The following is a 461,373-nucleotide window of genomic DNA, read 5'->3' as shown; positions in this document are numbered from 1 at the left end:
GGAGAAGAAGAAACTATTCCTATTTGACAACTTGATTAACGCATCCGCAGTAGAGGAAGAATCGGATGGACTACCGGAGCTATTTGAAAATTTGGTTGAAAAAAAAATTATGAATGATGAGCTTTCCAGGATACTGTCCAAAGAAATTGACAAGCTTTCCCCCGTATATAAAACACTCATCACCCTCTACCACCATGAGGACCTGAGTTATGCTGAAATCGCCACTATTGTTCAACTTCCTGAAGGAACAGTCAAGAGCTATTTATTCAGAGCCAGGAAAACGTTGAGAGATCAATTGATATTAGTTTATAAAAAGGATGCCTTATGAATGACGATCATGTTTCAGATAATGATATACAACAATTTGTATTACAAAAAGACACTCTTGAGGATCGGGTGGCCAAACACATGCAACTTTGTGAAGACTGCAAAAGAAAAGCGCAATTATATGCAGTATTGTTTGAAGGAGTGCATAGCCAGCCTAAACCTGCATTTGACTTCTGTTTGCAGGACGTTGTCATGACTCAGCTTCTTCAATCCAAATCCGAAGATAGATTGGATAAATTGCTCGTTTCCTCAATCATGGCCATAAGTATCATTCTGATTGGTTCAAACCTATATTTTTTTCGAAACGAACTGATAGGAGCAATCTATTCTATCACACCTATACTCGCCTACCTAGTTGGCATCACGGGTGTTTGCATGCTCTTGTTTTTGGTTCTCGATTTGTATGGTGATTTTAGGATGAAAGTGCGAATGTTAGATTACAACTAGTTTTTGCAACATAAATGCGACCGCCCGGTCTAATTACTTATAAATCATGAAAAGAAAAATGAAAAAGATACCGTATATTATTTGTCTTACAATATTACCCTATTTGGCGAGGGCCCAGAGTGAGCATATGGCATTTTTTGATCAGGAGATGATAAAGATTTGCCTGGCTCTCCTCTCCACAGGTGTCCTGTTGCTATTTATCTTAGAAGTGGTCAAACAATTTTTTGACTATCGTCTAAAAAATAAGATACTAGAATTGAGGGTACCTGAAGAGGTCGCAAATGCAATTCTAAAACCAAAGACAGGTCGGTCGAGTATGAAATGGGTTTCGGTATTTACAGCCCTAGGGATCGGACTGACCCTTGTTCACTTTGCACGTCCTTTGGGGATTCATTCTGCTGCAATTCTGGCTTTTAGCACGGCCGCGGGTTTCCTTGTTTTCTTTTACTATCTCAGAAAATCTGCTCATTAACATCTACAATTAAATAAACCTCAACATGAAATTCACTCAACTCAACCCACAATGGGTAAGGGCTATCTATGTCCTGGTAGTATTAACTCTGTTAATTAATACCACCTGTTTATCCCAAGGAAATCTCCCAATGATTAGGGCAACATCGCAAAACGTGACTATCAAAGATGGGTATGTAATACAGGAGGGAATTTGGAATTTATCGCCGGAAATAAAACCCGATGTTTATTTTTCCTTACCCTCGGATGTTAAAAAAACTATTACTTTTTATACAGATATAGATTCCATCTCTTTTGATGTCGAGCCCCGTCGACAGTATGATTTCAATATTCTATTAAATGATAAGGACACGTGCCTCACGCGGATTTCTACTGGTGAAAAGACCTCAGTTCTAACAAGGATTTCTGATTCCACAAAATTCATTGCGCCCGAATTGCTGGCCATGGATTTTGTGGTTTTCAGGGAATCGCTTCGAAGCGAGCATGCTGGCCTGTACCGCTATCAAGACAGAGAAAAATTGGATAGGCTCCTGGACAGTTGCTTGCTTTCAATCAACAAGCCGCTTACCCAGCTTGATTTTGGAAAAAAAATACTTTTCATCACCAGTGCGATTCAGGATGGTCATACCGGTACCAATATTTCCTCCCTGTTGGTGAATAGTTATTTGGAGCATGTTAAGCTGTTTCCGCTATACCTGTATTTTGTGGATCAGAAAGCTTTGATAAGTTGCCAGAATGACAAGCATTTTCCGGTTGGAACTGAGATTCTATCCATCAATGGTCAGCCCGTAGGCCAGATCAAGCGTGCATTATTCAGGTACTTGCCTTCGGACGGAAGTATTGAAACCAAGAAGGCACAAACATTGAATAACAATGGAGCTTTTCCTTTTCTCTACAACTGGATTTTTGGAAATCATGAATCATTTTTAGTTCAATATAAAACGCTTACGGGTGTTATAAAAAACATTTCCGTTAGCGCAGCATTTGCAACGGATTTTGAATGTAAAATAAAAAATTCCACTAACAGTACAAAGGATCTGGATGTTCAGTACCCTAAAAATGGCACAGCCATATTAACTATCAAGACCTTCGACCAAAACCGAATCAAGAGGTCTGGACAGGACTTCAAGCATTTTTTAGATGAGGCCTTTGAGACTATTTCGGAGAAGGGTATCCAAAATCTGACCATTGATGTACGCGGTAATGCTGGAGGTGAGGATACGAATGGAGCACTTTTGTATTCGTATATCGCTAAAAGCCCGTTCAAGTATTATTCCTCAATCCAGACGAATAGTAAGAAGTTTACCTTAGCAGACAACCCGCTTTTAGGATGGGTCGAACCCCAAGATTCCAGTTTCAAAGGAAATGTTTATTTCCTGATAAATGGCTTATCATTTTCGACCACATCTGACTTTTGCGCCATTGCCAAAAGTAATGGGCGCGGAGTGTTCATTGGCGAAGAAACGGGGGGAGGGTACTATGGGAATACTTCTGGTCAAACCGTCAAGGTCGAATTGCCCAATAGTAAGATTCAGGTTATAATTCCCAAGCTTAAATATACCAATGATGTCAAAAAGGTTTATTTTACCGATCGGGGAGTGATGCCTGATTATCAAGTAATTCCAACGGTTGAAGATTTAGCAATAGGAAAGGATGTACAGCTTCAAATGGCAATAGATTTAGCAAATCAAAAATATTAATCCATTAATAATTCTGATAAAATATTTCAAATGCAGTACTGCCACAAGATATCTAAATGTTATCGATATGTATGGTCAAATAAATCTAGAGATTGACTTTGTATAGTATAGTCCTCGCTCCAGTTTTAAGGCTGATTCTTATTGTTTTTATATCTTGACTGGATGATACAAAAAGCAATGAGACTATAGACACAAGTCTGATATGGAATGTACCCGTTTGTTGGAAAATTCGGGCACATGTGAGAAAGAAAAAGCCCCTCAGTTTGAACTGAGGGGCTTTTGCGGTCCGGACGGGACTGTAACCCAGTAAATTTGCACTTTTTGCCATTTCACCAAAAAGGGGGAAAAATCGGCTTTTTTAATCAAGTGAGGTATATTTTTATTTTACTGATTATTAAAACAGATTCAAAGCTATTACAATAAATTAAGATATTCCGTCCCCGAATCCGTCCCTAACCCCTTTTTCGGGGACGGATTTTTAATATATTTGTGAGCGTCTAAAACATCATACTGAAATCATGTCCAAGGAAACCAAAAACTCGGTTACGTTCGTGCTCCGTGAACCTAACTCCAAAACCGAGCAACCAATCAGCCTTATTCAGCGGTTCAATAACGACCGTATCAAGATCAGTACAGGCGTGAAGGTCTTACCCGCCCATTGGGACATAAAGAAAAACCGGGTTCGTAATGTGGTGGCCGCTACCGGTAAGGATTCAATCAATGCCTTTCTTTCCCGGATCGAAACGGAAGCCAAAAGGCTATTCATCGACTTGCAGACAAGCCAGACCCTCAGCAAGGAAACCTTAAAAGCTGGGCTCTTGGAGATCGTAAGGCCCGAACCCCCGAAACCCGCTCCTACGGAACCCGGCCTTTTTACCTTCATCCGGGAATTTATCAGGAATGCCCCTGAACGTGAAAATCCAGTTACTGACCAAAAAATCAGTGCTGAAACAATCCAGAAGTACAAAACCGTCTTTGCTGTTCTACAAGACTTTGCAACGATTTACCGTAGGCCGCTTGACTTCGATACCATTGATTTAAAATTCTACAACGATTTCAAAGGGTATCTGACCAATGAAAAGAGGTTTGCACACAATACCATAGGTAAATACATCCGCACCTTAAAAACGTTTCTCAATGATGCTACGGCTGAGGGTGTAAATACGAAGCTAGATTACAAAAGCTTGCACTTTAAAACCCTCAAAGAAGAGTCTGAAAACATCTACCTCAACGCTGAGGAACTGCAATCCCTGGCAGATTACGACCTTTCAGAAAATACGCGATTGGAAAAAGTCAGGGATTTGTTTTTGGTGGGCTGCTGGACTGGTTTACGGTTTTCGGACCTAGTTACCCTTAGACCTAGCATGATAGATGCTAAGGGACTGATAAGAATGCCAATGCAAAAAACTAAGGGTAAAGTAGTTATTCCTTGTCACCCAACCGTAAAGGCCATTTTTGAACGGTATGACGGTGAGTTGCCTCGTGCAATATCAAACCAGAAGATGAACAATTACATCAAAGAGGTTTGCAGATTGACTGGGCTTAACGATTCCGTATCTAAGTCCATGACCATAGCCGGGCAACAGATTACCAAGACTTTCGAAAAATGGGAACTCGTTAGCACTCATACCGCCCGTAGGTCATTTGCTACCAATGCCTATTGGATGAGAATTCCCACGGTAACAATTATGAAGCTCACCGGGCATAAGACGGAAAGCAATTTCCTGAAATATATCAAGCTATCGGGAGAAGAACACGCCCAAATTATAGCGGATGCCTGGGAGAATCAAAGCCGGCCTTTCTTTGCCATCGCTAACTAGTCCAAACCAAACTTTCTTTGGTACCCTAGGCAAAATCTAGCCCCCTTGGACCGATACCCGGCCCGGCTCCTAGCCAGGTAAGGCCACGGCCACACCTTTTTATCCTCCCTCAGCAAAATAATCTTTGGATTTATGAATACTCAGCAACCGAATGTAGGTAAGTATTACAACCTTCTTTTGTCTCTTAAAAATGATGGGAGGTTTGATGGTAATTTCATAGGCAAAATAAAGCCATTCTTTCCATCCGATGATGAGAAAGAAATGATTCAATACCTTCGGAAAGAATGGCTTAAGAGTCATAAAGGCATGCTTGACAGTAACTTAGCAACTAGTCTTTCCCCTATTAAGATGTTGGAAGAATGGTTAGAAAATGGTTTTGATTACCACTTTGCCAAAACTTACAGTGCTAATACATTTACGCCTATAAGTGTGACCACAGACAATGAAAGCGATAGGCTGCGCATAATTGACAATTTGGGAGAGGACTTGGGTGGTTGGGACTTTATCCAATATTTGAATCAGGTACATGAGCAATATCAAGACAGTGGCCCGGAAATAGAAAAAATAGAATGGATTGCAAGTCAACGCGCGTTAGGTTATATCATGTATGAACTGGCAAGTAAGGGTTATATCAAGGTTCCTCAAAAATCAGATGGAGAGATAGATTACACTGCCTTTTCTGAATTACTCAAACAGGCTTTTTCGGGAATAAAAAGCACCGACAATCTACGCCAAGCCCTCAACCCCGATAGTGATAAACGATTAAGTGAGGAAAAGCAGAAGCGTTTCAGGATTCCCGATGTAAAAGAAATATCCTAACGTTTCTTTAAATAGTTAGGTGTACACCGTACCGAACCTTAAAGCAAGTTTAAAACTGTATTGTTTTGGGCCATCGTTTAACAAAACACTTGCCCAATGCAACAGCCCATTGTCAGCACTCAAATTCAACACCTGGAAGCCGATTATATCGTTTCCAAGTTCGCAAGCCTTGAACAGGCTTTACAACAGATCAGCCGTACCGTTAAACCCTCGGTACCTGCTGATGAATTCCTAACCCAAAAGGAAGTGGCCGCTTTTCTGAAAGTGTCCAAAGTGACGGTTTGGGCCTGGTCCAAGCCTGAAACCGGGATTTTGACCCCTCACCATATTGGCAACCAAGTACGCTACCTAAAAAGTGAGGTAATTTCAGCGGCTAAGAGTGCCGGGAAAGGAGGAATGAAGCCGTGAAAAATTGCACCTTCATTTCATCCATGCTCGACCGTAAGACCTCCTACGTGGAATTGGCCGTTGTCGAACTGCCGGAACTCGAAAGCCGAACCGCTACCCCTGGTACCGATTACCTACCCCTATTTATCAGCGTCGTGAGCCTGCTTGATGCCTACCCGATGGGCATTTGCCCGGTTCCGGTTGAAGCTGGTAAGATTCTGGTTTACTGTGCGGATGGGTTTGTATCCACGGCATTGGCGGTGCTTTGGAAAGAGGACTTTGGACCCGCTGATGTGGTGCTAGTCGGTGAGCTGCTGGAAGATGCATTGGAATGCCTGGTAGAGGTGAAAACCTTGTTTAAAGCTGAGGGAGGGGCTGATACACTATGAAAAAATTCATCAAATGCCCTGCTCCTGGAATCTACCGTTCCAAAGTTCACCACATACAAAAGGCGTTGGATGAACTGCCAACCGTCGCACTACAAATGCGCATGAAACGCTCGGTACGTAGACCCTGCGCTCAGATGGAAAGGATACTAGAAGATTATCCACACCAACCTTACAGCAACTCCCTCCGCTGCCACAAATCCGGCCTTTCCTACGCGGATAGCTGTATAAAAAGAGTAGCCTCTTTGCTATACAATGAGTCCATTATAGAGCAATTTGACCTGCTCACCTATAATGAAATTGAAGGCTTATTGTCTGAAGCGTTGGAGACTTTGACGGTTATCCTAAATGAAGCCGAAGCCAACGCGCCCGGCTATTGGCGCAAAGGCCCGGCCCAACCTCAGCGGCTCAAACCGCTACCCGTAGCAAAAGAAAGCCCGTAAGTAAGTACCTACGGGCTTTCTGAATATTGTCTAAAACTTCACTGAATGATCAGTCAAGGATAGGACAAAGCTACGCCCTTACTCCCTCAACTCCAAATTACCCCTGACTTGCTCCCGATAGTGCCGTGATCGATTCTGTAGATTTAAGAATTTTTGGCGTAGATCCGTCTACCTGGCTGGATAGTAGCGAATTGACCGGACGGTTTGCCGTCAAGGTCAATCCCCGAACGGGCAAACCCATTGATGGAGTGATGAAGGCCACGTACAAAAGCCTGGTCTTTGAGATTACGCCACGTGCCGATGGTACCTCATCCATGACGCTGAGGGGATCAACTCACAAGTACAGCAATGAGGGTACCCACAACTCAGACCAATTCCATTACCATCAACTACTCACCGTCATTGAGGAGCTGACCGCCAAATTTGGCTTGGTACCTGGGCAATCGGTCATTGAAGGTATAGAGGTAGGCGTTAACCTGGAATTGCCCTTTCCGGTCAAGAAAGTTCTAACGTCGGTGATTGCCTATAAAGACAAAACCTTTGAGATCATCAACGCCCGTCGTCCGTCGCTGGGTAGGCTGTGCCCTTTCTATGAGTATGATATAAAGCTCTATGACAAGGTGATACAGAGCTTTACTGAGTATCCCGCGCAACCAAAACCCGATGCAAAGAACCTGCTGAGGTATGAGGTCAAGGTTAATAAAATGCGCTGGCTGAAATCCTACGGTATCCAGACTCTGGCCGACCTTACGGAAATTGATACCGTGCGCTCGCTGCTGGGTGCCTTGGTGGGAGTGCTGGAAAAGATTGTATTCGTGGATATTGACGCGACGCTCGATTTACTGACCGATCGGGAGCAAGCTCGGTACGGCCTATTCCGCGACCGGGACAAATGGAGGGCATTCGACAAAAGCCAACGGTACGAGATGAGGGAGCAACTACCCCGGCTATTGAAAAAGTCCAACGCGTTCGACTATGGCCATGCCCTGCTCAATGCCATCAATACCACGTGGTTAGGGCTGTTTCAGGAAGCACCAAAAGCCCGACTTTTTCACCGGGTTTGCATAGAAGGTGAAGCAGACAAAAACCCGACTATTTCACCCTTTAAATGTTTGGGTGAAACAGTCGGAAAAGAAGAAAAAGAACCTTCATATAAAAATTTGTCGAAAACCTTAAAAATCCGGGTGTGTGCATCCTGTGGAAAAGACATATCCGGCCAACGTTCCCAAAGCCGGTTTTGCTCGGAAAAGTACAACGGCCATCGACACGCCCGGCATTGCCGCAACCAAGACAGTAACCAACGAAAAACCAAACGATACCAAGTGATGAGAGCGCAAGCCAAAAACCAGTATGTACGGATTACGTACCATGCCATCAATGACGAAGGCAATCAATTCTGTGACACCCTGCATAGTTCGGAAATAGCCGTTTCGCGGGAATGGCTTGATACAGTGGTTCGGGTGGAGGTACTGAGCGAACCGCCCGAAAACCTGACCGATACCGAAGGCCGCGACTACCTAGAACGGCTCACCAAGTGTAATATGCCCCAGTTTCGGGAGCGTATGCGTTCAATATCGTCTAAGTAGGATAAAATGCTGAAAATCAGCCCTAAATATTATGGTTGTTGACGCTTTTTTAATACAATTTTAAACGCTGTTTAAGTATCGTTTAAGAAAGTACGCAATGAGCACAATTGACTACCTCAACACCCGGCAAAACCTGCCTTTTGCAGCCCAATTTGCCCCAAATCGGCCAATAAATAGGGAAGAACCGACGCCTTTCCGGGTATAGGGGTAGCGGAGTTTCGTATCAATTTTAATCTAAAAAAATACGCAGTTGTGTACGTTGCTCCTTCCGACACCCCCAAAGTGAGAATTTCTATAATTTCAGTATAACCTCAAAAGAGAGTACGCAATGAAACAGACAAATAAGCTGCACAAAGCCTTTCAAAGCGATTTGGAAGCGCAAGCCTTCAAATACTACGCAATGGGCCTGAGTTGCCGGGAAGTGGGAAAGCTGCTAGACCTGTCAGCCCGAACGGTAGAGCGGTATAGCCAAAAAAACCGATGGCAAGATAAACTCAGCGTGAAGACCGTAGAGCAACGGGCCTACGAACTTCACGAAGCCGGAAAAACGTATGAGGAGATAGCCAAAGCCCTCAAAGTAAGTAGGGCTACCGTTTACAACTACATGAAGCGGCACAAGGCGAATTTGGCGGCAAACGAACAATTTCAAAACCCTTAAAACTGACCAATGGAAAAGATAGGTTTCTCCTACAATTGGAACGGGAAGTTGTATACGGACAACTTCACGACGTTCCGGCTCCACAACCCCAAAAAGTACGTAATAGGCCGGGATTACGAAATTGACCTCAAAGGCGTACCGATGGGCAAACGCCGGTGCCTGGATATTCGGGTTTTGACGCTGGATCAGGTGAATGAATGGATTGCCCGGCTTGATACCGGCTATGGGCTGGAAGAATTCAAAAAGCTGGTGTGTACGATGTACAAAAAGGTACCCAACATAGCCAAACAGAAGTTTGATTTACTGCTCCTCAGCCGGGTAGGTACCCCGTAGAACCGGGAAGTCAGGCGTAAGCCGTAAGGACGCGCAAGCCTTTTAAAAAGAGCTAAAAACTTTATATTCTAATTTTTGTCGAAAACCGATTTTTATCAATGGAAAATTTCATAGAATTCCCCAACAATCTGCAATCCTTCGACCGGATAGCGGTGAAAGAAACGGGCGTAACAATGCAAATGCCCGTATATCTGGGCTTAAAGCTCAACGGCTCGGATAAGTGGCTCCTACCCATAGAGCCAACCATTTCGATACGTGGCCGTAATGTCATTACCAGGCGTACTATTGCCAAAGTTGACAGTACTAAGCCGATCAAGCCCGGAAGTGTGAAAGAACTCTGGGCAAAGGACGATTACGAAATCATAATTACCGGAATGCTCCACAATGATGAGGAAGAGGAACTACCAAGAGAGCTCATCAGCCGCTTGACAAATTTGTGTACTCATACAGGCCCCGTTTACATGAGTTCCGGCATTACTGACGCTGTAGGTATCCGGTATATTGCTATAACTGACTATGATTTTCCACCTACTGAGGGGATCAGTTACCAGCGGTACAGTATAAAAGGGTTTTCCGATACGCCGTTAGAAGTGCTTTTAAAATAGCCGGGATCAGCCCGAAAATATTTTGCATCAAAAAGGCCATTGCTCGATTTCAACGGCCTTTTTGCAAATCGGTCCGTTAAACGCGTTTAAACGGCATTTGAACGGTCTTTAAATTTTTGGCTGGGTGGGTGCTAAAACAGGTGTTCGTGGCGTGTACGTGGAATTTGGCGGCAAAGATTGGGGATTCGGGGTAATCGGTGTATTTTTAACCAGTATAACAATCTAAGACCGTACAAAAATGGACGAAAGGCGAATTCTACGGAACCGTAAGATGAGGGAGGAGTACCGCGAACAATACCAAAAAGGGTTCCGGCATGAAATCATTGTAGAAAAGCTGATACCCAAATATGCCCTTGCCCGGCTGACGGTTGAAGCCATCGTATTTCAAAAAGGCGTGTACAAAAATGCCTGAATTAAACGATACTGACGCTTATTTGTGATTGTATCCGTGCTTGCCGCTTTTCTCGTAGCCTTACCTCCTTTTCCCTTTCCTCATTAGAAAGCGTAGTAAGATAGCGTTCATATTGTTGGTCGCTCCATTCCAAAAAATCAGCGATTTTACCGGGTAGCGGCTTTCCGTCCTGGTCTGCATAGGGGTTCATTTCGTTCTCCATTGGCGAGGTTTTGAGTAGTTGTAAAAGGATCACTAAGATACGAAAAAAGCGGCTTTAATGGCCGCTTTTGCTGTGTTGGTGGCTTCCTCAGCCAGTAATCGATATATTTAGGGCTCAGAATCGTAAACCCTGCCATACTATGCTACTCTTTGATATTGTCTTTAAATCCGGTGAGTTCTACGGGGATGAGGGATCATTTTGGAAAGATTATATTATTCCAGTATTTACGGCGGCACTGGGGGCGGGTATTGGTGCCTATGTAACATATAGGGTATTCCGTGAAACACTTAAAGCTGATAGGGAAAAAGAAGCCAGGCAGAGAAACGAGGAGCAAGAAAAGGAGTTACGGGCAAAAAATGACTTGGAAAGTGAAAGGCTATTGTATCTAAGTAATTTAATAGAACGCTCCATAAATTTTATGAAAAACTTATTAGTGGCTATTAATAATTTTCGTAAGGAGCTTGAAGCCCAACCAATAGAGATACCTCCCATAAATTTACCCTTTACAAATGATTTGAAAAGAATAGTATATGACATTGATAGGGAAAACCATTTTCACGCCTATCGGAATCAAGTAAAAGATCAAAATATATTCATCATTTTTTCAACTTTCGATTATTTTGAACGTATAAGAATAGGGATAGAAAATGGAAGAGAATTAACTCTAAAGAATTACAATATACCAAAGGATGAGCTAATTAAGGAGTTGTTGAATCTAACCTCTTTATTAAAAATTTATCAAAATACTTTAAAGGAAAAGCAGTCGCTATACCCCAAAGAATGCCAAGTAGTACGCAAAGCCATTCAAAACCAAGATCGCCTTTCAACTGAAACCACTTCAATTACACAGCTATTTATTGATTCAGTAGTAAACCCATTAAGCCAATTTTATTATGAAAATTCCACATTAATATCTAATGAATACCGCGATTTAGGTATATCTGCTAATAAGATTATTGATCTTTCTATTCCCATGATTGCGTTGAATGAAAGTTATAGGGACAAAATGACATCATATTACGAGAGCATTGAAAAGGAGCTTGCTAAGATCATTAAAGCATATAAGCCATTGAGTGAATTTTGTAAAGAAAAATTTCCTGTCTGATGGTGTTGATGTGATAATACCTTTACCTTGGTAGCCGCTTTTGGTGCTTTGGTGGCTTCCTCAGCCAGTAATTGATATATTTAGGGCTCAGACCTCTAAACCCTGCCATACTATGCTACTCTTTGATCTTGTTTTTAAGTCCGGTGAGTTCTACGGGGATGAGGGATCATTCATCCAAGATTTTATCATTGCCGTCGTGGGTGCGGGTATCGGTGCCTATGTGACCTTTCGAGTTTTTCGCGAGACACTTAAAGCCGATAGAGAGAAAGAGAACAGAGCTAGGGCTGAGGAAAAAGAGAAAGAAGCCAGGCAGAGGGGCGAGGAGAAAGAAAAAGAATTAAAGGCAAAAAATGACTTGGAGAATGAAAGATTGATCTATTTACACTATTTAGTCAGAAGCTCTATTTGGTTTACGGAAGATTATATAAATAACCTAAATCAATTCAACAGAGACTTTGAAAAAAATAGGAGTAAGATTCCTTCCTTACTAAAAACACCTCCAAATAACTTAGAGAGAGTAACAAATAGTATTGATAGAGAGCTACATTTCCATGCCTATAAAAATCATATACCTGGACATGGAATATTAAGATTTTACAGTAGTCTGGATTATATTGAGGGTGTTAGATTAGTAATTGACCGATCAATTAGAAAAGCAAATAAACTTGAAATTAAGAATAAAGATGAATTTAGGGATAATATTGAAAAACTTAAATTATTGAATATAAAATACCTAGAAGAATCTGAATTACAAGAATTTAGTTTTGATGATGTATTTGACATGGTTGAACAAATAATGTCTGACCTTACAAACATTCTAAAAGCTAATAACTCAGACCATCAAGCAATTATCAATAAAGTAGCTACCCCGATAATTGATTTATACCTTAATGTTGAGAAAAAGGGCTTATCTAACAATATCAGAGAAATGTTTAATGTGGCCTGTAAGCTAAAAAAAACAAATATTTTATTGGAATCAGTCTCTAATAAAATCGCTATTAACCTTAAACAGTATTCAGAAGACCTAACCATTCAGTTAATCAATTTGAAAAACGAGTTTCAAGCATTAGACAATTACTGCAATCGAAAATTTCCTGACCAATCCTAGTATTGCCCCTTCCTCAACAGAATAATCTTTGGATTTAGGTAATGGCTCCGATAACGACCTTAATTAAATTTCCTCCTTGAAAGAAACTTTTTTATGGGCGTTACGCTTAGCATACCCGTACCAAAAAAGTATTCAGATGGAAACGTTTAATAATGAACAAGTTAAAAGAAGTAAAGTTGTTGCTTATTATCGAATAATTGAGCCACGACAATTTAAAGATCAACATCTTGAATTGCTGAAAGTAGAAAAAGAGTTCATGTATAACTCAGAACTAGTCTTTGAGAATAGTGTAGAAGAGGAAATAACAAAGTACATAAGGAAGAATTATGTAGAAAGCTATCAATCTTTTGAAGTTGTAGAAATTATAGATACAAAAGATGGGAGAGTTTTATTTAAAGAGCCTACATTTTAAGAAGTAGTATTTAGAAAGAGCGGCTGTCATTGGCCGCTCTTTGCCATTTCTGACCCTTGCGAACTGGGATTAGCCCGGACGCTGTACAAACTTATTTAGCCAACGGTAGCGGCCCCGCTGGGCGTTTTCAGATATATTTGCGCAGGTTTTCAGGGCCACGGCTTGCAAGTGTCGGAAATAGTCTCCTACTTTGAAGTGCCTAATTACCTGTCACGCGGTGCAAACCGCCCCGGCTTTCAGTCGTGGTTTTTTTATTGTCTTTTCATTTCTGTGATGATACCGATTGATACGGTGTCGTCTCCGTAGAAGGTTTGAAGACCTTCACCCGTGACAGGGTTAGGCATACGGAGTTCGGCACCGTATTTTTTGTTGCCGTGAACCAACACTTTAACGCCTAATAGTGTCATGTCAAACACCCAATCCGCCCGGCCTGCTGGCCTGGGTACTCTCCCCATTGCCTACGGGCAATTAGTAGACAACCTACTCCAACAACAAAACCCCCATGCCTGGCAAAACGACCTTTGGGCCATTTTTACGGGCTTTATGGTCAATCAGGCCAATGAGGGCAACAATCCCAAACTGAGTGACCTATTCGCCACGTTCCGGGATTTACATTCCTTCTTTGAGGAATTAAAGGCCATCCAAGCCAGAAAGGAGGGAACCAACCAATGAGAACGGCCCCTGACTCTAAAATCGCCCTGGAGGCTGTAGACTTGCTTTGGGATATGCAAGACCCCAAAGAGTACAAAGTCCAGCTCACCGAACTGTTTGAAGGCTGGTTAAGCTCCCATTTGACGGACGGAACCGACGTAAACCAACGCCTTACCATCTGGCATTGCTACGAAACCTTAAACGAATTCTTTGATAAGCTGGAAGCGGCTACCACCGCCAAAGCCTAGCCATCTGAATTCTTTTCCTCCACGTGTCAAGCCCCCGGCCATCGGCTGAGGGCTTGACCCTCTTTCTATTCATACCCTATGAAATCGCCTATAAAACAGCCCTCCACGGCTGCAAAAACTATCAACGGCTCCACACAAGCCAAAACCGCTAAAAAGCCCCTCAACGGCAAAAAAGAACCCGCCACGGCTGCTGAGGATACCGCGCCCAATTTGGCCCCGGTCAAGCTCCTAAAAAGGTACCTCAAAGAGCACTACCAATTCCGGTACAACGAAGTGACCAAAGAAGTAGAATTCAGGAGCCAGAAAGCAAAAACCGTGTTCGTGCCGCTCGATGAGGAGCAAGCTTTGCCCGAATTGCGGATAGAACTAGCTGAGATGGGCTTTAAATCGTACAAAACCTACCTCAGCGACTTGGTACGTACCAAAGACCTTTGCAGCCGCTACAACCCGTTTGAGGACTACTTTACGACCTTGCCCCCCTGGGATGGTACCCGCGACTACATCAGCCAACTAAGCGGCTATGTAGTGGCCAAAGATCAGGCATGGTTTGACCGGATGCTGAGGAAACATCTGATAAGGACGGTAGCTTGTGCCTTGCGTCGGTTGCCCTTCAATAAGCATTGCTTTGTACTGCTGGGTGAACAGCACGACGGTAAAACCTCCTTCATCCGGTACCTATGCCCTCCGGCCCTGGTCGACTACTACAAAGAGAATCCACCGCTCGACCATAAGGATAGTACCCTAGCCCTCAGCCAAAACATATTGATCAACCTCGATGAGCTGCACGACCTCAACAAAGCCGATGCCAGTCGGGTAAAAACACTATTCAGCCAGGCAGACACCAAAGTACGTGGCCACTATGCCGTAAAGGATGCCCGGCAAAGTCGTTACGCTAGTTTTTTCGGTACGCTCAATGAACGCGAATTTCTCAACGATGTGACCGGAAACGTGCGCTGGCTGGTGTTTGAAATCAGCGGTATACGCCACGATTCGGGCGGCAAACAAGGCTACGCCTGGAACGTGGATATAAACCGCGTATGGGCGCAAGCCTACGCCCTTTTGCTGGCTGGGGAATCAATGGAGCTGACCCGCTCGGAAGTGGAGGAGGTAGAACAGCGGAACAAAGCCTATCAGAAAGCTACGCCCGAAATAGAAACCATAGCTAAGTACCTGGTCCCGGCTGGCCGCGATGAGATAGGCGTTTATTTCCTGACCTCCACGGACATACTTAGGAGCCTGACAGCGGCCACGGCTGGAACCGTAAAGCTCAACTCGGTAATGATTGGCCGGGCCTTGACCTTTCTAGGTTTCAAGCGCGAAAAACGCCACGTATACGGCTATTACGTGAGGGCTCAAAAGAAGATTATTTCTGAAATTATTGAGAATCATCTTACCATCTTACCCAGCAGTCAGTAAAAAACTGTAAAACAGTGGGTTATGCCGGGTAACTTGAAAGATATTCATCTTACCCAATCTTACCCGAAGTTACCCAAAGAATAGAGAGAGTACCGGGTAACATGGTATAGATGGGTAAGATAGGTTTTCTGAACTTACCCGCTGTACTGTGCTGAAAAACAGATACTTAAACCCATTTGGGTAAGATGGTAAGATAAAAACGCATTTTAAAAAGATATTTTTTTCATCATCTGCATTTTCACAACCTTTTATCATTCAGGTAGATAGGTTTAAAAAAGGCCAAAAAAGGGGTAAAAATGCACCAAAAAGCGGCTAAAATATGGCAAATCAAGCCCAAAATCGGGTAAAAACGGGCCAAAATCCGGCCAACCTACCCACGGAACGAGTAAAGTTCTATGCTGATGCCCCGGACGGTACAAAAAACAAGCTGCTGGTGTACAAAGTCCATGATTTGGGGCATAGTATCGATCTGCTAAACCGCTTCGATTCCAAAGGCTGGAACATCCGGGCGGCCTGGCATTTGTTCGACAATGGGAACAATGTACGGCTGAGAGTCTGGAAGCTGTAAGGAATTTAACCGGGAACTATTTAACGCGACCTATTGGGGCATTTAGGGAGGAGAGATCAGGCCTGGCGGCTGGCCGCTCTCCCTACCTTTCAAAGCTGAATGGTTCGGGTTAAAATAGTTCGGGTTAATAGATGGTGGGTCAGTTTTCAACGTCGGTTCCTGAACCTTTACGCTTTCTCCCTACAATGCCTTTAAAAATTCCGGATAAGGCTGAGGTAACAATAGCAGTTATCAATACCCCGTACCCCTCAGATGCCTTACCATACCAAAGTAGTGCTGTATAAGCAGCCATAGCCATTACCACCAACCCCCATCCATAAAGCTTATTTTGTAGTTCGGTCTTTTGCTCGGCTTCTAACCTTGCTTTTTCTAGCTCGATCCTCAGCTTATCAAACTCTAGTTCGCTTTCTGCCTTAGCCAAGTTCATTTCCATAAACAGCCTAAAAAGTTCGCTGGCAGTATTGGTATCTGACTGCTGAGGAGTAAGGTTTTGATTCTGTGGAGGCTGTTCCATGATAGAAGCGTTGGAATAGTGAAAATAGGACGAATCGCTAAATTCCGTCCCCTGACCCGTCCCCGCTGAAAATGAAAAAAGCCTAACCATCTAAATATTAGACTGTTAGGCTATGTGTTGGCGGTCCGGACGGGATTTATTTAACTCTACCTAACCCGCTATGTTTCAATTATTTACCTCGCCTATTTTCTGGCCTATACCCTAATTTATACCCTAGGGCCACACTTAGAAAGGTGTCTTACAGTCATAACTAATTCATTTTTAACACATTAGCTATATACCCTTTTTTGGTGGGGTATACCCTGATTTGTGCCCTTGCTTTTGCGATTAGCCAGGCAGTATTAGGTACACTAGCTAGTTTCATTTTCCTTCTCCCCATATAGCCTAGATTCCTTACCGAATATTTCGGAAGTCATCATATTGTAAGCCCTCTTTAATTTATTATCTGTAAACAAATCGGCGTTTCCAATAAAGCTCAGGCCCTCCATAAGATGCGCCGAGAGCTGATGCATCAATTGAATTAGTTGTTGCTCCGTAAGTAAGTTGGAAATGAAAAAATCTAGGTAGAGGTCGTACTTCTCATCTAAGGACTCGTCAAAATAGAAGTCCTTATAAGTACCATCCTCATTCTTTTCCATCACGAAGTACCCATCTATATTGCTTTCATTGAGAAACCCTTTCTTAAAGGCCATTTCAGTCATTTCCTCTCGAACCTCTGTAATTATAGAAGCTATATGCCAACTAACTGCCCCCATCAGTTTGTCGTAGCGCTCCCGATGTAAAGAAGCCAATTCCTCCAGCTCCATTATACGATGTTCCAACGCCTTGACCTTGGCTTTCTCTACTTTATCCGTATTACTCTCTATTCCTAACACCTCCCCCAGGGACACCCCCAAAGCATCCGCTATGCTTTGAAGTTGATCCAAAGTCATTTTACTCCCTCGTTTTTCAAGCCGGGCGTAATAGGAGGGGTCTAAATTCAGAGAGGTTGCAACATCAATTTGCTTGATTCGCTTCCCCTCTCTGATAGCTTTGATTCTCTCTGGTATTCCCATAAATCAAAGGTAATGTACTTAAAAGTCTATCAAAAGGACTTTAATATACATTTTTATGGACTATTACAATTGAATAATGGCTTATTTAGTCTATATTTGGACCTATAAATCAACTATTCAATTTATGGCCAATCAAACAACCATCCAAACGCCCCTGAAAACGGTCATTCAAGACTACGAGGCAGGGACAAAATCAAAGTTTCGCCCTACAAAGGATTTCTACGAGAGTATGGAAATCAACCGAATTCGGTTCTGGCAGCTAGTGAAAGGTAAGCAGGAGCCAAAGGCTTCAGAGATCCTTGCGCTTTCTAAGTTCTTCAATGTCCCATTTAATCAACTCATTACCAATGAAAAAGCCCGGAACTAGTCACAGTGCCGGGCTTTTCTGCGCGGCCACTACTTGCAATAGTGCCGGGCATGTGTGTAAACACCTGTTAACCAAACCAGATTATTTACAATGACAAAACTAACAAAAAAACCGGGCTTCTACTCTGTACGAGCCCTTTACCGGCTAAAAATTACCGGAGCCGGTGCGGATGTAGGCTCTCTTTACCTACGCATTGTAGTAAACGGCATCCGTTCTACCGAGCGCTCTACGGGCATCCGGGTAGCTAGTAAACAGTGGGATTCCAAAAGCCAGAGTATCCTAGGCAACGACCGCGAAACCCAGCTCAAGAACGCCCAGCTGCACCAGATCCGGACGCGCATTTATGAAGCCCAACGCGAGCTTGAGCAATTGGGTGAAACCGTCACCTGGCGTAAGATCATCGAGCGGGTATTTGACCAGCCCCGCCAGGCTACCACCCTGGCCGATGTATTCGGGCTTTACGTGACCGAACAGAAGGCCACCACCAGCAACAGCCCTGTAACTTTTCAGGGCTATGAAAAGTACTTCCGGAACCTGAGTACCTACTTTGCCGAAAACGGCCTAAAATCGCCCCTGCTGGACGACATCACCAAAGCCCGCTTTCAGAATCTACTGGTATGGCTTAAAGACCGCTACGCTCAGGATTACGCCATCAAGAACGCCCAGTTCTTAAAGTCGCTCTTTAGCTACGCCTACGCCTGCAATCTCATCGACCGCAATCCGCTCACCACTATACGCCTCGAGAAGTCGGGCCATTATGATACGTCACATCTGACACAAGAGCAGGTGCAACAGTTGGCCAGTTTCGATTTCGTGGAGCTACCCCTACCTGTAGAATCAATCCGGGTACTGGACGAAGAGCGTGACGTATTCGTGTTCTGCTGCTACACCGGCCTGCATCATGCCGACTACCACAAAGGTACCTTTGCCGTATCCGAGCAAAAGGGCCGTACCTGGCTCAGCGGCCACCGGATCAAGTCCCAGGGAGGCCGTAAAGACAAGCCCTATTCCATGCCGCTGCACCCGTTGGCCGTGGCCATCCTAGCCAAATATGGCGATGTGGCCAGGCTCCCTCGGCGCAACAACGCCAAGCGCAACCTGGTGCTGAAGCAGATTGCCGCCTACGTGGGTTTGAATGTTCATCTGACGACCAAAATTGCCCGTAAAACCCTGGCTAACTATTGCCTCAATGTCTTGGGCATGAGGCTCGAAACCGTAGCCAAGGTACTAGGCCACAGCTCCACGAAGTTTGTGAAGCACTACACCACCATTACGGACGATTCCATTGATCGCGAAATGCAGTTTGAACCTTCTAAACCCACTACAAAATGAGCCAGAAAGAAGAGCGGGAATTTTTAGCCCAAAAACAGAAAATCCGACAATTGGAAGCTACAATAAAAGAGTTAAAGTATACGGTAGACTTTCAACGATACGCGTTAAATAATTCACAAAAAATAGCTTACGAAACCAATTTATCGAACGGTCTGGCGCTTAAAATACTGAGAGAAGCGGTAGGGTTACTAAACAATAAAACCAATATTGATCCGATGGGAATTTATGTAAAAACCTATCATTTGCTTAATCGCAACTAGGTAACAAAGAAAGCCCGGCCATTACAGCCGGGCTTTAATGCACTACCCTCCGAGTGAAAAAATAATTAAACATTAGCGATTGACCGTCAAATCAATAACCAATACGTAAATATACAAAACTATGAGCAAAAATATCAAAGAGAATGCAAAGCAATTTATCCGAGTAGGTGACGATTATTATAAAATCACCTTACGCCCTGACAAGAAAGGAAACCTCCACCGGGTACTAGCCAAAAGGCAGAAAAGAACTATTACGGACGACTACGGGGCCAATATCATCCATGAGATAGCCAAGTACGAGGACTTTGTCATAGTGCCCTCACATGTCAATTACCAGCAGATCATTCACGGGCACTACAATAAGTACTATGAAATATCCCACAAGCCAAAGAAGGGCAGCTTCAAAACTATAACCGCCTTCCTTGCGCACATATTCGGGGAAGAATATTTGGATTTTATTATGGATTATTTCCAACTGCTCTATCTGAAACCTACCCAAAGCCTTCCTATTATATTGCTTGAATCCGTTGAAAAAAATACGGGTAAAAGTACCTTCGGTCATTTCGTGGAAAAGATATTTCAATTCAATAGCATAGCCCTGGGAAATAGCGACTTTAACAGCCAGTTTAACAGCGTCTGGATTGACAAGCTTACCATCATTGTCGATGAAACATCCTTAGAGGAAAAAGCCGTTATGGAGTCGATCAAAAGGCTATCCACCGAAAAGGGCAAAGTACTTTCCAACTCCAAAGGAAAGGATAAGGTAGACATCGAGTTTATTGGTAAGTTCATCTTCATATCCAACGACGAAGGTAAAGCCCTGCCTATCCAGCGGGGTGAAAAGCGCTTTGCTGTCTTCAAGGTACCTACTTTCGCCAGCCGTGGCATAGAGGATAACCCCGACATACTGGACGATCTACAGGCCGAAATTCCGGCCTTTCTGCATTACCTCAAAGGCCGTCAGCTGGTGCACCCAACCAAGAGCCGGATGCACTTCGATACCGCCGTCTACTTTACCAGGCAATTGGAGCTCTACTTTGAAGGCAGCCAGGGGCATACGACCAAGGCCATTCAGGAGCTTGTAAAAGATAGCTTTGAGGCATTCCCAGAGGAAACAAGCCTTTCCTTTTCCGAATCTGACCTGATAGAGGAAATGGAAAAAGGCAACTATAATAGGTACATCGACAGGCGCAAGGTAAAAGAGGCTTTACAGAAGGATCTGGGCCTTATCCCCCACAAAAAGGGCCGCTACACCTACTTTTCATTGCACCGGGCCGAGCAAGAAGAAACCTACTACCCAGTCCCTAACAAAGCCAATAACGTGTATTATACCTTTCTCAGGAATAACTATAAAGATAGTTATGAGAATAATACAATTGAGCCAAAACCGGAATTGGAACAAATGGCCGTTTTCTGACAATCTGGAACAGACTTAGAACACGGTTTGAACAAAAATCGGGTTTTGTCAATTTTCGTATTTTTCTGGCTACCAATCATTTAATTTTCATTTGAGAAACATTATAAAAAGCTGGAACATTGGAACATATACTATATATACTATTATTAATCAATAAGTTAAGTATATTATTCTTTGTTCCAAAGTTGTTCCAAATCTGTTCCATGTTCCAAACCTGTTCCAATGTTCCAAATGTTCCAACTTTTTCAACTCCCCACCACACACACCGCATAAGTACAATTTGACCAACAATCCCCCCCAAGGGGTGAAAAGCTTTATAATTATGACAAACCGAACATGGCAGGCCGTTGAGAATACCCTGATGGCCATCGACGCTTCAGAATATATCATCAGGCTCATCCACGATGAAAAGCCCCCGATCAATAAAAGGCTCGAGGCCGCTCAGCTCATTAGGGAGATACCCTACTATCAGGCCAAAAACCGGGAAGGCTACAACGTGTATTTCCGGCCGGCCGGCTATGAGTTCGTACTACTGGATGATCTGTATAGGCAAGTTCTTTCAGAACTGGCTGAGCTGAAACCCTGCCTGCTACTTGAAACCAGCCCCGGCAATTACCAGGCCTGGCTCAGGCTTAGGGAAGTCCCCCAGACGCGGGAGGAAGCTGTAAACATCTGTCAGGAACTGGCCGTATTGCTGGCCGCTGACCTGGGCAGCGCCGAACCCGACCACATAGGCCGCTTGCCAGGTTTCACCAACCGAAAGCCCAGGCACCGCAGGGATGACGGCTTTTACCCGTTCGTCAGGCTGCACAAATGGGAGAACCGGGATAGCGATTTTTCACCCCTTGGGGGATTGTTGGTCAAGCACAACCTGCAATTGCACCCCCTGTCAGGCACAAAGACCACGACCGCAGCCGGGAAGATTTCAACCTTTGCTGTATGCTTCTCAGCCAGGGTAAATCAGATGACTTCATTCGGCAACAGCTGGAAGCCTCCAGCGAGAAAGCCAGGCAGATACGCCGGTCGTATGACTACATCGGTAAGACGATCCGGAATGCGCGTATTAGGGTCAATAATTAGCTAGATAATAGTTGTTATAGCAATAGTAACAATAACTCGATTTCAACAATTAACTTTATAGACCTATGTTAGTATACCACGGAAATGCCTGTCAAAACTGGGTCATCGACCCGCTTAAAAAATCACGGTATGGCTTCTTCTGCCTTTCCTTCTCCCCTAATCCTAAAGTAGCCTATATGTATGCTCTATTCAAATGCATGGAAACCAACCTTATGCAGAATGGATGTTTATACGAACTTGAAATAGATGACAACATTCCCCTTGATCTTTGGGGAGATGACATCTACAATTACGATAAAAAAATAGAAAATGGTTTGAGCTTTCCTGACCTTATAAGAAAGCATGAAAAGACGGGAGTAAAAGCATTAAGAATTGGGAAAGGCCTTGATGTTCAAACTTCTACCCCCGATAAGCGAAACATAATAAACGATGTTATATGTGTTTTTGATCCGGTTGTACTCTCCAAACCGAGATTAGTGACTGATAAGATCGGGCGGTAAACATTCTGTAGTTAATTTACCTATTGCCTCACACACAAAAAAGCCGTCAAGATCTTGACGGCTTTTTTGTGTGTGAGGCTGTGACCCCGACGGGAATCGAACCCCTGTGCTTCAGCTGCAATGAGCTTAAAATCTTGCCGGTTTTTAGCCGTGATCCCGACAGGATTCAAACCTATACCAAACCACCGAAGTGGGGAGTGATCCGGTAGCCTTTCCTGGGTTGTGTAGTGCAATATACGAACTTAATCCGTAAGGCAAACGGGCAACGGCCGAACCCTCGAGGCCCCTTCCATGACCGCCGCCCCATCATATATCGCAGGGGGAGGGGGGGTGCAATTGCATCTCTCCAGGGCGTGTGGTTTGGCTCGAGAGCGCAACTTTGCATTTCTTTTAAAAAAACTTTTTTGCTATTTTGTTGATTTACAGACATTTGACGAAAAATTTACTACAAAAACACCCTCGTTTTTTCACTTTTTTGGCGTTTTTTTCTGCTTTTTCGCCCAAAACCGCCCCTTTTTGCCGTCAAAACGTCCTTTTTGTGCAAAAAAAATGGCGGCAATAAAATAGACTCCATTACCCTACTTCCCTTGGCAGGCGCCCATTGAAAAGCCTCCTTATTGCCTACCATGGATCTACTAGATATTACAGTCTAGTAGTTCCGGAATCCGCTACTAAACCACGGCCCTTCACTGTCCTACCGAACGCCAGGGCAACCCAGTACTTTTATCGAAATATCAACCGAAAAGTACCTATGAAAGCTCTTATTCTGGGCAACACCAACCCACACCTCGAGGCCGCTCTACGACTAGCGGGCTGCACCTTTGAGGCTCATGATCCGCTGGATTTAATCCTTTATGTAAGCGAGCATGAAAGCGGCTACGACCGCATTTACAACGGCTCCCAATCGCTGGAGAATCCTGTACGCCTCAAGGTGAAGGATTTTGATTTTATCGTTACCCGGCTCTCCGGAGGGCTTGAACATAAGACGGTTTTCCTAGAGCACCTGCACCGTAACTTGGGTATGTATTCCCCTCAGACCTCAGAGTCTATCAAAATAGCCTCAAATAAGATCCTCACGACCCTCCGGCTGTCCCAGGCCGGTATCAAAACCCCAAAGACCGTTTGGGCCAAGGCTCCCGTCCATGTGGACTACATCATCAAGAAAATGATGGAGGGACTGCCCGTCATCTGCAAAACCGTCTACGGCTCCCAGGGTGCCGGGGTGAGCATCCTTGAGACCGCCCGCACAGCCAACACAGTACTTGAGTCTTTCTTTAAGTCTGAAATCAATGTAAAGCTACAGCGCTACATCGAAGGTGGATCAAAGGATATTCGGGCCATTGTGGTAGGCGAAAAGGTCGTAGTGGCCATGGAGCGTACGGCCAACAAGGGTGACTTCCGGGCCAACATATCCAAGGGCGGCAGCGGCCAGAAGATTGAGCTCTCGGAGCAGGATAAAAGTATCTGTGTCAAGTCTGCCAAAGCCCTAGGCATGGAGTTCGCCGGGGTGGATCTGATGAAGGATAAAGACGGCAATTCCTACGTCATCGAGGTGAACGGCAACCCGGGAATCAAGATCATCGACATCACCGGCCACAACTTCTTTGTTGACCTGGTGAAGCATTGCAAATCGAAAGCCGGCACCAGCACCCAGGCCGCTACCCAGCAGCAGGCCAGCCAGTCAGCTACCCAGGGCGTTCCCTTCATCGCGGAGCCCTCCCAGCCAATGACCCTGGAAGAGATCATCGAGGGATTTCCATCGACCCAGGAGGCCAGAAGGTTTGGCCTCTGGGACTGATCCTTATCAATTAATCAATTTAACCTCAACCTTTTAGTCATGACTGAAAGACAGCTCCGGAAAAACGATCCCGTTTACCTGGCCAAACTCAATGACCCCAAGTACGCCGTAATGATGGACCGGGACGACAGCGACCTGCCTCCGCGGGAAAGGCGCTACATCCCGGGCGTCGATGTTATATCCTCCGCCCAGTTGGGAATACCTGCCTTCAACCTTTTGATCCCGGTTGACCAGGACAAAATGAAATGCGTCATCAAGTAAGCCCTCCTTACCCGAAACTATGGTAATCTGCATAGACTTTGACGGTACCTGTGTCACCCATGCCTTCCCCAAAGTGGGGGAGGGCATTGGGGCTGAAGCCGTCCTGAAGGATCTCATCGACCAGGGCCATCGGCTCATCCTTTTCACCATGCGCAGCGACACCAAACATGGCAAGTACCTCACGGACGCGCTCGATTGGTTCAAAAGCAAAGGGATCGAGCTGTACGGGGTCAATAAAAACCCCACGCAGCACACTTGGACCACCTCACCCAAGGCAGCGGCCGACCTATACATTGATGACCTGGCCCTGGGGATTCCGTTGACCACTCCCAAGGGCAGTAAGCCGCATGTTGATTGGAGCGCCGCCAGGCAGCTGCTCACCGATGCCGGTATCCTGAAAGAAACCGATGAGGAGCAGGAGGCATTGGCCAGGCTCATCTATGAATTCCCCTCCACCCAGGAAGCCCAGAGGCTGGGCCTATGGGACTAACTGAACCACTATGGCCAAGAACACCCATACCGAACGGGCTACCATTCAGCTCATCATCGACGGCAAACAGGCCGAAACCTCCATCAAGGAAGTACGTCAGTCGATGATCATGCTCGAGCGCCAGCTCACCAATATGAAGAAGGCCGACGACCCGGCAGGCTATGCAGCCGCTACGCGCGAATTGCAAAAGCTGAAAGCTGCTCATGGCCAGATGGTAGCCGAACTTCGTGGCGGTGAAAGCTCCTGGAGTAAGTTTAAGGCAAACTCTAAGGAAATAGCCCTGGGTACTCTAGGCGGCAATCTGGCTGAAGCGGGCCTCAGTGCGCTGAAACAGGGTATTACCAAGCTCATCGACATCAGTGGCGAGCTGAGCGACGAACTGGCCGACGTGCAGAAACAGACGGGATTGGCCGGGAAGGATCTGCAAGAACTCAACGCCGAGCTGCAAGCCATAAACACCCGTACGCCGGTCGAGGAATTGCGGTCGTTGGCCGCTGTGGCCGGGAAGCTGGGGTATGACACCAAGGATGATGTTTTGGCCTTCGTTCGTGCCGCCGATCAGATCAATGTGGCCCTGGGCGAAGACCTGGGCGGCAACATCGAGGACGTCACGAACGACATTGGGAAGCTGGTCGAAATATTTGGTCTGGAGGAGGAGTTCGGGATTGAAAAAGCCATGCTGAAGACTGCTTCGGCCATCAACGTGGCCGGAGCGAGTTCGGCGGCTAACGAGGGCTACCTGGTAGCCTGGACCAAGCGCTTTGCCGGTATCGCGCCCAATGCCGGGATCAGTATAGCCGATACCCTGGGCCTGGCCGCTACGATGGATATTCTGGGCCAGAGCTCCGAGCTTTCCGCTACCAACGTGGGCAAGATGATCATCGCCATTGGCAAGGATCTTCCGCACTTCGCGCAGGTGGCCGGTATGTCCGTCATGGATTTCAGCGCCCTACTCAAGAAGGACGCCAACGAGGCATTTGTAAAAGTGCTGGAAGGGGCCAAAAGTGCAGAAGGCGGGGTTGAAGGTATGATCAAGACCCTAGAAGCCTTGGGAATTGAAGGCAGCGAAGGCGCTCAGGTGTTGGGAGCACTCACCAATAACACTAAGCTCCTACGAGAGCAGCAGGGGTTATTGAATGATGCCTATGATGTGGGTACCTCCGTTTCAGGCGAATTCAACATCAAAAACGAAAACACAGCGGCCATCCTCGAAAAGCTGGGCAAGCGGATCACGATCCTGTGGGAACAGGCCAGCGCGGCCGTGAATCCACTCATCAGGCTTTTCGGCAAGTGGGCCGGGGTAGTCGATGAGCTGGAGGAGGGCTTAGCGGCCATCCAGACCCAACAGGATGTAGTGGCCGGTGCTGAGAAAAACCTGGTACCCATCATTGAGCGTTACGATCGGCTGGCCACCAATACGAAGCGTTCCAAAGAGGAGCAAGCCGAGTTTATGAAGCTGACCCGCCAGATAGCGGATGCCGTACCGGGGGCCGTCACGGCCTGGGACAATTACGGCAATGCCTTGCAGCTGAACACCTGGAAGGCCCGGGATTTCGTCGAGCAGCAGCAGAAAATGCTGAAGGCCATGCGCGATACCCAGAAGGAAGCCGCCAAAGGTGAATTGGCTGAGCTTAACCGGGAAGCCATCCGTATAAAGACCGAGCTGGAGCGCGGCAAAGTGTCAATGAATACGGGCATGGGACAGTACCGGGACGTAGCCCTCACCGACCGGGATTTTGCGCAACGTACCAAGCGCCTCACCAGCATCCGGGAGCGGGAGGCTAGGATAAAGGACGGCCTTGCCGCGCTCGATAAGCCCTCACCGGCTGTGAAGCCCGACACCGGCGCCAGCAATGCGGCCGGTACTGGCATTACCAAGAATTCCCCCGGAGGCAGCTATACCGGTACGGGCCAGTCAGGCAATGCCGTATCGGATGTCCGGAAGCTGGACGATGAGCTTTTGAAAAACCAGCAGCAGCTCACCCTGAACCTGATGAGTGAGCACGAAAAGCAGATTGTGGCCGCTCATAATAAGTACGAGCAGATGCGCAAACTGGCCGGGAACAATAAGGAAGATCTGGCAAAGATTGCCGCCCAGGAAGCCCAGGAAATGGAGCAAATCAACGAACAGACCAACCGGAAAAACCTGGAGTCGTTCGATAAGATGATGCGCACCAAGCTCAGCGCCATGAATGACCAGGCTGACCAGAAAAGAGCTTTTGAGCAGAAGCTGGCGGAGGAGGACGCCCAGCGCCAGGATAAGGAGCTCAGCGATATAAGGGAGCATTACCGAGACTTGATAGCTGAAGCCGAGCTTTTGGGTAGGGATACTACGGATATTTACATAAGGATGTACAATGCCATCCGGGATCTTCAGCTTGCCCGCAACAATGAGGAGCTCGAGAAGGATGTCGAGAAAAACAAAAAGCTCCTCGAGGAGAAAAAGAAACTCGCCAATGACCAAAATAAGAAAGATGAGGACGATCAGGAGGATTGGATGGCCGATATTGAAATGCGGAAGCGGGCCTACTCGGATATGGCTCAGGCCGTATCGGATGTATTTTCAATCATGGCTAGTAATGAAACCGATTTTGCCGAGTTTCAAAAGGCAATCGGCCTGGTACAGTTAGCCATTGATAGTGGTGCGGCCATTGCCGGGGCCGTTAGGGCCGCTTCGGTAAGCTCTCCCAACCCGTTTGTGCTTGTGGCTAGCATTGCCACGGCCATTGCAACAGTAACCGCCAACATCCTGAAGGCAAAGCAGCTTATTCAAAAAGCGAATGTACCCGAGCCTCCTGCCTTCCGGGCCGCTGGGGGGTACACCGATATGGGCAGCCTGGCAGCAGACCCAGGCGGACCCGAGGGGTGGGTTAGTCGCCCTACGCTCTTCAGCATGGGGAGCCGTCGCTACGTAGCCGGTGAGCGCGGCCGCGAATACGTGATCAGCAACCCCATGCTCCGCAACCCGGCTGTAGCCAACTTCGTAGGAATAATGGAAGTCTTGCGGCAGCAAAACCAATTCGCAAATCCTGCCTCTATCCCTGCGCCGCAGAGTGTCAATAAGGGTCCCGTAATGGATCCTCAGCTGGCCGAAATCGCCCGTCTGCTTCGTGAACTCAACAATAAACCTTCTGCCTGGAACCATGCCCCCCTGGAAGAGTACCAGAACCTGGTAAGTAGCATCCGCAGGCGGGCCAGCGCCTAAGCTTATACGGATACTCCAGCATCTTAACCTATAGCAACGCATGGCCATGAAACGAGGGCTCAGGCATATTTCCGAAATCATTCCGGAAGCACTCCGCAGGATGGAGGAGCGCAGCCGAATAAAATTTTGTTCGTGCCGGTCGCCCTGGGCGATTTGTTGCCGGATCAGTACGGGATTAGGCCAGGCTCCGGGCCAGCTCAACCAAAATTCGCGCGGCCGCGCCAAAGAATGTTCTGTAAAGGGGTGTACCCTTTTTCTTGAAAAGTAGGGTATAGCTTAGGGCACACTTGGCAAAGAAAAAGCCCCTCAGTGTGAACTGAGGGGCTTTTTGCGGTCCGGACGGGACTCGAACCCGCGACCCCCTGCGTGACAGGCAGGTATTCTAACCAACTGAACTACCGAACCACTTTCGTTTTGCTGATGAATCAGGTAAAACGTGGCACAAAAGTAGGCGACCCTACCATACCACGCAAGCCAAGGCCAGAATTATTTTTTAACATGACGGTAACAACTCTGATTATCAGCCTCAGTTCTGTGAAAATATTTTTTCAAAACCTCAGGGTACCCTTACGGGACGGGATTGCGGAGTACTGGATACACAAGGTGCTCCCCACTCGGTTTAGCATCCCTGCCCGTAATACGCGTCCTTGCCATGCTTGCGCTCGAAGTGCTTCATGCGCAGGGTATCTTTCAAAACGGCGGTATCGGCATTGATTTGCAAAGTCAGGTACGCCATCCGGGCTATTTCTTCCAGCACGGCCGCATTATACACCGACTTGGCGGCATCCTGGCCCCAGGTGAAGGGGCCGTGGTTTTGCAGCAGCACCATTTCCACTTCGTGGTGGGACAGGGTTTTGTCCTTGAAGCAATCCAGAATCTGATTTCCTGTTTCGTGCTCATAGTCGCCCCGGATCATGTCGTCGGTGAGTACGGGGGCGCAGGGAATATCCTGGTGGGTGTGGTCGGCGTGGGTGGTGCCGAAAATCGGGATGTCGCGTCCGGCCTGCGCCCAGGCCACGGCGTACGTACTATGGGTGTGGGTAATGCCGCCGATGTCGTCCCAGGTTTTGTAGAGGAGCGCGTGGGTTTTGGTGTCGGACGAAGGGCGCAGGGTACCCTCCACCACCTGGGCGTCATAATCCATGATCACTATATCCTGTGCCCGCAAACTTTCGTAAGGTACCCCGCTGGGTTTGATGGCAAACACGGCCTTGTCCCGGTCCACGGCGCTCACATTGCCGAAGGTGAAGAGCACCAGCCCGAGTTTAGGCAGCTGCATATTGGCTTCGTAAGCTTCCTCCCGGAGGGTTTTATAGATATCCATGACTTATCGATAGACTACTTCTCCTAGTTGTAAATCTTTTTTCAGGCCCCGCAGGGTAGTATCCTTGTCGATTACGACCAATTCTACGCCCAGCATATCGGCCAGGTCTTCGATATAGTCGATGGTCAGACTTTGGGTGTAAGCCGTGTGGTGGGCGCCTCCCGCCAGAATCCACGCCTGCAGACCTACTTCCATGCTGGGCTGGGGCTTCCAAAGTACCCGGGCGGTGGGTAGCTTAGGGAACTCCTGGGTTATTTCCACGGACTCTACCTCGTTGACCAGCAGCCGGAAACGGTTGCCCATATCGATGAGTGAAACATTCAGGGCGGGGCCTGCCGCGCCGTTGAACACCAGTCGCACGGGATCTTCCTTGCCGCCAATGCCCAGCGGGTGTACCTCGCACCGCACCGCTCCGGCGGCAATGGTCGGACAAATTTCCAGCATGTGCGAGCCCAGTACCATCGCATTCTGGGGATCGAAATGGTAGGTATAATCTTCCATGAAGGAGGTACCCCCCGGCAAATCCGTGGCCATGGTTTTCAGTACGTGAACCAACGCGGCGGTTTTCCAGTCGCCCTCGCCGCCGTAGCCGTAGCCCGCTGCCATCATGCGCTGCGAACCGATGCCGGGCAACTGCCGCATGCCATGCAAATCCTCGAAGGTGTTGGTGTAGGCCGAGTAGCCGCCATCTTCCAGAAATGTTTTCAATCCCAGCTCGATGCGGGCGGCTTCCACGAGCGATTCGCGCAAGGTACCCCCCTTTACCAACGAATCCATCAATTGGTAGTGGTCGGCGTATTCCTGCATCAAGCCGTTGATTTCGGCGTCGGAAACCTGGTTGATGACCTGCACCAAATCACCTACCCCGTGCGTATTGACCGCAAAACCGAATTTGATTTGCGCCTCTACTTTATCGCCCTCCGTGACCGCCACTTGCCGCATGTTGTCGCCGAAGCGAACTACCTTCATGGTCTGCATCCGGTAGCGGGCCACCGCTACCCGCGTCCACACATTGAGGGGTTGTAGCACCGCATCGCTTTCCCAGTGCCCCACGACTACCTTGCGACTGAGACGCATGCGCGAGGCCAGGAAGCCGAACTCCCGGTCGCCGTGGGCGGACTGGTTCAGGTTCATGAAATCCATGTCGATGTCGGCGAATGGAATGTCGCGGTTGAACTGCGTGTGCAGATGGAGCAGGGGTACCTGTAGAGCATTCAGACCGCCGATCCACATTTTGGCGGGTGAAAAGGTATGCATCCACACGATGATTCCCACGCAGTTGGGGGTAGCGTTGGCCGCCTTACAGACAGCCAGAATTTCTTCGGGCGTTTTGACGACGGGTTTGAAAACAACCCGCACCGGAATCTTCGGCGCGGCATCGAACGACTGCGCGATGGTTTGCGAATGGGCGTCCACCAGCCGGAGGGTTTCTTCTCCGTACAGATGCTGGCTACCCGTCACGAACCAAACTTCATAAGATTTTAAATCAATAACCATGTTCAATGAATTTTCCCAGGGACTGGTACTTGGAATATAATAGTTTATAAATTTCAACCTGCTCTTTCCGTGGTTCGTAATAAGCATCGAAACCCGACCCCATCGCCCGCTGGGCGGCAAACAGATCGGGATGAACACCCGCCGCTACCGCAGCATTCATGGCGGCGCCCAGGGCACAAGCCTGATCCGAACGGGTTACCTTGATCGGCATATCCAGCACATCGGCCAGGGTTTGCATCACGAAGGGCGATTTCTTGGCTACCCCGCCGATGGCAATGACCTGCCGGATGGGTACCCCTTCCGAAACGAACCGATCCACAATGGCCCGCGAGCCAAAAGCCGTGGCCTCGACCAGCGACTTGAACACCATCACGGCATCGCTGCTCAGATTCAAGCCCGTCAGTGCCGCTTTCAGGGTATGGTTGGCGTCGGGCGTGCGCCGGCCGTTGATCCAGTCGGTAGCAACGGGGTCGTTTTGGGTCACCGGCAATCGGGCGGCCTGTTCCGAAAGGTAGGGAATGAGTTTTTCGCCCAGTGCATCGGCTGCCTCGTCCCCCAAAAGGGCCCGTACCGGCTCGGTGATTAATCGCTGGAACCACGCGTAGTAGTCGCCATAGGCCGATTGCCCCGCTTCGGTACCCAACATGCCCGGAATGATGGAGCCATCGACCTGACCGCAGATGCCACGGATCAGCAAATGGCCGATTTCTTCGTTGGGAGCCACCAACATATCGCAGGTGGAGGTACCCATCACCCGCACAAAGGTGTAGGGTTCGATTTCGGCCCCAACCGCGCCCATGTGCGCATCGAACGCACCTACCCCCACCACCACCTCGGGGGAGAGTCCCAGTTTTTCGGCCCATTCGGCGGATAGGGTACCCATGGCCTGGTCGGAGGTGCAGGTGTCCGTGTACAGGCGATCCCGCAGTCCGGCCAGTAGCGGGTCGAGTTGGGTAAGAAAGTCATCCGAAGGAAGCCCCTCGAATTCTTCATGCCACATCGCCTTGTGCCCGGCCGCGCAGCGCGAGCGCTTCATCGTCAAGGGGTCGGTCTGGCCGGTGAGCACGGCCGAAATCCAGTCACAGTGCTCGACCCACGAAAAGGCTTGTTCGCGGATGCTTTCGTCCACGCGCAACGTGTGCAGGATTTTGGCCCAGAACCATTCGGAGGAATAGATACCCCCGACGTATTTGGTAAAATCGGTACCTTCCCGGTGCGCCAGTTCGTTGATTTCTTCGGCTTCGGCGTTGGCGGTATGGTCTTTCCAGAGGATGAACATTCCGTTGGGGTTTTCGGCAAATTCGGGCGTCAGGGCCAGGGGGGTACCTTCACGGTTTACCGCCACGGGCGTGGAGCCCGTGGTGTCCACCGAAATACCGACGACCCGTTGGCGTACCTCGTCCGGAAAATTTTTCAACGCTTCGGTGATGGCCTTTTCCAAACCTTCTAGGTAATCCAGCGGATGTTGCCGGAAGCGCGATGCCGCCGCATCGCAGTATAATCCTTTTTTCCAGCGTGGATAGTAATAAACCGCCGTGCCGACGCTCTCGCCAGTGCCGGTATTGACCACCAGGGCCCGCACCGAATCGGTGCCGTAGTCCAGACCAATTGTGTATTTTTCCTGCTCCATGTAATTCTTGTAAAAGGCTGTTCGTGTCTTTTTGACACTTTTCTGATTGACCAAACTCAGTCCTGCCCTTTAAAGAGCCGGAAAGGGCAAAATACTACTTTTGAACGAAGATTATTCCGAGCTATTTGTAAAAAATTAGCAGGTAGAAAAACCCTGCTTCCTTATTTTAGTCCCAAAGCAATCCTTCATCTTTTCATGGGAAAATTATCAATGCTGGGTTTGTTGCTGCTGATTTTGGCCCTGCTGGGCAACATCACCAGGAAGATCAAACCCGAGGCTGTAAAACCCAATATTCTGGTTATCATGGCCGATGACATGGGCTATTCGGATTTGGGCTGTTACGGTGGGGAAATTAAAACGCCCAATCTGGACCGACTGGCCGCCAACGGGTTGCGCTTTCGGAATGCCTACAACACGGCCCGCTGCTGTCCTACTCGCGCCAGCCTGCTCACGGGTCAGTACCAGCACAAGGTAGGTCTGGACCGCAATGGCAAAAGCCTGACCCGCGACGGAGTCACCATCGCCGAGGCCCTGAAGCCCCACGGCTACCAAACGGGCATGGTAGGCAAGTGGCATCTGTCTGAGGCTATTCCGCTAAAAGACAAGGCTAAGCACCTGGACTGGCTGAATCATCAGTACGACCCCGGGATTCCCTTCGCGGAGGTCAGTACCTACCCGATCAACCGGGGCTTCGACAAACATTACGGCATCATCTGGGGCGTGGTCAGCTACTACGATCCATTCTCGCTGGTGGAAGGCGATAAGCCCGTCAAAACCGTGGGGAAAGACTACTATATCACCGACGATTTCAGCCAGAAGGCCACGGAGTACATTCGGGATTTTACCAAAAAGGACGATCCGTTTTTCCTCTACCTGGCCTATACCTCGCCCCACTGGCCCATTCAAGCCCCGCAGGAGGATATCGAAAGGTACCTGCCGGTGTACCAGGAAGGTTGGGATGTGTTGCAACAGAAACGTCGCGACCGACAGATTAAAATGGGCTTGCTGACTCCCCAAAGTAACAAACTCTCACCCATTCAGGGTCGGAAATGGGCGGAGCTATCGGCGGCAGAAAAAGAGTTCAACACAAAAAAAATGGCTACCCACGCGGCGATGGTAGCGCGCATGGACCGCGGGATCGGTCAGGTACTGAAAACGCTGGAAGAAACGGGAGCGCTGGACAACACGCTGATCGTGTTCATGTCGGACAACGGAGCCTCACCCGAAATCATGCACGTTTCGGGTTACGACCGCCCCTCCGAAACCCGTTCTGGAGAAAAACTGCTGTACGCCGATGCGATTCCGGTGGCGGATATCGGGAAGGAGATTTCTTATACGGGTATCGGGCCGGAATGGGCCAACGCCATCAACTCGCCCTACCGCTTGTGGAAAGCCGAATCCATCGGCGGCGGTATCCGGACCCCCATGATTGTCCATTGGAAGGGGCTGAAAACGCCCAAAGGCAGCGTTTCGGACGAGCTGACGCACGTTATGGATATTATGCCTACCTTACTGGACCTGACCGATATACCCTATCCGAAAGTTTATCAGGGGAACACGATCAAGGCGATGGATGGGCAAAGCCTTTTGCCAGTACTTTTAGGGAAAAAGCGTCCAGGTTATGCCCAATTGTTCTTCGAGCACGAAGGAGGCAAGGCGCTTATCGAAGGCGATTGGAAACTGGTAGCCCCCAAAAGGAAAGCCTGGGAACTCTACGACCTCAAAGCCGACCGCACGGAATCAGACAACCTGATGATGAAGAATCCGGCAAAGGCTGCCGACTTAAAGCAGAAATACGAGGCATGGAGCAAACGGATGGGGGTTTCGGAATGATGAAATATAAATTATGAGATATGAGTTATGAATTATGAGATGCGTATGAAATGGATTTTTTGCGGTTGTGAAAGGCTTGTTATTGCCTCGGTAGTCGTTTTGTTGGGTTTTGTGCAGCCTGTGGTAGGCCAAAAAGCTTCGCAGCGGCCCCCCAACATCATCCTGATCCTGACCGATGACATGGGCATCGGTGATGTGGGCTGTTACGGGGGCAAAGTGACCCCCACACCGAATATTGACCGACTGGCCTCCGAGGGTACCCGGTTTACGCAGTATTACAGCGGGTCGCCCATCTGTTCGCCCTCGCGGGTGTCGCTCACGACCGGCATGCACCCCGCCCGCTGGAACATTACCTCCTACCTGAGCAACAAAAAGCATAACCGTACCTGCGAACAGGCCGATTTCCTCGATCCCCGGGCACCCTCGGTGGCCCGTACCCTGCGGCAGAACGGCTACCATACCGCGCACTTCGGCAAATGGCACATGGGCGGTGGACGCGACGTGACCGAAGCCCCCGGCATTCCCGAGTATGGGTTCGACGAGTACTCCAGTACCTACGAAAGTCCTGATCCCGACCCGCTACTGACCGCCACCAACTGGATCTGGTCGAAGGAAGACAGTATCAAGCGCTGGAACCGCACAGCTTATTTCGTAGACAAAACGTTAGCTTTTCTGGCAAAAAACCAGGGTAACTCTTCATTCGTTAACCTTTGGCTTGACGACGTACACACGCCCTGGATTCCCGATCCCGAAGCGATGGAAGCCCATCCCCGTGACTCGGAAAAAATGCCCAACCTACAAAAAGTTCTGGTGGAAGTGGATACGCAGATCGGGCGGCTGATGGCGGGAATCAAAGCTTTGGGACTGGACGAAAACACTCTGGTCATTTTCACCAGCGACAATGGCCCCCTGCCCGCCTTCGGCGACCGCCGCACGGTGGGGCTGAGGGGTACCAAGCTGTCGCTCTTCGAAGGCGGCATCCGCATGCCGTTCATCGTTCGCTACCCCGGAAAGGTACCCGCCGGTCGGGTGGATGAAACCGCCGTCATGACGGCTACCGACCTTTTTCCTACCTTTTGTAAAATAACGCAATCGGACCTGCCTACCCCCGAACGAATGGATGGAGAGGATGTATCAGAGGCCTGGTTTGGCAAAAAGTTTGCCCGCAACAAACCTATCTACTGGGAGTACGGACGAAATCACGTCAGCTTCAATTACCCCCTGATGCTGAAGATGTCAGTCCCAATCTGGCGTTGCGGCGGGGCAAATGGAAAATATTGCTCAATACCGACGGTACCGATGCGCAATTGTACAACCTGGAAAAGGATGCGTTGGAAACCCAAAACGTAGCCACGGAGAATCCGAAACTGGTGCAACAGATGACTCAGCAACTGTTGGCCTGGCGGAAAACGCTGCCGGATTTTGCGGGAGGAAGGCAGTAAGTACCTACCATAGAGTTGGCTGGCTAAAACAGTGAAGCAATGTATACGAAACTCATCCTCACGATTTTGCTTACAGGCCTGATTGCCGGAACGATCGACATACTTTCAGCTATTTTTATATTGGCGGGCGGAAACGGGGTCGCAGTCCTGAAATACGTAGCTAGTGGCGTGTTTGGAAGTACGGCTCTTGAAGGTGGCAAAGAATTTGCGATGTATGGATTGGTTTTTCATTACATAATCGCCATTGGCTGGACAGGAGGTTTTATCCTGCTATATCCAAGGCTGAAATTTTTGCACCGGAACACATGGCTCAATGCCGTATTGTATGGGCTACTGGTACAGGTGCTGATGAGGTGGGGCGTACTGCCATTGACCCAGGTTGCGCCATTGACCAATACATGGGCGGGTTTCTTAAAAAACGCCGTGATCTTAATGTACGCGATCGGCTTACCGGCATCCCTAGCAGCAGATTGGTTTTACAAGAAAGCAGCAATCGTGGCTAAATGATGAGTCGGCGTAGTCCAAAAAGAATAATTCATGTATAAACCGGGCCGTCTTCTTTTCAGTATCCACAGTTGGTTGGGCCTGATCACAGGTTTTTTTCTGATCCTGCTCGGGCTAAGTGGATCGATGCTCGTTTTCATGGAGGAACTGGACCCGGTCATTTATCGCAGTGCCCTGGCGGTCAAACCGGAAGGTACTCCCTTGTCGCTCGATAGCCTCTATCACATCATCACTACCCACTATCCCAATCTTGACGGGATAGCCTGGATGAATCCCGAAGCATCTCCGGAGCATTCGTATCAATTTCGTCTCTACATGAATGATATGCGATTGATTTCCTACGACCTGGGGGCCATCAATATTAACCAGTACACGGGTCAGGTGCTCCGGCAGGGGCGCAGTGACGACCTCGAGGTAGGCTGGATCGAATGGCTCTTCCAGTTTCATTTTTCGCTTCATCTCGGCATGCCCGGCGCGGCGTTAACGGCCATTTTCGGGCTATGCATGCTGGCTTCCCTGTTTACAGGAGTCGTTGTTTATCGCCGATTCGTCTGGAAGGTACTGACGTTTCGGATGCGCATCAACCGCAAGAGCTGGCGTACCGTTACATCCGACCTGCACCGTATAGTAGGGGTATGGTCTTTGGGACTCAATGCCCTTATTTTCTTTACTGGATTCTGGTTGAATCTTTTTGCGTTCGAAAAGAAAACCTGGGACAATGAAACGATCCCCACGCCCGCCAACACCCTTGCTCAAGTCTCCCTGCAGGACCTGTACGGGCAGGCCCTGCAAAAAGCGCCTGATTTTACGCCTGATTATGTGTACCTGCCTACTCAGCCCCAGCGGAAATTCAGCGTAAGAGGATATTATCACGATGAAAACCGGCTATTTTCGGGGAGCAATGCCATTGTGTTTGATGCCTATACCGGAAAGTTCGAGGGACTGACGCGTTACTCGGATTTATCGGGCGGGGAGAAAATTGAAGCTACCGTCCATCCCCTGCACGTCGGGAATTACGGGGGTACCTTTGTTAAAGTTCTGTACGTTATCTTGGGGCTTACCCCCGGTTTTTTGTCAGTGACGGGTTTTCTGCTTTGGTGGCGCCACAAGCGAAAAAAAACATCCAAACGTTTGATTACCGCTACCCGATGAAAATCTTTTAATTTACATAATGCCTCCGGCGCACTGATCCTGAATGAGAAACAGATTTTCCAAAGCCCTTGGATTCTAAGGACACTGCTAAGTCGAACTTCGCTGGATTTGAAATAGCGAAGGTACCTATGCTTCGCTGATGGACCTGCTAGAACCGGCACGTTGTTTTAGGAAAGTAGGGTACCCCATTCACCGTGAAGCACTATGGCCCGCAATGCCTTCAACTATTCCCTGGATTTTGACACTACCGATTTTCGGAAGCACCCCGAGCTTTACCGCATTGGGGTAGGGGAGCAGGGTGTACTGCTGGTGCAGCCCTACAAATCGGAGATTCTACCCTACTGGAAGTTCAAAACCGAAGCCGTAGCTCGCGAATCAGCGGAGAAAATTTACGCTATTTTTGAACAGTACCTCAAAGACCACGATTTTGTGGGAGCCGATATGGCCCGCAAGTATCTGCAGATGGGTTTCACCCGCGCCCGACGCTACGCCAACCACAAAAGCGGCCGCAAGTATTCGGTCAGCGAAGAGGATAATACCGAAGGTCGAGGGTACCCCTATTCCTCGGGGAGCAAAAACAAAGGTAATCCACTGCTGGAACAGGAAGAAGATGCCCTTACCAACGAAAAAGCACGGGCGGCAACGGTATTTAAAGAATACTGGTTCCGGGCCAAGGATCACCCGGAGTATCTGCGGCAGAAGCAGGCATTCCGTGAGCGGTATTACGAATGAAGAGGTGCCTTAGGTAGCTTCTTTATGGACAAACCGGGGTGCGGAAAAAATACGAACGCCGGGGGGTACCTTCGCCGGGCCTGAATCCTTTGCAATTGAAAGCCCTACATTTGCGGAAAACAATAGTCCCCGCCACGATGTACACGTTAGCTACCCCCAATAAATCCGATTACCCCACCCTTTTGGCCATCTGGGAAGCTTCGGTACGGGCCACGCACCATTTTCTGCATGAGGGTGCCGTTGAGTTTTTTAAAAAGATTATTCAGGAAAATGAGGTGTTCGATCAGGTTAAATTGACCGTGGTACGGGATGCCGACCCAATGATCCTGGGTTTTATGGGAGTGAGTGAACACAGGCTGGAAATGCTTTTCCTGGCTCCCGAGGCCAGAGGGAAAGGAATTGGCAAAATACTCCTCAGGCATGCCATCGACAATCTGGGTATTACCCATGTGGATGTCAATGAACAGAATGGGGAGGCGTTGAAGTTTTATGAAAAAGCCGGGTTTAGGGTGATCTCACGATCCGAACTAGACGGAACCGGAAAGCCTTATCCCATTCTGCACATGCAGCTTCCTGCATAGACCTTCAAAATGGAAAATTATATGAATAGTACTGTTATATGTAAAAATAATATTCAAACTAACTGCGATATACGTTTTTGATTTACATATAGAGATTAGACGGGGCAGCTATAAATTCAGAAGATTATTAGGTAGAATTGAAAAAATGACGATGATCTGTCAGGATGAATATAAAGATTGGATATTAATATAGTTATATTCAAAATATGCACTATATTACCCTCTGTACTCAAATAGCGGCTAGTGAATCAGTATGGAGAATATTCGCCTTTCTCAGTCATCCGATCATAAAAAATGGAAAAAATGGGGCCCCTACCTATCCGAACGACAGTGGGGTACGGTCCGGGAGGATTATAGTCCCGGGGGTAATGCCTGGACCTACATCAACCACGATCTGGCCCGCAGCTACACCTACCGATGGGGCGAGGAGGGAATCGGGGGATTTTGTGACAGCGACCAGGTACTGTGCCTGGCGCCCGTGTTCTGGAATGGCCAGGACACCATTCTGAAAGAAAGGCTCTTCGGCCTTACCAACGGCGAGGGCAACCATGGCGAGGATGTGAAGGAACTTTACTTTCACCTCGATTCGTCCCCTACCCATTCCTACTGCAAGTACCTGTATAAATATCCGCAATCAGCGTTTCCATACATGGAACTACTCCAGCAAAACCGTCGGGACCGTCTGAGTCCCGAATACGAACTGCTGGATACGGATATGTTCAGGGACAATCGTTATTTTGATTGTTACATCGAGTACGCCAAAGCTGACATCAACGACATCCTGATGCAGGTTACGGTACATAACCGAGGGCCTGAGGCAGCCACAATACATGTGCTGCCCCACCTGTGGTACCGTAATTTCTGGAAGCACAACACCCGTTTCAGCCGTCCCGAAATCGGTTCTTACTCAGACAATTGCCTGAAAGCCGTTTCTTCGCGCAATGGCAGTTTTTATCTGTATCACCAGGAGGGTGAGCAGTTGTTTTGTGAAAACGAAACCAATAACCAACGCATTTTTCACCGGCCCAATGATGCAGCCTATGTCAAGGATGGCATCAACAATTATATCGTCAATGGGCAGGATACCGTCAATCCCGAAAAACTAGGTACCAAGTCGGCCATCTGGTTGCAGGGAACGATCGAGCCCGGAGCATCGAAAACCTTTAGAGTGCGGCTAAGCAAGGGTGTTGTGGCCGATCCCTGGACCGGCTTTGACGATATTGTGTCCAGGCGGCGGTCTGAAACGGATGACTTTTACTTAAAAATCACCCCCAAAAGCCTTTCTGACTCCCAGAAGAGTTTGTTGCGCAGTTCATTGAGCGGATTGCTGTGGACCAAGCAATTCTACTACCTGGATGTGTTCAAATGGCTCTTCGGGGAACCCCACGAAAAACCGCCTGTCCGTCATTTCAAGCGTAACTTCGCCTGGCAGCACCTTACCTGCCGCAATATTATCTCTATGCCCGATAAATGGGAGTACCCCTGGTTCGCGGCCTGGGATCTGGCTTTTCATGCCGCGAGTTTTGTACACGTGGATTCTCATTTTGCCAAGCAGCAGGTCCAGGTAGTTTTGCGCGAGTATTACATGCATCCCAACGGGCAGATTCCGGCCTACGAGTGGAGTTTCAGTGATGTGAACCCTCCTGTACACGCCTGGGGCGTATGGTACGTATATGAAGCCGACAAGAAAAAAACGGGTGTCCCTGACTGGGATTTTTTAGAACGTGCTTTCCAGAAACTACTCATGAACTTTACGTGGTGGGTCAATCAGAAAGACGAAAACGGCACGGACATATTCGAGGGGGGCTTTCTGGGGCTGGATAACATCGGGGTTTTCGATCGTAACCACATGCCGCCTGGTATCAAAAAACTACAGCAGGCCGACGCGACCAGCTGGATGGCCATGTATGCCATCAACATGCTGCGAATCTCGCTGGAACTGGCTCAGAACAACAAGTCCTTTGAAGAATCGGCCGCCAAGTTTTTCCGGCATTTTCTGAACATAGGCTGGGCCATGCACCATATCGGTAAAAAGGACATATCACTTTGGGACGATCAGGATGCTTTCTATTACGACGCCATTCAGTTTGAGAATGGTACCAGCGAGCGGCTGCGAATCCGCTCGCTGGTAGGTATCATTCCACTGTTGGCAGTGGAGATCATACCGAAGGATATGTTCGTCAAGCTACGGGAATTCAATACGCGGCTGCAGGTGATCAAGCTCACCCGCCCCGACCTGACGCGGGTGATTTCGGATATTGAGGAAATGAATAAGGACGGTAACTACCTGTTTGCAATCATGGTAGGCGACCGACTCGAATCGCTTTTGAAGCGTCTGTTGGACGAGGCCGAATTCTTGTCCGACTACGGCATCCGCTCCTTGTCCAAGTACTATCAGGAAAATCCGTTTGTATTTGGCTACCAGGGACATGAGTACCGGATTCAGTATGAGCCCGGCGAGAGTTCGAGCGATATGTTCGGCGGCAATTCCAACTGGCGCGGACCGATCTGGTTTCCCCTGAACTACCTGATCATTAACGCGCTACGTAAGTACCATACCTACTATGGCGATGGGTATACCTATGAATTTCCGGCCAAATCGGGCAACAAGCTGACACTGAAACAGATTGCCCTGGAACTTACCAAACGCCTCCTGCGGATTTTTGAACGCAATGGCAGCGGAGCCTACGAGTACCATGCCAAAGAACACACCCAATGGTCACAAGCCCATTTTGCCGAGCACCACCTGTTTTATGAGTTTTTTCATGGCGATACTGGCCAGGGCCTCGGGGCTGCCCATCAAACCGGCTGGACCGCTCTGATTGCCAATTTGTTATTAGAAATGGAGGAAGAATAGGGTACTTTCGTAAAAAATAACGATTGACCTGACCTACTTTGGCCGAGACCCTACTGACTGCACTGGCTGTTTTTTTAAGGATTATTGCCAACCCTGCCGAGAATGTCTTCCAAAAGCAACTCACCGTACGGGGTACCCATCCCCTGCTCGTCAATTTCCTGACGTACGCACTATTGTCTTGTGTGTGCTTTGCCATGGCCTTCAACACGAAATGGGACGGATTGCCGACGCAGTTCTGGATGTACTCGGTGCTGGGCGGAATGGCGGGAGCGCTGGGCAACGGTTTTCTGGTCAGGGCGCTGCAACGGGGCGACCTTTCGGTCCTGGGGCCGATCAATTCCTATAAATCGGTGATTGGGGTACTTTTCGGGATTTTCCTACTCGGGGAAATTCCTAATCGGTGGGGCATACTGGGGATCACGCTGATTATCTGCGGCAGCTATTTTGTGCTCGATACCACGCCGGAAAAATTCCCGGGGAAACTTTTGCAAAAGCCGGAAATCCAGTACCGTTTGTGGGCTATGGTACTTACGGCCATTGAGGCGGTTTTTGTCAAGAAAATCATTCTGGCGTCATCCACCCTCCTCGCTTTCATGAGCTGGTGTTTTTTTGGAGCGGCTTTTTCATTGCTGCTTCTGTTTGTTTACCGGCTGGATATCAGAAAGGAAGTAGCCAGAGTCGAACGCCGCGATTTTGGTACGTACCTTTATCTGCTTGTTTGCATGGGTACCATGCAGCTGACCACCAACTACGCCTTCGCGCATATGGCGGTAGGTTATGCCTTGTCGTTGTTTCAGCTTTCGACGCTGGTAAGTGTGCTGCTCGGGTACCGAATCTTTCAGGAGGGAGACATGCGGAAAAAGCTGGCCGGTTCGATCCTCATGATTGCCGGGTCTGTGGTGATTATACTGCTGTAAAGCAATTGATTGGAAGTGTTCCCCTCCAAATTTCCGGCTATTTTATGTGAATGAAGGGTAGGTGCGGGGCTTTAATGAGTTCCCTTCTCAAATGCAGGTCAGCATGCTTCTAGTTGTCGTGGCACTTGTACGTAGACTCAAGGTACCTTGAACCCGGCACGAAATTTTCTGCTGTGAGGTATACCACTTCGTAGTGCCTGACGAACATGGTTCCTCAGGCACTGAAAGATGACCTTTCCCGGGTACCCGGTTTGGTACCTGAGCAAGTTATTACTATCCCATTCCTTACTAACTAATTTCCAAACCATTATGAATGAAAAGCTGAAAGAGTTGGACAAAAATCGTGAAGACAGTATCGACCAGTTTTTGACCACTAACCAAGGGCTGCGAGTCAGTGACGATCAGAATTCCTTGAAGGCAGGCGACCGGGGCCCTTCGCTGTTGGAAGATTTTATTCTCCGCGAAAAGATTACCCACTTTGACCACGAACGTATCCCCGAGCGGGTAGTTCACGCCCGGGGTGCGGCGGCCCACGGTATTTTTGAAGCCTACGACTCCAATTCTGAGTTTACAAAGGCTCATTTCTTACAACCGGGCGTTAAGACCCCGGTATTTACCCGTTTTTCTACGGTGGCTGGTTCGCGGGGATCTACCGACCTGGCCCGCGATGTGCGTGGCTTCGCCGTCAAGTTCTACACCCAGGAAGGGGTATTCGATCTGGTGGGCAACAATATGCCGGTCTTTTTTATTCAGGACGCAATAAAGTTTCCGGACTTGATTCATGCCGTCAAGCCCGAACCCAATAACGAAATTCCGCAGGCTGCTTCGGCGCATGATACCTTTTGGGACTTTATTTCCATCACGCCCGAATCCATGCACATGATCATGTGGGTCATGTCTGACCGTGCTATTCCCCGGAGTTTACGAATGATGGAAGGTTTTGGTGTGCATACTTTCCGGTTCATCAATAAGGAAGGCAAAGCGCGGTTTGTAAAATTCCATTGGAAACCCATGCTGGGGGTACATTCGGTCGTTTGGGATGAAGCGCAGTTGATATCGGGACGCGATCCCGACTTTCACCGTCGCGACCTCTGGGATTCGATCGAAAACGGCGACTTTCCCGAATGGGAGCTCGGCGTACAGATTGTAGAGGAAGAAGACGAACACAAGTTTGACTTCGACCTTCTGGATGCGACCAAAATTATCCCCGAGGAATTGGTGCCTGTGACCAAACTGGGCAAAATGACGCTCAACCGAAACCCCGACAACTACTTTGCCGAAACCGAGCAGGTAGCTTTTCACCTGGGGCATCTGGTACCGGGGCTGGATTTTACCAACGATCCGCTGCTACAGGGTAGGTTGTTCTCTTATACCGATACCCAGCTGAAACGCCTGGGTGGCCCGAATTTTCACGAAATTCCAATCAACCGTTCCGTAGCTCCCGTGCATAACAATCAGCGCGATGGGCACATGCGGCAGGAGATTAACAAAGGCCAGACTAGCTACAGTCCCAATACCATCGCGAAGGGCTGTCCCTTCCAGGCCGGACAGGATATGAGCGGATTTACGAGCTACGCCGAGCGGGTCGATGGGCAGAAAGTACGGGCTCGTAGCAAGAGCTTCATCGACCATTACAGCCAGGCTCTGCTATTCTGGAATAGCATGACGGACACCGAAAAAACGCACATCGTCAAAGCGCTGCGTTTTGAGTTGGGCAAAGTAAAAATGGAAGAAATCCGGAAACGGATGCTGATTCAGCTGGCTCAGGTCGATCAAAAGCTGGCCGTCCTGGTGGGAAATGGCCTGGGCTTGCAGGTACCTTCGGCCAAAGATGTGCAGCTCAACCTGGGCGTACCGGCAGACGCCGATCCGGCCGACTACCAGTCGGAACCCGCGAAGTCGGATGTCGGTAGCTCGGAAGCACTCAGTATGGACAAGCCGCAGAACAAGGGCATCAAAACCCGGCAAATTGCGATTCTGGCTGCCGATGGGGCCAGTGGCGCGCAATTGACCGCAATGAAAGAAGCGCTCATGGCCGAAGGGGCCATGGTCAAATTGGTGGCTCCCCATTTGGGTATGCTGAAACCTGACTCCGGCGAGGCGATGAAAATAGATGGTAGTTTACAGACCGAAGCTTCGGTACTCTACGACGCCGTGTACGTACCCGGCGGCCAGTCGAGCGTCGATACGCTGAAACAAGAGCCTGATGCAGTTCGGTTTGTGCGCGAGGCCTTCATGCACTGCAAGCCGATTGCCGCGAGTGGCGAGGGAGTTGATTTCCTGAAAGCTACGGAAAAGATGGGGGCCGACGGACTGCTGGACAGCGAAGGGGTTATTTCAGGACAAAACTCTGACGATGTACCTCAGCAATTCATCGAGGCCATCGGCAAGCACCGGTTCTGGAGCCGGGAGAAGTCGTTGGTTTAGAAAATACTAGCTAGCTTTATGCAAAGGTACCCCGCACGCGGGGTACCTTTGTTAGTTTTAGGGAGTTCAGAATTTATGACCTCGTATGAGTTCCATTCAATAATGTGTATGGTTCACCACATTGTTTTTCAGGTACAGCTTGTTCCTCTTACGATCTTTGTTGGTATGCTTCGCCGTGGCGCTGCCGTATACCCGCAGGAAGCCATTGCTCAAGGTGATCACCTCTTCGGCCCCTTTACCCATAAAATCAAACTGGTGAAAGACCGGATCAGGAAAATAGAGTTCCCCCTTGCCCCGATCATTGAGGCGGAATTTGTACCAGAAAAGTTCTTCCTGGCCATCGCCCCGCCAGTCGCCTTTCACAAAATCAGGATTGCCATTGATGGGCTGTCCCGGCCATTTGCTGAGTAAAATACCCGTATTGTCGAACCAATAAAGCTGGCTGGATAAGTACGGTTCGCCGATCTGACGGTTGCCGTACACTCTGCCACCGGCTACCACTTGCGGGATGGGCGTATTTTTCAGGAAATTACCTACCTGTATTTGCTGAGTGTGTTCGGCTACCTGCTGCCAGATGATTTTGCCCGTCATAGCTTCGTAGATAAAAATACCGGTTTCGCTATTGGCGGTCACGATATCCATTTTACCATCCCCGTTCAGATCGCCAAACTTGTAGCTGTCGGCGTGGTCGTGGTTATCGGGGAGCAGGTCAAAGCGGTTCCAGATTTCTTTTCCATTGGCATCGAGCAACAACGAACCTACCAGCACTTCGTCTATCCCATCGTTGTTCAGGTCCGCCGGGTAGATGTAGTGCCCGAGGTTGTCTTTCTTCCGATGTTCGGTGTGTATCCACAGTTGTTGCAAATCGGCATTGTAGGCGCTTACATGCATGGTACCCCCGTAATCGGTAAAGACGGCCAGTTCGTTGGGAATACCTTGGGTCAGCTTGGCGATGGCCAGGCGAAAATTGTTGTACACATGCGGCAGGGGTTGGGTGGGCCAGTCAGTTTGCTTTTTTACGCGGCCGGTTGCGCCGTTGGCCATGACCAGTAGTTCTTTTCCTTCCACCATGCGCCAATGCATTACTTCGGCCTTGCCATCACCGTCAAAATCCCACAGTACCCCCGGTGCTTCAAACTCCGAACGCTCTTTGGTGTACTCTTCCGGCGCTTTCCATTGCCAGAGTTCCTGGCCGCTGTGGTCATAGACATGCGCCGAAAAATCGGGTTCCAGCACCAGAAAATCGGTTTGCCCGTCGCCGTTGACATCACCAAATTTCACTGCGTTGGATCGGGGGATTTTATATTCCTTTAGCAGTTTTACATCGGGGTTCAGTTGCAGGGTACGTACCTTTTCTTCGTTCAGGGTAGGTACCTCACTCAGCACCAGTACATCAAATACAGCCCCCGGCAGGATGCGGGTGATTTTTAGGTAGTTCAGTCCCTGATGCAGGCGGAAGGTACCCCCTTCTTTCCAGCCCCAGGGTGCGCTCCCAAAAATACCAGCCGTTACCTGATCGTTTACGGCCACTTTGAACGAACCTTTTTCGCCGCCGCTTCTCACATAAAGATGATAGGTACCTTCATTTTCTACGTTCACCTGCGTCATCAGGTTCGTGGCTGAATTGAGCTTGATTCCAGTGTTATTAAACAGCCAGGGTACCCGCTGCTCGGCAGCCGTGGTAATCGTATTTCCTTTGGGTATCTCGTCTAGAAAAGATGATGCCGGAACTGGCAAAAGGCTCTGCGCGTGGGCATGGGGTAAGAGGAGAATGAAAAACAGGGGTAGGATAATGATGTGCTTCATAATACAAATTAGATGCGGTCCTACAAGGGTTAGCAAGAAACATTCCTTTTCTATATATAGACTATTTTTGAGTTTATTGCTACCAACCGTAGGGCAGTAAATTAATGCGCATTGCAAATACACTAAGTTAGAATGTCCAATTTTTTGGCTTAGTAGAACGATGTACTTTTCTCTTCTTCATTATCCAAAGGATATATTCTTAAAGTATTGAACAATTTATCCCAAACTAAGGTGTAAAATCCAAAATTATAATTTATATTTTGATGATGAATGTTATGAAATTTTGCCGTACCTAAGGTATTGATTAAAAATAGATGTGATATTTTTTTTGGTAGAACTTCCACATTAAGATGCGCAATTGTACCCCACAATAGATTTATAGAAAGATATATGGCTATACTCTCCGGAGGAAAATGAAAGACGTAAAGAAGTGCTATAATCAACATTCCGAACCCAATTGCTTCAATAGGATGAAGTACGAAAAGACTGATTGAATTGGTTGAATCGTGTTCATGATGCCTTTTATGCACCAATGGAAACAAGATTTTTGAATGCATTAATCGGTGAAAAAAATACATTAGAAAATCCATACAAAAAATCAGCAATATGGTTTTCAAAGCAATGTCTAAAAAAGTTGCATTTTCATGAAGTATAATATACTCATTTTTCCATAATATGACGCCTATTATGAATATAATAGCATTACAAAGTAAAACCACTACTAATAAGATAATGTCTTTTTTATAAATCGGGTATGATGCTTCTCTGAATTTTTGCTTTACCAGAGTTTTCGATAATAAATGATATACAAAAACAGAAATTAATAAAATTATTGCATTTAGGAGAACACTAATTATAGTAATCTCAAAATAGTTTTTATACTTTAATATTTCTATCATTTTTGAATTCAGATTTTTTATATATTCTCATACATGTAAATATGAGATATTTTTATCTTAGTTTTTACGCTAATTATAATGTATGGAATTTAGGATATAATTCTTGTGTGCGAAGCTACAATCACAAAAATTTTTCTGATTACAAGCTACCCCATGTACCCGATGCACGCATCAGGCAGGCTCTGAAATTAACCGAACCATTGATTGCTCATAGAAGTCCAAGGTACCCTACATATACCGACTACATCAAGCGCCGAGCAGAGTAAAGCCGGATATTTTTCACTGTCCAATAGGAAATTTCTGCTTTCCGGGCCTTTGTTACCCTGATGAATCAATTTCAATCCAAGCATCTATCCCGAATCCATGCGTTATCTGCTTACCATTTTTACCCTTGGCGTACTCTGCTGCGTGTCGGTTTCCTGTTCTAAAACCCAGTCACGAAGTACCCAATCAGGCGAGACCAAATCCGGTGGGGCGGCCCCCAATATCCTCGTCATTTACTTCGATGACCTGGGATACGGGGATGTGAGCGCCTATGGACAGACGACCCTGAAAACCCCCAACATCGACAAACTCGCCAGCGGCGGTGTGCGCTTCACCAATGGCTACGCTACCTCGGCTACCTGTACGCCCAGCCGCTACGGCCTGCTGACGGGTATCTATCCCTGGCGCAACGACGATGCCCGCATCCTGCCCGGCGATGCACCTCTGCTGATCGATACCAGCCTGGTGACGCTACCCAAAATGCTCCGGAAAGCAGGCTACCGCACCGCCATCGTGGGCAAGTGGCACTTGGGCTTGGGCAACGGCAGCGTGGACTGGAATCAGGATATTCAGCAGAATACCAACGACGTAGGGTTCGACTATTCCTACATCATGGCCGCCACCACGGACCGTACCCCCACAGTGTACATCGAAAACCGGCGTGTGGTGGGGCTTTCCAAGGATGACCCGCTGTTTGTGAGCTACAAGCAAAACTTTGAAGGATTGCCGACTGCGATCTCAAACCCTGAGCTGATGACCAAGCAGAAGTGGCATCACGGACATAACCAGTCGGTGCACAACGGCATCCCGCGCATTGGATTCCAGAAGGGCGGCAAGTCGGCCATGTGGCACGACGAGGACATGGCCGATGTGTTTCTGGGCAAAGCCAAGGCTTTTATAGACGACAACAACCCCAAAAAAACCGGTAAGCCTTTCTTTATGTACTACGCGCTGCAACAGCCGCACGTACCCAGGGTACCCCATCCACGTTTTGTGGGTAGGTCGGGCATGGGGCCACGGGGCGATGCTATCATCGAAGCCGACTGGTGCGTGGGCGAGATCATGAAAAAACTGGAAGAGGAAGGCCTGGCCAATAACACCCTGGTGATTTTCAGCAGCGATAACGGACCGGTACTGAACGATGGCTATTATGACGACGCCGTTGAAAAACTTGGCAATCACAAGCCCGCCGGGCCGCTGCGGGGCGGTAAGTACAGCCTGTTCGAAGCCGGGACCAAGGTACCCTTCATTACCTACTGGCCCGGTCACATCAAGCCGCAGGTATCCGATGCGCTGGTGTGTCAGCTGGATTTGACGGCTTCACTGGCCCAACTGGTTGGAGAAAATAATCCCGCCCCCGATAGCCAGAATATGCTCGCCACGTTATTGGGAGAATCGAAAAAAGGCCGGGACCAACTGGTGCTGGAAGCTTCGGGGCGGCTGGCCTTCCGCCAGGGCAATTATGTTCTGATTCCGCCCTACAAAGGAATACCGCTGATGAAAGAAGTGAACATCGAAACGGGGAATTCAGCCGACTACCAACTCTACGACATCGCTACGGATAAGGGCCAAAAGCAGAATATCGCCAAAGAACAACCCAAAAAACTCGAAGAAATGAAAGCGGCCATGCAACAAGCGGTAGGAGATAAATTCAAACCCGCCACGACGGATCTGGAATTGAAATAAAAAGTAGGACACGGTAGGAAACCGAAATGTGTACCGTGCCCTACTTTACCGATGCTTATCGACCACCGGGAACTCGGCAATCCGTAGGGTCGTGCAGCCGTAGGGAATCAGCGTCAAATCTTCCAGGGGGGTACCCAGGTTCAGATAGGGGTAGGAAGGGTAGGGTATTCTGGCGGTTTGATTTTGGTACTTCTCCCATAAAGGAATCCTTCGGCCCTTAACGGTAATCGAAATCGGGGCATTTTTCAAATTCCAGGGGTAATCAGCTATCGTCGGACTTACCACTACCTTCATAGAATCTGCATTCGCGTATTTAGTGGAAATGCCGTAGTTCCAGGGAGTCGTGGCGGTTACTTCGTAAAAAGTATCCGGGTAATCGGCGGTTTTCACTTCCTTCCATTCCTCCCCGATTTTGAGGGCATATACCAGCGGCCCGCGCTCCATACCCAGCGAGCGTTCGTACCACTGCGAAAACCGGATTTCCATGGGTAGTTGCAATTCAACTACGTCATTTTGGGCCCAGCTGCGGTTCAGGATTACGATTTTTTCTCCCTGATAGGGCTGTGATTTTCCATTGACCGTAATCACCGGATTCTTACACCATTCCGGAATACGCAGATGCAGCGGGAATTTTACTTTTTGGGCGGTCTGGTAGCGAAACCGGATTTTGTCTTCAAAGGGGTAGTTGGTTTCTTCGGCAAAGACTACCTCCTGACCATCGGCCACTTGGGCCTTCACAACCGAGGCACCGTACACCAGCGCCGCCAGACCGTTGTCGGCGGAAGCGTACCACATGTTTTGCACGTACTTGGGGTACCCCTGGTGCATGTTGGACACGCAGCAGGGGTACCCTGTGGTGGTGCCGAACACCAGCCGGGCGGTGCGGTCGTCGGCAAAGTTGCGGGGCTGGTCGGTCACCTCCACCTGATTGACCTGCTGAAAATACTGCTTCCGTAGGTAGGCATCGTCGTGCTGCGTGGGCAGTACATTAAAGGCGATTTTTTCCAGATAATCGGCATAGAATACGTCGCCCGTAATGGGCAGGATACTTTCGAAGGAGTACATAAACTCCACCGCCGAACAGAGCTCCGAACCCTGCGTAGGGTCGTTGCCATGCATGGCTTCGTCGCCGCCGTACATGCCATTCACAAATCCGTGGACATCCCGCAGCGCCGACAAGCCCTCCTTTACCGCCTGCATGTACTTGGTTTCGGGATGCTGCTGGTAGTAAATCAGAGGCTCCTTGATGCCCTGCGCCACATTGACACAATGCAGGTCGGGGTATGGATTGACCTTGCGCAGGGTGTTGTCCGTCAGCACGGTGGTCCAATCGAAGGTTTGCTTATGAATCAGTTCGGCCAGATCGAGCAGGTACCTTTCTTTGGTAATGTTATAAAGCCAGTAGACGATCTGCAGATTATCACCGCCGCGCTGCTCGGCCCAGAAAGTCCACTTGCCCAGCGGATTGACGGGTAGATTTTTAAGCTGGTACCGAAAATATTTATCCATCAAAGTGAGCACCCGCTTGTCCTGCGTGGCGGTGTAGTATTGTTGCAGGGCTTTCAGCATCACCATCTTGGGCCACCAGTCTTCGCTGACGTCTTGCTGGGTACCCGGTATTCGCTGCATCGTTTTGGCATCGAATGGGTAGGGGCCAAAGTACCCATCGGGACGCTGATGTTTGATGCTCCACTCCATCCAGGCCTGCGCCTTGGCTTTCAGCTTTTCATCGTTCAGGATGTAGGCCAGGGGTACCAGACCGTCGATCCAGTAGGGACCGCGCTCCCAGCTGTCGCCGGTGCCGCCAAGCCAGCCGTTGCTAGGGCCGCACACGACGGCGTAGATGCTGTCGAGGTGGCCGGTGAGGCCATCGCGCTGGATTTCAAGCATTTTGCGAAGCCATCCCTGCGGCTGGATCGCGCCTAGTGGCAGCGCTGTGTAGGGTTGAGCGACCAACGGCGCCTGATTGGTAATGTAGTGGGCGTTGCGTGGCTGCGCCGTAAGCGAAAAAGGGAGGTAGACAAGAAGAAAAAGGAACAGGAGGCAGGGCTTCATCGATTTTGAAAGTAGGTCTTTGCTTCTAAAGAGCGAAGCTACCCGGAAATAACCCCAACCTACCTTTCCTGCTCACGTCCTCTATTTTAACTTCTTCGGAAAAACCTGATGGGTATCCGCCCACTCCTGCCATTTTTGCCCCATTTCCTGCACAAGTTCAGGATTTTGGGCGGCAATATTATGGCGCTCGGTGCGGTCGTTGTTGAGATCGAACAATTGCCAGGCGGGTTCCTCTATTTTCTTCACCATTTTATAATCCCCCTTCCGCACGGCGCAGTAGGTCTGGTGTTCCCAGAAAAGGTACTCGCGATCGAGGGGCTTGTCCTGCTCAATGACCCCCATCAGACTCTTACCCTGCATAGGCGTGATGGTTTGTCCACCGTGAAAAGTAGCCGGGTAGGTAGCGCCGCTCGCCTCCACAAGAGTAGGCATGAAGTCAATGAGATGCCCGATTTGATTGGTGAACTTCCCCTGTCGGTTTTTGGGCAGTCGGGGTGAATGCACGATCATGGGCGTGGCGATACCCCCTTCGTAGGGTTTGACTTTATATTCAAAAAACGGCGTGTTGGAAGCATTAGCCCAGCCGATGCCGTAGGACACCGCCCCGCTGAAATTGGGGTCGTTGATCCGGCTGAAAGGGGCCGATCCGAGTTCGTGGTAGTTCTCGGCGCAGGCACCATTGTCGGCCAGGAAAATGATCATGGTATTATCCATCAGCTTTTTGCTTTCCAGATAATCCAGCACCTTGCCCACATTGTAGTCTACGGCATAGACCTGCGCGGCGTAGACCGCCATGCGGTAGGCTACGGTATCTTTTTCGGCCTGGCTCAGCTTTTCCCAGGGACGTACCCGGCTATCGCGCTCCGAAAAGCCCCATTTGGGGTCGATCAAACCCATCTTGATTTGCCGGTCCAATCTTTGTTGCCGGATTTTGTCCCAACCTACCTGGTAGGTATCCTTGAATTTTTCGATGTCCTGATGTTTGGCGTGCAGCGGCCAATGGGGTGCATTGTAGGCCAGGTACCAGAAAAACGGATCGTCGGTTTCCTGGGCTTTTAAAAACTCAATACCCCGGTCGGTAAAGGCGTCGGTGGTGTAATAGTTTGGGTCGGTAGGTGGATCGAGTTTTTGATTATCCAGCCACACGCTACGACCGCCCTGGGGCCTGAGATAGCTGGTGGCCCCGGCCGGAATCCCGTAGTAGCGGTCGAAGCCGCGTTGCCGGGGCAATTTCTCTTCGCCGTGCATGCCCACGTGCCACTTGCCGGTCATATAGGTACGGTAGCCATTGGTTTTGAGGACTTCGGCCAGCGTGACGCAGTTGCGGTTGAGGTACCCCTGGTAGCCGGGGGTACCCCAGTGGAAGTCCTCCGGTCGCTCGGGGTCTTCGGCCATTTGTCCGATGCCCGCCTGATGGGGATACAGCCCCGTGAGCAGACTAGCCCGGGTAGGGCAGCAGCGACCCGTATTATAAATCTGCTTGAATCGTAGACCGCCTTTGGCCAGTCGGTCTATGTTGGGCGTGGTAATCTCGCCGCCGTAGCAGCCGATGTCGCTCCATCCCATATCGTCCACCATGATGAGCACGATGTTGGGCTTTTTGGAAGCTACTACCGGTTGCTCTTTGGGGATGAGGGAGAGCAGAAACAGCAGGCCAAGCCCAGCCAGGGATAGTCGGATGTACATATTGAGAAGGTTTTGCAGTCAGGAGCAATAAGCAGTGTTTCAAAGATTGTTGATTTGCAGAGGTACCTCATCACGGGCATCGATTCCTACAGTATTCAACAGCGGCCGCCCCATGCCTTCCCATTGAACGCGCATGGTATCCCCTTCGGCGAGCTGAATCCCCGCCCCAAAACTGAACGCATCGGCCCCCAGAAAATGAACATGCAGATCGAACGGAAGGCGGTGGTTGTCGTACTTGAAGTGGTGGTACTCCAGATTCCTAATGCTGTGGGCCATGTGGGTTTCACCGGTTTTGATCGCCTGCTTCCAGAGTGTTTTCCCCTGCCTTTCCACGGATACTTCTCCCGGTACATCCTCGATGGTGCCGGCCAGAACCAGTTCGGGGCCGATGGCGCAATTTCTGATTTTGGAGGGAGCCAGGTAGAGGTAGTTCTTCTTCTCCATCACGTGATCCGAAAATTCGTTGGCTGTGGCAAAACCAATCCGGTGCGGGGTACCCGTCTCATCATTGATATACACCGCCGCCAGCTCGGGCTCTTCGCCGCCGTCGTCGCCAAAGTTGGGGATGGTCAGCACGGCATTGTGGGGTTTTAACACGCTGCCGTTGCCCTTGTAAAACCATTCGGGCTGTACCCCGATACCACCCGGAGCGGGCTTTCCGCCTTCCAGGCCCCACTGGTATATTTTCATGCTGTCGGTCAGTTGACTGGCGGCCTGGGCATCGTGCATTTTCTGCCGGTTCTCGGCGCTGGCCTTGTGGGTCAGTCCGGTACCCGACACCATACAGAAGCGCGGGTCGAGCGGGTGATCGACCGCGGGCAGAAGCCGCCAATCGGAGGTACCCTCGTACACCGCATCGTAGGGGAGGTGATCCTGGGTTCGTTTTGCGTTGATCAGAGCTTCCAGGGTAGTACTGTCTTTTAGCGCCGAAATAGCCAGGGCGTACACGCTATCGTATTCGTCGATCAGAATGAGGCGGGGTTCTTCGACCAGGGCAATCCGGCGGTTATGTTGGATATCGATGAGTTGTACGATTCGCATGGTTGGGGATTGTTTAGGGTATATTTTTTAATCATCAATGGGTTCTTTCTCGTAATCGCTGTCATTGACCCAGCCAGTCGGGATTTTCTCGCCCTTCATGTAGCGTTCATAGAAGCCGTTGACGTCCTGACTGAACGGGTGCTGCTCATAAAGGTACCCGTAGCCCATCATCCGCAGGTCGCCCTGAGCCAGCAGCTTGGCTTCCATTTCTTTCTCCATCGCTTTTTTGACAGATTGGTACTTAGGTACCTCAGCTAGGTTATTCACGCAATCCGGGTCTTTTTTCAGATCGAACAGTTCCTCCGTGGGACGTTTGCCAAAGGCCATTTGCCAAAAGGTTTTGTCCACACCATTGCGCCGGTTGTTGAGAATCAGCGTTTTGGTCGCGCCGCCGTCGCAGTTGAGGTACCCCGTTTCGGGATTGCAGGCCGGCCAGCGGTCGTTCTCGTAATTCTTGAGGTACAGCATGCCGTTTTTATGAAGTCCCCGGATAGGGTACCCTACATCCTTGGGGCGGCCGTAGTCGTGTCGTTCCTGCCCAACGAGCTGAAAATTGCGCTCCGGTTCGATCTGCCCGCTTTTGGTACTGTTGAAAATGGGCACGAGACTTTTCCCGATCATGGGGTGCATACCCGACTGGGCCAGATCAATGCCCGCCACATCCAGGTAGGTAGGGGCTAGGTCAGTCATGTTTACGTAGTCGTTTACCTTGCGTCCGGGATTTTTAATGCCGTTTTTCCACATAATCGCGAAGGGTACCTGGTTGGCGTTGGCGTAGGCATTGCCCTTCACGCGGGGAAACGGCATCCCGTGGTCGGAGGTATAAACAATGAGGGTATTGGCCAATTGACCATTTTCTTCGAGCGTTTTCAGCACGCGGGCTACGTGGCTATCCATGTACTCGATCTCGTAGGCATAGTCGAGCAGGTCGGTGCGGGTGGTGAGGGAGTCGGGGAAATAGGCCGGGACGTGGTCGATCATGTCGGGGCGTTTACCGCCTTTCTTGATGCCCGCGCCGTACTCATAAGCCCGATGGGGTTCGGTAAAGCCCAGCCAGAAACACCAGGGTTGTCCCTTAGCCTGTTGCACAAAATCGGCAAAATTTCCGGCGTAGTCGTTATCGGAAATATACTGGGCCGGTGGGGTAGTTTTGAGGCGGGAAAAGTTTTTGATCAGCAATTCCCGCTTCGATCCGTCTTCGTTCAGGGCAACGCCCGGCGCGTAGCCTTTCCCGGTATAACCCACAAAGTACCCCTGGTTGGCCAGGGCCTCGGGGTAGGTTTTGAAAGCGTTGGGAAAATAGATCACGTGATTCATGCCCGCTTCCAGTTGCCAGGGATTGCGGCCCGTGAGCATACAGGCCCGCGAAGGCGCGCACTTGGCGTTGGGCGTGAAGGCGTTGTTGAAAAGGATACCTTCCCGGGCGATACGATCGAAAGCGGGCGTATTGACCCACTTCACGCCGTAAGCGCTCATATCACGCCCGGCGTCGTCGGCCACGAGGTAGAGGATATTGGGGCGGGAGGGCTCGGGAGGAGCTTCTAAAGAAATGTAGCCCGATAGTACTACCGCGATTGATACTATTGAAATGAGTCTTTTCATGGTGATTCTATCTATGGGATTTTGGGCTTGCTGAGTACCCGGAAAAGCGTTCGTTCTGTAATTTTTACCTAAGGGAGTCGTGTCTTGGTTTTAATAAATCAACCGTGTGGTACCTTGACCGCTTACTCAATTCTTTTGGCCGGAAGAATCTTAAATCGTATATTGAAGATAATACCCGAGCTCAGATGCTCCAAGTTCGGCCATTTATTCCTACACCAAAACATAATAACCATGGTTTTAAGAAGCCTGATTCTGATCTGCTTATCCTTTCCACTCCTCTCGCTTTCATGTTCGCGCGATGATTCGCCCGAATCTCCAGCCGGAGACGATACCTTTCGGGCAGTAGCTACGGGAGGCTTGAACTTCGACGTCAGTGGAACTACCAAAGCGGCGCTGGTTTACTATCCTTCCCCCAAAAAAACGGTGCTGACGCTTGAACTTGTTGCGCCGGAAGGTCAGTGGAGGCGTTTAGTTTTCAATGTCTGGAATTACAACCGCGAAGGCGTCCGTGACAAACTGTACCTGGTGTACTCTCCCCCTCCTGGCAGCCCGACGGTAACTACCGACGAAGCGGTCTCGGGTTCCCTGATGCCAGATGCCAGTTCGATAGGATGGGTCGACTTCAATTCCGGGCAGATAGAATTCGAGTACTACGGCACTGACCGCGTCCGGGGGACTTTCATCGCCAACCTGAAAACCAACGACCCCCGACTGCCCTTGAAAGAGACCGTTGTGCTTGAAGGTCGCTTCGACACTTCCTACAACAAAATCACCAAATAGCCCCTGACCATTCCTCTCATTCTTCCTTCTCACGCAAAGCTCGTCCATCGTAGATGTACAGCATCATTTCGGCCGAGCGGCTGGCGTTGAAGAGTTTTTCTTTTTTCAGGCTGTTTTGTTTTTCATAAAACGCCCGAACCTCCGGCAGAAAACGCGCGGCATTGGCCTGGTACATGATCTGCTGGATCGCCAGATTGCTGAGGTGGTCCTCGGTGGATTGCAGGGCGTCAGCCAGTACTTTGTGGGATTTTTCCGAATCCGAGACTTCCGACAGGAGCGAAGCTGCCACAATGCGGTTGGGGGGTAGGGGTCGTCAAGCGCGGGGGCCAGCGCTGCCTTTTCCTTTTCTCCCAACGCTTTTGCATTGGATTTCAACCCCTGCAACGCCCAGTACCTCACCAACTGGTTCTTGCTTTCCAGCCCTTTCATTTGGGCGACCTTTGCCTTTTCTGTCCGGAAACCCGACCAGCGGGCCATGTCGTAGATCGGTTTCAGGTCCAGTTGGGCACGATACTCGTAGGGCGTGGTGGTTTTGGAGATTTGCTCGATTTCATATTCGGGCAGGAAAAGAATGTCTTTTTGGGTCAGAATCTCTTTTTCCTGCACCTGCCGGAAGGTAGCAATGAGCTTCGAGTAGGCCGGGTCTTCGGCCAGATTGTTCATTTCCCAGGGGTCTTTTTCCAGATCGTACAGGAACTCGGCCGGGCGTGGTTCCAGCATTTGCCGTTGGGAGGCTGTCAGTTTTCCCGCTTTATAATCCTGACGAATCTGGTGGGTGATTTCGCCCATATCCATGTACAGCAGGTGGCGCAATTCCTGGATATAAGGGACAAAAACGCGGGAGTAGGCGTACTTGCCCTGAATGACCGTGCGGGTCAGGTCGTAGCTCTCATCGGAGCGGTCGGACGAGAGATAGAGGTACTTCGGCGCGGGCTGGCGTGGTTCGCCTGCCAGCACCCGGCCCTGCATGTAGTCGGGGATTTTTACCCCCGCCAGCGCCAGGACGGTGGGGGGTAGGTCGGTAAAATCGATCATCTCGTCGGTAACAGCCCCGGAGGTACCCCAGGGCGAGAGGTGTTTGTATTTTTCGGGAAACCAGATCACGAAAGGTACCCTATGACCCAGCCCGATGCCATTGGTTTTGGAACGCGGCATGCCTTCGCCATGGTCGGCGAAGAGGAAGATGATGGTGTTCTGGCGTAAGCCTTCCTTGTCTAGACGGTCCAGCAATTCCCTGAATTCCAAGTCCGTTTTGCTGATCGAGTTGTCGACGCGTGCCATTTGCTTCCGCATCTCGGGGCTGTCGCGGTAATAGGGCGGCATGAATACCGAAGCATCGGTATGCTTCATCGAGTCGGGTAGCTGACTCAGTACCAGCTTTTCATAGTCGGGGTAGGGAAGGGTCATCGTGCGCGACTGGTGGCTCGACATACTGTTAAAAACGGCGAAGAACGGCTGTCCGGCGGCTCGGTTCCACCAGCCCGCTTTGCCCGAACTTTCGTCCCAGCTTTCGGCAATGATCCGTTGGGCATCGGAAGTGTTGTAGTCCGTTTTGCTGTTATTGGTGGTATAGTAGCCCGCGTCTTTGAGGTACTTCGGGAAGCCATGGATAAAGTCGGGAATGGGGTACCCGCTACGGTGATTGCCGGTACCCAGTTCGTAGGTTTTTACGCCCGTAATCAACGCCGAGCGACTGGGCGAACACACGCTGCCCGTCGAAAAAGCGTAATTGAAGCGTACCCCTTCCCACGCGAGCTGGTCCATGGTGGGCGTCTTGGCGGTAAGGCTGCCATAAATCCCGATGAACTCGGGGGAGGTATCTTCGAAGGTAAGCCAGAGAATGTTGGGACGTGGTTCCTGACTCCGGGCCGAGGTACCTGTCAGGAAGAGCAAACAGAGTAAGCAGAAGATTTTATGGAGCACGGGGATGGTTGCCAGTTTTTGAAAAGTTCCTCAATCAGATATCCAAAGGCGAGGTACCGGACAAATACCCATTTATCCCGCAATTTTTTCCACCAGCAACCCCCAAAACCGGTAAAGGGTACCTACCCTCTGCTATCTATAAGAAGGCGAGTGCCCGAACTGGGTAGGATACCCTGCGGCTATTCAAAAAAAGCCCCCTCTTTTTTTAAAAACGATTTCATTTCCCAGCTTTCTTGGCGTCTGGAACAAAAGTCGGATCGTAAGCCGGGTTCGGCTTTTTGGGTATAGGGGCGTTCGTGGCGGTTCGCCATTCGGTAAGCAGGTTTGCCAGTTCGTCACGCTTTTCGGGTTTGGAAGTACCTAGGTCAATGCGCTCACCGGGATCGTTTTCCAGATCATACAGCTCGTAAGCATCATCCTCGAAATAATGATGCAGTTTCCAGCCGTTTTGAATCACAACGCTGCCGGGGCGCGTGCGAAACAGGGAATCCCGGCTATCGTCGCCCCCAATTTCATACGCTTCAAGATAAAAAGGGAAGTGAAAATAAATTGCCCGCTCGTAAAGGTCAGGACGGGCTTTGCCCTGCCACACATCCAGAAATGAAACGCCGTCGATGGGTTGGGTGGTGGGAGGGGGTACCCTGGCCCATTCACAAAGGGTCGGAAACAAATCGAACAGCAGGGTAGGATAGTCAGAGACGCCGGGCTTGATGCCTGCCTGACTGACTAGCAGGGGTACCCGGATGCCCCCTTCGTAGTAGGAACCCTTGCCGCCCCGCAGTGGCCACTGCCGCGAGAGATTCGCAATACCGCCGTTGTCGGAGGAGAAAATAATCAGCGGATTCTGTAAGCCCAGCTTTTTTACGGCGGCCAAAAGTTTTCCCACGTTCTGATCGAGGTTTTCCACCAGCGCCGCGTAATCGGGATTGGTACCCTGGCCGTCGCGGGCAGGAAGTTTCCGGTATTTCTCCACCAAGGCCTTTTTACCCTGCAAAGGGGTATGAATGGCAAAGTGCGGGATATAGAGGAAAAAATCGTTCGTCCGGTTTTCTCCCATGAATCGGATGGACTCCTTCGTGATGCGGTCGGTGAGTTCTTCCCCCACGGGACCATCGGGCAGGTACCTCATGCCATACGGACTGAAATAATTCTTCGGATGCCCCATGCGCCCGCCGCCTTTATGGACATCGAATCCCTGTTTGGTAGGATCTTCACCGATGTGCCACTTCCCCATGGCGGCGGTTTTGAAACCCGCTTCCTGAAAAACATTTCCCAGGGTCTTGAACCGGGAGGATAGGAATTCCTCGTTCGGTTCCGGGATTAGCTTCCGGGTGCGGGCATCACCCCGGTCGGGGGGCGAGACCGTGAACACTCCGTGGCGGGGTGAATAGCTACCCGACATCAGACTAGCCCGGCTGGGGGCGCAATTGGAAGCATTGGCGTAGGCATGGGTAAAAACCAGCGACCGGGCCGCCAGCGAGTCCAGGGCCGGGGTCTGATAATAGCGCGAGCCATTGAAGCCGACATCCTTCCAGCCCAGGTCGTCGGCCAGGATGAGGATGATCTGCCGGGGTTTGTTCTGGGCCATGGCGGGGGCAATGGCCCAGAAAACAGCGAGTACGCACAGCGTGAGGGAGCGGACAACTCTAATCATTCAATCGGAAATGCAGATTAGGCAAGTGAATTTGAGACTTTGAGATGAGGAATGAACCGAAAGTCTTTCAGATTATACGTGCGGAGTTCAAGGTCGTAAACCAGAGCGGTGGCGGCAATCAGGGTATCGGCCACACTCATATGATGGGATAGGGCGAACTTTTCGCTGAGGGCAAGGGCCAAATCACCGATGTTTTTGTCAAGTGGAATACTGAGGTAGCCCGACAAATCTCGTTTTATTTTCCCCAATTCAGCCGTGTTAAGAACCCCATTGTAGAGTTCCATTTCAACAATAACCGAAATAGCAAGATTAACTTTACCCATTGTTTGGATAAAATTAGTTACCTGCGTTCTTCCTCGCAAATGATCGATAATGATATTAGAGTCAATCAGAAGCATTGCTAGTAACGCGGTTTGCGTCGAAGATCATGAATGTATTTTGCCGGATCATCAATATGTGAAAAAGGTTTCACATCAGGATTTTGCGCCAGAGCCTCCTCCTCCTCGGCCGTCAGGGTGTTATTGATGACGCGAGCGTGATCCAATACATTGAGACGTGGGATCTCAATTTCCCATCGATCGGCTTCTCCAAAAAGTTCAACCAAAGATTCCTCGACTAGCTGATCAACAGACTTGCCATTCGCCTCGGCTTTTTCCTTCAATCGTTGCGCCAGGTGTTCGTCTTCTATATTAATGCTTATAGTCAACATATTTGAACGTTTTATATGTATGAGCGAAACAAATTTACTGAAAACCAATCGCTAACAAAAGCGCCGATCAGAATGCGTGTCCATCCAATAATTAGGAGGATATACGCCGTTGACTTCAAATCAGGATTTGATCTCATGATTAGCCGACGGGTCGCGTTTTGCTTTTGCCACTTGACCGCGGTACTCCGTGGGACTGCACTGCATTGCTTTTTTGAAGACCGTGTTAAAATAGGGTACCGTCTGGAACCCGCTGTCGTAGGCGATTTCGGAAATATTCAAATCGCTGGTTTTCAATAAATGGAGCGCATGATCGACGCGATAGCCGTTGATAACATCGGTCAGAGTCTTGCCGGTCAGTTGTTTGAAAAATCGACAAAAAGCATTGGGGGATAAATTGACCAGCGCTGCTACCTCGGCCAGGGTGATTTTATGGGGATAGTGAGCAATGACATGCCGGTAGATCTTTTGAAGCTTTTCGCGGTTCTCATTGGAAAGCGCATCATAGGTCTGGCGGTTTTCCAGCACGTGCAAATCTTCGGGACTTTCTGCCAAAATTGTAAAAATCCGCAGAAGGGCCGTCAGGCGTTCCAGGAAGTTAAGGGCGGGCAGGCTACGCAGGATTTGTGCTATGGCAGTCCTGCTTTTGTGAAGGATAAGTACCCCACGGGCGGCTTTTTGAAAAACCGGGGTGAGGTGTTCGAATTCGGGAATCGGCGAGAAACCGTCGGGTGTGAGAAAATTCCGGGAAAACTGAACGACGTACGAAATACTGGTCTGCGGATCCTCCGGGTCCTGGGAGTCGCACAGCCAGCAATGAGGTACCTGCGGACCTAACAACACCAGATCGCCGCTTTCAAAATTCGTCACGTGTTCGCCGATATATCGCTTCCCTTTTCCCCGCTCAATGTAGGTGAGTTCCAGCTCGGGATGGTAGTGGAAGGGGGCATCAAAGTAGGGTACCTCAAACTTCCTAAAGAAAAAAGACTGGTTGGTAGAGGGAATTATTTTCTCTAACTGAGCGATCATTGGCTAAAATTAGCACGGATGAGGTGTTTTATGATTTTTATTTGGTAAAATAATGAAAGATTCAGCTAATTTAAAGAAATTCTACGTCCCGGCTTTCTCCTAGTTTTGTGAATATTTCCAATTAAAAAAATTCCAACCTAACCCTTAACTATGGAAACCATCCGGCCATTACCTTCCCTGGACAGCCGCTATCCGGTCAGCGAATCCCAGAAAGCCTCTTACCAATCCAACGGCCACGTACTGCTACGGAACATCGTTTCCGAAGCCGAAATGGAAGCCTACCGTCCCGTAATACTCGATGCCGCCGACCGCTACAATACCGAAAAGCGGAAAATGGAAGAACGCGATACCTACGGAAAAGCTTTTCTGCAAATCATGAACCTGTGGGAAGTTGACGAGGCAGTCCGCAAATTCACATTGGCCAGGCGGTTTGCGGGCATCGCCGCCGACCTCATGGGTGTGAAAAATGTGCGGCTCTACCACGATCAGGCTCTGTTCAAGGAAGCGGGTGGCGGCTACACCCCCTGGCATCAGGATCAGTACTACTGGCCTCTGAATACCAACAACACCATCACCATGTGGATGCCCCTGGTGGATATCAATATCGAGATGGGTATGCTGACCTTTGCCAGCGGTTCGCAGAATCTGGGGTACCTGGGCGATCTGGATATCTCCGATACTTCTGAATCCGTTCTGTCGGATCTGGTCAAGGAAAGGGGGTACCCCATCAGCCGGGCTGAAACCATGAAAGCGGGCGACGCCACCTGGCACTCGGGTTGGACGCTGCACGCTGCTCCCGGAAACCTGTCGGACACACTCCGTGAGGTGATGACGGTTATCTACATGGACGCCGATGCAAAGATCATCGAACCCCGGAATCCCCATCAGAAAAACGACCTCGCTCGTTGGCTGCAGAACGCTCCCGTTGGCAGTGGGGCGGCTTCGGAATTGAATCCCCTGCTCCTGTGAAGGGAATATTGTTTCCAATTCCGTTCACATGAAATCGATTCCGTTTTTTTGTAAAAATCAAAAGGTACCTTTTATACAATGAGAGAAGCAAAGGCGGCGGTTGCCGACGGTAAGGGAAGTTTTACGATCGAAACAATCACGGTGGACGAGCCGGATCGTGACGAAGTGCTGGTCGAAATAAAAGCCTCTGGCGTGTGCCATACCGACTGGGATTCTCTAGGGTGGGGCAAGCGGATCATCCTGGGACATGAAGGGGCCGGTGTGGTGGCGGCGGTGGGGCCAGCCGTAACCCGGGTAGTCGTGGGTGATCCGGTCATTCTCAATTGGGCCACTCCCTGCTACACCTGCTTTCAGTGCCAGGAGGGCAATCAACATCTATGTGAAAATAATTCGCCGGTCACTTCCGGTAATAAATTAAACGGCGGGCACGCCCGCCTCGAATCCACCCGGCATCAGGGTACCCCCATCGAACGCTCCTTCGGCCTGGGTACCCTAGGTACTTATAGTATGGTACGGGAGGCTGCGGTAGTAAAAATCAATGTCGAAATTCCTTTTCCTTCGGCCAGTATCCTGGGTTGCGGCGTGATGACGGGCTTTGGCTCCGTGGTCAATGCGGCCAAGGTCAAAGCGGGCTCGTCGGTCGTAGTTCTTGGGGCCGGTGGGGTAGGGCTGAATGTGATCCAAGGGGCCAGGATTTCAGGCGCAGCGCGGGTAATCGCGGTAGATATTGTCCCCGAACGGCTCAAAATGGCGGAGTTTTTTGGCGCTACCGATATCATTCTGGCCGACCGCGAGGATGAAGGCTTGCTGCGGGCAGCCACCATGGTTAAGTCCATGACCAGCGGCCGGGGAGCCGACTACGCCTTTGAATGCACAGCGGTACCTGCCTTAGGTGCTGCCCCGCTGGCCATGATCCGCAATGCCGGGATGGCCTGTCAGGTCAGCGGCATCGAACAAACCATCACCATCGACATGAATCTGTTCGAATGGGATAAGATTTATATCAATCCGCTCTACGGCAAATGCCGTCCCGAAATTGATTTTCCCAAGTTACTGGCCCTTTATGCCAGTGGCGACCTGCTCCTCGACGAAATGATCACCCGCACCTATGCTTTGGATCAGTTGGGAGAAGCCTTCGACGATATGCATCGGGGTCGCAATGCCAAGGGTGTTATCGTTTTTTAATCGCTGCCGATGTCCGATACCTTTTTTACTTCTGAAATATCTGATGCCCGCTTTGAAACCGACGGCCTGCGCCATATTACCGTAAAGTCCAGGGCGCTGGGTGGGCGGGCTGATATTACTGTGTTTGTCCCGACGGACATGAAGGTACCTACAGACCTACCCGTAGTGATTTTATTGCACGGCGTATATGGCAGTCATTGGGCGTGGACCATGAAGGCCGGGGTACATCGTACCGCCCAACGCATGATGGAAACGGGCGAGCTCAAACCTATGGTTTTGGCCATGCCTTCGGACGGCCTGTATGGCGACGGAAGTGGCTACATAAAGCATCGGCAAGCCAACTATGAAGCCTGGATTGTACAGGAGGTACCTCAGGCCCTGAGGGAACTGATACAGGGTGTGACGACGGCATCTGATTATTTTATTGCTGGCCTATCAATGGGTGGCTATGGCGCCTTAAGGTTAGGAGCGAAGTACCCTCAGGTTTTCAAATCCTTTGCCGGCTTGTCTTCCATTACGGAATTTTCGCAACTTGCTGACTTCTGTGAACCGGGAACCTTTGAAACGCTGGGAGTCCGCGCCTTACACCCCGAATCGGTGTTGGAAGTACTCCTGAATAATAAAGAAAAGCTGGGCCTTTTTCGGTTTGACTGTGGCACAGATGACTCACTTTTTGAAGCCAATCAGCAATTGCACGATGCCCTAAATTATCATGGGATCAGGCATACCTTTGAAGCTTTGCCGGGTGGCCATACGTGGGATTACTGGGAACGGAACATTAATAGAACCCTGCAGTTTTTCAGCGATACAGTCGCAGGGTAGTTTGTGAGAGTCTATCAAATGGGGGTAATGTGTTGGATATCCTTTAATAACCAAGTACTAGAGTTCACTATAAATAACCTCTTGTTTCATTAATTAAGTAAATTAACAGACCGATATAAAAAAATTGAACAGTCCCCGGCATAATTGCCCGTGGACTGTTCTTTTGTTGTTCGGCTGAGGCCCCAATCACGCAACCGAAGAAATTCGTTGCAGGGTAGGGCGGATGCGTGAATTCTTGTACCAGGTACACATTTCGACTAGAAAACGCTCGGGCGGAGCCCCGAAGTTATCGATGTCTTTTCGGACGGTTATGTAAAATTTCGAATTCCGGAAGCTATATAATATACTGTCGGATTCCACCTGTCCGGCGCTTAATTCGAAGATGTATTGGGGGAAATGCCCTTTTAAAATTAGTACCGAATCCTTTTTTGTTACTGGATCTACCAACTTCATCCAGCGGGGAAGCCCGGAATTGGGCTTGTTGAGTATAGTTACTTTCATCACAAGGCAAAGTATAGAGGGGAAAGGGACGTCATAAAAAATCCGTAGTTGAATTGATTCTCAATTAAACTGCGAAAGTGCTAGGGCGGACGTATTACAGTAGCCCAGCCAATAAAAATACTACCCCCGATAATGAATTGGGAGGGAAACAAAAACAGGCCTGACAACTGCCCGCTGGCAACGATTCCATTCGTTAGTTCGACGAATGGGAGTTAATGGTTTTGAGCGAAGGCTTATACTTGTGTTTGGTATACCAGGTCAGCATTTCGATCAAGTAGCTTTGGGGAGGAGTGCCCGCCTTATCAAAATCCTGACGCACTTTTACGTAATATTTCACTTCATTAAACATTACGGTAATACAATCAGGGTCATTTGAGGGGGGGACAACTTCAAAGAGGTATGCCGGAAATCGGCCTTTGAGGATAAGAGCTGAACGCTTGTTAGATTCGGGGTTGACTGCAACCATCCAGCGGGAAATCCTATTGCTAGGATTTTTCACAATTTGTGAAGAATACATATGAAAACTTTTTTAGTGTGTACGTGTAGCCCAAATCTATAAAGAAAAAATCACATTAGCTATTTTCCTCTGAACCACGAGTAAATTGCAAGAAAAAACTATGCCAGCAAATAATTGACGCCTAATGAACTAAACGTAAAAAGTTACTAAAAATTCTTTTTTCTTTTCAACGAAACCGGTAGTATGCTTAGCCCTTGAAACGGAGAATTTTTACCAACACCCAGTTCATATATTAGAAAATATTTCCATGAATTTAACTTCAATTCAGCAATTAGTCGATTTTTTGTCCACCCTTGCCCCTCAGGCCTACCAGGAAGGGTACGACAATGCAGGGCTCATCGTAGGGTACCCTGCTACTGAAATTACCGGGGTGCTTCTGGCGCTGGACTGTACCGAAAACGTGGTGGCCGAAGCCGTACGGCGGGGCTGTAACGTGGTGGTGGCCCATCATCCGATTGTATTCCGTGGGCTGAAAAAGCTGAACGGCAAAAACTATGTGGAACGGACCGTAATGGAGGCCATCCGGGCTAACGTGGCACTATACGCAATCCACACCAATCTGGACCATGTGGCGCACGGTGTGAACGCCATGATCGCCGAACGGCTGGGCCTTGGCCGGGTTCGGGTACTGGCTCCCAAGCGGCAGCTTTTGATGAAGCTCACCTATTTTGTGCCATCGGCCGAAGCTCAGCCGGTACTCGATGCCCTTTTTGCCGCTGGAGCTGGCCAAATCGGGAAGTATTCTGAGTGCAGTTTTCAATCGACCGGGGAAGGTACCTTCAAGCCAGGCGACGGAACAAATCCCTATTTGGGAGAGTCCGGGAAACTGGAACGCGTGGCTGAGCAGCGGGTGGAAGTGCTGTTTCCGGCTTTTCTGGAAACCAAAATCATGCGGGCGCTCCGCCAGGCACACCCCTACGAAGAGGTCGCCTACTACCTGCACCTGCTCGAGAACGAACATCAGGAAGTAGGAGCAGGAGCCATCGGTGAACTGCCGGAACCCATGACCAAGTTAGAGTTTCTGGGGTACCTTAAAGAAAAGATGAACGTGAATGTAATTAAGTACACCTCCACCGGGAAGCCGACGGTCCAGCGGGTGGCTGTGTGCGGAGGTGCGGGCAGTTTTCTGTTGCCCAATGCTCTCGGTGCCCAGGCCGATGCGTTCATCACGGCTGATTTCAAATACCACGAATTTTTCGACGCAGAAAACAAGATCATGATCTGCGATATTGGGCATTACGAGAGTGAAGTATTTACGAAACAACTCCTGTTCAATCATATATCGAAAAAATTTGATAATTTTGCACTTTATTTGTCGGAAGTGAACACAAATCCGGTTTCGTACTTCTATTGACGAAACTGTTTCGTGCCCGAGCTTGTAGTATTATAAAAGAATATCACTGTATTAAAACCATACATGGAAAACACGATCGCTCAGAAACTGGAAGCTCTCCTGAAATTGCAGGAAATTGACTCGCAACTTGATAACATACTTAAAATCAGAGGTGATTTGCCCGAAGAAGTAAGTGATTTGGAGGACGAAATCATCGGGTTTGAAACGCGGATCGCCAAGTTTGATAGCGAAATTGGAAACCTGAATGCCACGATCGATGCGCATAAAAACGCGCAGAAAGATTCGGAAAAGCTGATTGTACGCTATAAGGATCAGCAGATGAACGTACGTAACAACCGCGAGTTCGATGCCATTACCAAGGAAATCGAGCTACAGGAATTAGAAATGCAGCTGGCCGATAAGCGGGTAAGCGAAGCTAAAGCCCGTATCCGCCTGATTGAGGATGATCTGGCTAATACTCAGGCGGTCTATAATGAGCGCAAGGAAGATCTGAAGACCAAGAAGCAGGAACTGGACGTTATCACAAGCGAAAATCAGGAAGAAGAAAAAGCCCTTCGGGTAGAGCGGGATAAGCAAGCTGCCAAAATCGAGGAGCGGCTTTTGAAGTCGTATCAGAAAATCAGGAACAACTCCCTGAACGGGTTGGCGGTAGTGACCGTATCACGTGGTGCCTGTGGAGGATGTTTTAATGTGGTGCCCCCTCAGCGTCAGGCTGATATCCGGGAGCACAAAAAACTCATCGTATGCGAGCATTGTGGCCGTATTTTTGGCGGTGTGGACATGCCCGAGCCTGTCGTTAGCACAGGTCGCCGCTAGGCCTGCCCGCACTCACGTTTTTTATACCATGAATGGCTGCCTTTCGGGCAGCCATTTTTAGTAGGTACCTTTACCCGCAATCCAACGGGGAATGGTACACGTAAGTACTTGAAAAAACGACCTATAGACCGACGTATGAATTTTTCAGGCAAGCTATTTTGGGCCGTATTTCTGGGTCTATTGTTTTTGAATCACGGGTACCTTGAAGCCGGGGAGTCGGATACCCGGCTGGAATTCACGCCCCGCCTGCAGCGTGCCTATTTCGAGATACAGAAACTGCGGCTGGATAAAGCCCACACCTTACTGGATCAGGAGCGAAGCCAGAATCCTGACAACGGAGCTCTGATATACCTGGACAATTACGCCGACATGTACTATCTGCTGATTTCCGAGGATAAAGCGGCGTTCGATAGATTGAGCGAAAAGGAAGATTCCAGGCTGGATGCGCTGACCAGACTACCCGAAAACTCACCTTTTCAACGGCTGCTGCGGGCCGAAGTACGACTACACTGGGCTTTTGCCAAACTCAAATTCGGCAGCGAAGTGAGCGCTTGTTGGGATATTATCAAAGCGTACAAACTGCTGGAAGAGAACCGCCGTAAATTCCCGACGTTTGTCCCTACCTTCAAGTCCCTGGGCTTGCTTCACGTACTAATCGGTTCGGTACCGGAGCAGTACACCTGGGTTACCAAAGTACTGGGCCTGACTGGCGATATCGAGGGCGGATTGCGGGAACTGAACCTCGTTCAGGCAAAAGATCCTTTCTTTCGGCAAGAAGCGCAACTGATCGACCTATTGTTACATGCCTATACTCTTCAGCTGAGCACCGCTCAGATTATGGAATTGAAAGCCATGCCAGCCAGTCAGCCGGATAATCTACTGCTTCATTTTTTTGCCACCTCGGTATTGATGAAAGAGGGGCGAAGCGAAGAAGCTTTGATGATTTTGAACAAAGCCCCCCGTACATCCGACTATATCCCATTTCCGTTCCTGGATTACCTGCGAGCAGAAATTTTGCTCCAAAAAGGCCAATACGACCAGGCATATACCTACTACGATCGCTTTCAACGAGATTTCAGAGGATTCAATTTTTTAAAGGATAGCTACTTCAAGCAGTTTTTGTGTCGTTGGCTTACAAATCGAAACGAAGAAGCTAAAGCATTGATTGGTAGGGTCGTAAAAGTCGGTAAAACCATTACAGAGTCGGATCAGTACGCGGAGAAATTCGCTGAAACCTACCGCGCCGGCCAGGTGAAAGATGAGCAGAAAGTACTTTTCGAAGCCCGGTATGCCAGTGATGGAGGCTATCTTCAAGAGGCTGAGCAGGCTTTGGGTAATTACTCGGAAACGTCCTTTTCCGAAACCAGCAACAAGGCCGAGTTCAATTATCGGCGGGGCCGGATTTTGCAGAAAATGGGTCAGAGTACCCAGTCATTGCCTTACTTTGAACGATCCATCGTGCTGACCCAAAATACCAATTTGTACTTCGGACCCTCCTCCGCACTGCAGATGGGGTACATCTACAAACGCCAAAGTAACAAACCGCAGGCTATCGCCTCCTTCAAAAAAGCCATGTCCTATAAAAAGCACGAATATAAAAACAGCATCGACAACAAGGCACGGGCGGCACTTTCAGAATTGGGCGCCTGAAAGGAGGCACAAAGTTTCGTGAGGTGGTCGACGCGTGGTGGACTTCTACGTCAATTTTGCTCAGTGCTTGAAGTAGGGTAGGGTAATATTTCTCTTTATGCCTAATTGCCTTTTTATCTTTGCTTCTTTAATCGAACGTATCCTGCCTACATGGATAACAATCTCTACAATCCCCGAAAAATACAAAGCTGGGCAGAAGAGGACCGCCCCCGTGAAAAACTCATGCTGAAAGGTAAAGCAGCCTTGTCCGACGCCGAGTTGATTGCTATTCTAATTGGCATGGGTACGGTGGATTTTTCGGCGGTAGATGTCGCCAAGATCGTGCTGAGCGCTGCCGGAAATAACCTCAACGAACTGGCCCGCATGACCGTAAAGGATTTGATGAAGGTCAAAGGGATTGGAGAAGCCAAGGCCATCACCATTGTTTCGGCGCTCGAACTAGGGCGTCGTCGCAAGGAATTCGAAAGTCCGCGGCGTCGGCGAATCACCGGAGCGCAGGATGCGTATGAGGAAATTAAGCCCTACCTGCTGGACAAACCCCACGAAGAATTCTGGATTTTGCTCTTGAACCGAGCCAATGAGGTACTTCGCCCCGTACAGATTAGCTCGGGAGGCGTAGCGGGTACCGTGGCCGATCCGAAGCTAATCTTCAAACATGCCCTGGAACAGCTCGCCAGTTCGGTTATTCTTTTTCATAATCATCCCTCGGGAAACCTTACTCCCAGCCAGGCTGACAAAGACCTCACCCGTAAATTGAAAGAGGCAGGCCGAATGCTCGACCTGCCCATCCTAGATCACCTCATCTTTACCGACAAAAGCTATTTCAGCTTTGCCGATGAAGGAATTCTTTAAGAAGATATGAGATAGGAGATATGAATTATGAGATGCAATTTGTATTACAATTAGTTCTCCCTCTCATAGCTCATAATTCATATCTCCTAACTATTTACAGGCTCATCAACTCTTTGAAGCGAATGGCCTGGCGGCGAGAGATTTCGATGCGATCGCCACCTTGTAAGGTCACGAGTAGCCCCCCGCTGAACCACGGCTCTATTTTCTCCACCCATTGCAGATTGATGATGTGTTTGCGGTTGGCCCGGAAGTAGGTAGCCGGGTCAAGGCGATCTTCAAGGCTATTGAGCGATTTGAGAACCAACGGTTTCTGATCATCGAAATGCAGACGGACGTAATTGCCCATGGACTCGAACAGACGGATTTTCCCTAATTTGACGAACCAGCATTTTTCGCCATCCTTCACAAACACCTGGTCGTTCTCTCCCAATTTCTTATCGCTGCGTTCATTATGCTCGATCGATTCGTCGTGGTGAGCGGAGTTTTCCTCTACCCGATTGATGGCATCTTTCAGGCGCTCCTGATCAATGGGTTTTAGAAGGTAGTCCAACGCGTTGAATTCAAATGCCTTGATGGCGTATTCATCGTAGGCAGTCGTAAAGATCACATCGGGTGCTTTGCCTTCGATGGAGGTGAGCAGCTCAAAGCCATTCTTGCCAGGCATCTGAATATCCAGAAACAGCAGTTCTGGCTGTAACTCATCAATCATGCCCAGTGCTTCTTCGGCGTTGGAGGCCTCTCCCACAATCTCTATTTTATGGTAGGGTTCCAGAAGTCGTTTCAATTCGTTGCGGGCAAGGCGTTCGTCGTCGACGATAAGGGTTTTCATGGCAGTTGTTGCAAAGGTTTGGTTGGTAGATTGGATATAAAACGTACTAATTCAAAATAGTAAATTCGGAGAAAAGAATCAGGGTACCCTCAGACGCACACCACGCCTTAGACAACCTCGCTGCGTAGGGGTGTTTCTCCATTGTAGCGCTGCAGACCATCCGACAGGGTAGGTATTCTGATTTCGGCGCAAACCGTGTTTTCCTGTTCCTGAAAAATCTTGAAATAGGCTTCCTTGCCGTACAAAATGGACAAGCGCTCGGCGGTATTCAGCAAACCTACTCCTCCCGAATCGGTGGTACCCAGGCAACCCGTATTGCTAATTCGAATCAGCAAAGCGTTGTCCTCCAGGCTGGCAAGTACAACCAGTTTACCGCCTTTGGGTAGTTTGGAGACGCCGTGTTTGATACCGTTTTCCACCAGAGTTTGCAGCATCATGGGAGGTACCTGCCAGTATAACACCTTCGGGTCGGCCTGGATCTGATAGTCGAGCCGTTCCTCATAACGTACCTTTTCCAGTTCCAGATAATCCTCCACAGTTTTCAGTTCCTCGCGAAGTTCCACCGTTTTGCGGCGGTCGGCCAGCAGCGAATTCCGTAGAATATTAGATAACTGAGTAATGCTTTGCTGGGCTTTCATGGGATTTTCCGACACCAGCGCCCGGATGCTGTTGAGGGCATTGAAGGTGAAATGCGGATTGAGCTGCGAACGTAGTACCTTGGCTTCGGCTTCCCGCATGGAGGTTTTGAGCATAATCTTCTCCAACTCAGTCAGCCGGGTCTGCTCAACGTAGTGGTACACCGTGTAGGCCAGCACCCAAGTTAGCATGTTTTTACACCAACCCGAAATATAGCCCCAAAACACAAAGGGCTGATTGGCCAGGTCATGAGCAATGATTTCCCGGTCGACGGGGATATTGATAAAGGACATAACCGACCCCAGGATGAGCACTGACACGCTGACCCGAAAAGCCAGTCGGGGTAGGGGAAGCATGGACCAGTTCCAGCGGCGGACAATAAGCCGATAGACGTGCGTGAGACCTATGGCCAGAAAAATATTGATTACACTCCACAGAAAAGTATCGGCCTCCAGGCCAAACTGGGCCGAATAAACAACGAACTCGTACATCATCAGGCCCGTCCAGCCCACGATCTGTAGTGTCCAGTATATGCGGGATTTGGACATCAGTATTGTCTCTATTTACTTGATTTATAGAGGTTAGGGAAAGGAAAAAAATATAGAGCCCTTCCTGCACTCTTGAAAATAATACGGCAAGATAGAGAAAGACAGCTGTAGAGCGGGGGGATTTACACCAAAGGGAGCGCTCCTACACGAGCGGTTCTAATTAGTTATGCGGAATATCCAGGGAAAGCAAATGGGTGATATCGTTGGCCGTCTCGAGGATAAAACGGTTTTCTGAATACAGGTACTTCATCCGGTATAGGCACAGGTTGCTGTGCTCGTACTTGTCCATGGCCGTGAGAGGCTCATTAAACAGTAGTGTCATCAGAATACGGATTGCCCGCCCATGCATAGAGATCAGAATTGTGCGTTCGTGGGTGCGGGACAGGATAAGGTCCACGACGGGTTTTTGGCGGGCGCGTACATCGGCGGGGCTTTCACCCTCCTCGCAGGGATTGTCAACCTGACCGCTCTGCCAGGACAGAATCAGGTCGCGGTAGTAGGCGTTGTCCATGCTATTGGGGATACTACCTTCGCGGCAGCCCCAGCTGATTTCGTTCAGCCCCGCGTGGCTCTCGTGCGGGATGCCCAGGTCGATGAATCCCTGCACGGACTGGACCGTGCGCTGTAGGGCTGAGGTGTACACTTTATCGAAAGGTACATGCTGGTAGGTATCAAAAAAAGCTTCGGCCTGAGCCTTGCCCCATTCGTTCAATTCGGAGTTTACACCGCTGCCTTGTACAATACCCTGGCGGTTGTAGTCCGTTTCACCGTGCCGGATCAGGTAGATCGTTTTACTTTTCAATAGAATTTTGTATTATTTCAATAAAAAACTTGTTGAAAATGCGCTAATTGCCGTAATTAGCCCATACAAATTTAGACAAAAATTAGAATGTTTAACAAGTCCTTCACGCTGGAATTTCTCAGGAGTTTCAATCCGAAGACCATTAATACTCAACTCGGTATCGAATTTACCGAGATTGGCGATGACTTTATCACGGCTCGCATGCCGGTCGACCACCGTACCCATCAACCTTTCGGAATCCTGCATGGCGGGGCTTCGGTGGTGCTAGCGGAGTCGCTGGGCAGCGTAGCTTCCCTGTTATGTCTGAAAGATCCTGAAAGACAGCGGGCGGTGGGGCTGGAAATCAGCGCCAACCATATAAGGTCGGTAAAAGAGGGGTGGGTGTACGGCCGGGTGACGCCCCTGCATGTCGGGCGAACCACGCACGTGTGGGACATTCGAATAACGAACGAGTCGGGCAAATTGGTCTGCGTGAGCCGTCTGACGGTTGCAGTTATTGAAGCAGATTAGTGATTTTGGAAACAAATTGCCTACCATTTGGCGTTATATCCATATATCTGACTTCACATTCCGGTAGCGGAATAATCCTATATGCTTGAAATTCATTCAGTACCCGAAATCGGGATTCCTACCTACCAGGCCGAGTCGCTCTGGAGCGCCGCCCTGGCCCTTGGATTCCCTGCGGCGGTATGGCGGCTCCCCAATCGCAACGAAATCAATCTCTTAATATCATTAGGTGGCGACACCCAGCGGAAAAAGACGGATCTGGAAACGCTGCTCGCCAGTTTTGTCGTTCATCCCTTTCGGGAGAGCGAAGATAGCTATGTACTAGAGGGCGATCTGATTTTTACCTACTCCGAAAATTCAGTCCTGAAAAATGTGGTAAACAAGCTGGGGGACGAGCATCCGACGGTCAAAGTTCTTTTTGACCAGGTAACCCGATCGAATCCCGTATCTGAAAGAGACACGCTGGTTCGACCGGCTTCGGACCCACGGCAGGTACAGGAATCCGACGAATCGGAACACTTTAAGGCCCTAGTTGCCGAAGCAGTAGCGGCTATTAAAGCCGGGGAATTTGCCAAAATTGTGCTTTCCCGAACCAAGAAAAAATCATATTCTGCGGATTTTCAACCCTATCAGGCATTTAACCGACTGCAGGGTACCTACCCTTCGGCGTTTGTTTCGCTGGTCAGCCTGCCCGAGCGTAATGAACTGTGGCTTGGTGCTTCGCCTGAAACGCTGGTATCGGTAGATGCCAACGCAATTTTCCGTACCACGTCCCTGGCCGGTACCCAAGCCGCCCTGGACGCGGAGGGGGTACTTATTCCGGCGGGTGAAGTGCGCTGGGGGCAAAAGGAAATTCAGGAACAAGCGCTGGTGAGCCGCTACATTGTGGAGTGTTTTAAGAAAATACGGCTGCGTGAATACTACGAAAGCGGCCCTAAAACAGTAAGGGCAGGCAATCTCTACCATTTGCGTACCGATTTTGAGGTACACACGGCTGCTTTGAATTTTCCCGAACTGGGTACTGTGATGCTGGAACTCCTGCATCCAACTTCTGCTGTGTGTGGTACCCCCAAGGAAGCCGCCCTGCGTTTTATCGAGGCGGCTGAGGGGTACGACCGCTCGCTGTATAGCGGGTACCTTGGGCCGGTAAATGTAGATCAGGAATCGGCGTTATTCGTGAATTTGCGTACGGTGCGGCTGTCCGAAGGGGAGGCTACCCTGTATGCCGGAGCGGGCATCACCGAAGATTCTGATCCGCAGCGCGAATGGGAAGAAACCGAAATGAAATGCCAGACCTTACTGGCTGTCCTGACCTGATTGGGGCAAATAGTGTATCTTTGTCGCGCTGAACAATACTACCGACATGCTTTTTATTGGAAAATACAATACCCTGACCATTGCCCGTAGTACCGACTTCGGGCTTTTTTTGGAAGATGTGCAGGGCGACGAAGTACTGCTTCCCAATCGCTACGTCACCGACGATATGCAGATTGACGATTCCATTACGGTATTTGTCTACAACGACTCCGAAGATCGTCCGGTGGCTACTACCGAAAAGCCCTACATTGTCCGTAATGAATTCGCCTATCTCAAATGTGTGGATGTCAACAGCAAGGGCGCGTTCCTGGATTGGGGGCTGAGCAAAGATCTGTTTGTACCCTTCCGGGAGCAGCCGTTTCCCCTGCGCGAGGGGGAAAGCTACATTGTTTATCTGTACCTCGATCGCACGACCGACCGACTGCTAGCTTCCTGCAAAATCAATAAGTACCTCGACAATGAGCGACTGACCGTTGCGGAAGGTGACGAAGTGGATCTGCTGGTCTGGGAACGTACGGAGCTAGGATACAATGTGATCGTCAATCAATATCACAAAGGATTGGTGTATCACAACGAGATATTCAAGAATATCAACGTAGGCGATCAGCTTAAGGGGTACGTCAAGAAAATTCGGCCGGAGAACAGGCTGGATATTTCGCTGGAAAAGGTAGGTGTGGAGCGCTTCGATCCGCTGAACGAACGGATTCTGGCCGCGCTGCGTGACAATAACGGATTCTTGCCCCTGCATGACGACAGTACCCCTGAGGCAATTTACGAAGGACTGGAAATGAGTAAACGAAACTTCAAAAAGTCGATTGGGAATTTATTGAAGAAAGGCAAAATCCGGTTTGAAGAAAACGGGATTCGGCTGGTGTAAAAAGAACGCTGACAGCGTTTTGAACGCTGTCAGCGTTGCAGGTACCTTACTAATTCTGCCCGTACTTTTCCTTATACTTCTCGTACAGGCGCTTCTGTTTATTATCCAGGTTGACTTTGGCCCCTTTGATAAAGGCATGCTCGACCACATCGCCCCGCATGTCCAGCAGGTCGCCCGTCGTAACCAGGAGCGTGGCTTGTTTTCCTTTTTCCAGGGTACCTACCTGCTTGTCTATCCCCATAATCTCGGCAGGATTCCGGGTTACAAACTGCAAGGCTTCTTCCTTCGAGATATCGCCAAAACCCGCGGCGGTACCCGCCAGAAAGGGTAGGTTGCGTACCCGCCACCATTCGTCGTCATAGCTAATGGCCACTTTAACACCCGCCCGGTGCAATTTGGCGGGCTGCTCGTAGGGCGCATATACCGCGTCATCGGGGCGACTCGGAAGGCGGTGTGTAGCACCCAGTACTACCGGTACGTTGTTGTCTTTGAGAAACGAAGCCACTTTAATGGCCTCGTCTCCACCCGCAATCACCACTTTCTTTATCCCATACCGCTGGGCGAATTTCACTGCGTCCACGATGTCTTTCGCATAGGAAGCCCGGATGTACAGGTTTTGCGTATTGTCAAATAGACCTTTCATGGCCTTCATGCGCAGGTTGGTCAGGTCCGGATTGGTCAGCTCTGCGTAGGCCTGAGCGTCGGCGAAGGTACTTTCCAGCGTACGGATCACATCCAGTCTTTTTTCGTTTTTCTTCGTGCTTACCGAAAAAGTCTCAAAATCAAAGCTTCGGGCGAGATAGGGGGGCCAGGTCAGCCAGATTCCGTCGTCCTTTTTTACTACGGCATCTTCCCAGTTCCAGCCGTCGGTGTTGAATACCGAAGAAGATCCCGACACCGTGCCGCCCTGCGGCACGGACTGGGCCAGTAGGATTCCGCTCGTGCGGAGGGTAGGAATCACCTCCGAGTCGGTACTGTAGGCTACCAGTGAGCGCACATGTGGATTGATGTCGCCGATTTCTTCAAAATCCAGCGTGGCACGAACGGAGGCGATTTCCTGAATACCGACGGTGGTACCCATGGCAATGACGCCGGGAAAAACATGCTTTCCGGTGAGGTCGATCACTTCGGAAGCAGCCCGGTCTACCGTAGTTGAGGCGGGACCAATGCTGGTAATGAGTCCTTTATCGAAAGCAATAACACCATTTTGAATAACCTGCCCGTTACCCACGTGAATGGTAGCTCCTGTGAGGACAATGGGTCTGGATTGCGGCGTCGCCGGAGCCGGGTTCTGAGCCTGCAAACCGAAAGGTAGCAGGGCCAGGAAGGCGAGAACTAAGTGTTTCATGGAATTTTATAAGTTAAATATCTATGAGTAAACTACAGGGGTAGAGTCCGAATGCGTGCGCGGCATAGCTTATGCTCTAAACCTAACTGTCGCAATGCATCAGTCCTGGGGTACGTCCCTCCGGTTTGGCCGTAGGTGCACCCTTGGATTTAGCAGCCAGCGCCTTCTGAATGATGCGGGCCTTCTCTTTGGCGAGAGCGGCCTGTTTTTCCTGATCGGCCTTGTTGTCAAAATAAATGGCACCTTCGATCATGGTAAAGTCGGGGCGGGCATAAATCGACAGAGGATGGTTGTTCCACAGCACCAGATCCGCATCCTTGCCCGCCTTGATGCTACCGATGCGGTTATCCAGGTGCAGCAGTTTGGCGGGGTTCAGCGTTACCATTTTCCAGGCGTCCTGCTCATTCATACCGCCGAATTCCATGGTCTTGGCGGCTTCCTGATTCAGACGGCGGGCCATTTCGGCATCGTCCGAGTTAATAGCTACCACGACGCCTTCACGGGACATGAGGGCGGCGTTGTAAGGAATAGCTTCTTTTACTTCCATCTTGTAGGCCCACCAGTCTGAAAATGTAGAACCACCTACGCCATGCTTGGCCATTTTGTCAGCTACCTTGTAGCCTTCCAGAATATGCGTGAAGGTGTTCACTTTAAAGCCCAGCGAATCGGCCACATTCATCAGCATATTGATCTCCGATTGCACATAGGAGTGGCAAGTGATAAAGCGCTCCTTGTTCAGGATTTCGGCTAGGGCGTCCAGTTCCAAATCCCGGCGCGGGGCGGTGGCGTTGGCTTTGTTGCGCAGGCTGTTGTAGTCCTTCCAGGCTTTGTCGTATTCTTTGGCCCGAATGAAATGATCGAAAAACACCTGCTCCACCCCCATGCGGGTTTGGGGAAAGCGCGATCGCGCCGCATCGCCCCAGTTGGATTGCTTCACATTTTCACCCAAGGCAAATTTGATGTACTTCGCTTCGGGCAACCATAGATTGGCGGGCATCTCGCCCCATTTCAGTTTGATCACCGCGCTTTGACCGCCGATGGAGTTCGCCGAGCCGTGAAGTAGCTGTGAAGTGGTAACGCCGCCCGCCAGCTGCCGGTAGATGTTCACGTCTTCCGAGTTGATCACATCGCTTTGCCGTACCTCCGCCGAACTGGTTTGGCCGCCTTCGTTGATGGCCAGCAGGGCAATGTGCGAATGCTCGTCAATAATCCCGGAAGTCAAATGCTTGCCCGTACCGTCGATCGTCCGGCCTCCTGAAGGTGCTGCGATGTTTTTTCCAATCCGGGCGATTTTTCCATTCTGTACCAGCACGTCCGTATTTTCCATGATTCCCTCACCCTCGTTGGTCCATACGGTGGCGTTTTTGACCAGTATCGTTTCGGCTTTGGGTAGGGTTTCGTTTCCATAAGCCACAAATGGGTAGATCAGCTTGCCCATATCTCCCGGCGTGGGTTGTTTGGGGGTAGGTTTACCCGTTTTGACCGTATCGGAAGTGGCCGTAGCCGTGGCGGGGGTGTCCCGTAGCACCGCCGACCATTCGATGGGCGCTCCATCGGGTAGGGTACCCTGCCCCTGAATGTCCCGACCGTTGATGTAGCCGCTCAGCCGCACCGTGCCGGGGTTTTTCTTATCAGGCTGGTAGGTGATCGTCACCTGTTCGCCATTGACTGTCACTTTGGGACTGATTTTGATCGTATCGCTTGCTGTGAGCTGATAATCGGGTTTAGCTGATTTTCCGGTAACCCGCATTTGCATGGCCGACTTGCCATTCATGGTCAGGTCGTAGTTGCCCCGCAAGTCCGCGGCATTCAGGTCATTCACGATAAATTTCTTGCCCTGAATCCAGTTTTCGTAGATGATGTTATCCTCGGAAAAAAGCTCGTCGGAAGTAATAAGGAAGTTAGCCACTTTACCCTTTTTCAGACTACCCAGCTTATCGTCGACTTTGGCCAGCCGGGCGGGAGTAAGGGTAATGGCTTCCAGCGCCTGTTCTTTGGTAAGTCCAAATTCGATGGCCTTGCGGAGGTTTGTCCAGAAATCGCCTTTGTTTTTCAAACCATCGGCAGTAAAAGCAAAAGTGATCCCGGCTTTGGCCAGCGCGGCTGGGTTGGAAGGAGCCATTTCCCAGCTCTTCAATTCGGCTAAGGTTACGATTTCGGCATCCCAGGGGTCTTCCACATCGGGGGCTGCCGGAAAATTAAGTGGAACAATCAGGGGCGCACCCGTAGCTTTCACTTCATCAATGCGCTGGTACTCGTCGCCTCCGCCTTTTATAATGTATTGGATACCAAACTCATCACCGATTTTGTCAGCCCGTAGCACACCAAGTTTATCCGTAGTTTCGAAGAAAGAGGGAAGGGATTTGATCTGATTAAATGCGGTCAGCGATAGGTTGGTTTCGGTAGCACTCCCTCCCTTGGCAAACCAGTCGGCATCATAATAGGTCTGACGGAGTAAGGCCACACTGCCCATCAGTGAGGCAGGGTAGCTTTGCGACGAACTGCCTTTGTCAAGTGAGTAGTGAGCCGAAACTTTCGACTGCAGCAAAGCCGCATTGGCCGACTCATCCGTGGGCGTCACCAACGCGCCCGTACCACGCACGATGCCATCGTGCGGGTGGACCAGCAAGGTACCCCAGCCATATTTGCGTAAATCGGCCGATTTTTTGGCGTCGGGGGTAAAAAGCTCCGAAGCCAACACTTCAGGCTGGATGGACTGGTTCCAACCGTAGGCTCCTTTTTTGTTGGATTCCAGCTGCTGGCCGGTACGCCGCCCGCCCGAGGCGCGCTTCACTTCGGGCATGCCATAGTCGGAGTCCAGTTCGATGAGGGAAGGGTAGATGTACTTGCCCTTCAGGTCCGTAATGACGGTACCCTTTGGGATTTTAACGTTGGTACCGGCATCCACAATTTTGCCGTTCTCGACCAGAAGAGTGCCTTTGGCAATCGTGTTTTGGGGATCAACCACGATAGTCGCATTGGTAAATGCGTAGCGCCCGGGGCGTTCGTCGTACGCCCCGTTGCGGGGGAACGTTTGCTGAGCCATGCCCGCCGTAGATAAGGCAAACATTCCCAGCAACGTCCAGACCAATTTTCTCATGTATTGTACAGGTTTGGTTATAGAAAATGATTAGTAGGTTAATAATTGCTTTAAAAATACGAACAAAATATCCGGTTTTGCAAAATAGGATTTGGAGCAGCGGATTGACGTAGTTTTTAGAAATAGTACAAAATGGCACTTTGAGAGTAGTAAGTAGGAGTTAGTAAGGAAACCCCGGATCACTCAAGCGCTCAGCTCTGAGCGATAGGTACCCCTTCCTCGCAAGCTGGTAAAATTTACGAAGTACCGATAACCCCTTACCCTCGGCATGAAGCCCATTGTACAAATTTCCCTCGACCTAACGAATATCGATGAAGCGCTGGAAACGGCTGCCCTAGCGCTACGTGCCGGGGTGGACTGGCTGGAAGCAGGTACCCCCTGATCCTGGCCGAAGGTCTGCACGGCGTGCGCAAACTGCGCGAAGCTTTTCCAAAGGTACCCATCGTAGCCGACCTGAAAACCATGGACGGCGGCTACCTCGAAGCCGAAATGATGGCCAAAGCCGGAGCGACCCACGTGGTGGTCATGGCGCGTGCCCACGCTGAAACAATCAAGGTAGTCGTGCAGGCAGGTCGTGATTATGGGGTAAAAGTCATGGGCGACAATCTGGGCTGTCCCGATATGGTGGAGGGCGCCCGCTGGCTCGAAGACCTGGGCTGCGATTTTGTGATTCACCACATTGGCTACGACGAACGCCGGGGCATTGCCGCTCAAGGGCACCGGATGCCCAGTCCGCTGGATCAGTTGCGGGAAGTAGTCAATGCCGTAAAGGTACCCGTACAGGCCGTAGGAGGGCTTTCGCTCGAACAGGCTATTCGCTGTCCTGAGTACGGCGCCCCGCTGGTAGTATTGGGTGCGCCGCTGACCATTGATGCCGATTCGTTCCAGACCGCCAGTGGAGATCTGGAAAGTTCTCTCCGGCTGATCTGCGGCCGCATTCATGCCTATGGAAATGTGGGGAATTGAAAATGGAAAGTTGAAAATGCTGTTCGAGCGATTTCGATGGTAAATAGGTAGCCTTGTTCCAATTGCCTCAGGCTTCAGCCCGAGGGAGAATAAAGTGAAGAGATTGATTTTAAGTATTTAAAAAGAAAAGTGAAGTATCCCCTTATGAAATCAGCCGCTGTTGTCAATTATGCGCCCGAAAAAGGGAGCGTCGAAATCCGGGAAATTTCCAGACCTACCATCGGAGAAGACGAAGTACTGCTGGAAGTGGCCAATGTCGGCGTCTGCGGCAGCGACCTCCACCAATGGACCGCCGACCACAGCTGGGCGGTCAACTACCCCGTGGTTCTGGGGCACGAATTCGGTGGGCACATTGCGGAGTTGGGTAGTCGGGTGCAAACCTGGCGCGAAGGCGACCGGGTAGTAAGCGAAACCGCCGCCGTTATTGATCCGGCCAGTCCGCTATCCCGGCAGGGGCTTTATAATCTGGACCCCACCCGCAAGGGCTTTGGCTACGGCGTCAACGGAGCCATGACGCGCTACGTGAAGGTACCCGCGCGCTGCCTGCACCGCGTGCCCGACGCTCTGCCCTTTGAGCAGGCTTGCCTTACCGAGCCCTGCTCGGTAGCCTACAACGCTGTGGTGGGCAATTCGAAGGTGCGGCCCGGCGACCGAGTGATGGTACTCGGGCCGGGTACCATCGGAATTCTGTGCGCCGCCATGGCGCGCCTGTGCGGAGCCGAGGTAGCCATTGTGGGCCTGGAAGCCGACCGGGGTCGGCTGGAAATAGCCCGGCAGTACGGCTGCGAACCCCTGATCGGCGATGCCAGCGAGTGGGCTTTCCGGGCCGATGGCCTGGGGGCCGATTGCGTCATCGACGCCGCTGGGGTGAGTGCTACCCTGCAGGTAGCCCTGAAACTCGTGCGGCCTAACGGCCACATCACCAAGGTAGGTTGGGGGCCGCAACCGATGAACTTTTCACTGGACACGCTGGTGCAGAAAAACGTGACCCTACAGGGAAGTTTCAGCCACAACTGGCCCATTTGGGAGAAAGTACTCTCCCTGCTGACCAGCGGACAACTGGATGTACGTCCGATTATCGGCGGCGTGTGGCCGGTGATGGAATGGCATGCGGCTTTCGAGGCCATGCATTCGGGCCAGGTAGTCAAGAGTATTCTCAAGCCTGTATAAAATCATGCGACTGGCCGGAAAAGTGATTTTGGTGACGGGTGGTTGTACGGGCATTGGCCGGGCCATCGCAAAACGTTGTGCCGAGGAAGGGGCGAAACTGGTGGTCAATGGCCTGGAAGAAGAGGTAGGAAAGGAATTGGTGCGGGAACTAGGTAGTGAAAAAGCTACCCTGCTCAGCGCCGACATTACCCGCCCCGAGGTACCTGACCAACTGGTTCAGCGCGCCTTAGGTACCTTCGGGCGGCTTGATGCGGTGGTTAACAACGCGGCCTACATTGATTTTTCCAATATAAAAACTACTAACGCCGCGCTTATGCACCAGATGTTCGCTGTGAATGCCATTGCGCCAGTAGCCATTATTCAGGCCGCTTTGCCCTACCTCAGCGAGGCTCGGGGATGCGTGCTTAATATTGGTTCGGTCAACGCCTGGTGCGGTGACCCGAATCTGCTGGCGTATAGTATGTCTAAAGGCGCTTTGATGACCATGACGCGCAACTTGGGCGATGTACTCTTTCGGGAGTACGGCGTTCGGGTCAATCAGGTCAATCCGGGTTGGGTCCTGACGGGCAAGGAAAAAGAAATCAAACGTAAGCAAGGCGCGCCGGAGGACTGGTTCACGAAGGTACCCCCGGTATTTGCCCCGGCGGGACGGCTGCTGGCTCCTGAAGAAATCGCGGCGGCGGCGGTGTACTGGCTGTCGGACGAAAGCGGTCCCGTGAGCGGGCAGGTCGTGGATCTGGCCCAGTATCCTTTTATCGGCCGGAATTTACCCGAAAAACTCCCATCCCCAATTTAGAACAACGCTATGCCTCAACTCGCGGCTTTTCCCAAGGCTTTCATGCAGGAACTCTGCAAAACGGGTACCATGCAGGTATCCGAATGGATCGAACTCGCCAGTAAGCTAGACATCGATGGCCTGGAATGGTACGCGGGATTTCTGGAAATGGCCGACGAAGCCAACTGGTCCCTTTTCCGGCACGATGTGGAGGCGCGCCGCCTGGTGATTCCCATGCTCTGCTGTTCGCCCGATTTTACGCATCCCGATGCCGATTTTCGCCAGCGTGAAATTGAAAAACAGCTGCGTTGGATTGATATGACTCATGCTCTGGGGGGTACCTACTGCCGGGTACTGTCCGGGCAACGCCGTCCCGAACTTTCGCTGGATGAGGGTGTGGAACTGGCGGCGCAATGCATCGAAGCCTGCCTGCCCTACGCCCAGGAGCGCGGGATTACGCTGATTCTGGAAAATCATTATAAAGATGACTTTTGGGAATACCCCGAATTTGCCCAGAAAATGGACGTGTTCTGTCAGCTTGTTGAGCGCATCGATCATCCCAATTTTGGGGTGAATTACGACCCCAGCAATACGTTTCTGGCGGGCGAAGATCCGTTGGAGCTGCTCTACCGGGTTTCGCACCGTGTGGTGACCATGCACGCCAGCGATCGGTACCTTATCGAGGGTACCATTGAAGATTTGCGCAACGAAGAAGGTGGGGCGGTCGGCTATGCCAAACGCCTCCGCCACGGCGAAATTGGGAAAGGCCTTAACGACTATGATGCCATTTTTACTGAATTGAAGCGGGTAGGTTTCAACGGCTGGATCAGCATCGAAGATGGCGTCGAGGGTATGGAACAACTTGAAAGAAGCGTGTCTTTCCTGCGAAAAAAAATGGCCGAGTACTGGCCGGAAGGGTAGGGTACCTTTCCAAATAATCAAAAAGGTACCCCAGCAACGAAGCCAGGGTACCTTTTTATTTGTTATGAACTCTGACTCCGCTTACCACAGGCTAAAGCCTGAAGCAATTGATTGATAAGTCTATTCACTCGTTCACCATTAATTTGGATACTCATGCGGCAACTCCACATTCACTCGCTCCTGCCAGGGCAGGCCATGCTCATTGAGTTTTTCCATGAATGGGTCAGGGTTCAACTGCTCGCAATTCCAGACGCCGGGTTTCATCCAATCTTCATTCGTGAGCATCAGCATGGCCCCGATCATGGCGGGTACCCCTGTGGTGTAGCTGACGGCCTGCCCGCGTACCTCCCGATAGGTTTCGGCATGGTCGCAGTTGTTCCACACGTAGTAGGTTTTTTCCTCGCCGTTCTGGATGCCCTTGATTTGGCAGCCGATGGACGTTTGGCCCGAATAATTCTCGCCCAGCGTGTCCGGCGCGGGTAGTAAGGCTTTCAGAAATTCCAGCGGCACGATTTCCACGCCCTTAAAATTGATGGGTTTGATACTCGTCATGCCCACATTTTCCAGCACGTTGAGGTGCGTGATGTAGGCTTGTCCGAAAGTCATCCAGAAGCGGGCGCGCTTCAAGGTCGGGAAGTGCTTCACCAGTGATTCCAGTTCCTCGTGGTACAGCACGTAGCTTTCTTTGGGGCCAATGCCGGGGTAGTCGATGGGTTTGTGGATACTCATGGCCGGAATCTCAACCCATTCGCCATTTTCCCAGTAGCGGCCCGGCTGGGTGATTTCGCGGATGTTGATTTCGGGATTGAAGTTGGTGGCAAAGGCCTTACCGTGGTCGCCGGCGTTGCAGTCGATAATATCGAGGTAGTGCATCTCATCGAAATGATGCTTATTAGCGTAGGCCGTGAATACCTGCGTCACGCCGGGATCGAAACCGCAGCCCAGCAGCGCCATCAGTCCGGCTTGCTTGAAGCGCTCCTGGTAGGCCCATTGCCAGCTATACTCAAACTTGGCCACATCTTTAGGCTCATAATTGGCGGTGTCGAGGTAGTGGATTCCCGTGGCCAGGCACGCTTCCATCAGCGTAAGGTCCTGGTAGGGTAAGGCTACGTTGATGAGCATTTTGGGCTGGAATTGCTTGATCAGGATGACCGTTTCGGCCACGATGTCAGCATCGACCTGAGCGGTTTTTATTTCTACGCCGTGCATTTCCTTGATTTCAGCGGCAATTTTATCGCATTTGGACTTGGTGCGGCTGGCCAGCATGATTTCGCTGAATACCTGGCTGTTCATGGCGCACTTGTGAGCTACCACGCTGCCGACGCCTCCCGCGCCGATGATGAGTACTTTGGACATTTTTTTTAGTTGACAGTTGACAATGGACACAAGGCCGCTTGGCGGTTGACAGTGGAGATTTCCGCGATGAGCCTGGAATTTATAGTCATCTTTGGTGCATAAAACCTTCAACTGCGATTTGGCAAAGATAGTTGGCCTGATGTTTTTTTAAATAGTAAAACCAAAAGAACCGCTCACAGATGGACGTCATTTTATTAGTATTGGGAATAATTTGTCTGCTGGTCGGCCTAGCGGGTTCGGTACTTCCGTTGCCCGGACCGGGGCTGAGTTTTGGCGGGCTGCTGCTGATTTATTTCAGCCGCTTTGCCGATTTCAGCACCACGGCACTCATCACATTCGGGATACTGGCGGTCGTCATTGGGGTGCTGGACTACTATATTCCGATTTGGGGTGTGAAGCGCTTTGGCGGCACTCGGTACGGTAGTATCGGGGCCATCGTGGGCGGGCTGGGTGGTTTGTTTTTCATCCCAGCCATCGGCATTTTCCTGGGTACCTTTCTGGGCGCGCTGGTAGGCGAACTAATCGGAAAGGCTTCTTTAAAAAACGCGCTCCGTGCTGCTTTTGGCTCGTTTCTGGGTTTTCTTTCCGGGGTATTTGTGCAAATTCTGCTCTGTATCGCGATGATTATCTACGCGGGTTATGGCCTTTACGACCAGATGTGATCCCAAATGACATCATACACATCCACGGCTTCCAAGGAAGATTTTTCTACTTTCTGATCGGTAACACAAATCGGATAATATTCTTCAGGTACCTGGCTACTCCCGTGTGAGCCTTTGACCAGCGTGGCATCCAGCGGAATGACATCCATCAGGTACCTCAGTCCCACTAATTTACGGCCCAGTTTATAACCCGCCCGCAGTTTGATGAGCGGATTTTTAGGGTCCATGAACATCTCCACCGGATCGTAGCCCGGCTTGCGGTGAATGTCCACCAGTTTGGCATAATCGGGCGCTTTGGCGTCATCGAGCCAGTAGTAATAGGTAAACCAGCTGTCGGGTTCGGCTACGGCCACCAGATCGCCCGACCGTTCGTGGTCAAGGTGGTATTCTTTCTTTCCGGCTTCGTCCAGCACCAGGGCGATGCCGGGGGTACCTTCCAGCCGTTTTTTTATTTCGGCAAACTTCGTTTTATCGTTCACATACACGTGCGCAATCTGGTGATCGGCGGTAGCGAAAGCTTTTGACGCGCCAGCGTCCAGCAACTCGTACCAGCGCTCGGTACGTACCGTAATCAGCCCTTCTTCCCGCAGAATACGGTTGATGTGGACGGGTCGTGATACGGGATTGATGCCGTATTCTGAAAGCAGCATTATTTTGGCTCCCCTGTCTTCGTAAAATCGCACGAGGGTTTCCACCAGTTTGTCGATTTCTCCCAACTCTACTGAAATCTTGGAAAAATCAGGCCCGAATTTTTGCAGGCAATAGTCCAGATGCGGTAGGTAAATGAGCGTCAGCGTGGGATCATGCCAGTCGTCTACCCGCATGGAAGCATCGGCAATCCATTGGGAAGATTTCAGATTTGCGTTGGGCCCCCAGAAATTAAACAGCGGAAACTGTCCCAGTTCGTTTTGCAGTCGGTCGCGCAGTTCGGGCGGGTGGGTGTAACAATCGGGGGCTTTTACGCCATCGGCGTGGTACTGCGGGCGTGGCGTGGCCGAGTAGTCGGCGGAGGAGTACATGTTGTACCACCAGAACATCTTGGAGCAGGTAAAGGCGGGATTGCGCTTTTTGGCAGCATCCCAGATTTTTTCGCCCTGCACCAGATGATTCGACTGCTTCCAGAATTTCACTTCGGCATCTTCGCGGTCGTACCAGCCATTGCCCACGATACCGTTTTCGGCGGGCCACTTACCCGTGACATAGCACGACTGCGACGTAGTGGTCACGGCGGGTAACACGGGCTTGACGGGGGTTAGGGTACGGCCTTCGAGGTACCTTTTCAGAAAAGGCGTGTGCTCGCCGATGAGGTTGGCGCTCAGGCCCACGATGTCGATGACGACGGTTTTATGCATTGTATTGATTGTTTGCGTAGAGGCAAGGCATGCCTTTTCTCTACCATTATCTGTCCATTTGTTTTTTCAAATCGGCAATTACCGTTCGGGTGTCGTCAATTCTGGATTTGAGTCCTTGTTTGAAATACCAGGCTCTAAATTCGGGATTGTCGCGGTGAATTTCCAATTCCTGCTCTAATTCATGCAGGTAGTCTTCGCATTGGGCGAGGTACCTTCCGGTAGTTTCAGGATTATGAAAACCACCCCCATCGACGCTGATATACACCGGACTGGTATGCGCGGCTTGGGTGGAATCACCAAAACAACGGGCGGCAATCCATAAGCCCAGCTGCACGTTGTCGAGCGTGAAATTAAAAGATAAGTGATCGGCCGATTGTCCCGGCTCGTTGGGCGTGACGCGGTGCAGCACCTGGCCGTGGGCAACGAGTTCAAGTGCCGAGAGGGGTACCTGCCCGGCGTGTCCGTAAGCATGAGCAGTCACGATGAGGGCATCACCCTTTTTTAGGTCAAGCCGATCGCCGGGCATGGCCTGATTAACCCGTAAGTCCACTATCGGGCCGCTCGACACAAAGGTATGCCCCGCCGCCACGCTTTTTTGCCAGGCTGCTTCACTAAACGGCTCGTCGAGGTAGGTATAAAACCGGGCGTTGCCGATCCGGGCCGAGCGTTCGGGTGGGCCACGGTCGTGGTCATGGCCGCACCAGGGAAAATCCGAACCGGCCGTGGCGGTCAGCGGAAAGCCCAGGTCAAGCATCCGGTAGTAATGCTCCGTGCGCAGCGGTTGGGCCGACACGCAGTACTGTAGAATTTCCAGCACATCTACTTTGCCCCGCAGTCCGTCGAGGGTTAGCCCCCGGTACCCATGAAACGACTCGGCCTGATGCGCGTAGCCCGTTAGCCCGCCCCGTCGATGGATTTCGTCAAATACCTTATCGTAAAAGTAGTATTCCTGGCTATACCGCACGGCGGCTGTTGCGCCGAAACCCAGCGCGTGGCCCAGTTCAGGTGTGCGCGGATCTTCCTGTCCAGAGGTCAACAAGTACTTGTCCTGCTGGTAGGTACCTTTGTCCCCGAATGCATACTGCGGGTAGTAGGTTGCCCAAAAATCTCCCATTTTCAAAACCACCCCCACGTTGAGATCCTCGGCCTGAATCCAGTTGAGCAGGAACTCATTTTCCCGCAAAGAGCGCCGGATGTGAATATGATCGTCGGCCGAATACCAATATCGCGCTGCCATGTTGATCCAGCGTTTCAGGCGGTAGGTCGGCTGCTGCGATTTCCCTGCCTGAATGGTGAGGTTATGCGTCTGGCGTAGATATTCGGGGCCTTTCGATAAGGTCAATTGATAAGTACCTGCGGGCAAATCCAGGCTGAATGTTCCGGCGATGTAAAATGAACTATCCGGCTGAAAACCGTAGCCATCGGCGTGATCCCAGAGACCGTAGGAAACGGCAATAGCTTCGTTCGGGAGGAAGGGGACGGGCTTGCTGTCCTGCGTGAGCCGGACGCGGAGGGGCGTTGGCTTACCAGTTGTGTCATCCACTACCCTGATCCGAAGGTGCCCCGCTGACTGGCCAAGGCAGGTACCCCGCAGCCCCAAAGCCAGAAAAAAGGTCAGACAGGCTAGTCGCATTTCCCTAGAGATTAATCCAATTTCCCCAACACCCACTGTAATTCACGGACGATGGATTGGCCGATCGGCTTTTGAATTTCTGGTGGCAGCACGCCCCAGGTGTAGGTTTCCACTTCCAGATGATTTGTGAAGGGATTCTCTTTTTGAATATCCAGCGTTTTTATGATCTCATCTTGCGTAGAATCCAGCTTGCCGTACGAATTAATGAAAAGAGGTACATGAAAGTGAATGCGCCACTCGTCCGCCTTGGCGGCATTTTCATCCGCCAGCGCTTCGGGTAGGTCAGGGTACTTTTCCAGGGTACCTTCCGACTGCCGCGCTACTACCTGATGCAAGTAGACGGGTTCATTGAACGAGCGGAGAGTTTCCAATTTTTCATCAGCATTCTGCTGCAAATCAACCTTTACCGCCGAGCTGATCTGGATTTTACCTACCTTGATACCCAGGGTACCCAGGCGTTCCAGTACGTCCTGTGGCTCCTCATAGGCTACCGCCACGTGACAGACATCGAAGCAAAGCTGGATGTGTTCGAGGATGGCGGCGCGGGCCAACACTTCCGAAAAACCGTATTTTTCCTGTAAATAGGCGGTTCCGATGGGCAGCAGGTAGTCACGGTACCATTCCACAAATTCAACGGAATTTTCCAGCAATCCATCGGGCTCCGGCTCGATGTCGAGGTGCATCAGAATGTCCGTTTCCCGTTTTATTTCGATCAGCAAATCGACAATCTGTACCATGTTGTGCGTTGCCGTTTCGAAAGCGCGTTCGGTGGCGGCTTCGTCTTTCCACCAGAATCGGTAAGAAAGGGGCGAAGTAGACACGCCGCCCTCCATGCCCTCGGGCAGTAGCTGGGCCAGAATGGAAAAGAGCCGCTTGGTGTACTCAGTGCGCTCGGTGGTAGTCCAGTCAGGCGCATGTACCTGATCCTTGACAACGGTATTATGAAAGCCTCCGTACGGAAAACCGTTCATGGTGAACACGTACAAATCGTTTTCGGCCAGCCAATCCTTGAATTCCTGGAGGCGGACGGGATCGCTGAGTTCCAGGGAGGCATCGTTGGCCAGGCGCAGGCCGAGGGCAAAAGGTTGCCCGTCGGCCAGTTCCTTACGGATATAGGGTAGGTTTTTCTTTAATTCCTGAAAGTGCTCATTCCATTTTTCACCGGGGTGAATATTGCTGCAATAAGTCAGGTGACCGTGGGGCGTATTCATAGCAGGCTATCGGCGGTTGGCCATCGGAGTTTTCTAGTGTTGTAAATAAATATTTTCAAGATAATCCACCGATCCGGCAATGAGGGCATTGTCCATTTCGTGCACTTCCACGCCTTGGCCAATTTCTTCCAGCAGCATGATAGTCAGCCGACCGCCGAGGTGTTCGCGGAACTCATTCAGGCCATTGCGGAGGTTGATGTTATCATTATCAGCGAGTTTGGGATGATAGAGCTCAAAACCCAGTTTCTGAAAAACGGTCAGAATCCGGTTCAATTCTTCTTCCGTCAACAACTCCTTTTTGAAAGAATAAATGCTGTCGAGGGCGATGCCGATGGCTACCGCTTCGCCGTGGCGAATCTGAAAATCAGTGAGGTACTCTAGTTTGTGAGCCGCCCAGTGGCCAAAGTCCAGCGGACGGGATGAGCCAAATTCGAAAGGATCGCCACTGCGGATGTGCTCGGTGTGCATTTCGGCGCAGCGGTGAATCAACTTCTCCATCGTAGGCAGGTGGCGCTGAGCCAAAGCTTCGGTATTTTTTTCGATCCAATTAAAGAAAGCAGCATCTTTGATCAGAGCGACTTTGATCGCTTCCGAAATGCCGCCGCGCCAGTCGCGATCATCGAGGGTTTTAAGGAAAGTACTATCATTGAATACGGCGATGGGCGGCGCGAAGGTACCCAGGAAGTTCTTTTTGCCCCGATAATTGATCCCATTCTTGACCCCGACGCCCGAATCGTTTTGTGAAAGTACCGTAGTGGGAATGCGCACGTGCCGGATGCCCCGGTGCGATACCGCCGCGGCGTAGCCTACCAAATCGAGCACTGCCCCGCCGCCGATGCCTACCACCAGCGAATGTCGGTCAATGCCCTGATCGTCGATGGCCTGCACGATATTATCGAACAGGACATAATCGTTTTTAGCGTCCTCGCCTCCGGGTACCACCAGGATATTATTGGCCAGCTGGACAGTCGGGATTTCTCCTTCGAAGTAGCTTCTAATGTCCTCGGTAAGGGTGGGGTAGTGCAGTAGCAATCCACCATCGATCACCACCAGGGCTTTTCGCTGGAAACCCGTTTCTCCGAACCCTTCTATGAAATCGGCTAATACGCGGTTTTTACTGGAAAAAAGATGCTGGGTGAAAAAAATGGAATACGAATACTCTATCTGAAACTGTTGTTCAATGGTTTGCATAGAAAAATGACCCTACGTCACGGCGAAAATTCGGGCTAGTTGAATAGAAAAAGGCAACAATAATAATACCAGCAGGGCCAGAGGCCACATGCCAAAAGCCACACACCAGGCGGCGTTCATCACGATCAGCGAAAGTACCCCGGCTTTGACGGCCTTGCCAATCAACGGTCCCACGGGATTGCTGATGGCAGCCAGCAGCGGACGGGCCACCAGCCAAACGTGCAAAGCTACCCACGGGATTGTTAAAAGCAAGTTGCCTTGCGCATAGGCTACCAGAAGCTGCACCAGATGTACCGAGGCGTAAAGGAATCCCGCCAGGTACAATGTCCGACGCTTGCCGCCATGTACTTCGTCCTGGCTGATCATGGTAATGGCACCGATATAAACGATGGGAACAAAGCCCAGCCAAGAATATTGGGACAGCGCGGCGGGCAACACACTGATACCCAATAGCAGATTTCCGCCCCGGCACATGCCCATGACCAGCGGACCGAATATCTTGCTATGCTTGGCGTAGCGATCGTAGAGAATCACCAGCAACGCAATGCTTAGGGCGATTAGCCCACTGGTGAGCGAAAAGAAGCGGGCACTGAGTACCCCAGCCATGAGCAGGCTTCCGCCAAGAATAGCGGCATTTCGTAGGGGTACCTTGCCACTCGGAATGGGCCGTTCAGGCCGCTCAACGGCGTCGAGTTCGGCGTCGAAAACATCATTGAGAACCACGCCACCCCCATAAAGCCCTAAGGTCGAGAGTAAGAGGAGTACGAAACTACTCCCACTCTGAAAAGAAAAGCCAGCGATGGCCAACCCGGCCAGTATATCGGCCAGAGCGGTCAGCAAATTGGCCGGACGGGTAAGTTGTAGATACGGTTTTAGGATGGCCATTTAGTTGATAAACAGCGATTCTTTAGCAATACGCGGCTGCTGTCCACCCCGTAAAATGGTATTGCCGTTCATTTTCTGGCTCTGGTCGATTTCCAGACCGTTGGCAAAGTCCGTTTCGTGGATCTGTCCACTTTGACCGAACGCGTCGATGGCATTCTGGTAGGTCACTTTTCGGATTGTCTCATCAGAGATACCCCGCATTTTCATCAATGCGGCGGTTTTGGGCAAAGCCAGGGGGTCCGAAATACCCCAGTCGGCGGCAGAATTGATCATGATGCGCTCGGGGCCGTACTGTTCCACCACTTTCACCATGCGCTCGTTGCCCATTTTGGTGAAGGGGTAAATAGTAAACCCAGCATAAAAGCCCTGATCAAGTACGCTTTTAACAGTTTCCTCATTATTATGGTCGATGATCACCCAGGCCGGGTCGAAACCATGTTCCAGCGCAATGGCCATGCTGCGTTCTGTACCATGCTTCTTGTCGCGGTGCGGCGTGTGGACTTGAACGGGTAATTTGGCCTGTTTGGCCAGTTCAAGCTGGGCGCGGTAGTACTTTTCCTCGGCGGCAGTCTGGTCGTCGAAGCCAATTTCACCTACCCCCACTACGCCTTCTTTGTACAAAAAAAGCGGCAGAATTTCCATTACCTGCTCGGCCAGCGGCTCGTTGTTGGCTTCGCGCGAATTGAGCCCGATGGTGCAGTAGTGCCTGATCCCAAACTGCGACGAGCGGAAACGTTCCCAATTGACCAGACTGCTGTAATAATCCTTGAAGGACGAAAGCCCGGTGCGCGGCTGACCCAGCCAGAAAGCTGGTTCGATAAGCGCTACAATGCCCGCGTCGAACATAGTCTGGTAGTCGTCGGTGGTGCGGGAGGTCATGTGGATATGCGGATCAAAAAAACGCATTCCTTGGATCGTGTCGCGGTACTCATCCCAGGTCAGATCGCGGTGGGTAGGTACCTCTTGATCAGAGGTACCTTGGCTTTCCTCAAAGTGCGAGGGATTCGGTTCTTGGTTCTTATGGTTTTGTTGCATAGGTATTCAGGTCGTTAAATTCCAGATCGGCCCAGGAAATAGTTCTGTGTTGAACTGCTTTTTCCAAAACCGGATGCTGGGCCAGTAGTGTGTGTGCGGCAGAGGACGTGGCATGAAAGCAGGCCAGGGCCGCCGCTTTGTGATCATTAGGGTCTTCCGAAGCCAATAAATGCTTCATGTCTTCCAACAGAGCGTTGTCCATAAAGCCGGAAGATAGGCGCCAGACCTCGGGGGCCACGCTACGGCCTGCCGCCCAGCGTTCATGGGCAAAGTCGGAAAGCATGTGCGCCAGAGTCGGATTGGCGCGCTCTTCCAGGCCCACGATTTTGTGAATGGGCTTGTCGTTGAATATCGTTTTCAACACCAGCTGATTCCAGGCTGCCTCGGTAAAATAGTGGGCGGGGTAGGGGTTGTGCATGACCAGGGCGTCGAACACGTCGCCCACATTGGAGCGAACGGCCTCTGTGGCCCGAAAAAGCCATTTCTGCGGATAGTCCAGCAGGGGTAGTGCCGAATACAGCGCTACCAGCTCGTTCATTTCGGCGGTGTCGAAGAGCGTTTCAATATGCCTGACGTAGGTTTCCTGGTCACTGGAATCCAAGCAGGTAAGTAGCCAGACCCGACTTAGACGCACTGTGGACCAGTCCGTTACGGTAAAGCCAGGTACTTCGTCATTGAGCGCTATGGTATTTTCTTGTGAAATCGTTACAGATCGACGACCCACGAAACGGGGAGTAGCTACAAAGGCCGTCATTAGCTGAAGAGGTTCCGCACCGCCTTTTTCTTCCAGCCACATCCATTCTGTCTGGGTGAGTAGCTCCTGCAAGATCGAGGATAAGATACTATTTATATGATTTGAAGCCATGAACGAGGCGATAACTCTGAAAATAGGAAAAAGAGCATAGTGGGCTCAATATAATCATAACGGTTGCCCGGGCTTCTGCGTTTCGTAAGGCTTGCGTTTTTTGACTTTGATGATAGAAATCATAAGGATACTTTTCAGTGTTGACGGGAAAGTATTCAAAAGTCAAGCTCTATAATCTCCGGGTCGTTGAGCAGGCGTTTGGTGAGCTTCTCATGTTCTTTTTCCGAACCTTCCAGCAGCCAGCTCCCCGATATCCTATCGCCCGACCGGTTTTGTTTGCCTCGTTTTACTTTCAGGCCGTAATCCTCAAACAACTCCTCATAATGTTTCAACATCTTGTGGTGATACAGGGATACGATGCGGTAGTTGCGCGCCTGGTTTTTGAAATTGATGAATTTCTTTTCTACGAAATTCATGACCACCAGTGAAAACAGGAGAAGGAAAAAGCATACGACCGTAAGATCGTAGTGACCCGAACCCACGCAAACGCCCAGGGCCGCCGTAACCCAAATCGTGGCGGCCGTGGTGGTACCTACGATGCGATCGGCCTCCCGAAATATAATGCCTCCCCCCAGGAACCCGATGCCCGTCACGACATTGGCGGCAATGCGCGAAGGATCACCGCCGATGCGGATGGAAATAATCGTGAATAGCGTCGAGCCCAGTGAAATCAGAATCAGGGTGCGGAGTCCGGCGGGTTTGCTCCTGTATTCGCGTTCGAAGCCGATCACGGCACCCGCCGCGAACGATATGAGGAGCTTGATTATTTCTTCCGAATAGAATTCCATCAGGCCATGGTATTCATCAATTGCTCGATTTCCTCGGCTTCAATAGGAATGGAAGCCATCAGATCGCGGTTGCCCTCGGCGGTGATGAGGATGTTGTTCTCAAGACGAATGCCCAGTCCCTCTTCCCTGATGTAGATTCCCGGCTCGCAGGTAAATACCATCCCCGGCTCGAAGCGGCGGTACTTGTTGCCCACATCGTGGACGTCCAGGCCGAGAAAATGCGAGGTACCGTGTGGAAAATATTTTTTGTAGGCGGGCCAGTCAGGGTTTTGACTTTCAATGTCTTTTTTAGAAATCAGCCGCAGATCGATCAGCTCCTTTTCCATGACGGCACCTACTTCAACGTGGTACTCGTCCCATACATTGCCGGGAATAAGACGGCTTTTGGCAAACTTGAACACCCGAAGTACGGCATCGTATACCTCCCGTTGCCGCTTGGTAAACCGTCCGTTTACGGGAATAGAACGCGTCAGGTCAGCGCCATAGTTGGCATACTCCGCCGCTGCGTCCAGCAGAATGACCTCCCCATCCTTACAGGCCTGGTTGTTCTGGATATAATGCAGCACGCAAGCATTGGCACCAGAACCCACGATGGGCGTATAGGCAAAACCCCGCGAGCGGTTGCGGATAAATTCGTGCAATAGCTCGGCCTCTATTTCGTACTCCATCACACCTGGCTTCACAAAGTTCAACAGGCGTTCAAAACCCAGTTTTGTAATATCACAGGCCGTTTGCAACAATTCTATTTCCTGCGGCTGCTTGATGGCCCGAAGGTGATGCATGAGGGGAGCCAGGCGTTCGAGCGCGTGCAGGGGGTACCTTGTCCTGAATTCCTGAATGAAGCGGGCATCGCGGGTTTGCACGGGCGACTCGTTACGGGTATGCTCGTTGGTGTTGAGGTACACACGCTCGGCTTCAAAAACAATCAGTCGCATCATGGCTTCGTAGTGGTGCGTCCAGTGGACGGTCTGGATGCCTGACACGTTGCGGGCCTGTTCCTTGGTCAATTTTTCTCCTTCCCAGACGGCAATGTGCTCGTTGGTTTCGCGTACGAAGAGTACCTCACGGAATTTCGGATCGGGGTGTTCAGGGAAAATCAAAAGAACCGTCTCCTCCTGGTCCACTCCCGAAAGATAGAACAGATCGGAACTTTGCCGGAAGCCCATGGTACCATCGGCGTTAGTGGGCATAATGTCGTTGGCTTGCAGGATGGCTATGGACTTGGGCTTCATCAGCTCGGCCAGCCTGCGGCGGTTTTCTATGAAAAGTTGTGGGTCGATCGGTTCGTAGCGCATAGTTCGTTGGAGTACGGGCAGCCCGGCATTCCGGTTTCCAGCACGTTTTTTAGGGATAAGAATGACAGTGTAGTATGGACAAGTTGCCCGTATAACACCACATAATATAAAATTTTACGTTTATCTTGCAAAGATTGGAATCTTAACCTAGTCTATCAAGCATATGCGCTCCGGAAAACTGTTTTTATTGCTGGCTTTCTTTACAACCGCCCTGTCGGCACAGCCTAAATACTGGATCTACCTCAAAGACAAGGATGCCACCGCCCGGCCTGCCATTTCGCAAACCACCCTGGAAAACCGGAAGAATTTTGGCCTGCCCTTGTACGAAGAAACCGACCTTCCCGTGCGGGAAAGCTATCTTGCCACACTGAAAGAAAAGCAGATTCAACCTATATACTCTTCGCGTTGGCTCAATGCTGTTTCGGCATCGCTTGATCTCTTGCAGGTAGGTGAAGTACGCAAACTGGATTTCGTGCAGGAGGTAGTACCTATGAATTCTGATTTTGTCATCGCCAGTACCCGGCCCGTCGACCGCGCCGCGCTGGCCCCAGTGATGTCGCAGGTGCAGTCGGAGTCTTTTCTGAAATCAAATATTACCGGCAAGGGCGTGACGGTGGGTATCATCGACGCCGGATTTTATGGAGCCGATTCGTCGCATTCGTTGCGGCACGTATTTTCCAATAAGCGTATTCTCGGCATCCGCGACTACGTGAAGCCTAACCAACCCGGCGAGTGGCTGTTTACGACCGCCGAGTCGTACTCCGACATGCACGGTACCGAAGTGATGGCGGCCATTGCAGGCCTGGATATCGACGACCAGGTACAGTACGGGACAGCTCTGAACGCTAAATTTTACCTCGCCCGCACGGATTATTCCCTGCGCGAATGGCGCGGCGAGGAGGACAACTGGATCGCGGCGATGGAATGGATGGACAGTCTGGGGGTACGTTTGATCAATACTTCGCTCGGCTACGCGCGTGGGTTTACCGATCCGCAGGAAAACTACGAACCCAAGCAGATGGACGGCAAAACGAGCGCCATCGCCCGTGCCGCCCAGATCGCCGTAGACCAGAAAGGTATTATGCTGGTGGTATCGGCCGGTAACGAAGGCGAAGATAAAAATTGGCGCATTATCTCTACCCCCGCCGACGCGAAAGGGGTACTTGCCGTAGGGGCGACCAACATGCGGCTCTGGAACCGGATTGGGTACAGTAGCATCGGGCCGGAGTTCCTTCCCTACCTAAAGCCCAATGTGTCGTGCTTTTCACTGTATGGTACCTCACTCTCGGCTCCGGTCATTACGGGTTTTGCGGCTTGCCTGATGGAAGCCAACCCGAAATTATCCAATAAAGAACTGATGGATCTGATTGAAAAATCCGCACATCTGTACCCCTACGGCAACAACTATGTAGGGTATGGGGTACCTTTAGCGACCCGCGCGCTGGCCCTGGCTAAGGCCCCCTACCTGCCCAATAATAGTACTTCCATCAAGGTAAGTGGTAAAACCTGCACCATCGATGTGGCTACGGACGAAAACCTGCTGGTGATTTATCGCAAGAAAAACAAGAAGGACGTGATCTCGCAGCAGATTGCCAAGGTACAGGATGGTAAAATCTCGCTCAAAAAACAGAACGGCGAGGAGTTTACGACCATCGACCTGAAAGACCGGTCCATCGAGGTAATTTGGGAATAAATCGGCCCCGGCTCCCTACCTTTGCGGCATGAAAACACAATTTGCCGTTATTTTCGACATGGATGGTGTCATCTGCCATACCAATCCCTACCATTCACAAGCGTTCAGGGAGTTTTTTGCCAAGCGCAACCTGAGTCCGACCGACGAGGAATTTGCCCAACACATGTTTGGCAAAAGCAACAGCTACATCCTCAAACACTTCCTGCAACGGGACGTGGTAGGCGAGGAGTTTGCCCAACTCGAAGACGAGAAGGAAAGCCTGTTTCGCGAAATTTATGAACCCCATGTCGATCCCGTCCATGGCTTCATGGCTTTTTTGAAAGATTTGAAAGCCAATGGAATCAAAACCGCCGTGGCTACCTCGGCCCCCCGCGCCAACCTGGATTTGATCGCCGGAAAATTGAACTTATCCGATCACATGGAATCGTTCATGGCCAGTGAGGACGTGACCAAACACAAGCCCGACCCGCAGGTGTACCTTACTTCCGCCGAGCGGCTGGGCGTAAAGCCCGAAAACTGCGTAGTGTTTGAAGACTCCTTCTCAGGCGTTTCGGCGGCCATCAAAGCGGGCATGAAAGTCGTGGGGGTACTTACTTCGCATGGAGTTGATGAACTTCCACCCTGTGACGAATACATCAAGGATTATCAGGAAATGACCTACGAGCGGGTGGCGGAGTTGTTCGGATAGTGGGTTTCAAATGTCCTACTTTGTTTGTAGATCATGGACAAAAACGGATAAGTTTTTTTATTAAATTACAGCCCTGCTAGCACTTTTCAATAAACGAAACTATGGATCAGATTCAGGAAGCGAAGCGATATCTCGAAAATGCCCGTGAAATTCTAAGTGAGAAAGCGGGGAAGGAAGATGGACTTTACCAGGATGTCAAGTACGTCAAAATGGCGGGGCACACGGCTTATGCGGGTGTCTTGGTGGCTCTTGATGAACTATTGGGAAAGAAAACCAAAGGCCGCAAGGATGTGGAATGGTATAAACAACAATTAGGGAAATTAGATAAAAAACTCCTTCACTCGTTTGTAGGGGCTTATGATACCCTTCATTTATCCATGAGTTATGACGGAAATCCTGTGGCTGGCGTGGCTGCTGGAGGCTTGGAACAGGCGGAGAAAATCATCAACTGGGTCGAGCAGCGCAAGGCCGCAGCCTGAGTCGCAAACAATATAACAAATCCCCCAGAAAAGAATATGTATTCTTTTCTGGGGGATTTATATTGACAGAGGTACCTATTACTTCTTCTGCTGCGAAAGGAACGTAATCAGCGAAGCGAATTCCTCGTAGGACAGGGCGTTGGCCAATCCGGCGGGCATCATGGAAGTTTCCATTTCCTGACGTTTCACAATGTCGGAGGTCTTGATGCGGGTCACTTGTCCGGCGATGTCGCGAAGTACCAATTGATCGGCCGATTCTTCCGTGACGAAACCCATGTAAGTTTTGTTGCCTTTGGCGGTGATCGTTACCGTCGCGAAGCCCTGCGAAATGGATGCGTTGGGTTTCAGAATCGACTCGGCAATCTGTTCGCGGTTCATGATCGAGCCGATCTGCCCCATAAAGGGCCCTTTCATGGTTTCGCTTTTGCTCAGGCTGTGGCAGGCCACGCACCCTTGCCGGGTAAAGAGCGTTTTGCCCACTGCCGGGTCACCCTTGATTTTGTCCATCGCCAGCATCACATCTTCAATGGAAGCCTCACCTACCTGGCCTTTTTTGTTTTTGATTTTATTCAAATCCACTTTCACTTCTTCCTTCACGGCTACCTTTTCGTTGGTACCAAATTCCGGAATTTCCATCCGTAGCTTGTCGTTCAGATCGGTATAGAATTGCTTGTCAGAGGATTTGTTCCATTCTTTCAACAGGAATGTCTTGATTTCCGGCGATGATTCCCAGGTAATGGCCTTGTAATAGGGGCCGTGGGTGTCGGGCCGGGTACTCCACCACCACGAGCCGTCGTAGGGAGCTTCTTCTTTGTAGAGCCTGGCCAGGGTAGTCAAAATTTGCGATTTTAAGTCGTCGTCTGATGCTTTCTGATAGGCTGCCATCAAGCCGTTCACGGCATTCGGATCGTGCATGTAGCGCAATGCCCACAGCGCCAGCGTAGAATTGGGGGTACCTATGGCTTTGACCGCCGCATCCACGGCATCCAGACTCACCAGCGCCCGCACTGCCAGGTGGGGTAGCACAATAGCCGAGTTGGGCGTCGCGTGCGGACCTTCGGTACCCATGGCGGGCGCTACGAAGGAAGAGGGTACCTTTACCGATAATAATTCGGTAGCCGCTTCCTTGCGTCCCAGCCGCCCCATGCCGACAATTGCCGCGGCCTGTACGCGAGGGGTACCTTCTTTTAGGGCTTTGGTAAAGGGTTCGAGGGGTACCTTATCGAGGTAAGGCTTGCGGTCGGCCAGGGCACGAAGCGCGTACTCGCGCATGCTGGGCTCGGTGGTTAGCTTGGTCAGATTGGCGATGCCGTCGGCACCCGCTGTCTGCGCATAGGTGTACATGGCCGCTACGCGTACGTAGTCGGGCTGACTCCTGTCCGCCGCGATTTTCCAACTGGCGTCGATGGTTTGTTTGGCCGGACGGGTCAGAAGTTCCTGCTGCGCAGCCAGTCGGGCCACGCCACTTTCGGATTTGAGGATCGCAGCTACCTGATCGACGGAGAGTTTGGTTACGTCAGGAAAGGCTTTAAACTGCCAGTTATTGGGTACAGCCCGCACCACGAAGCCCTTATTTGGATTGCCCGAGTAGCCCGCCCCGTCCCAGGCCGACATGTATGCCCGGCCAGACGCGTCGATGTCCACGTCGGTGATCTGGGCTAGCTTCACAAATTCCTCCTCCTTCTGGGTGTAGCTTGGCCCATCGGGCGTCACGCGGTGAATGTACAATTGACTGCGTCCCCAATCGGCCATCATGGGTACATGGTTATACTTAGTGGGCCAGGTAGGGTCATCCATAAACAGAGCACCCGTCCCCGAACCGCCGCCTACGTCCACGAGCGCGGGGAGAATTTCTTCGGTAAAGTGCTGGAAAAGAACAGGGTATCCATACTCGCCCGACTGGATCTGATGAATGAAACGAATATTCCAGCCGCCGCCGTCGTTGGTATTGCCGCGCGTGAAGATATTCATGTAAGGGTCGATGGCTACATCGTAGATATTGCGCAGACCGTGGGTATAAACCTCCATTTCGGTGCCGTCGGGGCGGACACGCAGGATGCCACCACCGAGTTGCGTGAGTTTTTTGCCTGAACGATCTTCGGCATTAACAAAGCCAAAATCACCTACAGCGATATAAATCCAGCCGTCGATGCCCATGCGGATACCGTTGGTAGCGTGGTCGGTACCCCGGCTTTGTAAGAATTTGGGTGAACTGATATGCTGAATCAGGGGCTTGGGTGCGCCATCGGCTTTGCCATCCTTATTTTTATCTTCAAAAACCACCAGATCCATTCCTTCGGCGATGCCACTTTCCTCAGAAAAAACCGTGTGCAGCACAAATACCTGATTACCCTGGGCAATGATACCGCGCGGGTTATCGACCACGGCAAAGGTGGAATGCTGATCCATTTTGCCATCGTGGTTGGTATCCACCAGCTTGACGATGCTACCCTTGCCGGGCTTTTTGCCGAGCGAACCGATCATGTCCACCCCTACGTACACCTCGCCCGTGGGAGCTACCGCCAGACAAGCCGGACTGGGCGTAACGTCATGATTGGCAAAGTGGGTAATGGTGAGTTCAGCGGGCCATTTGGCGGCATTGGGCAGAGAGTCCGCAACAGTTATCCGTTGGTAGTCCGTCGAAGTGAGAGAGGTTGTCTGCTTGACATTGGTCCAGTACAGGATCAGGAAAGCGTAAAAAAGGCTTAGAAGTATCTTGGGCATGATAGATTATAGTTGATAGGGATATTAGGCTTAACGAAACAGAATTAAAAGATATATCACTTTTTCAAAGACAAATATAATGGATAACTACCGCAGGATCGCATCGCCGTAGTGCCGGAATTAGTAAGTCTTAAATAATATCTTTCAGCTGATAAGTGATATTTTATAAGGTGTCATGAGTCTCTGTCCAATTAAAACAGTAATTTCCATTTTCAAATACGAATAAGAGATGAAGTCATCGGAAGTCATCCCGGAGCTGTCAATAGTCACCATTGGCCGCGACCCGGACAATACCGTCGTTTTGGCAGATCCGTCGATTAGCCGCAACCACGCCCGGCTCATGGTGTGTTCGCCGAATAGCTTTATTTTTGAAGATTGTGGCAGCAAAAAAGGCATTTTTTTCGAGGATGCTCAGCGCAATAAAGTACAGGTTACCCGGAAACTCGTCGATATTGGCGACACCGTGTGGCTGGCAGATAGCAAGTTTCTTGTGAAGGATTTGCGGCCTGAAAATCCTGAAAAATCTTCTAGAAAGGAAGCCGCCCGAAACTACCCACTGGATTTTACGACGGAATTTTCTGCTCTTCAACAAGTCTATGATGATTATCCCGAATTGCGCAAAGCCTGCCGGAACCGCGAAAAAATGATCAGGCTTTGGAGCGTTGTGGGCGGCTCGATCATCGGGGTAGGTACGGTCGCGACGGCAGGTACGATGGGCTTCTTGGCCATGCTGTCAAGTGCGGGGCTTAGTATTCTGATTCCCACACTGGCCTCGCACTTGCTATCTACCGAAGAAAAACTCGAACTATTGGAAAAAGAATACCGACAACGCTATCGCTGTCCGAACCCCGACTGCCGCGATCCCTTCGGAAACAGGGAATATGAGATGCTGGTGCGGCAAAAAACCTGTGGCCGATGCAAAGCCGTGTGGGTGAAATAATTTTTTTCTTTTTGACTTACTTTTCTTCCCTTCACTTGATACACTAAAAAACCTTACTACCCATGACCAACAAAGTACCTGCTGAACCACAGATGACCGACGTTTTTGGTCGTTTCCAAAATACAATACCTCCGCTGAGCGAACCCTCCGGGCCTGTAGTCAACAATCGGAAAAAAGCTATGCTGAGCATGGCGGCGGTTCTTTTGGGAGCAGGAGCTGCATTTGCCGCCATTAACTTCGACCGCATTCGCGACTATGTCGAAGGAGACGAGGAGTTGGCTGGTGACAAGGTACCCGAAGCCGCTGAAAATGGGTCGGTTGTTGAAACTGCAACGCCTGTACGGCATCATAAGGCTTCGGCTGTTCAAAATGGTACCATTACGCCTAATGAAAGCATTGCGATCGCGGGGCAGGTTAGGGAACCAATGCCTTTTGGTGAAGCTTATGCTGCTGCTCGCGAAGAAGTAGGGCCGGGTGGGATTTTTTCGTGGCATGGGCAGGTATACAACACCTATACTGTTAAAGAATGGCAGGGATTATCCCTGGAACAACGGCGGGAGTTTTTGAGCGATGTAGGATACCGGCCCACTGGGAGTGCCGAAGTGTTAGAAAATGAATCGCTTACTACCGTACCCAGTGAAGATGGAGCTGTTGAGCCACCCCTAATTATCGATATTGAAGCGAACGAAGTGGACGGAATTTTTGAAAGCGAGCTTGTTGAAAATTTTCCTGTTGAAAACGAGCCAATTGTCGAAGCCGAAATAGCTGAGCCCGCCTTTTTCGACCTTGTCATCAATGGTCGGCAAGCATTGGGAATCGACGACGACCACGATGGGGTAGCCAATGCCATCGTGTTTCTGGATGAAAATTCCAGTTCTATACTTGCCTTTGTGAATGCGCAAGGGGACGCCATGATCGACACAGTCATTCAATTCGATGCCACGAGCCAGCAGGTCATCGGGCAGCAGACTATTGAGGTACCCTTCATGGCTGAGATTGACAAATTGGAGAATTGGGGCGATGTGATGGATGAACCCATCGGCGATATAGCCCTGGTGGCAGATACGGAAGAACCCTTAGCTTACGACGACGACAATGACTATACCCACGAGGATGGGTATGTCAACGACGCCGAATTACCGGAGATGGACTAGTGACAGTGTTTAAAAATTCCCTGATTTCCTGTCAAAAATGCGGCAGACGTATTGCGGTCAAAGCGCGGGACTTTGAAAATGGGGCGATTCAGTGTACCCACGTAGGGTGTGGGTACATAAACCAACTCGTTCAATCCTACTACGACGAGCATATTCTAATAGGTCTGCCGTCCTTCGGCCAGTTGGTGTATGAGGCCAATCCCACCATGAAGTACCCCCTTCGTCTGGGTACCAACGTGGTGGGTACCTCACCTACCTGTGAAGTAGCCGTGGAGCGGTTTATCCATGGGGACAAATGTTACATCAGTCGCAGGCATTGCACGATTGAAGTGCTTTTTAATAAATGGACGGGACGTTTTCGGTATCAACTTCAAGATGGCGCTTCCGACATAGATTCACACCATTATAAAAATAGTTTGAACGGGACCATGCTCAACGGATATCTTCTCCAGAACGGCGAGAAAATGGACCTCAACGACCAAGGGCTTTTGGGGCTGGGAGGAAAAGACGTGTTTCGGCTTGAAGCCTACCTGATCCCTGGAAAGATGTTAGAAAGTTATAGGATATCGAAGGTAATAGAACCGGATGAAACCCAGTGAATTTTCTCGTTCTTGTGGGACTCTTAGCAAAATTCTATGACAATATCTATTGACAAACCCGTTACTTTCTCACTCATCGGTCAGAGGGTTACTAATCAGGACTATGTGTACCCCGTCGATGAACGGAGCGGACTGTTTATCGTGTGTGACGGAATCGGGGGCTGGGATCAGGGAGAGGTAGCCAGCCGATTGGTGGCGGAGGCAGTGGCTCGCTTTATGGAGCAACACCCTACAGACTGTATTGAAGAGTCCTACCTTGCCGAAGCACTGGCAAGTGCTTACCGGACTCTGTTGGAATACCTGAGTCAAAACCGGTTATTGAGCCGATTGGGCACCACACTGGCGCTATTACAACTCACCAGCAGGGGAGCCACGGTAGCGCATGTGGGGGATAGCCGGGTCTATCATATGCGTGGGGGTGTTATTTTACACCAAACCCTGGATCATAAATATGTACAGGATTTGGTGGCCGGAGGCATCATCACCGAAGAGCAGGCCCTGAACCATCCGCGGCGCCATACGCTGAGCCGGTCCATAGGCGTGCAGTCTAATGAGTCACCCCTTCGGATGGACAAAGGAGAAATTGCGCATATTGCAGACATTCAAATGGGTGATTTCTTCTTTTTATGTACCGACGGGGTATTGGAGCAGGTCGATGATCAGTCTCTAAGGAACATATTCGCCCAATACGAAACTTCGCAGGATATTGCAGATCAATTGCTCGGCCGCTGTCGCAACCTTACTCGGGACAATTACTCGGGATGCCTGGTCAGGATAAAGCATGTGAGTAGAGAGAAGGCGAATCTTCCTTTTGGAATTTTCGGACAAAGCCAGGAGTGAAAGCCTTCCTATCTACGACTGAATGATGTATTCTCAGAAAGCACTTCTCTACGGGGTGCTATGTTTGTTTTTTGGAGTACCCTTTGGCTGTCGAAAAGCAGGAGCTAAAACGAGCTATGCTGTGGTGGTCGGTATCTCTGATTACAAGATTTCCGATTACCGTACCGGCGACCTCCGCTATGCCGACCAGGATGCCCGGCGCTTTGGGGACTTTCTAAAAAGCGCGGCCGGGGGGAGTGTTCCGGCCCAAAACATCAAGCTTCTGACAAACCGGGAAGCTACCAAATCGGCAATCCTGCAAGCGATGAGCCTTTTTGGGAAGGCTACCCCGCAGGACCGGGTGGTATTTTATTTTTCCGGCCACGGGATGAAAGGTGGTTTTTTGCCCTACGACGTGAGCGCCACTGATCCCACAACTATCCTGAATTACCAGGAGGTGAAAGCGCGATTCAAGCCATCAGTCTCTCTCACGAAGCTCTGTATTGCCGATGCCTGTCTGTCGGGCGGCATGACTGCCCGTACCGCCTGGAAGGGACCTGCCTCCAAGACTTCCACCTCCTCCAATGTCGTATTGATGCTTTCCTCACGCTCAACCCAATCGTCGGTTGAAAGTGGTGCCAGACGGGGCGGAATTTTTACATTTTATGTGCTCAAAGGGCTTCGGGGGGAAGCGGATAGTAATCGAAACCGGACTGTGACGATTAGGGAGCTGTATGACTACGTATCGCCTCTCATGCGACGCAGTACGCCCAACCGCCAGGCACCCCTGTTTTATGGAAAGTTTTCCGATGAGCTGCCCCTCAGTAAGCTACAATGAGAAAGTCTGCCAAATTTCTTATTTTTGGGTATTGAAGTTATAATATAGGCAAGCACTATTTTTATGAAACAACCTTTACCACAAAGACTTTACAATCCGCTATTTTATTTTCTGCTTTTCGGTTTTGTGGGCTTGATGCTAGGTTGTGGATGGGTTGATCCTGCTCTCAAAACCTTGAAAACATGCACGTTTCCTACTTCGGTGACCACCGCGAGTGTCAGTAAGTCGACCTACACCTATGTCCTCGTGACCGCTTCACCTGCCGACATAAAGCGGGTCGTTTGGAAAGTACAGCAGGGGAGTACGATCATCACGCAGGCCGAAAAAAGTGATACGGCTGCCTTCAGCCATACTTTTGCTACTTCGGGTACCTATACGATCAATGCGGAGATCGAAACCGTGTGCGGCGAAAAGACCACGCTTAACCACACGACTACCACGAGCATAAAAACCTGCATCCTACCCTCGGCCATCACTCCGGTAGGGGTCAACAGTAGCACCTACCGCTACACATTGATGACGGCTACCCCTGCCGATGTCAAAACCGTCGTTTGGAAAGTAACCAACGGAGCGACTACGCTTACCCAAATCCAGCGCGCCGATACCAGTGCTTTCACCTATTCGTATGCCGCTGCAGGTACCTACACGGTTACGGCGGACATAGAATCGGTGTGTGGCGAAAAAATAACCCGAACGGCCAACACCACGGTTGACCTTGGAATTTCTGTCACTGCAAATTTCGCCGCCTGGAAAATAGGGGGAGCGAATAACGACATCGGACGAAGTGTGGTGGTGGATGCTGCGGGTAATGTCTACGTGGTAGGTACCTACGCTTCATCATTTACCTTCGGTGCCACTACGATGAGCGTGGCCGGAAGCAATGATATTTTCATTGCCAAATACAACAGCCGGGGCGATGACGTATGGATTCAGCGCATTGCCAGTGTCAATATGGATGAAGTGAAGGATGTTGTGATTGACAGTAGCGGCGATATCTTCGTTACGGGAGAGGTGAGTTCCAACGTGGGGTATTATAACAGTCCCGATGATGTCCAATCAGGCAACATCATTCATAAAGCAGTGAACGGTAATAGCGATGCTTTTCTGGCAAAATACACCCGCGATGGCAAGTTGGTATGGTTCAGAACCTACGGTGGCAATACATCGGAGGTAGGTACCTCCATCGCTTTGCATTCCTCCGGCATTTATCTGACGGGTGTCTTTGGAGCCAGCAAAACAACCTTCGGCTCAATCACTTTGCAAGCACTCGGTACCGACGGGAAATACGACATGTTCCTGACGAAGCTGTCGACCAACGGAGACGTACTATGGGCGGTTTCGAGCGGTGGGTTTGAAAGTGATTATGCCAGCAGTATCGCCGTCGATTCCGATGGGAATGTGTATATGAGCGGTATTTTCATGTCGCCCGGAACCTTCCGCTCGGCTTCGGGTGCCTCGGCTGAGCATCCCTCCAGTGCGACGCCCGATATATTCATTGCCAAATATAATTCATTGGGGAATCTGATCGCCTTTCACAAGGGGAATTCGGGTACTTCCATTTACGGAAACAGCTTGGCTATTTATGATGGCGCTCTGTATGCCACCGGGTACGTCGAAGGAAGTAAATACGGCAATCTTACGGTGGATTACAGAGGCGGCGGCGCGGATATTTTCCTGGCCAAATATGATTTGAATACGCTGAATGTCGAATGGGTCAAAACAGCAGGTAGTTCCGGATTTGACGCTGGTAATAAAATCGTGTTCGATAATGCGGGCAACATTTACCTGGCGGGCTTGTTTAGGGACAATTGCCACTTTGGCTCAACTGTACTTAGGTCGGCAGGAGATTCCGATGCGTTTTTGGCCCAATACGACGTAAACGGCAACCTTCGCTTTGTCAAATCGGTAGGTGGCCCGTCAGCCGACGGGTACAATGCCCTGGCGGTCAATAGTGCGGGTAGCCTTATTTATATGGTGGGATTCTTCGGTGGTACAATTAATATAGGAGGTTCATCGCTTTCCTCCTCTGGAGGTCTCGATGTACTGACCACGAAGTACCCCGATTAAAAACCGAGTCGGTATGAACGTTACTTTTACTTCCTATTCCGATTTTAGTAAGCGCTATCCGATCCAATTCGGTGACGATAGCAGCTGGCTTGGAACGGGTACTTACGGGAAAGTAATCAAAGTGGAGGATCAGGTTGAAACGGAGTGGGTGGCGATCAAAATCAGCGAATACCGGTATGACGACGCCAAGTCGCTCAAAGCGGAAGTAGAGCTGGCTCAAAAGGTACCCCGCCACGCCAACATTGCGCGCTACGATGCATGTTATCGGCTCGAGACCGAAGTGGGCGTGAGCGATTTTGCAATCATGAAGTATTATCCCGAAGGTAACCTGGCCGACCTGCTCAAATCCCGACGGCTCAGCGATGCGGAACTCCGGGAGCTGGTGGGCGGAATATTGGAAGGCTTGAAGGTACTCCACCAAAAGCGCATCGTTCACCGCGATTTTAAGCCGGCCAATATTCTTATTTCGAGGGATAATCGCGGACGCCTGATTCCTAAAATTGCCGATTTTGGCCTGAGTAAGTTTGTTTCTGACGACGAAATAGATCGTTCCGATTTTGACCTTAGTGACGGTCGGGGTACCCCGTCTTACAAAGCCCCGGAGCAAATCATGGGCGGGCGGGTAAGTTTCAATCTCGATTTGTGGGCATTTGGAGTGATTTTGTATGAGATGATTACGGGCGAAAAGCCTTTCACCGCCGGAAGCCAATCGACTGAGCCCACGCAACGGCGGGAGCTCGAGCGCAGAATCACGACCGTTCAACTCCCCGAACGGCTCGATGCCGTACCCGAGCCTTACCAAAGCATGATCCGTTTGTGCCTGGTCCGGGACATTCGGCAGCGCGTTCGCAAACCGGATGAACTATTGGTGTATTTGGAAAAACCGACCAGAAAACCCGATACAACCAGCCAACCCGCCCAACCCCTGCTTGCCGAAGAATATACGGATGTGTATGTACCTTCAGCAACTGCCCTCACGAAGCAAATCGGACCGGATCAGGGTACAATGCCCGCCACAGATGCTTCGGGAAAGTCATCAAGGGGAAATTCTGTTTGGTTATGGAGTTCCTTGGGAGGAGGTACCCTGCTAATCGCTTTTCTGATCTGGAGCATGAAGCCACCGGTGTCCTCCGAAATAAATGAATTATCCGCGAGCGGTACCGTTGCCCCAAAAGACATTTTTCAGGAAATAGCTACCAACGATTCTCCCAAAAGTGAGGAAGAACGAACTACCAAGGTACCCCTGGAAGTGCCCGCCACTAAGGTGGCTATCGTGCAAAACCAGCCGAAAAATGAGTCGAATCAAATCAAAGATTTGCCCTCAACTGAGCAAAGTGGAAACTTGATAAAAAGGCAACTTCAAGCCGAATACGAGGATTTGATTCAGAAGGGCAATGAGTTGATCAATAGCACCAATAATAAACCAGCCGCGATGGAATTGTTCAATAAGGCACGTCAACTGGCGGCAGAAAATGACCTTAATGCTGCCAAAGGCAATGCCTCTTATACCTATTATTATGATAAAGGAAACCGCATTTACGAGAATGGCGCGTATGAGGGAGCCAAAGCGTGGTTCAAACTGGCGCAGTCGTTGCATCAAACCGAGGAGGTAGGCAGGCGCATCAGAGACTGTGAAATAAACCAATAAAATGTATGCAAAAAATACTTCTACTATTACTCATTCTTGGGTGCAGTATCTGTTCAAACTTTGCAAATAGTTCGGTTCCTGATTTGACCGGAAAGCTACCCATCGCTTGGGAACAAGCTGATGACGAATATGACCGATATAAAAAACGAGCGGATGATTTTTTTGACCGGGGCGACTACCTGAACGCGCTCCGACAATACCGAAACTGCCTTGAGGTACCTACCTATGAAAACGACCCCTACGCCAAAGGAAGAATCGCTTTGGTGCAGAAATTATTGAAGCTCCGTGAGGAAGCCAACAAGGCACTGAATGAAGGAAAAGGAGCGGAGGCGATCGAGTATTTTGAACAAATAGTGGCCCAAAATCCCAAAGATTCCATTACGAAAGTAAATCTGACTGACTACTGGGTAGCGGAAGCTACCAAGTTTTATGAACAGCAAAACTACGAAGAAGCAAAGGTACGCTATCAGAAAGCCCTGCAATATGCCACCAAGCCCGCATTGATTCAGGTGCAAATCCAAAATAGCGAGGCGTTTATAAAATTTAAAGCTGAGCAGGCGGCAAAAAACGAAGAAAATATCAAAGGCAATCCTTCGGTAGTGGCAAATAAACCAGATGCTAAGACCGATTTGCCTGAGAAAATAAATCCGCAAAAAGAGATTGCAATAAACCGGCGCATCGGCACAAAAGTTTTGGTAGGTGCGGTTGGCTTAGGAGCGGGCTTGTACGCCTATACACTCAATAACCAGTACCAGACAAAGCTCGACGAGGCCAATCGGATTGGCAGGTCCACAGACCCGGATGGCGATGGTGTGATCCTTACGGCCGGTGAATATAACCAATGGCAAACGGCCTATAAAAAAGCTGCGGATGCGAAGCAAAACCGTTCGAAGTTTGTGGCCTCGCTGGGCATAGTGGGGGCGGCGGCTATTTCGGAAGTTCTCCTATGGGTACTTCCAAAATCAAAGAAATCGACCGGCATCAGTATAGAGTCAAGCACGCAAAATCTGGGTTTGGCGGTACGCTACACATTCAGATAAATGGGAGCGTGCATCTTCTTTTGGGAGGTTTAAATTGCTATTTAAACCCCTCCTTTAATAGCTTTTTGGCTTTTTGTGAATAGGTATGCCGGGGAGTTTTAGAAATTCTGGTGAGCAAATCCTTGGCCTGTTTTTTCTTGCCATTTTTGAGATATGTTAGTGCAATGTACCATTCGGCCTTTTCGCGAGCGTTGCGTAGGTCAGCTGTTTTGATAAGTTTTTGTAGTGAATCCAGTGGAATTGATTTGTACTGGGCATCCGTCATTTCTTGCTCCGCCAAAGTCGCCAGGTGGCTCGATTCTGAGGTCGTATTGGTTTGCCAAATCCACCAGCCCAAGCCAAGTACGAGCACGATGGAGGCAGCGATGGACCATATCTGAAAAGGATTTATTTTTCGAGCAAAGGAAATCTCTGAACGTTTATTGGCTCGTTCCCGAGCATTAAGTAGCTGTTTTTCAATAGCCAATGCCCGCAGACCCAGGCGTAATTTTTGCTGTATTTCCATTTCTGCTCTTAAATTATCATCCGATTGTAAATCTGCCTCAATAGATCGTTTCTCTGCCTCCGAAAGTGTATTTTGGAGGTAGGATTCTATCCGGTCAAATTGCTCTTGGTTCATCGAAGTATTTATATTTGTTTTAGCAGCAATTTTTTGAGTTTCTCCGTGCAGTCATAGCGTTTTTGTTTGGTCGATGATTCTTTCATTCCTAGCTTCTCGGCAATATCCCGGAGCGATAAATCATCTATATAAAACCATTCGACGAGCTGGCGACAGTCATTTTTTAACTGGACCAGGGCGTTACGCACCTGAGTTATGAGTTCACCCCGTTCCAAATCTTTTTGTAGGTCTGTATCGTGAATTGGGTCATAAGAATCAGGTATACTAGCTCGGGTTTTCAGTCGACTGGAAGCGAGTTCATTGAGCCAGACTTTTTTGCAATAATCAAATACTACAGTTGTAATTTTTGCATTTTCCCGAAATTGATACTTCCCGGTCTCGAGATTCAAAAGAAAATTTAATAAGCCTTTCTGGAAGGCATCTTCGGCGTCCATTTCTGAGCCGCTGTTGCGTAGTACCCAATACTGGAAAGGATTCGCTAATTCCTGATATAGATAATCGTACGCCCAGGCTTGCCTAATTTTGAGAGATTCGTATAATTCAGACTGAGTAAAAGGAGGTGAATTTGGGGGAGACATGCAGTGCGAAGGTTACCTCTACAAACATAGATTAAAACCAGTTGTCCTCAAAGGCAGAAGGATTGGCGCACGGTTCGGGGCCACCGCTTGGATTCGGGATACCAGTACGGTACTCGCAGGCGATGAGATTTGTCGAGGTGTGGAAAGTTACCTCAGCAAACACGGGTAACCCAGCTGTAAGGTATTGTAGATCAAAAGCCATATTGAATATTTATAGTAGCGTGAATCACCAGATGTGCTACTGTATCAAATTCAATGGCAAAAGGTAAGTGAAGTGTGTGGGGCCCCTAAAGTCCCATACACTTCACTGGATGGGGAAATCACATGTCCGATCAATTCTCCGCCCAGGCTAAAGCTTCCTCGCGCTGGGTACGGTCGAAGTATTTGACCTCAGCTCCGGTGAAAGGCTTCATCAGCTGGGTCATAAAATCCTGCCAGCCGGTTTCGCCTACCATAGCAACTTTATTGAAGTCGTTGGCATGCTTCACATCGAATTTCAAATCTTTCCAGGCAGCCGAGGCGTCCCAGCCGTCAAAATCGGACATTTCCCAATACAGGTTAATCTTTCCATTTTGGCGGATTTTTTCCTCCATAATGGGCAGGAATTGGTCGTAATCACTTTTTTCTAGTTCCCCCGTGAATTCCAGGGCCAGTAGTTTGTCGGTGTTTTTGATGATGTTGTACATAGTTTAGTGAGGTTAATTTGTCCAACGCAGATAACCTTCAAAAAGGCTTGTCTGCATGATGTTTCTTAATCAAACCTCAAATTCTGTACCCGCACCGCATTCAGGATGGCCAGCAGTGCTACGCCCACGTCGGCAAAGACGGCCTCCCACATGGTAGCCACCCCACCTGCACCCAGAATAAGTACAATGCCTTTTACGACCAGTGCCAGGGTTATATTTTGCCAGACAATCCGGCGTGTAGCGCGGCCAATGGCAATGGCTAGGGCGATTTTGGCGGGTTCATCGTTTTGGATCACCACGTCGGCCGTTTCTACCGTGGCGTCGGATCCCAGTCCTCCCATGGCTATTCCTACATCGGCCAAAGCTACCACCGGAGCATCGTTCACGCCATCGCCCACGAAGGCCAGCTTGGCTTTGGGGTCCGATTTCAAGGTTTTCATTAGCCGTTCGACCTGGGCTACTTTATCTTCGGGTAATAGGTCGCCATGCCATTCGTCCACCCCAACCTGCCGCGCCACTTCTTCCACCACGGCTGATTTATCGCCCGAAAGCATGACGGTGCGGATGCCTTCATTTTTCAGTCTAGTGATTACCCCCGCGGCGTCGAACTTTATCTCATCGGCAATGGTAAAGTAGCCTGCGAACTTCCCGTCCAGGGCCGTCATGACAATGGTATAGGGAATCTTGGTCAACGCTTCATCGAACGAAATCTGGAATCGGCGCAGCAGTTTGGCATTTCCGGCCAGCATGGTTTTTCCTTCTACCGTACCTTTAAGTCCGTGGCCGGGAATCTCCTCCACGTCATGGATCGAATAGGATTCGTAGGGATGGGCCTGATCCGTAATGGGTACGAAACCACTTTGAGCATCTCCGCGCTCGGCGTACTCGAGAATAGCCGTGGCAATCGGGTGGGTCGATTTGCTTTCGAGCGCCGCAGTCAATTGAGCCAGTTCGTGGCGCTCTATACCCACTGGTTTAACCTCCTGAACCATAAAGGTACCCTTGGTCAGGGTACCCGTTTTGTCCATTACAACGGTTTTGAGCTGGGTCACCAGGTCGAGAAAGACAGAACCTTTGAACAGTATTCCGTGTCGGGATGCGGCCCCGATACCCCCGAAGTACCCCAGCGGAATCGAGATGACCAGGGCACATGGACAACCGATCACCAGAAATACCAGCCCCCGGTAAAGCCAGTCGTGAAATATGTATTTGTCCACAAAAAAAGAGGGGAGCAGCGTAATGGCGAGCGCCAGCCCGCAAATAATGGGCGTATAGATTTTGGCAAAACGGGCAATGAACTCCTGCGTCTGGGCCTTACGTCCCGTGGCTTCCTGAACCAGTTTGAGAATGCGTGAAAGCTTGGAGTCCTGAAAAGGCGTGGTTACTTCCATCTCCACCAGCGACTGCCGGTTGATCATACCGGCCAGAACGGGCTCACCCCGACGAATGGTACGCGGCACACTTTCGCCCGTGAGGGCAGCGGTATCAAACGATCCGCTGTCGTAGCGCATAGTCCCATCAAGACCTACTTTTTCACCCGGCTTGAGCTGAATGGTTTCTCCTACCTTGACCGTATGGGCTTTTACTACCTGATACTTTCCCTCGCGCACGACGGTCACTTCGTCGGGGCGTACGTCGAGCAGGGCTTTGATGGATCGTCGTGCCCGAAGCACGGCTGCGTCCTGAAAAAGCTCGCCGATGGTGTAAAACAGCATTACCGCCACGCCTTCGGGGTACTCGCCAATGGCAAAGGCACCGAGGGTAGCCACGCCCATCAGAAAAAACTCAGTGAATACATCGCGGTGCAAAATCCGACTCCATGCCCGCTTGAGCACGGGCCAGCCGACAGGCAGATAAGCTGCTACGTACCAGATCAGTCGCCACGGATCTTGAAACCATACGGTTGTAAAATGGTCCAGGGCGAGGCCGGAGAGCAATACAGCCAGGCTACTTAAGACGGGGAGGTACTCCCGCCAGGGTTGTCCGAAAATTTTCTTCTCCAGAAAGGCCTGCGCCACCGGCGTTGTACCTTCTTCTAGCAGCTCTACATCGGTATCTGTATGATCGTGGTCGTGGGTATGATCGTGTGCCATTGGATTTTCTGAGTGCAGTAGAAACGCAAAGTAGCGCAAGAAACAGGAAAGTAGCTAAAATTCAGCTTCTAAACCAGGAATCGAGGTAATACTCAGTCTTACTGAAGCAGCAAAAGGTACCTACAGGAGTATTGGATTACGATCACTCCGGTATTCTCCTAAGCTTATTCTGATAAAAAATTAGCCTGGGACTTTATAAAACAGGATCAGTAACCCGGGCGTCGAAAACGCCTGTCAGGACTCTGCCATTACGTTTGATTTGCAAGAAGATACGGTACTGACCTGCTTTGGGAAAGGCGTAAGGAAACGAAACCACACTCCCGTGCTCCATCCCCGCATGGGCCGTAGAATCAGCACCTAAATCCATACCCATTTCCTGCATCAAATAGGATTCCCGCTCGGCTTCGGGCATTTGTTTGAGCATGGCTACATGGCGATCGATGCTGTCGCGAAAAATTTTCGAATCGGCCCGTTTGAATACCCTGGCCGTATCAGCAATGCGGTTTTTTAGCGATAGTTCGGCGGCCATGGGTACGGTACCTATGGGATGGAGGTGTACGTAAACCGAACCATCCGATCGCACCACGGCCGCGTGACCTGCCATGCCCAGGTAGGGTTGCAAGATAGCCGGCTTGCTCTCGGGTGTGAAAACGGCAAAATTTAACGAAAGAGGCTTTCCGGCCTCAAAAACCTGATTGGCTTTTCCCTCCCATACTACGTAGGAATCATCCTGTAGAGTGGTGCGGGTACCCGGCTGGCCACAAACCACCACGTTCTCGTCCAGAGGTACCTGCTTGGGTTTGTTCAGCGGATCTGTCACCACGTACGTATCTTCCGGATCTGTTTTTTTAATTTCTGTATGGTTTGACGCCAATTCGGGGATATCTATCGTGTCGGTGAGAGTTTCGGTAAAACCGGAATAAGAAAATATGTCCCCATATACCAGGTACTTCCCGGGGGGTAGGTTAGGTAGGTAGGACTGGTAGGTCGTGGAATCGGTGCGTTCAGGATGCAGGTGGGCGAAGGCATCCAGACCCGGGGTGCGCACCAGAAAGAGGTGCATGAGTTTGCCGTGGTCAGGCACCAGATAGCTGAGGTAGCCCGATCCACGCTTGGAATTGAAATCGGTCGTGTCGATCTTGAATTGAAAGAGCCGTTGCCCGTCCCGATCGACAACCGATCCATGGGCATCAAGGGATTTGTATAAATACCGCTTATAAGTGGCGGCCCAACTATCCCACCAACTGCCACCCCCGTACAGAATCAGCAGGCAAGCCACCAGGGCAATACCCATATTACGGTACCTTTTTCTCTTTTGGGGAGTGGTCAGAGATTGCCCGGCCCGTAATACGCCATCACTGACGCTGGCCCCGATGACGGTTACGAGTAAAACCAGTAACAACAGGCCCAGGGCGGTAAGCATCCAGCCTAGTCCGGCGGGCATATCGCGCTCAGCGGTAGAGACGGCCACGACGGGCACGACAAATTCTCCCTTGCCTTTGGCTCCTTCAAGTACAAGCTGAACACTGGACGAGCCTCCCTCCATCAACCAGACTATTCCCTGGAATTGCCCCAGCTGTCCGGGTACAGCCTCCAGCATATCGTAGGTAGGTGCGCCTTCATCACCCGAACGGAAATAAATAGGCCGCGCCTGGACGCGGGTAGCGCCTCCATTCTCTACATAAACCGTCACATTGGCCGTCCCCGGAATAACATCGGGGGGCTGAATATTGACCAGGATGCGATATTCGCCTGCTTTTCCCTGTAATACCACACCCGAACTACCTACATGGGCCTGCACAGACCACGCGAAAAGCACGAGTCCCCAAAGTAAAAGTACTTTTTTCATCGTTGAATTTTTTGCATCCAGCGGCCCCAGGCCAGCCCGATACGGGTAGAGATAATACTTAGCAGTAGGGCAATGGACAGGCCATGCGCCAGTTGGGCGGTGGTTTGGGTACCCCAGGGGGCAAACTTATAACGATACTCCCAGTCAGGGCTACTGCCAAAATACCAGTAGTGGCTGCCAAAGAACCAGTTGCGGGCATGGGGTGATTCCAATAAGAAAGCTCCGAAAAACCATTGCACGACAAAAAATACCAGTAGAAATACGAAACCCAGTATTACCGCGAGCTTCCAGTCATTCCAGTGGGCGAAGCGGTTACGGATGTAGTCCAGCGCCAGAGCGGGGATAATCAGCAATAACGGAAACTCAAAACCATTATAGTGATCGATATGGTGCAGGATGGGTCCCAGCTTAGGTTCGGCGGGAAAAAGCGGGATGATCCAAAGTGTAAGCAGTAGGATCAGCGAATAAACTGCCGTGACCCAGGTGATGGTCCAGCGCCCCGGAAATGCCCGCCCGAAGGCAAGGAGAAGAAATGGAAATGCTACCGCCGAGATTTGGTAATAGGAGGCGGTATGCGATGCCATCCGGTCAATTTCTTCGGAAAGCAGGGTAAACCACATCGTAAGCAGAAAGCCCGCCGACAGCACGAAAAGCCCGAATAAAACCCATTGTCTTGATTTTTTTGTTTCGAGGGTACCTGTGAATAAGTAATCGGTTTGGTTTTTGATCGCCAGCACACTCACGATAGCTCCGAACTGAACCCCGATGATTCCCAGTGCCAGTACGGTATGGGGCGGAGAAAGAATAGTAACATCCAGTCCGTAGGTGTTATGCCACCAGTCGTCGAAGGGCGCCGAAGTCAGCATAGCCAGAGCGCCCCAGATACAAAACAGCGCACCCAGCGAACTATAAAAGTACCCCCAGATTTTGACCCGCCGACTTTTTTCAGCCGAACTTCCCGCAAAGGTGTTACGCAGTACCTCATAGCCCGAGAAAATACCCGACACCACGGCACCCAGATAGATAACCAGATGGGGCGGGGAGAAAAGCCCGTCGCGACCAATGCTGAGGTGCCAGCAAATGTCCCAGATCAGCCCCGTAATGACACAGAGCGAGGAAAAGACAACGGCATATACGTAGGTAGGTATTCCCAGCGAGGCAGTCCGCGTCTGCATCATATGGAAGGACAGGATAAATGGTTCATAACTAACAATATAGAGGGCAAAGGGTTGATTGCCTTAGAAAAGCAGGGACAATTTACAATCTAATGATCCCTATTCATAGTGCCAAAACGCGGAGATGCAGAAATCAGAGCGAAGCCACAATAATTGTATGTCAAGTGCAGGATTTGAGCTGTGTACTAAAAAGGCCGCAGCGCTTTAACAAATCGATTTTTGAAATAGTTGGAAAAAAGATTGTCTTCCCGTACCCCGCGGGAAGATGATGCATGGATAAACTGAATGTCGTTCTTGCCGCGCACTTCGGTCACAATGCCTGCGTGTGACACATAGCCTTCCTGGCCGGATTCGGGCACGAAGAAAATCCAGTCGCCCGGCTGAATATCCTCGACGCGGGGAATATCGCGTCCGAACTCCGCTTGTTGCCATGAAATGCGGGGTACCTTATAGCCCAGATTATTATAGACCGTACAGATGAGCCCCGAGCAATCGATGCCTAGGTTGTCGTTACCACCCAGCAGGTAAGGTGTTCCGGTATAGTTGCGAGCTCCTTTGATCACCTCCCGCACGTGCTGAGCGTAAGGGCCGGTGGGGCGGCTGACGGGCCGGGCGGTTACCGTATTTTTGGCTGGGCCACGATTGGCTGGACCCCGATGCGAAGTCGGACGTTTCGCGGAAGCTCTTTGATTGGGGGGTACATAAGGTGAACTTTTGAAAACCGCACAGGACTGTAATAAAAGACTGAAAAGCAGGAGAGAGAAAAACGGAATGGGAGTGGAGATGGATCTCTTCATGCGGTTAATGGTTTGGTTTTATTTCCAAAAATAACGAATCCAAGCTGGAAAATGGTCTTTTTAAATGCTAAAAAAAGGCCAACCCGTTCTGGATTGGCCTTTTTTTAGCATCAATGTGGTTATGCTGAATGTGTGAAATGGCACCACTACATGGATTGTTTATATACCTTTTCGGCTTTGGCCATTTGCGATTTCAAATCCCGGATTCGGGTAGCGTCCGCAGGGTGGGTAGATAGGAATTGGGGTGGTTTGGAACCTCCTGATTGCGCCGCCATCCGAGTCCAGAATTCTACGGCGTTCTGCGGATCGTAGCCCGCTTTGGCCATGAAAATAAGCCCCAGTTGGTCCGCCTCTGATTCCTGCAGGCGGCTGTTGGGCAGCAGATACCCTACCTGCGTGGCAGCAGGGGCCACTACTCCGTAAATGCTGTTATATAATTGCTGGGTTTGCTGTGGTTTGTTGGACATCGCTACGCCCAGCCCTACCTGCCCGGCGGTCAGGATACCTTGCGAGAGCAGACCCTGGCTCATGCGTTCGGCGCCGTGGCTGGCGATGGCGTGCGCTACCTCGTGGCCCATGACCACCGCTACCCCTGCTTCGTCCTTGCAGATGGGCAGAATTCCGGTATAGAAGACCACCTTGCCGCCCGGCATACAAAAAGCATTGACTTCCTTGCTTTCCACTACGTTGAATTCCCACTGGAAGCCGTTCAGAATTTCACTTTTGTTATTTTCGCGGAGATAGTCTTCTACGGCCTTCTGAATCCGTACCCCCACACGTTTTACCATCGTCACCTCGGCCCCCGAACGGTCCACTTTATTGGTGTCCAAAAACTCGCGGTAGCTTTTGAAGCTCATGGGTAGCAAATCCTTGCTGTTGACCAGCATCAGTTGATTTCTGCCCGAAAGGGGTACCCTCTGGCAGGCTATTGTAAATAGAAAGGCCGCAATGAGGGCCACGCTGAATCTTTTCATTTTTCGGAAATATTAAATGTTTTGTATGGACCGCAGATGCCTCAGGTCCAATTTTCTGAATTCGTCGAAAAAAGATTATGCCACCCAACGGAATGTCAGTAGTTTTGCCCAAATGCGAATGCAGGTAGGGAATTTTATCCGAAAACATTTTAACTTCTTTCCCCATGAAGATTATTTGCGTAGGCCGGAATTATGCGGATCATATCGAAGAACTTAACAATGAGCGTCCCGAGGCGCCCGTCATTTTTATGAAACCCGAAACGGCCGTGCCGCGGCCCGTCGAGGATTTCTACCATCCTGACTTCTCGGAGGACATTCACCACGAAGTGGAGATTGTCGTGAAGATTAATAAAGTGGGAAAGAATATTGAGGAAAAGTTTGCCCATAAGTATTACGACGAAATCGGCATCGGCATCGATTTCACTGCCCGCGACTTACAATCCAAGCTCAAAGCCAAAGGCTTGCCCTGGGAATTGGCCAAAGCCTTCAACGGCTCAGCGCCTGTATCAGAGTTTGTACCCAAAGATCAGTTTGCCGATGTGCAGAATATTGCCTTCAAACTCGACGTGAACGGCGAAACCCGTCAGGAAGGCAACACGAATATGATGCTTTACAAGATAGACTACCTTATCTCGTTTGTCTCCCAGTATTTTTTGCTCAAAAAAGGCGATCTGCTCTTTACAGGTACCCCCAAAGGGGTGGCGGCTGTGAAAATAGGCGACACGCTGAAGTTATCCATCGAAGGCAAGGAGATGCTGGTCGTGAACGTTAAGTAGGGGTACCTTGAGGAACCGGAAGAAGTTTAGAAAATAATCAACAAGTATCTCGATGTGCGGGCACCTTTGTCCATTCTTCAAAAATAGTTCGTATTGAATAGAATCGTTTCGACAGTAGTTTTTGTACTGATTGCATTGACTTCACAGGCTCAGAAAGAGTCCTATCCCAAAAACTATTTTGTGTTTCCCATCACTCCGGGACAGCCCAACACCCTGGCTGGGGTACTGGGCGACCTGCGTACCAACCATTTTCATGGCGGGCTGGATATCCGTACCCAGCAGCGCGAAGGATTGGCCGTACACGCTGCGGCCGATGGCTATGTATACCGCGTAGCCGTACAGGGTACAGGTTATGGGAACGTCATCTACCTGCGCCATCCCAACGGTCTGACTACGGTTTATGGGCATTTGCAGAAATTCTCGGATTCGCTGGCCGCTTATGTGCGCCGCGAACAATACGCCAAAGAGGATTTTTATGTAGACCTGTATCCGCAACCGAATCAATTTCCAATGAAACGGGGACAAATCATGGCTTTGTCGGGCAACACGGGCGGCTCGGGGGGGCCGCACCTGCACTTTGAAATTCGGGATTCGCGCGACAATCACCTCAATCCGCTTGAATTTGAGTTTCGGGAATTGAAGGATAATACCTCTCCGGCTTTCATGGCCGTAGCGCTTCGCCCTGCTACGATTGATTCGCGTGTCAATGCGCAATTTGAGCGGCAAGTTTTCAAACCGGTCAAACAAAAAGACGGAATTTACCGCATCAGCCAACCCATTCGGGCTACCGGACAGGTAGGTATCGAATTGCAGGCTTACGACTACATGACGGGTACGGGATTTCGGTACGGGTTGCACTGCATCGAAATCTCGATGGACGGCAAGGAGATTTTTACCTACAACATGGAAAAATTCCCAAGTGACGTATTCCGTGACTACAACAATCTGATCGATTACCGCACCGAACAGCAAACTGGCGCCAGGTTTTACCGTTGCTACAATCCCGACGGCAATGTGTTCGATCTGTACAAAACGGGGGCGTACCAGGGGCGGCTTTTTATTAAAGATACCCTCGAACACGAAATCACCATCAAGATTTTTGATTCGTACGAAAATTCGGCGCTGCTCAAATTTACCGTACAGGGCGAAGTCAATGCGCCAGCGATCCCACCGACCGAAGAGGTACCCTTTACTGGTACCCTCAGCGCCGAGATGCAGGATAATGTACTGAAAGTAACCGCTCCGAATTACAAAAGCAGCACACCCTTTGTGACATTTTTCTCGAACCGCCTGCGCATCCAGAAAGATCCGGCTTACTATGTTAATAATAATGCTGTATTTCTGACCGATCTGCGTGAGTTTATGCCCGACTCGGCGCAGGTAGGTAGTAAGGTGCTGGCCCTGGATTACAAAAAAAGCATTGCGCCCGGTCGAATTACCGAGTACGCCCTGGATGGCGTAGTGATCCGCTTCGACTCCACAACTCTGTTCGATACGCTCCACTTAACGGTACGACAGCGCTACAACGCACTCACAATCAACGAACCCGAAATTCCGCTCCGCCACTATATGGACGTGCGCTACCGTTCCGAAGGGCCGATTACGCGGCGCGAGCGGGCAGGCGTGTACCGTGTCAACGGCGGGGGATACAGCTACCTGGGGGGCAACTGGCTCGGCGATGTCATCGCGTTCCGTACCCGCGAACTAGGTACCTTCGTGGTTATGCACGATACGATTCCGCCTCGGATCAATCTGGTGGAACACAGTAAAGGCAACATACGGGCCTATATTCATGACGATCGGTCGGGTATCAGTACTTTTCGGGCCCTGGTAGGGGGAAAGTGGGTTTTGCTGAATTATGAGTACAAAAGCAGCTATTTGTGGTCGGAAAAACTGGATGAAGGACAGGAATTTGCGGGCGAATTGAGCCTGGAAGTAACGGATCGGGCCGGAAATAGTACTATCTTGCAGGTCGAAATCGAAGAACCCAAACCTAAACCAGCCCCTCGTAAACGCACAAGACGATGACACTTCAAGTTGGCGATTCCGCCCCCGATTTTACGGCCAAAGACCAGGATGGCCAGTCGATCAGCCTGCACGATTTCAAAGGCAAAAAACTGGTTTTGTACTTTTATCCCAAAGATGATACTCCCGGCTGCACAGCTCAGGCCTGTGACCTGCGCGACAACTACGAACGCATGCTGGCGCAGGGCTACGCGGTAGTCGGTGTTAGCGTGGACGATGAAAAGTCGCACCAGAAATTCATCAAGAAATTTGACCTACCCTTCCCGCTCATCGCCGACACCGACCACGCAGTTGTGGAATCCTACGGCGTATGGGGTGAGAAAAAGAACTACGGACGTACCTACCTGGGAACAATCCGTACAACCTTCGTCATCGATGAGCAGGGAAAAATCGAGGACATTATCAGCAAAGTGAACACCAAAGAACACACAAGTCAAATACTTTCTTAAAGATAGGCTGATTGAGTATAGGATAGAATTGAAATCAAACGCGATTCTTTCATTCACTCATTTGGTCATTCAAAATTAATCTCAAACATGGAAATCAAAGAATTAGAAAAAATAGCTTCTCAGGTGCGGCGCGACATCGTCCGTATGGTACACGCCTGCCAATCGGGCCACCCGGGTGGATCACTGGGCTGCACCGAATTGTTTGTAGCGCTCTATTTCGACCAAATGCATTTGAAAGAAAAAGAGGGTGAAGTAGTGTTCGACATGGACGGCAAGGATGAAGATCTGTTCTTCCTATCCAACGGCCATATTTCGCCCGTATGGTACAGCGTGCTGGCTCGCAAGGGGTACTTTCCGGTGTCAGAGTTGGCCACTTTCCGCAAAATAGACTCCCGCTTGCAAGGACACCCGACCACGCACGAAGGCCTGCCGGGAATCCGGGTAGCCTCCGGTTCGCTGGGGCAAGGCATGTCGGTCGCCATGGGAGCCGCTTTGTCGAAACGCCTCGATAAGGACGATCACCTGGTATATGTCCTGATGGGCGACGGCGAGCAGCAGGAAGGACAGGTCTGGGAAGCGGCTAACTTCGCGCCACACCACGAAATCGGCCACCTCATCGCATTCATTGACCTCAACGGCCAACAGATTGACGGACCTACCATCAAAGTGATGAACAACCGCGATTTGGGTGAAAAATACAAGGCATTTGGCTGGGAAGTGATGCACATCGAGCAGGGCAACGATATGGCCGCTGTCGTAAAAGGAATCACCGAAGCCCGTAGCAAAGCGGGTCACGGCAAACCCGTGATGGTACTGCTCGAAACGGGCATGGGCTACGGCGTAGATTTCATGATGGGTAGCCACAAATGGCACGGCGTAGCACCCAACGACGAGCAACTTGCCACCGCACTAGATCAACTGGATGAAACAATGGGTGATTATTAATTTAGTTGACAGTTGAGAGCTAACAGTGGTCAGCTAGATTATATACTGGATGAAGCTGGAAAAACTCCATATATAGAATTACAAATTTCTTGTTGATTTGGAAATCATCAAGCCTATTAGTGCTTAATATTTAAAAAAACTACAACAATTGGCTGAAAATTAATTCATCCCTGAAACTGATATAAACATGAAGAAATACACCTATACTGAAAAGAAAGATACACGCTCCGGCTTTGGCGCCGGCATGCATGAACTAGGCAAGCATAATCCTGACGTGGTAGCCCTGTGTGCCGACCTGGTGGGCTCGTTGAAACTCGATCCATTCATTAAGGAAAATCCCGAGCGGTTTTTCCAGTGTGGCATTTCGGAAGCTAACATGATCGGCGTCTCCGCCGGACTGACCATCGGTGGCAAAATTCCCTATGCTACCACATTTGCTAATTTCGCCACGGGAAGGGTGTACGACCAAATTCGGCAGAGCGTGGCCTATTCCAATAAGAATGTGAAGATATGTGCCTCGCACGCCGGCCTAACACTGGGAGAGGATGGTGCAACGCACCAGATTCTGGAAGATTTGGGCATGATGAAAATGCTGCCCGGCATGACGGTCATTAACCCCTGCGATTATAACCAAACGAAAGCCGCTACCATGGCCATTGCCGAGCACGAAGGGCCGGTGTACCTGCGGTTTGGCCGTCCGGTGGTACCTATTTTCACCGACCCTGATCAGAAATTCGAGATTGGTAAAGCCTGGATGGTGAATGAAGGAAAAGATGTGAGCATTTTCGCTACGGGTCACTTGGTATGGGAAGCCATTCAGGCGGGTGAAATGCTGGAAAAAGAAGGAATCGACGCCGAGATTATCAATATCCATACGATAAAGCCGCTCGATGAAGAAGCAATCATGAAATCGGTCAAGAAAACGGGCTGTGCGGTATCGGCCGAGGAACACAACCGCCTGGGTGGGCTGGGTGACAGTATTGCGCAGGTACTGGTCAAAAATCAGCTTGTGCCTCAGGAGTACGTGGCCGTCAACGATAGTTTCGGTGAAAGCGGTACCCCCGCCCAACTGATGGAGAAGTATGGGCTTACTGCCAAGGACATCGTAGCCGCTGCCAAGCGGGCGATTGAAAGGAAGGGTTAATTGACAATTGACAGCGGACAGTGGACAGTTTTTTGAAGCTTTCCCACTGTCAATTGTCAATTGTCCACTGTCAACTGAATGAACGACGAAGAACTCTTAGCGCTTTACCGAAACCCGGATACTCGCCGGAATGCCTTCAACCAGATTGTGCGTACCTACCAGCAGAAAGTGTATTGGCTGGTGCGTAAAATCGTCATTGACCACGATGACGCCAACGACATCACCCAGGAGGTGTTCATTAAGGCATGGAGTGCATTGGAGAATTTCCGGGGCGATTCTAAACTCTACACCTGGCTTTTCCGGATTGCCCATAACGAATCCATCAATTTCCTGAAAAAGAAGCGCCGTCGTTACTTCGTGCCTATCAATGACGTGGAGGGTGAATTGGCCGATAAACTGGAAAGTGATCCGCTGATCGGAGGGGACGAAATTCAATTGAAACTGCAAAAGGCGATTCTGACGTTACCCGAAAAACAGCGGCTTGTTTTCAATATGCGCTATTTTGAAGAAATGCCCTATGAAGATATGTCGGAAGTGACAGGTACCTCGGTAGGGGCCCTAAAGGCTTCATACCACTGGGCCACTAAGAAAATCGAGGATTATTTAAACGGTACCGATTAAACTACTGCTACCCGAATATTGTCCTAGCAGGAGATTGCGAATAGAACATGACCATGAAAGACAAGCGAATACGACTCGATGATTTGGAACGCCACGTTCCATTTGAGGTACCCGACGGGTACTTCGACAAGCTTCCGGCTATTATTCAGGCCCGCATACCTGCCACGCCCGAACGGCGTCCGTGGGTGAGCTGGTCGTGGCAGCGGTCGGCGGCCTTGGCGGCAGCCATGAGCCTGATCATTGCCCTCGTTTGGTTCACTTACCCCCAACAGCAGGGACCGCTGGGTAGCGAGCGCCTTAGCCAGGTGAGCAACGAAGCCATTCTGGAATACCTGGCCGATGAAAACATCAGCTATTATGATCTGAGCGAGAATAACGCCGTACAGACAGCTTTTGATACCGATTCAACTGTAATGAACTATCTGGACGGGCTTGACAGGGATTTTCTACGTAACCAGCTCAGTGATGATATCCTGCTGGATGAGACCATTTAACGTATTCTTTTCAAGTACATAGCCCATTTACCCATGAATACCACGCACCGCAAATTTTGCATTTTATCGGCCCTCTTGCTTACCATGCTGACTTTTTCTTTTTCTGATTCTTACGGACAACGCCGCAACGAGGAAGAAATCAGGAAGATTCAGGACGCCAAGATTGCGATCATTACCAATCGCATCAACCTGACCCCGGAGCAATCCAAAGACTTCTGGCCCATTTACAATGAGTTCTCCGAAAAAAAACGGAGCATTCATCGTTCCATGCGTCAGCTGGTCGGCGAAAAAGGGGCTTCCGACGATCAGGCTATGAATAACCTGAAGGAAGTACAGGACCTAAAACAGAAACAACTGGAACTGGACAAGGAATATCAGGCCCGGTTCCTGACCGTGATTTCGGCCAAGCAACTCGTTGAGCTGTATAAAGCCGAACGTACCTTCAATGACATGCTCCTGCAGCGTTTGAAATAATCCCAAAGGTACCCCTCTACCAGTCGACGCGGGCCGGAGCCGAGGTATGGCGGCGTTGCAAACCCGGGTACAGCTCAGGGTACCTATGGGTCAGTTTCATGAATTCCAGGCTGTCGACTTCGATGAGTTGCGGCAGCGTAATCACATCCAACTGCAACGCAGGTACCAGAATTTCATAATTGACAACGGGGTTGAGGTCAGGGTCTGACGAAAGGCTCAGGACGTGGATGCAGCGGATATCCTTGATGTCGTGGCGTCCTACATAACCCAGTAAGGTCAGTCCGATGCGCAGTTCATCGTTCTGAAGGTAGATGTCGAGCTGTAGTTGGGAATTGAGGAAGTAGTAAGCCTCGCCATGGTAGATGTTTCTAGGAGAGCGAATCACTACGTTCCCATTGGGCTGGATGATGAGTATGTCTTTGTGAAGAATATTTTTCGTCCGGTCGAGCCAATAACGTTCGTACTTCCCTTTCAGATGGTACACGCTCTTGTCTTCAGTCAGCAGGGTGTCCTCTGAGATACCCGCCATAATCTCCTCCAAATCCTGGTACGTATTATCAGACTCCAGGTTTTCAAGCAAGCTCCTTTGGCGGGCGTTCTTTTTAAGTAGCTTGATCTTGGGATTGTTTCTGATTTTTGGCGACTCGCGGTTTTTTTTGGAAATGTCTGGCATATTCAAGGGAGGGTTTTTAGTGGATAAGTGAGCAATAACCATGCCCTTAATCAACTGGATGGGATTTAATGATCGAACTCCTGCCTTATTTTCAACTGCATCACATCCTGGCATTAATCTACAAAAACATTGCGTAATTGTAAAGCATTCCTTCATCCCAGGAGTTGGATTGTGATGATATCGTGGTAAATTCATCGGATTTCAAGAAAAGATATACGCTCGCTTGGCATAGCAACAGAAGGTACGGCCCAGGCAGTCATAAAACCTTATAAGAAAATGAAGGCGGATGAATTGAACGTGAAAAAATACAGGTACCCGATACGCATCCTCACGGCAGGTAGCCTCTTCGACGGACACGACGCAGCCATCAACATCATGCGTCGGATCATGCAGGCTTCCGGGGCAGAGGTGATCCATCTGGGACATAATCGCTCGGCCCTCGAAATTGTGGAAGCTGCGGTACAGGAAGATGTACAGGGTATCGCGATCACTAGCTATCAGGGGGACACGTTGAGTTTTTCAAATACATAATCGACCTGCTGCGCGAGAGAAATGCGGGTTATATCCAGGTATTCGGCGGTGGAGGGGGTACCATTCTGCCCCACGAAATCAATGAGTTGCACGATTATGGTGTCACACGCCTTTATTCGCCCGACGACGGCCGCAGGATGGGTTTGCAGGGCATGATCGACGATCTGCTGCAAGCTTGTGATTTTCCATTGAAATGGAAAGGTGACACGTTACCCTTTACTTCACCTGAAATCTCAGGAGAAAGTGCGGTAGCCCGTCTGATAACCGTTGCAGAAAACGATCCTATTGCTTATAAACAACTCTTCAGTACCTTACCTATATCATTTGGAAAAAGCCCGGTGCTGGGAATAACGGGTACCGGCGGAGCAGGTAAGTCGTCGGTAGTGGATGAGCTCGTGCGGAGGTACCTGCTGGAAGATACCCAGAAAACGGTCGCTATCCTTTCGGTCGATCCCAGTAAGCGCAAGTCAGGAGGCGCCCTGCTTGGCGATCGGATTCGCATGAATTCCCTCAACCCGGAATTTCATAACGGTCGGGTATATATGCGCTCGCTCGCTACCCGTGGGGGAAACCGCAGTCTGAGTCCGTACGTGCGGGATGCCATCGCTATTTGCCAGCGTGCCGGGTACAGCCTGATTATACTGGAATCGTCAGGCATCGGGCAGTCGGATACGGAAATTACGGAATTTGCTGATCTATGTCTGTATATCATGACCGCCGACTATGGTGCCGCTACCCAACTGGAAAAAATAGACATGCTGGATTTTGCGGACGCTATCGCCGTCAACAAATTTGACAAACGGGGCTCGCTGGATGCGTTGCGCGAGGTACGTAAGCAGTATCGCCGCAATCATACGCTATGGGAAAGTACCGACGAGTCGCTACCCATTTTTGGAACCATAGCGTCCCAATTTAATGATCCGGGTATGGATGCTCTCTTTGCCTGGTTGTTGAGAGAATTAGAAAACGGGGAGGAGGAAGTGGAAAAAGCAGAGGGAAATCAGGAGATACCGCAAAAAGATTCGACGCAAACTTCTGCCATAATTCCCGCAGAACGGATAAGGTACCTGGCTGAAATCGTGGAATCGGCGCGCTCGTACGCGGAGTTCGTAAAGTCACAAAGCCAACTGGCCACGCGTCTCTACCAGTTGACCGGGACGCGGGAAATGCTAGGAAACGAGGATGGGTTCTCAGGGAAAGGGCTTATCGATGGGATTGAAGAATTAATTTCTGAAACCGAAACGAAGCTTGACCCCAAATGTCGGAAAATGCTCAACGGTTGGACCGAGATGAAGCATCGCTACGCCCAGCCCGTTTACCAGTTCCAGGTCAGGGGTAAGGTACTCGAGCAACAGCTATTCACAGAAACGCTTTCGGGACTAAAGGTACCCCGGGTAGCTCTGCCTGCGTATAAGGATTGGGGTGATATTCTTCGCTGGCAGCTGACCGAAAACGTGCCAGGGGAATTTCCTTTTACGGCAGGGGTGTTTCCCCTCAAACGCGAGGGTGAAGACCCTACCCGGATGTTCGCCGGTGAAGGCGGCCCCGACCGGACCAACCGCCGCTTCCATTACGTCTCGCGGGGTATGTCAGCCAAGCGGCTTTCGACGGCCTTCGACTCGGTGACGCTCTACGGCGAAGATCCCGATTTTCGCCCGGACATTTACGGGAAAGTGGGCAACTCAGGCGTGAACGTCTGCAAGCTGGACGATGCCAAAATTCTGTATTCCGGATTTAACCTCTGCGATCCCGCTACGTCCGTTTCGATGACGATCAATGGTCCGGCTCCCATGCTCTTGGGTTTTTTTCTGAATGCCGCCATCGACCAGCAATGCGAGCTGTACATTAAAGAAAAAGGCGGGGTGGAGAAAGGCATAGCTGAAGGATGGCTGCAACCGTTCGACACTGCCCCCGCCATGAGGTACCTTGACAACCTGCCCGAAGGAAACGATGGACTGGGTTTGCTACTGCTGGGTACCTCAGGCGATCAGGTACTACCCGCCGACACCTACGCCCGGATAAAAGCCAGTACTTTGAAAAAAGTGCGGGGTACCGTGCAGGCCGACATCCTGAAAGAAGATCAGGCTCAAAATACCTGCATTTTCTCCACCGAATTTGCCTTGCGCATGATGGGCGATATCCAGGCTCATTTCGTACAGAATCAGGTGCAGAATTTCTATTCGGTTTCCATATCAGGGTACCATATCGCCGAGGCGGGTGCCAATCCGGTTTCGCAATTGGCGTTCACCTTGTCCAATGGCTTTACTTTCGTGGAATACTACCTGGCGCGGGGCATGCATGTTGATGACTTCGCTCCCAATCTTTCGTTCTTCTTTTCCAATGGCATGGATCCCGAATATACAGTGTTGGGAAGAGTGGCGCGGCGGATTTGGGCCAAAGCCATGAAATTCAAGTACAAAGCCAACGAGCGTAGCCAGAAACTCAAGTATCATATCCAGACTTCCGGTCGCAGCCTCCACGCGCAGGAAATAGCTTTCAACGACATTCGTACAACCTTACAGGCTTTACTGGCCGTGTACGACAACTGTAATTCGCTCCATACCAATGCATACGATGAGGCTATTACCACGCCCACCGAGGAAAGTGTGCGCCGGGCGGTGGCGATCCAGCTTATTATCAATAAAGAATTTGGCCTGACCAAAAACGAGAATCCATTACAGGGCTCTTTTGTTGTGGAAGAACTTACAGATCTGGTCGAAGAGGCCGTGTACCAGGAGTTCCTGTGTCTGAACGAACGGGGTGGGGTACTGGGGGCGATGGAGCGCATGTATCAGCGCGGTAGGATTCAAGACGAATCCATGCACTATGAAATGAAAAAACATACGGGTGAGCTACCTCTGGTCGGGGTCAATACCTACCTTGATCCCAAAGGCTCACCCACCGTGCAGCCCGGCGAGGTGATTCGGGCTCATGAGGACGAAAAGCAATACGCCGTGCAGTCAAAACTGGATTTCCAGCGAAAAAATGAAGAGGTAGCGCAGGCAGCCCTTCACATGCTATTCGAAGCGGCGCAAGGGGGAGAAAATATCTTCGAGCACCTCATGGAAGCTACGAAGGTGTGTACGCTGGGGCAGCTCTCATCGGTACTCTACCGGGCCGGAGGGCAGTACCGTCGGAATATGTAAGGTACCCTCCTTAATCTTTCTTGCTCGCAGAGTCGTATATAACATACTGTACCTTATCAGCTAGACATTCGGAGGGTAACTCGCGCTTGGTGCGGGTATGTTTCTTTTATCAGGATGCTCAAATCGTCTGCCTGCCTGGTGCTTTCTTCGTTAACCAGCCTGAACCGCCAAAAACCGATATATGAAAATAATTTACGAAACTCGCCGTAGAATTAAAAAGAGCTTCTTCCTTTCCTGGTTGGTGGTTCTTGCCAGTCTACAAGTTTTTGCCCATACTGGCACATTGAATGGTTTTGTGTATGACCAGGATACCAGGGTACCTTTAAAAGGGGCCACGGTTACGATTGAAAAACTGGGAATCTCGACTATTACGAACACGCTCGGTGAATTCAAAATCCGAAACCTGGATCCCGGTAATTACTCGCTGAGCGTCACCTATGTGGGTTTTGAATTAATGCAGAAATCCTTCACGATCCGCGACGGCGAAAGTACCCTGCTGGACGTGCTCATGAAATCGGGCACGGTGGAGTTGTCGGAGGTAAGTGTGCAGGCTCCCATGGCTCATGCTCAGCAAACCATCAGTCAGATTGACATCAACGTACGGCCCATTCAGAATTCTCAGGAGGTACTTCGTATTGTGCCGGGGCTGTTCATCGGCCAACACGCCGGAGGTGGGAAAGCCGAGCAAATCTTCCTGCGGGGCTTCGATATCGACCATGGCACCGACATCAATATTTCTGCCGACGGGATGCCCGTTAACATGGTTTCGCATGCCCACGGGCAGGGCTATGCTGACCTGCATTTCATCATTCCTGAACTCATCGATCGGGTGGATTTCAAAAAAGGCCCCTATACCGTGGATAAAGGTGACTTTGCCACGGCCGGGTGGGTAGACTTCCGAACCCGGGATGTACTGGACCGAAGTTTTGTCAAGGCCGAAGTAGGGCAATTTGACACCTACCGGGCGGTGGGGGCTTTGGATCTACTTAGTGCCGCAAAAAAAGAAAAAGGCGAATCGGCTTACGTAGCCGGTGAATATAATTTCAGCAACAGCTATTTCGATTCACCCCAGCATTTTAAGCGAATAAACGGTCTGGCCAAGTACAACATCCGGATCAAGGAACGATCCTACCTCACGGCTTCGCTGTCCCATTTCTGGTCCAAGTGGAACCATTCGGGCCAGATCCCCGACCGGGCTGTCGCCGCGGGACTAATTTCACACTATGGAGCTATCGACGATACTGAAGGCGGGCTAACGTCCCGCACCAATGCCAACTTGCAATTGACCACCCAAACGCCCGGTGGAGGTCTGCTGAAAAATCAGGTGTATTATTCCCATTATCAGTTTGAACTGTATTCCAATTTTACTTTTTTCCTGAATGATCCCATCAATGGCGACCAGATTCGGCAGAAGGAAAATCGAAATCTGTTCGGGTACAACGGTAGCTATACCAAAACGGCCTACTGGGGCAATACCCCCGCCGAATTCAGCGCGGGCGTCAACTACCGCCAGGACCTGACCGACAACACGGAGCTTTCACGAACGGTAAACCGTACCATCGTGACCGACCCATTGCAGCTGGGCGATATCAATGAAGCCAGCATCGGGGCTTTTGTGAGTGAGACGTTTACGTTCAGTAATAGCCTGAGTCTGAATGCCGGGCTACGCTACGATTACTTCCAAAACAAGTATGATAATTTGCTGTCAGGTACCCTGGGGTCGGTTGGGGCCGGAATAGTTTCTCCCAAAGTAAACCTGTACTACACACCTTTCCGTAATATCCAACTATACCTCAATACCGGGAAAGGTTTTCATTCCAACGATGTCCGGGTGGTGGTACCGCAGGGTGGCAAAGACATTCTGCCCCCTGGCTATGGTACCGATTTAGGAATCAACTGGAAGCCTTTTCCCAAGCTATACATCAATGCCGCCGCGTGGTACCTATGGCTGAAGCAGGAATTTGTGTATGTAGGTGATGAGGGGGTAGTGGAACCCAGTGGCCGGACCGTGCGGCAGGGGATCGATCTTTCAGTACGTTATCAGATCGGAAGGTACCTGTATTTCGATACCGATGTCAACGTCACCAATCCTCGCTCGGTGGACGAGGAAGTGGGCATGAATTACATTCCCCTGGCTCCGCGGAGTACCTCCACCGGTGGGCTCACCTTCCGCAAACCCACGGGCTGGAACGGATCGTTGCGGTACCGGTATATGGGCGACCGTCCCGCCAATGAGGACAACAGCATCGTGGCGAAGGGGTACTTTATAGCCGACGCGCAGCTGAATTACACCCAGAAAAGGTACAACCTAGGACTTTCCATCCTGAATATTTTCAATACCGAATGGAAAGAGACGCAATTTGCTACCGAGAGCCGCCTGAAAAACGAAACCCAACCCGTGGAAGAAATCCACTTCACTGCCGGTAGTCCTTTCTTCGCCCGCCTGGCCTTGACGTACTATCTGAAATAGAGCAGATTGGTTTTAATACAGCGAGCGTTCGGCTCCATTAGAGACGAACGCTCGCTGTCATCGGGTAGGGGCGCACCGCTTGTTAGTACTACATCTTATTCCTCAATGCCCACCCGTAACTTCCACGCCTTTGATATTCTTCGTTTTAACGGTGATGTTGCGTGAAGGAGCGGTATGATTCTTAAAGTCCTGGATGATTTCCAGTACATCGTAATCAATATCCAATGATTTGGAACCGTCGATGACTACTGTCGAGTTATGGGGCAGATTCTGCAGGGTATGATCAATGCTGCCCTTGTTTAGAAAAGTTACCTCTTCGGACAGCTGGAGCGTAATGACATCGCCTTGCTGGTGCTTTTCTTTCTTGTAATAGTAAGAGTGTCTATAATTCTTGCGCAGAATGTAGTAAATCGCTACCACCATACCAATGGCAATACCTCTCAGCAGATCGGTCATCAGAATGGCCAAAATGGTAACGATGAAGGGGATGAACTGCTCCCAACCGAGTTTATACATATTCCTGTAGAGCGACACCTTCGACAGTTTATAGCCTACCAGCAGCAGGATGGCCGCCAAAGAAGCGAGCGGGATCATGTTCATGTAGTAGGGAATGAAGATGACGGTGACGAGCAGGATAAGACCGTGAAAAATAGTGGAGAGTTTGGTTTTCCCCCCCGAACTGATATTGGCAGAACTTCGCACGATTACCTGAGTAATGGGCAGCCCTCCAATAAGCCCCGAGACTACGTTTCCGATTCCCTGAGCCTTGAGTTCCCGGTTAGTGGGTGTATTACGTTTGTAGGGATCGAGCTTGTCCGTTGCCTCCACACAAAGGAGGGTTTCCAAGCTGGCTACGATGGCCAATGTAAAAGCCACGGTATACACATGGGGGTTGGTGAAAGCCGAAAAGTCGGGAAGCGTAAAGAAACTGAGAAATTCCTGCGCATTGGAAGCCACCGGCAGTTGTACGAGGTGCTCGCCCCGCAATGCCCATTCGGGTTGTAATGCCGGGAATAACTTATTGAGTACGACGCCCAGCACCACCACGAAAAGCGCACCTGGCAGAAACCTGAACAACTGGATTTTCTTCATGAAGGGCCGCTCGAACAGAATCAGGAGTCCCAGCGAAACCAGAGAAATGATGATGGCGCCTGTATGGCTGTAACGAATCGAATAGTAAATTTCAGTGAAGGTGTTATGACCGTCGAACTGCGTGAAAGCGTCATCTCCAAAAAAATCCTTGTCGTAACCGAATGCGTGTGGGATTTCCTTAAGGATAAGTGTGATGCCGATTGCTGCCAGCATACCCTTGATCACCGACGAAGGAAAATAGTAGCCGATGATCCCCGCGTTCAGAAAACCCGCAACGATCTGGATCACACCGGCCAGCACCACCGCCAGCAGAAAAGCCTCAAAACTGCCTAGTGATTCCAGGGCTCCAAGCACGATGACTACCAAGCCCGCCGCTGGCCCCGATACTCCCAGGGGCGAACCACTTACAAAGCCTACGACGATGCCCCCGACGATACCCGCAATTATTCCAGAGAACAGAAGGTCAGGACGCCCCGTGGAGGCTAAGGCAATCCCCAGGCACAAAGGTAGGGCCACAAGGGAGACGACCAGCCCGGCGGGAAGATCGGACTTTAAATTGGCAAATAGATTTTTCTTGACTTCAGACATACTTGGCTTGCTTGTGTGAATTTTTCTTGACTGGTCGAATCGGAAAATAGGGATGTCAGGCGGCTCCCTTAGGGTCCAGAATATACACTTGCTCCATATCTTTGGTGCTGCTCGTCGGCACATTGAGGTCTTTGAGCAGACCATTGGCCACATCGTACACGATGCCATGTATTTCCAGAAATTGCCCCTGCTTCCAGGCGTTTTGAACGATGGAAGTCTTGCACAGGTCGAGGGACTGTTCGATCACATTCAATTCCACAAAGCGATTACTCCGTGCGGTCATGTCCTCGATAGCATCTAGCTCTTCCCGATGCAGACGATACACATCCTTGATGTGGCGCAGCCAGTTATCGATCAGGCCGACCGATTTGTTTCCCATCGCGGCGTTGACTCCCCCACATCCATAATGCCCACACACGATAATATGCTTCACTCCCAATACATTGACAGAATAATCCAGCACACTCAGCATACTCATGTCCGTGTGGATGACCATATTGGCGATGTTTCGGTGAACGAAAACATCGCCGGGGGCGGTGCCGGTGATTTGATTGGCAGGCACCCGGCTGTCGGCACATCCTATCCATAGAAAATTCGGACTCTGTCCATTGGCTAACCGATGGAAAAAGTCAGGATCTTCCTGGTTCATCTGATCTACCCATTTTACGTTATTATCGAACAATTGATGATACGACTGAGGCATTTTATGTAGCTGATTTAGTTTATAAAATAAATAGTAATAAGAATTGGAAATCAAAGATCTACCTCATTTCACCTGCGAAACGAATCCTGGAAAGTTAAAAAAAAAATACGAAGTAATTAGCCTAAAAATCCGCTGTAAGATGCATGCCCTAAGGCAATGGAAATGATAGGATCAGGCGATCCGGTCACAGCAGATAACCAGGGTAAGAAGAACGCTTTCCCTTAGGATAAAACGGGGCAAAAAGAATTGGGTGGGGGGGAGAAATAATCCAAATCGATTGGAGAAAATGACTTGGATAGGTACCTGAACGGATTGATCAGGCAAATGTCAGAAAGTAAAAAAGTGGCCGTATGGCCAGCTTCCGAAGTAAAAAGGGAGAAATCCAGCGTGGTGTCGCTTTCGTCGGAATCGGGTGCTTCGCAGTTCTCGGCCACCACAGAATCACCCTCAAAAACGTACTTTTTGCCATTCGCAATGCTGCTCATGACGCATATGCTTATCAGGAAGGCATATAGTACGTGTTTCATGGTAATTCAGGTATTTTTTCCAGACAACACAACGAACAGAAACCCCAAATTGTTCCCGTTAATCCCGGTAGTTTGGGCGTTTGTAGCCTTTTTCGTGTCTTTCCAGCCATCGACCTACTATAAAAGCAGAACCTAAAAGTAGGGTATAGAACACGAGGGCAACGATATTCATGAACATAAGGCGAGTACTTTTGTGGGATGATTTTGTTTTGTGCAAAAATACAAACGGAAACACGAGCAGAGCAATCTTTCTCAAAAATTTATAATACTCCCTTGGTAGAGGGCAAGACATCCAGGGACTTGATATCGCGCTGCACCGCCATTTTGATGGCTTTTGCGAAGGCCTTGAAAATAGCTTCGATCTTGTGGTGCTCGTTCTGACCTTCTACTTTGATATTCAGGTTACAGAGCGAGGCGTCGGAAAAGGACTTGAAAAAATGGTAGAACATTTCGGTGGGCATCTCGCCGATTTTCTCCCGCCGGAACTCGGCTTCCCACACCAACCAGGGCCTTCCCGAAAAATCAATAGCAACCTGAGCCAGGGCTTCATCCATCGGCAGCAGGAAGCCATAACGGCTGATGCCGCGCTTGTCACCCAGCGCCTGTCGGTAGGCTTCGCCCAAGGCCAGAGCGGTATCCTCGATGGTATGGTGTTCGTCGATGTGCAGGTCGCCTTTTACCGTAATGGCCAGGTCGGCGCCCGAGTGCCGGGCGAGTTGGTCGAGCATGTGGTCGAAAAAACCCAGGCCCGTCTGCATGGCCGACTGACCGGTACCATCCAGGTTCAGCCGAACACTGATTTCGGTTTCTTTGGTGTTGCGCTGTACGATCGCCGTACGGGCGGGTAGTTTTAGTTTTTCGAAAATCGTATCCCAGTCGTCGGTAACCAGGGCAATCGCTGAATTCATTTCTTCTGAAATTCCCTCAGCGGGACGTTTCGGCGCGATGAGCAACGCTTTGGCTCCGAGATTGACCGCCAGTTGCACATCGGTGAGGCGGTCACCGATCACGTAGCTATTGGCCAGGTCATAGGTACCTTTCATATATTCCGTCAGCAGGCCGGTTCCGGGCTTGCGGGTAGGAGCCTGCTCGTGAGGGAAAGTACGGTCAATGAGTACTGCTTCAAAATGAATATTTTCACCCGCCAGCGTTTGCATCATTTTATTGTGAGCGGGCCAGAAGGTACCTTCGGGAAACGAATCGGTACCCAGCCCATCCTGATTGGTCACCATCACCAGTTCGTAGTCAGTTTCTTCGGCAATGCGCCGCAGGTTGGAAATGGCTTTGGGCAGGAATTCCAATTTTTCCAGCGAATCGACCTGTTGGTCGCTTATGGGCTCCACGATGATCGTGCCGTCGCGGTCGATGAACAGTACTTTTCTCATGTAGTCAGGGTATTCCAGTGCTTATAATACAATCACAAAGGTGGTAAAGATTCTGGCTGGGGCGGTACCTGTGCGCGACAAAATTTTGTTTTCCGAGCTTTCAATCCTTCAACGCGGCGATATCCAACCGAAAATTCTCCACAATTTTCTTACTGTACCCTTTCCAGCCCCCTCGAAAATCCCGCCCCGCAACGGCCATATACTCGGCCATGTCCTGAGAGTTCAGCAGGGGTAGGAGCTTGTGATAATCACCCTCGTACTTGATAAAATAACCCGAGTACAGGGTAGCCTCGGGATTTTCGTGGAGTATGAAATTAGGTAACCGGTTCATGGGAGAAAAAATAATTTTCTTCCCGAAGGAAGAATCCAAACTTTGCGCCCGCCCGAACGCGTACCAGGCCACTGCATTGGGCTTGCCGTTGTCGCGACGGTCAAGCGCTGGTTTTTGCGCTTGCAGATAAGCGTAGGCAAAAGGATATTCCATTCGGAGTACCGCTTCGGGAATGATGGAATGTTTTCCGGCTTCATTTTTTCGGTAGGGAAAAAGGACGTATTCCGTAATGGGTTCGTGACCCGCTTTCAGCCGGGATGCTTTTACGATGGGTTTCAAAATCGTCCGTTCCAGTTTTACTTTTTGCCCCAATCCCGAAGTACCCCAAACATGATTTCCGCTGTTGTCATCCTGAATCGTAAACAGATAAATCTTGTCGCTCAGTGTGGTGATGCCCACCGAAATCCGGCAAATATCGGCCAGCCTGGTACCTTTGTCCGGAGTGGGCTTTTTCACAGAAAGCTGCCACAAATCGTACCCATTGAGTTCCTGGAAAGAAATAAGGCGACTGGTGTACCCGAAATTTGCGTCACTTAATTCGTAGCGGAAATTTTCCTGATGGTTTTTGCCAAATACCGTAATGGCGGCGTAGGTACCTGTTTTCTCGAAAACGCGCACTGAACCAAAATTAGTGATGAGTCGCAGGTTTTGCTCTTGCTGAAAATAGCAGCGTAGCGGGCGGGCGGTTTCCGAAAAAAAATAGGAATTGGGCGTAATGAATCCGCAGACGCCCGTTTTTTTCAACAGCCGATTGGCCAATTCGAAAAAAGCTACGTAGGTATCGGTGGAGCCGGAGCTACAAAATCGATAGTTGTCCTGAAGGTACTGCCGTTGGGTTTCGGGCAAATGCTGGATGCGGATGTAGGGCGGATTCCCCACAATGAAATCGAAACGCTGCGTAGCGTTGAGTTGGTGGAGGGCGTCACGCTCCTGCAACTCCCATGCAATTTTCAGCCCCAACGGCTCGATTTCTTGATTCAATGTCGCCCGGCACAAAGCGAGCGCCTCAGCGTCAATATCCCACCCCTGGACTTTTTGTAAGTTTTCTGCCAGGGTACCTTTGGGCGAATAACGAATGATCCGCCGGATCACTTCCCGCAGAAAACGCCCGTCGCCGCAAGCGGGATCTAGCACGGATTTGCCCAAGAAATCGGTTGACGTAAAGCCGACTTCATCCAGGATTTTGTCCACGATGTGCGGCGGGGTATAGACCTGCCCGAGTAGTTTGCGGGTATCGTAGGTGCGGGAAAGGGAAGCCATTCAGGGTATTTTGCTAACATTGGGGCCCACGCGCCGGGGTAACTTTGCGATGAAAAGCCGATTTTCGGGCAATATAGCCGCTTCTGGGCTTTTGTTTGTCCCAGCAAGACTTTTTCTACGCTTTGAGCAGGGTATAAGTTGATAAATAGCCCATTTCGATGGTTTTGTCGACCAGGCCGGGTAGGCTAGGTATGGTAAGTAAGAAAGGATGCTTGGTAGAGAAGGTATTGATTGGGGAAAAAGCCACAAAAGCCAAGGCAATGACTTGCCTTGGCTGTAATTCGATACAAAGAGAGGAAATCAGGTATCTATCTGGAAGCGCTGATAATTAACACAGCAATTATGTTGGCTCCTAAGCCAATGCCCCAATTTGTCCATACTTTCCTTTGCTTGATCTTCTTGGCCTTTTGGGTGTAGCCAAGATAATAATCTTGTTGTTTGATCAAATTTGGATCTGGATATCCTAGATTTTCAATTTTTGGCGAAGTGGCCGATGTGGGAATAGCCGGGAGTAAACCAATAATAGGCGATACGAGACTGGTAAGCAAGGTAGCCGTCCCGGCTGCCTTGTATTTAGAATAGTACCGTTCTGCATCAAACTGGCCTTTCACGTACAAATTTTCTGTTTTTGTAAAAATCTCGGTCGAATCGGTGGAATAATGGGTCTGACCCTTCGAAAGGAAAGCCATACAGCAAAGCCCAGTCAGCAGAAACAACGTTTTCATAGTATTACTGATTAGATTAGTTGAGGTGAGAATATTAAGCGCTAAGGTATCCAGTGGTTACGGAATATCAAAATAAAAACTTACGATTATACAATCGCCAGATGCTTTTTCCGGTGAAAAATCCAGAAGATAATCGGAAATACGAGTAGGGTCAGAATGGTTGCTGTAATTAGTCCGCCAATGATAATCACCGCCAGCGGTTTCTGTGACTCGGAACCGATACCCGTGGAAATGGCAGCAGGCATAAGGCCAATAGAAGCCATGAGGGCCGTCATCACGACAGGTCGGGTCCGCACTTTCACGCCTTCGAGAATGGACTCGTTGAGGCTAAGCCTCTGACGGAGGTTGTTGTGGAATTCGGAGATCAGAATCACGCCGTTTTGAATACAAATTCCGAGCAGGGCAATGAACCCTACCCCCGCCGAGATGCCGAAGTTGATGCCCGTCAGGTGGAGCGCGATGATGCCGCCGACGATGGCGAAGGGTACATTGGCCAGCACGATCAGGGAATCCTTGATATTGCCAAACATCACGAACAGGATAACAAAAATGCCGATCAGACTGATGGGTACCACCTGCGCCAACCGTGCCGTGGCCCGCACCTGATTTTCGAATTCGCCCGTCCAGCCTATGCTGTAGCCCGGAGGTAGCTTGATGTGGTTTTTTACGTTGGTCTGGGCTTCGGCGATGGTACTGCCCAGGTCGCGGTCGCGGACCGAAAATTTTACCCCGATGAAGCGTTTGGTGTTGTCACGGTAAATAAAGGCGGGCCCGGTGATTTTGCGAATCGTGGCAATTTCCTTGAGCGGAATCTTGGTGCCATGGATGGTAGGTACCTTTAGGGCGGCCATGTCGGTTTCATCCTTGCGGTACTCCTGGGCGTACCGTACCCGGATATCGAATTTCTTTTCGCCTTCGTATTTCTGGGTGGCGGTTTTTCCCCCGAATGCCATCTCCAGTACGGCCTGGGCATCGGCGACTTTGATGCCATAGGCGGCCATACGCTCGCGGTCGAGGATGACACTTACTTCGGGTTGACCCACGTTGCGCAGAATTCCCACATCCTTGATACCCTGTACGTTTTCGATTTGTTTGATGACCTGATTGGATAGCTCGTCAAGTTTTTCCAGGTCGTCGCCGTAAATCTTCACGGCATTGGAGGCGTTGATGCCCGCTACACTTTCGGCCACATTGTCGATGATAGGCTGGGAATAATTGTAGCCAATCCCCTGGTACTTCGTCAGCGAATCATCCATTTCCCGTACCAGGTCGTCCATGGAAATTTTCCGGGTCCAGTCGTCCTTAGGTTTAAGATTTACCTGCATTTGCACGTAGTAAAAGCCGCTCGGATCGGTACCGTCGTTGCTGCGTCCGGCCTGCGAAAGTACCCCGTTCACTTCGGGGAACTCACCGAGTTCTTTCCGCAGCACGGTGGTCATGCGGATGGTTTCGGGCAGGCTATAGCTCATGGGCATTTTGGCTTCCACCCACAGGGCGCCTTCGTTGAGTTGCGGGAGGAATTCGCTACCCAGAAGAGTGGCCGAGAAAAAAGTGACCACAATAAGTGCCATAGACGCCAGTAGCGTCAGCTTTTTGTGCGCAAACGTCCAGAGGAACCCTTTCTCGACGATGCGGTTCCAGAAATTGACGAAGGGATTGTGCTTTTCGCGGACGTTCTTATTTAGAAAAATATGGCAGAGTACGGGCACCAGCGTGAGAGTGAAAAGTAAAGCTCCCAGCAACGCAAAGCCCAGCGTGTAGGCCAGGGGCGAGAACATTTTGCCTTCTACTTTCTGAAAGGCAAAAATCGGGAGCAAGGCGGTAATGATGATGAGTTTGGAGAAAAAAATGGCCTTTCCCAACTCCGTACCCGTTTTTTTTATGACGCTACCAATGGCCAGTTTGTTAAATTTCTCCATACCCATTCGATGCGCCATATGGTCGAGTGCCACGAAAATCCCCTCCACCATCACCACGGCCCCGTCGATGATGATTCCGAAATCTACGGCCCCCAGTGAGAGCAGGTTGGCGCTCATGCCTTTGGCCTTTAGACATAGAAAAGCAAATAGCAGTGCCAACGGAATGATGATGGACACGGTGACCGTGGTACGCCAGTCGGCCATGAAGAGGAACACAATGACCGTCACCAGCACGATGCCCTCGATGACATTGTGCATCACCGTATGGGTCGTGAAATTCATCAGATTGTCGCGGTCGTAGAAGGTTTCCATCTTGACGTCCGATGGCAGTACCCGCTCGTTGAGTTCGGTGATTTTGTCTTTTACCCGGGCCAGTACCTCATTGGGATTTTCGCCCTTGCGCATCACGACGATACCCTCCACGACGTCGTCGTTGTCGTTCAGACCTACCTGACCTACCCGGGGCATGGAGCTCTCGCGCACATCGGCCACGTTTTTGACCAGAATGGGATTGCCGCCCGCATCATCGATGATGATGTTTTCGATATCCTGCGTGGAATTCAGCAGCCCGACCCCGCGCACGACATACGCCTGGCTGTTTTTCTCGATGATATCACCCCCTACGTTGATATTGCTCTGATTGACGGCCTCGTACACCTGTAAAGGAGTAATATCGTACTTGGACAGACGATTGGGGTCCACGCTCACTTCGTAGGTTTTTTCCTGGCCGCCGAAAGCCACGATGTCGGCCACACCGGGTATGGCCCGCAGCTGCCGGTCGATGGTCCAGGTTTGGATCGTGAGCAGATCGCGCGTGTTCCGGCCGGGACTTTTTAGCACGTAACGGAAAATTTCCCCCGTGGGGCCGTAGGGCGGCTGTACGTCGGGTTCTACATCATCGGGCAGGGACACGTTGCGGAGCTGGTTGTTGACCTGTTGCCGGGCGAAGAAGTCCTCCACGTCATCGTCGAAGATAATCTTGATGACCGACAGACCGAACATGGTAATACTACGCACGCTCGTCTTTTTCTGTACCGAGTTCATGGCAATTTCGATAGGGGTAGTAACGAATCGCTCGATTTCCTCGGCCGAGCGACCATTCCACTCGGTTACGATGATGATCTGGGTGTTGGTAACGTCGGGAAAAGCCTCGATGGGCATGTTACGAAAGGCCACAAAACCCGAAATGACGAGTACGCCCACCCAGAAGAAAGTGAATGCTTTATTTTTAAGCGAAAAGGCAATGATGCCTTTGATGAATTTGTTCATAGTTTGGTTACGAGAGGCTGGATTCTAGATAATGGATGTTGACTACTGGATTTTGATTGCCGGATAACAGATGCTGACCGCCTAATGCTTGATCAGGAGACGATAGGCGATTATTGTTTTAGCCATCTGGAATATCCGGGGTCTAAAATCCCGAATCCAACTTCAAAACTTAATCATTCAGTGCGTCGTACACCAGTAACTGATTGGCCGTCATTACCTTTTCGCCAGCTTTGAGGCCGGCCGTAAGGTAGGTGACATCACCGATCTGCCGGAATACCCCCACGGGCCGGGTTTCGATGTTGTTGCGGTCTTTGAAGACCATTACGAAATTTTTGCTCTTGTCAAAAATCACCGCTGAGGAAGGTACCGTCAGCATAGTCTGATCTTCCAGGAAAGAGAGTTTGATGGTAGCCCGCATTTCGGGTTTGAGCAAATAATCGGCGTTGTCGAGCCGGATGCGGATTTTCATGGCTTTGGTTTCCGGATCGATGATGTTGAAAATTTTGTCCACCTTGCCTTTGAAAATTTTGTCAGGGTAGCTTAGGGTAGTCACATCGGCATCCACTCCCAACTTTACCTGCTCAATATCGCTCTCGTTGACATTGGCGATGGCCCACACTTCGTCAATCTGCGCGATGTCGAAAATATTATCACTGCGGTCACTGCGCAAAAGCATGTCCTGGTTGATGTTCTTTTGAATGATGAAGCCGTTCAGGGGCGAGCGTACCTCATAAATCGCTCCTTTCTTGATGCTGTATATTTTGTAGGTTTCCTGGATGCGGTTCAGTTGCGACAACGCCTTGTCCAGCTGGCCCCGCGCCTCCACTACATCCCGCTCGGCGTTGAGCTTGCCTTCGTACAGTTCTTCGGCTACCTTGAGGCCGTTCTTGGCCACGGCTACATCGTTCTGGGCGTCGTCAAGGTCTTTCTCAAAGCCTGCCACGTCGGTACTGCGGATGGTAGCCAATAGCTGCCCTTTTTTTACGTAGTCGCCCAATTCCACATACACCTTGGTTACGTTACCTCCCACGACCGGGTACACCTCGATGAGTTTGTTGTTGTCGGCGGTTATTTTGCCATAAAAGCCCAGTTCATTGCGTAACGGCTCCATTTTGGCTTCCTCTACCCGTGAGGTCGACAGCATTTTATCACTCAGCACGAAGGTTTCGTTCATTTCCGCTTTGGGCGGTTGTTCGTGGCTACAGGCCGCGAGCAGGAGAAGGGATAAGAAGGGGTACTTTTTCATAAAATGCTGAATGAGGAATGATGAGTGATGAATGGGGTAGACTAGCAATCTCTGACAGGATCCCAGACCTTTACTTTGGTACTTTGTCGCTTTGTGCCTCTGTCTCTTTTCTTTGTGCCTTTGCTCCTAAAAAATCAAAACACTGTGGTATTCACCAGCTGGTTGACCGCTTCTTCCGACAGGATGAGTTGCTTGCGCAGTTCGTTCATTTGCAGGATACTCTGGTTGTAGCTTTCCATGAAATCGGTGAATTCGAGGATGGGAATATTGCCCCGCCGGAAATTCTGGATGATGGAATTGTAAACGATATCGAAATTCTGGGTGCTGGTGGCCAGTTGCCGGTATTGCACCTGCTGCTGCTCCCAGGCGCGCAACGCGCTCTCGATTTGCATACGGAGTTCCATTATTTTGTAGTCTTTCTGAAGCCGCGACTGCCCTACCTGCCATTCGGCGACCTTGATGTTGCCCCGGTTGCGGTTCCAAAAGGGGAGGGGTACCCCAGCGTCAGGTTCACCTGGTTGTTGAACGCCCCACCCCGCTGGTCGTATGAGGCTCCGGCGGTGAGATCGGGAGTAGCCAATGAGCGCTGCCATTTCAGGTACAGCTCATTGCTTTCCATGATTTTCAGGAAACTGCGGTAGTCAGGATTGTTTTCTTTGGCCATTTCCAGCAATTCATCCACGCCGGGTACCGTATTGGCATCGTAGCGGGTTTGCAATTCAGCCTCAGTGACCAACGGGATGATGGGCGTGCCGAGGCCCGTCAGCAGGCTTAGGTCGCGCTGCTCCTGAATGGCATTCTGCTGTAGGGAGGTGAGTTCGTTGCCCAGGTTCAGGGCCAGCGACTGCAGCCTGACCAGATCTTTCAGGGGAATGTTCCCTTTCTGTACCTGCACCGTATAGGCCTGCGCCAGGGTATCTACCCGGGCCGCTTGGGAAGTAATACTTTCTATTTTCCGGAGGTCGAAATACAGGCTGTAATATTGCTGCCGGAGCTGAAACCGCAGCGTCCGGACAAGCTGTTCAAACTGCAGCTCGGCCAACCCTACGTTCGCTTTGGCAAACTCGATTTCGTTTTTCTTTTTGCCCCCCATGTAAATCAACTGCTGGATGGCCAGGGTTTTCTGCCCCCTGCCGCCCACATCGAACGCGCGTTGTTGCTGGGGATTCAGGGCATTCAGTTCGACCGACAGGTAGGGTAGCTCCCAGATCCGGGCCTGGATTACCGCCGCCTGGGCGGCATTGATATTGTATTGCTCGGCCAGCAGAAGCAGGTTGTTCTGTCGGAAAGCATCCTCGCTCTGTTGGAGGGTGATCTGGGCGTGTGTGTGTATGGGGAGTAAAGCGAAAAGGCAAAATAGGACGGGCAGGCACTTCATGGGCGCGACGAAACTTTATGTTCGACGCAAATGTGCGGCAGGGTTCTTAAAATGGCCTTTAAGGTACCCTTAAAAAAAACTTAAATCGTAAAAACAAGCTCGAACCGGTGGGTCGTCGCCGAATCGGCAAAGTACCTGATGCTGGCTCCGTGGTGGTCGAGGATACGCTTCACAATCCGAAGGCCCAGGCCGGAGCCATGGGTCTGTCGGGCGTTGGCGCCCCGCGCGAAGGGTTGGAAAAGATTGTTTTGCTCGCTTTCGGTCAGGGGGGTACCCTCGCTGGAAATAGACAGGGTAAGCGAATCGGGGTTTGACTGGGCCAGAAGTACCGTGGCGGTGTGGTCGAACGAATATTGGTAGGCGTTCCGCAACAGGTTGGCCAGGGCAATTTCCAGGACTGATTTGGCTGCTTTGATTTCCAGGCCGTTGGCGATGTCTTCGCTTTCGACGATTTCAAAATTCATCTTGAAATCAGGATAAGTCCGACGTACCTGCTCATAGGCCAGAAAAAGAATTTCGTCCACCCGTTCGGTTTTAAACTGGGCTTCCGTGTCTGACCCACTGTTCTTAGCCAGTAACAATAGGGAATTGATGAGTTCGGTCAACTGGCTGACATTATCCGAGATACGGGTGAGGTACTGTCGGGTAGCGGGGGAGTGATCGGGTGATTGTAATAAATTGTCCAGTTGAAACGTGATCCGGCTGATGGGCGTACGCAGCTCGTGGGAGGCATTGGCCGTAAACTCACGCTGGGCGGCGAAGGATTTTTCGATGCGCGCCAGCATCTGGTTGAAGGTACGGGTGAGCAGGGTGATTTCGTCGTTCTGGTTTGGGTTGACGGGCAACTGGGTATTGAGCGCATTGGCCGAAATATCCATGATTTTTTCCTGAAACACATCCAGCGGCCGGGTCAGGTGCCGGATAATGAAATAGGTCGAAGTCCACACCAGCGAGGTACCTACCACAAACATGACCAGCAACGAATAGAACAGGTACTGTAGTTTGCTGTTTCCGTACAAGTCTTCGGCCGCGATCAGTACGTAGTAGTCGGCATCCCTGAAATCATAAAATATACTCAGCAACTCTTTGTCTCCCGCAATTTTGAATTCCCTTTTCGTTTGTTTGAGATTGACCAGTTCCTGCTGGTTCCATTCGATCGAAGCATCGTCGATACTACTGTAAATGAGTTTGTAATTTTCGTCGAAGACCAGGGTCTTTTCGTTGTAGAGCTTATTGATGCTATTCTGGTCGATGACTTTCAGCATCTGTTTGTCTATCTCCTTCACATTGAGCAGCAGTTCCACCGTCGTAAGGGCCTTCTCTTCCAGCCGATCGCTGAACTCTTCCTTCCGAAACGACGCAAACGACAGGTACACGATCGTAATCCCGATCCCGAACAGGATCGAGAAGGCGGCACTGATGTAGATCGAAAGGCGTCGTTTAAGGGTCATAGTATCAATCGATCATTCAACATTGAGGTAATAGCCGTACCCCGGACGGGTGTGGATGAGTTTTTGGGGGAAGTCCTTATCGATTTTCTTGCGCAGGAAATTGATGTACACTTCGATGGTATTCAGGCTGGTTTCAAAATGAATATCCCAAACTTCCTCAGCGATGGTCTGCTTGGATACCGTCCTCCCCTTAGCCTGCGCCAGGAATACCAGCAAATGGTACTCTTTGGGGGTCAGGTCGATGGGTTGCCCGGCTCGTTTGACTTTCATTTCGGTTAGGTCGATTTCCAGGTCGGCTATGCTCAGAATGTCCCGCTTTTCCTGCGGCTGGGTACTGCGGCGGAGCAAGGCCAGAATACGGATGTACAGTTCGTCGAGATGAAACGGCTTGACGAGGTAGTCGTCGGCTCCGCGCTCGAAAGCATCGAACTTGTCCTGAATTTCGCCATAAGCGGTCAGCATCAGGATGGGGGTACCCTGGTCGGTCGTGCGCAGCTGTTTACATACTTCCAGTCCATTCATCCGGGGTACGTTGATGTCGAGGAGGTACAGGTCATACGGCCCGGCATTCAATTGACGGAAAAACACATCCCCATCGAACACGCAGTCGCAGGCGAATCCCTTCGCTTTTAGAAAAGTACTGATTTCGTTGGACAGGATACTGTCGTCTTCTAAAAGTAAGATGCGGGCCATGAGCGATAAGGATAGGATTGTGGGGTATCCTTTTTAGGGGTAAAGATACCGATTACCAATCTATCGACGCCGTGGAAGAGGAATAGAGGGCGTAAAAAATAAGTAGTCAACGGTGTAAAGTACATTCAAATACGTTTGGTGTTAACAGGAAAGACGAGGAAGAAACCATCGGAAACACTATTTTTGTGCTTTATCCATTTCGATTTTTCCATAAAACCCTGCTGATTCATGCTACCTTCCATCCCGTTCGATCAAACCGCCGCTTACAGAAAACTCAAAACCCACCATAAATCCATTTCCAAAAAACATCTTCGTGAACTCTTCGCGGAAGATCCCCGGCGGTTCAATAAGTTTTCGATCCGGCTAGGCGATATCCTGCTTGATTACTCCAAAAACCGCATCAATGGCCGTACCAGAGCCTACCTGGTGCAATTGGCCGAGGAGTGTCAGTTGGGGGATGCCATCGAGCAGATGTTTACGGGGGAGAAAATCAACGCGACCGAAAACCGGGCGGTACTGCACACGGCCTTGCGTAATCGGTCTAATACGCCCGTTCTGGTGGATGGTAAGGACATAATGCCCGACGTGAACGAGGTTTTGGAGAAAATGAAAGAATTTTCCACGCAGGTAAGGTCGGGTGCGTGGAAAGGCTATACCGGAAAAAAAATTACGGATATTGTGAATGTCGGCATCGGGGGCAGCGACTTGGGGCCCGTGATGGTGACTGAGGCGTTGAAGTCGTATGGAAAAAAGGGCCTGAACGTGCATTTCGTCTCCAATGTGGACGGTACCCACATCGCCGAGGCGCTTAAAAACCTCGATCCCGAAACGACGCTCTTTATGATTGCGTCGAAGACTTTCACCACCCAGGAAACGATGGCCAATGCTCATTCGGCCCGTAGCTGGTTTCTGGAATCGGCGCGGGAGGCGGAACACGTGAAGAAGCATTTTGTGGCCATTTCTACGAATCAGGAAAAGGTGGAAGAGTTTGGGATCGATCCGGCCAATATGTTCGGATTCTGGGATTGGGTAGGGGGTAGGTACTCCCTATGGTCGGCCATCGGGCTGTCCATTGCCTGTTTTATCGGTTTCCAGAATTTCGAGCAGCTTCTGGCCGGAGCGTATGACATGGACAACCATTTCCGCCACACCAAGTTCGAGCGGAATATGCCGGTGATGCTGGCGTTGCTGGGGATTTGGTACAACAATTTTTTCGGAGCCCAGACCGAGGCCATTCTACCTTACGACCAGTACCTGCACCGTTTTGCGGCGTATTTTCAGCAGGGCGATATGGAGAGTAACGGCAAGTACGTGGGCCGCGACGGCCAGCCCGTCGACTATCAGACCGGCCCGGTAATCTGGGGAGAGCCGGGTACCAACGGGCAACATGCCTTTTATCAGTTGATTCATCAGGGTACCAAGCTGATTCCCTGCGACTTTATTGCCCCGGCCATCAGCCATAATCCCCTGGCCGATCATCATAAAATGCTGCTTTCCAATTTCTTTGCCCAGACCGAAGCCCTGATGAATGGTAAAACGGCCGCGGAAGCCCGCGCCGAGTTGGAAGCCTCCGAGAAGAGTGCCGAAGAAGTTGATTTTCTAACGCCGTTCAAAGTATTCGAAGGAAATCGACCGACTAATTCCATTTTGGTCAAGAAGATCACCCCCCGGGTATTAGGTAGCTTGATTGCCCTATATGAACACAAAATATTCGTGCAGGGGATTATCTGGAATGTATTCAGTTTCGATCAATGGGGCGTGGAACTGGGCAAACAGCTGGCCAATAAAATTTACCCCGAATTGCAAAACGACTGGCCCATCTCGGATCACGATAGTTCTACGAATGGTCTGATCAATTTGTATAAAAATTGGCGATGAGGTCTGGCTCATACGCTTGCATAAGGTACCTGACGTAGAAACTATACTAACACGAAAAGACCACAACTGTAACAGAACTATGCACACACGCATTATCGGGTTTCTCTTCCTGTGTCTGGGGATAAATCCTGTGACTTTGGCCCAATTGACCGTTACCTTTCCCACTACCCGCGCCGTTTTTCAGCGCGACAATGCCAACCAGACTACGCTCTACATGGGGGGTACCTTTGCCAACTGCCTCGATCAGGTGGAGGCGCGGGTCGTACCGCGGGCGGGCGGGCAGGGGACCGCTACGGACTGGACTTTGATTCAGATTGCTCCCAGCGGGGGACAGTTTTACGGCAGTATTTCTGTTACCGGAGGCTGGTACAATCTGGAGGTGCGGGGTAAGCTAGGCGGCAACGTGACGGGAACGAGCACCGTCGAGCGGGTGGGGGTAGGTGAGGTGTTTCTGGTGGCCGGTCAATCCAATTCCACCGGCGGCGACGGGTTGCCCAACGGCCCCAGTGCCACCGACGACCGGGTCAACAGCGTCAATTTCCAGAATTACAATCCCAACAACGGTACCATCCAGCCCTATTCCAATGTCCAGCTGCCTTGTCCGGAATTTGTGCATCTGGATGCCGAGGTAAAAACCGCCCCCTTCGGCAACTATGCCTGGTGTTGGGGGATTTTTGGTGATTCGCTGGCCCGACGCCTCAACGTACCCGTGATGATCTTCAATGCGGGCTGGGCGGGATCGGCGATGTACAATTGGCAGGAAAGCATCGATCCCAATGCTACAACCGTGAGTACTTTCGGCAACCCGTACCCTACGGGCCTGCCCTTTGGCCACCTGCGCCTGGCTTTAAATTACTATATTGCTCAGCAGGGCTATCGTGCGGTTCTCTGGCATCAGGGAGAAGCTGACAATTTTATTGAGAATAGCCGGGAGGGGTATCGGAATGGCCTGAGGGCTATTATCCAGGCGAGCCGTTCGCTCAGTGGTAAGCCCAATCTGGCCTGGGTCGTGGCGCGGGCGTCGCGCTTCACCAAAGACGGAGTTTCCCGGATATGGCAACCCGTTATCGATGGCCAGAACGATGTGATCGGCGTGAACGGCAATGATCCGAATCTGGTACTGCCCAATGTTTTCCCCGGCCCTCAAACCGATCCGCTGGAAGGTCCCGCCTTTCGCACCTCCGACAATATTCACTTTACGGGAAACGGGTTAGTAGCGCTGGCCCAGTCGTGGGTCTCGAGCTTGAATAACCTCTTTATTGCCAATTCTCAACCGTACCTGCCTATCCCGCCTCCGCAGGTACTGGCCCAGTGTGGGGGCAACAACGCACTTACCTTTCAGGCTCCCGGGGGCTGGGTGTCGTACCAGTGGCATCCGGTGACTGACTGCAACCAAACTCTGAGTTTCGACCAGAACTGGACGGCCACGACAGGAAATTATGTCCTGAAAGTGAGGGACGCCTTGCAGAATACCGTGCTTTCTCCCGCTGTGGCCGTGCCCGTGAGCACGGCAGCCGATGTTTCGGCAAGCGGTACTACCACCGTAAGTCAGGGCGATAATCTTACACTCCAGTCATCCTCTTCCAATGCCTGCTCGTTTGCCTGGACTGGCCCCAACCAGTTCACCAGTACGCAACCGAATGTCTTGATTTCCAATGCGACAGCCAGCCAGTCAGGTACCTATACGGTGTCGGCCAAGAATGCGTACGGCTGTCAGGCGCAAAGTTCGGTGTCTGTGCAGGTAGTCAGTATCGTCGAGAGCGTTGCTTCGGGCGATTGGGGCAGTACCGCCACCTGGTCGTGCGGATGTTTACCCACCCCCGCTACCGATGTCAGAATCAACGAAGGCCATACGATTAGTATAGGTACCCCCGCCAAGGCTAAAAACGTATTTATTCAGAACGGAAACATTCAATACCAAAGCGGGGGCAGTCTCATGCTTTCGCAATAGTTTTTTGTATCCGCTTGGTGTAGTATTGATTGAAAATATAAAAACCTGTAACTTGTGTAAGTCTTGTGAAATCCCTCATGCCAACGGGGTATTTCAGACGTTGAAAAAGTGTATTTCAGCTAATCAATCGGACTTATGCGTATAGTATACTGTTTGCTGATCGGGGGATGTTGAGTTTTCACGCTACGTTCTCCCAGACTTTACCCAGTGGATTCACTACCCAAACCCTGGCCACGGGAATCAGTGCCCCTACCTGCATGGCTTTTGCTCCCGATGGACGGCTTTTCATCGGGCAACAAAACGGAACCATCAAAGTTTTCAAGGATGGAGCTTTACTGGGTACCTCCTTCACACAACTTTCGGTGGACAGTAACGGCGAACGAGGCTTATTGGGATTGACGTTTGACCCCAATTATGCCACCAATGGCTATGTGTACGTCTACTACACCCGAACCGGATCACCGCTGCGAAACCGGGTTTCCCGCCTGACGAGCAACCCTGCCAACCTGGATGTCATGCTGGCTGGCAGCGAGTCGCTGGTACTCCAATTCGATCCCCTGAGCGCTACCAATCACAACGGTGGTTCGCTGAAATTCGGCCCGGATGGAAAATTGTACGTGGCGATCGGGGAAAACGCCGTAACGGCCAATGCCCAGAACTACGATAATTACCTGGGCAAGCTGCTCCGAATCAATTCCGATGGCTCGGCCCCCACGGACAATCCATTTTATGCGTCCACCCCCGACGGTACCCCACCAACCGCCGCCAGCCAGCGCCTGTGGGCGCTGGGACTGCGCAATCCGTACAGTTTTGCCATTGCCCCGGCTACTGGGACTATTTTTGTGAACGATGTAGGAGGAAACCAATACGAGGAAATCAACGATGCCACCCAAGGGGGACAGAATTTTGGCTGGCCTACGCAGGAGGGACCGCCCCAACCTGGTTTTTCCGGACCGGTATACTACTACGCCAATAATTCACAAGTTGTCGATTCCGATTCCAGTGGGTGTTCGGTATTAGGGGGTACCTTTCTCAATGCTCCGACCTCAAATTATCCGGCTCAGTACCTGGGTAAGTATTTTTTTATGGATTATTGCAACGGCTGGTTCAGGTACATCGATCCAGCCCACATCCCGGCCAATGGTTCGACGCTTTTCGCGAAGGGATTTGGGACCGGGCTGGTAAGCATGACGGCAGGACCCGACGGCAACCTGTACTACCTGCACCGGGGTGCCAGTTCATTGAATCGGTTCGTATACACGCCTCCCACCATCGAAAGCATCGCCTCGGGCAACTGGAACGACCCAGGTACCTGGTCGTGCGCCTGTGTGCCCGCCTACACCGATGAAGTTGTGGTGCACACCGGCCATAATGTAGTGGTGGATGGCATCACGGCTTATGCCAAAAATGTCGCGCTGGATGGTGGCCAAGTCCAGGTGGCCAACAATGGCACCCTCCAGCTCAATCACTGAGGGTACCTGCTTCCCACTAGCTTCGTAAGCAGAAGGTAAAATCCCAGGCCCAGCACTACTCCCAACCCATCGGCGGCGGCATCCCACCAGTCGAAGGTACGGTCGAAGGGAAGCCACTGCTGGTAGAATTCCAGAAAAATTCCGAAACCTACGCCTAGCAGCATAATAAACACCCTGTATTTAGGGAAAAGAAGCAGCCAAAGGCAGGTCCAGCCGATGAACATCCCGGCATGGACGATTTTATCGAAACCCATAACGGGTGCTTCCGGCAAATCTTTTCCGGGCCAGGTGCAGGCCAGTACAATAAGGAAAGTCCACAATAGTGCGGGCCAACGATGGGTCGAAAGGTAGGTTAGTAAAGCTTTCAATTTGTCGCGTTTAGATTTACACCGGCGTAAAATCCCAAATCCTGATTACGTAACTGCTTGGTCCAGAACGCGATTTGGCCGGTATGGTAGGAATAATGTTCTACTACATGAATAATAATTCCCAAACCGGTCAGCGTGTAGGCCTGTACTCTTCGCTCCCGTAGCAGGTTTTCGTCATCCGCAGCACGAATTACGGTATCGGCTACGTGCAGGGTTTCGTTCAGCTTTTGCAGCAATTCCGCTTTGGAAAATCCTTCAGTGACTGAAAACTCCACCGACCGGGTGCGGGTGTCGGGTTGATTGCCCAGCCCCGAAATGATGTACTGCCGGATATTGCCGCACAGGTGCAGGATCAGGTTGCCCACGCTGTTGGAAGCACCATTGGGCCGCTGCCATACTTCTTCTTCGCTCAATTCGTCCAGGCATTTGATAATGCGCGGCGTATTCAGGTGGAAGTAATGCAGGGATTGCTCGATGAATTCGGAAGCAAGAGTAGACGCCATGGGTACATGAACTGTTGATTAAAGCCGAAAATTAAGAGGAAAAATGCGACCTATGAAAATATTCTTTTCTCAGGGACTGCCCAGTGGGTGCCGGCATTCGTCATAGTACCTGCGTGGATTCGTCAAATTCATAATCCCGCTCCACACGGCAAATCCTCGTTTTATAAGCCGAGTACCATTGGTCGCGTCCCGCCTGCTGCGCCAGCAAATGCTCGGTATTTTTTTTCCAGTTTCGGATGGCTTCCAGGCTTTCCCAGTACGAAACGGTAATGCCCAGGCCTTCGCGCACGCTCTCGTGGCCGAGGTAGCCGGGTTGCTGTGTGGCCAGTTCTTCCATGCGTTCGGCGGTAGCACCGTAGTTGGCATCGACTTCGGTACGCAGGTTCGTGAAAATGACGGCGTAGTAGGGTGGGGCGGGGGTGTTGGCGATGGTCATAGAGTAGGTTGTATACAGAAAACAAAAATAAGGATTTGTCTCATAGCTGGGCGAAGGTACCTTCGCTTACTGCGCCACCAGTCGCCGTTTCAGCAGTATCCGTTGCCCAGTAATCAATAGGGTACTCGCCAGTGCGCAAACGGCCATCACACCCGACATGGGCAGGATGGTCTGATTGTGCAGGGCACTCACCAGCCCCGAGGCCAGCGCGCCAAATAACATCTGGCTGAACCCGATCAATGCCGAGGCGCTACCGGCGTTGGCCGAGAAAGGGGCAAGCGCCAGTGCCGTGGAATTAGGCCCCAGCATACCCCCTACCATCAGAAACAAGAATAGGATTACAAGCACCAGGCTAATCGCGACGCCCGAGGAGGCGGAACCAGCCCATGTGGCGCAGAGTACCATTAGAGCCCCCAGAACAGCAATGGCCAGTGAACCTGCCTCCGCTAGCCGCAGGCTGTCGTAACGCCGCAACAACAAGCGGTTGAGCTGACTGCCGCCGATGAAGCCAAACGAATTGAAACTGAACAGCAGTCCGTACTGGGTTTGGGTAAAGTGCAGTTTTTCCATGTAGAGGAAAGGAGAACCGCTGATGTAAGCAAACAGGCTCCCCTGCGTAAAGGCACCTGCCAGCCCAAAAACGATGAAAGCCGGTTCTTTGAAAACGGACCAGTACCTACCCAGTACAGCTGCGGGTGCCAGCGAGACGGTAGCATCGGGCCCCCGGCTTTCGGGTAGAATGAGTAGTACTGAGGTGAGCATGACGGCACTGATCGAGGCCAGAGTAACGAATATGGCACGCCAGCCGAGGGTGGTCACCATCCAGCCTCCGATGGAAGGCGCAATGAGCGGCGCTACCCCCATGATGAGCATCAGAGTGGAAATTACTTTGGCGATTTCGGTGGGAGGAAACAGGTCGCGCACGACCGCGCGCCCGGCTACCATCCCCGCACAACCGCCGATGGCCAGCAAGCCGCGGAGTCCAATGAGCCATTGCACCGTGGGGGACAAAGCGCAGCATAAAGCCGCCACTACATACAGGGAAAGTCCAAAGACCAGGGGTTTCTTCCGGCCAAACCGATCCACAATGGGTCCGTAGAGCAGTTGGCCCACACTGATTCCGATGAAATAGCTCGTCAGGGAATAGCCTACCTGGGCAATGGACGTGTGCAGGTCGGTGGCGATGTCGGGAAAGCCCGGCAGGTACATGTCGATACTGAAAGGCCCCAGTGCCGAAAGGACGCCCAGCAGTAGGATGATTTTCTTTAATTCCTTCTTGTTCATGGCTTTTTTTCTCAAAGAAATTTCGAAGACAAAGGTACGGCATTGCGCACGTACTGACCAGGTTGATCCAACGAAGAATTGGTATTTTTCCAATACTACCCCTAATCGCACCTTACTGAATTCGCTAAGATGAATTAAAAAAATAATACCTTTCTCAAAACCAAACGCCCAAGTGGCAAGTACTACCAGGGGGTACCTTGGGCCCTAACGCTACGTATTAACTCAACAATCACACGAATCAACCAGTATACAACAACAATGAAAGCTACCTGGAACAACCAAACCATTGCCGAAAGTGACGACACGATTGTGGTGGAAAACAATCATTATTTTCCCATTGAATCGGTAAAGAGTGAGTTCTTGAAAGAATCCGACACGCATAGCGTGTGCCCCTGGAAAGGAACGGCCTCCTATTACAGTCTGGAAGTAGAGGGAAAGGCCAATAAGGATGCTGCCTGGTACTATCCTCATCCCAAAGAGGCTGCCAAAAATATTGCAGGTTATGTGGCTTTCTGGAAAGGCGTGGAGGTAAAGTAGGTATCTTAGCCGGATGAACCAACTTCGTCCTTTCGTTTTCTGGCCGCCCTTTCTGGTACTTATCTTAGTCTGCTTTGTGAGCCTGATTGACCCGCAGGCCATGATTGGCGTTATCGCGGCGCTCAACTCGGGTATGATGGGTACCCTGGGTTGGCTATTTTCGGTGGGAGCGCTGGCGTTTTTTCTGCTGTGCCTGGTGGTGTTTGTTTCACCCCTCGGCAAGATCCGAATCGGAGGAAAACGGGCCGTACCTCTGCTGACCCGCTGGCGTTGGTTTGCCATCACGCTTTGTACCACCATTGCCACGGGCATTCTGTTTTGGGGTACCGCCGAGCCGCTTTTCCACCTGCACGCGCCGCCGCCGAGCCTGGGCATCGCACCCAATAGCCGCCAGGCAGCTACCTTTGCCGTTTCGACCATGTACATGCACTGGTCACTGATTCCCTACGGCATTTATACCCTGGCGGGGCTTATGTTCGCGCTCTGCTACCACAATCTCAAGCAACCTTTCAGTTTGGGTTCTATGGTGTATCCCATTTTTGGGGGCAGAGTACCCCGTTCGGTGGATACCTGGATCGACGCGCTCTGCCTGTTTTGCCTCGTGGCGGGCATGGCGGCTTCCTTGGGTGCGGGCATTCTGATTGTTTCCGGTGGACTGACGCAAATGCTGGGTATTCCGCATAGTATCCTGACCACGGGGTTGGTAGCGCTGGCCATTGTGGCGTCGTTCGTGGCGTCGGCGGCGAGCGGACTGCTGCGGGGTATCCGAATTCTGTCTGAAATCAATGTCACGGTTTTTATCATCCTGGGCATCTTCATGTTCCTGGCGGGGCCAACCCTATACCTCCTTACTTTTGGACTGGAATCGATGGGTGAGTTTCTGACGCATTTCTTCCAACGCAGCCTCATCGGTACCATTACCCCGGATAAGGAATGGGCCAAGAGTTGGACGATCTTCAACTGGACCAACTGGCTGGCCTGGACGCCCATCACGGCTCTGTTTCTGGGTCGGATCGCGATAGGGTACACAGTACGACAGTTCATTGTGTTCAATCTGTTCCTACCTGCCCTGTTTGCCTGCGCCTGGATCATGGTGTTCAGTGTCAGCGCCATTCATTTCGATTTCCAGTCGCCCGATTCGCCGCTGTATGCCGTGCTAAACCAGGAAGGCGGGGCGAGCCAGGTTATTTTTTCCATCCTCGCCCAATTGCCTTTTGCCAAAATCACCAGCTTCGTTTTTCTAGCAACGGCCTTTCTTTCCTACGTCACCGCGGCCGATTCCAATACCACCGCCATGAGCGGCATCAGCGTCCACCGCCAAGGTACCCCTGCCGACACCCCATCCGATGATGCCCGCATCAGCGACGAACCACCCCTCTACGTAAAAATTGCCTGGGGTAGTTTGATTGGCCTGATTTCCTGGATTATGGTATCCTTTGCCGGAGAAGGCAAAGACAAAGGACTCGAAGGTGTCAAAATTCTCTCCAATCTGGGTGGATTTCCGGCCCTGATTTTGATGCTGTTCGTCGCGTGGGGAATGGTAAAATTAATGCTGAATCCGGGGAAGTTGGAGTGAAAGGAAGGCAGATGTTTTTTGGGTTAATGGTAAAATGGTTAACGGTAAAGGGAGAAAAAAACGGGAATTAATTCCTGAAACGGGAAAGAAATATCATCAAAAATGAGTAGCAATCGCCCAATAGCCATTTTCCTTTAACCCTCAAATCAACGCTCTGAACGTTTGCTTTACGGCGGCCAGGTCACGTTGGTGGGCTTCCACGGTAGTCAGCACGTGGGGCGATTTTTCTTCCAGGCACTGCTCCACCACCAAATGCGGCGTGACGCCCTTATTTTTCAATTCCTGTACCAATCGGGGATAATCGATGTCGCCCTCGGGCTGGAAGGTTTCCAGCCAAACACCATTTTTGGATTGTCGAAGGTGCAGTTCCGTAATGCGCTCACCATAGAGTTTCAGTACGTCGAAAACCGCCAGCTCCGAATTGCCCGATCCGCGGTATACCCAATGTACATCCATACAAAAAGTGACGTTCTCGGGATCGGTAGCCAGCAGCATATGGTGGAACTCGCGCGCCCCGGCCCGAAGTTCGATGTCATGGGTATGGTAGGAAAGCGTCATGCCTATTTTTCGTAGGGCAGCTCCCAGGCGGTCAAGATTACGGGCCTGTTCGGTAAGCTCGGCGTCGTTTTTGTTTTCCGGTCCACCCCAGCGGATGGGGCTAGGGTTGGTCACCACGATTTTGGCTCCCAGCGGTTGGGCGGCTTTCGCGATGGCTAGCACCGTGTCGATCGACTTCTGGGCTTCATCGGCGCGGTGCAGGGTACTGTTGACGTAGAAAGAGGGGAGGGCCAGATTGTATTTTTTCAGTAAGGGACCCAGTTTGATCACCTCCTCCAAGTTCGTAAAACTTGGCTCAAAAGCCTGAAAACCCGACTTGACGTACTCCGCCAGGGAAGCATCCAGATTCGCTCCCCACTCGCGGCCTTCCCGGTTAAAAAACGTAAACCAGGTATATTGATTACAGGAGATAGGAAAGTGTAGCTTTTTGGCCGAGACATGCTGCAAAGAACTCAATGAAGCCGTGGTGGTGAGGGCCAGAGCAGAATTCAGAAATTGGCGGCGATTTGAACGCATGAATGTTAGAGGTTGGGTTTTGCTTTAAAGCACTGCCCAGTCCTTTTTCTACTTCATTAAGTTAGGTACCTTGAAGTAGGGTACCTTGCCCCAAATAGCGCCCAGTGGCGGAAAGAAGTAGTCAGAATATTAAACAATTCGTGTATCAGGCTGACCTACGGCTTCAAATTTGAAGACATCGGGCCGGGCGTAGTGCCCCGTTACATCGAAGTCGAGTTTGCTTTTGGCCAGAATCGAGAAATCCAGTTCGGCGGTCAGTAAGCCTTCCTGATTCCAAAGCGGCCCGGCCAGTACCTCACCCGTTGGGGCCACAATCACGCTGCCTCCGGCCGACATGATTTCGGGTTCGTCTTCAATTTCCTGCCGGTAGCGTTCAGGATAATCGACCTTGCGGCTATATTGGTTGCAACCTAGGACAAAACAGCGTCCTTCCAACGCAATATGCTGTAGGGTACCCTGCCACGACGGACGGCCGTCGGCCGTGGGAGCCAGGTAGATTTCCACGCCTTTCTGATACATCGCCGTGCGCGCCAGCGGCATGTAGTTTTCCCAGCAGATCAACCCGCCGATGCGGCCCAACGACGTATGGTAGGTATGCAGGGTACCTCCATCACCTTCGGCCCACACGTAGCGTTCCAGTCCGGTAGGTTTGAGTTTGCGATGCACGCCTAGCAGGGTACCATCAGGTCCAAAGTAGAGCAGCGAGCAGTAGAGCGAACCGCCCACGGATTCGCGCTCTGTAACGCCCAATGCCACAAAAATCCCTGCTTCGCGGATGGCAACTTCGATGGGTTCTAACACCGAACTCCTGACATCCACGCTATTAGACCAATAGTCCATCCAGGTGGCACGCCCCGCGTCGGTCCGGCGACCTACCACGGCGTCGAAGCGGAGTCCGCGGGGGTACCCCGGCAGAAACGACTCCGGAAACAGCAGCAACTGGCAGCCGGCCTGTTTGCCCTTTTCGATCCAGGCAACTACTTTCTCGATGCTAGCGGCCAGGTCGAAAAAAACGGGCGTGGCCTGCACTACGCCTACGCGTACTTTGGGGAATTGCATGGTCTTTCTTTCAGGGTACTATTCCTTAAAGGAATGGTTTTCTATATCGGACAGGGCGTCCACGCCGCTTTCGGACCGCTCGGACAGAACGCTTAGGGTACCTGTGGTTTCCAGGACAATGGCGTGGATTTGGGTCAAATCGGTCAGGCCATTGTTCCGGGCTGCAACATAAATCTCTTCCACGGTTATTCTTTCCTTTTTGAGGGCCTGAGGGAGTACCTCGCCCTTGTATAACAGCAGGGTCGGGTCGCTGGTGATCATTTGCTTCACGCCTTTGTGCCGGACCGACAGCCAGGTAATGCAATATTGCAGAAAAATTAACATGAAAAAGGCCAGCGCGCCGTCCAGAAGCGCAACATCTTTACTCAGTATGACCGTGGCCAGGGTAGATCCCAGAGCCACCGTGACCACGAAATCGAAGGCATTCATCTTGGACAACGTCCGTTTGCCAGAAACGCGGAGCATCACAATCAGGGTAGCATAGGCCAGGATGGTGATGATGATGATGCGGATAACACTTTCCCAGGAATCAAAGAAGATATTTTTCATAATGGATTTTTGAATGTATTGAAAGAGAGGCGACTATTTGTCTGCAATGAAAGCTAAAACAATCACACCAATTGGGATTTTATTCTGTCACTAGTTGTAATACCCGGGGAAATTCTCCCGGCATTACCTATAAAACGCAATAATTCATTTGTCAAAGCAACCTTTACGAAGGGGAAATACTATATTTGATCAAACAAAAACCTGTAACGCAACCATGATGAAGTTCTTTTTACCCCTTGGAATTCTTAGCTTGTTTCTTAGCCTGGTTTCGATTGACCGGGTACAAGCCCAGGACGACGACGACAAGCAGCCCGCCAAAAAAGAATCGGTAACCGCCGGAAAACCATACACCGACGAAATCTCGGCCCTGGCCGGGAAACCCAGTGTGAAAAAAGCCCTGGCCATGCTGGAAGCGCAGGAGCCCTGGACGGTGAAAAATCTGCGCATGTTGACCGAAATCCCCGCGCCACCGTTTATGGAGCAGGAACGGGGCCGTGTCTACGCCGACCTGCTACGTACCGCCGGGGCGGATTCGGTCTGGACCGACGAGGTAGGTAATGTATTGGCGTTGCGCCGGGGCAAAACCCGTAAGAAGAAGGTAGTTCTGGAAGCCCACCTCGACACGGTGTTTCCCGAAGGTACCGATGTGAAAATAAAGCAAAAAGGCGATACCCTTTACGCGCCGGGCATCGGCGACGACACCCGGGGCCTGGCGATGGTACTGACGGTGCTGGACGTCATGGAAAAAACCAGCCTCGAGACCGACGCGGATGTACTCTTCATTGGTACCGTGGGCGAAGAGGGACTCGGCGACCTGCGCGGGGTGAAGAAACTGTTCAGCACGCCCGGCCTGAAAATAGACTCCTATATTGCTATCGACGGACTGGGCTCGACGAGCATCACTCACCGGGGCCTGGGCTCGCACCGCTACAAAGTGACTTTCAAAGGGCCGGGCGGGCATTCGTCGGGGGCCTTTGGACTGGTCAATCCGCATGGTGCCTTGGCGCGGGCTATTTACTACTTCACGCAGTCGGCCGATACATTCACAAAGCAGGGCGTGCGGACGACGTATAATGTGGGCGTTATTGGCGGGGGTACCTCCGTGAACGCGATTCCGTTCGAATCCTACATGCAGGTGGATATGCGCTCGGAAAGCCCCGAGCAACTCAGCGGCATCGATAAATTATTTCAGGAGGCCGTCCAAAAAGCATTGAAGGAAGAGAACGCCATGAAGCGCCTTGGTCCCGATCTTACTGTCGATATCGAACTGGTAGGGGATCGTCCTTCGGGTAGTATTCCTGAGAGCAGTCCGCTGGTGCAGCGGGCCATTGCCGCGACGAAGTACGTGGGCCAGGAACCCGCCTTGCGGGTAGGTTCTACCAATTCCAATATACCGTTTTCCAAAGGGATACCTGCCATCACGATGGGCGCGGGCGGTACCGGCAGCGGTGCCCATTCACTGCACGAATGGTGGATGGCCGACAAGTCGCATCTGGCCTTGCAACGTACGCTGCTGATTCTGCTGAGTGAAGCGGGGTTAGTGGCGGGGAAGTAGAACGCTGATTGATGGATAGAGTGGCGTCAGGTGTTCGGCCCGACGCCACTCTATCTCCAATTCCACGGCCTACCGCTTGATAGTTTTAGCGGATTTTTCTTGCTTCGATATATATCTTTGCCCATACTTATACTCTTTATTGTTGGGTCTGTATTCTATATGGATAACCATGGAATAATGCATTGAGTAATTCTGCATCAGCACACTAGATTACTGAGATGGTTGCCTCGATTTATGTTAATAAATTTTTGAGCGAGCATAAGATATAAGAATTTTTATCCACCAGTAAATATTACGCCCTCTCGAACCTTCCACTTTATCTTACGGATTTCCCATGAATCCATTAAAAGCTGAACTTCCCAACATCGCCGGAATTGTACTTTCGGGTATCGCTATGACTGCCTGTGGTACGGTTTTGCCAGACCCGAGTATTGCATTCAAAGTGGTTGACGCGCTTGCGCCTAACTTTGCCCATCAGTTTCTGTCAGGAATGGATTATCGTCGTTTTAAAGATTTCCTGGTAAGGCCCCACCCCGGAGATTTAAACCACGATCTGGACCAGTTGATGAAGGATGCGCTGCTACAGGCCTTGCATCATATAGAAACTGCCTACCTGGAAAAGCTGGAAGCTGAAACGGACTTCACGTTATGGCAAAAAGCAAAGGACAGGCCCTTTGAAGAAGTCAAACGGGCTTTTAAGCTGCTTAGAAAAAATCTATTGCGGGAAGAGGAATACCAAAAGGAATTTGGGGAGTCGCTCAGCGATGATGAAAAGATTGATTTTGATCTTTCTATTTGGTTAAGGGATGGCTCATGGACTGGCCTGCCTAAGCTTACAAATGAGCTTTTTAAATTCCCTGAAATTGAAAACGAAGAAAGATGGCAGGAGTTGAAGAACTATTTTGAAGAAAATCTTCCCTGGATTTACGATTTATCCTTCAAGGAAGCCCTGAAAGACGAGCGGAACCTGAAAGCCTATAAAGCTTTTCAGATGTTTGTGCTTGAAACGGTGGTCCAGCAAAATAGTGACACACACCTGAAACTGGACGAAATAAAAATAACCCTGCTTGCCCTGGAAAATAATTTGCAAACGCAAAGCCAGGCAGTACTGAATAACCTCCTTGAAAACGACATACGACAATTAAGAAAGGAAATTAACCGCACTTTTGGTAAAGTAATCGCCGAAATTATACGATCTGAAAAACGAATCATTGATTCCGTAAATAGTAAAGGGAATGAAATCATAGAAAAACTAAATTCAATTAATCCGGTTGGTGAAAGGAATCCGGTTATTGAAAAACATCTTATCAAGGAACCCTTTCGTCCCACTGTCTTTTTGGGTCGGCAGGATGATATAGAAGATATTCGACGGATTTTGTTTGATGAAAACCATTTGTTGCTCTTGGTAAATGGCAAGGGAGGAGTAGGAAAAACATCCCTTGCTTCCCGTTACTATCACGAGTATCAGGAGCAATACAGCCACATGGCCTGGGTACTCAGAGAGACGTCCATTGGCGATGCGATTCTGGCATTGGCTCCGAATCTGCATATTCAGTTTGACCCGCTTCAATCGCGAAATGAGCGCCTTGATATTCTCCTGACCAGACTGTCGAACCTGAAAAAGCCCTGCCTGCTTGTCATAGATAATGCGAATGACTACGAAGACCTGAATACCTACTACAAGCTGCTAAACCGATGTTCAAATTTTCATATTCTTTTGACTACGCGAATTACCGAATTCGGGCAAGCCCGTACCAAGGAAATCAGGAGTTTGCCCAAAGAAACAGCCCTGGAACTGTTTCAAAGATACTACCCTGCCGTAGCCCATGAAGAACAAGCCCGTTTTGATGCACTTTATACGGCCGTAAACGGGAATACCCTGGTGCTGGAGCTGATGGCCAAGCAACTCAAAGAGGCAAATGACCTACGCGAAAAATACCGGTTGGCTGATTTGATCGCTGACCTGCAAACGAAGGGTATTTTCCGGTTGCAGCACAGCAGTGAAGTGCAACTGAATTATCAGAAATATCAAAAGGCCAGGCCTGAGGATGTCATTGCGGCCCTGTATGATTTGGAAGAACTGAGCGATGACGAAAGAAAACTAGGCTCTGTGATGGCGGTTTTGCCACCGGAAGGTATCCAAATAAAAACGTTAGATATCCTTTTACCGGAAACAGCCTGGTGGGACAACGCCCTTAAAAAACTGGCACTTAAAGGCTGGCTGGATTTTAACCGGAAGGAGAAAGAAATAAAAATAAGCCCCGTAGTTCAGGAAATAATCAGAAATAAGAATGCTGACCGATTACCTGCTGATTCCTTATTACTGATAAACAGCCTAAGTAATGAATTGGCCTATGAAGGCTGGTCTGAGAAAGTACATGGCGAAAATCCAGACTATAAAGAAACCAGCCTGTATGCCCTGTATGCCGAAAGTGTTTTGAACGCCTGCCTTTCTGAAGAATATGCGACAATCCTGTTAGCCAAAAGAGTAATGCGGCATTACAGTAATTATTTAAATAACGAAAAAGCGAAAACATGGTTTGCCAGAATTGAGACTATTTTGGCTGACAAGAACTCAAATGATTGGCTTTTTCTCAATGCTGCAACACAAAGCATTATGGGCGATGTGTATAAATCGGAAGGTCGGACGAGTGAGACCCTGGGCTGTTATCAAAAAGACCTTGAAATCTCAAAATCCCTGCATGAGCGCTACCCCGAGCAGGTTTCTTACAAAAATGGATTGGGGATTGCCTATCAGCGATTAGGGGATGTGTACAAATCGGAAGGTCGGATGAGTGAGACCCTGGGCTGTTATCAAAAAGACCTTGAAATCTCAAAATCCCTGCATGAGCGCTACCCCGAGCAGGTTTTTTACAAAAATGGATTGGGGATTGCCTACGAACGATTAGGGGATGTGCATCGATCGGAAGGTCGGATGAGTGAGGCCCTGGGCTGTTATCAAAAATACCTTGAACTGATGAGTTCTCTTCATGAGAGCTACCCCGAGCAGGTTGATTACCAATACAGTTATGGTACAAGCTTAATTTTTCTGGGTGATGTGATGGAAGAAATGGGAAATAGCGGTAAGGAACATTTTCTAATAGCCTATGACGTGTATAAAAATCTTCTTCAAAAAGTGCCCAACCACGCTGATGCCCGCCAAAATTTTAATTGGGTAAAAAGAAAATTGGGTAAGTAAACGAATAGTAAGTACTGCTATCCTCAAATCCCCGGCGCTTCCCCTTCCAGATAATCCAAATCCTTGGTAAAAGTCTCTTCCAGAAATGCCAGCGAAAGCAGGGCGATGGCGGCCGTAGCTACCCCCAGAATCAGTCCTGCGTTGATCACGCCGAAGGTAGGTTTGAGATAAACAAACAGTGAAGCCAAAGGAATGGTGGCCCCGCGCACGAAGTTGGGGATCGTGGTGGCGACGGTAGCGCGGATGTTGGTACCAAAAAGCTCTGCCGCAATGGTGATGAACAAAGTCCAATAACCATTGCAGAAGCCCAGGAATGCACAGAGCATGTAGAAAGAAAACGCCTCCGAAACGGGCAGGAGCAGATAAAAGGCCATCATCACGACGGACATGATGATAAACAACCCAATGACCTGCTTGCGGCTTTTGAGGTACTGACTGAATAAGCCACTGAAAATATCCCCAAATACTTGACCCGTGAAGGCCAGCATCACGGCCTTGCCGGCATTGATACCTTCGATGCCTTTGGCAGCGGCAAATTCGGGAGAGAAGGTAATGAGGATACCGACTACAAACCAGATCGGCAGACCGACCAAAATGGCCATGAGGTACTTACGAAGCCGGGCACCGTTGGTGAAAATGCTGAGAATATCGCCCCGGCTGACGGCTTTTTCTTTCAGATGCTGGAACATACCTGATTCGAAGACGTTGAACCGGAGGATGAGCAATGCCAGGCCCAGTCCGCCGCCCACGAAGTAAGAAACCCGCCACTGGAACAAGTCCGCTACGAAGTAGGCTAGAATAGCTCCCAGTACGCCCAGGGTAGCCACCAGCGTGGTGCCGTAGCCGCGTATTTCTTTGGGTAGTACCTCCGTCACGAGTGTAATGCCAGCGCCCAGTTCGCCCGCCAGACCTACCCCCGCAATAAACCGAAGCACGGCGTACATTTCCAGACTGTTGACGAAGCCGTTGGCAATATTGGCCAGCGAGTACATGATGATGGAACCGAACAATACGGATAAACGCCCGCGCTTATCGCCCAAAACGCCCCAAAGTACCCCCCGATGAGCATCCCGGCCATCTGCATATTCAAAAGCGTGATGCCTTCGGGCAGGAGTTGGTCGCCTGTCACGCCCAGTTCTTTCAGGCTAGGTACCCGTACGACGCTGAACAGGAACAGGTCGTACATATCGACCAGGTACCCCAGCGCCGCCACGAGAACGGGAATTTTAAGGAGTTGGGAAAGGACGGAAGGGTTTTTCGCTTGAGCGTTCATTCAGTTGAAAGTTGAAAATGGAAACGGGACCGTCCGGCGGTTAAAAATGGAAACAGGGTTATATGCCAATTAAAAATGAATCTGAAAGAACTTTCCGTTTTCCATCTTCAACTTTCAATTAATTAAAGTCTGTCAATCAACATACCGCCGTCCACGTGAATTACCTGTCCGGTGGAGTAGGGGAAATCGCCGCGCACGAGCGAAGCTACGGCTTTGCCCACGTCGTCGGGGGTACCCCAGCGGGGTTGCAGCGCCATACCGCCATCGAACAGCTGATCGTATTTCGACTGGACTTTAGACGTCATATCGGTGGCGATCACACCAGGACGTACTTCATACACCGGAATGCCGTACTCAGCCATTTTAACGGCAAACAGCGCAGCAGTCATGGCCAGCCCAGCTTTGGAAATACAATACTCACCCCGATTGATACTGGCGACCGTCGCGGATATGGACGTGACAAAGACGATGGTACCCTGAAAGCCAGCGTCGGCTTCTTTGGCGCTTGCCATGCGGTTAGCAATAGCCTGGGTCAGGAAAAAGGGGCCTTCCAGGTTGGTGTCCAGCAAGTCGCGGAAACTTTCAGGCGTGGTATCCAGTAGGTCGAGGCGCTGTTTAGGCGCGATGCCCGCGTTGTTGACCAGCACATGGAGGGTACCCCATTTTTTATAGACTTCATGCACAATGCGGGCCCGGTCGTCGGCGGAGGCAATGCTACCCTGGCAATAGATCACTTCGGTACCGAGTTCCCGCAGGTCGTTCAGCGTTTCCTGCACGGCCTCTTCGGGACGTACCCCATTGATGGCCAGATTATATCCCTCGCGGGCCAGGCATTGTGCAATACCCAGACCGATGCCCCGGCTTCCTCCAGTAATGAGTGCTGTTTTCATGTTTTTAGTTTTTTAGTACGAAAGCGGAAAAGTACAGGAGTACAGAAGAGGCTTAGTACAGAAGTAAAAAGTACCTCAGTGCCAAAGTTCGGAATCATCTGGAAATACTTCTGTACCGGGTACTCCCGTACTTTTTCACTAGTCAGCTAAAAATACTTTTGTACTTCTGAACTTTTGTACTCCTGTACTTCAATACTACAATGCCTCCACATCCACCCAGCACCGCTTTTCCCAGCTTTCGATGCCCAGTTCGGCGAGTTGAACGCCTTTGGCACCTTCCTTCAATCCCCAGGGGAATGGCGTGTCCTTCACGATATGTTTCAGGAAAAGCTCCCATTGCGCTTTGAAAGCATTGTCGAATACTTCCTGCTCAGGTACCTTGGACCATCCATCGAAGAAATCAATCGGTTGTTTGATGTCGGGGTTCCAGACGGGCTTAGGCGTGTTGCCATAGTGCTGCGTCACGCACTCGCGCAGACCGGCTACGGCCGAGCCTTTGGTACCATCCACGTGCAAGGTAAGCAAATCGTCGCGTCGGACGCGGGTAGTCCAGGAAGAATTGAATTGTGCGATCACGCCGCCTTCCAGTTCAAAAGTGGCGTAGCAGGCGTCGTCGGCGGTACATTTATAGGGATTGCCCTGCTCGTCGATGCGCTCGGCAATGTGGGTAGCACCCAGGCACGAAACGGATTTTACGTTGCCAAACAGATTGTCCAGCACGTAGCGCCAGTGACAGAGCATGTCCACGATGATGCCTCCGTCGTCTTCCTTGCGGTAGTTCCAGGATGGACGCTGGGCCGGTACGCTATGACCTTCAAAAACCCAGTAGCCAAATTCACCGCGCACCGACAGAATTTCGCCGAAGAAATCATTTTCCATCAGGCGTTTCAGCTTCAGCATGCCGGGCAGCCATAGTTTGTCCTGCACCACGCCATGCTTGATACCGGCTTTTTCGGCCAATTCATAGAGTTCCATCGCTTCGGCGACGGAGGTGCCCGTCGGCTTCTCGCAGTAAATGTGCTTGCCGGCTTCGATGGCCTTCTTGACGGCCGTCGCCCGGCGACCCGTCACCTGAGCGTCGAAATAAACCTGATACTGCGGATCACTCATGACCGAATCCAGATCGGTGGTGTACTTGTCCACGCCTGAGCGCTCGCACAAATCTTTCAGTTTGGCCTCGTTGCGACCGACCAGAATGGGGTCGGGCATGATGACCTCGTCGGCCGACAGTTTCACCCCGCCCTGCTGGCGAATGGCGGCAATGGACCGCAACAAGTGCTGGTTGGTACCCATACGGCCCGTAACGCCGTTCATGATAATTCCGATGGTATGTGTTGTCATGGATTGTTTTGGAGGTTTGTAGTAAACTGCTAGCTATTGGCTGATAGCTTGTTTATGGTTTTCAAATTATGATATGTCAAAATATTTGGAGCAAAAACTTAAAAGACAGTAGCCATCGGCCATTAGCAATAAGCTCCCTAGACTCTTTCTTCAAACGCCTGAACGATCTTGCCCAGAAACTCGTGCTGGTCGGTAGCCCAGTGGATATTGGAGAAAATCTCGACTTCCACATAGCCATCAAAGCCGGTTTGATCCACCCAGCTACTGATTTTCTTTACATCGATGCAGCCTTCGCCCATGAGGCCCCGATCGTTGAGCATATCCACGGTATTGACTTTCCAGTCGCAGACGTGGTAGGCCAGCAGATTGCCATGGGTTCCGCAGCGCTTGATTTCGGCTTCCAGATTGGGTTCCCACCAGACGTGGTACACATCTACGGCAATACCTACCTGCGCAGAACCGATGGCCTCGGCCATTTCATTGGCCTGAGCAAGGGAGTTGATAGCCGAGCGGTCGGCAGCGTACATTGGGTGCAGGGGTTCGATGGCCAGTTTGACGCCCATTTGCTCGGCCAGGGGTAGGGTAGCTTCGATGCCTTCCCGGATTTGTTGACGCGACACTTCCAGCGGTTGGTCGGGCGAGGCGCCACACACCAACACGATGAGCGGTGCACCCAGCGCGGCGGCTTCCTCGATTAGTTTTTTGTTATGGTCGATGGCTTTGGCGCGTTCAGCAGCACTTGTGTGGGGATAAAATCCGCCCCGTACGTAAGATACCACATCCAGCCCGTTCCGGCGAATGAGGTCACCCGCCTGGGCGTGAGTCATGCCTTCCACGGCATTTTGCCACACACTAATGCCTTTTACTCCCGCCGCGGCGTAGTGTTCTACTGACTCGGCCAGAGTCCAGGGTTTGGTGGTAATGGTATGGATGCAGCAGCGGTCGAGGTTCATTTCTAGGTTGTTAAAGTATGAGGCAGAAAGGTTTTAGGTTGAGAGCTAACCTACCTACTTTACTGCCCCCAAATACGAATAATACGGTTGGTCTTTGATAATCCGCTGGATATATAGGGCTACCTCCCGGGCGTGGTAATCGCCCCACATGCTCGACTCGCCGCAGGGTACCTGCTGTCCTTCAGGAATGTAGTCCCAGCCATTGGGCTGATGGTATACCGAGTGCAGGATCAGGCCCTGATGTTGCGGATCAGTGGATAGGTAGGGTTCGTCGAACAGCGTGTCCAGCGACGTAAGTCCGGCCTGCCAATAGCGGTTACCTTCGTCGGTTCGACCTTTATCGCTGAGGTATTTGCCCAATCGCAATAAACCCTGCGCGCCGATAGCGGCCGCTGAACTATCAATGGGTTCGTAGGGATTATATGGGTTCGATTTCTCTTCGGTATAAGCACCCAGTTTATAGAGCTGTGGTGCGCCCGTATCCCAGTAAGGAATACCATCGGCAGCGGTGTTGTCAATGAAGAAATCGCAGGTAGCGCGGGCAGCTTTGAGGTAGATCGCTTCTACGGCCTCGCGTCCACCAAACGGAGCTAATTCTTCATCGGTAAAGTAGGCCAGGGTTTCGAGTTGTTCAGGAAAACCTACCATCGCCCAGGCCAGGCCGCGCGTCCAGGTGGTGAAGCCCGAAAAGCCCTGCTGAGTATTCGGACAGCGGTAGTTGCCGTCGTTGACGTTGAAAACAGACTCATGTGCGGCGCGACCCCATACGTCGTACGTGTCACGACCTTCGCCGTAATACAGCGCGTATTTGGCCGTAGCTAAGGCATGCATCACGCCGCGTTCCAGAAGGCTGGTTTTCAGGTCGTTCTCGCCCATCAAACTATGGCCCAACAAATGCGAAACCATCAAAGCGCGTACCGAGCGGATGGTATCTACAAATAACGAATGCGGGCCATTGAATGAATAGATGTACCCCCCGTCTTTAATGGGCGTCCAACGTTTGGCCTGTACCGCCCCGGAAATTTTCAGCGCTATCTCGTAGAAATTACGTTCCCATTCCTGTTCCGCGATCCGGCCTTCGTTCATCAGGCGTACCAAATTGCCATAGGTACTTACGTTGTTGAAACCGTGGTCGTGTACTCCGAAGTGTCCCACGTGCGAGGCCATTTGCTGTACCGTATGGGCTTTGGCGGCCGTTAGAAACTGCTCGTCGCCCGTGGCGTCATACTGAAGTACCTCGGCTCCATAGCGAAAACCTTCGGTCCATTCAGTCCAGCCACGTGTCGTGTACTCACCCCTGACGGTAAATACGGGTGAGCCCTTGGCAGGGTCGTACTGCGCGTTGAGCAGGTTGATTTTCTCTCCTGATAACTGCCACAGACGGTCAAGTTTGGGTTGCAAGTCCGCAGCGGTCAGGTTATTTTTAATTTTCATAAGTGCGATTGATTCCTGGGTAGAAGTTTTGAAGAGAATGGCCATTAGCTGATAGCTGTTGGCAAAATAGTTTTTATGGATAAGTTTTGACTGAACCTGGCATAACCTTTAAAACGAACCTTTCTTTGAAGCTGAAAAAGGCTAATAGCGAACAGCCAATAGCCGTCAGCTTGGTAACTGGTAGTTTTCAGGCTAACAGTTTAGGACGGAACAAAGATAGAACTGCAAAAAAACGCCATCAAGGTACAAACGTGTCAAAGTATGGCACTTTTCCGTACCGAGGCCCGGTATTCGTTAGGGGTAAGTCCGGTTTTGCGCTTGAAAAGCCGACCGAAGTAGGAGGGGTCTTCGATATGCAGCGCGTAGGTAATTTCCTTACTGCTCATAGAGGTAAAGACCAGCAGGCGCTTCGCTTCCAGCAGGAGCTTGGTCTGGATATGGTCGCTTGCCGCCACGCCCAAGTGCTTCTTGATGGATTTGCTCAGGTAGTCTGGCGAAACCTGAAGTACCTCCGCGTAGTGCTGTACGGCGTGCTGTTCGCGAAAATACTTATCCACCAGTTCCTGAAAACGCCGGACCAGATCGGGCGTAGCAAAAGTGGTGGGCTGTTCCGCCTCGTATTTACGGGCGAGGAGGCTGCACTTTTGCAACAATAGCCCGAGGTACTTTCCGGTCATAGCATTGCCGGCATCGGAAGTAAGATGATCGGTCACCATATTTTCTAACAGGTTATGAAAATAGGTACGTTCATGGGGTTCCAGGGCCAGCACCGGATGCCGTTGGGTAGATCGGAAAAAGGCATAATTCGCCAGGCTCTGACTTTCAGGGTTATAAAACGCGTAAAAGTCTTCGGAAAAAGCTACGATGTAGCCCGCGCAGGAACTCGTAAAGTGGAGGAGGTGTACCTGTCCGGGCATCAGAAAATGCATCCCAGCACCCTGGATGGGGTAGGTGCGGAAATCGATTTCATGAAATCCCTGCCCTTCTTCAATGAACAGAATTTCGTAGTAGGTATGCCGGTGCGGCGCATTGGTGGGCAGAGGCGTGATGGGTAGGGAAGAAGCGCTCTCTGCTTCTTCCGGGGGACTATTTTTGAAGCGAAAAATCTTCAGCGCCGGGACGGAAGCTTCATCGGAAGGAAGTTGGTGAATGGGGATACGCTCGGTCATCGTTTTTTGAAAATGATCTTTTCAAATAGCAAGGTTAGTATTACCTTGTTTTATGAAAACTAACTTAAATCCACAGGCAATGAAACTTAAGAGCATCTTCCTGGTGATCGCATTTTCGGTATTCAGTTTTAGCTTCATTGCCGATGAAATTAAAGTCACGCCCGATTTTACGGACAAACAAATTAAGGAAGCTGAACAAGAAGCCGCAAAATGGTTTAAAGACAAAATAGAAATCAAGGTTATAAAGCGAGATCCCAATGGAAAAATCGTGCACTTGATATTTACAATTTTTAATGCAACAGGTCGACCCCATACTGTTTGCGAATCCGATAATTTTGGTTTTTTAATTATATACCGGAGCGGAGGCAGGTGTGGCATTGCGGATAAGAGCTAGTTAAACCGCCTTTCTCCTGCGAAATCGCCTGATCCGTCCAAACAGCCACCACAATAACCCCAAAACGGCCACCAAAGCCACAATCGGTAAGAAAATAGCCAGCGCCGAAAATCCAAAGGAAGCCACATTCTCGGCCGTTGACACGACCGGATTGCCTAGCCCCGCGGTGAATTTCGAAGAACCCAGCCGCAGCAGACTGGTACCTGCCTGCACCAGTCCGGCGGTACCTCCGCCCACGATAAGGCCCAGTCCCCATCTGAGCACGGGATCGTCAATTTCCACAAACGAGGTGGTGAGCAAGGTACCTGCCACCACCGAAAGGGGGGCGGCAATGGTATCGAGCAAATTGTCCACAAACGGGATGTAGTACGCGCCAATTTCAACCACCGTAGCGCTTAGCAGCGCAAAAAAAGCTGGCCAGGTAGCCAACCAGGCGAAGTTTTCGGAGGGCGTGATCCAACCATACAGGCAGGCGATGTTGGCCAGTAACGCCGGGATAAATATACGAAATCCGGTGCTGGCACTGAGGCCGATGCCCAGAGCAATGCTGAGGAATAATTCCATTTTTTATAAATTTGAACACCTAAGGCGTAAGGGCGCTAAGAATTTGTCATGTGGCGTCCTGGGGTCTTTGCGGCGAATATATACCTGCAAAAGCCAACTTTCTACCGCTTTCTAATGTTAGCTACCCAAACCGATACTCTCAGAACCCCGTGAATCAGGAAACCAAAAGCGGCCAGATATTTGATCTTCCTACGCTCCGACGCCTTTATACCTTCGTAGGACCCTACAAAAAACAATTCTTCGGCCTGATAGCCATTATTCTGGTGAGCTCGGTGCTGGCACCCGTGCTGCCGTTGATGATCAAATATACCATCGATGGACCTATTGCGATTGGCGACTACAACGAACTGGCCCTGATGATGGCGATCATGATCGGGGTACTTATTGTGCAGGGTTTGGTTTCGTTTGTCAATACCTACCTGTCGGGGTGGCTCGGGCAGTACATCATTCGCGATATCCGTATAACGCTTTACGAAAAGATCATTAATCTGCGGCTGCGGTTTTTCGACCAGACCCCCATTGGCCGCCTTGTGACCCGTACCATTTCCGATGTAGAGACGCTTTCCAATGTATTCAGCGACGGTATGGCCGCCATCGCGGGTGATATCCTGCAATTAGTACTTATCATTGCGGTCATGTTCTACACCGACTGGAAACTCTCGCTCATCAGCCTGTCCATGATTCCGCTGATGTTGTTCAGTACCTACGTGTTCAAGGAAAAAATCAAGGATGCCTTCAACGAAGTACGGGCTGCCGTATCGAATCTTAACTCCTTTGTGCAGGAGCACATTACGGGTATGAATATCGTGCAGATTTTTGGGAGCGAGGAAACTGAGTATGAGAAATTTGAAAAAATCAATAAGGAGCACCGCGACTCCAATATCCGTTCGATCCTCTACTATTCCATCTACTTCCCCGTAGCCGATGTCATTGCGGCGGCGGGTACGGGACTGGTGGTATGGTATGGTTCCAAGCAAATTCTGGCGCAGGACGTGACCTTTGGTACCGTGACTGCCTTCGTGATGTTCATTGGGTTGTTTTTCCGTCCCATCCGCCAGTTGGCTGATCGCTTCAATACGCTTCAGATGGGTATCGTGAGTACCGACCGAATTCTGAAATTGCTTGATAGCAACGACTATACCGAAAACAACGGTACCTATGAACCCCAAACCGTACGGGGCAAGGTGGAGTTCAAGAACGTGTGGTTTGCCTACAATGAGGATGAATATGTACTGAAAGACATTAATTTCCACATGAACGAGGGCGAGACCATTGCTTTCGTGGGTGCCACTGGAGCGGGAAAATCGTCGGTGATCAATCTGTTGAGCCGTTTTTATGACATCAACAAAGGAGAAATCCTCATCGATAATGTGGATATCCATGAGTACGAACTGACCGCCCTGCGCCGCCACATCGGGGTCGTGTTGCAGGATGTGTTTCTGTTTTCGGATACCATTGAAAATAACATCACTTTGGGAAATCCTGCCATTACACACGATCAGATCGTGGAGGCTGCCAAGCTGGTGGGGGTACATGAATTCATCGAGCGCTTGCCTGGTGGCTATCAGTACAATGTGATGGAGCGGGGAAGCACCCTGTCGGTAGGACAGCGGCAGTTGATTTCGTTTGTGCGGGCCATGGTGCACGACCCGAAAATCACGGTCTTGGATGAAGCTACCTCATCGGTGGACAGCGAAACCGAAGAACTTATTCAACACGCCATCGAAACCCTCATGCAGGGCCGCACGGCCATCGTCATTGCGCACCGCCTGTCGACCATTCAGAAAGCCGACAAGATCATCGTGCTCGACAAGGGTGAAATCAAGGAGCAGGGTACCCACGAGGAACTGCTGGAACGGAACGGTTTCTACGCCAACCTCTACCGGATGCAGTATAAGGAGATGGTTTGAGATAGTGCCGAACTCAATATTTTGAGTACTTAGGGGTACCTGTGGTATGTACTCAAAATATTGAATCCTGAAACCCGAACCATCGTTTCTAGCGGTTCATACTAAGTTGCTCGGCTTCCTCTCGCACCGAATTCCGAAGCATCAGTCCTGATGAAACACTTGCCAGTACCAGCTTTAATTCGGGATGTAGGGTATTTTTCAGCCAGACTTTCCCGTTATTAACGGTCGATACTGCCCCGATGGTTTTTCCATCCATTCGGAATTCATAACCGTAGACGTCCATCATCGTTAGCAAGGGCGAAGCACCTTCCAATTCGCGGATTCCGACAATATCAATTTGTAGCTGATCCACTTTACTGCGTACGTACCCTACCGTATTATTCTTAAAGGAATTTCCGCCGCCATCGACATTGTGCACGATAAATTCCCAGCTTTCCTTCGAGCCACTGAGTTCGATTCCCCCGGCGAAGTAGTTTTTGTTTTTTACCGATAGGGAGAAATATTCTTTGAGCGGAGCAAATTCCGTTTCGCGAAACCGGCTGACAAGGGCTACGTCGGCTACCCGACCACCTGGCCCATACTGTTGAAAAGCAAGCTTCTCGCGGGCACCGCTGAATTTTACTACAAAAGGAATTGCGTAGCTTTTGGTCCAGCCGCGCTGTACCTTACTGGTGCGATACTCCCCAAATGAAAGTACCTGGCCGATCTGAAAACCCTGCCTTCCTTTGACTGGGTAGGAAGTCGCTTCGTTTGTAAGTGTATCCGTGACCGGAATTTCGGCGGTACGGCAGGCCGCAAAGGCGGTAGTCAAAAAAGCAAGCAGGAGCAATGTACCCCCTGCGGGAAGAGAATTGGAAGATGTATTTTTCATGGCTGATAAATGATTTGAGTACTGGACGCCGTAGTGTGGCAAAAGGTTGGAAGAAGAGGAAGTTTTTTTCTACCCGTTGGTCCGCAGGACATAATGGTGAACCTTTGGTATTCCCTGAATCCATCAAATCAACCGACAAAACATACTACCGGCCTCTATCGCTCAGCTATTCGCCTCGCTGGCAATTCTGAACAAGGTACCCTCCAGACATTCATCCACCCGCAACTGGCAGGCCAGCCGACTGTCGTCGTGGGCGGTGGGTAGGGTGTCCAGTATGTCGAGTTCGGCATCGCTCACGGGAGGCAGCTGGTCATGGCCTTCCAGCACCCGTACATGGCACGTGGCGCACAAGGCCATGCCGCCACAGGTGGCGAGGATATCGTATTCAGATGCTTTCAATACCTCCATCAGATTGAGTCCGATGCCCTCGGGTACCTCCACGGTTTTTTGGGAGCCGTCGCGGTCTTCTACTACGAAATTGATCATGCTAAAAGGTAGGTACCCCGTTGACGGTTGTGTATTTGAAACTCAGTTTCTGGCTGGGAAACACGTACTTGAAAGCACTCTGACACATGAGGGCCGCTTCGTGGAAGCCGCACAGAATGAGTTTGAGCTTGCCGGGGTAGGTGTTAATGTCGCCGATGGCGTAGATGCGCTCCACGTTGGTGCTATAATCCACGGTATCGACCCGAATGGCCGATTTTTCTATCGCCAGTTTCCAGTCGGCGATGGGGCCTAGCTTGGGAGTAAGTCCGAAGAGAGCAATGAGGTTGTCGGCCGCGAAGGTATGCTGACTCTTATCTTTATTGACTACCGTTACTTCTTTGAGTACCCCGTTGCCACTGATGGTACTAATGTTGGAATTCAGAATCAGGTTTATTTTTCCCTGACTGGCCAGATCGAACACTTTCTCGGCCGAGTCGGGTGCACCCCGGAACGAATCGCTGCGGTGTACCAGGGTCACCTCTTTGGCTATATTGGCCAGATAGAGGGTCCAATCCAGGGCGGAGTCACCGCCGCCCGCCAGTACCACCCGCCGGTCGCGCAGCAGTTCGGGATTTTTTACCATGTACCCCACGCCTTTTCCTTCAAATTGTTCCAGGTTGGCGATCTCGGGTTTGCGGGGTTCGAAGCAGCCGAGTCCTCCCGCAATCACCACCACCTGGCAGTGTACCAGGGTACCCTCGTTGGTACCAACGATGAACGAGCCATCCGGCTGTTTGTCCAGCAGCTCCACCCGCTCGCCCAGGCTGAAGGTAGGCTTGAAGGCTTCAATCTGTTTCATCAGATTATCCACGAGTTCCTGGGCTTTTACTTCGGGGTACCCTGGAATGTCGTAAATGGGTTTTTGGGGATATATTTCCGAAAGCTGTCCGCCTACCTGCGGCAGAGCATCGATGAGGTGGCAGCGCATCTTGAGTAGTCCGGCTTCAAATACGGCGAACAGACCGACCGGCCCGGCGCCGATGATGCAAAGATCAGTGGTGATCATAACTTTTATTTATGTTGAATTGAGTCATTTTTATGCTAATAGCTGTTATTTGGTGACTATTAGCTATTTGAGTCTCAAAGGTAGATAGAGAAAAAGTCTCAGACCAATAACCATTGGTTATGGATCATTAGCTTTGGTTATAGTATCGACGGGCGAAGCGCAGAAACGAGTCGGCCAGGGGTTCGGTGTCGCCCTGTCGTTGAATGGTATAGAGAAAGCGGGAAATGGTCAGGTCTTTGACGTCGATGATCCGGATCGTACCGCTGCGAAGTTCATTCTCCACGGCATACACCGAAATGAAAGCCAGACCATTGGAATGAAAAAGGTAAGATTTGATGCTTTCGGTGCTGCCTAGGTACATCGCTACGTTCAGGTCGGCCAGCTTGATTCCCTGTTCTTTCAGCGCGTACTCGATCACTTCCAGGGTACCCGAGCCTCGTTCGCGCAGGACCATGGGGTAGGTCTTTAACTCCTCGAGCGTAACCTCGTCGCGCTGGGCCAGCGGATGATCGACCTTGGCAATCAGGACAATCTCGTCTTCCAGGAAAGGCTCGTAATGTAGTTCGTGCAGATGCGTCCGTCCTTCCACGATACCTACCTCGATGTCTTTGTTGAGCAGGGCCTGTTCGATATGTTCGGTATTGCCACTGATGAGCGAAATCGCCACGTCGGCGTATTTTTCGTGAAAGTGGGCCAGCACCGGAGGAAGTACATACTGGGCTACGGTAGAACTGGCCCCGATATGGAGGCCGCCTGCGCGTTTTCCTTTGAGCGCGTTCAGGTCGTATTCGAGCTGGCGGTAGTTGGCCTGGATGATTTCGGCGTGGCGCAGGGCTACCTCTCCGGCGGGTGTGAGGCTGATCTGCTTGCCCGAGCGCTCAAACAGCGCCATACCTACCTGCTGCTCCAATTCCTGGATGTGACGCGAAACGGCGGGCTGTGTAATGAAAAGTTCGGCGGCAGCTTTGGTAAAACTCAGTTTTTTGGCAACGGTGTAAAAGACAAGCAGGCGGAAGTCGAGCATCGGGAAGCAGTTCGGATTGGAATCCCGAAAATACTCATTTTAGGCCTGATTATGGGTAGTAAAGGAACTTCTAGGCACGGGTGAGAAATAAACTTGTTTCAAAGGAGTAGGGCAAGTGCCCCCGCCCTACTCCTAGCCGTCCTAAATCGTATCCGCAATGAGCATTACATCCACGAAGCCCGAATAGGGGTCGTCAATGTTGCCGCTGGAATCCCGCAGTAACATATTTACACTAAAGGTAGCGGTTCGGCCATTCACAGCGATGGGACTGATATCGACCTTTTCCCGTAGTAGGTGATGGTCACCATTGGTGAATCTGACATCGAAGCCATTGATGGCCGCACCGACCGTCCGGATGTTACGGGAGAAGTTGGTGGTTTGATTGATGGACTGTTCAGCATCCCTTCTCGAAGGGAAATTGATTCGGACTGTTTGAAATTCAAGAGCCATAGTTGTAAGGGTTTAAATTGTAAAGAAAAATTTGACTATGGCTTTGTCGTAATATTCCCAAAATAAGGAAACATTTAGGTCGATGTTTTGAAAAAGATATATGTGTAAAAAACTGAAAATAGCAGGCATTGCTTTGGAAAACAGTTGTTTAAGAATCAATAAAATATAAAACCCCGGGGTAGATTACACTGGTGCAACCAATCCCGGGGTTTGAACCATTTAAGTAGGAATATTACTCTTCCAGCAACTTCCCAATCAGCATCTGCTGCTCGTGGTGTTCGTGGGTGTCTGCCTTGCCCAAGCGCTCGTTCAGTTCTTTTAGGGCTTTTTTCGCGTCCTCCGTCCCAATGGCGGCTACGCGTTGAATGGTGTAATCCAGGATTTTGGGAAGCTTGGATTTCTCGGCCAGTTGAATGGCGCGCTTGGTATCGACGGCGGCCAGCGGCTCGGCGGCGTACCACACCATGAGGGGTAGGTTATGATCGTCTTTGTCCTGTACTTTTTGGGCGAGAGCCTCCACCACCTCCCAGCGTTGGGTGGGTTCCAGTCGCAGCATGGCCGAACTTAGGTACAGCCGCACCAGTGCCGAGTTGTCGGATTGCGCCAGCGCGGCAAAACGCTTCAGGATTTCGGGCGAAACTTTTTGATCTTCCGTCAGAAGTTGAACGGCCCAACTGCGGACATACTCGCTTTCATGACCCAGCAAATCCGTCAACTCTTTGTCGGTCAATCCCTGCGTGACGTGCAGTGCCCACAGGGCACGCAACTTCCGGGTTACGTCAGGATTCTTGGCCAGAATGTCTTTTAATGCTTTGTGTACCTTCTTATTGGGACCACGCTCCTGCAAAAGTTGCCGGGCCTGCCGCACGTACCAGTCGTTGACGTGAAGCTGGTAGTTGACTAGCTCCATGTCCGAAGCTTTGCTCAGGTCAACCTGTACCCATTGGTCATTTTCATGGGTGATTTTGAAAATCCGCCCCATCGTTTTGTCGTGTACGTCGGGATTGGGACTGTGGCACTGGTTCTTGTCGTACCAGTCGATGGCGTACACAGAGCCGCTGGGGTCGTACTTGAAATTGAGCCATTGGGACCACGAATCATTCATCACGATGAAGTCGGGCCGGTGGGTAGCCTGGTAGCCCGAGCCCGCCCGCTCGAAATGGTCGACGTCCATGCGCGCGCCGTTGATGTTGTTCATGAAAATCTCGTTGCGGTACTCTTTCGGCCAGCCAGTGCCACCGAGGTAAATCATCGCCCCGGCGTGGGCGTGTCCGCCACCCGCCGACGCCGACCGGAAATTCCCGGCGTGGGGGCCGCGCTCGCCCACCCAGTGCACATGGTCGGCAATCGTCTTGATGTCGTCGTAGATGTAGGGATTAAAATGTTTACCCGCCTGCCGCTGGAAGTGGGCGCCCTGAATGACGTGGTACATGTGGGGAATCACACAGACCGTGACGAACGCATGGCCATAATCGTTGAAATCAAGCCCCAGGGATTGCTGGTACCTTCGGAGAAAAGCTCAAAAATGTGTTTGGTCGGGTGGTACCGCCAGATACCGCCGTTCAGTTTGATACGCTGGTCGTCGGGTGCCCCTGGCTTGCCTACGTTGGAGTGTGTGAACACGCCGTGGGTACCATACAGCCAGCCATCGGGTCCCCAGCGGAAGCTGTTGAGAACCTCGTGGGTATCGTGGGTACCCCAGCCGTCGAGCAGTACCTGCGGCGGTCCGGTGGGTTTGTCATTGTTAAAATCAGCCGGAATGAAAAGCAAATTGGGGGCTGCACCCAGCCACACACCACCCATGCCTACCTCGATCCCACTGACCAGATTGAGACCTTCGGTGAATATTTTGCGTTTGTCCAGGGTACCATCGCCGTCGGTATCTTCAAAAATCAGAATACGGTCTTTCCCCTGTCCTTCGGGCGCGGGTACGGGGTAGGTGTGGGCTTCTACCACCCACAACCGGCCCCGGGCATCGAGTGTAAAGGCAATCGGGCGCACGATATCGGGTTCCGAAGCGGCCAGGGTGATCTTAAACCCTGGCGGCAGGGTCATGGCCTTAGCGGCCTCCGGACCCGACAGGCCCGCATTCAGCACGGGGTCAAGCGGGGGCAGTACGATGATGTCGCCGGGTTTGAGTTCATTGGGGAAATTTGGGCGGGTAGGGTAGAAGCGGAAATCGTCGAAATTGATATGCGCCCAAATGTCGTCTTTGATATAGGGAATCTGGGAAATCCCGGTTTCGTTGTCGACGATGCGAATGAAAATCTCCTTGTTGAGGTAGGGTTTCAAATCCACCACCACGGGAAGTAAGGTAGGCTTGCCATTGCCCGTGATATGAAAAATAACATTTTTCGTAGCGGCCTCTACCAGTTCCACCCGCGTATCGACCAGCGCCCCACCGGAAACTTTGAAAGCGGCAAACGGCTGGGTTACGGTAAACGGCACGGAAGTCATGGTACCGGTTTGTTTATAGTTCAAGGTACCCCCGCTGCTGAGGAAGTGCTTTCCCTCAAAACCGATTTTCATTTCCTTATCGTGCACCGGCGATGGGTCATTCGAAAAAACGGGCTGAGAAAAAGCATCGCCCGTGGCGATCCAATCCTTTAGGGTACCTGTTTCAAAATCAAGGTTGAGCGGTTGGCCGTTCCGCATTGGGGTCTGTCCCTGGGCGACGGCACTGCCAAGCGCCCCTTCCACCACCTCGAAACCACCCACCATGCCCGCGGCGCGGTGCCCGGGAATAGAGCAGAAATACGTATCACTCTGCTGGGCCGTAAAAATGACACTCGCTTTGGAGCCTTTTTCCAGGATCACTTTGCTTTTGATGCCCAGCTTTTCCAGCGAAATGTCGTGCGTCATCAGTTCGCCGTTCGTAATCGTGATCCGCACGCGATCGCCTTTATTGGCCCGCAGGGTAGGGTTACGGGAGCCGTCGGGCGCAAAAAAGCCGACCATAAAAGCTTCAAGGGCATAGTCTCGGTCGACTTTCAGAGTATCGGTAATGGGCAAAGCAGCAAAGGGCGCGTTGTCGGGTTTTGACAAGACGAGTGCAGTAAGCAGGAAAGGAAATAGCAGTCGGATGGCATACATAAGCAAGGGCGTTGTCATGAATAACGCTCTAAAAAGTAGGGAAGCGTGTAGCCCTACTGCTTTTCAAGCGGGTGGCGTTTGAAAAGACGCGCCATCCGCTTGAAAAAATCCATTCTGCCTCGTATCCAATGACGAGAAAGGGAAGGATACTATTGATTTTTTTTGGTGGTATCCGTAGCGGGCAAAGGTGGCGGCGGCGGCGGTGGTCCAATGGGCGCACCTACCTCATCGGGTAGAAAAACATCTTCTTCGGGTTCAAATTCCAGCGTGTCCGCTTCCTCAACGACATAGGTACATTGGTATTCCTTATCGATTTTGACCAAGGGCGGGGTAAAGGGCCCCGGTTCCACGCCCACGGATTTGTCCTTATAAACCTTTTCCAGGAAGCTACCCACCAGCGGGAGCGCCATGCGCGAGCCCTGCCCCAGATCGGTACTGCGGAAGTGGATCGAGCGGTCGTCGCCGCCCACCCAGGCACCCAGCACCAGGTCGCGGGTGATGCACATGTACCAGCCGTCGGAGTTGTTGGAGGTGGTGCCGGTTTTGCCGCCGATTTCGTTGCGCTGGTTTAGCCCTACCTGAAAGTTATACAAAGCCCGCGAGGTACCCCCCGGTTCTTCGATGCCGCCCTTGAGCATGTGCCGCATCAGGAAAGCGGACTCGGGCCGGATGGCCTGGTGCCGCTCGGGCACAAATTCCTCGATAACATTGCCGCGCTGGTCTTCGATGCGGGTCACCAGTACGGGTGTAGTATAGGTACCCGAGTTGACAAATACGCAGTAGGCCGCCACCATATCGTAGAGCGACACGTCGAATATGCCCAGCCCGATGCCCATTTCGGCCCGCAGGGGGGTACTTATCCCCATTTTCTTGGCATAACGTACCACATCCTTGGGACCTACCTTTTCGGTGAGTTGTACCGTAATGGAATTGACCGACTGCGCCAGAGCCCGGCGTAGGGTCATATTGGCATAGGTAAAATAGCCCGTGGAGTTTTTGGGCGACCAGTTCTGCATTTTGCCGTCGATCAGGACTTCCTTCGTGTAGGGTTTGTCCACAATCCGGTCGCAGGGAGTCATGTCATAGGTCGTGTCGTCAATGGCCGCTGTGTACACAAAAGGCTTGAACGTGGAGCCGGGTTGGCGCTTGGCCTGCTTCACGTGGTCGTACTTGAAGAAATTATAATCCAGGCCCCCCACCCAGGCCTTGATCTGGCCGGTTTGGGGGTGCATGGCCATCATGCCCGCCCGCATGATCCGCTTGTAGTAATTCAGCGAATCCATGGAACTCCAGTATTTGACCATCGCGCCACCCGTTTTCCAGTCGTAGACTGTCATGGTGTCTCTTTTATTCAGATAGAAGTCCACGGAGTCCGGCTGATTAGGGAACCGGGTAGCCAACGACTTGTAGCGGCTTGTACGCTTGATGACATCTTCCAGGAAGTTGGGAATCTCCTTGCCGTTTTCATCGCGCCAGGGATTCTGTTTTCCCCAATGGCTTTCGAAGGTTTCCTGTAGTTTTTTCATTTTTTCCTCCAGCGAACGTTCGGCGTATTCCTGCATTCTGGAATCGATCGTCGTGTAGATTTTCAGGCCGTCGGTGTAGAGATCATAGCCGTTTTCGTCGCCCCATTTTTTGACGTAGTCCACCACCGCATTCTTGAAGTAATTGGCGTTGCCGTCGTAGGGCGTTTCAAATTTCAGTTTCAGCTCAATCGGCAGTTTGCTAATGGAGTCGGCCTCAGCCTCAGTGAGGAAGTTGTATTTGGCCATCTGCGCTAGCACCACATTGCGGCGCTCGAGCGAACGCTCTTTGTTGCGAATGGGATTGTAGGTGGTGGTAGCTTTTTGCAGACCCACCAGCACGGCCGCTTCCTGCACATTGAGGCTATCGGGCGATTTGCTGTAATACGACTGCGTAGCGGTATTGATTCCGTACGTATTGTTGCCGTAGTCTACCGTATTGAAATACATCGTCAGAATTTCTTCCTTCGTGAAATTGCGCTCCAGTTTGATAGCTGTTAGCCATTCCTTGGTTTTATACACTAACGTACTGACGCCTGGAATGGCACTTAGTAGTCCCCGGGCCGAGCGGCGGCGGGTCTTGAAGAGTTTCTTCGCCAGCTGCTGCGTAACGGTGCTACCACCGCCCCGGTCGGTTTCGCCGGTGAGGATACCCGCTGCTACCCCCGCCATGGCGCGCAGGTCGATGCCTGAGTGGTCATAAAACCGTGCGTCCTCGGTCGCAATCAGGGCGTTGACCAGGTTGGGGGAGATTTTGTCATAGGGTACGGGCGTCCGGTTTTCGGTATAAAACTTGCCGATCATCACGCCATCGGCAGTATAAATTTCCGACGACTGGGATATCTTGGGGTTCTGCAGGTCCTCCACACTGGGCATGCTGCCCATCAGCCACAAGAAGTTGGTTTCGACGCAAAAAATGTAAAAAACAACGGCCAGAAAGCCCCAGACTGCGGTTTTCCAAAGTATCGCAATGGGCTTATAATAAGCCGAGTGCCGGTCGATATAGCTGGAAAAGTAGTTGTGAACGGACCGATAACGGGTGCGGATAGCTGTCAGGAAGGAATCGGTACGTGGCTGGCCAAACAGCTTGACGGAGAGCGAGTAAAAAGCGGCCCGGAGATACTCGGTCAGTCGGTTCCCCGCGAGCTGGTATGCGTGGTTGATTTTATTGAAAAAAGCCTTGATAGCTTCCATATAGGGGTTGTTTCGTCGTAGCCCGGCGGATGGGGCCTGGTGGGCGCCACAGTCCATGCAGGGCCAAATATAACGAAAGCCGGACGAATGTAGGTACGTCCGGCTTTCGAAGCCTGGGATTATTCTTATGGCCGGGCTTTATTCTTTCGGCTTAAAGTTTAGGGCCACTCCATTCATGCAGTAGCGCAGTCCAGTCGGTTTAGGACCATCGTCGAATACGTGGCCCAGGTGTCCGCCGCAGACATGACACAGTACTTCAGTACGCGCCATCCCGAGCGAACGGTCGGTTTTCTCGTCTACATTCTTGGCATAGAGTGGTTTATAAAAGCTAGGCCAGCCGGTACCGGACTCAAATTTGGCTTCCGAGCTAAACAGCGGTGTTTGGCAGGCGGCGCACACATAGATTCCCTTTTTTTTATTGGCATTGAGCGGGCTGGAAAAAGGCCGCTCGGTACCTTCCTTGCGGAGAACATTATATTGCTCGGGAGTCAGTTCTTTTTTCCATTCAGCGTCCGTTTTCTGAACCTGGCGGGGCTGGGCGTCGGCTTCATCCGTTTTTTTCTGCGCCTGAGTACAGGAGAAAATTCCGAAAAAGGTACTGAATAGGGTAAGCATTCGCAGTGTTTTCATGGGTACTTTTTGAATTTAGTTGATCAATTGGTGGTTCTTAGTACAATCAAGGGCTCGGAGAACCAGTCCGAAGAAGCTATTACCTGCCTAAATAAACGTTGAATCGAGGGGTTTGGTTTACCAGGGTAGTTTGTGGCACACTCGCCTCAAAACCAACCCATCCGAAATTTTTCCGCAATTAAGCCGTATCTTGCGCCCTACTTTGTTCGGGCCTGGGGCAATTCCGCCCTTCAGGCCTTTTTTATTAAACTTGTATTGCATGTCGTTTGAATCATTAAATCTCGAAGCTCCGCTTCTCAAAGCCGTCCAGGAAGAAGGCTATACTACCCCTACCCCCATTCAAGCCCAGGCTATTCCGTTGGTATTACGGGGAAACGACCTCCTGGGTTGCGCCCAGACGGGTACTGGAAAAACCGCCGCCTTTGCCATCCCCATTCTACAATTACTGAACCACGATAAGCCTTTTGACCGCCGGAAAAAGATCAGGAGCCTGATCGTGACGCCTACCCGCGAGCTCGCGATCCAGATCGAAGAAAGCTTCAAAGCCTACGGTCGGCATACCGGGCTTACGTGCGCGGTCATTTTTGGAGGAGTCGGACAGACTCCCCAGACCAAAGCGTTGCAACGCGGGGTGGATATCCTCGTAGCGACGCCAGGTCGGCTGCTGGATTTGATGAACCAGGGTTTTGTTTCGTTAAAGGACGTTGAAATCTTTGTGCTGGACGAAGCCGACCGCATGCTGGACATGGGTTTTATTCATGATGTCAAAAAACTTCTGGCCGTATTGCCCCGCAAGCGGCAGTCGCTCTTTTTCTCCGCCACGATGCCCCCCGAGATCGTCAAACTAGCCGACTCGATCCTGCAAAATCCGAGTAAGGTAGAGGTGACGCCGGTATCTTCCACAGCCGATACGGTGAGTCAGTTTCTGTATTTTGTGGATAAAGGAAATAAAAACGCCCTGCTGCTGCATGTGCTGAATGATCCTAAAATCAAGACCGCCCTGGTTTTTACCCGCACGAAGCACGGAGCGGATAAAGTAGTGAAGATGCTGGTGAAGCATGACATAAAAGCCGAGGCAATCCACGGCAACAAAGCCCAAAATGCCCGGCAGCGTGCGCTGGCCAATTTCAAGGCGCAAACTACACGGGTGCTGGTAGCTACGGATATCGCTGCGCGGGGAATCGACGTGGATGATCTTGAGTACGTAATCAATTTCGAAATTCCCAACATCGCCGAAACGTACGTCCACCGCATCGGGCGTACCGGTCGGGCTGGTGCGAACGGCACAGCCCTGTCGTTTTGTGATGCCGAGGAAAAAACGGATTTAAAAGGAATTGAAAAATTGATCGGTAAAAAAATTCCGGTTATCGACGGGCATCCTTACCCTTTGATGGATCATAATCCCGAGCCTGCCCCCAAGCAGCAGCGTGGCCCCCGACCCGACCGCCGGAAGCCTTCACCCGAAAAGTCCAAGCGCAATTGGCAAAGTAAGTCGCGGTACGAAAGAGGATAGGGGTACCTTCAAGTTCCTGGTTTGATCTGTAAGGATGCCAGATCAGGAACTTTACCTTTAATATCGCTTCCGAAACAGTCGCTGCCAGAACGTTTCGCCGTCGGGCAGGAAACAGGCATTGGGCGAGCGGGGCGGCCTGCGGAATAGCCCCGCCGACACGCCTGCGTACAGGTTGAAGGTTTTGGGCTTGCCAATGTTGAGTAGCCCCGTGAGGTGATCGGTGCCGAACCATACGGGTCCTACGCGGCCAGCCAGGCCAATTCCCAGCGAGCCGTACCGGTTCATCACCGATAGGGGTACCGATACTTCGTACCAGCGGTGTTCGTAGCGCGGCGTGATGGCCAGCACCGACTCGCCTTTCATGCCGAAAGCTTTGGCCGAAACCAGATTCTGCACCCAAAGCGCGTTCACGTACACATTGGGTTGGATCTGGTAGTCCAGACTGGTCTGCAAGGCCATTGGCAAGACCGAACGAAAGGACGTGGTGCGAGCGTTGGGATCGACCCCCAGGGACTGGTTCACGGCATTGAAGAAGCCTTCGGTACCTTTCAGTTTCTGAAAGCGGGCGTACCGTAGGGTACGGTTGGACGTATCAGCCTGAAAGGCACTGACATAATTTGGATTCTTAAAGCGGACACTTCCCACATCGGTTAGCGCGACCGACAGGCGGTAGAGGTACTTGTTCTTGCTTCCGTCGCGCCGGCGCACGCCTCTCTCCGTATACGTGTACCGTTGTATGCTCGGCCGATACTCATACACCATACCCAGATCGAACCCCCATCCGCTGCCCGCCGGGGCATTGCCCAGCAACCAGGCGGGGGTAGGACGGATGTCCTTAAAGGCCCGGTCGGTGGTATATCCATAGCGGGTACTGATCGACGGTAGGCGGATCAACTCTTTTTCGTTGGCATAGTTGGCATCGGGTAGAATGGAGAAGGAGCCGTCGTCGACTAGGATATGGGCATTATATAGGCCGATCAGCCGCTTAGCGGTGATACCTACCTTGAAAAAATCGGTTTCATTATCCATCAACACGCCACCCAGCGTTAAAGCTACTTCACCCAAACCATTGATATGCAGGGTACTTGACTGGTTTTCGAAGAGTTGACGCTGGATATCCTCTCCTTTGCCCCTGCCGCGCAGGGCTCGGGCTATCGGCTCAGTGGTTTGCGTGAGATTCAGGACGGTACGTAGCCGGGAACTCAGGCCGAAACCTACCTTGCCGTCGAGCAAAGAAACCATCAGGGAGGGGCCCCGGGCTTCTAAGCCCAGATTAAGGTGCTTGGGACGTCCATTCAGTTTTTGTTCGAGATCCGTGCGGGGCAAAATAATTGCCCCTTTTTCGTTGCGGTAGCGGTTCGGGACCGTATTGGTAAGCAGGCTCAGGAAAGAGTAGGGTACATCGTACTTGATGTGGTTATTGGCCAGGTACATTTGTGCTCCCACCAGATTGGCGTGAACACTGTACCGGGAGTCGGCGACGAAAGCCGGATTGTGGTATAGCGCCTGCGTGCCGGCGTAATTCCCCATGGCCACGCCGGGCAGATGCTGGGAGCAGACGGGCGCTCCCAGAAGGAACACCATGAAAGAAACCGGGAGTAAAAGTCGGGTCATGTTATCAGCTAAACGTACCGCTGCGGAAAATTAGCGCAGAGAGAAAGTCAAAAGTCGTAATAAATGAACAGTTATGAAAAATAAGTGCAACTTTGACTGAATCCCGCCCGGCTCATTGCCAGTATATTACCTACCGGTAGACAACCCGGAGAGAAAAGTCTCATTTGACATTTTTTTAAGAATTTGGTAATTCCGAAGGCTTGCTCTAAATTGTTTGGCGAAACCGGTTAAATAACCAACCTTATTTTGAATAATATGAAATTTTCCTTTTCTGATTATAGTACTGAAAATTTTTATGATGAGATGTTCAATTCCGACGGACAAATCCGCCGGGGTTACGAAATCTTGAAGAACAAATTTGAGGGTCTGACCAGCCAGGATTTACTCGGTCGCCAACAGGCTGCTGAGCACTCCATGCTGTCGATGGGAATTACTTTTAATGTTTACTTTGAAGGAGAAGGAACCGAGCGTACGATGCCCATCGACATCATTCCGCGGATCATCACCGGGGCCGAGTGGGCGCATTTGGAAAAAGGACTCAAGCAACGCATCAAAGCGCTCAACATGTTCATTCATGATGTGTACAATGATCAAAAAATTCTGAACGACGACGTTGTGCCCCGTGACCTGATCGAATCCAGTCAGTCGTTTTTAAGAGCCTGCATGGGTATCAAGCCACCGAAGGGCATCTGGTGTCATATCACGGGCACCGACCTGATCCGGGGCGAGGATGGTACCTTCATGGTGCTGGAAGACAATCTGCGCTGTCCGTCGGGCGTGTCGTACATGCTCGAAAATCGGGAACTGTCCAAGCAGATATTCCCCGAAGTACTGGCCAGTACGGGCGTACGGCCGGTGTCGGACTACGGAACCCGACTGCTCGAAATGCTCCAGTACCTTAGCGATCGACCTAATCCGACCGTGGCCGTGCTGACGCCGGGCATCTATAATTCGGCCTATTTTGAGCATTCCTACCTGGCCCAGCAGATGGGGGTCGAACTGGTGGATGCTCGTGATCTGGTCGTTTCGGATGGCTATGTTAAGATGCGTACCACCAAGGGTTTTGAGATTGTGGATGTCATTTATCGCCGCCTGGACGATACTTTTCTCGATCCCCTAGCTTTTAATCCCAAGTCCATGCTGGGTGTTCCGGGTATTTTCGAAGTGTTCAAAAACGGAAAAGTAGCGCTGGCCAACGCACCCGGTACGGGCGTGGCCGACGATAAGGTAATTTATGCCTACGTACCCCGCATCATTGAGTACTACCTGGGCGAGGAAGCTATTATCCCCAATGTGAAAACCTACATCTGCCGGGAAAAGGAGGATTTTGACTATGTGTTGGAAAATATCGAGCAATTGGTGGTGAAGGAGGCCAACGAAGCAGGCGGCTACGGGATGCTGATCGGCCCCAAAGCCCCGCCTGAAGAGCACGAACTGTTCCGCCAGAAAATCCGCGATAACCCCCGTAACTACATCGCGCAGCCTACCATTTCACTCTCGCGGGTACCTTGCATGATCGAGGACCACGCTGAGGGGCGGCACGTGGATTTACGGCCCTACATTCTCTATGGTGAGGATATTCACGTAATTCCTGGTGGACTTACCCGCGTGGCGCTGCGCAAAGGTTCGCTCGTGGTCAATTCGTCGCAGGGCGGCGGCGGAAAGGATACCTGGGTACTTTATTAGTGGATAGGTGTTAGTGAAAAGTTGACCGTTTTTTTGAGCCGGGGTGATGATTCGCTTCGGCTCTGATTTTTTGATTGGAGTGTACAAGTTTGCGTGAATGCAAGGGGTAATTTAATTCTTATAAATCATAGCCCCAGCGCTACCTGCATTCGCTCAAATTCTGCTGATAGGGGAGCTTGGATCTGTACCTCATGGCCCGAAATAGGGTGAGTGAACCGGAGTTCCAGGGCATGGAGGAGCATTTCGCTTAAACCAAAATGGGCTTTGAAAAAGCGGTTCTGTTTGTTGCAGCCATGGGGACGGTCGCCAATGATAGGGTGAAAAACATGCGCCATATGTTTGCGTAACTGGTGCATCCGGCCAGTGGTAGGAGTGAGCTCTAACAGTGAATACCGTGAAGTGGGATGGGTACCTTGCGGAATTGGAATCTCGGTGCGTTTTAAAGTTCGACCCTGGGTAAAAGCATCCTGTAATATCCCCGTATCATCATGGCGAAGGGCGTAGTCGATCTCGAAAGATTCCTCCGTAAAGCCCCGCACCACCGCGAGGTACCTTTTGTGAACCGCCCCCGTGGCAAATTGCTTCTGCATGGAAACGTTGGTGATTTCATCCCGGGCGAAAAGCAGGACACCACTCGTCTTCCGATCGAGGCGATGTGCCGGGTATACCCGTTCGCCCAATTGGTCACGCAGGAGTTGTATAGCAAATTCGGTGGCATCGCGGGCAATGCGCGAGCGATGTACCAGCAGACCCGGCGGCTTATTGATCGCAACCAGGTATTCGTCCTCATACAAAACGGATAGGGTACCCATCAGGCGAGGTCCAGCTGGGAGCGAAGCAGATCGTCCAGCGTGTCACGCCGCCGCACCAGGGTAGCTTTTCCCTCGTCGATCAGCACCTCGGCAGGCCGGTAGCGGGCGTTGTAGTGCGAGCTCATGGTGAAGCCGTAGGCACCCGCGTTCAGGAAAGCCAACAGGTCGCCGGGGCGTACTTCGGGTAAGGTACGGTCGGTAGCGAAAGTGTCGGTTTCGCAAATGTACCCCACCACGTTATAAGTGTGAGGTACCCCTTCCGGATTGGACACATTCAGGATGTGGTGGTAAGCACCGTACATCATCGGGCGGATGAGGTGATTCAGGCCCGAATCGACATGAACGAAGGTACGGGCGGGATCTTCCTTGATCACCGTGGCGCGTACCAGCAGGTACCCGCATTCACTCACCAGGTACTTGCCAGGTTCGAACCAGAGTTGCAATTCACGGCCGTAGTTTTTACAAAACTCCTGAAAACCTTTCGTGATTTCCTGACCCAGGTGTTGCATGTCGGTTACCGCATCTTCGGGTTTGTAAGCTACCTTGAAGCCGCCCCCCAGGTCGATAATCTGTAAATCGGGAAACCGCAGGGCGGCTTTGAAAATAACTTCCGCAGCCTGTAGAAATGCCTCAGCCTCTTTAATGTCGGAGCCGGTATGCTGGTGCAAGCCGATGATTTTCAGATCATAGCGTTTTACAATTTCCAGTATTTCATCCAGTAAATCCACCGAGATACCAAACTTGGAGTCGCTGTGGCCGGTCATGATCTTGAAATTACCACCCGCCGCTACGTTCGGTTTCAGGCGAATCAGGCAGGGCTTGCTGGAGCCGTACGTTTGTCCGAACCATTCGAGCAGCGGCAGACTGTCCACGTTCACGGTGGCACCCGCTTCCACGGCCTCCCGAACCTCCCCGAAAGGTACCCCGCTGGGCGTAAAGGTGATCTGACGTGGTGAATAACCCGCGAGCAAAGCCATGTGCATCTCGCCCATCGACACCACATCCACCTCAACACCCAGGCTGCGCATAAGGCGCATAAGGGCCAGATTGGTATTTGCTTTGCAGGCATATTTGATGTGCATGTCTACACCCTGAAAAGCAGCCTGCAGGTTGTGAACCTGACGCCGGACGATCCCGCCGTCATATACATAGAGGGGCGTGCCATACTGCTGGCTAAGCTCTTCGAATAGTGGGTTATTAATAGTCGACAAGGGATGAATGAAAAGGAAAAGTGGAAAATTGAAAATGAAGGAAATGTGCTAAACCCTTCGTTAGTGGGGAAGAAACTGATCGAGGTACTTCTCCATTTCCTGCTGGATGGCCCGGGCCTCGAGGCGTGCTTTCTGGGCAAAATCAGGGCCACTGCTGGCGTAGATGATTCCACGAGCCGAATTGACCAAAAGCCCGCAATGGCTGTTCATGCCGTGGCGCGAAACGGCTTCCAGGCTGCCACCCTGCGCACCCACGCCGGGTACTAAAAGGAAATGATCCGGGGCCAACCGACGGATGTCCGCAAAGGCATCGGCCTGGGTGGCTCCCACGACGTACATCATCCGATCAGCCCCCGCCCACTGCTGCGAGGTGGTAAGTACCTGTTCGTAGAGGGGTTTTCCGTTCACTGACAGGCGCTGGAAATCAGCCCCGCCGGGATTAGAGGTCAGGGCCAACAGAATTACCCATTTACCCTCGAATTCCAAAAAGGGTTGTACGGAATCGCTACCCATGTAGGGTGCAACGGTGACTGAGTCAAATTCAAGGCCTGCCGACGAAGGATCGAAAAAGGTACGGGCATACAGGCCCGAGGTGTTGCCGATGTCGCCGCGCTTGGCATCAGCAATGGTAAAATGAGTTTTGGGAATATAGTCCAGCGTTTTGCGCAGACTCTCCCAGCCTTTGGGCCCCTGGGCTTCGTAAAAAGCGATATTGGGTTTGTAGGCTACGCAATACTCGGCCGTGGCATCGATGATGGCCCGGTTGAACGCAAATACGGGATCAGCTTCGCTTTGCAAATGCGCGGGAATCTTGCGCAGGTCGGTATCGAGGCCCACACAGAGGTAGGATTTCTGGTGGAGTATGGAGGCAAATAATTCCTGGTAGGTCATCTTCTTGGAGAATATTGGGCCGAAATTACAACCTCTGCGAATAGATTCATAAATTTGCAGCAACAATAGAACAATCGTCACCCCCGATATCAACCTAAGAGAAAAAACAATCATGCAGATTCGAGAAACGTCAATCGCTGGCCTTGTGGAGCTGACACCCCGTGTTTTTGAAGATGAACGCGGTGCGTTTTTTGTGTCGTTCAATGTGGAAGCTTTCCAGAAAGCCGGCCTACCTACGGGCTTCGTCCAGGATAATCAATCGTTTTCGGTCAAAGGCGTAGTCCGGGGTCTGCATTTTCAAAATTCACCCTTTGCCCAGGGCAAACTAGTGCGGGTCATCGTGGGCCGGGTCATTGATGTGGCCGTGGACATACGCCCCGAGTCACCCACCTTTGGCCAATACGAACTGTTCGAACTGGACGCGAAGCGGTGTAATATGGCCTATATTCCGGAAGGCTTTGCCCATGGTTTTGCGGCGCTGGAAGACTCTGTTTTCAGCTACAAGTGTACCAATCTGTACAATAAGGCTTGCGAAGCAGGTATCATCTGGAACGATCCCGTCCTGAATATCGATTGGGGAATTGCCCATCCGATCGTGTCAGACAAGGATAAGGAGCTGCCCACTTTCAAATCCTTATTTGAGAAGCAGTTGTCCTAGCCGCCACCTGCCTTTTGAGATAGAATACAGCTACGAGGTAGGGTACCCCGCTATTTCTCGTTCAATTCCTCCATCAACTTAGTGGCGATCTTTCCGGCTGAGCTTGGGTTCTGGCCCGTGATGAGGCGATCGTCCAGTTCGATGTACTGCGAGAAGGGAAGCAGGGCTTTGGTGTAGTGGGCTCCGCTTTGACGCAGCCGGTCTTCGAGCGAGAAAGGTACCTCGCTTACCATGCTGGACAGCTTTTCCTCCATGTTGGAAAAGCCAGTCAGGTATTTTTCATGAATCAGCAGGGTACCATCCGAAAGCCGAACATTGAGCAGGGCACTCACGCCATGGGCCACGGCGGCAATCGTACCTCCATTTTCGTAGATGTTTCTCGTTAGTGCCTGTAATTCCGTATTTTCAGGAAAATCCCAAAGAGCACCGTGCCCACCGGTGAAATAAATAAGCCTGTAGTCGTTCGGGTTCAGCACGGAGGGCTTCAACGAATTTTCCAGCCGTTGCCGAAAGGCTTCGTGGTCGTAGTACAATTTGTTTTGCTCATCGTCCAGATCCAGACTCCGCTCGTCGATGGGGATAACTCCACCCTGTGGACTGGCCAGATCCATAACTATATTGCGCCGGGCTAGCACGTGATAAAAATGGGTCAATTCACTCAGCCAAAGCCCGGTTTTGTTGTTTCTGGTGGGAAAGGTGGCGTGATTGGTACAAACGATCAGTACTTTCATGGCGATGGGGCGGGGTTTTACGACGCATCCGAAAAGTAGGGAAAATATCTTCCCGGACAAAAAGGTACCCTAGCTTAGGGGTACAGCAGGTACCTGGCCCGCATCCGCTTGTACTCCGACAGGCCGGGTTCCCAGCTTTGACGAATTTCGGTTTCGGTGGCTCCGGCGATAATCTGCTTTTTCAAATTTTCGGTTCCGGCCAGCAAATTAATGTCTCCCATCTGTTTGCTCTGGCTGCGGTCAAAGAATTTTTCTTTGGCCGGATAAGCCCTGTACATTTCCATGAGCCATTGCAGATTTATTTTATTGGCCTGCCGGAGCTTTTCAACGTCATAGGTACGCAGATCCAGGCCGTAGCAGGCTTCGTTCTGGTGGAGCGGGGTTTCACTCATGCCCTTGATACTCTTTGGGGTAAAGGAAAAATCGTACTTCCCTTGCAAAAGCGGCGCTCCCAGCACCGTGAAAGGCATGTAGGTACCCCGGCCCTGGCTGATGATGGTACCTTCGAACATACAAATATGCGGATATAGCATCACCGACTGCTGGGTGTTAAGGTTGGGCGAAGGCGCCACCGGAAGGATGTAGGGCGTATCGTGGGTGTAGTTGGCTACTTTGATGATTTTCAGCTTGCAGTGGAGCCGGTTGGGCAGCCAGCCTTCGCCGTTGATCATCTGAGCAAACTCGGCGATGGTCAGCCCATGACTGATGGGAATGCGGTACATGCCAATGCCCGAGTGCAAATGATCTTCCAGCAGCGGTCCGTCCACCAGAAAACCGTTGGGATTGGGGCGATCCAGAATCAGCATTTCCTTGCCGCTTGCGGCGCAGGCCTCCATCACGTGGCCGAGGGTGTTGATGTAAGTATAAAACCGAGCGCCGACATCCTGGATATCAAAAATCAGCAAATCCAGGTCGGCAAGCTGCGCGGGATTGGGCTTATTTTGCTTACCATACAGCGAAACGACCGGGATGCCGGTCTTGGGGTCCACGCTGTCGCTCACTTTATCGCCATTGCTGGCCGTACCCCGGAAGCCGTGCTCAGGTCCGAAAATACGTACCACATTGACTCCCAGTGCTACCAGGCTATCCACGATGGGCGTGCTGCCAATGATCGAAGTCTGATTGACCAGAATGCCAATGCGTTTTCCCTGTAAGTAGCTAAGGTAGGCCGAGGTTTGGTCTGCGCCCGTCACTAGCGCCTTTTTGGCATTCACCAGTTCCGTCGATCGAATGGGTACTCCGGAATTGGAAACGCTTTTGGGTGAGGCAGGACTTTCCTCGGAAATGGAGTTCAGCCAAGGCATTATACCGAAAACCAGGAGCAAGAGGCAGTATTTCATAAGAAATAGTAATAGGATTGGTTCTGATAAACGCTGACAAATTACCACTTATTTCCCCGCCTACAGACGGGAAAATCGATTTACTGGATCAGAACGGCAGGAGAAACCGGTCAAACCCTGCTTTGTTGCCCATATCCTTCAAGTTTTACAGGGTACCCTACCTTCATTTTCCAACTTTTCATCGATTCCATGATTCCTCGCTTTCCCCAATTCCGGTTGATTTTTGTCGGTGTCCTGATCGCTCAGATTCTGCTTCATCCCTTTTCCTTCGCCCAGGGGTTCGTGTACGGCGACGCGCTGCCCGATGCACCCGAACTGTCCGCGCGGGGTGAGTACAAGATTGGGGTACGTACCCTCGACTTTGTCAATAAAGATCAGATCGATATACTGAAATCAAAAAATGGCGTAGAGGCCCGCTACGACCGTCCGGTGAAAGTGGAAGTATGGTACCCTGCGGCTTTGTCCGCGGAACAGTCCGAACTCATCACGTACGAAGAAGTAATGGGCACAGCCAACGATCCCAAACGGCCATTGATTCCGTTCACATTTCGGGGCAGAGCCTCCCGCGAAGCTGCGCCGCTTGCTACGGCGGGCGCTTTTCCGTTGGTCATCGTGTCGCATGGCTATGTGGGTTCAAGGTACCTCTTGAGCTACCTGACCGAGAATCTGGCTTCCAAAGGCTACATCGTCGTCGCCATCGACCATACCGAATCTACCTTCCGCGATGCGGCACCCTTTCCCAGTACGCTGCTCAATCGTTCCAAGGATATACTGTTCGTGCTCAATCAGGTGGCTGATTTAGGAAAACCAGGAAGTACCAGTTTTCTTTCGGGGCTGGTGGATGCGGGTACCACCGGGCTGGTCGGCTACTCCATGGGCGGATACGGCGTATTGAACGCCGCCGGCGCGGGGTACAGTGAAACTTTTGCCAAAGCGTTCGGTGGCATGACGGGCGGCAGTCAGGCTCTTGCGGTACGTACCAGCGGAAATGTAGACTACGAAAAATCAATCGATCCTCGGGTGAAGGCGGTGGTGGCTTTCGCACCCTGGGGCATGGAGCGCGGGGTGTGGGATGTCGAAAGTCTGAAAGGATTGAAGGTACCTACCTTCTTTGTGGCCGGGGATCAGGACGACGTATCAGGCTACGAAAAAGGCATCAAAGCCATTTACATCGGAGCGGTCAACGCCGAGCGCTACCTGCTGACCTACCAAAACGCCCGACACAACGTAGCGCCCAATCCGCCCCCTGCCGAGGCATTACAACCCGGCCTGCCTTTTGACGAGTACTACCGCTACGCCGAGCCTGCCTGGGACGAGCGCCGCCTCAATAATATCAACCAGCATTTTGTGACGGCTTTTCTGGGGAAGTACCTGAAAGGCGCGGATTATGCAAAATACCTGGATGTACCCGAAAAATCAAACGAAAAGACCTGGACAGGGTTCAAACCACGCACCTCCACGGGGATGGAGTTGCTACATGCCGAGGCGGAAAAGTAAGGTACCCTGGCCCGGTGTTTTCAGTTAGTGTCTGAACGTCTTTACCGTTTCCTGATCTTCGGCATGTCATTTCCCACCATTACTTCCGGCGCAATCATCACCCGACTGTCAGGATCGGCGTTTTCCAGATTCAGCACCCCACGGGGGCAAACCGCCGAGCAGATGCCGCAGCCTACGCACGAAGCACGGACAATGTCCTGGCCTTTTTGGGCGTAAGCGCGCACGTCGATACCCATTTCGCAATAGGTAGAGCAATTGCCGCACGATATACACTGTCCGCCGTTGGTCGTGATGCGGAAGCGGGACCTGAAGCGTTGTACCAGCCCCAGGTAGGCGGCTAGTGGACAGCCAAAGCGGCACCACACGCGGTTGCCCATCAGCGGATAGAAACCTACCCCCACGATGCCCGAAAAAATAGAGCCAATGTAAAATCCGTAGGCCGAGCGCACCGAATAGCTATCGATGGGCCCGATGTTGGATTGTCCGGTGAAGTAAGTGTACAATACGAAAGCGGTCATCACGATGGCAAAAACCAGCACCCCGTGCACCGTATAGCGCTCGATTTTCCAGGCGCGCATCGACTTGTCGGAAAGCTGGCGGTGCGGATCGCCGAGGGTTTCGGCCAGTCCGCCGCAGCCGCATACCCATGAGCAGTACCAGCGCTTGCCGTAGATGTAGGTGAAGATGGGTACCGCCAGCACGAACAGCGCAATCCCCCACACCAGCATGAAAAGCCCCAGGGTACCGTTGCTCAGCATTTGGTTGAGGTTGTAGTCAAAGAAAAAGTCATAATCTAGCGGCCACATGTTCTTGAAATCATAGTAGGGCCGGTTGAGCCGCACCAGAATTTCGGGAATCAGAAAGGCAAACGAAGTCTGAAAAAACATTACCGACACTGACCGGATTTGCTGATAAGGTGAATGGCGGTACTTGATGATCATCCGAACTCCCATGACCAGGATGCAGAGTGAATACAGAAAGCCGTACAGGAACCATTGCGAAGCGGGTCCCCCGTTGAGCGCCCGGCTAATCGGATCGACCAGGATGACCCAGTTGACGATGTACTCGGGGTAAAAGTAGAGCACGACGTAGAACAAAATCAGAAAGGTACCTAGCAAGATTCCGAGCCAACCGCGTGACGTGGCCGGATGGTGAAAAATATGGTCGTTCTTGATGCCGGGCAGGAGGCGCTTTTTAGGAAAAATGTACATCAGCGCCCCCACAATCGCCAGCCCGATGCTCAACCAGAACCATAGGGCGGTATACTCGGTGATGGCCCCCACCGAGGCGGCTTTGGTCACGGGAAAAGCGTAATTGTCATAAATTACTTTGTCGTATTGCTGCTGGTCTCTGAATTTCTGGTTGACCTCATCGACCGCTCCCCTAAACGCGTTGCCGAAGGAAAACGCCGTGGTGTAGGTTTTACCCAGCATGGGGGCGGCGGAGGCTCTTATCAATTCATAATGTTCTTTTTTAATGAGCGTAGTGTCGCTCAGGATATCCGGTGTGAGGGTGCATTGGCCCAGACTGAGCGTGACGATCCAGATGGCAAAGCCCATGGAAAATAACGTTAGGCCGATTTTTTGAACAGCAGTCATAGCGTTGTTGTAGTATTTATTTGTGGAATTATGGGAGGGGGGACCGGCTGTACTATTTCTTTATCCAAACACTTTTTCCCAAAAAGCTGGCCTGCCGCCCAGTCGGATGGTATGGTCGTGGTGCGTTTTATTGAAGGCTCGGACAATGGCTTTTTCATGACGCTTAAAAAACTCCGGGTCGAAATGGGCGTCGCGCAGGTGCGACAGCATGTACCCCACGCTTTTCTTGCCTTTGATCCACTTTTCGCATACTTCGTGGCGGAGGCGCATTCCAAAGGCGTTGATGCCTGTGACGGCCTCATTGCCGCTTCGGTAGTTGATCCGCAAGGCTATCCTACCCTCTGCATGCTCCCAGTAAAAGGTCTGGAAGCCCGCGGGTACCTGCGCAGGTACCTGTCCATAAGTCTGATATTCGATATCGAAGAATTTGGCCGAGTTGAAGAAAACGCCGGGCTGATACTGCGTTTTGGCCTGGCATATGCTGCGTGCGACGGTTTCACCCATGATGCGGCCCGTGTACCAGATCTGCTCCACCGGTTTGCGGCCTTCGGGCGGCTCACGGTGCTGCACACAGTCTCCGATAGCATACACATCGGGCAGGTTGGTTTCCAGAAACCGATTGACTAGTATGCCCTTTTCGGTTTCCAGCTCCGTATCTCTGAATTGCTCGATATTAGGACTCACGCCCACGGTTAGCCCTACGAACTGGCAGTCGAGTTTTTCGCCATTCTTCATAACCACGCCTCCCACCCGTTCGCCCTGAGCGGTGATTTCCTCCAGCTCGGTGACCAGCCGAAGGTCCACTCCATGTTCGCGGATGTGTCGGCCGATCATCTTCGCTTCTTCGACCTGCAATACAGCATCCCAGAACTCTTTTTCCCGAACCAGCATCGTTACGGCAATGTCACGCGTCCGAAGCATTTCGGCCATTTCTATGCCGATCAATCCTCCACCCACTATGACGGCCCGTTCGACTCCCTCCGAATTGGCTTCCATGGCTTCGAGATCCTGATAGTTGTACAAGCCCTGTACGCCTTCCAGATCCTGACCCGGCCAACCGAACCGATTGCTCACCGAGCCTACCCCCAGAATCAGAATATCGTAGGTGAGCGTACCCGGCACATCGGTACCCTGCTCGGTGAGGGTAAGGGTTTTATTGGCGAAGTCAAAAGCCTGTACCCAGGCGTGCCGGAGTTCGATGCGGTTTTTCTCCCAGAAATAGTCCTCGTAGGGTTTGGTATGCTCGTATTTCATATGACCCATGTAGATGTACATGAGTGCGGTACGGGAGAAAAAATGCTCGGTTTCGGCAGAAATAACCGTAATCCGATAGTCGGAGTACTTGCGTATGTACCGGGCGGCCGTAATCCCACTGATACCGTTTCCGAGTATGACGACGTGTTTCATGTAGTGGAAAGTTGATGGGAAATTGAAAATGCTTTTTGGAGGGGGTACTTTAGGTTTCACCGCATGAGTCAATCTTCAAATAAAGCAGATTCTATCTGGATCGAATGGCTGAGAAGCTTATGCACCGGGCACGAATTGGCGATGGCGAGCAGGCGGTCACATTGCGCAGGCGTTACTTCCCCTTTTATTTGAATACGCCGGGAAATCACCGGCCTAGTACCCGGAGCAACGGACATTTCCAGTGTTACATCTACCTCTTTCAAAACCCAGCCTTTCCGTTGGGCGTACATTTTGAGGGTTATACTGGTGCATGCTCCCAGACCCGCCAGAATCAGCTCATAGGGCGCTATGCCCTGATCCTGCCCCCCAAGTATGACGGGCTCGTCGGCGAGTATTTCATGATGGCGGGCATGTAGGGATACCAGGTAGTTTTCTTCACCCAGGGTGGCCTGTAGGGTAGTGACACTCATAGACAATCGATCAGTATATTTCAGAAAAATAGGCATTTAACCGGTGCCACGCAATGCCTGGGTCAAAGCTGATCCAAATTAACTCATGCGCCACCAAGCTTGCACCCGGAAAACCGAATCAAGAATACATACGGTGAGAGCGTTATTCAGGATGCATCATCGTCGCCCATAAATTCGGCCATGGGCTTGGTGTGGGGCGAGAACAAGAGGGCTACCCGGATTACCCCAGTAAGGGGCAAGGCGATGATAGCCCCACCGATACCCCAGATCATGCTGATCACAATAATCGAAACAATACTGAAAAAAGGATTCAGGCCTACGGCGTTGCCGACCAGGAAGGGCGAAAGGGTGTAGTTTTCAATAATTTGAGCGACCGTCATCACGCCCACCACGATCAGAAACGCCGAGGGCTCGCCCGAAATCATGGCGAGTACGGCGGCCGTCCCGCCTCCGATGATATTGCCGATGTAGGGCAGGAAAGAAAAAACAGCCGCGATGATCGCTAGAAAAATACCGTGTTTGATACCTCCGATCATGAAACCGATCGCATATACGATAGCCATCGCAGTTACGTCCTTGAGCATGCCCCAGATGTACATACTGGCGGTATCACGTGCCTTGAAGATGAGCTTATAGGCCTGTTGTTTATCGCTCGGCTCCACACAACTGATGAGAAACTTCTGAATCTTATGGCGATGTGAAAGCAACAGAACCAAATACACGAACATCAGAAAGAAATTGGTAACCGTGTTGGTAAACGAACCAAAGAACGACATACCCAAAGATCCTAATTTGGCGACCTGTTGCTTGACCTCATCCATCTGCTTTTCAGGAGCCATGCCGGTTTTGTCCTGAATGAAACTCTGGGCTTGATTCAACAGGTCGTTGGCTTTCTGTTCCATGCGGGGCAGGTCTTTGGCTACCAGGCTGATCTGGTAGGTCAACAATCCCGCCAGAATCGCGAAGAAAAGTACCACAATGAGTGTACAAACCAATACCGCCCACCCTCGACCAAGGCCTTTTTTAATGAGCCAGTCCATGACCGGACTCAATACCATGGCGAGAATAATGGCGATGAAAAAAGTAACAAGGAAGGGGCGGCCCAAATACATGAGCGCCGGGATACCTACTAATACTATAATCCAGTTTGAGAAAGTAGCGATATTTTGTTTCATCTGTGGGGAAATGGTTCACCAACAGTGTATGAAAAAAGTATGCCGACACTATTTTGTAACGCCTTACGGGGGCTACCGTTTACTAACTACCCGGTCGAAAGCTTGATTGCCCCCTTGAATATGAGGTTATTGCTCTGAATTATCTTACCATCAAACCAACTCAACATGAAATCATTTGCGAAAGGTACCCCGATTTTTTTCCTGGTAATATGCCTCGTAGGCATGAGTAGCTGCAAGAAAGATGAGACTGAGCCAGATCCCCAGCTTACGCAGCAGTTGGCATCCAGTAGCGTAATTGCCGAACTTAAAGCGTTGGGTATGACTCTGATTGAGACGGGCAAGCCCGTGCAAATTGCGGGCATCTATGAAATGAAGCCCGTGGAACTGACTGCGACCAATATACCCAATGACTGGGATGTGGGGCACGTTTTCGATGATTCGGACCGCTTTCAACTCACCAATCAGAATGAAAGCGATCAGACCATTAAAATGAATTACAAGATCGGTACCCAAACCGGGAGCAGCACCGAAGGTTTTGTAGCGGGTGCGGGTAATAAGTTTACGGCCTACCTTGTAACGAACTCGCAGTATGAGACCGCCACCACCAAATCTTTGGAGATATTCTCGGGAGAATGGAGTAGTGATGGGATCAAGAACACCCAACATGCTTTTTATGTACTGGAAAAGAATGACCCCGATGACCTATTGGTCGATGTGGGTTCTATCCGGGTTTCCAAGGACAATGATGGCTTTTCCAATAAAATTTCGGCCCTGCGGGTAGCCGCAGGCGATGCAAGTGAATCGGACAGCGGATCTTTTTTTCTGAAACATTTGCGAAAACGTTAGCCTCTATACTTTTAAGTGAGAAAAGTTAGGTTTAATCCCAGGAAACGCTTCGGCTGAAACAGCCGTTAGTTTTTTCTGGGATTAAGTCCGAAACTTACTCCTCCGTAGATATCGACACCCTGGGCTTTGAAGCGGCCGTTGCGGGAGAAGAGCCCCAGCAGATTGTCCGACCCAACAACCAGTCCTCCCACCCGCAAGCCGGTACCCACCGCCCATCCGCCGTTTTGCCGGATGATCGGAAAGGAAAGTCCGACCTTCTCGGACTCGTAGCGGGGAACTACGGCCCAAAGGCTGGTCTGGCGAAGCTGCGGGACGCTTGTGCGCTTAATGCTCTGGATGACCGTGGCGTTGATGTAAAAGTGATTGACCACCTGCACATCGGCGCTGAGGTTGAGGGCCGTAGGGGTAGCTAGTGTGAATTCGCCGGTGTTGTCGTCATCCTTGAGGCCAAATTCTTCTTCAAAAAGGCGGCCGAATGCGTTGAGTTGGTTTTCGCCTTCCTGGGGTGAGCTGTATCCCCGCCATTCTTCTTCGGTGATCTGGCGGTCATCGGCCTGAATGTGGTAGTTCTTGACACCTTGTCCCGCGTAGTGAATTTGTCCCGCGTCAGTTAACGAAGCGCTCAGGCGCAAGGTAGGTAGGGTACCCTCTTCGGCCAGGGTTTCGTACGCCAAACCAACGTCCCAGCCCCAGCCCCGCCCACTGGCGTTACGTCCGAACAACCAGCCCGGCGACAAGAAAGAAGCACGGTCAGCATCGGTGTAGCCCATAGTAGCGTCGAAACGATCGATCTGCATATAGGCGGCATTGGTGGTAGTAGAGTCGGGCAGGAGTCGGTAGTTGAGGCTCCGGTTTTGGACATAGCCCCCGGCGTAGCCAAAGTACCTTTTTAGGGTAAAGCCTCCCTTAACACGAAAAGCATCCGTCTCGATCAGTACCTGACCCAGCGAAAAGGCCCATTCCGAATAAGCCTGACTGGTCAGGTTGAAGCGATTTTCAGATTGCGAGGCAAATAAAGCCAGGTACCCCAGATCCTGTAGATTGCTTTGATTGGCCAAACCCAGCCGCGTAATGGCCATGAGCCGTTCGGAAGCATCGGTCACCTGGAACCCACTGCGAACCCGGGTCATGATGCCCAGGTTGGTGCGGTTGCCCAGGCGAAACGAAACAGCCGGGCCCCGTAGTTCTCCGGACAAGGTACCATTTTTGGGTTTTCCGTTGCGGATTTCTTCCAGATCATAAGGATCGAGCGGGCGGCTATTTTTCTGCCGTAATAAATCGAGCATGGAAAAAGGCGCGGCGTAACGCACGTAGTTGTTGTCAAGGTGCAGCCCCCCGTGAGCAGGTGCAACCTAATAGGGTACCGATTGTCGGCCAGGAAAGCCGGATTCTGGTACGCCGAATAGAAGCCCCCGTTGGCCTGAGAGGCGATACCCAGAAAACGTTGAGCATTGGCCGCAATGGAGAAAAACAGGCATACTAGGCCTGTACAAATGAAAGCGGGAAATCGGTTCATGGCTTTATGGATTTGCGTTGCACGGCGAAGCACTAAAAGTATGCCTATTGGCTAAACGCCCCTTTCTGAAAACTATTTCAACCAGGCGGAACAGCTGGGGAGAGTGTCAATTGTCCAAAACCACAAATTCGACCCGACGGTTTAACGATTTGTTTTCCTCGGTGTCGTTGGGAGCCACCGGTTTCGAGGAGCCATAGCCCTGGTGACGCAGGCGGTTAGACGCAATGTCTTTCCGAAGCAGATAGGAGTAAATAACTCTTGCCCGGTTTTCGGACAGGTACTGATTCAGCCGGGCATCGCCTACGTTGTCGGTATGTCCGGCGATTTCTATTTTCAGCTTCGGGTTGTTTCGTAAGGTACGGTAAAGTTTTTCCAACTGATCGCGGGATTCGGGCCGGAGGTCGTATTTGCTCTGATCAAAGTAAATTTTGTCCAACTTGATGACATCGTTGACTTTAAGGTTAGTAAAGACCGAATCGACCTGTTTTTCCATCAGCGCAGTATACTGGTAAAATCCGCAGGTATCGCAAGACACCAGCAGAATCTCCTCAATAGGAAAGTACCCCTCGGCCTCTGTTTCAATGGTCACAGTGTCGGAGCTAAACATTTTTACACTAAAGTTGGCTACTTTCTCGGGGCCATTGGCTCCTTCAAACCTTTTATTAGCCGCATGGAGAAAAATCTTGAATGAAGCTGCAATCTCCTTCGTAGTCTGTTGATCCACAGCTCTCACCGTAAAAAGCGTTACAGGGCGCTGGGCCGCAACCACCTGAGCGGATACGGATTGTAGGAGTAAACCCTGCAGGACAAAGAGCAGTAGGAATACGCGCATAAAGACAGGAATTAAAGCGTGGAGGGTATTACAGTAACGTCCAAGGAGGGGAATAATGGTATGTGGTCGTTCAGTGAATAGAAATATGGGTATAAAGTACCCCATATTTTAGGCCTCCTTATCGTCAGAAGGCCTAAAACGGGTTATGAAGGAAACATAAGCCTTGAATTCGCTATCTGGTACAGGCTTTTTATTTAGCTAGATCAACAAACATTTTTCACTAGACCCCTTTTCAATCATGCTTAAATGGACCATCATATTCCTCGTTGTGGCAATCATTGCCGGTGTCCTTGGCTTCGGAGGCATTGCAGCCGGAGCAGCCGGAATCGCTAAGATTCTGTTTTTTGTATTTATCGTTCTTTTTGTGATCAGCCTCATCTTCGGCAGATCCCGACTTTAACGAAGTAAAGCAGAGCACATAAAAAGGGAAGGGGCGACCATTTGGTCGCCCCTTCCCTTTTTATGTGCCTTTCCTATTCCCACTCAATGGTGGCGGGCGGCTTGGAGGATATATCGTATACGACGCGGTTGACGCCTTTAACCCGATTGATGATATCGTTGGAAACCTCGGCCAGAAACTCATAGGGTAGGTGGGCCCAGTCGGCGGTCATGCCGTCGACGGAGGTAACGGCCCGCAGCGCCACCACGCGTTCATAGGTACGCTCGTCGCCCATCACCCCCACGCTCTGAATGGGTAGGAGCATGGTACCTGCCTGCCACACATCGTGGTATAAGTTGTGCTTTTTAAGGCCATTGATGAAAATGGCATCGACCTCCTGTAAAATAGCCACGCGCTCCGGCGTAATTTCACCCAGAATCCGGATAGCCAGCCCAGGGCCTGGGAAGGGGTGACGGCTGAGAATCTTGTCAGAAATTCCAAGGGTCCGTCCCACGGCCCGTACTTCGTCTTTGAACAGCGTATTCAGTGGTTCCACCACTTTCAGGTTCATCAGATCAGGCAGGCCGCCTACGTTATGGTGCGATTTGATGGTGGCGGAAGGTCCTTTCACCGAAACCGACTCAATGACGTCGGGGTAGATGGTACCCTGCCCCAGCCATTTCACATCCTGGATAAGATGCGCCTCCTGGTCAAATACCTCAATGAAGGTGCGGCCAATGGCTTTACGCTTATCTTCAGGATCTTCGAGTCCTTTCAGCGATTTGTAAAATTGTTGTACAGCATCCACACCCTTGATATTGAGGCCCATATCCAGGTAGGAGTGGAGTACTTCTTCAAATTCGTTTTTGCGCAGCAGGCCATTATCGACAAAAATACAATACAGATTGTCGCCGATGGCGCGGTGCACGAGCGTGGCGGCAACCGTAGAGTCGACCCCACCCGACAGGGCCATGACCACTTTATCATTCCCAATTTTCATCCGCAGGCTATGAATGGTCGATTCAACGAACGATTCGGCGGTCCAATCCTGGTGGCAACCGCAAATGCCCACCACAAAGTTGTGGAGAAGTTGCTTTCCTTCGGTAGTATGGGTCACTTCGGGGTGAAACTGAATGCCGTAGCTCAGTTCGTTCTCAATTTTGAATGCCGCCACTTCCACCGAATCCGTAGAAGCGATAATCCGGAAATTGTCAGGAATACGCACAATGGTGTCGGCGTGCGACATCCATACCTGCGAGGTTTCGGAAAGACCGGCTAGCAGGGACGAGTCGTCATCGATGATTTCCAGTTTGGCGCGGCCGTATTCGCGGTGCTGGGAGGGCAGCACATCACCGCCGAGCATCTGGGCCATCAGCTGTGCGCCGTAGCAAACACCCAATACGGGTACCTTCCCGCGGAATTGGCTCAGATCCACGCGCGGTGAGTCGCTGTCGCGCACTGAGCAGGGGCTACCCGAAAGAATAACCCCCTTGATGTTGGGGGTGAATGCCGGAATGTGGTTGAAGGGATGAATCTCGCAATAGACATCAAGTTCGCGAACCCGCCGGGCGATCAATTGAGTATACTGGGAGCCGAAATCGAGAATAAGGATTTGTTCGGTCATGGTAGCTATCTAAATCGCAAAACTAAATAGAAAGCTTCAAAGTGCGAAAGAGAAACGCAAGTATTAGCCTCGGGCGCGCGTAGTGAAATTTGTTTGGAAAAATGTTTAGAACTACTATTTTTGTGAAAAACAAATACACAAAAGGGAGTTATGAACCAGGGAACAGTAAAATTTTTCAATGATTCGAAAGGGTACGGCTTTATCAAGGATACCCAAACTGGACAGGACTATTTCGTACACATTTCAGGGCTTGTCGACGAAATCCGGGAAAACGACGAAGTTACCTTTGACTTACAGGAAGGTCGTAAGGGCCTTAACGCGGTGAATGTTAAGCTTGCCTAAGCCTTACCATACACATAATGAAGCGAAAGCCCCTCTTCTCAGAGGGGCTTTCGCTGTTTTTAAGGGTACCTTAGCAAGCAACGGTAGATTATTTCTTCTTCAGCTGCTTCATCGCCACGGGATCCCAGTATACGGTTTTCTGATCGAAGTAGCTCTCATTACAGGCCAGCACAGGTGCGGCAGCCCGGAAAGCAAAAACCGGATCTTCGATGGTACCCTGGCTGCCTTTGCGAACATTCTCAAAGAAATTGGCGAAGTGATTGGCGTGCTCGTCTTCTTTGTCGGGAGCACTGAACTTGATTTCCTTCACCGGGTCGGCTTTGCGCGTGTCGGGGGGATATTGAGCGTCGTACTGCTTGACGAATTCCTTTTGCGTGGCTTCGGGAAAGGTGAAGAAACTGTCGTAGTTGCCGTAGCCAGGAGCCACAGGGAGCTTTTTCTTGGTCAGGACAATACCTGAGCCGTCAAACTCGATCTGTCCTTCCGTTCCGATGATCCGGGTGTTGTTTTTGATGGAGCCCGCATTGGCGAAATTCACCCGCAGCACCATCTGGAATTTTTCGTGAATGGAGGTTTTGGGGTATTCCAGGATGGAAACCAGTACGTCGGGTACGTCGCGGCCATCCTTCCAGTAGCTTAGCTCCCCGGACGAAAATATACGTTCCGGCCCCAGCGAACTCGTCACAAAATGTACACCCGTGATCAGGTGGACGAACAGATCGCCGGCTACGCCCGTACCGTAGTCGCGGTAGTTGCGCCAACGGAAAAACCGTTTGGCGTCGAAGGGTACCTTCGGTGCATCGCCTAGGAAGCGTTCCCAATCGCAGGTAGCCGGGGAGGCATCGGGCGGGATGGAGTAATTCCAGGCACCGATGGCTCCGAAGCGGTCGTTGTTGGACTCTATATAATTGATGGCGCCGATATCGCCTGCATCGATCATTCGCTTGGCCTCTCTATGCGCCGCGCCACTGATCCGCTGACTACCTACCTGCATGGTTTTTCCCGATTTTTTCCAGGCATCGATCACCGACAAACCTTCGTCGATGTGGTGTACCATGGGTTTTTCGCAGTAGACGTTTTTCCCGGCTTTCAGAGCCTCCTTAGTGATGTGGTCGTGCCAATGGTCGGGCGTGACGATAAGCACGGCATCAATATCCTTTCGGGCCAGGATTTCGCGGTAGTCGCGGGTGGTGAAAATATCTTTTCCGAAGGTTTCCTTCACCCGTTGCAAGCGCCCGTCGTACAGGTCGGCTACAGCTACCAGTTCAGTGTCGGGCGAACTACGGAGAGCCGCCTGGGTATCGAAATTGCCTTGAATACCCATGCCGATGGTCGCAATGCGAATTTTGTCATTGGGACTGACCTTCTTTAAATCCCGGATGATCGAGAAGGGACGGGCCACGCCTGCCTTGGCTAGCCCAGTACCAGCCACTCCGGCGGTGGCCAGTGCCGCTGAGGCAGCGGAAATGTTTTTCAGGAAAGTTCTGCGCGTTGGTTTCATAAGCGAATAAACAGGTTCGAGTAATTTGAAAAGTAAGGTACCCCAGCAAATATTATAAACCAAAAAAGCGCTATTCTACTCATCTAAGCTACCCCTTTGACGAAGGATTCAGGGGCCGAAAAATTTTAGTAGCTTTGAAACCCGTAGGAAGGGTACCCTACTTCCCTGGAATATACCTCTTGTTATGATTCATACCGAAACCCTACGGGTCCGTAACTTCGAAACCGACAGCCAGGGAAATCTTACCTTGTATTCGCTGGCCAATTACCTGCAGGACGCCGCCGACCGGCACGCGATCCAGTTGGGGGTAGGTATGCCCGCCCTGGCTGAACTGGGGTTGTCATGGGTACTGCACCGCATGAAGATTTCGATTAGCCGTTGGCCAAGGCTCGCCGAAGAAATTACCATTGAAACCCACCCCGCGGGCCTGGAACGCGTGTATGTGTATCGGGATTTCAGGATGTACGACCAAGCCCGTACCCTGCTCATTTCGGCCTCGTCAACCTGGCTGGTTTTCGATACCACCAAAAGAGGCCTGACTACCCCGGCGGCACATTTTCAAGCTATTTTTGAGCCCTACAGACATCTGCCTTTTCTATCCCGGCCTACCCGAAAATTTCTCTCACCCCAGTTGAGAGATTTGCCCAGGGCGGAACTCCGCGCCCGGCACAATGAGATCGACTCGAATGCGCATGTGAACAATAGCGTTTATTTTCAATGGATGTTGGAGCCGCTTCCTCCTGAATTTTTGGCCAGCCATTTCTGTACTGAAATCGAGATTCAATTCAAGAAAGAATGCACCCGGCAGGATTTGATCACCAGTGTTTCCAGCCATCCGGGAAGGGGTGAACTGATGCACTGGCTGCTTGATCAGGAGGGGAAAGAAATGGCCGTCGGCGTATCGAACTGGTAGGCTGGTTCGATCGACCATATGCATATGTTGTTAACCAAAAGCGCCGCCTTCCCGATTCGGGAAGGCGGCGCTTTTGGTTAATCAAGCAATCTGATTAGTTGTAGCCAGGGTTCTGCGGCTTCAGATTCGGATTATTGAGCATCTCCTGAATGCCCAGCGGGAACAACAGGTGTTTCTCGGCCAGGGGTACATTCGTGTTCAGGTTTACGTGACCCACAAAATCGTCAAACTTTTTGGTTTTTTCATTGAATACCTTGCGCAGGCGCACCATGTCGAACCAGGTTTTGCCTTCGTAGGCCAGTTCGTACCAGCGCTCGCGCCAAACCGCTTCCCGGAAAGATGCCTTGTCGAAGGTACCCAGAGCGGGAGTGGTCAGAGTAGCGCGGTCGCGAATACGCTTGTAGGCATCATAAGCTTCCTGGGTGGGGCCCGTCACCTCGTTTTGGGCTTCGGCAAAAATCAATAGCACCTCGGCGTAACGGATAAGGGGTACATTGAGATTGTTATTCCGGGTACCAGCCAGGCCTTCGGTGCCATTGGCAATGAAGTTGAAGTGCTTGAAGACATAGGGAGCACCCAGGTCGAAGCGCGCGCCGTTGCCATTGGTGAAGTAGGTGGTATAAAACCATCCCTCCTGATCCTTGGTGCGGCGGTCGCCCGTTTCATACGAATCATAGAACGACCGTGTAGGTACCGAACTACCCGTACCTCCCGGGCCCGAATAGGTGACGGGCTTAAAGTTAGGGTAGAAGTTGTCCATCGGATTACCCGCAACCGTGGAGTTGTACTGAATCATGAAAATATGCTCCAGCCGGTTTTTGAGGGTTTCGTTGTGTACATCCTTATAATTCGGGAACAGGTTGATCGTGGTCGGGTTGGCATTGGCGTAGTCGATCACTTCCTTGGCCTTATCGGCAGCTAACTTGTAATGGGTAGCCCCCTTGCTCAATGGGAATCCGGCCATCGTCAGGTACACCTTAGCGAGTAGCGATTTGGCCGCGGCCAGGTTGGCCCGACCCGTTACGTCCATCCAGGGTAAGCCAGCTGCCTCGGCTACTTTCAAGTCGTCTACGATAAGCTGATACACCTCTTCCTGGGGCGCACGGGCAGGATAGAAGTTCTCGGAAGAAGCCGTTTGTGGCATGGTGATGATGGGTACATCACCCCACAACCGTACCAGGTAGAAATACGACCAGGCGCGGAGGAAGCGGGCTTCCCCCAGAATTTTGGTTTTCTGTGCTTCGGGCATGGGGGTGATAGGGGGTACCTTTTCCAGCACCAGGTTGGCGTTGGCGATCACCCGGTACAGGCCATTCCAGAAATTGATCGGGTGCTGCGTGTTACCGTCGTACGAGAGCGAATACAGGTTGTTCAAGTCCGAATTCTGGGCGGTTTCGGTCGTGGAAGTACCCGTTACAGCTTCTAGCATCTGCCAGTTGGACGAGAAAATCCCGGAGCCATCGCCGTAGAAACGCATTTCGGCGTAGGCGGCTGCGATGGCGGCTTCGGCGTGGTCAGGAATGGTATAGAAACTCTCGGGAGTCAGGTTAGCCGGATCTTGCTCTTCCAGAAAGTCCTTGCAGGCTGTCGGCCCCAGCAGCACAAATCCGCACAGGAGTATTTTCGCTGTTTTCTTAAAATTATATCGTTTCATATTTGTCTATAACTTATTGGATCAATTACTAAACTTTAACACTTAAAACGCCACCTGGATACCGCCCATGTAAATGGTAGGTTTGGGATAGCCGTGCCAGATAATACCCTGTGAGAACACATTGCTTGCTGCATCGCCGTTTGTAGGCGTCACTTCGGGATCGCCGTGGGGGTACTTGGTCAGCAGGAAGAAGTTCTGCGCCGAAACATACAGGCGGATTTTGCTCATCTTCAGTTTGCTGGTCAGGTCAGCGGGTACGTTGTAGCCCAGCAGCAGGTTACGTCCCCGCAGGAATGAGCCATCGAATACCCAGTGTGAATCCACATTGGTCACGTAGCCCGCGCGCGTTTCCCGGATTTCAGCAACGGGCGTATCCTGGTTGGTGGGCGTCCAGGCATCCAGCACAGTCTTGTAGCTGTTGGCAATGGCCTGACGGTCTTCGCTGGGGTGCAACGTAAGGTCCAATACGTCGTTGCCGTAGGTGAATTGCAGATCGAGCATCAGGTCGAAGTTGCCAAAGCGAACCGTGTTCATGAACGAACCCCAGCCCTTGGGGCTACCATTACCAATGATGGTACGGTCGGCATCGGTGATAGCCTTGTCGCCGTTCAGGTCTTTGTATTTGATATCACCGGGCAGCATGGTCAGGTTATTCCGGTAGCTGCGGAACTGGGCGGCCTCATCGCGCTCAGCCTCGCTCCAGGTACCTTCCCGGATCAAGCCCCAAAACGAACCGACTGGTTCGCCAATGCGGATGATGCTGGTCTGGTTGGTGAAGTTGGGACCACCTACACCAAAGATGTCCGAAGGCGTAGCCAGCGAAAGTACCTTGTTGCGGTTCAGTGAAATATTGAAGTTGGAGGTCCAGGTGAAGCTTCCGCTCTCGACATTGACCGTGTTGAGCGCAAACTCGAAGCCCTGGTTCTGCATAGACCCGATGTTTTTGCGAATTACAGAATAACCACTCGTACGGGGTACCGGGGCATCCAGCAGCATATCGGTGGTTTTGCGGTAATAGTAGTCGGCTTCAAATGAAATGCGGCCTTTCAGGAAACTGATTTCGGCACCCACGTCGGTCTGGGCGGTTTTCTCCCAGCGCAAATCGGGGTTGGCCAGGCGGTTGCGACCCGTACCGCCCACGCGGGTGTCGCCATACACGGCAGCGTAGTTGGAGCTAAGCAGCGAAAGTGACGAGTAGGGAGGAATCTCGGAGTTACCCGTTACGCCGTAGCTGGTCCGTAGTTTCAAGTTGGAAATCACCGGATTGCCTTTCAGGAAATCTTCTTCTGACACTTTCCAGGCTAAAGCTCCGGAGGGGAAGAAGGCAAACTTGTGGTTCTCTCCGAACTTGGAAGAGCCATCGGCCCGGCCCGTCACGGTCACCAGGTACTTGTCTTTCAGGCTATAATTGATCCGGCCAAAGTACGAGTTGAACGCAAAGCGCGACGCACCCGAACCTACCTGCGGGTTAGTAGCTCCCGCACCCAGGTTGTCATAGCCGAAGTAGTCGGTGGCAAAGTTCTGGATGTAGGCACGTAAGCCGGTATTGTTCGTTTCCTGCCACGATATACCCGCTAAGCCGGTAAAGGCATGGATGCCGTTAAACGTCTTGTTGTAGGTCAGGTAGTTTTCCCACGACCAGAACACCGATTTGTTGTTGACTTTCTCGGCCGTACCAAACTGTGAGATGGATAGGGTACGGGTACTGGACTGGTTAATCTCTTGCGTGATGACATTCGCACCCAGTACCGACCGTAATTCCAGGCCGGGGGCCAGGGTCAGATTGGCGTACAAGCTACCGAGTGTGTTCTGCGTAGCAATGATGTACTTGCGATCCATAAGGCGGTGTACCGAGCTCATACTGCCTTCAGCTTGCGGATAGTCGCGGTTGTTGGCATAGGAGCCATCGGCGTATTTTACGGGCAGGAAGGGGAAGTCTTCCACGATCTGGCGCGAAACGGCGTCGTTGATGTCCGAGAGGTTTTCGTTCTGATTGTTGTAGCTCAGCGTAGCGCCAATCCGCATCCACTTTTTCACCTGATCATCGATACTGAACCGGGCGGCATAGCGCTTCTGGTAGGTGGTTTTGATCAGACCTTCCTCATCGCGGTAGTTGAGCGAAAGGGCATAGGTAGTGCGCTGGTTACCGCCACTGAAGCCCAGTTGGTGGTTTTGAGAAACCCGGTTCTGGGTGGCTTCCTTAAACCAATTGGTATCGTAATTTGGGAGAAATACGCCGTTTTCTTCCCGGAACACGCCGGGGAATTTGGCATTGTAGTCCCGGCGCCGAGTGATAGGGTTGAGGTTGGCGTATTTGCCCGAAGCCCAGCCCGCGGGATCATACTTGGCGATGTTGGTATAGGCCAGATCTTCCGTATCGAGGTACTCCTGAGCATTCAACACCTGCGGACGCTTGGGACCGATGGTAGGTACGCTCAAATCTACGCTATACGTTACCGAACTTTCGCCCGCCTTTCCTTTTTTGGTCGTTACCAGAATTACGCCGTTGGCGCCCCGTGCTCCGTAGATGGCCGTAGAAGAAGCGTCTTTCAAAACTTCTACCGACACGATGTCATTGGGGTTGAGGTAGTCAATGGCGGAGCTGTACTGCGAAAGGTTACCCTGGGGCAGCATCACACCGTCTACTACGTATAGCGGGTTGTTGGAGGAGTTGATCGAGCTAAAACCCCGGATCCGCACGTTAGTACGACCACCCGGACGGCCCGAGTTTGTGTTGACCTGTACGCCCGGCAACCGACCAGCCAATTGCTGGTTCAGTGAAGGGGCCGGACGCTCGCGCAATTCCGATTCTTTCACCGAGCCCACCGCTCCGGTCAAGTCGGACTTCTTGGCAGTTCCGTAGCCGATCACAACCACTTCACTCAGCACCTTGGTATCGGAGGCCAGAGCCAGGTCGATGGTCGTACGATTACCAACGGGAACTTCTTGGCTAAGGTACCCAACGAAACTAAATACCAAAACCGACGAATTTTCGGGTACGCTGATTGAATAGTCACCCCGCTCATCCGTGGTAGTACCCACACTGGTACCTTTCACGACCACATTGACACCGGGAAGTCCCTGTCCATTGGCCACATCGGTTACTCTACCTTTTACGGTTTTATCTGCAAATGGTGCTGTCGTTGCGCCAAAGTCGGGTGTGCTCACCGTGTGAGCCTGGACGGTGAAGCAGGAAATAATCACTGCCATCAGAATCAGCAGCCTGACTCGGAGCAAGGGATTTCTGCGCGATTGGCAGATTCCGGTTTTTAGTGAGGAATTGTGTTTCATACAATACAAGGTTAAAAGTGAGAATGTAAGGTAAACGATTGACTGTAAAAACTTTAAAACAACTATACGGCAGTTTGGCTACTCGACATGGATGTTCTTTTTTTCAACAAAGAACCGAAATTTGTTTAATTTATACTCGATATTTAATTAAAAATTTTATTAAATAAATTCTACTATTTTGATTATAAAAGGATAAGGTAGTTTATCCTCTTTGTAAAGTATCTGTTAGCCGCTGATCTCACAGTAAGTCTGTATTCATGTTTTTTTGTCGGGTACCAGAGGCATTGGGAAGGTATACAATCATTAAAATAGTAAACCAGCGGGGGGACGAAGGGTACAAAAATACTCAGTGTTATTTTCTGGGATATTTTTTCACCGCTTTACAACCATTCTTTCCGGTAAAAACTCTTGAAATAAAAGGCTCGAACCAATGAAGAAAAACTACTTTCTACTATTTGGAATACTGGCCGTTATGGCTGGCTGTGAGCCTGTCCGTGATGAGGTTCCCAATGGACCTGTATTTGACAACACCGCTTACCGACCCGTCTATGCTACCCAGGCGGAACTGACCAAAATAGAGACCCAGGAACCCCGCCCTCTGCGGAAGCCGGGTAAAATCTACGTCAAGGGCGACTATTTGTTTGTAAATGAACTGGGCGAAGGGATTCATGTGATCGACAATAGTGATCCTGCTAAGCCAGAGAAGATAGCTTTTCTCAGTATCCTAGCCAACTATGATATGGCCGTGAAAGGCAACTACCTCTATGCCGACAATGGTCGCGACCTGGTGGTATTTGATATTAGTAATCCTACGGCGATCAAGACGGTAAAAAGAATCGGGCAGGCGATACCACAGTACGATTTTCCTCCATTCCAGAATATCTACTTTGAGTGTGTGGATAGCAAAAAAGGATTTGTAGTAAGCTGGGAGAAAGTGTCGGTTTCGGCGCCGCCAGCCTGTTTCCGTTAATGATTCAAATTTTTCAGGGGTAACCCAAACCAATAGTACCTATGAAAAACAGTACCCTGCGAATTGTAATGTACCTAATGGTCATCGGGAGTGCGACTTTTGCGATCTCGGGTTGCGATTCTGTCTCGCGCTCTGCCGATATCTCACCAGGTTCTCAGACGGGCACAGGCGGTTCCATGGCGCGCTTTGCCATTACGGGTAATACTCTTTATATCGTGACTCGGCAAAGCCTCGATGTCTATGATATTACCCAGCCCGATCAACCCGTAAAAGCGACCAAAACGGATTTGGGCGTGGGAATAGAAACCATTTTTCCCTACAAAAACAACCTGTTTGTTGGGGCCAACGACGGGATGTACATTTTTGAAAATGCGCAGCCCCAATCGCCCCGCCTGCTTACCAAATATACCCACGTAATGAGCTGCGATCCGGTGGTAGTGCAGGGTATCTATGCCTACGTAACGTTGCGCAACGCGACGGTCTGTCGGCAGTTCGTTTCCCGCTCGACGCTTGATGTGGTGGATATCTCCAACCTTTCCAGTCCACAGCTGAAAACCAGCTTGCCGATGGAATCGCCCTACGGCCTGGGGGCAGATGGAAACCGGCTTTTTGTGGGTGAAGGTACCCGGGGGCTGAAACTCTTCGATATTTCCAACCCCGAGCAGCCTGTTTTGAAAGAATTCCGGGAAGACATACCTACCTATGATGTGATTCCGTACCGCTCCACGCTGATCATCACGGGCGAGCAGGGGATTTATCAGTACCGTTATGACGACAAGGACCAGTTCGATTTCCTCAGTAAAATTCCGGTGGAATGAGAAAATGTCTGTTAGGGGTACTTTTTGTGTGCAGCCTGGCTTCGGCATACGCCCAGGTACCTAGCCCCGACACGCTGGGTTCGGTGATTATCCTGAAAGTCACGCCGCTGGCGCTGTTCGATCTGGACAATACGGTGCAGGCAGGCATCGAGGTACCTTTGTGGAACCCCGCCTGGACGGTACAGCAGGAGGTAGGTTATGGGCACTCGGCCTTCAATCTTTGGCATGTAGAAAGAGACGAGCATCCCCACCGCGAAACCTGGCGCTCCCGCTCCCAGATCCGCTACTACTTCCACAAGCGCAACCAGCAAAGTGCCTACATAGCCGGAGAGTACCTTTTCAAAAAAAATAGCGAAGAACAATTTGAAAGTGTAGGGTACGACTGCACCGGTGGCCGGTTCAATCAGCAGTGTGCCTATTTCAAGAACCAGGATACGCATCTGGGACGTTTTGTGAATGCTTTCCATATCAAATGGGGCGGTCAGATCGTCATGGGCGAGCGTTGGCTGATGGATATATATCTGGGCCTGGGCATCCGGGCGCTGAATGTGAGGTACCTGGGCTTGCCCCGGAACACCAGAAGCGATGACCAGGTCGATTTTTTCAGTATCCGCACCGACATCCCCGGCCGCTACCGTCCTACGGGCAGTTTGTCGATGGGTTTCCATTTCGGATATCGACTTTAAAAATAATATTTAGGGCTCGTCGATTGACCTTGGGTAAGGTTTGCGAAACTCAGCGGATGTGCGTCGAAGTTCAAACGGCACTTTTTTCTATCTTTGCCAAACTTTCCCGTACACTCGCAATGGCACAACTTTCGGTTCGGCATTTACTAGGCGTCAAGAATCTCACAGAAAACGACATTCATACGATATTAGATACCGCGACCCAGTTCAAAGAAGTGATCAATCGCCCGATCAAGAAGGTGCCCTCCCTACGCGACATTACCATTGCCAACGTTTTTTTCGAAAATTCCACCCGTACCCGTCTGTCGTTCGAGCTGGCCGAGAAGCGGCTTTCGGCGGATGTGGTCAATTTTTCGGCCTCCGGCAGCTCGGTCAAAAAAGGAGAAACCTTGCTCGATACGGTCAATAATATTTTGGCCATGAAGGTAGACATGATCGTGATGCGGCACAGTAGCCCGGGTGCTCCGCATTATTTGTCTACCCGGATTTCGGCCAATGTGGTTAATGCGGGTGATGGTACCCATGAACATCCCACCCAGGCTTTGCTCGACGCCTTCTCGATGCGCGAAAAACTGGGTGATCTGAAAGGCCGTAAAATTGCCATCATCGGGGATATCCTGCATTCCAGGGTAGCGCTTTCGAATATTTTCTGTTTACAGAAGCTAGGTGCCGAGGTGATGGTATGTGGTCCCGCGACGCTCATTCCCAAGTACCTGCCCGAACTGGGCGTGAAGGTAGGCCATGATGTACGCACCGCCCTCCGCTGGTGCGATGTCGCCAATGTGCTGCGTATTCAACTGGAACGGCAGCAGATCAAGTATTTCCCTTCGCTGCGTGAGTACTCACTGTACTTTGGCATCAACAAAGCCATGCTCGATGAACTCGACCGCGAGATCGTGCTGATGCATCCCGGCCCCATCAATCGTGGCGTGGAACTCTCCTCGGATGCCGCCGATTCGTCCCATTCCATTATCCTGAATCAGGTAGAGAATGGCGTGGCCGTGCGCATGGCCGTGCTGTATTTGCTGGCGCAGCAGTAGCAGGGTAAGGTACCCTACTTGCGAAGATTACCCTATCGGTGAGTAAACCTGTTGGGACAATTACCGCATCAGAAGCAGGCTACCCCGATACTCGGCTATTGAATTATCCAGAAGGTTTTTATACCGCAACACGTACACGTAGGTACCTTCGGCGCATGGTTGATCATTCAGAGTTCCATCCCATCCCGTTTCGCTTTCCTGGTTGGCATACACGGGATTCCCCCATCGGTTGAAAATAGTAAAGCTAAGCGGAACTCCTCCGGTTATCAGTACCTTGAAGACATCATTCACCGCATCGCCGTTGGGTGAAAAGGCATCCGGCGCGAAAATAAGGGCCGCACAGGTGCCTACAACTGTAAAAGTTTTTAGGGTTGAGCAACCGAATTGATTCGTGAGCGTCACTTGATAGATGCCTTCATGGGCTGCCGATATTTCCCGGGTTGTTTCGTTAGAAGGTACCCAGCGGTAGGATACGTTGGGGTCGGCCAGTCCAGCGACCAGCGGTTGATTCCTGCATACTGTTTCGTCCGGAGTAGCCACGGGCCGGGGATTTACCGTGAGTTGCACTGAATCACTGACCGAACAAGCCCCTTGCCCAACGGTAAGCCTATACTTCCCTGCTTTATCGACGGTGCGGTTTGGGGAGGTTTCACCCGTCGACCAGCGGTAGGTAAAAGGGCCCGTACCCTGCACGGCGGGTACAATTTCAAGCGATTCTCCCTCACAAATTTCCCGGTTACCCCCCAAATCCAGTTTGGGTGTGTCTACCACGGTGAGGCGAACAGTTCGGATGCTGTCGCACCCTTTACTGTTCGTCAGGGTATCATGGTACACCCCGCTGGCGGTATAGCCCAGATAGGATTGTCCCTGGCAAATAGTTTGTTCGATTTCCGAAGTGACTGTGGCCTTGGGGAGTTCGGAAATGTTTTTCAGCGCTACGGACGTACATCCTCTGGCGTCGGTAGCCGTGACGGTGTAAATTCCGCTCGTATCGATCAGATTGCTAGCCTGTTGAGGATTGTTCCCTCCATTCCATCGGTAGCTTACTCCACCCTGGGCCGTGAGAATCGTACTACCGCAGGCCGCTGCCTTTTCCGTGATCGTTACCGGGAAAGCAGGGGGCTGTAAGCCCCAGGTAATGTTCGTATAGTACTCGGGAGTCGTGGAGTTGATGGTAACGCAGCTGAAGGTGCCTGGAAACAGAATAATGCAGTTTCCCTCATTGCCACTCAGGGAATAACCATCCAGAAAATCCATCCCTCCCCCGTCAAACATGGGGACGTAGGGTTCTGAAAAACTGAGTGTAACGGCTGCACTTGGACGGCCCAGAGAGGCAAACAGGAGTATGGGATTGGTAACGGGCTCCGAAAAACAGATGGTGGTTTTGCCCCCTTGTCCCACCGACCAGGTCATTCGCGGAACTGTCCCGTCCTTAATCTGGGAATAGCCGCTGAACGGCGCGAAATAATCGGCCAGTCGAAAAATGGTTTCGGTTGAATCAAAGGAATAATTGGCGGTCATGGTGACGCCGATGACCTTATTGTCGACCAGAACGCTCCCTGTCGCATTCATACCATTGAAACTACTCCATTCCGTCCAGGAGTAACTCTGCGGACATTGTGAAAACGCATTGAAGTGCAGGAAGAAGCAGGCGAAAATCACACAGATACTTTTCCCAAAAAAGCGCTTCCTGAAAAATAGCATCGAGTTCTGTTTTGAGCGAAAGATTATAATACGCTTGATAGTGTCAATATCGGGTTGGTAAGAATGCTACCTAATGGAGTAACCAATAAATACGCAAAAATAGTGCCTTTTGTGCTTGTAAAATGTATTTGATCAAACTAATATGGATGAGATAGCAAATATTATGTGTAACCAAAATGGGGTACCTTCCAGTATCCTGAGTCTATTCGGGGCCATAAGTAGTTTGGCAGGATGTCTTTCTTTTCTTCCAAATCAAACTTCCTTATGAAATCGTATCTCTATACCCTTTCCATCATCGTAGCGGCTACCCTGGCCATGATTTTTCCGGGTCCATTTACCAGCCTGGGAGGTTTTGAGCTTAAGAACCTGATCGTGCCCTTGCTGATGATTATCATGTTCGGTATGGGTACCACCATGGGTTTGAAAGACTTTGAAAGCGTAATCAAGTCGCCGCGTTCAGTGCTGATCGGGCTGATTTGCCAGTTTTCGATTATGCCCGTCATAGGCTACACCCTGGCCACAAGTTTCGATTTCCCGCCCGAGGTAGCGGCCGGGGTAATTCTGATTGGCTGCTCACCCAGCGGCCTGGCTTCCAACGTCATGTCCTACATTGCTAAGGCCAACGTGGCCCTATCGCTGACCATCACGGCCGTAGCGACCCTGCTGGCACCCTTGTTGACTCCTGCCCTCATGAAATGGCTGGCGGGTACCTTCGTGGAAGTGGATTTTCTGAAAATGATGGTGGATATCCTGAAAATGATCATCCTGCCCATCGGGCTGGGGCTGCTCGTCAATTACATATTCCGAAAGCAGTCGGCCTGGCTCAACCGCTACATGCCGCTGGTGTCGATGATCGGCATCGCCCTCATCATCTGTATCATTACGGCCGCGGGACGCGAAAGCCTGCTCACGATCGGTGCCGCACTGGTAGTCTGTACCCTCATCCACAATCTGCTGGGCTATTCGCTGGGTTATGGACTGGCCCGCTTGCTGCGGCTGCCCGAGCAGGATTGCCGCACGGTGGCGCTGGAAGTGGGATTACAGAACGGAGGACTGGCTTCCGGACTAGCTTTGCAAATGGGCAAGGTAGCTACTGTGGGTCTTGCACCGGCGCTTTTTGGTCCGATTATGAACATCACCGGTTCGTTGCTGGCGAGTTTTTGGGGAAAAGACCGGATTGAGGTACCGGCAGTGGAAGAAGCCTCCGAAATGACCTGAAAGGTATTATAATCAGGAGCGCCGTTTACTAAATGGTGTGAAAATCAGGGGGATTAAACTATGTTTTTTTGGAATGACTGATTTATTTGCGATATAAATATTAGTCATCTTAAAACATACTCTCATGAAAAAGCACAGCCAATCTATTACCCAAACCCTCAAATGGACCTTCCTCTTTGGCCTTTTGGTCATGTTCTCCTGCAAGTCGGATGATGATCCCGGGCCGGATGTCAGTGCTCAGCTAAGCGGAAAATGGTGGTGTGACAGTAACAAAACCCTGGCCGACCAATTCTTTGGTGCCGACGGGACATTCCAGCAGCGTTTCAATGGAGTTACGTCAACCGGTAAGTGGTCGCTGTCTTCTGATAAAAAAACCATTTCCATTTCGGACGTATCGAATAATCTGGTGGACAGCTGGACATATGGCCTCAAGGAAGTGTCATCCAGCAAGCTTGTACTTAATTACATCGGCGACTATACATTTGCTCCCTGTCCCTAGTAGCTGTTTTTGGTAGGAATACTGTATTTTTTATAACGGGTGGTACGTTCTTTTTTTTGTAAAATGATTAAACCAATTTGCTTACAAAAATCTACATCCAATGAAAAAACAAAGCCGCACGTACACCCGACTGTTAACTGCAATAGTTGGACTTTTTTTGGTAGGAATGTTCTCCTGCCAAAAGAAAGAAGCCGAACCCAGCACGCGCGAATTGCTGGTGGGTAAATGGTGGTGTGACTACACCAGTACCATGACAGATCAGTACTTCGACAGCGACGGTACCTTCAAACAGCGTTACAAAGGAGTAGAGTATTTAGGGAAATGGGAACTGTCAGCTAACAATGAAAAGCTGAATTTCCCGGTATTGGAGGGTAAACCGAATTCTGACTATTATTATGAGATCGGTGAAATCAAGCAGAATAAACTCCAATTCACGGTTCGGGGTGATAGTCGTTCTATTCATACCCTGCTGCCCTGTTCGACCATTAGCGGGCGGTAGTTGTCCTTAGAAGGTACTTTTTGGCGAGAAGATTCGTTTTTCAGCTAAACAAATCTGTTTCTTACAAACCAGTACAATATGATAGGGGTAAAGTTTGCTAAATGGGCAGTAGGGCTGGGCCTGATGGTCGGGTTTTCCTGTCAAAATGAGAAGGATGTACAACCGAAAATAGTAGCCAGCCTGACCGAAACCTGGTGGTGCGACAACCAGTCGATTCTTCCCGACCAGTATTTCGGCGCGGAGGGTAACTACCGGCAGCGGCAAAATGGCCAGACGCAAAGCGGCCAATGGAAAATCGCGGACGACAACAAGGCTATACTGATTTCTAATTTTGGTGTCAATGGAGAGGGTACCTGGTCCTACGGCCTGAAAGATTTACAGACCGATAAGCTGGTTTTTACCTTTTACGGAGCCGATAATTCATTCGGAAAATGTCAGTAAAATTGGCACCAACCTGGAAGCGGGAATTTAACATTTTCCAGACTTCAATAAAAAGGGCGAACCGTACGGTTCGCCCTTTTTATCACAGCACGCGCTGACAAGCTGTCTTCATTCGTAATACTCAACGGCTTTAAGCGAGCCGGTTGATGCAGTTCAAATCCTCGAAAGCTACCTTAAGCCGTTCTACCATGCTTTCTTCTCCTTTACGCAGCCACACGCGGGGATCGTAATACTTCTTGTTGGGTGAATCGCTGCCATCGGGATTGCCGAGCTGGGTTTGCAGGTAATGTTCAGATTTGTGGTAATATTTCAAGATACCTTCCCAGGTAGCCCATTGCATATCGGTATCAATGTTCATTTTGACGGCGCCGTACTGAATGGCTTCCCGAATCTCTTCACGGGTCGACCCCGAGCCCCCATGGAATACAAAATTGACGGGTAGGGGACCTGTGCCGAATTTCTTGATGATGTACTCCTGTGAATTGTGCAGAATCTTAGGTTGCAGCTTCACATTACCTGGCTTGTATACCCCATGCACATTGCCGAATGCCGCCGCAATGGTGAAATTCGGCGATATTTTGCTGAGCTCCTCATAGGCATAAGCTACCTCTTCGGGTTGGGTGTACAACTTTGAGCTATCTACGTCGCTGTTGTCCACGCCATCTTCCTCGCCGCCCGTCACGCCCAATTCAATTTCCAGCGTCATGCCCATTTTGGCCATACGCTCGAAGTATTTGGCGCTGATCTCGATATTTTCCTCGATGGGTTCTTCCGAAAGATCCAGCATGTGCGAGCTATAAAGGGGTACCCCGTGCTGGTCGAAATATTTTTCACCGGCATCGAGTAGACCGTCGATCCAGGGGAGCAGTTTCTTAGCGCAGTGGTCCGTGTGCAGAATCACCGGTATGCCGTAGTGCCCTGCCATCTGATGTACGTGCATGGCTCCTGAGATACCCCCGGCGATGGCGGCCTTCTGATCGGTGTTGGGCAGGCTCTTGCCCGCATAGAATATGGAGCCACCGTTAGAGAATTGAATCATCACGGGGCTATTGACCGCCCGAGCGGTTTCCAGAACGGCGTTCACCGAGTTGGTACCCACGACATTGACAGCCGGTAGGGCATAGTCGTTCTCGTTGGCATGACGGAAAATTTCGCTTACGCCTTCGCCCGTAACTACGCCGGGCTTAAAGCGGGTCATTGTATCGCTCATGGTAAGATTTAAGGATTATTTAAAGAAAAAATTTAGGGTATTCGATAATTATCAAAATACCGGGGTTCGAGTATGCAAGATAACTATTTTTTTGCCAATGAAAGGAATGGCCTGAAACGGGTAAAAGGTTGTTAAAGCAATTGGATACGCTATTTTTGAGGATTCTTCTTACTTTTGACTTTATGAAGTACTTCCCGGGGTACCCCACCTGCTGATTGAACTGCCATGAATCCTAAACTGATCAAGACCCTTCTGCTGGCCGCCGCACTGGGCTTTTTTCTGCTGTGGATCCTGGAAATTCTACGGACCGATTTGAGCCATAGCTATTGGTTGATGATGCTCAGTCTGACCTTCCTGCTCTTGCACCAGTACTACCGTTTGCGCACTTTGCCCGAGAATCCGAAAGCTTCTCCCAAAACGAAATCCACTAAACAGAAGAAAAAATGATTAATCCCTATCCGGTGCTTGCGGTGTTCTTCTTTGTATTGGCAGGGTATTATGGAGCCGTGCGGGCAATCCTGCTGGACTCACCGCTGGAATGGATGCAAATGAGCCCGGAAAGTGATGTCAAAGCCCATTCACTTGCCTACTGGCGCCGGATGCTGCGCATGAACCGATTGATGCTGGTGGCCTTTGGGTGTTTTTGCCTGGTGGCTTCCAATCATACCGTCTGGCCCGAAGTATTGGACTGGCCCCGAGCACTGTATTGGGTCGTATTCAGCCTAGTAGCCTTTGCGGCGTGGGTAGTCACCTACGTACTTTGGCTGCGGGCGGGGCGGGCTTTTCCGCGGCTGGTGTCGATGCGTGCTTTTCCGGTGCGGCTGGCTGAGTGGCTCTTGACACCAGTCTACTGGTTGGTCGAACCCTTCATCAAGAGTGCTCCGCCGGCCACGGCGGGACGCCTGGTCAGCCAGATCCGTGATGAAACGGCGGTGGCGGATGATTCGGATTTCGAGGATAACCGGATCGAGGAACGCATGTTTATCAACGCGCTGGATTTTAAGGACGTCCGTATCCGGGATTGCATGATCCCGCGCACCGAGATTACCGCTGTGGCGCTGGACGACGAGATAGAAGACCTACGGCAGGCCTTTATCAGTAGCGGACATTCCAAAATCATTGTCTACCGCGAATCGATCGACGATGTGGCGGGGTACTGCCACTCCCTGGCCCTGTTTCGCAAACCCAAGGAGATCGCCAGTATCGTAACGCCCATGCTGATCGTGCCGGAGGCGATGCCCGCCAGTGACCTGATGTTACGGTTTCTGGAAGAACGAAAAAGCCTGGCCCTGGTCGTGGATGAGTTCGGAGGTACCTCGGGGCTAGTGAGCGTGGAGGATGTGGTGGAGCAAATATTTGGGGAAATCCAGGACGAATACGACTCCACCGAAGACTGGACGGAAAGGAAAGTCGACGAGAACACCTACCTGCTGAGTGCCCGCCACGAAGTAGACTACCTCAACGAAAAATATGACTGGGAATTACCCGAGGGCGACTACGATACCCTCGCCGGCATGCTGATTCATATTCACGGCGATTTGCCCAAAGTCAACGATCTTATTGATCTACCCCCCTACACCTTTCAGGTGATTTCGATGCAGGATACCCGGATCGAACTCGTTCGGTTGACGGTAGGTGAGGAAGCCTGAAAGGAGACGAGTCCTGAAAAGAGGTAGGTACCTTAGGTACCTAAAGAACAAGCCCTGGCATAATAAAAACCAGCTCTCCCACCAACCGAAACCGCTCGTCCGAAACGACTTTCTCCGGATTGAGAACCATCCAGTAATGTACGAGCGACATCAGGATGAACAGGACCGAGAGCCGTTGGGTAAAGTGGTACTCGGTCAGAAAACACACCACCAAACAGACGATAAGCGTAATGAGCGAAATTCCCTTCAGAATGCCAAGCGTCAGAGGTCGTTTCAACCACCGGGCCATGTTAAAAACTTCGCGGTACTGAATCGCCTCGATGTGAGAAAAGAGGAGTAGACTCTGTACGGTGATCAGATAGAAAATTATTCCAAGTACGATACTTTCCCACGTAACCGAATCTCCCAAAAACCAGGTACTTCCCCACACGCCTGCTGCATAAATCAACGAGGTAATTGGTTCTTTCAGGGCTTGTTGGTGGCTCTTCATGGGTATGCGGGACACCCCCCACAAATACAGGGCGACCAGTATGACCATGCCAAGACCGAACTCCCAAAGGTACCGGGGAATGAGCCAGGAAAGTAGGGCGGCCAGCCCCAGGGACCCAAGTGTAATACGCCAAATGACGGCCTCGTGCTCGCGGATAAACGCATGACGTTGGGTACGGGGTTGTTCTGGCTTCCTATTGTCGAGCAGATGGTCCAGGGTGTAGATGCCTAAAACGACCAATCCCAAAATCACGGTAACCCAGGCATTGAGCGGTTGTTTTCCGGTAGGCATCCGGTTGGCAGCAATATGCGACACTACGGCTCCCGCAACGACGTCGAGGCTGAGCCAATGCAGGTGACTGGCCCGGAAACGATAAGGCGGAGGGTTCGATTCTGACATGAACTAGTGAATTTCGACACGATCTCCCACGGCAATATGGCCCGGCATGGCCAAAAGATTCATGCCGAACAGAATCTTGCCTTTATGCTTTCGGTAGGTGGCTAAGGTTTTCAATGGTTCGGCTCCGGTTTGGCCGGTGTCAGGATCAATAGTGGTCAATACACAACGGGCGCAGGGTTTTACGGCATTAAAGGTAGCGGAGCCGATTTGCAAATCCGTCCAGTAGTCTTCGGCAAAGGGAGAGGTACCCGTAACAACCAGGTTGGGCCGGAAGCGGCGCATCGAGACGGGCTCGGGTAGGCGCTTATTCAACTCGTCGAGCGACGCCTGACCGATTACCAGCAGTGGGTACCCATCCGCAAAGCTGACGGACTCTCCATGCTGGGCGTAGCGGGAGTCTACCAGACGTTTACTTGCCTCGGGCATTTTTACCAAACGGAGGGTCTGACGAAGGTACCTGCTGAACCAGCGGTCGGCTTCGTCGCTTACAGTGATAGCCTCCACATCATCGTCCCACACTTTTACCTGAACGGGTTCTTGGCTTTTTGGCTCGAAGGGGATAAAAAGCGGATCTTGGGGAAACGAACGGTGCATTGCTAAGAATCCTGCCTCCGCAAAACTCACATCGATCAACGTCATTGCGTGGACTTTCCGCTGAGTAATGAATTTACCCCCAGCATCCACCAGCATCCAGCGACGGTCGTACTGTAAGCCACGTTCCTCCACGGTGGCTTCGGATAGTGAGATGCCGCCGAGCGATTTGATGGGGTAAATCCAGATTTCGGAAAGAATCATAGGTTGTGTAAGTATTGAATCGTGGATAAGTTAAATTTTAGTTTTAGTTAAAAATAATTATCTGATAAGTAGTATAGAACGAAGACGGAATTTCATTTTACACAATTACACAATTACACAATTACACAATTACACAATATCTACCAATCCATACGGGCCAGGGGGCTGACGGTTTGGTCGGCAAAATCGTTTTTCAGGTACTTGTAGTAAGCCGCGATGGCGATCATGGCGGCATTGTCGGTACAGTACTCAAAGCGCGGGATGTAGACGTTCCAGCCCTCTTCCAGTCCGGTTTGCTGCAAAGCGGAGCGCAGCCCCGAATTGGCCGAAACCCCCCGGCGATCGCTATTTCGCGGATTCCCGTTTGCCGGGCTGCCTTTCCTATTTTCTTCAAAAGAATTTTGATAAGGGTATGCTGAATACTCGCGCAAATATCGTCCAAATATTCCGACACAAAGGCCGGGTTTTCTCTGGTGTTTTTTTGTAAAAAGTACAAAATAGAGGTTTTAATCCCACTGAACGAGAAATCAAGCCCCGCAATATCAGGGATCGGAAACTCAAATGCCTTTGGATTACCCAGCTGTGCGTGCTTATCGATCAGTGGGCCGCCGGGGTAGGGTAGGTTGAGTAGTTTGGCCGATTTGTCAAAGGCTTCGCCCACGGCATCGTCGAGGGTTTGGCCAATGATTTCCATATCCAGATAATCTCGCACCAGCACGATCTGGGTGTGACCCCCGCTGACGGTCAGGCAAAGAAAGGGGAAGGTAGGTCGGGGTGCTTCGATAAAATGAGCCAACACATGCGCCTGCATATGATTGACCTCGATGAGAGGAATATCCAGCCCCAAAGCCATGGATTTGGCAAAGGAGGTACCTACCAGCAAGGCCCCCATCAACCCCGGCCCCCGCGTGAAAGCGATGGCTTGCAACTCTTTTTTCTCTATTTTTGCATCCAGAAGGGCTTTTTCCACCACGGGAAGTACCATCTGCTGGTGTGCGCGTGAGGCCAGTTCGGGTACCACGCCCCCGTAGGCCTGGTGAATGAGCTGCGTGGCTACAACATTGGAGCGTATAGTTCCGTTAGAAAAAATAGCAGCAGAGGTTTCATCACAGGAGGATTCGATGGCCAGAATATTCATGCAAATCGTTAAAATTTGCACAAAAATAAGTAAATTACTGCAAGTTGGGACACGTTCGTCGCCCATAACCCTGCATGGTGAACATCCTTAAAAAAATAGGCAATGGCCTGGTGATGTTTCTGATCCTGGCGCTTTATGCGCTTGGCATAGGAACAATCGTCTTCCAGTTTCCCACCGTACAAACCTGGGCCACCCAGAAAGCCGTCAAGGAAATCTCCGCCCGTATGGGGTACCCCATTTCGATTGGACGTATCAATATCAAGTGGCTCGATGTCATTTCGCTGGAGCAGGTTTCGATAAAGGATCTCAACAATCAACCCATGATCGATGTCGGTCGGCTCGACATCAATTTCGATATAGAGGCTATCCTGCTCAATTCGGCAAGCGAAATCCACCTCGACGAAGTGAATGTCTACCGTCCCGAGGTACGGCTGGTGAAGACCAATTCGGGGGATACGAATATGGATTTTTTCATCGCGCGCGTGAATGAAATGGCCAATTCCGGCGATACCACTGGCTACGTGCCCGACCAGAATATCCCTTTTACGATTGGCAAAGCCACTCTCACCGAAGGTACCTTTCACTACGACGATCCGCGTGAGCCCTTTGACAGAAAAGCCAGTGTTTTTGATTATTACCATTTCGAACTGCGTGAGCTAAATGCGCAATTGAAAGACTTTCTGGTCCTGGGCGACACTATCAAATTTGTGGCCAATGACTTGACCACCATCGACCGGCAGACTTCGCTGAAGGTACATGATCTCGATACGAAATTCATGTACTGCGCCAAGAAAGTAGAACTCGCTGCCCTGAGCGCCTACATCGGGGGGTCCTATCTAACCAACTATTTGAGTTTCAATTACAAGCATCCCTCGGCTTTTGGCGATTTCAATGAGAAGGTTCGGATGGTGGCGCACTTTGACAACAGCCGCGTGTACTCCGACGACCTGGGGCTATTCCATGAATACCTGCTGACTCTGAATGAAACCTGGCGGCTGTCGGGCGATTTCGATGGGACGGTGCACGATTTCAGCGTCAAAAATACCGACCTGCGTTTTGGGAAAGGTAGCCGACTGGCGGGGAGGTTCGACTTCAGGGGACTACCAGAATTCAGTCGAACCACCATGGATTTCGACCTCGTGAGCTCGCGGATCGAAACCAACGATCTGGTGCAGTACTATCCCGAAACCGATTTGCACGAAACATTCAAAAAGTTTGGCCTTGTGGCCATTGATGGTACCTTCAAGGGTACCTCCGTGGATTTCGATCTGAAGAGCCACGTAAAAACCGATATCGGTGATCTGAACACGGATATGCTTTTTCATATTCAGGATCGCTATACTTCTACCTACAAGGGGCTGCTTAAAACGGCCAACCTGGATCTGGGTGTACTCTTTGACCGTCCCGAAACTTTGCAAAAGCTGGATTTTTCGGGGCAACTCAATGGCAAAGGTTTTGCGATCTCTACGGCGGCTGTGAACCTGAACGCTACAGTAAACCGGCTCGGATTCAATCAGTACGACTACCGGAATGTACAGTTGCGGGGGAATTTGCAGAAAGCCTACTTCAACGGACAGGTCAGCTCGCGCGATACCAATTTGACATTCATCCTGGATGGCGAAATAGATTTGTCCAAACCACAAAACTCATTCGATCTACAGGGCCGACTGGAAAAAGCCAACCTGATGGCCTTGGGCTTTTCCGAAGTACCCCTTACCCTGAAAACCCAGATCGATGCCCAGGTGCAGGGGAACACCGTCGATTCGTTGGTGGGGCAGGCAACTTTCCTGAATACCTCTTTGCTTACCCCCCGCAATAAACGCAATCTGGTGATGGATAACCTGCAGCTGGTGTCCGTGCAGGATGGCGACGAGCGCGCCATGGATGTGCATAGTGAGTTTTTGACCGCCCGGGTCAGCGGCAACTATATCCTGAGCGAGGCCGTCGAAGATGTGGAGCGTTTGCTGAAAGAATACAAGCTCTATTTTATGGGAGATGAGGCTACCCGGCAGGCCTACTATAATCAGAAAGCGATTTCCCGAAATCCTCGGTTATACACCATCAATTTTGAGTTGGAAGGCCGCCACATGACCCCATTGCTGGAATTTTTATACCCTACGGCCTTCGTTTCGCCCGGTAGCCGGATTGAGGGACTGCTCCGGATGGGTAATACGGCTTTTTTGAGTCTCGATGCCCAGGCCGATACGATTCGGGTTAATAACAGCCAGTTCATTGCTTCTAACTTTGACTTTACCACTTCTAAATTTGTGAGTAACGCCGAGGTACTGGCCTCGGCTTTGGTGACCTCCCAGCAGCAAAAAATCAGTGCCCTGACCCCCACCGAGCGGCTGAGCATCGAGGCGGCCTGGAACCAGGATCACTTGCATTTTACTAGTGGACTCAGGCAGGCCAACAGTACCAATCGGGCCAATCTTAACGGGGATGTGCATTTTCTGCCTTCGGGCCTCACCCTGCGTCTGGAAAAATCCGACCTCGTGCTGCTGGACGAAGTATGGCGGATCAATCCAAATAATCTTATTTCCGTCGCCGATCGTAAAACTACAGTCAGCAACCTGGCACTGGTAAACCAAAAGCAGCGGGTGTCTTTGGAAGGTGAAATGATCAGTGATTCCGTACGGAATCTGATGTTTGAGGTGAAAAACTTCAAGCTGGGTACCCTCAATCCCGTACTGGATACTAAGCTGGGGGGAATTTTGGATGGTACCACTACCCTGCACGACCTGTACGATTCTGCCGAACTGAACAGCGATTTCAGTGTAGAAGGCCTGAGCTACGATAACTACGAACTGGGTAATTTCTCGGGCCGGGGTGAATGGGATCAGCTCATCAGGCAGTTCAATCTTGACGCCCATCTGGACCGTAACCTCGCGCGGGTCTTTGCGCTCACGGGTAGCTACAATCCCGATCGGGATGGGAACTCGCTCAATCTGCGGGCAAATTTTAACAATGCCGATCTGAAAATGATCGAGCCATTCAGCCAGGACCTGATATCGGATGTCAGTGGAAAGGTTAAGGGGCAGGTATTGGTGAAAGGTACCCCCTCGAATCCCGTACTGAACGGTCAGGTAAAAATAGACCAGGGAAAACTAACCTTTGAGTACCTGCAATCGGTGCTCTCGTTCAGTGACGAATTGACATTCAGCGAAACCGAAATATCGGCTAAAAACATGGTCGTCACTGATCCGGAAGGCAACACGGCCACCGTGCGGGGCGGGGTGTACCACGATGGGTTCAAACTGTTCTCGTTAGGATTCAACGCGGATTTACGCAATTTCAAAATCCTCAATACCACGAGTAAAGATAACGACCTGTTTTATGGAACGGCCTATGTGACGGGTAAGGCCAGCCTGTTTGGGCCCCTGGACAACCTGAATATTGAGGCCAGTGTCACCAGTAATCGGGGTACCCGGATGTACATACCATTGGATGGCGCTACCGACGTCACCACGCTGGATTACATTCAGTTTGTGAGCCAGAAAGTAAAGCAGGATAGTCTCGATCAAAAGGACGAATCCCGGCGGGGAGCCAGCACGGGCGGTGTGAAAATGGATTTCAATTTCAATATCACACCCGATGCCTACTGTGAAATTCAACTGGACCGTCAGGCGGGTGACATCATCAAAGCCTACGGACAGGGGCTGTTGAACATGAAAGTGGATACCAAAGGCGATTTTACGATGACGGGCAACTACGAAATCGACCGTGGTGACTATACCTTTACCTTTCAGAATGCCCTGAATAAGAAATTTACTATCAAGCCCGGCAGTCGGATTACCTGGTCGGGTGATCCCTACGGCGCGATGCTCGACGTGAAGGCAGGCTACACCCAAATGGCATCTCTCGCAAATGTGCTACCGGGCCTCAACACAGGAACGGGAAGCGGGAGCAGTGATCTGCAGACCCGCCGCTATCCCGTAGAGGTCACCATCGCCCTCACCGACCAGCTTATGACTCCCACCATTGCCTATAACCTGGCCGTGCAGCAGTATCCGTCGTCGGGAGAGTACCGCTCCGCGGTGGCGGCGTTTGAAAACCGGTTGAAGAGCGACGAGCAGGAACTGAGCCGTCAGGTGAGCAGTCTACTGTTATTCAATCAATTGCTGAGTCCCCAGGAGGTTTTTCTGGGGCAGGCCAATCAGAGTCAGACATTTCTGGGAAATAGCCTCAGCGAACTGGTATCCAACCAAATTAGCCGCTGGGCCTCCGCTATGAACGAAAATCTGGAAGTGGGGGTGACAGGCCTTTCGCTTGACCAGAATGCTTTCAATAATTTGCAACTCCGCTTATCCTACCGGTTTCTCAACGACCGCTTCCGCATCACCCGCGATGGGCGTTTTAGTTACGGTACCAATCAGGCAGGTACCTCTCAGTTTGACGCAACCAGCCTGTTGGGTGAATGGACCCTGGAGTACTGGTTGGCGCAGAATGGCGGAGTTCGTCTGAAGGCTTACAATCGTAATATTCAAAACTCCCTGTTACTCAACAATACCCTCATTACCACAGGTGGGGTCAGTATGCAATTCACACACAGCTTCAACCGTTTCAAGCCACTTCCCAAACCCGAGATTTCCACACCCGTAGAGCCCGGATCACAACCGTCCGAGGTGCCGCCATCGGGCAAGCTCACATCCAAATTGGAAGGCGCGAAGTAGGAGCTGGCATACTTTATCCCTTAATCTCAGTCGCCTCGATACCGTACGGCCAGTCCCTTCATGGTGTAACCTTCCACGGTAGCCGATGTAAAATACCGGTACTGCACATTAATCAGGGCGTCAGCTCCTACTTTCTGGGCCTTGATCACAAGCTGGGCGGTAAGCAGGTCCTTCGTCTGAGCGTCGTTTCCGCGGTAGACCATCCGGTTGCTTTCTTTTTTCTGACGGGCATCGAGCGTATCTTCATGACTGATTTCCACCCACTGGATTTCGGTGTAGGGTCGGTCGGGCGACTGGTCGCTCATGAATACGTCGATAGGGTAATTGGGGCCTGTTGAGATGGGTATAGCAGGCCGGAAACAGGCGGCAAATACACAGGGCAGCAAAAGAAATGAAAAGGCACGCACTAAACGGGTTTTCGCCATAATCAGGTATTATTTTTTTCGTTAGAGGTTTTTATAGAACGCTTTATTTACACAATCATTCCTTTAAGGTATGAAAAACACCTGCCTGTACCTAGTTTTGGGGTTTGTCTTGCTTTCCCTACAAACAAAGGGAGTGTTCTCCGGCCCGGCCGACAATCCCGATGCCATCCTAGGTACCTGGCTGACGGGCAGCCAAAAAGGACGGGTGCAAATCTACAAACAGGGGAATCGGTATTTTGGAAAAATTGTGTGGTTGCAAGAACCCGATGATCCCAAAACCAACCAACCTAAAACCGACCGCAACAATCCTGATGTCTCAAAAAAAGAACAGCCCCTGCTCGGATTGGTCAATCTACGAAATTTTAGCTTCAGCGGCGCCAATGTGTGGGATCAGGGAAAAGTGTACGATCCCGAAAACGGAAAAGAGTACAGCTGTAGGCTGACGCTCCGGGGCAACAACACCCTCGATGTGCGAGGGTATGTAGGTATTTCGCTCATAGGCCGCACCGATACCTGGCAACGTGTGAAGTGAAGGACAAACGTGCCGGCACTATTCGCGGGCCTTATGAACCGCTTGTCACGAATGTCCTGGCAAAAAAAATCATTCTTACCTACATTGCAGTTTAGATTAGTAGCCTCAAAGTCAATCAATTCACCTAATGAAACAGATACGCATGAAAAATTCATCGACTTCCCGCTTCCTGTTACTTGCATTGCTGACGGGTACGCTTGGTCTGCAGGGTACCCTGGCCCAGGACCTTCCCAAAGGCATGAAGAAGGTCACTTCCGTGGAAGGGATAACTGAATACCAGCTCGACAACGGCCTGAAGGTCCTGATCTTTCCTGACCCTTCCAAACCCACCGCTACGGTCAACATGACCTACCTGGTGGGCTCGCGGCACGAGGGGTACGGCGAAACGGGCATGGCGCACCTTCTGGAACACATGGTGTTCAAAGGTACCCCCAAACACCCCAACATCCCGCAGGAACTTACCGAACATGGGGCCCGGCCCAATGGAACTACCTCGTACGACCGTACCAATTATTTCGAAACGTTTTCATCCAGCGACGAAAACCTGAAATGGGCCCTCGACCTGGAGGCGGACCGGATGGTGAACTCCTACATTGCCAAGAAGGATCTGGAAAGTGAGTTCAGTGTGGTAAGGAATGAATTCGAATCGGGCGAAAACAGCCCTTTCCGGGTTTTGTGGCAGCGGTTGGCTTCGGCCGCTTATGAGTGGCATAACTATGGCAAATCGACGATTGGCAATCGCTCCGATATTGAGAATGTACCCATCGAGAATCTACAGGCATTTTACCAGCGCTACTACCAGCCCGATAACGCCGTGCTGACCGTGGCGGGAAAAATCGATGAAGCCAAAACCCTGGCTTTGATTAACGACTATTTTGGCAAAATCCCTAAACCTACCCGTAAACTTCCGGTGAGCTATACTGTGGAACCGACGCAGGATGGGGAGAAATTTGTCAATCTGCGCCGGACCGGCGACATTCAGATGGCCGCCTGCGTGTACCACATTATGCCGGGCTCGCACGAAGACTTTCCGGCTATGGAAGTGTTGATTGAGATCCTTACCGCCGAACCCAACGGAAAACTCTATAAAAACCTGGTGGACACCAAAAAGGCGTCCAGTCAGGGTGGATTCAGTTTTACGCTGCACGATCCGGGCTATGTATTTTTTCTGGCCGAAGTACTGAAAGAAAAATCACTTGATGAGGCGCGCGTGGCCATGTTGGCCACGCTTGATTCGGCTGCTATGTCGAAGCCCTCGGCTGAGGACGTGGAGCGGGCTAAGGCCTCGATTCTCAAAAATTGGGATTTGCAGTTCCGTAGTTCCGAGCGTGTCGGACTCGGCATTAGTGAATATATCGCCCTGGGCGACTGGCGCCTGGCCTTTCTATTCCGTGATATTGTCCGTAAAGTAACTCCTGACGATGTATTCCGTGTAGCGCAGCAGTATTTCAAGCCTTCCAACCGTACCACGGGTACCTTCATTCCCACGGCCAATCCCGACCGCGTGGAAGTACCTGCCGCTCCTAACATAGAGGAACTTGTGAAGGATTACAAGGGAGAAGCGCTCATGGCGCAGGGGGAAGCATTTGATCCATCGCCTGAGAACATAGAGAGCCGCACGACAAAAGTGGAAAAGCCCAATGCCCTTGAGGTAGCATTACTGCCCAAGCAAACGCGCGGCAACGTGGTAGCCGCCCGCATGACCCTCCGCCTCGGAGACGTAAAAAGTCTGATGAATAAAGGTACCATCGCCAGTCTGACGGCATCCATGCTCGACAAAGGTACCACCAACAAAACCAGACAACAGATTAAGGATGAATTGGACCGCCTGAAAGCCCGGGTCAATTTCTTTGGTGGCAATAACCAGGCTGGGGTTACGATTGAGACCACCCGCGACAACTTGCCGGAAGTAATGAAACTTGTGGCCGATGTGCTTAGGAATCCGGCATTCGATGCCAATGAATTCGAAAAGCTGAAGCAGGAGCAGTTGGCCCAGATTGAAGCCCAGCGCAGCGAGCCGCAGGCCATCGCCATCAACGAATTCCGCCGCATTACTTCCCCCTACCCGAAGGGAGACATTCGTTATATTACTACATTTGATGAAGACGTAGCCGAGGTAAAAGCCGCAACACTGGATCAGGTGAAAGCCTTTTATAAGGATTTCTACGGAGCCGATAACGCTTCACTGGCCGTGGTAGGGGATTTCGACAAAGAGCAGATTCAGAAAATCATTGACGACAATTTCAATACCTGGAAAAGCGCGAAGCCCTTTACGCGAATCGCCTCGCCCTACCAGCCAGTAAAAGCCGAGAACAAGTCGTTCGAAACGCCCGATAAGGCCAATGCCATGTTTGTGGCGGGTTTCAATATGCCCCTTCAGGATACCGACCCGGACTATCCGGCCCTAGTCATGGCCAACTACATGCTCGGTGGAGGCTTTCTTAACTCCCGCCTCGCTACCCGGATTCGTCAAAAGGATGGACTCAGCTACGGCGTCGGCTCCCAATTCAACGCCAGTTCGCTGGACAAAAACGGTAGTTTTTTGGCATACGCGATTTATGCCCCTCAGAATGTGGAGAAGCTGGAGCAGGCCTTTAAAGAAGAACTTGAAAAAGTAACAAAAGAGGGCTTTACGGCCGATGAACTGAAAGCCGCCAAGTCGGGGTATCTACAATCGCGCCAGGTGAGCCGGGCTCAGGATGCATCCCTGGCCGGTACCCTTTCGAATAATCTGTACCTGAACCGCACGATGGACTGGGAGGCTGATTTTGAAAAGAAGATTGAAGCGCTCACGCCCGAAGCTGTAAAAGCCGCCGCCGCCAAATACATCGATTACTCTAAAATTACGGTGATCAAAGCGGGCGATTTTGAAAAGGCCAAGAAAGATAATCCTGCCACGAAAACAGCACCCGCCACCATGGGCGGCAATCCCAAGAAGTAGAGAGGTACCTTTATTAAACAGCTGCGGCGCTGGGTTTCTACTGGCCCTGAGGCAGGGAGAATTCGTTTCACGGATCTCATCCATTGCCTCAGGGCCATTTTTATTCAAGGCAATGAAGCATTTATACTATTTTATTGACTATTAATAGTACAATTCAGAGTACGATTAAAATGTTCACAAGGTACGTTGGAGAATCGGGCCGAATGTGGAACTTTACAGAAGAAAGACCCTGTTGGATCAGGGATATAGGCAATAAAATTGTTCGTTATGGCGCTTATTTCACTCCCCGGTTTCAGATCCAGATTAAGCGGCACGGGTCTGGAAACTCCCCAACGTACCAAATTGATTCTCAACTTGCTGTCCGTGTATATATTATGGGGGTCTACCTACCTATTTATCCATTTCATGACCGAGCATATGCCACCTATGTACATGGCTGGTTGTCGGTTATTGACGGCGGGCCTAATTCTGTACCCATTTGCTCGCATGACAGGCAGCGCCCGTCCCTCCCGCCAGGAATGGCTTTCAGCAGGACTCATTGGAATATTGCTATTGACCGTAGCAAATGGAGGAATGACCGTCGCCCTGCAGTATGTACCTACGGGTGTAGCTGCCCTGTTGGCGGGGATGCTTCCGTTGTTCATCATGATGCTCAACTGGCTTACCTTTAGTAAGGCCAGGCCCACAAGACTCGCCATGGCAGGTTTGTTGGTGGGTATGGTAGGTATTGGCTTACTGGTGAAGCCCGGTGGTTTTGAAGCAACATCGAGCGAAAGCTGGCTCGGTATTGCCATCATCACGCTGGGTAATATTTCATGGGCCTTGGGTACCCTACTTTCGGGGCGATTGAAGCTACCCACCCAAATTGTATCGAGCGCGGTACAGATGTTGGTGGGCGGGGGCGTCTTGTTAGTAGTCAGTCTACTCGTCGAGCCCGTTACCCTACTGAGTATCAGCCATGCGCCTACCAAGGCCATCGGGGCGTTGATCTACCTCATTGTTTTCGGCTCGCTCATTGGATTTTCTTCGTTTGCCTGGCTGGCACGTAACGCGCCTCCACAGCTGCTTTCTACCTATGCTTATGTCAATCCAGTGGTGGCCATGCTACTGGGATGGGCTTTTGCGGGTGAAGTACTTACCAGTCAATCGCTCTTGTCAGCCACTATTATAGTAGCCGGTGTGGTTTTGATTTCGATTGGTAAAAAGAAAGGGTAGGAGAGAGGAAAATAATACCTTAGATGCGGGCCCACCGACTTAGTAAGCCACTTCCCATCAATAAAACTGCCACAAACAAAAGTCCGTAGGGGAGTCCATAGCCTTCGGCTATGAATCCTACGATGGGTGGGCCGGCCATGAAGCCAATGAAACTTAAGGTAGCAAACGTGGCTAGTCCTGCCGCGGGGGAGGTACCTGGCAATTGCATGGAAGCAGTATAGAGCATTGGCGCGCCCAGCGAACAGCCTAGCCCCAGCACCAAAAAACCAACCATGACTACTAATGGTTCAGGAATTAGAATGGCTAGTAAAAGACCGAAACCTGCAGTCAGGCCGCCAAACATCAGCAGGCGTTTCTGACCAATACGGGGGATGATGCTATCCCCGATGAAGCGTCCCAAGGTCATGGCTAGCGAAAAAACGGCAAACCCCAGAGCGGATACCGAAGCCGTGGAGTGGGCTACTTCCCGTAGGTACACCGCACTCCAGTCGAAGGCCAGACCTTCTCCCATCGAAACCGCCATACCGATCACAATCAACAGTAAAAGTGCAGGAGTAGGCTTAGCCAGAGAAACGCTGTGGGGCGAGGGTTCTTCGTGAATGGCTGCTAGGTACCTTCGTAACCTCAGCATAAAAACCACCAGCACCACTACCACGCCCAGCATATGTAGAGAAGCTGGGTTACCCACCCAGATCATGAGACCGGCAAATGTACTTCCCAACATACCCCCAGACTCCACATACCATGACAGGTAGACATGATCCGGATGCCCTGTTCTTTTTCCAGATTCGCTGCGCAGGTATTCATCGATACATTGAGCAAGGCTGTGAATATGCCCATGATAAACAACCCCAAAGTCAGGAAAAAGGCATCAGGTGCCTGAATAGGCAGCAGTACGCTTATAAAAAATCCAATTCCTCCCCACATACTGCAGCAGGCGGCGCCAAAGCGACGAATGAGGCGACCGGTGAAGGGGTTCATCACAATAGAACCAATCGGAAGCGCAAATAAAGCCAGTCCGAGTTGAGCATCATTAAGCCCGAGCGTATATTTTACGTGTGGAATCCGCGCTACCCAGCTGCCAAACAAGAAGCTATCCAAGGCAAATACAAAACCTACCGCCCGTGCCAGCGGATTAGAGAAGAATGTGGTTAACGTGCTAAGGAGGGGGTGGCGCCGGGCGGAAGCAGTAGAAAGCATACGGGTGAATGACCGATTGAAGCGATAGCTGTGGAACCGAATCGAGCTATCCGGCCCGTTTGCAAAAGTAGAGTATATTGTTCGTTGGGAGTAACGTATACCCAAAGCATTATAGAATTATTCCGACTTTCCATGCGTTGCCTGTGCGCTTGCAAAAAAACTAATTGGCTATATTCTCGCAAGTAGTTTTAGGCCTGTAATCTTCCAGCGTAGTATCTACGTATATACATATCAGCAGCCTCACTTTGGGCAACGAGTTTGGTACGATGTATCTTTCCGGATCTTCCATCGGGTATCTTTTAAAGCTTGAATATAAAAGTACCGATGATGTAGAAACGGTTAACTACACGGTGATTTATTGAAAAACGTACTTTTAACTTTTATTTACATATAATTTAAATTACTTATTAAAGTATTTTTTTTTAGTATTTTTTTTAATAAACTATTTGTAGAATACTGATAATCATAGTATAATTGTATAGAGGATTTGGAAATATTACGAAAAATCGCTCTTGCTGGTAACCTTGTTTTTCGGTACATACCAGGGGTACTCTTCCTTCTGAACGTTGCATTTCTCATTATTGTCTTGTTTTTATAAAACTATCAAACCACTTACTATACACACACTTTCTCATCTTGTGGTTTAATTAAGGCACCCCTTCATTCAAGGGGTGTTTTCTTTTAATATGGAACCTACCAAAGGGCTAGCCGATATACTTCTCCTGGGCGATGAAAGGCTTTACCAGGCCTGTTCACCCCTAGGTCGTGAAGATACGGAACTGATAACCGAAATAATCAGCAACCTTCATAATGCTTTGATGGAATTTCGTGAGAAATACCAGGCTGGGCGGGCAATTGCGGCTTCACAGATGGGTTACATGAAAAGTCTCATTTATATGAATATTGCCGGAAAATCTACGGTTTTCATTAACCCGGTGGTAACATATAAAAGCGAAGAAATGATGGAACTCTGGGACGACTGCATGAGCCTACCCAACCTGCTGGTTCGCCTGAGCCGCCACCGCACAATCCGAATACGGTACTATGATCTTGAGTGGGTAGAGCATGAACAGGAATTACGTGATGATATGGCTGAGCTGCTTCAGCATGAATATGATCACCTTGAAGGTATACTCTGTACCATGCGCGCGCTGGACGCAAAAGCTTTTCAATGGAAACCTACTCCGGTGCCGCATCCAGTTGAGCAGATGCTACCTCAGAATCCGGGCGAGCCGGAGGTGCCAGGTTTAGGAGTAGATTGACTGGTGGCTTACCTTTGCTACTGTAAATTAAATTCCGCTTCTGCATTAACTCTATTTTCGTGCGCCCATTACTGTCTGGTATCTTCATCTGTATACTTTTTGCCGGAAGTTCCGGGTCTACTTTTGCCCAGAAGCCCAACGATAATTATCAGTACCATATCTATCCTGCCCAGTCGGCCATCCGCGTGGATGGCATAGGAAATGAGGCCGCCTGGCAAAATGTGGAGGTGGCAGGTGATTTCTACATGGTCCAACCAATCGATACCAGTTTTGCGCGTGCCAAAACCGAAGTGCGCATGACCTATGACAAACAGAACATTTACATCCTGGTCACTAACTTCAAGCCGGTCCCGGGTACCCTGATCGTTGAGTCGCTGAGGCGAGATTTCACCTTCAATAAGAATGATAATTTTCTGCTCTTCATGGACACCTTCGATGACCGAACCAATGGGTTTTCGTTTGGTTCCAATGCCGCGGGCGCTCCTTGGGACGGGCAGCAGTACGATGGTGCCGCCGTGAACCTAAGCTGGGATAACCGCTGGGAAACCGCTGTAAAGAACGATGATGAAAAATGGGTGTGGGAGGCGGCCATACCCTTCAAGAGTATCCGCTATAAACCCGGAATTACGACCTGGGGCATCAATTTTAGCCGACTCGATCTGACTATTGCCGAGAAATCGGCTTGGGCGCCCGTTCCCCGGCAGTTTGCAACGGCCTCATTGGCCTATACCGGAGGACTAATCTGGGACCAACCACCGCCTGATCCGGGGGCTAACATTTCGGTGATTCCGTACGTGGCCACCGGTTTGAATAAAGACTTCCGTCAGCATGATGGCACTAAACGAAAGCTACAGGCAGGCGGAGATGTTAAAATTGGCATTACGCCCTCATTGAATCTGGATTTGACAGTCAACCCCGATTTTTCCCAGGTTGATGTGGATGTACAGCAGACCAATCTGGATCGTTTTGAGCTTTTTTTTCCTGAAAGGAGACAGTTTTTCCTTGAGAACGCCGATTTGTTTGCCAATTTTGGATATGCTTCCATTCGGCCCTTTTTCTCGCGTAGGGTAGGTTTGGGGGTACCGATCTTGTATGGGGCCCGTTTGAGCGGTAAGCTCAATCAGAACTGGCGACTGGGGGTACTCAATGTACAGACCTCATCGCAGGATAGCCTGCCGGGACAAAACTTTGCCGTCGTGGCCTTGCAGCGGCAGGTACTGGCTCGTTCCAACGTGAGGCTTATGATGGTCAATAAGGACGCGATCCACTACCGCCCCGAGGTAAATGGGGAATTTAACCGTTACAACCGCAACGTAGGGGCGGAGTTCAACCTGGCTTCGGTCAATAACCTGTGGACGGGCAAGGTGATGTTCCTGAAATCCTTCACCCCCGATCGGAAAGGCGATGATTTGGCCCATGCCGCGGACATTACCTATGCCAATACCCACTTTGCGTGGCAATGGCAGCACGAATACGTAGGTTCTAACTACAATGCCGAGGTTGGCTATGTGCCAAACGCCATCCGAAACGGCTACTATAAAATTAGCCCCCGGGTCGATTACCTGTTTTTCGTAAAATCCAATACCCTCATCAGCCACGGACCCCGCCTGCAAAGTACCTTCTACTGGAATAAGCAACATACCCTTACTGACAACGAGACGGTACTTTTCTATAATTTCAATTTCAAGAACCGGGGTACTGCCAATATTTGGGCCGCCACCAATTATGTGCGTTTGTTACGACCCTTCGATCCTACCAATTCGGGACGTGAACAACTGGCTACCGGCACGGAGCACCACTGGAAATCGGCTGGATTTGAATTCAACTCAAGCCCCAAGCGCAATTTTACTTATACGGTTTCAAGCCGCGTGGGAGGGTACTATCAGGGAGGAGAGCGTACCAATTTTGCCGCCGATCTTGGGTACCGCTTCCAACCCTATGTCGCTCTAACCCTCAGCAGCAATTATAACAATATTTTATTGCCTGCCCCCTGGAATCGGGTGGAATACTGGCTCGTGGGGCCACGCGTGGATGTTACCTTTCGTAATAACCTTTTCCTGACCACGTTTGTCCAGTACAATAATCAGGCGGATAATATCAATTTGAACACCCGCCTACAGTGGCGCTACAAGCCGGCTTCCGATTTGTTTATCGTATATACCGATAATTACCTCCCCGAAAATTTTCACGTAAAAACCCGCGCTCTGGTACTCAAACTCACCTACTGGTGGAACATTTAATCAGACTATCAAAGAAGGGGCTACTCGTATAAAGTTACAGGATAGAGATACTTTGTCTAGGTATATGAGTATGTTATTCTACATATTGAAAGATGTGAATAGAATTGGTTTTTGCAACATGCTGACCCACTGATATATACTGAGCAGCATAAGTTAGCACGGGTCTTTTCTGATATAGAAAAGATAACAACCAACTTTAATACCATGTCTGTAAAAAAAATCCTCCCACTGGTACCCTACCTCATACTGGTTTTTCTTGGAGTTAACGGCTGTAAGAAAAAAGACCGTTTCAGTGTAACAGAGGCCGAGATCGCCTCTGAAGTAAAGAATAACAAAAACTATGAGAAACTGATTGCCTACGGGAAAACGGTTGGCATCCAACTTGATACAGCAAATCAAGAACGTGATTTATTCCGCTACCTGGAAGAAATTGGCTTTGGTCACAAACCTGAACATCTCCGCTATATCGAGAAGGTAATCCCGGCAGATACCAGCCGAATCAAGAAGGCCGGTTGGGAACTGGCGCAGGGATTAAAACTCGAAGATGTTTTGAAAGACTTGGAGCCCCCTTATCCCGCTTACACTGCGCTGAAAAACCATTATCTCCGTCTAACGCAGGCTGGGCAGGCTGATAGTGCTGCCTTAGTAGCGCAAAGCCTGAACACCTACCGCTGGATTCACCGCCAGGCGCAGGGAGCCGATCGACTGGTACTGGTAAATATTCGGGGTGCTTATCTGGTGGGGATGGATTCACTGGGAAAAGAATCTTTGCGCATGAAGGTAATTGTAGGAAAGGCCGATTCTCCGACCCCCGGCATAGATACCTATGCCACCAATGTCATTACGTTTCCTTACTGGAATGTACCTAAAAGTATTGCTGTAAAGGAAATGATTCCCCGGATTCAGGAGAACATCTATTATTTGGAAAGAAACGGGATCAAGGTAATTGACAACCGGGGAAATGTGGTAGATGAACACGAGATCGACTGGAGCGACATGAACGCCGATCACTTTCCTTACCGGTTTAGACAGGACACCGGTGAAGATAACTCACTGGGATTTATGAAGGTGAATATTCAGAATCCGCTAGCTATTTACCTGCACGACACGAATGTACGAACCCTGTTCGACGCGAAACAGCGCTGGCGAAGTCATGGCTGCGTACGACTGGAAAATCCCGCCCAACTTGCCAATTTTATTGCCGCCGAACCTCTGCTGGACGATAATTTTATAGAAGAAGCCCTTGAATCCAAAGAAGAAGACCGAAAGCCGACTACTCACCCTTTGAAGAAGAAGGTACCTACGTTTCTGTACTACATGCCTGCAGACGTTGACCAGGCGGGCAACCTGATGTACTTCAAGGATGTTTATGAATTGGAAGGTACAACCCTCTGAACAGCAGCTACTGCTTGATGTAGTATTTTGGATTTGCTGAGATAATTGGCATCGGGATAATACAAAAATAACCCAGCCCCGTTGCGCAGGAGTTTAATCAATTGCTGATGTTCGGCTTGTGAAACAGCCGGGCATCCTAGACTGCGCCCAAGTCGGCCCGTTTGACGGATAAAATCTTCACTGACGTAGTCGGCCCCGTGCATGACAATAGCCCGCTCAAAAGCCTGGTCGTTTATATTCTTTTCGAGGCCCTGCAACCGCAAAGAAAGCCCATGCTTTCCGTGATAGGTACCTAGTGCTTTATAGAAACCAAGGCTAGACTGGTAGGAGGAATTGGCATTTGAAAATTTACTGGCGTATTCCTGACCGGAGTTGCGTCCATGCGCCACGTAGGTATTCAGCAACACCTTTTTATTCAGAAAGTCGATGACATAAAGTCGCTTGTGACGTGACGATTGGCTGAAATCGGCAATGGCAAGTATAGGCTTTGAAAAACCCGCTTGCTGGAATCCGAACCAAGCGTAGCGGAAAGCCTCTTTTGACAGACCGGCGACCGCTAGCTGTAAGGAATCATATAGATTGGAGCAGGCCGTTTCATTTGCTTCTTCGGGGGTGAGGGATACGTTCAGGTTATTTGTGGCAACAATTTGGGTGGATGCAAGTGAAAAAATCTTCTTTTTCTCGATGCTTTTAAAGCCAGCCATCATCCCTAACAACACAATTCCCATGGCCAACACTGCTCCTATTTTCCTCATAGTGGTCTATTGATTTCTGGTTTTATTAGTATACCCGGCGTTAGCATCAATCTTTTTTCTCAAACGCCCGTTGGGGAATTTTCTTGCCTGTGATCGGCAAAATTGTGGAATTATATTAACAGAATTCCCCGAGTTTTAGGGGTAGGTTTTACAAAAGTCCCGCTATCTATACAAAACTCACCAGGAGTTAGGTTCCCCGACTATCCGGGTTTAATCCAATTTAATTCGAAAGGTACCCCTGAGGTAGTTGAGATTACTGCGCTGCGTTTTTCAGAAGCGTCACATAAAAGCGGATCATTTCCTTGTAGGTATCTGTCCTGATTCGCTCATTGGTACCATGCGGACGTTTAAGGTCTTCTTCGTCGAGCTGGTAAGGTGTGAAGCGGTAAATGTTTGGGCTTAACGAGCGGTAATACCGGGCATCCGTGGCCCCGAGTACCAGATACGGGGTGATCAGGACGTTAGGGTAACAACTCTTGATAGTTCGGCTCAGAATCTGAAAGGGAGGTGCCTCGGGCGAGGAAACCGGTGAAGGCTCTGAGTCGAATTCTCGGAGGGATTCTACCTCAATGTCAGGATTAGCAATGGCGTTTTTGACATGGTTGACTACGCCCTGCACCGAATCGCCGGGCAGAATACGGAAATTGACGATTGCCGTAGCATCGATCGGCAGCACGTTGTCTTTTATACCTGCCTTCAGAATAGTGGGAGCAATAGTGGTGTGAGTACTGGCAGCACCTGAGTTTGTAACACTAAAGGAATTAATCAGGACCGGCGCCAGCAGCCACTGGTTGGCAACCGCCAACTTCTGAGCAAAAGGCATTTCCGGGCCCAGGTACCGAAGCATCTCGCCGACGGTACCTCCCAGGGAGGATTTGAATGGAGCTTTTTGCAGATTATCCAGGGCACTGGCCAACATCCCGATGCTGGTCTTGGGAGGAGGCATGGAGGAATGTCCTCCCTCGCCGTGGGCGGTCAGTGCCACACTGGTATAGCCCTTTTCGGCGGTGCCGATTAGGGCTACGGGTTGAGTCAGGCCAGCCACGCCATCGGTCTTAATGGTACCCCCTTCATCAATAACCATTTCCAGTTGGATACCCCGTCGTTCAAGCGTCCGGGCCAAGGCCTGCCCTCCTTTTCGTCCACTTACTTCTTCATCGTGACCAAAGGAAAAGTAGATGGTACGACTGGGTTGAAAGCTCTGACGTAGTAAGATTTCCATGGCCTCCAGCAAGCCCAGCACGGTGCTTTTATCGTCGAGAGTACCCCGGCCGTAGACAAATCCATCCTGCACAAGTCCAGCGAAAGGCGCACTTTTCCACATTTTTTCGGTACCCTCTACTACCGGTACCACATCATAGTGGCCCATCATCAGCATGGGTTTCAGGGAGGGATTACTCCCCTTCAACTGAAAAAGCAAGGCATAGTCATTGATCTGTTCGCGGGTCATCTGCTTGTGCACCATAGGAAAAGACCTTTCTAGAAAAGTAATGAAGGCCTTAAACTGGGTAGTGTCGGTCAGCGCGGAGTCCTGATACGAAATGGTGCGGTATTGTACTGCCTGGCTGAGACGCAGGAGGGCCGAATCGGGGATGGCGATTGGAGGCGCAGGGGGTACATTAGTAAGCTGTTTTGATTCGAAACGGAACGTATTCCAAAGCAGTACAACAATAAGAATAACCAGGGCAAGTCCCAGGATTTTTAGAAAATTTCGCATGAGAGAGGGTAACAGGTAGGTTAAGAAAGAATCAAATATAAAGAAAAGCTTGTTTGAGGAATGTGCCTTTCCATAATTCAACCCACCTAATTTACCAACACTATGGCTCGACTCGATCATTTGGCCGTTTACACCACGCAATTGGAAGTCTTGCGTGCTTTCTACCTCCGTTACTTCCAGGCTACTTCCAATGAAAAGTATCTAAACCTACGTAAGGGATTTGCGTCGTACTTTTTGAGTTTTGGGGGAGACGCACGGTTGGAAATCATGCAGAAAGATTCCGTATCGGCAAGTGGGGCCGGGATAGGTGAGGAGTACCTGGGAATCACGCATCTAGCTCTTTCGGTAGGACGCCAGGAAGAAGTGGACTCACTAACCGAGCGTTTGCGGACGGATGGATATACGGTCGTAGGTGAGCCTCGTCGTACGGGCGATGGCTATTACGAAAGCGTGATACTGGATCCGGATGGTAACCGGGTAGAAATTGTTGCGGATCCATAGGAAACGCTGACAACGCTTTAAACGCTGTCAGCGTTGAATTGAGGAGTCCGGATTTTCTGCTTCTTTGGAGAGGCCATCTCCCGTCTCTGATTCTTGGAAAAATCCCGGAAGCGACGGACTGTAGCCATCATGAACCCAATCACCAGCACAAAGGTACCCAGCCAGAGTACATTGATCAGGGGTTTTTCGATGGCCTTCATTACTATGAAATCGCGTTGTTTGGTATTGACAGCGAAGGTGAATTGACCCGTTTGCGGATTTATTTCGCGGAATTGGATGCGTAAGCCCAGTTCATCGCTCACCGCAGCCTTGCGGCCCACCGTACGATCACGGATTACGAAGGAAGGATCAATGATGTACTCTTTTTCGCTGTCGAGCACCCGAATGATCGCTTTGACGGCGGCATCGTTCTCCCTCAGCGGAAGGCCATCCACTTTATCCGTGCGGACAACATTGTCCAGAATCGCCACGTAGTCATTCACAAAAAAGGTGTCTTTCATGGCTACCGTAAACTCTTCGGTGGCACTCCATTTGCCTTCCTCGTTCGGATTGGTTACCATCGACACGTAGGTATACAAATCTTTATCGTATTTGCGCTGGATGTCAGGCGAAGAGATCAGACCCATCCGCGGATTGATCTGTGCTCTTGGAAACAGCGTGAATACCTTGCCCGAAGGAGCACGGTACTCTATTTCGTAGTAAAAATTCTCGGGATAGATTTCCAAAGTATCCCCGGTTTTGTAGTAGGTCTTGTCCTTGACGACAATATCCCGCAGCGCCACGGCGTGGAAATCGTTTTCGATAATCTCCACCCAGCTTTTAGGAATGTATTCGGGAATATGGCGTGGTTCTACGCGCACGTCCCGCCATGTCAGCATATACTGGCCCATTTGCTCGGGGCGGTTGAGCCAGAGCGTTACGTTTTCCTTGTTTTCTTTGTTGTCGTTTTTAGTAAATTCTTCCGAACGGGAAATCATCAGTCCGGAATTATTGAGGGATATTACCCGGGTATAACCCGATGAAAAGAGGATTCCGATCAGCATGAGCGCCACGCCAATGTGGGTTACCGCCCCACCCGAAAGCTTGTAGTTGCCCCGGAGGATATTGAGCAGAATGGTACCATTGGCAACCACTGCAAAGGTAGCGGCGGTAAGGAGTACGATATAGGAAATCGTGCGAACTTCTCCCAGCGTAATAAAGACGGCACTCAGGATCAACGTAATCAGCAGGGGTGGGTACAGGGTACCCAATCTGCCTTCTCCAGTGCGTTTCCACCAGAAAAACTGGCCAATGCCCGTAAGCAGGGTAATAAGAGCAAAAAACCAGATTTGAAACTTGTTGTAGTGAGCGATCGGATTGGTCGGAAGAGCTAGATTGAGGATTTTTCCAAAACTCTCGGCAATGGCATTGTACACCGGAATGGAAGTGGTGGCGAGAATTTGGAATCCTGCCAAACACAGTAAGGTAGCACCAATGAAAATCCAGAATTCCGGCGAGTAGGAGGATACTTCCTCATTGTCTGAGGGAAGCAGCTTCCAACGGGCGATCAGCAGTCCCACTGCCAGCACCACAAAGGTCATCAGGTAAATGAGAAGTTGACCCGATAAGCCCAAATCAGTAAAAGAATGCACGGATTCGTTACCCAGTACGCCACTTCGGGTCATGAACGTCGAGTAGAGGATCATGACGAAGGTAGCAATAGCCAGAATAAAAGACGTTTTGAGGGCTGTGGCGTTCCTACGGCCGATAATCATGGTGTGAATACTCGCCACCAATACGAGCCAGGGTACGAAAGAAGTATTTTCTACCGGATCCCAGTTCCAGTACCCGCCGAAATTAAGTGTCTCGTAGGCCCAGTACGCTCCCATCAGGATACCTACCCCCAGAATCATAGCCGATAGCAACGCCCAGGGCAAAGCCGGACGGATCCATTCTTTCACCTGCTTGGTCCATAAACCCGCCATGGCAAATGAGAAGGGAATCAATGTGGTGGCAAAACCCAGGAACAGGGTAGGAGGGTGGATCACCATCCAATAGTTCTGCAAAAGAGGGTTAAGGCCGTTACCGTCTTTGGGGATAAAATTAGGATTGGTTTGCCAGATCTGAATATCGGGCATTGCTTCCCGCAAAAGCAGGAAGGGTGTGGAGCCGATTTTCAGGTCAAGGCCGGGAATTACCACTCCCAGAATCATTGAAGCGAGGAAAGCCTGGACCAACGCGAAAATCGCCATTACCGGCCCTTCCCAAGAACGATTGGTTACGATCAGAACCAGCCCCAATACAACGTTCCAGAAAATCCAGAGCAGGAAGCTACCTTCCTGATCCTGCCAGAAGCTGGATATGACAAAACCTGTAGGTAGCGAGAGCGACGAATTGTCCCAGGCGTAGTGGTATTCAAAATAGTGGTTGCCGATGATCCAGTACAAGCAGAACACCACACCGGCGACCGCCGCCGCGTGGATGAAGAATGCGCCCCGCGCAAATCGTTTCCACACAGGTACCTCATCAAGCCGGGTGGAAGAAATCACGGACTTGAAATAGGCAAAGGTCGCAACCAGAGCCGATACAAAGGCAATGATTACGAATAGGCGGCCAGCATCTCCGTAGGCAGTATGGATCATAATTGGGCGGCTTGGTATTCGGTAGTTTCCAGTTTCTCGTTATTGTACTTGGATGGGCATTTCAGCAGAATTTTTTCCGCCTCAAAATGGTCTTTCTCCATACGCCCGATCACCACCACTTGTTCGGACTTGTCGAAATCCTGGGGCTTGGGGCTACGGTATACTACCTTTTGTTCACGTTGGTTGTTGTCCAGCAAAGTAAATTCAAAATAATTGGGGTCCAGTTCGGGCTTGTAAGCCATTTCCTGAATTTGCCCCGCGGCGTCTTTTTTGAGTTTTCCCACCACATGAATGCTACCGTTGTTGCCGTTGAGAGCAAGCTCTTCGGCTTGCGAGAAGTTGACGTAGGTACTGGCGTCACCCGCCGTAGATACAATGATGGCAATAGCAATGGCAATCACGCCGATTCCGAAAATATGGATTTTTTTCATGGTGATAATGATTATTGGATAGCGAACCTTGAATAATAGGCCTAACGAAGGATGGCTTCTCCTATTTAACGTCTTACATCAGGTTATTTGATATTCAAATCTTTTTCCAGCTTGGTTAATTTGCTGTCCAAACGGACCAGATACGTAATAATACCGGCAAAGATAAGCGCAATAACGCCCACAACTACCCATATTTTGCCATCGGCCCGCATTTGGTCGGCCATGGCTACATCAGATTGTTGGGCAAACAGAGAAAGCGAAATCAGGTTTAGGGCTAAGAGAAGAGAAAAAACGCGTTTCATGCTAAATAAACTGAAAAATGAATAGTACTATATGAACAACGCCCCATGACGTTTTATTCTACTAAATTGAAAATTCAATGGTTTGGAACCGGATTGTTCTGGAACGAAACTTTTTCATCCTGTACCCGCTGAATAACCCGCAGGCGATAGCGTATCGTGGTAATCCAAGTAGCCAATAAGGTCCAGCCAATGATGGCCGGATAGAATACCATACGCATATTCCCATCGATGTCCAGCGAACCAAAACCCGGATTACCGCCATTGCCGGGATGCAGCGAATCCGTCAGCCGGGGGAGTACAAAAATCAACGGCAAAAATACAGCAAAAGCAAAGATGTTGTATACCGCTGCAATACGTGCCCGTCTCTGCTCATCTTCAAAGGAGGACCGTAATAAGAGGTAGGCAAAATAAATCAGCATTCCCACGGCAGCGCTGTTGAGCTTAGCGTCATTAGGCCAGGGATCTCCCCAAGTAAAGTTAGCCCATAACGAGCCTGACAAACATCCCAGGACTCCGAATAAGATTCCGGTTTTGGCAAAAACCGCCGATTTGTCATCGTCGCTGATTTGGTTCGTGCTCAAAAAACGGATTCCGTAAATCATGGATACCAATAGCATCGTAATCATCGCAGGCCACATGGTAACGTGGAAATACAAGTTACGGATCGTCTCGTTCAGGATCGGTTGGCGGGGTACCCCTCCCAGCAATCCCTGGAAAATGACATAAAACATAATGAAGACTGTCAGGATTTTCCACCAGCTTTTTTTCATAAACGTTCAATATTGAATTGAGTAATTGAGTGAATAAATTGGCGAAAGTACTGTTCTCTACTTCTCTCGATCAATCATTTATTCAAAATTAATTTTCAGCTTCTCCACAAATAAGGAAACAATAAATACGAAAGTGTGATCACAATAGCATCTATTGCCAGCAAGGTACTTATTTCGTCAGTACTCACGCTTCGGTCAAGTCCATCAAGTGCATTTTTTGCCAGACGAATCGTCATAAGTAACATCGGAAGGATGATCGGAAAGCTCAGAACAGCCATTAGGGTACCACTGTTTTCAGCTTTGGAAGAGATACCCGACACAAGTGTCAACACCGACGCAAACCCAACTGAACCCAGAACAATACTGATCAGGTAAAGCCCTAGATCTACCACGGGGCTTCCCATCACAAACGTGTAAAAGCCAAAACCAATTCCCGCCAATGCCAGCATCAGCAGCGTATTATAGATAATTTTAGAGAGGATAATGGCCTGTGGACTGGCGAGGGTGTAATAATACAGTAGCCTAGCGTGGCGCTCCTGGGCGAAACTCCGGGCAATGGCATTCACGGCAGTGAACAGCAGGATAATCCACAAGAGCGTATTCCAGACAATGGGGGTGAGTTCGTTGCGCTTCAAGTTGAAACTTAGGTAGCATATGAAAACCGTACTCACTACGTAGAGCAGCATACCGCTCAGTGCGTAACGTTGCCGCCATTCCAGCGTGATTTCTTTCCAGATGAGGGTTTTTACTTCTTGCAAAGCTATCGGTCGACAGTTGACAATCAGGCTTTTCCTGAGGTGGGGACGGATCGGGTCAAAGTACCCCCAGTTAGCGAGCCCCCCAGGTTGTCATTTAATCATTGAGTAAGCAAAAGTACGCTATAAAGCGTTACCACCGCACCAACTTCAGTAGCTTTCTAACTGACTTTGGTCAGGAATTAAAAAACATGAGGGCAATCATTTGATAATGTCGTGTCTATGCCTTTATTTTGTGTTTAATTATATTAAATCTAAATAAGCCCATGCTAGCTGTCCGCAATGTTGCCGACCTGAAAAAAGGCGAAAGCGCCGTCATTAAGTCTTTCAGCGACCGCGCTATGTCACTGAAACTTTTGGAAATGGGCTGCTTGCCGGGTTGTGAGGTACGTTTGGATGCCGTAGCCCCCTTTGGGGATCCGATTTGTGTACGGGTGGGCGGCTGCTACTGCCTGTCGTTGCGGCGTAACGAAGCCGCCAGCATTGTGGTGGAGTAAAACCACGCGTATTAGCTCTATTATTTTGGTGACACCTAGCATTGAGATCTACTTCCTATAAAATTGCCTTAATTGGCAACCCTAATTCCGGTAAATCCTCCCTATTTAATCAACTGACGGGTTTACGTCAGAAAACCGGGAATTTTCCCGGTGTCACAGTCGATAAAAAATCCGGTATTATGCGCTTCGCCTCCATCCCGGAGGCAGTGGCAGTACCCACCGAACCGGAGATAACTACTGATCGGCCACCGTCCCCGGTAACACCTTCTGAGGCTATTCTGATTGACCTGCCCGGTATTTACAGCATTTATCCCAAATCCAGGGATGAGCAGGTGGTAATGGATATTCTGGCCAATCCCCGCCACCCTGACTATCCCGATGCGGTTATCGTGGTGGCCGATGCTTCCAATCTGCAACGTAATCTGCTCTTATTCACCGAAATCGCTGACTTGGGTTTGCCTACGGTACTGGCACTTAACATGCTGGATGTGGCCGATAGCATGAATCTGCGCGTAAACGCCGTGCAGTTGGCAATGCAGTTGCACGTACCGGTAGTCAAAATTAACGCCCGGACGGGTGAAGGTACCGAACTTCTGCGTGATGCTGTGCAGCGAGCCTCTACCATTTCCCTGCCACAGTCGGCGTATTTCATGGACCCGTCCGAAGAACACGAGGCCCTGATTGAGGAGACCAAGAAAGCTTTTGGGTTGGAAAATAACTATCTGGCCATGCAGTATGTGTGTCAGCACGAGGCTTTTACGTTTCTGGATCCGTCGCAACGTACCCAACTCGATAACTTGGTGGCTAGTCATGGTTTTGATAAAACCGATTTCCTGGCTTACGAAACCATCACCCGCTACGAGCGTCTGCGACCTCTGGTACAAAAAGCTGTAACGATAGTAGGCGAAAGCGACCAACCTGCCTGGACGCGACGGCTTGACAAAATCTTACTTCATCCATTCTGGGGTTATGTGGCTTTTTTGGGAGTACTGTTGGTCATTTTCCAAGCCGTTTTTGCCTGGGCTCAGTACCCGATGGACTGGCTGGATCTGGCTACGGCACAGGCGATTGAATGGACTAAGAATACTCTGCCTGCGGGCGTTTTAAATGATTTGCTAACCGATGGCCTCATGGCTGGAATTGGCGGGGTCATAATTTTTATTCCCCAAATTGCCTTTTTGTTTGGCTTGGTCGGGTTATTGGAAGAGTCGGGGTACATGGCGCGGGTCATGGTGATCATGGATAAGCTGATGCGCAAATTCGGCCTGAATGGGCGAAGCGTGGTGCCGCTTATCTCAGGTGTAGCCTGCGCAGTGCCGGCCATCATGACCACCCGGAGTATTAACAATGCTTATGAACGGTTGCTCACTATTCTGGTAACTCCGCTGATGAGTTGCTCGGCCCGCCTACCTATTTACACGATTCTAATCGCACTGGTGGTACCTGACGAAACGGTGCTTGGGGTACTTAACCTGCAGGGACTCGTTTTACTGGGCCTCTATCTGCTGGGGTTGGTAGGTGCTTTGGCTTCGGCCTGGTTATTCTCCCTGTTTATACCCCGCCGCGAGCCCAGCTATTTTATTTTAGAAATGCCTACCTACAAGCTGCCCCGTTGGAGTCACCTGGGTATCATGATGTTCGATAGCGTAAAGTCTTTTGTTTTGGAAGCGGGTAAAATCATCATAGCCATTTCCATCGTACTGTGGGTGCTGGCTTCGTATGGCCCCGGCGACAGTATGGAACAGGCCAGCGAACAGGCGTTGAGCAGCCTGACTGAAAACGTGAGCCCCGAGGCACGTGAAGCCACCGTGGCCTCAGCCCGTCTGGAAAGCTCTTATGCCGGACACTTCGGGCGCTTCATCGAGCCTGCCATTCGCCCACTGGGTTACGACTGGAAAATTGGGATAGCCCTCATCACATCCTTCGCCGCCCGGGAAGTATTCGTAGGTACCATGTCCACAATCTATAGTATTGGCGGCGATGCCAGTGAAGATGCCGTTACAATTCGCCAGCGCCTACAAAAAGAAAGGAACCCGCGCACGGGTGGACCTATGTACACCCCGGCAGTTTCCTTTTCCCTGCTTATGTTCTATGTGTTTGCTATGATGTGCATGAGTACCTTGGCCGTAGTATATCGCGAGACTCATGGCTGGAAATGGCCCCTGGTGCAGCTATTCTACACCATGGGGCTGGCTTACCTCTCGGCCTGGATTACCTACCAGCTCCTAAGCTGATGTGAATTGGTAGATTTCTACCACAAAACTCCTTTTTCGACCAGCGGATAGATGAATCGAAAAACAATGTAGGCGAAAATAAGTACGCCTAATCCTCCCAGCAACGTGGTCTGATCGATGGCTAACCTGGCTTCTTTTTTGTTGGAGCTTGCTGCTCCCCAATTACGTTGGATCATGGCTAATATTGATAAATTGTTAAATGGTGCTTTATTATAATGGTAGGTCTTGCAAATCTCGTGCTAACTGGAAAAAATTCATAGCGTAGAATCCCCTTATTCCAAAAACGGGTAGTTTTACCTATATCCTCATATACGCCTATTAGAGCAACCTGGTTGCTGAAAGGTTGGAAGAAAAAGGAAATTTTTCAGAATTCAGTAGAGGGTGCCAGGAAAAAAGAGGTACCTGCTCACCAACCCAGGTTTTCCACAATATCGGAAGCAATCATGGATACCTTGGACCGTGCCCGCGATGCCCGGTCGCCCGCTACGCCGTGCTGATATACCCCAAGCCGGGCAGCATCCTCAGGCGGATATTTTTGGGCTAAAAGGGAAGTCAAAATCCCCGTCAATACGTCACCACTGCCACCCGTGGCCATGCCCGCGTTGCCCGTTGCGTTGAAGTGAACGCTGCCATTAGGAAAAATAACGGCCGTGTGCGCTCCTTTGAGACATACCACCAGCGAATGCTCCTGTGCAAAACGACGAGCCAATTCCAGCCGCTCATAGTCATCATTGCTCTTTCCGGCCAGTCGTTCGAACTCTTTGGGGTGGGGAGTGATGAGGGTACCTGCAGGAAGTCTTTTGAGTAGGTCAGGATTTTCCGAAAGAAGATTAAGAGCATCGGCATCCCAAACCATGGGTACCTTTGCCTGTTCAATCAGCTCATCCAGGGCCTTCAGAGTTTGAGGTTCCTTGCCCAGGCCGGGACCTACCCCAATAGCCGTATAAGGGGCAAGCTCGGGCAGTGTGGTAATCAATTGTTCGTGTATGTCTACAGACACCATCGCTTCGGGTAGGGCAATTTGCATGATCGTATACCCGCAGCGGGCTACATGCACCGTGAGCAAACCTACCCCCGCTCGCAGGCACGCGCCGCCCGATAGCTGGGCCGCTCCCATTTTGCCATAGCTACCCGCCAGAAGCAGGGCATGCCCGAAGGTACCTTTGTGAGAAAATTTTTCCCGCGCACGAATCAGGTGCCTGGCGGCAGGAGCATCCGTAAAATAGTAAGGTGTTTCAGTTTGGTCGATGCGGGTTTGTGACAAGCCAATATCCACCACGTGCCAGTTGCCAACGAAAGGACCATTATGAGGCATCATGAAGGCCAGTTTGGGCAATTGGAAGCTCACCGTATGGTTGGGTTTGACAACGGCATCGGTGGTGTCGTTGACTTTATCCATGTATAAGCCACTCGCAATATCCACCGAGATCACTTCGGCCGGGCTATCATTTAGGGCACCGATCACTTTTTCCAACAGTCCCGATGCGGGGCGCGAGAGTCCGGAACCAAGTAGGGCATCGATCAGCAGGTCACCGGCAGGTAAGTTGGGAATGTCTTCGACGTGGCGGATGTCATGGATAGCCAGGAAATCACCCAGTTGATCCAGGTTGGCTTGAAAATCATCCGTAGCTTTTTGGGTATAGTGCACTACGTGTACACTTACCGGGTACCCTTTTCCCGACAAAAGACGCCCAATGGCCAATCCGTCACCGCCATTATTGCCCTTACCACAGAAAATTACAATTCTCTTCCGGTTGTCATAGCGTGCGCATAGCCAGCACACGAAGGCCCGCGCCGCCCTTTCCATCAGATCGAGGGAAGAAACAGGCTCATTTTGAATGGTATAGGCGTCGAGTTCGCGGACCTGGGATGCGGATAGAATTTTCATATTGTAAAAATAGCAATTCCTTTCATATCCCAAAAAGTACCCTTATCTTTGCACTCGTTTTTTACCAGGCTGTTTTGAATGAAGGGGCGTCACCCCATCCGCTGGAAATTAGCTTTTACCTGTTTATTTTTCAAAAATCATCATGAGTGAATTAATCAAACTCGTTGAGGCTACGAATGAGAATCGTAAGTCTGAATTTCCCGATTTCAAATCGGGCGACACCATCGTTGTGCACGTGAAAATCCGTGAGGGTGCCAAGGAGCGTCTTCAGTTGTTCCAGGGTACCGTCATTCAGCGCCGTAATCCCAATAGCGCGGGTGAAACGTTTACCGTGCGCAAGATTTCTAACGGAGTAGGGGTAGAGCGTATTTTCCCTATTCTTTCTCCTACCATCGCCAAAATCGAGCTACTTCGCCGGGGTAAGGTACGTCGGGCTCGCCTGTTCTACCTGCGCGGACGTCAGGGTAAGGCGGCTCGTATCAAGGAACTGAAGTCGGCCAAAGTAGCTGAAAAAGCATAATCCTTGTTTTTCCAGGCTACCTCAATGGTCGCAGCAGCCCCGCCGGTTTTTTCCAGCGGGGCTTTTTCTATATAAAGCAGGAAGGAGTGAATACTCTTGAACCAATTCTTTAAAACAATCATTACAGGAATTAACCCAGCAAAGGATAAAAAGCATGCTTCTCAATTTCTATAAATACCAGGGTACCGGAAATGATTTCATTCTGATTGACGATCGGACCGAATCATTTCCGGTTTCGACGCAATTGGTAGCCCGGCTTTGCCACCGGCGTTTCGGTATCGGAGCCGATGGCCTGATTTTGCTGCGGAATGAACCTGGCTATGACTTCCGAATGGTCTACTTCAACGCCGACGGCGCCGAAGGCAGTATGTGTGGAAACGGTGGCCGCTGTACGGTCCGGTTTGCGCACGATTTGGGTATATTCCAGGAGCATACCACGTTCATGGCGGTGGATGGAGTTCACGAAGCGACGGCAAATGAGCATTCGATACGGTTGAAAATGAGCCCGGTAGGTGATTCTGAGCAACATGAAACCTACGATTTTCTGGATACAGGCTCTCCACACTATGTGGCCTATGTCGATGACGTGGACAAAACCGATGTAGTCACCATTGGGCGAGCCGTCCGCTATGGCGAAACCTACGGTCCTCGCGGGGGGACCAATGTGAATTTCGTGCAAGTTGTATCTCCCAATTTTCTCAAAGTACGTACTTACGAACGCGGAGTAGAAGACGAAACTTACTCTTGTGGCACGGGTGTGACGGCCTGCGCACTCTCGTCGCACGCCCATTTTGGCTGGGAAAGTCCGGTTGATATCGCTGTGGTGGGTGGAAACCTTCAGGTCGAATTCCGGAAACTGGAATCAGGACAATTTGACGATATTTATCTGATTGGCCCGGCAGTACGGGTGTACGAGGGTACCTTAGAAATTGAGACAATCTAAGTCCCATCCGTAGCTTTTACCTGCCTTTCTGACAAATACTTCCGCCCCTCTTACTCAGCTTCAAGGATACCTCCCCGAAGGTGATAAATGGATTTGTCGGCCCAGGTAGGTACCCTACAGTAATCTAGCGCGGCTACTTTGCTGCGGGTACCGTTGGTACAGATAACGACAATCGTGTCGAATGTTTCCAGTACTTGCCTTTTCTCTCGGATCGTCGACAGTGGAATATTGATACCGCCTTCATTGAATTCTTCAAACTCCCAGGGCTCACGCACGTCCACTACAATCGTATTAGGTTCTGACTGAATTCGCTTCATTTCCGGAAGTGAAATATCTGTGTAAGTTTTTCTGGGTTTTGGATGATTGTTCATCGAGATATAACAGATTTTGGAGGTTTTACCTCATTCTGTCTTTTGGTCGAATACTGGTTTAACGCAAGTTATGAGTTTCTACAAAAAAGAGTGCCCCGACAAGCAGCGGGGCACTCATGGATATAAAGGGTACCTTTGAGAAAAGTGACTCAGGTACCTTAAATTCATTTACCAAATCGGCTACTGTACAGCCAGGATTTTAAATTCGGTCCGGCGATTGAGCTGGTATTCATCTTCGGTGCATTCTTCGCCATCCACACAATCGTTTACGGGGTCTGTTTCTCCATATCCCTTGGCTACCAGTCGCATCGGGCTGATTCCGCGACGCACCAAATAGTCGTAAGCGGCCCGGGCCCGGCGTTCGGACAGTTTTTCGTTATAAAAATTACTGGCCCGACTATCGGTGTGGGAGCGTAGCTCTACGGTCATTTCGGGATATTTTTTCAGCAACGCCACCACACGTTCCAGTTCCTTGGCGGCATCGGGACGAATGAAAAACTTATCAAGGTCATAGTAGATATTGTCCAGTTTGAACACATCGCCCTCCCCGTAGATACCCACGTTATTTTCTACCACTTCGCCACGTTTGGGCGTTTTTATTTGATTTTGGTCCCGGGTGTAGCGGTCTTTTTCGGTGGTGATGGTATAATTCGAATTGGGATCCATATCGAATTCATAGCCTCCATCAGGACCCGTGGTTACGGTTTCTTCGGTCTTGTCTTTCTCATTGCGAAGCGTTACTCGAACCCCATCGGCGGGCTGCAAATCCACTTCCTTGCGGATGGTACCTTTCACGATTGAAGTGTTTTCATTACGATCCAGGTAAATCGAAATCCCCATCGAAGGGTTGGTAGACTGGGTAAGGGTAGAGAAACGGACACTGTTGGCGGCGTACCCTTCCTTGATTCCCCTGAATTCGTATTCGGTATTGGAGTCCATACAGAGCCTGATGCTGCCATCCATGCCGGTTTGCTGCAGTTCCTGGTTTACCCCGCCCTTGACAATCCGTACGTCGGCCGACTCAATGGGCTCTTTGGTTTTGGCGTCATACACATAAATGTTCATGGCTTTGCAGAGCCGCCGGAAACTGTAGATATTGTCATCCGAGGCACCCCTCTTGCGGTTGGAGCTGAAATAGCCGGAGGTACGTAGGGTATCGGTGATGAAGCCGAAATCGTCCCGCTCGGAATTGATGGGAGCTCCGAGGTTTTCTACGCCATTCACCGCAATATCCCCTTTCATTTCGGCCATGAAAACATCGAGCCCCCCCAGGCCTTCGTGGCCGTCGGATGAAAAGTAGAGCGTGTTGTCAGCCGCCACGAAAGGGAACATCTCGTTGCCCTCGGTATTGAGTTCACGGCCGAGATTGACTGGGGTACCCCACTGACCGTCATTGTAATCCACGACGTATAAATCAGTGCCGCCGTACCCTCCGGGCATGTCGGAAACAAAATAAAGCCGCGAATCATCGGGTGAAAGGGCAGGATGCCCACAGGAATAATCCTTACTATTGAAGGGAAGCTCTTCAATATTGACCCACTTGCCGCTGTCATCTTGCTCGGCGTAGTAGAGTTTCAGCTTACGAACCCCATCGTCGCTTTTACCGGACTTTCCGCGGTCATCGTTATTCCGGGTAAAAATAATCCGCTTCTGATCCTTAAAAAAGGTCATCGGGCCTTCGTGGTATTTGGTGTTGAGTGTCCGGCTGAACAGTTCCGATTTGGTCAGGGTACCTTCATTGGTGGCAACGCTTCCGTCAGCCTCAGCTTTGTTGAGTTCTCCTCCACCCAGGACGGCGGCACCTGCGGTCGGCTCCGCATTCACATGAAAAAGTGCGGTGTCGGGCTGAAAGTACAGGTCCAGAAAAGGAGATTGATTAAAATTAAAAACGCGTTTGACTACGCCCGATTCGTTCCGGGCTGAAACAAACACCAGGCCTTGTTGATAGTACATAGGACTGAAATCGGCCTGCCGCGAATTGATGGGCAGATAGTCGATGTGATAGGACGATGAATCTTTATAAAACCGGTTCATATCCATGTACGAAACCGTGAATTTCCGGCCCCGAAGATCGGCAGTCTGCATTTCACCGTACTTAGCGTACATCTTCTGCGAATCGCGGTACTTGCGATTCTTAGCCAGCGACTGAGCATAGTACAAATATACTTCGCTGGGAAGGTCATTGTAATTATTGACAAGTTCACTATAAATCCGTTCGGCATTTTTGGAGTCCTCGAGGCGCCGGTAGCTGTATCCGAGATTGACAAGGGCTTCCCGGGTTTCCATGGGATCGCTGCGTTTGTTCAGCCGCAGAAAATCTTCATAAGCCCTCACCGCGCTGAGGTAGCTCATGTTTTCAAATTGCTTGTTCGCCGCTTTGAGACGCGCACTCTGGGCGCTGGCCCCTGTTGAAAGCAGGAGCAAACCCATAGATAGAAGGAGGGCGTATCGACATACTTTCATAAATAAATGTGGTTTCACCGGATAATAATGTTGTATAGTAAGGTACCGCTGTGCAAAGAAAATGCCAAAATAAAAATTATGGTACAAAAATATATAGATGGCAACTAATCATTGACTATTTAAGACCTCTTTCACTACTGAAAAATATCATTTTTTTTGTCATTAATACGGCTGATTCAGTTCAAAAAAATATCCTATATCCTGATTTTTTTCTGTGGGTTTCAGAAAGATTTTACGCATTGATTAGGTACTCTACCTGTAGGAATTTTATCGAATGCGGACCAAGCCGGAAACGGTCGTCGGCACGTAGCCCAATAACCCAGAGAATCTGTTGGTCACCATTGAGGAGGACCAGGCAATTGGGTTTGTGTGACACTGGTATTTTATGCTCAACGAGCAGATCACTCACTTTCTTGCGTTTTCCGCTCATGCCAAAAGGGCAGAACCAGTCGCCGATTTGCCAGGGACGAACTACAAGGGGAAAGCACAACAGAGCTTCATCAAAGTACGCAATATGTTTATCCGGGGTGGGGACAAAAGTAGGGAAATAGGTGTGATGAGTCAGTAAAAGTACCCCCTTTTCGGAAACATGGATTCGAGAGGTACCTTTGGCGATTTGCAAATACCGTACGTCTGGAGTGCTGATTTGGGGACTGATGATTAGTTCGGTACGATCCTTCACAACACTATGACTGTGCGAATGGAATTGTTTTCCGCTCGTGGCATCCAGCGTTGCCACAATATTCTGAACTTGTGCGTAACTGTACCCAAAGGGCTCCAGTACGGTATGCAGCAGATAGACTGGCTCGCGGGTGCGACGTAGCATGTCGATAGAAACAAAATGTGTATCACCCTCCTGACGTACGGCCTGCGACCTCCAGGTGGCTAAATAGACATCCAGTACCGAACTGGCGGCTCGCAGTCGTTCGGAGGTTTGTAGGAAAGTGGCTTCCAGGGATGGGTTGAGCTCTTGCAGTACAGGCACTACTCGATGGCGTAATACATTCCGACGGTAATGATCGGTGGCGTTGGAGCTGTCTTCCCGCCAGGGAATGTTTTGATGCCGGGCAAAGTTTAGAATCTCGTGCTTTGAGCTATAAAGCAAGGGACGAATGAGGCGATTCCGCACGGGCGCAATGCCGATCATCCCAGGCAGACCGGTACCACGAACCAGATTGAGTAGCACGGTTTCGATCGAATCGTCGGCGTGATGGGCCAGAGCCAGGTAGGGGTACCCAAACCCGTCGAGAAGTTCTTTAAACCAGGCATATCGCAGGTCACGGGCCGCCATTTGAATGGAAATACGACGTTTGTCAGCCTCAGCTTGGGTGTCAAAAAGATGAACGTGGCAGGGTACCCCTGCATTTTCCGCCCATTGCCGTACAAAACGCTCGTCAGCATCGGATTCATCGCCCCGCAAGCCGAAGTTGCAGTGGGCCAAAGCAAAGGGGGACCCCGCTCGCCGGAAAAGTTCGGCCAGTACCATCGAGTCTACTCCACCGCTTACGGCTAGTAGGGTAGGCATTTCACCAAGGGGCAACCGATGATCGTTAACAAAAGTTAAAAAAGAATCCAGCATAGGTCCAAGCGAGCAATAAGGTGTATTTTTGCCATAAAATCCCGGGTCAAAGGTAACATCAAAACTGCTTGCACCTGAATTTTAGAAAAAAGTACCCAGGGAAGGCAACCCTTTTAAACGTTTGGGAGTCTTTCCTATCAAAGCATCCATGATGATGAGGTTCAGTGTTTTCGTTTTGTTGTTTTTCTGTAGTGTATTTGCTTTTGGGCAGGGTCAGCCCGGGCAAAGTGTAGGTGGCGGGGAAGAGAAAGTAGAACTGTTGCCCGGGGCGGATAGCCTGACGATCATCAATGAAAACGGAATGGAAATCCGGCGTGTCATCAATAATGTTCGGTTTCGGCATAAGGGATCTATTCTGTACTGCAATCTGGCGATTCAGAATGTGGCCAGTAACCTGATTCAGGCCTATGGAAATGTGAAGGTCGTGCAGGGCGACACGATTACGGTTACCGGTGACACCCTGCTTTATTATGGCGATACCCGTTTAGCAATCGTGAGTGGTCGCAAAGCGGTGTTGACCGATAAAAAACGGACGTTGACCTCGAAGCGACTTGAGTACGACATGGCTAATGGTCTGGCTTATTACCGCATACCGGGAAGAACGGTGGATTCGGCCAATGTACTGACGAGTAAAGAAGGAATATACAATACCCGGTCTAAAGTATTCGACTATTATGGGAATGTCAAGCTGGTCAATGAAAAGTATACGCTTACCACTGATACCCTCATTTATAATTCCATCACGAAATGGTCTTATTTTAATGGTCCTACCAAAATCGTGAACAAGGACGGTACCCTGCTGGCCAAAAGAGGGCAGTATAATACGGCAACGGAGGAATCCAGTTTCAGCAACCGGACTATGGTCGAAAATGAGGCTTATACCCTAACTGGTGATACACTTTTCTACGACAGCCAGAAACAGCTGGGTTTTGCCAAGGGCAATGTGGAAATATTAGCCAAGGAGGATAAAACGCTTTTACTGGGCGATGAAGGCGTCTATCGGGGACTGGAAGGATTTTCAAAGGTTTATGGACATGCGCTGGTCAAAAGTGTTGTATCGGAAGATACCCTGTACATACGAGCCGACACGCTTTATTCCATTGAGAATAAGCTGGATAGTACTCGGCGGTTGATTGGTGATAAACGGGTTTTTATTTATAAGTCAGATTTTCAGGGGCGTTGCGATTCGGTACTATACAATACAGCGGACTCTACTATTCTGTTTTTCCGGGATCCCATCCTGTGGGGTGATACCTACCAGATGGAGGCCGATTCGATCAGTGCCTTTTTGGTCAATAGCAAAGTCAATCGGATGCTCTTGCGCAGCAATTCGTTTGTCATATCGGAAGATACCCTTGTGAAGCAGTACAATCAGGTAAAAGGACGGACAATCAACGCATTTTTTACCGAGGAAAGCAAACTGAAGCAGGTCTTTGTGGATGGAAATGGACAAAGTGCGTACTACGCCCTGGACGATGAAGAGAAGTTGATTGGTCTAAACCGGGTGGAATGCGGAAAAATGAATCTGCAGTTCAAAAATAACCGGGTAAACCGCATTGCCTTTTTGGGCCGACCGGTGGGCAGCTTAATCCCCCCCAGAATATCCAGTCGTCCGAGCGCCAGTTAGAGGGTTTTAACTGGCGCATTACCGAAAAACCTACCCTGCCCCAAACCATTTGGGCGCAGGAAGATGCCCCTGAACCTCAAAAAAAAGATACTGTAGAAACAAAAAAAGTAAAATATAAATCTGTGAATCAAGCAAAAGAGCCATGATTTGAAAACACCTAGCATAATTTTTGTGTTATTTTTATGTGTAGCCAAAGCTGGATTGGGTATATTATAATGAAATTTTAATGCCCGCTTGCACAATAAACTTTGAACCTGCTATTTTTTTTATATATTTTTGTAAATCATACGGATAAATCCGTTTTCTATTGCTATCAAATTTGCCATGAAGAGAACTATACTTTTTGCATATATTATCTCCATCCTGTCGCTCTCGGAGGCATACGCTCAGGTACCTGCTAACAGCAGCCGCCTGAACATGCCGAGCCAGCAAAAATCCATGAGCCTGGATCGTCCGGCGTTGGTACCTAAGCCTTCGGTTATAGAATTCAAGCCGCTGGGGCTTCAGAAACCTCAAGCACTCAACAGCTACTATCGCGCTTTGCTTTTTGCCAACCCCGTGGCCGCCGGTACCACGGCAGCCGATAACAGTGAAGTCAATCCCCTGTCAGTAGAGCGTACAGAGCGCCGGACCTACGGTTTTGAAGAAAAGACCCGTGGCGCTGATGAGCAACTCTACTCTAGTGATCGCATTACGGTTTCGAATGTGTACCCCAATCCGGCCAGCGACTTTGCTGAACTGGATTATACTGTCCAAAATTCTGTACGTGATGCAAAAGTGATCATCTACAATGTGTTAGGTTCTCCCGTAGCTGAGTATGCATTGGACAAAAACGACCGCAAATTGCGCATCAATACCCGCGAAATGCCAACTAGCGTTTATTTCTACCAACTCGCAGTAGACGGTAAGAAAGTGGCCACCAAGAAAATGCTGGTGCGTCATCAGCAATAGCTTGTTTTTGGATACTTTCCTGGCTACCCGTTCGTTATGATCGGAGTAGCTTTTTTATTACCTTTGCAGCCCTATGCGAAAGAACACAATTCCTGCTATCCTCCTGCTGTTATTTGCTTTCTCACTACTTACCTCTTGTAGTAAATTTTCAAAGTTGCAAAAGTCGGGTACGGATGATGAAAAATACAAAGCCGCCCTTGAATACTATCAAAAGGGTGATTTTTACCGCGCCGGTCTACTTTTCGAAGAACTGATTCCTTTGCTGAAAGGAAGTACGGAATCGGAAATGGCGCAATTTTACTACGCCTACACGCAGTATCAACAGGAGCAGTACAATATGAGTCAGTTCCTGTTCAAGAAATTCTACGATACCTATGCGCGCAGTGATTACGCCCAGGAAGCCCTTTATATGCACGCTTACTCGTTGTATAAGGACTCAGCGCCCGCTTCACTGGATCAGACCAGTACTATGACCGCCATCGCCGCCCTCCAGGATTTTATCAATGCCTACCCTGAAAGTCCGTTTCGAAACGAGTGCACGGGTTATATCATGGAACTGCGCCGAAAACTGGAATTGAAGGCTTATGAGAAGGCCAAGTTATATTATAAAATCAGTGATTTTAACTTGGCTTCCTTGAAATCATCGGTAATCTCAATTGATAACTTCAAAAAGGATTTTCCAGATTCTCAATATAATGAAGAGCTTTCCTACCTGAAGGTAGACGCCCAATATACTTTGGCTAAAAGCAGTTTTGCGGATAAGCAGAAAGAGCGCTACCAAGCCGCGGTAAAATACTACCAGGAATTTGTTGACAAATATCCTCAGAGTTCTTATTTAAAGGATGCTGAGAAATTGTATTCCAATAGTGAGGAAGAACTGGAACGGATTGCGGCCTTAGAGAAAGAGAAGCAGAAAAATCTTGAAAAGAAGGTAGATCCTGCTACGAAACCTGCTAAGGTTACTACCTCATCTATCGAAAATTAACCAAGAGCACAATACAAACCAGACTAATAAATCCTATGGCTTCCATTAATCCATCCATCATTACGCGTGATACCGATAAGATCGCCGCTCAGACGGGTAATCTGTACGAATCGGTTTCCGTAATTTCCAAGCGTGCCCGTCAGCTTTCAAGTAAAATGAAAGAGGAACTCAACAACAAACTTGCTGAGTTCGCTTCCGGGGTGGATAACCTCGAAGAGGTATTTGAAAACCGCGAACAGATTGAAATTTCGAAGTTTTATGAGCGTATGCCTAAAGCAGGTAGCATGGCCATTGACGAGTTTATGGAGGGAAAAACCTACCATGCCTATCGGCAACTGGAAGAAAACAACTAGAGTACTCGGGTTTTCCCCTTTTTAGCCAGCCATGCGAGCCCGTATGGCTGGTTTTTTGTAAATCAATGGATTGATTTTACCAAAATCTTGCTATTGTGAATTTGGTTGAAAAAAAAATACTGGTAGGCGTTTCCGGGAGCATTGCCGCCTATAAATCGGCTGTACTGGTACGTTTGCTGGTGAAATCGGGAGCCGAAGTAAGGGTACTAATGACCCACGCCGCAACCGAATTCATAACGCCGCTGACCCTGGCAACCCTATCCAAAAATCCGGTTCTGTCTACCTATGCCAGCGACGATGGCATAGGTCAATGGAATAATCATGTGGAACTCGGTCTGTGGGCTGACGCCTTTATAATCGCACCGGCTACTGCCCACACGCTGGCCCGATGCGCCAATGGCCTTTGTGATGACTTGCTGACTGCGGTGTACCTGTCGGCCCGGTGTCCGGTATTCTTTGCACCCGCCATGGATCTCGATATGTATCGCCACGGCTCCACTCTGCACAACATTCAGCGTTTGCGTTCTTACGGTAATATACTCATTGAAGCGGAGTACGGAGAACTGGCGAGCGGATTGGTAGGGGAGGGACGTCTGGCTGAGCCGGAAATACTACTGGAAGCATTGCAACGGCATTTTAATCATCGGCCCGTAGTTGCGGGTAAACGGGTTTTGATCACCGCGGGACCTACCCAGGAGGCTATGGATCCTGTTCGCTACATAAGTAATCATTCGAGTGGGAAGATGGGGTATGCAATCGCCCGTACGTTTGCGCAGGCTGGGGCGGACGTGACTTTAGTGAGTGGGCCAGTAGGGCTCGATGCGCCAGATGCGGCTGTACGGCTGGTGAAGGTACGTTCTGCCCGGCAGATGCTGGAGGCGAGCCAGGAGTACTTTGCCGCGAGCGATCTGGTCGTTTTTGCGGCGGCAGTGGCCGATTACGCCCCTTCGGAGGTAGCGGAGCAGAAAATCAAGAAACATGAAGGTACCTTCGAACTCAATCTGACTAAAACTCCGGATATAGCCCTCATGCTGGGGCGACAGAAGCGCGCACATCAACTGCTGGTAGGATTCGCCCTGGAAACGGAGAATGAACAGGAAAACGCCCGCCGCAAGCTGGAAAGCAAAAACCTAGACTTCATCGTCCTGAATTCGCTCAATGACCCAGGTGCAGGATTTGCATACGATACCAATAAGATCACCGTTATTGACAGGGAGGGACTGATCCGTCATTTTGAACTCAAAAAGAAAGAGGAGGTTGCCCAGGATATTCTTGATATTATCACCGAAAAATGGAGCGAAGCATGAAAAACTACTGGATTAGGTGGAGTATGCTGATTGGTGTATTGATGAGTAGAATTACACTCGTAGAGGCACAGGAAATAAACTGTACGGTCAATTTGAATTACGACCAGTTGTTTGCCCAACAAAAAACGGACGAACAGACCATGAATCAGCTCAAAACCTACATGAGTGATTTCATCAATAATACCCGCTGGACTAACGATCAGTTCGCGCCCGAAGAGCGGATTAAATGCAAACTAAACGTAAACCTGATTCGTTCGGTAACTCAGGGAAGTTATGAAGCCAATGCCCAGCTGATCGTTACGCGGCCCGTGTATAATGCTACCTATGAAACTGTCCTGTTCAGTTTTGTCGACCGTAATTTCAATTTTACGTTCCTGCCCAATACACCCATGTTTTTTAATGAAAACAACTATACGGACGAGCTACCCTTTACCCTCGCCTTTTATTCGTTAATTGCCCTTACCCTCGATTACGATTCGTTCAGTAAAGTAGGGGGTACCCCCTATTTACAGCGGGCCTTCAACCTGACAAATCTCGCGCGCAATGCCTCGCCCTTTCAAAAAGCCTGGAACTCAAACCCCGCCGAGACCCGGAACCGGTATTGGCTGGTAGAGAATCTGATGAGTCAGCAATTTCTGCCCTTCAGGGAAGGTTTGTACAACTACCATCGTCTGGGACTCGACACCGTGACCGAGACACCGGGTTTGAGCCGTAAAAAAGGTATGGAAATGCTTACAACTCTGAAGCAGGTAGCACAACTCCGACCCGGCGCGGTAGTCGTCAATTCATTTTTTGATGCCAAGTCGGAGGAACTCTACAATATGTTCAGGGAGGCTTCTCCCGACGACCGCCAGCAGGCCTTTACCCTACTTTCTTCGCTGGATCCTACCAAGACCGAGCTATATCGGAAATTGATCCAGTAAAGGGATTCTTCGCTATGAGCAAACGCCTGATTCGCACCTTCGCCCCGGCTATTCCTAATTCACTTCCTACCCTCCTGGACAGAGAGGTACATGTGGTTCTGCGCAATGGACACACTCTTTTTGGTAGCTTGAAATCTTTGATTGATAACATATTGACAATTAAAGATTTACGCTCGCACTCCCATGAAATAAAACTATCCGATGTCGAGGAAATTATCCAGGATTGCCGAAGTTCCAGGTAAATTCCCGGCCCCTGGCTGCTCGCTTCTTTAGCCTGAAAGACCGCCCGGGGAAATATCTTCTGTTTCCCGTAGCGACATCGAACCGCACACGTTTCTGAATTGTTGATTTGTTGCTACCTTCGCGACGAAAGCCAGGTAGCCCCTATTTATGCTCACGAATCTCCTTATAAAAAATTATGCGCTCATTGAGCATCTCGAATTAGCGCCTGATCCTCAGCTCAATATCATCACGGGTGAAACCGGAGCTGGGAAATCCATCATGCTGGGTGCTATTGGCCTGCTGCTGGGAAACCGGGCCGATACGAAATCCTTGTACGATTCTGCTAAAAAATGCATCATCGAAGGTACCTATGATGTGCTGGGCTATGCGCTTGAGCACGTATTCGAAGAAGAAGAGCTCGATTTTGGCACCCATTGCATTGTGCGCCGTGAAATAAGCCCCAGTGGCAAGTCACGGGCCTTTGTGAATGATACCCCTGTGAACCTCGAGACGTTGCGGCGGGTAACCAACCAACTGATGGATATTCATTCCCAGCACGATTCCATCATGCTGGGCAATAATGAGTTTCAGCTTGAAGTGGTGGATGTGTATGCCCAAACTGAAAATCTGCTCAAAAAATACCGAAATGATTATCGGAACTATCGGCAGGCAAAAGAACAGTACGAAACCCTGAAAAAGGAAACCGACCGCTTGCGGCGGGAGTTTGACTACAATAATTTTCTTTATCAGGAGCTCACCGAAGCGAACTTGACGCTTGACGAGCAGGAAACGCTGGAAAAGGAATTGAATCTGCTGGAAAACGCCGTAGAAATCAAGGAAAAGCTCCAATTGGCTTACGACTACCTGGATAATCCCGAACAATCGATTCTTGATCTGTTAAAGAACGCTGTAAGTACCCTTACCCAGGCCAGCCGCCTGGTGCAGGACTATGCTACCCTACGCGACCGTGCCCAAAGTACCCTGATCGAATTACGGGATTTGGCCGATGAGATCGGAACTGCCGGTGGACAGGTTGAGGTGGATGATGACCGCAGTACCCTGGTCCGTGAGCGACTGGATTTGATTTACCAACTTCAACAGAAGCATCAGGTACGTGCGGTCGCTGACCTACTGAAGATTCAGGCTAGTCTGGAAAAAAAGGTAAGCAAAGTCCTGAACATGGACGATGAACTGGCCAAGGCTCTGACAAATACTGAGCGCACGCATGACCGCATGATGCAGAGTGCACGGAAACTTTCCTCAGCCCGAAAGAACGTCACGAAGGCGATTGAGAAAAATGTATGCGAAGGACTCATCGATCTGGGAATGCCCAATGCATCCATCAGTATTGAGATTTCTGAGGTACCCCCTACCAGCGATGGGATCGACTTTTTTTCGTTTTTGTTCAGTGCCAATAAAGGAATTCGTCCCCAGGAGTTAAAAAATGTAGCATCAGGGGGCGAATTCTCGCGTCTGATGCTGGTAATTAAATACATCCTGGCCGACAAACGCAAACTTCCGACAATAGTTTTTGACGAAATCGATACGGGTGTTTCGGGTGAAATTGCAATCAAAATGGGAAATATGATGCGGCAGATGGCCAAAAACCACCAGATTATTGCCATCACGCATCTGCACCAGATCGCCGCTCAGGGATCGGCTCATTATTTTGTTTACAAAGACCACTCTTCGGATAAAACCGTCAGCCGGATTCGGCGCCTGGGCTTCGAGGAACGGGTAGGGGAAATAGCTCAGATGATCGGTGGCAACAGACCCTCGGAAACCGTAGTAAGCAATGCCCGTGAGATCCTGACCCATACTACTGCCCACATGAATGAAAAAACGCAAACCAAACTTTTTTAAAACGCTATCTTCTTAACCTACCCTCAACTACAAAGCATCATGAATACCCGGATATTGCTGTTCATACTGGTAACTTTTAGCATTTCATCCTGTAATCAAAAGGACGACCGCGTGCAGGAATTGGAAAAGGAAGTACTGGACATTCATGATGCCGTAATGCCCAAAATGGGAGAAATCATGGCTTTGAAAAAAGGGTTGGATCAGAAAATAGCCCAGTTGGATAGCATGCAGCAGGAGGGAGTCAGCAGCACAACCCTGGCGCAGGAACGCCAACAGGTATTGGACTTAAGCAAACGACTGACCCAGGCCGACAGCCTGATGATGGGGTGGATGTACGAGTACCGGGGTGATTCGGCGAAGGCTCTGCCGGATGGTGAGGCTCTGGAATATTTCAGACTCGAAAAGGATAAAATTAAGCATGTGCAGAAAATAACGGATGAAAGCATTCTGGATGCCAAAAAGTTTTTGAAATAAAATAAAAGAGTACGGAGCCTCAGGGCTTGAACAGTAAATGATTACCGAATATGCTGGATTCAAATGGATTACTTAAAATAACAGGGTTGGCATTGCTTTTAGCGGTGATGTGGGCCTGCGACGATACTCCGAACCGCCTCCCTATCTTGGGCGAGCGCGATGCGGTAACCCGGGAAGTGGATGGAAAAACGGTAATCGACACTGTTTATAATACAATCCCGGATTTTGCTTTCATCAACCAGAAAGGCGATACCGTAACGCAAAAGGATGTGGCTGGTAAAATATACATTACCGATTTCTTTTTCACTTCCTGTCCCACCATTTGCCCTGTGATGAAAAGGCAAATGATTAAGGTTTATGATAAAATTAAGGGTAATCCGGATGTCATGATTCTCTCCCATTCCATTGATCCTGAGCATGACACGCCTGCGGTACTTAACCAATACGCCCAGGATTTGGGAGTTGAAGGTACCCAATGGGAGTTTTTGACCGGTCCCAAGGAAAAGATCTACGACATCGGTCAGGGAAGTTACCTGGTGACTGCCAAAGAAGATGGTACTGCCGAAGGCGGTTATATTCACAGCGGGGCATTTGTGCTGATCGACAAAGACCGCCGGGTACGGGGTATGTACGATGGCACTACCGACGAAGGAGCCAAGAAACTGATGAACGACATCGACGTTCTGCTAGCCGAATACAAATGATGAGTATTCTGAAAGGAAATAGTATTGCGTGGGTGTTTTTGCTGGTACTCTGTGGCTGCCAAAGTGCGGAAGAGCTCAAGACTGAGCAGTACTATGCGGAAGGCTACCAACTCTACACTACACAGTGTTCAAACTGCCATCAGGCTGATGGCCAGGGTCTAGCTGACTTGTATCCGCCTCTTCGGGAGTCTACCTACCTGTCACGGAAAAATGATTTGATCTGTATTACCAAAAATGGTTTGTCAGGTAAAATTAAGGTAGGGAGCAAAACGTACAATCGCCCGATGCCCGCGAATCCTAAACTGACTGATATTGAAATTGCGGAGATTGTGACGTACGTTACCAACACCTGGGGAAAAGAAACGAATTACACGCCCATTGACTCAGTTACTGCCGCTCTGACCAGATGTAGTGACGGGAGCCTATTATAATAGGCTATTGCATGCCGGGGTCAACGTCAAAAATTCCGTAGGGGCGCCGGATACTCATGTACGAAAAATCCTGATTGGCATCTAGCCCTTTTCCGTTCGTATAGGAACCAGTCAAAAGATTTTTTATCGAAACATCTTCTTCCGTAAATACCTTTTTGGTGGTAGGATTCCAGGATAATTCCGGGGTGGTCAAGCGGCGCTGTTCCTGTTTGTTTACCACAATTACGTGACCTTTCACAATATACAGATTTTGGGCATTGTCGAAATGGCCTGAATCAGAGCGAAGCGTCGTAACCACCTGGCTACCCGTCGGGTCGAAAAAATTAATGTTGACCGTATCGGGAAATACCTTGTTCTCATTAGCATACCGGTATTGGAGAGGGGTTTTTACTTCAACCCGGAGCTTTCCAGCCTCACTATAAAAGAGTTGTACGTCATGCACTTCTTCAATAGGACCTTTGTAAAGCTCTACTTCCGGATTCTCTTTCTCTTTGCAGGATTCAAGTCCAAAGGCTAGGATGAGTAAATAGCCGAAGAGAAAAAATCGGAATTTCAGGTGAAATGCACACACGTACTTTTCTCTTTGATGCGCCATAAAAAGTGAAATCAATAGCTTGAAAATCAGGGCATCAATCTATTTTTTGTTTTTGGAACCAGCGGTCGGCAAATGTAATGCCCAATACTACCCGTCCATAACGTTCCTTGATGGATTGCGCACTAATGGCTCCACGTTCTCCTCCAATAAGGGACAGAGTAAGGGAGTTACCACCCAGTCCGAATGGAAAGGAAGCCCCCAGGCTAATATTCGTGTCGTTTAGCTTTAGGCCGGGAGGACTATAAGGCATTTGACCATGCGTAAGTCCAAGCCGGTATTCGACTTTCTGGAAATAAGGGGCGCCGAGGGAAAATTTTGGAATGTACTCAATGCCGGCATGAATGCGTCCTGCATCATTCAAGCCATCATTGGAGTCGGCAAAACTCCGGTATTCCGACCAGTTTTGCCGTTCGTAATCCACAGCCACAGTAAGTTTGTAAGGCCATTCGAGACTGGCGCCAAACCGATACTGGGAAGGAAGTCGGATGCCTCCTTTAGTGTTGTTGGACAACGTGTCCGATACGCCTACCGGAAAGCTGTTCAGGCTTGACTCGAAGCTTGTGGTCTGCCGGGCATTGAGATCCGTGCCGAAACTATAGGTACCCCCCAGATTCAGGTTAAGTTTGTTGTTTTGCTTCAACGGAATCTTGATGGCGGTTCCGGCCCGAAATGCAAAATCCGTATAGCTGTTACGCTCCGCCCGGCTTACCAGGTAGTCGCGGCCATCGCCAATAAGCAATTGGGATTCGGAGGCCCGCCGCACGTTGCCGAACAAGTAGGAGGCTTCAAGGCCCAGGCTGATGTATTTGCCCACTTCGACGGCATTGGTCAGGGATACTTTGTTGATAGCACCTTTCCCGGAATAATAGTAGTAGGTATTATAAATCGTACCGGGTACCTTACCATTCGTACGGCTTTCAAAATCCACAAAACTGTAAGGTTTCAGGCTTATACCAATGGACCATTTGGGGGCTGCCGGCAACGAAAGGGCAAGGTACCCAATGTTGGCTCCGAAGTCACGTTGTTGGGCCGTGGGTGAGCTGATGCGTTTGTACTGGCTAATGGCTCCAAACTCATACATAGTGAATCGGTTGCGCACCCAAAGGGCCGGATTGAGGTTGTTGATATGGAAGCCGTTACTAACGCTCACCCCTGCTTCGCCCATTCCCAGGCTGGAGCCAAACCCATCGCTGTACGACTCGCCCGCTCCCAGAACCGTGTAGGGCGAATTGCCAAGGCCTTGTCCGTAAGTTTTTGAAAATAAATGAGTTAAAATAAAAACCCCAATAAGGGTAGCGAACGTTCTATTCGTTTTGTAAATTGACATTATGTTGTAAAATTCGGTTCAATCCTATGAGTACGAGCTGCGGAACCACAAAGATGGGCGGTTTCAACAGACTTTCAAAAAACGGCACATCACCTCCACAAAGTACCACTCGGCAGGCGGGCGATTGGGTACGGTAGGCCGCCATAATTCCATTGATTTCGGCAACCAGGCCATTCATGACGCCACTCAGCATAGCGTGGCGGGTATTTTTTCCAATTAACGTTGGCGCGGGTCCAGGCTCAACCAGAGGAAGCCGTTGTGTAAACGTATGCATCGCCTTGAATCGCATGCGCATACCCGGAGAAATCAGCCCACCCTGAAAGCGGGCGGCCTGATCCAGATAGTCGTACGTAATGCAGGTACCCATATCGATTACAACCAGATCTTCGTTGGGAAAAAGATAACCCGCTCCCACGGCCGCGGCAATCCGGTCGGCTCCCAACGTAGCCGGGGTTTCGTAATCTTTGGTGATCGGGAGGGGTGTTTGACTATCCAGATTCAATACGGGAGCATTTGGTTGGATCGCCCTGCGAAATTCTTCCACATCTTTACCCACCGATGAAAATAGAATGTTGTCTACCGAAGAAGAACGCACAGCGTCGATCAACTGATCAAACGTAAGCCGGGTTTCGAACCGAAGCAATTCTGGTCCCTCGAACCACCCGATCTTGGCGTATGTATTTCCGGAATCGACCACTATATTCATGATTCCGCAAAATTCCCCTTTTATTTGCACATAAACTAACGCTAAGAATAGGAATCACCGGATGGAGAAGGCGGTAAACTGGTTGCAGTATCGTTTTTTGGACAATTCATTGGCAGACTACTGCTGGGCATTCGGCATTATATTGCTAGGTATCGCCTTCAAAAAAGCTATTTCAGCTGCTTTGAGCCGATTTGTATTTCGATGGGTGAGGAAAGAAAGCCATGAGGAGGTACCCTGGACCGAATTCCTTCGACTGCTGCGTCCTCCGCTTGAAGTATTTATTATGCTTCTGGCGTTATACCTGGCTTCCAAAAGCCTTGAGGTACCCGGGGCATGGGGTACCCCGTCCGACGGTGCTCTGGATTTCAGGGTATTGATTGAAAAGGTGTACTTCTCAGCATTTCTTTTGGCTCTTACCTGGCTGGGCATACGTTTCATCAAGTGCATGGGGCTGCTCTTCAAACTCAAAGCCCAGAAAACGGCTTCAAAGCTGGACGACCAGCTCGTCCCATTTTTCCGGGATTTGGTGATTATGCTATTTGTGATCGGGATGGTTTTCATTGCGCTGGGACGGGTCTTCTCCGTTGATGTGCTTACGTTGGTCACTAGCCTGGGTATTGGCGGCCTCGCTATCGCCCTGGCCGCCCGCGAAACACTCGAAAACCTATTCGCCTCGTTTGCCCTGATGATCGACCGGCCCTTTACGGTTGGGGATTCAATTAACGTGGGAGGTACTGAGGGTACCATCGTCAAGCTCGGATTTCGAAGTACCCGGTTACAGACCTTCGACGGGAGCCTGGTGACCCTTCCCAACCGCCTGTTAACTTCCCAGTCCCTGGAGAATCTGTCGGAACGCCGCCAGCGGAGGGCACGGTTTGTGGTGCGTTTGGCCTACGATACCCCCGGCCCTACTGTAAAAGCTATTGTGGAAACGATCCAGCAACACATCGACCAGAATCCCGAGACCAACGAAGAGCCGGGGGTAATTCGGTTTGATGCATTTGGCGAAAGTTCTTTGGATGTTCTGGTCATATTTTATGTCCAAACGGCCATAGCCCGTGAATTTAATCGCGTAAAAGAGGAAGTGAATTTAAAAATCCTGGAAATTGTTAAAGACTCGGGTGGCCGATTTGCATTTCCCAGTAGGGAGTTGTATATTCGCCAGGAATCTTCATCAGCCCTTCCCGAATCGGAAACCACATGATTGCTGAGCCTTTCTGATCTTCCATTTGGAACAAAAACAAGTCCCCTTATTGGAAATTCATAATTTTGCATTAACATTGTGGGCAATTCAGACGCTTCATAGTCAGTAAAAGCCCCATAGTATCCTTACTATCTTGCCACTCGTTGGTTCTTCGTTCCTCATCCTATCATTCTGAATGTATCACCGCATCTCTCGTAGTGACCTTTTACAATCACTTTTGCCCCCAGTTATTCAAAAAACTTAATCGTTACAAATCACTTATCTGGTAAAGTGTTTCTTTACTTTCCATTCCCGTATGCTTACAATTGATGAACTGAACTTGAAACTCCTTTCGGAGTTACGAACTATCGCGGAGAAGTTTTCCATAAAAGACAATGGAAAACTCTCAAAAAAAGAACTAATCTACAAAATTCTCAGCCAGCAGGCAGTGATGCCGGGTGCTGAAACCGATTCAAACGGAAGCTCGGAAACCGTAAAGAAAGGGGACGAGCCCAAGAAAAAGCGCACCCGTCGGCCGGCCGCTTCCGAAGATGTGGCTACTAAACCCTCAGCGACGGTTAAGGAGCCGGAAACTACTTTGGCCGAAAGCGCTCCTGAACCCCTAGTTGCCGAAAAAACGCCAGCACGCAAAGCACGTCCGGCCAAAACAGGAGGACGTACCGACAAAGCTGCTAAATCCTCACGGGTAGTGGATACCGCCGCTGATCAGGGCGCAGATCTGGATATTTCGGAAGATTTAGGTACGGAAGTGAGCCCTTCGGAGGAGCCGGTACGTGAAGTGCGGAATGAAAGTGAAAGCCAGCCGGCCCCGGTGGTTGAAAATTCGGACAACCACAAGGATTCGGATAAAACAACCCGCGCTGCCACCCCGGAACGCCCCAACTCTAACAACAACCAGTCGCGCGAACAAGCCCGGGAGGACCATACTAATAAGATCAAGCGTAACTACAACAATTACGTTCGGGAGTTCGACGGCTTGATCATCAACGAAGGGGTTCTGGAAATCATGCAGGACGGGGGCTACGGCTTCATGCGGTCGGCGGATTATAACTACCTCGCCAGTCCCGACGACATTTATGTTTCTCCTTCGCAGATCAAGCTGTTCGGATTAAAAACCGGCGATACCGTGAAAGGACAAATCCGCCCGCCCAAAGAAGGAGAGAAGTACTTTGCCCTGCTCCGGGTGGAAACGGTAAATGGAAAAACCAGCGAAGAAATTCGCGACCGGGTACCCTTCGAATACCTGACGCCTCTATTCCCGGAAGAGCGCCTCAATCTCAGTACCCGTCCCGATCAATACTCGACCCGGGTACTTGATCTGTTCGCCCCGATTGGCAAAGGACAGCGGGGTATGATCGTGGCCCAGCCCAAAACCGGTAAAACGGTACTGTTGAAAGAAATCGCCAATGCCATCACCCGCAACCACCCCGAGGTATTCCTGATCATCCTGCTCATCGACGAACGTCCCGAAGAGGTGACCGATATGCAGCGCAGCGTGCGGGCGGAGGTTATTTCCTCCACCTTTGATGAGCAAGCCGACCGCCACGTAAAAGTAGCCAGCATCGTACTCGAAAAAGCCAAACGTATGGTCGAGTGCGGACATGATGTAGTGATTCTGTTGGATTCAATCACTCGCTTGGCCCGTGCCTACAATACGGTGGTACCTTCATCGGGCAAAATCCTGTCGGGTGGGGTAGATGCCAATGCGTTGCACAAGCCCAAGCGATTCTTCGGTGCGGCCCGTAATGTGGAGAAGGGCGGTTCGCTCACCATTATTGCTACGGCGTTGATTGACACGGGTTCCAAAATGGACGAAGTGATTTTTGAAGAATTCAAAGGTACCGGCAACATGGAACTCCAGCTCGACCGCAAGCTGTCCAACAAGCGCGTGTTCCCGGCTATCGACGTGATGGCCTCAGGTACCCGCCGTGAGGATCTGTTGCTGGACAAGGAAACCATGCAGAAAGTGTGGATACTTCGCAAGCATATGTCCGACATGAATCCTATGGAATCTATGGACTTCCTGCTCGACAACATGAAAGGTACCCGCAACAACGAGGAGTTTTTGATTTCGATGAATCGCTAAACCGATGCGATGGTCGCATACAGAAGCCCGCTTTTCTTCAGGAAGCGGGCTTTTTTTGATTATATTCTACCAATCCTGCGCTTTGTGTGGTAAGAGTACCCAGGCCAGGTGCCTACCCTAACTTCTGAATATCGCTATGTCTACCCGCAATGTACCCTGGTGGATCGCCCTGATCGTGTGGATGGGCTTGTCGACTTACTGGCATGTTTGCAAGATCAAAGAATTGTGTGCAGATCCTGTTACTCCCCAGGTAGTTTCGGAAGCCGTAGCAATGGAGGCCTTGCGTATTCAGGATACGGACAGCTTGGTACTAGTGTCGGAAGGTAATTTCGTCTTCTTAAAATCAGGTGCGGACGCAGAGATGAGTCAGGTGCGGAATGAGCTGGATTCACTTGTGGTTTATTTGCAGGAGCATCCTGGTAAAAGGCTGGCTTTGGTTGGGAGGTACGCATCGGTCGAAACGAATACGACTACATTTCCGGATCTGGGTATCGCCCGGGCGGAAAGCGTGAAGCAGTACCTGGTGGGGCAGGGGCTTGCTTCCGGGCGTATAGCCACAAGTAGTATGATTTTGGATTCCCTGAGCTTTCACAACGATACGCTCCGGGGCGGAATTGATTTCATCTTTAAAGAGCCAATCCCCGAAACCGAAGAAGGGCTGGCCAACGCTCAAAGGTTCGAAAGTGTATTTAAACCCATTGACTTATATTTTCCAACGGGCAGTGCAGATTACATTAATACCGATGCAAACCGACAGTTTGTGGAGGAAGCTCAGAGGTATTTGGCTGAAAATAAAGACAAAAAACTAATCTTGACCGGTCATACTGACAATGAAGGCGATGACGAAATAAATATGACTTTGTCAAGAGACAGGGCAGAAGGTGTCAAAAAACAGTTGATGCAACTTGGAATTACGGCCGACCAGCTGGTGACGGACGGCAAAGGCGAAACGCAGCCCAAGGAATCTAATGATACTCCCGAGGGCCGTCGGGCCAATCGTCGCGTGGCTATTGTGGTTCAATAAAAAGTTTTACCCTAAAAACCTTTCACGCCTATGTTTGATTTGAATCCATTGGGCCAGCCTGATGCGTGGTGGCAACATCTGGTGATGCTAGCCGTAGCAGCCTTGATTGGCCACATTATTGGGTACCGCACAAGTCGGGGCATTGCCGTGCAGCTCGAGGCGGAACTTGCCGAACTGGACGACCTGCTCGATTCTTGCCAGCAGGCTACAAAGCTACCTGGGAAACCGTCGATAACTTCCGTTTCGGATGAGCCCGCTTTCATTGCTCCCGAACCACTCGATATGATTCCGGTACCTGCTTCCCGTGTTTCAAACCCGGCCGGTGTACCTCAAAACACACCCGTTGCTCATGACGATCTTAAAATTGTGGAGGGAATTGGGCCTAAAATCGAAGAGCTACTTAATAAAGAGGGTATTCTCACATTGGTTCATCTGAGCGAGGCGAGCCATGAGCGGCTCACGGATATTCTACGGGCGGCCGGAAAGCGGTTCCAGATGCATGATCCCGGCTCGTGGCCCCGACAAGCTGAACTTGCCGCCACGGGTAAATGGGAGGAACTTCGAGCCTGGCAGGAAGAACTGCATAAAGGCAGGACCACGTGACATTCTCCAATAAGGCAGCTGACATCAAGGCCCGATTTTCTCGACTACAAGTAGGTACCCTAATCTTTCAGATTTATGTTGTTATTACAACTGACTCCTCTCAATCGACCCGTGGCTATTGCAGAAATCGTGCTGCTATTGGCGGGTTCCGCCTTTGTGGGCTGGCTTTTGGCCCGTTGGGTTATGGCGAGCCGGGTTAACGGCCTACGCGAAGCCATCGCTGACCGGCAAAACGAACTTGACGAGTGCGAAGCCAAACAGCAAACGGCTGCCTCGTCCGTTGCAGGTACCACGGTTCCCGACCTGATACATTCAGAATCAGGTACTTTATCGGGCCGCATACAATCGGTGGCTGATAACTTGAAACTTGTGGAGGGCATCGGCCCCAAAATCGAAGGCCTGCTCAACGCGGATGGTATAAAAACCTTTGCCAAACTTGCGGCCACCAACCCGCAGCATATTGCCGGACTATTGAGCGCTGCCGGGCCGCGCTTCCAAATCCACGATCCCGAAACCTGGCCGCAGCAAGCAGCCTTGGCTCGTGATGGCAAATGGGAGGAGTTGAAGGAGTTGCAAGAGAAACTAGTAGGGGGTAGGGATTGATGGTATGAATAGTGAAAAATTAATAATTGTACTGAGGGTCTAAGACTCATCTATTCTATTGAAGCGGGGTACAACAATCTTGCGCTCCGCTTTTGTTGATATTTTTTCTGAAAATATTTGCTAGTTCTGGTCAAGCCAATTCATATAATTCTTGACAAATTCCTCACTTCGGTTTATTATTTCAATGACATTTCCCTGAGAATCTTTCTTAATTTCTTGAAGAGAATGGTCACAATCCAGGCAAGGTTTCAGAGTAAGATTGGTTTTTCCAGCCCTCGCAAACCGAATCGGGAGCAGGTCGTTTTCTTCCACAATATCCCAATCTCCGTCTAGCGTACCGTAAGAGATATAAATGGGAATATCCAACTGCAACAAACTCTCAATGGCAGGTTCTGAAAAAGACGACCAAGCATAATAGGTATCGTAATATTTTTTGTCTATAGATTTTGGATGGGCACAAATATCTTTCCAGAGCACATAAAGTGAATCAATCCGTTGCTGCGTTTCCTGCGCAGTAGCTTTCCCCGTCAAATACTGATGCCTTTGTTCCTTGATTAGGTAGTCGAATCTGCCGTTGGGATGACTGGAATAAGCAACTAAATGCGTGACTGATTTATTAATTGTGGCTAGTTTGGCCGCGACATTATAGCCTTCTGATCCGCCTACTAACACCACTTTTTTTGTATCCACCCAAGGTTGATGAATTAGGAAGCCAAGCACTTTGTCCGAGGAAGCCACATATTGGTTCAGATTATTATTATTCAAATATTTATCTGACGTTAAGCGTCCATTCCTGACTTTCTCAAAATATTGATTTACCTCCGAAGAATTAAATATCAAGGGTACTCCTGGCTTAGATATCGATACCATATGGTACTCTTTGAGGTAGTCAGGAAATTGTTGAGGAAGGGAATTAATGGATACACCCTCTGGATAACGAGTAAAAATAGGAATAGGAAGCGAACCCTGTCTATATAAAATTATCGGTTTTTTTATCAGTTCTTCGCCCGGTTTTGAGATTACGAAAAATCTGATTGTATCTCTATTTTCCACGAGTTCAAACCCCCGGTAGAACTTTCCTTTCTCTATTTCATTCATTTCACTTTGGGTTTGACCAAATGAGATTAAGCTTAGCAAAAAGCAGTAAGGCAAAAGAATATGTTTCATAAGTTTTTTCTTACAAATGAAATTTATTTTTTCCAAATTTGCGTCTTAAAAAAGCTTAAATGAAAAAGGCCCGGACGTTTCCGCCCGGGCCAAATAAAGATACATTTTCAACTCCCACAAATCAAAGTACCTCCACGGTACGCTGAATAAAGGTAGTCAAAGCCTTGCCACTCAACATACCCTGCGACAACAGGGCCAGGTCGTAGGCCTGCTTGGCTAGTTCTTTTTGCTGGGCTTCATCCTCAGTAGCCAGGATTTTTTCGGTCAGTGGGTGATTGGCGTTCACCGATACGGTGTACATCATTGGCATGTTGCCAAACATCGACGCCTGGCCAGAAATAGCCTGCATATCCGTCATGCGCCTCATAAATTCGGGGAACGTAATGACTACGGGTAGCTCGTCGGTTGGCATGGCTTCCACCTGTACGCTGGCGGCCTTGGATTCCATGATACCCTCGAAGAGTACCTTGGCTTTTTCCTTCTGCTCTTCGGAAAGCACGCTTTCCAGGGTGATGTCTTTCTCGATCAGCTTGTCGACCGTATCGGCGTCCACGCGCTTTACATTCACTTTTTCAAGCTTCTGTTCCAGTACCCCAATGAAGTGCGGGTCGATCACGGTATCCAGCAATAGAACATCATAGCTGCGCTTTTTGGCTGACTCGACAAAAGCATCCTGCTTCTTGGGATCGTTGGTGTATAGCCAAATCTGGTTCCCGTTTTTATCGGTCTGATTGTCTTTTACGGCTTCGCGGTACTCTTCAAAGGTAAAGTGCTTGCCGTCGATATTTTTAACCAGACAGAAATCCTTGGCTTTTTCGTAAAATTTATCGTCGCTGATGATACCGTACTTCACGAACAGCCCGATGTCGTCGAATTTCTTTTCAAATCCCTCCCGATCATTTTTGAAAATTTCGGACAGTTTGTCGGCTACCTTCCGGGTGATGTAGCCATTGATCTTCTTCACGTTGCTGTCAGCCTGTAGGTAGCTCCGCGACACGTTCAGTGGAATGTCGGGTGAGTCGATGACGCCGTGCAGCAGTTGCAGGAAGTCAGGTACGATGTCCTTCACCTCGTCGGTAATGAACACCTGACGGCTGTATAGTTTGATTTTCTCTTTCTGAACCTGGAAATCGTTTTTCAATTTGGGGAAATAAAGTACCCCGGTCAGATTGAACGGATAATCCACATTGAGGTGAATCCAGAACAGCGGGTCTTCGCTATACGGATACAGTTCCTTATAAAATTCAAGGTAGTCCTCGTCTTTCAAATCCGCCGGATTCTTGGTCCAGATCGGGTTCGGATTGTTGATGATCTTGTCTTCAAACTCGATTTCAACGGGCAGGAACTTGCCGTACTTTTCCAGAATTTCCCGCAGGCGGAATTCACTCAAAAATTCCTCCGAATCGGGCGCAATGTGCAGGATCACATCCGTCCCGCGCTCGCTGCGCTCGGCGGGACCAATCTCAAATTCTGTAGAACCATCGCATTCCCAGCGTACGGCTTCCGCACCTTCTTTATACGAAAGCGTCACGATCTCGACTTTGGAAGCTACCATGTAGGCCGAGTAGAAGCCTAAGCCAAAATGGCCGATGATGTTTTCCTTGCCGCCTTCCTTGTCTTTGTATTGTTCCACAAACTCAGCCGCACCGGAGAAAGCGATCTGGTTGATGTATTTCTTGATTTCGTCGGCGGTCATGCCGATGCCGCGGTCGCTGACGGTGATCGTCTTGGCTTCCTTGTCCAGTTTTACAGATACTTTCAATTCGCCCAGCTCTCCGTTGAATTCGCCGTAAGAGGTCAGCTGTTTCAGTTTTTGGGTGGCATCCACGGCGTTGGAAACCAATTCCCGCAGAAATATTTCGTGGTCGGAATAGAGGAATTTCTTAATGATTGGAAAGATGTTTTCCGTGTGAATGCTAAGGGTACCTTTTTCTTGTGCCACTGATTCCATATTCTTCAAGCGTTTATTTTTACAAAATGATTTTTACCTAACAATAGCCCCCTCAAATTTGCGTTCCAATACCAAAAATTAGTCCCCCGCTGACAGATTGACAGATGATGCGCGCATTTGAGCCATCGGTTGGTATCTGAAAGGCATTTTAGTTAATATTGCAGCCACGAAACCATCTCCTTGACAATGAAGTTGAACAAATCTTTTTTCGCTGCCCTGCTGGTGGCCGCTTTATTTGCCTCCTGTGCCCCAAGCACCGTTCCGTTTACTAATTTCACTGTCTTTACCGAGGATCTGCGGGGTACCCTTGAAAGTGCCGGTATTCCGCTTTCCAAGGTGCAGTTTTACAACGATAAGCCAATCATGATCAAACGGCAGGGAGTCAACGCCAACGATATCAGTGTGGATGCCGAGGGACAGATTAGTATCCAGAATGGTAAGACTGTGCAGACCATCAATGTACGCCCCTTTACACCCGGCGTGGTTATGAGTAACACGGGAGGCTCGCTCAATGTGTCCTTTGACGATACTCAAAAAGACAAGCAAGGCATGCACTTCATATTGCAGGGAAACCAGTACTATCTGGAAACCATGGATGACTCCAAATTCATGTACAACGGCAGTACCTTCGATATTCAAACGGGGGTAGGCGCGCGGTTGTTCGTAAGCAAAGACCTGCTCAACCAGATCAACCGGCAGAACGAAACCCAGAAAGGCCGTCGGGTCGGGGGGCAGTAAGTTGTTGGATTGTTTTTTGTGAAACTGTTGAATTGTTTTTTGTTGAATTGTGGAGTATTCTTTGAGAATAATTACTTGAAAGTCAGTAGATAAAACTACCGTGCGTATTTTTTAAACACAAAACACAAAACACAAAACACAAAACACAAAACACAAAACACAAAACACAAAACACAAAACACAAAACACAAAACACTACTTCTTCTTAAAGTACCTGATCATTTCGCCGTAGCCCATGCCCCGAGCCAAACCCCACACAGCCTGAGTGATGCGCTTTACCTTGGTGTCGTGAGTTTTGGCACTTTCAATCCAGTTCGAGAAATAGTTCTGGTGGCTCTTCGGAAGTTTTTTGAAATGCTCCAGCGCATCAGGCTCATCGGCCAGGCAGACCATCAAATCCTCCGATAGTTCAAGAGGTGAATCATCCCGTTCAAGTTCCAGGGTAGCCGTTGCCCCTTCCTGCTTGCGAATGGCCCGACGCATGTCGGCGTTTGTGGGGAGAATGAAGGTACCTTCGCCGGTGGGAATCAGGGCCGTTTGCCTGAGTGGATGATCGTCGATTTTGCCCCTGACCCGAAATGAAGTACGTACACCAGGATTGAGTTGTTCGGTGACGTCGATTGGAATTTCGATATAAATCCAGCCTGTCTTTTCGCCTTTCTCTCCGAATTTTTGTAATTGGGCGGTAAAGCGTACCATGCTAGGTTTGTCTACAAATCAAGAATCAAAGTACCATTCCATCCACAATGACCCGCACGGCGTGCAACGAACTTGTCACTTTGAAATCAGGAAAACGCGCTTCGAACTTATGACTGTCAAATACATAATCCCGGCTATACTGATAAGCCATTTCCTTAAACTCCCTCATTATTGGTACGAAAATACCCAGTACACCCATCAGCCAAACGGGCAGTACCTGGTACTTGGGTTCGACGTTCATCTGCCGGGCAAACAGTTCAATCCACTGCTTTCCCGTCAGCTGAGACCGGTCGGTCGGTAGGTGCCATACCTGATTATAGGCATCCGGTGTGTTGCCAAGCAGAGCGGTAGCCTGACCTGCGTCAGGCGTAAAGGTAAAATTATGCAATTTGCTCACATCGGCGAACCAGTTGGCCTTCTTGCCTTGCCGGAAGTTCTTATAAACGGTTTCGATCAGTACGCTGTTTTTGGGGCCAATGAAGTCCGCCGAGCGGGCGATCAGTGCGGTGAGCTTCCCGCTTTTTACTTCTGCCATGATCATTTCAACCAATTCTTTTCGTACCGCTCCTTTTTTACTGGTAGGCCGCATGGGCGTTTCTTCGGTCATCGGATTCAGATGGTCCGGATCGTACATGTAAACATTGTCGAAGAACACTAGCTTGGCCTTATGTTTCTTGCAGGCGTCGATGACATTCCGCATAAAAGGCGGCCATACTTTCTGCCATACATTGATGCTGTATTCAAAGCCTACCGTTACGTATACAATGGCTGAGCCTGCGACCGCCCGGTCGATTTCGCTGGCTTTCGAAAGATCGGCAGCCATCAGCTCGTCCGAATCATGGATCTTTTTCGGGGAACGACTCACCAGCCGGATGCGGGTCGTATATTCAGGCAGGGCTTTGGCGAGTTCAACGCCAATGGAGCCACCCGAACCGAGGATGGTCTGGAGATCGTTAGAAGGAGTTTTAACTTCTAGGGGCATCGGGTAAAGTTTTTCAGTATAAAAAGGGAAAGTACGATTTTTATTGAAATCAACGATTACCCCACTATTATATTAATCGCCGGAAATGAGTATCTTCCTTTCCGGATCACAATCCGCTTGCTTATTGAATCGATAACCTACCCCCTTAATTCCCATGAACCGAAGAACATTCCTTGAAACCAGCGCTTTGGGTCTAGCGGCCGGTACCCTCACTTTTTCCACAGGCGAATCTTGGGCCGCGTTGCCTTTAAAAGCAGTCAAACAACCGATCGGCTTCCAGTCGTATGTCCTGCGCAAAGAAATAAGTGAAGACATCGAGGGTACCCTGAAGCAAATGAAAGCGTACGGATACCAGCACGTAGAAATGTGTTCCCCCTCGGGGTACCAGAAGTTCGCCTTTGCGCCTTTGGTAAAGTACTCGGGTAGGGAATTGAAACAAATCATCACCGATGCGGGACTTGCGTGTGAAAGTTGCCACTTCACTTTGCCCGAAATGCGGGATAATCTGGACGATCGCCTCGATTTCGCCCGGCAGATGGGTCTGAAATATTTCGTGTGTTCCGGCGGACTGGCTTCAACTACTCTGGACGAGGTGAAGGCCAAATGTGCTGAGATGAACCGAATCGGTGAGAAAATCGCCAAAGCTGGTTTCACGACGGGTTATCACAACCATAACGTAGAATTTGAAAAGAATTTCGATGGAAAAGTGATGTACGATGTACTGATGGAGGAGTTAAATCCCGATTTCGTCAAGATGCAGTTTCAGGTGGCGGTGGCTACCCTGGGCTACAAAGCGGCCGACTATTTCCGGAGGTACCCTGGACGATTCATCTCGGCGCACTTGCAGGATTATGATCCCAATGATTATAAAAAAGAGGTGGTTCTGGGGCAGGGTATTGTAGACTGGAAAGATTTCTTTGAGGCCTCCAAAAAAGGAGGATTGAAAGTGGTCTATGTGGAAATGGAATCGAACCCGGGTACCCTGAAGGATAGCGTTACGTATTTGAAGAACTTGTAATGGCAAGATATGTCTATTGGTCAATCTGCTTTTATTAATATTCTAATCTATGCAATCTAAACTGAGACTTTTGCTTATATTTTGCTTGGTACCTTCGTTGATTTCATGCCAAAGTGCCGGGGAAAGCGGGGAGGGGGAAAAAGGTACTGAAGTATCGAGCCAAGCTGGATCCAAGCCAAAGATTAAAAGCTTTGTGGTCGATGCGGTTGCTCTGTCAAAAGACTACAAGACTTGGTACAGCTATCATTATCGCACCATTCATTTGGCCCGAGACTTTACCGGACTCGATACGGATTCAAGCCTGTTGGCAAAGGCAGATTTTCTGACAAAACTGACCAGTGGAGATTTTATCGCGCTCAAAACCAGTGAAAGAAATGATGTTCCAGTGTACACTTTGCAAAAACTAAATAAAAGGGAACCCAGTATAAGTGCAACAATCAAAAATTTGGCTTCCAACGAACTAAAAAACCTGAATATGGAAGGTAAAGAAATGCCAAATTTCAGCTTTACGGATTTGAAAGGAAATCTATATGATCGTACAACAAGTAAGGATAAGGTTTTGGTGTTAAAATGCTGGTTTATTGGGTGTGTAGCATGCGTAAAGGAATTTCCGGAATTAAACAAACTTGTTTCTGAATACCAGCAAAATGCCGGGGTGCAGTTCGTTAGTTTGGCAATGGATAGCAAGCCTCAGCTAGAACACTTCCTTCAAAAAAAGCCGTTTAATTACGCGGTTGTGCCGAACCAAGAAGAATTTATGCAAAATAAATTGGGTATCATGATGTACCCTAGCCATCTGATCGTTAATCGAGAGGGAAAGATTGTGAAGGTAGTCAATGATGTCAATGACCTAATTCCGGCTCTGAAAAAGGAAACGGAGCAAACCCGTCTTTGAAAAAGCTAATTGGGCTTGTAAATCACAGCATTGGCCAGTATCCGGACGTAGGTAGGATCGGCAAAATCCTGGGCGTAATGTCCAGCCTGACTGTAAAATACCCAGCCTTTCCCTACCTTCATGCACCAGGCCGACCGATCCTGCATCCATTCCCGTCCTTCGGGATCGGTAAATTTGAAACCGAGCAGAATCGTGCGGGGAGTCAATAATTTATGATTGAGATAAACTTCGGTTTTGGGGAAATTGAAGCCGGGGAGTTTGCTGGATTTTGAGGTACCTTCCGGCTGATATTTGATTTTCTCGGGGTAAGATACCTTGTTTGTCGTAATAAAATGGGTTGGCGCCAGGTTCACAATATCCATGTTCATATCGTCGATGTACTTGTACGCCGGAGCAGTATCTTCCGCTTTGGGCAATTCCAGACCCAGGAACGAAAACCAATCCTTGTTTTTTCGCTTACCCGAGCTAATGGAATGGTGGAGTACGATGAGCTTCCCGCCCGCGTTGGCATATTGAATGAAGGCCTCCTCCGGCTCCGGATTTAGATCTTTGTGAATGTACACTACCACCGCCTGATACCCCGACAAAGATTGGGGAAGGTCAGTCTGCGCGATGATTTTTGATGAGAGCCCTTCCTGCTCTTGCAGGCCTTTGGCCAGAATTTCCATGGCCGGAAACTCATCGGCTACCATTAGGATTTCCTGCGCCGACAGGTAACTGATTTTGAATAGCAGGAAGGTAAGGGCCAGTAGTTTTTTTTTCATAGCGGGCGTTGAAATAAGGTTCTACACCTCCCTAAAAGAAAGTATGTTCAGTGACTTACCCACTAGCCAGGTTGCTTCCTTCCTGTAAAGTTTGATTCTACATGACTCTTGTGAATAGAAATCGTCGTCGTTTTTGTATCTTTCCACAAGCATGCTTACTACTTATTAAAATTTTTTCAGCTATGAAAAAACACTACTCACTTAGTCTGTTTAGTATGTTCCTTATTTGCGCACTCCGGGCGTATGATACCCAGGGACAGGCCCTTCGAATACCTAGCGATCAAAATTTCTCAAATTCTACAGGCCGGCGTTTAGGCGCTACCGTGATCGAGGTCAAATGGAACGCTCCCGGTGTGAAGGGCCGGGAAGGCAAAATCTGGGGTACCGGCATTGCACCCTACGGTTTTACGGTGCTTGGTTATGGTTCCAACGTCGAGTCGCCCTGGCGCGCGGGTGCCGATGAAGCTACCACCATTTCCTTCTCGACTGATGTGCGGATCAATGGAAAGCCCCTGTCAGCCGGGAAATACGGATTTTTTATCGCTTTGTATCCCGATTCGTGCACGTTGATTTTTAATAAAAACACAGAGGGGTGGGGAAGCTATTTTTACGATAAAGCCCAGGATGTTCTGAAAGTCACGACCCGGCAGCAAAAGGACCTGCCCACCTTGCAGGAGCGTCTGGTGTATGAATTCGGCCATCAGACCGAGCAATCAGTAGAATTGGCGTTGTTGTGGGAATTCTGGAAAATCCCGATGACGATTGAAGTCGACCTGAAAGAAACGGTCCTGGCCAGTATTAAGTCCCAAATGAGCGGTGCTTTGGGGTTTGATCCACCCAGTCTGATAGCTGCCGCCAGGTGGTGTCTACAGAACGACACCAACCTGCCCGAGGCACTAAGCTGGATAACTTCGGCTTCTGACGCCAGTCTGGGAGGCATCCGAACGTTCAACGTCCTCTCTACCAGGGCCCGGCTTCAGGCAAAAATGGGTAAAGATACTGAAGCGGCCAGCCTGATGAATGAAGCCTTGGAAAATGGATCGGCCATTGAATTGCATCAGCACGGTAGGCAATTGTTAAGCGAGAAAAAGTCAAAAGAGGCTTTGGCTGTTTTTGAGCAGAACTACAAAAAACATAAAGGTACCTGGCCAACTAATGTCGGTATGATGCGGGGGTATTCGGCCAATGGAGATCTGAAAAAGGCATTGGAATATGCCAAAGCCGCCCGCCAGCAAGCGCCGGACGATGTAAACCGGCAATCGCTTGACGAGGCTATTAAGCAATTGGAGCAGGGAAAGGCATTATAGCGGGGTGCCAGATCCAGGTACCCCAGGCCTCCTTAAAATCGGAGAGTACCCCAATGCCATAGGGAGATAAGCGTATTCATTGGGTCATTCCTAATGACCGGAATGACTATTATAAAATAAATTTAGTTCTGTATTTGCAGAACTAAAAGAACTTAACTACCTTTGTCCCATCAAAAGGCAAAAACTATGAGCGAGAATAAGATAGATCTTCGGAAAAACCAGATTGAATTGCTGGAAAAGGCGGCTGTCCTGTTCGAAAAAGGGAACATGCAGCCAGCGGTTGCCAAAATTCTGGCCTTGCTGCTGGTAAGTGACAATCCCGAGCTTTCATTCGATGAGATCCGGGAAACGCTCGAAATCAGTAAAAGTGCGGCCAGTGTGGCAATTAACCAACTCCTGAGCTCCAACAGGATCGAGTACATCACCCGGCTGGGAGACCGGAAGCGGTATTTCAGGAGCCGCATCAAAAGCTGGCAGGAGGATATGGAGGAGCAAAACCAAGGTTTGAAAATAGCTGTCGATATTCTGCAACAGATCAGGGATCAGCGTCCGACCGAAACAGTGGAGTTCAATGCGAATCTGGAAAAAATTATTGCTTTCCTTCATTTCATGATCGAGGAGCTGCCCGATTTGCACAAAAAGTTTGAAATGAAGTACCAATAAAAAAATTTACCTCAAATGGTTCTTTGAAATTAGAACTAACTAATAAATTAAAAACAAAATGAATAAAGAAATCAGAAAAGCAGGCATTGCAGGAATGTTCTTGCTCCTGACCAGCACCGTCTTCGCGCAAACTACCGACACGTTGCGGCTATCACTCGTAGAAGCGGTGAATCTGGCGATCAGGCAGAATCCTCAACTACAAAGTGTACAACTGGACGAAGAAATCAACTTGGCTAAGGTGAAAGAAGTGAAAGCCTCAGCCTTGCCCCAGGTGAATGCAGACGCTTCCTACACGGATAATTTTCTGCGGGCTTCGCAGATTTTACCCGGTGAAGTATTCGGAAGGCCGGGTGAGTCGATTGCCGTCAAGTTTGGTACCCGCTATCAGATAGGCGCAAACGCACAGGTGTCACAAACTTTGTTCAACCCGGCACTCAACATTGGTTTGAAAGCCGCCAGGGCCAGTCAGGGACTGTATGAATTGCAGACCTTCAAAAGCAAGGAAGATCTGATTTACAATGTCATCAACCTGTACATGCAACTGCAAATGGTTGAAAAACAGACCGAATTGGTAGAAAGCAATCTGGACCGGACTCAGCGCCTGATCGATATAACCAGCGCTCAGTTCAAAGAAGGTATTGTCAAAAAAGTGGATGTGGACCAACTGAAAGTGAGCTACACGAACCTGACTACTCAGCTTTCCAATGTTGCCAACAGCCGGGTTCAGTTGCTCAATAATCTGAAAACGCTGATGAATGTGGACAGCGAACAAGCCATTGCCATTACGGATATTGGGACTGAGCCGATTGCAGTTTCGCAGGAACTGAACCTGGATGCCAACATCGACCTGGCTTTGGTAGACTACCAGCGCAAATTGCAGGACCTGAACACGGCCAGCATCCGGGCGGGCTACCTACCCTCGCTCTCGCTGATTGCCAACTTTGGTTACCAGTCACAAACCAACGAACTATTTAACAGCTCAGCTACGAAGGGTTTTCCCTCCGGCTTGTACGGCCTGCGGCTGAGCATCCCGGTTTTTGACGGATTTGCCAAGAAAAGTAAGATTACCCAAAGCCAATACAAAGTACATCAGCTGGAACTCAACCGCAAGTACCTCATGCGGAATGTAGAAAACCAGTTCGTGAACGCCCGCAACAATGTGCAGCAGAACCGGAAGGTACTTCAGGCCCAGCAGGAGAATATGAAGCTGGCCGAACAACTCTACAACGTGGCCAAGCTATCCTATACCGAGGGTATATCACCGTTATCGGAGTTGATCAATGCTGAGAATGGCTTGAAAGAAGCTCAGAACCAATACCTGACCGCCATGCTGCAGATCAACCTGGCCGAGCTAGACTTGATGCAAAGTAGCGGACAACTCACCCAGATTATCAAACAGGCCCTTCCCCTGCAAAACTAAATTCAACCAAGTACCCTATCAAAAACAATCATAAAAATGAAAACTGCATCACAGAAAAAATCTCAAACCCGGAACCTGGTAGTTATTGGTACGCTCGTGCTGCTGGTTAGTTTTATCGGCTTCCGGTTGTACGCCAACAAGAAAGAAATCAACGAACGCTCGGAGGCTGTGCCAAAGGGGATCACCGCCATGCCGGTAAAAGTAGCCAGTGCGCAGCTGAAAAACCTCGACAAAAGCCTGCGCTTCACCGGATCGTTCGAAGCCCGCAAAACCCTGCCTCTGATCGCGGAGGCGCAGGGCTCCATTACCCAACTGAATATTAGGGAAGGACAATCCGTGAGCCGAGGTATGGTAGTTGCCCGCATCGATCCCACGGCTATTCAGTCCAACCTGGCTACGGCTACAGCATCGTACAATAATGCGGTGAAAAACAAAGAACGCTACGAAAGGCTCGTGGAAGCCGGTGCCATCAGCCAAAAACAATACGAAGATGTAGCCTTGAATGTAGAAAATGCCCGGGCAAGTCTGACCAGCATTCAGCAGCAAATGAAATATACGGTGGTGCATTCGCCTATGTCGGGCATCATCGGCGAGGTGAAAGTGGAGCAGGGTAGTTTTGCCACCATGGGCATGCAGCTGGGTAGCGTGGTCGATATTTCCAGTCTGAAAATGGTGCTGAAAGTACCGGAGGAGGATGTAATCAAACTGAAAAAAGGCCAACCCGTCAGCATCCAGACCGATGTGTATCCCGACCATACCTTCAAGGGCAACGTGACGCTTATCAGCGTACAAGCCGATGCCGGTCGCAAATACGATGTGGAGGTAGAAGTGAAAAATAATAACGCTTATTCACTGAAAGCGGGCATGTTTGGTACCGCTGCACTGGATGCCCAATCGGCTGACCAGGGTGAAAAATTGTTCATTCCGCGCAAAGCCATCGTGGGTAGCATCAAAGATGCGCAGGTATTTGTGCTGGGCGCAAATAATCAGGTGGCGCTCCGCAACGTGGAAGTACAGAATGCTTCCGGTGAGGACGTGATTGTACTAAATGGTCTGAAGCCAAATGAGAAAGTAATCACGACGGGCCAAATCAACTTACAGGAAGGCCAGACCGTGCGGGTAGTAGAATGAGTTGAGAGTTGATAATGGAAAGTTCGCACGTAGCGGGATAAAGTTTTCATTATCACAACTCAGCATACTTATTCCGATCTAAATTCAATTTTAATAATCATCAGTTGCTGATTGCCAGAGCGATAAATAAATAACTGTCAACTGTCCATCTTCAACTGTCAACTAAATAATCATGAGTATTACCAAAGTATCTGTCAATAGACCCACGCTGGTTGTCGTGCTTTTCAGCGCCCTTGTGCTGCTGGGGTTACTGGGATACAGCCTGCTGACCTACGAATTATTACCCAAAATCAGTTCGCCTGTCCTGACCATCACCACTGTTTATCCTGGCGCGGCTCCCTCCGAAGTGGAAACTGCCGTTTCGAAGAAGGTAGAAAATGCCATTTCAACGCTCGGAAATCTGGAAAGTACCCAGGCTATTTCGCAGGAAGGCGTATCCATCGTCATCGCTACGATGGTTTACGGTACGGATGTTGATATGGCCTTGCAGGACGCCCAACGGAAGGTGAACAGTATCAAGTCCACGCTGCCCGACGATGTGAAGGACCCCAGCCTGGGAAAATTCTCCATCGACGAACTACCCATCATGCGGATTGGGGCCTCCTCAGATATGGACGAAACTCAGTTTACCAATCTGTTTGAAAAAACCATTCAGCCCGAGCTCGCCCGGATCGAAGGCGTAGCGCAGGTGAATGTAGTGGGCGGAGAAAACCGGGAGATCAAGATCAACGTCAACAATGACAAGCTCCGCTACTACAACATCTCGATTCTGCAGATTTCAAACGCCATTGCCCGCGCTAACCTGAACTTCCCGACGGGTAGCCTAAAAAATACTGAGCAGGACGTACTTGTCCGGTTGAGCGGAAAATTCAGCAGCATCGATGAGTTGTCCAATCTTGTCGTAACTACCAATCCCGATGGCAGTCAGGTGTACCTGAAAGACGTCGCCGAACTGTTTGACTCGAAAGAAGAGGCGAGTAGCCTGACGCGTATCAATGGCAAAACGTCCCTTGGGGTACTGATCACCAAAACCAGCGATGGCAACACGGTGGGTATCAGCGAAGAAGTGAAAAAGACGATGGTCGATCTGGAAAAGCGCTACGAAGCCGAAAATCTGAATTTTACCATCGCGAACGACAGCGCCGACTTTACGCTGGAAGCAGCCAATTCGGTGATTCATGACCTCATGATCGCCATTGTGCTGGTGGCGTTTATCATGCTTTTCTTTTTGCATAATATCCGCAATGCGGTCATCGTCATGGTCGCCATTCCGGTATCCATTGTCTCTACTTTTGCGGTGATGGCGCTGCTGGGTTTCTCGCTGAACCTGATGACTTTGCTGGCGTTGTCGCTGGTAGTTGGTATTCTGGTAGACGATAGCATCGTGGTACTTGAAAATATCCACATGTACATGGAGCAGGGCAAAACTGCCCGACAGGCCGCTATCGATACCTGGAAAGAAATCGGGATCTCGGTAACGTCCATCACGCTGGTGATTGTGGCGGTGTTCCTGCCCATTACCTTTGTTACCGGGGTAGTATCCGACTTGCTCTTTCAGTTTTCCATCACGGTAGTTGCGGCTACGCTGATCAGCTGGCTGGTATCGTTCACGCTGACGCCATGGTTGTCGAGCCGCTTTACCAAGTTGTCACACCTGAACAAGAAGAACGTGCTCGATCGCCCGCTGATCTGGTTTGAAAATCTGATCCAGGGTTTTCAGAATTTCTATCGGGATATACTGGATTGGTCACTGCGCCACAAGCGTATTGCCTTCACTGCCATCATGGCGCTGGTAGTTGCTTCTTTTGGCCTGATCGGTGGTGGCTTCATCGGGTTTGAGTTCGTGTCGGGCGGCGATAACGGTGAGTTCCAGATTAAAGCAGAACTACCCAAAGAAACCCCACTGGAACAAACCAATTTCCTCACCCAGCAGGTAGAGCAGAAGCTGCTGAGCGATCCGATGGTAACAAATGTTTTCACCACGGTGGGAGCATCGGATGGTGGTAATATCGCCACGGGCGGTAATCCGTACCTTTCTACGTTGAATGTCAAGCTGGTACCCGCCGAGCAGCGCGGTATGACGAGTAACGAGTACGCGGCTAAGGTCAAGCGCGAATTGCAGGAAACGCTGCCGGGTGCCAAGTTTACGGCCGCTCCCGTGAGCATGGTGAGTGGTGCCGGTACGGCCCCCATTCAGTTCCAGATTCAAGGTGCCGATCTGGACACAATTCTGGCGATCAGTGAACAACTTAAAGAAGTCGTGAAATCCATCCCAGGTACTTCCGAGGTCAAAGCTTCCGTTGAAGGTGGGAACCCCGAAATTGCCGTGCAGATTGACCGCCAGAAACTAGCCGAACTGGGGCTTTCGCTGGATGTGGTAGGAAGTACCATGCAAAATGCCTTTACGGGTAACGACCAAAGCAAGCTGTTGCAGGGCGACGACGAATACCCGATCAAGGTACAACTCGACGAATTCGACCGTCAGAATATCGACGATATCCGTAACCTCACCTTCCAGAATACCCGGGGCGAGTTGATCAAACTCAACCAGTTTGCCAACGTAGTTTCCTCATCGGGACCTTCCAAACTGGAACGGAAGGACAAAGTACCTACCGTAACGGTGCAGTCGCAGGTGGTGGGCCGTCCGGTGGGTACGGTAGGGCAGGAGATTCAGGCTAAAATAGATGCCATGTCGCTGCCCAGAGGGGTATACATCTCCGCCGCCGGTGATGTCAAAAACCAGGCGGAAGCATTTGGTAGTTTGTTGACCGCCCTGCTGGCTTCCATCGTGCTGGTGTACCTGATCATGGTGGCGCTGTACGACAACTACATTTATCCGCTGGTGGTGATGCTGTCGGTACCGGTGGCCATGACGGGCGCCTTCCTGGCCCTGGCGTTGACCATGACCAACCTGAGTATCTTCGGCATGCTGGGTTTGATTATGCTGGTAGGTCTGGTGATCAAGAACGCCATTCTGATTGTGGACTTTGTAAATCACCTTAAAGCCGAAGGGAAAAGCTCCTACGAAGCACTGATCGAAGGTACCATGGCCCGCTTCCGCCCGATCCTGATGACGACTATCGCGATGGTCATTGCCATGATTCCCATTGCCATTGCTTCCGGCGCGGGCTCCGAGTGGAAAAACGGTTTGGCCTGGGTACTGATCGGTGGCTTGACCAGTTCCATGCTCCTGACGCTGATCATCGTGCCCGTGGGGTACCTGGCGGTCGATGTAATCAAGGAGAAGCTGGCTGCCCGGAAACAACGGAAAGTAGAAAAGCACCCGATGCAAGAGGCACTTGCCTGATTTACTTCGCTTACCTTTCACGGTATAACAACCCCGCCCTAGTCTCACGGAAATCCGTGCTGCCAGGGCGGAGTTATGTCAAGGTACCTGTTTAAGGGAATTAATAATAATTTTAATGCTCTTATAATCAGTGTATTGAAAATAGTATTCTATTGTTAGATTGTAGATCAAAGGGTACCGTTCTTCCTGGATAAAATCCGTTGGATAAAAAAATATAAATTATAATGTTACTTTTTTATAGATTTATTAAAAATTAGTAACAATGAAATCAGAAAGTATCACATATCTTGATTCCAAATCCAAAAGTTATCAGCTGATCTTTGAAGCCGCCCGTGAGTTGATGTACCGCCACGGCATCAGGCGGATTACAGTCGATGAAATATGCGAAGCCGCCAAGCTGAGCAAGATGACCTTTTACCGCAATTTTGAAAACAAAACCGAGCTGGCAGTCCGAATCATGGAAGACATGTTCCAGCGGGGGCGGACAGCGTACCGGGAAATCATGCATAGTGAGGTACCCTTCCCTGAAAAAATCAGGCTACTGATTGAATTGAATCGGAATGAGATTCATACGATGGGGGATGAGTTTATCAAGGACATCTACCAGAGCGGGGATGGAAGTTTGCGGAAAGTCATGGAAACCCACCGGCAAGAATTCATGACCGAGTACGCCGGAGATTTGTTGGCCGCCCAAAAAGAAGGCTGGATTAGACCGGGAATCAGGATTGAGCTAATCCTGGCCATGCTGGATACTTTGCACCAAAAAATGCAGGATCCGGCCATTATGAATATGTACGATAGTTTAGAAGAAATGGCGCTGGAATTGACCAATTTCTTCTTTTACGGAATCCTCACACCCGAAACCGCCCCATGAAAACTTTCCTGCTGTTCGGGATTTTACTTTTCCTGGGGACTTGTGCAGTGCAGGCGCAGGTAGGACAGGACAGTCTGGATTTCGACGGGCAGGTATCGGGGGTAGGTAGCTATGCGCCGGACAATGCACTTGATTTGTTTGTGGGAGTCCGCTATATCCCCCGAATCAGCTATGGTTTTCAACTGGACTCCGCCACGGCGCAGCGAATTGACTTCGAGGCATCAGCCAATGTGGCGGGTTCATTTTCATCCAATACTTTCGAATCAGTCCAATTCAGGGGTAGGTTAGCACCCTACCGGCTGTGGGCGCGGTATACGCGGCGGCAATTTGAATTTCGGGTGGGATTGCAGAAAATAGATTTTGGTGCGGCTACTTTGCTGAGACCGCTGCAGTGGTTCAACGAAATAGATCCCCGCGATCCTTTGCAACTGACCAACGGAGTATATGGTGCATTGGTGCGCTACTATTTCCTCAACAATGCCAATATCTGGCTATGGGGGCTGTATGGAAATAAGAAAACACGGGGTTTCGATGCGGTGGAAACCAACCGACGTATACCTGAATACGGCGGCCGGGTCCAACTGCCAGCCCCCCGCGGCGAAATAGGGGTATCCTACCACCACCGGACTGCCAATACTCAGGATCTGTCGGGAGTACAACCTATAGATAAAATTCCGGAAAACCGGATAGGCCTGGACGGCAAGTGGGATCTGGGCATCGGGTTGTGGTTTGAAGCATCCTATGTCCACAAAGCCCGAAGCCTCGGCCTCCTCACCAATCAGGCTTTGCTGAATGTAGGGGCAGATTACACCTTTGGCATCGGTAACGGGTTGAATGTGGTCCTGGAAAACCTAATTTTGAATTTCAGCGAGAAGAATCTGGAATGGAATGATCCGATCAGCATTACGGCTATGAACGTGTCGTACCCGCTGGGACTATTCGACAACCTGTCGTGGGTGGGCACCTATAACTGGACTACCCGCGACCCCAGTCTATTTGTCAATTTCCAGCATCAGTTTCCCAAAATAACGACCTACATTATGGCTTTTTATAATCCACGCAATCAACTTGGAATCCGGCAGAATGAGCTGGTCAATACGTTTGCCGGACCTGGTTTGCGGCTGATGCTGGTGTACAATAATTAATTAGAAGCGCTTGACTGAAAAACCCTATGGAAACTGAAAAAATCGTACAGCTCAAAAACGTCACCAAAAGGTACCCGGTGGGTAACGGCGAGTTCACGGCCCTGGAAAACATCACCCTGGATTTCAGGCGGGGCGAGTTTGCCGGTTTGGTAGGGCCAAGTGGCTCCGGTAAAACTACTCTGCTCAACATCATCGGGTCACTGGATAGCCCCACGGAAGGGCAGGCGCTGGTGATGGGTCAAGACATCGCTTCACTATCGCATAAAGAATCCGCCCGGCTGCGCAACCTGCACATTGGATTCATCTTCCAGGTGTTCAATCTGCTACCCGTTTATACGGTTTACGAGAACGTGGAGTTTGCTTTGCTCTTGCAAGACAAATCGGCGGCGGAACGTAAAAAGGCGGTGATGGAAGCTTTGGAATGGGTAGGGCTGCAGAGTATGGCCGATAAGAAGCCCGCCAAACTATCCGGCGGTGAGGGGCAGCGGGTGGCCATTGCCCGCGCCATGGTCAAACGTCCCGATATTCTGATTGCCGACGAACCTACGGCCAACCTGGATGCCAAAAATGCACACGCGATCCTGCAAACCATGAAGACGCTCAATCGTGAACTGAAAACGACTTTCCTCTTCTCGACCCACGACGAAAAAGTAATGCAGTACCTGGACCGCATGGTACACCTGGCCGACGGGAAATTACAGGAGGACGAACTTGTCGTACCCAAAACACCCGCCCCATGAAACTTGCTTTTCAACTAGCACTCCGAAACCTGCTGGGATCGGGGCTGCGCACCGGACTCAACGCGGGGGTGCTTTCCTTTTCCTTCGTGCTGATCATCTTTTTCAATGGTATGCTGGATGGCTGGAACGAGCAGGCCCGGCGCGATGGCATCGCCTGGGAGTTCGGGCAAGGGCAACTCCTGCACGAGGCCTACGACCCGCAGGATCCTTTTTCGATTCAGGAGGGTCATGGACCTGTTCCGCGCGCCCAAGGTACCCTGGTACCCATTCTGATGCGCCAGGCGTCCATTTACCCGGAAGGACGCATGTTGTCGGTGATTTTGAAGGGAATTGACCCTGCCCAGAAGACTCTGAAGCTACCCACCCGTAAACTGGCTGTCTCCCGGGCGGAAGTTCCGGCGATCATCGGCCAACGCATGGCCGAATCGGCCCATCTCAAGGTAGGGGATCAGGTTCTTTTACGTTGGCGCGACCGCCACGGTACCTTCGATGCGGGAAGTGCTACCATTGTGGATGTATTCGATACCGACGTGAGTGCGGTGGATAATGGTCAGATCTGGATTGATATCAACCAGCTTTGGGAAATGACGGGCCTTACCGGACAGGCTACCCTGGCGGTTTTTGACTCAGAACCCGACAACCCGCAGGTAGCAGGATGGACGTTTAAAAGCAAAGAAACCTTGCTGCAAAACATCACCCAGATTATCGAAATGAAAAAATCCAGTGGGTACATACTGTTTATTCTGTTGCTGGGGATTGCGCTGTTGGCCATTTTCGATACCCAGGTACTTTCAATTTTCCGGCGTCAGAAAGAGATAGGTACCTATGTGGCTTTGGGTATGACCCGTCAGCAAGTAGTCGGCCTGTTCACCGTCGAAGGGGGGATGTACAGTCTGTTTGCGCTGGCGGCAGGAGCTCTGTACGGCATTCCCCTGTTCATCTATTTTGCCAACCACGGCATCGGCATTCCGCCGGCCAGTCAAAATATGGGCGTAGCACTGGCCGAACGTATCTTTCCGGTGTATGGGCTCATGCTGGTGGCAGGTACCATGCTGGTGATTGTACTGGCCTCCACCCTAGTGAGCTATCTGCCCGCCCGGAAAATTGCCACCATGAATCCGGTAAACGCCCTCAAAGGCAAACTGCAATGATCAAGTTTCTTTTCAAAGGTATTCTGCGCGACAAAAGCCGCAGCCAGTTGCCTATTCTGATTGTGAGCATCGGGGTAGCGCTCACCGTACTGTTGAGCGGCTATATCCGGGGGGTGCTTGGCGATGTAGTGAATCAGAGCGCCCGCTTCGAGACCGGACACGTAAAGGTGACCACCCGGGCTTATCTCGAAAATAAGGACCAGCTTCCCAACGACCTGGCCTTGCTGGATGTGGAAGAATTAATAACCAAACTCAAAAGCCGGTTTCCGCAGGTTGTGTGGGAAAAACGCATCCGCTTCGGCGGCCTGCTCGATGCGCCGGACCAGAATGGGCTGACCAAAGGGCAGGGGCCCGCGGCGGGTATAGCCGTGGATTTGCTGTCGGGCGACAAAACGGAAATTAAGCGTATGAACATCCCTGACGCTCTGGTATCGGGCAAAATCCCCACCCAATCGGGTGAGGCCATCATCGGGGCTGACTTCGCCAAAAAGCTCGAGATTGGCCTCGGGGACGAAATCACCTACGTAGGTACCACCATGAACGGCAGCATGACGTTTCAGAACTTCCGCGTTGCCGGTACCATTCGCTTTGGTGCCCCCAGCCTGGACAAGGGCGCCATCATCGTGGATATCCAGGATGCCCAGCGGCTGCTCGACATGCCGGACGCAACGGGAGAGTTGCTCGGCTTTTTCCCCAACGAGGTGTATGATGACGACCGAGCCGAACAGATGGCCGGGACTTTCAACGCCGGTTTTGCCAACGACAACGATGAGTTTGCGCCCATCATGCAAACACTGAAACAGCAAAATAACCTGGCTAGTCTGATCGACTACGCCGAATCGACTTCGGGCCTGTTTGTGGCGCTTTTCGTGCTGGCCATGTCGGTGGTACTCTGGAACACCGGCCTGCTGGGTGGTTTGCGCCGCTATCAGGAATTCGGCATCCGCCTGGCATTGGGCGAGTCCAAGGGGCAGATTTATGGATCACTCCTGCTGGAAGCCGTCCTGATCGGAACCATTGGTTCGGTGGTAGGAACGGTTGTGGGCCTAGCGGGTACCTTGTATCTGCAAACCTACGGAATCGACATTGGCCGGTACCTCGACAACGCTACCATGATGATGCCTTCGGTAGTCCGGGCCAGGGTAAGTCCCGACCTTTTTGTGATTGGGTTTACCCCCGGCCTCTTTGCCATGGTACTGGGTAATATGCTTTCGGGCCTGGCCATCTACCGCCGCGAAACCGCGACCCTTATCAAAGAATTGGAAGTATGACAAAAAAAAGATTCGTTTCTAGGACAAGTCCTCTTAACTTTAAAACACCCTGATGACTTATGAAATATCTATTAATCAATACGCTGTTGCTGGCCGTTCTGACGGGCTACGCACAAGGCCAGGGACCCGATGCCGCTGGCATCCTGGCCAAAGTTGACCAAAACATGATTGCCAAAACCCAGATCGTCGAGTCACAGATGGTCATCCATGGCCGTCGCAACGACCGTACCGTATCTTCCAAAGGGTACAGCGAGGGTACCGGCAAATCCTTCACGGAGTACCTCTCGCCGGAACGTGAAAAGGGTACCAAGATGCTGAAGCTGGACGACAAACTTTGGATTTATTCCCCCTCGTCGGACCGCACCATCCAATTGAGTGGGCACATGCTCCGGCAATCAGTGATGGGTTCCGATCTGTCGTACGAAGACATGATGGAAGAACGCAAGCTTACCGAAATGTATGCCGCCAAAGTCACCGGCGAGGAAACGGTGGAGGGACGCAAAGCCTGGGTACTGGATCTGAAAGCCAGGGTACCCGACGCCACCTACGATCGGCGCAAATTGTGGGTGGATCAGGAGCGTTTCGTGCCGTTGCAGGAGGAATTGTACGCCAAAAGCGGACAGCTGCTGAAGAAGACCCTGATGAGCGATGTGGCCAAAATCGAGGGTAGGTGGTATCCCAAAAAAATTAACTACCGCGACATGCTCAAAGACGGGAAGGGGACCGATTTTATCGTCCTTAGTATTGATTTCAATCCAAACATCCCTGACTACATATTCAGTAAAGCTTCTTTGAAGAAGTAAAAGTACAGGATTGGCAGCCTAACCATGCATGCGGTAGGTACCTTGCCAAAGCGATAGGGGGGGGCAGTCGTTTGGAATTGCATTCAATTTTTGTGCAAAGTCGCTATCAGAGTGGAGCATATGTGATATTTCATTCGGTATAGTAGGGAAGGTACCTGCACGACTTTCTTCCGCAAGTACGGACACTACTCAAACAACGAAAGTATTTACAGAGAATCAATGAAGTACTGGTTCGGAAAGGTGCATTTATGGCTGGGGCTTCCCCTGGGGAGTTTGTTTTTGGTGATTTCCCTGTCGGGAGCCCTCTACTGTTGGGAGCCGGAATTTGCCGCCATCACCTATAAGGAAAACGTCGAGCCACAGCAAAAACCCTTTGTGGCCATTTCCACCCTTAAAAAATCCGTCGAGTCCGCCCTACCGAATGCCGACTTGCGCACGGTCTACTACCGGGGTACCTCGAAGGCTGTCCAACTCCTCTACTATGTGCCCGGGACGTATTATCACGCCAACCTGAACCCCTACACCGGGGAGCTGATCCATTTGCAGGATATGAAAAAAGGCTGGCTGAACAACCTGAAATTTTTACACCGGAATCTTATGCTGGGCGATGTCGGACGCGAAATCGTGCATTGGGGTACCTTACTCTACCTGCTTATGATCACTACCGGAATCGTGATCTGGTGGCCTACCCGGAAGTCACAACGCAAACAACGATTCACCATCAAATGGGGCGCTTCCAAAAAAAGGCTCAATTACGATTTGCACAATGTTTTGGGATTTTATAGTAGCTGGATCCTGATCTTCCTGGTGCTGACGGGACTTTTCTGGGGATTCCAGGTTGTGAAATCTTCAATCCGGACTCTGTATCAGGAAGATCTCATCCGCTATGATGTGCCGCATTCGGTGGAGGGTACCCCGCAATCGGAGCAGGACCAGTATCGCCTGATGGACTACCTGGGCGAGCAGTTCCGGCACCAATATCCCGACCGGAATATCAGGATCAGTAATCCCCACGCGGCCGATGATCCCATTCAGGTATCCGTATCGAGTAAAGACAGAACCGTAACTAGTGTCGATCACTACTACTTTGACCGGTATTCGGGCAAAAGACTGACCGGCCATTTTAAGAATGGGCTTCACACCGCCAGTAGCGGCTTTACTACCTGGAATGGACTGATGTATGATATCCATTTGGGTAATCTTTTTGGCATTACCAGCCGGCTTTTGGTTTTTATGGCTTCCCTCATCGGCGCCTCACTTTCCATCACCGGATTTATTTATTGGTGGAGCAACCGGAAACTATAATGCCTTGCACTCACAGCAAGGTACCCGGCTAAGCGGGCGTCTTCTCTCATGCCCAACGATCAATAGAATAGGGCCATCCCCCGCTTTATAAAGAGAATCAATTCAGAAATTTTTACAAAATCACTTTTGCTATGAAGTACCTGCTGCGGAGCTTGACGATGGTGCCGATCCTGGCGCTGATCGCTACCTTTACCCTCGCCCAGAACGATGTCAAAATCATCAAGGAGCGCATTGTCGCCGATTTGATGGCAACCGAAATTGACGATAAGATGGTGGAGGCCCTGATGGCCAAAATGAACGACGATGGTAGTTTTAAGGGCATCAACTACGACGACCTCAGCCGTACGGCCAGCTTTCCGCATGGCGGCCACACCCGCGACCTGGTGTACATGGCCAAGGCCTACAAAAACAAAGCGTCGAAGTACTACCGCAGCAAGCCGCTCAAAGCACAGATCGAGAAAGGGTTGGCTTTTTGGGTAAAAAACGATTTCGTGGGCGATAACTGGCACGACAATCAAATCACCACGCCGACCAACCTGGGTAATCTGATGCTGGTGATGGGGGACGAGCTACCCAAAGACCTCGTGACCAAGGCCCAGCCGATGATTTTCCGCGCCAACATGAATGCTTCCGGCGCCCGCCCCAGCGGTGACCGCATCGTGATTGCGGGTATTCTGGCCAAAAACCTCCTCTTTCAGGAAGACTACCAGGAGTTCGATAAGATCATCAAGATCATCGAGGGTGAGCTGAAATTTTCGACGGGCGAGCGGGGCATGCAGCACGATTACAGTTTCCACCACCGGGTCGACCGCGTGAACAACACCGATTCGTACGGGTACGGCAAATACGCCAATGCCTACGGCGAATGGTCGTACTATGTATCGGGTACCCCCTACGCTTTTTCCAAGGAAAAAATAAACCAGCTGGTCGATTACTACCTCGACGGCATATACAAGCAGCAGGTCTACGGGATTTATAGCGATGTGAGCGTGAAAAACCGCAGCATATCGGGTAAGTCATCTTTCCAGCCGCACGGTACCCTCGAAATCGAACGGGTACTGGTGAGTACCGACTACCGGAAAGACGAACTGGAAGAAATCATCCGGCTGCGGAAAGGCGAAGCCAAACCGTCGGCATCCTTTGCCAAGTTCTTCTGGCAGACCGAACATTTTGTGTTCCAGCGTCCCAATTTCTACACCACCGTCCGCATGTTTTCGACCCGTAACCGGAATATGGAGGAGCCCTACAACGGACCGGGAAAACTCACCCACCACCGGGCCGACGGTACCAACTACCTGGTGCTGAAAGGCGACGAGTACCTCAACATCTGGCCCGTCTACGACTGGCAGAAGATTTCGGGTACCACCATTGTGCAGAAGGCCCAGCTTCCAGGCCCCGATCAGATTCAGAAAGAAGGGCTGACCGATTTTGTGGGAGCCGTCACCGATGGGTTGTACGGGGCCGTAGTTTTTGATTTCAAAAGTCCGCACGACCCGCTGGAAGCTAAAAAATCGTGGTTCTTCTTCGACGATGAGTACGTATGTCTGGGTACCGATATCAAATCAAAAGCCAACCTGGACGTCGCCACGACGCTCAACCAGGTGCTGCTGCGGAGCGATGTAAACGTGATGCAGGCGGGTACCTTGGAGAAGGTTTCAACCGGAAACCGTACCCTGCAAAATGTGAAATGGGTGCACCACGACAGGATAGGGTACCTGTTTCCAGAACCGGCCACCGTCAACCTGTCCAATCAGACCGAAACGGGTAGCTGGGCGGCCATTACCGACCAGAAAAACATCAGCAAGGAACCCGTCAACGAGGAAGTGTTTACGCTGTGGTTCGACCACGGCAAGAAACCGAATGGTGCCTCCTACCAGTACATCGTAGTACCTGACGTCACGGCGGAGCAACTGAACGCTACCAGTCAGAACAACCGCGCCATCGAAATCTTATCAAATACTTCGGCCTTGCAAGCCGTCAAACAAAGTAAACTGGGCATCACCCAACTGGCGTTCTACCAGGCGGGCGAAATTGATATTGAAAAAGGTGTGAACGTACGGCTGGACAGCCCCGGCATGGCGATGCTGAAAATGCGGAATGGTCGGCTCTACGAGCTGACCCTGGCCGATCCGTCCCGTAAGCAAAGCCGGTTGCTGCTGTCCGTGAGTGGCATCTACAAAGCGAAAGGCGAAAATTTCCGCACGGTAGTGGACGAAGAGCAGAACAGCACACTCTTTATCGTGGACCTGCCTCAGGGCGTGTATTTGGGGAAAAGTGTGGGTTTCAAAGTGGAGTAGAGGAGGCTGGATGATGTATCAAAGACTGGCCTCCGTAAGAATTACTTGACCGGAAACCTATATATAGAAGTAAGCATGAAGGGGATAATCGGAAAAATCCCGATTATCCCCTTCATGCTTACAAATTTTATAAGGTGCTATTCATTACAAATTGCCCTAAAAAAACGAAAACCCGCCATTTCTGGCAGGTCTTCGTTTTGGTGTCTGGTTGCTTTGTCCTGAGACAATTGTTTTTGCCAGATATCATGATGCTAAGATAGTAGCAACAATTGAATTAACCAAATAAAAAATGAAATTTTTTATTGAATTTTTCTATTTAGTCCTTACGCTGCCTCTTAATGGCTGAAGCAGGTCATTGTTTACTGAATACCGTCACGGGCCCCAATAGGCCCGAAGGCAGCAGTGGGGAATTGGCCTGGTAGAAAGGCATGGTCGTAAACGTAATTTTCTGAGTCGTTTCGGGCTGCGCGTCGCCAATAAGCCGGTTGACCCACAGGTTGGTGACTTTTACTTCCAAGGTGTTGGTACCTTTTTTCAGCGGATCAACCAGGTCCAGGCGGAAGGGCTTTTTCCAGACTGTACCCTGGTATTTGTCGTTCAGGTACACCTCGGCAATGTTTTTTACATCTCCCAAATCCACCACACCCTTGCCCGCCACCGGAGACGTAAAGTCGGTCAGGTACGAAGCGGTACCTGAGAAATATTTGATGCCCGGTTCGCTGCTTTCGGTCAGGGAACCCAATTTATCGAAGGTAGCCTTGGCCGGGGCACTGCGTCCTTCCTGAAAACTTACCTGCCAGGGGGTGGAAATGGTCAGGAGCGGCTTCTCGGTTGAGGCTGGTTTGGTGTACGAGGTAGCCGTGGTTTTATCGTTGAAAACAATAAAAAAGGCATCCCAGGAATCGAAGTGTAGGAGCACCTGCGTACGGCCCTCCTGAACCCGGTACGAAACGCGCTCGGTCTTGCCCGTCACGGGGCTCCATAGTTCAGGTACCTTACCCGTTATCCGGAAGCTTACCTCAGCGTCATTGGGACCATCGCTGCGGTTGTCGAGCCAGTAGATATCCCGATCGGCGGTTTGGCGGTGGACGTAGAGGATTTCGGCGTCGGCATTTTTTATGACTACATCTTCGTTGATGCCCGCTGCTTTCAAAGTTTCGCCGATGGGTTGGGAAGAAACATTCGGCTTGCTCCAGATTTCTTTGACCAGCGCCTGGAATTCGGCTTCGTTATCCGCCAGACTGGGTGATTTTTCGGGCTGGGTACCCGCTACTTTTACGCCCGCTTTGACCAGCTCACTTATTTTTTTCAGAATGGGGAGCGTCATGTACCGGGCACTTTCGTCCAAAACGAGCAGGTTGTAGGTCATGCCGCTGGGGGTAACAAGTTGGCCGTTTTTGGCTTGTACGACATGCAGCAGGGCGGATGCATTGACAAAATCATACGCATAGCCAGCGGGTACCGCCGGGAGACTTTGAGCAAAAGTAGAAGTGATGTTGTGGTTTTCACCGTAGTAGTACAGCACGTCGGCGACGTACTTCCCTTGTTGCAGTAGATACGAACTTCGCCCCAGATAATCCATCCAGGATTTGGCCTGATCGGCCCAGGTTTCCTGGCGCGTAAACCATTGGCCGAACGGCCCCAGGCTGAAGCCCGGTTTCTTATCGTCAAGCGGCTGATGCACTGAGGTGTGGATCACGAAGCGGTTGAGTCCCGAAGCCATTTCCATATCGGCCGTGCGTTTGAGCCGTTCGGGTGAGTAGGCAAAGGCATTGCCAATGGCGGTCATGGATTCGGCCGCCACAATATTTTGACCATAGATATGCGCCACCGACGCCGATTCGCGGATATCCGCCTTGCTCCGTACCTCTTCGTCGTTGCCTCCGGCCAGGCTGCCCGGCGTCCACATGGCCGACATGGGTATGTCGGCATAGCGCTTGACATCCATGCCATCGGCCAGAAAAATCCGCTTGTTTTCGTGCGATTCGGTATAGCGTTTCATGCCCCGGCTGTGGAGGGCTTCGCCGATAACATCGTAATGATTCTCCGCGATCAGCTCGCCGATGGTTTTCCGAAAATCCCACAAAAACTTTTCGCTGGCCTCGGTGCTTTTGACCACCCGACCGGTGAGCACGGGCAGCCAGGTCAGGATGTCGTAGCCGCGTCGCTGGCGAAATTCCTCCGGGAAGCGTTGGGTCCAGGTCATGTGCCCGGCTTCATAGCTGTCCAGCACCATATAGTGTAAGCCCTTGCTCCCCATCATACCTCCGGTGGCGTCCTTATACATGTCCAGGTAGGTATTGATATATTTCTTCACCGCTTCTTTGTCCAGCTTGTCCACTTCCAGCCCGGTGGCTTCGGGCGAAGCGGGATGATTCTGACGGCCGGTCAGGGTATACCCAAACCGCACCACGATCCAGTCGCCCGCAGGTACCTGCCAGTCGAGAGTACCGTCGGCGTTCATTTTGGCGGTCAAATCCACAACGCCATTTTCTGGAATAGCATCCGCCGCTGATTGGGGCAGAGTTTTTTCTTCTTTCCAGGGGGTAAAACCCGCTTTATCCTCAAACTGATCGATGCGGCTGGTTGTGTATAAGACAAACTCGGCTACTTCCACGCCCAGGGGTTTGGGCGGCTCGGGTTTCATGCCCGCCATGGCCGCAAAGAGGTTGGGTTCCGATTGCAAAGTTTTGTACACCAGCCGGAAATATTTCGCGGTGGTAGGGGTGATGCTTACCGTATTCTGGGGCACGATACTGCCCGACACCGTCGCTACCTGCCGGAAGGTGACGCCGTCGTCGCTTACTTGCAAAGACCGGTTTTCGGGGCCGCCGTTAAAATCTTCCAGACCCACATGATTAGCGCCCGCCACGCTGAATGCCTTGATGGTCTGCGGCTTGTCGAAGGTATACTGAATCCAGATTTCCTCTCCGGCTGTTTTGGGGGGCAGCGTACTGGCATTGGTCAGGTCGCCATCGGTCAGGTCTTTCAGGGCAAAGGTACCTCCGCTCGACGTGACCGTCGGGTTTAGTTCGACGATTGATTTTTCACCTGAAGGTACCCGGTAAGCCACCACCGCGGCGTCCTGGTAAAAGCTCGGGATTTCGCCCACAAAGCCGCCCATCAGGCCGCCACTTTCCAGCTTCACGTTTTGAAACTTGCCCGTAGCATCCGAGGGCCTTGGTAGTTTTCCTGAAAAAGCCTGTCCGCCCGTGACCTGGGTTTCGGTCCAGACGTACTTTTTCATGGCGTCCTGCGGGGGTACCCACGGACCGCCTGTCACGCTCCATCCCGGCGAGCCCGCGATGGCCATTTCCAGACCGGATTTGTCGGCCAACTCGGTGGTAAAGCGGAAGGCTTCTTTCCACTCGGGCGTCATGAAGACGAGCTTTTTGGGCACTACCACGGGCGTGAACAGGTTAGCGTCAAAATTCTGAAAACCCCCGATTCCCGACCGCTTCATCCATTCCAGGTCTTTCTGAATGCCTTCTTTGGTAATGTTGCCATTCATCCAGTGCCACCACACGCGGGGCTTGGCCGCGTTGGGTGGGTTCTGAAAGCCCGGTTTCAAATCCTGGGCGCACACGCCCGTTGTGAGCAGCAGCCAAAGAGAGATCGAAAGGGAATGGGGGTACTTCATAGCGGAAAAGTGAGGGTTTGAAAATCGGAGCGGTCAAGCTGCGACAGGCTATTTGTTCTTGTAAGCTTTATCCAGAAACTGGTAGCGCGCTTCGTGTTTTGAGGGCTCAGTACGCGACTCGGTATCGATAATCATCACCGACGGCGCCGCGTCACCCGCTTCGACCGCATCCCATTGGGGTAAGGTACCCCCGTTTGGATTGCCGGTCTTGATGAAATTGGCAAAATACTCCGACATCGTTTCAGATACCTTATAGTCGTCGGCCGTCCAGGCGTACTCCTTGATCAAGTGGAGGTTGCCCATGCAGTATTCAATTTCACAGGCGTGGGGCGCGCCCACGGCTTTGGGAGGCGCGGGCGCATCGGTTGCTTTTTTGAGGGTACCTCCCGCCAGTCCCGAGGCTAGGGTGTTGTCCACCAGCGGGGGACGGAGTTTACTATAAAGATACCGATAAACGGGTTGCGAAGAATGGCTGCGGTGCAAATCGGCCCACTTCCAGGTGGCGTAGGCAATGAAACGGTCGGAGGCCAGCGCCGTAGCTGACAGCTCCACTTCCTTTTCGTTGGCATGGGGGTAGAGCTTTAGTACCTCCTGGTAGGTGTCGGGGTACTCCGCTTTCACGCGGGCCATAAAGTTTTCGGGTCGGTTGGGTTGTCCGTACATGAAAGCGCCGGCGGGAATTTCGGCGGAGTTCCAGCCGACCAGCAGGGGTACCTGCGCCTGCTCGCGGGCGGCAAAAATTTCGGGCAGATACTTGGGCAGGAAATACCCATCGAGTACCACGGGGAAACCGAAGCGTTGCGACTCGTCGTACATTTCGTACAGGTCGCGGGACGACAGCGCCCTCAGTTCTTTCAGCGTGGGTACCCCCGCCTTTTGGGCAAACTCCAACCCCTGCTTCTCGGCTTCCGCCAGGGGGACCGGGGCCATCGTGGGGTTGATCCCCGCGCCACTTTCGCCGATAGCACCGGCAATCAGTCCTTTCGACAGAGGAGAGGCCATTTGGTAGCTCACAGCAATGGACCCCGCCGATTCACCGGCGATGGTTACCTTTTTGGGATCTCCACCAAACTGCGCGATGTTTTTCTGCACCCATTTCAGCGCCGCCAGCTGATCGAAATAGCCGTAATTTCCGGAAGCCTTATAGGGAGATTCGGCGGAAAGTTCAGGATGGGCAAAATTACCGAAGATATTCAGGCGGTAATTGCAGGTCACCACCACGATGCCTTTTTTGGCCATCGCCTCGCCGTCGTAGCGGGGCTCCGAGCCGTCGCCCGCCACATTGCCGCCCCCGTAGAAGTACACCAGCACGGGCAGGCCTTTGGTATTGCGCTTGGCCGGGGTCCACACGTTGAGATACAGGCAATCTTCACTAACTCCGTCGGAACGGGAATTCATGTCGCCAAAGACGAGTTTCTGCAGGGGGCGCGGGCCAAACTGTTTGGTTTCCTTTACACCGGTCCAGTTGTCGAGGGGTTGTGGGGCTTTCCAGCGCAAATTACCCACGGGTGGTTTGGCAAAGGGTACCCCGAAGTAGGTCTGGATGCCGGTTTTTGTGTCGTAATCGCCTTCGATGATGCCGTGTTCGATTTTAGTCTGTACGGCAAAGGCGTTGGTGTTCTGGGCATAGCATCCGATCGAAATACCCATCATAATACCCAGGAAATAAAGGATCCGCTTCATAGTTTCTAGTAAATAGTTTTTATTGTCGCATTTTGAGACAATAATAATTAGACCTTTAAAATAATCCTATTTATTTTTGAAAAATCATAAAACAGCGAACAACCCAGATCACCCGCTGAGGGAACCCCATACCATGCAGGCAGACGAGTATTTACGGCATATCGCGTTCGATTCGGTGATTTTTGGCTTTTCGGGGGAGAAACTGAAAATCCTGATTCTGGAATTCCACAACACGGGCCTGTTTGCCCTGCCGGGAGGGTTTGTCCGCAAAGACGAAAACCTGAACGATGCCGTGCGGCGGGGCCTGAAGGAACGAACCGGGTTGGATAACATCTACCTGGAACAATTCCATACCTTCGGCGATGTAGCCCGCTACAAGCCCGAAATCATGGAGCGGATCATCAACGCCAATAAAATACCCGAAGTGGATCTGTCGTGGCTGCTCGAGCGTTTCGTGTCGGTGGCCTATTACGCGTTGATTAACTACGAGAAAGTAGTGCCCACACCCGATGCCCTGTCGGATACATGCACCTGGTACGAAGTGGACGCCCTGCCTACCCTCATGCTCGATCACGCGCAGATTGTGCAAAAAGCCCTGGAAACCCTGCGGAGCAACATCAGCCGCAAACTGGTGGGAGGCAACCTATTACCCCCGCGTTTCACGATGAAAGAACTACAGCAGGTCTACGAAGCCATTTTGGGTGAAAAACTCCACCGGGGTACCTTCCAGCGGAAAATGCTGGGATTAGGCGTGCTGAAGCGGCATGAAAAGCAGTACTCCGGCGCGGCGAACAAAGCGCCGTTCTTGTATAGTTTTGAGTGAGGTACCTGATTGCCAAATTACCTTTTCATAAACAAAGGACGATTCTTCGGGGGTACCCTTGGATCAAAAGGAAAGATTACCGGAAGATTTTACCACTTTTTTCCAGCTCCTTGTACTTTTCAATGTACATTTTGTCCAGGGCTTCGGAGTCTTTGTATTTCACCCGCAGAGCAGCTAGTTTCTTATGTAGTTCGTCTCGGACATTCGCATATTTCGGGTCATTGTACACGTTTTTCATCTCATTCGGGTCGTTGAGGCGGTCGTACAATTCCCACTCGTCGATGTCGTAGTAGAAATGGATCAGTTTGAATTTCTCCGTCACGATGCCGTAATGCCGCTTCACCATGTGGACGCTGGGGTACTCGTAGTAGTGGTAGTAGGCGGCATCCCGGAAATTCTGCCCCTGACCCTTGAAAATAGGCACCAGACTTTCGCCCTGCATATCGGCGGGAGCCGCAATGCCGGCCGCATCGAGGAACGTCTGGGCGAAGTCCAGGTTCTGCACCATCTGGGTGTTTTTCGAGCCGGCTTTGATGACGCCCGGCCATTTGATCAATAGCGGCGTTTTGAACGATTCATCGTAGATAAAGCGCTTGTCAAACCAACCGTGTTCGCCCAGGTAGAAGCCCTGGTCGGAGGTATAGACCACGATGGTGTTTTCGTCCAGTCCGTTCGCTTTCAGAAAATCGAGTACCTTACCTACCCCTTCGTCTACCGCCGCGATCGAGCCCAGATAATCCTGCATGTAGCGCTGGTACCGCCATTTCATCTGGTCGGTCCGTGACATCGAGGGGTACCTTTTCATGAATTCCTCGTTCATTTTACCGTAGGTGGCATCCCATACCTTCCGCTGCTCGGGATTCATGCGCCCCACCGTGTTGGTATAATTGGCCTTGTCGTACGAGTGCGATTCCTTGATGCCCAGCTTATCCATGTTTTCGGGAAAAATCTTGGAATCGCCCGCCCAGTTCATGTGTTCGAGCAGGTTCATTTCCTGTTCGTGCGCCGCCCGGCCGCGTCCTTCGTAGTCGTCGAACAGCGTAGTAGGTTCCGGGAAAGAACGGTTGATAAACTCCTTGTAATGGCGTTCGGCGGGGAGCCATTCGCGGTGCGGCGCTTTGTGCAGGTACGCCAGGAAGAAAGGCTTGTCTTTTTCCCGCTCGTTTTTCAGCCAGTTGATCGTCATGTCGGTGATGAGATCCGTCACGTAGCCGGTCAGCGTGATTTTTCCTTCTTTTTTGGTAATGAAATCGGGGTTGTAATAATGTCCCTGATCGGGCAGGATCTTGAACTCATCGAAGCCCTTGGGGTTGTTCCCGAAGTGCAGCTTGCCAAACATAGCCGTCTGGTACCCATTGGCTTGCAAAATCTGGGGAAAGGTAACGTTGGTCGTATCAAACGGGAAATAGTTATCGACCTTGCCATTGAGATGGCTGTGCTTGCCCGTCAGAATCACCGCCCGCGAGGGCGCACAGATGGAGTTGGTCACGCAGGCATTGGTAAAAAGCATCCCTTCCTGGGCAATGCGGTCGATGTTGGGCGTCTGCAAAAGTTTGTCGCTATAAGCCGAAATGGCCTGGTAGGCGTGGTCGTCCGACATGATAAAAAGGATGTTTGGATGCTTGGGCTCTTCTTTCTTACAGGAAAAAAACAAGGTGGTAGTTACCGCGGAAACCAGGCAAATGAGCAGGGCTTTTTTCATTTGGATTGCTTTTGAATCGGACATGGAGAATGTAGACAATAGAGCAGGCAGAATAGGAAAAGTGATTCCATAAGGTCCCAATTCGTGGATTCCTACTCAAAAATCATCGCGAAAAACTAATGGCGGGTAGGGTACCCACGCTCTTGCCAACTTGTTCGATTAACAAATATCGATGACGGATTTTCCTAAAAGCCACAGAATCAGATCTTGAACTGAAGCGTCAGGTAGTAGTTCCGCTTGTCGGCGGGGAGGATGCCCGGACCAGGGTACCCATCGGCGCGCCGGGTAAAATACCGGCTGTCGGTCAGGTTGTTGACACCTGACGAAAGCGTGAACAGCCGCCAGCTGTAGCGCGCGCTCAGATCCATGACCGAAAAAGCCGGGATCGCACCATCCACCGCCGTGGGGGTCACTTCCGTATTGGTGGCATCGGAGTACTGCTTGGTCTGAAAGGCAAACTGGTACGTCAGATTGAAGCGGGGGGTACCTGTACTGAGCCCCGTGCGAAACAATACGGGGGGTACATTCTCGACCAGTTTGTTGGCAATGGCCGTATTTTTCGTATTAATGTACCGGGCGTCGATCAGGGAAAGGCTCGTGTATAGGCTGAGTTTATACTTGGATTTTCCCTGGGTCAGCGCTTGGAGAATATCGCCATCGAGCAGCAGTTCCAGCCCCAGGTTCCGGCTGTCCGAAACGTTGGTGCGCAACCGATAGGTCATATAACTGCTGTCCGTAGAAAAAATGGAGCCGATGCGGTCGTTGTATTTCAGGTAAAAAACGCTGATATCGGCGTACAGCCAGTTCCGAAACGTACCCCGCAGCCCCAAGTCCCCGTTGAAGCCGGTTTCGTCCTTAAGATTGGGATCGACCCGGGCGTTGGTATTGACCACCCTGATGTCGTTGAAATTAATGGAGCGGTAATTCTGCGAAATATTGGCGTAGAATTCGGCGTTCCGCCCGAACTTCCGGCTGGTGCCGATGCCCAGCAGCATAAAGGTACGCGGATTGGTGCGGGTTTCGTAAATTTTCTCGTTGGGAATGAATTTGTTGACCTTGAAATAGTACCCCTCGGCTTTGGTATTGATGTATTCAAAACGCGCGCCCGGGGTGATGCTCCAGTTCTTACCGATCCGGAAAATATTTTCGGCAAAGAAAGCCAGATTCGTACCCGGAAAGCAGAAACTGGATTTATTAGGTTCAGAATCCAGGAATTCAAAATCGGGCCCTTCGCCGTTGTTGCCATCGCCCTGTTTCCGTACGGTAAGTCCCCGGTAAGCCCGGCCGCCGATCAGGAAGGTGTTGTCCGGCTGGCCGAACAGGTTGTACTGGTGAATGAACCGCAGTTCGCTGCCCAGGTTGTTGTACCGGTCGGTCATGTAGTCGCGGTTGACCCCGAAATCGGGCCGGTTGATGTAGGTCAGCGCGCCGATGGCTTCCCGGCCTCCCTGCAAGGTGTAGTTGCGCCAGTTGAGCCGGGTGGTTTCGCTGATTTTGTAGTCCAGATTCAGACTCACCAGATTCCAGTCGACCTGAAACCAATTCCGGGCGCGGACCGACACCGAAGCATCCTCTGCAAATTGCGCGTCCGTCAGGCCGCCGGGTTGCTGCGCCAGGTAGCGCATGTGGGTGTATTCCCCCGTCACTTTCAGTTTTGGAGTCAGGTCGTAGGCCAGGTGGAGGTACCCGTTTTGCTGGGTGTAGTGGCTGTTGGGTCGCCAGCTGTCGCCGCGCTTGTACTGGAAAAAGGTGTAGTAGTTGAGTTTGCCCTGCGCCACCGTTCCGCCCAGGCTGTTGAAGGAATTGAACAAGCCGAACGAACCCCCGGTCTGGCGCGTGGTGAATTCGATCAGCTTGGTGCGGGGACCCTCCTGCATGATGAAGTTCACCAATCCGCCAAACTGCGGCCCGTATTGCAGACTGGCCGCTCCCCGGATGATTTCGATCCGGTTGAGGGCTTCGGCCGAGGGGGTATAGTAGCTTTCGGGGTACCCCAGAGCATCGGCGCTGATGTCGTAGCCGTTTTGCCGGATATTGAAATTGGATGAGCGATTGGGACTCAATCCGCGGCCTCCGATGCCCAGCTGCAGGCCGCCCCGGTCGTATTCCCAGATATTCAGCCCCGGAATGCGGGCGTAGATCTGCCGGGTGTTATTGGTCGCCAGGTTAGCGTTCAGGTTCCGGACGTTGATCAGTTCGGTTTTCTTGCTGGCGTAGATGGCCGTACCCGATACATCGTTCAGGCGGCCCGAGACGGTTTCGGTATTCCGCCCGATCACGACGACCTCGCGGCTGAGCACACTGACTTCCTCCTCGAGCCGGATGTCGAGCCGTATCGGCTGATTGGTGAGGTCCAGCGAATCGATATAGGTTTTGTACCCCAGCAAACGTACCTCTAGGCGATACTGACCCGGCGTCAACTTACCAAATCGGAAAAATCCGTTGTCGTCGCTGATTTCAATCGCCTCGGTAGGATACAGGCGCACCACGGCCCCCGGAATGGCCTCGGTACCTTCACGGAGGGTACCTTCCACGGCGAGGGATTTCTGACCGTAAGTCCAAGCAGCCAGTGAAAAATAAACGAGTAAAAAGCTGATACACCGAATCATGGTAAGTTGTTTTCGTAGGGCAAAACCCAGTCGTAGGGGCGCCAACTTAATTTTTTAGCCGCCAGATCCACCGTTGAATCGATGAACAGGCGGGAGGGCTCGCCGTTGAGCGTGACGTAGACCTCAGCGTAAACCCGGGGATTTTCGATACCCTTTTTCTGGAAAATGTCGGCTAGGTAGCTGGCGTATTTCAGGATCAGATCGGGCTGCGTGGCCATCATTTTTTCCTGTAAAGGAGTCAGATATTGCTTGTTGTCCACCGCGTACGCCTTTGTTCCGGTCTGATCTTTTACCGTAAAGTAGGCGGCTCCGGCTTTTTCCATCAGCATGACTCGCCACGAGAAGCGGTACCCTTGCTCGGTCCAGAAGAGTTTTCCCGGATACAGCAGGAAGCGTAATGGAAGCAGGAGCTGGAAAAAAACGTACACGCCCGCCAGCAGAGCCACGGCCTTCGGACGATTGAACCGGTAGGTACCCCAGGCCAGCGAATTTTTGGGAAAGGGCAGGTACCCCAGAAACCGGGTGTGGAATTCTCCCGAAAAGAAAATCAAACTACTGAGTATCATGACGTACGGAAACAAGCCGATGCCCGGGAAAAACAGAGCAGTGGCCCCGTGGAACGCCAGTACGAACAGGTAGGCGACCGGCCGGGTCTTTCGGTTCAGCAGAAAAAAGACGATGAACAGATCGTAGCCCGCGCCGAACCAGGAGAACAGGTACGCCACCCAGTCGTCGTACATATAGGGCCCGATCAGCGGCAGGTGGCTTTTGGCCGGAAGCCAGGTTTTCATCGGTTCCGCCCGGAGCAGCCAGTCGGCGTTGAGTTTGGCGAGCCCGGCGAATACGTACACCAGCCCCATTTGAAAACGCAGAATGCCGATGGTCCAGGCGGGTACTTGCGGCCGTGGTTTTATCCAACCCCCGTACGCATCGAGGGCATAGTGCCGGTTGGCGGGTAGCCAGACCAGCAGGAAAGCCACCAGGCTGATAAAGTAGTAATGGTTGAGGTAGGTGGTGACGTCCAGCAGCTCCACGTAGGTGAAGCCGAGAAAGAAAATCACCGCCGCTGCCCGATAGAACAAGCCCAGCGCAATGCACAGGGAAGCCAGGAAGAGTAGCAGAAAAAGCAAGTGCATGCCGGTGTCGCCCAGCGGGTGCACCCACCCAAATCCCCAGTAGGTAAAATGAAACGACGGTGTCACGTACACGCTGGTGATCCAGCCCCGCATCCAGAAGCGGAGCAGACTGTAGGCCATCAGTAACCCAAACGTAATCCGAAAGGTGGCCAACGGAGCGATGGAAACCGGACGATTACCGTGGGGTACCCTAATCGCCATCATTGTCCTGGTAGGTGATTTGCACCGAAGTAGCCGAAGCCACATCCGTCTTGATCAGCGTCAGCAGTTTCTGTGCCTGCCGGTAAGCTTCTTCCACCGCAGCGGGATTTTTGGAAAAAGACTCCGTCATGGGCTGGGGAATGGCCTGGAGCGCCGCAATGGCCACATCGAACTGAGTTAATACTTGATTGGCGAGGGCCTCTTTTCCCAGCAGAACGAGGTAATCCGCAATTCCATCGCCTTCTGCGCCGGCAAAGTATTTCTTCAGACTGGTCAGGTTGGCCACGGCCAGGTCTTTGGTCAGGCCCGAATAGTACCCTTCGGATTTATCAGCAAATACCATCCCGTTGGACAATTTGCCGAAGGGCCAGCCGATGCGCGGGCCTTTCAGGGCATCCATTTCGTAGGCAAACTGGTTGACCAGAAATCCGATGGAACTGCCCACGTCTGTCTTGAGGGAATTGATGAACGTGGTGCGGTAGGTACCCTGCCACTGCGTGGAGGTATTCGCCACCAGCCCTTTCATGCGGGACATGACATTCCGCACGTATTTTTTCCGGGCCGCCGCATTGGGCCCCGTAAACTTGCCAACTGCACCGGGCTCGAACAGCAGGTAATCCAGCGCCGGAAAACCCTGGATGCTGTCGTTGACCACGGGTAATTCGAAATTGTAGGTACCCGAAGCCACGGCCTGCTCGATTTTGGCCGGAACCGCGGGAAAGGTGTTGAGGTAACTATTGAGCAACAGCGCCCCCGCCGGGCCAAAATAGGCGGCGGCGGTACCCTCGAAACTCAGGTAAGCCGCCCGGTAGGCGGGCCGGACTGCCTCTTGGGTCGTAGTAGAGGGATTTTCCAGAAAAGCGTTGACTTGGGTTTCCAGGGTCGTTAGTTGGGTGGTCAAGTCCGTGTAAGCCGGGATGATGATCCGGTCGGCGTAGTTAGTCAGCATCCCGGACTTGAAAGTATCATTGCCGGATGGGGTAGGGTCGGGGGTACCTGTTTTGTCCGAGCAGGCGTAGAAAATCCCACCGGCGAGCGCCAGCAGGAAGGGGAGAATTAGGCGGGGGTACTTCATATGGGTATCTAGATTGATCGGGCACTTTTAAAAACGTTGTGGCAAAGCGTCCGATTTGAACGCTTTGCCACCGTACTTCTGCAAAAACCAGGATTAGGGTTGTAGTTTGCCGTAGGCTTCGGTAAGGATAGCCTGAGCCTGCTTCAGCTTGGCGTTACTGGCATCCTCCGCCAGGGTATAGAAGCTGGTATCCATAATCGAAGCCAAAGTCTGGTAGTTGGCGGCAGTCAGTTGGCTGCTGGCCGGACGGTACTTCAGCGCGATTATAAAGCCGGCTCCTTCCGAAAGTCCGTGGAACTTCGAATCCAGCGCCGTCTGGGTTTGGGGCGAGGTTACGTAGTTGTAGGCCGCCGCCGCGAGCGTCTTTTCCAGGTATTCCTTGATGGTGACGATGGCCGCATCGCGGGCCGCGTAATCTTGGGCCGAAATCGCGGCGCGCCCGGTCCGGAACGCCTCGAACACCCGGCCACCCGCCTGAATGTACTTGCCCCGTTCGGCAAAATAGCCACCCATGGCCAGGGGACGATCGGCCCGCACCGGCTGGGTATTATAGCTGTACGCCGTGTCGTAGTCCATCGGAATGCCCACGTAGCCAAAGGCCAGGTCCCAGTTGTGCTCCATGGCGGTACCTTGTCCGGGAACCACCGTCGTGTTGTTGTCCGTAGGGATCTTGTCGAGAATAGCGACCACGTTGTGCAGCACCAGTCCGCCCATCAGGCCCTTGGCTACCGACTGGTTGTATTCCAGTCCTTTGTAGTTGAAAAGGCGGTTGCCGATTTTACCCGGTACCCCTTTGGAAGCGGCCGCTTTGTTGAATTGACTGACGTACACCATGGAATCGGCCAAAGCCTTGAATAGCAGGGCATCGGCCGTTTTGCCCGACAGATTGTACGTCAGCGTGTTCAGTTCGTTGGCAGGGTAGGGGATGTTGCTGGCCAGTTCCGCCGTGAAGGCATTGTTCGTATTGTTCCAGAGGTAGTTGACGGTATCCGCACTGAGGACGCGCGAGGTACCCTTGCCCAGGTAGGACTGGAAGCCCTGCCACATGCTGATGCGGCTGGCGGATTCCTTATAATCCACATTCTCGAAGTCATAGGTGGTAGGTACCGTATATTCCTTGGGACCATCCGGATCGACTCCGGTATTGTCGGTACAGGAAAACAGCAGGGCGGCGAGCGCCAGGGTAATAAGGGGAGTGATTTTCATAATAACAGCAGGTTTGACACTAGAATTTTTGCCAAAGGTAACTGTTATTAGCAAACAACTTTTATTTAGAATGAATAAAAATAAAAAAGTACGGGCTTCGTTTTGATTCTAATAAAACTGGCGAAAGCAAGGATGACGCCATTTCGCTGGGTTTCAACCCTTTTAGGGGATGAAAACTTTTAATTTAAGACCTGCTAATTTTTTTCAGCCTTCGAGGTCCTATTTCCTCACTAAAATTGGCCATTCACTCACTTTCTAAATTTTATGGTACAATAATTGTTTAATTTTACGAAAAAATTGCATCGACCCATTCCCTACCTGTTACACACTAAACTCTGTCTTTTGTGGCTGTGACTAGTATGAAAATTCCCTCCTTTTTAATTGTCTTCTCGTTTACCGCACTCTCCTGGCTTTTGCTGGGGTACCTCCTGCGTCTGGCTTTCCCCACAATTTCCGTGATGGTCTTTCTTTTCATCGGAATGGGACTGGGGCTGTTGATCGCTACCCTGATGAGTCTTGTTCACGAGGAGGTTGTTCCCTCACCCACTGGCCAGGCCGAACGGGATGGAGCTGCGTCCCGGGGGTTCGAGCTCCCCTCCCCCCTGAAACCTACCCGCTACGAAGGTAGGAGTGGGATTTCGGGACCGGTAATCGCTACCGTGTGAGTCAACAGGAGTTTGGTTAGATGCGTTAGTCCGTCTGCTGGAGCCGACGCCATTGGTTGGCCAGGTAGGAGTGGTGGTACTGCCGGAGCCGCTCGTCCAGCTGATAGCCCAGCCGGTACCGGTTCCCGATGCCATACCCCCGGGCATAGGCATATTCCCAACGGAATTCTTCGGTCGTACGCAGCCGGGTAGGGCCCAGGCGTGCAATTTTCCCCGGCGGAATCGGAACGGCGAAATTGAAGCCGAGGGTGGAGCCATTCTGGGTGGCAATGGCAAAGAGAGCGATTTCCACGTTGGCGAATTGCCGGACAAGGTCCATCCGCGCGCCCCAGTCGCCATCGAGGTAGCGACCAGCGGTCAGTTTGGTGGTGAAATCAAAGCGGTTGAAGCGGTAGGCCACATTGCCCAGCAGCAGCAGTTCATCCGGGTTCGTGTAGTAGATTCCTCCCTTCGGATAGTAATAAAAGCCCGTCAATCCAGCCTCGAACCCGTAGGTCCAGCGGGCATTCAGGTTGGCGTGCTGGTATTGTACGTTCAGGCCGTAGCGGTCGCTGCGGAACAGGCCCGCCGAGGCAGAAATATAGTGGTCGCCCGGCAAGGCCAGAAACTGATTGAGATAGAGCGGGGCGGGACGGATGCTCTTGGGGCGACCGTCCAGATTATTCATGACGGGAAACAATACCCCAAAATTCAGGGCCATGCCGGGCCAGAGGTACACCTGACTTTGCAACATCAGGCTGATCATGGCCTGCACCGTCTGGGTCGGGTTGCCGAAGTTGGCGATGACTTCGGGCTGGAGGCGGAAATCGAGCAGGTAGTTCCAGGGACGGAAACGGTAATTCTGACGGTAGGCCTGACGTTCCTGCGACGTGAGCGGACGGTAGGATAAGCTGTCTGCCAACCGATATACCCCCACGGATACCCCCTGAATCAGCGGAATCAAATTAGTGTTATTTCCCCCGGCCGGACGCATGCGCACTAAACCTTCCAGCGGATTGCGGTACAGGCGCTGTTCGTAAAAAGCGCCCGTGGAATCACGACTGACGTTCTCCATCTCCCCTTCGCGGGCGGACTTATCCTGTGCGAACACGCCTTGCAGGAGACACAGCAGGAACGGCAGCAAACTAACGCTTTTCTCCATAGATTTTTTTTAGGCGGCGGGATGGTTTCAGCAGCGCGAAGGAGTATGCCGTACCCACGGTAACCTGATCGAAATTGATGAGGCCGGCCTGCAAATTCCAGCGCTGGAAAAGACGCGTATACAGGCCCACGTTCACATGTTTGGAGTCAGATTCCAATAGCAGCCCCGCCCGTTGCCGGTAATCCAGCCGAATCCCGCCGAAGGGACCGACGAGGTAATGGTTATCGTGAATATATTCACTTTTTTTCTGCCACTTGAAGCTGCTGAACGCATGGGCATTGGCCGTGACTTTGGCATCGCGGTACACGAAGTAGGGACTGCCCAGTCCCACCGTAATCAGGGCCTGCCAATCGCCACGCAGGTTGAAGGTTTTAGTAGCTACCACCACCTGCGTCAGCATGGCGGCATCCACCGTGAAAGGGGATGACATCACCACCGCCACCGCCGGCCGGAGACGTCTTTCTTTTAGCAAAAGGTACCGGAAATCCAGTTGCCGGTCCCCCACATCCTTGATGACGGGAAACTCAGGCCTGGAAATTGCCTTCAATACGCTGATGTTCACATCCAGTCGGGGCAAGATCGTTAAGTTGACGTATGCGATCGCTTCGGCGTTGCGGCCTGTGGTACTCAATGCATAATCGATGGGATTGTAATTGACCCCAAACCGTAAGGTACCCTCCGCGGTGGAATCCGCCGTGGGGACGTAGAGCAGGCCCGGCTTACCCGACAGGTTTACCTGCCCCCGGCCCGAAAGGGACATTCCCAAAAAAAAGAGCAAGGGCAGGAATATCCTACCCTTGCTCTTTTGTAAAATCAAAATTTGTGCCATACAGCCACGTTAGGAAGGAAGCAACCAGGAATTAGCTGCCGATACCCTGCTGGTATTCACAGTTAGCAATGTACTGCTGACGGGCTATTTCGGCTTGTGCCACGGCCGCGTCATAGTTGGCTTCAATTTGCGCTTTATTAGCCTCATACGCGGCTTCATTCGCCGCCAGGGCAGCCCGTTCGGCCTGGTCACAAGCCCGCTTGTCAGCGGCTTCCATTTGGGTAAAGTCAGCTAGCTGCTTGGACAGGCTGGCGTTCACCAGGGCAATCAACAAGCGTTTTACGACGGCTGAGTTGCTGGGGTTGGAATTGATCGCGGCGATGTTGGCCGCGGCTTGTTGCTGGGCAGCCACCCGTTGTGCGCTGTAACTCGCTGTCACGCCACTTTTGCAGGTAGCCGTACCCGCTTTAATGGAAGCGATGTTACTTTTGTTGGTAGCGGCGGCCGCGGACAGCTGGTTTTTCCGTTGATCTTTCAGTTGGTCTAGCGTGGCCTTATAGGCTTCTTGAGCCTGCTTCTTACACGTATTATCCGCTTTTTTGTCGGTGCTGCCGGTATTGACATCCCGCTCGGGCACAACCACGGGGAAGGCAATTTCCTTCACGGTAGGCAGTACCATTTTGGGTAGGTAGGTAGACAGGACGGGGTTCGCAATGGCGCGGTCGAGCGCGGCCTGCAAGCCAGCGGACAAGGTACCCCCTGTTTCCAGGGCCTTCAGGTCGGCGGGCGTCATCTCGGCCAACTGAGCAATGTCCTGCGCGGAAAGAGCAGCTGATACGTCGTCAGCGGCGCGCTGCACGGTGGAATGATTACCGCTCTTCAGGCCCGCCTGAACGTCCAGGAGTTTCGTGGAAGGAATCAGGGCGGAGGGCGTACTCACTACGGCTTCGGGCTGCGTAGCCGGGGCGGTTTTCATCTTGATGTCCGAGAAGCCCTTGAGCAATTCGGCGTTAGGTCCGGTAGGCAGGGGATCCGTGACCCGCTGGCAGTTGTACATTACGAGCATGAGTGCCAGGCTCGCCAGAGATAATAAGCTACTACGTTTTTTCATGAGTAAAAAGTGGTTAAAAAGATTTGTTTCGGATTACTAGTGATTGGTTTTTGGGTAATGAATTTATATACTGGATTTTGGATTCGTTTTATTGAGCTGATGGCTATTGGCTTTATCAAGATTCTGAAAATTACATTCGTTTATAGGCTGGAATAGCCAACAGCTTTTCACTTTCCCCTCCCCGCCACCATGATCTGCATCGTAATGGCAATCAGTTGCAAATCGTACCAGACACTGTACTCCTTGAGGTACTGTAGGTCGTGCCGCATTCGCAACAGATTCAGGTGCAGGCTGTCGGCGTAACCCACTTTCAGCTGGCCCACCGAGGTGATACCCGGCTTCACGGTCAGCAGTTTCTTAAAATGAATGGGATCGGCCGCCATCAGCATGTCCACATCGTAGTGGAAAAGCGGCCGAGGACCTACCACTGACATTTCCCCACGCAGCACGTTGATAAACTGAGGCAACTCGTCCAGTCGGGTCCTACGTAAAATGCGACCCAAAGGCGTTACCCGCGGATCGCCATCCCCCTGCGAATGTTGTAAACCCAGGCTATCGGCATCGGTGCGCATGGTGCGGAACTTATAAATGTAAAACCGCTGACCCCAACGGCCGGTACGCTCCTGCCGGAAAAAAATCGGGCCCGGCGAAAAGAACTTCTGCAATAGCATGATGGAGCAAAAGACCGGTGCGCCCGCCAGCATCACGAGCAGGGAGAAAGCCAGATCGAACGCCCGCTTGTAGGCTTCATCCCGGCTATTGGAATAGGGCTTGGTCGAAACTTCAATCACGGGCACCACGTCATGGTACTCCATGGTTGCCTGATGGGCCACAAAACCCCGGAAATCGGGCACCAGGCGAATCTGCGCCCGCTGCCGCTGTCCCATGTCGATGATGCCCCGAATCTGCTCCGGGCTCAACGTGGTCATACAGCAGTACAAAAAATCGGGTTTCTTTTCTTCAAGCAGCTTTTCCAAGCGGATCAAATCCTGCTCCATGTTTTCGTCCCGAAACTCGAAGGTACCCCGGAACTCAAAACCCAACTCCGAACGCTCACGGTATCGTTCCCGCAAGAAAATGCCCAGGTCGCAGTTGCCCACGGTCATAAACCCGCTAGCGTTGTGGCCCGCGGCCCGGTAGGTACGCAGGGCTTGTAAAATCAGGAGCCTGAGGATGCAACCCGTTAGGCCCAGGCCGAGGATGGTGTAGCCAAGCACCACCCGGGATATGCTTTGACCGTACTTGGAAAAATACAGCAAAGCCGTGATGACGAGAATAAACAGCAACAGCGCTTTGAAGAAACGACTCAGCAGGATATCGGCCGTAAAGTCCAGGCGGGAGATTTTGTAGACCCCCAGAAAATGGGTCAATCCCAGCCAACTCAGATTCAGCGTGAGTTGTAGGATAATGTAGACATCGTTGAGTTCCTGACCCCGGGAGTGAGTAGCGTACGAGAATAGGAAAGCCAGGTTAAGGAGCAGAACATCGATCCAAAGATTGTAAACGGCAAGGCGGCTTTGGTAATTGGGTTTCATAATCGCGGGGTGGGGACTAATGGTAAACTTCACAAATTAAACTTAAAGCCGAAAAGGATAAAGCGGACCACGGGTGAAAGATAAGAGCTTCTTGGGGTATTTTCCAACACGGAGCCACTTTTTTTTCGATAGAAAGCAAATAATCAGTTGATTGTTTGTATTATATTATTTTATCTAAAATAAATTATAAGTAAAACATAATATCCTAAAACGTTTTTGGCTGACTGATCTGACTCATCCAACAGGTTGACAATACTTCACAAGCTTGTTAGGCCGTTCCAGCCGGGCGTTTGCTTTCAGGATTCTATGGTTTTCAAAGTTGGGGCATCTTTTCTATAACTCCCGGATAAATGTGATAATGTTATCAAGCGGTAGGTAACACTTACCTAAGGTACCCACCCCGTAATGTACAACCTATCAGCACTACTAGAATCGACTCTACAAAATTTGCGATCGTCAACGAATGCTACTTATAGGGTACTCAGTAGGTTGCGAATAACCCCGGCTACCAGGCAATACTAATTTAAATAATCCATCCGAATGCTATTTATATGAAAAGAGTGGTAGTCAAAACCAGTCGATTAATTGTTCATGGTTTCGATAGCGCACAATATTGTACTATTTAAATGCTTACTACCTGACAAAGCTTTGCCTATGCGCATGGATTTTATCCATGTCGGGAAAATATGAAAGATATTATGTGACTGAATGAAAATTTTCTCGCGATACCATCTAAGACTGGTATTTGTAGGCTAGGAGGGCTTTAAAGCCTATCTTCAAAGAGAATTTAGAGTATGTACAGTAAATGATTGTACGAACATAGGGCTTTTTTTTATAAAAACAATACCTCCGGGGTAAAAAATAATAAACTGATTGGTTACTTTTTAATTAATCCTTAGATCAATGGTACTATTGGAAGGGATGAAAAAAAGTATTCAATTTGTATGACCTTATCTGCTTCGCGATAGCCCATCCAGGTTAGACAGCCGGTGGAGTGAGCGCCAGTAATTGCTGTTCGAAGGTAGTCAGTATCGCCTCTTTTTGCAAATAGCGTTTGGCGTAGGCCAGGGCATTAGCCCGGTAGGGTGCTAAATCGGACGTCAGGGCCCGATTGATTCCCGCCCACAGGGCCTCCGCCGACTCCGGTTCTGCCAGGATGCCCGTCTGATACCTTTCCACCAGCTCGTACAGCGACGTGCCGGGCAGGGCCGTTACGATGGCACAACCGCCCGCCGCCATGATGCCCGTCAATTTACTGGGCATTACCAGATCCGAGGCCGATTTTTTTTGCAGCACCAGGTGTACATCCGCCGATGCCAGCAGGGCCGCTAGTTTTTCGTTGGGCTGTAGGGGAAAGAACCGGACATTGGTCAGCTCAGCCGCCTGCACCTTTGCTTCCAACTTTTCCCGCCCGCCGCCTGCTCCCACCAGCACAAATACCACTTCCGGCCGGGAGTGAAATCGCTCCGCCACCTCCAACAGGATCTCCAGACCCTGCTTCTCTCCCAGATTGCCGGCGTACAAAATGACTCGGTTCGTGGGCTTCAAGCCCAACTCTGGTCGCAAGGAAGCCGACACGGGTAGGGGATAGATGCGTTCCGGATCCACCCAGTTAGGTAACAGCCACACTTCCCCGGGGCAATCCCCTTGGCCAGTAGTCTCCACTGCATCCCTTCGCTAATGGTAGTGACCACCGCACTGCCCTGCAGCAACCCCCGCTCCAGGCCAAACATCAGCCGCAGGAAGCCTGCGTTGCGGATCATCCCCAATTTTTTAGCCGCATCCACCTGTAAATCCTGCACGTGGGTGACGAACGGAACGCCCCGTAGTTTGCCGTACAGCCACGGCAACACCCCCAAATGGAAGGGCGGTGATTACCTCCTCAGAGTGATGGGGGTTCAAAGCATTTTGGAGTAAAGCATTTCATAAAAACCCGAGTCGCTCTTCTCATAGTCGTGCGTCCACCATGTTTTTAGGAAGGGTGGACTTCAAGTCGAAGAGAACGGAGTTGGGAGTGGTAAATTGTTTGAAGTCAAATGACTTAAATTCCTTGTGCGCTACAGCTAGCACGACCGCCTCATACTTACCTCTGATTGGAGCTAACTTGGTTCCATACTCCTCGGCCACCTCCTCCGCCACAGCCCAAGGGTCGTGAACGTCAACCCGCATTCCGAAATCGGTCAACTCGCGCACTACATCCACTACGCGGGTGTTGCGGATGTCGGGACAGTTTTCTTTAAAGGTAATGCCCAAAATCAGCACTCGACTGCCCTCGATTTTATGACCCTTTTTGATCAAAAGCTTCACCAACTTGTTAGCCACAAATACGCCCATATGGTCGTTGACGCGACGGCCCGACAGGATTACCTGTGGGTAGTATCCTAGTGACTCGGCTTTATAGGCCAAGTAATATGGATCAACGCCGATGCAGTGGCCTCCCACCAGTCCGGGCTTGTATGGCAGAAAGTTCCACTTGGTGGCGGCAGCTTCCAATACCTCGATGGTGTCGATATTCATGCGGTCGAAAATCAGGGCAAGTTCGTTCACAAATGAAATGTTGACGTCGCGCTGGGCGTTCTCAATGGCCTTCGACGCCTCGGCTACCCGGATGCTGGGGGCTAGGTGAGTTCCTGCTTTGATTATAGAGCGGTACAGTCTATCCACGAATTCAGCTATTTCGGGTGTACTGCCTGAGGTGACCTTCTTTATTTTGGTTAAAGTATTTACCTTATCGCCTGGATTGATGCGCTCGGGTGAGTAGCCGCAGAAAAAGTCTTTGTTAAAAGTCAGGCCGCTTGTTTTTTCTAAAACCGGAACGCAATCCTCCTCAGTGCAGCCTGGATAAACCGTTGATTCGTAAATAACGACATCGCCCTTTTTTAACGCGGCACCCACCGTGCGGCTGGCAGCCAACAGCGGTGTGAGGTCAGGTTTCTTGTAAACGTCTATGGGTGTAGGGACGGTGACAATAAAAACATTACAATTATTTAAATCATCCGTTTCCCAGCTGAATTGCAGCGTGTCTGCCGCTTTTAACTGGCCGGGTGCAATTTCCTGTGTCCGGTCAAAACTGTTACGAAGTTCTTTGACACGCGCTTCGTTTATGTCGAATCCTAGCACAAAGTATCGGTTACTCAACTCCAGAGCTAACGGAAGACCCACATACCCTAGACCAATCACGGCAATTTTTAGAGGAGAATTTTCAAGCATCTACTTACACATTAATTTGATAGCCGCAAAACTATTGATTTTTAGACAAGAAGTGAACTAACAGCAACAGGTGCGTATTCCCATTTATTGAACGACTGGGTTGGTTCAAATACAGATTCAACTTGAGTTATCATCTGGAAGACAACAATAAAGTTGTTTATAGTTATTTTGTTTTGGCTTAAATATCTCACAGCTAGTCAGTTATCCAGATCACTCGTTATCAAAAAAAATTTGGAATCTAGAAATATTTTAAGAAATTGAGATAATAGACTGAAACCCAATAGCATTGATTATCAACTTTATAAAACTTTAAGCAGCTTCATTATATACGACTATTCTTGTACAACTATTCTCTTATAGTTAAATTATGTTCTTTACTAAGTGACTGCTTTCCCCGCACTAGCAGCTTCAACACCTCCTCGAAACCAGCCAAAACGGACTCCTTATTCAAATGCCGCTCGGCGAAGGCGCGGGCGTTTTGGCGGTAGGGCGTCAGGTCCGTCGTGAGGGCTTCTCCGATGCCCGCGACCAGGGCCTCCACCGACTCTGGCTCAACCAGCAGCCCCAACCGATGCCGCGCTACTACCTCGTAGAGCGAGGTGCCGGGCTGGGCGGTGACCAATGCGCAGCCCCCGGCGGCCAGGATGCCTGTGAGTTTGCTGGGCATGACGAGGTCCGAGGCGGATTGTTTTTGAATGATCAAGTGCACATCCGCCACGGCCAGCAGGGCCGACATTTTTTCGTAGGGCTGCAAAGGAAAGAAACGGACATTGGTCAGTTGAGCTTCCCGCGCCAGGGCTTCCAACCTTTTCCGTTCCCCACCCGTACCTACGATGACGAAGACGATCTCACCCTGAATGGAAAAACTCTCTTCGGCCAGAACTTTTTCCGCAACACGCTGGGTCGCAAACTGTTTGGCTACTTCTATTATGAGTTCCAGTCCTTGCTTCTCACCCAGGTTCCCGGCGTAAAGCAGCACCTGATCCTGGGGTTTTAAACCAAATCCTTCCCGCAGAGATTTCTCTCGGGGCAAAGGATAAATAAGATGAGAGTTGACCCAGTTGAGGAAAAGAATTAGTTTCTCCCTCGGAATGCCCTTGGCGGCGATCCGCCGCCGCATTCCTTCGCTAATGGTAGTGACCGCCGCGCTGCCCTGAAGCAACCCCCGCTCCAGGCCAAACATCAGACGCAGGAAGCCCGCGTTGCGGATCATTCCCAATTTTTTAGCCGCATCTACCTGTAAATCCTGCACGTGGATGACAAACGGAACGCCCCGCAGCTTGCCGTAAAGCCAAGGCAGCACGCCTAGATGAAAGGGCGGCGAAATGCAGACGATGACATCGTATTTTTTTTGAAACAACATTCCCAGCCAAATTGGCAGGCTGCTTGCCAGGAAAGAAAATTCGTGCAGAATTCTTTTAAAAGAGCTGGCCTGCGCCGGGACGTAAAGCGGACAACGATAGACTTTGACGCCCTCCCGCTCCTCCCTGCGCCAGCCCCAGGCACGGTAATTTTTGTGGATACGCCACTGCGGATAGTAGGGCTTAGCGGTAATGACCGATACCTCGTGGCCGCGCCCGGCTAGCCAGGCGCCCATTTGCCCGCTGTACTTGCCTATGCCCGTGAGCTCGGGGGCGTAGTTAATGCCGTAAAGGAGAATTCGCATGCTGGGGTGAGCTTACTAACGTTGATAGTCGCAAAGATAGAAGATTCATGCGGTGTACTGGTACAAAAGCATTTAGGACTTGCAACAGTTTACTGGATATTTTTTTGAGCAGGCATCTGAGAGTTGTAAAAACAGGATTCCTGTTGAGCAGGAGTTCGGTAATTCAAGCTTGAATGTTTCCGCCGGCGATTGTACCGCAGCGGCGGCCGCCATCCCTCAATATACTCGAAGGTGGCCAACCGGGCTGCGGCCCGCGACGGAAAGTCAACATGGTTCACTAATTCACTTTTAAATGTTTTGAATCGGATCGCCGAAGCGTAAGCTCTCAGCTACTGCATTGTCCCAGCAGTTGCCTTTACGGCTCATACTGGTCATGTCTTTGCATTTTAGTCGATACAAAGATGACACTGTTCCCAGCACTTCTTAATTCCCAAACACGTTCTTATATAGTATAAGATTCTTCAATGAATAGAGTAAGGTAGCAGAGAGTTTTCACTAAAAGGTTACTATCTACCCTACTTTTTAATCAGTAAGTAAAGCATCAGTCAAGACTTTAATAATCAATTGATTTACTGCTTTCATTTCTTAACTTTGAGCAATTCTTTAGTCTTTAGTACTATGAAGTACTCATAGATTGCTTGTAAGGTGGCATAAGTCATCCCTGCTCTCCCATCCAAAAATGCGAATCGGCCGAAAACCATATAAAGCCATTTAATTAATGGTCGGAATGGCAACTTATAAAACAATCCTTTTTGATGAAATCGTTTTTCGGAAAAATCCTTACTAAACAAAGCCTTGTGAAGAGAAAATCTTGTTTCCTTTTCCATATCCATTAAACGTATAGCAGCTTCCATGTCAGCATAGCCTAAGTGCCTTTGGATCCAATATCTAAATCCTTTGCTAAAGGGGTAATGATCCAAATATCCTCCCATCCTACCTACAGGTCCGTCTGGAATAGAAACCGGATTGACCAGACGCTCGTAACGCATTTTTTCAGGTTTAAAAAGCCGAAGGTAGTAGGGTGACATTTGAGCATACTTTAACCACCGTCCATTCCAAGCAAAATCCCGGCGCTGAATTTCAAAGGCTACCACATCACTATTCGAAAAATCAAAAGACAAAACAGAATTCTTTAAACCATCAGAAACCCGCTCATCTGCATCAATATAAAGTACCCAAGGATATTTAAAATGAGTATTAGCTAAGCCCCAGTTCTGATGAGATGACCAGTTATCGAATTTCCGCTGCGTAACTATTGCTCCATATTCTTTTCCAATTTTTATGGTGTTGTCGGTACTATATGAATCAAGTAAATGAACGTCATCGCACCATTTTACTGAGTCTAAGCAACCAGGAAGGTCTTGCTCCTCGTTCAAAGTCAATACCAATATTGATATCATTTCTTTTGTGATACTGTAAACATCATCGCCTCATTTAAATTACCTTTCAGATTTTTCAATGAAAGATAAGGGCTAAGTAACTTTCTGATCTTGTAAAACTTATAGTCCCCTTCTGTTTCATTTTTCAAGGCAGACTCTAGATTGTAAGCTTCTTCCGGCGTTTTGTGTATAGAAAATAACTTATACAATGAATTACGAAAACTATGCTCCCAAGGGGTGAAAGAAGCTTTTTTTACAATACTGAATCCCGACTTTTCCAGCGCGTAGCTAAGCGTCTGAGGAGAAAAATGACTAATATGGGTATGCGGTATCCACTTAGGCCAGCCAGCGCCTAGCTCTTTGACAACCTTGCTTTCAAAATTATCAGTAACAATTACTAATTCTCCGCTAGGCTTTAAATACTTCTTTAAATTATCTAAAAATATAATGGGATCTATCGTATGTTCGATGACTTCAAAGGCACAAACTATATCAAATTTCTCAAATCCCAAATCTGATTGTTCCAAGGGAGTTGTTATGATATCCAAAGACAGTGTCTCTTTTGCATATATTGCCTCGTCCAACGAAAACTCCATACCTGTTACATCAAGTCCCTTTTTTTCTTTAAAAAGTAAGAGTAGAAATCCATATCCGGTACCTACGTCCAGAATGCTCATTCCCGCTTTTAAGTCTAAAATTTTGTCCAGTATCTTAAAATTAACAATAGAGTTTACAATTTGTCCCTTCTTCTGCCTATCTCCTCCGAAACTACTTCGGTAGTATTCTTTTAAGCTATCATCTGATAACGTAGCGCCAGAATATATGAAGGAGCAATTTCTACACTTTAAAATTGAAATTTTATCAAAGTTTAAATAGACTTTAAAATCTTTGCTGCCGCAGAGAGGACATTTTTCTCTATCAATTAATTCAAAATTACCTTTCATAGGTGAGTTTGATAATAAATTATTAATAATCTATAAAATATATATTACAACTACCTTAATAAAAAAAAGATAAATCACTGATTTGATACAATTTTTGAATTATTAATTATGTGCTTTTCATCAAACATTGAACATAGGATAACACTCTTAGGAAAGTCATTCAAAAGATATTTCAGTTTATCCTTTGGAGTCACTTCACGAGATTCACCACGAAATGGTGAGAACAGAACATTCGCTCTGTCGCCTCTCTGCCGTACATCAATCTTATAATTACTACTTTTTATTGCTTTGCAGTTGAATTGAAGCACATCAAAACTGTCAACATATTTTTCATGAAGATCCTTTTGGCTATCCAAAAAAGCCAAACCCCATGCCCTTATTTTTCCTTCTTTTTTTAAAATTTCCGCTAACTCAGAGATTTTCTCAAAATCATTCAACTCTGTGATAGGTTCATGAATAAAAAAATAGTCCAGATAGTCTGTTTGTAGCGCGTTTAGGCTTTGCTCTAAGCTCTTTCGCATCTCCCTTATGTTTATACTTACACGGTCGTGAAACATATCAGGCGAGATCGCGTGCGAGGTGACCGCATTTCTATTTTGAACTGATTCGTACTTGGGCTTTTCTGATCGAACGTACCTTATAAGTGGTTTTAGCGGACGAAGTACCTGTGCCTTCCAGTTAGCTCTTATACCAAATTTGCTGGCAATAACAATCTGTGACCTCTTACCTTTTAATAATTTACCTACGAAGCTTTCTGCTTCTCCGTAGCCATAAGACCGTGCCAAGTCAAAATGGTTAATACCGCAATCTAAAGCGCAATCCAATGCGCGACTTGATTGGGCTGCCCCTACTGAACCTAAGATTGATGAACATCCGAAACCCAATACGGAAGAGGAAATGCCCTCGGCCAGTTCAACGTATTTCATTTTTGCTTCACTAAGTGGTCTGCTAAGCGTACGGCATAGGCGCCTAACATAAAAGTTGGATTTGCCTGGCTGGAAGTAGGAAATACAGAACTGCTGCAGACGAAAACATTTTCAGTACCCCAAACCTTCAAGTTTGAATCTACTACGCCTAATTCTGGGCTTTCTCCCATTCTTGTGGTTCCGCACTGATGTATTCCATCCTTCGACATACTCTTAATTGCAGTCTTTAATTCTTGAGAAGGAAAATGGTATTTTAGTTCTCCACAATTGCATTTTCTTAACCATTTATCCAGTGCATCATGTAGTTTAACTACCGAATCTGCATCGGTGTCTGATAAATTGTACTCAATGATGAGCGTTTCGTCATCACCTAATCGCATCTGGTTTTCATACTCGGGAACTTGTTCCGAATGGAAATGTAGGGCGTATTCATTGGTTGGACTAAATAAAAAGACCCCTGGCAGCTTTCTTTTCAGTAAATATCGCTTGTAGAATGTTGTGGCAGGAATAAGAAGTGAATTTGGCAAATCTCTGATAATATTACCAATATGCTGTGGTATTCCAGTCACTTTTCCTTTTGTAATCGTGCGGCTTATGGCTGGTGGAGCAAGCTTCTTACCAAGTATTGGTGAAATTAATGCCAAATACATGAATGACATGGGTCCATTTCTATGAGCTGGGTCATAATATAAAGGATTATCTAGCCAAATAGCAGTATTTAGAAGATTTTTTTCTTGCAAATACTCAGTCGAAAATTGAAAGCGGCGTCTTAAAAAGATTCCTTCCTTATCAACAATAAAACCATAATCTGTTTTAAGAGGATCACCGTAGAACTTAACTGTGGCTATTTTCCCCGACAAATGTCCCTGATAATATTTACCCAAAGCAATGGGCGCATCTTTCAAATTTGCAAATAACTGTTTATTACGCAGTAGTATCCTGGTAGATTCCTGCGCGCCAGCGGCAATCACAAATCTTTTTGCGTGCACAGTTTCCACCTTCTTAGAAATCACATTGCGAATTATTAAGCGATTAACCTTACCCGTCTCGTCTGGAACAGCAAAATCTCTTGCCTCGAATGCTTCTAATACAATTAAATTGGAATATTCTTGAATATCCTTTTTATACCTTTTACCAAACCGGGTGGGCATACTCCATCTTTCAATTTTGGAATCAAGCACTATACCCTCTGAGAATCCTTCGGCAATAGGATGATATTGGTAGTCATCTACGAGATTCAAATTAAAATCAGGATTACCACACTCAAAATAATTGGCGGCACGTGGCAAATATTGTTGCAAATCTTCCAGACTATTCAGATTCCAAGTACATTCTCCTTTCAAAATTGGACGATCCAGAAAATCAATTTCATCATACATTACGCATCGCCCTCCCCAGGTAGCAGAGGTACCCCCCATTCCCTTATTTGTACTTTCCTCAGGAGAGTAGTGATTAGTTGGATTCGTCAGTTGAATCGAATTATCGAGTTCATTGCCCGATTTTTTGCCTGAATTTCCATACTCAACGAGCAAAACTTTATCGTTAGGCGCATTTCTGGAGTATTCAAGGGCGATGATAATTCCGGCTGGTCCGGCTCCAATGATACATAGATTGAACATCTGGTCGAATATCTCAGCAGGTGTCATTTTATCCATTGTAAAGATATTGTGTTCTTTCTCTCCTTTACCGCTACAGCGGGATTTCCTGCATAAACAGTCCAAGATTTCAAATCCTTTGAGGTAACAGATCCAGCACCCAAAACCGAACCTTCGAAACACCGTACGCCAGGGAGTACAATTGCTTTGGCGCATATCCAGACATATGCTTCGATAACAATCCGCTTACTAGTGTAAGTAAAACTAGAACTATTATAATCATGTGTAGCTCCGCATAAGTAAGCGTCCTGTGAAAGTATAGAATGACTCCCTAAAAAAGCACCGCCAGGATTATAGATTTCTACTCCTGGTCCAATTGTTGCCACATCCTCTGTTTCTAAAAGCCAAGGTGCCCAAATTTTACAGCTTGGATAAATAAAATTAGACTTTCCTATTTTTGCTCCGAAGAATCTAAGAACGAAGCTTCGCCAAGTATGTAGGGGTTTAGGTGTCCAACGACAAAAGCATAGCCAAACCAAATTCCAAACTCCCCTTTTCAATTTATTGGAAAACGAAAAGGAAGGCCGTTTCAGGGAGTCTTGACTGTTAGAGGTGTGAGAATTAAACATTTTCATATTATGTTAAGCACGAAGCACGAAAAGCACTTGATTTGTCAGTAATTCTTCTTCTGAATATTGAGGTATCAATCGCTTTCTCAAATCCTCCGTCAGAAATTCTTTACCAAGTGAGTCATATTTTTGCTTCATCTCCAAAATTTCAAAATTTTTTGAAAACAATTTTATATAATCATGCAAGCGAAGTTTATTAAGAAAAGTATTTATTTTGAAGTCTGGATTCAGTAGATGCGACCATGCTTTTTCCTTGGGAAAAGAATCAGAATTTATTTTATGGGGATAACAATCAGGGTCATGGCCCCCGCTAATTCCAGTATAAACGTGAGGGCGGATGAGTAGCAATGCGTCTTTTTGCAACCACCCCTTTAAATTCGATAACACATCCGGGATTGTCTCAACGGGGATATGTTCAAAAACATCTTCACTGAAAGCAAAAGTAAAAGTGTTTGGAGAAAAATGGCTTACCTCGGCGGCGTTTCCAACAACTAGCCTTGACTCATCTAGGACTAAATCCTTACCCAAAACTTTGAACTCAGCTCTCAACCGAGAAATATCCTTCCGATCAAATAAAATACCTCTTACCAAAGATTTTGAGAATCGCTCAAATCCATTCTGGCGTAATACCTCTAAAAGTCTTGCAGGATTTGCTCCGTAAGTTGGGCGATCAATATCTATTCCATGAATGTTAACGCCCATAGAAGCTAATGAAAATAACCGCCAGGGACGAGCACCGTAGCCAATCTCCAGCACAGTATATTCGTTCAGATTATCTTTACCAAATGCCGAGTACTTGGCTAGATAATATTTATATTCATTAATATCATCCCACGGAATTATATAGTCGATATTACCGCCGCGAAGGCGCATTTTTAATAGTTTGAAAGAATAATCTATTTTAAAAAGCAGATTTAAGCCAGATCCCTCAGATGCACTTTTCACTGTTTTATATATTTATTCGTAATACATAAAATGATTTTTTATCACATTTTTAAGCTTTTAAAACTTCCAATAATTTCTTTGCTGATAAACTGATATTGAATTTTTTCTGAAACAATTTTTTTGCACTTTGCTCCATTTCCACCCTCTTATCCTGCGAAAGATTTATCCATTTCAAAATTAGTTGTTTTACCCCATATAATGTGTCTGTATCAATTAGTCCTGATTTCCCATCCTTTATCTCACGCCATATATTGACTCGGTTTGATATCAACGCTGGCTTTCCACAGGCTAAAGCCTCTACGACAGCTATCCCAAAATTTTCCTGATGGCTAGGTAGGACAAAGGCTTCGCAGCCATAGAATGCACCCCACTTTGCATCACCCTTTAGCATTCCCGGAAACAGTATACCATCATCCTTACTAGCTATTTTAATCACTTTTAGCCCGTAGCTACTTTTTTCACCTGGCCCGGCGATTACCAACGCTGGCAGTTTATATCCCTCTTTTTTCAAAGCTAAATAAGCTTGAATCAGCAGATCAACACCCTTTTTCACATCAATCCGGCTTAGGAATAGAAGGTAAGATTTGTTATCTATTCCAGGACAAGCATATTTGAATGCCCTATCCATGTCAGCAATATAGGAAGGCGGCGGCAGGATGCCGTAACCAACGTTCAATTCTTTTTTGGGTTTATAGGGACTGAACGCTTCCCTAGCCAATTTAAGCTCCTCTTCACAGGTGAATAATAATCCATCAGCGTCGTTAACAACATTTGCCTCAAGTAACTTCCAGTATATTTTGTTTCTGACGGCCTTAAACTTCCTACCATGCGCTCGTTGAAACCAAGGGTCGAGCATCCCATGCGGCATTACGTATACTTTAGGGATCGACTTGCTCTCGTGATTTGCCTTGAAGCTTTTTATTATTTTCCACACGGCATAACTTGGATATAGCCATAATCCATGAACTATGACTATGTCAAACCGCGAAAAATTAGTAAGAAGCCAGGGTACCAAGGCTTTATGATACCACCAAGGCCCTACAGCTCTCCCAACGAAATGGATCGGGAATGTATCGGATTCAAGGAAACCTGCATTCGCTTGATCGAGACATACGACCTCGTTCTGAACCCCTAACTTCTCTAATTCAGGGATAGAATTACGGATTCCCTGACAGGGGCCTCCCATAGCTGGATCCATAGTAGGAATTACCCGTAGTATTCTCATCAAGCAATGCAATTTTCTTTTAAATTTCATTCACTGTCAGCCAGCCTTCTAGAATGACCAAAGACCAGACATGCATCCATTTCACCCTCCTATCATGAGTCAGAAACCTTTTCCACAGATCCAGAACAGACGCTTTGTTAAACAGATCTCTATTGGATAAATTCTGAATTTTGCTTTCACAATAATCCTTCAACTCGCCACGCAGCCAGCTATCCCAGGGAAAGGCAAATCCTTTTTTGGGACGATAGACTATTTCATCCGGCAGCAAATCTCCCATGGCTTTAACAAACAAGCTTTTCGGTGTCTTACGCGAGTATTTGTATTTATCGGGAACAGATAAGATGAACTCTACCAAATGATAATCGAAGAAAGGCTCTCTCACTTCCAAGCCCCAGGCCATGCTCATTTGATCAGAATCCTTTAATAATACATCGAGTGTGTAGCCTGTCAATTCAGCGACCGAATACTGGCTATAGGTAGGGTAGTGGCGGATATTAGAACCGTTGAGATCCATCCATTGTGATAAATCTGCTTCTTTATCTACCTCCAGCAATTCCCGAATTTCATCTTCCAGAAAGATACCCCTATTGGTCTCGTAAAAAGCTTTAAGTGCTCCTTGTTTATTATCTTTCCAAGCCTTCACTTTTTTAACAGCGCGGCTTTTAACCCTTTTATTGAGAGCTGAGACGAATGATCGAAAGAAGGGATTGTCGTGCAATGCATTGTATTGTTTTATCTGCTTCCAGCGAGTAAATCCTGGATAACCAACAAATAGCTCATCGCCTCCCAAGCCTGATACAGCTACTTTAATACCTGTAGCAGCCACTAACTTGGATACCATATATGAGTTTATCCCATCAACGGTAGGCGTATCCATAGCGGCTATATACTCGTGCATTGAATCAATTAAGTCAGTTGGACTCAATAGTAGTTCCGTATGTTTAGTACTATATTTATCAGCTATCTTCCTTGCATATACCGACTCGTCAAATTCTTTATTCTCGAATATAATAGAAAAAGTTTCTACCGGACGCTGGCTGAACTTTGACATCAAAGCAACTATAGCAGATGAGTCGATCCCTCCGGATAAGAAGGCACCAACTGGTACATCGGCCACCATCCTACTTTTGATAGCGGCTTCAAAAAGGAGTCTCGTTTTTTTAACTGTCTCCGCCAAACTCAATATAGACGGTTCTGATTTCTTGGCATTATCAATGCGCCAATAGTAGTGCCTGTCAAGCTTTCCTTTCTTTAAAAAAGCATATTCACCAGGCAGAAGCTGAAATATGTTTTCTATAATTGAGTAGGGTGTCTTAACAGCTAACCCCGCCAAATAGCTAACGATGGCATTCGTGCAAACTTTCTTAGAAACCAAGCCAGTCCTAAGAATGCTTCTTACTTCAGAACTGAACACAAACAGATCATCTTGCATATAATAGTATAATGGCTTAACGCCCAGCCTATCCCTGGCAATGAAAAGCTCGGTCTCAATGCTGTCCCAAATTGCAAAGGCAAACATGCCATTGAGATGGGATAAGCAGTCCTTTCCCCATTTGATGAAGGCTGCAAGAATAACTTCTGTGTCAGACTTAGTTTGCCAGGAGTAATTTAGTTGTTCCCTTACTTCCTGATAATTGTATATTTCTCCGTTAAAAATTATGGCATACCGTTTTGTAATGTCAAAAAAAGGCTGATTAGCGCCCGTACTCAAATCAATGATGGACAATCTACGCTGACCAAATGCAACTTTATAATCGATAAAAAAACCCACAGCATCAGGTCCCCTGTGACTAAGACTATCGGTCATTCCTTGAATTAATTCACGGCTAGTTTTTGGATCAAGCCCAACAATCCCGGCAATTCCGCACATGATTTTCTAAAATAACATGGTAACAAATAGTGTAGAAATACTGTGTAACGGGTAATCAAAAGAATAAGAAATTAATTAGACGATACTTCCAACATTATATTCATAAATACGCCTAACACCCTCATGGATTGAATCAAAGGATACCGTGGTACCATTTCTATTCCATCGTGGATGCAGGTCACAATGCAAGCCACTTCTAGTGAAAGCTAAGTTATCAAGTTTGAAAGACTTAATTACAGAGGCTTCAACATTTTCAAGAGAATCTCCCAAAGAAGCCAAATCGGGTTTATTGCTGATCATTTTATAATACCCAAGATCAATTTTTCTTTGAGTACTATATTGGAAAAGATACAGTGTTCTGATCCCTTCAGTATTTGGGTAAGTATCGCAAATCATCCAATCTCTATTAGTCGGGCAAAATGATGGATGCCCATCCTCAGATAGAATACCATCGGCTAAAAGAGAACAGGTTGGGGAATCTTCATCGCTAAAAACTAGCCAATTAAAAAGGGAATTAGAGGAAAGAGTTTTTCTTGGATAGTAATTTGAAATAAGTGATTTCACCATATATTTTATAAAAAATAATAGTTTTGTCGGCATAATTCTATAAAAAATCGAGTTGCGTATAGCCTCAATATTAGTACCAACGCGGCCCCATATGGCAATTTGGTAGTTATTTTTCCAATCAAAATGACTTAAAAATCCGCTAGATAAACATCGGAGGTTACTTCCGTCACATCCAATAGTCATTAGACGAGTAGTTTCGCCACCATCGCTTAGTTTACATCTATGCAAAAAGGCAATTCTATCTTGATTTGGGTTCAAAACTAAATGCGTAATATAGTGATGCTTACCTGCATTCAAATTAGCTTCAAACGAAGCAACGGTATGAATTGAAACAAGTAAATGAGACTCTCCTGTGTAAATATTATGTTTTATAATACCATCAGTTGAGGGAGCATGATGACTAGCCGTAATGTCCCTTAAACCTGTGTAACCATATCCACCAACCCTAAATAATCTAGAATAATTCAGACCAAAAGCCCATCCATCATCAGTTATTACGTGAGCAGGATATTGTAGCAATGACGTTTGTCGTAAAGAATCAGTGTCATAAACCTTAGAAATCCATTTATCTTCAAATTTATCATTAATAATCAAAAAATTTGAATTACCTACCCATTGTTGCCTAGCACCTTGTGGGAAATTATAGGCATAGGTTTCTCCAAGTTTTATAAATTTTCTGTTTTCAATAAAACCAAAATCACAGAAAACATGAGTTTTCGGAGGGGTCGAAATATCTGCTATCCTGAGAGTAGCTAATCGATTGCCATTAGAGTTCCATGGTATGAGGTCGTGAAATCCAAAAAAGAAATTCCCCATTTCGTCAGTTGAGTCTATTTCCATTTCTTAAATATAAACTTTTAAAAATTTCACATTGAAAAAAAGTATTTAAAAAAAATAGATATCAAATTCCATAAAATATTAAATTAAAAAAAATAAATCAATAAATCAATAATTATAACAATCATCGATAATTTATAATGGCAAGAAATTAAATAAAATATCAAATAAAAGTTATAAACACAATCATTAAACATAAAACCTTATTGATAGAAGATAAGGCTTGTGAAATCATAAAATCTAGTTTCAGATTATCAATAGCAAATTTCTTAGCGTTTAAAGATAATCTATCAATTTCACTTTGGGATAAATTTGATACTGTTTCTGTAAAATGCTGAAACTCTGTAAAAATCATGCCGTTAAAATTATGTGTGATGTATCCATACTCCACACCTTGTTTAATTGCATTGGACCTAGAAAAAGTAAATATAGGCTTACCAAATGCAAGCGCTTCAACTACTGACAAACCAAGCCAAGCTGGTTGAAAATATATATCAGCAATTTGAAAAAGATCTTTTTTAGTTTCTAAGTCATAGAGTGATCCAAAATCATAAACATTACTAAATCCCTGAAAGTCAGGTTTTAATTTGCCCTCGCCAATTATAATAAAACCAAATTTCGAACAATCGAGCTCCTTTATAATATTTATCAACAAATCAGTCCGCCTCTCAGTTTCATTAAACCTAGCACAAAAGATTAAAATGCGTTCTTGAATGATATTATATTTTTTTTTTAAAAAAGAAATGTCTTGACATTTCAAATGACAAATTTTAGCTACGTCAGAGATAGTATTATTTAAATAAGTAAATGTAGAAACTGGAATATGATTTTTCCAAATTTCAAGTTCATTTTCAGTATAAAACCAAGCTGAGTCAGAAAGCTGCAACATCCATTTTAGTAAAAAATTTGGCTTGGTTTCTTCTTTAATATACCTTTTAATTGATATTCCCTGCCCCCACAAAATTATTTTCTTCCTATGAAATGGCTTAAAAATTAAAAGTAACCAAGTGGAAATTTGTGAGAAATTTAACATCAGAACAAGAACCTTGATATCAGATTTTAACAATTTTCTGAAATCGTATATTAAAATCGGCCCAAGGCTAACAGATTTAACATGAGTTGAAATTAAATTTCCTTTCTGAAAATTTAATTTTTCAATTCGGTTATTATCAAAAAAAATAAATACCTCGGTGTCAATTTTTTCCTTTATTCCTCTGAAAAAGTCTTCACGATAGTGTGGAATCATTGGATTTAAAATACCTATCATTTAGTTCTTTATTGATAAGTGAATTGATTTGTAGAGAAAGAGATTTTTTGAGGTATGTCATTCTGAGCGTACAGGGACGCCAAGTGGTCGAAGACCTCCGGTGCGGGGGCCTCGACTCCGCTCAGCCTGACATCTTTATTAAATAATTTATCTATCAATAATAAAATAAAATTTGTGTGCAATGAGTCAATTTCATATGTATTTAAAAGTAAAACTGCTTGAGTTATAATTATTTACCGTCAATATTTTTGAAATTATTCATAATATAATAGTACAAATTGACTTATTAAATTAAAATCAGAAGAATAATATACCAATTAACGAATATCAGTATTTTTAACGACCCAAAAATTAAAATCAATAGATCTTCTCTCCCAACTATGCAATGCTGGGTCAATATCCATAGTGTTACATTTATTATCGATTACTTTTTGAAATAACTCAGTCAAGGTCGAAGGATTTTCATTATCAAAATAATTTCCAGACTCACCAAAAATTTGATATGGTTCACCAACTTTACATGTGAGTATTGGTTTCTTAAAAGGTAAATACATATAGATTTTGCTTGGGCACCTTGCAATATCCTGAATCGTATTATTTACAGGTGCAATAAAAGCATCAGCAATATAAAAGTAAGACATCAGTTTATCTTCACTAACATATCCAACGAAAGTAATAACATCACTTAAATTGTATAGATCCACATAATTTTTTGCTTCCTCAATATGCCGCCCACGACCAATCATAATCACCTCAAAGCAAAAGCACTCATTTTTTAACATCTTAGCAGCTTCAAGTATTGTAAAAAGTCCATAGTTGCGTGTCATAGTTCCCATATAAAGAAATATATTTTTCGCAGGACATCTTGTAGGTAAATTATCAAATTGAAAAAATTCATTTCTTAAAATTTCAGCATTATATGCATAAGGGGAATAGTCTAAAGAAATATCGTTATTAATCTTGTAGATCAATTTTTTAAAATAATTATATAAATAATTGCTAGCTGTCACAATCATGTCAGCGTACCAAATAGAAAATACTTCAAAACCGTATGCAATTATTTTTTTTAAATAATCTAATTCTAAAATACCTGATCGTAATTCACTATGTTCAACTATTATTTTAGGCTTAAATCTGAGAAAAATCTTTGGAATTAGATTCCGAATACTAAATGAGCATATATAAATGTAGTCTGGTTGAATTTTTTTTAGAATTTTGGTTTTTTGATATACTTCGCTAAATGCACTTCCAGATTCAAAATAATATAGTTTTATCCAGTCGTTGCATTCAAGTGAAGCTCTTTTTTTATTTTCAGAGCAATTCATTAAGATAATTGAAATATCCCAACCCATTTCATGTAAAGGGTTCGCCATTCCGAATGCCCGCTTCATAGTGGCAATTTTGGATACATCCCCTAATGTCAGAAAAACAATCTTTAATCCCATAATCACTATAACTAAAAATGGCTTTGTTGCATGGCTCCTGAAAGGCTGATTTTACCTTGCTCTACCTTGGAAAAATACCTATTTAGAGCCTCGTAGGTCCATAATTTGGTAGAATTAGTTACTTAATGAATAATTTTTTAGGGCCAATCGAAGCTATTTTCGGATTACCTAGAGCCATGCAACAAAGCCACTAAAAACAATAAAGAAATAATTAATAATAAGATATGCTCTCTTCAATTTTTATTACAAATACATTTATTAAATACCAAATTTACATATAGACAAATAGAAAATTAGTTTGCAATTTACAGCCTCAAAGAAATTGTTAATTCTAAGGAATATATAGAAAAATATCTTATCTTAGAAGGGCTAAACCATTTGGACGAATCCAATTAGATTAATCGCTACGCCTAAAAGTAAAACGTTTGGAGAATTAAGGTTACTGTTGAACAGTATTTAAATGAATGAAGAGGTAGGCACTTTTTCAAAATTTTCATGTTTCCTAAAAAGTACAAGCACAAAAGCAAGAGTTATCGGTATCGATTCTCTTATATGTGGAAGCGGAGAAAAAAGAAAAGTCCAAAAATTACTCGCCATGTAATAAATGACTATTAAATAGTAAGGGCTATTTGCAAAAGATTTAAACCTCAAAAGTAGAAACGCTCTCTTATAAAATAGAAACATAATAATCACTATGCTAATGAATCCAAAAAATCCAGCAGTAACCCAAGCTCCTAAAATTACTGAATGACTTGGAATAAATAGCCTTCCATTTTCTCTATCAAACCTTTCCGCAAATTTCTCATCCTCCTGTTGAAGTTTGTAATTTAATAAGGTATATTTTCCTCCTGGATCAGGAGCCCAAGACCCATGACCAAAAACAGGCTTATCCATAATAGCCAATACAGCAATGTAGGCTCCGGAACGTCCAACCAATAATAGATTAAATGGATTATAGGGATTTTCAAGTAGTGCCAACTGTATGCGAGAGTGCTTTCCTCCAATATTGCCTGTTAGGACTTCTGATACATAAATACTATAAAATACTTGAAATAAAATTGCTCCAATTAATAATTTAGGAAAAACTTTTGTCATACTCAAAGTGAGAAAAAAATTCCTAGAATATACAGAGATAGCTAAGAGCATAAAAATAATTCCATTAGATCTAAAATCAAATAGTAAACAAAATATACTGTATCCTATTAAAATTAAAAATTGATAAAGTTTATTTGAGCCAATCTTATGCAGATAATATACAATTAGAAGAAGTGAAGCGTTTAGTATAGGTGCTAACCTGAATTTTAAAAAACCCATATCCTCCACTTCTGTTGTGTGAGTTTCGATACCAAAAAAAGAGTAGCTAACAATGAGGCCAATCAAAAAATAAATAATATTTTCGGATCTTTTCAAGATAATACTCATCAAAAAACTAGTAACTATAATTGCCACAACAATATTAGCAAGTCCTCTTGCAGAATCGAAAAGAGTAGAGTGATTGACAAGATCACTAAGAATTTGAGAAATCAAAAACAAAATATATGCATAATTGACAATCTTTAAATCGGGTACTCCATGGTTAAGCTTTTTCCATTTCCCAATTGACAACAAATTTAAAGATGCGAAAATTTCATTTGAACCAATCTGTCCGATAAAACTTACTTTTATACTGGTTATTGCAGCATAAAAGAAAGAGGAAAATTTCGAAATTGATCGTAATGTTTTCCTATTCATCATTTAGAAGATCGTAGTACACCGATTTCATATTTTTTGCATAAATTTCCCATGTATGATTCAATTTTATCGTTTTAGCAGCTTGTGATCCTATTCTTTGTCGTAAATCTGGATTATTAGATAGTTCCAAAATTGCGGATATTAAAGCTTCTATACTATCATCATCGATCAACCAACCGTCTACTTTGTGTATGATAGGAACTCCGCTCTGTCTTGTTGTGATAACTGGAAGGCCTACAGACATAGCCTCTTTAACTGATTGTGCACAACCCTCAGTGTAAGTAGGGAATATATATATGTCACTAGCTAGCAATATAGATTTCATTTTATCTTGAGATAAATGACCATGAAAAACAATATTTGGGGAAACTTGCATCCAACGTGGTATCGAAATCTCACCAGTTACGCTACCCACTATATCAAAAGTAAAATCTATATTACGATTTTTTAACTCTGTCAAAGCGGCAATAATCAGGCCAGCGCCTTTACGTAAACCAAATGCACCAGTAAAAATAAGTCTGATTTGTGAAGTTGAATAATATATTTGCTTTTGTATATTGAATTCGGAATTTACTCCCCAATAAACTACTTTAATTTTATGTTCGGGATACCCTTCTTTGATAAAAGACCATTTTACGTAATCAGAATTTACAACCAGCATATCTGCAAAATCGCAGCTTCTTAAAACCATTTTCCAGAAGGTGTCCTTAGGATGTAAACTGATGTATTTGTTAAAATTAGCACCTGTCTTATTTATTGATTTCTCAATCTGATTACTTAGCTCATTTGGGTGGGCAATACTATAATCCACAATAACTTTCATATTTTTGTTTTTAGCATAAGCAAAAACACCTCCGGCACCTGCCCCACCCCTAACATGAAATATGTCGGCATTTTTAATGTATTTTTTTGATTGTAGACCAAAGGCCGTCCAGCCAATCAAAGCACTTTTATTGCGAGAAATTAATTTAAACTTTGATAATAGAAAGAGAAATTGAATGAAAAATTCAGCTATACCGCAGCTTTTTAACTCCGATCTTTCTAATTCAGCAGGGTTCCTTTTTTTTAATGCATGCGCTAGATTATTTTTTCGTCCAACCCAACCACCCATCCAGTCTACAAATGAATCTGAAAACATCTTTCCAGGTATCCATCCCGTAATTACTTTAACATCCACATCCACTTTTTTTAATTCAACCGCTGATTGTATCAAATGAAGCCTTCCTGGTCCAGCCGAAATTATTACTTTAATCGGCAATTTGTCTTTCATTACTATATTTTTAAAAATTAATATTAGAAGTATTGAAGCAGCAAATGTAACTAAACCTTCGAAATTGAAAACTTTTTAAATAATTTTCTCTAATAATTTAAAATTTTTCTATATTTTAATATTTTAGCCGGAACTCCACCTACAATTGCCATTTCTGGAACATCTTTCGTAACAATAGCACCACAAGCAATAACAGCCCCTTTTCCAACTGTAATACCTGGCAAAATGACCGCATGAGTACCTATCCAAACGTCATCCTGAATACGAATTTCCTTACTTATAATTGGAGCAAACTTTATCGTCTTATAGGTATAATCGTGTGTTAAACTTGTGATTGTTACATGTGAAGCAATAAGGACTCTATTGCCAATTATTACACCACCACCTCCATAAATATGTACATAAGCACCAATATCGGTATCATCTCCGATCGAAACACTATTTTTACCATCTATTCTAACTCCAACTGCAAAGGCACTTCTACTTCCAAAATGCTTAAATTGATGCTTAGTGAGCAATAAAGAGATCTTCTCCTTGGATAGAGGATAATATTGTTTTAGGAAAATTGAAAATTTTGCCCCCAATATTTTTTTCAGTCGGCTTTTAAACATATTAATTAAAAACTTAAGTGATTTTTAACTTAAATTTTATTACTTAATTTTCAACTTCAAGGGTAAGATTATTTTGATGATAAATATAGTTTATTTAATAAGTTATATAGGTATGTCTTCATGTCCCTTATAATATCTATTGGTAATGTATAGATAGACTGGTATATATATCTACAGCAAACGGGTATAACATACACTGCTAAAATTACATCAAAAGAAAATGCGCCTATGGCTGCACCTAGTATGCCAAACCTAACGCTCAAAAGATAAGCAAATAAAACTGAAAAAATAGAGCTAGTTACACATATAATTGCGAAATTAACAGTTTTATTAAGTGCAAAGAAAACAACCCCTGCTGTATACCATAAAGCATTAAATCCAATTCCCATTATAAAAATAATCCAAAGAGTTTTTGGTGGGTTAAAAAGGTTCTGGGTCCATAAATTATACAGCTGTGGGCCGAAAATTGCTAGAATAATCATACCTATGATAGAAATAAATACTGTTAGTCCCAGACAAATACGGAAAAGTTTTCTTGCTTTATCCAATCTACCTGCTCCAATTTCAAATTGTAACTCTGAAAATACTGTATCATGAATCAGTCCGAATAGCTGATTGGCTGATCTAGTCATTGCCCTTAAAGTATTATATAATGCGACTGTAGTTGGGCCTAGAACGACCCTAACTACAAGCGTACTCCCTTGAAAATAAATCGTTTGCCATAATGGAGAACCTAAATATCCCAAGCCGTTTGTAATTATTGTCTTTATATCCGATTTATAAGTTTCAACTAAACTTCCTCTCTCGAATAAACCCTGGATCATATTTTCAGCAATTATTGAATAGGATATAAGAAATATGCTAGTAATACATAGATTTGTTATTGAGAGTGCAACAACACCCCCATGGTTATATAATACGATAAATGAAGTCAGTAGATTCGACAACGAATAAACTGACAGTAAATTTATACTCATTGAGGCTTTTCTCGAACAACGAAAATAAGCATCATATATAGGCTGATAAAAAAAAATATAACGGCTTGACATCAGAATTGCTAGTGTAAGAATTGAGTCCTCTCTAGGTATCAAGGATTTTTCAAAAAGGTGCATTTTATCCAGAATAAAGATACAGACGACTGATAAAATTAATGCTATAAAAATTGTGTATGTAATCATTTTTATACCACATATTGCTGCACTACGTGCACCATTGACATTTTCATTTGCAAACCTAAGCACCATTAAGTTTGCAGCAGACGACCCAATACCAACATTGGTAAATGAAAGTACACTTGGTAAAATAGTTAATGTTATCCATTCCCCATAAAATGGAGCACCCCACGATGAAATTAGAAATGGAACTAGGGCTAGTTGCTCGCCAATATTTACAAATTTCTTCAGACTATTTGCAATACCATTTTTAATTAAATTTCTCCTAATTGAGGATGACATAAATTAGTTAGTAGTATTTTGCTAAGAATTCGATTCAAAATAATTTTTGATTTACTGATCCTAGACAAATTAAAAAATACTTTCAAGCAAATATACATTTGAGAATGCAAGGAATCCTTAATATTGTAGGTTATTTCAGAATCTGAACCACCAAAACCTAACTTTCGTTTTCCAAATGATTTTCTAGAAACATGAATATAAAACTAATGTAGTAGCTAAATCCTTAGCACAAAATTGTTCTTAATCTTTATACCAAATGTCTGATAAAGTAAGAGTTGGATTACCTCTATTGTCAGAATCTAGTTGATTTGGAGTAGTCACGTTTCCCAATATTTTTACTCTGTCTTTCCTTATAAATGTGAATTCACATACACGAGGTATTTCTATTCCTTTTATATTCAATGCACCACAACAATTATTAGGATGCAAATGGACACATACATGATTTTCAAGTAATTTTTCGAATGTACTTTTAGCTGTTGAATAAAAGTCTTTTCCCCAGATGTTCTGTAAATCATGAAATTCAATTGAAATTATTCTAAATCTATTCAAAAGTTTTTGGGGCATAGATAGTATAGAAAGGTATTCATTGCCTTCAATATCCATTTGAAGTAAGAGATCGGAATTATCTTCTTCCATATTTTCTATCCATCTTTCCATTGTAATCATATGTTCACTATTTGCAATTCCGATATGCTTTTTAATAAAATTGAAATTTTTATTATTTATGCTAGGGGCATTAACTGAATTATCAGCAAGATATATTTTCATCCCATATTTTTCTACACATTCTTCTTCAAAATAGCTTAGAGTTCCAACCCCAGGTGAAAAGCATACATTCACACCAATCAAGTCATTCGGGATTAAATATCCTCCATCCCCATGAGGTCCTATTCTAATTAAATCAATGTTTGTTATTTTTGGCCTAATAGTTCTTATGAACTCTACTATATCTTCCCTGCTTGTCAAAAAATCAACATACAGATTTGTAAAAGAAAAAAACTTTTTTATTTTATCCTTGACAGTTCTATTCATTGCAATTCTCTAGATAATAAAATTTAACGATTTAGCCTATTTAACTTTACAATTTCTTGCAATGATAACCATTTGTGCACCAGTGAGGTCAAGTTTTACCTGACTTTTTTTGTCCCATTTTTCTACGAGCTGAGGAAGGTCATTAAATGGAGAAGATGTTATGAGGTATGGATAATCATTGAACGCATGAGAGTAAAATTCTGAGGTTAAAAAATTTGGATGCACTTCTCCCCATAGCTTGTTATAGTCCTTAGGGTCTCTCTCCCTAAACTCAATACTACCGTTTGGTGACTCGGCAATAAAATATCCTCCCATGTTCAACAATTGCATTCCTAGCGTGATCATTTTCTTAGGTGAGGGAACATGCTCAATGACATGGGACGAAAAGAATATGTGGTTCGATTTGGGAAGTTCAGCCTCATTTATTTTAATGTTCAACCCAAGCTTTTCATTTCCATATCTGGCTCTTGGTTCTGAAATTTCGAAGCTGGAACAATCAAATCCCTCCTTGAGAAACTGAAAAGATTGATACCCCCAACTTGATCCATAGTCAATCAATGAAATCTCATTGGTGCTTAGGTGATTATATAAATTTTTAAAAATTTTACTATATCTACTTACGTCTTTATTAGCAAAATTCTGTTTTTTCATAACAATCAATTCTTCATCTGATGGAAGTTTTGTTGTTATGTTATCATTTTGTTCATATTCCCTTTGATAAAAATTGAATTGAAAAGACTCGTTATCTTTCGGATGGCGAAATTGTAAAAAACAATTCTCACATTTAAATAATCTGGTCACAAAAAATTTTCTAGCCATCATTTTAACATCTTGGCTACCACATGCTGGACAAGATTTGCTTCCGAAGTAATTGAAAATACTTCGCGCCAAATATTTATATTTCATTAATTTTAGCTGTTTTGGTTTAAAATATAATTTGTTCTTTACACATCTTTTGTTCAGCAAATTGCATAATGCTCCAAATTATTTTACTCTTCTGATATCATCACTAGTTATACTAATCCGTATACATTATTTTCATCTTTAAGATAGTAGTTTTGACTTTATAAGTGTGCTTGCTATGCAACAAATTATTTAGTTACTCACTGTTATTTTGCGAACTTTTACTCTTGTGTGTTGGTTAAGCCATTTTTTTCTCATACTCTCCATTCTTTTATCTAAACCAAAAGAAACTAGGTATGATACAAAAATGTTATACAGTACTCTTAATTGTAAGAAAATCAACACTATGATGCACCATAACAAGTAAGGCCAGATAGAGACGAAATGCTCCTGGAGAAATTTTACGTTATGATAAATTTTCTGTTTAAGATATTTACTCAACATGTTAAAGCAAAGAATCAAAACGCGACTTTCTGACTCAATCAGGTGAATATACCCAACTTTTTTCATATTTCAAGTACCTATGTTATCAACTTTCTAATCGAAGCAATTCTTTGACAAGGAAGTTGATAAGATGTAATTTTTCTATTTTCTAAATAGACAATATTTGACTTAACTCGTTAGCCTTGGGTCGATTATAAAATTTGCCATCTACTTGATCATAGCCTAATAGGTAACTTTCGAAAAATTTGTCAATGAACTATGTTTTTGACCGAATTCAACATAACTACAAAAATGCAAATTTATCTGTTCTATAAGCTAAGTTACTAAATATCTCAATATAAAGTACTTACAAAAATTTTACTCCATCTATTTCAATCTCTGGTGTATTCCTGTATGATCTCAAAGTTAATTCGTCGTCTTTAACACATTGCCAATCATGGTTACCTTTAGAGCTCTCCGTAGGAAATAATCGATCGTAACATATACCCTATTCCTAAGACTAAGATAATTGGGCTTGTAAATAAAACAAAGCACTTTTAAAGATCGAGAGAGAAATGAATTTTTACATTGTTAGCTAATTGTGAAGAGATTTGCTAGTAAGAAACTCAATTTTTCATCAAATCGACTTTTGGTTACAGAAAAAAAGCGTGGGAAATTTTTTGGCGATTTGTCTATAAACTTTTCTTTCCTATAAGCTCTTTCAGTCGCGTGCCGAACTTACGAGTTCGAGCATTGTCGTTGTCCCCATAGTATCCGTATCCATAACCTCCGTATCCATAACCATATCCATAGCCTGCCCCATAGTTTACCCCGTTAAATATTATACTGAGATTTTTGAAACGTTCACTTTTCTGTAACTCAGCAATACGACGTAAATGGTCACGTACGGTGTAGTTGTAGCGTACGACATAGAGGGTAGCGTCAGTATGTTCAGCGATGAGGGCCGCATCGGTCACCAGTCCATAAGGCGGGGCATCGATCAATATGTAGTCGTATTGCTCTCTGAGCTCGGCTAAAAGCAGCGGCAGGCGTCCATTGCTGATCAGTTCGGACGGATTGGGCGGAATCGGCCCGCTTACCATCACTTCCATATTAGGATGCACCGAAGTGGTTTGAATCAGATTCGAGAGTTTGCCCTGTCCGATGAGGTAATTAGTCACCCCACGGTCGTTGCCAATGCCCAGCCGCTGATGCAGGGAAGGTTTGCGCAGATCAAGTCCTAAAATAATTACTTTTTTATCGGCGTAGGCCAAACTTGCCCCCAGGTTGAGGGTTACAAAACTCTTGCCTTCTCCCCCAATGGAAGAGGTGAAGAGCAGTACCCGGCAGGTACCATCGCCTAGGTATTGTAGGTTGGTACGCAGCGCACGAAACTGCTCGGCTACCGCGCTGCGGCTCGTCATGCGGATGATGGTGTCGTCGACTCCTTTGGCCTGCGGCATCAGACCTATTTCACCCAGGATGGCGGTACGGGTGGCGGACTCGATTTCGTCGCGCCGCTGTACGGTGTTATTGAGCACGAAAAGCAGGTTGATCAGCAAAAACGGAATAGCCATTCCGGCAGCGAATGCACCGAGCCAGATGGTAGACCGCTTGGGCTTAACGGGTCGGAAACTCGTCTTGGGCGCGTCCACTAGGCGGCTGTCGGTTACAGTCGAGGCATAGGCAAGGGCAGTTTCCTCACGCTTTTGGAGGAGATAGAGGTACAGATTCTCCTTAATGGTCTGCTGGCGCTTGATGCCAACGTATTCGCGCTCCTTCTGAGGGATGGCCCGCAGGTCGCGGGAAAAGCGGTTGTTGATGGAAGCCAAACTTTGCTTCGTAATGTCAAGGCCCCGGCGCAGGTTCTGTAGGTTCTCCTTGATAGCCTGTTTGGTGCTGGCTACCTGCGAATTGACGGTCTCGCGCAGGGGGTTGCTTGCCTGCGTGGTGCGGGCATAAAGTTCCTGCTGCTGCTTGAGGTCGGCGTAGCGGGTCAGTAGGGAGATCAGCACCGGATCACTGATGAGGTAGGTGGCGGGGGCGAGGGCCCCGTCGCCGCTGGACTCAATGTAGCGGTCCACGCTTTCGAGCACCTTCATCTGGGTGTTAACTTCCTCGAGTTTGTTATCGTTCTCCTGGATATTCTCCAGAAAAATCTGCGATTCCGCGCTGATGTCGGTCAGGCCCTTGTCGCTCTTGAAGGAGGCCACGTCGCCCTCCACGTCGCCCAGCTCCCCCGTCACGAGTTTTAGGCGTTCCTCGATAAACGCCATGGTATTGGAAGCTTCGCGGTTCTTGTCGTTAAGGTTGCTCTGCACGTACACATCGAGCAGGTTATTGATGATGTCGCGGGCCCTCTGCGGGGAGGTATCTTCCAGCGTGATTTCCAGCACCGTACTTTTGGGATTGACTTCCTGCACCGTCAGGCGCTCCTGGAAGTTTTCGGCCAAATCTGGCAAATCGCGGAAATTCACCTGAATGTCTTGATAGCCATTATCCAGGAGGCTGTCGGCGCGCAAAACCGTGAAAGCTCCCCAGGCGTTAGAAAACTTTTGGCCAAAGGGCTGCAGTTCGGCTTCGTCGTTCAGGCGGAAATGTCCAGCGTCCTGCACGTGAATAAAGAGGGGTTCTTTGTAGGCGTATTCAGTCAGCAGCTCGGGCTGCACCACCACGTTGGTGGCCTTGTAGAGATCGATGGTGTGCAAGCCGTCTTTGGCCTCGTAGACCACGTTCAGGCCCAAATTCTCGACCACCTGCGCCATCAACGTTAGGGAGGAAATCACCTCGATCTCGTTCTCGACAATTTTATTGCCGCTGAACTGCGTGAGTTCTTCCAGCATATCCTGGTTCCCCCCGGTCATGCCTTTCTGCTCGTCCTTGATCAATAACGTAGCGGTCGTCGAGTACACGGGTTGCGTTTTCTGTAAATAGAAGTAAGCAGCCGTCAGGGCCAACGCCACGAAAATAGGAAACAAGTACCAATACCGCAAGTAGCGGCGGATGTATTCCTGGAGGTTGAACTCCGTTTCCTCGATTTCTACGTATTCTTGGCGGGGCATCGGTAAATGATAAATGATGAATGATAACCTTATGCCCTGTATCATTAGATAATTGCGGGGCAGTTGTTATGCATTTACTTAAGATTAGCGGGTGATGTTAATGGCGATGAGTCCTACGGTGGATATGATACTAATGAAGAGCGGGAGCAATTGCAAGCGGCGGTCCGTGAAGGTGGTCCGGGCCTCGACGGGTTCAATATACACCATGTCATTTTTGTGCAAATAGTAATAGGGTGAGTCGAAAATTTCTCGCGAGGTGAGATTGACTTTGGCGTATTCCCGTCGACCGTTTTCTTCACGGATAATGGTGATGTTATCGCGACGCCCATAGATAGTAAGGTCACCGGCCAAACTGAGTACCTCGGGCAGCGTAATTTTCTCGTCAGGAATGACGTACACAGCTGGTTTGTTCACCTCACCCAATACAGATACCTTAAAATTGAGCAAGCGGATGGTGACGGTGGGTTCTTTGAGGTAAGCCAATAGATGTTGGCGGATGGTATCGGCCGCCGCTTGCGCCCGCAAATCCTGGATGTAAAGCTTGCCCACGAGCGGCATCTCGATGTTTCCGTCGCTGTCCACCAGGTACCCTAGGGTCTGTCCGGCCCCACCCCCTGTGTTTCCGTACCGCATGACTGAGGTAGTAAACTGATTGGGAATATTAAAAATGGCATCGGACTCCGAGCTAAGACTACCCACCACCACCGAGATCAGGTCGTTGGGCTGAATGGTGGGCGTGTAGGACTGCCGGATGGAATCCACCGAGTAGCGCAGGGTGTCGCCCTGGAAATAGACAATGGACTTGGGTGAAACGCAGGCGGTGAAGGTAGTACTCAGGAGGGATAGGATTCCTAATACCAGAATTCCGGGGTAAGTAAGTCCTAGTCGGGACACGCTATACAAGCGATCAAAGAACATACGATGGATGCGGTTGGATATAAAAAAATCATAAAGGTTGGTCATACTATGCAAAGCTGTGTGTAACAACGGTATATCGACGCGGATTGGCTTGCTATTTCAGGGCAAAGTAAAAGAAAAAAATAGACATGTTCTTAGGTTCGTACAATTATAAAACGAATAATTGGATTAATTGCAGAAAAAAGAATCAAGCAGTAAGTGTTTTATTCTGGAAAGGGTAGGTGCCCCACCAGCGGGATTTCTGAATTTTCTGCAATTGGGTCAAATGAGGCATCCGGTGGGCATCAGTGCCGAGGTATATGATCAGGTTTTCGCGGAGGAGCCACTCAGCCATCCGGGCCACGCCTTCGCCGTAATGACCGGTAAGGGACAGGGCATTCAGCTGCAATTCGCAACCCTGCGCGCTCAGCCGTCGGTATACCTCAGGCTCGTTGTGAAAGTAGGTGTAGCGCTCGGGATGGGCCAACACTGGCCGGTAGCCGTGCTCGAGGATGGAAAACAGGGTTTCGGTGGTATTCATCAGGGGCGTGGTATAGGGCAGCTCCACCAAAACGCGGTTGCCGGGCAGCGTCAGCAGGGGTACCTTGTCCCGCAGCATCTCGGAAAAGTGCTCATCGAGGAAATATTCGGCGGCCGCCTCGAGGGTGATGGTCAGTCCGGCAGCGCGACAGGCTTCCTGTACCGTCTTGAGGCCGTTTTGGATGATTTCGGGGGTATTGCGGTAGCAATCCCAAATCACGTGCGGCGTGGTGATGAGGTGCTGGTAGCCGTACTGCTGGTAGGTGCGGACCATGGCCACGGCCTCTTCCACCGTCTGTACGCCGTCGTCGATGCCGGGAATCAGGTGGGAGTGCAAGTCGACCCCCAGCGACGACAGGTCAGGGATTTCATTCTTGGCACTACGGAACCATTTGAGCATAACAGCATTTTAATCAGGAAATGAGCCGCAATATACCCAAGGTACGGGAAAAGGCCACGGCACCCGGGGAATTGTTGCGTTACCGGAACGAAACGTTCCGAACCCAAAAATAGTACACGGGACAGAAATTAGGTTACACGGGGTCGCTCGGAAGATACATATATTTTGAAGGATCAAGGTATTCTGTTTTTTGATGCAGGAAAGGTGCAGGCAGATTTATTGGATAAAGTGCCATTTGGTTCATAACGAGGGTTTCAATGTACCCTTTTCCCTGAAATTTTTTCCTAATTGCACAAATTCATTTATGCGAAATCGGTTTCATAGTTCTTTCTTCGTATGTTTGAAACGTACCCCGGAAATTCATACGTCTAGTCCTGCCCGGCCTTATGCCCCTGGTTTCGATCATTACCGTCAATTTCAACCAACCCGTCGTGACGGAGGAATTCCTCAATTCGGTGCGGACGGTGAACGGGTATCCGGACATCGAGGTGATCGTGGTGGACAACGGTAGCAGCCACAATTGGACGCCCGACTGGCGCGTCCGCTTTCCGGACGTGATCTTTATCCGGTCGGAGAAAAACCTGGGTTTCGCCGGGGGCAATAACCTGGGCCTGCGGGTCGCGCAGGGCAACTATTACTTTTTGATCAACAACGATACGGAGTTTACACCCAGGGCGCTGGGAAAGCTCGTCGCCATCCTGGATCAGTACCCCGAGGTAGGAATGGTATCGCCGCGGCTGCACTATTTCGAAGACCGGAACCTGATTCAGTACGCGGGCTACACGCCGCTGAATTATAGGACGGGCCGTAACCGTTGCGTGGGGCAGTATGAACACGACCGGGGACAGTACGATGGACAGTGTGGTCCGACGGGCTACGTGCACGGAGCGGCCATGCTGGTGCGGAAAGAGGCTGTCGAAAAGGCCGGCCCGATGGACCCGCACTATTTCCTCTACTTCGAAGAGTTGGACTGGTGCGAACGGATCAAAAAAGCCGGGTATAAGGCCTACGTTGACCTCGACGCGGTGATCTACCATAAGGAATCGGTGTCGGTGGGCAAGCGCTCCGCACTGAAGGAGTACTTCATGACCCGCAACCGCATTCTGTTTCTGCGCAAACACGCCCCACCGCTCAGCTTTGCCCTTTTTTGTGCCTATTTTACCCTGGCGGTGGTACCCCGGAATGTGCTGAGGTACCTCAGGAATAGGGAATATAACTTCATCGGCGTTTTTTTCAAAGCCATCCGCTGGCATTTCACCCATTCCTCCGACAGCCCCGAACTGGGCTATTCCCTCTGACCCTATGCAAGTAGTTTTCTGGCTGTCGCTCCTGGTCGTTTTCTATACCTATGTCGGGTACGGACTGGTGCTGTTCGTCCTGGTGCGGCTGCGGCGGCTGATCAAGGGGCGGCGGACCGTGCCGGTACTGGCCGAAGCCGACTACCCTTCGCTGGCACTGGTGGTGGCGGCCTACAACGAGGTGGATTGCATGGAAGAAAAAATCCGGAACACCCTGGCGCTCGACTACCCGGCCGAACGGTTGTCGCTGCTGTTCGTGACGGACGGCTCTTTTGACGGTACCCCAGACGTGGTGCGGAAGTACCCCAGATCGAATTGTTGCACACGCCAGAACGCCGCGGCAAGATCCACGCCATCCACCGGGCCATGCGGCGGGTTACGGCGGACGTGGTGGTGTTTACCGACGCCAACACGAGTCTGAACCCGGAAGCGCTCAAACGCCTGGCCCGGCACTACCAGGACCCCACCGTGGGGGCGGTATCGGGCGAAAAGCGGGTAGCCATCGGCGAACGCGCGGACGCAACGGCGGGGGAGGGCATGTATTGGAAGTACGAATCCACCCTGAAAAAATGGGATTCGGAGCTGTATTCGGTGGTCGGGGCGGCGGGCGAACTGTTCAGCGTCCGTCGGTCGCTGTACCGCGACGTACCCGATGATACCATATTGGACGATTTCATCCTGTCCATGCAGACTGCCGAGCGAGGGTACCGGATCGTGTACGAGCCGGAAGCCTACGCCCGGGAGTTGTCGTCGGAGAATGTGGCTGAGGAACTGAAGCGGAAAATACGCATCGCGGCCGGGGGCATTCAGTCGATCGTGCGCTTGCCGGGGCTGCTGAATCCGTTCAGGTACCCTGTACTCTCGTTTCAGTACATCGGCCATCGGGTGCTGCGCTGGACCGTGGCGCCCTTTCTGATGCTGCTGGCCTTTGGCACCAACCTGGCCCTGGCATTGACCGGTCCGGCTTTTCCGTATGCTTGGTTGCTGGCGGGGCAGGTACTGTTCTACGGCATGGCGCTGGCGGGCTTGTTTCTGGAAACCCGGCAACTGAAAAACAAGGTACTGTTCGTACCCTACTATTTTTGCATGATGAATTATGCCGTGGTGCGGGGCATCGGTCGGTACCTGTCCGGTCGGCAAAGCGCAGCCTGGGACAAGGCCAAGCGCAAAACGGTTGAAACTAGTTGAAGATTGAAAGCGAATTAGAATGAGACGGACGATTATATTTTGGATAAACATAACACGTGTGATTACCATGGAGTCATGTCGCAACAGTCCATTGGGCGGATTATACCCACGTTCTAAATCTAGTGATAGGTGAATTGGTCTGTAAATTACCCTGTTTTCACGCCGGAGGCGTCGCCCGTTACTAGAAAAAATAGGAAAGCTAACATCCTTCGCCCCGGCGGGGCCGACCCCGCCGGGGTGCATGTGTACGGGATTGATGTGTGTTCTAATAACGGCTGGCCCCTTTGGGGCAATTGCTTTACGACTTAATTCACTCAACCATAAAGCCCAACTTTTTTCTTGCATCCAAAATCCAGCATCCATTTTCGACCGCCAGGTACCCCGTTTCAACTATCCCTTTCAACTAAAAAAAATGAGTCTACTGAATGTTCCGGCCTGGGTCAAGGCGCATCTCTATGAGGAAAGGCGGTTCGATGCCCTGAGTGCCCGCGAAGTGATGGTACTCCGGCAGGCTTTGCAGCGCTTTTCGGAACCCAATCCGGAGGTGAGCGTGGTGATACCGGCCTGGAACGAAGCCGACACGATTCACCGGACCCTGGCGTCGCTGGCGGCTTCGAACACCCGCCTGCGTACCGAACTGATCGTCATCGACAACAACTCGACTGATGCGACTGCGCAGGTACTCGAAACCCTGGGCGTCCGAACGTTTCTGCAAACCGTGCAGGGTACCCCCCACGCCCGGCAGATGGGGCTGGACCGGGCGAAGGGCCGCTTCCATCTGTGCGCCGATTCGGACACGCTATATCCGCCCGGCTGGATCGACCGGATGGTCAAACCCATGCGGGAGCAGACCGGCATCGTCGGCGTGTACGGTACCTATTCGTTCATACCGCCGCCGGGCCAAAACCGCCTGGGACTGGCTTTCTACGAATTCATGACCCTATTGCCGATCCTGTACCGGAAGCGGAAAAAAGAGTATATGAACGTCTATGGCTTCAATATGGGATTTGTGACCGAAATCGGCCGGCAAACCGGCGGCTTCAGGGTAGGGGGTAACCGCGTGTACACCCACGTAGTGGGCAGCGACTTTGCCAATGAGGCTGAAGACGGCCGCATGGCCCTCAATCTGACAAGCCGGGGCAAGCTGTATTGGGTCATGCATCCGAAGGCGCGGGTGTTCACCTCCTCGCGGCGGTTGATGGACGAGGGGAGCATTGGCCAAGCTTTTATAAAGCGGGTGAAGCGACAGTTGGGATTCTCACCAAAATAATTCCTACTTTCGCCCGCGCATTTTATTGTCACCGTCAACAGGCACCTACACGATCAAGTCCAGGCAGGTTTATGAAACAAAGTGTACCCACACCGGCTGCTCGTTTTCCCGAGGTAACGCTCCTGATCACCCATTACAACCGGAGTAGTTCCCTGGCCAGGCTTTTGGCCACTTTTGAGGAGCTGGGCACGCATTTTGGGGAAATCGTAGTGTCGGACGACGGCAGTCGGCCGGAGCACCAGCAGCGGTTGCGGGAAATACAGCCGCAGTATGGGTTCCGGTGGCTTGCCACGGAAAAGAACCGGGGCCTAGGTAATAACCTGAACAAAGGGCAGGACGCCGTGAAGACGGCCTACACGCTGTACATTCAGGAGGATTTTATTCCCAATCCCGAATTTGTGCCGGCTTTGGCCGAGGCGTTGCGCCGGATGCAGCAGGACCCCAGCCTGGACATGGCCCGGTTTTATGCGTATTTTAAGTACCCCTACCTCAAACCGGTCGGGGACGGGTTTTCGGAAATGCAGTTCAGTATCCGGTACCCGGGTTATAAGAAATTTTACATGTACAGCGATCATCCCCACTTGCGTCGTTCGACGTTTTTTCAAAGATTCGGGCGTTATCGCGAGGACCTGAGAGGCGACATGCCGGAGTACCGGATGATGATTTCTTTTTTGAAAAATAAAGGCAAAGCTATTTACTTTGAACGCTACCGGGATTTGCTTACCCAAAGCAACAGTAGCGTCGAACCCAGTACGATCAAGCGGAATTTTTTGCGCGAGAGCGACAATTTCCTGGTGGCCACGGTACGGCATTTCTACCGCCACATCAAGATGAATTGGGATTACCTGGCCGGTCGATGACTGGCCCCACTGGCCCGTCCGGGTCAGCTTAAAAACCTTACACACTAAAACGAGTTTGAAAACCGGAAAATCCGCCCGACGCACCTGATTGCGGCGGGGGCCATTCCGGACTTGCTACCCTGTGGTCTGCCGTGGTCCGGCGTTTCCACAAGCGGGGTAGTTGGATTATCGGGTATTTTTTTATGTGAATGTATAGGTACGAATCTCAATCGAAAACTCCGACGTGTATGACCCCCAACTATTTACCCCTATTGGCCCTGCTGTTGTGGGGTACCCTGCTGCGGGCCCAGGTACCGGTGCCCGCCCGCCTCGAAGCCGAGGCGTTCTCTGCCTCAAGCGGCCTGACCGCCGGATCTACCTCCGACGAGGACGGCGGGTCCGAAATCGGCTGGATCAACGACGACAACTGGCTGGATTATTCCGTGGCCGTCAGTGCGGCGGGCCTGTACAAATTCAATTTCCGGCTGGCCAACGGGTTCAGCGACGACGCCCGGTTGAAGCTAAAAAACGCCAACGGTAATGTCCTGGCCGAACTGGCCGTTCCGCGCACGGGGGGCATGGGTAGCTTTAAGACGGTACCCCTGCTGGTGAATTTGCCCGCGGGGAATCAGACGTTACGAATTTACATTGAAAAAGGGGTTTTCAGCCTCAACTGGATTGATGTGCTGCATGACGTGAAAACACTACCCGGCAAGGTAGAAGCCGAAGCTTTCGACCGCGCCGGTGCCGTCGGCACCGAACCAACCGCCGATGCGGACGGAGGGCTGAACGTGAGCCAGATCGACGATGGCGACTGGATGGAGTATGCCGTAACGGTGGCGGAAGCAGCCCGGTTCACCTTCACCTTCCGGGTCGCTAATGCCTACGGCAACGGTAATATTCAGATCCGTGACGTAGCGGGTAACACGTTGGGCGAAGTATCCGTCATTCCCCAGACCGGGGGTTGGCAAAGCTGGACAACGGTGTCGGCGGTGGTAGAATTGCCGGCCGGGGAGCAGATCCTGCGCCTTCATTCGGAGCGGGGTACCTACAATCTGAACTGGTGGGCGGCCGAGGCCATCCCCAAAGCACCGGCCTACCTCGAGTTCGCCGAATTGCCTGCCCGCACGGTCGAAGCGGGTACCTTTGCCCTGGTCGCGACCAGCAACCACGCGGAAAGCCCCATCGAATTTTCCACGACGGAACCCAACCTGGTCCATGTATACAACGAGTCGGGACAATGGTACGCGACGCCGCTGGCGGTAGGTCAGGCGTATATTTTTGCGACCCAGCAATCCAGTATCGGTTACCTGGCCACGGAAAGTGTGCCGCGCCTGCTGGAAATTCTGCCCCCGCCACCGGCGCTGCCCGGGCTGCCGGGTCGGATCGAAGCCGAAGTTTTCGTAACGACGAGCGGCCTGCAGGCGGGAGGTACCTCCGATCCCGAGGGGGGGAATCAGGAAATGGGCTGGATCGGGGACGGCCAGTGGCTCGACTACCGCGTGGCGGTGGCCCAGTCGGGCTACTATGCTTTTGCCTTTCGCGTGGCGAATGGCTTCAGCGATGGCGCTACTGTCCGGCTCCTGAAGGAAGATGGTACCGTGCTGGGGAGTTGCCTGGTACCCCGCACCGGCGGCATGAGCAGCTGGGGGATCGCCCGCCTGCTGGTGTACCTGCAGGCCGGCGAACAGACCCTGCGGGTGGATGTTCCCACCGGCTTGTTCAGTCTGAATTGGTTCGAGGGGTACCGCAATCCCAAGTCCATTCCGGGCCGGGTGGAGGCCGAGGCCTTTGATCTGGCCGGGGATGTGCGTACCGAATCCGCTCAGGACGACGGCGCGGGTCTGAACGTGAACTACATCGACGATGGCGACTGGATGGATTACAGCGTGACGGTGGCAGAAGCCGGGTCCTATGCGGTATGTTTCCGGGTAGCCAATTCTTACGGCAACGGGCTGGTGGAAATCCGCACGGCCAGCGGACAGACCCTGAGCGAAACGGCTATTCCGCAAACCGGAGGCTGGCAGAACTGGACCACTGTCAACACCACGGTTACGCTTCCGGCGGGCGATCAGGTGCTGCGCATTTTTGCCCAGCGTGGCGCTTTCAACCTCAACTGGATCGAATTCGCTCCTCCGGGGAGCGGGCCAGTGGCCGCGGTACTCCAGGTACCCCAACTACCCGACCGGGAGGCCGGTTCGGCTCCGTTCCTGCTCACGGCTACCAGCACCAGCACCGAAAGTCCCGTGGTATTTACCTCTTCCAACAGCGCCGTCCTCAGTCTATCCCAAACGCCCGAAGGTACCCTGGCTACCCCGCTGGCGGCGGGTACAGCTACAGTGACGGCCACCCAGGCGGCCAGCGAACATTTTCTGGCCGCTACGCCCGTGACCCGCACCCAGCTCGTGACGGCTCCGGCCTCCCAGCTCGACCTAACCCGGAAAATTCCCATCGATCCCAGTCGGTGGTACGTGCTGAATAATACCAGCAACGGCCTGGACGGCCTGTTCGACGGCCAGACGCAGCAGAATGTAAACCTGGGCTATGGTACCGTTCTGAGTTCTTATGAAGCCTACTACCCGCTGGAAGCCGGGGAAAGCATGACGCTGGAACATATCAAGATGTTCGACTACGAAGGCAATTTTAGCGGCAATCCCGCCCGGTTGTCGGTCATCACGCAGGACTGGACCCGCGTACCGGTGGCTACCTTCACGGGTGAAGTATACAACGGCTGGGTCGGGCCCTATCCCGACCGTTCCCTGAGCGGCGACGCCCAGTTTGCGCTGGATGCGCCCATTGGCAACATCCGGTACCTGGTACTTTCGATTCAGGGTGGATTACCCACCGAACTGGAATTGTACGGTACGTACGTGCCAGGGAACCCGCCCGCCGTGACGACCGCTCCGCGGCCGGTGAAGCTGAAGGACATGTTGGGAGTCAATGCCTACGAGTGGAATTTCCAGGACGGCAATACGCCCTGGCAAATCAATGAAGACAAGATGAACCTGGTCAAGAGCTTCAGCGGCGTGCGGCACTATATGGATTGGCAAAAGCTGGAATCGGTTGAGGGTGTGTACTCTTACAACCCTACCCTGAGCGGCGGCTGGCACTACGACCAGATTTATGAGCGGTGCAAGGCCGAGGGCGTGGAGGTACTGGCCTGCCTCAAGACCCTGCCCGACTGGATGCTCGCCAGCTATCCCGAGGGCGAACGAGACCATGAGAACGTGCCGGTGCGCTACGGCAAGGCCTTCGACGATCCGGCGTCCTACCTGGAGCAGGCCAAAATGGCTTTCCAGTACGCGGCCCGTTACGGCAGCAATACGCAGGTGAATCCCGCCCTGCTGAGCGTGTACGATACGCCCCGCTGGCCCGGCGATAACCCCAACACCGTGAAAATTGGCATGAACCTGATCAAGTACCTCGAGTGCGACAACGAGCGTGACAAGTGGTGGAAAGGACGGAAAGCCTACCAGACCGCCCGCGAATACTGCGCCAATCTCTCGGCTTTCTACGATGGCCACATGAACACCATGGGACCCGGTGTGGGGGCCAAGAATGCCGATCCGAACATGCAGATCGTCATTGGTGGGCTGGTATCGGGACCCGAGTACATCCGGGGCATGGTGGACTGGTGCCGGGAGTTCCGCGGCTACAAACCCAATGGCGAGGTGAACCTCTGCTGGGACGTCATCAACTACCACATCTACACCGACAACACGTCCTCGTCCCAGAGTGGTACCTCTACCCGCGGTGCGGCCCCCGAAGTGACCAATGCGGGAGAGAAGACCGATGCGTTCATCCGCGTTTCTGACGAGCTGTGCCACGGTCTGCCCGTATGGATCACCGAAACCGGCTTCGACGTGCATCCCAATAGCCCGCTGAAAGCGGTTCCCATCGGCGACAAATCGGCGCTGGATACCCAGGCCGACTGGATACTGCGGATGTCGCTTTTCTCGGCCCGGCACGGCATTCAGAAAGTGTTTTTCTACCAGATGTACGATGACAACGACTGGGGCGGAATCTTTGGCTCCTCCGGCCTGATCAATGGCAACGGTACCCGCCGCCCCGCCGCCGACTTCCTGCTGCAGACCAAGACGCAGTTTGGCGAGTACAACTACGTCCGTACCCTTGGACAGGATCCGATCGTGGATCAGTACAGCCATAACGGCGAGCTCATGTACGCGCTGGTAGTACCCGATGAGGTCGGCCGGACGGTATCCTACACATTGTCGATTGGCGCTTCCACCAGCGCGAGAGTGTATCGGCCCGTTGCGGGCAGCGATACCCTGGCGTGGGTAGATATGCCCGCGACGGATGGCATGCTCACCCTGACCGTGGGAGAAACCCCGCTGTTCGTGGTACCGGGCACGGCTTCGAACGTGCGCATGGGGGTCGAGGAACCGCAGGCAGCGGGCCCTTGGGAAGTGACGGTATTTCCCAATCCCGTAGTACGGGACTTTCTGCACGTCACACTGGAAAATGGCCTGGATCAGGATGTGGAAATCCGGCTTTTCGACGCCACCCGCGGCACATTGCATTACGAAGGTACCTTGCCCTTCGCGGGAAAAACCATCCGCCACCGGCTGGATATGTCGAAACTTGTAGGGGGAGAGTATATTCTTGAGGTGAGGCAGAATGAAAAACGTACCTTCAAAAAAGTGGTGTATTTACCCTGAATCCAACCAGCTAGTCAACGAATTAAAGCGGCGCAATGGCCTACATCAGTAAAAAGGTAAGGAGATGGGTTTCGTACGGGGGGATTTCCCTGGGGATGTTGCTGATCCTGGTTTCCCTGTTCTTTGCCTACCAAAGCCTCGAAGACCTGTCGACGCAGAATCTGTGGGTTTCCAACACCATCAGCGTGGTCAACCAGACTTCGCAGTTCGAGCTGCTGGCCAAGGACATCCAGTCGAACGTACGAGGGTACCTGATCACGGGCAATGAGAACATCATGTCCGACATCCGGCAGTCCAGGCAGGGGCTGGTGTCCATCAGCGATACGCTGTTCAATCTATTGGAAAACGACCGCGAACAGAAGGCCCGCGTGATTCAGATGCTGAGCCTCTCGTCCGAAATCACCGGCTTCTCCCAGGCGGTGGTGGATACATTCCGGCTGCGCGGCCTCGGACCGGCCTCCGACATGATCCGTGGTGGACGTGGTATCTGGCTATTCGAGCAGCTCCGCAACAAGATCAATGAAATCGAGGCCTACGCCAACATCGAGATGGATGCCCGCCGGAAACAGGCTCACGATACCCGGCAACAGGCGCTTTTCTATATTGTGTTCACGGGAATTACCGGTTTCGGCATTACCCTGTTGGCCCTGATTTCGCTGATGCGGGACCGTCGCAGACAGCGGGTACTGAAGCAGGAAATCATTCGTAAGGAAAGGCTGCTCAACCAGTACCTCGAGGCGATACCGGACGGAATCATCGTGGTCAACCCGGCCATGGACGTGACCTTCATCAACGCCGCTGGACGCAACATGCTGGGGCTGGAGGAAAAGAATGAGGTGCCGAACCTCCAGGCATTGCTGAATACGGTACCGTTATACCGGCCGGAAAACGGAGAGGAGCCCTTTACTTCCGAAAATCTGCCCGTCCGGCAGGGCTTGCAGGGACGGAAATCCACGGGCAACCGCATCGACATTGTGCGGGATGATCAGAAGATCCAGGTCGAGACCAGTGTAGAACCCATTTACGAACTGGACGGAAAAATCGTGGGGGCTATTTCGGTCTTCAGGGATATCACCGAGCGGGAAACCTACGCGCTGAACCTGAAGAATGCCCGCGACCTGGCCGAGCAATCCGTCAGGACGCGTGACGTGTTCCTGTCCAACGTGAGCCACGAAATCCGCACGCCGCTCAACGCCATCCTAGGTTTTACCGATTGGCTGCAGCGGGAGGCCCATAACGAAACCACCCGCGAGTATGTGGGGTACATTCAGGTAGCCAGTCGCAATCTATTGGAACTGATCAACGATTTACTGGATATCTCCAAGATCGAGGCCAACCAGATCGTGCTGGACATCGCGCCAACTTCCATCGGCGAACTCATCGACTCGGTGGGAATTCTGGTCAAGCAGAAAGCCACGGAAAAAGGAATCGAATATCGGCAGGAACTCTCCCCGGATCTGCCCCGGATCATTATTACCGATAAACTCAGGCTCACCCAAATCCTGCTGAACCTATGCGGCAATGCGATCAAGTTTACCGAGCAGGGGTACGTGCGGGTGCAGGTGAAGGCGCTGGGGCCCGTCCAGAACGACAAGCAGCGGGTACAGTTCGTCATTGAAGATACGGGCATCGGGATCCCCCAGGATCGGCAGGAGCAGATTTTCGACCGTTTCGTGCAGGCCGCCGAACGAACCACCAGTCAGTTTGGGGGTACGGGTCTGGGGCTTTCCATATCCCGGACCCTGGTGACACTGCTGGGGGGTACCCTGCGACTAGAAAGCGAATTTGGAAAGGGGACGGTCTTCACACTGGAGTTCGACTTTGCTACTCAGGAAAATATGGCCAGTGCGGAGCCTCCGGATTTGTCCGTATCGGCGCCCGAGTACCTGGCTACTCTGTCGATCCTGGCCGCCGAAGACAATCTCCTCAACCAGAAGTTGCTTTTTGCCATATTCAGTCGGGTAGGGGCACGCCTCACGATCGTAGAAAATGGGCAGGAAGCGCTGGATGTACTGGAACGCGAGACCTTCGATCTGATCATCATGGACGTGCAGATGCCGGTGATGGATGGGTACACGGCCATTCGTAAAATCCGCAATACGCTGCGGTTGAGTACGCCGATCATTACGATGACGGCCCACGCCATGGTGGGCGAGAAGGAAGAAGGCGCGCGCATCGGCGCCAACAGCTATATCTCGAAACCTTTCAAAGAGAAGGAGCTATTCAACGAAATCATCCGAGTCACCCAGAAACCTGGCCCGCCGGTCCAGCGACCGCCGGCCGTTCTGGTTGACACGACCTATCTGCAGGATATTACCGCGGGGGACCGGGAGTTGCGGGACGAACTGGTGGAGCTTTTTGCTCAGGATAAGGAGCAGCAGTACGCCGTGATCCACGAAGCCCTCGAAAAGGCGGACTACGACGGGGTCCGCAAAGCGATCCACGCCCTGCGTTCGTCGCTGATTTCGGTGGCATTGCTTTCGTCGGCCAACCAGTATAAGGAACTCGAACGAACGTTGCAATCGGGTTCGGTTCCGGAGAACCTCGCCCAGCGTCTTACCGAACTGGGGGAAGAACTGGAGCGGGGCCTGGTAGAATTGAAGGCATTGGGGTAGGGTCAGTGGCCTTTTCTGACCAGGGCATCGGCCAGCAAGGTCGCCAGGGCATCGGCCCGATGATGCCAGGTGTTGCGGGAGGCTATCCGGATCCGTTCCGCGCGTCGGGCTTCCGAATCGGTAGCCAGGGCTACCCGGATGGCTTCGGAAAAAGCCGGGGGATCGGCACAGATGGCGACGGAATTGAAGGTGAAATCTTGTAAATCGGGATTGAAATCGGAAATAATGACCGGCTTGCCTGCCCCCAGGTACTCGAACAGTTTGAGCGGAAATACCGTAGCACTCTGTTCGTCTTTTAAAAAGGGGATGATGCAGACCGAAAATCCTTTCAGCACCGAAGGCAGATCGGCGTATTGAATTTTACCGGGAAAATGAATGTTGGGTGCCTGCTGGATCGAATCGGGCAAGTCTGAAAAAACGGGACCGATCAACACGAAGTTTTTGTCAGGATGTTGGGCGGCCAGGTACCCCAGCAGCGGCAGGTCCATCCGGTGGTCCACGCTGCCCAGGTACCCTACCACGGGTGGAGTGATGCCGGCCAGCAGAGGCGATAGTGGTAGGTCGGGGTTCAGGGCTTTACGGCTGTGGTCGATGTCAGCGGCATTGGGTACAAAATGGGTATGGGGATTGAGGGCCTTTTTTTCCTGATACAACTGCTTGCTGCTGCAAATGATCAGATCGGCATTTTCAACCAGCTCGCGTTCAGAAACCAACCCGTGGCGACCGTCGAAATCCCCGATGATCGGATCGAGGCACTGGTACACCTTAAGGCGAGCTTGAAGTCCCTGGGCCACATTGGGGTAATGGAAGTTAAAGGAATTGATAAAAATAAAATCGGTAATGCCGCGCTTTTTGAGGACATAGCGGATTTTCCAGCGGATAAGCGATTCGTTCACCCTGAGCAGAAAGCGGTACAAGCGTCCTTCGGGCAGGAAGTGGATGGATAGCAGCACCGGCAGGATGAACACCCGGAGCAAGGAATCGGGCATGATGATGGGTTCATCGGAAAACAGCCCGAACTTGCCCCACCTTTTGCGGAAAGCGGCCGTTTTGCGCCTCCTGATGAGGTCAATGATTGTATACGGATTGTCGAAATAAAAGACCTCATTGTCGCGGGCCAGTTGTCGCGCGAGGGCGAAGGAGGTGGACTCAATTTCGGCGTCGAAGCGGAACAGGCTGAAAATAACGATGTTTTGTCCTTTCAGATCCATGCGCGTTCTGGTACTTTATAATACATGATACGACTCCCGGAGGAATTTTTTAAAGATAAGTACCTGGGGTAGTTTTGCCAAGTCCATTTTAATTATGCTCAAAGTTTTCTTCGACCACCAGAAATTTTCAACCCAGCGCTACGGCGGAATCAGCCGGTACTTTGCCACCCTCATCGACCACATCCGCCGGGATGCGGACTTCGACTACGAAACGGGCGTCGTATATTCACAAAACCACTACTTGCCCGACCGGCATGCGCTGCTGGATAATGCGCTGGCGAAACGTTTTTTTTCGATCGGACCGGTCAAAAACCGGATTTACGACCTCAACCAGACCCAGTGTGTCCGGCTCCTGAAGGCCAATGCCTTCGACGTATTTCACCCCACTTACTACGATCCCTATTTTTTGGAGTACCTTAAGAAACCGCTGGTCGTCACCATTCACGACATGACCTACGAGCGACTGCCGGAATACTTCTGGGCCCAGGACCCGCTGAGCCAACAAAAACGATTGAACATCGAGCGAGCCGACCTGATCATCGCCATCTCGGAAGCCACGAAGCACGACCTGCTGGATCTGTTTCCTGCGGTCAAACCTGAAAAAGTCCGCGTGGTGTACCATGGTATTGATCTGGATACTCCGCTGATTGTTAGTACCATGCCGGACCTACCTTCCGACTACCTGCTTTTTGTCGGGGACCGGAGTGGATACAAGAATTTCTACTTGCTGCTGGAGGCATTTCGTACGCTCTCCCGGCGATACCCCGATCTCCATCTTGTCCTCGCCGGGGGCGGAAATCTGGAGGTGGCCGAACACGAAGCTATCGGACGCGCCGGACTGACCGGTAAAATCACGCACCGCCATGCTTCCGATGCCGAATTGAATACCCTGTATCAACAGGCTACCCTGTTTGTCTACCCTTCCCTGTATGAGGGGTTCGGGCTACCGATCCTGGAAGCGTTTCGGGCGGAATGCCCGATCTTGCTCAGCGATACCGCCTGTTTTCGGGAAATTGCCGCCGATGCCGCTGCTTTCTTTGAACCCCGTAGCCAGGAAGACCTGACCCACCAGATCCAGACCTTGCTGGATGATTCTGCGCTTCGCCGGGAACTTGTAAAAAAGGGTCAGACCCGCCTGCTGGATTTTCCCATCGAAGCCTGCGTACAGACCACCCTGGACCTGTACAAATCGCTGGTCTAGGCCGGCAATACGTCCACCCATTCGAAGCGGTCGGTCATGATGCCGCGTGGATGTTCGCGCCCGATGCGGAAACCCATCCAGTTTTTGGGGGCTATGACCCGGTTTTGCTTGGGCGATAGATAGGCCGCCCACCAGGCGAAGGTACTGTTGGAAATGATAGCGATGTCGGCCTGCTGGATCAACTGGAAATCCGTGATTTCGTCATTGGCCACGAAGCGGAAGTTGGGTCGTTCAGGAATCCCTTTTTTTACAAAGTCCAGATCATCGCTCACGAAAAAAACCACGTAGCGGTCGAGGTCGGCAATGCGGTCGAGTTGTCGCCGGAAATGATCCAGCGGTAGCGAAATGTCCCGGTTCTGATAGTTGAGGTAGTCGGTACGACGGATATGCACCGTCACGGTGGGGTTCTGGTCGAACACCTCGCCGAACTTCTCCCGGAATGCCTGGACGTATTTCGGTTTCAGACGCAGGGGATGGGTTGGATTCACCGCCCGGATATAGTAGTCGGACTGGTAGTACCCCGTATAGATCGTTCCGTCCTGCACCTGAATGGGTTTGGGACGGAAGAAATTATGGATCTGGACTTCTTTAAACGTAAGTAATTTGGGCAAAATCCGCATAAGAACCGAGTACAGTTTCGAACTCAGCGTCAGGTTATGGTACCAGCCCAGGTCAAAGTACCGGGCCAGATAGGCGTGGTGGGGATTCGGGAAAAAATAGGTTTTTCCCCGGTCCTGAGTCTTGAGGTACCGCAGGAAGTAGTATTGGAAAAGCTGGTTGCCCAGGCGGCCGATGAATTTGACTCCCACCATAATGGATTAACTGATGCCCGTCCTCGCCCAGGCTTTGCTGACGAAGGGACGGACGTATTTTTGGAAAAATTCGGGATAAAACCGGTACATGTACACAAACGTGTTGAGCACATTGACCGACACTTCTTTTTTGAGCAAAACCTGGGCGATGATGAAGCCCACGATGTTGGATATGAGCGTGGCGTAGGCGGCCCCCAGTACCCCCATGCTTTTGATCATGACAAAGTTCAGGCCCAGGTTGGTGAGGGTCGTAAACAGCACCACGTAGAAAGTGACCTTGGTTTTGCCGATGGAATCCAGAATGGTACCGAATTGACGACCATAGGGAATCAACAGGCAGTATAACAACGTGATTTTCAGCAGCGGGATGGAGTCGGCGTAGCGTTCGCCGGCAATGAGTCCGATGGCCCAGTCGGCAAAAAAATACAGGAAGATCACGCCGGGGAGCAGGATGGCCAGGGTGGTACCTACGGATTTTTCATAGAGGTACTTAATGGCTCCTTTGCCTTCTTCGGCCATCCGCCGGGCGCTCTGCGGAAACACGATGACCGCCATGGCGTTGGTGGGGATGTCGATCAGGTTGGTGATCCGGACGGCGATGTTGAACGCGCCGGAAGCGGCCGGCGACAGCAGGGCGCCCAGCATCATCTGGTCGAGGGTACCCGAGAGCAGCGAACTGACCGAGGTACCGAAACCGTATTTACCATAGCCGAAAAGCTTACCCATCCAGTCGCGGGTGTTCGCCAGCGTAAAATTCAGGTGGGGCCGGACGTACGAGTAGGCCAGCAACGCAGCTGCCGCGATGCTGATGACCTGCACCCACACCAACTCGATGAGCCGGATGCGGTAGTCCAGGAAAAAGCAGACCCCCACGAACAGGAAAAAAATAATCTGCCGCACCAGACCCGTGATGAAGATTCCCTTGAAACGAAAGGTAGCCTGCTCCAACCAGTTGAAAAGATTCAGCAGGCCCGAGAGCACAAAGCCGATGTTATAGACCAGGAAGAGGTTGACCAGTTGGGGCGAATCCCATAGCCGGGCCAGGCTCGGGGAAAATATCAGACTGAGCGCCACGCAGACGACCGTGACCAGGCCGCTCAGCAACAGGGACGCAGTAATAATGGAAGGATGTTTTTCGGGATCGTTGGCGGCAAGGTACCGGATGAGGGCGGTCTGGATCAGGCCATTACGCACGGCTTCGAAAATGGTGATTGTGGACATGAACAACACCCAAACGCCATAGTCCACTTTATCGAGACTGCGCACGAGAATGAAAAATCCCGCAAAGCCGAAAAAAACGCCGGAGAAGTTTTGCAGTACCGTCAGAAAGCCGGACACCAACCAATACCGATTGTTCTGATTGGTGTCTTTCATACGGAAGCGGGGGAGGTGGGTAAGAAATGCGCCTGCAGATACTGCTTCACTTCCTCGTCGGTCCGGGCGTGCAGGATGGTCGCTCCCGAAAACTGGGGATACAGTTTTTGGAAACAGTGGAAATGGTGTTCCGGCCCTTGCTTGGACAAGATGAGGTTCGTACCACCAAAGTAGCTCGCCAGCGTAGCCGTGCCGCCATGAATCGATATGAACTTGTCGGCATTGGCGTACAATTGCAGTTGGAAATGGTTGAAATTGTGGGCTTGTCCCCGGTTTTCCCTGAACAAATCCTCCATCAGGACTACCTCCGGATGCGTACGGGCGATCCAATCGAACTCATCGAGGTCATAGATATCGCTGTTGTCCATCGTGATGTTCTGGGGCCGGGGCCGGTTGTAGATCACGGTATAGTGTTCCTTGAGCTGGCTGAACATGAAATCGAGCAGGTCGAGGCCGAAATAACTGATCGGTGGCCCGCCCCATTCAGAATTGTAGCGGTTGGCCACGACCACCATGGGTTTGTCGTAGCGGTACACTGAGTTCTGATAGTGTGCTTTCAGGGGGACGGGCGCCCATTTATCCATATCGTAATCCTGGCTGTACAGGATCCGGGGCATTTCGAAGTTATAGTTGCCCTCGTTGGTCCGGGTGTCGTATTTTTCCTCATGCTGGGGCGAGAAAAAATAGAGCTCCCGGGTATAACGCGACGATACCGTGTTTTTGAGTGTGCCATTTTGGTGGTGCCAGTAGGCAAAGGGGAGCACGAATTGCAGCTCGGGCGCAAATTCACCGCTGAAATCCAACGTTTTGTAGGGCTTCTTAAAAATATAGTCCCGCAGCAGGTACTTGGCCTGCACCAGCTTACAGCGAATCGTATCCTTATAGAACCATCGCAGCTCGGGGGCGACCGACCCGTACCGGAGGCGGACATACAAACCAATGGCCTTTCTGAATAACGTTTGCAGCATAATGGGAGCCGATTGAAAGTAGGGTAGCAACGAAAACCGAAGCTACGAACAAAGAACAGTTTAATTTTATTTTGTTACAATTAATAATGAAATATATTACCTTTGGTCAGGAGTATTTCATCAGGATGTCGTATTGATATTTGGCCGCTTTTCTGCTATTTCCACTCATAACCTAATGACTAACAAGTCGTTTTATTTTCCAGAAACCACGCTTTTGATCACACACTTTAACCGAAGTTATTCGCTTGAGCGGTTACTGAATTCTTTTCGTGAACTGAACTGTACCTTTCACCGCATTGTCGTTTCGGACGATGGTAGCGTCGGTAAGCACCGCGAGAGGTTACCGGCCTTGCAGGCCGAATACCAGTTTGAACTACTATTGGCCGCAGTCAATTCCGGTTTGGGCCATAATATCAACAAGGGACAGGACGCCGTACAGACCGAATACACGCTATATGTCCAGGAGGATTTTGAGCCTACACCGCTGTTTCCGGTAAAACTGGGCGAGGCCCTGGCTTTCATGCGGGCCGACCCTACCCTCGACATGGTCCGTTTTTATGCCTTCCTGGATTATCCGATCAAGGTGCCCTTCGGGCAGGGATTCTCCGAGCTGAAATTCAATTGGAGGCACCCGAGCCATATCAAATTTTACGCTTATAGCGACCATCCCCATCTGCGTAGGTCCGATTTCCTGACCAAGTTCGGACGTTACCTGGAAGGCGAATCCGGCGATCGGACCGAGTTTGACACCGCGCTGCGGTTTCTGCGGGGCGGGGGACGGGCCCTTTTCTATAATGAGTATTCTTCGCTGTTCTATCACCGCAACTCCCCGCATGAACCCAGTACGATGGGACGCTCGTCTTGGAAGGAATCCAACCATTGGGCCGTGGAATTATCACGTGCGCTCTACCTGAGGTACCGGTGGCTGAAAAACTCCCTTCAACTATTGCTCCTGCGATCAGAAAACTGAAAATCCATGCTTCACGAATCGTTGCTCAATAAATCCGGAGTTGGGTAGTCCAGCTTCTGAGTGCATTGGATAATGGCCGCCGCCAGGTAAAACAGGATGTTCGACGGAAACTGGACAATGGCTTCCTGGGGATAACTCCCGATGCCCAGTACAAAAACGGCTACCGTCATGGCCAGGCAATAAGACTTAAGTTCTCGGTTCCGAAGCAGGTAAAACGTGTCGATGCCGGTTTTAAGAATCAGAAACAGCAGGATTCCGAAAAGCAACAAACCGATCCAGCCCATTTCTGCCGCAATCCGCATGTACCCGCTGTCGGGTGGAAAACTGGCCAGATAGGAATTAGGCGCAAACCGGACTCCCCAGGCGCCCGTGGCGCCCAGCCCGCCACCCATCGGGTGGCTCAGTATATAGGGCTGAATCCGTTTCTGATTCTGAGCCCGCAGGTTGAAGGAGGCATCATCTGAAGGCTTGAAGGCCGACTGGAAGCGATACAGGGTAGGGTTGCTGGTAGGAATGGTGATAAGTACCCCCAGGACAAAAACCGAAGCCAGGGCCAGCCACAGGATTTTCTTGGAAAACTGTAGAATGAAAAACAGGGTCAGGCCGGCAGGAATCAGCACGTAGGCACCCCGGGTGGCGGAGAATAGCATCGCCATGATGCACAGCCCGCCGACCGCGATCAATAGGCCGTTGGCAGCCAGGCTGGCTTTGGCCCGGATCAGGCTAAGGCAGATGAAAAAGGCCAGAACCATATTGTAGGAGAACGTCACAGGATCGGAGAAAACTGAATATTTTCGCCAGTGCCCATCAATGTACAATAGGCTGACCATCAAAGGATCTGAGGACATCTCCTGAAATTCGGCGGCTGCAAAGCCCAGGTATTCCTGCTTGAAACCATACAATGCTCCCAGAAAGGCCAGTACGACCCATAGTCGAACCAGGAGCCGGAGGTAGGCGATCGAGTCGATCCGGTACACGAACACATAGTACATCAGGGTCACCGCGCCGACCGTCCGCACGGTGTACAGCCAGGCCATCCTCGATTCGGCCCAGGGATTGGCAACCTGAAGTACCGTATAGCCTACCCATACCATGATCATCATGGCCACGGGACTTTTAAAAACCGTCCGGTCGGTAGTATTCCGGAAAGTGAGGATCATACCCAGAATGAGCAGCCACTCCATGGCGTCCATGAGGGTACCAATGGGGAAATTGAGTCCCAGCCTCAGGAAAAAGAACAGAAAATAGGCCGTGATCAGCAGCACCACGATTCCGAACTTAGGGTACGCTACAATGGCATACACAGTGGGTAGGGCCACCATCGCCGCCATCAGCAGGAGCCCGGGTAAAACCCCGTAAAACCCTACCAACAGCGCTACGCCTCCGGCTAGGACGGCCAATAGGCCCAATCCTAATGGGTTGCGGAGTTTTTCATCCCAAAGCGTCCGTACCAGGTAGGCTTTCAGGTTCATGCGGGTAGGTAATGGGGTATTTATGATAATGGGTTTTTAGAAAAATAAAATTTTCAGGATGAAGCTGAAAATACTCAGAAAGGCCACCACCAGGGCAATCCGCCGAAGCATAGCCTGTTGGGGATTCAGAGTGGCCAGACGTTGTTTCCTTTCATCCTTTTCGATCCGGGGGTATACTTTCATCGACTCGACAGTATTTTTTAACAGCTACATTTGGGTTCGTTCGGCCTCGCCGTGGTGGGTAGCCACCGACCGTTGGTTGGCGTTTCGGGCGTTGAACAGCGCAATTATCTGCAGGAACATAAAGCGGGGGATCTTGTAGAGGGCGCTGTAAATACGTGGATCGGTAGGAGATTGCCTGAGCGCCAGTAAAAAACCGAGTACAAACAGAGCCAGCCCTACCAGCCAAAGTAGGGCAATGCCGGGAGCAAAGGCCAGGTTGACTCCCGCAAAAATCATGGAAGCAGCCAGAAATAAGAATAGGGGAGGCCGTAGAAGTACGATCCCGAACAAAAACTGGTTCCAATCGCCGCGCCGGATACCTTTTCCGAGTAAAGCGAAGCCAAAAGTGAAGTAGCGAAACCAGGTGTTGATCCAGCGGGCCCGCTGGCCCACGAGCTGCTGGGCGCCGGTGGTTTTTTCGTCATACACGATCGCCTTCGGTGCGAAAGCGATCCGGTACCCGCGCTTGAGGATTTCGGCCTGTAGTACTTTGTCGAATCCAGCCCCTTCGATGGTCAGATGCCCCAGACACTGTTCGTAGAGCGCTACTCGGAAAGCCATGCCTGACCCTGCCAGGGTAGCTGAAGATCCGGCGCCGAAGAGTAGTTTGCCGTCGTAAAAGTGATAGTAAATATCCCGGGCGGCGTCAAGGCGAGCCAGATCCGTATTCAGATTTTTGGCTTCCCGTATTCCCTGTACGGCCTGGAAGCCCTGATTGAAGGCCGCATTGAGGTGTAGGAGTAAGTCAGGATCCACCACATTGTCGCTATCGATGATCACCAGCCGCTCGTGCGCCCGAATGAACCGGCGGATCGCGTAGAAATGGGATTTGGTATTACTGGCCAGCACCGTTTCGGGGCGCAGCACAGTGACCCTGGGATGAACCATCGACCAGTCCGAAGCGTCACAATTATCGGCCACTACGTAGATATGGAAACGGCTATAGTGGAGCCGGAGGAGCGAATCGATGACATCAGGCAGCTGGTGGGTTTGCTGATAGGCGGTCACGATGAGGGCATAATCCGCCTCAGTCCCGGTTTGTGTTGGAATGATGGGGGGTACCCTGCGGTACTTATATAGCGCGTATAGGATCAGGGGGAAGACCAGATGTATGCCCACCAGCAGTTCCAGCACGATAAAAAAGGAATACAGAATCAGCATGGTCAGATTTTCGTCAGAGATTTGCCAATGGGTTCAATGTCGTAAGGGGTACCGGTAAGTACCCACCCGGAAAGAATGGCCCCGCGGCTGCGTAGGTAGTTCAGCCGGACTTTGTCGGCATCCCTGAGCCCTTTTCCAAAAGGAAATACCGCCACCACCCGGTCCGAAAAAGCAATCCATTCCTTGGCCTTATTCAGCGTCGAAAGGGCAGGCGTCTCGATAAGAATAACGTCATAGTGCTGCTTAAGGTAATCCAGTTTTTCCTGGATCGTCCGTTCGTCGGCAATTTCCAACAACGACACATCGCCGCCGGCAGTTGCCAGGATATTTCCCGTTTCGGAAAAAAGCTGGGATTGGTTTGTTTGGAAAAAATCTTCGAGGGTACCCTGTTTCCGGGCTTGCTGGCTAAGGGTAGGTTGGGCAAAATTGCCGTCCAGGATTACCACCCGCTGGTGGATGCGCTCATACGCCCAGGCCAGGCCATACACCAGGTTGGTCTTGCCCGCGTTATCGTGCAGACTGGTGACGGAAATGACCTTTGGATTTGAAGTCTCTTCGTCTATTTCATAACGGATGGACCGGATCAAATCCCGGAAAAGAACTGTCGACCTATCCGCCTGGGCGCTATCATCTAGTTTTTGCAGGAAATCATCCCCTGAAATCCGATTGATCCGGCCCAAAACCGGAAGCCCCGTGGTATCAGCCAGCTGGGCGGTAGTCCGGATGGAGCTATCTAGAAAATAGAGGAGAAAAAACACAAAAAGACACACCACCAGGCTGGACAGTCCGGCCAGCAAAACCAGCAACATTTTCTTGGAAGGCTGCAAGGTACCCAGGGTAGCCCGCTCGACCAGCTTCAGGGTAATCGGTGAAAAGGATTCGAGTCGGGCGTTGTTGTAGCGCTGCAGGGCTTCGATGTATTCTTTTCCGGCGATCTCGATACTGGTTTCGAACTGCTGGATACTGGCTTCGTTAGGTACCATCCCGTCGTATTTCCGATTGAGCCGGTTCACCTCGGCTTCAATGGAGGCAATGCTGTTTTGGGCCAGTTCCAGGGCGATTTCCAATTCGAGCTTATGGGTGATCAGGTCCCCCTTGGCCGATAGCGGACTGTAGGCAACCTGATCGGTCGAGGCGCGGATCTGGCGGTTCAGTACCTGCTGAAGGGAATCCACCCGGTTTTTGAGTCGGGGATCGAAATTGTTCCGGATGTACTGGTCATTGGTGATTTGTAGGGTTTCTTTGGTGACCGCAATGCGCTGGTTCAGTTCGGCCAGGTTGCTTTCAAGGTACCTTCGGTCAGCCGGGTCGAAACGCTGGTCGATGTTTTTGAGGGCGGCACGGTAGGCTACCACGTCCTTTTTGGCAATTTCCCGGCGGGTTTCAAAATCGATGATATGTCCATAGAGACTTCGGGCCTGCTCATTTAGATTAAGTACCTTGTTCTGGATTTTATAGCTTTTGAGCTCTTCCATACGTGCATTGAGGGCATCGCGCTTCTGGAGCATCATTTTTTCAAAAAATTCCAGTGAGCGGTTACTGCTTTCCTGCATGCGCCGGGCGTAGAGTGACAGGAATTCTTCACAAAGCGTATTGACCACAAAGGCAGTCATTCGCGGATCTCTCCCCTCGAACTCAATGTTAATATAATCGCTGGTCGCAATCCGGTAGATCGTAAGCTTATCCAGTAATGAAGATGCGTCGTATTCCATACCCGCGATAAGGTCGAGTACCAGCGCCTCCTGGGGCTTACCCGCAGAAAGTGGCTGATGGGCGGTATATTTCTGGCGGAGTATGGCAAGTAATTGTTTTTTAGAAGCCGCAGACATGTCGTTCAGCGATCGGGAGAGCGGACGAAATGTCGAATCGGGCGGTACCATCAGGTCATGGATCAGGAGTCGATAGGATACCTGGTCGAGTACCTGCTTCATCCGCATCAGCTGGATCACATTGTCAAAGCTCCGGTTTATCTCCGACTCCTGCGGGGCGTCCTCACTCACAATAAGTTGGTCGGTCTTGTCCACAATGCCGGTGGCTAACCTACCCTGCGACCGGTAGGTGTCGGGTAGCTGGCGGGTGAGGAAAAAGCAGACCACCATAGCCACCAGCGGAACCAGGAGCAGGATATAAAGCCTTTTGCGCAGGAATTTCAGGAAATATCCTAGTTCAGTCATTGGATTTCTTCAAGTTTTTTCCCCAGTAATTCTTCTAGGCTGCTCTTGGCGATCAGCAGATCTCCCGCGAAGCTGATTTTGGTCTGTAGGCGGTTGGTCTTGTCAAGCATGGCCTGGTTGTAGGTTTCATAGGTCACCTCACCTTTTTCGAACCGGTATTTGATATCTTCAATCATACTCTGGGCGTCCAGTACCGACTGCGAAACTACCCGGTACATGGCTTTGGCCTTGACATACTCGAAATAGCGCCGCTTGACGTCGGCGACCAGGCTGAGTTCATACACTTCCTTTTCTTTTTCTATGATGGTGAGTTCGTCTTTGGCCTGCCGGATGACCGTGGGTTTCTGAAGCAGGCTACCCACATTGGCAAAAAATCCGAACTGGTACCCGTTCAGCAAGGTGGGGTTGATGGCGGATGTACCTTTAAAGGGAGAGAGGAGGTAGGAAAAGGAGAAGATGTCGAAATAAGACAACCGTGCCTTCTTTACGCCCTTTTCTGCTACCTCGATCCGGCTGTCGTAGGCCTCCCCGCGCGGATAATTACTACGCGCGGTGGCGATCAATTTTTCCAGAAAAGGGTACGAGATTTCATCCTCAATGGCAATAGCATCCTGCCCTCGCACGCCACTTACGAGCAGGACCAGTACCGTGAAAAAGAAAAAGGTGCGTCTAATCATGCTGGAAAATAAGTAGGTACCCGGTATCGGAAAGCATTTGTCCATAGGATCCTTGTGATTGATGTGGTTACTTTTTATTTCAAATGTCGGGCAAACATCCGATTCTCGCTTACCTTTACAGCACAACCGTTATATGATTGGCATGGGCCTCAAAGAACTGATTCTTCGTAATGCCGGGCTTAAAAAATTCCTGCACCGGCTGCTTTTTCCCAAAGACGATCCGCGGCCCCGGAGTTGGGTCAATGTACTGTTGAATCCTTTCTACCACACCCACGGACGCCGCGTACGGATCCGCCGCAGCGTCCGAATGGATGTCGTTCCGTTTAACCCGCTTACTATTGGGGCTCGGACAATCATCGAGGATTTTACCGTTGTCAATAATGGGGTAGGGCCAGTCCAAATCGGTCAGGATGCCCTGATTGGCATGAGTAACGTCATTATTGGCCCTGTTTCTATTGGTGACAAAGTAATTATGGCCCAGCACGTGGTGGCAAGCGGACTCAATCACGGATACCGGGATCCGCAAACAGCCATCAAAGACCAACCGGTTGAGACAGCTCCCATCACGATCGGCGACGCGTGTTGGCTTGGGGCCAACGTAGTGGTTACGGCCGGGGTTACGATTGGCAAGCATTGCGTCGTGGCGGCTGGCAGTGTCGTCACCAAGTCTATTCCTCCCTATTCGGTAGCCGTCGGGAATCCAGCCCGCGTGATTCGGACCTACGATTTTGCTTCCAATTCCTGGATCAAGGCGAGTTAAAGGGTGCTTTTTATACACTTTCGGATTGAATAAGAGCGGGAAACGTTTTCAGGATGATTTTCATATCGAGCCAAAAAGAGAGGTTTTTGACGTAATAGATGTCCAGCTCGATGCGCTCATCCTGCGATATTTCGGCTTTTTTCTTGCTACGCTTCATCACCTGCCAGTAACCCGTCAGTCCCGCCGGGCCCGCAAAACGCATAATCTTGTCATCGGTGGTCAGTTTTTCCGCTTCGTAGATAGGTAGGGGTCTGTTGCCTACCAGGGACATGTCGCCTTTGATGATGTTGACCAGTTGGGGTAGTTCATCCAGACTGGTGTTTCTCAGGAAATGACCTACCCCCGTAATGCGGGGATCATTCTGGAATTTCATGAAAGCCGCCTTTTGCTCTTTTTCCCTCAGGTAGGTTAGTTCACATACTTCCTTGCCGTCCCAGAAGAGCGGACGCTCACAGGTTTTCAATCCTTGCTGCGTACAACTTTCACATAAGGTGGGAGTCAGCTCCGGGGATTTTTCGGCCTGGTTATAGATGTTCAGAGAGGCCATGTCCTTGACCAGTTTGTCGGCATTGGTGCGCATGGTCCGGAATTTGTACAAATTGAATATCCTAAAACCGCTACCCACCCGTTTGGACTTGTAGAAAACAGGCCCCCGGGAATCAAGCCGGATCAACAACGCCACTAAAAGAAAGATGGGAGAAAGCACCAGCAAGGCGCCCCCTACTACTACTACATCGAACGTGCGTTTCCAAAGCGGAGTTTTGACCTGCAGGGGCTGGACGCGCTGAGCCGCCTTACTGGCCTCGTACCATTTCCGCTTGAACAGAAAATTGAGTCTTTGCAAAAGGTCATCCCCCGAAAAATTCTCATCGAAAATATCATCCGCTTTCATCACCCGAGCCCGGTGAATAACTTGGGGGGCCAGTCGTTTTGTCAGGAGTATGAGGGGTATGTGGGTCATTTTCGAACCCGACCGTAGGGTTTCCAGCAACTCCCATCCTCCATTTTCGGCGCTGGCTACAATAGCGTCGGCGGGATAGCCCATCCGCAGTGCCTCGAGCAGCGTTTCGCGGCTACTGAAACTCTCGATGCTGAAGTACTGGGCGAAGTAATTTGAAAAAGTCAGATACTGCTGGAAATTATCGTATAGGAACGCGATTCTGCCACGCATTTCAGCCTCCGAACTGCCACCCGATTCGTGCCATCCCCGAATTGGAGGGGCGGCATTGTTGAATGGCTCATGGCCAGGTTCAAGTTCGTTGGTAGATTGAATTTCCATATTGAAGTACTACGGATTCGATAGGTGATGTATAATGTATATTGTTTTCCTAAAAGCCAGGGCAGGCGGTACCGGTCACTGCTTTCTCCTCCGGAGGATGACCCGTATTTTAGCGGCCACCTCCGCCGGATTGAACGGCTTTTCTATGAAATCGTCCGCCCCTTTATTCAGGCAATCGATCCGCTCATGGCTGTCGTTCTCCGCCGAGAGGATTACCACGGGAATATTCTTGTAAAAGCTACTCGCCCGGATGGTTTGCAAAAATTCTTTCCCGCCCAGGTTAGGCATGTTTAGGTCGGCGATGATCAGGTCTGCTGTATTTCCCTCGTCCAGCCAACGCATTCCTTCCATCCCATCGTTTTTGATTTCCAGGTTGAATTCTTTCTGTAGATAATTGGTCAGGATTTTTTGAATTCCGGGTGCATCATCCATGATGAGCAGGCTTTCTTTCTGGGACGACATACGTGTTGATTGAATTGAGTGTTTACTGATATAGTCAGTATTTGAAAAAAAAGTTTTGTATCCGAATATACTATATGTATTTGGACTCTACATGCTACATTTTGTCACACCTGTCGGGATTTTTATAAGTTAATTCCTATGGTTACTGAGTTAGATCAAATATTGTTCCAAATATATGTCACCAATTCTTGAAGTTAGCGAAATTAACTAATATATACTTAGTTTTCCAAATAATGCTATAAAACAATAAACTGGTATTTTATATAAATAAATCCTAAAATTGATGGTGCCCATAGTTGGAAAAAACGGCGTAAACCAGGGGGCAAGAGGCGGAGAGGGAAAGCAGTCGAACCATAAACTACCTTGGTCGACACATACTTTTGGTGTACAGGGTTGGCTCTCAGGATAGGGTACCTTCCAGTTTTTTACTTGGGTACGATTATGTTGAATGCTCCGCCTCCTTCGCTTTCAGGAGCGAAATATATATACCCAAGCCGGGCATGTGGTGTTCTTTGATCGACAAGATAATGGGCAGCTTGGCGTACAAACATGGGGTTGAGCAAAGGTACCTTACTACTTACGGGGCAGGACTTCCTGCTACTCCATAATATCGGTAGGCCCCAACCAGATGATTCAAACCGGGAAGGCTCGGTATCATTCTGGGGACCTGGTGGATGATTTATTCTTTTGCTTTTAATACCCAAGGGATATCGTTGTCAAGATCAGCTAAATCCAGCCCAATGGCATTTGCCATCAAAAGGATCATCTGGCCATCCGACAGGTTTATAGTACCTCGCTCGACCAATTTTAATATAAGAATGCTGTAAAAGGCTTAGAAAGAGAGGCTAGTAAAAACCTTGTGCTGTCATTGTTCGGTACACCCGCTTCGGCGTTAGCTTTGTCAAAGCTACCTTTATAAATGATTTGATCACTATCAACCACCACGACATTGCCTATGAATTCATACTCTTTGAAGGCTTTTTTCACTTGGTAGGCCATTTCGTCCTGTGAAAAAATAAACCTAAATATTTTTTCGTACGAAAAATTTCCTACCTTTGAAGCGCATTAATAAAACCCCAATGGAACCCACAAAATCAGAACTGGAAATTCTACAGGTACTTTGGCAGCACGGACCATCGACGGTTCGGTTTGTGAATGATACGCTGAATGAAGAAAAGCGGGCGGTGCAGTATTCATCTACCTTGAAACTCATGCAAATAATGGCCGAAAAAGGCATTTTGACACGGGACGAGAGCCAGATGAAGCACGTATATAGCCCGGCGGAAGAAGAGGACAAAACCAAAAAGGCGTTGCTCGATCGCTTTGTCGACTCCATGTACCAGGGCTCGGCGTCCAGCCTGGTAATGCAGCTATTCGGCAGCAAAAATACCTCCAAAGAAGAGCTGGAGGAGATTAAGGATTTTCTGAAAAAGCTGGATCAGTAGGTACCCCTAATTCCTGTTAGCCATGAATACGTTCTTTCTTAATACTCTATTCTCCCAAAAGGGAATTGAGGCCTTCAGCTGGACCCTCATCCACTCACTCTGGCAGGGCCTCGTCCTGGCGGTGCTGGTGGGCGTGATTCTACTTATGACCCGAAAAGCCCGGCCCGCACTGCGCTACGCACTTCTGACGGGGCTGCTGCTGACCTTTCTGGCGGTTAGCGCCGGTACTTTTTGGTGGGAGTACCATCAGATTGACAGGGTAGCTGCGCTGGTTCCTGAGGTAGTTCTGACCCAAGGTACCCTTCACGCGGGGTACCTTATCCGCGAGAACTTGTGGGTAGCGGAGCAGGAAGACATGGCAAGCAAGATACTGCGCTTCGGTACGGAGCACGCCGTTCTGATCGTGGCGGTATGGTGGCTGGTGTTTTTATTGAAAACGTTCCAAGCGGCCAGTGGCCTGTACTACATTCACCGCATTCGGCATCACCGTATCCGACCGGTACCGGAGCGCTGGCACCACCGGGTAGTTGAGCTGGCCCACAGGCTAAAGATTAACCGCCGCATCGCGCTGGTTGAATCCGAGCGGGTGAAGGTACCCCTGGTGGCCGGTTTCCTGAAACCGATGATCCTGGTACCTATGGGTTTCATGACAAGCCTCCCCACCAGCCAGTTGGAAGCCATTCTGCTCCATGAACTCGCCCATGTCCGCCGCAAAGACTACCTCGTGAACCTCTTTCAGAGTTTTTCCGAAAATATATTCTTTTTCAACCCGGCGGTACTTTGGCTTTCCTACCTCATCCGCGAAGAGCGCGAGCACTGCTGCGATGACTTAGCCATTGCCGTCACCCAAAACAAAACCTCCTTTGTCAACGCCCTGGTACAATTTCAGGAGTACAAAATCGCGGCTTCGGCACCCGTGCTGGCCTTTGCGGGGAAGCGCAACCACCTGCTCGACCGGATTAAACGCATTATTTACAATCACAATAAACAATTAGATGCCATGGAAAAACTGTTTGTTACCGCCAGCCTGATCACCGTCTCCGTGTTGTCGGTGGCTTTTTCGCCCTCATCCGCCGTGAAGGTACCCACACCTTCGGCCCAGCCCAACGAGGTGCCGCTCCCCAAACCAATACCCGCCCTACTTCCCCAGGCCGAACCGACGCCCCTGGCCGTAGCGATGCAGGATACCATCGTGCCCAAGCAAAAAGGTACAGGTACCTCCGTGTCCACCATTCAGATAACCCGGAACGACAAGCGCTACAGAATCGTAGATCAAGATGGAAAAATAACGGAGCTTGAAATTGACGGAAAGACGATCCTGGAGGATCAAATCGAAAGCTACCTGCCTGAGATTGAACCGATCCTGGCAGAATTGAAAGTAGAGCGTGAAAAGGCGGAAGTAGTCCGGGCGCAGGCCGATGTGGCGCGCCAGGAAGCCATAAAGATGCGGGAGCAGGCTGAGGTAATGCGCAGGGAGGCTGAAACCTACCGGGCTCAGGCCGAAGTAGCGCGCCAGCAAGCCCGGCAAATGCGGGAGGATGCCCAACAACAGCGGCGGGCAGCAGAAGACATGCGGGTAGCCAGCAACCAAAACCGGCTGTACGCGGAGGAGATGAAAGCACAGGCCAACCAGAACCGGAACGAAAACATTGAGTCGATTAGGGCGCAGGCGGACGAGGCGCGCCAGCTGGCCGAAGAAGCCCGCCGACATGCCCAGGAGGCCCGTCGACACGCGGAGGTATTTCGGGGCGAAGCGGAAGTGATGCGAAAAGAAGCCGAAAAAAAACGCGCGGAATATGAGACAATGCAAGCGGATTTTATCAATGAGCTGATGGAGGCGGGGGTAATCCGGGACAAAACCGGCCTTTCGTACAAACTGAGTGCGGACGAACTGATCGTCAACGGGGTAAAGCAGCCGGATGCCCTGCACCAAAAACTGAAGGCCAAATACCTCAAGGATATGGCTGCCGAAATGGTGTATAATTGGAAAGGACGAACGGGCTACACCACGACTGGCTGGATTTATACCCGCTAGGACTTTAAAGGTACCCCTCTGTTTCTGCTTTACTTCGACGCATCTAATAACCCCTTGGGGATAAAATAGTGTAGATTTCTAACTTGCCACCCAAGTCCTTACTTCACCGCCTCGCGCGTGCGCAGGTACCCTATCAGATCCAAAACTTCCTGATCTGAAAGCGGCTCCAAAAGCCCCGTCGGCATCATGGAGGTAGGCGTCACCTCGCGGGACTGGATGTCGGATTTGTTGACTAGTACGGCATCTTGCCCCACTACGCGGAGGGTAAGCTGGCGATCTGTTTCCTTGGCGACGTTGCCCACATGCGTACGCCCGTCGCGGGTCGTGAACACGACCATTTTATAATCATCCTGAATCTCACCGCTGGGATCGAGGATATTGCCCAGCAGGTAGTCCACGTTGGTCCGGTTGGAGCCCGTGAGGTCGGGGCCCAGGGTACCCCCCTGCCCGTAGAGCGTGTGGCAGGGGCCACAGGTATTGGTGAAAATCAATTTTCCTTTGTGCGTGTCGGCGGTACCCAGTGCCTTATCGGAGAGCAATGCCCGATATTTGGTGTAAGCTTTTTCATCAAAAGCTACGTGATCGATGGGCCCCCACACTTCCACGAAACCACTGCCGACCACGCGGCGCAACTGCCGGGCCGTATAAGCCGGGACGTCCTTTTTGGGTAAGGTACCCTTCGCCAAAGCTTGCGTCAGTAGCCAGCCGTACTTTGGACGCGAGGAAAGTGTCTGGATCGCCTCGGCTTTTTCGGCGGCGTTCAGGGTAGGGTACCTTTCCAGGATAAGCTTGCCTAGTGCTTCGTTGTCATAGCTGGCAATGGCCCGGATGGCGTCTTTGCGCAGGCCAGCATCATCGAGCAAGACGGGTAGTTCTTTGAGTAACTCTGGTCGTTGACGCAGGCTGAGCATTTGTAACGCACTGGCTCGCTGGGGTAGGGGAGCAGCCTGGTTTTTGAGGGTAATCAGTTGTTTTTTGGCCGCTTCGGTGTCGCCAAAGTGTTGGGACAATTCTTCGGCAATGGTGGCCGAAGGGCCGGGTTTGCTTTTCAATTTTGTGTATACGCCTTTCCAGTTGGGCGGAGGTACCATGTCGAAGCGGCCATCGAGTGCATCACGCATGCCTTCCAGGAGGTAGGTTTGGTTGGTAGGCGTTCTGCCGATCATTTCTACTAGTTTTTCGGTCGCGTCGGCATCTACCATCCGGCGGGCTATAAACTGCGAGATCATCGGGATTTTACTATCGGTAGCCAGATTCAGGGCCTTCGTAGGATTATCGACACCCATCGGTTCCAGGCCATACCAGATCATTTTGGGCAAATTGTGGTCGGTAGAATCTTCGGCGTGTCGAACCAATTCCTGAGCAATAGATAAGCGGGCCGAATAGTCCAGTCTTTGCAAGGCTGATGCCAGGTACAACCGCACAACGGGCGAAGGATCGGACTTGGCCATTTTAGCGAAGGTCGTAACGACTTCGGCGGCAGGTTGCCCTGCTTCACAAAGAAACTGTATAGCCCAGGCGCGCACATGAGCATCTTGATCCGACAGGGCTTTCACCGATTCATACCTTTGAAAGCCTTGGGTAGCATGAAGCGTCCACATCGCCCGTAGGCGAAAATCGGCGTTTTCTTGGTTTTGGAACATCGCTTTCAGATCAGCATGCACAGCGGGTGAAAGTTGGTGTTTGAAGGCCCGATTCTGTAAAATAATCCGCGCCCGCCGCGCGTGCCATTCACTCGGACTGGTTTGCAGGGCCACCAATTGCCGATCGGTCATTTTGGATAAATCCGCGTAGCGACCTTCCCAATTTTTGGCTCCGGATACCTTAGGCATGATCCGGAAAATCCGGCCGGTTTCCTTGTTCAGCACATCCGAGCCACAGATGTCGGCATCGTGCCAGTCGAGCACGTAGAGTCCACCTTCGGGACCTACCTCCATGCTGAAGCCTACCCACTGCGCGTTATTGGCCATCATGAAATCGTCGCCGTGGGGAGCGGTGAAGCCCGATCCCTTCGGAATCAGCTCATCCGAAAGTACCCCGTGTTCGTGAATATTGGCCATAAAAATCCGCCCGCGCTCCGCCGCCGGAAAGGCATCCGACTGGTAAATCCGCGCCCCGCCATGGGCTGAGCGATGGCTGTGGTCGGCGATGGTTTTGATGTCGTTGTAGACGTAGGGGTTGAAATGCTGTCCACCCTGCCGGTGATAAATACCGCCCGGAATGACATACCACAAATGCGGAATCACGCAAGCGGTAATAAACAGCTGGCCTTTGGCGTCGTAGTCGATGCCCCAGGGGTTACTGAAACCGTGGGCTACCACCTCAAACTTTTCCTGGGTAGGGTGGTAGCGCCACACGCCCCCGTTGATGTCGGTACCTTCGGCTTCCAGCAGATCTTCGGGGAAGGCATCATTGTGCCGGTAGATTTTGCCTTTTCCTTTAGGTTTGCGAATTTTGGAGGGCGTGGCAAAGCCTTGGGTACCATACAGCCAGCCGTCGGGTCCCCAGTGAAAGCTGTTCAGCGTTTCATGGCGGTCGCGGATACCCCAGCCGGTCAGGCGCACTTCGATGTCGTCCACGTCGGCCTTGTCGTCGCCGTTTTTGTCCGGCACAAAAAGCAGGTTGGGTGGTGCGCCCACAAACACTCCGTCGAAACCCACCGCAAGGGCGGCCGGAAAAGCAATACCTTCCATGAAAACCTTCCGACTATCGGCTTTTCCGTCGTGGTCAGTGTCTTCCAGAATCACAATGCGGCTGTCGCCCGAATTGGAAAACCCTTTGCCCCGGTCTTCGTAGTCGCGGTTTTCGGCTACCCACAGGCGACCCCGGTCGTCCCAGCAGAAGGCCATCGGCTGGGTCACCATGGGTTCGGCCGCCCAGGCGTTCACCTGGTACCCCTCGTTAATTGTCATGGCGGCCACGGCTTCGTCGGCAGTCAGGAACTTGGCATCGCGTCCTTCCTTGCGGGCAATGTCCCATAGCGCGGCGGTATTGTAGGTACCCGTATTACCCGAATATTCACCAAAAGCTTTATTCAGTTCAATGTCATTCAACTCGCCCGTATAGACGTAGAGCTGGTACCGGATGGTTTCGGTCATGCTTTTTTTGATCGTCCAGTCGCTCATGCGGGCTTTGGCCGGGCCGATGCCCAGTTGGCCGTCCACGCGCCAATAGTTGGGGTACCCCTTATTGGACGGATGCTCGAACACGGCGATATGGGCCAGATCGTCGCGCCCTTCGACCTGCATTCCCACATCTACCCACATGGCCCGTTGCCCTTCGGCTTTTTCGTTGCGCTGCCGGGCGGCGTTGATGACTTCCCCCTTGATGCCTTCCTTCCAGGGCATTCGCACGAAAAGTCCGCCATAATCGTACTTACCGATGGTCACGTCGGTTTGGGCTTCGCCATTCCATTCCAGATCGAGCAAGTACTTGCCGTTTTCTACGGACAAAGACCAGTTTTGGGTTTCGGTCAGCACGGCGGTACCCGTGGAGTCCAGCAGGTCGTACACGGTTTGCCATTTGACTTGTTCACCTTCGGCTACCAGTACCGTGGCGGACTTTTTGCGCCAATAGTTGTCGCCGGGATGGTGAAAATAATCGCGGCCATTGACACGGGTGAAACCCCAGTAAATACCCGTCTGGTGTAAATGGTGGCCGGGACTGTATTCCGTCAGCAATCCCTTCCCGTCCGGAGCCACGATCGGATGCAGATAAGGCCGAAAATCAGGCTTGGCGACCTGAGTCAAGATGGGTTTGGATTCGCCCTGCCGGAAAACTTCCAGGGTACCCGCTGCTTCGTTTTGGCGGATGCTGAGTTGGGTGGGAGGCAGTACTGTTTGGGGCGGATTTTCGAACTGAGTATACAGCCAATGAACAAACGGCATCGCAAGAATAAAAAGGAAGGAAAGTCGCATAACGGGCCAGAATTATTTTCATTCTGAAAAGCCCGGGATGCTGTATTTTTACCTGTGCAGACAGTAGAGTACTTGATACTAAAAAACCGGAGCCATTCAGGCTCCGGTTTTTTACTTCATTGGTATCATTGGGTCCTGTCCCGGTATTGGATCAGGATTCAACTCCGGGATGCCCGGGTCAATCGGACTCCGCTCGGGGGCTGGATCGAAGGGCGGCGTTTCCGGTTCGGTCATGGGCGGATTTTCATCCGGCGTGACGGGTTCAGGTGCCTCGGGTTCATTGGGCAATACGGGATTCTCGGGTGGGGCGCTGGGCGGTGTAATGCCGGGATCGCTGGGATTCTGGTTTTGAAACATGGTCGTAGGATTTAGTTGGCCGGTACCTAATGAATACTGTGGAGGGTACCGTGTGGATTTAACTATCAAAAAACCATGCCCTGAATGTTATTTCTCACTTTCTGATTTGATCCGTTCCGGCCAAAACAGCAGATCTTTTCAAATCCGTCTTTCATCGCTTTACCATTTTACCCCACGAGTGGCTGCCCGGAGCTATGGAACAAAAAGCTTTTCCGATGGGCAATGTCTCCTCCGTATAGTGCTTTTTAACCATCCCGCCAGAAGCAATCCTCCAAAATCGTGGGGCAAACTCTTCCTGCCTACCTGATTTATTGATCCTGCCGCGATAGCTTTCTTCAAGTACCAGGCAAAAAGTATTAGTCCTATTTATTGAAAAAATTATAATTATTAAAAAACTATAAATACTTTCGATAGAAGATATTCAGGGAACTGAAAAATTTTACCTGAACATTATTATTGTATTAAAATATTATCGAACATTGAAATAATATTGTAATCAAGGTGATAAATGAAGAATATAATTATGGTTTTATGGTAAAAGGCAGATAGGTAATATTTACTATGAAACATATTTTTAATATAGCTACGCTTATTAGTGTACATAATATTTTCTTTTTATAATACCATTTTATCTTAATTAACTATCGTATGAAAAAAGCTACGCACTACTCTGTATGTTGTTCGGTCTTTTGACCTTCAACACCATGCAGGCCCAGGAGTCCCGGGATTATTCACTGACGGGACGAATTACGGCCAAAACGGACGGTTCCGGACTTCCGGGAGCCAGTATTCTGGTGAAGGGTACCAACCGGGGTACCAGCACCAACTCCGACGGAAACTTCACCCTGATGGTACCACCCAACGCCACTCTCGTCGTTTCTTTCATCGGCTATGTGACGCAGGACATTCCGGTCGACGGCAAAAGAAGCCTGGAAATCGTCATGACGGACGACGCCGCCCAACTGGGCGAAATCGTGGTGACGGCACTGGGTATTTCGCGCGAAAAGAAAGCATTGGGCTATTCGGTACAGGAAATTCAGGGTACCCAGCTGACGCAGGCACGGGAAACCAACCTGGTCAATTCGCTTTCCGGCAAAATCGCCGGGGTGCAGGTGACCAACTCCAATGGAGCGCCGGGAGCTTCCTCGCGCATGATTATCCGGGGTTCCAGCTCGATTGGGAGCAACAACCAACCGCTGTTCGTAGTGGATGGGGTACCCATCGACAACGGAAATTACGGCTCGGGTACGGGCGTAGATTACGGCAATGGCGCGGCCTCGCTTAATCCCGATGATATCGAGAATATTAGCGTGCTGAAAGGTCCGAGTGCGGCGGCGCTTTATGGTTCGCGGGGAGCCAATGGCGTGGTACTCGTCACGACCAAAAGCGGTAAGGGAAGCAAAGGGATTGGGGTTTCATTCAACACCAATACTTCATTCGATTCGCCCTTACGGTTGCCGAGCTGGCAAAATGAATACGGTCAGGGCGCCAAGGGGTTGTTCTCATTTGTCGATGGTACCGGAAAAGGGGTCAACGATGGGGTGGACGAAAGCTGGGGCCCGAAATTGGACGGGCGACTGATTCCACAGTTCAACTCACCGATTGCCGCTGATGGTACCCGGACGCCGACGCCCTGGGTCGCGCATCCCGATAACGTCGATATCTTTTTTCAAACGGGACGTACCCTGACCAACAACGTGTCCATCACGGGTGGAAATGAAAATGGCGACTTCCGACTATCCTACACCGATCTTAACCAGAAGGGAATCCTGCCCAATACCGATTACAAGCGGCGGACCGTATCGTTGAACGCGGGCTGGAACCTGACTAAGAAACTTAACATCCGGGCCACGGGCAACTACGTGAACGATGGCAGCGACAACCGCTCCAACTGGGGATTGTATTTTATTTGGTTCGGTCGGCAGGTGGACATGAACGACCTCGTGAATTATACCGCGCCCGGCAGTATTTACCAGAACAACTGGAACAACAACTATTGGACGAACCCCTACTATGTACTGAATAACAGCACCCGCGCCAATGAGCGTGACCGGCTGTATGGCAATGTAGCTGCCACTTACAAGTTTACCGATTGGCTCAGCCTGACAGCTCGCTCAGGAACTGATTTTTACGAAGATCGCCGCCAGACCAAAGGCGCTGCCCGGAAGGACAATATCAACGGCAACAAGCTCTATGACAGTTATAACGAAGAGCAGATTTTCGTGCGCGAATCCAACTCGGACTTCCTGCTGACCGCTATGCACAAATTTGGCGAATTCGATATTACGGCCAACCTCGGGGGTAACCACCGCCGTAACTATTACCAGCGTAACTACATGGGCGCTACCGAGCTGGCCATTCCGCGGGTGTGGAACCTGGGCAACTCCCGGCAGCGGCCAGTTGTCGAGAATTCGTTTTCGGAAAAAATCGTCAACAGTGCCTACGCCTCGGCCAATATCGGATTTAGAAACTACCTTTTTGTGGATCTGACGGCCCGCAACGACTGGTCGAGTACCCTGCCCACGGGCAATAACTCGTATTTCTATCCTTCGGCCTCGGTGAGCGCGGTTTTGACGGATATTTTTAAAGTCGAATCGAATGTACTTTCCTTTGCCAAACTGCGGGCGGGTGCCGCGCGCGTAGGGAACGACACCGATCCTTACCGTACAGCCCAGACCTACGACTACAAAAGCGCCTGGGGCAGCACTCCGACGCTGGCCGAAAGCAACACGCTGCTCAATGCCGACCTGAAACCCGAATTGACCAATTCGTTCGAGGTAGGGGCTGAGGTACGGCTGTGGAAAAACCGGGTCGGACTGGACCTGACCTACTATAAGCAGGATTCTTACAACCAGATCCTGAATGTGAATATCTCCAATGCCACCGGATTTACTTCGAAACTATTGAACGCCGGAAGGCTCCAAAACAAAGGGGTTGAAGTGCAGCTACGCGCTACCCCGATCGTAGCGGGTGCTTTCAGCTGGGATATTAACCTCAACTGGGCCCGCAACCGGAACAAGGTAGTGGAACTGGCTGAGGGATTGGATGTGTACCAACTCAACGGTACCACCAACATCCGCGGCATGGCGGTGGAAGCTCGGGTAGGACAGCCTTATGGTACCTTCTTTGGGCAGGGTTTCATGCGCGATCCAGCGGGCAATATTGTGTATAACACGGCCGGACTTCCCCAGATCGACCCCGTGCGCCGCATTCTGGGTAACTTTACACCGAAGTGGATTGGCGGTATTCAAAATACGTTCAGCTATAAGCGTTTCTCGCTCAGTACGCTCATTGACATGAAGCAGGGAGGGGATATTTTCTCGCAGTCGGTCAACATTGGTCGCTTTACGGGGGTACTGGCCGAAACTACGGTGGGTCGTGAGGATGGTATCGTTGGCGATGGGGTGGTTAATATAGGTACCGCCGAAAGGCCCAATTATGTGCCAAACACCACCAATATCTCGTCCGAAGCCTGGCACCATAGCTATTATGGTCTGACCAATAACGAAACAACGATCTTCGATGGTAGTTACGTGAAACTGCGTGAAGTCAAATTCACCTACGTGATTTCCGGTAAGCTCGTGAAGAAACTTCCCTTCCGCGATTTAGCTCTATCGGTAGTCGGTCGCAACCTGGCGATTCTGCATAGCAATGTACCGCATATCGATCCCGAAACGAGCTATTACAACGATGGTAACCTGCAAGGAATCGAAAATGGCCAAATCCCGACAACCAAATCGGTAGGGTTCAATATCAATTTTAAATTGTAAGGAGGCACGAAGGCCCAAAGTAAGGGTGGTGTTATAACGAGTCATCAAGCGACTATTATTACGTTCTACCGCTTCCACATAAACGCATTGATTCATAAACTTTACTATGAAAATGAAACCAATATTTTTCAAAAAAGCTACCCTCCTGGCCGTCATGCTGGGGGTAGTGAGCTCCTGTACCAAGGATTTTGAGGCGATCAATACCAACCCCAATAACCCTACCTCGGCTTCGGCGGATCTATTCCTGCCCTACGGTATTCAGAGTGCCGTCGATATGTACGTCGGTGGCTCTTTGGGGCAGGATGTGGGTAATCTTTTCGCCCAGCATTGGGCACGTATCCAGTACACCGACGCGGATCGGTACATCGTGACGAACGACGTGATCTCCAACGGCTGGCGGGATTTTTACGTTGAGCCGCTGGCCAATTATCAACGGATTATCAAAATCGCCGATGAGACGCAGAACTCCAATTATAAGGCCGTGGCTTTGATCATGCGTTCGTGGGTATTCAGCGTGTTGACCGATTTGTACGGTGATATTCCTTATAATGACGCGATCAAGGGGATCGAGGGTACCCTGAAACCTACCTACGATGCGCAGAAGGACGTCTATGTGGATCTGGTGAAAACCTTACAAGCAGCGAATGATATGATTGTGCTGAACAACGCCGATATGGCCGTTTCCGGCGATATCCTTTTGGGAGGTAACATGTTGAAATGGAAGAAGTTTGCCAATTCACTCAGCCTTCGCATCCTGAACCGCATGAACGGTAAAGTGGATGTTTCCGCAGACATCAACCGCATCCTCGGCGATCCTGGGAAGTACCCGGTACTGGCTTCAAACGCCGATAATGTCCAGTTGGCTTACCTCTCAGGCGCACCCAACAACAATCCGGTCAACGAAAACCGCAAGACCCGCGACGACCACCGGATCAGTGCCACGATCGTTAACAAATTGAAAAGTCTGAACGATGCGCGTCTGACCGTGTACGCCGATCTGCCTGCCGATGGAGGCGACTACAAAGGGGTACCCAACGGACTGTCCAATTCCGACGCCAACGCCCTGGGATTATCAAAAACTTCCAAGGTAGGATCGTACTTTACGGCTGCTACCGCGCCGGGAGTCCTCATGACCTACGCCGAATTGCTTTTCATAAAATCCGAACTTGCCTTCAAGGGCATAGCCTCCGCGGGAGATGCCGCCACCAATTACAAAGATGCAATAACGGCGTCTTTCAAGCAGTATAATCTGACGGTTTCGCCCGAGTACCTGGCCACCAACGCTTTAAAAAGTGGTAATGAAGGCTATGTGCAGATCATGGAACAAAAATGGATCGCACTTTACGGACAAGGTCTGGAAGCCTGGACGGAGTACCGCCGCACGGGGATCCCCGCGCTGAAAGCGCCCGCTTCCAACGCCAACAACGATGTCATTCCCACGCGCCTGGCCTACCCGGGTTCGGAAGAGTCGTTGAATTACGTCAATTTCAACGAGGCCCTCACGCGTCAGGGAGGACAGAATACCATGCGGCTGAAATTGTGGTTTGCGAAGTAAGCAATTCCAAAGTCCGAATACTGACTACCTACCCTCACCCCCTCTCCAACCGGAGAGGGGGTGATATTTTAAAAAATGGGCACAATGAGGGGTGCCTTCAAGGCTCCTGCCGGTACATCTTCGTCATTAATTCGTAGAGGTCGGGATGTTTCTCTGCGAATAAATCGGGCTGATTGAAAAAATATTCGCTCGCCACACTCAGGAACTCCACTTCGCTGGTCGCACCATAAGGATTAATGTCCGACTCGTTCTCTTTGATTTTTTCGATTTCCCGGTGTACCAGCTGCAGCCAGGGAAGCACATACTGCTTCTGCATCAGGTTTTCCGGAATACCGTCGGTAACGCCGTCGGCTTTGTCGATGAGATGGACGAATTCGTGAATTCCCACGTTGTTTTTACTTTTTTCATTCTCAAACCCTTGATGCAGCGCGGGCAACGACAAGATCATCAGGCGGTTCATGGTACCCGAACCTACCTTACCCAGAATATTCCGGGCCTCACCTTCCGTCTGATTATCGGCGTTGAAGGTACCCTTATACAGTAGAACCTCGCTGATGTTCCGGTAACGCAGTTCAGGAAAACCAAACAGGGGTATCACGGCGCTCGAAGCTACCAGCAAGCGGTCGGTGTCGTCGATCTCCATTTCCACCCCTGTAATAGTAATACGATTGATAAAATACAGGATTTCTTTTTCGAATCGTGCCTTGTCGCTGGCGGTCAGAGTTTGGTAAAATGAGACTTTATCTTCCAGGATAGCGCGCCAGGAATTTGAAAAAACGGGATGCCTTCTTTTTAGATAGTTGGTCTTTACCGCCCAGAAAATAAAAGCAAGCAAAAAAATGGAAGCGATGATGAAAGTCCAGTAGGTAGCATTCATGCGTATAATTTTCTATAAATTAAGCCAGTAGGTGAGCTTGGCGATGATGGCCCGGTTCTTGACCAGGAACGAATCCGCAAAGTAATTGTCGGAATACACCAGAAAAAAATCCGATACGGGCCGGAAACGCCATTGGATACGGCTGTTTAGGTTGATGTTGTTGGTCAGGTTGTTGTATTGAAAAAAGGTGGTCCAGAACAGACTCCGCGTGAAAGTCACATCCGTCCGCGGACCGATGAGGAGCAAGTTGCCTTTGCCGTGGGCGGTGGTGATGTGGCTCAGGCTATAATTCAGATTGAGGGTACCATAGGGCTGGAAACGATAAATGACGGCACCGGTCAGACTGGCAATCACCCCGTTGAAATTCTGGCCAAAGACTCCTTTCATTTCCAGCGATATCAGTTTCCGCCGATCCGAAATGTAATTGAACTGCGCGTTGGTGTAGCGATAACTGGTTCCCTGCCTGAGGGGTAGGTTACCACTGCGGGTTGGGTCGAAATTGGCCAGCAGCACGGTATAGTTATTGGCTACCTGCCAGGTGAAAACGGCGTTCCGGCTGGTAGTGATTTCTCCGATTATGCCGATGGACTGGTCAGTGAGACCGGTATTCAGTTTGCGGTATTCCTCATAGCTTACACCCACAGACTGTTTATTGATAAAACGATTGCCGGGGTAGAAATTGAACAGAAAGCGGGGATTGATCCGAAATACATTCCGGCGGGGTACCACCCCTACTTCAGCCTCAAAGCCTTCACCAATGTAGAAGTGGTTCCATACCACCTGGTAGCGGTACATATTGCGCACCAGCGAAGCGCCGGTACTGAATTTTTTATCCAGGTTGCCGGGAGTAAAAGCCTGGTGGTAATAGGCCTTGCCCTGCCAACGGTTGTCGGGCGAGGCCAGATTGTACTCAAGTCCGGCTATCCGGTTGTAACGGTCCTGTCCGACCACCGGATTGAAAACCTCCTTATTTACCAGCATGGCGGTAATATTGGAGCGACTGAATAGTTTTTTCTGTATAACCGCCACGGTGGTATTGGCGTCAGAGATGCCGCGCTCTTCGTCGCGGGCGGCCTGGATATTGAGCAGCCCGACCCGTAGGCTTTTGCTGATTTTGCCGTTCAACCGTACACCCGACACGATGCGGATGGGCGTATAGGTACCCGTGGTGGTGTCTACTTCCAGGCCAACCCGCCGGGAGTAGAAGGGCGTAAAGTTTTGATTGCCCAGGCCCGAAAGAACGGGTTCTTGACTGCCGAAGGTACCGAACAGGTCGGAGTTTTCGAGGAAGAACTGCCGCTGCTCGGGGAAAGAGAGCGAAATGTCAAACCGCGTAAGGTTCTGAACCTGCCTGTCGGCCTCCACGGTCGAGAAATCAGGATTGATGGTAGCATCCAGAATTAGTCCCGGTGTGATACCTACCTTCAGGTCGGCACCCACCGAATTGAGCGGAGTTCGCAGGCGGGGTACCTTCAAATGATCGGCCGCTCCGCCGACCCGCACGTAGGGGATGAAGGCCAGGTTGGCCCCCGGTTTTTTGAGCGGTTTTTCAAATTCCATCTTTCCGGTGAATGCCAGGTTGAAAATCAACTGATTTTGCGGAATTCGCACCCAGGTAGACTGCTCATTGCTCTGGGAATCGAAGCGGTAACACATAAAATTCCAGAACGTGCTTCCGTCAATGAACCGCAGGGTTTTAAAAGGAATTTTAAGCTCACACGTCCAGTAGGTATCGTACATTTTGGCGCTTCCCTGCCATTTGTTGTCCCAGTAGGTATTGAAGAACTGCGTATCGGAACCACCGTTGGAGATAAGGGCTTCGCGCATGACACCGAACGGATTCATGCCAAACAGGAAAGCGTTGGTCTGATCCTGGAAAGTATCGAACACAAAACTGATGTTGTCATTACCCGTTGCGCGGTAGTCGCGCCGATAGGAGGGGACGATGAACTTGTTGCCGTCGGCATAGCACTGGGCGGCGATATAAAGAAAATTTTCATCGTAGGTCATATATACCTCCGTGCGATGCTGAGCTTTCAGCGAATCCGTTGGAAAGTACTGCCAGAACTGATCGGTAACCAGGTGCCGGCCCCATTCCGTTTCAATCAGTTCACCGTCGATGGTAAAGGGTACCTCGGTCGGAGTTACCTGCATGGAAGGAGTGGGGTAACGCTCCTGAGCTTTTACCCCAAAAGGGTTCAATGTAGTTAGGCTAGAGATGAAGGCAAACAGGTAGATTTTTTTCATTCTGAGAGGGTTACCTTCAAGTATAGGCTAATTCGGGCTATTTTCAAAATAGTGCCTTTCTTTTTCAACAGAGGCGAATCAGAAAGGAATTGCCACCAATTTTAGGCCGGAATTGTACGGTTATGCCGATTGCAACGTTAAATTCCCTGAATGTGAACTTACCCACTAATCTATGAATAGTACCATGAAAATTTTAAGTGTTTTAGTATTAACAGCCCTGGTTCTTGCCGGATGCAATTCCTCCAAAACCATCCCGTACGAATCCAAATGGAATGCCCCGTTTACGTACGTCGATCAGGGTAAACTGGACGGTCTGGACCAGCAATCACGGCTGCGGTATGGTGTCATCAATGACGAGCAATACGTTTATATCACGCTCAAAACCCGTGATCCTCTTACTGTAAAGCAAATCCTCACCAGCGGCATGCGGGTGACTTTCAGCCCTGGCAATCAACGGGACGACTACTCGCTGGTGTTCCCGGTTGTAACACGCGACGATAAAAAGGCATTACAAAAAATGCAGATCGACCTACCCAATAGCCTGAGTCTGAACCGGATGTTGGAGGCTTTCAACAAAGAAGCGCTTTGGAAAGACCGGCAGGGTGAGCGGTTTGTCAATCTGGTCGATAACCAAACGGGTATCCGGGCTCACATTGCGCTGGACGAAAATCAGGAACTCACCGAGCAACTTTCCATCCCCTTTGAGCGGCTGAATGCCACAGCCCGTCAGGCCGAAGTACTGGATGTAGCCATCAAGACCGAAGGTAGCAGCGGCCTGGGATCAGGTATTTCACCGAATATCAGTGTGGGGATGGGCAGCGGTGGTTTCGGCTACGGTGGAGGAGGCTTTGGAGGCGGTGGAATAAGCATTGGTTCCGGCGGTCGGAACAATCCCAATGACCGTTCTGTCAATCTGCGTTTGCAGGTGCGGCTGGCTAAGGATAGTTTCAAAGAAGATTTACGGTAAAATCTCAGCCTCCGGCGGTTTTTACTGCGATTTAATGCTGACCACAAAAAAAGGGGCTTACCGATTGGTAAGCCCCTTCAAATTACCCTGAATAAATATTAGATAACTTTTACGTTAACTGCATTTAGACCTTTTTTTCCTTGTTCTACGTCGTAAGACACACGGTCATTTTCGCGGATATCGTCGGCCAGGCCGGATACGTGTACGAAAATGTCCTGACCACCATCGACTGGAGAGATGAAACCAAATCCTTTGGTGTCATTAAAAAACTTAACTGTTCCTTCTTGCATTGTATTGTTTTGTATAGATAAAAAATAGAGTACAAAGTAGGAGCTTTAAAATGATAACTCCTAATTTATTTTAAAATAATAGGGTAGCCCCTATGGTAAATATATACAATAAATAAGGTTAATTATTTGATTATTAGTTGATTATTGTTGGTTTTTTTTGAAATACAAATATTTTGGCCCAATCAGTTAATCATTACCTTTTTGCCCGATTGTGCGGATTTACGGGCAGCTTCCAGGATTTGTACTACCGTTATATTGACGGGCAACCCGTATAAATCGTTCTTATCCAGCGTCAACCGTTCCTGCACAACGTCGGCAAGTACCGAAAATGGATCGAGGTAAGGGGCAGGCCGAGGTTCCAGTTTAAGGGTTTCTTCCGGACTTTTTTCCTGGAAGCGTTGCCGAACCATGGTCGCATTCACTGCCACAGCATATCCCTGGGTACCATACACTTCCATGTCCTTACGTCCGAAGGTCCAGTTCCACGAAGCCTGAATGACACACTGTGCCTTGGGGTATTGCAGAATGATAGTGGCCTCGTCGTCTACGTTTGGGTAGATCTCGGGCTTGTTCTGATGCGTCACCGCAGTAACCGAAAGCGGCTTTTCGCCCTTCATCAGCCAGGTCATCAGATTGGCACCGTAGCAGCCAAAATCGGTAATTGCCCCGCCGCCATTTTTGACCGGATCGGTCAGGAAGGCAAAGAACTCGTCGCTTACGCCGATCTCACGCGGGCCCTGATGCCCGTCATTGACCATTACCTTACGGATTTCGCCCAATTTACCGTCCTCGACCATTTGCTGCACGTATTGATTACTGGCATACCAGGACGTTTCGTAGTTGGTGAGTACTTTGATCCCATAGCGTTGCGCCAGGGCCGCGATTTCCAGGGCATCGGCGTAAGTAGTGGCCAGGGGTTTCTCCACCATCACGTGTACCTTCAGCGGAGCGGCTGCCCGTACTACCGCCACATGCTCATTGATAGGACCAAAGGCAGTAACCGCATCGGGTTTGGTCGCCGACAGCATTTTGCCAAGATCGTCGAAAAACAGCTTGGGATCCAGGTTGTAGCGTTTGATGAAACGGTCGGCCAGCGCCTTGTCTTTTTCATAAATACCCACCAGTTCGGTGTCTTTTTTATCTTTTCGGTTAAACACCCAGCCCACGTGCCCGTGGCTCAGGCCAACCACGGCAATGCGAACGGGAGTTTGGGCATAGGAAGGAAATACGAGCATACAGAGCAACAGAAACGATAGGGGTTTCATGGGAGGAAATTGGTTAGGAATAGGTTAGTAGGTAGGCACTTCAATTATCGACATCCCGCACGATGGGGCGGGCATCCTGCGTACGGGTTTCATAGGAAATAGCAAACCGATCCAAATTGGGACGGTACTTGCGCTTCCGCGTCAGTTCGTACTGATGGATGGTCTGACCCAACTGATATAAAAACGGATGACCTACGGTTTCATACTCATACCGATTGTCGTTTAGTATCCCATCGCGGTTGACGTAGACCGTGGCAGACAGCAGGTACTCTACCCCGTTTTGAAAGTCGGCCACGTAGGAAGCATCGGTCAGGAAGCCGTAAGCCCAACCCACCTTATTAAAAATCCGCACCCCCTTGGGTACCTGATGGTGCAGACTATCCTGGAAAAAAAATTTGGCGTAGCTGTCGTAGTATTGTTCGGCATCGTACTTGGGATAATTCGTTTCGCCGGGAAACTGCGAAAGGTACTGGTACAAAAAGCTGTAATCGTCGGGCGTGAGGTCAAAGCGCTGATGGGCAGGTACCGACTCGGGAAAAAGCACCGATTCCAGGAGTGTATGCAGGGATTCCAGCGGTAGTTTGTTTCGCCCTGAAAAATCAAAAGGTTTCTGTACCAGGCTATCGCCGCTGGTAAGGTACCCTATTCCCAACGTATCGAGCCGGCTGAAATCGAACGGGTCGGAATTGTAAGCGGCGGGTTGGGAATAAATAAGCGAGCCATCTTCCCGAATAAACCGAACGGGATTGGTATGGCGGTTTTCATCGGGCGTCATGCGTACGAAGCGGTGCGTGATGCGGGTATCAGGGTACCCTTTCTGGTGCAAAGTCCGGTTGATCGTTTGCTGCCCCACAAACTCGTACATGCGGCTGTACGGATCGTTTTCACTCACCAAAAAGGCTTTCCTGATCAAATGAGCGATCGAAGGGTACCCCGTCGGCGAGGTTTCATCCCGCCATTCGCGGGTTTGACCGCTGAACGCACTATCGAACTGCATGGCCGTGAATTTATCGACGCCGGGTACCTTCATGTGATTGAGTTTTTCCAAGGACAGCATCGCCAGGGGTAGTTTTACCGTTGAGGCCGGATTGAAATAGAAGGTACTGTCTACGTTGAATTGGTAGTTGGTGAATGTGGGCCTGTTCCGCCGGTCGCGGTCGATTTGGGTGTAGATGATCTGTAGACGGTACTTTTCGGGATGCCGGATTACTTCCTGAAAAATAGGGTTGGGATTTTTTGCCAATAAATTGGTCAGAAAAGAATCCGTGGCAGGTTGCGCGAAACTCTTCGAAAGGAAACCCAGGAATAGGCCGATAACAGGCAGGTAAAATAAACTTTTTTTCATAGCCAAAAGATACGAGCCATAAAGTAGCCACGCAAATTTTCATTCCGTCCCGACTCAGAATATTCAAGAAGCAATATGTTTAAAGTAAAATACTATTTATATTTGATTTTAAACATAAAGACAATAATTTTCATGGATCAGCCTGAACTACCCTATCGCAAAGGACGAGGTGCTCAGAAAAACACTGCCAATCCCAACCAGACCCTCCACTATGAGCCCGACGAAGGGATGGACCCTGGCTACGAAGAGATGCCAGCTTTGCAGACGAAGTTTTATACAGAAACGCCCGTAAAGATCATCAGCAAAGTCAGAAGCCCGGATGTACCCATGATGAAATCCATCAATCCCTATCAGGGTTGTGAGCATGGTTGTATTTATTGCTATGCCCGTAATTCGCATGAGTTCTGGGGTTTTTCGGCGGGGCTGGATTTTGAAAGCAAGATCATGGTCAAGAAAAATGCCCCACAATTGCTGGAAAAAGAATTCCTGTCGCCCAAATGGTTACCGGCTTCCATTGCGCTTTCGGGCAACACCGACTGTTATCAGCCCGCCGAACGCCGGTTCGAACTCACGCGCCGGATGCTGGAAGTCTGCCTGAAATACCGTAATCCCGTGGCAATCATCACCAAAAATGCCCTGATCTTGCGAGACATTGACTTACTGACCGAACTCGCGCGGCTCAGTCTGGTACATGTGTACATTACCCTCACAACGCTAAACGAAGACCTCCGTCGAATGATGGAACCGCGTACCGTCACGGCCCGGCAGCGGCTCAACGTCATTCGCCAACTGACCGAAGCGGGGGTACCTACGGGGGTGATGACCGCCCCCATCATTCCCGGCCTGACCGATCACGAAATCCCCCAATTGATCGAGACTGCCGCCGAAGCAGGTGCGTTGGATGCGGGTTACACGGTGGTACGGCTCAACGGCGCGGTAGCCGAACTGTTCGAAGACTGGATTTGGAAAACATTCCCCGAGCGCGCCGAAAAAGTGCTGAACCAGATAAAGGCTTGTCACGGGGGGCAACTGAACGATAGCCGCTGGGGACTGCGCATGATCGGCGAAGGGCCGATTGCTGAATACATCCGGGGATTGCACACCGTAGCCCGTAAAAAATATCTCCGCGGACGTGGCTTTCCCAGGTATGATCTCAGTCAGTTCCGGCGCGAAGGATTGCAGATGAAGCTCTTTTAACAAAGCTTGAAGCAAGCCAATCCTGGCCCGTAAACCAGCTGGCACAAGGCCGTTCGCCCGTATTGGGGTAGTTACTCTACAATTGTTGAAACCCTAGCTGCCAATATGTAGAGATTTGGTAGATTTATTACGTATATTGGTTAAAACACTGGGCTGGTATTCCCTTTGTAGGGTAGGTGCGTAACACGTATCGTTCACTCTAACCAAACACAACGATGGGAAATATCCTGTATACGATTGCCGTTATTTTGATTATTCTGTGGCTTATTGGATTTTTGGGATTCGATAGCTTCGGCATGGGCAACATCATTCACATTCTGCTGGTAATTGCTGTCATTGCTATTATCCTGCGCTTAATCCGAGGATCGGGGATTTAGCACAACAAGATTTTGTATAGGTACCTAACCCCTGGAAATTCATTTCCAGGGGTTACTTTTTTATGAATTTCGCTGTAAAGAATACTGAGAGAATACGATTCGCGTTTTGTGTAAAAAGCTAAACCTCATCATACTATGGGTCGTATTATCCCCTCGTTACTCTTCGTAGTAAGTTTATTGATCAGCAAGGGTACCATGGCACAGGTACGGCTTGGTGTAAAAGCCGGCGCCAATGCCTCGAATCTTCACTTGGACGCAGTGACCTTCGATCCCCTGGTAGGGTACCAAGCCGGGCTAATGGCGGATTTAGGACTAAGCTCTCATTTTTCAATTCAACCGTCCTTGGTTATCAATTCCAAAGGTTCCAGCACGGATTTGGATATTCGAGATCAGAATGGACAGAGGGAAGATGGTACAAGAGCCATTTTCAGGCTTATCTACGCAGAAATTCCTGTGTTATTCTTGTATAAAGGTAGTCTTGGGGAATCCTGGCGGTGGTATGGCGGAGTAGGTCCCTACGTCGGAATCGGCATCACCGGAAAATTCAAAACGGATTCTGATATTCTGGAAGATCAAAAAATCAAGTTTGTTTTGGGCAAACAGAGCAACTACGTGGGAAATGTGTACAAGCGAATGGACTATGGTCTGAATGCCGCCTTGGGGTGGAGATAAATAGAGTACAGTTTGGAATTAATTACAGTCACGGATTAACTGGTGTAATACCCCAGGAGAACATTACAGTCAAAACCTATAACCGTATCCTGGCCCTGACGGCGGGCTACTGGTTTGGGAAATAAGACCGTTCTTAGGGGTACCCCGAACTGGCCCTTTGGCGAGTTGAGGAAGTAGAGTTTGAATCCCTTTCAAAGGATGCCGTATTAATGATTATTGAAATATAGTAAGGAGTAAAATGTTAATGATCCCTGAATGACAGCTATCATTCAGGGATTTTGTTTTTAGAAAAAGAAGGGTAGAACCAATTTCAAAACCTGTCATTTTTTAATTTGTAAAAGGTACCTTTTCGTTTAATTTTGTTTGGATACAAAAAAGAGCGCAACATGAAAGGGAAATATCTTTTTATAGGGTTGACAATACTCAGTCTAACTTTAATGGGATGTACTCCTGAAAATGTGGTGTTGGTGCCCAAAATCAATTACGATCAAGCCAGCATCGACCTAATGAAAGAACTTACCCCTCAGTTGGAGGGGCGGTGGAATCTACGTCAGGTCGATGTGAAATACAAATCCTATAATCGACAAAGCGAGATAGGGATTTATCAAGACACTACATTTCAAAACTTAGCTACCTTGACGGTGGTGCGCAGTAGCCGTCAAGTGTACTCTCAGTATTTTGAATTCGAGGGAACTATCGAATATAAAAAGAAAATTTATCCCATAAAATTTAATCTTCTGGTTCACTACGGTTGGATTGAAAAAAAGCAGGGACCCCAAGCAGTCTTATTATTTCAATATAATTCTAAGGTAGACCATGTCGTTGAGCCCGAGGAGAATTTCCTGGAATACCTGGGTTTGATTAATGATAATTTCAACCTGGAAGTATTTCCTGACAAGAGAAAAATGGTTTGGAAAGGACTCAGTCGGGGAATTGAAAAAATTGATTTTGAAAAGCAGTAGCACCTTACTGATCGACTAGTATCCAGCAGACAAGAACAGACTGATAGGCGCCTAGCGGTCTGTTTTGGTTAAAAACTCAGGAAGGGTACCTCTGAATGAGGTACCTCTTCTCAAACGCCCCCTTCACTCACGGTCTTCGTATTATCCTCCGGGTGGCGGTCAATGAGTTTATTGATGGGGTCCACACCGGCTTTGGTGGGTTTTTCAGGTACCATCACCGTCACGGTGTTGTCCTTTTTGGTCACGCGGTGCTTTTTCAGGTACAGCAATTTATCCTCGCCATCCTTGTCTTGGGTATACACACCCACGTCGATCCATTGGGTGTTCAGGGGTAGGGGCTTTTCGTTACCCGCGCTGTCGGCCCGGAATAGCTCGGAGGTGAATTTCAGGGTCACTTCGTATTGCTTGTTGTTTTTCTTCACATAGCTGGCGTCGGTGGCTTTATTCTCGTAAAGCGTAATCGTCTCGAACCAGTCGTGGATCAGGTACTTCAAGGAGTCGGGTGTTTCGGCGCGGAAGTACCCAATCAGGTCGCGGCTGGTGGGGTACCTTTGGTGCTTGGAATCGGGGCCGGGGTACTGCCAGTCAGACACGAAATTGTGCAGGGAGGTATTTACTTTGTTTTCGCCGATGTAATCCTGCAAGGCAAACATAATCACCGAACCTTTGCGGTAATGGATATAATCCTGACCCTCGGTCAGCGCCATCGGTTGTTCTTTCTTGCGCTCCATCGCCCGTCCGCTCAGGTACCTATCCATTTCGTATTTCAGAAATTTCTGCATCAGTTCGGGCCGAACGGTATGTTTCATCACCATCAGGGCCGAGTACTGCGCCTGGGTTTCGGACAGCATGGCGTTGCCTTTCACGCTGGCCTCGGGAATCTGGTGCCCCCACCACTGGTGCGCTACTTCGTGCGCCGTTACGTAGAATGGCATATCCAAATCCTCGTCCGGATCTCTGACCTTTTGGATGAAACCAATACCCTCCGAGAAAGGTACCGTATTAGCGAACGACTGCGCAAAACTGGCGTAGCGCGGAAATTCCATAATCCGCATTTGCCGGAACTGGTAGGGACTGAAATTTTTGGAGTAGTAGGTCAGCGATTTTTTCATTGACTCCATCATCTTATCCAGATTGTACTCGTGTCCCTTGTTGTAATATATTTCAAGATTCACGGGATTGCCGTCGGCATTCTTCCAGGTATCACGCTTCACGGCGTAGCGGGCCGACACGATGGAATAGAAATTGACCATCGGTACGTCCATTTCGTAATCGAAGTAGCGGCGGCCGTTTTCCGTCCATTCTTTCTGGATGTAGCCCGGCGCGATGGCGATCTGATCAGGCTCGGTGCCGATCACCATTTTGAAGCGAATGTAGTCTGCATCATCACCGAACAGACTCTGACTGAGTCCGCGCGGGTCGGTCTGCTCCATCATACGTTCTTTTTCGGGAAGCTTGTACTTGCGGCGGAGATCGTCGTCGCCCAGTTCGGCTTCTTCGGCGTAGCCTAACGAGGGAAAGTAGGTGTTGTTGAAGAAGGTACCGTTGTTGACCACATTGGTATTGCCCCCGCCCGACGTAAAGCCTTTTGTCGTGAAATTCACTTTAAAATCCATTTTCACCGAATCGCCCGGTACCAGTGGCGCGGCCAATCGGTAGATGGTGTAGCCGAAGTTTTTCCAGTCCTTTGTTACCTTGGCTCCGCCGTTGCCAAACCGCAGGTAATCGGTTTTTACATTCTCCTGGATATTCTCCTGAATATGGACATCGGCGATGGGCTTTTGGGTTTTGTTTTTCAACCAATAAAAGCCCTCGGCGGTAAAATCGCGGCGCGAGGGGTAGATTTCCACTTTCAAGTTCGATTCGACAATCCGCGGCTGGGGTACATACTGGTACTTTTTGAGTGCCTTTTCGTAATCCACCGCCATTTGCTCCTCTTCTTCACTTGTGCGGTAGGTATTCAGTTTGTTGGTGTTGTAGTACACAAAAAATCCAGTGCCGACGAATAAAATTACCGAAGCAAACAGACTCACTAGCAGCGGGCGCGTGAGGCGGTAGCGCGACAGGTTGAGCCGGGTTTTCATCAACGTGTCGGTACCCCGTACGGCAAAGAGAACCGCCAACACAAACAGCAGTGCCACGAAGCCGAACCAGTACAGTTTCAGCCAGGAAAACCTTGTAAAAAAATGGCCGTATTTGTTCATATCGGAGTACTCGCCCAGTCCGCCGCTGTTGAACATAAACAGCGGGTGCTGAATACCCATGGCACCGATGGTGAAGGTGATGATGAAAAACACAAACATCAGCGCGTAGCCTACGAACTTGTTGTTGGACATGACCTGTACGAAAAACGAAAGCAGGGTATAGGCCAACAAAAAGGCTAGGGTAGAGGTAAACAAAGTTTTGAAATACAGGCCAATTTCAAAATTGAAATACCCCAAAGCCGCCTGCACACCCATGCCGACCACAATCAGGATGAGCAATAGCACGCAGTACACCATGATGAGGCCGAGGAATTTGGCCGTGAGACCGACCCAATCGGGTACCGGCAGGGCGTCCAGGATGAGGTTCATGTTCACGGCCCGTTCGCGCCAGATGATCTCGCCGGAATAAAAAACGGTAATGATCAGGAAGAACAGATCGAATTCATTGAGCAGCCCCAGTACGTTGGCGGTGATCGGGTAGGAGCTGGTACCGTACATATCGTCGAAGTAGAATGAGCTGACAATGAGGTTGATCAATCCCACCGCTACGATGCCGATGAAGGGTACGTCTTTCACAATCATCCCGGCGTAGAATTTGGCTTGCTGCCAAAGCATCCGGGCGTAACTGCCCGCGTTCAGGATTTGGTTGACATAAGGGATGCGAATAGTCTCGGGATTGAAACGGGTTTTCTCAGCTACGATGGCTTTGGCCTTGCGCCAGCTCTTGCGCACCACGCTGAAACTGAACCCGAAGTAGGTACCCAGCATAATCAACCCGGCTATGCCCATCCAGAGCAGTCGGTTCCAGAGAAGTACCCCTTCCAAGGGTACCATCTGGGTATTTTTCTGGGCCGGCGTCCAGTATTCGGTGTAAATCTGAAAAGCCCGGAAACCGAATGGGTCGAGCATCGCGGCCAGGGTCTTGTTGTCGATGTCTTCCAGCAGCGTATCCGCAATCTGGTATAAAACCAGCAGCACAATGCCCTGCACGTAGATGACAATGGTCTTGCGGCTTAGGGTACCCGCGGCAAAGTATAAGGCCGCCTGAATGAACAAGTTAGTCAGGCCCAGCGTCAGAAACGGCTGGATGTAGGCCCAGAAATTGAAGGGGAACATTTCTTTGGCGGCCCAGGAGGGTTCCCAAGGTAGGTGCTTGCCCACAGCAAACCCCAGCATGAAAGCTACCCAAACCGAACTGAATACCAGAATCGTGACCAAGAAGGAACCAAAAAATCGCCCGAACAAATACGCGAATTTGGAAACCGGCGTAGAAAACATCAGCGAATCGGTCTTATGATCGAAGTCGCGCAGGACAGGAACCCCCATGATCGCCGACGTGATGAAGGTGAGGGCAAAGGTCATGATGACTGTCATGAAGGACAGATTGTACGGCGAATTTTCTTTAATCTGCCCCCCGGCTACCCCACCAATGACGACATACTTGGAGGTAACGGCAAAGAAGCACAACAGGAAAATGATACCGAAGTAGAGGTAGGTGGCGGGCCGCTTTTTGCGGTAGGCCAGTTCGAAGCGAATGATTTCTTGAAGCATGGTAGGGGAGGGTTAAAAGGAGCTAATAGCTGATAGCCAATGGCAAATAGCTTTATGAATAAGTGTTTTCCATTAGAATCAGGCTTCCACTTTCTCCCCAAAAATGTAGGAGAAATATACATCTTCCAGATCACCCTCCACGGGTTCGAAGTCGGCGCCGGGATAGCCGTCAGAGAGTATGTGTACTACGGGAACTCCGCCCACTAATTTTTCGGAGATAACCGTGTGCGTGTTCCGCAAGGCTTCCAGCTCAGGCTTGGGTACCCGCTTTTCCCAGATCCGGCTTTTGATGGCTTCCAGCGCCTTCGACGGACTTCCCTGGTACAGTACCCTGCCCAGATTAATGATCGCCATATCGGAACAGAGCTCTTTGACATCGTCCACGATGTGCGTGGAAAGAATGACGATCGTATTTTCCCCGATTTCACTCAGAAGATTCAGGAAACGATTGCGTTCGGCCGGATCGAGTCCAGCGGTGGGTTCATCCACGATGATGAGTTTGGGATTAGCCAGCAACGCCTGCGCGATACCAAACCGCTGCTTCATCCCGCCCGAGTACCCGCCCAAGTTTTTCTTGCGGGCATCGTATAGGTTGGTTTTTTGCAAAAGGGCCTTTACCGTTTCCTTGCGTTCACTGCGGTTGGTAATGCCTTTTAGTACCGCCAGGTGGTCCAGCAGGGTTTCGGCGTCCACTTTGGGGTACACACCAAATTCCTGAGGTAGGTACCCCAGGGTTTTGCGCACCTCGTCCTTTTGGGTCAGTACGTTGATATCGCCCAGCTGAATGGTACCACTGTCGGGTTCCTGTAGGGTAGCGATGGTGCGCATCAGCGACGACTTGCCCGCGCCATTGGGGCCAAGCAATCCAAACATGCCTTGCTGGATAGTAAGGGAAACGTCATTTAGCGCCTGAACGCCATTCGGGTAGGTTTTACTCAGATTTTCGATTTGGAGTTGCATAGGGTAGGAGTGAGGGTTGGTTACTAAGCCTTTACGTGGGAAAAGCTAATGTACCAAACAAATTAATAAACTACCATTATTTTTCTTTCCTCACTGCGGCCGGAGGGTATGGAGCAGGGTCAGCCGGAGGTTGTCGCGCTGGAAGTAAAGATCGGGCGTACGGGCTTTCTGATAGATCTTCATGTACCCTACCTCAACGGCCAGTGCCGGATTGAAGCGTTTTTCCACGGAAAAATACCCCCGGTTTTGGTCGAATAGGGTACCCTGGAAATTATTGAGAAAAAGCTCTTCGGATGCCCTGAGAGCCAGGTTTGCCTTTTTGATGGTATAGCCCAGTTGCACGCGGTAGCGGTGCCGGAAAATAAAAGCATGCGGCTCTGCAAATTCAAAAGGGCCGGGGTGTGACGAAAGAAAACGTTCCTCAACCCGTATCCGGTAGTTCAGCGCAAAATTTCTTAAGAAGGGTTGGTTGTAGGCGGCTTCCTGCCAGGCCCGTAGCTCCGGAGTGACGGGCCGGGGGTAGGTATCGGGGTACTGCGGTTTTTGTCCCGAGTAGGTCAAAGCGGCGGCGAGAGTCCAGGTTTCGTTGAGCCGATAGGAAGCCCGGCTGTGGATGATTAACTGGTGCTGACGACTGTTGACAAAAAAATGCCGGGTATCAATTTCGGTATGCAGGCTCCATTTTGAATTAAAATTCAGGAGATTGTAGTAGCGAATCCAGTAGAGGCTTTGGTGCACAACCTGCTTTTGGGCAAAACCGGATTTTGGGCAAATTGAAAAGAATACGATTAAAAGATACCCTAAGGTACGGGTGCATTGCATGGATCAGTACTTCGATAAAGGCGAATCGTTACTTTTTATGGGCAGCCATCCAGGCCTGAATCGGACCGTAGGGGCCATATTTGTGCTGCTTTTCGGTGAATGAGTCCGCATAGGGGCCAAAGGGATGATCAAAAGGCTTGGCGGCCACATCGGGCCAATCGCCCCGTAAATCTTTGGTCGGACGCGGCTGGGAATTGACGTAGGCCGCCACATCCCAGGCTTCCTCATCGGTCAGTTGGGGATGCTCGTAGGTAGCTCCAAAGGGCATGTTGAACCGGACAAAGCCCGCGAAAGCCGAAATACGGTACAGCCCGGCGCCCACATTGTAGCTATGCTGACCCCACAAAGGTGGGTAGGTATAGCTTTTGCCGTCTGCCGCCAGTATGCCCTGCCCATTGGCCTGGTGGCAGCTCAGGCATTTCTGTACATATACCTCTTTTCCCCGAACCGGGTCTGTGGCCCGATCCAATACTTTCAATTTATACAGTCCCGTACCACGGGGTATCGTTTTCTTAGGTACCTCAGTACCCAGCCATTTGAAATACGCCAGAATAGCCTGCATCTCGCGACTGGTAGAATCAAGTCCTTTCCCATTAAGGCTGCGTTCCAGGCAGTCGTTGACCCGCTTCACCTGACCTTCCACCGTACCCGACCGCGATCTGAATTTGGGATAGGCTGATTCCACCGCAAAGTAATTGTTGCCCCAGGGCTGGGTACCTGCCTGCAGGTGGCAGTTCTGGCAGTTCATACCGTTCGAGATGGCCCGTACCGAACCTTTGGGGCCCAGGTACTCGGCTGTGTGGGCGATGAGTTCACGTCCGTAGCGGATTTGCTTCTGCCGCGCAGGATCGAGCCTGGCCAGCTGTTCTTCCGTAGGCCCGGTCCACGGATTGACAAAGTCGGAGTCCGCCAACACATGTCGTTTGGACAGGCTCACCGACGGTGCAAGAGGATTTGCCCTGGGTACCTCTGGCGTAAAGTAGGCACTACCCGAAAGCATGAGTACGGTGAGCGAGGCCAGCAGGACAAAAACCCTGGCGCCCTCCCGTGAGCGGCGGACTCTCTTTTCCTGGTCGAAGAAGTTCATGAGGGTACTAGCGGATTTAAGGAAGCCGAATTTATCCTAAACGATTAAATTTATAGAGAAATGGCCCTAAAAATTTGGGAATAATTGGAATAATCTGATTCGGGCGAAAGGAAGTCTGTACTATAAGTCCAGATCAGGAGGCGTAGACTCAAAGGTAGCTCAAATTTTTTTTGAAAATACTTGGCGGTCTTTTGAGGGATGTGCGGGCAGAACGGTATATTTATTTTCTTGAATACACATACTAAAAACCGCTTCCACCATGATCACATCGAAGATACCCCTGGGCTACGATTCTCAGTCCCACACCAAAAACCGGGTGGTCGGTTTTCAACCGTCCCTACCCGATGGCAGTACCGCAATGGCTGGGAATGAGCCGTTGGTCGAGTATGGCGGAGAGGCGCACTTGGCTACCTTTGCCAATACCGGAGCCGGTAAATCGGTGAGCGTGATTACTCCCGCGCTGTTGACCCATCCCGGTTCGGTGGTGGTGTTTGATCCCAAGGGCGAGCAGTTTTTTACCACGGCCATGCGGCGCATCGACATGGGCCATGAGGTATACGTGCTGAATCCGTTCAATGTACCGGGCATACCCTCCAACGACAATGTGAATGTGTTCGACGTGTTCAATATGTCGATCGCCCAGCCGGATCAGGATGCCCAAACTATCGCCAGCCAGCTGGGTTACAGTGCCAGCACACACAATAAGGACCCCTTTTGGGAGTATTCCGGGCGGGGCTTTCTGGCCGGGATTATCGCCCACGTCGCTACGTGTCCTGATCTGGAAAAAAGCCTCGATTCGGTGTATAAAATCCTTTTTGCCGATGATATAGTGTATTCCTGCGCGACTTTGCTGGACTCGAGAGCGGTAGTGAGTAAAATGGCGTACGGTGAAATCTCGTCAGTACTCCAGATGCCCGATATGACGCGGGGCGGCGTGATTGCAACCGCCCAGTCGTTCCTGAAAACTTTATCGGCCGAAAGTCTGCTTGCCAATATCTCCCGGCCGTCGAGCTTCCCGATCAGCGATTGGATCGAAGGTGCCAAGCCCATGACGATTTACATAGTCATTCCGCCCTACCGCATGCACTCCCACGCCAGTCTGGTAAAACTGTATTTTTTTACCCTGATCATGGGCACGATGTGCCGCCAGCAAATTCCGGACTTCCCCACGCTCTTTATTTTTGATGAAACCAGTCTGCTGGGTAATTTCGAATACCTCCGCACCATCCATTCGGTAGGCCGAGGGTACGGGGTGCGGGCCTGGTCTTTCTGGCAGTCAATCAGCCAGTTGAAGGAGAGTTTTCCGGTCGTATGGGCCGAACTAATCGACAATTGCGGGGTACTGCAGTTGTTTGGCCAGCCTTCCCAAACTACCCTGGCTCAGTTTTCCCAGGTGTCGGGGATGGAAATACCCCAACTCAAACGGGTACCTGCCGACGAGCAGATTCTGATCATCGACGGCGAGCCCGTGCTTTCCCGACGCTTCAATTATTTGAAAGATGATCGCTTTGCCGGCCTTTATGACAAAAATCCCTATTACTCCAAACGAAATCCACCCGCCAAGCCAAGCTTGTAAGTGCCTGAACTGTACACAGATAATGTATTGGCGTTTTTTAAGGTACCTCTGATGCCGTGACCGTGAAATTTATCTTCGGACATCTAACATAGTAGATGATGTTCTAATGGCTAACTCCTGTTGCCAAAATGAGGATATTCAAATAAAATAAAAATATTTTCCTATTCGTGTAAGGACTTTCCAGCCCTTTGCTTGTCTTGTATCAGACGGTCCACCCTTGAATGATTCAGCCCTGATCCAGACAATAGCAAGGAATTTATGGAGCAAGCCTACCCGAGCCGTAATGCGAATGGGAATGATGCAAGGTACCCCAAGCGGCCCCTTGCTCTGAGCACCCCCGCCTTTGATCCGCCTGTCGCTACGGGTGACGAATGCTTCATTCGAAAAAATCTGGAAGAAAACCCCCGGCTCGGCGTCGAACTGCTCTACAAGCGCTACTATCAGCCCATGTGTACCCATGCCGTAAAGTTCGTGGGTTCCCGGGAGGTGGCTGAGGATCTGGTTTCTGAAATATTTCTTGATTTCTACACCCAGAACCGATTTTTGGAAATATCGACTTCCTACCGTTTATACCTATTTCGTACCGTACGCAACCGCGCCTACAACTACCTGCGTTGGGATTTGAGTCGGAAGGCCGAGCTGCGAGAGGTAGCCCAAAAGCCCATTCTGAACGAGCAACAGCCCGATCAGATCAGCCAGTACGAAGAGCTGTATCACGACGTGGAGGAAGCCGTAAACCGGCTGCCGCTGGAACGGCGGCGCATCTACCTCATGCGGAAATTTGACGGGATGAAGTATCAGGAAATCGCCGACGAACTCCATCTTTCGGTCAAAACCGTCGACGTGCAACTCCACCGCGCCAATCAGTTTGTGCGTGAGCTTTTGAAAGAGAAGTGGCAATTGTAAAGAACCGAATACCCGAGTCAGTGCGTACCCGACGTAAACTTTAAGGGTAGAGTCCACCATTCACGCAGTACCAATGAACGCAGTTATTAACAAGGAATTCATTTTCACCTACCTGTCGGGGAAATCGACCGCTTTGCAGAAACAGTGGGTCGATGAATGGGTGAAAGATCCGGCCCACGAGGAGTTGTTCTACCAATGGCTGGTGGAATACGAATACCAGCAGCCGCAGTACCTTGTGGACGTCGATACGGCGACGGATCGTTTCAGGGAATTGGCCGACCGCCCCCAGGAAACGCTCATGCCCGAAGCATTCCCGGCGACCAGCCGCTTACTACCCCGTGCCTGGCTGGTCGCCGCTTCCCTCACCGTTGTGCTGCTGGCCGCAGGCTTTCTATTCAAGAACAACATTCTGTACCAAACTCATACATCGGCCTATGGTGAAACCAAAACCCTACAGCTGAATGACGGAACCCAGGTGGTTCTCAACGCCAATTCATCGCTTAGGGTACCCCGTTTTGGGTTTGGCCACGGTACCCGGGAAGTATTTCTGACGGGGGAAGCCAACTTCGATGTGGCGCATCGGCCCGACGACCAACGGTTTGTGGTGAGCACGGGGAAAGGGCTTGAGGTAGTGGTTTTGGGTACGGAATTTACGGTCTATGCGCGCTCCCATAAGTCCAAGGTGATCCTGAACCGGGGAAAAGTGCAGCTCCGCTACCGCGAAGGTACCGCGCAAAGGCAGTTCCTGATGAAACCGGGGGATCTGGTCACCCTGGACCGTGACAATCATCTCGAGCAAAAGGCTACGGATACCCCAACGGACTATTCGGCCTGGAAAGACCACCGCTTTGTATTCGAAGATACGACCCTGGCCGAGTTTGCGGAGATGATGCAGGAAACCTACGGGGTGCGGGTGGTGATTCCGGAAGAACGCCTGGCGAGGCGAACCCTGGTAGGCTCGTTCCGCGCCGAAAGCTCCGAGGAGTTGCTGGAAATCGTGTGCCGGATTTTTAATCTCAAAATGAATAGAGCGAACGACGTGGTGACGCTGGCGGAAATATAATAGTGGGAAAAGCAATCCGTATTCAGAAGCCAGCAGAGGTAGTGACGGGGTCTTCGGGTAAAATCCGAACCATTGATTCCAGAGAAACAATATTCCTAAACCCTTAATCAAATTGCGCAATGAAAAAATCACTACCACCGCCCCGATGGGCGAGTTTGCTGCTGGTGGCCTGTATGGGGCTCGCTCAACCCGCCGCCGCCCAGGATCTGGCGAGCGTCACCCAACTCCCGCAGAAAAAACGCGAAAGTACCCAGCCCGCCCGGCAGAAATTGCGTGGGATACTCAACGAACTGAAAACCCGCTACCGGGTAGATATCCTGTTCGAAGGCGGACTGGTCGGGGACATCACGGTAGCTACCGAATTAGTGGATTTCAAGGCCAGTGTCGAGCAGAATCTTGAGCGGATATTGCGGGCAACGCCTTTTAACTACCGGAAAATAAAAGCCGGGACGTATGTGATCGTCGCTGAAAAGAAGTCCACTCAGAAAAGTGAATCCGCTGAAACTACTTCCCAGGCACTGGCTACGACCGAGAAGCTCCCTGAAACCCTTCAGGCACCAACTCTGGTTCAGGTTGTCCAGGTGGAAGATGTCGATCAAACCGTTCGGGGTAAAGTAGTGGATGAAAATAGTAACGGTCTTCCGGGCGTGAGCGTGCTGGTAAGAGGTACCACGCGCGGCACGACTACCAACGCCGACGGGGCGTTCCAGCTAGAGGTACCTGATGCAGCAACGGTACTGGTGTTCAGCTATGTAGGCTACCAGAGCCAGGAAATCACGGTAGGTACCCAGACAAACCTGACGGTTTCGTTGGAACCGGAGAGCAAAGCATTGCAGGAAGTCGTAGTCACGGCGCTGGGGATCAAGAAACAGGCCAAAAGCATCGGGTACGCTACGGCCACGGTACCTACGGAAGAAATGACGATCAACCGCACGGCCAATTTCATGAACGCGCTGCAGGGCAAAATGGCGGGTGTAAACATTACCTCGCTGGGCTCGGGGCCGGCCGGAACCAGTAAAATTCGTATCCGGGGCCAGTCGTCCTTCGGGGGTAACAATTCCCCGCTGATCGTGGTCAACGGGGTACCCATCGACAATACCAACAATGGCGCGCGCGGCGACGTTTCGGAGCGCGGCAGCAACCGTACTTCTGACGGCGGCGATGGCCTCAGCAGCATCAACCCCGACGACATCGAGAACCTGACGGTACTGAAAGGCGCGGCCGCCTCGGCACTGTACGGATCACGTGCCAAAGACGGGGTCATCATGATCACCACCAAAAACCGGGGTTCGGGTTCGGGCGTTTCGCTGACTTACAATACCAATTTTACCTCCGATACGCCGCTCGACTACACCGACTATCAGTATGAGTACGGACAAGGTGAAAATGGGGTGCGGCCTACCAGTGCCTTCCCGACGTCAGGCCAATGGAGTTTTGGAGAAAAATTTCAGCCTGGCATGACCCAGATTCTGTTCGACAACGTGGAGGTGCCTTACGTACCCCAGCGGCATCAGATCACGGACTACTACCGGACGGGTTCGACCTTTACCAATACCATTACCCTGGCTTCGGGCGGTGAAAACGGCGGCTTCAGCCTTTCGGCTTCCAATCTCAGTAACAAGACCATTCTGCCCGGTTCGGGCTATGACCGGCGAACCATCAACCTGGGCTTCACGCAGACGGTAGCCAAGAAGTTAACGGTGTCAGGCAATATCAACTACTCGAACGAGTACCGCAAGAATCCACCCAATATTGCCGAACAGGATTATAGTCCGGTCGTACTCTTCAACATGGCTAATTCCATGCCGCTGGATTTGTTGAAGCAGTACGCCTCCGATGAAAATGGCAACGAAATAGTATGGTCCAGGTTCACGAACCGCACCAACCCCTACTTTGCCCTCAAACGCTTCGACAACATCCGTAACGACCGGGTATTCGGTAACCTGACTGCCCGCTACAACTTCACCGACTGGCTGTTTTTGCAGGGGCGGATCGGACAGGACTATTACTCCCGGGAGCAGGACTATAACCTACCCACAGGTTCGCAGCGGCAGCCCGCCGCGCCCGCCGGATTCGTCAACGGCCAGTATGTTCAGGATGACCGCAATGTGCGCGAACTCAACACCGATTTTCTGTTGGGGGCTAACCGTACTTTTGGCGTGATTGGTATCAATCTCAATGTAGGGGGTAACCAGATGTACCGCCGCATCAGCCGTCATAATGTGCTGGTGCAGGATTTCTACAGCCGTGGCCTGTACACTATTGGCAACGGTCGGCAGCGCGATCCGATCTATGATTTTTCCGAGCGCAAGGTCAATTCACTCTATGCTTCGGCCGAAGTATCTTTTAAGGATTTCCTGTTCCTGAATGGTACCGCCCGTAACGACTGGTTTTCCACGCTATCGCCCGCCAACCGGAGTATTCTTTATCCTTCCATTACTGCCAGTTTTGTCTTTTCGCAAGCCTTTGCTTCTTCATTGCCAGCCTGGATCAATTTTGGTAAAATCAGGGCGGGCTACGCCGAGGTGGGAAGCGATACGGATGTGTCGCCTTATGCCAACAACCTGTTTTACAGCATCAATTCCCAGCAATTTGCCTCACCTACCGGGGTCGCCCAGACCCTGGCCAGCATCAGCGGCTCCACGGTGCCCAATGCCAATTTGCGACCCATGCGGGTAGCCGAGAAAGAATTCGGAATTGAGTTGAAGCTGTTCAATTCTGTCTTGGGGGTAGATCTGACCTACTACGACAAGCTCTCCTCCGACCAGATTCTCCGCGCCCAGACTTCCAATGCGGGCGGGTACCTCAACCAACTAATCAATGTAGGCGAAAGCCGGAATCAGGGCTGGGAAATGCTGGTGAATGTAATGCCTGTAAAGACCCAGAATTTTACCTGGAATGCCATCTTCAACGGCGCTTATAATAAGACCAAGGTACTTAACCTCGGCGATGATGTGAGCGATAATTCTATTACCGTGGGTACTGGGGACTTCTCGGGCGAATTGCGCCAGGTAGTTGGCCAGCCTTTGGGTCAGTTGTACGGCTTCGGGTACCTGCGCGACGAGCAGGGTCGCCAGGTGTTCGATGCCGGGAACGGTCGTCCGCTTCGCACCGCTACCCAAATCGCCTTCGGAAGCGCGGTACCACGCTGGGTAGGCGGAATCACGAACAGTTTTACCTACAAAGGCATCAACCTGTCGTTCCTGATCGATTTCAAACTAGGTCATAAAATGATTTCGGGTACCAATTTCAATGCCTGGCGGCACGGCTTGCATAAGGCTACGCTGGCCGGACGCGAGGAAGGGTTTGTGATTGGCGATGGGGTCAATCCCAACGGCGAAACTAACCAGACCAAATCGGTGGTACAGGCTTACTACGAAACCGTACGCTCGCAGAACATCGCCGAACCTTTCGTGTATAACGCCGGACTGTGGCAATTGCGGCAGATTTCATTGGGCTACGATTTTACGCGATTCCTGACTTCGGTCAAGTTTGTAAAAGGGCTGCGCCTTAATGCCGTGGCCAACAACGTGGCGGTGCTGAAAAAGTGGGTACCCAATATTCACCCCGAGCAGTTTGGTTTTCCTTCGGACAACCTGATCGGCCTCGAAGCCACCGGACTGCCCATCACGCGGAGCATGGGGTTCAATTTGAATGTAAAATTTTAGGCTGATAGCAATCAAAAGATTATGAAAAATATCAAGAACTACCTCTGGATTATCGCGATCTGCCTGTGTGCTACTTCCTGCGATAAAGGATTTGATGAACTCAATGTGAACCCCGTGGCCCTCACGAGCGTGGACCCTGGCTATCAACTCAATACAGCCATCGTCAACAGTGCGCCTGGCTATGGAAACCTGAGCTACGAAACCACGATCGTGAAGCAGATGATTACCCCGTTCAGCGGCCAGGGATCTGCCGCTAATTTCAATCAGGACAACCGTAGCGTCGCCGCCGGAAACTGGAACAACTTTTACCAGACCAATATCAAAGAGTTGACGGATGTTATTGCCAAAACGAAGGACGTACCCGCGCGCTCCAACCTGTACAATATGGCGCGTATCTGGCAGGCCTACTCGTTCATGGTACTTACGGATACCTACGGCGATATTCCCTATACTCAGGCCGGAAAAAGCTACCTCGAAGGGGTCGATAAACCCGTTTACGACACCCAGGAATCGGTCTATAACAACATTTTGAGCGAGTTGGATGCCGCTGCGGCGGCGCTGGATGCGTCCAAAGCCAAGGTAGCTACTGACTTGCTGTACGATGGAAATGTCGTCAAATGGAAGCGCCTGGGTTATTCGCTTCTGTTGCGCGCCGCTATGCGGCTTTCCAAAATCAATGCGACCAAAGCCGCCGAATACGTGGCCAAAGCTGTGGCGGGCGGCGTGATGCAATCCAACGCCGACAATGCCATGCTGCGCCATAACGCCAGTTTTACCAATCCCGTGGGCTCGCAGCTCAACGGTGGTCAGTCGGCTTTCTTCTATCTCTCGGAAGATTTTGTGGACTATCTCAAGACGAACAATGATCCCCGCCTGTCTTCCATCGCGGTTCGGTACGTGGGTGCCACCAGCGGAGCCCAGCAGGTAGAAGCCAGAGCCAACCGTACGCCCGATGTGCAAATCGGCGCTCCGCAAGGATATGACAATACCACAATCAGTTCGGCGGTGGCCGCCAAAAAACTGGCCAGTCTGTGGGACTACAGCCAGTTGGACCGTACCCGCATGGCCAGCCTTTTGGCTCCGAGTTATATGGTCACCTACGCACAAACCGAACTCTTGCTAGCTGAGGCAGCCTTCCGCAAGTGGACGACCGGCGATCCGGCCGACTTTTTTGCCAAAGGAATCCGGGCTCATATGGAACAGCTTGCCGATTATGGTGCCAATACGGCCGTTCCGGCCGCGGCCATCAACACCTACCTGGCGGCACACCCGCTCATGGCGGGTAGCGAGCTGGAACAAATCAATACCCAGTACTGGGTGGCTTCCTTCCTGAACGGACCCGAGGCCTGGGCCAATTTCCGCCGCAGTGGGTACCCTGTGCTGGCTCCGAATCCGTACCCCGGCAGCGATCTTAAAACCGAACCCTTTATCCGCCGATTGACCTACACCGACGCTGAACTGAATGTTAATAAGGATAATGTGCAACAGGCCATCAGCCGACAGGGACCGAATCTGCTCGATACCCGAATTTGGTGGGATAAGAAGTAAGGCGACCGAATTCGGGCCTTTACGGGTATATGAAAAACTTAAAAAAGAGATTACAAAACGGCGAAACCCTCCACGGCTGCTGGCTCAACCTAGGTAGTTCGCTCACTGCCGAAATCGTGGGTTTGTCCGGATTCGACTGGGTACTGATCGATCTTGAACACGGCGCGGGTACCGAAAAGGACGTACTAGCGCAGCTGCAAGCTCTGGAAAGTACCCCCGCCGGAGTTATCGTACGGGTGGAAAGCGCCGAAAGCCAGCGCATTCATCGGGTCCTGGATATGGGTGCGGAAGGTATCATGTGCCCCAAAGTCAGTAACCCGGCCGAAGCTCGGAAAGTAGTGAGCGGGCTACACTACCCGCCGCATGGACACCGGGGCGTAGCCAAAATGGTGCGCGCTACCCAGTTTGCGCAGAATTTTGACAGCTATTACCAAAATGCCCGTGAAAATTTGCTGGGCGTCGTGCAGATCGAAACCGCCGAAGTACTCAACCACCTTGACGAAGTAGCCGCTCTCGACGGCGTGGACGTGCTCTTCATCGGCCCCGCCGATCTCTCGATGGAGCTTGGTATTTTCGGGCAGTTCGACCATCCCCGATTCAAGGAAGCCGTTCGGGAAACGATCAATGCCGCTCAGAAGGCCAAAAAAGCCGTGGGAATTCTTTTCTTCAATCCCGAAGAGTACCACAACTACCACCAACTCGGAATACGATTCATTGCCTGTGGAGCCGACGCCACCTTCGTCGCCAACGGCGCCCGCGATATGGCCAGAAAATTAGGGGATTTTAGACATAAGATTCTGGATACTGGATCATAGAAATGAAAAAATCTAAACTATCCAGAATCCAGCGTCCAAAATCCATAGTCAAAAAATGACCGACCCTCTTTTTATATTATTCATTGGTGTACTAATCGTAGTAGGAGGGATCATAGGCCTGAAACTACACCCTTTTCTGGCCCTGATTCTGGGTGCGCTGGTGGTGGCCTTTCTTACTCCGGCGGCTGCCGTGGAGCAGTATGCGCTGAGCAAAGGAACCGCCCCCGCCGCGGCGCAGGCGCTCGCTAACAAGGGCATCGGCGAGCGCATTGCCACTGAGTTCGGGAATACCTGCGCCAAGATCGGTATCCTGATCGCGATGGCGGCCATCATTGGTAAAAGTCTGCTCGAAAGCGGGGCCGCCGAGCGCATCATTCGGTTCATGTTGGGTTTGTTCGGGGTGGATAAAGCACCCGCTGCGTTTCTGGTCAGTAGTTTTTTTCTGGGCATCCCCATTTTCTTCGACACGGTCATTTTTCTGATGATGCCCCTGGTGAAAGCGATGACGGTACGTTTGGGTAAAAACTACCTGCTGCTGGTGATGTGTATCATGGCGGGTGCCGCGATGGCCAACTCCCTGGTACCTCCCGCGCCGGGGCCGCTTTTCCTGATTGGCGAAATGCACATTCCTATCGGTCTGATGATGATCGCGGGCGTCATTGTGGGGCTTTTTACCATTACCACCGGGTACCTCTTTGCCGTCTGGGTCAACCGAAAAATGCCCATCGAAATCCGTGATTCGCTCGATGCACCTTTGAAAGATATCAGAGCCATAGCCGCACGGGCCGATCGGGAACTGCCTCCCTTGGGACTATCCTTACTACCCGTGCTGATTCCGCTGGGCTTTATTTGTGCGGATACGGCTCTCAATGCTATTTCCAAAACGGGTGAACTCTGGGCCGATTCGGCTTTTCTTACGGGTTTGGTGGCCGTTGTCAAGTTTTTTGGGGATAAAAACCTGGCCCTCATCACCGGGGGCATTGCCGCACTACTGGTACTGGCCAGTCAAAAAAAGACCAGCAAGGAAGGCATGTCGGCGCACGTGCAGGGCGCTTTGCTGAGCGGCGGTGGCATTATTCTGATTACCGCCGCCGGTGGTGCTTTTGGCGGAATGCTTCAGCAAACCGGCATCAGTACCCGCATCGCCGACCTTACGGCAGGCTACCAGATGGCCCTGATTCCGCTGGCGTTTCTGATTGCCGCCGTGGTGCGTACCGCGCAGGGATCGGCCACGGTGGCCCTCATTACGGCCTCAGGGATTTTGTCGGGCCTGGCCATGAACGCCAACCTGGGCTTTCACCCGGTGTACCTGGGGCTGGCTATTGGCTGTGGGTCGAAAATTGTGCCGTGGATGAACGATTCGGGTTTCTGGATTATCTGTAAATTGAGCAACCTGACTGAAAAAGAGGCGCTTAAAACGATCTCGCCGCTACTCGTTGTCATGGGAATCACCGGATTAGTCGTCATTCTTATTGGCGCCAAGTTGTTTCCGTTGGTATGAAGAAGCTGTAGGGTGAAATAAGTAGATGCTAGATTTTGGATTCCAGATATTGGATGTTATTAATATTTTGAAAATCAATAATTCTGTCACAAATAATTAAATCAATGAAAGCCAGGAGCCTAGGGCTTACGGCTTAAAGCAAAAACATGGAACACATAGGATTCATCGGACTAGGAATAATGGGCAAACCCATGTCCCTCAATCTCATAAAAGCAGGGTACCCCGTCTCCGTTCTGGAAAGCAGCCATGCTGCCGACGCATTGACCGAAGCGGGTGCTACTGCTTATCCAAGTAGTAAGGAATTGGCGCAAAAGGTGGATGTCGTCATCACCATGCTACCCGACTCACCCGAAGTGGAAGAGGTAGTTTCGGGTAAAGACGGCGTGCTGGAAGGCATCCAATCCGGCGCATTGTTCATCGATATGTCCACGATTTCGCCATCGGTGGCTACGAAAGTACACGGACTGATGCAGGAAAAAGGGGTAGAAGCGCTCGATGCGCCCGTGTCGGGCGGACAAGTCGGGGCCGAAAACGCCGCGCTGTCTATCATGGTGGGCGGTAGTGAAGAAGCTTTCAACCGAGCCTTGCCGATTTTCCAGGTCATGGGTAAAAACATCGTCCGCATGGGCGAGCCCGGCACCGGCCAAACGACCAAAGCCTGCAACCAGATGATCGTCGGCATGACGATTCAGGCGGTAGGGGAGGCCTTCACTTTGGCCAGCAAGGCGGGCGTGAATCTGGCCAAAATGCGGGAAGCCTTGCTGGGAGGCTTCGCCCAAAGCCGCATTCTCGACCTGCACGGTCAGCGCCTCATCGACCGGAATTTCAAACCGGGTTTTAAAATAAAATTGCACAATAAAGACATGGGGATCGCCCTGCGGGCGGGAGATGCCTACAAGGTACCCCTCAAAGGTACCTCCCTCGTGGCTGAGCAAATGAAAACCGCGATCGAGCAGGGGCATGGCGAATTGGATCACAGTGCCCTTGTTCTGCTTCTGGAGTAGCTGAGGGCTATTGGCAATCGGCTTTCGGCTAAATTTTAACACGCTGACAATTCCACGATTGAACAAGTCAACACCTAAACACCTTAAAATAAACCATTATGAAACGGAGCAATTTTGTCAAAGTCCTTACGGCGGGTACCGTGGGGGCATCGGTTGTGAAACCCGGACAGACTCAGGCCAAGCCGGTCGCGCCGCGCAAGGTACTTATGAAAGTCGGCTGCCAGTCCGGGGGTACCACCAAGGAAAATCTGGAACTGAAAGGCCGCTGCGGGGTGTACAACATCGACGGCGGCTCGCCCAAAATCATTCCTGGCAAGGGCTGGGACCTGGACGATTCGCTGGCCAAGCGCGACGCCTGCGAAAAGTACGGTATCAGCCTCGACGCCTACCACTACCCGCTGACTTCGGCGGGCATCGACCGGGTGGAGTACCCCAACATGATGCTGGGTAAAAGTCCCGAGCGCGACCGCGAAATCGAGTACCTGCAGCAGATGATTATGGTGGCCGCCAAAACGGGCATCAAAGTACTTAACTACAACACCACGATTCTGCCCGTATTACGCACCGGTAAAACCCTCGATCCCAAGCGAGGCAACGCCGAGTACAGTACCTGGAACTGGGAAGAGGCTATCAAACGCAACGACCCCAAAACCATCGCGGGCGATGTTTCCATTGAGCAGATGTTCGAGCGCATCACCTACATTCTGGATCGGCTGATTCCCGTGGCGGAGGAGTACAAGGTCAAGCTGGCCAACCACATCGCCGATCCGCCCGTACCCGCGGCTTACCGCGGCATCATGCGCTGGAACAGTCCTGATGTGTTTGCGGGCATGAAGCGGTTTGGCGCGCTGTACAAAAGCCCTTACCACGGCTTTAATTTCTGCATTGGTTCTATCGCTGAGGGCCTCAAAGATCCCAAAACTGAAATCCTGCCCATCATCAAGTACTTTGGCGACCGCAAGCAGATTTTCAACATTCACCTGCGTAATATCAAGGGCGGTTTTAATAATTTTCAGGAAGTGTACCCCGACAATGGCGACATGAATTTCGTGCAGGTCATTCGCGCCCTGCGCGATGTCGGCTACGACGGTATGGTGATGCCCGATCATGTACCTCACCACGAGAATAAAGAGGCTAATGCGCAGTCCTTTGCCTTCTGCTACGGCTATATCAAAGGTCTGTTGCAAATGGTAGCGGAGGATGCTCAGGCTTAAAGTAGAAGGAAAAAAGGAGGAAGGAATAGAGGAAGAAAGGATATTAACGCAAGTACCTTTTCTCCCTCCTCCTTTTCTCCTTATAAACAGTTGACCCAAAAAATAGAATGTCCAGAATACAGCAAATCACTATTACTCCTATTGCCATCGTGGACCCGCCGCTGCTGAATGCGGCGGGGTTGCACGCGCCCTATGCTTTACGTACCATCGTCGAAATCGTGACCGACGATGGCATTTCGGGGATCAGCGAAATTCCGGGAACCCGGGAGATCGACCTCGCCCTGGCCGAAGCGCGGGATTTGCTGATCGGGAAGGACGTTTTCCAACTCAGCGACATCCGTCGGACGCTCGTGGGGCATTTTGGGCAGGATACCGCCGCCGAGCGCGGTGCCACGCCCTGGGACCAGCGTAAGATGGTGCATATTTTCAGCGCCGTGGAGGTAGCTTGTCTGGATATTATTGGAAAAATAACCAATCGGCCCGTCGTGGATTTGCTGGGCGGACGGATGCGCGATCGGGTACCTTTTTCGGCGTATCTTTTTTACAAGTACGAAGGCGCGGGCGGCGACCTGGCCTTTGGCACCGATCCCGCCGCAACGGGTTGGGACGCGGCCCGGCAAAAGAGCGCGCTGAATCCAGAGGAAATCGTGGCGCAGGCGCGGGCTATGTGCGAAGAGTTCGGCTTTCAATCCATCAAGCTGAAAGGCGGCGTATTCGAGCCTCGACAGGAGGTGGATGCCATTCTGGCGTTGCACGAAGCCTTCGGCCCAGAAGTACCCCTGCGCATCGACCCCAACGCTTTGTGGAAAGTAGAAACGGCCATCGAGTACGGCAGGGAAATGGAAGGCGTCTTAGAGTACCTGGAAGATCCCGTGCGCGGACAGGAAAATATGGCGGCAGTGAGGAAAGCGTTAAAAACGCCGCTGGCTACCAATATGTGTACTACCTCTTTCGAAGATATTCCCCGCAGCATCGAGCTAGGCTCAGAAGATATTATTCTCAGCGATCACCATTTCTGGGGCGGCTTGCGGGCCTCCATGACGCTGTCGGGAATCTGCGACACCTTCGGACGCGGACTGTCCATGCACTCCAACAGCCACCTGGGTATTTCGCTGGCGGCCATGGTACATCTGGGTGCGGCCCTGCCGGAAGTACCTTACGCGCTCGATACGCACTACCCCTGGCAGTCGGACGAAGTCATTGTGGGCGGGCGCATGAAGTTTGTGGATGGCGCGGTGGAAGTACCTGCGGGCCCCGGCCTGGGTGTAGAACTGGATCGCGACGCGCTGGCCCGCCTGCACCAGAACTACCTGAAATGCGGCCTGACGAAGCGCGACGATCTGGTCGAGATGCGCAAGAAGGTACCCGACTGGGAGTTCAAGCTGGTGCGATGGTAATGGGTTATTATGATACCCTGTTTTGCCTCCTGGCTCTGAATTTCAACAAACCCCAGAGCATGGCGTAGAGGGTACCCAGTAGCAACCCAAACTCCACGATCAGCAACAGGGCGGTACGGTCGTACAGATTTTCAAATACATTCAGGAAAAATTGGCCGGGTTTGTGAAACAAGTCCCAACTGTTGATGCGCAGAATACGTCCCAGATATACCCCCAATCCACCCAAAGGGAAACTCAGAAACAATAGAATCGTCCCCACGCGCTTGGAATAGGTGCGGTTCCAGGCTCCGTGAAACCAGTATAACGAAACCAGCCCATTGATCAGGCTGATCTGGGCGTAATAAAAAAGCATGATGGCGTCGTGCCAGGTGCGGTCGCTCTCATAATTGACCGACAAGTGCACCAGGTCGGTGATCATGTAGGGGGCATTGGGAAAAAACGCCAGCCATACCACGCTGAGCATCCCGATCACCCAGGGTAGAGGACCCATGTTTTTGGAAAGGTACCTTGCTAGAAAAGCAATGAGCAGGGGTATCCAGCTCAGCAGCAGGTTCCAGTCGAGCGAAAAATCCACGGCTTCACTGAACTGAATACGGATGAAGTGAAAGGCGAAGGCGAGCAGGCTCAACACGGCCAGCATCAGCAGCGGATAAATACTTTCTAACGCAAATAGGGGTGGATTGGCGATACTCAAACCTGCCCTTTGCCACCACGACAAACTCCGTTTCAAATCTTAGGTTCTGGGAAAGGGTTAATTGGGGTAAAACGAAGCACACGGTACCCGAATTTGATTCGTTCGAAAAATCCTGATCCTGTCAACTTTTATCTTCCCAAATTACCACCCGCAGGGTCTACATCAGGCCAGATCAGCCGATTTGACATCCGCATGGCCCGATGATTCACCGGAAGGAGCCGACGTCCCTTTCTTCTTGTTTCGGTTGTTGCGGGATTTCCTCCGGCGCTTGGGCTCCCCTCCAGCCGTAGGTGATTCGGGCTTACTTTCGGTAGGGGTACGGGGTGCGGCCGGGCGCGCATCGGTGGCATTCCGGGGAGAACCACCACGGCCAGGGGTACCTTTGGGCTTGCGTCCTCGCGACCGGTCATTGCGGTCATGGGAGGTACCTCGCGCGCCAAATACCGGCGCGGAGCCCAGGCCCAGTTCCTCGGTCATGGAAATAATAGTGACGGGACGTTCCAGCAACCGCTCGATGTTCTGCACGCCGCGTTTGTCCATTTCTCCGATGAAGGTGATGGAGGTACCCTTCGATTCGGCGCGGGCCGTACGGCCAATCCGGTGCACATAATCCTCGGGGTCGCGGGGTAGGTCGTAATTGACCACGTGGCTGAGATTATCGATGTCGATGCCGCGCGAAAGCACGTCGGTCGCCACCAGGATCGGGAACTCACGGTTTTTGAAGTCCCGTAGTACCACTTCGCGCTGGGCTTGCTCCGAGTCAGACGAGATACCTTCAGCTTTGAATCCTTTCCGGCGCAAAGCGCGAACGATGGTATCCACCGACGAGCGACGGGAGGTAAAAAGTACCAGACTCGGGTTATTTGCCTCTTTCAGCAGATGCATCAGCAGAGGTAGCTTTTGATTTTCCGTCGCCATATAAAACTGCTGGTCGATGCCTTCGGCGGGCTTGGAAACCGAGAGTTTGATTTCACCCGGATCACGCAGAATGCGCTTGGCCAGTTCCCCGATTTTGGGCGGCATGGTCGCCGAAAACATCAGCGTCTGCCGATCCTCGGGTACCGATTTCAGAATCGCCATAATATCGCCCAGGAAACCCATGTCGAGCATCCGGTCGGCCTCGTCGAGAATCAGAAACTTGATGGCACTGAAATCCACGTACCCTAGCTGCATGTGGGCCATCAGACGGCCAGGCGTGGCGATAATGATGTCGGCCCCCTGCTCGAAAGCCTTCCGCTGCTGGTCCCATTCGGGACCCTTGGTACCGCCGTACACGGCGATGCTCGTAGCATTGCAGAAGTACCCCAGCCCCTGTACCTGTCCGTCGATCTGGGTGGCCAGCTCGCGCGTGGGCACGATGATGAGCGCCGTCACCTTGTTTTGCGGATGTTGGGTGATGTAGTCGAGGGTAGGGATGAGGTAGGCGGCCGTTTTGCCGGTACCGGTCTGGGCGCAGGCGATGAGGTCTTTTCCGTCGAGAATCTGGGGAATGGCAAGTTCCTGGATGGGGGTAGCCTGGCTGAAATTCATGGCGTCCACGGCATTGAGTATATCGCCGTGGAGGGCGAAGTCTTTAAATTGCAAGAGTCAGTAGATTGATGTTCATAAATACTGACCTTGTTTCCCCGGCCAGCAAACCGCTTTGATTGTCACAAAGATAGGGGAATTTTGCAAAATTCGAGCGTACCGACACTCTTATTCCTTTGATCCATAGCAGTTCCAGTCGAGACATCTACTATCAAAAAGAGAGACTTCAATGAAATTTTTCCTGGTTTTTTTATTAAAATTTTATTGATAATGCAGCCCCATATTCATGATATTCTTTGCAATTTTATTCCAGCAAACCACACCTAATTTGACATTAAATTCCATGGTACCTAAAACGCTACGATACAATACCAGACTTTACGGCTCGCGGGCATTTTTTCAAGGGGTACTATTTTTACTCCTATTGGGCGGTCTTTTCAATTGCAAAAGGCCAGAGGACAAGGTATTGAAGGATGCAGATGGGGTAGTCACCAAACTACCCCACATCTGGAAATCTTCCACCAGCCTTGACGGTGCGAAAAATACAAGCATGTTTGCTCAACACGTATATAATAATCGTTTTGTGTTGGCTGCAGAACGGGCAGCTACCTCTAATGCCTCCACTGCGGAGGGACTCTGCCTCAAACGAATAGAAGATGGTCGAAACGCTTGGATGTGGAACGACCGATTTGACAAAACCGAATCGGCTGACGTGCGTAACTATAAGGTTTATACTTACCAGAACCTGCTATTTTACAAGAACTCTTTTCGATTCTACTGCATTGACCAAGAAACTGGTAAGACGGTCTGGCGAAAAGAGTGGGGTAGAAACTTTGACTCACAGATTACCACCACCGGACTGGGACCACATTTTTATTTTACAGGTACACCGCCAGAGATTTACGCAAAAAAACGTTGGGAGGAGAGCATCTACCAGGGCAACATGGCTACAGGTGAAGTGCGGGAAATAGCCAAACTGAAAACCTTCCCCGACAGCGTATGGCACGATCCGGGGGGCTTTGCATGGATTGCTCGAGGTCGTATGATTGAACCCTTCACAAAGGAATTAGATACCCTGCTTTTAGTAAGCTACGATTTGCCGGATATACGACCTTATTACCAAAACACCCCAGGTTCAGGCTATTTAAGCCTATATAATCTCTCAAAGCGAAAGTGGATATATGAAAGAGTTCCTCTCCTGAGTGATATTAAGCTAGGTATAGAATCTGAATCAGGTGGTGGCAATTACCCTAATATAATCGGTAATAAAGTATATTTTGCCGTTGGCATGTGGGTAGGTTGCTACGAACTGATGACGGGTAAGCGCGTATGGTTCAAGCGCCTTACCCCGGCCAGCCTTTTCAGTGACATGATCGTGGCCGAAGGCAAGCTGCTGGCCAACGGCATGAATGCACAGCTTTATGCCCTTGATCCAGAAACGGGCAATACGCTTTGGACGCAACGGTCCAGCGGCATTGGCAGTGCGCTGCACTACCAGGATGGGGTGGTGTACTACATTGCCAGCCAGGATCTATTGGCTACCCGAGTTTCCGATGGAAAACTGCTGTGGAAACTGCTTTGCCCCGACTACTACACCGAAGGAAAGGATTATACTTGGTTCATGGGCTTCGTGACGGGTATACCGGGCCAGGGTGGCCAGAAAGGGAAGATTTTCGCTAGTACGCAGTTGAATGTCTACTGTTTCGAGGCAGCGCAGTAAAGAGAATGATAAGGGATGAATGATGAGAGGGCCGCTTCTTTGTTTGGGAGCGGCCTTCTTGTTTTTCTACGAGCTAATCGGCTAGGTACTATTCTCGCCGGCAGTAGCCTGGATGTTGTACTTTCTACTTTCAGTTAACTACTATTCTTCTCAAAACTCAACTTTCCCTATCAATGGCTTTTATATCGCTTTTCAGTATTTCTGCGCAAAGTGGCTGAGTTTCGGCAAAAAAAGTAGCTTTGTGGTCGGGAACAAGGGTACCTTTCGGCTGCGCCGTGGCTCTCCGGGTTCCTGAACAGCTACTAAGCCCTTACCTCCATGAAACGCAGAGATTTTGTAAACACCACCCTAGCCACCACCGGACTTCTGCCCGCCTTGCAGGCGGCAGCCCGGCCGATTGCTCCGCAGGGGGTACCTGCCGCCGGCTTCTCCCTGAAAATTCTGGCCACCAACTGGGGCTACCAGGGTACCCTTGACGAACTCTGTGCGGCAGTAAAAAAGGAAGGCTACGACGGACTGGAACTCTGGTGGACCGACAAACCCGAAGCCCGGAAAGAAATGGTGGCGGCGCTGAAAAAGCACGGTCTGGAGGTAGGTTTCCTCTGCGGCGGCAGTCAGTCCGATTTTGGGGCGCATTTGGCCGCTTTCAAAAAAGCCATCGACGGCGCGAGTACCTTCAAGGAATTGAAACCCCTCTACATCAATTGCCACAGCGGGCGCGACTACTTCTCGTACGACCAAAACAAAGCTTTCATCGATTACACCACGCAGGCTTCGGTGCAAAGTGGTATCCCGATTTTCCACGAAACCCATCGCAGCCGGATGCTGTTCGCGGCGCACATAGCCCGAAATTTTATGGAACAAAATCCGGCGCTTCGCCTGACGCTGGATATCTCGCACTGGTGCAATGTCCACGAATCGCTCTTGCAGGATCAGGCCGAAACCGTGGCGCTGGCGCTGAGCCGCGCGGGCCATATCCACGCTCGGGTAGGCCATCCCGAAGGCCCGCAGGTCAATGATCCGCGGGCACCGGAGTGGGAGCAGGCCGTGCAGGCGCACCTGGCCTGGTGGGATGCCGTGGTGGCCGATAAGAAAAAAAACGGCCAACCGCTGACCATTCTCACCGAGTTTGGTCCGCCGCATTACTTACCTACGGTACCCTTCACCAATCAACCCCTGGCCGATCAGTGGGCCATCAACGTATATATGATGCGGATGCTCCGGGAACGATACGCTTGAATCCAGAGTTGAGGTCACTGGCACACTATTTGTATATTTGCCCTCATTACCAGCCCACGAATTCTCCCCGACCAGCCTGATGAGTTCCAGTACCAAAAGCACCCTAATTTCAAAAAGAATCGATGAAAACCTGCTCATGTTTTATGATGCATGGCAGTTCATGACGCGTTTTTTTCGGGAACTGTTCCGAGGAAGGCCTGAATTTCAGGAGATTGTAAGGCAATGTTTCCAAATTGGCTATAAGTCGCTTCCTCTAATTTCGCTCACGGGATTCGTCACGGGAATGGTATTTACCAAGCAATCGCGGCCTTCGCTGATGGAGTTCGGAGCTACCTCGTGGCTCCCTTCGCTGGTTTCCATTGCCATCGTGCGGGCGCTGGCTCCGCTCATTACGTCGCTGATCAGCGCCGGGCGGGTCGGATCGAGCATCGGCGCCGAGCTGGGTTCCATGCGCGTGACCGAACAAATCGACGCCATGGAGGTATCCGCCGTGAATCCCTTCAAATTTCTGGTCGTGACACGGGTGATCGCTACCACCATTAGTATTCCGATCCTGTCGTTTTACTGTGCGATCGTGGGGCTGATGGGTTCATTCCTGGATGTGACCCTGAATGAAGAAACCAATATCGTGGCTTTTTTCAAGAGCGCCTTTGAACAAATCACCTTTCTGGATATCAACTCCGCACTTATCAAAGCGATCTGTTACGGCTTCACCATTGGTATGGTGGGTTGTTACAAGGGCTACAACGCCAGCCAGGGTACCCAGGGGGTAGGTAGGGCGGCCAACGCTTCGGTGGTACTGTCCATGTTTCTGATTTTTATGGAAGAAGTAGCTATCGTGCAGGTAACCAACTGGTTTAGATGATGAAGACAAGAAAGAATACTAAAACGGCTGAACCAGCGATTGAAAACGGACCGGTTATTGCGATCCGGGATCTGTACAAATCGTTCGGCGATTTGCACGTATTGAAGGGTATTGACCTGGATGTGAATAAAGGAGAAAATGTAGTGGTACTCGGACGTTCGGGGACAGGAAAGTCGGTCTTGATTAAGATTATTTCCGGACTTCTGAAAGCGGATCGGGGTAGTGTGAAGGTACTGGGGCAGGAGGTAGGTGAGCTGGATGAAAAACAACTGCGCGAACTACGGATGAAAATTGGATTTTCTTTCCAGAATAGCGCGCTGTACGACAGTATGACGGTTCGCGAAAACCTGGAATTTCCGCTGGTGCGGAATGTGAAAAACCTCAGCCGGGCCGAAATCAATAAGTCCGTCGAAGAGGTACTTGAATCGGTGGGGTTGGCCCGCACGATCAACCAAATGCCGTCGGAACTCTCGGGCGGACAGCGCAAGCGGATCGGTATTGCCCGCACCCTGATCATGAATCCCGACATCATGCTCTACGACGAACCTACCGCCGGTCTCGACCCTACCACCTGCATCGAGATCAATGAGCTTATCAACGAAGTGAAGGAAAAGTACCACACCAGTTCGATCCTGATTACCCACGACCTGACCTGCGCCAAAATGACGGGCGACCGCCTGGCGATGTTGCTGGATGGTACCTTTGCCAAGGTGGGTACCTTTGAAGAGGTTTTCAGCACCGACGATGAGCGCATCAAAAGTTTTTACGACTATAATTTTACGGAGAATGAAGTGTGAAAAAGAGGGCCTAAGGCACAGGGTTTTTCTTTTAAAACCCCAATGCAATGGCAACCCCTTCTGAACTCCAAACACGGATCCTGAAACTAAGAACTCAAACTAAGAACTAAACTAAATATGAGTAAAGTACCTAATCCCCAGCGACGTGCCGTAACGGTTGGTTTGTTCGTCCTGATCGGCCTGATCATTTTTGTAGCGGGTGTACTGACCATAGGGGGCATGCGAAAATCCTTTGTGTCAAAAATTGAAGCCAAATCCATATTTGACGATGTGAACGGCCTCAAAGCCGGGAATAATATCTGGTTTTCGGGGGTGAAGGTAGGTACCGTGAAAGACATCCACTTTTATGGCGACTCTCAGGTAGAGGTTATTCTCAACATCGAAGAAAAATCACAGCAGTATATCCGCAAGGATGCCCAGGTTAAAATCAGTACCGACGGTCTGATCGGAAACAAAATTGTGGTGATTGAAGGGGGTACCACCAAGGCCGAGCCGATTCAGGATGGCGATGTGCTTCGGGTCAAGAAAGAAGACAGCCAGGAAGATATTATGAATACCCTGCAAGCCAATAACAAAAACATCCTGGCCATTACGGATGATTTCAAGGAAATCAGCAGCAGGATCCGTAAGGGCGAAGGGTCGGTGGGTAAGCTGCTGGCCGATGAAGATTTGTACAAAAACCTGGAAGTGACGATGGCATCGTTGCAGCGGGCGGCCAATCAGGCCCAGACGATGACTACCTCGCTGAACGCCTACACGGCCAAGCTCAACAAACCAGGCGGACTCGCCAATGACGTGGTAACGGATACGCTGATCATGGCCAATGTGCGGCGTACGGTATCGGAACTCAATGAAACCGCCGCCACGGCCCGTGCCATGGTGGCAGGCCTGAAGCAGACTACCCAGGAGCTGTCCAACGACCTTGCTAATAACAAGAATAATGCCGTTGGTTTGCTGCTTCGTGACGAAAATACGGCTACCGATATCAAAACCACGATCCAGAATCTGGAAAGTAGCTCGGAAAAACTGGACGAAAGCATGGAAGCCCTGCAACACAATTTCCTGCTGCGTGGTTTTTTCCGGAAACAGGAAAAGCGAGCTGAAAAAGAGAAAGTAGTGGTCGATTCGATCCAGCTGAAAGCGCAGGTAGTTCAATGAGTTGAAAGTGAAAAAATAAAAAGCCCCAGGCCGAAAGCTGGGGCTTTTTTATTCGTCATCCCCAGGCTACTAAAGCTTGAGGCAATTGTTCTATTTTTTGATCTACTGCCTAAATAGACAGTACCGCTTGATTTATCAAGCGGTACTGTCAACTGTCAACTCAATTAAGTTTTTCGCTTTTTCTTCTTGGCCGAAGGAAACAGTACGTTATTCAGGATGAGGCGGTACCCCGGGGAGTGGGGATACAGATTGAGGTCGGTATTCATGCGGTGGCCGCCGCGCCGCCCTTCGGGATCGTGCCCGCCATAGAATGTCCACTGTCCCGAGCCGATTTCTCCGTAAAGGTACCTATCCGACGCTTTGCTTTGCCCCATCACCAGCACATTGGATTTGACGGTGCGTTTGGTAAAAGCCGAGGTCTGTCCACTGAATTCGCGAATCTGAAACTCATGGTTCTGCACCAGCATGGCGGGGATTACATCCCATTTGGCCGAGAAATCGAACAAGGAAAAAACATCCTCGGATTCGCCGAACCCATAGCTACCCATCGAAGCGTTGATGTCGGAAAACCACATGCCGCCGTAGCCGTTGTCGAGTTGTAATTCAAAATTTTCGAAGGCGAAGGTTTTATCAAAATCCAGCTTGGATTGGGCTTTGGGATCGATGCCATCACCATCAAATTGGGCATCCACTATGTCGACACCTTCGGCGGCCAGAGCAATGTCGAACGTTTCGGCACCGGAACACATCGCGAACAGGTACCCCCCACCCGCGCAGAATTCCTTGATTTTTTTGGCTACCGCCAGCTTCATTTGCGACACTTTGGCGAAGTTGTATTTTTTGGCGATATCTTCCTGCGCCCGGATGTCCTCCTGCGACATGCGCCGCAGGTTCCGGCCAAACTGCCCCGTAAAATCCTCGTGGTGCAGGTGCAGCCAGTCGTACTTGGCCAGGTCGCCATCCAGAATTTCCTGGTCGTAGACTACCTCAAAGGGTATCTCGGCGTATTTGAGCGCCAGCAGCACGGCGTCGTTGTACTCAAAGGTGGCCGGGCCAATCTTGATCGGCGAATAGACCGCGATCCGCGCGGCTTTGTGCAGTTTCACGGCTTCCATGTTAATTTCCGGTACTGCGATTTCTGTCAAAATAGCGGCGGCTTTGGCGTCGGAAATCATTTCGTAAGTTACCCCCCGTACGCGGCATTCCTTTTCGATGGTCGATACCGATTTGATGAGGTAGCTGCCCCCGCGGTAATTGAGCAGCCAGTCCAGGTCAAGTCCATCTTTAAGCACCGAATAGGCAATGCCGTACGCCTTCAGGTGGTTGGCCTGTCGGTCGTCCATCGGGATCAGGATATAATTGGCATAACTGATGGAGGTCAACAAGAGGAGCAGTATCGTTCCCATACCCCGCGCTCTGTTTCGTGATTTCTGTACCATAGGATTGTTGCTAACGGTCTACCCGATAAGTATTTCATTGCCAACCAAATCTAGCGAATAATGTTTGGGAAAACAAGCAGGTACCTTCGCCCTGCATGTTCCATTTTTTCTCAGATTCTCACGGTGAGGTGCGGAGATTCGGGCGTTGGACTAGGTGGATGTTCATACCGTGAAAGGCCGTGCGCACTAAAATCGGATATTTCAAAGTTGGGAGGCAGATAATTCAAAGTCAATGGCCAGATATTTCAAGGTTGAAGGCTGGATAATTCAAACAAGTCTACCCAGAAAATTACTCGGACACTGGCCTTACCTGCAAGCCCTGGTGCCACAAGCACATGGAGAGAGGACGCTGATTTATGGAGGATTGGAAGACCAGGAACATAAAGTATATTGGGTGAAGGAGTGGCGGTCGGGGTAGGGAAATGTTTCATTGATGGAACCCACCTTGGCAAAGACAGGCAAGATGCCCGTACCACAGTTTGCACATGGTTCAAACCTACCGTACCTTGCCTATCTGATACCTACCCCTCCCAAACTCCACCATGCTCCTCACCGCCAAGACGCCAACCAAATCCCTCGACCCCGCCATTGCATCAGAACTTGTACCACTTTAAAGCAACGACTATCCTTTTTAACGTATGGACAAGAGTAAATCAAGCGATCAAACCAACCAAATCGAGACAATAAGTCACGCGCAAAGCGATATGCGGGCAGGTTATGCCAATGGCTCTGTGGGTATCATTGTTTCAGGCTTTATCTGGCTTATATCAGCCCTGGTGGTTTTTAAGTTTTCCGATAAATATGGTATTTGGACACTTTTGATTGGTGGAATGTTTATCTACCCGTTGAGCGTAGTTCTGGCTAAAATATTGGGTCAAAAGGGTACGCATACCGAAGGGAATCCGTTGGCTAACTTAGCTATGGAAGGCACCATATTCATGCTGATGTGTTTGCCGCTTGCTTTCGGACTTTCATTACAACATAGTGAATGGTTTTTTCAGGCTATGCTGCTAATTATTGGGGGAAGATATCTGACTTTTGCCTCTATCTACGGGAATAGACTTTACTGGATTTTAGGAGGTATTTTGGGAATTTCGGCCTACTTATTGTTTGGTTTTGGCATAAAATCCCTGGGTTCGGCCATGACGGGTTCGCTTATCGAAATTTCTTTTGGACTATTTATGCTCATCACTTTTCGTAAAGCAACTTAAAACGAGAAAAAGAATCCGGCGTATTTCAGTAAATCGTCAATCAGACCCAAAAAATCCTGATCCCACCGCCGAAACTTCGGCTCTCGAAGCCGAAATAGACCAGCTCATCAACGCGCTCTATGGGCTGACGGCGGAGAGAATTGCGCCGGTGGAAGTGTGGGAAGAGTAGAGCACAACCTACAAAAAAATGACCTTAGCCGAGTATGTCAAGAAAAGGAATGGGGTACCTATGAGTAGTCCCCGCTCTTTGAGAAACAATTTGTATCGTTCCCTGGGCGCTAAAAATTTTTCAACATTCTGGAAGTACTGGAATCCAATTTTTGGCTATTATCTGGGGCAAAAAGTATTCAGACCCAGCCGGGTTTATTTCTCTAAGTCGGTCTCCTTACTGATCACTTTCTGTGTTTGTGGCTTGCTGCATGATCTGGTCACACTGCTGTTTCGTGGAAGTACCTCCTGGTTTTTCACCATCTGGTTTTTATTGATGGGGTCAGCCGTTCTAATCACCCGACTTCTAAATCATAACTTCACAGAAAAGAAATGGATTGTCCGGGCTTTGTTCAACTTGTCTATCATACTTTTCTGCTTTATCCTTACTTTATACTTAACCAAAGTGGCAGGTACCTTTGGGTCATTTATTCATAAATATCTTTCCGGTGTCCTAACGTGATCACTTCAACAATGAGCAGAGAGTCGATTACCTCGTAGATGACCCGATAGTTTCCGATTCGGATACGGTAACCGTCTCTGCCTTTCAGCTTTTTGAAGCCGAATGGACGTGGCTCGCTTTCTAGAGAATAGATTGCCCTCAGGATAGGATCAGCAACAGAATCAGGCAATTTGTCTAATTGCTTTTGGGCTTTTTTAGACAACTGAACCAAGTATTTAGCCATTCTTTCTGGCTTTTCGCTGGCTCAGATAATCATCTAAAGAAATGCGTGAACCGTCGTCTTCCCGCTTAGCTTCATCGTAGAGGCGTACGTCTTCGAGGTCTTCCAGCTCCTCGATCATAGCATTGAATTCATCGAGTGGCAGCACTACTAATTTTTTTCCGACGGTGTCGGTAATAAACTGGGGATGTACCTGAACCATAGTTGTACTCTATTTCAGTAAGCAATGGCTAAATTTAGAAAAAAGATTTGATTGGTTATCAATCGAACGATTGCTCTCCCAATGTTTCGCCGCCGACACTTAGGCCCTGGAAGCCGAAATAGACCAGCTTGTCTACGCGCACTACGGGCTGACGGCGGAGGGGATTGCGCGGTGGAGGGATGAGGGGTACCTTTGGCCTACTCAGAAACTTCAAACGCACGAGGTGGGTTGAAAGGGAATTCCCGCCCCACGCTGTATATTGATCCCCGGAACCACCTGCATTTTAACCACCTAAACCCTGACAATATGAACGCCCTGCTAAGAAAAATCGGCCTGAAGGTACCCGGCCTCCCGCTCGTCCTACTGCTCTGCGCATGGTCCGCAGTGGGTCAGAATGCTCCCACGCTAGTGGCCGGTATTCCAGTCAACTATGACGAAGCCAAGGTACCTGCGTACACACTTCCCGATCCGCTGGTGTTGCAAAACGGTAAAAAGGTGGAAAGCGCCCAAACCTGGCACCAAAAAAGACGGCCGGAAATTCTTAGTTTATTTGAAAGTGAACAGTTTGGAAAAACGCCCGAACGAAAGAAAGCCCGCTTTCCGGTATTTGAAAAAGGTACCCTGGTGTTCAATGATAAGGCCATCCGGAAGCAGATCACGATTTATTTCACCGAGGACACGGCCCACTACAAGGCCGATCTGCTCCTGTACCTGCCGGCCCAGGCAGAAAAACCTGCCCCCGTACTTCTCCAGATCGGATTTTCACCCAACAGCCTGGCCGTGAACGATCCGGACATCCGGAAAGGCCTGATGTGGAACCGCGAGGGAAAGCAGGTACCTGACTCCACAGGCCGCCGGTTCGGGTCGTTCGACGTTGAAAAATTCATTGTCAATGGAATCGGCGTCGCCACTATTTACTACGGTGCCATCGAACCCGACTTTCCGCAGGGAATAAAATACGGGATACGAGGCCACTATCTGAAACCCGGCACTACCTACCCGGCCCCTGACGAATGGGGAACGATTTCGGCCTGGGCGTGGGGCCTGAGCCATGTTATGGACTATCTTGAAACCGACCAACAGGTGGATTCCGAAAAAGTGGCCCTCTACGGCGTGTCCCGCCTGGGGAAAACGGTACTTTGGGCCGGTGCGCAGGACCAAAGGTTCGGGATGGTGATTGCGAGTTGTTCCGGCGAAGGCGGCGCGGCCCTCTCCCGGCGTCAGTACGGCGAAACGATCAAACACATGACCGATTCGACCCGGTACTTTTATCAATTTAGCGGCAACCGCGCCCACTACGGTGATGCTCCTGAGTCCTCACCCGTGGATGGTCATATGCTGATTTCACTGATTGCGCCAAGGCCTTTGCTCTTGCTCACCGGCGACACAGACAACTGGTCGGACCCCAAGGGCGAGTTTGCGGCAGCGGTGGCCGCCGGGCCGGTGTACAAGCTACTGGGTAAAAAAGGCCTAGAAACGACGGTATGGCCCGCGGCGGGAAAGCCGATTCTGCACGATCTGGGCTACTACATGCACGCGGGGGGACACGGTACCCTGCCCGCCGACTTTGACATTATTCTCGATTTTATCAGGATGCACTTTATGAAAAAGTAATTGTCTGATTATCTGGATGCATGCACAGAGGCAGCATTTCAAATGCCAATAGGGCTATTTGTCAAACTCCGGCGTCAGTCGTTTGTCCAGCCCATACAGGTCGGGACGGAAGTTGAGTCTACCCTCGCCATCTTCAAAAGCTGTCAAGTACACGATATAGACCGGGATTTCCTGGTCTAGCTTGACTATTTCCAACTGGCGGTCATTCATTTTTTCGGTCACTTCATCGCGGTTGAACTGCGGCAAAATCCAGTCGGCAAACCAGACAGGATCGGCAATGCGGATGCAACCGTGGCTGAAAGCCCGGCGGGTTTCGCCGAAGAGTTGCTCAGAGGGCGTGTCGTGCAGATAGATCGCGTACTGATTGGGAAACATGAACTTGACCTGTCCCAGGGCGTTCCACGGGCCGGGCTTCTGCCGGATGCGATAGTTGCGCAGGTTGCCCCAGTCCACGCTGCTTCGGCTTACTACCCGTGCATTATTGCCCCAGCCGTTGAGAATCTCCATGTGGTTTCGATCCAGGTAGGAGCGACTTGCCCGGATTTTGGGCCAAAGCTCGGCGGTAGCAATGCTGGTAGGTACGTTCCAGTAGGGCGAGAATTCGACATGTTCGATCTGGTCTTTGAACACTGGCGTGGCGTTCATTACCTTCCCCACTACCACCGGCATCACTTTCACTTCACTGCCGTCCTCTACGACATGCAGCCGGTATTCCGGTATGTTCACCAGGGCATAGGTAGGTGGCATAGGTCCGGTCGAAATCCAGCGGATACGGTCGAGGTTGAGCATAAGTTGGGTGAGGCGATCCTCGGCCGGGATGTTCATTGCCTGTACCATGCGGTCGGTGATTTCAGGCTGCACGATCAGCCCATTGCGTTGTTGGTAGCGGTTGACTGCCTCGATCAGGCTGGAATCGTACCGGGCATTTTGCTGCTGTGGAGCAAGGGTGCTGTCGAGGTCGCCGGTGACGGCCAGCCTGCGCCGAACGGCGATAATCCGCTGGCTCGAATCGCCCGGTGCCAGATCGGCCCCTGCTTCTACCGTAGGCCAGCCTCCCGCCGCCGACAGCCGCCGGTACTGCGCCAGGTGTCGCCGCAATTTGGTGTACTGGCCAAAGCCGGGCCGGAGCGAGGCAAGCGAACGCTCAACTTGTCCTGCAACGGCCTTTTGTAAATAAACCCCCAGCGTGTCAGGTACCTGGTCCTTGATGTGCCAGTCGGCCGATAGTTGGTCGGCTTTAATTTTTCCGGTGGCCAGCAGGTCGGCCAGCTTGAGGTAACTAGCCGATAGCAGCAGGTCGAGCCGGGCGCCCGTCCTGGCGGAGACCTTACCGCTTTGGGCGCTGTCTACCAGAGAACGCAAGGCATCGAGCGGAAAATTGCTGGGATTCAGGCCTTCACGGTCAATCTGACTGATTATCTCCATCAGTTTCTGCGAGGTACCCGCGCCCCAGGCGGGGCTAAAATTCCTGTTTTGATAAAAGGCGAACAGTTGAGCCGCTCCCTTTTTTTTCTCTATTTCCGGAAAATCTACCTTCAGCGCCAACGAATCCACCCATTGTTTCAACGAATCGCCCGCCGCTTTGGGATCATAGCTAAATTCGGGCTTAGACGCGCTCTGGCTTGTAGGTGGGCGGCTGGAGTCTTCAGTTGCTGGTTTACTCCGGTCACTGGAACAAGCGGATAACAGCAGCAGTCCGCCGAACAATATGGTAAGGAAAAAGAATTTCATAACGTTGGGGAAATGGGTTAGTGAATGTATTCTCCGGTTATATTTAAAAAAGTAGTGCCGCTTGGTGGATGAGCCTGCTTCGCGCCCGGCCGCTAAATGCCTACCCTAGGAGATACGTTACCGGTGAGTTTTGAAGAGATTCCGAAAGAAAGCGGACACACGAAGGGGCGTTGGGTCGGGCGGGTACGGGCTGCATATTTTGAAAATCCCCCAGGGTGTCGTAAGTTAGGGGGTACCCTTCGTTCTTAGCCTATTCTTATGAATTCAGCTCCCATCGTTCTCATAGAAGACGATACCGACGACAAAGAGATTTTAGAGATGATATTGCAGGACCTTGGTATCCGTAACTCACTGATATGGTTTTCCAACGGTCACGATGCTTACGAGTACCTAAAAGAAACGACCGAACAGCCCTTCCTGATTCTGAGCGATGTCAATCTGCCGGGTATGACTGGCGTCGAGTTCAAAAAGAAGGTAGACGAGCACCCCACACTAAGCAAAAAGTGCATACCTTTTGTATTGTATTCCACGTCGGTCGATAAAAAAACGGTGGAAGATGCTTACACCAAAATGACCGTGCAGGGCTTTTTCAAAAAGAACAGCGGATACGATGATATCAAAAAAACGATCAGGATCATCCACGAATACTGGACCTACTGCCAGCACCCCAATTCCTGCTAGGCGCGGCCTGTATTCACGGGCTCCCAGGGTTAGCTACATGCTCAAAAATAGCTTCGCACTATCCACGCTACTGATACTTTTCCAGACCCGCTCCGTTCTGTCGGCTCCTGCCGAGGGCGAGCGCCTAGAGGTACCCCTCGGCGGAAATTCCTGGATTACCGGCGGAAATCACGAACACATCACGAAGGAAGGTTTGCTGGACTGGAGCAGCAGTAAGGCTGTACTGGCTACCTATGTGCGCATAGCCAGGCCCGGTCAACTGACGTTGCGGCTTGTAGCAAGTAGCCAGGGAACGAGCCACATCCGCGTGACCGTCCTGGGCAAAGCCGTGGATAAGGCACTTCGGGCGGGGCAGGCCGTCGAAAACCCCCTAGGTACCTGGGAGGTACGCGCACCGGGCTACGTGAAAATTGAACTACAGGGCAGGTCAAAAACCGCCCCTGCCTATGGTCAGCCTACGGCGTGGGTACTGGAAGGCAGCGCCGTCAATGAAGCTACCGCCTTTGTAAAGAACAATGAAGGTAATTTTTTTTACTGGGGTCGGCGCGGCCCATCGGTACACCTCACCTATCCTACGCCGACCAATAGCGACGTGGAGTGGTTTTACAACGAAGTCACAGTACCCCAGGGGCAGGATGTGATCGGTTCGTACTTTATGGCCAATGGCTTTGCGGAGGGGTACTTCGGGATGCAGGTCAATTCGACCACCGAACGGCGGATTCTGTTCTCGGTGTGGAGCCCCTACAAAACCGATGACCCGAAGTCGATTCCTGAGGATCAGAAAATCAGAATGCTCCGTAAGGGGAAAGACGTGTACACCGGAGAGTTCGGCAACGAAGGTGCGGGTGGGCAGAGCTACCTGAAATACAACTGGCGGGCCGGGAATACCTACCGGTTTTTGCTACAGGGTACCCCTTCCGGCGACAGCACAACCACGTATACGGCCTATTTCTACGCGCCCGAGCAAGGTACCTGGCAGCTGGTGGCCAGTTTCAGGCGGCCCCATACGCATACCTACCTCAAGCGTTTGCATTCATTTCTCGAAAACTTCATCCCCGATACCGGCGACACCGGGCGGCGGGTGTACTTTGGCAATCAGTGGGTGAAAGGTACCTCCGGGGCGTGGAAGGAATTAACGGAGGCACGCTTTACCGCCGACGCCACCGCTCGTAAGGGCTACCGGATGGACTACGCCGGCGGGCGTGAAAACCAGCGGTTCTTTCTACAGAATTGCGGTTTCTTTGCCGATTATACCGACATCGGCAAAGAACTCGAGCGGAAAGCCTCGGGCCAGGCACCGGTCCTGGATCTGGAAAAACTACCCTAGGGCGCGGGCAGCCGGGCTCGCCCGGATTTGGAAATGATTTATCCCGATTGGGTCTGTTAATCTCCCGTTTTGGTCGTAAACGGCAGATTTTGAATAGACTACTCAGTAAATTGTCGGCCAATAGACGCTCCTGACCAACTAATCTGACCATCCATGTGGGGATCAAAACCCATCGCGTACCTCCTTCGCCTTACACCTGCCGTGTGGTGTACCGGGATGATGTGCGCGTTTCTGCTCGGCCTGTTTCCTTCCATTTCTGCTCATCCCTTCCAGGGCTTGATCTACGGCAGGGTTACCTTACAGGACAATCAGGTGCGGGAGGGAATTCTGTTGTGGAGCAACCGCCAGCTTTTCTGGGAAGATATTTTCGACGCACAACGTGAACAAAACAACGCCCTTGATTTTCTGAATTCCAACGAAATCAAGCAGCTTAGCGACCAGGAAATAAAAGACAAGATCGAATGGGGCTTCATGCACCTGTGGGAAAAGAATGTTCCCTCGAAATCGCAGAAATTTTCCTGTCGGTTTGGTGATCTGGGGTCGATAACGGTGGGGAGGAGAATAGCGCTGTGCTGTATTTCAGGAATGGCAGTAGCCTGCGGGTGCGGGGTACCGACCGGCACCGGGATGTAGGCCACAGTATTCACATGATCGATCCCAATGGAGAATGGCACAAAATCACCTGGGAATCCATCCGGAGGATCGAATTCAAGCCTACCCCCGACAATGCACTTTCGAGCGCGGTAAAACCCATCTACGGTACCATCAAAACCGATGCGGGCGAGCTGACGGGCTTTGTCAAGTGGGACCAGTCTGAAAGTACGACCTCGTTCCGCTTGGATGGCAAAAAGGACGGTAAACACAAACGCATTCTCTTCGGTTCTATCCGTAAGATCGAGAAAACCTCCGAAAATGCCTGCACGGTGACTCTGGTTTCGGAGCAGACACTCCTGTTGTCGGACAATGACGACGTGGGTTCTACGAATCATGGCCTGACGGTGTTTGTCAGGGGTACCGGCAGTATGGTGGTCAAGTGGAAGGATTTTCGGGAGGCGGTATTTGATCATGAACAAACCCACGACCAATTGATGGGGTACCTTGACTTCAAAGAACCCCGGGAACTGTGGGGACGGGTAAAAACAACCCGGGGCGTATTTTATAGAGGAAAGCTGATTTATGATCTCGACGAACAGTGGGACTTTGAAACGTTGGAAGGAAAAGCGGACGGGGTACATTATTCCATTGTGCTGCGCGACATTCGCCTGATCGAGCCCCAGAACAACAACCATACGTCCATCGTCCTTAAAAATGGCCGCCGGCTGAACTTGAATGGCCACCACGACGTGACCGATAAAAACTGGGGGTACTGGTCTGGAAAGGAAGCAGCAGCCCGAAGTACATCCCCTGGAAATCCATCCAATCGATTTCCCTGCCTTAGAGGGGGGTGCCCTGGTCGGAAAAGTACTTTGGTTCTAACGCATTTGCCGGTGAAAAAGCTACGCAGCATACTGATCTTCCTGGCTATCCTGGTTTTTTCGGGGCTGGCCTACCTCATAGGTACCTCGGACGAACCTGCGTTTTATCTGGCGGCACTTTCCTGGCTCCTGGGCGTAACACTGCTGCTGTGGTTAGGAAACCGGTACATTTCAATCTGGCTGAATGCCTACTATCCTTGGTCGGACTACGATCTGCGGCGGTTTTTTGCCCAGATTTTCCTGAGTACCGTGTACTCCTTGGCGTGTGTGAACCTGACCTATTACCTGATCAAGACCCAGTTTCTGGGCTTCCCGCCCGATCAGGATCAAATGGTGGTGCTCAATCTTTACGGATTGCTTCTGATCATTCCGGTGATTTCCATTCATTTCGGCGTTTTTTTTATGATGCGCTGGAAGAAGAACTTCACCTATTCGCAGGAACTGCAAAGCCAGCATCTGAAATCTCAGTTCGATTCCCTTAAGAATCACCTCGATCCGCATTTTTTGTTCAACAACCTCAATATTCTATCCTCGCTCATCGACAAGGACCCGGCAACGGCGCAGGAGTTTCTGGAGCATTTTTCCGATGTGTACCGCTACGTACTGCGGACCAAAAACGAGGAACTGGTGTCGTTGGAAACCGAGTTGGAATTTATTGATTCCTACCTCTTTATGCTCAAAATCCGGTTTGTGCAGCAGCTACAGATCCGCATTCAGGTGTCGTCTGCTTTTCGGAAACACTGCATTCCGCCCTTGTCGGTGCAGACGCTGATCGAGAATGCCATGAAGCATAATAAGGCCACCGATACCGAGCCGTTGCTCATCGAGATATTCACCGACGCCCGGGGCTATCTAGTGGTGCAGAATAATTTCCATCCCAAAAAAACGGAAGGATACAGCGCCCAAACCGGACTGAATAACCTGGCCAAACGCTACGAATACGTGGCGGACGAGGTACCTGAGATCATTAAAAGTACCACGCATTTCGTGGTAAAACTTCCTTTACTTCTATTTGAAGAAAACAATGCGCGTACTGATTATTGAGGATGAAGCGCTGGCCGCCGAGCGCCTGCAAAAACAAATAGCCCAATACGATCCGACCATCGAAATAGCTGCCTGCCTGGCTACGGTGGAGGGGGCGATTGTGTGGCTGAATCAAAATCCGCACCCCGACCTGGCTTTTGTGGACATCCAGCTTTCGGACGGTTCGTGTTTTGAAATATTCGAGACCATCAAGATTCGTTTTCCCATCATATTCACCACTTCGTACGATCAGTACGCTCTCGACGCGTTTGAGGTGAACACGGTAGCGTACCTCCTGAAACCGATCAAATACGGTCAACTCGTGAAGAGTTTTCGTAAGCTTGAAGACATGAGACGGACCTTCGTGCCCGCGCCAGGCTACGAGGGTACCCCTTCCCCATCAGGGTTGGGCTATGCCTATAAATCCCGGTTTCTGGTAAAAAACGGTACCCAGATCAAAGCCATCAAAACCGACGAGGTAGCCTATTTTTTTTCGGAGGAGAAAATGAGTTTTCTGGTTAGTGACGAGCACGGAAAGTTTCCGGTGGATTTTTCGCTGGAAGAAATCGAAGTCACGCTCGATCCGCATATTTTTTTCCGGATCAGCCGCAAGTACATTGCCCATGTGGACGCTATTCGGGAAATACATCCGTACTTTAAAGGGCGGCTGAAAGTCACCCTGAACCCACCCGTGGAGGAGGATATCGTCATTAGCAGCGACCGCACTCCCTCGTTCAAAGCCTGGCTGGACCGATAATTGTGGGCGGATTTAGTACCGTATTGTCCGGGTAGGGTCGGACTTTTGCCTGATTCGTCGGAAACCCGTTTCCTCGGGCCGCGAATAGGGGTACCTTTAAACTTTCACGCATTCTATTTTCCTGTTTTCAATCTATTTCTACATCCTTCGTATGCTTATCCGTAGCCGTACCCGTATCATACTGTGTTTTCTCATGCTTTTTCTCGGCTTGGGACTGCTTCCCCACCTGGCGTCCGCCCAACGTTTTTCGATTCAGGGTTCTGTGCAGAATTTCTCGGATAAATCCGTGATGCCGGGGGCCATCATTTCCATCCAGAAAGCGACGGATGAGCAACCTACCAACGGCGTAATGACCGACGGGAACGGGGAATTCAGGTTTGAGAACATAGCGCCCGGTTCGTACCTCGTGAAGATAAACTACCTGGGTTTCAAGCCCCTTTCTATGCCGGTGGAAGTGGTGGACAAATCGGTAAACCTGGGTACCCTGGCTCTGCTGGAGGATGTCAACAATTTGCAGGAAGTGCAGGTGGTAGGGCAGGTAGCTACTGCTGTCCTGAAGGGAGACACAACGGAATTTAACGCTGGGGCCTTCAAAACCGCGGCCGATGCCAGTGCACAGGAACTGATCCAGAAATTGCCCGGCGTGACCATGGACGACGGGAAAGTGCAGGCGCAGGGCGAAGATGTGCAGCAAATCCTGATCGATGGCAAGCGGTATTTTGGTACCGATGTAAACAAAGCCTTACAAAGCCTGCCCGCCGAGGTCATTGCTAATATCCAGATCTTCAATAAAAAGAGCGATAAGGCCGAAATGACCGGCATCGACGACGGAGAGGATATCAAAACTATTAATATCGTGACCAAGGCCGACCGCCGCAAAGGGCAATTCGGAAAGCTAACGGGAGGCTACGGCACGGATGACCGGTACCTGGTAGGTGCCAGTGTCAACCTGTTCAACGAAGATCGTCGGTTTACCATTACCGGGTTGAGCAACAACATCAATACCACCAGTTTCAGTAACGACCAGACTAGTGGCCGGGGCGATCGCCCCCAGAACGGAATTATCAAGACTAACTCAATTGGCGCAAACTATTCGGATATGTGGAGTCCGAAAATGGAGGTAACGGGCAGCTATTCCTATACCCAACAGGAAAACTTCGGCGTACAATCCAAGTACCAGCAGTTTGTAAGTGTGGCCGATTCGGGACGTACCTATAACGAAAATAGCCGGAGTACCAACCGAGATGCTGCCCATCAGGCTGATTTGCGCATTGACTACAAGATCAATCCCAAGAATCGGCTCCTGGTCCACCCCAGAATGTCCGCGCAGACCGGAAACGATTATTCCTATTTCCTGGGTCGTACCGAGAATGTCAATAGCCCGCTCAACCAGACCGAAAATACCTCGAACGCAAACAGCAATGGGGTCAGTTTTCGCAATTTTTTACTGTACAGTCATCAATTTGACAAAAAAGGCCGCAGCATAACTTTCCGACTGCGCAACGATTTCAGCCGGAATAGCAGTGAGAATTTCCGGCTAGCCGACAATGTCTATTTTCGGGAGCCTGATCGGAGTAAAACCCTGAACCAGTTTACGGACTACAATAGCAATGGTAATTCCTGGAATGTGGACCTCACCTACACCGAACCCGTGGGTAAGTTCGGCCGGATTGAAATCCAGCACGAACGCGGCAACCGCTACTCTGATTCCAAACGCCGCCTGTATGACTACAGTGAGATCACCGGCGACTATACCGACCTGAATACAGGCCTAAGTAACACCTTCAAGAGCGATTATGTCACGGAAGAGACCGAACTGGGTTATCAGTTCAAGAACGATAAGCTCCGGTTTCAGGTAGAAGGGGAGTACCAGCGGGCCAAACTCCATAACGACCAGTTTTTTCCGAGTGAGTTTGCGCTGAACCGGACCTTTCAGAACATACTCCCGGCCGTACGGTTTGAGTACAAATTCTCCAAAACCAAGAACTTCGAATTCGACTACCGGGCCCGTACCGACGCGCCATCCATCAGTCAGTTGCAGAATGTGTACAATATCAGCAACCCGCTTTACGTCCGTACTGGTAATCCCAATCTAGTGCAGTCCTTACAGAATCGGTTCCGGGGACAGTACCGCGCTCAGAACCCCGAAAACAACCATACATTTTTTGCCATGACCGAGGCAACTTTAGCCTCTGACTACATTGCAACCAGCACGCTGACGGCCCGCCGCCCCATACCGCTGACGGCCATCGATACGCTGCAAACCGGTTCACAACTTTCCCGCCCGATCAACCTCGATGGCTACTGGACCATCCGTACCTTCATGAATTACGGACAGCCGCTCGATTTCATCAAATCCAAGTTGAGTCTGTTTGCTTTTATCAACCATACCCGACTCCCCAGCCAGATTGACTCACTGACGAATTTTACCTCCACGACCTATTACCGGGTAGGGGCTTCGCTAAGTAGTAACATCAGTGAGAACCTCGATTTTTACGTAAGTACCCGCTCGGGCTACAACATCGTGAACCGGTCGTTACGGAAAACTACGGAGAACTACTTCAACCAAAGTACCCGGGCGCGCCTGACTTGGGTAATCTGGAAAGGGCTGGTGTACCGGACTGACTTGAGTCATCAACTCAACACGGGGCTTTCGACCGGCTTCAACACCAACTACATGATCTGGAATATGAGCATCGGAAAGAAGGTGTTCGCCAACCAGCGCGGGGAAATCAGCCTGAGTGTGTTTGACTTATTGAAGCAGAACATCAGCATCCGCCGTAATGTGACGGACATTCTGGTGGAGGATGTGCAGTCGAATGTATTACAGCGGTACTTCATGCTTTCGTTTACCTACAACTTGCGGCATTTTAGCGGGGGGGCGAAAAGTGAGCGGGATTTTGAGCGTTCGGGAGAATCCGACCGGGGCCGGGATCGGGGCCGAGGTAGGTACTAGGAAATGGTTGAAGTACCTGACTTCGATCTGAGCGTAGAAAATGCTACATTTGGTAAAAGATCCGGATAGAATATGAGAACATCGACCGATATCCAGCCAATGCCCCAAACCTTAGAGGAATTCATGGTTTGGGAACCCAATGACGGCTATAAGTATGAGTGGAACGACGGCGAAATTATCCGATTTGAACGCATGAAAAAAAAGCATCTTTTACTGCTTAGAGCTCTCAGTCGCTTATTTGCTAGTACGGAAGCTTACCGACTAGGTGGAGAACTGATTCAGGAGCAGGATGTATGGCTAACGGGTATTCAAATGCGTCGTCCCGACCTGGCCTATTTCAGTGGCCAACAGATTGACAATAGTATGCTTTTGGCGGATGAACCTATTCCTGCCTTTGCGATCGAAATCATTTCCCCCACCGACGACGCCATCAAAGTCGATGAGAAAGTAGCGGAATATTTTAAGGCCGGCGTGCAGGTGGTTTGGCACATTTATCCGGAAAACGAGTCCGTGTATGTATACACATCCCGCAGGAATGTCGTAATCTGCATAGAGCATGACCTGTGCTCCGCCCAGCCTGTTTTGCCTGATTTTGAAATACGCGTGAATGATTTATTTGCCCTGCCGCAGGTAGGGTGAAATATAGGAATTAAGTTCAATGGGCCGCGGGAAATCATCCGCGGCCTTTTGATTTTTAGGCTTCTAAGAATGTGCTGTATGACACAGCCTTCCGAATATGAAATCAATTGATAATCTCCCCTTTGTTATTAGCCAACTTTTCACGGAAATTTTGGAGTTGCTCAGGGGTTTGACGCGCCCAATCGATCAATTCGCCAACGATTTTCAGCGGAGCATGGGAGCGATAGGAACGGGTCAGATTGCCGGGAAATTTTTTGTCTGTAACATTCGGGTCATTTTCAAAATCTCCCGTTGGTTCAACGATATAGACACGTTCACGTCCCTCACCTTTCGCTAATGAAGCCGCTAGCCCCGCCCCATTGACCAGGGCGGTAAAATAGATGTGGTTCATTTTGAGTTCGGGTTGGTAATTAGAAGTACCCCCGGCGGTCAGCAAATCACCTACCTGCAAATCGGCTTTCGTTCCGTGATAAAAGGGGCCTTCGTCAGAAGGGGTACCTTCCAACGAAGCGGCCAGTTTATAATACTTTTTTGCCTCATCCGAGTTTCCCAATGCCTCCTGGCATTTAGCAATATTTGAGTATAGCGTTGGAAAAGCACTCTTCGCCGATTCATTATCTGCCTTTAAGGCACAATCCAAAGCCGTTTCGAGCCATTTCAATTGGTCGGAATTATTGTGTTGATGTCGGGCTACGTAATGAGCAGCGATAAATTTTTCAAAGTCGTTCGTCGCTTCGTTCCAGGCTTGAAGAAAGAGTGTACCTGCCTCTTCGGGTTTGCCTGCGTCTTCCAGGGCCATACCTTGCAGGCAGCGTTGAACGATTGGGTTGTGGGGGGTGAATTCCATTTTCTAATTATTTTTTGCTGTAAATAATTATGATGTGAGCTTTTTGACTTGCTTGTCAATATAATCATTGGCTATTTCTTGAATGGTACATTCAAAAGTATCATTAAGACCTTCTGCGTTTGAAAGCCAAACTTTCTTTTCTAAGAAAATCTTTTCTGTAAATTCAGAGTTAGTACGATATTTATATAGTGTTCTAATGATTCAATTTTTTTAATGGAATGGTTCAACAAATATACTTGACCTATGAATTTTCTTTTTCAATTTATGTTTCTCCAAGGTGTCCTTAAGAACATCTATAAACCAATCCTGAGCTGTCGGTGAAACGTAAAGTTTATTTATTAGTGTTTTTATATTGACATTCATTGGAATGCCGAATTTGCTGTCTGCCTTGAAATTTTTATAGATTGCTCGAACTTCTTTTTCATGCTCAAAAGACCTTCGTTTAAACCAAAACGATTCATTAATTCCCTCAAATCGGTTGGAATAATCAATATAGTTTATACTCCCAATACTAATTGACGGATTTCTATTTAATGCTCTATACAATTTGTCATAAGTCGTTTGAATTGCGATACCTTCTGACATGTTTTTAGTATAGAGTTTCCACATTGCTTCTGATTCAAAAGGATTCTCATGCCAACAATTTATAAATGTCAGTTTTAAGTCGGACTTTCCACCTTCGTCAAGCTGCTTTAAAAGTCTTTTGGCTTCCTTCCTAATCTCCGAATCACTTTTATTAAAATCAACTCCATCTGGTGGGTTCTTATATGATTGTTCGAAAAATTCCAAATAGTACTTGTTCCATTTAGTTTTATTTTTCTTAATTCCTTTTGCTCCTTCAAACGGGTCTTCGAACCTGTCCGCTCTGGTGAAAAACAAAGATTGCGAACTCAATAGAGAAACAAATTTTGTAAAATCCATGAAACGCCAAAGAACTGTTTCCTTACTCGGGATTTCATATGGACGATTCTGGTATGAGTGCCTAATGATTGTTTCTTTCAGATTCTCAGAGCAGCAGTCGCCAACATAAATAAGTTTTTGAGATTTTGTATAACCTAAATGAGTTCTGTCATGATTTTGAAATTCTTTTCCACATAGCGTACAGGCATCATGATTTTCTTCAATGAACCTTCTGGTCTTGACGGTATGTTTCAAAGTCATTTTCTGCATGTTGCTTTTAGGTTGCTGCTAACGTTTCTCGGCTTGGCGATGTGGCGAAAATTTAGCACAAAAGTTAAATAGAATTACTACTGTTGAACCTGGTACATATTTTTCATAGAAGGATTTCAGCCGCCATATTGCCAAACCGATGTTGGTGGCAGTTTTTTTTGTCTATTTTTCATTTTTGATAATATCTCTAACTTCCATCAGAGCAAAACCAAGTAAATTTAGTCCATTCCAACATTTGGGATTTTCTGCTTTGTCACTGTCGACTGTCAATCCAATACCCCAAATTCTGTCGACTGGACTTGCCTCTACTAAAACTCTTTCTTTTGTGTTTAGTAAAAATTCTTTCAAGTCTTTATGTTGGGTAAATTTTTCCAAACTTCCTCTAACAACTATTTCAAACCTTTTGTTATTCCAAGTCGTGTCGTCAAAATTTCGCACTTGTCTGCCCAAAGCTTTTGCTTCTGCTGGTGATTTCGCAATAATTATTTTGTCATAAATTTCTTTGTCGTCAAACAAAAGTGCTTTTTGTGCCATCATCCAATGTTCAGCAGTATTAAATTTCACTTTGTCAACGATAAAAGGTGAAGTCCACCATTGACTAAAACACGATGATGTTAATTCGCCACTTTTACTTTTTTGATGTCCCCAAAAAAATAAATATTTTGTTCGCTTTCCTTTTTCAAAATTGTCTATTAGCCATTCTAAATTGTATGTCATCTTGTGTGGTCTTATCAAATTTTCATTTCGGTTGGTGTCGCTCGTAAAATTGCCACAAACTCATGAATATACACAAGTTTTGCAGTATTTTCTGTATTCTTTGGTACTATTTCTATATTTTGTTGTATTATAGGGGCCGTACTTATTTTTATAAAAGCAGCACTACTCAAATCGTCGTCCCTCCATCGGCCGTATAAATCCCCCCCGTGCAATACCCCGAAGCCGGTGAGGCCAGAAACAGCGCCAGACCGGCGATTTCTTCCACGGTACCCATGCGGGCGATGGGTAGGTGCTTCGTGAAGCGAGCGAGCGTTTTTTCATCTTCCCACAACGCCTGACTGAACTTCGTCTTGATCAGTCCGGGACAAATGGCGTTCACGCGGATGCCATCGACCCCTAGTTCTTTGGCGAATACCTTGGTGAGCATATTGAGCGCTGCTTTGGTGACGCTGTACATGCCCAGTCCGGGATCGGGCGTGAGGCCCGCGATGCTGCTGATGTTGATGATGCTGCCGCCGCCCCGTGCCTTCATACTGGGCTGCACCAGTTTGGTCAGTTCCAGGGGCGACTTCACGTTGATCTGCATGATTTTCTCAAACGCGCTTTCCGGAAATTCCAGGGTAGGTCCGTAGTGCGGATTGGCCGCTGCATTGTTGACCAGAATATCCACGCCGCCGTAGGTTTCGATGGTTTTTTCTACGAGCGCTTTCAGTTGTTCGCTGTCGCCTACGTGGGCGGCGATGGCCGTGATGTCGGCCCCTTGTTGCCGCATGTCTTCGGCGAGGGCGTCGAGGTCGGCTTGCTTGCGGCTGCTGATGACGACCTGCGCTCCGGCTTCAGCCAGGAAACGGGCGATGGCTTCACCGATGCCCTTGCTGGCTCCGGTGACGAGGGCAACCTTGCCGGTGAGATTGAATGTGTCCAATGATAGAGTGATAAAATGAGTGAATAAGGCACAAAGGCACATAGAGACAAAGGCAAAGAGAATTTTCGATCAAAGTAACAGTCTCCCTACCCTTGACCGTTAACCCTTAACCTCTATCCATTTGCTGTGATCCAGTCGATGATGATATTGGCGCGCGCGCCGGTTTGGCCGGTGCTGGGGCAGGTACCTTCGCCCCGTAGCTCGGCTACGATGGTTTCGATGAGCGGCTGCTGCACGTGTTCCGGGTAGGGTAGGTCGATTACCTCCGTATGATCCTGGGTTTCGACGGTGATGGTGAATTTCTCGAAAAACGAAAACGTGATTTTTCCCAGGGTACCCAGCAGGTAGGCTTCGTCGATGCGGTGGCGCTTGCTGCCCGTAAAGCACCAGCTGCCACTGCCTACTACGCCCGATTCAAACTCAAAATTAGCCATGACCACATCATCGGCCGCGTACAACCCGGCCTGGTTGCGGGAAATTCCGCGCGCGGTTTTGATGGGTCCCAGCGCATATTCCAGGAAATCAAACTGATGCGAGGCCAGATCATGGAAGTGCCCACCGCCGGAAATCTCAGGGTCGACGCGCCAGCGGGGCTGAGCGTTTTCACCTACCTCTTCGGGATAGGGTGGCCAATGGAGGGTAATATTTACCAACCGGATATCGCCGATCGCTTTCTGGTCGATGAGTTCTTTCAATTTTACGAAGTAGGGTAGGGTACGTCGGTAGTAAGCCACAAACAAAGGAACCCCCGTCTCGTGGCTCACGCGCACCATTTCGGCGCATTCGGCGGCGTTGCGGGCCATCGGTTTTTCCACGTACACGGGTTTTCCCAATCGCAGGGCTTTCAGCGTGTAGTCTTCGTGCGAGCCGGGCGGCGTAGCAATGTAAATGGCATTGACTTCGGGATCGTTCAGGAGCAAATCGGCATCGTCGTACCATTTGGGTACGTTATGCCGACGGGCGTAATCGGCGGCTTTTTCGCCATCGCGCCGCATGACGGCTACGAGTTCCGAATGCGGAATTTTATTGAAAGCCGGGCCGCTTTTTTTCTCGGTGACGTCACCGCAGCCGATGATACCCCATTTGATTTCTTGCATAGTATACAAAGAGATTAAGTGAATTATGATTAAGTGAATAAGTCGTCTGCCAGGGTAGGACATCTTGCCAGTCCCTACCATCTTTATTCTACGGTTTGAAAAAGGTTATTGAGCGATTCGGCCAGGGTAGGGTGGGCAAATACGCCGTCGCGAAGTTCGGTATAGGGTACCTTGCCCATCATCGCGATCTGGAGCATGGCCATCATTTCACCGCCTTCCATGCCCAGCATCGCTGCCCCGAGTATTTGATCGGTGTCGGGATCGATCAGTACCTTGAGCAGGCCGTTGGTACGGTCCATTTCGTAGGCACGGGCTACCTTGGTCATGGGCATGGAAGCTATTTTTACGGGCTGGTTTTTCTTTTTGGCTTCTTTTTCCGACAAACCGATCCGTCCGAGCTGAGGATCGGTAAAAACCGTATAGGGTACCCTACGGCCTGCGATGGTGGCGTTCCCCTTTTCCAGCAGATTCTGTTTTATGATGCGATAATCGTCGTACGAAATATGCGTGAACTCCGGCCCGCCTTTGATGTCGCCCAGCGCGTAAACGCCGGGTTGGGTGGTTTCCAATCGGTCACTGACCTTGATGTACCCTTTCTGATCCACTTCGATTCCAGCGGTATCCAGGTGCAGCGTGGCGGTATTGGGGGTAGTGCCGATGGCCAGTAGCAAATGCGAGCCCAGTACCTTGCTGGTTTCTTGGTCATGTTGAAGCGCTACCGAAATAGCTCCGGATTCGGTTAAGTGGACGCCCGTCACGGCAGTACCCAGATGTACCTTGATACCTTCCTGCTGCAAAATATCCGTCAGTTCCTGCGCAATGTCCTCATCTTCCCGGCTCAGCAATTGCTTTCCTTTTTCAATGATCGTCACCTTGCTGCCAAAGCGCCGGAACATCTGGCCGAATTCGAGGCCAATGTACCCCCGCCCAGGATAATCAGATGCTCCGGAAGTTCTTCCAGATCCATCATCGTCACCGCCGTAAGGTAGGGTACCTGATCCAGACCATCCAATTCGGGCCGGGCGGGATGGGTACCGGCATTGATGAAAATATGGTCGGCGGTGAGTCGGGTACTGCCACCCTCGCTGAGGGCTACATCGATTTGTTTGGGTCCGGCAAAAGCCGCCTCGCCCCGGATGAATGTAATATTTGGGGTACTATCGAGTTTCTCTGCGATGTCTTCCCTTGAACTTTCCACCAGATCGTCCTTACGCTTTTTTACGGCTTTATAGTCTACCTCGACAGGCCCGGTACGTACCCCATAGTCATCCGATCGGCGGGCCAGGTGGGCCACTTCGGCGGAAGCAAGAAGTGTTTTGGTGGGCGTGCAGCCGTAATTGACGCAGCTACCCCCTACGTGTTTCCGCTCGATGATGGCGGTTGTCCAACCCGCTTCGGCCAGAGCCAGGGCCAACGGCTTGCCAGCTTGCCCGACCCCAATGATAATTGCGTCGAATTTTGTTGGAATTTCTGAATTCATGGGAAGTAAATTAGCAGGGAAATGGCCCCGAAGGAAGGGAAAAGCCCTTTTTGTAGTGGTACATTGACTTGATGACGACAAGATACACGGATTGCTTCTAAACACAAATTAGTAAACTCTTCCAGCCCCAGGCTTTTTAGATAGCCGCCGCCACGTACCCCCCTACTTTTACGTACTAGTTGCAAAGAACCCCGATCGAGGAACCGTTTTCTGCTACGGAATAGGTAAATTTAGATCGTTGGGGAACGGGTGCCCAGTCATTCATCGGATAATCAGAAAATTCATGAAAGAATTTTACATCGTACTGGCGCTGGTCGCAGGAATTGCCCGCCTGGGTTTCGGGCAGGCAACCTGCGCGAACATCGGCTTCGAAGACGGAACCATGAACGGATGGGTACCCACCAATGGCTCCGTTTCCGACATCAACCAGCGCACCGAGTACCTCGACGAAGCACCGGGCATTTTCGAAAACGGCCATCTGATTACCCAATTGAGCGACGGCAACGATCCCAAGGTATTCAATGAGCCCATTCCGATGGTGGCACCAGGCAGTACCCATTCTATCCGAATCGGCAACGTGACGCGGGGTAGCCGCTTCGACCGCATCAGGACTTCCTACGTGGTGACTCCCGATAATGTACTGCTTCAGTATAAGTTTGCGGTCATATTGCAATTTCCCAATCATCAGCCCTTCCAGCAGCCGGGTTTTAGCATCAAGGTGACCAATGAAGCCAATGCGGTGCTGGCCTGTAATTTCTACGAGGTAACGGCCGCGGCTTCCATCAGCGGCTTTCAGGTACAGGGCGACATCCGGTACCGCAACTGGACGGCCGGGGCGTTGGATTTGCGGGATTACGTAGGGCAGCGTATTACGGTAGAAGTGACCGTGCATGGCTGCACGGAGCGGCGGCATTTCGGCTATGCCTATTTCGATGCCCAGTGCGTCAAGGCGGAGGTGACGCCTCAACTGTACTGCCCGGCCTACGACAAAACCATGACCCTTAAAGCCCCCGAAGGGTTCGCTTCCTACCGCTGGAGCAACGGAGCCTCCGGTCAGAACGTCAATATTGTACCCAAAGCGGGTGAAACGTATTGGGTCAAGGCGCGGCCCTTTTCCAGTCTCAGTAACGATTGTGAGTTTCAGTTCGATCACGTAGTGAAGGTACCCCTGGCCGAAGAACCCGCCCGGGAGTCGGTGACCATCTGCGAAGGCGATGGCTACGCGGTCGGGGACTCGGTCTACCGAAATGCCGGTACCTTCCTTACCCGCATCCGACGGGGGGAGGGGATCTGCGACAGCGTGGTGCTTACTACGGTCCGGGTTACTCTACTGGCCCGTAGTACACAATCCAAAAGCATCTGCGAGGGCGAAAGCTTCGTCGTCGGTACGGATGTGCTCACCGCGACCGGAAAGTACGATACCCGCTTTCCGCGCAACCCGCCCCTATGCGACAGTATCGTGACTACGAATCTGGAAGTACGGAAACTCACGCTGGAGCTCACACCTGATGTATACATTCGCACGGAAGACAGCACCCGATTAAACGTCAATGTGTTGCCGGGAGGGAATTATACCTATGACTGGGCCGCTGCGAATGGACTTTCCTGTGCTACTTGTCCGACTACCTGGGCGCGCCCACCCGAAACCACCCAATACACCGTCACGGTAGCCGACCGTGACCTGAATTGCCGGGCCTCGGCTTCGGTGCGGGTGTCGGTGGGAGTATGCACGGTATTTGCTCCCAACGCCTTCACTCCGAATGGCGATGGCTACAACGATATATTTTTTCTGGAAGGCTCGGCCTGCGTAGAGCTGATCAACGAATTAGTTATCTATGACCGCTGGGGGGAGGTAATTTATCACGTCAGGGATTTTCCCCCTTCCGAGCCTGACTTTGGATGGGATGGCATGTATAAGGGCGTGAAAGTTGAGCCCGGGGTGTACCCCTACCGGGCGGTGGTTGCCTACCGCACCGGGACTGTAAACGAACGCCATGGCGTCGTTACACTGATCCGATGAGGGGGTACCTCTTCGCCGCCTCGAGCGGTAACAGGCCCTGGGTACAGGTACCACTCCAAAAAATTATTAATGCAATTTTAATCCTTCAAAGCTCCCGGAACGCAACAACTTCCCCCCGCAGCGCGTACTAGTGAGTACAATCAATTATCTATGAAAGACTACGGATCGACCCGTCGGTGCGGCCGGACAACTTAACAAATGTCTGGCTGCACCGGCCAATCGATCCAAAGTCTCTATTCAATTACCATTCATGGACCGACTAGAATTCCTGAAAACCCTGGGCTTCCGGGGTCCCGCGCTGATGGCCCTGCTAACTTCCTGTGTCAACCAGGAAGACACCGTGATCGAGG

The 461,373-nt window shown here is 50.1% G+C and carries 384 protein-coding genes, 1 tRNA gene and 8 pseudogenes (2 of these 393 running past the window's edge); 197 read left to right on the top strand and 196 right to left on the bottom strand.

Features of this window, described 5'->3' with window-relative positions:
* The 14 genes from GBK04_RS03355 to GBK04_RS30290 all read left to right on the top strand — a co-directional run.
* On the top strand, positions 1–328 hold the 3' portion of the coding sequence (locus tag GBK04_RS03355) for an RNA polymerase sigma factor (protein ID WP_152756834.1). Its footprint begins 272 nt before the window's first position; the window shows 328 of its 600 coding nt (coding positions 273–600); its start codon lies off the left edge, out of view; the stop codon is at positions 326–328.
* Positions 325–774 carry a hypothetical protein gene (locus tag GBK04_RS03350; protein ID WP_152756832.1) on the top strand — a complete coding sequence of 150 codons (450 nt, stop codon included), beginning with the start codon at positions 325–327 and terminating at the stop codon, positions 772–774. The genes GBK04_RS03355 and GBK04_RS03350 overlap by 4 nt, the downstream gene beginning before the upstream one ends.
* Before the next feature lie 46 nt (positions 775–820).
* Complete coding sequence (locus GBK04_RS03345; RefSeq protein ID WP_152756831.1) at positions 821–1,246, top strand: hypothetical protein; 426 nt, start codon at positions 821–823, stop codon at positions 1,244–1,246.
* 25 nt (positions 1,247–1,271) lie between these two features.
* Positions 1,272–2,945, top strand: a complete 1,674-nt coding sequence (locus GBK04_RS03340) for a S41 family peptidase (protein WP_152756829.1) — start codon at positions 1,272–1,274, stop codon at positions 2,943–2,945.
* A 518-nt stretch (positions 2,946–3,463) separates the two neighbouring features.
* Positions 3,464–4,765 carry a site-specific integrase gene (locus GBK04_RS03335; RefSeq protein WP_152756827.1) on the top strand — a complete coding sequence of 434 codons (1,302 nt, stop codon included), beginning with the start codon at positions 3,464–3,466 and terminating at the stop codon, positions 4,763–4,765.
* Between the two features lie 132 nt (positions 4,766–4,897).
* Positions 4,898–5,584, top strand: coding sequence for a hypothetical protein (locus GBK04_RS03330; protein ID WP_152756825.1), 687 nt, complete (start codon positions 4,898–4,900; stop codon positions 5,582–5,584).
* Positions 5,585–5,680: 96 nt separating this feature from the next.
* Positions 5,681–5,992, top strand: coding sequence for a helix-turn-helix domain-containing protein (locus GBK04_RS03325; RefSeq protein ID WP_152756823.1), 312 nt, complete (start codon positions 5,681–5,683; stop codon positions 5,990–5,992).
* A complete protein-coding gene (locus GBK04_RS03320) occupies positions 5,989–6,360 on the top strand; it encodes a hypothetical protein (protein WP_152756821.1) in 372 nt (123 codons plus the stop codon). Before GBK04_RS03325 ends, GBK04_RS03320 begins: the two co-directional genes overlap by 4 nt.
* Positions 6,357–6,800 carry a hypothetical protein gene (locus GBK04_RS03315; RefSeq protein WP_373330680.1) on the top strand — a complete coding sequence of 148 codons (444 nt, stop codon included), beginning with the start codon at positions 6,357–6,359 and terminating at the stop codon, positions 6,798–6,800. The genes GBK04_RS03320 and GBK04_RS03315 overlap by 4 nt, the downstream gene beginning before the upstream one ends.
* 125 nt (positions 6,801–6,925) lie before the next feature.
* A complete protein-coding gene (locus GBK04_RS03310; protein ID WP_152756817.1) occupies positions 6,926–8,386 on the top strand; it encodes a hypothetical protein in 1,461 nt (486 codons plus the stop codon).
* 328 nt (positions 8,387–8,714) lie between these two features.
* The gene (locus tag GBK04_RS03305; RefSeq protein ID WP_152756815.1) at positions 8,715–9,044 is read left to right on the top strand and encodes a helix-turn-helix domain-containing protein; all 330 of its coding nucleotides are present in this window, start codon (positions 8,715–8,717) and stop codon (positions 9,042–9,044) included.
* Positions 9,045–9,053: 9 nt separating this feature from the next.
* Positions 9,054–9,377, top strand: coding sequence for a hypothetical protein (locus tag GBK04_RS03300; RefSeq protein WP_152756813.1), 324 nt, complete (start codon positions 9,054–9,056; stop codon positions 9,375–9,377).
* 98 nt (positions 9,378–9,475) lie between these two features.
* A complete protein-coding gene (locus GBK04_RS03295) occupies positions 9,476–9,982 on the top strand; it encodes a DUF6046 domain-containing protein (RefSeq protein ID WP_152756811.1) in 507 nt (168 codons plus the stop codon).
* A gap of 238 nt (positions 9,983–10,220) precedes the next feature.
* Positions 10,221–10,394, top strand: coding sequence for a hypothetical protein (locus tag GBK04_RS30290; RefSeq protein WP_373330679.1), 174 nt, complete (start codon positions 10,221–10,223; stop codon positions 10,392–10,394).
* Between the two features lies 1 nt (position 10,395).
* Here GBK04_RS30290 and GBK04_RS03290 read toward each other — a convergent pair whose 3' ends face one another.
* Positions 10,396–10,596, bottom strand: a complete 201-nt coding sequence (locus GBK04_RS03290; RefSeq protein WP_152756809.1) for a hypothetical protein — start codon at positions 10,594–10,596, stop codon at positions 10,396–10,398.
* Between the two features lie 139 nt (positions 10,597–10,735).
* Between GBK04_RS03290 and GBK04_RS03285 the strand changes: the two genes are divergently transcribed.
* The 7 genes from GBK04_RS03285 (at position 10,736) to GBK04_RS03255 (ending at position 16,104) form a co-directional block, all read left to right on the top strand.
* On the top strand, positions 10,736–11,701 hold the full coding sequence (locus tag GBK04_RS03285) for a hypothetical protein (protein ID WP_152756807.1): 966 nt from the start codon (positions 10,736–10,738) through the stop codon (positions 11,699–11,701).
* A gap of 112 nt (positions 11,702–11,813) precedes the next feature.
* Positions 11,814–12,809, top strand: a complete 996-nt coding sequence (locus tag GBK04_RS03280; RefSeq protein ID WP_152756805.1) for a hypothetical protein — start codon at positions 11,814–11,816, stop codon at positions 12,807–12,809.
* Between the two features lie 76 nt (positions 12,810–12,885).
* Complete coding sequence (locus GBK04_RS03275; RefSeq protein ID WP_152756803.1) at positions 12,886–13,221, top strand: hypothetical protein; 336 nt, start codon at positions 12,886–12,888, stop codon at positions 13,219–13,221.
* 405 nt (positions 13,222–13,626) lie between these two features.
* Entirely contained in the window at positions 13,627–13,893 is a 267-nt protein-coding gene (locus tag GBK04_RS03270) for a hypothetical protein (protein ID WP_152756801.1), read from the top strand.
* On the top strand, positions 13,890–14,120 hold the full coding sequence (locus GBK04_RS03265) for a hypothetical protein (RefSeq protein WP_152756800.1): 231 nt from the start codon (positions 13,890–13,892) through the stop codon (positions 14,118–14,120). Before GBK04_RS03270 ends, GBK04_RS03265 begins: the two co-directional genes overlap by 4 nt.
* Before the next feature lie 78 nt (positions 14,121–14,198).
* Positions 14,199–15,536: a VapE domain-containing protein gene (locus GBK04_RS03260; protein WP_152756798.1), complete on the top strand. Its 1,338-nt coding sequence runs from the start codon at positions 14,199–14,201 to the stop codon at positions 15,534–15,536.
* Between the two features lie 319 nt (positions 15,537–15,855).
* Positions 15,856–16,104, top strand: a complete 249-nt coding sequence (locus tag GBK04_RS03255; RefSeq protein ID WP_152756797.1) for a hypothetical protein — start codon at positions 15,856–15,858, stop codon at positions 16,102–16,104.
* 139 nt (positions 16,105–16,243) lie between these two features.
* On the opposite strand, the gene GBK04_RS03250 is transcribed toward GBK04_RS03255, so the two are convergent.
* Entirely contained in the window at positions 16,244–16,618 is a 375-nt protein-coding gene (locus GBK04_RS03250) for a hypothetical protein (RefSeq protein ID WP_152756796.1), read from the bottom strand.
* Positions 16,619–16,968: 350 nt separating this feature from the next.
* The gene (locus tag GBK04_RS03245) at positions 16,969–17,673 is read right to left on the bottom strand and encodes a helix-turn-helix domain-containing protein (RefSeq protein WP_152756795.1); all 705 of its coding nucleotides are present in this window, start codon (positions 17,671–17,673) and stop codon (positions 16,969–16,971) included.
* Between the two features lie 76 nt (positions 17,674–17,749).
* On the opposite strand from GBK04_RS03245, the gene GBK04_RS03240 reads away from it, so the two are divergent.
* From GBK04_RS03240 to GBK04_RS03190, 11 genes are all read left to right on the top strand, one after another.
* Positions 17,750–18,040 (top strand): hypothetical protein, encoded by a 291-nt coding sequence (locus GBK04_RS03240; protein ID WP_152756794.1) that lies wholly within the window; start codon positions 17,750–17,752, stop codon positions 18,038–18,040.
* 90 nt (positions 18,041–18,130) lie between these two features.
* A complete protein-coding gene (locus tag GBK04_RS03235; protein WP_152756793.1) occupies positions 18,131–19,372 on the top strand; it encodes a site-specific integrase in 1,242 nt (413 codons plus the stop codon).
* Entirely contained in the window at positions 19,369–19,632 is a 264-nt protein-coding gene (locus GBK04_RS03230; RefSeq protein WP_152756792.1) for a hypothetical protein, read from the top strand. The genes GBK04_RS03235 and GBK04_RS03230 overlap by 4 nt, the downstream gene beginning before the upstream one ends.
* A 121-nt stretch (positions 19,633–19,753) precedes the next feature.
* Positions 19,754–21,049: a primase-helicase family protein gene (locus GBK04_RS03225; protein ID WP_152756791.1), complete on the top strand. Its 1,296-nt coding sequence runs from the start codon at positions 19,754–19,756 to the stop codon at positions 21,047–21,049.
* A gap of 322 nt (positions 21,050–21,371) precedes the next feature.
* Positions 21,372–22,133, top strand: a complete 762-nt coding sequence (locus GBK04_RS03220; RefSeq protein WP_152756789.1) for a DNA-primase RepB domain-containing protein — start codon at positions 21,372–21,374, stop codon at positions 22,131–22,133.
* 61 nt (positions 22,134–22,194) lie between these two features.
* Complete coding sequence (locus GBK04_RS03215) at positions 22,195–22,629, top strand: hypothetical protein (RefSeq protein WP_152756788.1); 435 nt, start codon at positions 22,195–22,197, stop codon at positions 22,627–22,629.
* 291 nt (positions 22,630–22,920) lie between these two features.
* Positions 22,921–23,196, top strand: coding sequence for a hypothetical protein (locus GBK04_RS03210; RefSeq protein ID WP_152756786.1), 276 nt, complete (start codon positions 22,921–22,923; stop codon positions 23,194–23,196).
* Between the two features lie 184 nt (positions 23,197–23,380).
* Entirely contained in the window at positions 23,381–24,427 is a 1,047-nt protein-coding gene (locus GBK04_RS03205; RefSeq protein ID WP_152756785.1) for an ATP-grasp domain-containing protein, read from the top strand.
* Between the two features lie 39 nt (positions 24,428–24,466).
* The gene (locus GBK04_RS03200; protein ID WP_152756783.1) at positions 24,467–24,688 is read left to right on the top strand and encodes a hypothetical protein; all 222 of its coding nucleotides are present in this window, start codon (positions 24,467–24,469) and stop codon (positions 24,686–24,688) included.
* A 19-nt stretch (positions 24,689–24,707) separates the two neighbouring features.
* Positions 24,708–25,178, top strand: coding sequence for a hypothetical protein (locus GBK04_RS03195; RefSeq protein WP_373330678.1), 471 nt, complete (start codon positions 24,708–24,710; stop codon positions 25,176–25,178).
* Positions 25,179–25,188: 10 nt separating this feature from the next.
* On the top strand, positions 25,189–28,383 hold the full coding sequence (locus GBK04_RS03190) for a phage tail tape measure protein (RefSeq protein WP_152756782.1): 3,195 nt from the start codon (positions 25,189–25,191) through the stop codon (positions 28,381–28,383).
* A gap of 331 nt (positions 28,384–28,714) precedes the next feature.
* Here the strand turns inward: GBK04_RS03190 and GBK04_RS03185 are convergent.
* The 4 genes from GBK04_RS03185 to GBK04_RS03170 all read right to left on the bottom strand — a co-directional run bounded on the left by GBK04_RS03185 (position 28,715) and on the right by GBK04_RS03170 (position 32,834).
* Positions 28,715–28,788 (bottom strand) — tRNA-Asp (locus GBK04_RS03185).
* Between the two features lie 214 nt (positions 28,789–29,002).
* Positions 29,003–29,701 (bottom strand): L-ribulose-5-phosphate 4-epimerase, encoded by a 699-nt coding sequence (locus GBK04_RS03180; RefSeq protein WP_373331437.1) that lies wholly within the window; start codon positions 29,699–29,701, stop codon positions 29,003–29,005.
* A 9-nt stretch (positions 29,702–29,710) separates the two neighbouring features.
* Positions 29,711–31,204, bottom strand: a complete 1,494-nt coding sequence (gene araA / locus GBK04_RS03175; RefSeq protein ID WP_152756779.1) for an L-arabinose isomerase — start codon at positions 31,202–31,204, stop codon at positions 29,711–29,713.
* Positions 31,194–32,834 carry a ribulokinase gene (locus tag GBK04_RS03170; RefSeq protein ID WP_152756778.1) on the bottom strand — a complete coding sequence of 547 codons (1,641 nt, stop codon included), beginning with the start codon at positions 32,832–32,834 and terminating at the stop codon, positions 31,194–31,196. The genes araA and GBK04_RS03170 overlap by 11 nt, the downstream gene beginning before the upstream one ends.
* 195 nt (positions 32,835–33,029) lie before the next feature.
* On the opposite strand from GBK04_RS03170, the gene GBK04_RS03165 reads away from it, so the two are divergent.
* The 9 genes from GBK04_RS03165 to GBK04_RS03125 all read left to right on the top strand — a co-directional run bounded on the left by GBK04_RS03165 (position 33,030) and on the right by GBK04_RS03125 (position 45,279).
* Positions 33,030–34,667, top strand: coding sequence for an arylsulfatase (locus GBK04_RS03165; RefSeq protein ID WP_373330677.1), 1,638 nt, complete (start codon positions 33,030–33,032; stop codon positions 34,665–34,667).
* A 45-nt stretch (positions 34,668–34,712) separates the two neighbouring features.
* Positions 34,713–36,017 carry a sulfatase-like hydrolase/transferase gene (locus GBK04_RS03160; protein WP_373330676.1) on the top strand — a complete coding sequence of 435 codons (1,305 nt, stop codon included), beginning with the start codon at positions 34,713–34,715 and terminating at the stop codon, positions 36,015–36,017.
* Positions 36,018–36,148: 131 nt separating this feature from the next.
* Positions 36,149–36,616, top strand: coding sequence for a hypothetical protein (locus GBK04_RS03155; RefSeq protein ID WP_152756776.1), 468 nt, complete (start codon positions 36,149–36,151; stop codon positions 36,614–36,616).
* 30 nt (positions 36,617–36,646) lie between these two features.
* Complete coding sequence (locus GBK04_RS03150) at positions 36,647–37,765, top strand: PepSY-associated TM helix domain-containing protein (RefSeq protein ID WP_152756775.1); 1,119 nt, start codon at positions 36,647–36,649, stop codon at positions 37,763–37,765.
* 204 nt (positions 37,766–37,969) lie between these two features.
* Positions 37,970–38,497, top strand: coding sequence for a DUF4385 domain-containing protein (locus tag GBK04_RS03145; protein ID WP_152756773.1), 528 nt, complete (start codon positions 37,970–37,972; stop codon positions 38,495–38,497).
* Between the two features lie 38 nt (positions 38,498–38,535).
* Positions 38,536–39,078, top strand: a complete 543-nt coding sequence (locus tag GBK04_RS03140; protein WP_373330675.1) for a GNAT family N-acetyltransferase — start codon at positions 38,536–38,538, stop codon at positions 39,076–39,078.
* 253 nt (positions 39,079–39,331) lie between these two features.
* Entirely contained in the window at positions 39,332–41,935 is a 2,604-nt protein-coding gene (locus tag GBK04_RS03135) for an MGH1-like glycoside hydrolase domain-containing protein (RefSeq protein WP_152756772.1), read from the top strand.
* A gap of 38 nt (positions 41,936–41,973) precedes the next feature.
* On the top strand, positions 41,974–42,852 hold the full coding sequence (locus tag GBK04_RS03130) for an EamA family transporter (protein ID WP_152756770.1): 879 nt from the start codon (positions 41,974–41,976) through the stop codon (positions 42,850–42,852).
* A gap of 309 nt (positions 42,853–43,161) precedes the next feature.
* Positions 43,162–45,279 (top strand): catalase, encoded by a 2,118-nt coding sequence (locus GBK04_RS03125; RefSeq protein WP_152756768.1) that lies wholly within the window; start codon positions 43,162–43,164, stop codon positions 45,277–45,279.
* Positions 45,280–45,375: 96 nt separating this feature from the next.
* Here GBK04_RS03125 and GBK04_RS03120 read toward each other — a convergent pair whose 3' ends face one another.
* The gene (locus GBK04_RS03120) at positions 45,376–47,085 is read right to left on the bottom strand and encodes a rhamnogalacturonan lyase family protein (protein ID WP_152756766.1); all 1,710 of its coding nucleotides are present in this window, start codon (positions 47,083–47,085) and stop codon (positions 45,376–45,378) included.
* A gap of 149 nt (positions 47,086–47,234) precedes the next feature.
* Entirely contained in the window at positions 47,235–47,984 is a 750-nt protein-coding gene (locus GBK04_RS03115) for a sterol desaturase family protein (protein WP_152756764.1), read from the bottom strand.
* Between the two features lie 363 nt (positions 47,985–48,347).
* On the opposite strand from GBK04_RS03115, the gene GBK04_RS03110 reads away from it, so the two are divergent.
* A complete protein-coding gene (locus GBK04_RS03110; protein WP_152756762.1) occupies positions 48,348–49,934 on the top strand; it encodes a sulfatase family protein in 1,587 nt (528 codons plus the stop codon).
* A 45-nt stretch (positions 49,935–49,979) separates the two neighbouring features.
* Here the strand turns inward: GBK04_RS03110 and GBK04_RS03105 are convergent, their stop codons facing one another.
* From GBK04_RS03105 to GBK04_RS03090, 4 genes are all read right to left on the bottom strand, one after another.
* The gene (locus GBK04_RS03105) at positions 49,980–51,989 is read right to left on the bottom strand and encodes a beta-L-arabinofuranosidase domain-containing protein (protein ID WP_152756760.1); all 2,010 of its coding nucleotides are present in this window, start codon (positions 51,987–51,989) and stop codon (positions 49,980–49,982) included.
* An 81-nt stretch (positions 51,990–52,070) separates the two neighbouring features.
* Positions 52,071–53,675, bottom strand: coding sequence for an arylsulfatase (locus tag GBK04_RS03100; RefSeq protein WP_152756758.1), 1,605 nt, complete (start codon positions 53,673–53,675; stop codon positions 52,071–52,073).
* A 39-nt stretch (positions 53,676–53,714) separates the two neighbouring features.
* Positions 53,715–54,716, bottom strand: a complete 1,002-nt coding sequence (gene araD1 / locus GBK04_RS03095) for an AraD1 family protein (RefSeq protein WP_152756756.1) — start codon at positions 54,714–54,716, stop codon at positions 53,715–53,717.
* A 27-nt stretch (positions 54,717–54,743) separates the two neighbouring features.
* Positions 54,744–56,318: a sulfatase family protein gene (locus GBK04_RS03090; RefSeq protein WP_152756754.1), complete on the bottom strand. Its 1,575-nt coding sequence runs from the start codon at positions 56,316–56,318 to the stop codon at positions 54,744–54,746.
* Positions 56,319–56,549: 231 nt separating this feature from the next.
* On the opposite strand from GBK04_RS03090, the gene GBK04_RS03085 reads away from it, so the two are divergent.
* The gene (locus GBK04_RS03085) at positions 56,550–57,098 is read left to right on the top strand and encodes a hypothetical protein (RefSeq protein WP_152756752.1); all 549 of its coding nucleotides are present in this window, start codon (positions 56,550–56,552) and stop codon (positions 57,096–57,098) included.
* A 105-nt stretch (positions 57,099–57,203) separates the two neighbouring features.
* Here GBK04_RS03085 and GBK04_RS03080 read toward each other — a convergent pair whose 3' ends face one another.
* The 5 genes from GBK04_RS03080 to GBK04_RS03060 all read right to left on the bottom strand — a co-directional run bounded on the left by GBK04_RS03080 (position 57,204) and on the right by GBK04_RS03060 (position 62,410).
* Positions 57,204–59,021: a sulfatase family protein gene (locus GBK04_RS03080; RefSeq protein ID WP_373330674.1), complete on the bottom strand. Its 1,818-nt coding sequence runs from the start codon at positions 59,019–59,021 to the stop codon at positions 57,204–57,206.
* Between the two features lie 217 nt (positions 59,022–59,238).
* Positions 59,239–60,675: a sulfatase gene (locus tag GBK04_RS03075; RefSeq protein ID WP_152756750.1), complete on the bottom strand. Its 1,437-nt coding sequence runs from the start codon at positions 60,673–60,675 to the stop codon at positions 59,239–59,241.
* 17 nt (positions 60,676–60,692) lie between these two features.
* Positions 60,693–61,073, bottom strand: a complete 381-nt coding sequence (locus GBK04_RS03070) for a type II toxin-antitoxin system VapC family toxin (RefSeq protein WP_152756748.1) — start codon at positions 61,071–61,073, stop codon at positions 60,693–60,695.
* A 2-nt stretch (positions 61,074–61,075) separates the two neighbouring features.
* Positions 61,076–61,384: a hypothetical protein gene (locus tag GBK04_RS03065; RefSeq protein WP_152756746.1), complete on the bottom strand. Its 309-nt coding sequence runs from the start codon at positions 61,382–61,384 to the stop codon at positions 61,076–61,078.
* Positions 61,385–61,504: 120 nt separating this feature from the next.
* Entirely contained in the window at positions 61,505–62,410 is a 906-nt protein-coding gene (locus tag GBK04_RS03060; RefSeq protein WP_152756744.1) for an AraC family transcriptional regulator, read from the bottom strand.
* Between the two features lie 150 nt (positions 62,411–62,560).
* Here GBK04_RS03060 and GBK04_RS03055 point away from each other — a divergent pair, with 150 nt between their 5' ends.
* The 3 genes from GBK04_RS03055 to GBK04_RS03045 all read left to right on the top strand — a co-directional run bounded on the left by GBK04_RS03055 (position 62,561) and on the right by GBK04_RS03045 (position 65,386).
* Positions 62,561–63,379: a phytanoyl-CoA dioxygenase family protein gene (locus tag GBK04_RS03055; RefSeq protein WP_152756742.1), complete on the top strand. Its 819-nt coding sequence runs from the start codon at positions 62,561–62,563 to the stop codon at positions 63,377–63,379.
* Positions 63,380–63,457: 78 nt separating this feature from the next.
* The gene (locus GBK04_RS03050; RefSeq protein WP_152756740.1) at positions 63,458–64,564 is read left to right on the top strand and encodes a Zn-dependent alcohol dehydrogenase; all 1,107 of its coding nucleotides are present in this window, start codon (positions 63,458–63,460) and stop codon (positions 64,562–64,564) included.
* 9 nt (positions 64,565–64,573) lie between these two features.
* A complete protein-coding gene (locus GBK04_RS03045; protein WP_152756738.1) occupies positions 64,574–65,386 on the top strand; it encodes an alpha/beta hydrolase in 813 nt (270 codons plus the stop codon).
* Positions 65,387–65,572: 186 nt separating this feature from the next.
* On the opposite strand, the gene GBK04_RS03040 is transcribed toward GBK04_RS03045, so the two are convergent.
* Together GBK04_RS03040 and GBK04_RS30285 are read right to left on the bottom strand one after the other, a co-directional pair.
* A complete protein-coding gene (locus tag GBK04_RS03040; protein WP_152756736.1) occupies positions 65,573–65,887 on the bottom strand; it encodes a hypothetical protein in 315 nt (104 codons plus the stop codon).
* Between the two features lie 193 nt (positions 65,888–66,080).
* Entirely contained in the window at positions 66,081–66,386 is a 306-nt protein-coding gene (locus GBK04_RS30285; RefSeq protein ID WP_373330673.1) for a hypothetical protein, read from the bottom strand.
* A gap of 265 nt (positions 66,387–66,651) precedes the next feature.
* On the opposite strand from GBK04_RS30285, the gene GBK04_RS03035 reads away from it, so the two are divergent.
* The 4 genes from GBK04_RS03035 (at position 66,652) to radC (ending at position 71,076) form a co-directional block, all read left to right on the top strand.
* Positions 66,652–67,758, top strand: a complete 1,107-nt coding sequence (locus GBK04_RS03035) for a Nif3-like dinuclear metal center hexameric protein (protein WP_152756734.1) — start codon at positions 66,652–66,654, stop codon at positions 67,756–67,758.
* Positions 67,759–67,821: 63 nt separating this feature from the next.
* On the top strand, positions 67,822–68,574 hold the full coding sequence (locus tag GBK04_RS03030) for a zinc ribbon domain-containing protein (protein ID WP_152756732.1): 753 nt from the start codon (positions 67,822–67,824) through the stop codon (positions 68,572–68,574).
* A gap of 135 nt (positions 68,575–68,709) precedes the next feature.
* Positions 68,710–70,224, top strand: a complete 1,515-nt coding sequence (locus GBK04_RS03025; RefSeq protein ID WP_373330672.1) for a tetratricopeptide repeat protein — start codon at positions 68,710–68,712, stop codon at positions 70,222–70,224.
* Positions 70,225–70,374: 150 nt separating this feature from the next.
* Positions 70,375–71,076, top strand: coding sequence for a RadC family protein (radC, locus tag GBK04_RS03020; protein WP_152756731.1), 702 nt, complete (start codon positions 70,375–70,377; stop codon positions 71,074–71,076).
* A 94-nt stretch (positions 71,077–71,170) separates the two neighbouring features.
* Here the strand turns inward: radC and GBK04_RS03015 are convergent, their stop codons facing one another.
* The 3 genes from GBK04_RS03015 to GBK04_RS03005 form a co-directional block, all read right to left on the bottom strand.
* Positions 71,171–71,905, bottom strand: coding sequence for a LytR/AlgR family response regulator transcription factor (locus GBK04_RS03015; protein ID WP_152756729.1), 735 nt, complete (start codon positions 71,903–71,905; stop codon positions 71,171–71,173).
* Positions 71,906–72,012: 107 nt separating this feature from the next.
* Positions 72,013–73,089 (bottom strand): sensor histidine kinase, encoded by a 1,077-nt coding sequence (locus tag GBK04_RS03010; RefSeq protein WP_152756727.1) that lies wholly within the window; start codon positions 73,087–73,089, stop codon positions 72,013–72,015.
* A gap of 160 nt (positions 73,090–73,249) precedes the next feature.
* A complete protein-coding gene (locus tag GBK04_RS03005; RefSeq protein ID WP_152756725.1) occupies positions 73,250–73,891 on the bottom strand; it encodes a histidine phosphatase family protein in 642 nt (213 codons plus the stop codon).
* An 87-nt stretch (positions 73,892–73,978) separates the two neighbouring features.
* Between GBK04_RS03005 and GBK04_RS03000 the strand changes: the two genes are divergently transcribed.
* The 3 genes from GBK04_RS03000 to GBK04_RS02990 all read left to right on the top strand — a co-directional run bounded on the left by GBK04_RS03000 (position 73,979) and on the right by GBK04_RS02990 (position 76,592).
* On the top strand, positions 73,979–74,401 hold the full coding sequence (locus GBK04_RS03000; RefSeq protein WP_152756723.1) for a hotdog fold thioesterase: 423 nt from the start codon (positions 73,979–73,981) through the stop codon (positions 74,399–74,401).
* A gap of 81 nt (positions 74,402–74,482) precedes the next feature.
* A complete protein-coding gene (locus GBK04_RS02995) occupies positions 74,483–75,715 on the top strand; it encodes a chorismate-binding protein (protein ID WP_152756721.1) in 1,233 nt (410 codons plus the stop codon).
* Positions 75,716–75,761: 46 nt separating this feature from the next.
* Positions 75,762–76,592 carry a CvfB family protein gene (locus GBK04_RS02990; protein WP_152756719.1) on the top strand — a complete coding sequence of 277 codons (831 nt, stop codon included), beginning with the start codon at positions 75,762–75,764 and terminating at the stop codon, positions 76,590–76,592.
* Positions 76,593–76,641: 49 nt separating this feature from the next.
* Here GBK04_RS02990 and GBK04_RS02985 read toward each other — a convergent pair whose 3' ends face one another.
* Complete coding sequence (locus GBK04_RS02985) at positions 76,642–77,940, bottom strand: amidohydrolase family protein (protein ID WP_152756717.1); 1,299 nt, start codon at positions 77,938–77,940, stop codon at positions 76,642–76,644.
* 82 nt (positions 77,941–78,022) lie between these two features.
* Positions 78,023–81,040 (bottom strand): amidohydrolase family protein, encoded by a 3,018-nt coding sequence (locus GBK04_RS02980; protein ID WP_152756715.1) that lies wholly within the window; start codon positions 81,038–81,040, stop codon positions 78,023–78,025.
* Positions 81,041–81,308: 268 nt separating this feature from the next.
* On the opposite strand from GBK04_RS02980, the pseudogene GBK04_RS02975 reads away from it, so the two are divergent.
* The 4 genes and pseudogenes from GBK04_RS02975 (at position 81,309) to GBK04_RS02960 (ending at position 84,872) form a co-directional block, all read left to right on the top strand.
* A pseudogene (locus tag GBK04_RS02975) lies at positions 81,309–82,006 on the top strand (orotidine 5'-phosphate decarboxylase / HUMPS family protein).
* A gap of 144 nt (positions 82,007–82,150) precedes the next feature.
* The gene (locus GBK04_RS02970; RefSeq protein ID WP_152756713.1) at positions 82,151–83,176 is read left to right on the top strand and encodes a zinc-binding dehydrogenase; all 1,026 of its coding nucleotides are present in this window, start codon (positions 82,151–82,153) and stop codon (positions 83,174–83,176) included.
* Positions 83,177–83,180: 4 nt separating this feature from the next.
* Positions 83,181–83,972: an SDR family NAD(P)-dependent oxidoreductase gene (locus GBK04_RS02965; protein ID WP_152756711.1), complete on the top strand. Its 792-nt coding sequence runs from the start codon at positions 83,181–83,183 to the stop codon at positions 83,970–83,972.
* 9 nt (positions 83,973–83,981) lie between these two features.
* Positions 83,982–84,872, top strand: a complete 891-nt coding sequence (locus GBK04_RS02960; RefSeq protein WP_152756709.1) for a sugar phosphate isomerase/epimerase family protein — start codon at positions 83,982–83,984, stop codon at positions 84,870–84,872.
* A gap of 138 nt (positions 84,873–85,010) precedes the next feature.
* Here the strand turns inward: GBK04_RS02960 and GBK04_RS02955 are convergent, their stop codons facing one another.
* A complete protein-coding gene (locus GBK04_RS02955; protein WP_152756707.1) occupies positions 85,011–86,228 on the bottom strand; it encodes a saccharopine dehydrogenase family protein in 1,218 nt (405 codons plus the stop codon).
* Between the two features lie 179 nt (positions 86,229–86,407).
* Between GBK04_RS02955 and GBK04_RS02950 the strand changes: the two genes are divergently transcribed.
* Positions 86,408–86,890, top strand: coding sequence for a DUF456 domain-containing protein (locus GBK04_RS02950; protein ID WP_152756705.1), 483 nt, complete (start codon positions 86,408–86,410; stop codon positions 86,888–86,890).
* On the opposite strand, the gene GBK04_RS02945 is transcribed toward GBK04_RS02950, so the two are convergent.
* The 9 genes from GBK04_RS02945 to GBK04_RS02905 all read right to left on the bottom strand — a co-directional run bounded on the left by GBK04_RS02945 (position 86,875) and on the right by GBK04_RS02905 (position 97,145).
* Positions 86,875–88,242: an alkaline phosphatase family protein gene (locus GBK04_RS02945; RefSeq protein WP_152756704.1), complete on the bottom strand. Its 1,368-nt coding sequence runs from the start codon at positions 88,240–88,242 to the stop codon at positions 86,875–86,877. The two genes, GBK04_RS02950 and GBK04_RS02945, sit on opposite strands and share 16 nt — an antisense overlap.
* A 46-nt stretch (positions 88,243–88,288) precedes the next feature.
* Positions 88,289–89,875 (bottom strand): CehA/McbA family metallohydrolase, encoded by a 1,587-nt coding sequence (locus GBK04_RS02940; RefSeq protein ID WP_152756702.1) that lies wholly within the window; start codon positions 89,873–89,875, stop codon positions 88,289–88,291.
* Positions 89,876–89,886: 11 nt separating this feature from the next.
* Positions 89,887–91,086, bottom strand: a complete 1,200-nt coding sequence (eboE, locus tag GBK04_RS02935; protein WP_152756701.1) for a metabolite traffic protein EboE — start codon at positions 91,084–91,086, stop codon at positions 89,887–89,889.
* Between the two features lie 33 nt (positions 91,087–91,119).
* Positions 91,120–92,277, bottom strand: coding sequence for a 3-dehydroquinate synthase (locus GBK04_RS02930; protein ID WP_152756699.1), 1,158 nt, complete (start codon positions 92,275–92,277; stop codon positions 91,120–91,122).
* A 12-nt stretch (positions 92,278–92,289) separates the two neighbouring features.
* The gene (gene eboC / locus GBK04_RS02925; RefSeq protein ID WP_152756697.1) at positions 92,290–93,162 is read right to left on the bottom strand and encodes a UbiA-like protein EboC; all 873 of its coding nucleotides are present in this window, start codon (positions 93,160–93,162) and stop codon (positions 92,290–92,292) included.
* A complete protein-coding gene (locus GBK04_RS02920) occupies positions 93,163–94,197 on the bottom strand; it encodes a TatD family hydrolase (protein WP_152756695.1) in 1,035 nt (344 codons plus the stop codon). It abuts the gene before it with no gap.
* Positions 94,181–95,062 carry an EboA domain-containing protein gene (locus GBK04_RS02915; RefSeq protein WP_152756694.1) on the bottom strand — a complete coding sequence of 294 codons (882 nt, stop codon included), beginning with the start codon at positions 95,060–95,062 and terminating at the stop codon, positions 94,181–94,183. Before GBK04_RS02915 ends, GBK04_RS02920 begins: the two co-directional genes overlap by 17 nt.
* 155 nt (positions 95,063–95,217) lie before the next feature.
* Positions 95,218–95,850: an MgtC/SapB family protein gene (locus GBK04_RS02910; RefSeq protein WP_152756692.1), complete on the bottom strand. Its 633-nt coding sequence runs from the start codon at positions 95,848–95,850 to the stop codon at positions 95,218–95,220.
* A complete protein-coding gene (locus tag GBK04_RS02905) occupies positions 95,850–97,145 on the bottom strand; it encodes an aminopeptidase P family protein (protein WP_152756691.1) in 1,296 nt (431 codons plus the stop codon). The genes GBK04_RS02910 and GBK04_RS02905 overlap by 1 nt, the downstream gene beginning before the upstream one ends.
* A 163-nt stretch (positions 97,146–97,308) precedes the next feature.
* On the opposite strand from GBK04_RS02905, the gene GBK04_RS02900 reads away from it, so the two are divergent.
* The 3 genes from GBK04_RS02900 to GBK04_RS02890 all read left to right on the top strand — a co-directional run bounded on the left by GBK04_RS02900 (position 97,309) and on the right by GBK04_RS02890 (position 100,005).
* Positions 97,309–98,838, top strand: coding sequence for a S8 family serine peptidase (locus GBK04_RS02900; RefSeq protein ID WP_152756689.1), 1,530 nt, complete (start codon positions 97,309–97,311; stop codon positions 98,836–98,838).
* 28 nt (positions 98,839–98,866) lie between these two features.
* The gene (locus GBK04_RS02895) at positions 98,867–99,526 is read left to right on the top strand and encodes an HAD family hydrolase (protein ID WP_152756687.1); all 660 of its coding nucleotides are present in this window, start codon (positions 98,867–98,869) and stop codon (positions 99,524–99,526) included.
* A 101-nt stretch (positions 99,527–99,627) separates the two neighbouring features.
* On the top strand, positions 99,628–100,005 hold the full coding sequence (locus GBK04_RS02890; RefSeq protein WP_152756685.1) for a DUF5618 family protein: 378 nt from the start codon (positions 99,628–99,630) through the stop codon (positions 100,003–100,005).
* 78 nt (positions 100,006–100,083) lie between these two features.
* On the opposite strand, the gene GBK04_RS02885 is transcribed toward GBK04_RS02890, so the two are convergent.
* Positions 100,084–102,729: a DUF7133 domain-containing protein gene (locus GBK04_RS02885; protein WP_152756684.1), complete on the bottom strand. Its 2,646-nt coding sequence runs from the start codon at positions 102,727–102,729 to the stop codon at positions 100,084–100,086.
* Positions 102,730–102,958: 229 nt separating this feature from the next.
* On the opposite strand from GBK04_RS02885, the gene GBK04_RS02880 reads away from it, so the two are divergent.
* The 8 genes from GBK04_RS02880 (at position 102,959) to GBK04_RS02845 (ending at position 111,834) form a co-directional block, all read left to right on the top strand.
* Entirely contained in the window at positions 102,959–103,669 is a 711-nt protein-coding gene (locus GBK04_RS02880) for an FHA domain-containing protein (protein ID WP_152756682.1), read from the top strand.
* A gap of 62 nt (positions 103,670–103,731) precedes the next feature.
* Positions 103,732–104,823: a hypothetical protein gene (locus GBK04_RS02875; protein WP_152756681.1), complete on the top strand. Its 1,092-nt coding sequence runs from the start codon at positions 103,732–103,734 to the stop codon at positions 104,821–104,823.
* Between the two features lie 5 nt (positions 104,824–104,828).
* The gene (locus GBK04_RS02870; RefSeq protein ID WP_373330671.1) at positions 104,829–105,422 is read left to right on the top strand and encodes an FHA domain-containing protein; all 594 of its coding nucleotides are present in this window, start codon (positions 104,829–104,831) and stop codon (positions 105,420–105,422) included.
* Positions 105,423–105,458: 36 nt separating this feature from the next.
* Positions 105,459–106,262: a PP2C family protein-serine/threonine phosphatase gene (locus GBK04_RS02865; protein WP_152756679.1), complete on the top strand. Its 804-nt coding sequence runs from the start codon at positions 105,459–105,461 to the stop codon at positions 106,260–106,262.
* 22 nt (positions 106,263–106,284) lie between these two features.
* On the top strand, positions 106,285–107,079 hold the full coding sequence (locus tag GBK04_RS02860; RefSeq protein ID WP_152756678.1) for a caspase family protein: 795 nt from the start codon (positions 106,285–106,287) through the stop codon (positions 107,077–107,079).
* Positions 107,080–107,142: 63 nt separating this feature from the next.
* Positions 107,143–109,146 (top strand): NHL repeat-containing protein, encoded by a 2,004-nt coding sequence (locus tag GBK04_RS02855; RefSeq protein ID WP_373330670.1) that lies wholly within the window; start codon positions 107,143–107,145, stop codon positions 109,144–109,146.
* A 13-nt stretch (positions 109,147–109,159) separates the two neighbouring features.
* Positions 109,160–110,794, top strand: coding sequence for a serine/threonine-protein kinase (locus GBK04_RS02850; protein WP_152756675.1), 1,635 nt, complete (start codon positions 109,160–109,162; stop codon positions 110,792–110,794).
* Between the two features lie 5 nt (positions 110,795–110,799).
* Positions 110,800–111,834 (top strand): tetratricopeptide repeat protein, encoded by a 1,035-nt coding sequence (locus GBK04_RS02845; protein ID WP_152756673.1) that lies wholly within the window; start codon positions 110,800–110,802, stop codon positions 111,832–111,834.
* 37 nt (positions 111,835–111,871) lie between these two features.
* On the opposite strand, the gene GBK04_RS02840 is transcribed toward GBK04_RS02845, so the two are convergent.
* The 8 genes from GBK04_RS02840 to GBK04_RS02805 form a co-directional block, all read right to left on the bottom strand.
* The gene (locus tag GBK04_RS02840; protein WP_152756671.1) at positions 111,872–112,453 is read right to left on the bottom strand and encodes a hypothetical protein; all 582 of its coding nucleotides are present in this window, start codon (positions 112,451–112,453) and stop codon (positions 111,872–111,874) included.
* An 8-nt stretch (positions 112,454–112,461) separates the two neighbouring features.
* Positions 112,462–113,031, bottom strand: coding sequence for an RNA polymerase sigma factor (locus GBK04_RS02835; protein WP_152756669.1), 570 nt, complete (start codon positions 113,029–113,031; stop codon positions 112,462–112,464).
* A 332-nt stretch (positions 113,032–113,363) separates the two neighbouring features.
* Positions 113,364–113,717 carry a SpoIIAA family protein gene (locus tag GBK04_RS02830; RefSeq protein WP_152756667.1) on the bottom strand — a complete coding sequence of 118 codons (354 nt, stop codon included), beginning with the start codon at positions 113,715–113,717 and terminating at the stop codon, positions 113,364–113,366.
* Positions 113,718–113,782: 65 nt separating this feature from the next.
* Positions 113,783–115,810, bottom strand: coding sequence for a heavy metal translocating P-type ATPase (locus GBK04_RS02825; protein WP_152756665.1), 2,028 nt, complete (start codon positions 115,808–115,810; stop codon positions 113,783–113,785).
* A gap of 193 nt (positions 115,811–116,003) precedes the next feature.
* On the bottom strand, positions 116,004–117,659 hold the full coding sequence (locus GBK04_RS02820; RefSeq protein ID WP_152756663.1) for a DUF8832 domain-containing protein: 1,656 nt from the start codon (positions 117,657–117,659) through the stop codon (positions 116,004–116,006).
* Positions 117,656–118,837 carry a hypothetical protein gene (locus GBK04_RS02815; protein WP_152756661.1) on the bottom strand — a complete coding sequence of 394 codons (1,182 nt, stop codon included), beginning with the start codon at positions 118,835–118,837 and terminating at the stop codon, positions 117,656–117,658. The genes GBK04_RS02820 and GBK04_RS02815 overlap by 4 nt, the downstream gene beginning before the upstream one ends.
* A gap of 182 nt (positions 118,838–119,019) precedes the next feature.
* A complete protein-coding gene (locus GBK04_RS02810) occupies positions 119,020–119,631 on the bottom strand; it encodes a C40 family peptidase (protein WP_152756659.1) in 612 nt (203 codons plus the stop codon).
* 146 nt (positions 119,632–119,777) lie between these two features.
* Positions 119,778–120,605 carry a M48 family metallopeptidase gene (locus tag GBK04_RS02805; RefSeq protein WP_152756657.1) on the bottom strand — a complete coding sequence of 276 codons (828 nt, stop codon included), beginning with the start codon at positions 120,603–120,605 and terminating at the stop codon, positions 119,778–119,780.
* 164 nt (positions 120,606–120,769) lie between these two features.
* On the opposite strand from GBK04_RS02805, the gene GBK04_RS02800 reads away from it, so the two are divergent.
* The 8 genes from GBK04_RS02800 to GBK04_RS02765 all read left to right on the top strand — a co-directional run bounded on the left by GBK04_RS02800 (position 120,770) and on the right by GBK04_RS02765 (position 127,533).
* Positions 120,770–121,381 (top strand): fumarylacetoacetate hydrolase family protein, encoded by a 612-nt coding sequence (locus GBK04_RS02800; protein ID WP_152756655.1) that lies wholly within the window; start codon positions 120,770–120,772, stop codon positions 121,379–121,381.
* 93 nt (positions 121,382–121,474) lie between these two features.
* On the top strand, positions 121,475–123,409 hold the full coding sequence (locus tag GBK04_RS02795) for a M23 family metallopeptidase (protein ID WP_152756653.1): 1,935 nt from the start codon (positions 121,475–121,477) through the stop codon (positions 123,407–123,409).
* The gene (gene bcp / locus GBK04_RS02790; protein WP_152756651.1) at positions 123,406–123,855 is read left to right on the top strand and encodes a thioredoxin-dependent thiol peroxidase; all 450 of its coding nucleotides are present in this window, start codon (positions 123,406–123,408) and stop codon (positions 123,853–123,855) included. Before GBK04_RS02795 ends, bcp begins: the two co-directional genes overlap by 4 nt.
* Before the next feature lie 78 nt (positions 123,856–123,933).
* Entirely contained in the window at positions 123,934–124,800 is an 867-nt protein-coding gene (locus GBK04_RS02785) for a transketolase (protein ID WP_373331436.1), read from the top strand.
* 187 nt (positions 124,801–124,987) lie between these two features.
* Positions 124,988–125,944 carry a transketolase family protein gene (locus GBK04_RS02780; RefSeq protein WP_152756647.1) on the top strand — a complete coding sequence of 319 codons (957 nt, stop codon included), beginning with the start codon at positions 124,988–124,990 and terminating at the stop codon, positions 125,942–125,944.
* Positions 125,945–126,022: 78 nt separating this feature from the next.
* Positions 126,023–126,565: an RNA polymerase sigma factor gene (locus GBK04_RS02775; protein ID WP_152756645.1), complete on the top strand. Its 543-nt coding sequence runs from the start codon at positions 126,023–126,025 to the stop codon at positions 126,563–126,565.
* Between the two features lie 53 nt (positions 126,566–126,618).
* Positions 126,619–127,059, top strand: a complete 441-nt coding sequence (locus GBK04_RS02770) for a hypothetical protein (RefSeq protein ID WP_152756643.1) — start codon at positions 126,619–126,621, stop codon at positions 127,057–127,059.
* Between the two features lie 33 nt (positions 127,060–127,092).
* Positions 127,093–127,533 (top strand): hypothetical protein, encoded by a 441-nt coding sequence (locus GBK04_RS02765; RefSeq protein ID WP_373330669.1) that lies wholly within the window; start codon positions 127,093–127,095, stop codon positions 127,531–127,533.
* Positions 127,534–127,549: 16 nt separating this feature from the next.
* Here GBK04_RS02765 and GBK04_RS02760 read toward each other — a convergent pair whose 3' ends face one another.
* Positions 127,550–128,206 carry a hypothetical protein gene (locus GBK04_RS02760; protein WP_152756641.1) on the bottom strand — a complete coding sequence of 219 codons (657 nt, stop codon included), beginning with the start codon at positions 128,204–128,206 and terminating at the stop codon, positions 127,550–127,552.
* 276 nt (positions 128,207–128,482) lie between these two features.
* Between GBK04_RS02760 and GBK04_RS30280 the strand changes: the two genes are divergently transcribed.
* Positions 128,483–128,737, top strand: coding sequence for a cobalamin-dependent protein (locus GBK04_RS30280; RefSeq protein ID WP_373330668.1), 255 nt, complete (start codon positions 128,483–128,485; stop codon positions 128,735–128,737).
* Here the strand turns inward: GBK04_RS30280 and GBK04_RS30275 are convergent.
* Complete coding sequence (locus tag GBK04_RS30275; protein WP_373330667.1) at positions 128,704–128,829, bottom strand: hypothetical protein; 126 nt, start codon at positions 128,827–128,829, stop codon at positions 128,704–128,706. The two genes, GBK04_RS30280 and GBK04_RS30275, sit on opposite strands and share 34 nt — an antisense overlap.
* Between GBK04_RS30275 and GBK04_RS02755 the strand changes: the two genes are divergently transcribed.
* Together GBK04_RS02755 and GBK04_RS02750 are read left to right on the top strand one after the other, a co-directional pair.
* The gene (locus tag GBK04_RS02755) at positions 128,824–131,883 is read left to right on the top strand and encodes a methylmalonyl-CoA mutase family protein (RefSeq protein WP_373330666.1); all 3,060 of its coding nucleotides are present in this window, start codon (positions 128,824–128,826) and stop codon (positions 131,881–131,883) included. The two genes, GBK04_RS30275 and GBK04_RS02755, sit on opposite strands and share 6 nt — an antisense overlap.
* Before the next feature lie 181 nt (positions 131,884–132,064).
* On the top strand, positions 132,065–134,353 hold the full coding sequence (locus tag GBK04_RS02750) for a TonB-dependent receptor (protein WP_152756639.1): 2,289 nt from the start codon (positions 132,065–132,067) through the stop codon (positions 134,351–134,353).
* A gap of 102 nt (positions 134,354–134,455) precedes the next feature.
* On the opposite strand, the gene GBK04_RS02745 is transcribed toward GBK04_RS02750, so the two are convergent.
* The 12 genes from GBK04_RS02745 to GBK04_RS02695 form a co-directional block, all read right to left on the bottom strand.
* Positions 134,456–136,033, bottom strand: coding sequence for a SulP family inorganic anion transporter (locus GBK04_RS02745; RefSeq protein WP_152756637.1), 1,578 nt, complete (start codon positions 136,031–136,033; stop codon positions 134,456–134,458).
* A gap of 55 nt (positions 136,034–136,088) precedes the next feature.
* Positions 136,089–136,736, bottom strand: a complete 648-nt coding sequence (can, locus tag GBK04_RS02740; RefSeq protein WP_152756635.1) for a carbonate dehydratase — start codon at positions 136,734–136,736, stop codon at positions 136,089–136,091.
* A gap of 221 nt (positions 136,737–136,957) precedes the next feature.
* Positions 136,958–137,263, bottom strand: coding sequence for a hypothetical protein (locus GBK04_RS02735; protein ID WP_152756632.1), 306 nt, complete (start codon positions 137,261–137,263; stop codon positions 136,958–136,960).
* 260 nt (positions 137,264–137,523) lie between these two features.
* On the bottom strand, positions 137,524–138,648 hold the full coding sequence (gene hisB / locus GBK04_RS02730; protein WP_152756630.1) for a bifunctional histidinol-phosphatase/imidazoleglycerol-phosphate dehydratase HisB: 1,125 nt from the start codon (positions 138,646–138,648) through the stop codon (positions 137,524–137,526).
* 100 nt (positions 138,649–138,748) lie between these two features.
* Entirely contained in the window at positions 138,749–140,239 is a 1,491-nt protein-coding gene (locus GBK04_RS02725; RefSeq protein ID WP_152756628.1) for an HsdM family class I SAM-dependent methyltransferase, read from the bottom strand.
* Between the two features lie 308 nt (positions 140,240–140,547).
* Complete coding sequence (locus GBK04_RS02720; protein ID WP_152756626.1) at positions 140,548–140,964, bottom strand: hypothetical protein; 417 nt, start codon at positions 140,962–140,964, stop codon at positions 140,548–140,550.
* Positions 140,965–141,050: 86 nt separating this feature from the next.
* Positions 141,051–144,152, bottom strand: a complete 3,102-nt coding sequence (locus GBK04_RS02715; protein ID WP_152756624.1) for an efflux RND transporter permease subunit — start codon at positions 144,150–144,152, stop codon at positions 141,051–141,053.
* Positions 144,153–144,321: 169 nt separating this feature from the next.
* The gene (locus GBK04_RS02710) at positions 144,322–145,398 is read right to left on the bottom strand and encodes an efflux RND transporter periplasmic adaptor subunit (RefSeq protein WP_152756622.1); all 1,077 of its coding nucleotides are present in this window, start codon (positions 145,396–145,398) and stop codon (positions 144,322–144,324) included.
* A 134-nt stretch (positions 145,399–145,532) separates the two neighbouring features.
* Positions 145,533–145,859 carry a hypothetical protein gene (locus GBK04_RS30270; RefSeq protein ID WP_373331435.1) on the bottom strand — a complete coding sequence of 109 codons (327 nt, stop codon included), beginning with the start codon at positions 145,857–145,859 and terminating at the stop codon, positions 145,533–145,535.
* On the bottom strand, positions 145,835–146,776 hold the full coding sequence (locus GBK04_RS02705; protein ID WP_373330665.1) for a TolC family protein: 942 nt from the start codon (positions 146,774–146,776) through the stop codon (positions 145,835–145,837). The genes GBK04_RS30270 and GBK04_RS02705 overlap by 25 nt, the downstream gene beginning before the upstream one ends.
* Positions 146,777–146,856: 80 nt before the next feature.
* Positions 146,857–148,227: a sensor histidine kinase gene (locus tag GBK04_RS02700; protein WP_152756620.1), complete on the bottom strand. Its 1,371-nt coding sequence runs from the start codon at positions 148,225–148,227 to the stop codon at positions 146,857–146,859.
* Between the two features lie 12 nt (positions 148,228–148,239).
* Positions 148,240–148,920: a response regulator transcription factor gene (locus tag GBK04_RS02695; protein ID WP_152756618.1), complete on the bottom strand. Its 681-nt coding sequence runs from the start codon at positions 148,918–148,920 to the stop codon at positions 148,240–148,242.
* A gap of 228 nt (positions 148,921–149,148) precedes the next feature.
* Between GBK04_RS02695 and pgi the strand changes: the two genes are divergently transcribed.
* The 3 genes from pgi to GBK04_RS02680 all read left to right on the top strand — a co-directional run bounded on the left by pgi (position 149,149) and on the right by GBK04_RS02680 (position 154,221).
* The gene (pgi, locus tag GBK04_RS02690; RefSeq protein WP_152756616.1) at positions 149,149–150,798 is read left to right on the top strand and encodes a glucose-6-phosphate isomerase; all 1,650 of its coding nucleotides are present in this window, start codon (positions 149,149–149,151) and stop codon (positions 150,796–150,798) included.
* Between the two features lie 79 nt (positions 150,799–150,877).
* Positions 150,878–152,749 carry a sialate O-acetylesterase gene (locus tag GBK04_RS02685; RefSeq protein WP_152756614.1) on the top strand — a complete coding sequence of 624 codons (1,872 nt, stop codon included), beginning with the start codon at positions 150,878–150,880 and terminating at the stop codon, positions 152,747–152,749.
* Between the two features lie 167 nt (positions 152,750–152,916).
* Positions 152,917–154,221 (top strand): PQQ-dependent sugar dehydrogenase, encoded by a 1,305-nt coding sequence (locus tag GBK04_RS02680; RefSeq protein ID WP_152756611.1) that lies wholly within the window; start codon positions 152,917–152,919, stop codon positions 154,219–154,221.
* Here the strand turns inward: GBK04_RS02680 and GBK04_RS02675 are convergent.
* From GBK04_RS02675 to GBK04_RS02660, 4 genes are all read right to left on the bottom strand, one after another.
* A complete protein-coding gene (locus GBK04_RS02675; RefSeq protein WP_152756609.1) occupies positions 154,215–154,589 on the bottom strand; it encodes a VanZ family protein in 375 nt (124 codons plus the stop codon). The two genes, GBK04_RS02680 and GBK04_RS02675, sit on opposite strands and share 7 nt — an antisense overlap.
* Positions 154,586–155,092 carry a DinB family protein gene (locus GBK04_RS02670; protein ID WP_152756607.1) on the bottom strand — a complete coding sequence of 169 codons (507 nt, stop codon included), beginning with the start codon at positions 155,090–155,092 and terminating at the stop codon, positions 154,586–154,588. The genes GBK04_RS02675 and GBK04_RS02670 overlap by 4 nt, the downstream gene beginning before the upstream one ends.
* 100 nt (positions 155,093–155,192) lie before the next feature.
* Positions 155,193–155,528 (bottom strand): antibiotic biosynthesis monooxygenase family protein, encoded by a 336-nt coding sequence (locus GBK04_RS02665; RefSeq protein ID WP_152756606.1) that lies wholly within the window; start codon positions 155,526–155,528, stop codon positions 155,193–155,195.
* Positions 155,529–155,594: 66 nt separating this feature from the next.
* Entirely contained in the window at positions 155,595–156,812 is a 1,218-nt protein-coding gene (locus GBK04_RS02660) for a multidrug effflux MFS transporter (RefSeq protein ID WP_152756604.1), read from the bottom strand.
* Positions 156,813–157,049: 237 nt separating this feature from the next.
* Here GBK04_RS02660 and GBK04_RS02655 point away from each other — a divergent pair, with 237 nt between their 5' ends.
* Complete coding sequence (locus GBK04_RS02655) at positions 157,050–157,349, top strand: DUF427 domain-containing protein (protein ID WP_505952492.1); 300 nt, start codon at positions 157,050–157,052, stop codon at positions 157,347–157,349.
* Positions 157,350–157,362: 13 nt separating this feature from the next.
* The gene (locus GBK04_RS02650; protein ID WP_152756601.1) at positions 157,363–158,925 is read left to right on the top strand and encodes a BCCT family transporter; all 1,563 of its coding nucleotides are present in this window, start codon (positions 157,363–157,365) and stop codon (positions 158,923–158,925) included.
* 141 nt (positions 158,926–159,066) lie between these two features.
* Here GBK04_RS02650 and GBK04_RS02645 read toward each other — a convergent pair whose 3' ends face one another.
* The 3 genes from GBK04_RS02645 to GBK04_RS02635 all read right to left on the bottom strand — a co-directional run bounded on the left by GBK04_RS02645 (position 159,067) and on the right by GBK04_RS02635 (position 161,607).
* Positions 159,067–159,999, bottom strand: coding sequence for a sugar phosphate isomerase/epimerase family protein (locus GBK04_RS02645; RefSeq protein ID WP_152756600.1), 933 nt, complete (start codon positions 159,997–159,999; stop codon positions 159,067–159,069).
* A gap of 129 nt (positions 160,000–160,128) precedes the next feature.
* Entirely contained in the window at positions 160,129–161,058 is a 930-nt protein-coding gene (locus tag GBK04_RS02640) for a carbon-nitrogen hydrolase family protein (protein ID WP_152756598.1), read from the bottom strand.
* An 18-nt stretch (positions 161,059–161,076) separates the two neighbouring features.
* Positions 161,077–161,607, bottom strand: coding sequence for a DUF421 domain-containing protein (locus GBK04_RS02635; RefSeq protein WP_152756597.1), 531 nt, complete (start codon positions 161,605–161,607; stop codon positions 161,077–161,079).
* A gap of 214 nt (positions 161,608–161,821) precedes the next feature.
* On the opposite strand from GBK04_RS02635, the gene GBK04_RS02630 reads away from it, so the two are divergent.
* Positions 161,822–163,162: a M20/M25/M40 family metallo-hydrolase gene (locus tag GBK04_RS02630; RefSeq protein ID WP_373330664.1), complete on the top strand. Its 1,341-nt coding sequence runs from the start codon at positions 161,822–161,824 to the stop codon at positions 163,160–163,162.
* A 334-nt stretch (positions 163,163–163,496) separates the two neighbouring features.
* A complete protein-coding gene (locus tag GBK04_RS02625) occupies positions 163,497–166,361 on the top strand; it encodes an NB-ARC domain-containing protein (RefSeq protein ID WP_152756595.1) in 2,865 nt (954 codons plus the stop codon).
* A 23-nt stretch (positions 166,362–166,384) separates the two neighbouring features.
* Here GBK04_RS02625 and GBK04_RS02620 read toward each other — a convergent pair.
* The 6 genes and pseudogenes from GBK04_RS02620 to GBK04_RS02595 all read right to left on the bottom strand — a co-directional run bounded on the left by GBK04_RS02620 (position 166,385) and on the right by GBK04_RS02595 (position 173,421).
* Positions 166,385–167,634: pseudogene (locus tag GBK04_RS02620) on the bottom strand (MFS transporter).
* Between the two features lie 122 nt (positions 167,635–167,756).
* Complete coding sequence (locus tag GBK04_RS02615; protein WP_152756593.1) at positions 167,757–168,524, bottom strand: 3-ketoacyl-ACP reductase; 768 nt, start codon at positions 168,522–168,524, stop codon at positions 167,757–167,759.
* A gap of 195 nt (positions 168,525–168,719) precedes the next feature.
* The gene (locus GBK04_RS02610) at positions 168,720–169,865 is read right to left on the bottom strand and encodes a Gfo/Idh/MocA family protein (RefSeq protein WP_152756592.1); all 1,146 of its coding nucleotides are present in this window, start codon (positions 169,863–169,865) and stop codon (positions 168,720–168,722) included.
* Between the two features lie 137 nt (positions 169,866–170,002).
* Entirely contained in the window at positions 170,003–170,818 is an 816-nt protein-coding gene (locus tag GBK04_RS02605) for a sugar phosphate isomerase/epimerase family protein (protein ID WP_152756590.1), read from the bottom strand.
* Positions 170,819–170,872: 54 nt separating this feature from the next.
* Complete coding sequence (locus tag GBK04_RS02600; protein WP_152756589.1) at positions 170,873–172,252, bottom strand: glycoside hydrolase family 88 protein; 1,380 nt, start codon at positions 172,250–172,252, stop codon at positions 170,873–170,875.
* 254 nt (positions 172,253–172,506) lie between these two features.
* Entirely contained in the window at positions 172,507–173,421 is a 915-nt protein-coding gene (locus tag GBK04_RS02595) for a helix-turn-helix domain-containing protein (protein ID WP_152756587.1), read from the bottom strand.
* A gap of 52 nt (positions 173,422–173,473) precedes the next feature.
* Here GBK04_RS02595 and GBK04_RS02590 point away from each other — a divergent pair, with 52 nt between their 5' ends.
* Positions 173,474–173,815 carry a hypothetical protein gene (locus GBK04_RS02590; protein ID WP_152756586.1) on the top strand — a complete coding sequence of 114 codons (342 nt, stop codon included), beginning with the start codon at positions 173,474–173,476 and terminating at the stop codon, positions 173,813–173,815.
* Here the strand turns inward: GBK04_RS02590 and GBK04_RS02585 are convergent, their stop codons facing one another.
* A complete protein-coding gene (locus tag GBK04_RS02585) occupies positions 173,816–174,379 on the bottom strand; it encodes a DUF4126 domain-containing protein (protein ID WP_152756585.1) in 564 nt (187 codons plus the stop codon). It lies immediately after the preceding gene.
* Between the two features lie 149 nt (positions 174,380–174,528).
* Here GBK04_RS02585 and GBK04_RS02580 point away from each other — a divergent pair, with 149 nt between their 5' ends.
* The gene (locus tag GBK04_RS02580; RefSeq protein ID WP_373330663.1) at positions 174,529–176,289 is read left to right on the top strand and encodes an ABC transporter ATP-binding protein; all 1,761 of its coding nucleotides are present in this window, start codon (positions 174,529–174,531) and stop codon (positions 176,287–176,289) included.
* An 88-nt stretch (positions 176,290–176,377) separates the two neighbouring features.
* Here GBK04_RS02580 and GBK04_RS02575 read toward each other — a convergent pair whose 3' ends face one another.
* The 8 genes and pseudogenes from GBK04_RS02575 to msrB all read right to left on the bottom strand — a co-directional run bounded on the left by GBK04_RS02575 (position 176,378) and on the right by msrB (position 186,566).
* Positions 176,378–177,160, bottom strand: coding sequence for a hypothetical protein (locus GBK04_RS02575; protein WP_152756583.1), 783 nt, complete (start codon positions 177,158–177,160; stop codon positions 176,378–176,380).
* A 162-nt stretch (positions 177,161–177,322) separates the two neighbouring features.
* Entirely contained in the window at positions 177,323–177,646 is a 324-nt protein-coding gene (locus GBK04_RS02570) for a 2Fe-2S iron-sulfur cluster-binding protein (protein WP_152756582.1), read from the bottom strand.
* Between the two features lies 1 nt (position 177,647).
* The gene (locus tag GBK04_RS02565) at positions 177,648–178,652 is read right to left on the bottom strand and encodes an NAD(P)/FAD-dependent oxidoreductase (protein ID WP_152756580.1); all 1,005 of its coding nucleotides are present in this window, start codon (positions 178,650–178,652) and stop codon (positions 177,648–177,650) included.
* Between the two features lie 127 nt (positions 178,653–178,779).
* Positions 178,780–179,676 carry a LysR family transcriptional regulator gene (locus GBK04_RS02560; protein WP_152756579.1) on the bottom strand — a complete coding sequence of 299 codons (897 nt, stop codon included), beginning with the start codon at positions 179,674–179,676 and terminating at the stop codon, positions 178,780–178,782.
* A 141-nt stretch (positions 179,677–179,817) separates the two neighbouring features.
* On the bottom strand, positions 179,818–180,126 hold the full coding sequence (locus GBK04_RS02555; RefSeq protein ID WP_152756577.1) for a hypothetical protein: 309 nt from the start codon (positions 180,124–180,126) through the stop codon (positions 179,818–179,820).
* A gap of 232 nt (positions 180,127–180,358) precedes the next feature.
* Positions 180,359–183,219 (bottom strand): annotated as a pseudogene (locus GBK04_RS02550) (PVC-type heme-binding CxxCH protein).
* Between the two features lie 149 nt (positions 183,220–183,368).
* Positions 183,369–185,936, bottom strand: coding sequence for a penicillin-binding protein 1A (locus tag GBK04_RS02545; RefSeq protein ID WP_152756575.1), 2,568 nt, complete (start codon positions 185,934–185,936; stop codon positions 183,369–183,371).
* 138 nt (positions 185,937–186,074) lie between these two features.
* Positions 186,075–186,566, bottom strand: a complete 492-nt coding sequence (msrB, locus tag GBK04_RS02540; protein ID WP_152756573.1) for a peptide-methionine (R)-S-oxide reductase MsrB — start codon at positions 186,564–186,566, stop codon at positions 186,075–186,077.
* A 259-nt stretch (positions 186,567–186,825) separates the two neighbouring features.
* Here msrB and GBK04_RS02535 point away from each other — a divergent pair, with 259 nt between their 5' ends.
* Positions 186,826–188,079: a DEAD/DEAH box helicase gene (locus GBK04_RS02535; RefSeq protein WP_152756571.1), complete on the top strand. Its 1,254-nt coding sequence runs from the start codon at positions 186,826–186,828 to the stop codon at positions 188,077–188,079.
* Positions 188,080–188,136: 57 nt separating this feature from the next.
* On the opposite strand, the gene GBK04_RS02530 is transcribed toward GBK04_RS02535, so the two are convergent.
* Positions 188,137–189,693, bottom strand: a complete 1,557-nt coding sequence (locus GBK04_RS02530) for a DUF5723 family protein (protein ID WP_152756569.1) — start codon at positions 189,691–189,693, stop codon at positions 188,137–188,139.
* A gap of 255 nt (positions 189,694–189,948) precedes the next feature.
* Between GBK04_RS02530 and GBK04_RS02525 the strand changes: the two genes are divergently transcribed.
* Positions 189,949–191,379, top strand: a complete 1,431-nt coding sequence (locus tag GBK04_RS02525) for a circularly permuted type 2 ATP-grasp protein (protein ID WP_152756567.1) — start codon at positions 189,949–189,951, stop codon at positions 191,377–191,379.
* Positions 191,380–191,504: 125 nt separating this feature from the next.
* Here GBK04_RS02525 and GBK04_RS02520 read toward each other — a convergent pair whose 3' ends face one another.
* From GBK04_RS02520 to pyrF, 3 genes are read right to left on the bottom strand one after another with little or no spacing between them, the layout of a single operon-like run.
* The gene (locus GBK04_RS02520) at positions 191,505–192,191 is read right to left on the bottom strand and encodes a pseudouridine synthase (protein ID WP_152756565.1); all 687 of its coding nucleotides are present in this window, start codon (positions 192,189–192,191) and stop codon (positions 191,505–191,507) included.
* Positions 192,191–193,402, bottom strand: a complete 1,212-nt coding sequence (gene lysA, locus GBK04_RS02515; protein WP_152756563.1) for a diaminopimelate decarboxylase — start codon at positions 193,400–193,402, stop codon at positions 192,191–192,193. The genes GBK04_RS02520 and lysA overlap by 1 nt, the downstream gene beginning before the upstream one ends.
* Positions 193,403–193,462: 60 nt before the next feature.
* Positions 193,463–194,293 (bottom strand): orotidine-5'-phosphate decarboxylase, encoded by an 831-nt coding sequence (gene pyrF, locus GBK04_RS02510; RefSeq protein WP_152756561.1) that lies wholly within the window; start codon positions 194,291–194,293, stop codon positions 193,463–193,465.
* A 112-nt stretch (positions 194,294–194,405) separates the two neighbouring features.
* Between pyrF and rfbC the strand changes: the two genes are divergently transcribed.
* Positions 194,406–194,951, top strand: coding sequence for a dTDP-4-dehydrorhamnose 3,5-epimerase (rfbC, locus tag GBK04_RS02505; protein ID WP_152756559.1), 546 nt, complete (start codon positions 194,406–194,408; stop codon positions 194,949–194,951).
* Positions 194,952–195,001: 50 nt separating this feature from the next.
* On the opposite strand, the gene GBK04_RS02500 is transcribed toward rfbC, so the two are convergent.
* Positions 195,002–195,682: a type 1 glutamine amidotransferase domain-containing protein gene (locus GBK04_RS02500; RefSeq protein ID WP_152756557.1), complete on the bottom strand. Its 681-nt coding sequence runs from the start codon at positions 195,680–195,682 to the stop codon at positions 195,002–195,004.
* A gap of 74 nt (positions 195,683–195,756) precedes the next feature.
* Positions 195,757–197,022 carry an exo-beta-N-acetylmuramidase NamZ family protein gene (locus GBK04_RS02495; protein ID WP_373330662.1) on the bottom strand — a complete coding sequence of 422 codons (1,266 nt, stop codon included), beginning with the start codon at positions 197,020–197,022 and terminating at the stop codon, positions 195,757–195,759.
* A 189-nt stretch (positions 197,023–197,211) separates the two neighbouring features.
* Between GBK04_RS02495 and GBK04_RS02490 the strand changes: the two genes are divergently transcribed.
* Positions 197,212–198,519 (top strand): alpha/beta hydrolase family protein, encoded by a 1,308-nt coding sequence (locus GBK04_RS02490; protein ID WP_152756555.1) that lies wholly within the window; start codon positions 197,212–197,214, stop codon positions 198,517–198,519.
* Positions 198,520–198,560: 41 nt separating this feature from the next.
* Here the strand turns inward: GBK04_RS02490 and GBK04_RS02485 are convergent, their stop codons facing one another.
* The 4 genes from GBK04_RS02485 to GBK04_RS02470 form a co-directional block, all read right to left on the bottom strand.
* Complete coding sequence (locus GBK04_RS02485) at positions 198,561–200,117, bottom strand: 4Fe-4S binding protein (protein WP_152756554.1); 1,557 nt, start codon at positions 200,115–200,117, stop codon at positions 198,561–198,563.
* Positions 200,118–200,177: 60 nt separating this feature from the next.
* Positions 200,178–201,524 carry an NAD(P)/FAD-dependent oxidoreductase gene (locus tag GBK04_RS02480; protein ID WP_152756552.1) on the bottom strand — a complete coding sequence of 449 codons (1,347 nt, stop codon included), beginning with the start codon at positions 201,522–201,524 and terminating at the stop codon, positions 200,178–200,180.
* A 68-nt stretch (positions 201,525–201,592) separates the two neighbouring features.
* Positions 201,593–201,994 (bottom strand): OsmC family protein, encoded by a 402-nt coding sequence (locus GBK04_RS02475; RefSeq protein ID WP_152756550.1) that lies wholly within the window; start codon positions 201,992–201,994, stop codon positions 201,593–201,595.
* 146 nt (positions 201,995–202,140) lie between these two features.
* Positions 202,141–203,169, bottom strand: coding sequence for an AI-2E family transporter (locus GBK04_RS02470; protein WP_152756548.1), 1,029 nt, complete (start codon positions 203,167–203,169; stop codon positions 202,141–202,143).
* Positions 203,170–203,334: 165 nt separating this feature from the next.
* On the opposite strand from GBK04_RS02470, the gene GBK04_RS02465 reads away from it, so the two are divergent.
* Entirely contained in the window at positions 203,335–204,015 is a 681-nt protein-coding gene (locus tag GBK04_RS02465; protein WP_152756546.1) for a hypothetical protein, read from the top strand.
* 65 nt (positions 204,016–204,080) lie between these two features.
* Here the strand turns inward: GBK04_RS02465 and GBK04_RS02460 are convergent, their stop codons facing one another.
* Positions 204,081–205,346 carry a DUF5723 family protein gene (locus tag GBK04_RS02460; RefSeq protein ID WP_373331434.1) on the bottom strand — a complete coding sequence of 422 codons (1,266 nt, stop codon included), beginning with the start codon at positions 205,344–205,346 and terminating at the stop codon, positions 204,081–204,083.
* 291 nt (positions 205,347–205,637) lie between these two features.
* A complete protein-coding gene (locus GBK04_RS02455; RefSeq protein WP_152756542.1) occupies positions 205,638–206,363 on the bottom strand; it encodes an OmpA family protein in 726 nt (241 codons plus the stop codon).
* Positions 206,364–206,601: 238 nt separating this feature from the next.
* On the opposite strand from GBK04_RS02455, the gene GBK04_RS02450 reads away from it, so the two are divergent.
* Complete coding sequence (locus GBK04_RS02450) at positions 206,602–206,763, top strand: DUF1328 domain-containing protein (RefSeq protein WP_152756540.1); 162 nt, start codon at positions 206,602–206,604, stop codon at positions 206,761–206,763.
* Between the two features lie 73 nt (positions 206,764–206,836).
* Here GBK04_RS02450 and guaA read toward each other — a convergent pair whose 3' ends face one another.
* Entirely contained in the window at positions 206,837–208,366 is a 1,530-nt protein-coding gene (gene guaA, locus GBK04_RS02445; protein WP_152756538.1) for a glutamine-hydrolyzing GMP synthase, read from the bottom strand.
* A gap of 150 nt (positions 208,367–208,516) precedes the next feature.
* Between guaA and GBK04_RS02440 the strand changes: the two genes are divergently transcribed.
* Positions 208,517–208,708 (top strand): cold-shock protein, encoded by a 192-nt coding sequence (locus tag GBK04_RS02440; RefSeq protein WP_152756536.1) that lies wholly within the window; start codon positions 208,517–208,519, stop codon positions 208,706–208,708.
* An 88-nt stretch (positions 208,709–208,796) separates the two neighbouring features.
* Here the strand turns inward: GBK04_RS02440 and GBK04_RS02435 are convergent, their stop codons facing one another.
* Positions 208,797–210,209 (bottom strand): Gfo/Idh/MocA family protein, encoded by a 1,413-nt coding sequence (locus tag GBK04_RS02435; protein ID WP_152756534.1) that lies wholly within the window; start codon positions 210,207–210,209, stop codon positions 208,797–208,799.
* A gap of 184 nt (positions 210,210–210,393) precedes the next feature.
* Between GBK04_RS02435 and GBK04_RS02430 the strand changes: the two genes are divergently transcribed.
* Positions 210,394–211,122, top strand: a complete 729-nt coding sequence (locus tag GBK04_RS02430) for an acyl-[acyl-carrier-protein] thioesterase (RefSeq protein ID WP_152756532.1) — start codon at positions 210,394–210,396, stop codon at positions 211,120–211,122.
* Positions 211,123–211,216: 94 nt separating this feature from the next.
* On the opposite strand, the gene GBK04_RS02425 is transcribed toward GBK04_RS02430, so the two are convergent.
* Both GBK04_RS02425 and GBK04_RS02420 read right to left on the bottom strand, forming a co-directional pair.
* Complete coding sequence (locus GBK04_RS02425) at positions 211,217–212,776, bottom strand: RagB/SusD family nutrient uptake outer membrane protein (protein ID WP_152756530.1); 1,560 nt, start codon at positions 212,774–212,776, stop codon at positions 211,217–211,219.
* A 42-nt stretch (positions 212,777–212,818) separates the two neighbouring features.
* Entirely contained in the window at positions 212,819–216,067 is a 3,249-nt protein-coding gene (locus tag GBK04_RS02420; RefSeq protein WP_373330661.1) for a SusC/RagA family TonB-linked outer membrane protein, read from the bottom strand.
* 430 nt (positions 216,068–216,497) lie between these two features.
* Between GBK04_RS02420 and GBK04_RS02415 the strand changes: the two genes are divergently transcribed.
* From GBK04_RS02415 to GBK04_RS02400, 4 genes are all read left to right on the top strand, one after another.
* A complete protein-coding gene (locus GBK04_RS02415; RefSeq protein ID WP_152756528.1) occupies positions 216,498–217,037 on the top strand; it encodes an LVIVD repeat-containing protein in 540 nt (179 codons plus the stop codon).
* A gap of 41 nt (positions 217,038–217,078) precedes the next feature.
* Positions 217,079–217,855 (top strand): LVIVD repeat-containing protein, encoded by a 777-nt coding sequence (locus GBK04_RS02410; RefSeq protein WP_373330660.1) that lies wholly within the window; start codon positions 217,079–217,081, stop codon positions 217,853–217,855.
* The gene (locus tag GBK04_RS02405; protein ID WP_152756526.1) at positions 217,852–218,541 is read left to right on the top strand and encodes a DUF3575 domain-containing protein; all 690 of its coding nucleotides are present in this window, start codon (positions 217,852–217,854) and stop codon (positions 218,539–218,541) included. Before GBK04_RS02410 ends, GBK04_RS02405 begins: the two co-directional genes overlap by 4 nt.
* A 119-nt stretch (positions 218,542–218,660) precedes the next feature.
* Positions 218,661–219,581: an aspartate carbamoyltransferase catalytic subunit gene (locus GBK04_RS02400; RefSeq protein ID WP_152756524.1), complete on the top strand. Its 921-nt coding sequence runs from the start codon at positions 218,661–218,663 to the stop codon at positions 219,579–219,581.
* Positions 219,582–219,641: 60 nt separating this feature from the next.
* Here the strand turns inward: GBK04_RS02400 and GBK04_RS02395 are convergent, their stop codons facing one another.
* Complete coding sequence (locus GBK04_RS02395; protein WP_152756522.1) at positions 219,642–221,285, bottom strand: T9SS type B sorting domain-containing protein; 1,644 nt, start codon at positions 221,283–221,285, stop codon at positions 219,642–219,644.
* 264 nt (positions 221,286–221,549) lie between these two features.
* On the opposite strand from GBK04_RS02395, the gene GBK04_RS02390 reads away from it, so the two are divergent.
* From GBK04_RS02390 to GBK04_RS02375, 4 genes are all read left to right on the top strand, one after another.
* Complete coding sequence (locus GBK04_RS02390; RefSeq protein ID WP_152756520.1) at positions 221,550–222,503, top strand: bile acid:sodium symporter family protein; 954 nt, start codon at positions 221,550–221,552, stop codon at positions 222,501–222,503.
* A gap of 124 nt (positions 222,504–222,627) precedes the next feature.
* Complete coding sequence (locus GBK04_RS02385) at positions 222,628–223,002, top strand: hypothetical protein (RefSeq protein WP_152756518.1); 375 nt, start codon at positions 222,628–222,630, stop codon at positions 223,000–223,002.
* A gap of 100 nt (positions 223,003–223,102) precedes the next feature.
* Positions 223,103–223,501 (top strand): hypothetical protein, encoded by a 399-nt coding sequence (locus GBK04_RS02380; RefSeq protein ID WP_152756516.1) that lies wholly within the window; start codon positions 223,103–223,105, stop codon positions 223,499–223,501.
* 78 nt (positions 223,502–223,579) lie between these two features.
* Positions 223,580–223,942 (top strand): hypothetical protein, encoded by a 363-nt coding sequence (locus tag GBK04_RS02375; RefSeq protein WP_152756514.1) that lies wholly within the window; start codon positions 223,580–223,582, stop codon positions 223,940–223,942.
* 130 nt (positions 223,943–224,072) lie between these two features.
* Here the strand turns inward: GBK04_RS02375 and fbaA are convergent, their stop codons facing one another.
* On the bottom strand, positions 224,073–225,152 hold the full coding sequence (fbaA, locus tag GBK04_RS02370; RefSeq protein WP_152756512.1) for a class II fructose-bisphosphate aldolase: 1,080 nt from the start codon (positions 225,150–225,152) through the stop codon (positions 224,073–224,075).
* Positions 225,153–225,377: 225 nt separating this feature from the next.
* On the opposite strand from fbaA, the gene GBK04_RS02365 reads away from it, so the two are divergent.
* Together GBK04_RS02365 and GBK04_RS02360 are read left to right on the top strand one after the other, a co-directional pair.
* A complete protein-coding gene (locus GBK04_RS02365; RefSeq protein ID WP_152756510.1) occupies positions 225,378–225,599 on the top strand; it encodes a hypothetical protein in 222 nt (73 codons plus the stop codon).
* Positions 225,596–226,801: a hemolysin family protein gene (locus tag GBK04_RS02360; protein WP_152756508.1), complete on the top strand. Its 1,206-nt coding sequence runs from the start codon at positions 225,596–225,598 to the stop codon at positions 226,799–226,801. The genes GBK04_RS02365 and GBK04_RS02360 overlap by 4 nt, the downstream gene beginning before the upstream one ends.
* A 40-nt stretch (positions 226,802–226,841) precedes the next feature.
* On the opposite strand, the gene GBK04_RS02355 is transcribed toward GBK04_RS02360, so the two are convergent.
* The 3 genes and pseudogenes from GBK04_RS02355 to tsaD all read right to left on the bottom strand — a co-directional run bounded on the left by GBK04_RS02355 (position 226,842) and on the right by tsaD (position 229,623).
* The gene (locus GBK04_RS02355; protein WP_152756506.1) at positions 226,842–227,690 is read right to left on the bottom strand and encodes a hypothetical protein; all 849 of its coding nucleotides are present in this window, start codon (positions 227,688–227,690) and stop codon (positions 226,842–226,844) included.
* 3 nt (positions 227,691–227,693) lie between these two features.
* Positions 227,694–228,485 (bottom strand): MOSC domain-containing protein, encoded by a 792-nt coding sequence (locus tag GBK04_RS02350; protein WP_152756504.1) that lies wholly within the window; start codon positions 228,483–228,485, stop codon positions 227,694–227,696.
* A 140-nt stretch (positions 228,486–228,625) separates the two neighbouring features.
* Positions 228,626–229,623: pseudogene (gene tsaD / locus GBK04_RS02345) on the bottom strand (tRNA (adenosine(37)-N6)-threonylcarbamoyltransferase complex transferase subunit TsaD).
* 74 nt (positions 229,624–229,697) lie between these two features.
* On the opposite strand from tsaD, the gene GBK04_RS02340 reads away from it, so the two are divergent.
* On the top strand, positions 229,698–234,296 hold the full coding sequence (locus tag GBK04_RS02340; protein WP_152756502.1) for a translocation/assembly module TamB domain-containing protein: 4,599 nt from the start codon (positions 229,698–229,700) through the stop codon (positions 234,294–234,296).
* A 26-nt stretch (positions 234,297–234,322) separates the two neighbouring features.
* Here GBK04_RS02340 and GBK04_RS02335 read toward each other — a convergent pair whose 3' ends face one another.
* Positions 234,323–234,721 carry a hypothetical protein gene (locus GBK04_RS02335; protein ID WP_373330659.1) on the bottom strand — a complete coding sequence of 133 codons (399 nt, stop codon included), beginning with the start codon at positions 234,719–234,721 and terminating at the stop codon, positions 234,323–234,325.
* 70 nt (positions 234,722–234,791) lie between these two features.
* On the opposite strand from GBK04_RS02335, the gene GBK04_RS02330 reads away from it, so the two are divergent.
* The 3 genes from GBK04_RS02330 to GBK04_RS02320 all read left to right on the top strand — a co-directional run bounded on the left by GBK04_RS02330 (position 234,792) and on the right by GBK04_RS02320 (position 239,409).
* On the top strand, positions 234,792–235,253 hold the full coding sequence (locus GBK04_RS02330) for a DUF2147 domain-containing protein (RefSeq protein ID WP_152756500.1): 462 nt from the start codon (positions 234,792–234,794) through the stop codon (positions 235,251–235,253).
* A 142-nt stretch (positions 235,254–235,395) separates the two neighbouring features.
* On the top strand, positions 235,396–238,194 hold the full coding sequence (locus GBK04_RS02325) for a M16 family metallopeptidase (protein ID WP_152765793.1): 2,799 nt from the start codon (positions 235,396–235,398) through the stop codon (positions 238,192–238,194).
* A gap of 267 nt (positions 238,195–238,461) precedes the next feature.
* Positions 238,462–239,409: an EamA family transporter gene (locus GBK04_RS02320; RefSeq protein WP_152756498.1), complete on the top strand. Its 948-nt coding sequence runs from the start codon at positions 238,462–238,464 to the stop codon at positions 239,407–239,409.
* 19 nt (positions 239,410–239,428) lie between these two features.
* On the opposite strand, the gene GBK04_RS30265 is transcribed toward GBK04_RS02320, so the two are convergent.
* Both GBK04_RS30265 and GBK04_RS30260 read right to left on the bottom strand, forming a co-directional pair.
* Complete coding sequence (locus tag GBK04_RS30265; protein ID WP_373330658.1) at positions 239,429–240,133, bottom strand: MFS transporter; 705 nt, start codon at positions 240,131–240,133, stop codon at positions 239,429–239,431.
* On the bottom strand, positions 240,103–240,609 hold the full coding sequence (locus GBK04_RS30260; RefSeq protein WP_373330657.1) for an MFS transporter: 507 nt from the start codon (positions 240,607–240,609) through the stop codon (positions 240,103–240,105). The genes GBK04_RS30265 and GBK04_RS30260 overlap by 31 nt, the downstream gene beginning before the upstream one ends.
* Before the next feature lie 686 nt (positions 240,610–241,295).
* Between GBK04_RS30260 and GBK04_RS02310 the strand changes: the two genes are divergently transcribed.
* The 3 genes from GBK04_RS02310 (at position 241,296) to GBK04_RS02300 (ending at position 245,506) form a co-directional block, all read left to right on the top strand.
* Positions 241,296–241,871 carry a peptide deformylase gene (locus GBK04_RS02310; RefSeq protein ID WP_152756496.1) on the top strand — a complete coding sequence of 192 codons (576 nt, stop codon included), beginning with the start codon at positions 241,296–241,298 and terminating at the stop codon, positions 241,869–241,871.
* Positions 241,872–241,930: 59 nt separating this feature from the next.
* The gene (locus GBK04_RS02305) at positions 241,931–244,111 is read left to right on the top strand and encodes a DUF5916 domain-containing protein (protein ID WP_373330656.1); all 2,181 of its coding nucleotides are present in this window, start codon (positions 241,931–241,933) and stop codon (positions 244,109–244,111) included.
* Between the two features lie 204 nt (positions 244,112–244,315).
* Positions 244,316–245,506 (top strand): L,D-transpeptidase family protein, encoded by a 1,191-nt coding sequence (locus GBK04_RS02300; RefSeq protein WP_152756494.1) that lies wholly within the window; start codon positions 244,316–244,318, stop codon positions 245,504–245,506.
* On the opposite strand, the gene GBK04_RS02295 is transcribed toward GBK04_RS02300, so the two are convergent.
* Both GBK04_RS02295 and GBK04_RS02290 read right to left on the bottom strand, forming a co-directional pair.
* Entirely contained in the window at positions 245,479–246,261 is a 783-nt protein-coding gene (locus tag GBK04_RS02295; protein WP_373330655.1) for a murein L,D-transpeptidase catalytic domain family protein, read from the bottom strand. The two genes, GBK04_RS02300 and GBK04_RS02295, sit on opposite strands and share 28 nt — an antisense overlap.
* Positions 246,262–246,514: 253 nt before the next feature.
* On the bottom strand, positions 246,515–247,978 hold the full coding sequence (locus GBK04_RS02290) for a M20 family peptidase (protein ID WP_152756492.1): 1,464 nt from the start codon (positions 247,976–247,978) through the stop codon (positions 246,515–246,517).
* A gap of 102 nt (positions 247,979–248,080) precedes the next feature.
* Between GBK04_RS02290 and GBK04_RS02285 the strand changes: the two genes are divergently transcribed.
* Entirely contained in the window at positions 248,081–248,479 is a 399-nt protein-coding gene (locus tag GBK04_RS02285) for a VOC family protein (RefSeq protein ID WP_152756490.1), read from the top strand.
* A 17-nt stretch (positions 248,480–248,496) separates the two neighbouring features.
* On the opposite strand, the gene ccsA (GBK04_RS02280) is transcribed toward GBK04_RS02285, so the two are convergent.
* The 5 genes from ccsA (GBK04_RS02280) to GBK04_RS02260 all read right to left on the bottom strand — a co-directional run bounded on the left by ccsA (GBK04_RS02280) (position 248,497) and on the right by GBK04_RS02260 (position 253,361).
* Positions 248,497–251,100, bottom strand: coding sequence for a cytochrome c biogenesis protein CcsA (ccsA, locus tag GBK04_RS02280; RefSeq protein ID WP_152756488.1), 2,604 nt, complete (start codon positions 251,098–251,100; stop codon positions 248,497–248,499).
* On the bottom strand, positions 251,097–251,531 hold the full coding sequence (locus GBK04_RS02275; RefSeq protein WP_152756486.1) for a cytochrome c maturation protein CcmE domain-containing protein: 435 nt from the start codon (positions 251,529–251,531) through the stop codon (positions 251,097–251,099). The genes ccsA (GBK04_RS02280) and GBK04_RS02275 overlap by 4 nt, the downstream gene beginning before the upstream one ends.
* An 83-nt stretch (positions 251,532–251,614) precedes the next feature.
* The gene (locus GBK04_RS02270; RefSeq protein WP_152756484.1) at positions 251,615–251,833 is read right to left on the bottom strand and encodes a CcmD family protein; all 219 of its coding nucleotides are present in this window, start codon (positions 251,831–251,833) and stop codon (positions 251,615–251,617) included.
* A gap of 74 nt (positions 251,834–251,907) precedes the next feature.
* Positions 251,908–252,603, bottom strand: coding sequence for a cytochrome c biogenesis protein CcsA (ccsA, locus tag GBK04_RS02265; protein WP_152756481.1), 696 nt, complete (start codon positions 252,601–252,603; stop codon positions 251,908–251,910).
* A 95-nt stretch (positions 252,604–252,698) separates the two neighbouring features.
* Complete coding sequence (locus GBK04_RS02260; RefSeq protein ID WP_373330654.1) at positions 252,699–253,361, bottom strand: heme exporter protein CcmB; 663 nt, start codon at positions 253,359–253,361, stop codon at positions 252,699–252,701.
* A 263-nt stretch (positions 253,362–253,624) separates the two neighbouring features.
* Between GBK04_RS02260 and GBK04_RS02255 the strand changes: the two genes are divergently transcribed.
* Together GBK04_RS02255 and feoB are read left to right on the top strand one after the other, a co-directional pair.
* Positions 253,625–253,855, top strand: a complete 231-nt coding sequence (locus GBK04_RS02255) for a FeoA family protein (protein ID WP_152756478.1) — start codon at positions 253,625–253,627, stop codon at positions 253,853–253,855.
* Positions 253,856–253,896: 41 nt separating this feature from the next.
* The gene (feoB, locus tag GBK04_RS02250) at positions 253,897–256,089 is read left to right on the top strand and encodes a ferrous iron transport protein B (protein ID WP_152756476.1); all 2,193 of its coding nucleotides are present in this window, start codon (positions 253,897–253,899) and stop codon (positions 256,087–256,089) included.
* Between the two features lie 17 nt (positions 256,090–256,106).
* Here the strand turns inward: feoB and GBK04_RS30255 are convergent, their stop codons facing one another.
* Together GBK04_RS30255 and GBK04_RS02245 are read right to left on the bottom strand one after the other, a co-directional pair.
* Complete coding sequence (locus tag GBK04_RS30255) at positions 256,107–256,265, bottom strand: hypothetical protein (RefSeq protein WP_373330653.1); 159 nt, start codon at positions 256,263–256,265, stop codon at positions 256,107–256,109.
* 230 nt (positions 256,266–256,495) lie between these two features.
* Positions 256,496–257,977 (bottom strand): NAD(P)H-hydrate dehydratase, encoded by a 1,482-nt coding sequence (locus GBK04_RS02245; RefSeq protein WP_152756474.1) that lies wholly within the window; start codon positions 257,975–257,977, stop codon positions 256,496–256,498.
* 142 nt (positions 257,978–258,119) lie between these two features.
* Here GBK04_RS02245 and rplS point away from each other — a divergent pair, with 142 nt between their 5' ends.
* On the top strand, positions 258,120–258,497 hold the full coding sequence (gene rplS, locus GBK04_RS02240) for a 50S ribosomal protein L19 (RefSeq protein ID WP_152756471.1): 378 nt from the start codon (positions 258,120–258,122) through the stop codon (positions 258,495–258,497).
* Between the two features lie 154 nt (positions 258,498–258,651).
* Positions 258,652–259,440, top strand: a complete 789-nt coding sequence (dapF, locus tag GBK04_RS02235; RefSeq protein ID WP_152756469.1) for a diaminopimelate epimerase — start codon at positions 258,652–258,654, stop codon at positions 259,438–259,440.
* Between the two features lie 50 nt (positions 259,441–259,490).
* Here the strand turns inward: dapF and GBK04_RS02230 are convergent, their stop codons facing one another.
* The 3 genes from GBK04_RS02230 to tilS all read right to left on the bottom strand — a co-directional run bounded on the left by GBK04_RS02230 (position 259,491) and on the right by tilS (position 263,799).
* Entirely contained in the window at positions 259,491–259,757 is a 267-nt protein-coding gene (locus tag GBK04_RS02230) for a rhodanese-like domain-containing protein (RefSeq protein ID WP_373330652.1), read from the bottom strand.
* Positions 259,758–259,991: 234 nt separating this feature from the next.
* A complete protein-coding gene (locus GBK04_RS02225) occupies positions 259,992–262,274 on the bottom strand; it encodes an OmpA family protein (protein ID WP_373330651.1) in 2,283 nt (760 codons plus the stop codon).
* A 232-nt stretch (positions 262,275–262,506) separates the two neighbouring features.
* Entirely contained in the window at positions 262,507–263,799 is a 1,293-nt protein-coding gene (tilS, locus tag GBK04_RS02220; protein WP_373330650.1) for a tRNA lysidine(34) synthetase TilS, read from the bottom strand.
* A gap of 202 nt (positions 263,800–264,001) precedes the next feature.
* Between tilS and GBK04_RS02215 the strand changes: the two genes are divergently transcribed.
* The 10 genes from GBK04_RS02215 to GBK04_RS02170 all read left to right on the top strand — a co-directional run bounded on the left by GBK04_RS02215 (position 264,002) and on the right by GBK04_RS02170 (position 273,693).
* Positions 264,002–265,480 (top strand): OstA-like protein, encoded by a 1,479-nt coding sequence (locus GBK04_RS02215; protein ID WP_373330649.1) that lies wholly within the window; start codon positions 264,002–264,004, stop codon positions 265,478–265,480.
* Positions 265,481–265,804: 324 nt separating this feature from the next.
* A complete protein-coding gene (locus GBK04_RS02210) occupies positions 265,805–266,431 on the top strand; it encodes a T9SS type A sorting domain-containing protein (RefSeq protein WP_152756463.1) in 627 nt (208 codons plus the stop codon).
* 73 nt (positions 266,432–266,504) lie between these two features.
* A complete protein-coding gene (locus tag GBK04_RS02205) occupies positions 266,505–267,416 on the top strand; it encodes an outer membrane protein assembly factor BamD (protein ID WP_152756461.1) in 912 nt (303 codons plus the stop codon).
* Positions 267,417–267,451: 35 nt separating this feature from the next.
* A complete protein-coding gene (locus tag GBK04_RS02200) occupies positions 267,452–267,769 on the top strand; it encodes a DNA-directed RNA polymerase subunit omega (protein WP_152756459.1) in 318 nt (105 codons plus the stop codon).
* 95 nt (positions 267,770–267,864) lie between these two features.
* On the top strand, positions 267,865–269,076 hold the full coding sequence (gene coaBC, locus GBK04_RS02195) for a bifunctional phosphopantothenoylcysteine decarboxylase/phosphopantothenate--cysteine ligase CoaBC (protein WP_373330648.1): 1,212 nt from the start codon (positions 267,865–267,867) through the stop codon (positions 269,074–269,076).
* Between the two features lie 23 nt (positions 269,077–269,099).
* Positions 269,100–269,999, top strand: a complete 900-nt coding sequence (gene porD, locus GBK04_RS02190) for a type IX secretion system protein PorD (RefSeq protein ID WP_444544421.1) — start codon at positions 269,100–269,102, stop codon at positions 269,997–269,999.
* Between the two features lie 390 nt (positions 270,000–270,389).
* On the top strand, positions 270,390–272,084 hold the full coding sequence (gene recN / locus GBK04_RS02185; protein ID WP_152756456.1) for a DNA repair protein RecN: 1,695 nt from the start codon (positions 270,390–270,392) through the stop codon (positions 272,082–272,084).
* Positions 272,085–272,123: 39 nt separating this feature from the next.
* On the top strand, positions 272,124–272,558 hold the full coding sequence (locus tag GBK04_RS02180) for a viral A-type inclusion protein (RefSeq protein ID WP_152756454.1): 435 nt from the start codon (positions 272,124–272,126) through the stop codon (positions 272,556–272,558).
* A 107-nt stretch (positions 272,559–272,665) separates the two neighbouring features.
* Positions 272,666–273,262: an SCO family protein gene (locus GBK04_RS02175; protein WP_152765778.1), complete on the top strand. Its 597-nt coding sequence runs from the start codon at positions 272,666–272,668 to the stop codon at positions 273,260–273,262.
* Complete coding sequence (locus tag GBK04_RS02170; protein WP_373330646.1) at positions 273,259–273,693, top strand: c-type cytochrome; 435 nt, start codon at positions 273,259–273,261, stop codon at positions 273,691–273,693. Before GBK04_RS02175 ends, GBK04_RS02170 begins: the two co-directional genes overlap by 4 nt.
* A gap of 4 nt (positions 273,694–273,697) precedes the next feature.
* Here GBK04_RS02170 and lptC read toward each other — a convergent pair whose 3' ends face one another.
* From lptC to GBK04_RS02155, 3 genes are read right to left on the bottom strand one after another with little or no spacing between them, the layout of a single operon-like run.
* Positions 273,698–274,288 carry an LPS export ABC transporter periplasmic protein LptC gene (gene lptC, locus GBK04_RS02165; protein ID WP_152756452.1) on the bottom strand — a complete coding sequence of 197 codons (591 nt, stop codon included), beginning with the start codon at positions 274,286–274,288 and terminating at the stop codon, positions 273,698–273,700.
* Between the two features lie 34 nt (positions 274,289–274,322).
* Positions 274,323–275,615, bottom strand: coding sequence for a BamG family beta-barrel-assembly machinery protein (gene bamG, locus GBK04_RS02160; protein WP_373330645.1), 1,293 nt, complete (start codon positions 275,613–275,615; stop codon positions 274,323–274,325).
* Positions 275,593–276,321 carry a type III pantothenate kinase gene (locus tag GBK04_RS02155; RefSeq protein WP_152756450.1) on the bottom strand — a complete coding sequence of 243 codons (729 nt, stop codon included), beginning with the start codon at positions 276,319–276,321 and terminating at the stop codon, positions 275,593–275,595. Before GBK04_RS02155 ends, bamG begins: the two co-directional genes overlap by 23 nt.
* Positions 276,322–276,502: 181 nt before the next feature.
* Here GBK04_RS02155 and GBK04_RS02150 point away from each other — a divergent pair, with 181 nt between their 5' ends.
* From GBK04_RS02150 to GBK04_RS02130, 5 genes are all read left to right on the top strand, one after another.
* Positions 276,503–277,525 (top strand): mechanosensitive ion channel family protein, encoded by a 1,023-nt coding sequence (locus GBK04_RS02150; RefSeq protein ID WP_373330644.1) that lies wholly within the window; start codon positions 276,503–276,505, stop codon positions 277,523–277,525.
* Positions 277,526–277,820: 295 nt separating this feature from the next.
* On the top strand, positions 277,821–279,611 hold the full coding sequence (gene rho / locus GBK04_RS02145; protein ID WP_152756446.1) for a transcription termination factor Rho: 1,791 nt from the start codon (positions 277,821–277,823) through the stop codon (positions 279,609–279,611).
* A gap of 136 nt (positions 279,612–279,747) precedes the next feature.
* Positions 279,748–280,635 (top strand): OmpA family protein, encoded by an 888-nt coding sequence (locus tag GBK04_RS02140; RefSeq protein WP_152756444.1) that lies wholly within the window; start codon positions 279,748–279,750, stop codon positions 280,633–280,635.
* A 30-nt stretch (positions 280,636–280,665) separates the two neighbouring features.
* Positions 280,666–281,238 (top strand): helix-hairpin-helix domain-containing protein, encoded by a 573-nt coding sequence (locus tag GBK04_RS02135; RefSeq protein ID WP_152756442.1) that lies wholly within the window; start codon positions 280,666–280,668, stop codon positions 281,236–281,238.
* A 75-nt stretch (positions 281,239–281,313) separates the two neighbouring features.
* Positions 281,314–281,841 (top strand): helix-hairpin-helix domain-containing protein, encoded by a 528-nt coding sequence (locus tag GBK04_RS02130; RefSeq protein WP_152756440.1) that lies wholly within the window; start codon positions 281,314–281,316, stop codon positions 281,839–281,841.
* A gap of 120 nt (positions 281,842–281,961) precedes the next feature.
* On the opposite strand, the gene GBK04_RS02125 is transcribed toward GBK04_RS02130, so the two are convergent.
* Positions 281,962–283,008, bottom strand: coding sequence for a hypothetical protein (locus GBK04_RS02125; protein ID WP_152756439.1), 1,047 nt, complete (start codon positions 283,006–283,008; stop codon positions 281,962–281,964).
* Between the two features lie 121 nt (positions 283,009–283,129).
* Positions 283,130–284,959 carry a molecular chaperone HtpG gene (gene htpG, locus GBK04_RS02120; protein ID WP_152756437.1) on the bottom strand — a complete coding sequence of 610 codons (1,830 nt, stop codon included), beginning with the start codon at positions 284,957–284,959 and terminating at the stop codon, positions 283,130–283,132.
* A gap of 186 nt (positions 284,960–285,145) precedes the next feature.
* Here htpG and GBK04_RS02115 point away from each other — a divergent pair, with 186 nt between their 5' ends.
* On the top strand, positions 285,146–285,697 hold the full coding sequence (locus GBK04_RS02115) for a hypothetical protein (RefSeq protein ID WP_152756435.1): 552 nt from the start codon (positions 285,146–285,148) through the stop codon (positions 285,695–285,697).
* 195 nt (positions 285,698–285,892) lie between these two features.
* Here GBK04_RS02115 and GBK04_RS02105 read toward each other — a convergent pair whose 3' ends face one another.
* Positions 285,893–286,396, bottom strand: a complete 504-nt coding sequence (locus GBK04_RS02105) for a DUF1905 domain-containing protein (RefSeq protein WP_152756434.1) — start codon at positions 286,394–286,396, stop codon at positions 285,893–285,895.
* A gap of 25 nt (positions 286,397–286,421) precedes the next feature.
* Entirely contained in the window at positions 286,422–287,378 is a 957-nt protein-coding gene (locus tag GBK04_RS02100) for an NAD-dependent epimerase/dehydratase family protein (RefSeq protein WP_152756432.1), read from the bottom strand.
* 154 nt (positions 287,379–287,532) lie between these two features.
* Between GBK04_RS02100 and GBK04_RS02095 the strand changes: the two genes are divergently transcribed.
* Together GBK04_RS02095 and GBK04_RS02090 are read left to right on the top strand one after the other, a co-directional pair.
* On the top strand, positions 287,533–288,396 hold the full coding sequence (locus GBK04_RS02095) for a sugar phosphate isomerase/epimerase family protein (protein ID WP_152756430.1): 864 nt from the start codon (positions 287,533–287,535) through the stop codon (positions 288,394–288,396).
* Between the two features lie 49 nt (positions 288,397–288,445).
* Positions 288,446–289,291: a TlpA family protein disulfide reductase gene (locus tag GBK04_RS02090; protein WP_152756428.1), complete on the top strand. Its 846-nt coding sequence runs from the start codon at positions 288,446–288,448 to the stop codon at positions 289,289–289,291.
* 5 nt (positions 289,292–289,296) lie between these two features.
* On the opposite strand, the gene GBK04_RS02085 is transcribed toward GBK04_RS02090, so the two are convergent.
* Positions 289,297–290,055 carry a ThuA domain-containing protein gene (locus GBK04_RS02085; RefSeq protein ID WP_152756426.1) on the bottom strand — a complete coding sequence of 253 codons (759 nt, stop codon included), beginning with the start codon at positions 290,053–290,055 and terminating at the stop codon, positions 289,297–289,299.
* Between the two features lie 182 nt (positions 290,056–290,237).
* On the opposite strand from GBK04_RS02085, the gene GBK04_RS02080 reads away from it, so the two are divergent.
* The 13 genes from GBK04_RS02080 (at position 290,238) to GBK04_RS02020 (ending at position 307,469) form a co-directional block, all read left to right on the top strand.
* On the top strand, positions 290,238–291,362 hold the full coding sequence (locus GBK04_RS02080) for a DUF2911 domain-containing protein (protein ID WP_373330643.1): 1,125 nt from the start codon (positions 290,238–290,240) through the stop codon (positions 291,360–291,362).
* 186 nt (positions 291,363–291,548) lie between these two features.
* Positions 291,549–292,025, top strand: a complete 477-nt coding sequence (locus GBK04_RS02075; protein WP_152756422.1) for a GbsR/MarR family transcriptional regulator — start codon at positions 291,549–291,551, stop codon at positions 292,023–292,025.
* 58 nt (positions 292,026–292,083) lie between these two features.
* On the top strand, positions 292,084–293,445 hold the full coding sequence (locus tag GBK04_RS02070; RefSeq protein WP_152756420.1) for a TolC family protein: 1,362 nt from the start codon (positions 292,084–292,086) through the stop codon (positions 293,443–293,445).
* A gap of 36 nt (positions 293,446–293,481) precedes the next feature.
* Positions 293,482–294,576, top strand: a complete 1,095-nt coding sequence (locus GBK04_RS02065; protein WP_152756419.1) for an efflux RND transporter periplasmic adaptor subunit — start codon at positions 293,482–293,484, stop codon at positions 294,574–294,576.
* A 172-nt stretch (positions 294,577–294,748) separates the two neighbouring features.
* Positions 294,749–297,883 (top strand): efflux RND transporter permease subunit, encoded by a 3,135-nt coding sequence (locus tag GBK04_RS02060; protein WP_152756417.1) that lies wholly within the window; start codon positions 294,749–294,751, stop codon positions 297,881–297,883.
* Positions 297,884–298,145: 262 nt separating this feature from the next.
* Positions 298,146–298,757, top strand: coding sequence for a TetR/AcrR family transcriptional regulator (locus GBK04_RS02055; RefSeq protein WP_152756415.1), 612 nt, complete (start codon positions 298,146–298,148; stop codon positions 298,755–298,757).
* Positions 298,754–299,902: a hypothetical protein gene (locus tag GBK04_RS02050; RefSeq protein WP_373330642.1), complete on the top strand. Its 1,149-nt coding sequence runs from the start codon at positions 298,754–298,756 to the stop codon at positions 299,900–299,902. Before GBK04_RS02055 ends, GBK04_RS02050 begins: the two co-directional genes overlap by 4 nt.
* 26 nt (positions 299,903–299,928) lie before the next feature.
* Positions 299,929–300,642 carry an ABC transporter ATP-binding protein gene (locus tag GBK04_RS02045; RefSeq protein ID WP_152756413.1) on the top strand — a complete coding sequence of 238 codons (714 nt, stop codon included), beginning with the start codon at positions 299,929–299,931 and terminating at the stop codon, positions 300,640–300,642.
* Positions 300,639–301,793 carry an ABC transporter permease gene (locus GBK04_RS02040; protein WP_152756412.1) on the top strand — a complete coding sequence of 385 codons (1,155 nt, stop codon included), beginning with the start codon at positions 300,639–300,641 and terminating at the stop codon, positions 301,791–301,793. The genes GBK04_RS02045 and GBK04_RS02040 overlap by 4 nt, the downstream gene beginning before the upstream one ends.
* On the top strand, positions 301,790–303,064 hold the full coding sequence (locus tag GBK04_RS02035) for an ABC transporter permease (RefSeq protein WP_152756410.1): 1,275 nt from the start codon (positions 301,790–301,792) through the stop codon (positions 303,062–303,064). Before GBK04_RS02040 ends, GBK04_RS02035 begins: the two co-directional genes overlap by 4 nt.
* Before the next feature lie 59 nt (positions 303,065–303,123).
* Positions 303,124–303,867 carry an outer membrane lipoprotein-sorting protein gene (locus GBK04_RS02030; RefSeq protein WP_152756408.1) on the top strand — a complete coding sequence of 248 codons (744 nt, stop codon included), beginning with the start codon at positions 303,124–303,126 and terminating at the stop codon, positions 303,865–303,867.
* A 219-nt stretch (positions 303,868–304,086) separates the two neighbouring features.
* Positions 304,087–305,172, top strand: a complete 1,086-nt coding sequence (locus GBK04_RS02025) for a PepSY-associated TM helix domain-containing protein (protein WP_152756406.1) — start codon at positions 304,087–304,089, stop codon at positions 305,170–305,172.
* A gap of 131 nt (positions 305,173–305,303) precedes the next feature.
* Positions 305,304–307,469 carry a polysaccharide lyase family 8 super-sandwich domain-containing protein gene (locus tag GBK04_RS02020; protein WP_152756404.1) on the top strand — a complete coding sequence of 722 codons (2,166 nt, stop codon included), beginning with the start codon at positions 305,304–305,306 and terminating at the stop codon, positions 307,467–307,469.
* Between the two features lie 352 nt (positions 307,470–307,821).
* Here the strand turns inward: GBK04_RS02020 and GBK04_RS02015 are convergent, their stop codons facing one another.
* Together GBK04_RS02015 and GBK04_RS02010 are read right to left on the bottom strand one after the other, a co-directional pair.
* On the bottom strand, positions 307,822–311,109 hold the full coding sequence (locus tag GBK04_RS02015) for a glycosyl hydrolase (RefSeq protein ID WP_152756402.1): 3,288 nt from the start codon (positions 311,107–311,109) through the stop codon (positions 307,822–307,824).
* Positions 311,110–311,157: 48 nt separating this feature from the next.
* Positions 311,158–312,792 (bottom strand): carboxylesterase/lipase family protein, encoded by a 1,635-nt coding sequence (locus tag GBK04_RS02010; protein ID WP_152756400.1) that lies wholly within the window; start codon positions 312,790–312,792, stop codon positions 311,158–311,160.
* Between the two features lie 133 nt (positions 312,793–312,925).
* Here GBK04_RS02010 and GBK04_RS02005 point away from each other — a divergent pair, with 133 nt between their 5' ends.
* A complete protein-coding gene (locus GBK04_RS02005) occupies positions 312,926–313,615 on the top strand; it encodes an NUDIX hydrolase (RefSeq protein ID WP_152765767.1) in 690 nt (229 codons plus the stop codon).
* 76 nt (positions 313,616–313,691) lie between these two features.
* Here the strand turns inward: GBK04_RS02005 and GBK04_RS02000 are convergent, their stop codons facing one another.
* The 5 genes from GBK04_RS02000 to GBK04_RS01980 form a co-directional block, all read right to left on the bottom strand.
* On the bottom strand, positions 313,692–315,341 hold the full coding sequence (locus GBK04_RS02000; RefSeq protein ID WP_373330641.1) for a sulfatase family protein: 1,650 nt from the start codon (positions 315,339–315,341) through the stop codon (positions 313,692–313,694).
* A 176-nt stretch (positions 315,342–315,517) separates the two neighbouring features.
* On the bottom strand, positions 315,518–317,926 hold the full coding sequence (locus GBK04_RS01995; RefSeq protein WP_152756398.1) for a TonB-dependent receptor domain-containing protein: 2,409 nt from the start codon (positions 317,924–317,926) through the stop codon (positions 315,518–315,520).
* On the bottom strand, positions 317,923–319,266 hold the full coding sequence (locus GBK04_RS01990; protein WP_152756396.1) for an HTTM domain-containing protein: 1,344 nt from the start codon (positions 319,264–319,266) through the stop codon (positions 317,923–317,925). The genes GBK04_RS01995 and GBK04_RS01990 overlap by 4 nt, the downstream gene beginning before the upstream one ends.
* Positions 319,253–320,338: an imelysin family protein gene (locus GBK04_RS01985; protein ID WP_152756395.1), complete on the bottom strand. Its 1,086-nt coding sequence runs from the start codon at positions 320,336–320,338 to the stop codon at positions 319,253–319,255. Before GBK04_RS01985 ends, GBK04_RS01990 begins: the two co-directional genes overlap by 14 nt.
* A 93-nt stretch (positions 320,339–320,431) precedes the next feature.
* On the bottom strand, positions 320,432–321,544 hold the full coding sequence (locus GBK04_RS01980) for a DUF4856 domain-containing protein (protein WP_152756393.1): 1,113 nt from the start codon (positions 321,542–321,544) through the stop codon (positions 320,432–320,434).
* A gap of 359 nt (positions 321,545–321,903) precedes the next feature.
* Here GBK04_RS01980 and GBK04_RS01975 point away from each other — a divergent pair, with 359 nt between their 5' ends.
* Positions 321,904–322,209: a hypothetical protein gene (locus tag GBK04_RS01975; protein WP_152756391.1), complete on the top strand. Its 306-nt coding sequence runs from the start codon at positions 321,904–321,906 to the stop codon at positions 322,207–322,209.
* 25 nt (positions 322,210–322,234) lie between these two features.
* Here the strand turns inward: GBK04_RS01975 and GBK04_RS01970 are convergent, their stop codons facing one another.
* The 28 genes and pseudogenes from GBK04_RS01970 to GBK04_RS01835 form a co-directional block, all read right to left on the bottom strand.
* The gene (locus GBK04_RS01970; protein WP_152756389.1) at positions 322,235–323,350 is read right to left on the bottom strand and encodes a YjbH domain-containing protein; all 1,116 of its coding nucleotides are present in this window, start codon (positions 323,348–323,350) and stop codon (positions 322,235–322,237) included.
* Positions 323,334–324,179 (bottom strand): YjbH domain-containing protein, encoded by an 846-nt coding sequence (locus GBK04_RS01965; RefSeq protein ID WP_152756388.1) that lies wholly within the window; start codon positions 324,177–324,179, stop codon positions 323,334–323,336. The genes GBK04_RS01970 and GBK04_RS01965 overlap by 17 nt, the downstream gene beginning before the upstream one ends.
* 31 nt (positions 324,180–324,210) lie before the next feature.
* Positions 324,211–325,230 (bottom strand): hypothetical protein, encoded by a 1,020-nt coding sequence (locus GBK04_RS01960; protein ID WP_152756386.1) that lies wholly within the window; start codon positions 325,228–325,230, stop codon positions 324,211–324,213.
* A 167-nt stretch (positions 325,231–325,397) separates the two neighbouring features.
* Positions 325,398–326,765, bottom strand: coding sequence for an exopolysaccharide biosynthesis polyprenyl glycosylphosphotransferase (locus tag GBK04_RS01955; protein ID WP_152756385.1), 1,368 nt, complete (start codon positions 326,763–326,765; stop codon positions 325,398–325,400).
* A gap of 978 nt (positions 326,766–327,743) precedes the next feature.
* Positions 327,744–328,373, bottom strand: a complete 630-nt coding sequence (locus GBK04_RS01950) for a glycosyltransferase (RefSeq protein WP_373330640.1) — start codon at positions 328,371–328,373, stop codon at positions 327,744–327,746.
* A gap of 339 nt (positions 328,374–328,712) precedes the next feature.
* Positions 328,713–329,975: a nucleotide sugar dehydrogenase gene (locus GBK04_RS01945; RefSeq protein ID WP_152756381.1), complete on the bottom strand. Its 1,263-nt coding sequence runs from the start codon at positions 329,973–329,975 to the stop codon at positions 328,713–328,715.
* 346 nt (positions 329,976–330,321) lie between these two features.
* Positions 330,322–331,641 (bottom strand): WcaI family glycosyltransferase, encoded by a 1,320-nt coding sequence (locus GBK04_RS01940; protein ID WP_152756379.1) that lies wholly within the window; start codon positions 331,639–331,641, stop codon positions 330,322–330,324.
* Between the two features lie 89 nt (positions 331,642–331,730).
* Positions 331,731–332,010, bottom strand: a pseudogene (locus GBK04_RS01935) (integrase core domain-containing protein); the annotation flags it as partial.
* A gap of 209 nt (positions 332,011–332,219) precedes the next feature.
* Complete coding sequence (locus GBK04_RS01930) at positions 332,220–333,041, bottom strand: glycosyltransferase family 2 protein (protein ID WP_152756376.1); 822 nt, start codon at positions 333,039–333,041, stop codon at positions 332,220–332,222.
* Positions 333,038–333,964, bottom strand: a complete 927-nt coding sequence (locus GBK04_RS01925; protein WP_152756374.1) for a methyltransferase domain-containing protein — start codon at positions 333,962–333,964, stop codon at positions 333,038–333,040. The genes GBK04_RS01930 and GBK04_RS01925 overlap by 4 nt, the downstream gene beginning before the upstream one ends.
* Before the next feature lie 74 nt (positions 333,965–334,038).
* Positions 334,039–334,890, bottom strand: coding sequence for an aldo/keto reductase (locus GBK04_RS01920; protein ID WP_152756372.1), 852 nt, complete (start codon positions 334,888–334,890; stop codon positions 334,039–334,041).
* Positions 334,887–336,545 (bottom strand): GMC oxidoreductase, encoded by a 1,659-nt coding sequence (locus tag GBK04_RS01915; protein WP_373330639.1) that lies wholly within the window; start codon positions 336,543–336,545, stop codon positions 334,887–334,889. The genes GBK04_RS01920 and GBK04_RS01915 overlap by 4 nt, the downstream gene beginning before the upstream one ends.
* Positions 336,533–337,114, bottom strand: a complete 582-nt coding sequence (locus tag GBK04_RS01910; protein ID WP_152756371.1) for an LbetaH domain-containing protein — start codon at positions 337,112–337,114, stop codon at positions 336,533–336,535. Before GBK04_RS01910 ends, GBK04_RS01915 begins: the two co-directional genes overlap by 13 nt.
* 12 nt (positions 337,115–337,126) lie before the next feature.
* A complete protein-coding gene (locus GBK04_RS01905; RefSeq protein WP_152756369.1) occupies positions 337,127–338,059 on the bottom strand; it encodes a class I SAM-dependent methyltransferase in 933 nt (310 codons plus the stop codon).
* Between the two features lie 49 nt (positions 338,060–338,108).
* On the bottom strand, positions 338,109–339,257 hold the full coding sequence (locus GBK04_RS01900; RefSeq protein ID WP_373330638.1) for a glycosyltransferase: 1,149 nt from the start codon (positions 339,255–339,257) through the stop codon (positions 338,109–338,111).
* A gap of 46 nt (positions 339,258–339,303) precedes the next feature.
* Positions 339,304–341,154, bottom strand: coding sequence for an asparagine synthase (glutamine-hydrolyzing) (asnB, locus tag GBK04_RS01895; RefSeq protein ID WP_152756365.1), 1,851 nt, complete (start codon positions 341,152–341,154; stop codon positions 339,304–339,306).
* 75 nt (positions 341,155–341,229) lie between these two features.
* The gene (locus GBK04_RS01890; protein WP_152756363.1) at positions 341,230–342,561 is read right to left on the bottom strand and encodes a hypothetical protein; all 1,332 of its coding nucleotides are present in this window, start codon (positions 342,559–342,561) and stop codon (positions 341,230–341,232) included.
* A gap of 160 nt (positions 342,562–342,721) precedes the next feature.
* Positions 342,722–343,825, bottom strand: coding sequence for a glycosyltransferase (locus GBK04_RS01885; protein ID WP_152756362.1), 1,104 nt, complete (start codon positions 343,823–343,825; stop codon positions 342,722–342,724).
* Positions 343,826–344,142: 317 nt separating this feature from the next.
* Complete coding sequence (locus tag GBK04_RS01880) at positions 344,143–345,270, bottom strand: glycosyltransferase (RefSeq protein ID WP_152756360.1); 1,128 nt, start codon at positions 345,268–345,270, stop codon at positions 344,143–344,145.
* Between the two features lie 456 nt (positions 345,271–345,726).
* Entirely contained in the window at positions 345,727–347,004 is a 1,278-nt protein-coding gene (locus GBK04_RS01875) for an O-antigen ligase family protein (protein ID WP_152756358.1), read from the bottom strand.
* Complete coding sequence (locus tag GBK04_RS01870; protein WP_152756356.1) at positions 346,994–348,271, bottom strand: glycosyltransferase family 4 protein; 1,278 nt, start codon at positions 348,269–348,271, stop codon at positions 346,994–346,996. Before GBK04_RS01870 ends, GBK04_RS01875 begins: the two co-directional genes overlap by 11 nt.
* Positions 348,272–348,378: 107 nt before the next feature.
* Positions 348,379–348,534 (bottom strand): annotated as a pseudogene (locus GBK04_RS30250) (LbetaH domain-containing protein); the annotation flags it as partial.
* Between the two features lie 416 nt (positions 348,535–348,950).
* Positions 348,951–350,336, bottom strand: coding sequence for a lipopolysaccharide biosynthesis protein (locus GBK04_RS01860; protein WP_152756352.1), 1,386 nt, complete (start codon positions 350,334–350,336; stop codon positions 348,951–348,953).
* Between the two features lie 240 nt (positions 350,337–350,576).
* A complete protein-coding gene (locus GBK04_RS01855; RefSeq protein ID WP_373330637.1) occupies positions 350,577–351,371 on the bottom strand; it encodes a class I SAM-dependent methyltransferase in 795 nt (264 codons plus the stop codon).
* 36 nt (positions 351,372–351,407) lie between these two features.
* Positions 351,408–352,277, bottom strand: coding sequence for a hypothetical protein (locus GBK04_RS01850; RefSeq protein WP_152756350.1), 870 nt, complete (start codon positions 352,275–352,277; stop codon positions 351,408–351,410).
* A 1,112-nt stretch (positions 352,278–353,389) separates the two neighbouring features.
* On the bottom strand, positions 353,390–355,759 hold the full coding sequence (locus GBK04_RS01845) for a GumC family protein (RefSeq protein WP_152756349.1): 2,370 nt from the start codon (positions 355,757–355,759) through the stop codon (positions 353,390–353,392).
* An 84-nt stretch (positions 355,760–355,843) separates the two neighbouring features.
* Positions 355,844–356,722, bottom strand: a complete 879-nt coding sequence (locus GBK04_RS01840) for a polysaccharide biosynthesis/export family protein (protein ID WP_373330636.1) — start codon at positions 356,720–356,722, stop codon at positions 355,844–355,846.
* 142 nt (positions 356,723–356,864) lie between these two features.
* Positions 356,865–357,596, bottom strand: a complete 732-nt coding sequence (locus GBK04_RS01835; RefSeq protein ID WP_152756347.1) for a tyrosine-protein phosphatase — start codon at positions 357,594–357,596, stop codon at positions 356,865–356,867.
* Positions 357,597–357,982: 386 nt separating this feature from the next.
* On the opposite strand from GBK04_RS01835, the gene GBK04_RS01830 reads away from it, so the two are divergent.
* From GBK04_RS01830 to GBK04_RS01805, 7 genes are all read left to right on the top strand, one after another.
* Positions 357,983–358,894 (top strand): glycosyltransferase family 2 protein, encoded by a 912-nt coding sequence (locus GBK04_RS01830; protein ID WP_152756345.1) that lies wholly within the window; start codon positions 357,983–357,985, stop codon positions 358,892–358,894.
* Between the two features lie 4 nt (positions 358,895–358,898).
* Positions 358,899–359,315 (top strand): glycosyltransferase family protein, encoded by a 417-nt coding sequence (locus GBK04_RS30240; RefSeq protein WP_373330635.1) that lies wholly within the window; start codon positions 358,899–358,901, stop codon positions 359,313–359,315.
* On the top strand, positions 359,210–360,082 hold the full coding sequence (locus tag GBK04_RS01825; protein WP_373330634.1) for a glycosyltransferase family 2 protein: 873 nt from the start codon (positions 359,210–359,212) through the stop codon (positions 360,080–360,082). The genes GBK04_RS30240 and GBK04_RS01825 overlap by 106 nt, the downstream gene beginning before the upstream one ends.
* Positions 360,083–360,494: 412 nt before the next feature.
* On the top strand, positions 360,495–361,352 hold the full coding sequence (locus tag GBK04_RS01820; protein ID WP_152756343.1) for a glycosyltransferase family 2 protein: 858 nt from the start codon (positions 360,495–360,497) through the stop codon (positions 361,350–361,352).
* Between the two features lie 71 nt (positions 361,353–361,423).
* A complete protein-coding gene (locus tag GBK04_RS01815; protein WP_152756341.1) occupies positions 361,424–362,212 on the top strand; it encodes a glycosyltransferase family 2 protein in 789 nt (262 codons plus the stop codon).
* Positions 362,213–362,439: 227 nt separating this feature from the next.
* Complete coding sequence (locus GBK04_RS01810) at positions 362,440–366,870, top strand: carbohydrate-binding protein (RefSeq protein WP_373330633.1); 4,431 nt, start codon at positions 362,440–362,442, stop codon at positions 366,868–366,870.
* A gap of 35 nt (positions 366,871–366,905) precedes the next feature.
* Positions 366,906–369,485 carry an ATP-binding protein gene (locus GBK04_RS01805; RefSeq protein ID WP_152756337.1) on the top strand — a complete coding sequence of 860 codons (2,580 nt, stop codon included), beginning with the start codon at positions 366,906–366,908 and terminating at the stop codon, positions 369,483–369,485.
* Between the two features lie 2 nt (positions 369,486–369,487).
* Here the strand turns inward: GBK04_RS01805 and GBK04_RS01800 are convergent, their stop codons facing one another.
* Positions 369,488–370,696 carry a glycosyltransferase gene (locus tag GBK04_RS01800; protein WP_152756335.1) on the bottom strand — a complete coding sequence of 403 codons (1,209 nt, stop codon included), beginning with the start codon at positions 370,694–370,696 and terminating at the stop codon, positions 369,488–369,490.
* A 94-nt stretch (positions 370,697–370,790) separates the two neighbouring features.
* Here GBK04_RS01800 and GBK04_RS01795 point away from each other — a divergent pair, with 94 nt between their 5' ends.
* Positions 370,791–371,897, top strand: coding sequence for a glycosyltransferase family 4 protein (locus GBK04_RS01795; RefSeq protein ID WP_152756333.1), 1,107 nt, complete (start codon positions 370,791–370,793; stop codon positions 371,895–371,897).
* Here the strand turns inward: GBK04_RS01795 and GBK04_RS01790 are convergent.
* The 3 genes from GBK04_RS01790 to GBK04_RS01780 are packed head-to-tail and all read right to left on the bottom strand — an operon-like array spanning position 371,894 to position 375,051.
* Entirely contained in the window at positions 371,894–372,709 is an 816-nt protein-coding gene (locus GBK04_RS01790; protein WP_152756332.1) for an alpha-1,2-fucosyltransferase, read from the bottom strand. The genes GBK04_RS01795 and GBK04_RS01790 overlap by 4 nt on opposite strands.
* 6 nt (positions 372,710–372,715) lie before the next feature.
* Positions 372,716–374,083, bottom strand: coding sequence for a flippase (locus GBK04_RS01785; protein WP_152756330.1), 1,368 nt, complete (start codon positions 374,081–374,083; stop codon positions 372,716–372,718).
* Positions 374,080–375,051, bottom strand: a complete 972-nt coding sequence (locus GBK04_RS01780) for a hypothetical protein (protein ID WP_152756328.1) — start codon at positions 375,049–375,051, stop codon at positions 374,080–374,082. The genes GBK04_RS01785 and GBK04_RS01780 overlap by 4 nt, the downstream gene beginning before the upstream one ends.
* Before the next feature lie 214 nt (positions 375,052–375,265).
* On the opposite strand from GBK04_RS01780, the gene GBK04_RS01775 reads away from it, so the two are divergent.
* A complete protein-coding gene (locus GBK04_RS01775; protein ID WP_373330632.1) occupies positions 375,266–376,021 on the top strand; it encodes a glycosyltransferase family A protein in 756 nt (251 codons plus the stop codon).
* 11 nt (positions 376,022–376,032) lie between these two features.
* Here the strand turns inward: GBK04_RS01775 and GBK04_RS01770 are convergent, their stop codons facing one another.
* Genes GBK04_RS01770 through GBK04_RS01755 form a run of 5 tightly spaced genes read right to left on the bottom strand, consistent with a single transcriptional unit; the run spans position 376,033 to position 381,727 of the window.
* Complete coding sequence (locus GBK04_RS01770; RefSeq protein WP_152756325.1) at positions 376,033–377,493, bottom strand: O-antigen ligase family protein; 1,461 nt, start codon at positions 377,491–377,493, stop codon at positions 376,033–376,035.
* 36 nt (positions 377,494–377,529) lie between these two features.
* Positions 377,530–377,676 (bottom strand): hypothetical protein, encoded by a 147-nt coding sequence (locus tag GBK04_RS30235; protein ID WP_373330631.1) that lies wholly within the window; start codon positions 377,674–377,676, stop codon positions 377,530–377,532.
* 24 nt (positions 377,677–377,700) lie between these two features.
* Positions 377,701–378,876, bottom strand: a complete 1,176-nt coding sequence (locus GBK04_RS01765; RefSeq protein WP_152756323.1) for a glycosyltransferase — start codon at positions 378,874–378,876, stop codon at positions 377,701–377,703.
* A gap of 2 nt (positions 378,877–378,878) precedes the next feature.
* Positions 378,879–381,050 (bottom strand): exopolysaccharide transport family protein, encoded by a 2,172-nt coding sequence (locus GBK04_RS01760; protein WP_152756321.1) that lies wholly within the window; start codon positions 381,048–381,050, stop codon positions 378,879–378,881.
* Positions 381,047–381,727, bottom strand: coding sequence for a TolC family protein (locus GBK04_RS01755; RefSeq protein ID WP_373330630.1), 681 nt, complete (start codon positions 381,725–381,727; stop codon positions 381,047–381,049). Before GBK04_RS01755 ends, GBK04_RS01760 begins: the two co-directional genes overlap by 4 nt.
* 142 nt (positions 381,728–381,869) lie before the next feature.
* Between GBK04_RS01755 and GBK04_RS01750 the strand changes: the two genes are divergently transcribed.
* Positions 381,870–382,487: an acyltransferase gene (locus GBK04_RS01750; protein WP_152765751.1), complete on the top strand. Its 618-nt coding sequence runs from the start codon at positions 381,870–381,872 to the stop codon at positions 382,485–382,487.
* Positions 382,488–382,497: 10 nt separating this feature from the next.
* Here GBK04_RS01750 and GBK04_RS01745 read toward each other — a convergent pair whose 3' ends face one another.
* From GBK04_RS01745 to GBK04_RS01735, 3 genes are all read right to left on the bottom strand, one after another.
* Positions 382,498–383,766 carry a sugar transferase gene (locus GBK04_RS01745; RefSeq protein WP_152756317.1) on the bottom strand — a complete coding sequence of 423 codons (1,269 nt, stop codon included), beginning with the start codon at positions 383,764–383,766 and terminating at the stop codon, positions 382,498–382,500.
* A 75-nt stretch (positions 383,767–383,841) separates the two neighbouring features.
* The gene (locus GBK04_RS01740) at positions 383,842–384,228 is read right to left on the bottom strand and encodes a response regulator transcription factor (protein ID WP_152756315.1); all 387 of its coding nucleotides are present in this window, start codon (positions 384,226–384,228) and stop codon (positions 383,842–383,844) included.
* A gap of 807 nt (positions 384,229–385,035) precedes the next feature.
* On the bottom strand, positions 385,036–385,227 hold the full coding sequence (locus tag GBK04_RS01735; RefSeq protein ID WP_152756313.1) for a serine hydrolase: 192 nt from the start codon (positions 385,225–385,227) through the stop codon (positions 385,036–385,038).
* An 80-nt stretch (positions 385,228–385,307) separates the two neighbouring features.
* On the opposite strand from GBK04_RS01735, the gene GBK04_RS01730 reads away from it, so the two are divergent.
* Both GBK04_RS01730 and GBK04_RS01725 read left to right on the top strand, forming a co-directional pair.
* Positions 385,308–385,673 (top strand): BlaI/MecI/CopY family transcriptional regulator, encoded by a 366-nt coding sequence (locus GBK04_RS01730; RefSeq protein ID WP_152756311.1) that lies wholly within the window; start codon positions 385,308–385,310, stop codon positions 385,671–385,673.
* A 22-nt stretch (positions 385,674–385,695) separates the two neighbouring features.
* A complete protein-coding gene (locus GBK04_RS01725; RefSeq protein WP_152756309.1) occupies positions 385,696–387,708 on the top strand; it encodes a M56 family metallopeptidase in 2,013 nt (670 codons plus the stop codon).
* Between the two features lie 98 nt (positions 387,709–387,806).
* On the opposite strand, the gene GBK04_RS01720 is transcribed toward GBK04_RS01725, so the two are convergent.
* Entirely contained in the window at positions 387,807–391,595 is a 3,789-nt protein-coding gene (locus GBK04_RS01720) for a PVC-type heme-binding CxxCH protein (protein WP_373330629.1), read from the bottom strand.
* Positions 391,596–391,736: 141 nt separating this feature from the next.
* On the bottom strand, positions 391,737–391,982 hold the full coding sequence (locus GBK04_RS01715; RefSeq protein ID WP_152756305.1) for a filamentous hemagglutinin: 246 nt from the start codon (positions 391,980–391,982) through the stop codon (positions 391,737–391,739).
* 674 nt (positions 391,983–392,656) lie between these two features.
* On the opposite strand from GBK04_RS01715, the gene GBK04_RS01710 reads away from it, so the two are divergent.
* Together GBK04_RS01710 and GBK04_RS01705 are read left to right on the top strand one after the other, a co-directional pair.
* On the top strand, positions 392,657–395,752 hold the full coding sequence (locus tag GBK04_RS01710) for a SusC/RagA family TonB-linked outer membrane protein (protein ID WP_152756304.1): 3,096 nt from the start codon (positions 392,657–392,659) through the stop codon (positions 395,750–395,752).
* A 112-nt stretch (positions 395,753–395,864) separates the two neighbouring features.
* Complete coding sequence (locus GBK04_RS01705; protein ID WP_152756302.1) at positions 395,865–397,307, top strand: SusD/RagB family nutrient-binding outer membrane lipoprotein; 1,443 nt, start codon at positions 395,865–395,867, stop codon at positions 397,305–397,307.
* A 97-nt stretch (positions 397,308–397,404) separates the two neighbouring features.
* On the opposite strand, the gene GBK04_RS01700 is transcribed toward GBK04_RS01705, so the two are convergent.
* Positions 397,405–398,184: a M90 family metallopeptidase gene (locus GBK04_RS01700; RefSeq protein ID WP_152756300.1), complete on the bottom strand. Its 780-nt coding sequence runs from the start codon at positions 398,182–398,184 to the stop codon at positions 397,405–397,407.
* A 12-nt stretch (positions 398,185–398,196) separates the two neighbouring features.
* The gene (locus GBK04_RS01695; protein WP_152756298.1) at positions 398,197–400,431 is read right to left on the bottom strand and encodes a DUF5916 domain-containing protein; all 2,235 of its coding nucleotides are present in this window, start codon (positions 400,429–400,431) and stop codon (positions 398,197–398,199) included.
* A gap of 184 nt (positions 400,432–400,615) precedes the next feature.
* Here GBK04_RS01695 and GBK04_RS01690 point away from each other — a divergent pair, with 184 nt between their 5' ends.
* On the top strand, positions 400,616–401,398 hold the full coding sequence (locus tag GBK04_RS01690) for a hypothetical protein (RefSeq protein ID WP_373330628.1): 783 nt from the start codon (positions 400,616–400,618) through the stop codon (positions 401,396–401,398).
* A 98-nt stretch (positions 401,399–401,496) separates the two neighbouring features.
* Here GBK04_RS01690 and GBK04_RS01685 read toward each other — a convergent pair whose 3' ends face one another.
* The 3 genes from GBK04_RS01685 to GBK04_RS01675 form a co-directional block, all read right to left on the bottom strand.
* Positions 401,497–401,688 carry a cold-shock protein gene (locus tag GBK04_RS01685; protein WP_152756294.1) on the bottom strand — a complete coding sequence of 64 codons (192 nt, stop codon included), beginning with the start codon at positions 401,686–401,688 and terminating at the stop codon, positions 401,497–401,499.
* A 182-nt stretch (positions 401,689–401,870) separates the two neighbouring features.
* Positions 401,871–402,953 carry a Gfo/Idh/MocA family protein gene (locus GBK04_RS01680; RefSeq protein WP_152756292.1) on the bottom strand — a complete coding sequence of 361 codons (1,083 nt, stop codon included), beginning with the start codon at positions 402,951–402,953 and terminating at the stop codon, positions 401,871–401,873.
* A 40-nt stretch (positions 402,954–402,993) separates the two neighbouring features.
* On the bottom strand, positions 402,994–404,298 hold the full coding sequence (locus tag GBK04_RS01675) for a serine hydrolase (protein ID WP_152756290.1): 1,305 nt from the start codon (positions 404,296–404,298) through the stop codon (positions 402,994–402,996).
* A 132-nt stretch (positions 404,299–404,430) separates the two neighbouring features.
* Here GBK04_RS01675 and GBK04_RS01670 point away from each other — a divergent pair, with 132 nt between their 5' ends.
* From GBK04_RS01670 to GBK04_RS01655, 4 genes are all read left to right on the top strand, one after another.
* Positions 404,431–405,495 carry a PA0069 family radical SAM protein gene (locus tag GBK04_RS01670; protein ID WP_152756288.1) on the top strand — a complete coding sequence of 355 codons (1,065 nt, stop codon included), beginning with the start codon at positions 404,431–404,433 and terminating at the stop codon, positions 405,493–405,495.
* Between the two features lie 215 nt (positions 405,496–405,710).
* Positions 405,711–405,872, top strand: a complete 162-nt coding sequence (locus GBK04_RS01665) for a lmo0937 family membrane protein (protein ID WP_152756286.1) — start codon at positions 405,711–405,713, stop codon at positions 405,870–405,872.
* A 135-nt stretch (positions 405,873–406,007) separates the two neighbouring features.
* Entirely contained in the window at positions 406,008–406,544 is a 537-nt protein-coding gene (locus tag GBK04_RS01660) for a porin family protein (protein ID WP_152756284.1), read from the top strand.
* Between the two features lie 386 nt (positions 406,545–406,930).
* Positions 406,931–407,506 (top strand): hypothetical protein, encoded by a 576-nt coding sequence (locus GBK04_RS01655; RefSeq protein ID WP_152756282.1) that lies wholly within the window; start codon positions 406,931–406,933, stop codon positions 407,504–407,506.
* Positions 407,507–407,616: 110 nt separating this feature from the next.
* Here the strand turns inward: GBK04_RS01655 and GBK04_RS01650 are convergent, their stop codons facing one another.
* The 4 genes from GBK04_RS01650 to GBK04_RS01635 all read right to left on the bottom strand — a co-directional run bounded on the left by GBK04_RS01650 (position 407,617) and on the right by GBK04_RS01635 (position 414,130).
* Positions 407,617–411,261 (bottom strand): ABC transporter permease/M1 family aminopeptidase, encoded by a 3,645-nt coding sequence (locus tag GBK04_RS01650; RefSeq protein ID WP_152756280.1) that lies wholly within the window; start codon positions 411,259–411,261, stop codon positions 407,617–407,619.
* Between the two features lie 78 nt (positions 411,262–411,339).
* The gene (locus GBK04_RS01645) at positions 411,340–412,221 is read right to left on the bottom strand and encodes an ABC transporter ATP-binding protein (protein WP_152756279.1); all 882 of its coding nucleotides are present in this window, start codon (positions 412,219–412,221) and stop codon (positions 411,340–411,342) included.
* Positions 412,222–412,311: 90 nt separating this feature from the next.
* On the bottom strand, positions 412,312–412,959 hold the full coding sequence (locus tag GBK04_RS01640; protein ID WP_373330627.1) for a DUF2490 domain-containing protein: 648 nt from the start codon (positions 412,957–412,959) through the stop codon (positions 412,312–412,314).
* Positions 412,960–413,071: 112 nt separating this feature from the next.
* Positions 413,072–414,130, bottom strand: coding sequence for a c-type cytochrome (locus tag GBK04_RS01635; protein WP_152756275.1), 1,059 nt, complete (start codon positions 414,128–414,130; stop codon positions 413,072–413,074).
* A 259-nt stretch (positions 414,131–414,389) separates the two neighbouring features.
* Between GBK04_RS01635 and GBK04_RS01630 the strand changes: the two genes are divergently transcribed.
* From GBK04_RS01630 to GBK04_RS01585, 10 genes are all read left to right on the top strand, one after another.
* Positions 414,390–415,706 carry a type IV secretory system conjugative DNA transfer family protein gene (locus tag GBK04_RS01630; RefSeq protein ID WP_152756273.1) on the top strand — a complete coding sequence of 439 codons (1,317 nt, stop codon included), beginning with the start codon at positions 414,390–414,392 and terminating at the stop codon, positions 415,704–415,706.
* Between the two features lie 258 nt (positions 415,707–415,964).
* Positions 415,965–416,612 (top strand): RNA polymerase sigma-70 factor, encoded by a 648-nt coding sequence (locus tag GBK04_RS01625; protein WP_152756271.1) that lies wholly within the window; start codon positions 415,965–415,967, stop codon positions 416,610–416,612.
* 73 nt (positions 416,613–416,685) lie between these two features.
* Positions 416,686–417,675 carry a FecR family protein gene (locus GBK04_RS01620; protein WP_152756269.1) on the top strand — a complete coding sequence of 330 codons (990 nt, stop codon included), beginning with the start codon at positions 416,686–416,688 and terminating at the stop codon, positions 417,673–417,675.
* Positions 417,676–417,794: 119 nt separating this feature from the next.
* Complete coding sequence (locus GBK04_RS01615; RefSeq protein WP_373330626.1) at positions 417,795–421,343, top strand: SusC/RagA family TonB-linked outer membrane protein; 3,549 nt, start codon at positions 417,795–417,797, stop codon at positions 421,341–421,343.
* A 21-nt stretch (positions 421,344–421,364) separates the two neighbouring features.
* Positions 421,365–422,891, top strand: coding sequence for a SusD/RagB family nutrient-binding outer membrane lipoprotein (locus GBK04_RS01610; RefSeq protein WP_152756267.1), 1,527 nt, complete (start codon positions 421,365–421,367; stop codon positions 422,889–422,891).
* Between the two features lie 29 nt (positions 422,892–422,920).
* Positions 422,921–423,706, top strand: coding sequence for an HpcH/HpaI aldolase family protein (locus GBK04_RS01605; RefSeq protein ID WP_152756265.1), 786 nt, complete (start codon positions 422,921–422,923; stop codon positions 423,704–423,706).
* A 55-nt stretch (positions 423,707–423,761) separates the two neighbouring features.
* Positions 423,762–425,207: a GntP family permease gene (locus tag GBK04_RS01600; protein ID WP_152756263.1), complete on the top strand. Its 1,446-nt coding sequence runs from the start codon at positions 423,762–423,764 to the stop codon at positions 425,205–425,207.
* A 146-nt stretch (positions 425,208–425,353) separates the two neighbouring features.
* Positions 425,354–426,211 carry a 2-hydroxy-3-oxopropionate reductase gene (locus GBK04_RS01595; RefSeq protein WP_152756261.1) on the top strand — a complete coding sequence of 286 codons (858 nt, stop codon included), beginning with the start codon at positions 425,354–425,356 and terminating at the stop codon, positions 426,209–426,211.
* Positions 426,212–426,309: 98 nt separating this feature from the next.
* Complete coding sequence (locus GBK04_RS01590; protein ID WP_152756259.1) at positions 426,310–427,425, top strand: mannonate dehydratase; 1,116 nt, start codon at positions 426,310–426,312, stop codon at positions 427,423–427,425.
* A gap of 107 nt (positions 427,426–427,532) precedes the next feature.
* Positions 427,533–428,822: a glucarate dehydratase family protein gene (locus GBK04_RS01585; RefSeq protein ID WP_152756257.1), complete on the top strand. Its 1,290-nt coding sequence runs from the start codon at positions 427,533–427,535 to the stop codon at positions 428,820–428,822.
* 7 nt (positions 428,823–428,829) lie between these two features.
* Here GBK04_RS01585 and GBK04_RS01580 read toward each other — a convergent pair whose 3' ends face one another.
* Both GBK04_RS01580 and GBK04_RS01575 read right to left on the bottom strand, forming a co-directional pair.
* On the bottom strand, positions 428,830–429,552 hold the full coding sequence (locus GBK04_RS01580) for a DUF1361 domain-containing protein (protein WP_373330625.1): 723 nt from the start codon (positions 429,550–429,552) through the stop codon (positions 428,830–428,832).
* A gap of 126 nt (positions 429,553–429,678) precedes the next feature.
* Complete coding sequence (locus GBK04_RS01575; RefSeq protein WP_152756256.1) at positions 429,679–431,100, bottom strand: DEAD/DEAH box helicase; 1,422 nt, start codon at positions 431,098–431,100, stop codon at positions 429,679–429,681.
* Positions 431,101–431,371: 271 nt separating this feature from the next.
* On the opposite strand from GBK04_RS01575, the gene GBK04_RS01570 reads away from it, so the two are divergent.
* From GBK04_RS01570 to GBK04_RS01550, 5 genes are all read left to right on the top strand, one after another.
* Complete coding sequence (locus tag GBK04_RS01570) at positions 431,372–432,763, top strand: outer membrane protein assembly factor BamB family protein (RefSeq protein WP_373330624.1); 1,392 nt, start codon at positions 431,372–431,374, stop codon at positions 432,761–432,763.
* Positions 432,764–433,081: 318 nt separating this feature from the next.
* Positions 433,082–434,002, top strand: coding sequence for a sugar phosphate isomerase/epimerase family protein (locus tag GBK04_RS01565; protein ID WP_152756252.1), 921 nt, complete (start codon positions 433,082–433,084; stop codon positions 434,000–434,002).
* A gap of 79 nt (positions 434,003–434,081) precedes the next feature.
* Positions 434,082–434,867: an MlaE family ABC transporter permease gene (locus GBK04_RS01560; RefSeq protein ID WP_152765742.1), complete on the top strand. Its 786-nt coding sequence runs from the start codon at positions 434,082–434,084 to the stop codon at positions 434,865–434,867.
* Positions 434,864–435,664, top strand: coding sequence for an ABC transporter ATP-binding protein (locus GBK04_RS01555; protein WP_373330623.1), 801 nt, complete (start codon positions 434,864–434,866; stop codon positions 435,662–435,664). Before GBK04_RS01560 ends, GBK04_RS01555 begins: the two co-directional genes overlap by 4 nt.
* 117 nt (positions 435,665–435,781) lie before the next feature.
* Positions 435,782–436,822 carry an MlaD family protein gene (locus tag GBK04_RS01550; protein WP_152756250.1) on the top strand — a complete coding sequence of 347 codons (1,041 nt, stop codon included), beginning with the start codon at positions 435,782–435,784 and terminating at the stop codon, positions 436,820–436,822.
* Positions 436,823–436,986: 164 nt separating this feature from the next.
* Here the strand turns inward: GBK04_RS01550 and GBK04_RS01545 are convergent, their stop codons facing one another.
* Positions 436,987–438,228 (bottom strand): asparagine synthetase B, encoded by a 1,242-nt coding sequence (locus tag GBK04_RS01545; protein WP_152756248.1) that lies wholly within the window; start codon positions 438,226–438,228, stop codon positions 436,987–436,989.
* Between the two features lie 671 nt (positions 438,229–438,899).
* Here GBK04_RS01545 and GBK04_RS01540 point away from each other — a divergent pair.
* Positions 438,900–439,472: a DUF7010 family protein gene (locus GBK04_RS01540; protein ID WP_152756247.1), complete on the top strand. Its 573-nt coding sequence runs from the start codon at positions 438,900–438,902 to the stop codon at positions 439,470–439,472.
* Positions 439,473–440,107: 635 nt separating this feature from the next.
* Here the strand turns inward: GBK04_RS01540 and GBK04_RS01525 are convergent.
* Genes GBK04_RS01525 through GBK04_RS30230 form a run of 3 tightly spaced genes read right to left on the bottom strand, consistent with a single transcriptional unit; the run spans position 440,108 to position 440,778 of the window.
* The gene (locus GBK04_RS01525; protein ID WP_152756241.1) at positions 440,108–440,365 is read right to left on the bottom strand and encodes a type II toxin-antitoxin system RelE family toxin; all 258 of its coding nucleotides are present in this window, start codon (positions 440,363–440,365) and stop codon (positions 440,108–440,110) included.
* A complete protein-coding gene (locus tag GBK04_RS01520) occupies positions 440,358–440,564 on the bottom strand; it encodes a hypothetical protein (RefSeq protein ID WP_152756239.1) in 207 nt (68 codons plus the stop codon). The genes GBK04_RS01525 and GBK04_RS01520 overlap by 8 nt, the downstream gene beginning before the upstream one ends.
* A gap of 58 nt (positions 440,565–440,622) precedes the next feature.
* The gene (locus GBK04_RS30230) at positions 440,623–440,778 is read right to left on the bottom strand and encodes a hypothetical protein (RefSeq protein ID WP_373330622.1); all 156 of its coding nucleotides are present in this window, start codon (positions 440,776–440,778) and stop codon (positions 440,623–440,625) included.
* A gap of 92 nt (positions 440,779–440,870) precedes the next feature.
* Between GBK04_RS30230 and GBK04_RS01515 the strand changes: the two genes are divergently transcribed.
* A complete protein-coding gene (locus GBK04_RS01515) occupies positions 440,871–442,178 on the top strand; it encodes an alpha/beta hydrolase family protein (protein WP_152756237.1) in 1,308 nt (435 codons plus the stop codon).
* Positions 442,179–442,232: 54 nt separating this feature from the next.
* Here GBK04_RS01515 and GBK04_RS01510 read toward each other — a convergent pair whose 3' ends face one another.
* Positions 442,233–443,909 carry a L,D-transpeptidase family protein gene (locus GBK04_RS01510; protein ID WP_152756235.1) on the bottom strand — a complete coding sequence of 559 codons (1,677 nt, stop codon included), beginning with the start codon at positions 443,907–443,909 and terminating at the stop codon, positions 442,233–442,235.
* A 258-nt stretch (positions 443,910–444,167) separates the two neighbouring features.
* On the opposite strand from GBK04_RS01510, the gene GBK04_RS01505 reads away from it, so the two are divergent.
* The 7 genes from GBK04_RS01505 (at position 444,168) to GBK04_RS01475 (ending at position 452,767) form a co-directional block, all read left to right on the top strand.
* Positions 444,168–444,590: a response regulator gene (locus GBK04_RS01505; RefSeq protein WP_152756233.1), complete on the top strand. Its 423-nt coding sequence runs from the start codon at positions 444,168–444,170 to the stop codon at positions 444,588–444,590.
* Positions 444,591–444,627: 37 nt separating this feature from the next.
* Positions 444,628–445,917 (top strand): DUF3472 domain-containing protein, encoded by a 1,290-nt coding sequence (locus tag GBK04_RS01500; RefSeq protein ID WP_152756232.1) that lies wholly within the window; start codon positions 444,628–444,630, stop codon positions 445,915–445,917.
* 153 nt (positions 445,918–446,070) lie between these two features.
* Entirely contained in the window at positions 446,071–446,550 is a 480-nt protein-coding gene (locus tag GBK04_RS01495) for a hypothetical protein (protein ID WP_152756230.1), read from the top strand.
* The gene (locus tag GBK04_RS01490; protein WP_373330621.1) at positions 446,487–448,436 is read left to right on the top strand and encodes a sensor histidine kinase; all 1,950 of its coding nucleotides are present in this window, start codon (positions 446,487–446,489) and stop codon (positions 448,434–448,436) included. Before GBK04_RS01495 ends, GBK04_RS01490 begins: the two co-directional genes overlap by 64 nt.
* On the top strand, positions 448,417–449,172 hold the full coding sequence (locus tag GBK04_RS01485) for a LytR/AlgR family response regulator transcription factor (protein ID WP_152756228.1): 756 nt from the start codon (positions 448,417–448,419) through the stop codon (positions 449,170–449,172). The genes GBK04_RS01490 and GBK04_RS01485 overlap by 20 nt, the downstream gene beginning before the upstream one ends.
* A gap of 151 nt (positions 449,173–449,323) precedes the next feature.
* Entirely contained in the window at positions 449,324–452,128 is a 2,805-nt protein-coding gene (locus GBK04_RS01480) for an outer membrane beta-barrel protein (RefSeq protein WP_152756226.1), read from the top strand.
* A 99-nt stretch (positions 452,129–452,227) separates the two neighbouring features.
* A complete protein-coding gene (locus tag GBK04_RS01475) occupies positions 452,228–452,767 on the top strand; it encodes a Uma2 family endonuclease (protein ID WP_373330620.1) in 540 nt (179 codons plus the stop codon).
* A 103-nt stretch (positions 452,768–452,870) separates the two neighbouring features.
* Here the strand turns inward: GBK04_RS01475 and arr are convergent, their stop codons facing one another.
* The 7 genes and pseudogenes from arr to GBK04_RS01445 form a co-directional block, all read right to left on the bottom strand.
* Positions 452,871–453,284 (bottom strand): NAD(+)--rifampin ADP-ribosyltransferase, encoded by a 414-nt coding sequence (arr, locus tag GBK04_RS30225; RefSeq protein WP_373331433.1) that lies wholly within the window; start codon positions 453,282–453,284, stop codon positions 452,871–452,873.
* Positions 453,279–453,566 (bottom strand): annotated as a pseudogene (locus GBK04_RS30220) (rRNA adenine methyltransferase); the annotation flags it as partial. The pseudogene GBK04_RS30220 and the gene arr, both read right to left, overlap by 6 nt.
* Positions 453,567–453,824: 258 nt before the next feature.
* Positions 453,825–454,784 carry a hypothetical protein gene (locus GBK04_RS01465; protein ID WP_373330619.1) on the bottom strand — a complete coding sequence of 320 codons (960 nt, stop codon included), beginning with the start codon at positions 454,782–454,784 and terminating at the stop codon, positions 453,825–453,827.
* 162 nt (positions 454,785–454,946) lie between these two features.
* Complete coding sequence (gene ybiA, locus GBK04_RS01460; protein ID WP_152756220.1) at positions 454,947–455,501, bottom strand: riboflavin biosynthesis intermediates N-glycosidase; 555 nt, start codon at positions 455,499–455,501, stop codon at positions 454,947–454,949.
* Positions 455,502–455,667: 166 nt separating this feature from the next.
* On the bottom strand, positions 455,668–456,426 hold the full coding sequence (locus GBK04_RS01455; protein WP_373330618.1) for an SDR family NAD(P)-dependent oxidoreductase: 759 nt from the start codon (positions 456,424–456,426) through the stop codon (positions 455,668–455,670).
* Between the two features lie 113 nt (positions 456,427–456,539).
* A complete protein-coding gene (locus tag GBK04_RS01450; RefSeq protein WP_152756216.1) occupies positions 456,540–457,523 on the bottom strand; it encodes a Gfo/Idh/MocA family protein in 984 nt (327 codons plus the stop codon).
* An 83-nt stretch (positions 457,524–457,606) separates the two neighbouring features.
* Positions 457,607–459,003, bottom strand: a pseudogene (locus tag GBK04_RS01445) (mercuric reductase).
* 283 nt (positions 459,004–459,286) lie between these two features.
* Between GBK04_RS01445 and GBK04_RS01440 the strand changes: the two are divergent.
* Together GBK04_RS01440 and GBK04_RS01435 are read left to right on the top strand one after the other, a co-directional pair.
* On the top strand, positions 459,287–461,023 hold the full coding sequence (locus GBK04_RS01440) for a T9SS type B sorting domain-containing protein (protein ID WP_152756215.1): 1,737 nt from the start codon (positions 459,287–459,289) through the stop codon (positions 461,021–461,023).
* 250 nt (positions 461,024–461,273) lie between these two features.
* On the top strand, positions 461,274–461,373 hold the start of the coding sequence (locus GBK04_RS01435; protein WP_373330617.1) for a hypothetical protein. It continues 260 nt past the right edge of the window; only the first 100 of its 360 coding nucleotides appear in the window; it begins with the start codon at positions 461,274–461,276; the stop codon falls past the right edge of the window.

Source organism: Salmonirosea aquatica (assembly GCF_009296315.1).
Lineage (GTDB): Bacteria > Bacteroidota > Bacteroidia > Cytophagales > Spirosomataceae > Salmonirosea > Salmonirosea aquatica.
The sequence above is the reverse complement of the archived record's forward strand: the minus strand, read 5'-3'. Positions and strand labels throughout refer to the sequence as shown.

Bases quoted from the DNA above. Each gene is read 5' to 3' on its own strand.
- GBK04_RS01550 (WP_152756250.1), top strand. From the start codon at position 435,782: ATGAGTAAAGTACCTAATCCCCAGCGACGTGCCGTAACGGTTGGTTTG.
- GBK04_RS02465 (WP_152756546.1), top strand. From the start codon at position 203,335: ATGAAATCATTTGCGAAAGGTACCCCGATTTTTTTCCTGGTAATATGC.
- GBK04_RS02070 (WP_152756420.1), top strand. From the start codon at position 292,084: ATGAATAAAGAAATCAGAAAAGCAGGCATTGCAGGAATGTTCTTGCTC.
- GBK04_RS01760 (WP_152756321.1), bottom strand. From the start codon at position 381,050: ATGACTGAACTAGGATATTTCCTGAAATTCCTGCGCAAAAGGCTTTAT.
- GBK04_RS02170 (WP_373330646.1), top strand. From the start codon at position 273,259: ATGATGAGTATTCTGAAAGGAAATAGTATTGCGTGGGTGTTTTTGCTG.
- GBK04_RS02135 (WP_152756442.1), top strand. From the start codon at position 280,666: ATGTTTGATTTGAATCCATTGGGCCAGCCTGATGCGTGGTGGCAACAT.
- GBK04_RS03270 (WP_152756801.1), top strand. From the start codon at position 13,627: ATGTCAAACACCCAATCCGCCCGGCCTGCTGGCCTGGGTACTCTCCCC.
- GBK04_RS01805 (WP_152756337.1), top strand. From the start codon at position 366,906: ATGGCCTACATCAGTAAAAAGGTAAGGAGATGGGTTTCGTACGGGGGG.
- ccsA (WP_152756488.1), bottom strand. From the start codon at position 251,100: ATGATCCATACTGCCTACGGAGATGCTGGCCGCCTATTCGTAATCATT.
- GBK04_RS03015 (WP_152756729.1), bottom strand. From the start codon at position 71,905: ATGAAAACCCTTATCGTCGACGACGAACGCCTTGCCCGCAACGAATTG.
- GBK04_RS02450 (WP_152756540.1), top strand. From the start codon at position 206,602: ATGCTTAAATGGACCATCATATTCCTCGTTGTGGCAATCATTGCCGGT.
- GBK04_RS02805 (WP_152756657.1), bottom strand. From the start codon at position 120,605: ATGAAAAGATTCAGCGTGGCCCTCATTGCGGCCTTTCTATTTACAATA.
- GBK04_RS01475 (WP_373330620.1), top strand. From the start codon at position 452,228: ATGCCCCAAACCTTAGAGGAATTCATGGTTTGGGAACCCAATGACGGC.
- GBK04_RS01795 (WP_152756333.1), top strand. From the start codon at position 370,791: ATGCTCAAAGTTTTCTTCGACCACCAGAAATTTTCAACCCAGCGCTAC.
- GBK04_RS03090 (WP_152756754.1), bottom strand. From the start codon at position 56,318: ATGAAAAGACTCATTTCAATAGTATCAATCGCGGTAGTACTATCGGGC.
- GBK04_RS02800 (WP_152756655.1), top strand. From the start codon at position 120,770: ATGAAGATTATTTGCGTAGGCCGGAATTATGCGGATCATATCGAAGAA.
- GBK04_RS02680 (WP_152756611.1), top strand. From the start codon at position 152,917: ATGTTGAGTTTTCACGCTACGTTCTCCCAGACTTTACCCAGTGGATTC.
- GBK04_RS01880 (WP_152756360.1), bottom strand. From the start codon at position 345,270: ATGGGATTAAAGATTGTTTTTCTGACATTAGGGGATGTATCCAAAATT.
- GBK04_RS02500 (WP_152756557.1), bottom strand. From the start codon at position 195,682: ATGAAAGTACTGATCGTTTGTACCAATCACGCCACCTTTCCCACCAGA.
- GBK04_RS02525 (WP_152756567.1), top strand. From the start codon at position 189,949: ATGAAATTTTCCTTTTCTGATTATAGTACTGAAAATTTTTATGATGAG.
- GBK04_RS03345 (WP_152756831.1), top strand. From the start codon at position 821: ATGAAAAGAAAAATGAAAAAGATACCGTATATTATTTGTCTTACAATA.
- GBK04_RS02775 (WP_152756645.1), top strand. From the start codon at position 126,023: ATGAACGACGAAGAACTCTTAGCGCTTTACCGAAACCCGGATACTCGC.
- GBK04_RS03165 (WP_373330677.1), top strand. From the start codon at position 33,030: ATGGGAAAATTATCAATGCTGGGTTTGTTGCTGCTGATTTTGGCCCTG.
- GBK04_RS02495 (WP_373330662.1), bottom strand. From the start codon at position 197,022: ATGAAATACTGCCTCTTGCTCCTGGTTTTCGGTATAATGCCTTGGCTG.
- GBK04_RS02760 (WP_152756641.1), bottom strand. From the start codon at position 128,206: ATGCCAGACATTTCCAAAAAAAACCGCGAGTCGCCAAAAATCAGAAAC.
- GBK04_RS02895 (WP_152756687.1), top strand. From the start codon at position 98,867: ATGAAAACACAATTTGCCGTTATTTTCGACATGGATGGTGTCATCTGC.
- GBK04_RS02990 (WP_152756719.1), top strand. From the start codon at position 75,762: ATGCTTTTTATTGGAAAATACAATACCCTGACCATTGCCCGTAGTACC.
- GBK04_RS03230 (WP_152756792.1), top strand. From the start codon at position 19,369: ATGAGCCAGAAAGAAGAGCGGGAATTTTTAGCCCAAAAACAGAAAATC.
- GBK04_RS02835 (WP_152756669.1), bottom strand. From the start codon at position 113,031: ATGTCTCCCCCAAATTCACCTCCTTTTACTCAGTCTGAATTATACGAA.
- GBK04_RS01995 (WP_152756398.1), bottom strand. From the start codon at position 317,926: ATGATTCGGTGTATCAGCTTTTTACTCGTTTATTTTTCACTGGCTGCT.
- araA (WP_152756779.1), bottom strand. From the start codon at position 31,204: ATGGTTATTGATTTAAAATCTTATGAAGTTTGGTTCGTGACGGGTAGC.
- GBK04_RS01850 (WP_152756350.1), bottom strand. From the start codon at position 352,277: ATGAAATATAAATATTTGGCGCGAAGTATTTTCAATTACTTCGGAAGC.
- GBK04_RS01485 (WP_152756228.1), top strand. From the start codon at position 448,417: ATGCGCGTACTGATTATTGAGGATGAAGCGCTGGCCGCCGAGCGCCTG.
- asnB (WP_152756365.1), bottom strand. From the start codon at position 341,154: ATGTGCGGAATTGCCGGGATTGTTGGGCTTGATCCAAAAACTAGCCGT.
- GBK04_RS01675 (WP_152756290.1), bottom strand. From the start codon at position 404,298: ATGAAAAAAAGTTTATTTTACCTGCCTGTTATCGGCCTATTCCTGGGT.
- GBK04_RS02470 (WP_152756548.1), bottom strand. From the start codon at position 203,169: ATGAAACAAAATATCGCTACTTTCTCAAACTGGATTATAGTATTAGTA.
- GBK04_RS03325 (WP_152756823.1), top strand. From the start codon at position 5,681: ATGCAACAGCCCATTGTCAGCACTCAAATTCAACACCTGGAAGCCGAT.
- GBK04_RS01735 (WP_152756313.1), bottom strand. From the start codon at position 385,227: ATGGCCTACCAAGTGAAAAAAGCCTTCAAAGAGTATGAATTCATAGGC.
- lptC (WP_152756452.1), bottom strand. From the start codon at position 274,288: ATGGCGCATCAAAGAGAAAAGTACGTGTGTGCATTTCACCTGAAATTC.
- GBK04_RS02915 (WP_152756694.1), bottom strand. From the start codon at position 95,062: ATGGCTTCAAATCATATAAATAGTATCTTATCCTCGATCTTGCAGGAG.
- GBK04_RS03110 (WP_152756762.1), top strand. From the start codon at position 48,348: ATGCGTTATCTGCTTACCATTTTTACCCTTGGCGTACTCTGCTGCGTG.
- GBK04_RS03215 (WP_152756788.1), top strand. From the start codon at position 22,195: ATGTTAGTATACCACGGAAATGCCTGTCAAAACTGGGTCATCGACCCG.
- GBK04_RS02600 (WP_152756589.1), bottom strand. From the start codon at position 172,252: ATGAAAATTAAAAATAACCTGACCGCTGCGGACTTGCAACCCAAACTT.
- GBK04_RS02095 (WP_152756430.1), top strand. From the start codon at position 287,533: ATGAACCGAAGAACATTCCTTGAAACCAGCGCTTTGGGTCTAGCGGCC.
- GBK04_RS02880 (WP_152756682.1), top strand. From the start codon at position 102,959: ATGAAGTCATCGGAAGTCATCCCGGAGCTGTCAATAGTCACCATTGGC.
- GBK04_RS02290 (WP_152756492.1), bottom strand. From the start codon at position 247,978: ATGCGAAATTTTCTAAAAATCCTGGGACTTGCCCTGGTTATTCTTATT.
- GBK04_RS02560 (WP_152756579.1), bottom strand. From the start codon at position 179,676: ATGCTCGACTTCCGCCTGCTTGTCTTTTACACCGTTGCCAAAAAACTG.
- GBK04_RS01600 (WP_152756263.1), top strand. From the start codon at position 423,762: ATGACCGACCCTCTTTTTATATTATTCATTGGTGTACTAATCGTAGTA.
- GBK04_RS02885 (WP_152756684.1), bottom strand. From the start codon at position 102,729: ATGCCCAAGATACTTCTAAGCCTTTTTTACGCTTTCCTGATCCTGTAC.
- GBK04_RS02770 (WP_152756643.1), top strand. From the start codon at position 126,619: ATGAAAGACAAGCGAATACGACTCGATGATTTGGAACGCCACGTTCCA.
- GBK04_RS01625 (WP_152756271.1), top strand. From the start codon at position 415,965: ATGGAGCAAGCCTACCCGAGCCGTAATGCGAATGGGAATGATGCAAGG.
- GBK04_RS02965 (WP_152756711.1), top strand. From the start codon at position 83,181: ATGCGACTGGCCGGAAAAGTGATTTTGGTGACGGGTGGTTGTACGGGC.
- GBK04_RS02745 (WP_152756637.1), bottom strand. From the start codon at position 136,033: ATGTCTGAAGTCAAGAAAAATCTATTTGCCAATTTAAAGTCCGATCTT.
- GBK04_RS01620 (WP_152756269.1), top strand. From the start codon at position 416,686: ATGAACGCAGTTATTAACAAGGAATTCATTTTCACCTACCTGTCGGGG.
- GBK04_RS01705 (WP_152756302.1), top strand. From the start codon at position 395,865: ATGAAACCAATATTTTTCAAAAAAGCTACCCTCCTGGCCGTCATGCTG.
- GBK04_RS02720 (WP_152756626.1), bottom strand. From the start codon at position 140,964: ATGAAAACGTTGTTTCTGCTGACTGGGCTTTGCTGTATGGCTTTCCTT.
- GBK04_RS30290 (WP_373330679.1), top strand. From the start codon at position 10,221: ATGGACGAAAGGCGAATTCTACGGAACCGTAAGATGAGGGAGGAGTAC.
- GBK04_RS01740 (WP_152756315.1), bottom strand. From the start codon at position 384,228: ATGTCGTCCCAGAAAGAAAGCCTGCTCATCATGGATGATGCACCCGGA.
- GBK04_RS02380 (WP_152756516.1), top strand. From the start codon at position 223,103: ATGAAAAAACAAAGCCGCACGTACACCCGACTGTTAACTGCAATAGTT.
- GBK04_RS02410 (WP_373330660.1), top strand. From the start codon at position 217,079: ATGAAAAACAGTACCCTGCGAATTGTAATGTACCTAATGGTCATCGGG.
- GBK04_RS02375 (WP_152756514.1), top strand. From the start codon at position 223,580: ATGATAGGGGTAAAGTTTGCTAAATGGGCAGTAGGGCTGGGCCTGATG.
- GBK04_RS02430 (WP_152756532.1), top strand. From the start codon at position 210,394: ATGATTCATACCGAAACCCTACGGGTCCGTAACTTCGAAACCGACAGC.
- GBK04_RS02875 (WP_152756681.1), top strand. From the start codon at position 103,732: ATGACCAACAAAGTACCTGCTGAACCACAGATGACCGACGTTTTTGGT.
- GBK04_RS02905 (WP_152756691.1), bottom strand. From the start codon at position 97,145: ATGCGCTACGAACCGATCGACCCACAACTTTTCATAGAAAACCGCCGC.
- GBK04_RS02735 (WP_152756632.1), bottom strand. From the start codon at position 137,263: ATGAAACACGTACTATATGCCTTCCTGATAAGCATATGCGTCATGAGC.
- GBK04_RS01900 (WP_373330638.1), bottom strand. From the start codon at position 339,257: ATGGATCCAGCTATGGGAGGCCCCTGTCAGGGAATCCGTAATTCTATC.
- GBK04_RS02585 (WP_152756585.1), bottom strand. From the start codon at position 174,379: ATGGAATTATTCCTCAGCATTGCTCTGGGCATCGGCCTCAGTGCCAGC.
- GBK04_RS01465 (WP_373330619.1), bottom strand. From the start codon at position 454,784: ATGCAGAAAATGACTTTGAAACATACCGTCAAGACCAGAAGGTTCATT.
- GBK04_RS01590 (WP_152756259.1), top strand. From the start codon at position 426,310: ATGAAACGGAGCAATTTTGTCAAAGTCCTTACGGCGGGTACCGTGGGG.
- GBK04_RS02300 (WP_152756494.1), top strand. From the start codon at position 244,316: ATGTCTGTAAAAAAAATCCTCCCACTGGTACCCTACCTCATACTGGTT.
- GBK04_RS01745 (WP_152756317.1), bottom strand. From the start codon at position 383,766: ATGGAAATTCAATCTACCAACGAACTTGAACCTGGCCATGAGCCATTC.
- GBK04_RS01450 (WP_152756216.1), bottom strand. From the start codon at position 457,523: ATGCAAGAAATCAAATGGGGTATCATCGGCTGCGGTGACGTCACCGAG.
- GBK04_RS03160 (WP_373330676.1), top strand. From the start codon at position 34,713: ATGAAATGGATTTTTTGCGGTTGTGAAAGGCTTGTTATTGCCTCGGTA.
- GBK04_RS02985 (WP_152756717.1), bottom strand. From the start codon at position 77,940: ATGAAACACTTAGTTCTCGCCTTCCTGGCCCTGCTACCTTTCGGTTTG.
- GBK04_RS02425 (WP_152756530.1), bottom strand. From the start codon at position 212,776: ATGAAACGATATAATTTTAAGAAAACAGCGAAAATACTCCTGTGCGGA.
- GBK04_RS01565 (WP_152756252.1), top strand. From the start codon at position 433,082: ATGAAACGCAGAGATTTTGTAAACACCACCCTAGCCACCACCGGACTT.
- GBK04_RS01815 (WP_152756341.1), top strand. From the start codon at position 361,424: ATGAAACAAAGTGTACCCACACCGGCTGCTCGTTTTCCCGAGGTAACG.
- GBK04_RS02555 (WP_152756577.1), bottom strand. From the start codon at position 180,126: ATGGCTCTTGAATTTCAAACAGTCCGAATCAATTTCCCTTCGAGAAGG.
- GBK04_RS02440 (WP_152756536.1), top strand. From the start codon at position 208,517: ATGAACCAGGGAACAGTAAAATTTTTCAATGATTCGAAAGGGTACGGC.
- GBK04_RS02995 (WP_152756721.1), top strand. From the start codon at position 74,483: ATGCTTGAAATTCATTCAGTACCCGAAATCGGGATTCCTACCTACCAG.
- radC (WP_152756731.1), top strand. From the start codon at position 70,375: ATGGATAACAATCTCTACAATCCCCGAAAAATACAAAGCTGGGCAGAA.
- GBK04_RS01910 (WP_152756371.1), bottom strand. From the start codon at position 337,114: ATGTTTAATTCTCACACCTCTAACAGTCAAGACTCCCTGAAACGGCCT.
- fbaA (WP_152756512.1), bottom strand. From the start codon at position 225,152: ATGAGCGATACAATGACCCGCTTTAAGCCCGGCGTAGTTACGGGCGAA.
- GBK04_RS01500 (WP_152756232.1), top strand. From the start codon at position 444,628: ATGCTCAAAAATAGCTTCGCACTATCCACGCTACTGATACTTTTCCAG.
- dapF (WP_152756469.1), top strand. From the start codon at position 258,652: ATGCTTCTCAATTTCTATAAATACCAGGGTACCGGAAATGATTTCATT.
- GBK04_RS02130 (WP_152756440.1), top strand. From the start codon at position 281,314: ATGTTGTTATTACAACTGACTCCTCTCAATCGACCCGTGGCTATTGCA.
- GBK04_RS03125 (WP_152756768.1), top strand. From the start codon at position 43,162: ATGAATGAAAAGCTGAAAGAGTTGGACAAAAATCGTGAAGACAGTATC.
- tilS (WP_373330650.1), bottom strand. From the start codon at position 263,799: ATGCCTACCCTACTAGCCGTAAGCGGTGGAGTAGACTCGATGGTACTG.
- GBK04_RS02330 (WP_152756500.1), top strand. From the start codon at position 234,792: ATGAAAAACACCTGCCTGTACCTAGTTTTGGGGTTTGTCTTGCTTTCC.
- GBK04_RS01510 (WP_152756235.1), bottom strand. From the start codon at position 443,909: ATGAAATTCTTTTTCCTTACCATATTGTTCGGCGGACTGCTGCTGTTA.
- GBK04_RS02610 (WP_152756592.1), bottom strand. From the start codon at position 169,865: ATGACAACACATACCATCGGAATTATCATGAACGGCGTTACGGGCCGT.
- GBK04_RS01655 (WP_152756282.1), top strand. From the start codon at position 406,931: ATGAAAGGGAAATATCTTTTTATAGGGTTGACAATACTCAGTCTAACT.
- GBK04_RS02605 (WP_152756590.1), bottom strand. From the start codon at position 170,818: ATGAACCTCGACCGCTGCTGCATCCATACCATTACCACCAAACCCTGG.
- GBK04_RS03150 (WP_152756775.1), top strand. From the start codon at position 36,647: ATGTATAAACCGGGCCGTCTTCTTTTCAGTATCCACAGTTGGTTGGGC.
- GBK04_RS02685 (WP_152756614.1), top strand. From the start codon at position 150,878: ATGCACACACGCATTATCGGGTTTCTCTTCCTGTGTCTGGGGATAAAT.
- GBK04_RS01720 (WP_373330629.1), bottom strand. From the start codon at position 391,595: ATGCCGTTTGTTCATTGGCTGTATACTCAGTTCGAAAATCCGCCCCAA.
- GBK04_RS02025 (WP_152756406.1), top strand. From the start codon at position 304,087: ATGAAGTACTGGTTCGGAAAGGTGCATTTATGGCTGGGGCTTCCCCTG.
- GBK04_RS03245 (WP_152756795.1), bottom strand. From the start codon at position 17,673: ATGGGAATACCAGAGAGAATCAAAGCTATCAGAGAGGGGAAGCGAATC.
- GBK04_RS02630 (WP_373330664.1), top strand. From the start codon at position 161,822: ATGATGAAGTTCTTTTTACCCCTTGGAATTCTTAGCTTGTTTCTTAGC.
- GBK04_RS02485 (WP_152756554.1), bottom strand. From the start codon at position 200,117: ATGACTGCTGTTCAAAAAATCGGCCTAACGTTATTTTCCATGGGCTTT.
- GBK04_RS01505 (WP_152756233.1), top strand. From the start codon at position 444,168: ATGAATTCAGCTCCCATCGTTCTCATAGAAGACGATACCGACGACAAA.
- GBK04_RS03195 (WP_373330678.1), top strand. From the start codon at position 24,708: ATGGTAATCTGCATAGACTTTGACGGTACCTGTGTCACCCATGCCTTC.
- GBK04_RS02635 (WP_152756597.1), bottom strand. From the start codon at position 161,607: ATGAAAAATATCTTCTTTGATTCCTGGGAAAGTGTTATCCGCATCATC.
- GBK04_RS01790 (WP_152756332.1), bottom strand. From the start codon at position 372,709: ATGGTGGGAGTCAAATTCATCGGCCGCCTGGGCAACCAGCTTTTCCAA.
- GBK04_RS02075 (WP_152756422.1), top strand. From the start codon at position 291,549: ATGAGCGAGAATAAGATAGATCTTCGGAAAAACCAGATTGAATTGCTG.
- GBK04_RS01545 (WP_152756248.1), bottom strand. From the start codon at position 438,228: ATGGGAACGATACTGCTCCTCTTGTTGACCTCCATCAGTTATGCCAAT.
- GBK04_RS02340 (WP_152756502.1), top strand. From the start codon at position 229,698: ATGGTGAACATCCTTAAAAAAATAGGCAATGGCCTGGTGATGTTTCTG.
- GBK04_RS02405 (WP_152756526.1), top strand. From the start codon at position 217,852: ATGAGAAAATGTCTGTTAGGGGTACTTTTTGTGTGCAGCCTGGCTTCG.
- GBK04_RS02335 (WP_373330659.1), bottom strand. From the start codon at position 234,721: ATGGCGAAAACCCGTTTAGTGCGTGCCTTTTCATTTCTTTTGCTGCCC.
- GBK04_RS03290 (WP_152756809.1), bottom strand. From the start codon at position 10,596: ATGGAGAACGAAATGAACCCCTATGCAGACCAGGACGGAAAGCCGCTA.
- GBK04_RS02230 (WP_373330652.1), bottom strand. From the start codon at position 259,757: ATGAAGCGAATTCAGTCAGAACCTAATACGATTGTAGTGGACGTGCGT.
- can (WP_152756635.1), bottom strand. From the start codon at position 136,736: ATGCCTCAGTCGTATCATCAATTGTTCGATAATAACGTAAAATGGGTA.
- GBK04_RS03045 (WP_152756738.1), top strand. From the start codon at position 64,574: ATGTCCGATACCTTTTTTACTTCTGAAATATCTGATGCCCGCTTTGAA.
- GBK04_RS01730 (WP_152756311.1), top strand. From the start codon at position 385,308: ATGGAACCCACAAAATCAGAACTGGAAATTCTACAGGTACTTTGGCAG.
- GBK04_RS02085 (WP_152756426.1), bottom strand. From the start codon at position 290,055: ATGAAAAAAAAACTACTGGCCCTTACCTTCCTGCTATTCAAAATCAGT.
- GBK04_RS02390 (WP_152756520.1), top strand. From the start codon at position 221,550: ATGAAATCGTATCTCTATACCCTTTCCATCATCGTAGCGGCTACCCTG.
- htpG (WP_152756437.1), bottom strand. From the start codon at position 284,959: ATGGAATCAGTGGCACAAGAAAAAGGTACCCTTAGCATTCACACGGAA.
- GBK04_RS02285 (WP_152756490.1), top strand. From the start codon at position 248,081: ATGGCTCGACTCGATCATTTGGCCGTTTACACCACGCAATTGGAAGTC.
- GBK04_RS01765 (WP_152756323.1), bottom strand. From the start codon at position 378,876: ATGCTGATTCTGTATTCCTTTTTTATCGTGCTGGAACTGCTGGTGGGC.
- GBK04_RS02270 (WP_152756484.1), bottom strand. From the start codon at position 251,833: ATGAAACGCGTTTTTTCTCTTCTCTTAGCCCTAAACCTGATTTCGCTT.
- GBK04_RS01835 (WP_152756347.1), bottom strand. From the start codon at position 357,596: ATGCTCAAATGGTTCCGTAGTGCCAAGAATGAAATCCCTGACCTGTCG.
- hisB (WP_152756630.1), bottom strand. From the start codon at position 138,648: ATGAGAAAAGTACTGTTCATCGACCGCGACGGCACGATCATCGTGGAG.
- GBK04_RS02310 (WP_152756496.1), top strand. From the start codon at position 241,296: ATGGAACCTACCAAAGGGCTAGCCGATATACTTCTCCTGGGCGATGAA.
- GBK04_RS02660 (WP_152756604.1), bottom strand. From the start codon at position 156,812: ATGAACAAGAAGGAATTAAAGAAAATCATCCTACTGCTGGGCGTCCTT.
- rho (WP_152756446.1), top strand. From the start codon at position 277,821: ATGCTTACAATTGATGAACTGAACTTGAAACTCCTTTCGGAGTTACGA.
- GBK04_RS02115 (WP_152756435.1), top strand. From the start codon at position 285,146: ATGAAGTTGAACAAATCTTTTTTCGCTGCCCTGCTGGTGGCCGCTTTA.
- GBK04_RS02920 (WP_152756695.1), bottom strand. From the start codon at position 94,197: ATGCAACAAAACCATAAGAACCAAGAACCGAATCCCTCGCACTTTGAG.
- GBK04_RS03340 (WP_152756829.1), top strand. From the start codon at position 1,272: ATGAAATTCACTCAACTCAACCCACAATGGGTAAGGGCTATCTATGTC.
- GBK04_RS01785 (WP_152756330.1), bottom strand. From the start codon at position 374,083: ATGAAAGACACCAATCAGAACAATCGGTATTGGTTGGTGTCCGGCTTT.
- GBK04_RS03330 (WP_152756825.1), top strand. From the start codon at position 4,898: ATGAATACTCAGCAACCGAATGTAGGTAAGTATTACAACCTTCTTTTG.
- GBK04_RS01830 (WP_152756345.1), top strand. From the start codon at position 357,983: ATGCCCCTGGTTTCGATCATTACCGTCAATTTCAACCAACCCGTCGTG.
- GBK04_RS03295 (WP_152756811.1), top strand. From the start codon at position 9,476: ATGGAAAATTTCATAGAATTCCCCAACAATCTGCAATCCTTCGACCGG.
- GBK04_RS02850 (WP_152756675.1), top strand. From the start codon at position 109,160: ATGAACGTTACTTTTACTTCCTATTCCGATTTTAGTAAGCGCTATCCG.
- GBK04_RS02750 (WP_152756639.1), top strand. From the start codon at position 132,065: ATGAAAATAATTTACGAAACTCGCCGTAGAATTAAAAAGAGCTTCTTC.
- GBK04_RS01855 (WP_373330637.1), bottom strand. From the start codon at position 351,371: ATGAATAGAACTGTCAAGGATAAAATAAAAAAGTTTTTTTCTTTTACA.
- GBK04_RS03040 (WP_152756736.1), bottom strand. From the start codon at position 65,887: ATGAAAGTAACTATACTCAACAAGCCCAATTCCGGGCTTCCCCGCTGG.
- GBK04_RS01495 (WP_152756230.1), top strand. From the start codon at position 446,071: ATGTGGGGATCAAAACCCATCGCGTACCTCCTTCGCCTTACACCTGCC.
- GBK04_RS01595 (WP_152756261.1), top strand. From the start codon at position 425,354: ATGGAACACATAGGATTCATCGGACTAGGAATAATGGGCAAACCCATG.
- GBK04_RS02480 (WP_152756552.1), bottom strand. From the start codon at position 201,524: ATGAAACACGTCGTCATACTCGGAAACGGTATCAGTGGGATTACGGCC.
- GBK04_RS03155 (WP_152756776.1), top strand. From the start codon at position 36,149: ATGTATACGAAACTCATCCTCACGATTTTGCTTACAGGCCTGATTGCC.
- GBK04_RS01755 (WP_373330630.1), bottom strand. From the start codon at position 381,727: ATGATTAGACGCACCTTTTTCTTTTTCACGGTACTGGTCCTGCTCGTA.
- GBK04_RS02100 (WP_152756432.1), bottom strand. From the start codon at position 287,378: ATGCCCCTAGAAGTTAAAACTCCTTCTAACGATCTCCAGACCATCCTC.
- GBK04_RS01480 (WP_152756226.1), top strand. From the start codon at position 449,324: ATGCTTATCCGTAGCCGTACCCGTATCATACTGTGTTTTCTCATGCTT.
- GBK04_RS01870 (WP_152756356.1), bottom strand. From the start codon at position 348,271: ATGAAAGACAAATTGCCGATTAAAGTAATAATTTCGGCTGGACCAGGA.
- GBK04_RS01885 (WP_152756362.1), bottom strand. From the start codon at position 343,825: ATGATAGGTATTTTAAATCCAATGATTCCACACTATCGTGAAGACTTT.
- porD (WP_444544421.1), top strand. From the start codon at position 269,100: ATGCTGATTGGTGTATTGATGAGTAGAATTACACTCGTAGAGGCACAG.
- GBK04_RS03300 (WP_152756813.1), top strand. From the start codon at position 9,054: ATGGAAAAGATAGGTTTCTCCTACAATTGGAACGGGAAGTTGTATACG.
- GBK04_RS03085 (WP_152756752.1), top strand. From the start codon at position 56,550: ATGGTTTTAAGAAGCCTGATTCTGATCTGCTTATCCTTTCCACTCCTC.
- GBK04_RS03280 (WP_152756805.1), top strand. From the start codon at position 11,814: ATGCTACTCTTTGATCTTGTTTTTAAGTCCGGTGAGTTCTACGGGGAT.
- GBK04_RS30265 (WP_373330658.1), bottom strand. From the start codon at position 240,133: ATGTTGGGAAGTACATTTGCCGGTCTCATGATCTGGGTGGGTAACCCA.
- GBK04_RS02820 (WP_152756663.1), bottom strand. From the start codon at position 117,659: ATGAAAAAAGTACTTTTACTTTGGGGACTCGTGCTTTTCGCGTGGTCT.
- ybiA (WP_152756220.1), bottom strand. From the start codon at position 455,501: ATGACATACAATTTAGAATGGCTAATAGACAATTTTGAAAAAGGAAAG.
- GBK04_RS02845 (WP_152756673.1), top strand. From the start codon at position 110,800: ATGCAAAAAATACTTCTACTATTACTCATTCTTGGGTGCAGTATCTGT.
- GBK04_RS01520 (WP_152756239.1), bottom strand. From the start codon at position 440,564: ATGGTTCAGGTACATCCCCAGTTTATTACCGACACCGTCGGAAAAAAA.
- GBK04_RS02970 (WP_152756713.1), top strand. From the start codon at position 82,151: ATGAAATCAGCCGCTGTTGTCAATTATGCGCCCGAAAAAGGGAGCGTC.
- GBK04_RS02215 (WP_373330649.1), top strand. From the start codon at position 264,002: ATGATGATGAGGTTCAGTGTTTTCGTTTTGTTGTTTTTCTGTAGTGTA.
- GBK04_RS03120 (WP_152756766.1), bottom strand. From the start codon at position 47,085: ATGAAGCACATCATTATCCTACCCCTGTTTTTCATTCTCCTCTTACCC.
- GBK04_RS01965 (WP_152756388.1), bottom strand. From the start codon at position 324,179: ATGGCACAAATTTTGATTTTACAAAAGAGCAAGGGTAGGATATTCCTG.
- rfbC (WP_152756559.1), top strand. From the start codon at position 194,406: ATGCAGATTCGAGAAACGTCAATCGCTGGCCTTGTGGAGCTGACACCC.
- GBK04_RS03305 (WP_152756815.1), top strand. From the start codon at position 8,715: ATGAAACAGACAAATAAGCTGCACAAAGCCTTTCAAAGCGATTTGGAA.
- GBK04_RS02205 (WP_152756461.1), top strand. From the start codon at position 266,505: ATGCGAAAGAACACAATTCCTGCTATCCTCCTGCTGTTATTTGCTTTC.
- GBK04_RS02395 (WP_152756522.1), bottom strand. From the start codon at position 221,285: ATGCTATTTTTCAGGAAGCGCTTTTTTGGGAAAAGTATCTGTGTGATT.
- GBK04_RS01960 (WP_152756386.1), bottom strand. From the start codon at position 325,230: ATGAAAAAACGTAGTAGCTTATTATCTCTGGCGAGCCTGGCACTCATG.
- GBK04_RS03105 (WP_152756760.1), bottom strand. From the start codon at position 51,989: ATGAAGCCCTGCCTCCTGTTCCTTTTTCTTCTTGTCTACCTCCCTTTT.
- GBK04_RS02520 (WP_152756565.1), bottom strand. From the start codon at position 192,191: ATGGGTACCCTATCCGTTTTGTATGAGGACGAATACCTGGTTGCGATC.
- GBK04_RS02320 (WP_152756498.1), top strand. From the start codon at position 238,462: ATGGCGCTTATTTCACTCCCCGGTTTCAGATCCAGATTAAGCGGCACG.
- GBK04_RS01585 (WP_152756257.1), top strand. From the start codon at position 427,533: ATGTCCAGAATACAGCAAATCACTATTACTCCTATTGCCATCGTGGAC.
- GBK04_RS03035 (WP_152756734.1), top strand. From the start codon at position 66,652: ATGAATTTAACTTCAATTCAGCAATTAGTCGATTTTTTGTCCACCCTT.
- GBK04_RS02780 (WP_152756647.1), top strand. From the start codon at position 124,988: ATGAAGAAATACACCTATACTGAAAAGAAAGATACACGCTCCGGCTTT.
- GBK04_RS03220 (WP_152756789.1), top strand. From the start codon at position 21,372: ATGACAAACCGAACATGGCAGGCCGTTGAGAATACCCTGATGGCCATC.
- GBK04_RS03190 (WP_152756782.1), top strand. From the start codon at position 25,189: ATGGCCAAGAACACCCATACCGAACGGGCTACCATTCAGCTCATCATC.
- GBK04_RS01750 (WP_152765751.1), top strand. From the start codon at position 381,870: ATGGGCCTCAAAGAACTGATTCTTCGTAATGCCGGGCTTAAAAAATTC.
- GBK04_RS01845 (WP_152756349.1), bottom strand. From the start codon at position 355,759: ATGCCCCGCCAAGAATACGTAGAAATCGAGGAAACGGAGTTCAACCTC.
- GBK04_RS02210 (WP_152756463.1), top strand. From the start codon at position 265,805: ATGAAGAGAACTATACTTTTTGCATATATTATCTCCATCCTGTCGCTC.
- GBK04_RS03170 (WP_152756778.1), bottom strand. From the start codon at position 32,834: ATGGAGCAGGAAAAATACACAATTGGTCTGGACTACGGCACCGATTCG.
- GBK04_RS02900 (WP_152756689.1), top strand. From the start codon at position 97,309: ATGCGCTCCGGAAAACTGTTTTTATTGCTGGCTTTCTTTACAACCGCC.
- GBK04_RS02840 (WP_152756671.1), bottom strand. From the start codon at position 112,453: ATGAACCAAGAGCAATTTGACCGGATAGAATCCTACCTCCAAAATACA.
- GBK04_RS03285 (WP_152756807.1), top strand. From the start codon at position 10,736: ATGCTACTCTTTGATATTGTCTTTAAATCCGGTGAGTTCTACGGGGAT.
- GBK04_RS03060 (WP_152756744.1), bottom strand. From the start codon at position 62,410: ATGATCGCTCAGTTAGAGAAAATAATTCCCTCTACCAACCAGTCTTTT.
- GBK04_RS01810 (WP_373330633.1), top strand. From the start codon at position 362,440: ATGACCCCCAACTATTTACCCCTATTGGCCCTGCTGTTGTGGGGTACC.
- msrB (WP_152756573.1), bottom strand. From the start codon at position 186,566: ATGAAAACACTGCGAATGCTTACCCTATTCAGTACCTTTTTCGGAATT.
- GBK04_RS02050 (WP_373330642.1), top strand. From the start codon at position 298,754: ATGAAAACTTTCCTGCTGTTCGGGATTTTACTTTTCCTGGGGACTTGT.
- GBK04_RS01695 (WP_152756298.1), bottom strand. From the start codon at position 400,431: ATGAAAAAAATCTACCTGTTTGCCTTCATCTCTAGCCTAACTACATTG.
- GBK04_RS01925 (WP_152756374.1), bottom strand. From the start codon at position 333,964: ATGAAAGGTAATTTTGAATTAATTGATAGAGAAAAATGTCCTCTCTGC.
- eboE (WP_152756701.1), bottom strand. From the start codon at position 91,086: ATGAATACGCCCCACGGTCACCTGACTTATTGCAGCAATATTCACCCC.
- GBK04_RS02295 (WP_373330655.1), bottom strand. From the start codon at position 246,261: ATGAGGAAAATAGGAGCAGTGTTGGCCATGGGAATTGTGTTGTTAGGG.
- GBK04_RS02350 (WP_152756504.1), bottom strand. From the start codon at position 228,485: ATGATTCTTTCCGAAATCTGGATTTACCCCATCAAATCGCTCGGCGGC.
- GBK04_RS01670 (WP_152756288.1), top strand. From the start codon at position 404,431: ATGGATCAGCCTGAACTACCCTATCGCAAAGGACGAGGTGCTCAGAAA.
- GBK04_RS01525 (WP_152756241.1), bottom strand. From the start codon at position 440,365: ATGGCTAAATACTTGGTTCAGTTGTCTAAAAAAGCCCAAAAGCAATTA.
- GBK04_RS03070 (WP_152756748.1), bottom strand. From the start codon at position 61,073: ATGCTTCTGATTGACTCTAATATCATTATCGATCATTTGCGAGGAAGA.
- GBK04_RS02030 (WP_152756408.1), top strand. From the start codon at position 303,124: ATGAAATATCTATTAATCAATACGCTGTTGCTGGCCGTTCTGACGGGC.
- GBK04_RS01560 (WP_152765742.1), top strand. From the start codon at position 434,082: ATGAGTTCCAGTACCAAAAGCACCCTAATTTCAAAAAGAATCGATGAA.
- GBK04_RS02980 (WP_152756715.1), bottom strand. From the start codon at position 81,040: ATGAGAAAATTGGTCTGGACGTTGCTGGGAATGTTTGCCTTATCTACG.
- GBK04_RS03100 (WP_152756758.1), bottom strand. From the start codon at position 53,675: ATGTACATCCGACTATCCCTGGCTGGGCTTGGCCTGCTGTTTCTGCTC.
- GBK04_RS02080 (WP_373330643.1), top strand. From the start codon at position 290,238: ATGAAAAAACACTACTCACTTAGTCTGTTTAGTATGTTCCTTATTTGC.
- GBK04_RS01645 (WP_152756279.1), bottom strand. From the start codon at position 412,221: ATGCAACTCCAAATCGAAAATCTGAGTAAAACCTACCCGAATGGCGTT.
- GBK04_RS03240 (WP_152756794.1), top strand. From the start codon at position 17,750: ATGGCTTATTTAGTCTATATTTGGACCTATAAATCAACTATTCAATTT.
- GBK04_RS02140 (WP_152756444.1), top strand. From the start codon at position 279,748: ATGTCTACCCGCAATGTACCCTGGTGGATCGCCCTGATCGTGTGGATG.
- GBK04_RS01660 (WP_152756284.1), top strand. From the start codon at position 406,008: ATGGGTCGTATTATCCCCTCGTTACTCTTCGTAGTAAGTTTATTGATC.
- GBK04_RS03145 (WP_152756773.1), top strand. From the start codon at position 37,970: ATGGCCCGCAATGCCTTCAACTATTCCCTGGATTTTGACACTACCGAT.
- GBK04_RS01770 (WP_152756325.1), bottom strand. From the start codon at position 377,493: ATGAACCTGAAAGCCTACCTGGTACGGACGCTTTGGGATGAAAAACTC.
- GBK04_RS01955 (WP_152756385.1), bottom strand. From the start codon at position 326,765: ATGAAACCCAATTACCAAAGCCGCCTTGCCGTTTACAATCTTTGGATC.
- GBK04_RS02475 (WP_152756550.1), bottom strand. From the start codon at position 201,994: ATGAGTGTCACTACCCTACAGGCCACCCTGGGTGAAGAAAACTACCTG.
- GBK04_RS02625 (WP_152756595.1), top strand. From the start codon at position 163,497: ATGAATCCATTAAAAGCTGAACTTCCCAACATCGCCGGAATTGTACTT.
- GBK04_RS03265 (WP_152756800.1), top strand. From the start codon at position 13,890: ATGAGAACGGCCCCTGACTCTAAAATCGCCCTGGAGGCTGTAGACTTG.
- GBK04_RS03315 (WP_373330680.1), top strand. From the start codon at position 6,357: ATGAAAAAATTCATCAAATGCCCTGCTCCTGGAATCTACCGTTCCAAA.
- eboC (WP_152756697.1), bottom strand. From the start codon at position 93,162: ATGGCCATCCTAAAACCGTATCTACAACTTACCCGTCCGGCCAATTTG.
- GBK04_RS02715 (WP_152756624.1), bottom strand. From the start codon at position 144,152: ATGAACAAATTCATCAAAGGCATCATTGCCTTTTCGCTTAAAAATAAA.
- pgi (WP_152756616.1), top strand. From the start codon at position 149,149: ATGCTACCTTCCATCCCGTTCGATCAAACCGCCGCTTACAGAAAACTC.
- GBK04_RS02670 (WP_152756607.1), bottom strand. From the start codon at position 155,092: ATGGCGTCTACTCTTGCTTCCGAATTCATCGAGCAATCCCTGCATTAC.
- GBK04_RS01975 (WP_152756391.1), top strand. From the start codon at position 321,904: ATGAAAATTCCCTCCTTTTTAATTGTCTTCTCGTTTACCGCACTCTCC.
- GBK04_RS01915 (WP_373330639.1), bottom strand. From the start codon at position 336,545: ATGGATAAAATGACACCTGCTGAGATATTCGACCAGATGTTCAATCTA.
- GBK04_RS02325 (WP_152765793.1), top strand. From the start codon at position 235,396: ATGAAAAATTCATCGACTTCCCGCTTCCTGTTACTTGCATTGCTGACG.
- GBK04_RS03200 (WP_152756783.1), top strand. From the start codon at position 24,467: ATGACTGAAAGACAGCTCCGGAAAAACGATCCCGTTTACCTGGCCAAA.
- bcp (WP_152756651.1), top strand. From the start codon at position 123,406: ATGACACTTCAAGTTGGCGATTCCGCCCCCGATTTTACGGCCAAAGAC.
- GBK04_RS02825 (WP_152756665.1), bottom strand. From the start codon at position 115,810: ATGGCACACGATCATACCCACGACCACGATCATACAGATACCGATGTA.
- GBK04_RS02640 (WP_152756598.1), bottom strand. From the start codon at position 161,058: ATGCAATTCCCCAAAGTACGCGTAGGCGTAGTGCAGGCCACGCCCGTT.
- GBK04_RS01940 (WP_152756379.1), bottom strand. From the start codon at position 331,641: ATGCGAATTCTCCTTTACGGCATTAACTACGCCCCCGAGCTCACGGGC.
- GBK04_RS01920 (WP_152756372.1), bottom strand. From the start codon at position 334,890: ATGAAATACGTTGAACTGGCCGAGGGCATTTCCTCTTCCGTATTGGGT.
- GBK04_RS01515 (WP_152756237.1), top strand. From the start codon at position 440,871: ATGAACGCCCTGCTAAGAAAAATCGGCCTGAAGGTACCCGGCCTCCCG.
- GBK04_RS02435 (WP_152756534.1), bottom strand. From the start codon at position 210,209: ATGAAACCAACGCGCAGAACTTTCCTGAAAAACATTTCCGCTGCCTCA.
- GBK04_RS03010 (WP_152756727.1), bottom strand. From the start codon at position 73,089: ATGTCCAAATCCCGCATATACTGGACACTACAGATCGTGGGCTGGACG.
- GBK04_RS02385 (WP_152756518.1), top strand. From the start codon at position 222,628: ATGAAAAAGCACAGCCAATCTATTACCCAAACCCTCAAATGGACCTTC.
- GBK04_RS02855 (WP_373330670.1), top strand. From the start codon at position 107,143: ATGAAACAACCTTTACCACAAAGACTTTACAATCCGCTATTTTATTTT.
- GBK04_RS03205 (WP_152756785.1), top strand. From the start codon at position 23,381: ATGAAAGCTCTTATTCTGGGCAACACCAACCCACACCTCGAGGCCGCT.
- GBK04_RS02960 (WP_152756709.1), top strand. From the start codon at position 83,982: ATGCCTCAACTCGCGGCTTTTCCCAAGGCTTTCATGCAGGAACTCTGC.
- GBK04_RS30255 (WP_373330653.1), bottom strand. From the start codon at position 256,265: ATGATCCAACGTAATTGGGGAGCAGCAAGCTCCAACAAAAAAGAAGCC.
- GBK04_RS03260 (WP_152756798.1), top strand. From the start codon at position 14,199: ATGAAATCGCCTATAAAACAGCCCTCCACGGCTGCAAAAACTATCAAC.
- GBK04_RS02180 (WP_152756454.1), top strand. From the start codon at position 272,124: ATGAATACCCGGATATTGCTGTTCATACTGGTAACTTTTAGCATTTCA.
- GBK04_RS01665 (WP_152756286.1), top strand. From the start codon at position 405,711: ATGGGAAATATCCTGTATACGATTGCCGTTATTTTGATTATTCTGTGG.
- GBK04_RS02015 (WP_152756402.1), bottom strand. From the start codon at position 311,109: ATGAAGTACCCCCATTCCCTTTCGATCTCTCTTTGGCTGCTGCTCACA.
- GBK04_RS02055 (WP_152756415.1), top strand. From the start codon at position 298,146: ATGAAATCAGAAAGTATCACATATCTTGATTCCAAATCCAAAAGTTAT.
- GBK04_RS01635 (WP_152756275.1), bottom strand. From the start codon at position 414,130: ATGAACTTCTTCGACCAGGAAAAGAGAGTCCGCCGCTCACGGGAGGGC.
- GBK04_RS02065 (WP_152756419.1), top strand. From the start codon at position 293,482: ATGAAAACTGCATCACAGAAAAAATCTCAAACCCGGAACCTGGTAGTT.
- GBK04_RS02175 (WP_152765778.1), top strand. From the start codon at position 272,666: ATGTGGGCCTGCGACGATACTCCGAACCGCCTCCCTATCTTGGGCGAG.
- GBK04_RS02355 (WP_152756506.1), bottom strand. From the start codon at position 227,690: ATGTCAGAATCGAACCCTCCGCCTTATCGTTTCCGGGCCAGTCACCTG.
- GBK04_RS03115 (WP_152756764.1), bottom strand. From the start codon at position 47,984: ATGATAGAAATATTAAAGTATAAAAACTATTTTGAGATTACTATAATT.
- GBK04_RS01820 (WP_152756343.1), top strand. From the start codon at position 360,495: ATGAGTCTACTGAATGTTCCGGCCTGGGTCAAGGCGCATCTCTATGAG.
- GBK04_RS02255 (WP_152756478.1), top strand. From the start codon at position 253,625: ATGCTAGCTGTCCGCAATGTTGCCGACCTGAAAAAAGGCGAAAGCGCC.
- GBK04_RS02490 (WP_152756555.1), top strand. From the start codon at position 197,212: ATGATTCCTCGCTTTCCCCAATTCCGGTTGATTTTTGTCGGTGTCCTG.
- GBK04_RS02705 (WP_373330665.1), bottom strand. From the start codon at position 146,776: ATGAAGTGCCTGCCCGTCCTATTTTGCCTTTTCGCTTTACTCCCCATA.
- GBK04_RS02890 (WP_152756685.1), top strand. From the start codon at position 99,628: ATGGATCAGATTCAGGAAGCGAAGCGATATCTCGAAAATGCCCGTGAA.
- GBK04_RS03235 (WP_152756793.1), top strand. From the start codon at position 18,131: ATGACAAAACTAACAAAAAAACCGGGCTTCTACTCTGTACGAGCCCTT.
- GBK04_RS02700 (WP_152756620.1), bottom strand. From the start codon at position 148,227: ATGACCCTTAAACGACGCCTTTCGATCTACATCAGTGCCGCCTTCTCG.
- GBK04_RS01710 (WP_152756304.1), top strand. From the start codon at position 392,657: ATGTTGTTCGGTCTTTTGACCTTCAACACCATGCAGGCCCAGGAGTCC.
- GBK04_RS01610 (WP_152756267.1), top strand. From the start codon at position 421,365: ATGAAAAATATCAAGAACTACCTCTGGATTATCGCGATCTGCCTGTGT.
- GBK04_RS01990 (WP_152756396.1), bottom strand. From the start codon at position 319,266: ATGATGGCGATTAGGGTACCCCACGGTAATCGTCCGGTTTCCATCGCT.
- GBK04_RS03135 (WP_152756772.1), top strand. From the start codon at position 39,332: ATGGAGAATATTCGCCTTTCTCAGTCATCCGATCATAAAAAATGGAAA.
- GBK04_RS03335 (WP_152756827.1), top strand. From the start codon at position 3,464: ATGTCCAAGGAAACCAAAAACTCGGTTACGTTCGTGCTCCGTGAACCT.
- GBK04_RS02810 (WP_152756659.1), bottom strand. From the start codon at position 119,631: ATGAAGAGATCCATCTCCACTCCCATTCCGTTTTTCTCTCTCCTGCTT.
- GBK04_RS03055 (WP_152756742.1), top strand. From the start codon at position 62,561: ATGGAAACCATCCGGCCATTACCTTCCCTGGACAGCCGCTATCCGGTC.
- GBK04_RS02455 (WP_152756542.1), bottom strand. From the start codon at position 206,363: ATGCGCGTATTCCTACTGCTCTTTGTCCTGCAGGGTTTACTCCTACAA.
- GBK04_RS02200 (WP_152756459.1), top strand. From the start codon at position 267,452: ATGGCTTCCATTAATCCATCCATCATTACGCGTGATACCGATAAGATC.
- GBK04_RS30280 (WP_373330668.1), top strand. From the start codon at position 128,483: ATGAAGGCGGATGAATTGAACGTGAAAAAATACAGGTACCCGATACGC.
- GBK04_RS02665 (WP_152756606.1), bottom strand. From the start codon at position 155,528: ATGACCATCGCCAACACCCCCGCCCCACCCTACTACGCCGTCATTTTC.
- GBK04_RS02000 (WP_373330641.1), bottom strand. From the start codon at position 315,341: ATGTCCGATTCAAAAGCAATCCAAATGAAAAAAGCCCTGCTCATTTGC.
- GBK04_RS03075 (WP_152756750.1), bottom strand. From the start codon at position 60,675: ATGATTAGAGTTGTCCGCTCCCTCACGCTGTGCGTACTCGCTGTTTTC.
- GBK04_RS01875 (WP_152756358.1), bottom strand. From the start codon at position 347,004: ATGATGAATAGGAAAACATTACGATCAATTTCGAAATTTTCCTCTTTC.
- GBK04_RS01605 (WP_152756265.1), top strand. From the start codon at position 422,921: ATGAAAAACTTAAAAAAGAGATTACAAAACGGCGAAACCCTCCACGGC.
- recN (WP_152756456.1), top strand. From the start codon at position 270,390: ATGCTCACGAATCTCCTTATAAAAAATTATGCGCTCATTGAGCATCTC.
- GBK04_RS01840 (WP_373330636.1), bottom strand. From the start codon at position 356,722: ATGACCAACCTTTATGATTTTTTTATATCCAACCGCATCCATCGTATG.
- GBK04_RS02710 (WP_152756622.1), bottom strand. From the start codon at position 145,398: ATGAAAAAGTACCCCTTCTTATCCCTTCTCCTGCTCGCGGCCTGTAGC.
- GBK04_RS02155 (WP_152756450.1), bottom strand. From the start codon at position 276,321: ATGAATATAGTGGTCGATTCCGGAAATACATACGCCAAGATCGGGTGG.
- GBK04_RS02005 (WP_152765767.1), top strand. From the start codon at position 312,926: ATGCAGGCAGACGAGTATTTACGGCATATCGCGTTCGATTCGGTGATT.
- GBK04_RS03065 (WP_152756746.1), bottom strand. From the start codon at position 61,384: ATGTTGACTATAAGCATTAATATAGAAGACGAACACCTGGCGCAACGA.
- GBK04_RS02125 (WP_152756439.1), bottom strand. From the start codon at position 283,008: ATGAAACATATTCTTTTGCCTTACTGCTTTTTGCTAAGCTTAATCTCA.
- GBK04_RS02565 (WP_152756580.1), bottom strand. From the start codon at position 178,652: ATGATCACCACTGATCTTTGCATCATCGGCGCCGGGCCGGTCGGTCTG.
- GBK04_RS02275 (WP_152756486.1), bottom strand. From the start codon at position 251,531: ATGAAAAAAATCCATATTTTCGGAATCGGCGTGATTGCCATTGCTATT.
- GBK04_RS02225 (WP_373330651.1), bottom strand. From the start codon at position 262,274: ATGAAAGTATGTCGATACGCCCTCCTTCTATCTATGGGTTTGCTCCTG.
- GBK04_RS02245 (WP_152756474.1), bottom strand. From the start codon at position 257,977: ATGAAAATTCTATCCGCATCCCAGGTCCGCGAACTCGACGCCTATACC.
- GBK04_RS03350 (WP_152756832.1), top strand. From the start codon at position 325: ATGAATGACGATCATGTTTCAGATAATGATATACAACAATTTGTATTA.
- GBK04_RS02040 (WP_152756412.1), top strand. From the start codon at position 300,639: ATGAAACTTGCTTTTCAACTAGCACTCCGAAACCTGCTGGGATCGGGG.
- GBK04_RS02950 (WP_152756705.1), top strand. From the start codon at position 86,408: ATGGACGTCATTTTATTAGTATTGGGAATAATTTGTCTGCTGGTCGGC.
- GBK04_RS02045 (WP_152756413.1), top strand. From the start codon at position 299,929: ATGGAAACTGAAAAAATCGTACAGCTCAAAAACGTCACCAAAAGGTAC.
- GBK04_RS03250 (WP_152756796.1), bottom strand. From the start codon at position 16,618: ATGGAACAGCCTCCACAGAATCAAAACCTTACTCCTCAGCAGTCAGAT.
- GBK04_RS02090 (WP_152756428.1), top strand. From the start codon at position 288,446: ATGCAATCTAAACTGAGACTTTTGCTTATATTTTGCTTGGTACCTTCG.
- GBK04_RS30235 (WP_373330631.1), bottom strand. From the start codon at position 377,676: ATGAAAGTATACCCCCGGATCGAAAAGGATGAAAGGAAACAACGTCTG.
- GBK04_RS03050 (WP_152756740.1), top strand. From the start codon at position 63,458: ATGAGAGAAGCAAAGGCGGCGGTTGCCGACGGTAAGGGAAGTTTTACG.
- GBK04_RS02420 (WP_373330661.1), bottom strand. From the start codon at position 216,067: ATGAAACACAATTCCTCACTAAAAACCGGAATCTGCCAATCGCGCAGA.
- GBK04_RS30260 (WP_373330657.1), bottom strand. From the start codon at position 240,609: ATGCTTTCTACTGCTTCCGCCCGGCGCCACCCCCTCCTTAGCACGTTA.
- GBK04_RS01685 (WP_152756294.1), bottom strand. From the start codon at position 401,688: ATGCAAGAAGGAACAGTTAAGTTTTTTAATGACACCAAAGGATTTGGT.
- GBK04_RS03210 (WP_152756786.1), top strand. From the start codon at position 22,921: ATGACCGCCGCCCCATCATATATCGCAGGGGGAGGGGGGGTGCAATTG.
- GBK04_RS02035 (WP_152756410.1), top strand. From the start codon at position 301,790: ATGATCAAGTTTCTTTTCAAAGGTATTCTGCGCGACAAAAGCCGCAGC.
- GBK04_RS02590 (WP_152756586.1), top strand. From the start codon at position 173,474: ATGAAAACTAACTTAAATCCACAGGCAATGAAACTTAAGAGCATCTTC.
- GBK04_RS01800 (WP_152756335.1), bottom strand. From the start codon at position 370,696: ATGGATCTGAAAGGACAAAACATCGTTATTTTCAGCCTGTTCCGCTTC.
- GBK04_RS01615 (WP_373330626.1), top strand. From the start codon at position 417,795: ATGAAAAAATCACTACCACCGCCCCGATGGGCGAGTTTGCTGCTGGTG.
- ccsA (WP_152756481.1), bottom strand. From the start codon at position 252,603: ATGAAAAAAAGCTGGTGGAAAATCCTGACAGTCTTCATTATGTTTTAT.
- GBK04_RS03000 (WP_152756723.1), top strand. From the start codon at position 73,979: ATGTTTAACAAGTCCTTCACGCTGGAATTTCTCAGGAGTTTCAATCCG.
- GBK04_RS01715 (WP_152756305.1), bottom strand. From the start codon at position 391,982: ATGTTTCAAAACCAGAATCCCAGCGATCCCGGCATTACACCGCCCAGC.
- GBK04_RS02365 (WP_152756510.1), top strand. From the start codon at position 225,378: ATGAATCCTAAACTGATCAAGACCCTTCTGCTGGCCGCCGCACTGGGC.
- GBK04_RS02645 (WP_152756600.1), bottom strand. From the start codon at position 159,999: ATGCGTTCAAATCGCCGCCAATTTCTGAATTCTGCTCTGGCCCTCACC.
- GBK04_RS01555 (WP_373330623.1), top strand. From the start codon at position 434,864: ATGATGAAGACAAGAAAGAATACTAAAACGGCTGAACCAGCGATTGAA.
- pyrF (WP_152756561.1), bottom strand. From the start codon at position 194,293: ATGACCTACCAGGAATTATTTGCCTCCATACTCCACCAGAAATCCTAC.
- GBK04_RS01630 (WP_152756273.1), top strand. From the start codon at position 414,390: ATGATCACATCGAAGATACCCCTGGGCTACGATTCTCAGTCCCACACC.
- guaA (WP_152756538.1), bottom strand. From the start codon at position 208,366: ATGACCGAACAAATCCTTATTCTCGATTTCGGCTCCCAGTATACTCAA.
- GBK04_RS02595 (WP_152756587.1), bottom strand. From the start codon at position 173,421: ATGACCGAGCGTATCCCCATTCACCAACTTCCTTCCGATGAAGCTTCC.
- GBK04_RS02930 (WP_152756699.1), bottom strand. From the start codon at position 92,277: ATGCAAACCATTGAACAACAGTTTCAGATAGAGTATTCGTATTCCATT.
- GBK04_RS02765 (WP_373330669.1), top strand. From the start codon at position 127,093: ATGAATACCACGCACCGCAAATTTTGCATTTTATCGGCCCTCTTGCTT.
- GBK04_RS02815 (WP_152756661.1), bottom strand. From the start codon at position 118,837: ATGATGCAGACGCGGACTGCCTCGCTGGGAATACCTACCTACGTATAT.
- GBK04_RS01540 (WP_152756247.1), top strand. From the start codon at position 438,900: ATGGACAAGAGTAAATCAAGCGATCAAACCAACCAAATCGAGACAATA.
- GBK04_RS01945 (WP_152756381.1), bottom strand. From the start codon at position 329,975: ATGCTTGAAAATTCTCCTCTAAAAATTGCCGTGATTGGTCTAGGGTAT.
- GBK04_RS01970 (WP_152756389.1), bottom strand. From the start codon at position 323,350: ATGGAGAAAAGCGTTAGTTTGCTGCCGTTCCTGCTGTGTCTCCTGCAA.
- GBK04_RS02575 (WP_152756583.1), bottom strand. From the start codon at position 177,160: ATGAAAAATACATCTTCCAATTCTCTTCCCGCAGGGGGTACATTGCTC.
- GBK04_RS30240 (WP_373330635.1), top strand. From the start codon at position 358,899: ATGCAAGTAGTTTTCTGGCTGTCGCTCCTGGTCGTTTTCTATACCTAT.
- rplS (WP_152756471.1), top strand. From the start codon at position 258,120: ATGAGTGAATTAATCAAACTCGTTGAGGCTACGAATGAGAATCGTAAG.
- GBK04_RS02545 (WP_152756575.1), bottom strand. From the start codon at position 185,936: ATGGAAGCTATCAAGGCTTTTTTCAATAAAATCAACCACGCATACCAG.
- GBK04_RS03030 (WP_152756732.1), top strand. From the start codon at position 67,822: ATGGAAAACACGATCGCTCAGAAACTGGAAGCTCTCCTGAAATTGCAG.
- GBK04_RS03255 (WP_152756797.1), top strand. From the start codon at position 15,856: ATGGCAAATCAAGCCCAAAATCGGGTAAAAACGGGCCAAAATCCGGCC.
- GBK04_RS01860 (WP_152756352.1), bottom strand. From the start codon at position 350,336: ATGTCATCCTCAATTAGGAGAAATTTAATTAAAAATGGTATTGCAAAT.
- GBK04_RS02020 (WP_152756404.1), top strand. From the start codon at position 305,304: ATGAAGTACCTGCTGCGGAGCTTGACGATGGTGCCGATCCTGGCGCTG.
- GBK04_RS01890 (WP_152756363.1), bottom strand. From the start codon at position 342,561: ATGGAAATAGACTCAACTGACGAAATGGGGAATTTCTTTTTTGGATTT.
- GBK04_RS02945 (WP_152756704.1), bottom strand. From the start codon at position 88,242: ATGCATAAAACCGTCGTCATCGACATCGTGGGCCTGAGCGCCAACCTC.
- araD1 (WP_152756756.1), bottom strand. From the start codon at position 54,716: ATGCGAATCGTACAACTCATCGATATCCAACATAACCGCCGGATTGCC.
- GBK04_RS03025 (WP_373330672.1), top strand. From the start codon at position 68,710: ATGAATTTTTCAGGCAAGCTATTTTGGGCCGTATTTCTGGGTCTATTG.
- GBK04_RS02415 (WP_152756528.1), top strand. From the start codon at position 216,498: ATGAAGAAAAACTACTTTCTACTATTTGGAATACTGGCCGTTATGGCT.
- GBK04_RS03225 (WP_152756791.1), top strand. From the start codon at position 19,754: ATGAGCAAAAATATCAAAGAGAATGCAAAGCAATTTATCCGAGTAGGT.
- GBK04_RS01690 (WP_373330628.1), top strand. From the start codon at position 400,616: ATGAAAATTTTAAGTGTTTTAGTATTAACAGCCCTGGTTCTTGCCGGA.
- GBK04_RS02400 (WP_152756524.1), top strand. From the start codon at position 218,661: ATGGCACAACTTTCGGTTCGGCATTTACTAGGCGTCAAGAATCTCACA.
- GBK04_RS02860 (WP_152756678.1), top strand. From the start codon at position 106,285: ATGATGTATTCTCAGAAAGCACTTCTCTACGGGGTGCTATGTTTGTTT.
- GBK04_RS02695 (WP_152756618.1), bottom strand. From the start codon at position 148,920: ATGGCCCGCATCTTACTTTTAGAAGACGACAGTATCCTGTCCAACGAA.
- GBK04_RS02910 (WP_152756692.1), bottom strand. From the start codon at position 95,850: ATGGAATTCTATTCGGAAGAAATAATCAAGCTCCTCATATCGTTCGCG.
- GBK04_RS02060 (WP_152756417.1), top strand. From the start codon at position 294,749: ATGAGTATTACCAAAGTATCTGTCAATAGACCCACGCTGGTTGTCGTG.
- GBK04_RS02940 (WP_152756702.1), bottom strand. From the start codon at position 89,875: ATGCGACTAGCCTGTCTGACCTTTTTTCTGGCTTTGGGGCTGCGGGGT.
- GBK04_RS02010 (WP_152756400.1), bottom strand. From the start codon at position 312,792: ATGAAGCGGATCCTTTATTTCCTGGGTATTATGATGGGTATTTCGATC.
- GBK04_RS02615 (WP_152756593.1), bottom strand. From the start codon at position 168,524: ATGAAAACAGCACTCATTACTGGAGGAAGCCGGGGCATCGGTCTGGGT.
- GBK04_RS01725 (WP_152756309.1), top strand. From the start codon at position 385,696: ATGAATACGTTCTTTCTTAATACTCTATTCTCCCAAAAGGGAATTGAG.
- GBK04_RS01985 (WP_152756395.1), bottom strand. From the start codon at position 320,338: ATGAAGTACCCCCGCCTAATTCTCCCCTTCCTGCTGGCGCTCGCCGGT.
- GBK04_RS01440 (WP_152756215.1), top strand. From the start codon at position 459,287: ATGAAAGAATTTTACATCGTACTGGCGCTGGTCGCAGGAATTGCCCGC.
- GBK04_RS02105 (WP_152756434.1), bottom strand. From the start codon at position 286,396: ATGGTACGCTTTACCGCCCAATTACAAAAATTCGGAGAGAAAGGCGAA.
- GBK04_RS02570 (WP_152756582.1), bottom strand. From the start codon at position 177,646: ATGATCAATTTCGTAGTAGAAGACCGCGACGGCTCCCAAAAAACCGTG.
- GBK04_RS01700 (WP_152756300.1), bottom strand. From the start codon at position 398,184: ATGAATGCTACCTACTGGACTTTCATCATCGCTTCCATTTTTTTGCTT.
- GBK04_RS02360 (WP_152756508.1), top strand. From the start codon at position 225,596: ATGATTAATCCCTATCCGGTGCTTGCGGTGTTCTTCTTTGTATTGGCA.
- GBK04_RS02865 (WP_152756679.1), top strand. From the start codon at position 105,459: ATGACAATATCTATTGACAAACCCGTTACTTTCTCACTCATCGGTCAG.
- bamG (WP_373330645.1), bottom strand. From the start codon at position 275,615: ATGTCAATTTACAAAACGAATAGAACGTTCGCTACCCTTATTGGGGTT.
- GBK04_RS01650 (WP_152756280.1), bottom strand. From the start codon at position 411,261: ATGCTTCAAGAAATCATTCGCTTCGAACTGGCCTACCGCAAAAAGCGG.
- GBK04_RS02955 (WP_152756707.1), bottom strand. From the start codon at position 86,228: ATGTCCAAAGTACTCATCATCGGCGCGGGAGGCGTCGGCAGCGTGGTA.
- GBK04_RS02530 (WP_152756569.1), bottom strand. From the start codon at position 189,693: ATGACCCGACTTTTACTCCCGGTTTCTTTCATGGTGTTCCTTCTGGGA.
- GBK04_RS02535 (WP_152756571.1), top strand. From the start codon at position 186,826: ATGTCGTTTGAATCATTAAATCTCGAAGCTCCGCTTCTCAAAGCCGTC.
- GBK04_RS02830 (WP_152756667.1), bottom strand. From the start codon at position 113,717: ATGTACAACATCATCAAAAACACCGACAAACTACTGGCCCTGGAATTC.
- GBK04_RS01680 (WP_152756292.1), bottom strand. From the start codon at position 402,953: ATGAAACCCCTATCGTTTCTGTTGCTCTGTATGCTCGTATTTCCTTCC.
- GBK04_RS02725 (WP_152756628.1), bottom strand. From the start codon at position 140,239: ATGGCTTCCCTTTCCCGCACCTACGATACCCGCAAACTACTCGGGCAG.
- GBK04_RS01930 (WP_152756376.1), bottom strand. From the start codon at position 333,041: ATGATATCAATATTGGTATTGACTTTGAACGAGGAGCAAGACCTTCCT.
- GBK04_RS01980 (WP_152756393.1), bottom strand. From the start codon at position 321,544: ATGAAAATCACTCCCCTTATTACCCTGGCGCTCGCCGCCCTGCTGTTT.
- GBK04_RS01780 (WP_152756328.1), bottom strand. From the start codon at position 375,051: ATGCTGCAAACGTTATTCAGAAAGGCCATTGGTTTGTATGTCCGCCTC.
- GBK04_RS02650 (WP_152756601.1), top strand. From the start codon at position 157,363: ATGAACCAACTTCGTCCTTTCGTTTTCTGGCCGCCCTTTCTGGTACTT.